The sequence below is a fragment of the Sphingomonas sp. Leaf23 genome (assembly GCF_001421585.1).
Taxonomy (GTDB): domain Bacteria; phylum Pseudomonadota; class Alphaproteobacteria; order Sphingomonadales; family Sphingomonadaceae; genus Sphingomonas.
Window position 1 is genome coordinate 57,546 of record NZ_LMKR01000003.1, and the last position, 455,889, is coordinate 513,434.

The window sequence follows — 455,889 nt, forward strand, 5'->3', positions numbered from 1 at the left end:
GCCAACGTGTCGGGTTCGCTGTTCAAGCTGCCCTATGGCGACGTGCAGATCGCGCTGGGCGGTGAAATCCGTACCGATCGCGGCACGGTGACGGTCGACGATGCACAGCGGACCGGCAACATCTACGGCTTCAACGCCGTGCAGAGCCAGAACGGCACGATCAACGTGAAGGAAGGCTACGGCGAAATCCGTATCCCACTGCTCGCCGAAATCCCCTTCTTCCACGATCTGTCGGTCGAAGCGGGTGCGCGCTATTCGGACTATTCGACCATCGGCACGCTGTTCAACTGGAAGGCCGGCGCGCAGTGGGCACCGATCAGCTGGATGCGGTTCCGCGGCATCTATAACAAGGCGGCCCGTGCCCCCGCGATCGTCGAGCTGTTCCAGAATGGCGACCAGGGCTTCCCGAGCTATGTCGACCCCTGCAACGCGGTCGGCCGCACGGCGCAGGCGCTGGCGATCTGCACTGCGCAGACCCCGGCGTTCGCCGCAGCGGGTGGCTATACCGGCTTCACCCAGAACAACAGCCAGGTCGAGGCGTTCGCGTTCGGTAACCCGAACATTTCGGAAGAGCGCGCCGAAACCTACACCCTGGGCACGGTGCTGACCCCGAAGGTAGGGTTCGGTACGTTGTCGCTGACCGTCGACTATTATGACATCAAGATCGAGAACCTGATCACCACGCTCGGTGCCGGGTACTTCATCACGCAGTGCTACGTTCAGAACGTATCGTCGGCGTGCGATCGCATCCGTCGTAACACCGGCACCGGTCAGATCGACGCGATCAATACCGCGACGGGCAACCAGGGTACGCTGACCACCAGCGGGATCGATGCCGGGCTCAACCTGGTCCTTCCGTTCGACCAATTCGGGCTGAACGGTCGTCTGCGCCTGCAGGAAGTCTTCACCTGGGTGCGCAGCTTCAAGTCGGACGGGACGGAATTCTCCGGCCGGTCGACCGGCGGCAACGGCGGCGCACGTCCGGCGTACAAGTCGACGCTGACGGCGGGCTACGACCTCGACCAGCTGACCATTCAGGGCCGGTGGAACTTCGTGTCGCGCGTTACCGAAGACTTCGGCTTGCCGGTCAACCCGGTCACGCCGACGCTCAGCTACTATGACCTGCAGATCCGTCAGGGGATCACCGACAAGTTCGACCTGACGTTCATCGTCAACAACGTGCTTGGCGCAAAGGCGAAGCGTACGCCGAACGGCTACTTCGATCAGGGCGGTGTCGACACCACCTGGTATGCGCCGATCATCTTCGGTCGGTCGTACACCGTTTCGGCCCGCGCCCGCTTCTAAGCGACGCGGTACTACCGGACGAAATGGGCGGCGGGGGAGCGATCCCCCGCCGCCTTTTCGTTTACGCGACCGTCAGCTCCAGTCGCCCGTCGCCCTCATCGACCCGGACGGTCGAACCGTCGCGGACTTCGCCGCGCAGGATCAGGTCGGCGAGCGGGTCCTGCAGATAGCGCTGGACCGCGCGCTTCAGTGGCCGCGCGCCGTATACCGGGTCGTATCCGACGCGCCCCAGCCACGCCCGCGCGGCGTCGGTCATCTCGACCTTCACCTTGCGGTCGGCCAGCAGGCGGCCGACGCGACCGACCTGGATGTCGACGATCGGGGCCATGTGGTCCGCCGCCAGCCGGTGGAACAGGATGATCTCGTCCAGCCGGTTGAGGAATTCGGGCCGGAAATGCGCCCGCACCACGTCCATCACCTGCGGCTCGACCTCCTCGACGGGCTGTCCGTCGGCAAGGTTGGTCAGATATTGCGACCCGAGATTCGAGGTCAGGATGATGATCGTGTTCGAGAAATCGACCGTTCGCCCCTGTCCATCGGTCAGGCGGCCGTCGTCCAGCACTTGCAGCAGGATGTTGAACACATCGCCATGCGCCTTCTCAACCTCATCGAACAGCACGACCTGATAGGGGCGGCGGCGGACGGCTTCGGTCAGCACGCCGCCTTCCTCATAACCGACATAGCCCGGAGGGGCACCGATCAGCCGCGCGACCGCATGCTTTTCCATGAACTCGCTCATGTCGATCCGCACCATCGCGTTCGGATCATCGAACAGGAACTCGGCCAGCGACTTGGTCAGCTCGGTCTTGCCCACGCCCGTCGGCCCGAGGAACAGGAACGACCCCAGCGGCCGGTTCGGGTCCTGCAAGCCGGCGCGCGAACGGCGCACCGCAGTGGCGACGGCGCGCACGGCATCGGCCTGCCCGATCACCCGCTTGCCCAGCGCCTCTTCCATCGCCAGCAGCTTCTCGCGCTCGCCCTCCAGCATCCGGTCGACCGGGATGCCGGTCCAGCGGCTGACGACACCGGCGATATCGTCGGCGGTCACTTCCTCGCGCAGCATCGCGCCCGCCGATGCGCCCGCCGCCTCGGCCAACTGCTTCTCCAGCGTCGGAATGGTGCCATAGGTCAGCTCGGACATCTTCGCGAGGTCACCGGAACGCTGCGCCTGTTCCAGCGCGACGCGCGCGGCGTCGAGCTGTTCCTTGAGCTTGGCCTCCGACGAAATCTTGTCGCGCTCCGCCTGCCAGCGGGCGGTGAGGCCAGCCAGCTGCTCTTCGAGATTGGCCAGTTCCTCCTCCAGCGTGTCGAGCCGGTCGAGGCTGGCGGCATCGCTCTCGCGGCGCAACGCCTCGCGCTCGATCTTCATGCGCAGGATGCGGCGGTCGAGGCTCTCGATCTCCTCGGGCTTGCTCTCCACCTCCATGCGGATGCGGCTGGCGGCCTCGTCCATCAGGTCGATCGCCTTGTCGGGCAGGAAGCGATCGGTGATGTAGCGGTTGCTGAGCGTCGCCGCCGACACCAGCGCGCCGTCGGTGATCCGCACGCCGTGATGGAGTTCGTACTTCTCCTTGAGGCCGCGCAGGATGCTGATCGTGTCCTCGACGGTCGGTTCGCCGACGAACACCGGCTGGAACCGCCGCTGGAGCGCGGGGTCCTTTTCAACATGCTTGCGATATTCGTCGAGCGTGGTCGCGCCGATGCAATGCAGCTCGCCGCGCGCCAAAGCGGGCTTCAGCAGGTTGCCGGCGTCCATCGCCCCTTCGGACTTCCCCGCGCCGATCAGCGTGTGCATCTCGTCGATGAACAGGATGATCTGCCCGTCGGCGCCCTTCACCTCGTCGAGGACGCCCTTCAACCGCTCTTCGAACTCGCCGCGATATTTGGCACCGGCGATCAGCGAGCCCATGTCGAGCGACATCAGCGCGCGATCCTTCAACCCCTCGGGCACGTCGCCATTGGCGATGCGCAGCGCCAGGCCTTCGGCAATCGCGGTCTTGCCGACGCCCGGTTCGCCGATCAGCACCGGATTGTTCTTGGTCCGGCGCGCAAGAATCTGGATCGTGCGGCGAATCTCCTCGTCGCGGCCGATGACCGGATCGAGCTTGCCGTCGCGCGCCGCCGCCGTCAGGTCGCGGGCGAATTTCTTCAGCGCATCATAGCGATCCTCGGCCCCGGCGGTGTCGGCGCTGCGCCCGCCACGCAACTTGTCGATCGCGGCGTTCAGCCCTTGTGGCGTCACCCCGGCGATAGTCAGCGCCTTGCCCGCCGCACCCGGCGACAGGGTGAGCGCGAGCAGCAGCCGCTCGACCGTGACGAAGCTGTCGCCGGCCTTCGTCGCGATCTGTTCGGCCTGGTCGAGCAGGCGCACGGTGTCGTTGTCGAGGCCTGGCGAGGATTGCGCGCCCGAACCCGACACCGCCGGCACCTTGGCCAGCGCGGCGTCGGTTTCGGCGTTGGCGCGGCGCGCATCGCCCCCGGCGGCGGCGATCAGGCCCGACGCCATGCCCTGATCGTCGTCGAGCAGGGCCTTCAGGATATGTTCGGGGCTGATCCGCTGGTGATTGTTGCGGATCGCCACCGTCTGCGCGGCCTGCAAAAAGCCTTTCGCGCGGTCGGTGAATTTCTCTAGGTTCATGGGATACTCCCCTGTGATGTTGTCGGCGATATGGTGTGGTAAATGGGCAACACAAGAGTAGCCGCGCATCGAAAGCGGATGGAAATCGTTCGGGCGTGATGGGGCGCATCATCAAGGGGCTGGTCTGGACCGGCGTGTGGATCGTCGCGATCCTGTGCCTGGCCGTCACGATCGTGCCCCGCTTCCTCGACCGCATCTATTATCGGGGGGTGGCGGGCGACCATTTCGACGGTGCCCGCTTCTTCAACCCCGATGGCGAGGACACCACCGCCCCGCCGGGCGGCAGCCGCAGCGGCTATCTATGGCGACAGGCGACCGGCAGCGACGGACGCCCGGCTTGGCCGGATCACGTGCCGGTCGTCGCCGCGAAACCCGCCGAACTCCTGCCCGTCACCATCCGGCCGGCGCGCGATCCTGCGGTCACGCCGATGCGCGTCACCTGGGTCGGCCATGCGTCGGTGCTGATCCAGACGCCGGGCCTCAACATCCTGACCGATCCCGTTTGGAGCGACCGCGCCGGCCCGTTCGGCTTTGGTCCCAAGCGGGTGGCGGCACCCGGCATTGCGCTGTCCGACCTGCCGAAGATCGACCTGATTCTCATCAGCCACAATCATTACGACCATCTCGACCTGTCGACGCTCAAGACGCTGTACGACCGCGACCGCCCGGCAATCGTCACAAGCCACGGCAACGACGCGATCCTGCGCGGCGCGGGGATGCAGGCGACCGCGCTCGACTGGCGACAGGCGGAGCGGGTCGGCGGCGCGACGGTCCATGTCGTGCGCAACCATCATTGGTCGAGCCGGTGGTTCGTCGACCGCAATCGCGCCTTGTGGTCGGCGTTCGTCGTCGAAATGCCCGGCGGCAATCTGTTCTTCGCGGGCGACACCGGCATGGGCGACGGCAACTGGGTGCGCGAAGCCGCCGCGCTCGGCCCGATCCGCCTCGCGCTGATCCCCATCGGCGCGTTCCGGTTCCAGCCGGGGCAGATGGCCAGCGGCGCGCATATCGGACCGGTCGATGCGCTCGACGTGTTCGGTCGGCTGGGCGCGTCGCGGGGGCTGGCGATCCACTGGGGCACGTTCCGCCTGTCCTATGAAGGCTGGGCCACGCCGCCCAGATTGCTGACCGCTGCCAAGCGCTGTGCCGGACAGAGCGACCGCCGCTTCGGTGCCGTCATGATCGGTCGCCCGGTCGATATCGCGCCGATGATCGCGCCACCCGCACCCAGGTTCGACCGCGCCGCGATCCTGCGCTGTCTGGAGACGGGGGAGGGCAACGCCTTGCGCTGACCGCCTGATCCGGCCTAATAGTAACGACAGATACGATCCGGCAGAGACCGGACCATTGGAGAGAGACATGCTCGATTTCGCGCTCGGCGAGATGGCTGATGCCATTCGCGAGACCACGCAGCGCTTCGCCGCCGACCGCATCGCGCCGATCGCGGCGGCGGTCGATGCGGAGGATCGCTTCCCCCTGGAGCTGTGGCCCGAAATGGGCGCGCTCGGCCTGCACGGGATCACCGTCAGCGAAGCGGATGGCGGCCTCGGCCTCGGCTATCTCGAACATGTCGTCGCGTGCGAGGAAGTGGCCCGCGCCTCGGCGTCGGTCGGCCTGTCCTATGGCGCGCATTCCAACCTGTGCATCAACCAGATCGCACGCTGGGGCAACGCGGAGCAGAAGGCGAAATACCTGCCCAAGCTCATCAGTGGCGAACATGTCGGGTCGCTCGCCATGTCCGAGGCCGGTGCCGGTTCCGACGTCGTATCGATGAAGCTGCGCGCCGACAAGGTCGACGGCGGCTGGCGGCTGAACGGCACCAAGTTCTGGATCACCAACGCCCCCTATGCGGCGACGTTGGTCGTCTATGCCAAGACCGCGCCCGATGCCGGATCGAAGGGGATCACCGCCTTCCTGATCGAACAGGATTTCGCCGGCTTCTCGATCGGTCAGAAGATCGACAAGATGGGCATGCGCGGGTCGCCGACTGCCGAGCTGGTCTTCAACGACTGTTTCGTGCCCGACGAGAACGTCATGGGGCCGCTGAACGGCGGCGTCGGCGTGCTGATGTCGGGCCTCGATTACGAACGGGTCGTGCTGTCGGGTATCCAGCTGGGCATCATGCAGGCGTGCCTCGACACCGTGCTGCCCTACGTTGCCGAGCGCAAACAGTTCGGCAAGCCGATCGGCGCGTTCCAGCTGATGCAGGGCAAGATCGCCGACATGTCGGTCGCGCTGAACTCCGCCCGTGCGTACGTCTATGCGGTGGCGAAGGCGTGCGACGCCGGCCGAACCACCCGCCACGATGCGGCGGGCGCGATCCTGCTGGCGTCGGAAAACGCGGTGAAGGTCGCCAATGACGCGATCCAGGCGCTGGGCGGGGCGGGCTATACCAAGGACTGGCCGGTCGAACGCTATTTCCGCGATGCGAAGCTGCTCGACATTGGTGCCGGGACCAACGAAGTTCGCCGGATGCTGATCGGTCGCGAATTGATGGGCGAGGGGACGCGCGCACAATGACGGTGCTGCCGACGCTGGTCGACTGGAACTCGGCCGCCTTCGCCGCCAACGCCGCGCAGAATGCGGCGTTGGCCGACGACCTGCGGCAACGGATCGCCACGACGGCGCTGGGCGGGCCGGAGCGCAGCCGCGAGCGCCATGTCGCGCGCGGCAAGCTGCTCCCGCGCGACCGCATCCACCGCGTCCTCGACGCCGGATCGCCGTTCCTCGAAGTCGGCGCGCTGGCTGCCAATGGCATGTACGGCGACGAGGCTCCGGCGGCGGGCGTCATCGCCGGCGTGGGACAGGTGCATGGCCGGCAGGTGATGATCGTCGCCAACGATCCGACGGTAAAGGGCGGCGCGTACTTCCCGATGACGGTAAAGAAGCATCTCCGCGCGCAGGAGATCGCGACCGAAAACCACCTGCCGTGCATCTACTTGGTCGACAGCGGCGGCGCGAACCTGCCGCATCAGGCGGAGGTGTTTCCCGACCGCGATCATTTCGGCCGCATCTTCTTCAATCAGGCGCAGATGTCGGCGAAGGGCATTCCGCAGATCGCCTGCGTGCTGGGCAGTTGCACCGCCGGCGGTGCCTATGTCCCCGCCATGTCCGACGAAACGGTGATCGTGCGCAACCAGGGCACGATCTTCCTCGCCGGCCCGCCGCTGGTGAAGGCGGCGACGGGCGAGGTCATCACCGCCGAGGAACTGGGCGGGGCCGACACCCATGGCCGCAAGTCGGGCGTGGTCGATCATGTCGCGGAGGACGACGAACAGGCGCTGCTGATCGTCCGCGATATCATCGCGACGCTCCCCCCGCCGCGCCGCGCCGAAATGGCGCTGGCCGAGCCCCGGCCGCCGCTGCACGATCCGGCGGACCTGGCGGGCATCATCCCCACCGATGTCCGCGCGCCGTATGATGTGCGCGAGGTCATCGCCCGGCTGGTCGACGGATCGGAACTGCACGAGTTCAAGCCGCTCTACGGCACGACCCTCGTTTGCGGTTTCGCCCGCATCTGGGGCATGCCGGTCGCGATCCTCGCGAACAACGGCGTGCTGTTTTCGGAGAGTGCGCAAAAGGGCGCGCATTTCATCGAACTCGCCTGCCAGCGCCGCACGCCGCTGTTGTTCCTCCAGAACATCTCGGGCTTCATGGTCGGCGGCAAGTACGAGGCGGAGGGGATCGCCAAGCACGGCGCGAAGCTGGTGACGGCGGTCGCGACGGCGCAGGTGCCCAAGCTGACCGTGCTGATCGGCGGCAGCTTTGGTGCTGGCAATTACGGCATGTGCGGCCGCGCCTATTCCCCGCGGTTCCTGTTCACCTGGCCCAACAGCCGCATCTCGGTGATGGGCGGCGAACAGGCGGCGAGCGTGCTGGCGACCGTCCACCGCGATGCCGACAGCTGGACGCCGGAGCAGGCCGAGGCGTTCAAGGCCCCGGTGCGCGACCGCTATGAAGCGGAGGGCAGCCCCTACTACGCCACCGCGCGGCTGTGGGATGACGGCGTGATCATGCCCGAACAGACCCGCGACGTGCTGGGCCTCGCGCTGTCGACGACGCTGAACGCGCCGATCGCCGACCGGGCGCAGTTCGGCATCTTCCGGATGTGATGGCGGCCCTCCGCACACCCCACCCGTATCCCCGCGAAGGCGGGGACCCAGAGCCGAGTAGGCCGACGTCGGTTGTGGGCAACCCTGAACCCCCGCCTACGCGGGGCTACGCCTGGGGGAGGGAAGAGGCATGACCACGATCTCCGGCCTCCCCCCGATCCGCCCGCCCGGCCCGCAGGACGTCGGCGTCACGCCGCCCAAGCCGCAACCCCCGGCCACCCCCGCCACCCCGACGACCGCGCTCGGCATCGATACCGTCGCCTATGACGCGATCGTGGCGATGGTCACCCGCGCCATCGCCAGCCTGCCGCCGGGCATGGCGCTCTCCAGCTTCATCGCCACCGTCGCCCGCGTGACGGCGGAGGTCGAGGCGCAACTCGCCGCGCGTCCGCAGGGCGAGGGGCAGGGGGCATCGCCCACCGCCGCCACCCCTACGCAAACCCACGCCACGCCGCTCCCCGAAGCGGTCGCGCGAGCGCTGACCGCCGCCTTCGCCGCCGATCCCGCCGCCGCGCGCGCCGTTATCGCCGACCCGCTGCAACCCCTGCCGACCCATCCGACAGAGGTCAGCGCCCGCGACCTTGCGCTTGCCGCCGCCGCCCTGATGGGCGGCCGCGTCGATCCCGACCGTCCGACCCCGACCTCCCATCCCCTCGCGACCGATCCCGACCGCGATCCGACCCTCACGGAACAGCCCATGCGCGACCGCCTCTATTTGCTCGACCCGAGCTTCGCCGACCCCGCCTATCCGGATCGGACCTTCTATTGCCGCGACTGCATCACCATCGACGGGCTGCTCGCGCGCTTTCCGGACAAGGCGACGATGCTGGAGGTCATCCGCATCCCCTATCCCCGCCCACGCGACGCGGTGATCGCGGTCGTCGGCGAAGCGCACCAGAACCTGCCGCTGCTCGTCCTCAGCGCCAATGCCGATCCGGCGCTGGCCGACGGCCGGCATGACGGCACCTATTTCGTCAGTGATCTGAAGGGCTTGCTTCACGCGCTGCACGTCCGTCACGGCTTTCCGGAGGCGCATCCATGACCCTTTCCTACAGCCCGCCCGCCATGGCAGACCATCGCCAGGCGGCATTGCCCACCGGCCAGGGGCACGCACCATCCGAAACGCGCACGAGTGTGAACTTTGTGAACTTTGGAGCGGCGCGATGATCGAATCGCTGCTGATCGCCAATCGCGGAGAGATCGCCCGCCGCATCATCCGTACCGCCCGTCGGCTGGGCGTGCGGACCATCGCCGTGCACAGCGACGTCGATGCCGGCCTGCCCTTCGTCCGCGAAGCCGATGAGGCCGTCTGCATCGGCCCGGCCCCGGCGCGCGAAAGCTATCTCGACCAGGCGAAGATTCTCGCCGCCGCCCGCGCAACGAACGCGGCGGCGATCCACCCCGGCTATGGCTTCCTGTCCGAAAATGCCGAATTCGCCGAGGCGGTAGTCGCCGCCGGTCTGATCTGGGTCGGTGCGCCCGCATCGGCGATCCGCGCGATGGGCCTGAAGGACGCGGCCAAGGCGCGGATGATCGCCGCCGGCGTGCCCGTGACGCCCGGCTATCTGGGCGAGGACCAGTCGCCCGAGCGGCTGCGCGCCGAAGCCGACGCGATCGGCTATCCCGTGCTTATCAAGGCCGTGGCCGGCGGCGGGGGCAAGGGGATGCGCCGCGTCGACGATGCGCACGCCTTTGCCGACGCGCTCGACAGCTGCCGCCGCGAAGCCGCCGCGTCGTTCGGCGACGACCGCGTGCTGATCGAGAAATACATCCTGTCGCCTCGCCATATCGAGGTGCAGGTCTTCGGCGACACCCATGGCAATGCGGTCCACCTGTTCGAACGCGACTGCTCGCTGCAGCGCCGCCACCAGAAGGTGATCGAGGAAGCGCCTGCGCCGGGCATGGACGCGGAGACCCGCGCGTCGGTGTGCGACGCCGCCGTCCGCGCCGCCCGCGCGGTCGATTATGTCGGGGCGGGCACGATCGAATTCATCGCCGATGCGTCGCAAGGGCTACGTGCCGATCGCATCTGGTTCATGGAAATGAACACCCGGCTGCAGGTCGAACACCCGGTCACCGAGGCGATCACCGGCACCGATCTGGTCGAGTGGCAGCTGCGCGTCGCCTCGGGCGAACCATTGCCGAAGCGTCAGGACGAGCTGTCTATCACCGGCTGGGCGATGGAGGCGCGGCTCTATGCCGAGAACCCAGCGACCGGCTTCCTGCCCTCCACCGGCCCGCTCGCCCATCTCCACCTGCCGACCGACATCCGCGTCGATGCCGGGGTGGAACAGGGCGATGCGGTCACCCCGCATTACGACCCGATGATCGCCAAGCTGATCGTCCATGCCCCCACCCGCACCGCAGCCGCTGCGAAGCTCACTGCGGCCGCCGCGTCAGTACAGGTCTGGCCGGTGCGCACCAACGCCGCCTTCCTCGCCCGCTGTGCCGGCAACCCCGACTTCGTGGCCGAGGCGATCGACACCGGCTTCATCGAACGCCATGCCGAGCGGTTGGTGCCCGATGGCCATGCGTCGGACGCCATCGCCGGCGCGGCGGCGGCGGCACTGGTCCAGCACGACCCGATCGACCCATGGCGCGCGCTCCCCGGCTTCCGCCTGAATGCCGCGCCCGACGCGCGGGTGGCGGTGGCGATCGGCGGCGCCACCCGCCTCGTCACCCCGACGCCGGGCGCCAGCATCGCGCAGGTCGGCGTTGAGCGCGTCCTGTTCGCCGCTGGCGAGGCGTTCCCCTTCGCCGCGCCGGTCGCGGGGCAGGGCGGCGGTGCATCGGCCGGCGACGGGGCGATCCTCTCGCCCATGCCCGGCCGCATCGTCGCGGTGGAAGTTGCGGCGGGCGACCACGTGACCGCCGGACAGCGGCTAGTCGTGCTGGAGGCGATGAAGATGGAACAGGCGCTGCTCAGCCCGTTCGACGGCATCGTCGCCGATCTGACCGCTACCCCCGGCGGGCAGGTGGCCGAGGGCGTCGTCCTTGCCCGCATCGAAAAGGACGCAGCATGAGCGGCCGCTATTATGACGACTGGCAGATCGGCGACCGGATCGACCACCCGATCCGCCGGACGGTGACCGAAACCGACAATCTCCTGTTCTCGGCGATGACCCACAATCCGCAGCCGCTGCACATCGATGCGGAGGCGGCGAGGGCGTCGGAGTTCGGGCAGATTCTCGTCAACGGCACCTTCACCTTCGCGCTGATGGTCGGGCTGTCGGTGGGGGAGACGACGCTCGGCACGCTGGTCGCGAACCTCGGCTACGACCAGCTGGTGATGCCCAAGCCCGTGTTCCTCGGCGACACGCTGCGCGCCACGACCGAGGTTACCGCGCTGAAGGACAGCCGCTCGCGCCCCGATGCCGGGATCGTCACCTTCGCCCACGAACTGCACAACCAGCGGGATGAGGTCGTCTGCCGCTGCCTGCGCACCGCGCTGTTGCAGCGGCGGCCATGAAACTGCGCTCGCTCCTGTTCGTGCCCGGTGACCGGGCGGATCGCTTCGCCAAGGCGGCCGCCAGCGGTGCCGACGCGCTGATCCTCGACCTTGAGGACGCCGTGGCAGCGTCCGCCAAGGATAGCGCCCGCGCTGCCGTCCGCACATGGCTGGGCGAGGGGGCGTCGCTGCCACGCTTCGTGCGGATCAATCCGGTCGATGGACCGCTGGCGCTGGCCGATCTCGATGCGCTGGCCGGCACCCGCCCCGACGGGATCATGGTCCCGAAGGCGGAAGGGGCGGCAACGATTGCGGCGCTCGACCCGCTGCTGGCCGAACGGGGCCTTTCCGACATCCGCCTGCTGCCGATCGCGACCGAAACCCCGGCGGCGATCTTTCAGCTCGGCAGCTATGGCGCGGTCGCGCATCGCCTTGCCGGCATCACCTGGGGCGCAGAGGACTTGCCCGCCGCGATCGGTGCCGCAGCCTCGCGCGAGGAGGACGGTCGCTACACTGCGCCCTATGAAATGGCGCGGTCGCTGACGCTGTTTGGGGCGCACGCCGCCGGGGTCGCGGCGATCGATACCGTCTATCCCGCGATCCGTGACGACGCGGGCCTCGCCGCCTATGCCGCGCGCGCCGCGCGCGACGGTTTTACCGGCATGATGGCAATCCACCCGGCGCAGGTCACCGCGATCAACGCCGCCTTCACCCCCTCGGCCGAGGCGGTCGCACGGGCGCAGGCGATCGTCGATGCCTTTGCCGCGAACCCCGATGCCGGCGCATTGCAGGTCGACGGCAGAATGGTCGACGCCCCGCATCTGACCCAGGCCCGGCGGGTGCTGGCGATGTAATTCCTCCCCGCGAGCGGGGAGGGGGACCGTCGCCGAAGGCGATGGTGGAGGGGGACCGCCCCGCAACGCAACGGTCCCGTATGCCGACAGCCCCCTCCACCATGCTACGCATGGTCCCCCTCCCCGTGCCGGGGAGGAGCTATTCCACCGGCACGCCCGGCGGTGGCGCGGCCAGCTTGCGCAACGCCGCCGTCCGCTCGCGTTCCACTGCCGCGCGGTCGGCGGCCAGCCGCTTGCGCACCGCCAGATAGTGCAGCGCCGCGCGGCGATCCTCCTCGTCGGTCAGCGTTGCGGGGATCTGCTGCGCGGCTTCGTCCAATGCAGCGGGCGTCGGGACCGGGGTGGCGGGGGGCAGGGCGGCATGGCCCTGCGACGCGATGTCGTACCAATGCGCCGCCGCCTGCGAAAAGCCGGGCAGGGTCGCCGCCACCGCGTCGAACTGCTCGACCGCCATGGCGTGGCGCACCAGTTCCGCCTCGATCGGGATCAGCGCGCGTTCGGCCAGCAACATCCGCAGCATCGCCGCATCGCGATCGAACCGGCCCCATGCGGCATGGTTGAAGGCATGCTGGCTGCGTTGCAGGCTGAGCGCGCGCAGCACGTCGGCGCGGTCGGGCTGTCGCCAGACCCAGGCGATCCCCTGCACCGCAAACCACCCCCACGCGACCAGCGCAAAGCCCGCGAGCGCCAGCAGCAGGAGCCGCCAGCCGGGCTGGCCCGCCGCCCCCGCGGCGATGCCGACGACAATCCCGGCCAGCACCGCCGCCGCCAGCCCCAGTCGCGGGTCGCGATACCATGTCTCGCGCAAAGCAGCCTCTCTCGTTGCCTCGATAGCCGGCGACCCTAGCACCGATCGGCCGAGCGTCGACACCGGCAAGTTACCGCTGGCGTGCCGCGATGGGAACGCGGATCAGGCCGCCAGCCGCAGCCGATCGCGCCCATCGGCCTTGGCGCCGTAGAGCGCCATGTCAGCCGCGCGCAGCACCGCCGCCGCGCTGCCCGCGCCGTCGACCGGGGCGATCCCGGCGCTGACCGTCAGTCCGACGACCGACGATCCATGGCGCAGCCGTGTCGTGGCCAGCGTGGTGCGCAGCCGTTCGCACAGCGCATGCGCCTGTTCGATGCGGGTGCCGGGGAACAGGATGCCGAATTCCTCGCCGCCCAGCCGCGCGACGACATCGCCATCGCGCATCACCCCGCGTGCGATCCGGGCGAATGCCTGCAACACATGGTCGCCGGCGTCATGGCCGTAGCGGTCGTTGACCGCCTTGAAATGGTCGAGGTCGAACACTGCGACGCAGCCGGCGATGCCGCCCTGTGCCGCGACGTCGACCCGCTGGGCCAGCGCGGCGTCGAACACCCGCCGGTTTGCCAGGCCGGTCAGCGGATCGGTCGACGCCGCACGCGACAGTTCGGCCTCCAGCGTCTTGCGATGCGATACGTCGCGGATCATCGACACCGTGCCCGTCACCGCGCCATGATCGTCCAGCACCGCGCGGGTATGCGATTCGAACCAGCGCAGCGCGCCATCGGCCACCCGCGCGCGATATTCGACGATCTGCGTGCCCCCGACATCGGTCAGCGCGTCGCGATGCGCGACCAGCACCATGTCGCGGTCGACCGGATGCACCATCTCCAGCGCGCGGTTGCCGTGCAGTTGCGCCGGGCTGCGCCCGACAATCTGTTCGATCGAGGGGGAGAGATAGGTGATCCGCCCGCCGATATCGGTTCCGAGCACGATATCAGTCGAATGGTCGGCCAGCAGGCGATAGCGCGCCTCGCTCTCGCGCAGCCGCCGGTACAGCGCCTGTCGCCGGCTGAGGTCGGCGGCAACCGGAAAGGTCGTCAGCACGGTACACGCCATGTAGAACTGGAAGAACTCCATTCGCGACTGCAGGTCGCCGGCAATGAAGGACGTCGGCCCCAAACCCTGCGACGTCGCATAGCCGCCGATCAGCGCGACGAGGATCGCCGACGCCGCCGCCCCCGGCAATCCCAGCCGGAACGTGGTGAGCATCACCGGCAGCGCAGGCAGGAACAGCAGCGGCCGATCGCTTTGCAGGAATATCGTGGCGGTGACCGCCGCCGTCGCCGTCAGCAGCACCGCCGCCTCGATCCGCAATTGTCGCCCGGCATCGCGCCACGCCCGCCCGATCGCGCCGCTCAGCAGCAGCGAGAGGACAGGGGTCATCGTAATCATGCTGAGGCTGTGGCCGACGAACCAGATGCGCCATTGCCGTTCGAACGGCAGGCCGTACCCGAACGCGACCACGCTGGCGGCGGCGGTCGCGCCCAGCGCCGGGGCGATGACCCCGACCGCCGCGACGAACCGCCCGATCCGGTCGAGCGAGCCGAAATAGCCCCGCCGCACGCGCAGCTTGCGGAACAGCCACGCCGCCACCCCGACCTCGCCCACCTTGGCGATCGCCATCGGCACCGCCGCCGTCACGCCGAAACCGAACAGCGACGTCGCCGCCATGCTGCCGATCGCGGCACCGATCAACATCGCGCGCCAGTCGCGTCGCGGCCGGGCGATCAGCAGGGACAGGACGAACGGCGTGGCCGGCGCGACGCTCGACAACCCACCCTGATCGTTTGACAGGATCACCGCCGACGACAGCAGGAAATAGACCAGCGCGGTCACCATTCCGATCCGCTGCTGGGTGATGGCCGTCGTCATGGCGGTTGCATGGTAGCGCGACCGTTAACGGCGGGTATAGCCGCAGGTTAACTTGCTCCAAACTGATCGAATTTGTCGCGTTTTCGCTGGCCAAACAGCAATTTTCTTTCGAGATGATGCCGCAGGGCAGCATAATAGGCTTCGAGGAAGGCGAGGTCATAGCCCTCCTCGTGCCGGCCCAGCTTCCGGCGGATCGCGGTCGAAACGGCGTACAGGTCGGCGCGGTCGTTCCGGCGCAGTACCTCTTCCAGCCGCTGCAATTCGAACGCGCCATAGGCGTCCAGCTCGGCGGGCGTGAACGGCGCGATCCGTGCCTGGTCGTGCGCATGGGCGGTCTGCACCAGCAGATCCTCGCCCAGCTTGCGCACCTCGCACTCCACGACCCATGTGCCTGCGATCAGGTCGCCAGCGCGCAGCCGGTCGCGGTTGAACAGCGGCAGGAACAGCAGGATCGACGCCCATCCCAGCGCCAGCGTCGCGGTCCACGCGGTCGCCATCCCCTCGGCAAAGGCGAAGGCGAGGAAGAACAGCGGCAGGAACACCTCGATCTCGCGCAGCAGGTTGCGGGCCAGCACCGCCGATCCGGTCAGCCGGGCGCCGTCGCGCGACACGACGCGCAGCTTCATCAGCCGCTTGCCCGGCGTCGCCGCGCGCTTGCCCGCCTCGAACAGCACGAAATAGAAGTTGCGCAGCAGGAAGAAGCCCAGCAGCCAGACGACCGCATAGAGCGAAGACGCGCCGCTCGGCCCTCCGGTTACCAGCGCGAGGATCAGCAGCGACGCGCCGACCAGCACCGCAAGCATGATAATCGCATCGATCAGGAACGCCCCCGCGCGCGATCCCGCTGACCCGAGCCGGAGGTTCAGCGGCACCCCTTCGGGCGTGATGAGCTGCCGGTCGAGCGTGCGGGCCGCGCGTGGGCGGCGGGCCTTGCGGTCACGCCGCGCCACGCCGGCCTCCGAACGTGAAATAGAGCGTCCACAGCGCCAGCATCCCGCCACCGACCGCCAGCCGCGCGCTGTCGTCATTGACCAGTTGCCGGGCGAACCCCTCCAGCAGCCCGGCGATCAGCAGCATCAGGATGACGCCGATCATCACCACCGCGCCGCGCCGGCCGGCATCGGCGGCGGCGGCCATGCGGGTGCGTTCGCCGGGAAAGGCGACGGCGCGGCCGATATGCATCCCCGCCGCTGCCGCGATGGCGATCGCACCGATCTCGGTCGTGCCGTGGATCATCAGCCACGCGAACAGGCCCCAGCCAAGGCCGTGCGGCACGAACGCGGCGAACATCGCGCCCGCCATCGCGCCATTCTGCACCGACAGGATGATCGTCGGGATACCGAACAGGAACCCCAGCGCGAACGCCATGATCGCGACCTGCGAATTATGGGTGAACAGCGAGGTGGCAAAGACGTGCAGCCCGCCCTGGTCCGGCGGGGAATAGAGCGAGGCGCGCAGCGTCGCCGCGCTGGCATTCATGTCGCGCCCGCTGGCCAGTTCGGGCGAGATCATCGCCGAATACCATGCCGGATCGGTGCGGCAGAGGTGATAGGCAGCGATCGCGCTCAGGATCAGCAGCGCGGTCGACAGCAGCAGTTCGGGGGCAATCGCCCGCACCGCGCGCGGCCAGCCGGTCGTGAAGAACGTCGTCACCTGCCGCCACCACGGCTCGCGCGCTGAATAGAGCGCGAAATAGGCCCGCGTCGACAGCGCCTCCAGATAGCCGACCAGCGACGCGTCGAGCGAGGTCGCCCGCGCGATCGACAGTGCCGACAGCGTGGCGCGGTACAGGCGCGGCAGGTCGATCAGATCGTCGTCCGACAACCGGCGCGGCGACTTCTTTTCCAGCCGGTCGAGCAACGCCTCCAGCCGCGCCCAGTCGCTTTCGCGTTCGGCACGGAAATGGTGGGTGGCGAAGGTTATGGTCAACGGCCGCGCTCCCGGTGGTTCAGATAGCGTTCGACCAGCGCCAGCGGCATCGCGTCGGCGGTCGCCTCGATCACATCGATCCCCATCCGCCGCAGCCGTTCGACGACGATCGCCCGGTCACGCAGCAGCAGGTGGGCGACGTTCGCGCGCACCAGATCGTCGGCATGCGCCGGTTCGACATCGCGCAACCCCTCCAGCTCGATATCGCGGAACAGCACGAACAGCACGCGGTGGCGCTTCAGCATCCGCTGCGCAGCGGCCAGCAGCAGTTCCGCGCTGGTCGTATCGGTAAATTCGGTGAACAGCACCACCAGCGCGCGCCGGTCGAGCTTCTGGTCGAGGGTGACCAGGCCGAGCGTATAATTGCTCTCCTCCGCGCCATAGTCGATATCGGCGGCGGCGTGGTGCAGCCGGGCGAAGCCGCGCGTGCCGCCGCCGATGCTGCCGCTGTCGACCTGCGGCCGCGCACCGAACGAATAGAGCCGTACCCGGTCGCCCGATTTGAGCGCGACGAACGCCGCCAGCAGTGCCGACGACACCGCCCGATCGACGCGCGGAAGTTCGCCGACCGGATCGGTCATCGCGCGCCCGGCATCGACCGCGAACACGATCATGTTGTCGCGCTCGGTATGGAATTCGCGCGCGAGCAGCGATGCGTGGCGGGCCGATGCCTTCCAGTCGATCGAGCGGCGTTCCATGCCGGCCTCGAAATCGGTCAGCATCTGGAAATCCTGCCCGTCGCCATGGTCGCGGCGCAGCCGATTGCCGACGCTGACGCTGTTCAGATACTGGCGCATCCCCTGGTCGCGCACCGGGCGGATATCGGGCAGCACGGGAATGTCGCGCTCCGCCTTCGCGCTCGCCTGTCGCCATGCCAGCCCCATCGGGCCGGCCTGCCGCGCCCATAGCCGCCGCAGCCGCGCCTTGCCGCGCCGTTCCGCGCGAAAGCGGCCGGGGCCGATGCGCTCGACCGGGCCGTCGAACGCGGCGGCAACGTCGGCATCGCCCAGCGAAAACGTCTCTCCCAGGTTCAGCGTCGCGGGCAGCCCGGCGGGCATCGCCAGCACCGGCTTCCGCGCCAGCACCGCGTCGGCGACGATCAGCACCAGCACACCTGCGATCCACAGCGGTGCGGCGATCCACGCCGCCGGGGCCAGCACGCCCAGCGCCAGCCCGACCGGCGCGGCGAACGCGGTCAGCTGGATGGCGCGGGGCGTGGGTACGATCATCGCGGCGCTTCGACCGATGCGATCAGGCTGGCGACGACATCATCGACCCGCCGCCCGTCGATCTCGGCGCTGGGCGACAGGATCAGGCGGTGGCGCAGCAGGGCGGGGGCCAGCACCTTTACGTCGTCGGGGATCACATAATCGCGTCCGTCGAGTGCGGCCCCGGCCCGCGATGCGGCGGCCAGCGCCGATGCGGCACGCGGGCTGGCACCCGACGACAGGTCGCCATGCTCGCGCGTCGCACGGATCAGCCGGACGATATAGTCGATCACCTCGTCGACCAGCCGCACCTGACCGACCGCATCGATCGCGGCGGCGATGGCACCGCCGTCCGCGACCTGCGCCACGCCCGAATCCTGCGGTGCGGGGGTGCCGGTGCGCGTGCCGTACTGCGCGACGATCGCGCGTTCGGCGTCGAGATCGGGCCAGCCGATCGCGATCTTGAACAGGAACCGGTCGAGCTGCGCCTCGGGCAGCGGGTACACCCCTTGCTGCTCGATCGGGTTCTGCGTCGCGACCACGGTGAAGCGGTCGGACAGGTGCTCGGTACGCCCGTCGATGGTGATGCGGCGTTCCTGCATCGCCTCCAGCAAGGCCGCCTGCGTCTTGGGCGGGGTGCGGTTGATCTCGTCGGCCAGCAGCAATTCGCAAAAGACCGGCCCGCGCGTCAGCGCAAAGGTCGACGTCTGGAAATTAAACAGGTTGGACCCGATGATATCGCCCGGCATCAGGTCGGGCGTGAACTGGATGCGCCCGAAATCGAGGCCGAGCGTGCGCGCGAAACTCTGCGCCAGCAGCGTCTTGGCGGTGCCCGGCGGTCCTTCGAGCAGGACGTGACCGGCCGAGAACAGCGCGATGGTCAGCAGGCGGACGGCACCCGCCTGTCCGACCACCGCCTTTGCGATCTCCCGGTCGATCGCCGATCCCAGCGACCGTACCTCGTCGAGCGTCATGCGCCTGTTTCCTTCTTCCATGCGGTAAGGTCCCGTGCCGCCGCCAGTGCCGCACCCTCGGTGTCGGCATCGCGCAGGCGACGGTCGATATCGGAATAGCCCGGATGCACCCGGTCGAGCCGCTCGGCCGAGGGCGCTTCGTCGCCCAGCAACCGCCGCGACAACAGCTCCAGCATCATGTCGGCATAGCGTGTGCCGGACAGCGGCGTTCGCCCGGCCAGCCGGGTCAGCGCGACGATATTGTCGATCAGCGCGCGCTTGCCCGCCGCCACCGCCCGCTTTTCGGTCATCGGCGGCCCGAACCGCCCGGCCGCGGCGATGCCGGCCAGCACGGCGGCGGCGATCAGCGCGAGGGTGACCCCCAGGAACGGCGGCAGGAACAACAGCTTCACCAGATTGCGGTCGCCGCGCGTGTAATGCAGCGACCGGTCGAACAGCGCGCGGCCGCCATGTTCGGGATCGATCGCGCGCAGCATCGCCAGCGCGGCCTTCGCATTGCGTTCGTCGGCCATGGCGCGGTTGTTCACCAGATCGGGATCGGCCAGCACGAACGTATCGCTCGTCCCCACCTGTCCCAGCACCGCCGCGCCGTCGCGCGCGCCTATCAGCGGCGTGATGCCGTCGCCCGCGATCGCGTTGAGTTCACGGTCGGGCAGGGCGAACGATCGCAGGCCCGGATATTCTTCGGCAACGATACCGACATTGCCGCGATCCTCCCGGTGCCATTGGATTTCGGCCGGGACCAGCTTCGCCAGCTTGCTGAAATCCGCCTCGCCGGTGCGCCGCACGCGGCCACCCTGCAACGGCAGCTTTTCGACCTGCCATTTGGGCAGAATGATGAGCGTGGGGAAGCGGATCAGCGGATGGCCTTCCTCCGCGACGAAATCGTCGCCGCCGCTCATTGCCGATGCCACCGCGATGCGCTTGTCGACGATCGCCTTGATATCTTCCGGCCGGGTCGCCTCGGTCGGGGTCAGGATCAGGATCGATCCCGCGACCAGCGGTTCGGTCACGTCCCCTTCGGCCGGTTGCACCGCCGCCACCAGCCGCTGGAACGCGTGATAGCCCGCCCCGTCCTTGCGATCCGCCGCCGGCGCCTCGCCCGTCGCCCGCGCAATTTCGTCGCCAAAGCCCGACATCAGGATCGAGGCCAGCAGCAACAGCGCGCCGCCGACCACCAGGATGACGACCGTGCGGACGGCAAAGGGCGAGGACTGGCTCACCGCGCGCCCTTCAGCGCAAAGCCGGCATAGTCGGCCCGTGCCCGCTGCCAGTCGTCCTGCACCAGCGCCCGCCCGCCGAACAGGCTGCGCTCGACCGCGGCGACGATCCCGGCGAACACGCCGCGCGCGTTTTCGGGCAATGCGTCGGCCCGCGCGATATCGCGGCTGGTATCGGCCGGGCGCACCACGTCGCCGCGCCATGCGACGATATCGTCGATGCTGCGGAACAGCAGCAGGTGCACCGCCTCGTCATACCGTCCCGCAGCGGCAAGCGCGTCGGCATCCTCCAGCAAGGCGCGGGCGCGGGTTTCGGTCGGTGCCCACACCGGCGCCTCCTCGACCATGCGGTTCCGGCCCAGCTTCTCGGCGATCCACGCGCGCAGCGACGGGACCAGCGCGAACAGCAGCGCGACGATGATGACGATGGCGATGATCCACAGGATCACCCGCCAGCCGCCGCCGACCCATTGCACGAAATTGCCGATGGTGCGCAGCACCGGTTCCAGCCATTCGGGCGGCGGATCGCGCGGCTCCACGATCTTTTCGGGCAGGTCGAACTGGATCGACGGATCGGCGCGGATCGCCTTCCACGCGGCGTCAACCTGCGCGGAATCGACCGGTAGCACCGACGCGACGGCATGGCCCAGTCCGTCCGCCCCTTGCGCCCCCGCCAAACTCGGTCCCCCTGCCGCCTGTGGTGGCGTGGGCACGCTTGGAGCAAATCGCCGATTTACATGCAACGCTTTTCCACCCTAGCTTTCGGATCTTGGCCGGGGGCGGTCGTGAGGGGGCAAGCATATCCATGGCGGCGTTCGCGATCCTGTTGCTGGCGTTGCCGGTCCTGCTGCTGGCGGTGGCGATCGGCGGCGCGTTGTTCGAAGGGCGACGATCGCCGTATCCGTTCGGCATGGGCCGGGTGATCTCCAACGCCTTTGCCGCGATCGGCGGTGCGCCGCTGGCGCTGTTCGCGGCCAGCGCGCTGCTGAACGCGCCGGTGACGCTGGCGACGTCGTTCGCGACGTTCGGGGTGAACGATCCCGAACGCGTGCTGCGGATGGCAACGATGGTGGGTCCGTTCGGCCTGCTCTGGCTGTTCCTCTACCCCTTCGTAAAGCTGTTCATGACCGGCATCGCGGTCGACACGTTGGAGAACCGCGCGATCGACCTGCCGGCGACACTGCGCATGGCGCTGCGGCGGACGCTGCCGGCGCTGGGCATGTTGATCCTGTTCGGCATGGCACTGATGCTCGGCATGGTGTTCCTGATCGTTCCCGCGCTGGTGCTGATGCTCACCTGGTTCGTCATCCTGCCGGTCATGGCGGCGGAGGGGGAGGGGCCGATCGAATGTTTCGGGCGCAGCAGCCAGTTGATGCGCGGGATGCGCTGGCGGCTGTTGCTGTTGCTGGTCATTGCCGGCGTGCTGTGGCTGATCGTCAGCGGCATGGTGCAGGGGCTGGCGGTGGCGCTGCTCGGCGCCAACGATCCGTGGCTGAGCGCCGCGATCCAGGCGATCTTTTCGACGCTGCTCGGCGTGTTTCCGGCCGTCGGTGCCGCCGCCGTCTATCACGAGGTGCGGACCGCCAAGGAGGGGGCGGGCACCGACGACTTCGACGCCGTTTTCGGCTGAACCATAGATACCAAAGGGGAGTTTCCGCGTGATCCGAACATTGACGCTTGCGGCGCTGGCCGCCGGGCTGGTCGCCTGTACCGGCGATGGAAAGCCGGTGCGCTCGGCGTCTGCCGACGCGGGGAAAGACAAGGCGCCAGGTGCTGGCAAGGGCTATGACCACGACCCGTTTCCCTCGACCTATCACGCCTATCCGGGGCGACCGACGCTGGTCACCAACGTCACCATCCTCGACGGCGAGGGCGGGCGGATCGACCGCGGCTCGGTGCTGTTCCGTGACGGCAAGATCGTCGAGGTCGGGCAGACGATCGCCGCCGCCGATGGCGTGACCGTGATCGACGGGCAGGGCAAATGGGTGACGCCCGGCGTCATCGACGTCCACAGCCATCTGGGCGACTATCCCAGCCCCGGCGTGGAGGCCAACAGCGACGGCAACGAGATGACCGGCCCGGTCACCGCCGAAGTGTGGGCCGAACACAGCGTCTGGCCGCAGGACCCGGGCTTTGCCCGTGCGCTGACCAATGGCGGGGTGACGACGCTGCAGATCCTGCCGGGTTCGGCGAACCTGATGGGCGGCCGTTCGGTGACGCTGAAGAACGTCTATGGCCGCACGATGCAGGCGATGAAGTTCCCCGGCGCGCCGTACGGCCTGAAGATGGCGTGCGGCGAAAACCCGAAGCGCGTCTATGGGTCGAAGGGGCGGATGCCGTCGACCCGCATGGGCAACATCGCGGTCGACCGCGCGACCTGGCTGAAAGCGCGCGAGTACGACCGCAAGTGGGACAAGTACGAGGCGGACGGCGGCGAAGCCCCCAGCCGCGACTTGGCGATGGACACGCTGCGCGGCGTGCTGGACGGCGAAATTCTCGTCCACAACCATTGCTACCGTGCCGACGAAATGGCCATCGTCATGGATATGGCGCAGGAGATGGGGTACAAGGTCACCGCCTTCCACCACGCCGTCGAAAGCTACAAGATCGCCGACCTGTTGAAGGCGCGCGGCGTCTGTTCGGCGGTCTGGGCCGACTGGTACGGCTTCAAGATGGAAAGCTACGACGCGATCGGCGAGAACCTCGCGATCCTCGACCAGCAGGGCGCCTGCGCGATGATCCATTCGGACAGCGAGAACGGCATCCAGCGGCTGAACCAGGAAGTGGCGAAGGTCATCGCCTCCGCCCGGCGTGCCGGCATCACCGTGACGCCCGAACATGCCTGGACGTGGCTGGCGATCAATCCGGCGCGGGCGCTGGGCATCGACAAGGTTACCGGCTCGCTGAAGGCGGGCAAGATGGCCGATGTCGTGCTGTGGAACGGCGATCCGTTCAGCGTCTATACCCGCCCGCAGATGGTGTGGGTCGACGGCGCGCTGCTCTACGACGCGAACAACCCGAAATTGCGACCGGTGTCCGATTTCGAACTCGGCCAGCCCGGCGAAGGGGATGTGAAGTGAAGCGTCTGTTTCTCGCCGTTCTGCTCGGAAGCAGCACCCTTGCCGCCCCTGCCGTCGCGCAGGACGTGACCATCACCAATGCAAAGCTCGTGCTCGGCGACGGATCGGCCCCGATCGAGGGCGGCACCGTCGTCGTGCGCGGCGGGCGCGTCGTCAGCGCCGGGCGCGGTGGCGCTGCGGCGGGCGGTCGCACCATCGATGCCGGCGGACGCTATGTCACGCCGGGCCTCGTCGCGGGCTTCACCCGGCTGGGCATCGTCGAGGTCGACGGCGTGTCGCCGACCAACGATGCCTCGGCGCGCGAGAGCGTGTTCAATGCGGGTCTCGACATCGCCTCGGCGGTCAATCCGCGCGCGACGCCGATCGCGATCAACCGCACCGACGGCATCACCCGCGCGATCGTCGCGCCCGATACCGGCGGATCGATCTTCGGGGGCCAGGGCGCGGTCATCGACCTCGGCAACGACATGGACGCGGTGACGAAACCCCAGGCGTTCCAGTTCATGGAATGGGGCGAGGCCGGCGCACGCGCGGCGGGCGGCAGCCGCCCGGCGGCGATGGCGCTGTTCCGCAACGCGCTGTTCGAGGCGCAGGCCTATGCCCGCAACCCGGCCAGCTTCGCCGATCGCGGCAAGGAAGCGCTGCTGACCCGCGCCGATGCACAGGCGCTGCAAAAGGTGCTGACCGGACAGGTCCCGCTGCTGATCCATGTCGAACGCGCGTCGGACATTCTCGGCGTCCTTTCCCTGAAGCGCGAGTTCGCCGGCCTGAAGCCGGTACTGGTGGGGGCGAGCGAAGGCTGGACCGTCGCGGCACAGATCGCGGCGGCAAACGTGCCGGTGCTGGCCAGCGCGCTGTCGGACCTGCCCGCCAGCTTCGAACAGCTCGCCGCCACCCAGTCGAACATCGGCCGGATGAAGGCCGCCGGGGTGGTCGTCGGCATCGGCATGATCGGCGACGACGAAGCGCGGCAGGCGCGGCTGGTGCGGCAATATGCCGGCAACCTCGTCGCGCTGTCGAAGGTGCCGGGCGCATCCGGCCTCGACTGGAACGCCGCCTTCGCCACGATCAGTTCGCTGCCCGCGCGCACGATCGGGATGGAGGGGGAGATCGGCTCGCTTATCGCCGGGCGGCGCGGCGACGTGGTGATCTGGGACGGCGATCCGCTGGAGATCGGATCGGCCCCGACCCAGCTGTTCATCGACGGCATCGAACAGCCGCTGACCAACCGCCAGACCCGGCTGCGCGACCGCTACCTCAACCCCGCCGAACAGGGGTTGCCCAAGGCGTATCAGCGGTAAGGATGAGGGAACCCGCAGGCGCGGCCGGGCTTTGTCCGAGGCGGACAGTCGCCGCGCCTGCGGCACATACGGGAGACAGGATATGCGTGCGTTGCTGGTGATGCTGGGTGGATCGCTGATGCTGGCGGCGTGTGGGCCGAGTGCGGAACAACAGGCCGCCGCCAATCAGGCCGCTGCCGCCAATGCGCAGGAAGCCGCGGAAACCGCGACCAAGGTCGACGCCCTGTCGCCCGGCCAGCGCGACGGCGTGTTCATCCGCGCGATCCGCGACGCGGGGCTGCCCTGCCAGGGCGTCACCAAGTCCGAAAAGGGCGAAAAGCCCGGCAGCTGGGTCGCCACCTGCCAGGAAGGATCGCGCCACATCATCACCTTCGGCGCGAACGGCATGGCGAACGTGACGAGCTTTACGCCGCAGCCGGCGGCGGTGCGGTAGCGACCGGCGCGCAACCGTATCCCCGCGCAGGCGGGGATCCAGGGCCATGATCGCGACGTCTCCGTCCGGCGCTCTGGACCCCCGCCTGCGCGGGGGTACGGCGGGTTGGGGAGTTCGTAGCGTTTGAATCATCGTCACCCCGGACTTGATCCGGGGTCCCGCTTTTCACCGGCCGTAGCAGAAGAAGCGGGACCCCGGATCGAGTCCGGGGTGACGTAGCGTGCATGAAGAACGGTGGCCCCAACCAACCGTCACCGCGGCTCGAACACCGACCACCCGGTGCGCTGCACCAGCCGCTCCAGCGCCAACGTACCAAGCTGCGAATTGCCCCGCTCATTCAGCCCCGGCGACCACACCGCGATCGACGCGATCCCCGGCGCGATGGCGAGAATACCGCCGCCGACCCCGCTCTTGCCCGGAAGACCCACGCGAAACGCGAACTCACCCGACCCGTCATAATGGCCGCAGGTCAGCATCAGCGCGTTGATCCGTCGCGCCCGCTGCGCCGACACGACGTTGCGCCCGGTCGTTGGATTGACCCCGCCCGCCGCCAGATACCGCCCGGCCAGCGCCAGCTGCCGACAGCTCATCGCCAGCGCGCACTGGTGGAAATACACCCCCAGCGTGACGTGCGGATCATGGTGCAGGTTACCGAATGCCCGCATGTAGCTGGCCAGCGCCAGGTTGCGGAACCCGGTGTCCTGCTCCGCCTGCGCCACGGCTTCATCGATGAAGATGCCGTCCTCACCCGCCGCCGCACGGACAAAGCGCAACAGCTCGCCCAGCGCCTCGCGCGGTTCGTAGCGGCCGAGCAATATGTCGGCGACCACGATCGCGCCGGCGTTGATGAACGGATTGCGCGGGATGCCGTGTTCGCTTTCCAGCTGCACGATCGAATTGAACGCGCTGCCCGACGGTTCGCGCCCGACCCGTTTCCACAACTGGTCTCCGACCGCCCCCAGCGCCAGCGTAAGCGCGAACACCTTCGATACCGACTGGATCGAGAAACTCTCCTCGGTATCGCCCGCCAGATGGCAGGTCCCGTCCGCCTCGATCACCGCCATGCCGAAGCGTTTAGGGTCCACGGCAGCGAGTGGCGGGATATAATCGGCCGGCGTGCCGCGATCGGGCGCGTCGGCCATTTCTGCGGCGATATCGGCCACGATCGCGGACAGGTCGGTCATGGCCGTTTCCTATCCGCTACGCGCGCCCCATGAAATCGAATGTTGATTTTTGTTATTCATCCGCCCAGCGTGCCGGGACGACAGGATGGGGAGGATCGCGATGCGGATCACGCGACGACAGGGATTGGGCGGACTGGCATCGATGGCGCTCGGCACCGCGATGCCGGCAATGGCGGCCCCGGCACACCGGCTGAGTAACCCGCGTGCGTCGGCGGAGGCGCGGGCGCTCTATCGCTATTTCTGGAGCATCTATGGCAAGCGCACGCTGACCGGGCAGCAGGAATCGAGCTGGACGGCGCAGGGGCCGCGCGCCGAACTCGACTTTCTGGAGCGCACGACCGGCAAGCTGCCCGCGATCCTCGGCCTCGATTATATCGATCCGAAGGACAATGCCGCCGTCAACGCCCGCGCGACGCGCTGGTGGCGGGAGGAGGGCGGCATCCCCAGCATCTGCTGGCACTGGGGCGCGCCCGACCGGGGTACGGGGTACGAAAATTCGAAACGGTCATTCGACGTGCGGGCCGCGCTGACGCCCGGCACGCCGCAGCACGCGGCGATGCACCGCGACATGGCACAGATCGCGGACCTGCTGACCGAGCTGCGCGATGCGCGCGTTCCCGTGCTGTGGCGGCCGTTCCACGAATTCACCGGCAGCTGGTTCTGGTGGGGGCAGTGGGGACCGGTCGGGTTCAAGCGGTTGTGGCGGACCATGTATCGCTATTTCGTCGACGAACGCCGGCTCGACAATCTGATCTGGGTATTGGGGTTCGCCGACGTGCCCGATGCCGACTATTATCCCGGCCGCGCCTATGTCGATGTGGCGGGGGCCGACACCTATGTCGATCACCACGGCAATCTGGCCACGATGTTCGCAGGCGTAAAGGCGATCGTCGGCGACACCGTGCCGATCGCGCTGCACGAAAACGGCCCGATCCCCGACCCGACGCTGCTGGGTCCGCAGGCCGACTGGCTGTGGTTCATGACATGGCACACGCGCTGGTTGCAGGACGGGGTGCAGAACACCGCCGAAACGCTGAAGGCCGCCTATCATTCGCCGCGCTACATCACGAAGGACGAATTGCCACGATTCTAAATCCTCCCCGGCACGGGGAGGGGGACCGCTCGCGCAAGCGAGGGGTGGAGGGGGGTGTCCTCCACCAAGACGTCAGCGACCTGGACGTCCTCCCACCCGCCAACAGGCCGGATGCGGCGCTACGCCAGCCCCTTCAACCGGTACAGCGCCTCCATCGCCTCGCGCGGCGACATCGCATCCACGTCCAGCCCTGCCAGCGCCTCGCGCAGGCCATCGACCGGCGCTTCCTCGACCGGGGCCATCGCGGCAAAGAGTGGCAGGTCGTCCAGCCCCGCCGCGATACCGCCGGTCTTCGCCTTGCCCGCCTCCAGCTTCGCCAGCACCGCCTTTGCCCGTTGCAGCGTCGCTGGCGGCAATCCGGCCAGCCGCGCGACGGCGATGCCGTAGCTGCGATCCGCCGGCCCCTCGGCCAGTTCGTGCAGCAGCACCAGGTCGCCCTTCCACTCGCGCGCACGAACATGGTGCAGCGACAGCGCGTCGCAGCGTTCGGCCAGCCGGGTCAGCTCGTGGTAATGCGTCGCGAACAGGCAGCGGCAGCGATTATCCTCATGAATCGCCTCGACCACCGCCCACGCGATCGCAAGGCCGTCATAGGTCGAGGTGCCACGCCCCACTTCGTCGAGGATGACGAACGACCGCGCCGTCGCCTGCGCCAGAATGGCGGCGGTCTCGACCATCTCGACCATGAAGGTCGATCGGCCCCGCGCCAGGTTGTCCGACGCGCCGACCCGGCTGAACAACCGGTCGACCAGCCCCAGCGTGGCCGAGGTCGCCGGCACGAAACTGCCCGCCTGCGCCAGCACGACGATCAGCGCGTTCTGCCGCAGGAAGGTCGACTTGCCGCCCATGTTCGGACCCGTGACCAGCCACAGTCGCGAGGATTCGGACAGGCGACAGTCATTCGCCACGAACCGCCCGCCGCTCTTCGCCACCGCGCTTTCGACCACCGGATGCCGTCCGCCGACGATATCAAGGCAGGCGTGATCGACCAGCTGTGGCCTTGCCCAGCCGCCCTCCGCCGCACGTTCGGCCAGCGCCGCCGTCACGTCGATCCGCGCCAGCGCATCCGCCGTCGCGGCAATGGCCTCGCGCCTGGCCAGCGCGGCTTCGGTAAACGCTTCCAGATGCGCCGCTTCGGCGGCCAGCGCGTGTGCGCCCGCCTGCGTCACCTTCAGCGCCGCGTCGTGCAGGTCGGGCGCGTTGAAGCGGACGACCCCGGCCAGCGTCTGGCGATGGGTAAAGCCGCTTTCGGCCGCCATCAGCTTGTCGGCGACCCGCGCCGGCACCTCGACATGATAGCCGAGCACGCCGTTGTGGCGGATCTTCAGCGCCGAAATCCCGGTGCGCTCGCGATACTGCGCCTCCAGCGCGGCGATCGCCCGCCGCCCGCCGGCCCCGGTATCGCGCAGTGCGTCGAGCGCCGCATCATACCCCTCGGCAACGAACCCGCCCGCCGCCGCATCGATCGGCGGCATCGGCACGAGGCCCCGCGTCAACAGGTCGATCAGCTCACCATGCCCGCGCAAACGCGGTGCGAGATCGGCAACCAGCACCGGCACGGCGGGCAACTTGTCCAGCCGCTGCCCCAGCGTCCACGCCGCGCTCAACCCGTCGCGCAACTGCCCCAGATCGCGCGGGGACCCCCGACCCGCCGCGATCCGCCCCAGCGCGCGCCCGACATCCGGCAGCGCGCGCAGCGTGGTGCGCAGTTCGTCGCGCAGACCGGGATCGTCATGCGCCCAGCCGACCGCCGCCAGTCGCGCCTCGATCATCGCGCGGTCCATCAACGGCGCGGCGATATCGCTCGCCAGCAACCGCGCGCCGGCACCCGTCACCGTCCGGTCGACCTCGGCCAGCAAACTGCCCGCCCGTGCGCCGGCGGCGGTGCGGGTGAGTTCCAGGCTCTCGCGCGTCGCCGCATCGATCGCCATGCACTGCCCATCCGCCGCGCAGACCGGCGGGCGCAGGAACGGAAGCTGCCCCCGCGCGGTATGGTCGAGATAGGCGATCAGCCCGCCCGCCGCCGCCAGCGCCGCGCGCGAAAACTGCCCGAACCCGTCGAGCGTCGCGACGCCGTGGAGCGCCTTCAACCGCGCCTCGCCCCCCGCACTGTCGAAATCGGCCTTCGACCGCAGCAGCGTCGCGACCTCGGCAAAGGCGGAGGTTTCCGCCGCGACCACCTCGACCGCCTGCAACCGGGCCAGCGCGGCGGTCAGGCCGGTGGCGTCGGTCTCGATCACCTCGAACCTGCCGGTGGACACATCGGCGGCGGCAATCGCCACGCCGCCTGCCGCCTCGCCGATGCACGCGCACCAGTTGGCCGCACGGGCGTCGAGCAGCGCCTCCTCGGTCAGCGTCCCCGCCGTCACCACGCGGACGATGGCGCGCCCCACCAGCGCCTTCGACCCCCGCGCGCGCTTCGCCTCTTCCGGGCTTTCGACCTGTTCTGCGATGGCGACGCGGTGCCCGGCCTTAATGAGCCGCGCCAGATAGCCCTCGGCCGCGTGCACCGGCACGCCGCACATCGGGATCTTCGCCCCCTCATGCTCGCCACGCGCGGTCAGCGCGATGTCGAGGGCGGCGGCGGCGATCTTCGCATCGTCATGGAACAGCTCGAAAAAGTCGCCCATGCGGTAGAACAGCAGGCAGTCGTCGGCCTCCGCCTTCAACGCCAGATATTGCTGCATCATCGGGGTGGGGGCGGGGGAGTCGGACCCCGGAGCCTTGGTTGCCATCGCCGGGCGATACTGTCGCGGGCGGGCCGGACGCAAGCATATCAAACCGCCGCTGGCCCGACCAACACCCTTGCCCGACCCGCCTTCCGCTGCGTAAAGCCCATGGAAACGGGAGAAGCGCCAGTGTCCGAAACCACCGACCAGTTTTCCGAGCGCGAGGCGCTGCTGTTCCACTCCGAAGGGCGTCCGGGCAAGATCGAGATCATCGCATCGAAGCCGATGGCGACCCAGCGCGACCTGGCGCTCGCCTATTCGCCCGGCGTCGCGGTACCGGTGAAGGCGATCTACGACGATCCCGCCACCGCGTACGACTATACCGCCAAGGGCAATCTGGTCGCGGTAATCTCCAACGGCACCGCCATCCTCGGCCTCGGCAATCTCGGCGCGCTGGCGTCGAAGCCGGTGATGGAGGGCAAGGCCGTCCTGTTCAAACGCTTCGCCGATGTCGATTCGATCGATATCGAGCTGAAGACCGAGGATGTCGACCGGTTCATCGATGCGGTCGAATTGATGGAGCCGAGCTTCGGCGGCATCAACCTCGAAGACATCAAGTCGCCCGAATGCTTCATCATCGAGCAGACGCTGCGCGAACGCATGAACATTCCCGTCTTCCACGACGACCAGCACGGCACCGCGATCATCTGCGCCGCCGGCCTGATCAACGCCTGCCTGCTGACCAAGCGCAAGCTGTCCGAGGTGAAGGTCGTGGTGAACGGCGCGGGTGCCGCCGCCATCGCCTGCACCGAATTGATGAAGGCGATGGGCGTCGCCCACGACAACGTCATCATGTGCGACCGCACCGGCGTGATCTATCAGGGGCGCGAGGACGTGAACCAGTGGCAGTCGGCCCATGCCGCCGCCACCGACCGCCGCACGTTGACCGAGGCGCTGCACGGCGCCGACGTGTTCCTTGGGCTGTCGGCCGCGGGCGCGCTGAAGCCCGAAATGGTCAAGGACATGGCCCCGTCGCCGATCATCTTCGCGATGGCCAATCCCGAACCCGAAATCCGCCCCGAACTGGCCAAGGCCGCGCGCCCCGACGCGATCGTCGCCACGGGCCGTTCGGACTATCCGAACCAGGTCAACAACGTCATCGGCTTCCCCTTCATCTTCCGCGGCGCGCTCGACGTGCGCGCGACGGGCATCAATGACGAGATGAAGATCGCCGCCGCCAACGCCATCGCCGAACTGGCGCGGCAGCGCGTGCCGGAAGAAGTCGCGCTGGCATATGGTACGCAGCACAGCTTCGGCCCCGAATATATCATCCCCGCACCGTTCGACCCACGCCTGATGGAACTGGTGCCGTCGGCCGTGGCGAAGGCAGCGATGGATTCGGGCGTCGCGACGCGCCCGATCCTCGACATGGACGCCTATCGCCAGCAGCTGCGCGCGCGGCTCAACCCAACCACCTCGGTCCTCACCATGGCCTATGAAGGCGCCCGCGCGCATCCCAAGCGCGTGCTGTTCGCCGAAGGCGAAGAGGAAGTCGTCCTGCGCGCCGCGATCGCGTTCAAGGAAGGCGGTTACGGCATCCCCGTGCTGGTCGGCCGCGACGACGTGCACGACCGGCTGCGGGCGCTCGGCGTCGCCAATCCGGAGGATTACGAAGTCCACAACAGCCGCACCAGCGAGATGGTGCCGCAGATGGTCGACTTTCTCTACGAACGGCTCCAGCGGCGTGGCTACCTCAAGCGCGACGCCGAACGCCTCATCAACCAGGACCGCAACACCTTCGGCGCGGTGCTGCTGCAGCTGGGCGTCGCGGATGCGATGATTACCGGCATCACCCGCACCTATGCGCAGACGTTCCGCGACGTCCGCCGCGTGATCGATCCGGTCGATGGCAAGGTGCCGTTCGGTATCCACCTGCTCGTTGGGCAGAGCCATACCGTGTTCATGTCGGACACCACGATCAACGAACGCCCCTCGGGCGAGGAACTGGCTGACATCGCCGAGCGCACCGCCGCCGTCGCCCGTCGCATGGGCCACGAACCGCGCGTCGCGTTCCTCAGCTATTCGACCTTCGGCAATCCGTCGGGCCAGTGGATCGACAACGTCCGCGACGGCGTAGCCGCGCTCGACAAGCGGCAGGTCGGCTTCGAATATGAAGGCGAAATGGCCCCCGACGTCGCGCTCAACCCGCGCCAGATGGCGAACTTCCCCTTCGCCCGCCTGTCGGGTCCGGCCAACGTCCTCATCATGCCGGGGCTGCAATCGGCCAACATCTCGGCCAAGCTGCTGCGCGAACTGGGCGGCGACGACGTGATCGGCCCGATGCTGATCGGCATGGAAAAGCCGGTGCAGATCGCCCCGATGACCAGCACCGCCAATGAACTGGTGACGCTGGCGGTGCTCGCCGCCGGCGGCATGGTGGGGTGATGGGGCAGGGGCGCTCGCGGTGCGGGCGCCCCTGGTGGTCAGTTTACGCTGAGAAAACGGCCATCGGCATCGAAGCGACAGGTGAAGAAGGCCGTGCGCTTTTCCCGTTCGTACCAGCCGCGCACGCTGTATCCACCGCCGCGCTCGGCGATCGCACCGACGGTGGTGATGTCGTCGGGTCGGCGGCCGAACGCGGCGGATGCTTCGCCCCGGCAATAACGTGACAGGTCGGCCGTCGCCACGGGGGCATGCTCGCGGCGATCGGACCAGGCGGGGGAACGGTCGCGACGACGCTCATTGCCCTGCTGCCGACAATCCGGCGCGGTCGTCGGCGTGATCGAGGCATAGCGCCCGTCCATCGTCGCGACGGTCACGCATTGCCGCCGCCGCTCATTCCACCAATAGCTGTAGCTGCGGTCGTCGCCTTTCTCGCCACGGACGTTGCGATACCCGCGCCGGATCAATTCCCCTTCCGCCTGGCCCGCACGTGCGCCGACCATGTCGTCCAGCCCGCTTGCCTGTGGCTGAGGTGGTGCAATGGCCAGCAATGCCGTTGCGGCGGCGGTGACGGTCGAAAGCGTGAACAGCATCGTCTGTCTCCCTGAACGGGGCGACCGGTCCGGCCGGTCGCGATAATGCTATCGACAGATCGTCGTATTTCCAAACGCTTACGACATGGATCGTCCCATCAATGCAGGACGAACAACAGCGCGATGGCCACCGCGGCGACCGCCGCTTCCGCAAAGACGCGCATCGCGTTCAGCAATGCCCGCGCCCGCCCGCTTTGGAGGTGATGCTCGAACCAGATCGTCTGCGCGGTCAGATATCCGCCCACTGCCCCGATGGCCAGAACCGTCCCCGCCCATTGTGCAGCAACGACGGTTGTGTGTGCCAATGACGTACCGACGCCGACGAACAATGCGAACGGCGCGCAGGCATAGCATTGCGCGTAGAAGGGCGGCTTCAAACGCTGTCGTGTCAGGGCGATCCCCCGTGCGCGCAGCATCCGCGTCGCCATCAGCAGCGGGAACAGCGAAAACAGGATCAGGCGAAACAGCAACAGGCTGGCATCGTCGCTGATAAGCGCGGCCAGCCCGGTCTTCTGCGCGACGATCGGATTTACACCGCCGCCCATCGCAACGCCGACTGCTTGGGTCAGGAACAGCGACAGGACCAGGAACAGCGGCGGGTTCAGCGTATCGGTAAACTGTTCGCCCGCACTATCGCGCAGTTCGCGGTCGGCATAGGTCATCGTCTCCAGCGGACGTCGGATCGTTCGCCACAGCGTGACGGGATAGAAGACCAGCCAGCTCATCACTTCGTACAGCAGATCGCCGATCGAATTGAGCCACTTCATGAAATCCATGGTCGGCAACGTGATGGAAAGCGGATTGCGACGCAATGGAGAACCCTGTCCAAACGGGTAAGGCATGTGCAAGGACATCGGCCCCCGTTCGCTCGTTGGAATGGCATCAATCAACGGGGACGCAGGATGACCACAGCCCTCATCATCGGTGCGAATGGCGGGATCGGTGCGGCGCTGCTCGCGGCGCTGGCTTCAAGCGGCCAATACACCCGCGTCATCGCCGCCGCCCGCCGCGCGCCTGACACACTGCCACCCGGCGTCGACTACCTGCCCGTCGACCTCGCTGATCCCGCTTCGATCGGATCCGCCGCCGCCCGCATTGACGCGCCGCTCACCCGCGTCATCGTCGCGACCGGCATCCTGCATGATGCCACCAGCGGTCCCGAGCGTCGGCTTGCCGACCTCGATGCCGAACGGCTCGCGCATCTGTTCGCGATCAACACCATCGGCCCGGCGCTGGCGCTGAAGCATTTCGCGCCGCTGCTGGCAAAGGATGCGCCGTCCGCCATCGCCTGCGTCTCGGCGCGGGTCGGCAGCATTTCCGATAATCGGCTGGGCGGCTGGTACGGCTATCGCGCGTCGAAGGCGGCCCTAAACCAGATCGTCCGCACCGCCGCGATCGAACTCGCGCGCAGCCACCGCCAGGCGGTGTGCGTCGCGCTCCATCCCGGCACGGTCGACACGGGGCTGAGCAAGCCGTTCCAGCGCGGCGTGCCGGCGGAAAAGCTGTTCACCCCGGCCTATAGCGCCGAGCGGATGCTGGCGGTGCTCGACGGCCTGACCCCGGAACAGAGCGGCCGCATCTTCGCCTGGGACGGGGCGGAGATCGCCCCCTGACTTTCCTACACGGGTCGGGGCTGGCAGGGTCGATGCTGCTCTTTCGCATCGTCCGCCAACCCCGCCCCATGCGCGGTTTTCCCGCTACGCCGGTTGCGCGCGAGTGTGAACTTCGTGAACTTTGACGACGGTCAAGGGCGCGATATTCCACCGCCCGCCACCGTCAAACCGGATCAAGTCCGGTGTGACGCAGCCGTCTGCGCAAAACGCCCACGAGTGTGAACTTTGTGAACTTTGGCGGCTCAACCGTCGATCGAACCACCCAACGACGCGTTGACCAGCCCGCCATCGACGGTGATCGTTTCCCCCACCACATAGTCCCCGGCGCGCGCCGCGAGATAGATCGCCGCCGCCGCCATATCCTCGTCCACGCCGATCCGCCCGGCCGGAATCCGCTTCGCCACGCCGTCGCCATGGTCGCGCGCGGCCTTGTTCATCTCGCTGGCAAAGGCGCCGGGCGCGATCGAGGTAACGTGGATCGCATCGGTCACCAGCCGCGCCGCCATCCGCCGCGTCAGGTGGATCAGCGCCGCCTTCGACGCCTGATAGCTGTAGGTTTCCCACGGATTGACACGCTGTCCGTCGATCGAGGTGATGTTGATGACCTTTGCCGGCCGTGCGCGCGATGCCGCCGCCTTCAGCATCGGGTGCAGCGCCTGCGTCAGGAAGAACGGCGACTTGACGTTCAGGGCCATCACCTTGTCCCACCCGCTTTCGGGAAATTCCTCGAACGCCTGTCCCCACGCCGCGCCGGCATTGTTGACGAGGATGTCGAGCCGATCGGTATGGCTGGCCAGCCGATCCGCCAGCGCGCGGCATCCCTCCACGCTCGACACGTCCTGCGGCAGCGCGGTCGCGCCGATTTCTTCGGCCGTCTGGATACAGGCATCGGCCTTGCGCGCCGACACGAACACCCGCGCGCCCTGTGCGACGAAGCCGGCGGCGATCATCCGCCCAATCCCGCGCGATCCGCCGGTAATCAGCGCGGTGCGCCCGTCGAGCCGGAACAGGCTGTTGGTGTCCATTGCATCGTCTCCTGCAAACCCGATGTTCGAAACGGCATCGTTGCGGGATAGGTATCCGATACCGGACCTGCAAAAAAGGCCCATTCCGCCTGCCTTGTCCTGATCGCCCGTTTCTGTAATCTCTTTACAAGGAAAACGGCGGGGCAGGGCGCGATGGAAAGCAAGATGTTCGCCGGCCACGCCGTCCGTCGCCTCCGCCGGGGGCAGGCGCTGACCCAGGCGGCGATGGCCGAGGCGCTGGGCATCTCCGCCAGCTATCTCAACCTCATCGAACGCAACCAGCGACCGCTGACCGCGACGTTGCTGGTGGCGCTGGCCGAACGCTACGGCTTCGACCCGCGCACGCTGGCGGCAAGCGAACCGGGCGGCGGGGCGGAGGCGCTGCGCCGGCGGCTGGCCGACCCGATGTTCGCCGACCTGAGCCTCGACCGCGCCGATGTCGCCGAATGGCTGTCCGCCGCGCCGGGCGGGGCGGAGGCGTTCGCCCGCGCCTTCGACCGGCTGGGTAGCGGCGGGGTGGGGGCGCCGGTCACCGCCGATCCCGCGGCCGAGGCGCGCGCCACGATCGAACGCTGGCGCAACCATTTCCCCGACCTCGATGCACAGGCGGAGGCGCTGGCCGACGAACTGCGGTTGGCCGGCGGCGATCCGGCGGCGGCGATAGCCGACCGGCTGCGGGTGCGGCACCACCTGTCGGTGCGGCTGCTGCCGGTAGAGGTGATGCCCGACCGGCTGCACCGCACCGACCTGCATGCGCGCCAGCTGCAGCTGTCCGAACGGCTCGACCCCGCCTCGCGCAGCTTCGCGCTCGCCCGGGCATTGGGCCATGCCGAGGCGCGGGCGGAGGTCGATGCGGTGGTGCGCGGCGCGGGCCTGTCTGACCGGACCGCCGAACAATGGCTGCGGCGTCACCTACACGGCTATTTCGCCGCCGCGGTGATGATGCCCTATGCCCGGTTCCTGCGCGCGTGCGAGGCGACGGGCTATGATCTGGCGCTGCTCGGCCGCCGGTTCGGGGCGGGGTTCGAACATGTCGCCCACCGGTTGACCACGCTGCACCGCGTCGGTGCGCGCGGGCTGTCCTTCTGCCTGCTCCGGATCGACCGCGCGGGACAGGTGTCGAAGCGGTTTGCCGGGGCCAGCCAGTCGCCGCTGGTCGAGGGGGCGCCCTGTCCGCTGCTCGGCGCATTCGACGCCTTTGCACGTGGCGGGGAGACGGTGCTGCAACTGGTCGAGCCGGAGGAGGGTGGGCGCTGGCTCACATTGTCGCGTACCGTCACCCCGCCCGGCGCGCTGGCCGGGGAGGTGCGGGCGCGCTTCGTCGTGATGCTGGGCATTGCCGCCGATCAGGCGGGCGGGCTGGCGGCGGCACGCGGGCTGGACCTGTCGGCACGCGGTGTGCCGGTGGGGCCGGGGTGCCGCGCCTGCACCCGCGGCGACTGTCCGCAGCGTTCCGCCCCGCCGCACGCCCGCGCCATGCGGCTGGACGACCGCGACGGCGGGCTGACCCCCTTCGCCTTTGCCGGCGATTGAGCCCGCGCTATGCTGGCGTTACGTCTCCCTTAACCCTGTCGTGGCAGGACGTTGGCATGCGAGTCCTTCATATCCTCGACCACGGCCTGCCGCTCCACAGCGGCTACACGTTCCGTACGCGGGCGATCCTCACCGCGCAGATGGCGCGCGGGTGGCAGGTCGCGGCGGTCACCGGGGCCAGGCAGGGGGTGACGCAGGTCGCGCGGGAAACCGTCGACGGCATCGATTTCCACCGCACCGTACCGCCCCGCGCCCTGCCGGCACCCTTGGGTGAACTGGCGGAAATCCGGGCATTTTCTGCCGCGATCGACCGGGTGGTGGACGAATTTCGGCCCGACATCCTGCACGCCCATTCGCCGGTGCTGGACGCGCTCGCCGCGCTGCGCGTCGCCCGGCGGCGTGGGCTGCCGCTGGTCTATGAAATCCGCGCCTTCTGGGAAGACGCGGCGGTCGGCAACGGGACCGGCACCGAAGGATCGGCCCGCTACCGTGCGACTCGCGCGCTGGAGACCTGGGCGGTGCGCCGCGCCGATGGCGTCGCGGTCATTTGCGAAGGGTTGCGCCGCGACCTGGTGGCGCGTGGGATCGACCCGGCCAAGATCATGGTGTCGCCCAACGGCGTCGACCTGAACCTGTTCGGCGATCCGCCGCCGCCCGACACTGCGCTCGCCGCCGAACTGGGGCTGGCGGGCCCGGAAGTGCTGGGCTTCATCGGCAGCTTCTATGATTATGAGGGTCTCGACACGCTGATCGCCGCCATGCCCGCGCTGGTCGCGGCACGGCCGAACGTCCGGCTGCTGCTGGTCGGTGGCGGCCCGATGGAAGGAGCACTGCGCGCACAGGCGGCGGCGTCCAACGCTGCCCATGCGATCCACTTTATCGGCCGCGTGCCGCATCATGAAGTCGAGCGCTATTACGGGCTGGTCGACCTGCTGGTCTATCCGCGCAAGGCCATGCGGTTGACCGATCTGGTCACGCCGCTGAAGCCGCTGGAGGCGATGGCGCAGCGGCGGCTGGTCGCAGCATCCGATGTCGGTGGTCACCGCGAACTGATCCGCGACGGCGATACCGGCACGCTGTTCCCGCCCGACGACCCCGCCGCGCTCGCCACCCGCGTTGCCGCATTGCTGGCCGACCGGTCGGGCTGGGAAGCGATGCGCGACCGGGGCCGCGCCTTTGTCGAGGCGGAGCGCAACTGGGCATCGAACGTCGCGCGCTATCAGCCGGTCTATCAACGATTGATCGGGGCCGCACGGCCCGGCGCGGTGATGGGCGACGCGACGATGGTGGACGCATGAACCGCTCGCTGCCCTCGCTGGTCGCCGGTGCATCCGGGCTGCTCGTGGCCATCGCGATCGCCGTCGTGCCGATGTGGCGGATCGAGACGGTCGTGTCGGACACCGGTTTGCCCGCGCTGCTGCCGATCGCCGCGCCGCCGCTCGGCTGGACTGCGCGTGCGGCGTTGATGCTGGTCGCGGCACTGGCGGTCGCGGTGCCGGTTTGGATTGCGCTGACCCTGCTCGCCGTCCGTCGTCCGGTCGCGCTGCCCGCCGCCGACGAGGTCGTCGAGGAAGCGCCGCCCAGCGTCCGCCGCGCCGATGCCCATCCCGACGCCCCGCCGCGTCCGCCGGTTCGCGCCGCGCGCGACCTGGGCATGCCGTTCCTCGATCCGGTCGCGGCCACCGAAGCGGAGCTGGAACTGCCACGCGACCTGAACACGCCAATGGCGATGTTCGACCCGGAGGCGCTACCGATGGTGCCGGCAGCGCCGCCCCCCGCGGTACGCCCGCTCTTCCGTCCGCCGCCGGTCGACGTCGAACCCGACGCTGAACCCGAGCCCGCCCCGTCGTCGCCCCCGGTCGAGCCGTCGCCGACGCCGACGCCGGAGCTGTCCGAACTGATCGACCGGCTCGACCGGGGGTTGCAGCGTCGGCGCGGCGATCGCCCCGTTTCGGCCGAGCCGGAAACGGGCAATGCCGGCCTCGCCTCCGCACTTGGCGCGCTGCGCCGCATGGCCGGGGGCGAATAGGGCGTCAGCGTTCCTCGACGGTCAGCACCTCGATCGTCGCGTCGTCGCGATCGGGCAGCGTCGCCCCGCCGGTGACGATCAGGTCGGCGACCAGATGCCCGCGCAGCGGCAGGTCGGCCTCGGGCAATTCGGCCAGCCACGCGGCGAACCCGGCATCGCCGCTGCTGAGCGTCAGCCGGTGCCGCGCGCCGTTGAACGTCGCGCTGGCCCAGCCGGTCCAGTCCGATGCGGTGATCGCGATCGACACCCCCGCCGCCTCGGCCGCAATGCGCAGGCGCCGTTCCAGCAGGGTGGCGGCGTCCGGCCCCCGGCTCATTCCGATCGTTCCTGGCCGGCGATATAGGCCTCGATCCGGGCGATCAGCGGTGCGCGCGGTTGCCGCCCGTTGCGCAGGTCGCCCACCAGGCGCGGGTCGCCCGCCGCCCGCCGACCGAACAGCGTTTCGGGCGTCCCCGTTTCCTGCAGATGCCGACTGATCCGCTGCAAAATGCTGTGCATCCATACCCTCCCGCCTACTCCTTCGACTCAAGAATGTTCTTGATCTGTTCCTTGAAATCCAACATGTCTAGGAAAATTCCTAAAGGGAGGCCGGCGATGGAACTGGACGATGTGCGCGGGGCGATCGCTCGTCTGGCGGCGGAACGGGGGGCAAGCCTGTCGGAACTGTCGCGCCTGCTGGGGCGCAACCCGGCCTATATGCAGCAATATATCGAACGCGGTTCCCCCCGGCGGCTGTCGGAAGGCGACCGGGCGACGCTGGCGCGCTACCTGGGCGTGACGGAGGCGGCACTGGGTGGGCCGATCGCGCGCGAGCTGGTCGCGGTACCGCGGATCGACGCGCGGGCATCGGCCGGGCCGGGCGGGCTGGTCGACGACGATCGCGGCGACGGCGCGATGCGGATCGACGGCGCGCTGCTGCGCCAGCTGCGAGTGCGGCCAGGGCAGGCGTCGGTAATCGCGGTTGCGGGCGATTCGATGCTGCCGACGCTGTCCGATGGCGACACCATCCTGGTCGATGGCGGCGACCGGCGCGGGGTGTCGGGCGCGATCCATGTCGTGCGCCATGACGGGGTATTGCTGGTGAAGCGGCTGGCGCGGGTGCCGGGCGGGGTCGAACTGGTCAGCGACAATCCGGCCTATCCGCCGATCGCCATCGACGGCACGCCCGATATCGTCGGCCGCGTCGTCTGGCTGTCGCGCGCGCTATAGCGGGATCAGCGGCGCGGCCGATCCGTGCGCCAGATCAGGACGGCGATCCCGATGCCCAGCGCCAGCCCGATCAGCAGGCCCATCGTGGCCTCGCCGAATACCGCGCCGACGATCGCGCCGCCCATCACGCCCAACGCGATCGGCATCCCGCCGGCTTTCGGCGTATGGGGTGGTCTGTTCATTGGTGTCGCTTGCCATAGTCGGCGGCGGTGCGCCACTGTCGTCCCGCCTGTGTCGCATCGGGACGGCGAGATGTGTCGATACGGGATTGCGTCGCGTGCGTTAACGATCGAAGGCCGCGCCAGAGGCGGTCGGTTCGGTTCCGGCACGATCCATGAACCACGGAATGCCATGCTCGATACCGCCATGCTGTCGCCCTATATCGCCGACCTCTCCGATCTGGCGCGGGCGCATGATCTGATGGCGGAGTATGGGCCGGTAGCGGCCGAGGAAGCGACCGCGCGTGCGAACCAGGCGCGCGACCGCGACAATGTGGTGCAGTTCTGCCGCTGGCGTCAGGTCGCACGGCTTGTCACGCTGCTGGAGCAGCCGGGCGCCTGGGGTACGATTCACTGAAGATTCCGGCGGGTTTGCGCTTGGCGTCCGTGGCCGTGCCGCGCTAGGACGATCCCATGTCGAGCTGCCGGTTTGCCGTGCTGTTGAGCGCCGGATGGCTTGCTTTCGCGGGTCCGATGGCGCGCGCGCAGACGCCGCCCGCCGCGCAGGAAACATCGCTCGATCCCACTGCGCCGCTGGCCGACCTGCCCGACATCGGCGTCGCGTGGCCCGACCTTGCGACCGCACCGACCGATCCGAGTCTGACCACCGGGCCGCAGCGTGCCGGCGGGGAATTCCGCTACAATTACCGGATCACCGGCATCGACGGGATCAACAACGACCTGTTTCGACAGCGGTTCAACGAATTGTCGACCCTGCGCGCCAAGGAAGGCGAACCGTCGAACGCCGCGCAGATCGACCGTCGCGCGCGTGAGGATGCCCGCCTGCTCGACGACCTGCTGCGCAACGAAGGCTATTTCGACGCGCGCATCACCACCAGCGTCCGCCCGGAGGGCGATCGGCTGATCGTCTATCTGGAAGTGGAGCCGGGCCAGCTCTATCGCTTCGCCCAGGTCCGCACGCCAGGCATCGCCGCAGCAGGGGACAAGGCAACCGACCTCAGCACGGCATTCGGCCTGAAGCCCGAGGCGCCGGTACAGGGCGACACGGTGGTCGCGGCACAGGGCAAGCTGGAAACGACGATCGGGCGCGAGGGCTTTCCCTTTGCCAAGGTCGGCGAGCCGCAGATCACCGTCGACCACGCCACCCGCACCGCGACGATCGAGGTCGATGTGCAGCCGGGCGGCGAGCGGCGCTTCGGCCGGATCGTGGCACGTCCCAACCGGGTGTTCGACGGCGACCATGCGCAGGACATCGCCCGGTTCAAGCCGGGCGAGACCTATGATTCCGCCATGGTCGACGACCTGCGCCGCGCGATCGTGCAAACCAGCCTGGTATCGCAGGTCCGCCTGACCCCGGTCGAGGGACAGGCGCCCGGCACCGTCGACCTCGACCTTGCGATGGAGCCGGCGCCGCCGCGCACCATCGCCGGCGAAATCGGGTACGGCACCGGTGAAGGCGCGCGGGTCGAGGCGAGCTGGACCCACCGCAACCTGTTCCCGCCCGAAGGCGCACTCACCCTGCGGGGCGTTCTCGGTACCTTGGAACAGGTGGCGGCGGTCACCTTCCGTCGCAACAATTTCCATGGCCGCGACCGGGTGCTGACCGCACAGGTCGCCGCGACCCACCTCGTCCGCAACGCGTTCGAGGCGAACACCGTCTCGCTGTCCGCCGGGCTGGAGCGGCAGACCAACATCTTCTTTCAAAAGACGTGGACCTGGGCGCTGGGCGGCGAACTGGTCGCGACCGACGAACGCGACGTGATCGTCGCCACGGGGGAGCCGCGCCGCCGCACCTATTTCATCGGCGCGCTGCCCAGCAGCCTGAACTATGACGGGTCGGACGACCTGCTGAACCCGACCAAGGGGTTCCGGCTGGGCGGACGGATCAGCCCCGAATTGTCGCTGCGCGGCGACCTGTTCGGCTATACCCGCGCACAGGTCGATGCGAGCGTCTACCGCCCGGTCACGTCGCAGGTCGTGCTGGCGGCGCGGACCCGCATCGGATCGATCCTCGGCGCGCCGCGCGATGCAGTGGCGCCGTCGCGGCGCTTCTATGCCGGCGGCGGCGCGTCGGTGCGCGGCTACGGATTCCAGGATATCGGCCCGCGCGACCCGAACAACGATCCGATCGGCGGGCGCAGCCTAGCCGAATTTTCGCTGGAGGCGCGGGTCAAGGCGTTCGGCAATTTCGGCGTCGTGCCGTTCCTCGATGCCGGCAACATCTATACCTCGACGATGCCGAAATTTTCGGGGCTGCGCTACGGCGCGGGGATCGGCGTGCGCTATTACAGCAATTTCGGGCCGATCCGGGTCGATGTCGGTACGCCGATCAACCCGCAAAAGGGCGATCCCCGCATCGCCGTCTATGTCTCGCTGGGGCAGGCGTTTTGAACGACGAACCGGTCGAAACGCCGCCGGTGGTGGTGAAGCGCCGCATCGGCTGGGGCCGGCGGCTGGCGCAACTGGTTCTCGCCATCATCGTTCTGATCGTCGGTGCGCTGGTGGTGATCGATACCGGGCCGGGCCACCGGCTGATCGCCAACCGTATCGCGACGATGAAGCCCGCCAATGGCATGCGCTATCGCATCGGGCGGATCGACGGGTCGATCTACACCCGTGCGCGGCTGATCGACGTGCGTATCTATGATGCGAAGGGGCTGGTGCTGCGCGCACCGCTCGCCGAACTCGACTGGCGGCCATGGGAATTCGTGTCGAACCGGCTGTCGATCAACAGCCTGACCATCCCGCGCGCGATCCTTGCCAAGCTGCCGCAACCGACGCCGACCGGACGCAAGACCCCGATCCTGCCGAGCTTCGACATTCGCATCGGCCGCCTGAGCGTCGAGCGGCTGGAGCTGGCCAAGGGCGTGACCGGCACCGCGCGCACGGGCAAACTGTCGGGGCAGGCGGATGTCCGATCCGGCCGGGCGCTGGTCGACCTCGCGCTCGATATCGCCGCCAGCGACCGGCTGCGGCTGCGCATCAATGCCGAACCGGATCGCGACCGCTTCGATATCGACCTGCGGGCGCGGGGTGCGGGCGACGGTCTGCTCGCCACCGCCAGCGGTATTCGCCGTTCTCTGGCGATCGAGGTGTCGGGCGACGGGCGCTGGTCGGCATGGGACGGGCGCGCGGTTGCCGACGCCGGTCGTGCGCGGATCGTCGACCTGACGCTGGGCGTGCGCGCCGGTCGCTACACGCTGGGCGGTACGCTCGCACCATCGACGCTGCTGCAGGGCAAGCTCCAGCGGCTGACCGCGCCCCAGGTTCGCGTTAGCGGCAGCGCGACCTTTGCCGATCGCCGGATCGACGGCGTGCTGGCGCTGCGCAGTGCCGCGCTCGCGCTGGAGGCGGACGGCATCGTCGACCTTGGCACCAGCGCGTTTCGCGACCTGCGCCTGCGCGCGCGGCTGCTGCGCCCCGCGGCGATGTTCCCCAACATGACCGGGCGCGATATCGAACTCCGCACGATCCTCGACGGGGAGTTTTCGACCGCGCGCTTCGATTACCGCCTGCGCGCCAATCGGCTGGCGTTCGACCAAACCGGGTTCGAACAGGTGGTCGCCGCCGGACAGGGGCGGTTTTCGAAGGCGCCGGTAATCGTGCCGATCCGGCTGGCGGCGGCGCGGGTCACCGGCGTCGGCGATGTGGCGGGCGGTATCCTGCGCAACCTGTCGGTGACCGGCAAGCTGGCGGTCGGTGCGAAGACGCTGGTCGGCAACGACCTGATCGTGCGGTCGGACAAGCTCAACGGGCGGATCATGCTGACGCTCGACCTAACCACCGGCCGCTATGAGGTCGGGATCAGCGGCGCGCTGCAACGCTATCTGATCCCCGGCCTCGGGCTGGTCGATGTCCAGACGAAGCTGACTGCCGTTCCCATTCCGGGCGGCGGCACGCGGATCGTCGGGCGGGGCATGGCGCAGGTTCGCCGGCTCGACAACGGCTTCTTCCGCTCGCTGACGCAGGGGCTGCCCCGCATCGAAACCGGCCTGGAACGCGGCAAGGACGGCATCCTGTACCTGCGCGGACTGCGGCTCACCTCGCCCGGCCTGACGCTCAGCGGCAACGGCTATCGCCGCCGCGACGGCACCTTCCATTTCGAAGGAAGCGGGCGACAGGCGACCTATCGCCCGGTGCAGCTGGTGCTCGACGGCAATATCTCCAAGCCGACGCTCGACCTGCGCTTCGCATCGCCGAACGCCACGCTGGGCCTTGCCAACGTGGTCGCGCATCTCGACCCGACGGCGGAGGGGTTCGCCTATCGCGCGCAGGGCGGTTCGCGGCTCGGGCCGTTCACCGCCAATGGCCGCATCCTGTTGCCGACCGGCGGGACGGCGCGGATCGCGGTCGATGAGCTGGAGGTCAGCGAGACCCGTGCGACCGGCGGGATCGATATTGTCGAGAATGGCTTTCTCGGGCGGCTGAACGTCGATGGCGGCGGGTTTGCCGGCACGATCGACTTCCGCCCGCAGGGTAGCGACCAGCGGATCGATATCGCGCTGGATGCCACGCGAGCGAAACTGGGCACGGCGGGATCGGTGCGGCGTGCACGGCTGGAGGCCGGGATTGTGCTGGCGGGCGGTGGCACGACCCTCGACGCGACGATGACCGCGCAGGGGTTCCGCCGCGGCAAGCTATCGATCGCGCGGCTGGCGGGCAGTGCGAAGCTGGTCGATGGCGTCGGCGAAGTGCGCGCCGCGATCGCCGGATCGCGCGGCCGTGCGTTTTCGATCCAGAGCGTGACGCAGGTCACCGCCGACGAATATCGCATCAGCGCGGAGGGTACGCTCGACCGCCGCCCGCTCAAACTCGAAACCCCGGCGATCCTCCGACGCGAGGGCGATGGTTGGCGACTGGCACCGACGCAGTTCAGCTTTGCCGGCGGCACCGCGACGGTTGGCGGCGCGGTGGGGGCGGACACGACCGAACTGGCGCTCGACGTCACGCGGATGCCGCTTGCCGTGCTCGACATCGGCTATCCGGGGCTGGGCCTGAGCGGCAGCGCGTCGGGCAAGATCGCCTATGCCACGCGGGGGAATACCCCCAGCGGGCGGGTCGACCTGACCATTCGCGGTCTCAGCCGTTCCGGGCTGGTGGTATCGTCGACCCCGATCGATGTCGGCGTGGCGGCGGTGCTGGACGCGAACCGCGCCGGGGTGCGCGCGGTGATGGCGAGCGGCGGCAAGACGATCGGCCGGGCGCAGGCGCGCCTCTCTCCGCTGGGGGAGGGTGACCTCGCCACCCGGCTGAACAACGCGCCCTTGTTTGCGCAGCTGCGCTATGGCGGCCCGGCCGATACGCTGTGGCGGCTGACCGGCATCGAATTATTCGACCTGTCCGGCCCGGTATCGGTCGGCGCCGACGTCACCGGCCGCCTTGCCGACCCCCGCATCCGCGGTGTCGTGCGCTCCAGCGGCGCCCGCATCGAAAGCGCGATTACCGGCACCGTGCTGACCGGCGTCGAGGCGCAGGGACGGTTCGACGGCTCCCGGCTGGTGATCGATCGCTTTGCCGCCAATGACGGGCGGCAGGGGCGGGTGACCGGCACCGGCGCATTCGAATTCGCCGCCGTGCGCGGCTTCGGCATCGACCTGTCGCTCAACGCCGATCGTGCGCGGCTCATCAACACCGATTCGATCGGCGCGACCGTTACCGGCCCGATCCGCGTGCGCAGCGACGGGGCGGGGGGCACGATTTCCGGCGAAGTCCGCATGGACGGCAGCCGCTATCGCCTTGGCCGCGCGACCGCCACCGCGCCGATTCCGCGCCTCAACATCCGCGAGATCAACCGCCCCGACGGCGACGACGAAGCCAGCGCGGCGGTGGTGCCGTGGAAACTTGACCTTAAGGCACGCGCGCCCGGCGGGCTGATCGTTACCGGCCTTGGCCTCAACAGCGAATGGTCCGCCGACCTCGCCATCACCGGGGAGCCGACCAGCCCGATCATCAACGGCCGCGCCGATCTGGTGCGCGGCGATTATGAATTTGCCGGGCGCGAGTTCCGTGTCGATCGCGGCGCGCTGCGCTTCAACGGCGAAAGCCCGGCCGACCCCGCGCTCGATATCGCCGCCAATGCCGATACGCAGGGGTTAAACGCGACTATCCGCGTCGCCGGCACCGCGACCCGGCCCGAAATCAGTTTCCAGAGCGTGCCGGCGCTGCCCGAAGACGAACTGCTGTCGCGGCTGCTGTTCGGCACGTCGATTACCAATCTGTCCGCGCCCGAAGCATTGCAGCTGGCCGCCGCCGTCGCCGCGCTGCAAAATGGCGAGGGCGGGTTGAATCCGATCAATGCCGTTCGCCGTGCCGCCGGGCTCGATCGGCTGCGCATCCTGCCCGCCGATCCGCAGACGGGGCAGGGCACCTCGGTTGCCGCCGGCAAATATCTGACGCGGCGTTTCTATGCGGAGATCGTGACCGACGGGCAGGGCTATAGCGCAACCCGGATCGAGTTTCAGGTCACGCGCTGGCTGTCGCTGCTCGCCTCCATCTCCACCATCGGCCGGCAGAGCACCAACGTCCGCATCTCGCGCGACTATTGATCGAACCGCGTTCGTAACAAATATTTGCTGCCGGGAAACCGCGGCGACGTCACGTTCGTATGTCCGTCGAACAGACGGAGACGCCGATGACCGCTGCCGCCCCCGCCGCCGATGGACGCCTCGCCCGGATCGCGCTGCGCTTTACCGACTGGGCCGAACGCTGGTTTCCCGATGCCTTCGTATTCGTGGCGCTGGCGGTCGTGGTGGTCGCGGTGGCGGTGCTGGCCAACGGCGCGCCGGTCATGGCGGTGACGAAGAGCTTTGGCGACGGTTTCTGGACACTGATCCCGTTCACCATGCAGATGGCGTTCGTGACCATCGGTGGATACGTCGTCGCGACCTCGGCACCGATGCAGCGGCTGATCGACCGGCTGGCGCTGATCCCCAAGAGCGGGCGCGGCGCGATCGGCCTGATCGCCGTCGCGACGATGCTGTCGTCGCTCTTGAGCTGGGGATTGAGCCTGATCTTCGGCGGGCTGCTGACCCGTGCGCTGGCGCGGCGCACCGAACTGCGGATGGACTACCGCGCGGGCGGGGCGGCGGCGTATCTCGGCCTTGGTGCGACTTGGGCGATGGGGCTGTCCTCCTCCTCGGCGCAGCTACAGGCTAACCCGGCCAGCCTGCCGCCGGGCCTGCTGCCGATCACCGGCGTCATTCCGTTCAGCCAGACCATCTTCCTGTGGCAATCGATGCTGATCGCCGCGATCTTGATCGTGGTATCGACGGTGATCGCGATCGCATCGGCCCCCGGCCGCGACAGCGCGGTGACGGCGCAGGACATGGGGATCGATCCGGCGCGCGAGGACGACGCGCTGCCGCCCCGGACCCAGCCCGGCGAGTGGCTGGAACATGCGCCGTTGCTCACCGTGCTGATCGGACTGCTGGCGACGGGATGGCTGGTGCAGGAGTTTGCGCGGCAGCCGTGGATGATCGCGATCTCCAACCTCAACACCTACAACTTCCTGTTCCTGATGGCGGGGCTGGTGCTGCATTGGCGGCCCAAACGCTTCCTGAACGCGCTCGCCCGGTCGGTCCCCGCAACCGCCGGCATCCTGATCCAATACCCCTTCTACGCCGCTATTGCCGCGATGATGACTACCGCGAAGAGCGCCGATGGATCGACCCTTTCCGACGTCATCGCCCACGCCTTCGTCTCGCTGAACACCACCGAGACGTTTCCGCTGACCATGGGCGTCTATTCGGCGATTCTCGGCTTCTTCATACCCTCGGGCGGGGGCAAATGGCTGTTGGAGGCGCCGTACGTGATGCAGGCGGCGAACGACCTGCACGTCCATCTCGGCTGGGCGGTGCAGATCTACAATGCGTCCGAAGCGCTGCCCAACCTGATCAACCCGTTCTGGATGCTGCCGCTGCTCGGCATCCTTGGGCTGAAAGCGCGCGATATCGTCGGGTTCAGCTTCCTCCAGCTGATTGTCCATCTGCCGCTGGTGCTGTTTCTGCTGTGGGCGCTGGCGTTTACGCTGCCCTATATTCCGCCGGTCATGCCGTGACGCGCACCGGCACCGACGCGTTGTAGAGGCTGGCCCCGCGCTCGTCGCGCAGGTCGAACGACAACAGGTCGCCGGCGATCCTGACCATGCCGAACCCGGCGGCAGCGCGGCAGAAGCGGGTGCCCTCGACCGGCTTGACCGGCCGCGCCTCCATGCCCCCGCCGCACTGGATCATGTCGATGCGATCGCGGCGGATATGCTGCAGGTCATGGTCGTGGCCCGCGATATAGGCCTGCACGCCATGCCGGTTCAGGATCGGCAGGACCTGCGCGATGATTTCCGGCTGGTCGCCATGGCCGCTGCCGCCCGAGCGGATCGGGTGGTGGCCGGTGACCAGCTTCCACTTGGCGCGCGACTGCGACAGGGCATGATCGAGCCAGGCCAATTGCTGTTTCGTGTCCTGCGACCGGGTGTTGCTGCCGATCATGCCGTCATTTTCGCGATACCGCTCGACGAAGGGCGAGGTGTCGATCGCGAACAGCTCGGTATCCGCCCGTGCCAGCGAGGCATCGGCGACCTGATAATAGCGCGCCGGCATCCGCCAGCGCTTGCTGCGCGCGCTATAGTCGAGCTGCGCCTGCGGATTGCCACGATAGTCGTGGTTGCCGAGCAGCGCGTACCACGGCACCTGCAACGCGGGGTGGGTGTACACGCCCTCGAACACCGACTGCCATAGCGGGTCGTCGGTGGAGGTCACGCCGTCGCTGTAGAAATTGTCGCCGATCGCCAGCACGAAATCGCTGCCCGCCTCCGCCGCCGCGCGGCCCATCGCTGCGGCGACATGATGCTGTTCGGGTGTGTCGCGGCCCCAGTCGCCCAGCACGGCGAAGGTGCAGCCCCTGGTCGCGCGTGCCTCGGCCGGGGCGACCGAAAGGCTGGCGGCACCAATGGCGAACCCGCCGAGCAGCGTGCGGCGGTCGAGGCGGACGGTCATGGGCGGCGATTCCTGTGGCGGGTGGTCGGGTGCGTTGACCATGGGGATGTGACGTTTGTGTGGCGGGGGTGCGGGAAGGGTGGGTTATCTGCGCTCGCACCGTCACCCCGGACTTGATCCGGGGTCCCGCTTCTTCTCCGGCCGGTAGGAAACGGGACGGCGGACTGTTCGACAAAGGAAAAGGCGCCGGAGCATGTGCCCGACGCCCTTTCTCTCAACTCAAGCGCGACGTGGCAAAGCCACGTCGTCGGTCCTCGCCGGTTTGGCGAGGCCGGCCGACAGCGCCTGTGGCACGCGGGCGTGCCACCGGTTGCCGGCACGGCAACCTCAGGCGCTGTAGTACATATCATACTCGACCGGGCTGGGGGTCATTTCCCACCGCGCCACTTCGCCACGCTTGATCTCGACATAGGCCTCGATCTGGTCCTTCGAGAACACGTCGCCCTTCAGCAGGTAATCGTGATCGGCTTCGAGGCAGTCGAGCGCTTCGCGGAGCGAACCGCACACGGTCGGGACCTGCGCGAGTTCTGCCGGCGGCAGGTCGTACAGGTTCTTGTCCATCGCTTCGCCCGGATGGATCTTGTTCTGGATGCCGTCGAGGCCGGCCATCATCAGCGCCGCATAGGCGAGATAGGGGTTGGCCATCGCGTCGGGGAAGCGGACTTCGACGCGCTTCGACTTCGGACCCGTGCCGTACGGGATGCGGCACGATGCCGAGCGGTTGCGCGCCGAATAGGCGAGCAGCACCGGCGCTTCATACCCCGGAACCAGCCGCTTGTAGCTATTGGTCGTCGGGTTGGTGAAGGCGTTCACCGACTTGGCATGCTTGATGATGCCGCCGATGAAATACAGGCACATGTCCGACAGGCCGGCATAGCCATCGCCGGCGAACAGTGGGTTGCCGCCGTTCCAGATCGAGAAGTGGGTGTGCATGCCCGAGCCGTTATCTTCCTTGATCGGCTTCGGCATGAACGTCGCGGTCTTGCCGTACGCATGCGCGACTTGGTGCACGACATACTTGTAGATCTGCATGCGATCGGCGGTCGTGGTCAGCGTGCCGAACGTCAGGCCCAGCTCGTGCTGCGCGGCGGCGACTTCATGGTGATGCTTGTCGCAGGGCAGGCCCATTTCGAGCATCGTGGTGACCATTTCGCCACGGATGTCGACGGCGCTGTCGACCGGTGCGACGGGGAAATAGCCGCCCTTGGCACGCGGGCGGTGGCCCATGTTACCGGCCTCATATTCGCGGCCCGAATTGCCCGGCAGTTCGATGTCGTCGATCTTGTAGTAGCTGGTCGAATAGCTGTTTTCGAACCGCACGTCGTCGAACATGAAGAATTCGGCTTCCGGGCCGACATACACGGTGTCGCCGATGCCAGTGGTCTTCAGATACGCCTCGGCGCGCTTCGCGGTCGAACGCGGGTCGCGGGCATAGAGTTCGCCGGTCGACGGTTCCACGACGTCGCAGAAGATGACGAGCATCGGAGTGGCCGAGAACGGATCGGTGTACACCGCGTCCAGATCGGGCTTCAGCACCATGTCCGACTCGTTGATCGCCTTCCAGCCTTCGATCGACGAACCGTCGAACATCAGGCCGTCGGTCAGCTCGTCATCGGTCAGGATCGACGCGACCATGGTCAGGTGCTGCCACTTGCCCTTGGGATCGGTGAAGCGCAGGTCGATCCACTCGATCTCTTCTTCCTTGATCCGCTTCAGGATGGTGCTGGCGGTAGTAGCCATCGGAAACTGCCCTTTCTGGATTAAACCCCGCGATCCGGCGCAATCAATCGCCCCGGAACGCCCCGTGATTCGAAATAATGCTGCGCTGCGTCAGATCGCGTCGTCGTTGCGCTCACCCGTGCGGATGCGCAAGGCGGTCTCGACCGGAATGACGAAAATCTTTCCGTCACCGATGCGGCCGGTCTGCGCCGCCGCCGCGATCGCTTCCACGACGCGTTCGGCAAGGCCATCCTCGACCACCACTTCCAGCTTCACCTTCGGCAGGAAGTCGACGACATATTCCGCGCCGCGATACAGTTCGGTATGGCCCTTCTGCCGGCCGAAGCCCTTGGCTTCGGTCACGGTGATGCCGCTCACGCCGACTTCGTGCAGCGCTTCCTTGACCTCATCCAGCTTGAACGGCTTGATGATGGCTTCGATCTTCTTCATGCGCCCTGCCGATCCCCTCGGACGTGACGACCCGGACGGGCCGTTTGCATCCTGTTAAACAATTACCGTGCCAATTGGCGATTCGCCTGTGGCGGGATCATCGGGGATTTAGTTGGGGGTGTCGATATTGCCCGCGGAAGGGGCAGGGTGCCGGTTTTTTGGGCAGTGTGTTCCTCCCCGGCACGGGGAGGCGCTTACAAGTACGGCGGCTTGGTGAACCCCTTGGGGCTCAGCGTGAAAATCTCGCAGCCGTCCTCGGTGATCCCGATCGAATGTTCGAACTGCGCCGACAGCGACCGGTCGCGCGTTACCGCCGTCCAGCCATCGTCGAGCATCTTTACGTCGGGCCGACCGATATTGATCATCGGTTCGATGGTGAAGAACATGCCGGGGCGCAGTTCCGGCCCGGTGCCCGGCCGCCCGGCATGGATCACTTCGGGCGCATCGTGGAACAGCTGGCCCAGGCCATGACCGCAGAAATCGCGGACCACGCCGTAGCGATGTGCCTCGGCATGGCGCTGGATCGCGTGCGCCACGTCGCCCATCCGGTTGCCGGGCTTCGCCTGCTCGATGCCGAGCATCAGGCATTCATACGTCACGTCGACCAGCTTGCGCGCCTTGATCGGGACATTACCGACCAGATAGGTGCGGCTGCTGTCGCCGTGCCAGCCATCCAGCAGCGGGGTCACGTCGATATTGGCGATATCGCCGTCCTTCAGCGTCCGGTCGGACGGAATGCCGTGGCACACGACATGATTGATCGAGATGCAGGTCGAATGGGCATAGCCGCGATAGCCAAGCGTCGCCGGCACCGCGCCGCCCTCGCGCATCAGGCGATAGATGATCGTGTCGAGTTCGGCGGTGGTGACGCCGGGCACGACATGCGGCGTAATCGCGTCGAGGATATGCGCGGCAAGGCGGCCGGCACGGCGCATCCCTTCGAACCCGGCGGCATCGTGCAGCTTGATCGCGCCGGTACGGGCGAGCGGCATATCGGCGGTGACGGTCTGATAGTCGGTCATGTCGCCCATATAGGCAAGGATCGGGCGCTAGGCGAGGGCGCGTGCCCGCGCTATGCGAAGGCATGACCGATCGCATCTGGACCGCTGCCCTGCTCGTCATCGGGGATGAAATCCTCTCCGGCCGGACGCAGGACAGGAATATCGCGCAGCTTGCGACGTGGCTGAACGTCCAGGGCATCCGCTTGGCTGAAGTGCGCGTCGTGGCGGACAGCGAGGACGCGATCGTCGAGGCAGTGAATATCCTGCGTGCGCGCAACGACTATCTGTTCACCACCGGCGGTATCGGGCCGACCCATGACGATATCACCGTCGATTCGATCGCGGCAGCGCTGGGCGTGCCGGTCGTCGTCCATCCGCGCGCGCGGCAGATCCTCGAGGACTATTACACGACGCGCGGCGGGCTGACCGACGCGCGGCTGCGCATGGCGCGGGTGCCCGACGGTGGCGAGCTGATCGAAAACCGCATGTCGGGGGCGCCGGGCATCCATATCGGGAACGTGTTCATCATGGCCGGCGTGCCGCATATCGCGGCGGCGATGCTCGACAGCCTGACCGGCACGCTGGAGGGCGGGTTGCCGGTCGTCTCCGGTACGATCGGCTGCTGGGTCGGCGAGAGCGAGGTCGCGGGGCTGCTGCGCGATGTCGAACGCGCGCATGACGGGGTGGCGATCGGTAGCTACCCGTTCTTCCGCGAAGGGCGCACCGGCGCCAATTTCGTCGTCCGCGCGACCGATCCGGCGCTGGTCGACGCCTGCCTTGCCGACCTGACCGCACAGCTCCACGCCACCGGGCGCGAGGTTGTTGCCGACGGAATCTGACGCGGCGCTTGCGGGGGCGGGGCCGGCTTGATAAGTCGGACAAATAATCGTCAGGAGAGAATGACGTTGGCTTCCCCGACCCGCATCGCGCTTGCCGGCATCGGCAAGATCGCGCGTGACCAGCATATCCCGCACATCGCCGCCAGCCCGGATTTCGAGCTTGTCGCCGCCGTCACCGGCCACACGCCGCCCGACGGCGTGCCGGGCTTCAAGACGATCGACGAGATGATGGCGGCGATGCCGGACGTGCAGGCGATTTCGATCTGCACCCCGCCGCGCGGTCGGCTGCCGCTGATCCAGCAGGCACTCGACCACGGCCTCGACGTGATGATCGAGAAGCCGCCGGCGGCTACCCTGTCCGAAGCGCAGGCGTTCGCGCGCGCTGCCGAGCGCGCCCGCCGGGTGCTGTTCGCGACGTGGCATTCGCGGGAGGCCGCGGCGGTCGAGCCGGCGCGCCAATGGCTGACCCAGCGCAACATCCGCCGCGTCGCGGTCAACTGGAAGGAAGACGTCCGCGTCTGGCATCCGGGGCAGGACTGGATCTGGGAACCGGGCATCGGCGTGTTCGATCCCGGCATCAACGCGCTGTCGGTCATCACCCGCGTCCTGCCGCGCCCGCTGCTGCTGGACGCGGCCGAGCTGCGCTTTCCGTCGAACCGCGACGCACCGATCGCCGCCGATCTCGACTTCACCGATACGGCCGGGGTGCCAGTGCGCGTCGAATTCGACTTCGACCAGACCGGGCCGCAGACCTGGGACATCGATGTCGAAACCGATGACGGCGACCTGAAGCTGTCGATGGGCGCGTCGCAGATGGCGGTGAATGGGGTCGCGGTCGATGTCGGTGACGAACCCGAATATGCCCGGCTCTATCGCCGCTTCGCCGAATGCCTGCGCGACCGGCAGAGCGACGTCGACCTGTCGCCGTTCGTCCATGTCAACGATGCGTTCCTGCTCGGACGGCGGACGACGGTGGGGGAATTCAGCGAGTAGGGTTGGCAGCGTGAGGTCGGCATGACACACTTTGTGCCGATGGCTGACACATGGTCTTCATTCGCGGCATCGGGGGCATTGCGCCGGGTGGCAGGCTTGTCCCTTGCCCTGCTGGTCAATTGGCTTGTCTACGCGCTGACGTTCGACTGGCGCTATCATTACGTCTGCAAATGCATGGAAGATGTGGAGCTGTTCGACGTGCCGCTTTCCAGCGCGTCGATACCTCCCCGCATCGCGTGGCGCGGCGATCGTGACGTTACCCCGCCACGGGCTCTACCATCGAGCGAGGTAGCGGAGCAGGCGCTGCGGTCGACGCTATCCGTAGCACCGCCGCACCGCGTCCGCTTCATCGTGAACGCCGATGGGCGCGTTGGCACTTGCACGGTAAATGGCCAGGTACCGTCGGCCGTCAGTGCCGACGCAATCTGCGATCGTCTTCGATCTTTACGATTTCATCCCGCGACCGACCGGGATGGACTGCCAATCGCCTACGTGCTGCCCTGACGCATCGCCGCCGCGATCGCATCCCGCGCCCGGTTCGCCACGGCTTTCCGTCCCATGCCGGCCGGATCGAACGGTTCGAGGAAGTGGATCGTCAGCCCGATCCGGCCGGCACGTGCCAGCACGCGCGCGGCGTTGGTCGTGCCCGGTTCGTCGCCCAGCCACGCGACCTCATGCGCATCGCCATAATCCAGATACACCGGCTGCACCCGCAATCCGGGCGGCGGCGGGTCGATCGCGCCCAGCAGCGCGGCCTTGAACGGCAGCAGCTCGCCCGGCGCGGAGGTGGTTCCTTCGGGGAACACGGTCACCGGATGATCGGCCAGCAGCGCCTGCCGCAGGGTGTCGATCTGCCGCGCGACGCCCAGCCGGTCGCCGCGATCGACGAACAGCGTGTGGTTGAGCGTACAGAGCCATCCGACCAGCGGCGCATCGCGCAGCTCGCCCTTGGCGACGAACGCGCTTCCGCTGGCCCCGGCGATGGCGAGGATGTCGATCCAGCTCTGATGGTTGGCGAGATACAGGACGTCGCGGGGCACCGGTGATCCGACGACGGTCGTCCGAACGCCCACGACCCGTGCGATCCGGCCGAGGAAGCGCGGCGGCCACGGCGATCGCCGCCCGATGAGCCGCCAGCTGCCATGCAAGACCAGATAGGCGAGCAGCGCCGCCAGCATCCCGCCCGCGCGCGCGATCAATCGCCATCGCGCGGGCAGCGTCATGTCGCTCAATCCTTGCGGTCGAGGCTGACGCCGTAGAGTTCCATGCGGTGGTCGACCAGGCGGAAGCCCAGGCGTTCGGCAATTTGTTTCTGGAGCAGTTCCAGCTCGGGATCGACGAATTCGATCACCCGGCCGCTTTCGACGTCGATCAGGTGATCGTGATGCGCCTCGGGCGAGGGTTCGTAGCGGGCGCGACCGTCGCCGAAATCGTGGCGGTCGAGGATGCCGGCCTCTTCGAACAGGCGCACGGTGCGATAGACGGTCGCGATCGAAATACCCGGATCGATCGTCGACGCGCGCTCATACACTTTTTCGACATCGGGATGGTCGTCGGCTTCGGACAGGACGCGCGCGATGACGCGGCGCTGTTCGGTGATCCGCAGCCCCTTTTGGTGACACAGCGCTTCGAGGTCGATCTTGCGGGGCATGAATTCCTGTACGTCCAGACTTGGTGAAATGCCCCGACGTTCTAGCGTGCCGGGCGCGCCAGCGAAAGCCGGTAAACGCGCCCCGCCCGGCTCATGCCGTACGGCGCTGCGTCCCCAGGCCGATCTGCTTGGCCAGCGTCCGGCGCTGTTCGGCATAGTTGGGCGCGACCATCGGATAATCGGCCGGCAGGTTCCACTTGGCGCGATACTGCTCTGGCGTCAGGTTGTAATGGGTCATCAGATGCCGTTTCAGCATCTTCAGCTTCCGCCCATCCTCCAGACAGACGATATAGTCCGGCTTGATCGAGGCGCGAACCGATACGGCCGGTTCGGCACGCGGCGCGGGCGCCTCGGCCGTGCTGGCCAGCCCTGCCAGCGCGCCATGGACGCTGCGGATCAGCGTCGGGATTTCCGCCAGTTCGATCGTGTTGTTGCCGACATGTGCCGCGACGATATCCGCGGTCAAGGCGATCAGCGTGCCGTCACGCTCCGCGTCCAGTTCCATAATATTCCTCGTTACGCCGCCGCTACCAATGACGATGGTCGCTATCGTCTGCCTCGGCGGTCACCGCAACAATATAAGCAACATCTTTTCTTTATTGGAGTGGGATGGGCCGTACGTAAGTGTGCGCATCAAAGCGTTCGCCGCTGCGCCCGGCATAGTACGCGCGCCGCTCGCCACGTTTGGCGAAGCCTTCGCTGACATAAAGGCGGGTGGCATCGTTGCCCGCCCGCATTTCGAGGCACAGCTGCGCCGCGCCGCGCGTGGCGGCATCGTCGATCGCGCGGCGCAGCAGGGCTCGCCCGACCCCGCGACCGCGCTGGTCAGGCAGGACCGCGATCAGCAGCAGTTCGGCATCGTCGGCAACCGCGCGGGTCAGCGCAAAGCCGACCAGCGCATCGCCGCACCGCGCCAGCGTCAGCCACACGCCGGGCAGCGACAGCATCCCCAGGCACTGGGCGGGCGTCCACGCTTCCCCGAACCGCGGATCGAACGCCGCCCGCATCACCCGGTCGACCGCGCCGACATCGGCGGCGGTGCCGTCGGCCAGGGCGATCTCGACGCGGGTGTCGGTCATGCGCGTACGCTCGGCACCGCATCGGGCGCACGGCCATAGAGCGGGGCGGGGGGCAGACTGGCCTGCGCGGTCGGCAGCAGCACGGCGTCGGCGGCATCTGGCAGGCGGTCGCAGGCGGGCAGCGTCTCGTCCACGGTCCTCAGCCGTGCCAGCCCCTGTCCGACGACCCGCCGTCCGGCCAGCGTCGCGACCGCATCCGCGGGCTTGCGCGACACCGCCGGGCCATCGGCGATCAGCGCGCCGTCGAACCCCTGCTGGAAGACTTCACCATGGCCGCCGTCGAGCACCGCGACGATCGCGTCGCCGGACTGTTCGGCCAGCGCGGCGGCGGCAATCAGCGCCAGCGAGGAATAGCCATGGACCGGTACACCCCAGCCGATACCGAGACCGCGTGCGGCGGCCAGCCCGACGCGGACGCCGGTAAAGCTGCCCGGCCCGCAATCGACCAGGATTGCATCGGCGCGGCCCTGGTCGGGGAGCGCGGCGATCATCGGCACCAGCCGTTCGGCATGGCCGCGCCCGACGACCATATGGTCGCGCGCGATCACCACGCCGTTCTCGATCAGCGCGACCGAGCAGGCGGCGGTGGCGGTTTCAATGACCAGCGTCCGCACGGGCGGGTCAGGCGATACGGTTGAACTTGGCGAAATCGGGCCGGGGCGAGCGCGGGTGCAGGCTTGTCCGATCGCCATAGCCCAGCGTCGTGATGAAGTTGGTGTGGACCGACGGCGTGTCGGCAAAGAATGCCTTGTCCACCGCCCCGGCATCGAAGCCCGACATCGGCCCGGTATCGAGGCCCAGCGCGCGCGCGGCGAGGATCAGATACGCACCCTGCAACGACGAATTGCGGAACGCCGATGCCTGGCGCAGATCGGCATTGCCGTCGAACCATGATTTCGCGTCGGTGTGCGGGAACAGTTCGGGCAGGTGTTCGTGGAATTCAGTGTCCATGCCGATGACTGCGGTCACCGGCGCGGCGCGAATCTTGTCGGGGTTGGTCCCGCTGGCACAGGCAGCCAGCTTTTCCTTGGCCTCCGTCGAGGTGCACCACACGATGCGCGCGGGCAGCTGGTTGGCGCTGGTCGGCCCCCATTTCAGCAAATCCCAGATCGCGTGCAGCGTGGCATCGTCGACCGGCTGGTCGGTATAGCCGTTGAAGGTGCGCGCGGTGCGAAACAGCGTATCCAGCGCCTGGTCGTCAAGCTTGGCCATCAGACTGCACGAACCTCCGTGACTTCGGGGACATAATATTTGAGCAGCTGCTCGATACCGTTCTTCAGCGTCGCGCTGGACGACGGACAGCCCGAGCACGCGCCCTGCAGCTGCAGGTACACCTTGCCCTGGTCGAACCCGCGATAGACGATATCGCCGCCGTCGTTCGCCACCGCCGGGCGCACGCGCGTCTCGATCAGTTCCTTGATCTGCTCGACGATATCGGCGTCTTCGGGATTGTCGACGAAGCTCGTATTCTCGGCCGGGACCGAGAAGCCGGCAGTGCCCGCCGCATGGAACAGCGGCATCCGCCCGCCGAAATGGTCCAGCAACAGCGCCAGCACGTCGGGCTTCAGGTCGGCCCATTCGCTGCCCGGTGCCTTGGTCACCGACACGAAGTCGCGGCCGAAGAAGACGCCGACCACATCGCCCAGCGCGAACAGTTGCGTGGCGAGCGGCGAGGCTTCGGCTTCCTCGGGCGATGCGAAGTCGCGGGTGCCCGCGTCCATCACGACCTGTCCGGGCAGGAATTTCAGCGTCGCCGGGTTGGGCGTGGATTCGGTTTCGATCAACATGTCGCCCATGTGGCGGCATGCGCACGGGGGATCAAGGGTGCCGGCGGAAACGCTGCGTTCCCGTTGGGGCAGGCCGCGTTGCCTCTGCGGCGGCGCTACGCTACCACCGTAACGATCTGGCAAGAGGGGCTATCACCGGTGATCGAGACGCATCTGGCGAAATTGCGCGCGCGCGACACGATTTCGGCGGAGGAAGAGCAGGTCATCCGGGCGTCGCTGGGCGAGGTGCGCGTGCTGCCGGCGCACGACACCTGTATCCGCGCCGGGGAGCGGCTGCATAACAGCACGCTGCTGCTCGAAGGATTGATGTGCCGGTACAAGGACCTGCCGGGCGGCGAGCGGCAGATCACCGAACTGCACGTCGCGGGCGATTTCCTCGACCTGCACAGCTTTTCGCTGAAACAGCTCGATCATAATGTGATGACGTTGACGCCGTGTCGCGTCGTGCTGGTCCCCCACACGAAGCTGACCGAAATTACCGAACAGCAGCCGCATCTGGCGCGGGTCTACTGGTTCCTCACCGCGCTCGACGCCGCGATCCACCGCGAATGGGAATTGTCGCTGGGCAGGCGTACCGCGATCCAGCGGATCGCCCATCTGATCTGCGAACTGCGCGTCCGCCTCGGCCTGATCGGCGAGGCCGACGACAGCGGCTTCGCGCTGCCGTTGACCCAGGCCGACTTGTCGGATTGCACCGGGCTGACCCCGGTCCATGTCAACCGCACGCTGCGCGACCTGCGCGAGCGCGGGCTGATGGACCTGCGCGGGCGGCGGGTGACGATCCACGATATGCCGGGCCTAAAGGCGCTGGCCGAATTCGACGAATCCTATCTGTACCTGCGGCGCGAGGAGCGTTGAGCCGAAGCTGAGCCGGGGCTGAACGACGGCCGCGTTCAACCTTTATATTTGCGGCGCGCTGTCGATACTGGTCGGGGCGTTGCAACGACGCTACACCTTCGGCCATGGCATCCCTGTTCCGACCGGCCATGGGCGCGTTCTCCGCCCTCGCCCTGATCGCCGCGCCGCTTGCCGCGCAGACCCCGCCCGCATCGCCCGCGCCCGCATCGCTGGCCCCGGCGCGCCAGCTCCCGCCGCTGGAACCAGTGGCGCAGGGGCCGGATACGCCGTGGCTGTTCAAGGGCAGCGACATTCCGCCCGACCGCAGCTGGACGTACGGCGTGCTGTCCAACGGGCTCAAATATGCGGTGCGCAAGAATGGCGTGCCGCCGGGGCAGGTCGCGATCCGCGTCGCGATCGGCACCGGATCGCTGATGGAAACCGACAGTGAGCGCGGCTTTGCCCACCTGATCGAGCATCTGACCTTTCGCGGGTCGGTCCATGTCCCCGATGGCGAATCGAAGCGGGTGTGGCAGCGCCTGGGCGTTACCTTCGGTTCGGACAGCAACGCGTCGACCAGCTTTACCCAGACGGTCTACAAGCTCGACCTGCCTTCCGCGACGCCGACCGGGCTGGATGAGAGCATGAAGATCCTGTCGGGGATGATGGCCGAACCGACGCTAACGCAAGGCGCCTTGGACGCCGAACGCCCGGTCGTCCTGTCCGAACAGCGCGAACAGCCAGGGCCCCAGGTCCGCTTCGGCGATGCGGTGCGCGCGTTGTTCTTTGCCGGACAGCCGCTCGCCGATCGGTCGCCGATCGGCAATGTCGACACGTTGCAGGCAGCGACGGCGGCGAGCGTGAAGGCGTTCCACGACCGCTGGTATCGCCCCGACCGTGCGATCATCGTGATCGCCGGCGACGCCGATCCCGCCATCCTCGAAGCGATGGTGAAGAAGCATTTCGCCGGCTGGCAGGGCAATGGCCCGTCGCCCGCCGAGCCGAAGTTCGGATCGCCAAAGGCGAACGAGCCGGTCGCGGCCGTCGTCAGCGAACCGACCATGCCGACGCTGGTCCAGATGGCGGTGCTGCGGCCGTGGACCGTCGGCGACGACACCATCATCTTCAATCAGGAACGGATGGTCGACCAGATCGCGCTACGCATCCTGAACCGCCGGCTGGAAAGCCGCGCGCGCGCCGGGGGCAGCTATATCTCGGCCGGTGCGAACCTCGACGACGTGTCGCGTTCGGCGAACATCACCCAGCTTTCCGTCCTGCCGCTGGGCGACGACTGGGCAGCGGCGCTGCGCGACGTGCGCCAGTCGATCGCCGATGCGATGCGAACCGCCCCGACCCAGGCCGAGATCGACCGCGAAGTCGCCGAAATCCGCGCCGGCATGGAAAACGAGGTCCGCACCGCCCCGGTGACGGCAGGCGCGCTGCTCGCCGACAATCTGATTTCCGCGACCGATATCCGCGAAACCGTCGCCGGTCCCGAAACCTCGCTGCGGATTTTCGAAGGGGCGGTGACGAAGAAGTTCTTCACGCCCGCCCGCGTGCAGGCGGCAACGAAGAAGGTCTTCGACGGAACCGCCACCCGCGCCATCGTCAACACCCGCACCCCCGATCCGACCGCACAGGCCAAGCTGACTGCCGCCCTGTCCGAAAAGATCGCCGGCAGCGCGAGCCGGCGTAGCGGGCAGGGGGCGATCGGTTTCGATCGGCTGGCCCCGCTCGGCAAACCCGGCGCGATCACCGCCCGCAGCATGGCGCTCACCGATCCGCCGGTCGAGCGGGTCGACTTCGCCAACGGGTCGTCGCTGCTGCTGTTCCCCAATGAATCGGAGACGGGCAAGGTCTATGTCCGCGTCCGCTTCGGCCGGGGGCTGAACGCGCTGCCCGCCGATCGCCGCACCCCGGCCTTTGCCGCCGATCTCGCGCTGGTCGCCTCGGGTATCCAGACGCCCAAGGGCGTGCTGGGGCAGGAGGAGCTGGACCGGCTGACCGGCGGACGGCAGATCGGGTTGTCGTTCGGGATCGACGACGACGCCTTCTCCCTGTCGGGCATCACCACCGCCGCCGACCTGTCCGACCAGCTGAAGCTGATCGCGGCCAAGCTGCAATCGCCGGCATGGGACCCGGCACCCGTGGCCCGTGCGCGTGCGGTGATGCTGGCGAGCTATGATGCGCTGGGTGCCTCGCCCGATGGCGTCATGTCGCGCGATCTGGACGCGTTGCTGCATGACAACGACCCGCGCTGGGGCACGCCCGATCGCAAGGAGATCGCGGCACTGACCCCGGCGGCGTTCAAGGCGCTGTGGGCGCCGCTGCTGGCCTCCGGCCCGATCGAGGTGCAGGTGTTCGGCGATGTGCAGCAGCAGCCGGCGATCGATGCCGTCGCCGCGACCATCGGCGCGATGACCCCGCGTCCCGCCGCTACGACCCCGCCGCCGCCGGTACGCTTCCCGGCGCATGTCGCGACCCCGGTCACCCGGACCCATAGCGGCCAGCCCAATCAGGCCGCCGCCGCCATCGCGTGGCCGACGGCTGCCGGCAGCGCGGGGCTGACCGAGAGCCGCAAGCTGGAGGTGCTGGCCGCTGTGTTCCGCGACCGGCTGCTCGATCGCCTGCGCAGCCAGGCCGGGGTCAGCTATTCGCCGAACGTTGACAATGGCTGGCCGGTGGGTCTTCCCGGTGGCGGGCGGATCATGGCGATCGGCATGGTGCCGCCGGACAAGACCGGCTTCTTCTTCGACTTGGCGCGCGAACTGGCCGCCGATCTGGTCAAGACGCCGGTGCCCGAGGACGAACTCGACCGCGCCAAGCTGCCGGTGATCCAGATGGTCGCGCGCATGTCGAGCGGCAACATGTTCTGGATGAACCAGACGCAGGGCGGCACGCGCGATCCCGCTCGGCTGGCGGCGATCCCCGGCATCATCAACGATATTCGCAATACGACGCCGGCCGAGTTGCAGGCGCTGGCCGCGAAATATCTGGTCCCCGCCAAGGACTGGTCGATGCAGGTGGTGCCCGAGAAGAAGTAAAATCCTCCCCGGCACGGGGAGGGGGACCGCCGCGAAGCGGTGGTGGCGGCGGCGGCGGTGCGCGGCGATCTTCGGCACGGTCGATCGCGGTCCCGGCCAGCGCGCCGACCCCCGCCCCCCAATACCGCCAGCCCCCAGATCGCAAATCCGCCCAGCGCCAGCCCGGCCCCGACCACCCCGGTCGAGGTCCAGCCATGGCCCGCCGCGATCGCCATCCCGCCAGCCCACGGCCCGATCGCGTTGGCGGTGTTGAACGCCGAATGGTTCAGCGATGCTGCCAGGCTCTGCCCATGCTGGGCAATATCCATCAACCGAGTCTGGAGCACGGTGCCCAGTGCGCCGCCGATCCCGATCAGGAACACGATTGCCAGCATCGACCACAGCTGACCCGCGGCCAGCGGATAGAGCGCCAGCGTGGCGGCGCTCCACAGCAGCAGCGCGCCGGCGGTCGGCATCAGCGCCCGGTCGGCAAAGCGCGGCACGACCAGATTGCCGACCGTCATGCCGGTACCGAACACCGCCAGCACCACCGGCACCATCGCCGGGGCAGCCCCGGTCACCTCGATCAGCGTCGTGGCGAGGTAGGTGTAGACTGCGAACATGCCGCCAAAGCCGATCGCACCGATGCCGAGCGTCAGCCACAATTGTCCCGACTTCAGCACGCTGAGTTCGGCCAGCGGGCTGGCTTGCGCGTCCGGCCGGTCGCGCGGCGCGACCCATGCGACCATCGCCATCGTCGCCGCGGCCAGCACCGCGACCACGCCGAACCCCCAGCGCCAGCCAAGCGCCTGCCCCAGCGCATTGGCCAGCGGCACGCCGACGATCGTCGCGACGGTCAGCCCCAGCATGACCCGCCCGATCGCCTGCGTCCGCTTTTCGGCGGGCACCAGTGACGCTGCAACCAGCGCGGCGATCCCGAAATAGGCCCCATGCGGCAGTCCGCTGAAGAACCGGGCGACCAGCATCGCTTCATAGGTCGGCGCCAGCGCACTCGCCGCATTGGCGATCCCGAAACACGCCATCAGCGCGATCAACACCGTCCGCCGCGCCATCCGCGCAGTCATCACCGCCAGCAACGGCGCACCGACCACCACGCCCAGCGCATAGGCGCTGATGACATGCCCCGCCGTCGGCTCGTCGATGCCGAGGCCGGGTGCGAAGAACGGCACGAGGCTCATCGTCGCGAACTCGGTCGTCCCAATCGCAAACCCACCCAGCGCAAGCGCGAGGTGGACGAGGGCAGGGCTACGGGTCGGGGTCACAGGCACGCTCCTTGCTGCGTTGCAGCATTCGAAGCGGGCCATATGGGAAGGGGTAGCGGTCGATCAACCCGCCAGTATCAGAAGTGGGAAAAGGCAAATCCGCCGTAGATGCGGCCCTTCAGGTGACCTAATGTCGGATTCTTGAGGCCTTTGTTCTCGCTGCCCCAACTGACGGTGTAGAGGCTGGTGTCCCAATCATCCATGTCCGATGCAGTATCAGGCCCCACGGCGCGATACGCGTCGGCGAGCGGAACGACCTGGCCGTTCCGCCCTGCGCGGATCAGTGGGCGACGGTGGGGGTTGACCACCACCCAGTGTCGATTGGCGAAGGTGTTGGTCGCGCCGGCTTGGATCAAGCTGCTATCAATCTGCAGGACGATCCAGCTGTTCGCCCAGTGCCGCATCAAGCCGATGGTCGCGGTCGGGGATGTTTTCATCAACCCGACCCCCATCGTATCGGCGCGCAACTGCGCGCCCACTGCCGAGAACCATCCCTTGACGACGCCCGGATAGCTGATCGATCCAACCTGGTCGTCGGGTTCGGGCGAACCCAATATTTTTGCCCATCCCGGCCGGGTCGACGCACTCAGCGGCGCCATCGTCATCCAGTCGAGATCGGATATGAACGAACGATTGGGCTGCGCTGCACGTGCCGTCGGCAAGGCTTTGCGCGTATTGGCATTGCTGTCGATTTCCACGATTTGCGCCCCGCTGCGGAAATCATATTCGCCATGCAGCCACATCGATATCGCATAGGCACAATACAGGTCGGGCCGGTCCTCCAATACGCAGTATAGGAAGGCGGCGGGACCGCAATAGGATGTGCCCATCTGTTTCGGCAGATCCTTGCCTGACATGCGTCGTCGCAATGCCTGTACCAAAGCGTCGCGCGAGAACGGCCATCCGACCGGGCTGGCTTGCAGGGCTGCTGTCCGCTTCGCGGTTTCGGCCGGGTTCCTGCCTGCAGCGGGACGGCCAGCCGCAGCAAAGCGGGCGATCAGTGCCTCTGCCGCGCGGAGCCGGGGGCCAGCGGTGATGCTCATCGTGCCTGCTCCCGATAAGCCTGCTCCAGCGCATCGGGCGTCGCATTGCTCTCGTTCTCGTGTTCGGCTATCGTCTGCGCGCGTTCACGGTGCTGGGCCAGTGCCGCCAGCCAGAGATTGGCGCCAAGACCGATTGCCGCGCCGCTGATGACGAGCAAGACCGCCAAGATGACACCGCCGCGGCCGCCGCGCGCCGACCCGAAGCTGGGGGCGAGAAGGTCGGGTGCGGTGCCATGCGCATTGGCATGGGCAACGCCGGGGCGAAGCAGCAGGCCGCACCATGCGACCACGAACAGGGCCAACGCAATATAGTGGGGCAGGTCATTACCGGTGCCCAGCGCATAGACCATGGTGCCTGCGATCCCGACGACGCCGACAGCCAAGGCGGATAATGGCCCCGCTATCGTCGCATCCATGTCGCGCCGTCGCCTTCCGGCTTCGACGACCAGTTTCGCGATCGTGGCGCCGGCAACGGCCCCTACCAGAACGGTGGCGATGCCATTCGTCTCTCGCAGAATCAGAATGCCGAGCCATCCGATCGACAGGCCGACCACGATTCCGGTCAGCAGCCGCAGCCGACCGATGCGAGCGTCGAAAGAAAAGAAGCGGCCCATGGTGTCACACCGACAATTGCCCTGCCGACATTATACTGATGATCAACGCCGCGGTTCCCTCGCAACGCTATGCCTCACCCCCGGTACAACGCATCCATCCGCTCGCCATAGACCTCCTTCAGCACATGCCGCCGGATCTTCAGGCTGGGCGTCAGCTGCTGGTTTTCGATGGTGAAGGGTTCGTCGGCGATGATGAAGCGGCGGATGCGTTCGGTGACCGACAGGTCCTTGTTCACCCGCTCGACCGCCGCGCCCAGTGCCGTGCGATAGTCGCTGTCCTCGCGCAGCCGCGCGAAGTCGCAGCGCGCGCCACCCTTCGCGCAGAATTTCTGGGTCCATTCGGCATCGGGCACGATCACCGCGACCATGTACGGCCGGCGGTCGCCCGCGATCATCGCCTGCGCGATCTCGTTCTGCAGGGTCAGCATCCCCTCCACCTTCTGCGGCGCGACGTTGTCGCCCTTGTCGTTGACGATGATATCCTTCTTGCGATCGGTGATGCGGATGCGGCCCTTCGCATCGATTTCGCCGATGTCGCCGGTGTGCAGCCATCCGTCGCGCAGCACGCGCGCCGTCTCGGCCTCGTTGCGCCAGTATCCGTGCATCACCAGTTCGCCTCGCACCAGGATCTCGCCATCCTCGGCGATGCGTACCTCGGTTTCGGCCAGCGGCGGGCCGACCGTATCCATCTTGATGCCCGCCGCCGGGCGGTTGCACGAGATGACCGGCGCGGCCTCGGTCTGGCCATAGCCCTGCAGGAAACACAGGCCGAGCGACTGGAAGAAGCCGCCGATCTCGGGGTTGAGCGGCGCACCGCCCGACACCATCGCCTTCAACCGCCCGCCGAAACGCTTGCCGACCTTGGGCTTCAGCAGCGTATCGACCAGCAATTTGGCCGGGCGGTCGAGCAGGGCGGGGCCGTCCTCCTTGCTGCCGATCGCGACCGCGCGGTCGAGCAGCCAGCTTGATACGCGGCCCTGTTTCTGCACCGCCTTGGTGATGCGGGTCCTGAGCACTTCGAACAGGCGGGGGACGACGACCATGATCGTCGGGCGCACCTCCTCGATATTGCTCGCCAGCTTGTCGAGGCCCTCGCTGTAATAGATCTGCCCGCCCAGCCCGATCGGGAAATGCTGTCCGCCGGTATGTTCATAGGCGTGGCTCAAGGGCAGGAACGACAGGAACACCTCGTCCTCCCAGCCGAAATCCTCGGAGATGACGGTGCAGCAGCCATTGACGTTGTGCAGGATCGCGCCGTGATGCTGCATGACGCCGCGCGGCGAACCGCCGGTGCCGGAGGTATAGATGATGCAGGCGAGGTCCTCGCGGTTGAAATCCGCCTCGGCCGCGACGGTCGCCGGATCGGCCGGGTGGCGGGCGATCAGGTCGTGCCAGTCGTGGAACTCCAGGCTCCCCTGCTGCGCGGTGCGCAAGCGCTCGATCGTGATGATCTTTTCCGACGACTGGGTGGTGCGCAGCGCTGCGGGGAGGACGGTGCGCGCCAGCTTCTCGGTCGACACGATGATCGCGCAGGCGCCCGAATTCTCGATGATATGACCATGGTCGCGCACGGTGTTGGTGACATAGGTCGGCACCGTCACGCACCCCGCCGCCATGATGGCGAGGTCGGAGATGCACCATTCCGGCCGGTTTTCGCTGACCAGCATTACCCGGTCGCCGCGCTTCAGCCCGATCGCCTTGAGCGCCGTGGCGAGGCTGGCGACCTGTCGTGCGGCCTCTGCCCAGCTGATCGACTGCCAGCTGCCGCCCTGCTTGCTCCACAGGAACGGTGCGTCGCCGCGCTCGGTCGCGCGGGCAAAGAACATCGCGACGAGATTGGGAAATCGTTCGAGTTGCCGGGCCATTACGTATCCTTCTCCTGTGGCCGGGTGTAGGCAGGCATAACCGGTACGGCAACGCCCGAGAGCGGGTGACGGGGGCGAGCCCGTGGGATAGACAGGCGGGCATGAGAATGTTCGCCACCACCATCGCCGCGCTCGCCACCGTCACCCTCGGGGGCTGCAACGTCCTGCCGTTCGGCAAGAAGGAGGTCGCCAGCGCCGCGACGCAGGCCCCGCCCGCCGCCACGGCGGCACCGGCGCAGAAGTTCGTGATCGCCGCCAATCCGATCGCCAGCGAGGCGGGGATGGCGGTGCTGCGCAAGGGCGGCAGCGCGGTCGACGCGGCGATCGCGGTGCAGGCGATGCTGTCGCTGGTCGAACCGCAAAGCTCCGGCCTCGGCGGCGGGGCGTTCATGACCTATTTCAACGCGAAGACCGGCAAGGTCGAAATCTATGACGGGCGCGAGGTCGCGCCCGCCGGGGCGACGCCGACGATGCTGCTCGGCACCGATGGCCAGCCGCTGCCGTTCGCGCAGGCGGTGATGAGCGGGCGGGCAACCGGCGTGCCGGGCGCGGTCAGGATGCTGGGACAGGCGCATGCCGACCACGGTACGCTTGCCTGGGACCAGCTGTTCGACGATGCCGAGCAGATCGCGCGCAAGGGCTTCGTGATCTCACCCCGCCTCGGCCGCTTCCTCGGCGGGCAGTCGCCGCAGCTGCAGGCGGAGGACGTCCGCCGCTATTTCAAGGGCAAGGGCGGCGCGCTCGCGACCACCGGCGACCGGATCAAGAATGGCGACTATGCAGATTTCCTGCGCCGGCTGGCGAAGCAGGGCCCGGACGCGCTTTACACCGGCAAGACCGCGCAGCGCATCGTCGAGCGCACCACCAGCGGCAGCCTGCCCGGCACGATGACGCTCGCCGACCTCGCCGCCTATCGCGCGGTGAAGCGTGATCCGCTGTGCGGCAACTGGCGCGCGTATATCGTCTGCACGCCGCCGCCGCCGTCGAGCGGGGTCGGGCTGCTCGAACTGCTCGCCATTCTCGGGCGGACCGATATCGACAAGCGCGGGCCGAACGATCCGCAGAGCTGGTATCTCTTCGCCGAGGCCAGCCGGCTGATGTATGCCGATCGCGACCTGTATGTCGGCGATCCGAAGTTCGTGAACGTGCCGGTCGCGGGTCTGCTCGCCCCGGCCTATATCGCCGAGCGCGCGAAGCTGATCGGCGTGACCGCCGGCCCGGCCCCGGTGGCGGGCGTGCCGGCGGGCGTCGTGACGGCGGCGGCGGATACGACGCGCGAGCCGGCGGGGACGTCGCACTTCATCGTCGGCGATGCGCAGGGCAATGTCGTGTCGATGACGACGACGGTCGAAAGCTTCTTCGGCACCGGGCGGATGGTCGACGGCTTCTTCCTCAACAACCAGATGACCGACTTCGCCTTCTCGCCACGCGATGCGCAGGGGCGGGCGTCGGCCAATGCGGTGGCACCGGGCAAGCGCCCGCGTTCGTCGATGACGCCGCTGGTGATGATCGACCGGCAGGGCAGGTTCGCCGGGGCGCTGGGGTCGGCGGGCGGCAACGCGATCCTCGCCTATGTCGGCAAGTCGCTGGTCGGCGCGGTCGAATGGAAGCTGCCGATGCAGCAGGCGCTGGCGCTGCCCAACCTCGTCGCGCGTGGCAGCAGTTTTCAGGGGGAGGTGACGAAGTTCTCGCCCGAGATCCTGACCGCGCTGGCGGCCAAGGGCGTCCGGTTGCAGCCGGGGCAGGGCGAGGATTCGGGCCTCCACGGCGTCATCATCCGCGACGGCAAGGTCGATGGCGGCGTCGATCCCCGGCGCGAGGGCAAGGTGATCGTGGAGTAGGGCTAGCGATCAGCCCTTCCGCCGCACCGTGGCGAAATGCTCGGCCCGTTCGAGCAGCAGCGCCAGATCGTCGCGCGCGATATCGAACGCGTCGGGCGTCTCGGCCAGCGCCGCATCGATATCCTCCGGTCGAACCCCGCCCGGCTCCACCGCCGCCTGAACCGCGGCGGGCGTTGCGGGTCGGTGCGGATAGCTGAGCGCGGTCATCCGGTGGTAGAGGATGCCGATCGACACCAGCGCGACCGAATTGATCCCGACCGGCGCGAACGCGAAGGCATAGCCCGCATCGTGAATCCCCGCGCCACCGATCACCGCGGTCAGCGCCGCCGCGCCGCCCGGCGGATGCAGGCAACGGCATAGCGACATGACGAGGATCGCGACACCCACCGCCACCCCGGCGGCGATGGTCGGGTTCGGCACCGCCTGAAACACGGCCACGCCGACCAGCGTCGACAGGATGTTCCCGCCGATCACCGGCCATGGCTGGGCGAGCGGACTGGCCGGCACCGCGAACACCAGCACGGCGGACGCACCCAGCGGCGCGACGATGATCGGCAGGTCGCTGCCCAGCCCCGGAAATTGCGCACAGACCGCCATGGTCAGCGCGATGCCGATACCCGCCCCAAGGCATGCGATCACCCGCCGTCCGAACCCGGCATTGGCCAGCAGCGGCCGGAACAGCCGCGTCACAGCCCCGCGACGATCCGCCGCGCAAGGCCGGGCCCTTCATAGACCATCGCGCTGTAGAGCTGGACGAGGCTGGCCCCGGCATCCAGCCGCCGCCGCGCCTCGTCCGCCGACCCAATGCCGCCCGCCGAGATCAGCGGGAGTGCGCCACCAGCAATCTCGCGCGCCTCGATCAGCTTGGCGAGGGCGAGGGGGGCGAGTGGCGCACCCGACAGCCCGCCGGTTTCCTTCGCATGCGTCGACCGCAACGTGTCGGGCCGCGAGATGGTGGTGTTCGACACGATCAGCGCATCGACCCCGCCATCGACCGCCGCGCGCACTGCGACCTCAAGTCCTTCGTGCGACAGGTCGGGCGCGACCTTCAGGAACAGCGGCACGCGCTTGAGGCCCACATGCCGTGCGGCATCGCTGGCGGCGATCAGCTGGCCCAGTTCGGGCTGCGATTGCAGGTCGCGCAGGCCCGGCGTGTTCGGGCTGGAAATGTTGATCGTGACATAATCGGCGAGCGGTGCGGCCTTGGCGACCGCCGTCCCGTAATCGGCGATGCGGTCGACCGAATCCTTGTTCGCGCCGACATTGATGCCGATGATGCCGGGGCGGGGGGTGAGCGCCGCCACCCGCGCCAGCGCCGCGTCGATCCCGCCATTGTTGAACCCCAGCCGGTTCACCACGCCCTTGTCCTCGGGCAGGCGAAAGATGCGGGGCTTGGGATTGCCCGGCTGCGGCTTGGGCGTCAGCGTGCCGACCTCGACGAAGCCGAAGCCAAGCCCGAGGAAGCCGGCGACCGCGCGCGCATCCTTGTCCACGCCCGCCGCCAGCCCGACCGGGTTAGGAAAGCGGATGCCGGCCACCGTCACGGCGTGCCGGTCGTCGGTCTTCGGCGCGAGCGGTGAGCCGGCCTTCCCCCACGCCTCCAGCATGGCGATGGTCAGCGAATGCGCGCGTTCGGCGTCGAGGGCGAAGAGGAGCGGGTGATACCAGGCCATGTCGGGCGCTGTATCGCCGGAGCGCGGCCGAACCAATCCCCGACCCGACAATCGATCACAGCAATCGAAACAAAGCCGGTTGACCTCTGCCCCTCGCACGACCACATGCCAATCCGACCGGAACGATCCGATTAAGGAAGCGATGCGTCTTTCCAGCCTTGCCGACTATGCCGTCGTCCTGCTCGCCGCCACCGCGCGGCGGGGGGGAGAGGCGCGTGTCACGGCGACCGCGCTGGCGGAGGAAACCGGCCTGCCGTTGCCGACGGTGCAGAAGCTGGTCAGCCGCCTGTCGGCCGCCGCACTGATCGAAACCGGACGCGGCAGCGGCGGCGGCTTCCGCCTGGCGCGCGCGCCCCAATCGATCGACCTGGCGCAGATCATCGAGGCGATCGAGGGGCCGATCGCGCTCACCACCTGCGTCGATGCCGCGCGGCACGATTGCGCGGTGGAGACGAACTGCATGATCCGCCCCCATGCCGGCACGGTCAACGCCGTGGTCCGGGGCGCTCTGGCGAGCGTGACGCTCGCCCAACTCGCGAACACCGGGGCGATCCCCCAAGAGGTAGTGTGATGGCCACGAAGAATGCCGAGGCGCTCGCCGCCGCGAACAAGAAGTATGAGTGGGGGTTCTCCTCGGACATCGAACAGGACTTCGCGCCGAAGGGGCTGAGCGAAGACACGGTTCGCTATATCAGCGCCAAGAAGAATGAGCCGGAATGGATGCTCGACTGGCGGCTGAAGGCGTTCCGCCTGTGGCAGACGATGGAGGCGCCCGACTGGGCCAAGCTGAACCTCGACCCGATCGATTATCAGGACGCCTATTATTACGCGGAGCCGAAGGCGAAGCCGAAGCTCGGCTCGCTGGACGAGGTCGATCCCGAAATCCTGCGCGTCTATGAAAAGCTGGGCATCCCGATCGAGGAGCAGAAGGTGCTCGCCGGCGTCGAGGGATCGCGCAAGGTCGCGGTCGACGCGGTGTTCGACAGCGTGTCGGTCGCGACGACCTTCCGCAAGGAACTCGAAGCCGCCGGCGTCATCTTCCGCTCGATTTCCGAAGCGATCCGCGAATATCCGGAGCTTGTCCGCAAGTGGCTGGGCAAGGTCGTACCGCAGCGCGATAACTTCTTCGCGACGCTGAACTGCGCGGTCTTTTCGGACGGGACGTTCGTCTACATTCCGGAGGGCGTGCGCTGCCCGATGGAGCTGTCGACCTATTTCCGGATCAACGCCGAAAATACCGGCCAGTTCGAACGCACGCTGATCGTCGCCGACAAGGGCTCTTACGTCAGCTATCTCGAAGGCTGCACCGCGCCGATGCGCGACGAGAACCAGCTGCACGCGGCGGTCGTCGAACTGGTCGCGCTGGACGATGCCGAGATCAAATACTCGACCGTCCAGAACTGGTATCCCGGTGACGAGAACGGGAAGGGCGGCATCTACAATTTCGTGACCAAGCGCGCGCTGTGTCAGGGCAAGAACTCGAAGGTGTCGTGGACGCAGGTCGAAACCGGATCGGCGATCACCTGGAAATATCCGTCATGCGTGCTGGCGGGCGAAAACTCGGTCGGCGAATTCTATTCGGTCGCCGTCACCAACAACCGGCAGCAGGCCGATACCGGCACCAAGATGATCCATCTGGGCAAGGGATCGCGCTCGACCATCGTGTCGAAGGGGATCAGCGCCGGCCGCAGCGACAATACCTATCGCGGGCTGGTGCGCGTCGGCCCGTCGGCCGAAGGCGTGCGCAACTTTACCCAGTGCGACAGCCTGCTGCTCGGCGACCAGTGCGGGGCGCATACCGTGCCGTACATCGAGGTGAAGAACCCCTCGGCACAGATCGAGCATGAGGCGACGACCAGCAAGATTTCCGAGGACCAGATGTTTTACGCCATGCAGCGTGGGCTGGATTCGGAAGCGGCGGTTGCGCTGATCGTCAACGGCTTCGCCCGCGAAGTGCTGCAACAGCTGCCGATGGAATTCGCGGTCGAGGCGCAGAAGCTGCTCGGCATCAGCCTTGAAGGGTCGGTGGGGTGATCCTGCTCGCGCTGGCGCTACAGGCGGTCGCGCCGACCGCGCCCTATGCCAATTGCCTGTCGGAGCGGATCAACACCGACGCCCGCATGGAAAAGCCACCGGCCGAAGCCGCCGCGCGCGTCGCGATCTTCGATGATGCGGCCAGGGCGTGCGCGCCGGTGCGGGCGAAGGTGGCGAAGGCCCATGCGGCGATGCTCGACAAGATCGATGCGTCGATGAAGGCGGTGCTGACCAACCCGCAAGCCGCCGAGGCCGAGTTCGGCACCGAACCGGTCGCGGGCGAGACGCCGTAATACGAGATTTGCGGCCTAGGTCGCACGAACAGGACGGAACATGCTGAACATCGAAAACCTCCACGCCGAAATCGACGGCAAGGAAATCCTCAAGGGCCTCTCGCTCACCGTGAACGCGGGCGAGGTCCATGCGATCATGGGGCCGAACGGTGCCGGCAAATCGACGCTCGGCTATGTGCTGGGCGGGCGTCCCGGTTACGAGGTGACCGAGGGCAGCGTGACCTTCGCCGGCGAGGACCTGCTGGAAATGGAGGCCGATGCCCGCGCCGCCGCCGGCCTGTTCCTCGGCTTCCAGTATCCGGTCGAAATCCCCGGCGTGTCGAACGTCCAGTTCCTGCGCGAAAGCCTGAACAGCCAGCGCCGCGCCCGCGACGAAAAGCCGCTGTCGGGCGCCGAGTTCCTGAAGCTTGCCCGTGCGCAGGCCGATGGCCTCGGCATGGACATGGACATGATGAAGCGGCCGGTGAATGTCGGCTTTTCGGGCGGAGAGAAGAAGCGCAACGAGATGGTGCAGATGGGCATCCTCGACCCGAAGCTGGCGATCCTCGACGAAACCGACAGCGGCCTCGACATCGACGCGCTGCGCATCGTCGGCGACGGCATCAACCGCATCATGCGCGCGCCGGACAAGGCGGTGATCCTCATCACCCATTATCAGCGTCTGCTCGACTATGTGCAGCCGGACTTCGTGCACGTCCTCGCCGATGGTCGCATCGTGCGCTCGGGCGGCGCGGAACTGGCGCACGAGCTGGAACGCGAAGGCTATGGAGCGGTGGCGGCATAATGGCCACGCTTCCGACCAACGCGCAGGAGGCGTTCCGCTGGACCGACCTGGCGGCGCTGTCCTCTGCCGCGGCCTCGACCCGTGGTGCGGCGGCGGACGCGGCGGGCTATTGGCTCGACATCGCCGGTCCACGCATCCTGTTCGTCGATGGCGTCTATGCCGCCGACCGCAGCACGCGGGGCCATGTCGCGTTGTCGCCGCTGACGCTCGACACCGCGCACCCGCTGGGCGCGCAGGCATCGGGCGCGGCGGGCTGGTCGATCGACCTGTCGGCGACCGAGGTCGCGGAGACGGTGCAGATCGTCCACGTCTCGACCGGAGCCGAAAACCATGTTCCCGCCCGGCTGACGCTGGACGAGGATGCCGTCGCGTCGGTCGTCGAAACCTATGTCGGCAGCGGCTGGACCAACCGGCTGACCCAGATCGACCTCGAACGCGGTGCGCGGCTGATGCGCAGCGTGCGGCTGCTGCAGGCGGACGGCTTCGTGTCGATCCGCGACGAAGCGGTGGTGGGCGAGGGCGCGAGCCTCGTGTCGCAGTTCCTCGGTGCCGGCGGCATGGGCAGCCGGATCGACGCGCAGCTGACGCTCGACGGTGACAACGCGTTCGTCGATTATGGCGGCGCCCTGCTGACCCACGAGGACCAGCGGCAGGAATGTGCCGTCGCCGTCCGCCACGCCGCACTGAACGGGTCGAGCCGCCAGACCTGGCGCGCGGTCGCCGCCGACCGCAGCCAGGCGAGCCTTGCCGCCCGCGTCGAGGTCGCGCGTGGTGCGCAGAAGACCGACGGCGAACAATCGCTGCGCGGTCTGCTATTGCAGCGGACGGCGACGGTGAACCTGAAGCCCGAACTCGAAATCTTCGCCGACGACGTGAAGTGCGCGCATGGCGCGACGGTCGGCGAACTCGATGCGAAGGCGCTGTTCTACCTGCGCAGCCGCGGCGTCAGCGAGGCGCGGGCCAAGGCGCTGCTGACCAAGGCGTTCGTGTCCGATGCGCTCGACCGGATCGGCGACGAAACGGTGCGCGAAGCCTTCGCGGCGGACGCCGATGCGTGGCTGGAGGCGACGCTGTGACGGCAACCACCCCCCTCGACCGCGTGCGCGATTTCCCCGCCATTCCGGAGGGCTGGGCCTATCTCGACACCGCCGCCACCGCACAGAAGCCGCAGGGCGTGATCGACGCGATCACCCGCGCCTATGACACGACCTATGCCACGGTGCATCGCGGCGTGTACCAGCGCTCGGCCGACATGACGCTCGCCTATGAAGCCGCGCGCCGTCGCGTGGCATCGTTCATCGGTGCCGGTGCGCCCGAGGAATGCGTGTTCGTGCGCGGCGCGACCGAGGGGATCAACCTGGTCGCGCAAGGGTGGGCCGAACGTCACCTGAAGGCCGGCGACCGCATCCTGCTGTCGATGCTGGAGCATCATTCGAACATCGTGCCGTGGCAACTGGTCGCCGAACGGATCGGGGCGGCGATCGACGTCGTGCCGCTGACCGACGCTGGCCGCATCGACTTCGACGCGATGGCGGCGATGATCCGGCCGGAGCACAAGCTGGTCGCGCTGGCGCATGTCTCGAACGTGCTGGGATCGGTCCTCGACGGCCGCCGCGCTGCCGATATCGCCCACTCGGTCGGGGCGAAGCTGCTGCTCGACGGGTGCCAGGCGGTGCCGCGCATCGCGGTCGACATGGCTGCGCTCGACTGCGATTTCTACGTCTTTTCCGGGCACAAGCTCTACGGCCCGACCGGTATCGGCGTGTTGTGGGGCCGCGCGGAACTGCTCGACGCGATGCACCCGGTGCAGGGCGGTGGCGCGATGATCGACCGGGTGACGTTCGAACGCACCACCTATGCCCCGCCGCCCGCCCGGTTCGAGGCGGGGACACCGCATATCGTCGGTGCGCTGGGACTCCATGCCGCGATCGACTATGTGGAGGGCATCGGCCTTGACGCGATCCACGCGCATGAAACCGCGCTGGTCGCCGCTACCCGCGAAGCGCTCGGCCGGATCAATTCGGTACGGCTGCTCGGTCCGGAGGATTCCGCCGGGATCGTCAGTTTTGTGGTGGAGGGGGTGCATCCGCACGACGTCGGCACCATCTTGGATGAGGAACGCGTCGCGATCCGCGCCGGCCATCATTGCGCGCAGCCGCTGATGGACGTGCTGGGCGTCCCCGCCACCGCGCGGGCGAGCTTCGGCGTATACAACGGCGCGGCCGATGTGGAGGCGCTGGTGCGCGGACTGGAACGGGTAAGCAGGATTTTCGGATGAACGACGAACGCAGCTTTCAGGTCGAGGAAGTCGACGCCGTGGCCCCGCCGCCGCGCGCACGGGTGACCGATGCCGACGCACCGCGCCAGCGCGACTATCTGGGCGATTTCCTGGCGAAGAAGCCGGTGCCAGTCGCCGATGGCGAGCCGGGCGGCGACGTCTACGAAGCGGTGATCGCCGCGCTGAAGGATATCTTCGACCCCGAAATCCCGGTCAACATCTATGACCTGGGGCTGATCTACGGCGTCGACGTGGCCGACAACGGCCATGTCGCGGTGACGATGACGCTGACCACGCCGCATTGCCCGGTCGCGGAATCGATGCCGGCCGAAGTGGAATTGCGCGTGTCGGCAGTACCCGGCGTTTCCACCGCCGACGTCAACCTCGTTTGGGATCCACCATGGGACCCGCAAAAGATGTCGGACGACGCCAAGCTCGAACTGGGAATGCTGTAATGGCCACGCGCGTTCGCCCCGCCGCGATTCTCCTGACCCCGAACGCCGAACGCCGGGTTGCCGACCTGATGGCGAAGGCCCCGGCGGATGCGATCGGCGTGAAGCTGTCGACCCCGCGGCGCGGCTGTTCGGGCCTTGCCTATTCGGTCGATTACGTCACCACCGCCAACGCGATGGACGAACGGATCGAAACGCCGGGCGGCACCTTCTTCGTCGATGGCGGATCGATCCTGTACCTGATCGGTTCGACGATGGACTGGGTCGAGGATGATTTCACCGCGGGCTTCGTCTTCGCCAATCCGAATGCCAAGGGCGCGTGCGGATGCGGAGAGAGCTTCACGGTCTGATCGCGCCCATCGGGGGGTGAGGGTGCAGCGTTTCCTATGGTTGCTGGCCGCCGCATGGCCGGGCATGGCGATGGCGCAGGACGTGCCGGAGATCGTCGTCACCGGGCGCGGCCTTGCCGATGCGCCGGGCGACCGCGTGTACGACAGCGTCACGTTGGACCGCGACCGCATCCTTCAATCCGCCAGCGGCCGGGTGGAGGACGTGCTGCGCGACGTCGCCGGGTTGCAACAATTTCGCCGCTCCGATTCCCGCAGCGCCAACCCGACGTCGCAGGGGATTACCCTGCGCGGGCTGGGCGGCAACGCCTCCAGCCGGGCGCTGCTGCTGCTCGACGGCGTGCCGCAGGCCGATCCGTTTGGCGGCTGGGTCGCCTTTCCCGCCTATGCCACCGACCGGTTGGGGCGCATCCGGGTGACGCGGGGCGGGGGCAGCGGCGTTGCCGGGCCGGGGGCGCTGGCCGGGACGATCGAACTCGACAGCGCCGGACCGGGTAAGCTTGCACCCTTTGCCGCATCGATTGCCGGGGGCAGCCGTGCCTCGCTGGACGCGCGAGGATCGGCGGCGCTGGTGCGTGGCGGCGGGTTCGCCACCCTGTCCGGCGCCTATGCCCGTGGCGACGGATTCGTGCCGATCCTGCGCGAGGATCGCGGCCCCGCCGACCGGGCGGCTCCCTATGAACAGGGCAGCGCCGCCGCCCGCGCCGTGGTGCAGGTCGCAGCGACCACCGAATTGCAGGCCAATGTGTCGGGCTTCACCGATCGTCGCGACCGGGGCCTGGCGTTCACCGACAATCGCAGCGAAGGCGCCGATGCCAGCGTTCGGCTGGTCGGGCGGGGATCGCTCGGCTGGTCGCTGCTCAGCTATCTCCAGACCCGCGCCTTTGCCAGCCGCTTCGCCAGCGTCGGGGCGGGGCGGGCATCGAGCGCGCCGACGCTCGACCAGTATAATGTGCCGGCGACCGGTATCGGCGGGCGCGCGGAAATCGCGCCGGTCGTGGGCGCGCTGGCGCTGCGGCTGGGCGGTGATGTGCGCAGCGTGACCGGTGAGACGCAGGAGCTTTACACCTATGTTGCGGGCAGTCCGACGCGGCGGCGGGTCGCGGGCGGGCGCAATGTAACGGCCGGCCTGTTCGCCGATGCCAGTGTCACGACCGGCGCTGTCGTGCTGAGCGCCAGTGGCCGCATCGACCGCTGGGCTATCGCCGATGGCCGGTTGCAGGAAGCGGCACTGTCCGGCGCGACCCTGACCGACCAGCGCTTCGCCGACCGACGGGGGTGGGAACCGACCGGTCGCGTCGGCATGGCCTGGACGCCCGCCGATATCGTGACGCTGCGACTGGCGGGCTATCGCGGCTGGCGCCTGCCGACCCTCAACGAGCTGTACCGTCCGTTCCGGGTGGGTGCCGATGCGACCGCCGCCAACGCCGCCCTGGCGCCGGAGACGCTGTGGGGCGGGGAGGCGGGTGTCGAGTTGCGCCCGACGACCGCAATCCGCCTTACCGCGACCGCCTTCGCCAACGACCTGCGCGACGCCATCGCCAATGCGACGATCGCGAATGGGCCGGGCAACTTTCCGGGGGTGGGTTTCGTCTCGGCTGCCGGCGTGTTTCGCCGACGGGCAAATCTCGACCATGTTCGTGTGCGTGGGGTCGAACTCGACGCATCGGGGCGGTTGGGGCCGGTCGAGGCGCGGCTCTCCTATGCCTATACCGATGCGCGGGTCCGCGACGGTGGCGCGCTGGATGGCCTGCGTCCGGCGCAGACTCCGGCGCATAGTGGATCGGCGACGCTCGGCTGGCACCGTGACCGGTGGCAGGCAGCGGCAACGCTGCGGCATGTCGCCGGCCAGTATGAAGATGATGCCAATTCGCGCCGATTGTCTGCCGCCACGACGCTCGATCTGGTCGCGGCGATGCCGGCAACACGCTGGCTGACGCTGGAGGCACGGGCGGAAAACGTCACCGACACCCGAATCGAGACCGCCATCGGCGGCGACGGCGTGGTGGAGCGAGCGACCCCGCGCACCTTGTGGTTGGGGGTGCGGCTGGGCGGCTGACCGGGCGTATGGTCAGCCGCCCGGTTCGTGTCAGGCGCCGGTCTGCGACGCCATGCTGCCACGCGGTTCGACGATCGACGGCACCGGGCCGGTGGCGGGACGCAGCGATTCGCGCTCGGCGGCGGTTACCGGCGCGGTCGGGTCGGGGCGGAAAGCCGGCGGAGCGCGATCGGCCGGGCCGGGGCGACCCTTGCCCAATGCCAGGTCGGGGGCGGCATGGCCTTCGGACGGTTTGCGCCGTGCCAGCAGCACGCCGACCACACCGACGACGATACCCGTTGCGGCAAGCGCAACCGAGCGCAGGGTCGAAACCCCGGCAGTGCGCGATTTCGGCTTGTGTTTCTTGTGCTTGGCCATGGTCGATCCTTTTGCTGTCGCCGGTCCAACGACCGGCGCGCAGACAGGTTCAACCGACGGCTTCGCTCCGCCGTACGGTGGCGGCTTCGCGAATCAGCCGCTGTTCGGTGGTGCGCTCGGCCCGGTCGGCCATCTCGGTCCACGCCTGTTCGGCGCGGCGGCAGCGGTCGCGGACATTGTCCAGCGTCGCGGCTTCGGCATTGGCGCGCTCCACGGCGGCGCGGGCGCGATAGGCTTCGGCGGTGTCGGCCAAGAAAACCTCTCCTGCAAGCAAAAGGGGCGGGTGGAGGTCGCTCCACCCGCCCCATAGAAATCAGTCGGCGGCGGTCAGGTTGACCGCGCTGACCCGGCCGCGCCGGTCTTCTTCCAGCTCATAGCCGAGGCGCTGGTTCTGGTTCAGCGTGACCATCCCTGCGCGCTCGACCGCCGAAATGTGGACGAAGGCGTCGGTGCCGCCATTGTCGGGGGCAATGAAGCCATAGCCCTTGTCGATGTTGAAGAATTTTACGGTGCCGAGTGTGGCCATGATCGTTCCTTCCGAATGTTGCGGGCGTCGGAAACACCCGACCCCCGTGCCTTAGGCAGCAGGGAAAGAAGGAACTTGCCGCAAAGCAGGACACCATCGATTTGCGACTGTAGCCCATGACAAATGGGTATCGACCTGCCCCCATGCAAGGGGCAGGTCGACGAAAGCCATTAGTAGGTGGGTAGTATTTTTACCGGCAGCGCACGTTGTTGCGATCGATCGCCTGACCACCGGCCGCACCGGCGGCCCCGCCCAGGATCGCGCCCAGCAGGCCCGAGCCGCCCGGACGCAATGCCGTGCCGAGCACGCCGCCAGCGATCCCGCCGACGATCAGGCCGGTGGTGCCATCGTCACGACGGCAGTAATAGCGACCGTCATTGCCGACATAGACGCGATCATTCTGCGACAGGCGGCGTTCGCGATAGCGGCGGTCGTCGCGATAATAGCGTGCGGCGTCGTAGCCGTTATACGACGGATCGGGGCGGTCATAGTCATAGCGGCTATAGCCGGCATCGGCATAGCGCGGGCCGCCCATGCCATAATCGGTGCATCCGGAAACCAGGGTGGCAGCGGCGACGAGGCCGAGGGTGAGCGCACGCATGACGACATGTCCTTCGCTTGATATCGATCAAACGGGAATGCCGGGGATGGGCGGATGTTCCGAAATTATACGGAAAACAATAGTTTTGCAGGCGTAATTACCAGCGTCCGCCGGCATCCTCGATCGCCGCCAGCAGCGCGCGCTTGCTGTCCGTCCGGTTGGCACCGGCGTTGCGCGGCAGCTCCGGATTGCCCAGTGCCGCGCGACGCTCGGCCAGTCGAGCCGCGACGTCGCCATGCCGAAGCCGGGGGCCAGGCCAGTCGTCTGTTTCAGTCGAGATCGTCGACACCATGATCGCCCGCACTTTCCTCGCGTATCCGCCGTTCAAGATAGGTGCGATCGAGCAAAGAATGAAGCCGGTACAACAGCCGGGCCTGTTCGATTCTGTCCGGTGCGGTTCCGGACGCATATTGCCCCATCCGATCCGCGATCAGATCCTCGACACCCAGGATCGCAAAAGCGGAGCCGGGCGCGAAGTCGTCGATCAGCACAATGCGTTCGCGCGGGACCAGTCCGTCGAGGGGGGGTGCGGCCCACGACTTCAAAGCCAAGCGCCAGTTCGGGATGAATCCAGCCGCGGGTCGCGCTGCCCGGCCCGCTGGGCCGGACGAAACCCTGCTCCCGCAAGACGGCTTCCAGTTCGTCCTGAACCGACGAACAAAGGTCGAAGTCGCCGGTGGAAACAGCACTGCCCGACCAATATTCGACCGCCGCCCCACCGACCAGGATCGGCCGGGGCTGTCCGCTGGCGCGCAACGCTTCGCTGACCGTTGCGAACATCCGCAATGCAGCTTCGAACGGTGCGCGCCAGACGCTCACTCCGCCGCCTGTGCCCTCGGGGTCAGCAACGGCTTCAGATAGCGTCCGGTAAAGCTCCCCTCGACCGAAGCGACCTTCTCCGGCGTGCCCTCGGCGACCAGCTTGCCGCCCTTCACGCCGCCCTCCGGCCCCATGTCCAAAATCCAGTCGGCGGTCTTGATGACGTCGAGGTTATGCTCGATCACCACCACGGTATTGCCCTGTTCGACCAGCTGGTGGAGCACCTCCAGCAGCTTGCGCACATCCTCGAAATGCAGACCAGTGGTCGGTTCGTCGAGGATGTAGAGCGTGTTGCCGGTCGCGCGGCGGGCGAGTTCCTTGGCCAGCTTCACCCGCTGCGCTTCGCCGCCCGACAGCGTGGTTGCCTGCTGCCCGACCTTGACATAGCCCAGGCCCACTTCGGCCAGCATCGCCATCTTGTCGCGGATCGGTGGCACCGCCTTGAAGAACTCCACCGCATCCTCGACGGTCATGTCGAGCACGTCGGCAATGCTCATCCCCTTGAACTTCACCTCCAGCGTCTCGCGATTGTAGCGCGCGCCGTGGCACACGTCGCATTCGACATAGACGTCGGGCAGGAAGTGCATCTCGATCTTCAGCACGCCGTCGCCCTGGCATGCTTCGCACCGCCCGCCCTTGACGTTGAAGCTGAACCGGCCGGGCTTGTAGCCGCGTGCCTGCGCCTCGGGCAGCCCGGCGAACCAGTCGCGTATCTGGGTGAAGGCGCCGGTATAGGTCGCCGGGTTCGACCGCGGGGTGCGGCCGATCGGCGACTGGTCGATATCGATCACCTTGTCGAGATGCTGCAACCCGGTGATCTTGTCATGCTTGCCCTGCACGATGCGTGCGCCGTTCAGCGTGCGCGCGGCGGCGGCATAGAGCGTGTCGATCGTGAAGCTCGACTTGCCCGATCCCGACACGCCGGTGATGCAGGTGAAGGTACCGAGCGGGATGCTGGCGGTCACGCCGGTCAGGTTGTTGGCGGTGGCATTGTGCACCGTCAGCTTCTTGCCATTGCCCTTGCGCCGCACCTCCGGCAGCGGCACCGAGCGGGTACCGTTCAGGTAATCGGCGGTGACCGACCCCTTGGCCTTCAGGATCTGCTTCAGCGTCCCCTTGGCGACGATCTCGCCACCATGGACGCCGGCGCCCGGTCCCATGTCGATGACATAATCGGCAGTGCGGATCGCATCCTCGTCATGCTCGACCACCAGCACGGTGTTGCCGAGGTCGCGCAGCCGGCGCAGCGTTGCCAGCAGCATGTCGTTGTCGCGCTGGTGCAGCCCGATCGACGGTTCGTCGAGGACGTAGAGCACGCCCGACAAGCCGCTGCCGATCTGCGAGGCGAGGCGAATGCGCTGGCTCTCGCCACCCGACAACGTGCCGCTGGTCCGGTCGAGGTTCAGATAATCGAGGCCGACATTGTTGAGGAAGCCCAGCCGCTCGACGATCTCCTTCAGGATCGACTGTGCGATCGCCTTTTGCTGGTCGTTGAAATGCTCGGGCAGCCCTTCGAAGAAGCGTAGCGCGTCGACCACCGACAGATGCGTGGCATAGGCGATGTCCTGCATCGCCACCTTTACCGCCAGCGCCTCGGGCTTCAACCGCGCGCCATGGCAAGTCTCGCACGGCTGCGACGCTTGGTACTTCGCCAGTTCCTCGCGCATCCATGCGCTCTCGGTCGACAGCATCCGCCGGTTGAGATTGCCCAGCACCCCCTCGAACGGCTTCTTGACGTCGTACGACTTCTTGCCGTCAATGAAGGTGAGCGTGACCGGCTTGCCCGCGGTGCCGTGCAGGATCACGCGCTGCGCTTCGGCGGGCAGCTCCTTCCACGCAGCGTCGAGCGAGAAGCTGTACGCCTTCGCCAGCGATCCCAGCACCTGCATGTAATAGGGGGAGGGCGGGTTGGACTTCGCCCACGGCACCACCGCGCCCTTCTTGATCGACAGTTCGTGGTTCGGGACGATCAGGTCCTCGTCGAACTCCAACCGTTCGCCCAGGCCATCGCACGCGGGACAGGCCCCCTGCGGCGCGTTGAAGCTGAACAGGCGCGGCTCGATCTCGCTGATCGTGAAGCCGCTGACCGGACAGGCGAACTTTTCCGAAAAGACGATGCGGTTGTCGGGGATGCCCGCACCCTTCAGCTTGCCGGTCTGCGGCGCGGCCTCGGTCGCGCGGTCGCCCTGTTCGCTAGGGATCGGCGGGTTGCTCGACTGCGCCTCGGCAACGGTCGTATCGAGCAGGTCGACATAGGCGAGCCCGTCGGCCAGTTTCAGCGCGGTTTCGAAACTCTCCGCCAGCCGGGTGGCAACCTCCGGGTTCACCACCAGGCGATCGACCACGACCTCGATGTCATGCTTGAACTTCTTATCGAGTGTCGGCGCATCCTCGATCAGATGGACCTCGCCATTGACCCGCACCCGCTGGAACCCGGCCTTCTGCCATTCGGCCAGTTCCTTGCGATACTCGCCCTTGCGCCCACGCACGACCGGCGCGAGTAGCAGCAGCCGCGTGCCCTCGGGCAGCGCCAGTACCCGGTCGACCATCTGGCTGACCGTCTGCGCGCTGATCGGCAGGCCGGTGGCGGGCGAGAAGGGCACGCCGACCCGCGCCCACAACAGCCGCATGTAATCGTATATTTCGGTGACCGTCGCGACCGTCGATCGCGGATTGCGGCTGGTCGTCTTCTGTTCGATCGAGATCGCCGGCGACAGCCCCTCGATATGCTCGACATTGGGCTTCTGCATCAACTCGAGGAACTGGCGCGCATAGGCCGACAACGATTCGACGTAGCGCCGCTGCCCCTCGGCATAGATGGTGTCGAAGGCGAGGGAGGACTTGCCCGAACCCGACAGGCCGGTGATGACCGTCAGCGTGTCGCGCGGGATGTCGATGTCGACACCCTTGAGGTTATGCTCCCGCGCACCGCGGACGGAGATATGGGTCAGGCTCATGCGATCCGTTCTATCTTCGTTCTACTGAAATGGCTAGTCGGTGACATGGGGGCGCGCCTTCCCGGTTTCGAGGGGGCCTTGCCGCGCCATGCCAGCGATTGACGGTTGAGGGCGGCCAGATCGACCTCATTCGCCAGCGCCGCCTCGCCCAGCGCCACCGCCCGTTCGAGCGCCTCTCCATCGGCATGGGCATAGGCCGGCCGGCCCGCGACATGATCGTACCACACCCCGCCAAAGGCATGGTCGAGCAGGATGCGCTGAAAACAATGGTCGCCCACCACCGGCCAGCCGCGCTCGCGCGCGACGCCCGGCAGCACGCGCCGCGTCAGGTCGAGCCACCGTGCCTCCAGCGCCGCCCGCGCGGTCATGCCGGCAGCCGGACGTGCAGCCGCCGCCAGCGTGCCTCGACGAAGCTGAACGCACCGAACGCGACAAAGCCGATGCCGATCGCGGTCAACAGCAACTGCCCGCCCGCCTGCCGCTGCAACAGCGCGAAGCCGCTCGCCATGCCGCCGGCTTCATCGGCATCCGCCGCCCACGCCGCGCCGACGAACAGCACCGCGATCGCCGCGAACACGGCGGCGCGTGCGCCATAGCCGATGCGGCCCATGGTGCAGACATAATCGGGCACCGGCGTGTCGCCCGACAGGGTACGGGCGAACTCGCCGCTCCAGGCCTTCTTTGCCTGTTGCGCCGCCGCCGCGAGCAGCCCGACCGCGACCAGCGCCACCAGGACGCGTCCGCCCGGCTGGTCGAGCAGCCACGCGGTCCAGTCATGCGCGCTGTCCTCTCCGCCGACCCGCCCGGTCGCTCGCGCGCTGTGGACCGCAAGGCGCGCGGCGGTCCATGCCAGCACGACATGGGCGATGCCGCTCACCGCATGTCCTGCACGGCGGAACGCGCCGCTGGCGTCGTTCGCCTGCGCCTCGGGATCGAACAGCGCCTCGGTCAGCCGCCACAGCGCATAGCCGGCCAGCCCCGCCGCCATCGCTGCCAGCAGCCATTCGCCGAACGGTTCGTCGGCCAGGCTGGCGATCGCGCCCTGATTGTCCCCCGCCTTGCCGCCCCGCAGCGCTGCGTCGATCGCGAACCAGCCGACGATGCAATACACGACTCCGCGCGCGGCAAACCCCAACCGGGCAAGGAACGTGGCGCCGGAACGGGTGGTCATCGCACGCAAGCCTTTCGAATCGTTTCGCCGCGCCAACCATCTGGCGGCGACAGCGGTTCCGTCCGGCATCGCTGCTTGCAGGCCCGTCCCGTCGGATGCAGTTTCGCGTTGGGCATCGGGGGAGGAAAAGATGCGATTGCTGGTATCGACATTGCTGCTGGGGCAGGCCAGTGCCCCCGCCGCGCCACCGATGACGCCGGTCAACCGGTGGAACGTCGAATATGCCGAGAAGATGTGCGTCGTCAGCCGCGGCTATGGCGATCCCGCTGCCCCGGTCACCATCGGATTCAAGCCGACACCGTTCGGCGAAACCATGCAGGCCGTCATCCTGGGCAAGCGAGACAGGCTGGGCAAGGAAGGCCGGTTCGAACTGACGCTGGAGGCGCCGGGACGCGATCTTCCGCTCGACGGCAAGCCGATGGGCACGCGGGTATATTTCCCCAAGAGCGACGATGCCGTGCTGACCTATTATATTTCGCGCGCGACATTCGATGCGATGGTCGATGCCCCTGTGTTTACCGTCCGGCCGAAGACAGGACCGGCGGTCTCCGTCGCGCTGGGCATGGGGAAGCCCCTCGTCGCGGCGTTGCGGAAGTGCGAGGTCAGTCTGCTCGAACATCTCGGCTACGACCCGGCAAAGATCGCCGCCGTCGTGACGCGTGCGGAAGGGGAAAAGCCGGCCGAATGGATCAGCTACACCGATTATCCGAGCAGTGCCCTGAACAGGCGCGCGCAGGGTGTCGCAACGATCGCCTGGACCATCTCTACGACGGGACGTGTTTCCGACTGCAAGATCGTCGAGACGTCGGGATCGGACGATCTCGACAAGGCGTCCTGCGACGCCATTCTGAGACGGGGCCGCTATCTGGGTCCCGCGCTCGATGCATCGGGCAAGGCGGTCGAATCCTATTCGACCAGTCGCGTGATGTGGAGCATACCGCGCTGATCGGTCGACCTCACCCCCGCCCAAACGGCAGCAGCGCCTCATACACCTCCAGCGGTGGCTTGCCCTCCACCGCCACCCCCTGCCGCAGCAGGAACGCGTGGCGGACGATCTCCGCCTGCTGCTCGATGCCGTACGCCTCGAACGGCTTGCCCGGTACGACGTCGTACGCATAGGTACAGAACGGATGCCGCATCAGCGGCAGCCAGTAGCGCCCGCGATGCTGCGTCTGGTGGACATGCGTCATCTCATGCAGGAACAGCGCGGCCAGATCGCGCCCGGCGTGCGCGAAATCGTCGCGGTACAGCGTGCCGCCCGGATGGAAATGGATGCATCCGGTCGGTGCCATCGCGACCTGTTTCGGTTGGAAGAACGCCCATTTCGCATTCGCCACCCGCGCCCGGGCATAATCGATCGTGTCGCCGAACATGGTGCGGGCGAGATCGGTTTCGGCCGGGGTGAGCGGACGCTTCACTGGGGTGCCGGATCGCCCGCGCCGACCAACTTCGCGTCAACTGTCTTGGCGCCGGTATCGAATTGGAAGGTGATCGGCATCGTATCGCCGGGTTTCAGCTCGGACGCGACACCGAACATCATCATGTGTGCGCTGCCAGGCTTCAGGAACAGCGTGGTGTTCGGCGGCACGGGGATTTGGGCGATCGGCTTCATCCCCACCATCTTCTCGCCCATCGTCATGGTGACGTGCAGCTCGATCTTCTGCGCCTTCGGGCTGGCCGCGCCGCGCAGCATCGCCGAAAATGTGCCGGTATCGCCCTTGATCGTGGCATAGCCGGCGGCCGGGCGGCCCGGCACCGCGGGCAGGCGAACCCACGCATCCTCCACGACGATTCCCTTTTCGGCAGGTTGCGAACATCCGCCGACCACGATCAGGGGGAATAGCCCCGCCAGCACCATCCACCGTGTCTTCATGCGCACGCTCCTGTCCCGATACGGTTCCCTATGCCGCGCATAATCTTGCGGCAAGCCGAACCCTGCCTATATCCGCCCTCGGAACGATCCGGACGGCACCTCCCCGTGCCGTTTGGGTCCAGGCAGTATTTCAACCCGGGGGCCAATGAGGGACCATGGCTAAAGTAATCGGTATCGATCTGGGCACGACCAATAGCTGCGTCGCGGTGATGGAGGGCGGTAGCCCCAAGGTCATCGAAAATGCCGAAGGCGCGCGCACCACGCCGTCGATCGTGGCGTTCGCCAAGGATGGCGAGCGGCTGATCGGCCAGCCGGCCAAGCGTCAGGCGGTCACCAACGGCGACAACACGATCTTTGCGGTGAAGCGCCTGATCGGCCGCCGGTTCGACGATCCGGTCACCAAGAAGGATACCGAGCTGGTTCCCTACACCATCGCGCGCGGGCCGAACGGCGATGCGTGGGTGAAGGCGGGCGGCGAGGAATATTCGCCGTCGCAGATCAGCGCGTTCATCCTGCAGAAGATGAAGGAAACGGCGGAGTCGTATCTCGGCGAAACCGTGACGCAGGCGGTCATCACCGTGCCGGCATACTTCAACGATGCCCAGCGTCAGGCGACCAAGGACGCCGGCAAGATCGCCGGCCTCGAAGTGCTGCGCATCATCAACGAACCGACGGCGGCGGCGCTGGCGTACGGGCTCGACAAGGACAATAACAAGACCATCGCGGTCTATGACCTTGGCGGCGGCACCTTCGACATTTCCGTGCTGGAAATCGGCGACGGCGTGTTCGAGGTGAAGGCGACCAACGGCGACACCTTCCTCGGCGGCGAAGACTTCGACGCGAAGATCGTGCAGTTCCTGGCCGACGAGTTCAAGAAGATCGAAGGTATCGATCTGACCAAGGACAAGCTGGCGCTCCAGCGGCTGAAGGAAGCCGCTGAAAAAGCGAAGATCGAGCTGTCGTCGGCGCAGACGACCGAAGTCAACCTGCCGTTCATCACGGCGGATGCGACCGGTCCGAAGCACCTCGTCAAGTCGATCACCCGTGCCGACCTCGAACGTCTGGTCGAGGATCTGGTCAAGCGGACGCTGGAGCCGTGCAAGAAGGCGCTGGCCGATGCCGGCGTGCAGGCGAGCGCGATCGACGAAGTCGTGCTGGTCGGCGGCATGACTCGCATGCCGCGCGTCCGCGAAGTCGTGAAGCAGTTCTTCGGCAAGGAACCGCACACCGGCGTGAACCCCGACGAAGTCGTGGCGATCGGTGCCGCGATCCAGGCGGGCGTTTTGCAGGGTGACGTGAAGGACGTGCTGCTGCTCGACGTGACCCCGCTGTCGCTGGGCATCGAAACGCTGGGCGGCATCATGACCCGCATGATCGATCGCAACACCACCATCCCGACCAAGAAGTCGCAGGTCTATTCGACCGCCGACGACAATCAGGGTGCGGTGACGATCCGCGTGTTCCAGGGCGAGCGCGAAATGGCCGCCGACAACAAGATGCTGGGCCAGTTCGATCTGGTCGGCATCCCGCCCGCGCCGCGCGGCGTGCCGCAGATCGAGGTCACGTTCGACATCGACGCCAACGGCATCGTCAACGTCAGCGCCAAGGACAAGGGCACCGGCAAGGAACAGCAGATTCGCATCCAGGCCTCGGGCGGCCTGTCGGACAACGACATCGACCAGATGGTCCGCGATGCCGAGCAGTTTGCCGAAGAGGACAAGAAGCGTCGTGCAGGTGCCGAGGCGAAGAACAACGCCGAATCGCTGATCCACACGACCGAGCGTCAGCTGGCCGACAATGGCGACAAGGTGGACGCGTCGCTGAAGTCCGAGATCGAAGCCGCGGTCGCCGAGACCAAGGCAGCGGTCGAGAGCGGCGATGCCGAGCGCATGACCGAAAAGAGCACCGCGCTCGCCCAGGTCGCGATGAAGCTCGGTCAGGCGATCTACGAGAAGCAGCAGCAGGCCGAAGCCGCGCCTGCGGCCGACGCCCAGGCGGAGACCAAGGCCGACGACGTGGTCGATGCCGAGTTCTCGGAAGTCGACGACAGCCAAAAGGCGTAATGACTGCTCCCTCTCCCCGCTTGCGGGGAGAGGGCCGGGGAGAGGGGCCGTTGCGTGACTTCCCCTCTCCCAACCCTCACCCCTGAAGGGGAGAGGGCTTTTGGGGTTTTCGAATGACCACCGAAGTCGATTTCTACGAGCTGCTCGAATGTGAGCGCACCGCGGATGCGGGGACGATCAAGTCGGCCTATCGCAAGCTCGCGATCAAATATCACCCCGACAAGAATGCCGGGTGCAAGGATTCCGAGGCGAAGTTCAAGGCGATCAACGAAGCCTATGACTGCCTGAAAGACCCGCAGAAGCGCGCGGCCTACGACCGCTACGGCCATGCCGCCTTTCGTCAGGGTGCGGGCGGTGCCGGTGCCGGCGCGCAGGATTTCGGCGGCTTTTCCGACATTTTCGAAAGCGTCTTCGGCGAATTCATGGGCGGCGGCCGCCAGGGTGGCCGTGCCGGGCCGCGTCGCGGCGCCGACCTGCGCTATGACATGGAGGTGTCGCTGGACGAGGCCTATCATGGCCACCAGACCGAGATCACCGTCGACGTGTCCACGTCCTGCGGGCCGTGCGGCGGCAGCGGCGCATCGCCGGGGACCAAGGCGCGGACCTGCCACACCTGCAACGGCCACGGGAAAGTGCGTGCGCAGCAGGGGTTCTTCGTCGTCGAACGCGCCTGTCCGACCTGCCACGGCGCAGGCCAGGTCATCAGTGACCCGTGCCCGGTTTGCAACGGCGAAGGCCGCGTCGACCAGACGAAGACGTTGCAGGTCAACATCCCGCCCGGCGTCGACGAAGGTACCCGCATCCGCCTGACCGGCGAGGGCGAGGCGGGGGCGCGCGGCGCGCCGTCGGGCGATCTCTACATCTTCCTGCACGTCAAGCGCCACGCGCTGTTCGAACGCGAAGGCACCGCGCTGCACGCGCGCGCGCCGATCAGCTTCACGACCGCAGCGCTGGGCGGCACGATCGAAATCCCCGGCCTCGATGGACAGAAGCACAGCATCCGCGTGCCGGCCGGGATTCAGTCGGGCAAGGAACTGCGCCAGCGCGGGGCCGGCATGCCGGTGCTGCAGGGGCGCGGGCACGGCGACATGGTGATCCATATCGAGGTCGAGACCCCGACCCGACTGTCGGCGCGGCAGAAGGAATTGCTGGAGGCGTTCCGCGAAACCGAAACCGGTGAGGAATGTCCCGAATCGATGGGCTTCTTCAGCCGGCTGAAGACTGCGCTCGGCGGGTAGGTCCAGCCGGCCAAATCTTCGTCATCCCGGCTTGCGCCGGGATGACGAAAGCGTGTTATGGCACGGCCGCCCAAACCGAGGACCAGGACGACCATGACCGCTGTGTGGCGTCCCGCCACCGTCTCCGACGCACCGGCCATCGCCACGCTCGCAAAGGCCGAACTGGGCGACTATGGCGAGGCGGCGGACCTCTATGCCGAACGCATCGCGCTCAGCCCCGATGGCTGCTGGGTGTTGGCGGACGGGGATGCGGTCATCGGCCATTGCATCAGCCATCCGTGGCACCGGCTGGCCCCGCCGGCGATGCACGCGCTGCTCGGCGACCTGCCGCCCAGCGCCGATTGCTGGTATCTCCACGATGTCGTCGTCGCCCCGCCGGCGCGGGGAACCCGCGCGGTCGAGCGTCTGCTGCCGATCCTGTGCGACATTGCCGCCCGCCGCGACATTCCCGTGCTGGCACTGATCGCGGTCGGCGGTGCCGATGCCTATTGGGCGCGACAGGGCTTCATCGCGGCCCCCGGCGGTGCGGCCGGGTTTGGCGAGGATGCAGTGTATATGGAGCGGCCGGTCGCCTGACCGCCGCGCTAGAGCGGTTTTCGACCAGGTTGAACCACCGTCATCGCCCTTCGGGCGACCGCTCCGCGGCGGGGCGCTTTCGGTCCGATGCAGCGTTGCTCGTCGGTCACGATGCCTGGCATCGCTCCCTCCTCGCGCCTCGCATCGAGCCGCAATCACCTCCATGCCGGTGATCCAACCTGGTCGGAAACCGCTCTAGCGCCGGCCACCTGCCACCATGCGCAGCGGCGCGACATGTGCCCCGCGCGCATCGCCATGCCCCACGCGGAAGGTCGATACCGCATCGTTCAACCGTGCGGCTTCCTCGGCCAGATTGCGGGCGGCGGCGGTGGTTTGCTCGACCATCGCGGCATTATGCTGCGTGATGCTGTCCATCTCGCCGACCGCGATGTTGATCTGGCCCAGCGTTTCGGCCTGTTGATGCGAGGCGGTCGCGATATTGCCGATCAGCGCGCGGATGCGGTCCATCTGTTCGGTAATCCGTTTCAGCGCGATGCCGGTGCTCGATACCAGTTCGACGCCGCGATCGACCTGCGCGGTCGATGCGGTTACCCGCGCCTTCACGTCCTTGGCGGCGTCGGCCGAACGCTGCGCCAGCGCGCGCACTTCGGATGCGACGACGGCAAAGCCCTTGCCGGCATCACCCGCGCGTGCCGCCTCGACCCCGGCGTTCAGCGCCAGCAGGTTCGTCTGGAACGCGATCCCGTCGATGACGGAGATGATCTCGCCGATTTCCTTCGACGCGCTTTCGATGCCGGCCATCGCGCGGGTCGTATCCTCGACGATACCGGCCGAGCTTTGCGCGTCGCGATGCGTGTCGGCGATGATCGCCTCGGTCGTGTCGACCAGCGTCGCGGCCTCGCGCACATTCTGGGTGATTTCCTGGATCGCCGCCGCCGATTCCTCCAGGCTGGCGGCCTGGCGCTCGGTGCGGCCGGACAGGTCGTCCGATGCCTGGCGGATATCGCTGCAGCCGTTATGCAGCGCCGCGGCGACCGACGTCACTTCGGCCATCGATTCCGCCATGCGGTCGGCAGCGGTGTTGAAGCTGTCGCGCAGCGGTTCGAATTCTTCGCTGAAGCGGGTGTCGATCCGGACATTCAGGTCACCGCCGGCCAGCGCGGCCAGCCCGTGCTTCAGCGTATCGACCACGGTACCGGTCGCGGCCATGTCCTGGCACATCACCAGCACCGCGTCTGGGCCCTCCTGCGGGACCGGGATCACCGTCACCAGCATCCGCACCTCTTCGGTGCCGCGCATGTTGAACCATTCGAACCGGGCAAAGCCGTCGCGAACCGCCTGTTGCACCCGCTCGCCGACATGTTCGGCCGTCGGGCGGCCGTCGGCCTGTGTCGCACGCGAAAAGACGACCGGGTTCTGCCCAATGATTTCGGCGCGCGTCCGGCCGTAAATGGCCTCGGCACCGGGATTGCATTCGACGAACGCACCCTCCTTCAACAGAAGGATGGCATCGGGGGACTGGCGATACCCGGCCAGCGCGGTGCGGATTTCGAGATCGGGCGAAAAGCGGCGGAAAATCATGCCATCCGCGTAGGGTGAGATCGTTAAGATTATACTGTCCCCCGCCGGACGGTCAGGTCCGGCGGGGCCGGGGCGTCACGCCTTGCCGAACACCCGCGCAAAGATCGTGTCGACATGCTTGTAGTGATAGCCAAGGTCGAACCGGCTCTCGATCTCTTCCGCCGACAGCGCGGCGGCGACGTCCGGATCGGCCTTCAGCAGTTCGAGCAGCGACAGTTCGCCGTCCGATTCCCACACCTTCATCGCGTTACGCTGGACCCAGCGGTACGAATCCTCGCGGCTGACGCCGGCCTGGGTCAGCGCCAGCAGCACGCGCTGCGAATGGACCAGGCCGCCCATCTTGTTGAGGTTCTTTTCCATCCGCGCCGGATAGACGACCAGCTTGTCGATGACGCCGGTCAGGCGGGCGAGCGCGAAGTCGAGCGTGATCGTCGCGTCGGGGCCGATATAGCGCTCGACCGACGAGTGCGAGATGTCGCGCTCGTGCCACAGCGCGACATTCTCCAGCGCCGGGGTGACATAGCCGCGCACCATGCGGGCCAGGCCGGTCAGGTTCTCGGTCAGCACCGGGTTGCGCTTGTGCGGCATCGCCGACGAGCCCTTCTGCCCGGGCGAGAAATATTCCTCGGCTTCCAGCACTTCGGTGCGTTGCAGATGGCGGATTTCGGTGGCGAGGCGCTCGATCGACCCGGCGATCACGCCCAGCGTCGCGAAATACATCGCATGGCGGTCGCGCGGGATGACCTGCGTCGACACCGGCTCGATGGTCAGGCCCATCCTTTCAGCAACATGCTCTTCAACGCGCGGGTCGATGTTCGCAAAGGTGCCGACCGCGCCCGAAATCGCGCAGGTCGCCACTTCGGCGCGGGCATTCTTCAGGCGCGTGCGGCAACGATCGAACTCGGCATAGGCCTGCGCCAGCTTCAGCCCGAACGTCACCGGCTCGGCATGGATGCCGTGGCTGCGGCCGATGGTCGGGGTCAGCTTGTGTTCGCGTGCGCGGCGTTCGATGACGCCCAGCAGCTTGTCGAGATCGGCGAGCAGGATGTCCGACGCCCGCGCCAGCTGCACCGCCAGACAGGTGTCGAGCACGTCCGAGCTGGTCATGCCCTGGTGCAGGAAGCGCGCTTCCGGCCCCGTGCGCTCCGACACATGGGTCAGGAACGCGATGACGTCGTGCTTCGTCTCGGCCTCGATCGCGTCGATCCGCTCCACGTCGAAGTCGGCGTCGTTCATCGCCCAGATCTTTTCGGCGGCGTCGCGCGGCACCACGCCCAGTTCGGCCAGCGCGTCGGTCGCGTGCGCCTCAATCTCGAACCAGATGCGGAATCGGGCCTGGGGCTGCCACAGGGCGGTCATTTCCGGGCGAGAGTAACGGGGAATCATGGCAGGCCTTTCGAAAACGGGCGAACGGTTTGCCGCGCCCTAGCAACAAGTCGCGGACGAATCGAGCCTGTCTTGCGATAGAAGAAATGCGAAAAGGGCTTCAATCGAAACCGAAACGACCTAAGTTGGTTGGGTCATCGCAGCGCCGCTACGGAGTTGTTTCATAGCGGCGGCATGAAGTTCCGAACCAATCCGAAAGGAGAAATTCGATGATGAAGCGTATTCTTCTCGCCAGTGCCATGGTGGTTTCTGTTCCCGCCTTCGCGCAGGACACGGCCCCGGCACAGACGACTGCCCCGGCAACGCAGGTCGCGCCGCAAACCTCGCCAGCGGCCCCCGCTGATGCATCGATCGCCGCGACGCAGCCGGCACCCGCGACGCAGGCCGATCCGGCAACGCAGACCGCGCAGACCACCGCCGAGGCCGGTCAGCCCGCCAGCGGCACGCAGATCGCGCAGATCGTCGAGGCCGAATTCCCGAAATATGACAAGGACGGGAAGGGCCAGCTGACCGAAAAGCAGTTCGGCGAATGGATGGTCGCGCTGCGATCGGCCAGCGAGCCGGGCGTGACCGCCGACAAGCCCGAGGTGAAGAGCTGGGTCAAGCAGGCCTTTGCCCAAGCGGACAAGGACAAGTCGAAGGCGGTGACGAAGGCGGAGCTGACCAGCTTCCTGAGCAAGAGCGCCTGAGCCGCAGTCTTGAGCTGATATCGATGCGACCGCCGGGAGCAATCCCGGCGGTCGTTTTTTATCGGACCCGCGCCGGATTGCCGACCACCGTCGCGCCGGCGGGCACGTCGCGCGTCACGACCGATCCCGCGCCGATGATCGCATCGTCGCCGACCGTAACGCCGGGCAGGATCATTGCCCCGCCACCGATCCACACATTGCGCCCGATCGTTACCGGCCGCCCGAATTCCAGCATCTGTGCGCGCACCGCCGGATCGCGCGGATGGTCGGCGGCAAGGATCTGCACGCCCGGCCCGATCTGCGTCTTGTCGCCGATGGTGACGGCACACACATCAAGGATGACGCAGCCGTAATTCAGGAACACCTCGTCGCCGAGGGTGATGTTATAGGCATAGTCGATATGGAACGGCGGGCGGATCACGACGTCCCTGCCGACCCCGGCCATGATCTCGCGCAACAGGCCGCGCTGTTCGTCGCGGTCCAGCGCGATACGGGCATTGTAGCGGTCCATCCACGCCGCCGCCCGCGCGACATCGGCGACCAGTTCGGCATCGCCGGCATGGTATAGCTCGCCGGCGATCATCTTTTCTTTCTCGGTACGCATTCAGAACATTCCCTGGGCACGCAGGCTCGTATGCCCCTTCGCGCCGATGATGAGGTGGTCGTGGACGGTGATGCCCAGCGGCTTGCCCGCCGCGGCGATGGTGCGGGTCAGGTCGATATCGGCCCGGCTGGGGCTGTGATCGCCGCTCGGATGATTATGGACCAGGATCAGCGCGGCGGAGCCGAGGTCGAGTGCGCGGCGGATCACCTCGCGGGTATAGATCGGCGCTTCGTCGATCGTCCCCTCCGCCACCAGTTCGTCGCGGATCAGCAGGTTGCGGCTGTTCAGGTGCAGAACCCGAATCCGCTCGACCGCCTGATGTGCCATGTCGGCATGGAGATAGTCGAGCAGCGCCTGCCAGTTCGACAGCACCGGCCGCTCGGTCACCTGCGCCTGCAGCATCCGCGTTGCGGCGGCCTGCGCGATGCGGATCGCCGCCACCGCGCTGTCGCCCATGCCCGACACCTTGCTGAGCGCCAGCGGATCAGCCGACAGCAGCCCGCCGATCCCGCCGAATTCGTGGAGCAGGGTCTTCGCCAGCGGCTTCGTATCACGGCGCGGAATTGCCAGCGTCAGGAGATATTCGACCAGCTCATGGTCGAGCAGCGCCGCGCCGCCATGTTCCAGCAACCGCCCGCGCAGGCGGGCACGGTGGCCGGTGCCATCGGTCTCGGGCGTGGTCATGGCCACCCGCCTAGCGGATCGCGCGCGGCGGGGCGAGGGGGCGGCTCAATCCTCGCCCCCCGGCTTGAGGTCGTCGTCGGACGGGGTATAGTCGAGGATGTCGCCCGGCGTGCAGTCGAGATAGCGGCAGATCGCAGCGAGGGTGGCGAAGCGCACGCCCTTCACCTTGCCCGATTTCAGCAGCGACAGGTTCGATTCGGTGATGCCGATCGCCTCGGCCAGTTCCTTCGACCGCACTTTCCGCCGCGCCAGCATCACGTCGAGATTGACGATGACCGGCATCAGACGAAATCGGCCAGTTCGCGCTCCGCCCGGATGCCAGCCTCCAATGCCCAGATCGTGGCATAGGCGGCGAAGGCCAGCAGCAGGAGCAGGAACGCAGTATCCACCTGGATCGGGTTGGACAATGCGGTGGAACCACCTACGCCGTTATAGAGCAGTCCGGCCTGCAAGACGGGACACACGATCCGCGCGACCGCCAGGGTGATCGCAGCGCGGGAGGCGCGGCGTAACCACGGCAGCGCATCGGCCAGTGCATGGTGCCGCTGCTGCCCAAGTCGGCGCAGCGCCATCCCGACGGCAAGGAACAGGACCGCCATCGGCCCCGATTCCAGCAGCACGATCGCTGCCAAGCCGACGCGGACGCCCGGCTCCGCTACCCATCTGTCGAATTGGCCGCGTGCCTTGGTGTTGCTGTTCAATCGGGCAAGCGTTTCGTCGGGCAGCAGGTTCGCCGCATCCGCACCGCCGCGACACCGCTGTTCCCCATCGCAATTCAGATAGGGTCCCGGTGCCGCCGCTGCGACGATCGTCATCACCCCCAGCAATGCTGCGATGACGAGGAACAGCATACCTACCCTGCGGCTGGTCCGCGCTTTTTTCGGCGGCAACGAATATCCGTCGGACACAAGATACTTTCTGTTTTACAGCAATTATTGTCGATGATACGACATTGGCCACGGCGAAGCGACTGCCGTTTGTGGGAAGGGGTTCACATGATTCGGTTGGAAAAGGGCGTCCTGGGCGCAGTGTTGGCGCTCGCCTCCACGACGGCGATGGCACAGGAGACGGCAACGCCGCCGCGCGAGGGGGCGGAGGTCGCCATCGGCGTGCTGCACCACGGCACCGATTTCCATCCGCTCGGCGGCAAGCTGATTTTCGACCTGCCTAAGCTGCCGGACGGCCAAATCTATGAAGGGTTCGAGGAAAACGGCACGGTCGACGTGCAGATCGCCTATCGCACCGCACCCCTGCGCATCCTGCTCAAACCCCGCCTGACCGCCAAGTCGCAGATCAATACCGCCGGGCGCACCAGTTTCTTCAGCATCGGCGCGGAATGGCGGCAGCATATCCTGCGCGGTCGGGTCTATGGGCAGGTCGGGATCGGCGCGACCGTCATCGACGGCTACAGCTTCACGCCCGATCCGTTCCAGCCGGGTATTTCCAACGACGAGGCATGGCGGCGCTACGACATCTATCGCCGGCGGACCTCGTTCGGGTCGAAAATCCTGTTCAATCCCAATGCGTCGATCGGCGTGCGGGTCGACCGGCGCTGGGCGGTCGAACTGGCATGGGAGCATTTCAGCCATCGCCAGATCTTTTCCGACACCAATCCGGGCATCGATAATGTCGGCATCCGCATCGTCCGGCGGCTGGGGCGGTGATGCTGGCGCTCCTCGCCGCCGCTTTGCTGGCACAGGCCGCGCCCGCCCCACCACCGCCGGACGAAGAAATCGTCGTGACCGGCGAACGGCCGCGCAACTTCCAGATCGTGACGAAGCGGGCGTGGTTGGTCGGCCCCGCCCGCTGCGCGCTGAAACCGTCCAGCGGCGACCCGCTGTTCGATGCCGCGGTCTGTCGGGCCTATCTCGCCTGCGTGCCGACTATCCGGTCCGCGGCGGAGCTGGAGGCCTGCATCCGGCCGCCGATCGCCGACGCGGCGCAGGGTTGGCAGGACCGGCGCAAGGCCGCGATGGCGCCGCGGCGACCCGCCGGCTGAGACAAGTTCCGTTGCGCTGCCGGAACCGTTTGCCGCCTCTCGCGCTTGACCCCGGCGGCGTGAGGCGCGACGAACGGGGCTGAACAGCGGAGTGAGTGGTCTGGGCGGTGACGACGAGCAGGCGGTGGAGACCGTGGCGTCGCCGCGTCGCCGGGGCCGCAAGCGCCGGCGTTTCGCGCAGGTGTTGCTGATCGTCAGCGGCGTCGTGCTGCTGCTCGCCGGGCTGTTGTGGACGCAGCGCAAGCCGATCGCCGACAATCTGGTCCGTCGCGAACTGGAAAAGCGCGGGATCGCCGCGCGGTATCGCGTCGCGCAGATCGGGCTGGGCCGACAGCGGCTGGTCGATGTGGTGCTGGGCGATCCGAAGGCGCCCGACCTGATCGCCGACTGGATCGAGATCGATACGGATGTGTCGCTGAACGGGGCAAAGGTTACCGGCGCACGCGTCGGACAGGCACGGCTGCGCGCCACCCTGCGGCCGGACGGGACGGTTTCGTTCGGACAGATCGACAAGCTGTTGCCGCCGCCCTCCGGTAAGCCCTTTGCACTGCCCGATTTCGATGTGGGCGTCGACGATGGCCGTATCCGCCTGACCACGCCGTACGGCGTCGTCGGCGCGAAGCTCGCGGGGAGCGGCAATCTGGCGGACGGGTTTACCGGGCAACTGGCGGCGGTATCCGAACGGCTGGCGCTGAACGGCTGCGGCATCGATCGGCTGGCGGCGAACTTGTCGCTGCGCACCGCGCGCACCGGCCCGTCGTTCAGTGGCCCGATCCGCGCCCAGGCGGCGGCGTGTGGCGATGTGCGGCTGGTCGGGCCGGCGGTGCGGGCGGAAGCGACGCTCTCGCCCGGCTTCGACCGGTGGCGCGGGCGGGCGGAGGTCGCGGCCGATCGCATCGTCGCCCCCCGGACGCAGGTGGCTGCGCTGTCGGGGACGATCGGGTTCGACGGAGGACCCAAGGGAACGACCGGTGCGATCGACCTGGCATCGGGCGATTTCGTGCTGCCGCAGCTGGCCGGACAGGGGCTGTCGATCGCCGGACGCTATGCGGTGGGCGGCGTGCCCGCGTTCGACGGGCGGATCGGCGCGCGTGGCGCTCGCCTCGCCCCCGCGATGGTGGCACGCATCGCGGGCGGTGCGCAGGCCGCCGCCGGAACCCCGGTCGCACCGCTGGCGATCGCGGCGACCCGTGCGGCGGGCCGGGCGCTGCAACGCTTCGATGTGTCGGCCGACGTCGCCGCGCGTCCGCTCGCCGCGCGGATCGATCGGCTGGCGTTCGTCGCGGCCAGCGGTGCGCGCGCAACGCTGCGCGACGGGCCGGTACGCTGGGTGTCGGGCAAGGGCGTGGCGCTGAACGGCACGCTGGCGATGGGCGGCGGCGGGCTGCCGGTTGCCAGCGTGCGCCTGTCGCAGGCAGCACCCGGAGCCCCGGTCAACGGCACCGCGACGATCGCCCCTTATGCGGCGGGCGATGCCCGGCTGGCGCTCTCCCCGCTGCGCTTCCGCACCGCCGCCGATGGCGCGACCCGCATCGAAACCCGCGTCGAACTGTCGGGACCGTTTAGCGGCGGCCGGATCGACCGCTTGGCGCTCCCGATCAACGCGCGCTGGGACGGCGGCGGACGGCTCGTGGTGAATACCGGCTGCGTGCCCGTTGCCTTCGACCGGCTGCGCGTGTCGGCGCTGACGCTCGATCCGGCGCGGCTGCGGTTGTGCGCGGCGGACGGCGGCATGGTCCGGCTGGCGGGTGGGCGAATCGGTGGCGGGGTATCTACCGGTGCGACCCGGCTGACCGGCACGCTGGGCGGCACCCCCGTCACGCTGGCGGCTGGCGGCGGACGCTTTGGCCTTGGCGACCTCGGCTTCACGCTCACCGATGTGAAGACCCGGCTGGGCAGCCCCGACCGCGTCAGCGTCCTCGACCTCGGCACGCTGACCGGCCGCGTCGCGAACGGCGTGGTCGCGGGGCAATTTGAACGGGGCGAGGGGCAGATCGGCAACGTGCCGCTGCTGATTCGCGACGCCACCGGCGACTGGAAACTGGCCGGTGGCGTCCTGTCGCTCGACGGCGATGTCGGGGTGCGCGACGCCGACCCGCAGCCTCGATTCGAACCGCTGCGCAGCGACGATTTCAAGCTGACCCTGAGCGGCAACGACATTCGCGCCGGCGGCACGCTGAAACACCCGACCAAGGGGGTGAAGGTCACCGACGTCACCATCGTCCACGACCTTGCCACCGGGCGCGGCAATGCGGTGCTGGCGGTGCCCGGCATCACCTTTGGCGATTCGTTCCAGCCGAACGAACTGACCCGCCTGACCTTCGGTGTCGTCGCCGATGTGAAGGGCACGGTATCGGGCCGCGGCGATATCGCGTGGAGCCCGGATGGCGTCACCTCGACCGGCACCTTCCGCACCGCCGACACCGATCTTGCCGCCGCGTTCGGCCCGGTCAATGGACTGGCGGGCGAGATCCGCTTCACCGACCTGCTCGGCCTCGTCACCGCGCCGGGACAGGTCGCGACGATCGCGGAGGTCAATCCGGGCATCGCGGTGACCGACGGCGTGGTCCGCTACCGCCTGATCGAAGGGATGCGCGTCCAGATCGAAGGCGGGCGCTGGCCGCTGGGCGGCGGCGAAATGGTGCTGGAGCCGACGATCCTCGATTTCGCCGAGGATGTCGAACGGCGCATGACCTTCCGCGTGACCGGGGTCGATGGCGGGCTGTTCCTGCAGCAGTTCGAATTCGACAATCTGAACGCGTCGGGCGTGTTCGACGGCGTGCTGCCGATGATCTTCGACGCCAATGGCGGCCGGATCGAGGGCGGCAAGCTGCAATCGCGCGGTGGCGGCAACCTGTCCTATGTGGGGGAGGTGTCGAAGGAGGATGTCGGCTTCTGGGGCAACCTTGCCTTCCAGGCGCTGAAATCGATGAACTATCGCCGCCTGACGATCGAGCTGGACGGCCCGCTGGCCGGTGAGATGCTGACCGCGATCCGTTTTGCCGGGGTCAGCCAGGGCAAGGGGACGTACAGTAATTTCCTGATCCGTCGCCTGGCCAGCCTGCCGCTGGTCTTCAACGTCCGGATCAAGGCGCCCTTCCGCCAGCTGATCGATTCGGTGCAGAATTACTACGACCCCAAACGGCTGATCGAACGCAACCTGCCCGCGCTCCAGGCCGAACAGCGTCGCCGCGAACAGGGCTTGCCACCGGCGCCGCTCGACACCACCATTCAGCCCTCCGAAAGCGAGACTGTGCCATGAACGACAGCGTGACGATGTTCAGAGCCTTGATGATCGGTGGCACTGCGTGCCTCGCCGGCGGCTGCGTCAACGTGGCCGCGCCGGACAAGCCGATCGTCATCAACCTGAACATCAACATCACGCAGGAAGTCGTGTATCGCCTCGATGGGGAGGCGAAGACGCTCATCCAGGATAACCCAGGGATTTTCTGACCATGCACGCATATGTCAAATACGGTCTCGCCGCCTTCGTCGCGGTCGCCGGGATTGCCGGCACCGCATGGGCGCAACGCGACCCGGCCTATCAGGCCGCCCGCGCGGCGGGGCAGGTGGGCGAACAGCCCGACGGCTATCTGGGCGTCGTCGGCGGCGGCACGCCCGAACTTCGGTCGCTGGTCGCCAACATCAACATCCAGCGCAAAGCCGCCTATACCCGCGGCGCACAGTCGGGCGCGACGGTCGAACAGTTCGCGTTCGTGTCGGGCTGCAACCTGATCGCGCAGACCAAGCCGGGCGAGAAGTACAAAACGCCGGGCGGCGGCTGGGAAACCCGCGGCAACGGCCCGCCGGAGCGCGACCCACGCTGCGTGTGAGGGATTGAAAATCGGCGACCAATACGCTACGTATTGATGGCTGAGTCTAAGTTCGTTGAATCACCTCCGACCCCGGCTGTGCCAGCAGTCGGGGTCTTTGGCGTTTGGGGACCGGCTGCCAGGCACGGCCCCCTCCCGCCGCTACTTCGAGCGGGCGACCTCGATGATTTTAAGCACCAAGGTCGCGAAAGCCACCACCAGCATTGCTACGCCGATGATGACCATTGCTGAATCTTTGCTCGTTTTCCTCACCTCCTCTGCGGTCGATGTGTCGACCGCACGGCTGGTGTAGCCATATTCTCGGGATGGCCAAGCGAATGAACGAGTAGAGAGGCTCTCAACACACTCGACCCTCCGTTCATCCTCCGGAAAGGTTTCCGCGCGAACGCCAAGGTTGACTCGAAACCGTCACCTTCCTAAAGCGCGCCTGCCTTGGCGGGCTCGCCATCCGGCGCATATCCGGCCCGACCGACTGGTCGTGGGAGGGGATGATGGCGGAGAACGAGCCCGGACTAGACCCCTTGCCCGAAGATGCCCGGATCACCTCGCTCGATGAGCGATTGCGACGGGCAAAGGCGGACGAGGCGATCCGATCCGGTCAGGCGCGCGACGAAGCGGGGGAGAAAAACTACCGCCTCGGCAATCGCGTGCTGGCTGAACTGGTCGGCGGGATGGTCGGGGGGGCGGTGATCGGGGGAACCCTCGACTATCTGCTCGGCACCTCGCCATGGCTCCTGCTCGTGCTGCTGTTCCTTGGAATTGCCAGTGCGTTCAGGAATATCATCAGGATTTCGAACCGGCGTCCGGACTGACAGTCCTCGGGCGCCTTGGCATATCGGGGCGAAGCGACGTGGCGCAGGCAGGCAAGATCGATCCGATGCACCAGTTCGAGGTGCAGACGATCTTCAACATTCCCCTGGGCGATCACGTCCTGCCGTTCACCAATTCGGCGCTGTGGATGATCGTGGCGGCGGTTGCGCTGTTCGTGTTCATGATCGGCGGCATGAAGCAGCAGCAGGTACCCGGTCGCTGGCAGATGGCGGTCGAAGGCTTCACCGGCTTCATCGACAAGCTGCTCGCCGCGAACATCGGCCATGAAGGGCGCAAGTACCTGCCGTACGTCTTCTCGCTGTTCATGTTCATCCTGTTCGCGAACGTCGTCGGCCTGCTGCCCTTTGGCCTGGTCGGACTGCACCCGTTCACCGTCACCAGCCACTTTACGGTGACCGGCGTCCTTGCCATCGCCAGCTTCTCGATCGTGCTGGTCGTCGGCCTGTTCAAGCACGGCCTGCGTTTCTTCAGCCTGTTCGCGCCGAAGGGCACGCCGATCCCGGTGCTGCTGCTGGTCGCGCCGATCGAGTTCGTGTCGTTCATGGTCCGCCCGTTCAGCCTCGCGCTGCGACTGTTCGTGGCGATGACCGCCGGGCACATCCTGCTGAAGGTGCTGGCGGGCTTCATCATCAATTCGACCGCGACCGGTGCCGGCATCGGCGTGCTGGTCAGCGTGCCCAGCTTCGCGCTGATGGTCGGCGTGTCGGCCCTCGAAATGCTGGTCGCCGGCGTGCAGGCCTATGTCTTCGCGCTGCTGACCTCGCTCTACATCAACGATGCCGTGCACCTGCACGACCATCACTGATCCAACCAACATACAAGATTTTTCCAAGGGAGTTTTCGACATGGAAGCAGACGCCATCAAGTTCCTCGGCGCCGGTCTCGCAGCTATCGGTGCCGGCCTCGCCGCACTCGGCGTGGGCAACGTCTTCGCCGCCTTCCTGCAGGGCGCGCTGCGCAACCCGTCGGCAGCGGCCGGCCAGCAGGGCAACATGTTCATCGGCTTCGCCGCCGCCGAACTTCTCGGCCTGCTGGCGTTCGTCGTCGCCGTGCTGCTGATCTTCGTCGCGTAACATCGCGTGACGCCCGGCGCGGGGGCTTTGCCCCGCGCCGGACTTGCCGGTCCGGATGACGGACCGGTTTCGACCGGGCGATGGCGCCCGGTCGACCAGACCAATACGGGACGTTTCATGCCGCAAATCGAGCAGCTCGCCGCGACCTGGGGGTCGCAGGTCTTCTGGCTGGTGCTGACCTTCGGCATCGTGTTCCTCTTCGTGGGCCTCGGCATGGTGCCCAAGGTGCAGGGCACGGTCGACCAGCGCGACCAGGGCATCGCCGCCGACCTCGCCGCCGCCGAACAGGCGCGCGGTGCGGCGGATGCGACCGAAGCGGCATGGCGTGCCCGCGAAAATGCCAGCCGCGAGGCTGCGCAGAAGCTGCTGGCCGAAGCCCGTGCCAAGGGTGCGGCGGCGGCCGCCGAACGGCTGGCCGCGGCCAATGCCGACATGCAGGCGCGCGTCGCGCAGGCCGAGGCCGATATCGCTGCCCAGCGTGGCGCGGCAATGGCGCAGGTCGAACAGGTCGCCGCCGAAGCGGCACAGGCGATCGTCGAGCGCGTGTCGGGCGTGCGGGTTAGCGAACAGGACGCGCAGGGCGCGGTGAAGGCGGTGCTCCATGGCTAATCCGAACGTCGCGCACAGCAGCCCCACGCTGAACGAAGCGATCCACGAAGAGGGCCTGGCCAAGACCGGGACCGAAGCGGTCGAGGGTTCGCACGGCAGCACCACCGGAACGGCGCACGCCGATCCGACCGCGCTGGGCCTGAACGCCACGGCATGGGTCAGCGCGGCGATGCTGCTGTTCCTGCTGGTGCTGGTCGTGAAGGGCGTGCCCGCCGTGATCGGCCGCCTGCTCGACGGTCAGATCGCCGCGATCCGCACCCGCCTCGACGAAGCGCGCACCCTGCGCGCCGAAGCCGAAGCGCTGCGCGACGAATATACGTCGAAGATCGCCGGGATCGAGGCACAGGCCGCCGAAATGGTCGCCCATGCCGAAGCCGAGGCGCAGGCGCTGCTGGTGAAGGCCGAGGCCGACGCCGCCGAACTGACCCAGCGTCGTGCCAAGATGGCGACCGACAAGATCGCCGCCGCCGAACGCGCCGCCATCGCCGAGGTCCGCGCGACCGCCGCCGATGCCGCTGCAAAGGCAGCCAGCGCGCTGATCTCGACGCACTTGTCGGGTGACGCCGACCGCGCGCTGGTCGACCGGACCATTGCCGGTCTGGGTGGTAGCCGCCTGAACTGATCGACGTCTTTCCGCGCGACGACGCCGCCCCGCCGATCCGGCCGGGCGGCGTTTCGCGTTCTGGCCCTTGCGTCTCTTTCGGGTTTCCGACGCCAAGGCCCATTTTTCCGAGCCCGTGACAGGAGAAGCGATATGGCATGGGCCATTCTCGCGGTTGCGGTCGTGTGTGAGATTATCTGGGCGCTGAGCCTGAAATGGGCGGCGGGGCAGGGGACATTGGTCGCGTCCGCCGTGCCGATCACCTTGTCGTTCGTGAACATGGGGCTGCTGGCGCTGGCGATGCGCGGCATTCCCGCCGGCACCGCCTATGCGGTGTGGACCGGCCTTGGCGCGGTCGGGGTCATTATCGGCGGCGCGATGCTATTCGGGGAAAAGATCGCGCCGGTGCAGGCGGGCTTCATGGTGCTGATCGTCGTCGGCGTGGTCGGCACGAAGCTGTTCGCGCAGGGGTAATTCCATTGGATACCGCATCGCCGCCTGCGCGGGGATGCGGGTCTCCGCAATAACCGTTACCGCTAACAAGAATCGTTGGACAACGCCCCGAGCCGTGAGGATACTCCCCCGATAATAACAGGGAGAGGGTTTATGCGAGCATTTCACGGGCGGCGTACGCTTGGCTGGGCGATCGGCGCGGTACTGGTGGCGATCGCCACGCCGGCACTGGCGCAGAGCGACAGGATGGAGCCGATGGCGGCCCCGGCCCAGCCCAATGCGATCCCGCTGAACACCGGAACGCTGCCCGGCGCGACCGCGAAGGAATCGTGGCACCGGCAATATGGCAGCAGCTTCACCCGCAACGTGACCGATGCGACGCTGACCCCGTTCCTGCCCGATCCGGCCAAGGCGACCGGCACGGCGGTGATCGTCGCGCCCGGCGGGGGCTTTCGTACGCTGTCGATGTCGAACGAAGGCTGGGACGTGGCCAGGGCGCTGGCCGAGCGCGGCGTCGCCGCCTTCGTGCTGAAATATCGTCTGAACCAGACGCCCGCCGACATGGCGGGGTTCGAAAAGTCGATGCGCGAGATGTTTTCCGGCACCGCCCCCCGCCCGCGTCCTGCGCCGGGGGGCGCCAGCAACATGCTCGCCCCGCAGATCGCCGATGCCAACGCCGCCTTCGCGCTGATCCGGTCGCGCGCAGGGGAATGGAAGGTCGATCCGAACCGTATCGGCATGATCGGCTTTTCGGCCGGCGCGATGCTGACCATGGCGACCACCCTGTCGAACGGCCCCGCGAAGCCGGCGTTCATTGGCGACGTGTACGGCCCGCTTGCCGCCATGGGGCCGGTGCCCGCCGACGCGCCGCCGCTGTTCGTCGCGATCGCTGCCGACGATCCGTTCTTTGCGAACAGCGGGTTCGGCCTGATCGAATCGTGGAAGACGGCGAAGCGTCCGGTCGAATTCCACCTGTACGAACAGGGCGGGCACGGTTTCGGCATGTATCCGAAACCGACGACCAGCACCGGATGGTTCGACGCGTTCGTCCGCTGGATGGACATGCATGGCTGGACGAAGCGAGCGGGTTGATCCCCGCGCCCCGCTTGGCGGCGGCCGGGCGGGGCGCTAAGTCCTTGTGCGGGCGACCAAGCCCATGGAGGGATTGCCATGAAGTTCCTGTTCACCGCCGCCGCGTTGCTGGCGACGCCGCTGGCCGCCTCGGCCCAGACCGCGCCGGCCCCGGCGTCGGCCACGGCCAAGCTGACCATCGACAGCAGCATCGAATCGATCGCAGCCAATCCGAAGGGGAAGGCGATCCTCGACGCGCAGTTTCCGGGCATGCTGGCACACGAATCCTACCCGATGTTCAAGGGGATGAGCCTGAAGCAGGTCCAGCCCTATGCCCAGGGCAAGGTCACCGATGAACAGGTCGCGAAGGTCGCTGCCGAACTCGCGAAGCTAAACTGACATGGTGCGCGTCGGCTTGATCGGGTTCGGCCTGGCCGGCGCGTCGTTTCACGCGCCGCTGATCGCGTGCGTGGAGGGGATGGAGCTGGCGGCGATCGCCACCTCGCGCCCGACCGATCGCTTTCCCGGTGCCATACGCCACGCCGATCCGATGGCGTTGATCGGCGACGACAGCCTCGACCTGATCGTCGTTGCCACGCCCAATGACAGCCACGCCCCGCTGGCGCAGGCGGCGCTGGCCGCCGGGCGGCATGTCGTGGTCGACAAGCCGCTGGCGACCGACGACGCCGATGCCGTCGCGCTGGTGCAGCTGGCGCGCGGGGCGGGCCGGTTGCTCAGCGTATTCCACAACCGCCGCTGGGACAGCGATTTCTTTACCGTCGAACGGCTGCTGCGCGAGGATGCGCTGGGCGAGGTGCAACTGGCCGAGCTGCGCTGGGACCGGTTCCGCCCCGCGATCAAGCCGGGCTGGCGCGAAGAGGGCGGGCCGGGCAGCGGGCTGCTGAACGACCTCGGCCCCCATATGATCGATCAGGCGATCCGCCTGTTCGGCATGCCCGATGCGGTCGCGGGCGACGTGACGACGCAGCGTGACGGCGCGGGCGCCGACGATTATTTCGAGGTGGTGCTGCGTTACGGCGCGCGCCGCGTCACCATCGGTTCCGCCTCGCTGGTCGCCGCCCCCCGCCCGCGCTTCGCCTTGCACGGGACCAGGGGCAGCTTCGTCAAATACGGCATCGATCCGCAGGAGGCGGTGCTGCGCGCCGGCGGGATGCCGACCGACAGCGGCTATGGCATCGAACCCGATCATCAGTGGGGCCTGCTGACCGATGCCGAGGGTGCTGCGCGTCCGGTACGGTCGGAAGCGGGCGACTGGCGCGGGTTCTACCGGGCGATGCGCGATGCGATCCGGGGGGAGGGCGAGGTACCGGTCGATCCGGTCGACGCAGTACGCGGCCTGCGCATCATCGAAGCGGCACGGGCGGGGTAGATTTCGTCGCGTTACAAGCCGTTAACGCTCGACGGGTAAGCTCGCCCGGAATGTTCGACCTGCCCGATCTTTCCACGCTGCGCCTGTGCAGTTTGCTCGCCAGCACCGCGTTCGCGCTGGTGTTCGCGGCGGCCGGGTGGCGGCAACGGATGCCGTATATGTGGTGGTGGGCAGCGGCGACCGGCAGCTACAGCGCGGTCCTGCTCGGCTATGAAGCGGCCGGGGAGCCGCTGTCGCCCTGGGCGGCGGGGCCGCTCAACGGCCTGCTGGCGTTGTCGATCGCGTTCATCCTCGCCGGTATTCATGCCTTCGATGGACAGGTACCGCTGAAGCGCTGGATGCTCGGCGTCGTTGCCGGCGTGGCGATCGTGCCGGCAATCGCGATGGGGCTTCCCGGTGCAGCGGGGGCGATGACGGCGCGGATATTGCTGTCGCTCGGGCTGGGGTTTGCCAGTTTCCTGTTCTGCTGGCCGTTGCTGGTCAGCCGCGCCGATGACGGCACGCGGACGATGCGCCGGTTCGCCGGGGTCGCGCTGCTAGTCTATGTGCCCTGCTATGTGGCGGCGGCGATCGGCGAGTTCCTGTCGGCCCGGGCGGTCCATTACATCGCGCTGGTCCCGATGCTGGCCGATCAGATGCTGATGGGCATCGCCAACCTGTCGCTGCTGTCGATCCCCGGCCTGCGATCGCAACAGCAATTGCGCCAGATGGCGCTGCGCGATCCACTGACCGGCGTCGGGAACCGCGCCGCGCTGGCGGCGGGGGCCGCCGGGCTGCTGGTGCCGGGGCGGGTGGCGCTGCTGATCGATGTCGACCGGTTCAAGGCGATCAACGACCGCCACGGCCATGCGGTGGGCGACCGGGTGCTGGTGGCGATCGCGACGGCCCTGCAACGCAGTGTCGGCGGCGATTTCGTCGCGCGGCTGGGCGGCGACGAATTCCTCGTCATCACTGGTGCCGACGATCCGGCCCAGGTCGCCGAACGGTTGCGCCGCTGCGCCGGTCGCGGGGAGGCGGGGCTGCCGGCATGGACGCTCAGCATCGGCGCGGCGCCGATCGAACCCGGCGACCGCTCGATTGACGATGTGATCCAGCGGGCCGACCTGCTGATGTACCGCGCCAAGGGCCGGGGTCGTACCGCGGCGGCGGCATGACGCTGGCGCTCGCGGGCCGCGCTCCCTAAATCGGCGGGAATGTCGGAAACCCCCAACGCCCCCAATCGCTTCCACGAGGACAAGGCCAGCTTCACCGTGCGCGGGTCGGACGCGCCGGACATCGACGCCGGTGTCGCCGCGATCCGCAACGTGCTGGCGACGCTGCCCGCGCGGCCTGGTGTGTACCGGATGCAGGATGCGCGCGGCGAAGTGCTGTATGTCGGCAAGGCGCGCGCGCTGAAAAACCGCGTGGCGAACTATACGCAGGTGTCGCGCCTGACCAAGCGGTTGCAGCGCATGGTCGCGCAGACCCGCAGCATGACCATCGTCACGACCAATAACGAGGCGGAGGCGCTGCTGCTCGAAGCGCAGCTCATCAAGCGCTATCGCCCGCCCTACAACGTGCTGCTGCGCGACGATAAGTCGTTTCCGTTCATCCTGCTGCGCGCCGACCACGACTTTCCGCGCATCCAGAAGCATCGCGGCGCGCGCCGGGCGAAGGGCAATTATTACGGCCCGTTCGCCAGCGCCGGTTCGGTGACGCAGACGTTGAACGCGTTGCAAAAGCTGTTCCTGCTGCGCTCGTGCACCGACAATTTCTTCAAGACGCGCGACCGCCCGTGCCTGCTGTACCAGATCAAGCGCTGTTCGGCCCCCTGTGTCGGCCGGATCGACCAGGCGGCCTATGCCGAGCTGATCGCCGATGCGAAGGATTTCCTTGGCGGCAAGTCGACCAAGGTGCAGGCGAAGCTTGGCGTGCAGATGCAGGCGGCAGCGGAGAATATGGACTTCGAACTGGCCGCCGTCCTGCGCGACCGGCTGAAGGCGCTGACCTTCATTCAGGGTTCTCAGGCGATCAACGCCGATGGCGTCGGTGACGCCGATATCTTTGCGATGGCCGCGCGCGAGGGGACGATCGGCATCCAGGCGTTCTTCATTCGTGGTGGCCAGAATTGGGGCCATCGCAGCTTCTTCCCGGCGCATACCAACGACGTGCCGGAGGAGGAGGTGATGTCCGCCTTCCTGATGCAATTCTACGAAGAGGTGCCGCCACCGCGCAATGTCTTCGTCGATCGCGACCTGGCCGAAAGCGAGGTGCTGGCCGAGGCGATGGCCGAGCGCGCCGGGTTTAAGGTCGCGCTGTCGGTGCCGCAACGCGGCGTCCGCCGTCGCCTGCTTGACCAGGCGAAGCGCAATGCCGAGGAGGCGCTCGAACGCCGCAACGCCGAGTCCACGACGCAGGCCAAGCTGCTGCGCGAGGTCGCCGACCTGTTCGAACTGGAGGGGCCGCCCGACCGGATCGAGGTATACGACAACAGCCATATCCAGGGGACCAATGCGCTGGGTGCGATGGTCGTCGCCGGGCCGGAGGGATTCCGCAAGGGCCAGTATCGCAAGTTCAACATCAAGCAGGCGCAGACCAACGACGACTTCGCGATGATGAAGGAGGTGCTGACCCGCCGCTTCGCCCGCGCGCAGGAGGAGAATCCCGATCGCGAAACCGACCGCGACGGCAATGGCTGGCCCGACCTCGTGCTGATCGACGGCGGCAAGGGACAGCTGAACGCGGCGAAGGCGGTGCTGGAGGATTTGGGCATCGAGGATGTCTGCATGGTCGGCGTCGCCAAGGGGCCGCATCACGGCCGCGACGGGCGCGAGGTTTTCCACCTGATGGACGGGCGCGAACTGATGCTGCCGGTCAATTCGCCGGTGCTGTTCTACCTCCAGCGGCTGCGCGACGAGGTGCACCGCTTCGTCATCGGCGCACACCGTGACAAGCGGTCAAAGGCGATCGGGGCCAGCCCGCTCGACGATGTGCCCGGCATCGGCCCGGCCCGGAAGAAGGCGCTGTTGATGCACTTCGGCACCGCCCGCGCGGTGCGCAACGCCAGCCTCGAGGATCTGCAGAAAGCGCCGGGGGTGAGCAAGGCGATGGCGCAGGGGGTCTATGACTTCTTCCACGCCCGCTGAGGTCGCGCTCGACCCGGCGCTGGTGGCCCGCGCACAGGCGGCGGGGATCGATGTCACCGCGACCTGCCATGCGGCGCTGTTGCGGGCGGTCGAGGAAGCGGCGTTGGCCGGATTGCGCGCCGAGACGGCGGCGGCAATCGCCGAATGGAATGATTGGGCCGGATCGCCCGAATAAGGCCGGCGTCTCGACCGGCTCCCGTCCGCCCGCGGCTCCTACCGGATACCCCGCTGGATAAAGTTGCGGATCGCCTGCCAGCGCCGGGCTTCGCCGGTGTCGCCCCGGTTGCAGGCGCGGGTACTGCGCGATCCGGCCACGTCCGGTGCCGCGCGGCCGTGGCGGGCGACCAGGAAAATGGCGTCGGTGCGGTCGATGTCGTCGTCGATCATCCAGCCCTCCGGAGATAAAGTTACCGCGCCCAACGACGCCTTCGCGGCTCCTGTTCCCCATGTCGACCCCCGAATTCCCGCAAATTACAGGCAATTTTCGGTACGAAGCAGTAACAATACGCACTACATCTGCGAGACGGTGGTTAACGGAAGAACGGTACACCACGTACAAAATATGCGATGCAGCATGTGCGGCTTTATGGGATGTTTACGCGACCCCGTGCAGGACACGCCCATGGCAACGCCGGTATTCCTGACGATCGACACCGAATTGATGTGGCGGCATCATGCGGCGGACCTGCCCGCAACGACCGTCGTCGCCCGCTCGCTCGAACCCGCCGGGGTCGGGGTGACGTGGCAGCTGGAGCGGCTGCGCGCGTATGGGCTGAAGGCATCCTTCTTCGTCGATCCGCTGCCCGCGCGCCTTTATGGCATGGGCGCGATCGCCCCGACCGTGGAAGCGATCCTGTCGGCGGGGCAGGAGGTGCAGCTGCACCTGCATCCTAACTGGGCCGGCGCGGCGGTCGGCGACCGGGGGCGGGCGCATGGCAGCTTCGAACTGGTCGACCTGTCGCGCGACCAACAGCAGGACATGCTGGGCGAGGCACGCGAGCTGTTGCGCGCATGCGGCGCGCCCGATCCCGTGGCGTTCCGCGCCGGCAGCTACAGCGCCAACGACACGACGATCGACGCGCTGGCCGCGCTCGGCTTCGCCTATGACAGCAGCCATAACGGCGCGCATCATCCGTGGCCGAGCGCCATGTCGCTGTCGCCCGACCTGATCGCGCCGGTTGCGCATCGCGGCCTGATCGAGCTGCCGGTGACGACCATCGCCATGCCCGGCGGCGGTCGGCGGCATTTCCAGATTTGCGCGCTGTCGGCCGCCGAGATGCGCGCCGCGCTGGCCCATGCCGCAGCACAGGCCCATGCGGCGGTGACGATCGTCAGCCACGGCTTCGAACTCGCCAACCGGCAGGGGACGCGCGCCAACGGCGTCCATGTCCGCCGGTTCGAGGCACTGTGCCGCACGCTGGCCGACCGGGCCGGGGCGCTGCCCACCACCCATTTCCGCGACCGTCCGCCGCTGCGGCTGGGGCAGGACGACCGCCCGCTGCCCGCCAGCGCATGGCGCACGCGGCGGCGGCAGGTCGAACAGCTGTGGTCCAACTGGGTCGAGGAACGCGCGGCATGAGCGTTGCCGTCCCCTGGCCGCTGAAGTTCCAGATCGGCGCACGGACCCTCTTTTCGATCCGCCGCCGGCTGGTGCGCGTGCCGCTCGAACTGCGCGACGTGCTGTCGGGGGAGTCACCCATCCTGCCGCCGTTGCCACCGGGGGCCGATGGCTGGTCGGTAACCTCGCTGCCCGAACCGTTGCTCGACGCGGTACGCCCCGACAGTGGCTTCGCGTTCGTCCGGCAACGCTACACCCGTTATTATGCCGACCTGACCATCGGCTTCGACGCGTGGTTCGCCGGCCTGTCGGGCAATGCGCGCTCGGGCCTGAAGCGCAAGGCGAAGAAGCTGGCCGAGGCGAATGACGGCACGCTCGACGTCCGCACCTATCGCACGCCTGCCGAACTGGCCGAATTCCACGGCATCGCCCGCCGGGTCGCGCAGCACACCTATCAGGAAAAGCTGCTCGGCGCCGGCCTGCCCGACACCATGGCGTTCCGCGCCGAAATGCAGGGCAAGGGCGCGGCCGGTGAAGCGTTCGGCTGGCTGCTGTTCGTCGGTGGCACGCCGATAGCCTACCTCTATTGCCCGATGACCCAAGGCGACGTCCGCTACGATTATGTCGGCCACGACCCCAGCTGGAGCGAATGGTCGCCGGGCAGCGTCCTGCATCTGGAGGCGTTCCGCACCCTCTTCGCCGATCCGACCGCGCTGCGCTTCGACTTCACCGAGGGGGAAGGCCAGCACAAACGCCAGTTCGCGACCGGCGGCACGGCCTGTGTGGACCTGCTGCTGTTACGCGGCACGCTCGGCAATCGCGCGACGGTGAAGGCGCTGCGGGCGTTCGACGGCGGTGTAGAGCGGGTGAAGCGCGCGCGGGAATGGCCGGTGGTTGGGCCGCTGGTGGCGCGGGTGCGACGGGGGTAGAATATGCCCGCGTCGACTTGCCTCTAACCACCGATGCAAGGAACTCGCGCGATTCCGACATGGCCATGGCGCTACAGGAACGGGAAACTCGCCCGAACCCAAGCACCGATGAGGCCGGTTCTCAGCGCTTGTCGCAGAGGAAGTTGATGCGCAGCGGCATGAGCCGCAGCTTGGCGCTGTCCTGCAGCGTGGCGACGGCGACATAGGGCGTGTCCGGCTTGCCTCGCAGCGTCAGTGAGGATTCATCGCCCTGTGTCTCGACGCCGCTGGTCTTCCAGCCCGCGTAGCTTCTGATCGCATCCGTTCGAAACGCCGCGACCTGCGCCGGCTTTCCGGAAACGCCGACGACGACATCCTGATGTCCGGGAATGCATTGTTCGATGGCCGGGGGTGATTCCATGGGATGCCCTTTCCGCTGCGTACGATGGTCTCATCACCGTACCGCATCGCCTGATCCTGCGCCGAGCCGGCGGATACCGCAATACGCTGCATTCGGACGGCGACGCTGCTAAACTCACCCGATGCACCTGACCGCCCCCGCGATCCTCCTGTCCGTCCGCGCGCACGGCGAACATGGCGCGGTCGCGCGGGCGCTCACCGAACATGCCGGCGTCCAGCCCGGTTACGTCCGGGGCGGGCGGAGCCGGGCGATCCGGCCGATCCTGCAACCCGGCAACCTGATCCGCGGCGACTGGCGCGCGCGTACCGATACGCAGCTGGCGGCGCTGACCGTCGAGCTGATCGAGAGCCGTGCGCCGCTGTTCGCCGAACCGCTGGCGGCCGCCGCGATCGACTGGATGTGTGCGCTGACCGCCTATGCGCTGCCCGAGGCGCAGCCCTATCCCCGCATCCATGCCGCATTGGGCGGGCTGTTCTCGGCGATCGCCGTCGCGCCGGGGGCCAGCGACTGGGTGGGGGCGCTGGTGCGCACTGAACTGCTGATCCTGTCCGAACTGGGCTTTGGCCTCTCGCTCGACGAATGTGTCGCGACCGGTGTCACCGACGACCTGACCCATGTCAGCCCCAGGAGCGGCGGCGCGGTGACGCGTGCGGCGGCGGTCGGCCTCGAACATCGCCTGCTGCCGCTGCCCGCCTTCCTGGTCGAAGGGGGCCGCGCCGACTGGGCGGCGGCGTTCGATGGCCTCACGCTGTCGGGTCATTTCCTGTCGCGTGACCTGCTGGGGGTGAAGGGACAGGATATCCTCGCCGCGCGCACGCGGCTCGTCGAGCGATTGAAAAGGACAGTTGCGTGAGGGCGGGCGCTTGGGGCAGAGGCACCCCACGCAATCTTCGTGCGTGAACGATGGATGATATGATGGCTTTGATCGCGATACTGCCCGGCGACGGGATCGGACCGGAAGTGGTGGCAGCGGCGCGGCAGGTGCTCGATGCGCTGGGTCTCGACCTGATGTTCGAGGAAGCGCCGGTCGGTGGCGCGGCCTATCGCGCGCACGGCCATCCGCTGCCGCCCGCGACGCTCGATCTCGCCAAGCGCGCCGATGCCGTCCTGTTCGGCGCGGTCGGCGATCCCGAGTTCGACAATGTCGCGCGCGAACATCGCCCCGAGCAGGCGATCCTCGGCCTGCGCAAGGCACTGGGCCTGTTCGCCAACCTGCGTCCCGCGAAACTGTTCGCGGGCCTGGAGGATGCCTCCGCGCTCCGTCCCGAAGTCGCTGCCGCGATCGACATGGTGATCGTGCGCGAGCTGACGGGCGACGTCTATTTCGGCGAAAAGGGCCGCGGCACGACCGCAGACGGCCTGCGCGAAGGCCACGACCTGATGCGCTATGACGAGGCGGAGGTCGCCCGCATCGCCCGCGTCGCCTTCGACACTGCGCGCACCCGCAATCACCGGCTGTGCTCGGTCGACAAGGCCAACGTCCTCGAAACGTCGCAGCTGTGGCGTGATGTCGTGATCGAGGTGTCGGCCGACTATCCCGACGTCCAACTCACCCATATGTATGTCGACAATGCCGCGATGCAGCTGGTGCGCAATCCGGGCCAGTTCGACGTGATCGTCACCGGCAACCTGTTCGGCGATATCCTGTCGGATCAGGCGAGCATGTGTGCCGGGTCGATCGGCATGCTGCCCTCCGCCGCGATCAATCAGGACAAGAAGGGCCTGTACGAACCGATCCACGGCTCCGCACCCGATATCGCGGGGCAGGGGAAGACGAATCCGCTGGCGACGATCCTGTCGGCGGCGATGATGCTGCGCCACTCGCTGGAGCAAGCGGACGCCGCCGACCGGATCGAGGCGGCGGTGACGGCGGCGCTGGTCGCCGGGCATCGCACCCCCGACCTGGGCGGCACGGCAACGACACAGGACATGACGAACGCGGTGCTGGCCGCGTTGTGATCCCCACATGCACCCGTATCCCCGCGCAGGCGGGGATCCAGGGCCAGATGCGATGACGGTAGCGTTTGGAACTCTGGACCCCCGCTTGCGCGGGGGTACGGTAGCGCGGATATGACCCCGCTCGCCCTCGCCATCGTCGTCCCCGTGTTCAACGAACGCGGCAACGTGCCGCTGCTCGTCGCAGCGCTTGATGCGGCGCTCACGGGCATCGCGTGGGAAGCGATCTTCGTCGACGACGACAGCCCCGACGGCACCGCCGACGTGGCGCGCACCATCGCTCGCGAGGACCCGCGCATCCGCGTGATCCAGCGGATCGGCCGGCGCGGCCTATCGAGCGCCTGTATTGAGGGGATGTGCGCCACCGCCGCGCCGCTGGTCGCGGTGATCGACGGCGATCTGCAGCATGACGAGACGCTGCTGCCACGCATGGCGGCGGCGCTCATCGCCGATCCGGCGCTCGATCTGGTGATCGGGTCGCGCTTCGTCGCCGGCGGCGGGACCGGCGCGTGGGATGCCGATCGCGTCGCCAAGTCGGCGCTCGCCACCCGCCTGTCGCGCCGCGTGTTGCAGGCCGACCTGTCCGACCCGATGAGCGGTTTCTTCATGGTTCGGGGAGAGGTCGTGCGCCGCATCGTCCCGCGCCTGTCGGGAATCGGGTTCAAGATCCTGCTCGACATCCTGACCGCCGCGCCGCAGCCGCTGCACTTCACCGAACTGCCCTATGTGTTCCGCACCCGCGCGGTGGGGGAGAGCAAGCTCGATCATGTCGTCGCGCTCGAATATCTGATCGCGCTGTACGACCGGATGTTCGGGCGGGTGGTGCCGGTGCGCTTCGTCATGTTCTCCGCGATCGGCGCGGCAGGCGCGATCGTGCATCTGGCGGCGCTGGCGCTGTGGCTGGAACTGGGCGCTGGGTTCATCGCGGCGACGATCGTCGCGACGGTCGCCGCGATGACCTTCAATTTCTTCCTGAACAACCTGCTAACCTATCGCGACCGGCGGCTGCGGGGGGCACGCGCGCTGCTCGACGGCTGGGTGTCGTTCTGCGCGGTGTGTTCGGTCGGCGCGGTCGCCAATGTCGGCGTCGCGGCGTTCCTTTATGATGTGCGCGGGCATGCATGGGCCCTGCCGGCGCTGGCCGGAATCGCGGTCGGCGCGGTGTGGAATTTCGCGCTGTCGTCGCGCTTTACCTGGGGGCGGTACGGGCGGAAGCGGGCGGCCTAACGCCAGCTATTGAACCACATCCACCGGTTGAACGCCTGCGGCCCGCTGAGCGGCGCGGCGGAAATGATCGGGTAGAAATAGACGAACAGCATCAGCACCAGCAGCGCGAACCATTCGTGCGCCCGCGCGAACCGCCCCCTGGCACAGCCATGGAATGCCGCCGCCAGCGCGATGCACAGCCAGATGCTCGACAGGTGGTAATAATAATAGAAGCCGAGCGACTTCGGGATCACCGCCCACACCGCCAGCGACCCGACCCACAGCAGCCCTACGCCCAGCAGCGCACGCGACCGCTGCCGCAGTCCGGCCCACAGGCACGCCGCCACCGCGACCAGTCCGCCCCACATGATCGCCGGATTGCCCAGCAGCAAAACGCCGCGCTGCACGCCGTTATCGGGTTCGTAGAAATACCAGATCGGCCGGATCAGCAGCGGCCAGCTCCACCAGCTCGACTGATAGGGGTGGGGGGCGAGGATTTGCGTCTGCCGCTGATACATTTCCAGCTGGAACGGGACCAGCCGCGCCAGCGTCAGCGGGTCCTGCGCATAGAAGAAGGCCGGCGCAAAGGTCGCGAAATAGGTGCCGATGCTGACCGTCCCGAACAGCGCCAGCGCCGGAAACAGCGGCAGCCCCGGCCAGTAATCGCGCCCGTCGCTTTTGCCCCACACCAGCAACAGCCCGGCGCCCGCGACATAGGGGATCGCCGCCCACTTGACGCCCACCGCCAGCCCGAACAGCGCCGCCGACAGCGCAAGGCGCCATGCCGGTCGCCCGCGCATCGACCACAACAGCGCGGCGATGGCGAGCGTGGTGAACGCGCCCAGATACACCTCCAGCATCGCCGTGCGCGCCTCGACCAGCAGCGTCTGGTTCAGCATCGCCAGCCCCGCGCCGAACGCCGCCACCGGCACCTGCCGGAACAGCAGTTGCAGGCAGGCGAAGACCCCCAGCACGGTCGCGGTCCCGGCCAGCGTGCCGAAGATCCGCCAGCCCCACGGCGTATCGCCGAACAGCGCGATTCCCGCCGCAATGAACATCTTCGCCACCAGCGGATGTTCGGTATTGGCGGGATAGGCCAACGCCAGCAGCGTCTGCGCGGCGGGCACGTAATGCACCTCGTCGAACGACAGCTTCCCCGGCCGCCCGAGACCCCACATAAACAGCAACTGCGCGAAACCCGCGATCAGCAGGGCGGTGGTCCACGGGCGATCGCGCAGGCGGGAGAGCATGGGCCGGGGGTGTAGCGGAAGCTGGCGCGTGTGCAATCCTCCCCGGCACGGGGAGGATTTGCCGTGTCGCCCATCACTTGCCACAATCCGCGCATATTGGTTTCGGGACATGGCACTGATCGACACGTTTCTCGCCCGTACCGTCCGCCGCGGTACGCTCTCGCTCACCCACGCCGATGGCCGCACCGTCACCTTCGGCACCGCCGACCCGGCCTTTCCCGACGTCGCGATCCGCTTCACCCATCCCGGCGTCGCCGGCCGCATCGTCCGTCATCCGGCACTGGGCGCGGCCGAGGCGTTCATGGACGGCGAACTGGTGATCGACCGCGGCGACATCCGCGATCTGGTCGAACTGCTGACCGGCAACACCCCATGGGGCCGGGGCAGCTCGCTCGCGCCGTCGCTGCCGATCCGGATGTTCGACGCGGTGCGTCACCGGCTCGACCGGGTGAACATGGCCCGCCGGTCGAAACGCAACGTCGCGCATCACTACGACCTGTCCGACCGGCTCTACGCGCTCTTCCTCGACACCGACCTGCAATATAGCTGCGCCTATTTCACCGATCCCGCCAACAGCCTCGAACAAGCGCAGTCGGACAAGAAGGCGCATATCGCCGCCAAGCTCGCCCTGAAGCCCGGCATGCGCGTGCTCGACATCGGCTGCGGCTGGGGCGGGATGGCGCTGTACCTGCATGAAAAGACCGGCGCGGAGGTGCTGGGCGTCACCCTGTCCGAAGAGCAGATCAAGGTCGCCCGCCGCCGCGCCGAGGAAGCGGGCGTCGCCGACAAGGTGAAATTCGAACTGATCGACTATCGCCACGTCACCGGCCGGTTCGACCGGATCGTGTCGGTCGGCATGTTCGAACATGTCGGCCCGCCGCAATACGCCACCTTCTTCCGCAAGTGCCGCGAATTGCTCACCGACGATGGTGTGATGCTGGTCCATACCATCGGGCGGATGGGCGTGCCCGGCGTCACCGACACCTTCACGACGAAATACATCTTCCCCGGCGGCTACAACCCGGCGCTGTCCGAAATCGTGCGCGGCTATGAAGGGACCAAGCTGATCGCGACCGATATCGAGGTGCTGCGCGTCCATTACGCGCTGACCATCGACCACTGGTACGTTCGCACTGTCGCCGCGAAGGACGCCATCGTCGAGCTATACGACGAAAAATTCTATCGCATGTGGACCTTCTACCTCGCCGGCGCGGCGGCGGCGTTCCGCCATGGCGGCATGGTCAATTACCAGGTGCAACTCACCCGCAACCGCCTCGCGCTGCCGCTGACACGCGATTATATGCTGGAGGAGGAGCGGCTGCTGCGGGGGTAAGGGCTTGCGCATATTCGACTGGCTGTTCGGACGTACCCCACCCTCGGTCGACCCCGATGGGTTCGGGCAGGGCATGGTCGACGACCTGCGCTTCGAGCGACACTTCCGCCGCGCGCGCCTTCGCGACGTCCGTTGGCGTGTGCCGACCGCAGTGGAGGTCGCCGCGATTGAGGGACACCCGATCCTCGGCCGGTTCGGTGACCACGTGCTCATGGTGGCGGAGGTCGACGACGAACGCTGGATCGTCCGCGACCGCGACTGGTTCGGCTGGCCCGATCCGCCCGAATATGCCTTCTTCGCGCTGGCCGGCGACACGATCCGCGCGGCGACCGATTTCGATGAGTGGCCGCCGCGTTGGACCCTGCCGGACGATCTGCCCGACTATTCGATCGTCACTCCGACAACCTTCCAGTCGCCACCTTCCTGATCGAGCGTCACCGTCTCGACCTTCTCGCCACCGATGGCGTAGCGGGTGCGGAATTTCAGCATTTCGACGCCGGCCGGTGGCACCGGGATCGTCTCCTGCCCGATGAGCGCGCGCGATACGACCGCGCCCAGCGGCGGGCGCACGCGCTGCGACACCTCGCTCCACACCGCTTCGCTGTTCAGCTTGCGGAACGCCGCGCCGAACCGGGCATAGCTGTCGCGCCAGCGCTGCTGGTCGACCAGTTCGAGGAACTGGCGGGCGGCATCGGCGGCGGGCACGCTCGGCACCGTCGTGGACGGCGGCGGTACCTGCGTCGTACCGGGCAGCAGGGTCAGGGCCAGCAGGCCGAGGGCTAGGGTCATCAGCATCACTCCGATCAGAACCGGCAGCCGGCGGGGTGCCGCTGCCGCGCCGTCGTCCGGCGCCGGTTCCACATCGTTCGCCGCGCCCCGCGCGTCGTCCCCGGTTCTTGTGTCCCCCAGATTTTCGGGGGTGGCTTCCGCCGCCAGCAGCATCCGTGCCGCCTCGCGGCTGCTCGACACCGCCAGCTTGCGCCGCGCATCGCGCAGCCGTTCGTTGATGGTATGGACCGACAGCCCCAGGGTAACTGCAACCGACTTCGCATCATGCCCGCGCACGATCAGGCGCAGCGTCTGCTTTTCCTTTTCGGTCAGGGTGTCGATGCCCTGTCTGGCCGGCATGGTCATGGGGTTGGGCCTATGGCCGGGCCGGGGGAGCGGCTACCCCTAAAAATTTGTGGGACGTAATCCCGCCCCGCCGGCCAGAGATCGTCATTCCCGCGAAGGCGGGAATCCATAGACGCCGCGGTCGAGGCAAGATCGCAATCGTCAGCGGCAATGGATTCCCGCCTGCGCGGGAATGACGGCGTGCAATGTCAAGCGACCGCTCGCCCCCTTCAATCCTCGCCGAAACGATCCTCGACCAGCTGGCACAGCTGCCCCACCACGGCCTCGGCACCGTCACCGGCCGCGCTGATCGTGATATGGTCGCCCTTGGCCGCGCCCAGCATCATCAGGCCCATGATCGACGTGCCGGTGACACGCGATCCGTCCTTTTCGACGCTGACCTCGATCGGCTGCGCGGCGGCCATCGTCACGAATTTCGCGCTGGCCCGCGCGTGCAGGCCGCGGCGGTTGGTGATCTGGACGGTGCGGGTAACGCTCATGCCGCTGCCTCGCCCAGCACTTCGCTGGCGACCGAGATGTACTTGCGCCCCGCCTCGCGCGCGGCGGCGACGGCTTCGGCGACCTTCATGGCTTTGCGCGCACCGCCCAGCCGGATCAGCATCGGCAGGTTGATGCCCGCGATCACCTCGATCCGCCCGGTTTCCATCAGCGAGATGGCAAGGTTGCTGGGCGTGCCGCCGAACAGGTCGGTCAGCACGATCACGCCCTGTCCCGCATCGACATCGGCAATCGCCTTCGCAATGTCGGCGCGGCGCTCCTCCATATCGTCCTCGGGACCGATGCACACCGTGCCGATCCGCTCCTGCGGACCCACGACATGCTCCATCGCCACGACGAACTCCTCGGCAAGACGTCCGTGCGTCACCAAAACCAGGCCGATCATGTTCGTCGTCGTTCCTACATCCGTCATGGCGCCTGTCGTGCGCCTTCCAGCGAATCCTGCGGCGCGGTGCCAAGGTCGCGATGGTGTATCGTGGGCGAAAATCCCTGGGTACGCAACCATGCGCCCATCCGTTCGGCGACATGGACCGACCGGTGCCGCCCGCCGGTACAGCCGAATGCGATGGTGACATAGGATTTCCCCTCCGCACGGTAGCGGGGGAGGAGCGTCAGCAACATCGTTTCGAACGACGCGATCGCCGCGTCATAGGCCGGGTCGGCCTGCACATAGGCGGCGACATCGGCGTCGAGGCCGGTGCCCGGCCGCAGCACCGGGTCCCAGTGCGGATTGCGCAGGAACCGCATGTCCAGCACGATATCGGCGTTGCGCGGCACCCCGCGCGAAAAGCCGAACGACAGCACCGACAGCACCGGCGCGCTGCTGTCCGCCACCGCAAAGGTCTCCCGCGTCCATTGCGCCAGGTCGTTGCGGCTGAAATTCGTCGTGTCGAGCAGCCGGTTGGCGAACGCGCGCAAGGGCTCCAGCACCTCGCGCTCGCTCTCGATCCCGTCGGCGGCGGTGCGGTCTAGCGCCAGCGGGTGCCGCCGCCGCGTCTCGTTATACCGCCGCTCCAGCTCGGCCTGGCTGCTGTCGAGGAACAGCACGCTCACCCCGAAATCGGGATGGTTGCGGATCGCAGTGACGATCTGTTCGGCATCGAAGCCGCGCGTCCGCGTACCGATGCCGATGGCCAGCGGCCGGTCGGCATTGGCGGGCGTCGCGGCGATCAACTGGCCGAGCAGCCGCAGCGGCAGGTTGTCGACGATATCCCAGCCGCTATCCTCCAGCGTCTTGAGCACGGTCGATTTCCCCGCGCCGGACATGCCGGTGACGAGCAGGATGGAGGCATGCTGCATTATCGGGCGATCCTGTCGAGCATCAGGTGGATACGGGCCGGGGCGGATGCCTCCAGCAAGGATAGGGTATAGGCGGGCAGGGCGATGCCCGCGATGATACGGGTCATGGCCTCGGGCATGCGCTCGGGCGTGCCGGCCTCCACCCACAGCGCGACGGCCACGTCGGCGACGAAGGGGCGCTCGACGATGCCCAGCCCACGCACCTCGATCCGCCCGGCGATGGTCGCGGGCGGCGCGGCGTACAGCACGCCGTCCCGCGCCGACAGCAGCGTATAATCATCGCTGACCAGCACCGCGCCGCCATCGATCAGCCGCAGCGTCAGGTCGGATTTTCCCGCACCCGGCGGTCCCGCGATCAGCACCGCCCGGCCGTCGATCGCCACGCAACAGGCGTGGACCGGCGGCGGGTCGTCGCTCATGCGCCGGCCACCGGCAGCTGCACGATGAAGCGTGCGCCCTCGCGCTGGTCCCTGCGTGATTCGGCGGCGATCATACCGCCATGGCCTTCGACGATGGTCCGCGCGATGGCAAGGCCAAGGCCCGAATGTCGTCCGAAAGCCTCATCGCCTGGTCGCACCGAATGGAACCGGCGGAACACCGCCTCGCGCTGTTCGGGCGGCACGCCGGGGCCGTCGTCGACCACTTCGATCTCCACCAGGTCGCCATCGTTGGTCCCGGCGATCCGCACCGTGCCGCCCGGCGGCGAAAAGGAAATGGCATTGTCGATCAAATTGGCGAACACCCGCTCGAGCCGCGCGCCCTCGCCATGCACCACCAGCGGTTCGTCGGGCTCGAACCGCAGCACTACGCCCCGCTCCAGCCCCCGGTCGGTGCGATAGGCGACCAGCGCACCGATCAGCGCGCCCAGGTCGACGGCCTCGAACTTGGCACGGGCCAGCTGCGCATCCAGCCGCGACGCATCGGAAATATCGGTGATGAGCCGGTCGAGCCGGTGCACATCGTCCTGCACGATCGCCAGCAATTGCGCGCGCAGCTCCGGGTCCTTGACCGCGCCCAGCCCGTCGACGGCGGAGCGGAGCGAGGCGAGCGGGTTCTTCAGCTCGTGCGTGACATCGGCGGCGAACGCCTCGGTCGCGTCGATCCGGCTGCGCAGCGTACTGGTCATGTCGGACAGCGCACGGGCGAGCATCCCGATCTCGTCGCGGCGGCTGGGCAGGCGCGGCACCACCACCTCGCGCGCACGGCCCAGCCGCACCCGGATCGCGGCGCGCGCCAGCATCCGCATCGGCCGGACGATGGTGCGCGCGAGGAACAGCGACAGCAGCACCGACAGCAGAAAGGCGACGGCCAGCACCAGGCTCAGCCGAGCCCGCTCGGTCCGCACGGTCGAGGTGATGTCGCGGGCGTTGACCGTCGCCATCAGCACCCGGTCCTCGGGCAACGGCGCGGCGGCGGTGACCACCGGCGTCCGATCGGGCGCGCGCCACACGCTCGCCGCGGTCGCCCCGGTCGTACGCACCGTCACCACATCGGGCCAGCGCAGGCCCCGACCCGGCGCGCGTTCGCGGTACAGCGGATCGCGTTCGTTGCCGACCACGGTATCGATCCCGGCATCCAGCGCGCGGGCGGCATCCTGTTGCCAGCCATCCTTGTCCGGATCGACCAGCTGGAAATTGCGCACGCCCAGCGCCCGGCTGTCGGCGACCAGCCGCCCGCGCCGGTCGTAGATGCGCAGCCGCAAGCCCGACTTGCGCGCGAAATTGGCCATTTCGTCGGTGCGGTCGTCGGGCGGCATCAGCGACAGCGCCTCGGCGATCAGCCGTACCTCACGCTCGGCCTGCGCCACCCGCCCGTCGACGATCCGCGCGCGATAGCTGTCGAGGTAGAAGAACCCGCCTGCCAGCAACGCCAGCGCAAAGATGTTCACGAACAGGATGCGCGGGGTCAGCGACACCCGCCCCGACCAGCGTAGCGACAGCGCACCTTCGTCGGGGAGCAGGTCCTCGGGGGGATCAGCGGGGGGCATGATACCTCGCCGCACCCCATGACCGTACCCCCGCGCAGGCGGGGGTCCAGAGCCCGGCAGGACTGGCGTATGCGATCGTGGCCCTGGGCCCCCGCCTCCGCGGGGGCACGGCGGTGAAGCAGGCCACGGCTGGACCACCACCTCCATCCACAGCCACCCTATTCGTCCGCGAAGCGATACCCCGCGCCGTACAGCGTCTCGATCGCGTCGAACTCCTTGTCGACCTGCCGGAACTTGCGGCGCAACCGCTTGATGTGGCTGTCGATCGTGCGGTCGTCGACATAGATGTCGTCCTGATAGGCGGCGTCCATCAACTGGTTGCGCGTCTTGACGATGCCGGGGCGGCTGGCCAGCGTTTCGAGGATCAGGAACTCGGTCACGGTCAGCGTGACGTTCTCGCCGTTCCACGTCACCTTGTGCCGCGCCGGGTCCATCGCCAGGCGCCCGCGCTCCAGCACCGCCTGTGGCGCGCCCTCCGGGCTACCCGGCTCGCCGGCCAGCGCCGGTTCGGCGCGGCGCAGGATGGCGCGGATGCGCGCGATCAGCAGCCGCTGCGAAAACGGCTTGGCGATATAGTCGTCCGCGCCCATCGCCAGGCCCAGCGCCTCGTCCAGCTCGTCGTCCTTGCTGGTCAGGAAGATCACCGGCAGCCGGCTCTTCTCGCGCAACCGCCGCAGCAGTTCGAGGCCGTCCATCCGCGGCATCTTGATGTCGAGCACTGCCAGGTCGGGCGGATTCTCGGCAAAGGCCTTCAGCGCGACCTCGCCATCCGAATAGACCCGCGTGACGAACCCCTCGGTCTGCAGCGCGATCGACACCGACGTCAGGATGTTACGGTCGTCATCGACCAGCGCGATCGTCGCGGTCATGCCACAAGGTCCATCTGCATCACGGCCAAGGAGTAGGGGAAAGGGGCGTCCCGCTCAATGCCCTGCGCTCGCGCGACGCGACATTCGATCCCTTGTCGGAACACTCGCCCAGCCGTCACCCTAGGCGTGAACCGGGATGGCGTTCGCGCAGGGCACGGAGATATATCATATAATTCGCCCGCTAACCCATTGGCCGCGATCGCAAAACATGTCGGCGATAATGTTGTTTAACGTGTTTGACGGCACCGTTTCCGGCCCCTACAGCAGCGGGAAATCGCGAGGCGGGGACACCGTCCGCGAGTCGGGATACGAGGGAGAATTACCATGGCGATCGTCACGCCCGAACACGACCTGTCGGCAATGGGCATCGAAACCGGTGCCGAGGTGCACTGGAATCTGCAGACCCCGCAGCTGGTCGAACTGGCGGTCGCACGCGGCGAAGGACGGCTGGCCAAGGACGGCCCGCTGGTCGTGACCACCGGTCGCCACACCGGTCGCAGCCCGCAGGACAAATTCATGGTCCGCGACGCGATCACCGAAGATACGGTGTGGTGGGGCAAGACCAACCGCGCGATGGACCCGGCGCATTTCGCCACGCTGAAGGCCGACTTCCTCGCCGAACTGGTCAACGAACCGAACCTGTTCGTGCAGGACCTGTTCGGCGGGTCGCAGCCCGAGCACCGGGTGAAGGTCCGCGTCATCAACACGCTGGCGTGGCATAACCTGTTCATCCGCACGATGCTGGTCCGCCCCGAGAACGCCGATCTGGCGGGCTTCGTCCCCGACTTCACCATCATCGACCTGCCCAATTTCCGCGCCGATCCGACGCGCCACGGCTGCCGCAGCGAGACGGTGATCGCGGTCAGCATGACCGAGAAGCTGATCCTGATCGGTGGCACGCAATATGCCGGCGAAATGAAGAAGTCGGTGTTCGGCCTGCTCAATTTCCTGCTGCCCGAAACCGGCACCATGCCGATGCACTGCTCGGCCAATATCGGCCCCAACGGCGATACGGCGGTGTTCTTCGGCCTGTCGGGCACCGGCAAGACTACCCTGTCGGCCGATGCCAGCCGCACGCTGATCGGTGACGACGAACATGGCTGGTCGGACACGGCGGTCTTCAATTTCGAAGGCGGCTGCTATGCCAAGATGATCCGCCTGTCGGCCGAGGCGGAGCCGGAAATCTTTGCGACGACCAAGCGGTTCGGCACTGTCCTCGAAAACGTCGTGATGGACCCGGATACGCGGGCGCTCGACCTCGACGATCCCAGCCTCGCCGAAAATTCGCGCGCGGCCTATCCGATTGACTGCATCCCCAATGCATCGGCCGACAATATGGGGCCGGTGCCCAGCAACGTCGTGATGCTGACCGCCGACGCCTTCGGCATCCTGCCCCCGATCGCCAAGCTGACGCCCGACCAGGCGATGTACCATTTCCTGTCGGGCTATACGTCGAAGGTGGCGGGGACCGAGATCGGCGTGACCGAACCCGAACCGGTCTTCTCGACCTGCTTCGGCGCACCGTTCATGCCGCGCCATCCCTCGGTCTACGGCAATCTGCTGAAGGAACGCATCGCCAAGGGCAATGTCGCCTGCTGGCTGGTCAACACCGGCTGGACCGGCGGGCAATATGGCGAAGGGCGCCGGATGCCGATCAAGGCGACGCGCGCGCTCCTGAACGCCGCGCTCGACGGATCGCTGAACGACGCTGAATTCCGCACCGATCCGCATTTCGGGTTCGAGGTGCCGGTGTCGGTGCCGGGCGTCGACGCCGCGATCCTCGACCCGCGCAGCACCTGGGCCGACGGCGATGCCTATGACCGCACCGCCGCCAAGCTGGTCGACCTGTTCACCGCCAATTTCGCGCAGTTTGCCGATGCGGTCGATGCCGGGGTGCGCGACGCCGCCCCGCGCGTCGCCGAACCGGCATAACGAGGTAGGAGAGGAGCGCCCCCGCCACGTAGCGGGGGCGCCCGTTCCTGTGCGTGGATAGCAACGCCGCGCCTCGCGTTGTCCCGTCCATGCCCAAGCCGTTCCACGAACCGCAATCCGCCCGCCTGACGCTGCATGCCGGCCGCAAGCTGCGCTTAAGGGCAGGGGTATCGGTCACGCCTGCCGGGTTGCTGTCGATCGGCGCTCTGGTATCGTCGATCCTGTTGTCCAGCGCGGCGATCGTCGTCGCCGCGCGGTTCCCCCTGCGGGATCGGGAGAAGCGCGATGTTCTATGACTCGAACGCCTGGCCCCCGCCGCCCGACGGCTATGAACCGCCGCGTCCGCCCGCGCGCCTGACCCGGCCGCAGGAGCGGGTCATGCTCGGCAGCATCGGCGTATTCCTGCTGGTGATGTTCGTCGGCCCGCTGGCGGGATCGTCGGTGATCGCCGGGATCATCGCGGTGTTTTCTTAAGCCTGCCCCCGGACGAACATCCACCGATCCCCCTCGGCCCCCGCAAACCGATAGCCGTCGCTGTCGAACCCCTGCATCGCCGCGACGTCGGTCACGCGGTGCTCGCACATCCACCGCGCCATCATGCCGCGCGCGCGCTTCGCATGAAAGCTGACGAAGCGCGGCCCCTCCGGCCCATCCTCGCGGAAATCGATCTCGATCACGCGGACATCGCCCGGCAGCTTGCCTGCCACCGCATGCCAATATTCCTGGCTGGCAAGGTTCAGCACCACGTCCGACCTGCTCGAGCGCACATCCTGCGCCAGCAGGTCGGCAATCCGGTCATCCCAGAACGCATACAGGTCTTTCGCCCGCCCCGGCGCCCAGCGCGTGCCCATCTCCAGCCGGTACGGCCGGATCGCATCCAGCGGCCGCAGCAGCCCGTACAGCCCCGACAGGATACGGACGTGATCCTGCGCAAAGTCGAACTGCGCCGCCTCCAGCGACTTCGCATCGAACCCGGTATAGACGTCGCCCGCGAACGCCAGCAGCGCGGGCCGTTCCTCGGCGCCCGCAAAGTCGCGATACCGCGCGGCGTTCAACTCGGCCAGCTTCGGCGAAATCCGCATCAGGCTGGCAAGCTTGGCCGCGCCCAGCCGCGCCGCCCCGCGCGCGATCTGCCCGATCTCGTCAGTAAAGCGCGGCGCGCTCCAGGTCAGCTCGGGCAGCGTGCTCGTGTAATCGAGCGTCTTGGCGGGGGACAGGATCGCGATCATCGCCTGGCCGCCTATCGGCCCGACGCGGACACGTCAAAGGGGAGCGGGCCGGTACCCCCCTGATTCGAAACCGACGGACCCGAACCGTTCAACGCGCGTTCAGCGCAGGTCTGGCAACGCATCGTTACGTGCGTGTGCTTGTGCGGACGCATGGTTCGACCTAGATGGGCCGCGCCTGCCGGGCGCTCACGTCCAGCATCAGTTTTCGGGAGAAATCACGGCATGACGTTCGTTTCCAAGGCTGCCCTGGCTGCCCTGCTCGGCATGGGTGCGACCCTGGCCGTCGCCGCGCCGGCCGATGCCCAGCGCAAGAAGAAGGACGAAGCGCCCGCCGCGCCGCAGATTCAGGTCAGCGAAGCGTTCCGCACCGCCGCCCTTGCCGCCGACGCCGCGATCAAGGCCAAGAATTTCGCCGCCGCCGATCAGCAGATCGCCGCGATGCAGGCCGCCGCCACCCCCGGCAACCAGGACGAGGCCTATTTCCTCGCCCAGCTGAAGGTGCAGTCGGCACAGGCCAAGAACGACCGCCCGGCGCTCGCCGCCGCGATCGACGAACTGCTCGCCAGCCCGAAGCTGAAGCCGGAAGAGCGTGGCAGCCTTTATTACAACCGCGGCGTGCTCGCGCTCGACACCAAGCAGACCGATGTCGCGGTGCAGAATTTCGAACGCGCCAAGCAGGCCGGCTATAACGAGCCGGACCTCGAACTGCGCCTCGCCAGCATCGCGATCCAGAAGGGTCAGGTTGATCAGGGCCTCGCCAGCCTCGAAAAGGTGATGGCCGCGCGCAAGGCCGCCGGGCAGCCGGTGCCGCCGGGCTGGTACGACCTCGCCATTTCGCAGCTCTATCGCTCGAACCGTCCGGTCGAGGCCGGGCAGTGGGCGCGCCGCAAGCTGGCCGAATATCCGACCCAGGCCAACTGGCGCACCGTGCTGGCGCTGTTCCGCGACCGTGCGGACAACAAGGGCGCGACACTCGGCAACCAGGCCCGCGTCGACATCCTGCGTCTGATGCGCGACACCAAGTCGCTGGCCGGCCAGGACGATTATCGCGACTATGTACAGACGACGCAGGACATCGGCCTGCCGTATGAAAGCGTCGCGGTGATCGACGAAGGGCGCGCATCGGGCAAGATCCCGGCCTCGGCCAGCGTCTTCAATTCGCTGAAGACCACCGCGCAGGCACAGATCAAGGCCGACGGTTCGGCCGCCGCGCTTGAAACCCGTGCGAAGGCTGGTTCGAACGGTCGTGCGGCGATGGCGGCAGGCAACGTCTACCTGGCGACCGGCAACAACGCCAAGGCGGTCGAGCTGTACAATCTCGCGCTGCAAAAGGGCGGGGTCGACGCCGACGAGGCCAACACCCGCATCGGCATCGCCCACGCCCGTGCCGGTCAGGCTGCCGAAGCCAAGGCGGCGCTGGCAAAGGTGACGACCACCGGCCCGCGCGCCGAAATCGCCAGCTTCTGGACCTTCTACGTCGACAATCCCCGCATTGTCGCCTCGACCCCGGCGGTCGGCAACAACTGATCGGGTGACCGCAACAGGAAACGGCCCGGACCAGCGATGGTCCGGGCCGTTTTCGTTTGGGGGCAGGTGTAGCGCCGGCCCCAACCACATCGTCACCCCGGACTTGATCCGGGGTCCCGCTTCTTCTTCGCAACGGCAACAGGAAAGCGGGACCCCGGATCAAGTCCGGGGTGACGAAGGGAGCGGGCGGACCCTCCACCCCAACCACCCCGTTCGGTTCGAGCAGCTTCGAGCTTGTCGAGAAGCGTCTGTCGAGAACTTGGTCGTTCGGGGCACCCCCTTCTCGACAGGCTCGCACCCGCGTCCAAAGCAAACGGGGGTGGGAGCTGTGAGGAATTACTCCCCCGCAGAAACCGGAATTCCCGGCAACGCCTTCGACGTCCTGACCGTCGGCGACGTCTTCACGCTCGCGACATTCGGCGCGGTAATCAGCTGCGTCGTCAGCATCGACTGGAACGTTTCCAGGTCCGCCGCGACGATCTTCAGGATGAAATCGATCTCGCCGTTCAGCATATGGCATTCGCGGACCTCGGGGATCGTCGCGATATGCGCCTCGAACGCGGCCAGGTCGCTGCCCGCCTGGCTCTTCAGGCTGACCAGCGCGAACACCGTGATGGTAAAGCCCAGCAGCCGGGGATCGAGCGCGGCGTGATAGCCGCGGATCGCGCCGGCTTCTTCCAGCGCGCGCACCCGGCGCAGGCAGGGCGGCGCGGTCAGCCCGACGCGTTCGGCCAATTCGACGTTCGTCATCCGCCCGTCCTCCTGCAACAGGGCAAGGATTTGCCGGTCGATACGATCGAAAGCCATGATAGAGTTCCGTGATAGGGTTCGAATGATTGCCCTGCGTACAGCATTATAAAATTACGCGGAAGCGCAATTGTCCCACATTGCGACGTACCGAAAATGGGCAGTTCCGTATTAACGGTGTCGGGGTTAAGGGTCATGGGCACCCGGCAGTTACGCAGGTGCGAGTAACGGGAATCCGGTGCGCTTCGACGATACCCTCGAAACGGTTTTGGCCTCCGACCTGACGGGGGAGGGCGCGCGCGCCTCGGCATGGCGGCAGCTGGTCGACCTGATCGGGCGCGGCCGTGCGGCCCCCGATCCGCGCGCGATCGCGTTGCTCCACGACCTGCGCGCCGGCGTACCGCGCACCGTCCGCATCGCCAGCGCCCGCGACCTCGAATATGCCCGCCCGCCCGCCGTGCTGGTCAACCTGCTGGCGACCGATGTGATCGAGGCGGCGGTGCCGGTATTGCGCAGCGCGACCCTGTCGGTCGACGAATGGCTGGCGCTGCTCCCGCGCCTAGGCTCGACGGCGCGCGGCATCGTTCGCAATCGCCGCGACCTCGACCCCGCGGTACAGCGCGCGCTCGACAGCTTCGGCAGCACCGACCTGGTACTGGGCGACGATAGTGTGCCTGACGCCAAAGACGAGGCTCTCCTGCCGCAGACGGACGATGCCCGTCCCGCAGCGGCCGCCGTGGCCACGCCGGAGGCGGAGACGCTGGCGGTGTCGCCAACCCCCGATCGTCATTCCAGCGAAGACCAGGGTGTCCCGCCGCAACCGGACGACGCCAGCCTCGCAGAGATGCCTGCCCCCGCCGGGGTGGTGCCGGAAGCAGAGGCGGCAGAAACCTTCACCCCGCCGCCCGTCGCCGATCAGGCAGACCTGTTCGCCACCGACCCCGCCGGCCCGTTCCGCATCGTCGACGTGATGGCCCGGATCGAAGCGTTCGAGCGCATACAGGACGTCGCGCCCCCGCCGCCCGTCACCGGTCGGCAGGACAGCTTCCGCTTCGAAACCGACGCCGCCGGTCTGATCCGCTGGGTCGATGGCGTCAGCCGTGCGCCGCTGGTCGGCCTGTCGCTCGATTTCGGCGCCGCACCCGGCACCGCACGCTTCGACGGCGTGGCCGCAGGCGCATTGCGTCAGCGCAGCCCGTTCCGCGACGCGCGTCTGGTGATCGGCGGCGACAGCGACGCGGCGGGCGAATGGAGCGTGTCGGGCGTGCCCGCCTTCGACCACGCGACCGGCCGCTTCACCGGCTATCGCGGTACCGCGCGCCGTCCGCGCCGCGACGAACGCGCCGAACCGGTCGCCACCCGCGACGCGGGCGTGGCGCAGCTGCGCCAGCTCGTCCACGAACTGCGCACCCCCGCCGGGGCGATCGCCGGTTTCGCCGAGATGATCGAGGCGCAGCTGCTCGGCCCCGTGCCGCCGGTCTATCGCGACCGCGCCGGGGCGATCCTCAACCATTCGCGCGATCTGGTCGCGGTGATCGACGATCTCGACCTGGCCGCGCGGATCGATGGCGACGCGCTCGATCTGCGCGCCGACAGCGTGGCGCTGCGCCCCGTGCTCGACATGATCGCTGCCGACCTCACGTCGCTGTGCGATCTGCGCGGCACCCTGCTGGAAATCGAGCCGACCGACCTGTCGGTCACCGGCGACCGGCGCGCCGTCGAACGCCTCCTCGCCCGCTTGCTCGCGACGCTGGTGTCGGCGGGCGAGCCCGAGGAATCGATCTATGTCCGCATGGGGCTGGAGGGCGACGGCCATGTCGCGATCGTGCTCGATCGGCCGGCGGCGCTCGACGCATGGCCTGGCGACAGCGTGTTCGACGTGGACGATGACGAAGGCGACCAGTCGCTGCTCGGCACCGGCTTTGCGCTCCGCCTCGCCCGCAACCTCGCCACCGAACTGGGCGGCACGCTCGTCTTCGGCACCGCCACGCTGACGCTGCGCCTGCCGGCGGCGGACGCGGTGGAGGTCGGGCAGGCGCAGCAGCGGTGAGCCCGCCGTTTCGGCCCGCAGATGGCCGGCCGGTCGTCTGGCGCGACGGCTTCGGCACACGCTTCACCGTGCTGGTCGATACCGAAGAAGAATTCGACTGGCGCGCGCCCTTCCGCCACGACGGCTGGAGCGTGGCGACCACCGCCGCCTTGCCCGACGCCCATGCCCGGATGGCCGGCATGGGCGCGCGCAGCGGCTACCTCGTCGACTACCCGGTCGCGACCGATCCCGCCGCGATCGACGCCTTGCGCGCGGTACTGGCACAGGGTGACGCGACGATCGGCGCGCAGCTCCACCCCTGGGTCAACCCGCCGTTCGACGAAGCGCTGTCGGCGCATAGCAGCTTCGCCGGCAATCTGCCGAAAGCGCTGGAGGCGGCGAAGCTGGACCGGCTGACCGAAGCGCTGACCATCCTCGCCGGCACCCGCCCGACCGTCTACCGCGCCGGCCGCTACGGCCTTGGCCCCAACACGCTCAGCCTCCTGGCGGCGCGCGGCTACCGCCTCGATAGCTCGATGCGCGCCCGCTATGATTATGGCGCGCAGGGTGGGCCGGATTATCGCGCCATCGCCAACCACGCCTTCCACACCGGCCCCGATGGCGGCATCGTCGAACTGCCGCTGACCACCGTCTTTACCGGGCGGCTGCGGCGCGGCGGCGCGGCGCTCTATCGCGCGGCCGGCCGCATCCCCCGCGGACGCGGCATCCTCGCCCGCACCGGCCTGCTCCACCGCGTCGCGCTGACGCCCGAGGACATGCCGCTCCCCGACGTGCTGGAGGCGATCCGCGTGGCGGTGGGGGAGGGGGTGCGCGTGCTCAACTTCGCCTATCACTCGCCCAGCCTCGTCCCCGGCCACACCCCGTACGTCCGCGACGCCGCCGACCTTGCGACCTTTTGGCGCTGGTGGGAAGCGGTGCTGGGCCTGCTCGCCCGCCTCGACGTGGGTGCCGCGTCCAGCGACGACATCCTCGCCGCCGTCACCTGATCCTTTCGCCGCGCCGAAGCGTTGGGCCAAGCAGAAGGGAACACCTGCCATGCTCACCCCGCAAGACGAACACTGGATGCGACAGGCGATCGCCATCGCCCGGACCAAGGGCGACGACCCGTCCTGCTCGCCGCTCGGATCGATCATCGTGCGGGACGGTCGCGTCCTCTCCGCCGAACCCAACCAGACGCAGGAACTGCCCGACGCCACTGCGCACGCCGAGATGATGGCGATCCGCCGCGCCTGCGAAAGCGAGCGCGACATGGAGCTGCGCGGCGCGACGCTCTACTCCACGCTGCAACCCTGCGGCATGTGCACCATGGCGTCGATCTGGTCGAAGGTCGCCCGCGTCGTCTACGGCGCCGGCCGCGACGACGTGCACAAGATGTATTTCGAGGACCGCCACATCGACACGTTGGCGTTCATCGCCGACGCCTATCGCGACGACATTGTGATTGAGGGCGGCTGCCTGCGCGACGACTGCGCGGCGCTGTACTACGGCCCGGACGACGACGTGCCGGAGGACGAACAGGGGAATATCTGACGGGGAGGGCGCGACGCCGCCCCAACCGTCACCCCGGGCCTGACCCGGGGGTCCCGCTTCATCTCGCCGCCGCCAAAGAAAAAAGGGCCGGAAGCGCGAAGCCTCCGACCCCTGTTTCTTGTGTCGGCCGACGCGGGAGTAAATCCCGCGTCGTCGGTCGGGAGCTTGCGCCCCCGCCGGCCGGCCTCGGGCCGGGCCATGCGACCCGGCGTCGGCGCTTACGCGCCTGCAACCTCGGTCGTATCAACCTTGATCCCCGGGCCCATCGACGAGCTGACCGCAACCTTGCGGACATACTTGCCCTTGGCACCCGACGGCTTGGCCTTCACCACCGCGTCGACCAGTGCGTCGAAGTTCTCGCGCAGGTCGGCGGCCGAGAACGACGCCTTGCCGATGCCCGAATGGATGATGCCGGCCTTTTCGACGCGGTATTCCACCTGGCCGCCCTTGGCCGCTTCGACCGCAGCCGCAACGTTCATGGTGACCGTGCCCAGCTTCGGGTTCGGCATCAGGCCCTTCGGACCCAGGATCTTGCCCAGACGACCGACGAGGCCCATCATGTCCGGGGTCGCGATGCAGCGATCGAAATCGATCTTGCCGCCCTGGATCGCGTCCATCAGGTCCTCGGCACCCACCACATCGGCACCCGCCGCGGTGGCTTCCTCGGCCTTCGCGCCGCGGGCGAACACGCCGACGCGCACGGTCTTGCCAGTGCCCTTGGGCAGGGTCACGACGCCACGGACCATCTGGTCGGCGTGACGCGGATCGACGCCCAGGTTCAGCGCGACTTCGATCGTCTCGTCGAACTTGGCGGTCGCATGGGTGCGGGCAAGCGCGATGGCTTCATCCACACCGTACAGCTTTTCGCGGTCGATCGCGGTGGCGAGGGTCTTCGCCTTCTTGGTCAGCTTGGCCACAGTCTTAACCCTCCACCACTTCGAGGCCCATCGCGCGGGCCGAACCTTCGATGATCTTCGTCGCCGCGTCGATGTCGTTGGCGTTCAGATCCTTCATCTTCATCGTGGCGATCTCGCTCAGCTGCGACCGCTTGATGCTGCCGGCCTTCACCTTGCCCGGTTCCTTCGAACCCGACTTCAGGTTGATCGCCTGCTTGATGAGATACGTCGCCGGCGGCGTCTTCGTCTCGAAGCTGAACGAACGGTCGGCATAGACGGTGATGATCGTGGGCAGCGGGGTGCCCTTCGAAATGTCACCGCTGGAGGTCTGCGCGTTGAACGCCTTGCAGAATTCCATGATGTTCACGCCGCGCTGACCCAGCGCCGGGCCGATCGGCGGCGACGGCTTGGCTTCGCCCGCCGGCACCTGCAGCTTGATATAGCCGGTAATCTTCTTGGCCATGTTCACTCTCTTTCAAGTTTAGCGGTACGTGCGGTGGTCCGTTGCCGAGCCACCTCCCGCCATGGTTTCCAAAACTGTCGTTTGGGAAGGCGCGCTTAGCGCAAACGGACGGCGCTTGCAATGTAGGATTCCGCCTGATCGGATGAGCGCCATGCCCGATCGCAAACCCCGCCCGTACAGCCGCAAGCAGGCGCTGCAGAACGCCGCGTTCCTGGAGCAACTCGAACGCACCGGCAACGCCCGCGACGCCGCCCGCGTGACGGGCCTCAACCGCTCGATGCTCACCAAGCGGCGGAACGCCGACCCCGATTTCGCCCAGCGCTGGGAAGCCGCCCTGACCCTCGCCGCCGCCCGCCTCGCCAGGCCCGACCAGGGGCAAGGCCCAGCACGCGTCGTCCGGTCGAAAGGGCGCCTGCAACTGCGCGTCGGCAAGACCCGCACCATCGACCGCGACGCCGAACAACGCTTCCTAGCCGCCTTGAGCGCCACCGCCAACGTCCGCCTCTCGGCAGCCGCCGCCGGCTTCGCCCATTCCAGCTTCTACGCCCGCGCGCGCAACCACCCCGGCTTCGCCCGCGAATGCGCGTCGCGCTGGCGGTCGGCTCCGAACGGCTGGAGACGGCGCTGCTGGAAAGCTCGCTGCCGGAGGCAAACGTCCACGACCATTGGCAACACAACGATCCCCCGCCGATCCCGGCGATGACCGCCGCGCAGGCCATGCAGATGATCGCGTGGAACGACCGGCGGGCAAAGGGGCTGGCCGAACCCGACCTCGCGCCTAAGCGGGGGGAGAGCAACGCGGCGTATCTCGAGCGCAAGGCGAAGGACTATCGCGCCGGGTTGCTGCTGGCGGAGGAGGAGATGCGGATGGTGGAGTATGCGCAACTGGAATGGCGGCGGGGTGGGCGCAGGACGCAGTGGGAGCCGGGCGGGTGGGAGGTGGCGTTGGAGATTGCGTTGCGGAAAGAATGAAACTTGAGCGTTTTGCAGATAAGGAACAATCTAGGCGGATTTGGCTGCTTCCGATTGTAGGCGTCTACGCTTTGCTAGAAGGCTGACCAGCTTTTTATCTCCGCGAGGTGTGATTGCCCAGTAACTTCCTCGATCATTTACTCCGCGCTTTTTCGTGCCAGGGGCCATGTACCCCAACGCTCTAAATTGTATGATGATCTCATTCCAGGACTCTAGATTTAACCCGTATGATCTTAATCGGAATCCGTTCGGAATTTCGTCGAATGAATGAAATCTTGCTATTGTATCTTTCAAATCATCTTCTGTTGTTTCATTTATCAAAGAGGGGCCAATATCTCTGAAAATATCGTCCCAAGAAACTTCCGTTTCCCAAGAATCGTCTTGCACCTTCATTGTGTTTGGATTAGTTATTTTTCGATGTCCGAAAATTGTAACCAAGTCGTCCCCAGATTCCAAATTTGAATCTGTTTCGCTATTATCTTGTACCGATAGCTTTTCACGGAGAATTCTATTTTCTTCAGATAGGGCATTGATTTGTTCTAAAAGCACGATTGGCGATGATCCGTCATTCCTTATCCAGCCTGGGCGGGAATTCACCTTTACTTCGCGACTTATCGACCTTGATACAATGCTACCTAACTCTAATGGTGAAGACCACTGGCGGACGGGAAATTCCCGCATAACATTTTCTCGAAAAGCTTCTAATTTAGCTTGTAAATCAGAAGCTTTTTCAGATTTGGCAACTGGAATGCTAGTTGGATCTTTATGTGTGAAAGCTAAAACAGGTATTTGCCTTTTCTTGGCGTAACGAAACTCTTTCTCCGTGTAGCTTATCCCTTCATCGGTCAGAGATCCATATCGCCCCCCGATAATAAGAACATAGTAATCTGACTCGTCAATAACCTTCTGAATGACATCCCACTGAGATTCGCTTGTTGCTACAAACGCTTCCATTCCCGTTGGTATGCAATCGAGCTCCCAAATGGCTTGTATTACCTCAGCACGTTCTTCCACCAGATCGGTAAAAGTTGAGCTTACAAAAATCTGATGCCTAACAGAATATGACAACACGAGTTCCAATTTGCGACTTTGCTATAGCATACTTAAGAAGCCCTAGTACCTCAACGCATAAGTATGAACGCAAAAACGGCGCAGGGCCTTCGCCCTACGCCGCTAACGTCGGTCGGGTTTGCACCCGCCGGCCGGTCGGTCGCCGTCTCGAAATTAGCTGACGTTAATTTCGTGCGGCCAGCAAGTAAGGCGTTAGCCTTACTTGCTTCTCTCGACCTGCTCGAAATCCAGTTCCACCGGCGTTGCCCGCCCGAAGATCGACACCGAAACCTTCACCTTCGACTTGTCGAAGTCCAGTTCCTCGACCACGCCGTTGAAGCTCGCGAACGGGCCATCCAGCACCTTGACCGAATCGCCGATCTCGAAATCGACCTTGATCTTCTGCTTGGTGGGCGAGGCGGCGGCCTCTTCCTTGCTGTTCAGCATCCGCGTGGCTTCCGCCTCGCTGATCGCCTGCGGCTTGCCCGACGATCCCAGGAAGCCGGTGACCTTCGGCGTGTTCTTGACCAGGTGGTATACCTGATCGCTCAGGTCCAGCTTCGCCAGCACGTAGCCGGGCATGAACTTGCGCTCGGACTGCACCTTCTTGCCGCGACGGACTTCGGTCACATTCTCGGTCGGGACTTCGATCGCCTCGACCGCATGGTCAAGGCCGAGGCGTGTCGCTTCGGACAGGATCGAATCGCGAACCTTGCCCTCGAACCCGGAATAGGCGTGAATGATGTACCAGCGCGACATGGGTGTCCTTAAAGCTATTACGGGAAGGCGTGGTTACTGGGCGAGCTTCAGCAGGCCCTTGACGATCGCGTCGAACGCCGAATCCACGCCGAGGAAGAAGACGGCGAGCAGCGAGGTCATGATGACCACCATCACCGCGGTCATCACCGTTTCCTTGCGCGTCGGCCATGCCACCTTGGCGGTTTCGGCCCGGACCTGCCGCATGAATTCGACGGGGGTAACTTTCGCCACGTGCATGACCTTCATTATCGGTTCGACCGACCGGCGGACACAAGGCCCCGTCCGGTCCCTGTTGGGAACCGGCGCGGCCCATCCACGCTGTCGGATTGGGCATGGTATCTAGCGACTGCGCGAGCGGGAAGCAAGCGTGCGGGGGCAGGGGGCGTCGCGTCGACCTGCGGCCCTTCCAGGCCCGCCATCGCCCGACCCCGGCGCGCCCCCGCTGCCCCACCCGTCACCCCGGGCCCGACCCGGGGTCCCGCTTCTTCTTCCCGATCTAACGACGACGGAAAACGCGTTGCCCCGGATCACGCCCAAGGCGACGAAGACCTCAGAACCGATATCCCAACCCCGCCACCGCGTGCGTCCGATCGAAATTAACCCCCTCATAGATCTTGTCGCGGGTGCGGAAATTCGTCGCGATCAACTCGGCCTTGGCAAAGGCGTGCGGCCCCAGCCCGACTTCGCCCCCGAATCCGAAATGCACGCCGGCATAGGTTTCGGTCGTACGCTCAGCGCCGAAGGCGAACGCCAGCGGCATCGAAGCATAGCCGACCTTGCCGTACAACTGCGCCCGCTCGCCGACCCGCAGGCCCATCCGGACGCCGCCCGACCATTCGCCCTTCGCCCGCTGGCACAGCTCGACGACAGTGCCCACCTCGTCGCAACGCCTGGTCGACGCCCCGGCATAGCCGGCATAGGCCCCCAGCAGCACCTTGCCACCGATCGCGACATCGTACCCGACCTCCCCGCCATAGCGGATGCCGTCGACCCCATCATAATATTTGGTGTCGCCGTCGACGGTATTGATCTCCAGCCGGTCATAGCCGCCCTGCACCTCGACCCGAAATCCGGTCATCGGGTCGCGGTACGTGACTTCCCCGCCAGTTCCGTACGGATCGAAGGGCATGTCCTGCGCCAATGCCGGCGTCGCGCCCAGCAGCGCCGCGATTGCTCCGGCCATCGTCAACTTCATGTCGGTTCCCCCTTGCGCGCAAGCGTCGCGCCGAGGGGGCTACTGGCCAGGCAGTCGTTTCGCCGAAGTTACGATTCCGGCAACCACATCCGAAACGGTTACAACAGGCTGACCGCCGCGAACCCGCCGACGATCGCCACGACGACCAGGATACCGATCAGCGTCAGCCGCTTTTCGATGAAGTCCTGCACCGGCTGACCATATTTCTTCAGCAGGAACGCGATCAGGAAGAAGCGGAAGGCGCGGGTGATCGCCGCGGTGATGACGAACAGCGCAAAGTTGAACTTGGCCAGCCCCGAGGCAATCGTGACCAGCTTGAACGGGATCGGCGTCAACCCTTTCAGCAGGATGATCGCCGCGCCATATTTCGCGAACGACGCCTGGAACGCGGCGGCCTTGTCCTGCAACCCGTACAGGTTGATGACCCACGCGCCGACCGTATCCCACAGGAAATACCCGATGGCATAGCCGACCATCCCGCCGATCACCGACGCGATCGTGCAGATCGCCGCGATCTGATACGCGCGGCTGCGGTGCTGCAGGATGACGGGCACCAGCACGACGTCGGGCGGGATCGGAAAGAACGAGCTTTCGCAGAACGACACGACCGCCAGGCTGCGCACCGCATGGCGATGATTGGCAAGGCGGAGCGTCCAGTCGTACAGCGCGCGAAACATCGTCGTCGAATCCAGTCCATCAGTTGCGGGGATCGGCGCGGCGGCGCGCTGGCACGAGTGGAGGGATTCGAACCCCCGGCCCTCGGTTTTGGAGACCGATGCTCTACCAGCTGAGCTACACTCGTGTGCGGACGCGGCCTCTATCCCGGTAGAACCGGAAGGGCAAGGCCTATTCCGGGATAGGGAAGCGCGGGGCTGTAGGAAAGTGAAAAATCAGGCGGCGATGGCGTAGGGCTTGATCTCGCCCTCGAGGTACAGCTTGCGCGCCTTGGCCCGGCTGAGCTTGCCCGACGAGGTACGCGGCAGGGTGCGTGGCGGGACCAGTTCGATGACGCAGTTCATGCCGGTAACCGACCGTACCCGCTCGCGAATTTCCTCGCGCAGCCGCTGGCGCTCGCCCTCGTCCGACGCGCGGCACTGCACCAGCACGGCGGGCGTTTCCTCGCCACCCGGCGTGGTGATGGCAAAGGCGGCGATGTCGCCGGCCTTGAACCCGGGCAGCTGCTCGACCGCCCATTCGATGTCCTGCGGCCAGTGATTCTTGCCGTTGACGATGATCATGTCCTTGGCCCGGCCGACGATATAGACATATCCGTCAGACAGATAGCCCATGTCCCCGGTGTCCAGCCAGCCGTCGACCATGCACGCCGCAGTCGCCTCCTCGTCGCGGAAATATCCGCTCATCAGCGATGGCCCCTTGCACCACAGCTTGCCGATCGCGCGCTCGGGCAGGGGGCTGCCGTCTTCCTCGCGGATTTCGATCGCCATGTCCTTCACCGGCTTCCCGCAATTCACGATCGCGCGGTACCGCTGCGGCCGGTCGGCGCGGCCGGTGCCGCCGGAAAGTTCGGTCTCTTCAACCAGTTCGACGATGATCCCCTCGCCCGGCGGCATGATCGCCACCGCCAGCGTCGCTTCGGCAAGGCCATAGGACGGCAGGAACGCCGACGCCTTGAACCCCGCATCGGCGAAGGCGTCGACGAACGACTGCATCACGTCGGGCCGGATCATGTCGGCACCATTGCCCGCCAACCGCCAGCGCGACAGGTCGAACCGGTCGGCCGCCTTCGTCTGGCTCGACATGCGCCGTGCGCAAATGTCGTAGCCAAAGGTCGGTGAGTAGGAAATCGAATTGCCGCTGTTGCGGGTGATGAGGTCGAGCCACGCCAGCGGACGGCGGGCAAAATCCTCGGTCTTCAGATAGTCGGTCGACACCTGGTTCGCGACGACCGACAGGAAACAGCCGACCAGCCCCATGTCGTGATACCACGGCAGCCACGAGATGCAGCGATCGTCCTCGACCAGTTCCATCCCATGGCTGTGCGCCGACAGGTTGTTCAGCAGCGCGGCATGGGTGATCTCGGTACCGTGCGGAAAGCGGGTCGATCCGCTCGAATATTGCAGGTAGCAGATGTCGTCGGTCGACGCCTTGGGCAGATCGACCGCCGGGGCCTCGGCCGCCGAAAAGCTTTCCCAATCAACGCCTTCGACACCGGCGATCCGCGCCGCTTCACCCGCCATCGCTTCCAGTTCGGCGGGGTAGAACAACGTCTTTGGATCGCAGCTCGCCAGCTGCACCCGCAGCTGTTCGACATAGGCTTCCCGCCCGCCGAACGAGGTGGGCAGCGGCAGCGGCACCGGCCACGCGCCGGCATAGACGACGCCAAAGAACAGCGCGGCGAATTCCGGGCCGGTCTCGGCGATCAGCGCGATGCGGTCGTTCGGGCGCACGCCCTTGGCGATCAGGCGATAGGCCTGTTGCAGCGCATCCTCGCGCATCTCGCGGAAGGGATAGGGGCGTTTCAGCGTGCCGCGCGCGTCATGGAAATTCAGCCCGCGCGTCCCCTGCGCGGCATAATCCATCGCGTCGCCCAGCGTCGCGAAGTCCGCGAACCGGCGCGGCAACGCGTCCACGGTCGGGGTGGCTTCCGGCGAAACTGCAACACTTCCTTCAAGATTCGTCGTCATTCTTGTCCAACTCTCAGGCCCGTTCGCGCGATACGCGGCGTCCGAAGCGTGTCGCCATAGCGGCAAAGGACCGCGCGGCACAGTTGATTTCAAAATCGCCGCCCAGTGTGGCACAAACATGGCGCATGTCCCGAGACCCTCGCCGTCCGCTCCCGCCGCTCGACCAGCCCGCTCTGGAGCGTGCCGCCTTACGCTATGTTGAACGCTATGCGACCACGCGGGCGAAACTCGTGACCTATCTCAACCGCAAGCTGCGTGAGCGCGGCAGCGAGGGGCCGGTCGATATCGACACGCTGGCCGACCGGATGGCGGAGCTGCGCTATGTCGACGACCGCGCCTTTGCCGAGGCGCGGGTGGCGTCGATGACCCGGCGGGGCCTGGGTGCGCGGCGGGTGCAGGACGCCCTGCGCCACGCGGGCGTCGGCGCGGATGACGCCGGGGCATTTCGCGACACGCTGGAGGAGGGGGCGGAAGAGGCCGCGCTCGCCTTTGCCCGGCGCAAGCGGATCGGCCCGTTCGCGACCGCCCCGGTCGAGCGCGACCGTCGTGAGAAGCAGATCGCGGCGATGGTGCGTGCCGGGCACGCCCCGGCACTCGCCCGGCGGATCGTGGGGCTGGAGGCGTCCGGCGACGATACGGATTGGGAGGGATGACATCGTAAAGAAATCGTCGCGTTCGTGAAACATCGTGTTAGAATGCGCCCCAGGGGGAGCAAGCGACGATGCGTCTGGAAGCGCGAACGATTGCCGATGATTGCGTGACGGCACATGCGGTACCGGCCATGATGGCGGCCGCGCACGAGGACGTGATCCCGGCGGTGCGCGGCGCGATCAAATGGTTCGACGTGACGCGCGGCTTCGGGTTCGCGGTGGCCGACGATTCGACGATCGGCGACGTTCTGGTCCATTTTTCGGTGCTGGAGGCGCATGGCCGCCGGACGCTGCCCGAAGGGGCAGTCATCACCTGCAACGCGGTACGGCGGTCGCGCGGCATGCAGGCGGTGGAAATCATCGACATCGACCTGTCCAGCGCGATCGAACCGGTGCGGCGCGTCGCCGACCGCCCCGACCGCGTGGCACTGGCCGATCAGGCCGGGCCGTTCGAACCGGTCACGGTCAAATGGTTCAACCGCCTGAAAGGCTATGGCTTCCTGGTCCGCGACGGCAAGCCGGGCGACGTCTTCGTCCACATGGAAACGCTGCGGCGCGGCGGGATCGAGGAGGTCGATCCCGAACAGCGGCTTGTCGCCCGCATCGTGGAGGGGCAGAAGGGGCCGTTGGCCGTTCTGGTCGAAACGGGCGAGTAACAGCGTGAGAGCATTGGGAGTTTCCGGGCTGGCGGCGGTCGCGCTGCTGGCGTCGTTGGGCGGATGCAAGGACAAGGCGGGCGACGAACCGGCGGCGCTGGCAAAGACCGCGCTGACCATCACCACCGCCGACGGCACCGCGCACCGCTTCACCGTGGAGGTAGCGGCAACCGAGCCGCAGCAGCAGCAGGGGCTGATGTACCGCCCGCCGCTGGCGCCCGATGCGGGCATGTTGTTCGCGCCCTATCCCCCCGATGGCGGGCCGCCCAGAACGGCCAATTTCTGGATGAAGAACACGCCGAGCCCGCTCGACATCCTGTTCATCCGCCCCGACCACACGATCGCGACCGTGGCCGAGAACACCGTGCCCTTTTCCGAAGCGCCGGTACCCTCGGGCGAGCCGGTGTCGGCGGTGCTGGAGCTGGGCGGCGGGCGTGCCGCCGAACTGGGCATCGCGGCGGGCGACAAGGTGGCGTGGAAATGATCCACCCCATTGTCGTGCGCGTGGGGCTACGCTAAGCGGTCGCGCATGGGAATCCTCGCGAACGTCTTCACCTGGTGGAATGGTGCCACCTTCGGCACCTGGCTCGGTCTGCGCGGCAAGACGCAGGTCGGCACCGACGACCTCGGCAACGCTTATTACGAGGGCGGTCGCGACACGGCGGGCAACCCGCGTCGCTGGGTGATCTATTCGGGATCGAATGATTCGAGCCGCGTGCCGCCCGAATGGTTCAGCTGGCTGCACCATCAGATCGAGGGCACGCCCGACCAGTCGCTGCCGCCGGTGCGCCAGTGGCAGAAGCCGGCGATCCCGAACCAGACCGGCACCGCGCTCGCCTATCGTCCGCCGGGCGTGCTGGACAAGGGCGGCGCCCGCGTGCGCGCCACCGGCGATTACGAGGCGTGGAGCCCCGACGCGTGAACTTGCGCCGCTGGCTGGCCGGGCTGGCGATCGCGGCCCTGCTGGCGGTCGGCGGCTGGTTCGGCTGGCAGCGCTGGCAATCGCGACAGGCGGCATCCGACGGCCCGCGTGCGGAAGTCGCCGTACCCGAATCGGCCCGTCCGCGCCCCGGCACCGCCGAAGTGGTCAGCGTCGATACCGGCCTCGACAGCCGCCTGCTGGCCGGCGCCACGCCGATGGCAGAGCGTGTCGCGGTCGTCGGACTGCTGAACAAGCGTAACGGCGAAACCCGTGACCTGACGTTGAAGCCCGGACAGGCGGTGCGCGTCGGCGACGTGATCGTGCGGCTGCGCGCCTGCGAACGCACCGCGCCGTGGGAGCAGGAGCAATATACCGGCGCGTTTGTGCAGATGGACGTGCGCGGTACCGATGCGAAGTGGCGGCGCGCCTTTTCGGGCTGGCTGTTCAAGGAACGTCCGGCGCTGAACGTCGTGCTCCACCCGATCTATGACGTGTGGCCCAAGAGCTGCACGATGTCCTTCCCCGACACCGGCCCCGATACCGTATCGGCCGGGGCAGGGGCGGCGGCACCGGCGGCCAGTCCCCCACGCCGGTCGAGCGCGTCGAATGCGCCCGACACCAGCCCGGTACCCGCCGAATCGATCCCCAGCGCATCGGACAACAGCGCCGAATAGGCTTTGCGCGGAATCTCCACCGCGCCCATCGTCGCCAGATGGTCGGTCTGGAATTGGCAGTCCAGCAGCCGGAATCCGCCAACCTTCAACCGTGCGACCAGCCACGCCAGCGCGACCTTCGACGCGCTGGGCGCACGGCTGACCATCGATTCGCCGAAGAACGCCTGCCCCAGCGCGAGGCCGTACAGCCCACCGGCAAGCCGGTCGCCGTCCCATATCTCGACCGAATGGGCGAAGCCCATTTCGTGCAGCCGCAGGAAGGCGCGCTCGATCGTGCCGTTGATCCATGTCTCGGGCCGGTCGGACGCGCTTTCGGCGCAAAGCTCGATGATCTCCTCGAACGCGACATCGGCGGTGACGCGGTAGCGATCCGACGCGACCAGCTTGCGCAGCGACCGCGACAGGTGGAACCCGTCGAGCGGCAGCACGCCGCGCAGCTTCGGCTCGACCCAATAGATGCCGTGCGCATCGCGGTCGTTGGCCATCGGAAAGATGCCGCTGGCATAGGCGCGCAGGACCGTCTGCGGGTCGAGGTCGAAATCGGGAGCCATCGGACGCATGCTAGAGCGGTTTCCGGTCGGACTGAACCATTGTCAACGCGTTGCCCGCCGTTCCGAGACCGATAGCCGACCTCGTCACCCCGGGCTTGACCCGGGGTCCCGCTTGTTCTGCTACCGTCGGAAAGGAGCGGGACCCCGGGTCAAGCCCGGGGTGACGTTGTAGACGTGAACACCGGTCCGCCCCGACAATCGCCGCTCACTCCCCGGCCAGATAGCGGGCAACCGGTTCGATCATGTCCTCCGGAATGCGCCGCGCGATGACCGGCATTGTCGCCTGATCCTTGCGCGCGTCGACCACTTCCTTTTCGCCGCGCCAATGGCGCAGCCGCCCGGCGATATAGACCGATCGCTGGCCATCGATCACCGGGAAGCGCTTGACCCCGGCGGCGTCGTGGCAGCTGCGGCAGGCGGGGAGCTGCTTGTCGGGCAACCCACGCTCGACGATCTGTCGTGCCGCTGCATCGCCATTGCCGCCACGGCCCGGCGCGATGCCCGGCATCGCAGCGAAGCGCTGCGCCAGCGCCACGCGCTCTTCGGGCGTCAGCTGTGCGGCGGCATTGCCCATGACCGCACTCTGGCGGTGGCCGGCGGCATAGGCTTCGAGCGCGGCGGCGAGATAGGCGGGGTTCTGCCCGGCCAGGATCGGAATGTCGCGCTGACCACGACCCAGGCCGTCAGTGCCATGGCAACCGGCACAGCTGTCGAACCGACCGTTCGCCGATCCGAACCCCTGTGCATTGCTGCCCGCCAGCACGCGATATTCGGCCGGGGTCATCGTCGGCAGGCGCCGGACAAAGGCAACCATGCGCTTCACCTCGTCCGGGCGGTCCTTCGCGGCCCAGGCAGGCATGCCGCTGAACTTCACGCCGTGTTCCAGGATCCAGAACAGCTGGCGGTCGGTCCATTCCTTTGCGTTTTTCGACAGGTCGGGGGCAGGGGGCGTCGCTGCCTGCATCAGCGGCAGCGGCCGGACGCCCGGCGCGCCGTGACACGATGCGCAGGACGACGCGTAATAGCCCGCCGCGCTGACCAGCCCGCTATCGTCCTTGGCGTCCTTCGGCGTTGAGAAGGCGGCATGGGTCTGCACCGAATTGCGCATGACCCAGTGCAGGAACCAGTCGCTGATCGCCCAGTGGCCCGACGATGCCGCGACGTTGAACAGCCCCGACCAGGCAAAGGCCATGCCGAACGCAAAGATGCCGAGCAGCGTCACGATCACGCGCTTCCAGGTGAGGCGGATGGTCATGGCGTCGGCTCCGGGTGGCGTAACAGGGTGGCGAGCAGGGCAAGGCCGCCGAGGAAATAGCTGGCCGCGCCGATCATCAGCATGACGACCCCGCCCAGTTGCTGGTCGGCCAGCGCGTCGTGCATCCCATGCGCCATCGCCGGATAGAGCGGACGCGGCGCAAGGCCGATCAGCGCGCCGAGCAGGGTCATGTGCATCGAGGTCAGCAGCAGCGCGCCGACCCCCGCCGCGCGCCGATCCGGTCCGGTGCCGAGCACGGCGGCCCACAGCAGCCACCCGGCCAAAAGGAACATCGCCTGTTCGACGATCATCGCCGCCAGATGCGTGTCGGCCAGCATCCTGAGCGCGGGCAGATGCCAGCCCCACACCGTTGCCAGCTCGACCAGCGACATGGCAAGCGGCGTGACCGCCTGCGGCCAGCGGCGCGCGGGATCGAAGCGGGTGTCCGCCAGCCCGAACGCCAGCAGCGGCGCAGCGATGGCGACGGCGATCATGTGCCCGGCCATATGCCCAACCATCCCCGCCTGCGCCGCCGCCAGCCACCCGGCGGGCAGCAGCACCAGCCCCACGATCAGGCTCGTCCGCCTCATCGGCAATCCGTTAGGAACAGCACCGGCGCGGCGGTGAAGATCACGCCGACGAAACTGAGCGCCGCCAGCAGCACGGTGGAGAAGGCGAGGAAGCGGATGCGGTCGCTGTCGGTGCCTTCCTCATGCGGCGGCACGTCACCGGGGACGCGCGACTGGAGGTGGGCGACGATTCCCGCTGCGAGGATCAGCGCGAGCGCGATGACCGTCCCGACCGTGTAGAGGATCGGAAAGCGCGGAAACCCGCCGACCTTCGCACAGTGGATTGCGGCCCACAGATAGGAGAACAGGAAATGCACCGCCCATACCGTCGGGGGCACGATCAGCGACCAGAGCGTGACCTTCAGCTTGGCCACCATGCCGTGCAGCCCGCGCTTCATGCGACCCCCGGAAACAGGCCGATCGTCGCATAGGTGACGATGGCGGTGAGCGCCACGAAGTGCTGATAGACCGTGATGTTGCGCAGGTCGGCGTCATATTTCGGCGTCATCCGCCCGGCAATGCTGCGTGCCAGCGTATAGGCCTGCATGATCGCACCGACGCCGGCATGGGCGGTGGTCCAGATCACCAGCACCCACACGATCGCGGGATAGCTGTGCAGTTCGGGGTCGAGCCCGGTGGTCAGCGGCCCCTGCAACCCGGCCCAGATGCCGGCAAGGCTGGCGAGGATACCGAGCGCCAGCAACCCGCGCGCCGCGCCCACGCCGCCGCGCTTGTTGCTCTCGCGCGCGGCTATGGTTGCGATCCAGCTGACCGTCGCGACGCCCAGCGCCACCATCGGCCAGAAGGTGCCGGGGCCATCCATGCCGGGGCCGGAGGGCGGGAATTCGGGATGCACCGTCCAGAAGAAATAATAGCCGAAGACGAGGCCCGAAAAGGCGGTGGCGTCGGCCATCATCGTGATGAACATCGCCCACCATCCGGGCGCTGCCGATCCGGAGACATAGAGCGGCAGTTCGATGCCGTGCCCGATCGGCTTGGACGGCTTTTCCGGAATTTCGGCGGTGCCGGTCCACAACCAGTACAGGACGAAACCCAGCGTCGCGATCGCGCCGGCCAAAGACCACCAATAGAGGTGATAGGTGGTGAGGATGAACACGCTGCCCAGCGCGATCGCGGTCAGCATCGGCACCCAGCTGGGCGTACCCAGGCGCACGACATAGAGCGGGCGCGCGTCTAGGACGGTCGTCACGATCGTCTCGCGCCGACCTTCCTCCGCATCGGGCAGGAAGAAGCGGCCTTCGTCGACCTTCTTCACGAAATCCTTCTGGTCCCAGATTGGGTAGCGGCTCTCGATCAGCGGGACCGAACGGATGCCCCAATCCTCGTCATCGGGATGCGCCAGCCATTCGAGCGTGCCGGCATGCCAAGGATTGCGCGCCGCCTTGGGCCGCCAGGGCGACCGGGCGAGGTCGATGCAGACGACCAGTGTGCCCAGCGCAAACAGATAGGCACCCATGGTCGAGGCAAGGTTGAGGTAATCGATGCCCAGTTCGCTGGGGTAGGTGAACACCCGGCGCGGCATGCCGTACAACCCGCTGAAATGCATCGGGAAGAAGGTCAGATTCGCGCCGACGAACAACATCCAGAACGCGGTGCGGCCCATCTTGTCGGACAGTTTCTTGCCGGTAATCAGCGGCCAGTAATAATACAGGCCGCCGAACAGCGGCAGCAGCGTGCCGCCGATCAGCACGTAATGCAGGTGGGCGACGACGAAATAGGTGTCGTGCGCCTGCCAGTCGAACGGCGCGATCGCGACCATGACGCCGGTCAGCCCGCCGATGACGAACACCGCGAGCGAGCCGCTGGCAAAGAGCAGCGGCGTCGACCATTTGACCTTGCCCGCCCACAATGTCGCGATGAACGCGAAAATCTGGATGCCGGTCGGGATCGCCACCGCTTCGGAGGCCGCTGAGAAGAAGGCGAGGCTGATCTTGGGCAACCCCGTAGCGAACATGTGGTGGACCCACAGCCCAAACGACAGAAACGCGGTGCCGACCGCCGCCAGCACGATCCACGGATAGCCGAGTAGGTGGCGCTGGGCAAAGGTCGGGATCATCATCGCGAACAGCGCGATGGACGGCAGGAAGACGATATAGACTTCCGGGTGGCCGAAGATCCAGAACAGGTGCTGCCACAAGAGCGGATCGCCACCGCGCGCCGCATCGAAGAACGGCCAGTTCAGCAACCGCTCCATTTCGAACAGCACGTCGCCCGCGATCAGCGGCGGGAAGGCGAACAGGATCATCACCGCGACGACCAGGATATACCACGCATAGAGCGGCATCAGGTTGAGCCGCATCCCCGGCGGCCGGCACTTCAGCACGCCGACGATCAGCTCGACCGCCGCCGCCACCGACGACACCTCGATGAAGCTCAAGCCCAGCATCCAGATGTCGGCACCCAGCCCCGACAGGTCGGTACGGGTGGTGAGCGGCGGGTACATGAACCAGCCGCCATCGGGCGCGGCATTGAAGAAGATCGACCCGCCGACGAACACCCCGCCCAGCAGGAACGACCAGTATCCGAACGCCGACAGCCGCGGAAACGGCAGGTCGCGCGCGCCCAGCAGCTGCGGCAACAGGATGATCGACACCGCTTCGAACATCGGCACGGCGAACAGGAACATCATCATCGAGCCGTGCAGCGTGAACAGCTGGTTGAAGCTGTTCGCCGAGACGAGATCGTTTTCCGGCACCGCCAGCTGGGTGCGCATGATGAGCGCCAGTACGCCCGCGAACAGCATGAAGCCGAACGCGGTCAGCGTGTACCACGCCCCGACGCGGTTGTTGTTGCAGTCGGTCCAGCGCAGGAAAATGCCCTGCGGCGCTTTCCACACGGCACGAAGGCGTTCCTCCTGCGCGGCGCGGAGCGCGGGATCGTCTTGCGCGTGCAGGCTCATTTCAGGCTTTCCAGATAGGCGGCGATCGCCTGCGCGTCGTCACGCGACAATTGCGGATAGGCGGGCATCCGCGCGCCGGGTTTGACCGCGGGCGCATCGACGATGAAGCGGACCAGCGCGTCGCGGGTCATCGGCGTCGTGCCCGCGCCCAGCGACGTGCGGCTGCCGATATGGGTCAGGTCCGGCCCGATCTGCCCGGCAGCGGGCGTGCCGGCGATGGCGTGGCAACCGGTGCAGCCATTGGCGGCAAAGGCGCGCGCACCGGCGGCGGTGTCTGCGGCCGGGGCGGCGGGGCGGCGCTCGTTGGCCAGCCACGCGTCGAACGCGGCCGGCTCCATCGCCACCACGTCGAACGCCATCAGCGCGTGGCTGAGGCCGCAGAATTCGGTGCAGACGCCGCGGAACTTGCCGGCTTTCGTCGCGCGGACGACCAGCGTATTGGTGCGGCCGGGGATCATGTCCATCTTGCCGGCCAGCCCCGGAATCCAGAAGCTGTGGATGACGTCGCCGGCGGTCAGGTCGAACTGCACGACCCGGCCGACGGGCACGCGGATTTCGTTGGCGGTGACGACCGGCGCAGCACCCGGCGGCTGATAGCGGACGCGCCACCAGAATTGTTCGCCCTGCACCGCGATGCGCAGGTCGTTCTTCGCCACCGGCAGCGGCCGCATGGCGGGCAGGCTGTAGAGCAGCAGTCCCAGCAGCACGACGACCGGCAGCACGCCGCCCAGCCATCCGACGAGCCGCATGCCGCCCCGCAGGGTCAGCTTGCCCTCCGGCGCGCGCACGGCGGTAATCATCAACGCCGCGACCCCGGCGGCGATGACGATCGCGCCGATCAGCATGATGACGGTCAGATGGCGGACGGTCGCGGCTTCGTCGCCGAACACGTCGAGCGCCGATTGATGCCGGTTACATGCCCCCAACAACAGCAGCGCGGCTGCACCCCAACTGGCTTTCAAGCCGCGCATATTCCCCCTTCGCCCCGCGCCGAAGTATACGGCACCGTAACGAAACGAGATTTCAGCGTCGGCGTTCCATCCGCACCGCAATTGGTCCGCTGCGCGCCGGGATGTGCAGGCCGTCCTTGGCGATGCTGACGGCCTTGCCATCGATCGTCGCGCGTCCAGCCTCGCCCGCCAACGGCCATGGCAGCACGAAGCCGCCGGGTGGCATCGCCCCGCCGTCGATGGTCGCGACGACGGCATCTCCGTCCGCCCGGATGGCCAGATCGACCGTGCCGTACGGCGTGCGCAGCCCGCGCACGTCCGATCCCGTGCCCGCCAGCCAATCGTCGTCCAGCCCGCCCGCCAGCACGATCGCTTGGCTTTCCGGTTCGACATAGGCGAACAGGTCGAGCGCGGCTCGAATATAGTCCGACGCGACCCATGCGTGCGGTACGTCGCCCAGGAAGCGGATTTCGCGCGGGTCGCGCCCGACGACCTCGGCCCAGCCATTCCACCCGCCCGGCCGCCGGTCACTCATGTAGAAATCAAGCATCCGGTTCGCGCGGTCGCGCCAGCCCAGCCGGACCATCGCCGACACGTTGCGCAGTTCGTATGGGGTGTAGTCGGCCCAGTCGCTGCTGACCGGTCGCGCCATCACCCGCCGCCATTGCTTGTCGAAGGTATTGGCCAGCAGCGTCGGGTCGAGCCGCGCCTGTTCCCCCGCCGGGTCGAGCCCCATGGTGGTCGAGGTCGCGTCGAAATCGCCCATGCTGGTCGCACCGGGGATATAGTCGATCTTCCAGAATTTGACCGCAGCGCCGATGGCGGCGTGCAGATCGCGCTGGAACCGGTCGCGCTGCACCTCGATCTCCGCCGCCTCCGGCTTGCCTAGCACGCGCGCGGCGAAGGCGGCGTCCTTGTATCCGGTCAGCGCCCAGAAATCGTCCCACAGGCTATACTGTGCCTTGGCCGAATAGCCCTCATGGCTGATCGATGGCGGCATCAGGCCATAGAGCATCCGCCGTTCCGGGGTCTGGTTGGCCGCTGTCCGTTCGGATTGAGCGAGGCTTTCCATATAACGCCGCGCCGCGTCCAGTTTCGGCCAGTCGCGCGCCAGTGCTGCCTTGTCCCCGGTATAGCGATACAGGTCGGTGACGAGGTGGATATACTGGCCGTGGCTGTCGTTTTCCGGCACCGGATCGGGCCCGCGCGCATCGACGCAGCACGGCACCTTTCCGTTCGCAAACAGGTTCGGCCCGTACCAGTCGGCAAAGGCACGGCCGGGCGCGACGACGCCCATCCGCAGCATCGTCTCGGTCATCATCGCGCCATCACGAATCCAGCTGCGGTCGTAGGAGCGGGTCCCGGGCTTCAGCGCGGGGCCGTCGCGGCTCATCAACACCTGCGCCAGCGCCGACTTGACCGTATCGGCCAGCGGCTGCTTCATCGCCGGTACGTTCATCGTCACCGCGCCCAGTGTCCGTTGCCAGCTGGCACGCGTCGCGGCATGGGCGGCGTCGAGTGTCGCCTGCGTTACGGGCGCATCGCCGCCCAGCGCCATCGCCGTCGTCCAGCTTGCGCCCGGTGCCAGCGTGACGTCATACGCCAACCCGCCCGAGGCGAGCTGCGTCGGGTCCTCGACTCGTACTGCCGTACCCGGCGTGGCAGGATCGGTCAGCGCACCCCGATCGAATGGCGTCGCCCATGCCCGTGCCGGAGCGGTGAGTGGGAACAGACGCCGGGTGATCGCCGCATCGCCGGTGATCGCATCGGGCGTCGTCACCGCCATCGCGCCACCGTCCCACGCCAGCGTCGAAATCGGGCTGACCCCGCCGCGTTGGCTGAGGAACTGCGCGGGCGGGTTCACCTGAAACGGCCGTACCGCCAGCACGAGGCGGAGCGTGCGGGGCGTGTCGCCGGTGTTCTTCAGTGTCCAGCGCGCCATCAACCGCTTGCTGTCGCCATCGGCGAACAGGCTGGTGTCGAGCGTCCACCCGCTCGCGTTCCACGTCGCGTGCGGGATCGGCAGATAGCCGTCTTCAAGGGCATGGCCGGTGGCGACATCGCTCCACGCGATCGTCCGGCCGTTGTCGACCACGAACGGTTCGACCGAGAAGCCGCCCTTGGCGATCTCGACCGCGCCATCCTCGCCGATCAACCCGCTGACCGCGCCGCCGTCGCTGGCGACCAATGTCCAATAGCTTTGTTCGGTGAAGCCGCGTGGGAAATGGCCGCGCGGGGCGTTACGCGCCAGGCCGGCGATAAACGCATTGGGTGTTTCCGCCCAGGCGCGGTCCTTTACCTCGACCTCGGCCAACCCCGTCGCACCGCTGATCCGCAGATAGCGGGTTTCGGTATCGGGCAGGGCGATCGGATCGCTGCCGCCATCGCCTTGGCGAACGCTGCGCAGCGTGCGCCAGCGGCGGCGGTTGTCGCTCGCTTCGATGGCGTAAGCGGGCGCGGCGCCCGCCCAGTGCAGCACCACCCCGCCCAGTTCGCGCTGGCCGCCGAAATCGATCGTCACCGGCCCCTTGGCCACGGTCGTCCGGTCGCCATCGATCGCTTTGCGGTCGCTCGCCACCGGGGCGGGCAGCGGGCGGGGCGGGGGCAGGGCTTCGAAGGTCCAGTCGTCGATCTCGATCGTACCCACACCACCGTCACGCCCGCGCACGACGACGATCTCCACCGCCTGCGTCAATTTCAGCGTCTTGTCGGGCGTCGGCCCCCACGCGAACTGCACGTCGCGCGGACGGATGCGCAGTTCCTGCCAATCCGAAGAGGGGCGAAAATTGGGCTTGGTCACCCACCAGACATTGCTGCCGTCGGCGTCGGTGAACTTGATCTGCAGGTCGTTGACCCCGCCCGAGCCGCGGATTTTCAACCGCATTTCCCAGTTTGGCGGAAAGGTGATCGGCAGCGTCCGGCGGACGAAGGCATAGCCCGACACCTTCGCGAAATCATAGCGTAGTTGCAGCGCCTTGTCGGTTGCGCCGGGCACGGCGGTCGCGGTGGCGCTCACCCCGTCCGACGATGCCGCGCGCCATGCCGCCACATCGTCGAACCGGTCGAGCGGCTTTGCCTGCGCCGCCGCCGCCAGCAGGACGAACGGGATCACGCCAGCCAGCCCCCCTTGAACCCAGCACGTTCCAGCCCGCGCCGGATATGCGGATTGCGGCGCATCACCTCCCAGATCATGCCCGACCGGCGGTTCTCGATCATCAGCACGATCGGCCCCTGATCGATCCCCAGATAATCGCCATCGACCCAGCCCACGCCCGGCACCAGCTTGCCATGCTTCAGCGGTTCGTCGGTACGGGTCAGCGTCGGGTTGAAGCTGTCGAGAAAACCATATTTGTCATAGATGCCCGCGCCATAGCGGGCATGCACCTTCGTCACCATCGGCTCGACGATTTCCGGCGCGAAGGCGATCGATCCGAGCGCGGCGGTCGGCGCCAGCGTTCCATCGTCACGCTCGCCGGGGCCGCGCGCGGAATAGCTGTAGAATTCGCGCGGCTTGCCATCGATCGTGACGGTGAAATCGCCCGGCCCGTCGCAGGCGGTCAGCCCCCAACAGTCATTGCCATAGGCGACCTTGCCGCCCGGATTTTCATTGGCATAGGCGCGCTGGGCATAGGTCGCACGCCGGCTGTTCTCGAAATAATCGATGCCCTTCGAAGCGATATACGGGTCGCGGATGCCGCGGAAATCGATCCAGACATGGCTGTACTGGTGGCCGAACATCGGCGCGAATTGCAGATGCGGCTCCCCCCAGCGATTGCCCCAGCTCTTATCGAACTGCTGCGTCAGCGCGCCCCAGGTCGCGGGCGGCAGCGGATGCGTCGGGCTGGCCAGCGCCAGCACGTACAGGATCATACCCTCGTTATAGATATTCCAGTCGGAGCGGATGAAGCCGCTCTCCGGGTGCCAGCCCATCGACACGAACGGCGGGCGCGGCATGATCCAGTCCCATTCGACCGCGCGGTACAGCTGTTCGGCCAGCGCGCGGATGCGGACCTCGTTCGGATCGGTGCGGTCGAACCAGCTCTGCGCGAACAGGACCCCGCCCAGCAGCAGCGCGGTGTCGATCGTCGACAGCTCGCAGCGGGCAAAGCGCTGCCCCTTGGTCACGCCGAGGAAGTGGTAGAAGAAGCCCTTGTAGCCGCTGAAGCCCGTCGCGCCGTCTCCCTGCGGCGCGTCGGCGAGGAATTGCAGCGTGGTCAGCGTGCGTTCGGCGTGTTGCTGGCGGGTAATCCAACCATGTTTTTCGCCGACGCCATAGGCGGTCAGCGCAAAGCCGATCGCGGCGATCGAGGCGAAGCTGGGCGTCGGCCACCGATCGGGCGCCAGGCCGGTGGCGGCATCGGTCGTGTCCCAGAAGAAGCGGAACGCGCGTTCCTGAATATCGGAAAAAAGGTCGGGATTGCGGGCAGGCGTGGGTGCGATCCCGATCCGTGGCGTGCAGGCCCCGACAAGCGCGGCGGTGCTGGCGGCAAGGAAGAAACGGCGATCGATCACAAGCAGGCCCCTTTACTGAACACAAAAAAAGCCGGGACAGGCGGGGGAGCCTGTCCCGGCAGGGGAGGGAAGGGGTTAGAAGTTGAAGCCCGCCGACAGCTTGATCGTGCGCGGCTGGTTGCCGCCGATGCTGAACGACGACCGTTCGCCATAGACCGACTGCGTGCCGTCGGTGCGGCTGTTGTCGAGTGGCGAGTTGTTGAAGTCGATATAGTTGCGATCGTTCATCAGGTTGATGATGTCGACGCGGAAGCGAATCCGCGCGGTATCGTTGACGAAGCGGATCGGAATGTACTTCGTGGCAGCGACGTCGAGCTGACGACGACCCCACTGGTCACCCAGGCTGTCGCGGAACCGGCCGACGAAGTTGCGCTGATACGGGTTCGAACTGTCGAACGAGTTCACCATGAACATCGGCGATTCGATCGAGAACTTGCTCGACAGCGTCAGCCCGATCGGCGTGTCGACGCTACCCGCCATGACGAAGCGGTGGCGCGGCACGCCGACCGACCGCAGCGTCGGGTAATCGTCGATCGACGGGAAATCGAGGCTGAAGGTTTCGCCGAACTGACGGTTTTCCGACGCTTCGGTGAAGGTATAGGTCGCGTCGAGGCTCCATGGCGACGTCGGCGAATACGGCTTGGTCAGCTTGACATAGGCCGAGTCCGCATCGGTCTTGAGACCGTTGTCGCCGATGATGATCGAACCAAATCCCGGCGGCGTGAAGCCGAAGGGCGACTGCGGCGTCGGGTTCTGGGCCGTGGGGGCCGGGGCGAAGAACGACCCGTCGGGACGACGGTTACCCAGCAGATACACGAAGCCATCGCGGCTCGAGATATGCTGATACCCGACTTCGAGTTCGATTGGGTTGAACCGCGACCGGAAGCCCAGCGAGAACTGGTCCGAATACGGCATCTTCAGATCGTTCTTGATGAAGCGCAGTTCGCGCCCGCCGCCGGTGCTGCTCTGTGCCAGCTGCGCACGGCCTTCGGCGGTCAGGTAGATCGGGTTCCACGCGATACAGGTCGCCGACGGGGTGCAGGGGTTCAGCTGGTCCGCACCCTGGAACAGGAAGGTCCGCTGCTGGAACGCACCGACCGACAATTCCTGCTGCAGGAAGTCGAACTGGTTGCGGTCGTACGATCTGCCGAAGCCGCCGAAGACAGTGAAGCGGCCATCCTCGTCGATGCGATAGGTGAAGCCGACGCGCGGCTGGATGGCGCCCATGAACGCCTTCCGGTTGTTGCCGGTCGAGATGTAGTCGTTGATGTTGTAGTCGGCGTTCTGCAGGTTCGGATATTGCGCGGCCGAGATCGCGGTCAGGTTCGACTGCGGCGTCACGAAGTCGAGGAACGCGGGAGTGCGTTCATAATCCCACCGCACGCCGAGGTTCAGCGTCAGGCGGTCGGTAACGTCCCAGTCGTCCTGCAGATAGATGCCGAACTGGAAGTTCTTCGATTCGATCGTCGAGCTGCCGAAGCCGCTGGGGGCACCGAAGACGAGGCGGTAGGGGACGCTGGTCTGGAAGCCGGTCGGGCTGTTGAGGTTCACATCATAGGTATAGGAACCATTGATGTTGTTCTGTTCGAGCGTGGTGAGGTTGACCCACTTCGCCTTTACGCCGGTCTTGAAGGTGTGCCCTTCGAGGCCGGTGAAGGTGAAGTCGTTCTGGACGGTCCAGCCCTTCTGGCCCTTTTCCTGGAAATTGGTGCCGCCGCCGATACGCAGCAGGTCGATGCGGCGCGAGCCGGTGCCGGTGATTTCGGTGCGCTGGAAGAACTGGTTGATATCCTGTTCGACCGGGCGCGGCGACCACAACACGTCCTCGTACGACACGCGGAAATCGTTGATCCAGTTGTCGGCCGTGTGCTGCCAGCGGGCGAGGCCACGCACGTCCTTGACCGAATTGTTGGTCCGGGTGGAGAACGCATTGATGCCGCTGCCAAGGTCATCGCCGCTTTCCTTGCGGTACTTGCCCGACAGTTCGATCAGGTCTTCCCCGGTCGGGGAAATATCGATCTTGCCGAAGATCAGGTCCTCGTTGAACGTGTTGGTAAAGTTGCCGAAGCGCGAGCGCAGTTCGGCCGGGATCACGTTGATGTCGACGCCGTTGCCCGGCAGCACGTCGACCGGGCGTTCCTGCCGCTTGCCTTCATAGCTGACGAAGAAGTGCGCGATGTCCTTGACGATCGGGCCACCCAGCGCGACGCCGTACTGCATGTCCTTCGTGTCGACCTTTGCGACGCGGGTCGGGAACAGTTCGGTCGGGCGGCGATCGCGCAGGTCCTGATTGGTGTAGTCGACGAACCCTTCACCATGGAACTCGTTGGTACCCGACTTGGTACCGGCCACGATCGCGACCGAGCTGACCTGGTCGAATTCCGCCTTATAGTTCGACGACAGCACCTGATATTCGCCGATGGCGAGCTGCGGGAACGGGTTGCCCGGCGACGAATCCTGACCCGTCACACCGTTCTTGAGGACATAATCCTTCTGGCTGACGCCATCGATGAACACGTTGACCGAGTTCGAGCGCTGCGCGCCGCCCTGCAGGCGGGCCTGGCCGTTGGCGCCTTCCTCGACGAAGCGTACGCCCGGCGCCAGGTCGGCGAAGGCGAGGAAGTTGCGATTATTCTGCGGCAGCTGCTCGATCAGGCGCTGGGTGATGTTGATGCCGACCTGGCCGCCCGACAAGGTGCGGATACGGCTGCCGGTGACGATGATTTCCTCGTCGTTCGACGCGACGCTGCCCGGATCGGTCTCGGTGGTTTCCCCGGCCGGCGCTGCGGCGGCGGTCGTCAGGTCAAGGTCGAGGCCCGCATTCTGGCCGACACGCAGCGTGAATTCATCCGAGTTGCGCGTGCCGTTGGCCAGCTGGATTTCCAGCCGATAGGTGCCGGCGCGCAGCGAGGCGAAGTTGTAGGTCCCGTCTGCCCCGATGGTGGCGGTGCGCCGGATACCGGTGGCGACCTCGACCGCGGTGACCTGCGTCGCCTTGTTATCCGCCGGCGACGTGATCGTGCCGCGCAGCGATGCCTGTCCGACCTGGGCATAGGCGGCGACCGGCGCGAGCACCGCCCCGGTCGCCAGCGTCGTGGCCGCGGCGAGTGCCGCGCGGAACATCGTATTCCTCATGCGTGTATTCCCCTTGTTTCCCGGTTTTCCGGGTCTTCCCTTGGTGAAGTGGTTTCGCGCACGACCAGCAGGGGTGCGCGCAGTTCGACGCTGCAATCGTCGCCGCCGTCGATCTGTTCGATCAGGCGGGCGACCGCGCGCTCGCCCAATTCGGCGATGTCGATGCGCAGCGTGGTGAGCGAAGGCGAGATGAGCCGGGCGAGCGGGATGTCGTCGAACCCGGCGACGGCGATCCGGTCGGGTACGGCGACACCGGCGCGGCGCAATGCCATCAGGGCGCCGATCGCCATCATGTCGTTGGCGGCGAATACCGCATCGACGTCCGCCCCCTCCCGAACCCAACGTTCCGCTACCGAAACGCCCGAATCCTCCAGAAAGGTTCCGCGTTCGACGACCGGTTCGAGGCCTGCGTCGGCCATCGCTTCGCGGTATCCGGCAAGTCGTTCTTCGGCATCGATATTTCCCGCAGGCCCGGCGAGATGGAAAATGCGCCGCCGTCCGGTCGCGACCAGATGGTCGACCATGGCCCGCGCGCCGGCGGCATTGGCGATGCGCAATTCGGGACGCGGCTGATGATGCGGCGCACAGCTGAGCAGGACCGCGGGCACCCCCGGCGGCAAGTGGCCGAACAGCTGGTCGGGGTCGATATGCGGTGCCATCACCACCAGCCCGTCGACCCGGCCGCGCATGGTGTGCAGCGCCTCCACGCCGCGCGCCGGGTCGGCATGCATGTTCGACAGCAGCAGTTGCAGCCCGCGCTCCGATGCTTCGCGGTCCATACCGCGCAGCAGTTCGGAAAAGAATTCGCCGTGCAGGTCGGGCAGCACGACGCCGATCGCGTTCGACCGGGCAAGGCTGAGCGAGCGTGCGCCCGCATGGGGGACATAGCCCAGTGCCCGCGCGGCGGCCTCCACCTTTTCGCGGAGCGCGGGGCGCACATTGTCGTGGCGATTGAGCACGCGCGACACCGATGCGACGGACACTTCCGCCGCACGCGCCACGTCGCGGATGGTGGCATTCGCCATGCGCTTGTTCGTCCACTCCCTGCGTCACCGCGCCCATCGCGGCGAATCCGACGGCCGCCTGCCGTTCGCTCTTGATGTAACCGGTTACAAGAATCTACAACGCGCTTCAACCACAGATTCGAACGACCGGATTTGAAACACAGGCGCGACAGGATCGTTGCGCAAACGACACAGAGGGGATCGCATGGAAGATATCCGCATTTCGCGCCGCGCATGGTTGATGGGCGCGGGCGCCGTGGCCGCGTGGAGCGCGTCGCCGGCACGGGCATTGCTGGCCCAGGCGGGCGATCGGCTGCCGGCCTCGGTCGAGGCGATGATCGGCCAGATGACGGTCGAGGAGAAGGCCGGGCAGCTGACGCTGATGGCCGCCGCATGGGCCGGGGGTGCCGCCAATGCGCTGAACCCGATCAGCGCGACCGCGACGTTCGACGAACAGCTGGCACAGGTGCGCAGTGGCAAGCTGACCGGCGTGTTCAACGGCAATGGCGCGGAAATGGCGCGGCGGATGCAGACGGTCGCGATGCGCGAACAGCGGTTGAAGGTGCCGCTGCTGTTCGCCGCCGACATCATCCATGGATTTCGGACGGTGTTCCCGATGCCGCTGGCCGAGGCCGGCAGCTTCGACGCCGACCTGGCCGAGCGCACCGCGCGCGCAGCGGCGGTCGAGGCATCGGCGGCGGGTATCGACTGGACCTTCGCGCCGATGGTCGACATCGCCCGCGACCAGCGCTGGGGCCGCGGGATCGAAGGGGCAGGCGAGGACCTGCTGCTCGGCAAGGTCATGGCCGATGCGCGCGTGCGCGGGTTCCAGGGGCGTCGCGGGCTGACCGCCGACGATGCGGTCGCCGCCTGTGCCAAGCATTTCGCCGCCTATGGCGCGGCGGAGGCCGGTCTAGACTATAACACTGTCGACATTTCCGAACGCACCCTGCGCGAAACCTATTTCCCGCCGTTCCAGACCGCCTTTGCCGCTGGTGCGCCGACGACGATGGCGTCGTTCAACGAATTGTCGGGGGTGCCGGCCACTGCGAACCCGTGGCTGCTCGACACCATCCTGCGCAAGGAATGGGGGTTCGGCGGGCTGGTCGTGTCCGACTATACCGGCGACGAGGAACTGATCGCGCACGGCTTTGCCGCCGACGCACGCGAGGCGACGAAGATCGCCTTCCTGGCGGGCGTCGACATGTCGATGCAGTCGGGCTTCTACCTCAAGCATCTGCCCGACCTGGTGGCGAAGGGTGAGGTGCCGATGGCGCGGCTCGACCAGGCGGTACGCCGCGTGCTGGCGCTGAAGGCGCAACTGGGCCTGTTCGACGATCCGTTCCGCCGCATCGATCCGCGTCGTGAAAAGCAGCGGGTGCGCACGCCCGCCCATCTGAAGCTGTCGCGCGAGGCGGGTGCGCGGTCGATCGTGATGCTGAAGAACGACGGCGACCTGCTGCCGCTGCCGAAATCGGGCAAGAAGATCGCGCTGATCGGCCCGTTCGTGCAGGGGCAGCGCGAACTGGTCGGCACCTGGAACGTCTATGGTTCGGATGCCGAGGCGGTCGACCTGCTGACCGGCGTACGCGCGGCCGTCACCGATCCGGCGATGGTCACGGCGGTCGACGGGTCCGGCATCACCGACGCCATTCCCGGCGGGATCGAGGCGGCGGTGATTGCCGCGTCGCAGGCCGATGTGGTGCTGCTGGCGATCGGGGAGTCGCAAAAGATGTCGGGCGAGGCGCAGTCACGCGTCGATATCGGCATCCCGCAGGCGCAGCTCGATCTTGCGGAAGCGGTGCTGGCGACCGGCAAGCCGACCGTCATCCTGCTGCGCAACGGGCGGGCGATGGTGCTGGACAAGCCGGTGCTGGATGCGCGCGCGATCCTCGTCACCTGGTTCCTGGGGTCGCAAAGCGGCCCGGCGACCGCCGACATCCTGTTCGGCGATATGTCGCCATCGGCGCGGCTGCCGGTCAGCTTCCCCTATTCGACCGGGCAGCAGCCCTATTATTATGCGCACAAGACGACCGGCCGTCCGAACCCATCGGGGCCGTTGGTGCCGTACAAGGCGCATTATCAGGAGGGGGCGAACGCCGCGCGCTTCCCGTTCGGGCATGGCCTGACCTATGGCCGCATCGCCTATAGCGACCTCGATCTGGGCGGCGGACGGCTCAACACCGACGGCGCGCTGAAGGTCCGCGCGCGCGTCACCAACAGCGGCACCCGCGCCGCAACCGAGGTGGTGCAGCTCTACATCCGCGACGTTGCCGCCAGCATCACCCGCCCGGTGCGCGAACTGAAGGCGTTTCAGCGCGTGGCACTTGCCGCCGGCGAATCGAAGGTCGTGGAATTTACGCTGCGCGCCGACGACCTGCGCTTCATCGGTACGCAGAACCGCCCGACCGTGGAACCGGGCACGTTCCGCATCTGGGTGGCCCCCTCGGCCGAGGCGGAGGGCGTCAACGGCAGCTTCGTGCTGGCCTGACCCCACGCACCCGGTATCGGTCGTCGCGCGTTAACCCATTCAACCCGAAGGAGAAGCGCGCGATGATCGATGACGGAAAGCAACCCAATCAGGCGGTGGGCGGTACGTCCGACGCTGCCAGCCCCGACGGCGTCAACACCGCCCGAGGCGGCGGTGAATCGGCGGGCGGGGCCTACCCCAACCCCCACGACGATAGCGACGCGGGTCGCTTTGACGGCGGGCAGAGCGAGAAGGACTATCATGGCGGTTCGGGCGGCGCGCACAACGACGCCACCGGAGCCGACCAGTCCGACGCGGAGTGATCTTGCGGGTCAAGCGGTGGCGAGCGCGCCCTCTGCCATGACCAGCGTGCCGAGCGGGCCGGCTTCGTCACCAAGCCCCGCCGGCACGATCCGTTCCCCGATCGAGTGTTCGTCGACGAACCCCAGATAGCCGGCGAGCGCGGCGACCGTGCGTTCGCGCACCATCGGCAGGACGTGCGGCTGGCCCAGCCCAACTCCACCGCCGACGATGATGCGGGCAGGGGAGAGGGTGAGGAACAGCATAGCGAACGCCTCGCCCAGCGCATCGGCAACGTCGCGCCACGCCGGATCGTCGGCGCTCAGCAGATGCGCCGGCTTGCCCGCCCGCGCTGCGATCGCCGGGCCGCTGACCAGCCCTTCCAAGCAGTCGCCATGGAACGGGCATGCCCCGGCGAAATCGTCCCCGGCAGGGCGCCGCACGCGCAGATGCCCGGCCTCGGGATGCATCATGCCGGTAACCGGCTGGCCGTTGACGATGATCCCCATGCCGACACCGGTGCCGACCGTGACGTACAGGAAATCGGACAGGCCGATGCCCGCGCCGTACCGGCCCTCGCCCAGCGCCGCGCCGGTCACGTCGGTATGGAACGCCACCTGGTCGAACCCGGCGGAAAGCGGCCCGACGATATCGGCGCCGGCCCAGTGCGGCTTGGGCGTGGGCAGCATCCGCCCGTCCGCGACCGCGATCGGGCCGAAGCTGGCAATGCCGATCGCTGCCGGGAGGTGCACCTGCTGCCATTCGGCCAGTTTCGCCGACAGCGCACCCAGCGTCTCGTCCGGGGTCGTGGTCGGCACGCGGAACCGGTCGACGATCGTGTCGCCCTGTCCGATCACCGCGATCGACTTGGTTCCGCCCAGTTCGACACCGGCAACCATCCTGTCCGCAACCATCGCTCGCCCTCTCCGCTGAAGCCCGATCCTGCCGCAACGACGATGGTCGCCGCAAGCCGGGGTATTGCGACCAGCCACTAACCATCTTCGCAATCGTTTGCAATTGTGCGCCCCGACCCGCACATTCTGCTGGCAGACCGGTGGAATATGTTCGTACAAGCAGCGACATGGACGAAACAACTCCCTCCCGCGTACGGACGATCGCCGATCTTGCCCGGCTGGCCGGGGTGTCGCCCGGCACGGTGTCGCGCGCGCTGGCCGGAAAATCGCTGGTCAATGCGGAGACGCGCGACCGCATCCAGGGGCTGGCCGCCGAGCACAGCTTTCGCCCGAACCAGATGGCCAGCCGGCTGCGGACGCAGCGGACGGGGGTGATCGGCGTGGTCGTGCCGCTTGGCCATGAACGTCGCCAGCATCTGTCGGACCCGTTCTTCATGACGATGCTCGGCTTCCTCGCCGATCGGCTGACCGAAGACGGCTATGACCTGATGCTGTCGCGGGTCATTCCCGATGCGACCGACTGGCTGGAGCGGATCGTCGATTCGGGCATGCTCGACGGCGTATTGCTGATCGGTCAGTCGGACCAGTTCCACACGATCGAACGCGTTGCCCGCCGCTATCGCCCGCTGGTGGCGTGGGGCAGCAGCAACCTGCCCGGCCAGGTCCATTGCGCGGTCGGTACCGACAATATCGCGGGCGGGCGGCTGGCCGGTGAACGGCTGATTGAACGCGGCGCGCGGCGCATCGCCTTTCTGGGCGAACTGCGCGCGCCCGAAATCCGCCAACGTTGCGAAGGGGTGGCGCAGGCGCTGGCCTTTGCCGGCATCGCCGACCCGCCGGTCCAGCTCGACACCCACCTCGCCTCCGACATCATGGAGCAGGAGATCGCCGCGCATCTGGACCGGGTGGGCGGGCAGATCGACGGGATCGCCGCCGCGTCCGACGTGATCGCGCTGACGGCGCTGCGGGTTCTTGCCGACCGGGGTATCCGCGTGCCCGCCGACATGCCGGTGGTCGGCTATGACGACCTGCCGCTGGCGGTCAGCGCCGTGCCGCGCATCACGACCGTGCGGCAGGACATCGCACAGGGCGCAAACGAGATGGTGTCCGCGCTGTTCCGCCGGATCGCGGGGGAGGATGCGCCATCGGTGGTGATGTCGCCGATCCTGGTCGAACGCGACTCCGCCTGATCGCCGCGACGGGGCAGGGGCATCATCCCACTTGCGCCGCCCCCGCGCCCGACGCTATCGCATCGCTTGCACAAGCGTGGGGCCTGTAGCTCAATGGTTAGAGCTGGCCGCTCATAACGGCTAGGTTGCGGGTTCGAGTCCTGCCGGGCCCACCAACGCTTGTGCTACGCGGCGTTTGCGACTAGGGCCGCGCTTCGCGTCGGGGAGTGGCGCAGTCTGGTAGCGCGCCTGCTTTGGGAGCAGGATGTCGCAGGTTCGAATCCTGTCTCCCCGACCATCCTTTTTCAGCGCGATCCACTGACTAGGCACGACCGGTCGATCTAGGCGATCGAGCGTGCGCCGGTCAGCGCATGGTTGAAGGCGCGGCCGATCAGCGTCGCATCGGCGCCCGGCGCCAGCATCCGCACCACTTCCAGCCCCGAACGGATGTCGGAATCGGCGAGAGTCTTGATCTGGCCCTCCACCACATCAGCGATCACGGGCAGTGGGCGGGCGGTCGAGAGTACGCCGTTGCGCTATCGCCCGCCATTGTTCGGCACGACGATCCCTTCCGCGCCGAACCGTACCGCGTAGCGGGCGTCATCGTCAAAGCGATCGCCCTGGCCGCCGTCGCAAGCCTGATCCTGATCGGCTGCCGCTCCAAGTCGAGGCGTTGGATAGAGTGGCGGGGCGAGGTGTGTGAGCAGCCGGGTGAGGCCCCAGTCGTTGCCGGAAAGGCGGCGGGCGAGGTCCGCTGGAGCGGAAATCTCGCCAATTCATACCGCGCCGCAGCGCGCAACATTCGATCACCGGCCGGTCGCAATCGCGCCGCAATCACGCCATCGTGCTGCTAGTCGCGTAACGACCCACTTTTGGCCATAAAAAAAGGGGCGCCACCGTTGCCGGGGCGCCCCTTTTCGAACTCCGGTTTCCCGCGTCGCGATGACGCGGGAACAGGAATTACATGCCGTTGTGCTCGGCTGCGTTCTCGATCGCGTCCGAAGCGTCTTCGGCGTTTTCCGAAGCGTTCATCAGGTCGGCCGCAACGGCTTCGTTCGAGGTGTTCTCAGCCTGGGCTTCCAGGTTGTCGGCCAGCATTTCCAGGTTGTCCGAAGCTGCGTCGGCAGCGTTGTCGGTCGGGGTGTTCTTGCAGGCTGCGACCGAGAGGAGGCCGGCGGCGGCGGCGACGAGCATGATCTTCTTCATTCGGGTTACTCCCAGAAAATTCCATTTCGCGAATATCCCGGCGTCACCGCCGTCGCGAGATAGCCGCAATAGCGCCTTGTGCAGCGCCGTCAATCTCCAATTGTGGCAGGAATGCGGCTTTGCGACCAATGGTGGACCGTGGCAGGGTCGCGACGAGCCGACGGAACAGCACGATTTTGCCCGGATTTCCGCGGTTGCCGCAGCGTCATGTTGCGTCTGCGAACGACCGGGACGGCGACGGTGACCCGTTACCGATATCACCGGTAAACGACACCGAAAGCTTTTGCCGGGCAGGGCGGTCGGGAGTCGCGAATCGGTCGCGTACGCTTCTCTGGCGTGCCGGGCGCCCGCGTTGCCAATTCGCCGCCCCAACGCTACATCGCCCCAGAACCTTTGATACCACCCCCGATATTCGAAACGGAGCCTTCGGCAATGGCCGTGCAGTACAGCTATGTAATGAAGGGTCTGACCAAGACCTTCCCCGGCGCCAACAAGCCGGTGCTCAACAACATCCACCTGCAGTTCCTGCCCGACGCGAAGATCGCGATCATCGGGCCGAACGGCGCGGGCAAGTCGACGTTGATGAAGGTCATGGCCGGCATCGACACCGAATTCACCGGCGAGGCCTGGGCCGCCGAGGGCGTCAAGGTCGGTTATCTGCCGCAGGAGCCGAAGCTCGACCCGACCAAGACGGTGATGGAAAACGTCAAGGACGGCGTGCGCCCGGTCGCCGATCTGGTCGATCGCTTCAACGCCATCTCGGCCGAAATGGGCGATCCGCAGGACGACACCGATTTCGACAAGCTGCTCGAGGAAATGGGCGAGCTGCAGGCAAAGATCGATGCGGTCGATGGCTGGAGCCTCGACAACCAGCTCGAAATCGCGATGGAGGCCCTACGCTGCCCGCCGGGCGACGCCGCGGTCGACAACCTGTCGGGCGGTGAAAAGCGCCGTGTCGCGCTGTGCAAGCTGCTGCTTGAAAAGCCGCAGATCCTGCTACTCGACGAACCGACCAACCACCTCGACGCCGAAAGCGTCGGCTGGCTCGAGAATTACCTCAAGGAATATACCGGCAACGTGATCCTCGTGACCCACGATCGGTACTTCCTAGACAATGTGGTCAACTGGGTGCTCGAACTCGATCGCGGGCGCTACTACACCTACGAATCGAACTATTCGGGCTATCTGGAAAAGAAGGCCAAGCGCCTCGAACAGGAAGAGCGCGACGAGGCCGGCAAGGCCAAGGCGATCCAGGACGAGCTGGCCTGGATGCGCCAGACGCCCAAGGCGCGCCAGACCAAGTCCAAGGCCCGCATCCGCGCGTTCGACGAACTGGTCAAGAACCAGGAGAACCGCGTCGTCGGCAAGGCACAGATCCTGATCCAGATTCCCGACCGCCTGGGCGGCAAGGTGATCGAGGCGCAGGGCCTGACCAAGGCGTATGGCGACAAGCTGCTGTTCGAAAATCTCGACTTCAACCTGCCGCCGGGCGGCATCGTCGGCGTGATCGGGCCGAATGGTGCTGGCAAGTCGACGCTGTTCAAGCTGATCACCGGCCAGGAACAGCCCGATGGCGGCTCGATCGAGGTCGGGCAGACGGTGAAGCTCGGCTATGTTGACCAGAGCCGCGACGACCTCGACCCCAACAAGAACGTCTGGGAAGAAGTCTCCGACGGCCTAGACATCTTCCGCTTCGGCAAGCAGGAGCTGGGCACGCGGGCCTATGTCGGCGCGTTCAACTTCAAGGGGCAGGACCAGCAGAAGAAGGTCGGCCAGCTGTCGGGCGGTGAGCGTAACCGCGTCCACATCGCCAAGATGCTGAAGGAGGGTGGCAACGTCCTGCTGCTCGACGAACCGACCAACGACCTCGACGTCGAAACGCTGCGTGCGCTCGAAGAGGCGCTGGAGTCGTTCGCCGGCTGCGCCGTGGTCATCAGCCACGATCGCTTCTTCCTCGATCGCCTGTGCACCCACATCCTGGCGTTCGAAGGCGACAGCCATGTCGAATGGTTCGAGGGCAACTTCGAAGCCTATGAGGAAGACAAGCGCCGCCGCATGGGCGACGCGGCGGATCGCCCGACGCGCCTGGCCTACAAGAAGCTGACGCGCTGAGCTAATGCCGGTGGTCGAGGAAAACGGGGCGGGATCGGACGGTCCCGCCGATGCGATCCGCTATCGCCTCGACCAGCAGCGCATCCTGGCCGAATTCGGCGGCGTTGCGCTGCGCAGCCGCGACATCGACGAGATCGTGCGCGCGGCGGTCGAGCTGGTGGCGCGCGGCATGCGCACCCGGCTTGCCAAGTTCCTGCACCATGATGCGACGCGCGGCGGGCTGATCGTCCGCGCTGGTATCGGCTGGGACGAGGGCGTGGTCGGGCTGGCGGAGATGGGCGACGATCTGGCGTCGCCCGCCGGCTTTGCGTTCCGCACCGGCGAGGCGGTGATCTCCAACCATCTGGGCGACGAAAAGCGGTTCCGCACGCCCGGCTTCATGGCCGACCACGGCGTCAAGCGCGCGATCAACGTGCTGGTCGAGGCCAATGGCCGCCGCTTCGGCGTGCTGGAAGTCGACAGCCGCTCGGACGGCCGGTTCGAGGAGGACGACCTCGCCTTCATGCAGGGGTTCGCCAACCTGATCGGTGTGGCGATCGAGCGGCTGGAGGCCGAAGCGGGCCTGCGCGCCGCGATCGAGCATCAGGAACTGCTGACGCGCGAGGCGTCGCACCGGGTCAAGAACAGCCTGGCGATGGTGTCGGCCATGCTCAACCTGCAGATGCGCGAGGATGACGATCCGCGCGTGCAGCGGCTGCTGGGCGATGCGCAGGCGCGGATCGTCGCGATCGGACAGGCGCACGACCAGTTGTGGCAGGGGGACCGGGTGGGCGTCGTCGCGCTCGACCGGCTGCTATGCGGCATCGTCGAGCAGTTGAAGGAACAGGCCCCCGACCACGCCATCGATTGCGAGATCGAACCGCTGGTCGTCAGCGGCGACACCGCGATCCCGCTGGGGCTGTTGCTGACCGAACTGGTCACCAACGCGATCAAATATGCCTATGGCGAAGGCGGTGGCGCGGTTCGGATCGAAACGCGCTGCGCAGACGGGCAGCTGTCGCTGGAGGTCGTCGACCGGGGACAGGGGCTGCCGGCGGGCTTCGATCCGGCGGCCGCGCGCCCGACTAGCCTCGGGATGCGGATGGTATCCAGCCTGGCGCGGCAGCTGGGCGGCACGCTCAGTTTTGAGGATGCCGGGCCGGGGACGCATGTGTCGTTCGTGATGCCGTTGCCCGAGGCGGTGTAGGCAGCCGCCCCACGCGCCACACTCGTTCGGTTCGAGCAGGTTCGAGCCTGTTGAGAACCGACCGTCGAGAAGGGGCCGTGATGGTCCCGCCGTATCCCCGCGAAACCGTTCGTGCTGAGTAGGGGCTGAGCGAAGTCGAAGACCCGTATCGAAGCACACGGCCACAGACGGTCCTTCGATACGCCCTTTCGACTTCGCTCAATGGCTACTCAGGACGAACGGTGGGAGAGCGTGGCTACCAACTTCTCGACGGACGGTTCTCGACAAGCTCGAACCTGCTCGAAGCGAACGGGGTCTGTGGGGCAGGGGATCGCTCCCCATCACACCAGCTTCACGAACACCCCGGTATCGCGCCGTTCCACCTCGAACGCCTTCACCTTTTCGATCAGGTCCGACAGCCGCTTGAACCCATAGTTCCGCGTGTCGAAGCTTGACCGGTTGGCCGCGCGCTGGCCGACTTCGGACAGGCTGGCAAAGCCGCGCTTGTCGACCTTCGATGCGTCATAGGCATCCGACAGCAGCTTCACGAGCGCGGCGTCGACCTTCTGGCTCTTGCGTGCCGGGGTGGTGTCGGGCTTGGTCGCCGGGGTCGTGGCGGGGGCAGGGGTGCCGCTGATCGCCGGGGGCAACGGCATGTTCGCCACATCCTCGACGTCCAGCGATGCGACGTCGATGAACCGGGTGCAGCTCTCGCGGAACCCCTCTGGCGTGCGGTCGGTGCCGAAGCCGTAGACCGGCACCCCTTCCTGCCGGATGCGCTGGGCCAGCGGCATGAAGTCGCTGTCCGACGACATGATGCCAAAGCCGGTGATGCGACCGCGGAGCAGCAGGTCCATCGCGTCGATGGTCATGCGCATGTCGGTCGCGTTCTTGCCCTTGGTGATGTCGAACTGCTGGAACGGTTCGATGCCGTGGCGCATCAGCAGCGCCTTCCAGCTCTTCAGCCCCGGCTTTTCCCAATTGCCATAGGCGCGGCGGACGTTGACCGTGCCGAATTCGGCCAGCACCGTCAGCACGGAATCGAGATAGGCGGCGCCGGCATTGTCGGCATCGATCAGCAACGCGACGTTGCCGGTGGGAGCATTATGGGTGGCCATGGCGCCGGTCTATCGCACGTGATCCCGGCTGGCGACCGAAACCGTCCGCCGCGAAGTCCGATCGTTATTCGATTGCGTCGTCATAGCCCGCCAGCGCGGCGATCACCGCCGGGTCGCCGGCATGGCGCTGGCGCAGCGCGCGCAGGGCCGCGTCGGTGCCGGTGCAGGTCCGCTCCATGCCATAGCGCAGCGCCGCGGCGCGCGCCGGGCCGGTGGGCTCTTCGCCGCGCAGCTGGTCGCATTCGTCCCGCTTCAGGCGAAAGGCGACCACATCGAAGGGAAGGCCGGGTTTCGGGGTGGGGGACAGTGCCGCCGGCGGATGGATCGTGCGGACCTCGACCTGAACCGACGGCTCGTCCGCCGGCGCATCGCCGCACCCCGACAACAGCACCATGCCCAGCATCGCAGCGTTCAACCGCATGGCCTTCCCCCGAACCGTCACGGATAGGTGATCGCCATCACCTCATATTCCTTCGCCCCCGCCGGCAGCACGACGGTACGCACATCGCCGACCGCGCTTCCGCGGAGCGCGCGCGCCATCGGCGAGTTCCAGCCGATCCGACCGCTGCCGGCATCCGCCTCGTCATCGCCGACGAGTTCCAGCACGCGGTGGTTGTCGTCCTCGTCGGCGATGGTAACGGTCGCGCCGAACCATGCTCGGCCACGCTCGGTCTGGGTGGTGGGGTCGACCACCCGCGCCGCCTTCATCCGCTTGGCAAGGAAGCCCAGCCGTCGGTCGATCTCACGCAGGCGCTTGCGGCCATAGATATAGTCGCCATTCTCCGACCGGTCGCCATTGCCGGCGGCCCAGGCGATGACATCGACCAGCTTCGGGCGCTCGCTCCCCAGCAGCTGGTCATATTCGGCCTTCAACACGGCATAGCCCGCGGGCGTGATGTAGTTCGGGCGCGGCTCGGTCATCCCGGTCGGTTCTTCCCCAGATACCAGCTAAGGTTGTTCGGCCCGCGCGACCGCGCCTTGTCGGTGTGGATCAGGTCATAGACGACCGCATTTTCCAGCACGCGCTGCACATAGCCACGCGTCTCGCTGTACGGGATCTTCTCGACCCAATCGACCACGTCGACGCCGGGCGTACGCGGGTCGCCATTGGCGCGCAGCCATTTGTTCACATTGCCGGGCCCCGCATTATACGCTGCCACCGCCAGCGGATAGCTGCCGCCGTAATAGTCGAGCATCCGCTGGATGAAGCTCGACCCCAGCGCCATGTTGTACGACGGGTCGTTGAGCGACGTAGGGCTGTACGACAGCCCCAGCTTGGTCGCGGTTTCCTTCGCCGTGCCGGGCATCAGCTGCATCAGCCCGCGCGCGCCGGTGCGGCTGACGGCGGTGCGGTCGAACTGGCTTTCCTGCCGCGCGATGGCGTGGATCAGCGTGAACTGGTCGCGCTGCGCGCCGCTGACCGGGACCGAGGGATAGCCCGCCAGCGTATAGTCGCTATGCCCGTTCACCAGCGCGCTGCGCCCGACCATTACGCTCAGGTCGGGGCGATCGATCGCCTGCGCCAGCTCGACCGCCAGCGCATGGTCGGTGTCGCTGCGCGCATCCTCGGCGATCTTGCGGACGAACAGTCCCTGATCGGCATATTGCCCGGTGCGACCCAGATAGCGCGTCGCCTTCACCACGTCGCTGTTCATGTACGCCGCGCGCACCGTCGGCGGGATCGCGGCCGGATCGGCGGTGTTGCTCGGTGCGCGCAGCGGCCGGCCGATGCGTTCGCTGGCGAGCTGCCCGTAATAGAGGTCGCCCAGATCGGCGGCCTGCGCATACCAGCGATCGGCGGTCGGCCGGTCGCCCGCCACCTCTGCCGCGCGACCGGCCCAGTAATAGCCCTTGGTCCTGACCGTCGGTGTGCGCGATCCGCTGGCATAGCGGGCGAACATGCCCGTCGCGTCAGACGGCCGGTTCAGCTTTTGCAGCGCCAAGGTACCCGCCAGCCAGGCGAGGCTGGTATAGTCGTCGCGCTCGCCATAGCTGGCATCGGCGATGACCGTTCCGGCGGGGAAGGCGTCGTCGATCTGCGATGCGATACGATAGGCGAGGTCGAACTGACTGTCCGCCTGCGCGCCCTTCGCATTGGTCAGCAGCACCTCCAGCCATTCCTCGACATCACCCGGCGTCCGCGACAACCGGCGCGGTTGGGCGAGGTAGGATCGCGCCGCCACCGACTGCCCGGTCGCGCGCAACCAGCTGGCGCGGTCGGCGATATAGCCCGGATCGGCACGATCGACGCCCGGCTGCTCGCCGCGCACGCTGGCATCGGCCGCGCTGGTGCGAAACGCGATGCGCGCGTCGAAGGTCGGACGCATCGCTGCCGAGACATAGCCGGCCTGCCGGCCGGCGGCGCTGGTCGCGCCCTGCCACAACAGCCGGTCCATCCGCGCGTCGTGATCCTGTGGCGTCAGCGCGGAGGCGAACCGGCCGAGCAGCTTCGCTTCGTCATTGGTGCGCAGCGCACCCCGGCGCCACGCAGCGCGTGCCGCCTCCTGCGCCTCGGCCATCCGCCCGGACGCGGCCAGTGCCTCCGCCATGCGCAGCCGTCCGGCGGCGGTCATCGGCGGGAACCGGTCGAAGAATCGCAAGGTTGTCGCCGGGTCCTGCGCGCCATCGGCCAGCACCGTCTCCGCTGCCGCGCGCCGGCTGGTTTCCCCTGGGAAACCCGGATGCGCCAGCAGGAACCGGGCGTAGTCGGTGAAGGGGTAATTGTCTGATTGCTGCAACCGTTTCCAGTCGGCCAGCACCGGCTGGATCGGGTCGTAGGCGGGTGCGGCCACCGCCGGCCTTGGTCCGTCAAGGACGAAGGGGCGGGGCGGGGTTACCGCCTGGACGACCGGAGCGGGCGGGGCAGCGGTCTGGGCCGGCGCGGCGGGGTGGAACATCCCGGCGGCCATGGCGGCGCTCGCGACGCCGGTGAGCAGGAACGCGCTCTTGAACACGGTGGTCAGCATACTGGACATGATATGGAAGGCCGCCCTATCTGTCGCCACCTTTTCGGCTCAAATCCCTGTCTGTGGAGCGCGTTTTCCATGTTTTCCGGCTCGATTCCCGCGCTCGTCACCCCGTTTGCCGACGGTCGGTTCGACGAAGCATCGTTCCGCGCCCTGGTCGACTGGCAGATCGAGAGCGGGTCGAGCGCGCTCGTCCCCTGCGGCACCACCGGCGAAGCCGCGACGATGACGATCGAGGAGCATGATCATGTCGTACGCGTCTGCGTCGATCAGGCGAAGGGCCGGGTGCCGGTGATCGCCGGCTGTGGATCGAACGACACCGCCGTCGCGCTGCACCACATCCATGCGGCAAAGGCTGCGGGCGCCGCCGCCGCGCTGCTGGTGCCGCCCTATTACAACCGCCCCAACCAGGAGGGCGTGTTCCGCCATTTCGAGGTGCTCGCGTCGCAGGGCGGCCTGCCGATCATGCTCTACAACGTGCCTGGCCGCACTATCACCGACATCAACGTCGAAACGGTCGAGCGCATCGTGAAGGCGTTTCCGCAAGTCGTCGTCGGGATCAAGGACGCGACCGGACAGATGGCGCGCGTCGCCGAACATCGCCTGCGGTGCGGCACCCGCTTTGCCCAGTTGTCGGGCAATGACGACATGGCGCTGGCGTTCAACGCGATGGGCGGGGTCGGCGCGATCTCGGTCACCGCCAATGTCGCGCCGGCGCTGTGCGCGGAATTCCAGGACGCCTGCACCGCCGGCGACTTCGCGCGGGCGCTCACGATCCAGGACCGGCTGTACCCGCTCCACGCCGCGCTGTTCAGCGATGCGTCGCCGGGACCGGTCAAATATGCGCTGGGCCGCGTCCGTCCGGGCTTCCCGACCGACCTGCGCCTGCCGATGACCCCCGCGTCCGACGCATCGCGCGCGGCGGTCGATGCCGCGCTTGCCCATGCCGGGCTGGTGCGCTGATCCGGGACCGTCCCATTGCCGCGGCGGCGGCACCCGCGTAACACGTGATGCATATGCCAAACGGACATCTCTCGATCCAGACCGTTACGGGGGCGGAGATTGCCGCACATGACTGGGCGGCGCATCCGCTGGGGCCGATCGAAGGCTGGCCGGTATCGCTGCGGTCGCTGCTGGCGATGATGCTGTCCTGCCCCACGCCGATGTTCCTGGCGTGGGGACCGGAGCTGCACTGCTTCTACAACGACGCCTATCGCCCGCTGCTGGGCGTGCGGCTGCCGGGGTCGCTGGGCGAGCGGTTTGACATCGTGTGGTCGAACATCTGGGACGAACTGGTGCCGCTGGTCGACAAGACCATGGCCGGCGGCAATGTCGTCGCGACCGACATGAAGCTCGACCTGGCGCGCACCGGCGAACCGGAGGACAGCTGGTGGAGCTTCACCTACTCCCCCGCCTTTGACGATGCCGGAAAGATCGCCGGGCTGCTGTGCGTGACCGGCGAGACGACCGCGCGGGTCGTCGCGGAGCGGGAGCGGGCGGCGGCGGACGAACGGCTGCAACTGGCGCTGTCGGCGGGCCGCAATATCGGCGCGTGGGACTGGGACGTGCAGGCCGATATCGTGCGCGCCGATACCCGCTTCGCGCTGCTGTACGGCGTCGATCCGCAGACGGCGGAGGAGGGGGCACCGATCGGTCGCTTCTTCGAGGGTATCCATCCCGACGACCTGATCGAGGCCCAGCGTGCGGTCGAACGCGCGATGGACCCGGCCGGCGACGGTACACTGGTTGCCGAATACCGGGTCGTCGGCCATGACGGCGGCTTCCGCTGGGTATCGGCGCAGGGCCGGTGCACCTTTGACGACGCTGGCCGTCCGCTGCGCTTTCCCGGCGTCAGCTACGACATCGACGATCGCAAGCGGGCCGAGCTGGCGGCGCTGTCGGCCAAGGCCGAGCGGGAGTTCGTGCTGTCGCTGAGCGCGCGGCAACGCGCCGCGACCGACCCGGATGCGATCATGCGCTTCACTGCCCGGTCGCTTGGCGAATGGCTGCGGGTGTCGCGCGTGGCGTTCGCCCGGATCGCCGCCAATCGCGTGCGCTACATGGGCGGATGGAACGACGGGGTGCTTCCGCCGCTGATCGGCGAACATTCGCTGGACCGCTTCGGGCGGGACAATACGGCGCTGCTGCGTGCCGGGCGCACGGTCGTGTCCGACGATTTCGCGATCGATCCGGCCTTTGCCGAGAGCGACGCGTCCTCCTATTCCGCCCTGTCCGGCCTGTGCGTGCCGCTGCGCCATGACGGGCGGCTGGAGGGGTTGCTGATCGTCGGCCATTGCAGTTCGCGCCACTGGCTGCCGGGCGAGATCGCGTTGCTGCAGGAAGTGGCGGAGATCAGCTGGGTCACCGTCCAGCGCGCTGACGCGCTGCTCCGGCTGGAGGCGAAGGTCGGGCGGCAGGATGCGCAGCTCGAACGCGTCGCCACCGAACTGCACAACGCCGCCAGCGCCCGCGCCGCTGCCGAAACGCAGGTGCGCCAGTTGCAGAAGATGGAGGCGGTGGGCCAGCTGACCGGCGGCATCGCGCATGATTTCAACAATATGTTGGCGGTGGTTATCGGCGGGCTCGACATGATCGAGCGTCGCGTCGCCGCCGGGCGCGGTGATGTCGGCCGTTATGTCGAGGCGGCGAAGGACGGCGCGACCCGTGCCGCCGCGCTGACGCAGCGGCTGCTCGCCTTTTCGCGCCAGTCGCCGCTGTCGCCCGAACCGGTCGAGGGCAATCGCCTGATCGCCGACCTGACCGAGCTGCTGACCCGGACCTTGGGCGAACCGATCGCAGTCGAAACGGTGCTGAGCGCCGGGCTGTGGCGCGCCGAGGCTGATCGGGGGCAGCTGGAAAACGCCATCGTCAACCTCGCGGTCAACGCCCGCGACGCGATGGAGGGTGGCGGCAAGCTGACCATCGAGACCGCCAACGCCCATGTCGGCGACGATTATGCGCGGGAGGCCGACATGGCCGCCGGGCAATATGTGATGATCGCCGTTACCGACACCGGCACCGGCATGGCGCCCGAGGTGCTGGCCAAGGCGTTCGAACCGTTCTTCACCACCAAGCCGGTCGGGCGCGGCACCGGGCTGGGGCTGAGCCAGGTGTTCGGCTTCGTGCGCCAGTCGCGCGGCCATGTCCGCATCTATTCCGAACCCGGCGTCGGCACGACCGTCCGCCTGTACCTGCCGCGCTTTTACGGTGAGCAGCCGACGCCTACGCCGCGGGCGACGATGCTGCCGGTGCGGCGTGGCGATCCGGGTGAGACGGTGCTGGTCGTCGAGGACGAATCGCGCGTCCGCAGCTTCTCGGTCGAGGTGCTGCGCGACCTGGGGTACGCCGTCCTCCACGCGTCGAACGGGCCGGAGGCGCTGGCGCTGCTCGAACAGGGGGTGCGGGTGACGCTGTTGTTCACCGACGTCGTGATGCCCGGCATGACCGGGCGCGAGCTGGCCGACCGGGCGCTGGCGATGCGGCCGGGCCTTCGGGTGCTCTATACGACCGGTTATACGCGGAATGCGGTGGTGCATAACGGCGTGCTCGATCCCGGCACGCGGTTGTTGCCGAAACCGTTCGGCGTGGACGAACTGGCGAGGAAGGTGCGCGAGGCGCTCGACGCCTGAAGATCCTCCCCGCTGCGCGGGGAGGGGGACCATCCGCAGGATGGTGGAGGGGGGTGTCCGCGCACGCAACCGTTGCATTGCGCCGTGAACCCCCTCCACCACGCCCTGCGGGCGCGGTCCCCCTCCCCATGTTATGGGGAGGATCGTTTGCGACGCTTCCCCTTGGCCGTCCGACACCCTATGTCCCGCGCATGAGCCGTCCGCGCCCCCAATTGTTCGACAAGAAGAAAACCGTCGCCGAAAACCGCCGTGCGCGGTTCGATTACGAAATCGACACGGTGTACGAGGCCGGCATCGCGCTGACCGGAACCGAGGTGAAGGCGCTGCGCTTCGGCGAAGGGTCGATCGCCGAAAGCTATGCCGACGTCCGCGACGGGCAGGTGTGGCTGATCAATTCGAACGTCCCCGAATTCAGCCACGGCAACCGGTTCAACCACGAACCGCGTCGCCCGCGTAAACTGCTGCTTCACGAACGTGAGATAAACAAGATGCACGGCGCGGTGGCGCGCGACGGCATGACGCTGATCGCGCTCTCCGTGTATTTCAACGGCAAGGGGCGGGCGAAGGTCGAACTGGCATTGGCCAAGGGGCGCAAGACCCACGACAAGCGCGAGCATATCAAGGAACGGGACTGGAAGCGTGAACAGGGAAGGTTGCTCCGCGACCGTGGCTGACCCGCGAGGCGACGACGACCGGCGGCTGGGTGCGCGCGCACTGCGCTGGATTCGCGCCAATCTGCCGACGCGCGAATCGATGGAGGCGAACCGTTTCCTCCGCCCCGTCGCGCACCGCGTTCTCGCCCCCGAATTGTGGCGCTTCACCCGCCGCTCGGTCCCGCGTGGCGTGGCGCTGGGCATGTTCACCGGCATCCTGATCCCGCTCGGCCAGATTCCAGCGTCCGCCGTCCTCGCGCTGCCGCTGCGCGCGAACGTCCCGGCGGCGGCGCTCACCACCTTCTTCACCAACCCGATCACGACGCCGCTGCTGTTCATCCTGTACTACAAGGTCGGGGCATGGCTGCTCCACATCGACCGCGTGGTGCCGGGCGATCCGATCGGCGACGCGGTCGCCGCCCCGCCGGGCTGGCTCGAATGGCTGGTCGCGGAGGTCGGGCCGGCGACGGCGCTCGGCATGGTGGTGTGTTCGGTGATCGGCGCGGTGCTGGGCTATGCCATTGCGGCGCTCGGCTGGCGGTGGTGGATCGGCACCAAGTGGAAGCGGCGCGGGCATGGCAAATTTAACGCAGGTTCCACGGATTCCGTTCGTCCTGAGTAGCCGCTGAGCCTGTCGAAGCGGCGTATCGAAGGACCACCACAGGTGCTTCGATACGGGTCTTCGACTGCGCTCAGCCCCTACTCGGCACGAACGGTCTTTCTTCTGACCATCTCCCCGCCGTTTGCTTCGAGCGCAAGTTCGAGCCTGTCGAGAAGGGGTTTCCCCAAGCGCCCCGTTCTCGACGCACGCTTCTCGACAGGCTCGAAGCTGCTCGAACCGAACGGGAGAGCATGTGCGGCAAACCAGATATTGACGATCGATAAGCCGGGGTGCAGCATTGCGGTATCACCCGATACGAAGAGGCTTATTCGATGCGGCGTAGTTTCGTCCTCACCACCCTGCTTGCGGCGTCGGCCCTGTCGGCCTGCACCACCGCGCCGACCGGCCCGGTCGAAACCGCCGCCACCACGCCGGCGCCTGCAGCCGAAGCAGCAGCGCCCAAGCCCGAGATCGGCGATTTCGGCTTCGATGTCGCGGGCATGGACCGCAGCGTGAAGCCGGGCGACAATTTCTACAAATATGCCAACGGCAACTGGGAAAAGATCACGCCGATCCCGGCCGACAAGTCGAACTACGGCATGTTCACCGCGCTGGACGACCTGTCGAAGACGCGCACCCGCGAACTGCTCGACGCGGCGAAGGGCGATCCCAATTCGAAGATCGGCGTGGCTTATGCGACCTATCTCGACCAGGCGGCAATCGAGTCGAAGGGTCTGGCCCCGATCCAGCCGTGGCTGACTGAGATCAAGGGCCTGTCGTCGAAGGCCGGCTATGCCGCGCTGGCGGCCAAGGCGGCGCAGTCGGGCGTCGGCGGGCCGTTCGGAGCCTATGTCGGCCCGGATGACAAGCAGCCGACCGTCTATGCACTGCAGACGTCGCAAGGTGGCCTGGGCATGCCCGACCGCGACTATTATCTGTCGACCGACGCGAAGCTGGTCGAACAGCGCAAGGCGTATGAGGCGCATCTTGCCAAGATGCTGACGCTGGCCGGCGAACCCAATGCCGCCGCCCGCGCCGCCGCGATCGTCGCGTTCGAAACCCAGATCGCCAAGGCGCACTGGACGCGGATCGAAAGCCGCGATGCGAACAAGACCTATAACAAGATGGCCGTCGCCGAGCTGCAGCGCCGTGCGCCGGGTTTCGACTTCGCGACCTATTTCCGGGGTTTGGGCGCCAACACCACCGACGTGATCGTCGCGCAGCCGACCGCGTTCACCGGCATGGCCAAGGTGATCGGCGCCGCGCCGCTCGGCGTGCTGAAGGACCAGATGCTAGTCCGCTCGCTCGACAATTTCTCCAGCGTGCTGCCCAAGGCGTTCGATGCCGAGAATTTCGCCTTCTACGGCACCGTCCTGTCGGGCACGCCGCAGCAGGAGGAACGCTGGAAGCGCGCGGTCGACTTCACCTCGGACGCGGTCGCCGATGACGTCAGCAAGGCTTACGTCGCCAAATATTTCCCGCCCGCGACCAAGGCGGCGGCGGACGAACTGGTCCGCAACGTAACGCAAGCGATGGGCCGCCGGATCGACAATCTCGACTGGATGGCGCCCGAAACCAAGGCGAAGGCACGCGCCAAGCTCGCCGCGTTCACGCCCAAGATCGGCTATCCGGATCAGTGGCGCGACATGAGCGACCTGACCATCACGCCGGGCGATGCGTACGGCAACATGGTCCGCGCGAACCAGTGGCAGCAGCGCTACAACGTGCAGCATCTGGGCAAGCCGATCCAGAAGTGGGAATGGTTCATGACCCCCATGACCGTGAACGCGTACGCGAACCCGGTGATGAACGAGATCGTGTTCCCCGCCGCGATCCTGCAGCCGCCCTTCTTCGACCCGAACGCCGATCCGGCGGTCAATTACGGCGCGATCGGCGCGGTGATCGGGCACGAGATCAGCCACCATTTCGACGATCAGGGCCGCAAGTACGACGTCAACGGCAGCCTCACCGACTGGTGGACCGCCGAGGACGTGAAGCGCTTCGAGGAACGCACCGCCGCCCTCGTCAAGCAATATGACGCGTACGAGCCGCTGCCCGGCCTGCATGTGAAGGGCGAACTGACGCTCGGCGAGAACATCGCCGATCTGGCCGGCCTGACCGCCGCATGGGACGCCTACACCCATGCCTTTCCGAACGATCAGAAAGTGATCGACGGCTTCGGCCCCGAACAGCGCTTCTACCTCGGCTGGGCGCAGGTGTGGCGGCGCAGCTACCGCGAGGCGAATCTGCGCCAGCGGCTGCTGACCGACCCGCACAGCCCGTCCGAACAGCGCGCCTGGGTCGTGCGCAACCTCGACCCGTGGTATTCGGGCTACAAGCCGGCGATGGGCGAATATCTGTTCCTGCCGCCCGAAAAGCGCGTGCGCATCTGGTAAGGGGGTTTCGGTTTTTCCCTTCACATCGTGTTTCGGCGTCGGCCGGGGTACGGTGTGTGGGAAGCGAACTGCCCTAAACCAAACCCGTGCCCCCGCGCAGGCGGGGCCCCAGGGCCAAGAGCGCCAACGTCAGCCCGCTTGACCCTGGGCCCCCGCCTGCGCGGGGGCACGGAGTTAAAAGAGCATGACGCCAATAGCATCGTCGACTCGTCCCCGCCTGCGCGGGGGCACGTCGTTGATCGAACAGCGGACGTGCGCCGCCCGCAAAACCCCACACGCCCCGCGTGCGCGACGGATCACCCGACGCCCCGCTTGACGCCACCCCCCGAACCACCCCAACAGCCTTGTCATGCTGTCGAAATCTCCGTCCGTCGCTTCACCGGTCCTGCCGCTCGCCATCGCGCTGGTCGCAGGGGGATTGGCGGCGGCGCTGATCCTGTGGACGATCGGCAGCGTGCCCGTCGCGATCGGCTTCGTCGCCGCGGCGATTATCCTTGCCGGCATCGCGCTCGGCCTGCGCCGCTGGACCAGCGACAGCGTGGCGGCGGAACCCGTGGTCGACTGGTCGCTGGCGCAGACGCTGGCATCGGTCAGCCCCCATGCGCTGGCCGTCACCGACCGCGCCGGGCGGCTGGTGTGCGCCAATGACCGCTATGCCGCGCTGTTCGGCGGCTATCCGACCCCGCCGGGCGTGCTGGGCGATGGCGTCGATGCCAGTGCGCTGGCCAGCGCGGCGCGGGCCGCATGGCGCGACGGCGATGCGAAGGTGACCGTGCGACAGGGCGACGCGTCCATCGTGGCGACGCTCGCCCGTGCCGGCGAATCGATGCTCGTCTGGCGCTTCGAAGGGGGGCAGGTGATTGCCGAGGCGGTGACGATGCGCGCGATGATCGCGGGTGACGCCGGCGAGCGGCTAGGTACGGCCGGCGTCATGGTCGCGCTGCTCAGCGCCGATGGCCGCATCCGCGCCGCCAACCGCGTGTTCCGCGCCCGCGCCGTCGGGAACGAGGATGCCACGATCGAGGGGCGCGACTTTGCCCGCTTCCTCGTCACCGACAATCGCGGGCGGGTCCGCTTCGAACGCGAAGGGCTGGGCGGCGACCCGTTGCGCATCGTGCAGGTGCCGTTCGTCGACGATCCCGCCGGGCCGATGCTGGTGGCGATGCTGGACGAAGAGGAAGCGCCGGTCGGCCTGATGCCGATCGCCGCGCCCGGATCGGCGGCGCAGGTCCGTGCGCTCGTCTCGCTGCTGCCGGTCGGCATGGCGCTGGTCGATCGCGACGGGCGCTTCCTGCACATGAACGACGCCTTCATCCGCGCGACCGGCGTCAATCCGGTCGCGCCGCCGCTCTATCCCGGCGATCTGGTGGTGCGCGAGGACAAGGCTGCGCTGGCCGATGCCGTCCGCCGCTTTGCCGGGGGCGCGCAGCATAGCGCCGACATGGCCGTGCGGCTGAACGATCGCACCGACGAACCGGTCGCGCTGTCGATCGCCGGTGCCCGCGGGTTGGGCGAGGCTGCCGTGGTCCTGTCGCTGCGGGACACGGGCGAGGAGGGCAAGCTGAAGCGCCAGGTGGCGCAGGCGACCAAGATGCAGGCGGTCGGCCAGCTGGCGGGCGGCGTCGCGCATGATTTCAACAACATCCTGACCGCGATCATCGGGCATTGCGACCTGATGCTGATGCGCCATGCGCCCGGCGACAGCGATTATGACGACATCCAGCAGATTCGCGCCAATTCGAACCGTGCCGCGAGCCTCACCCGCCAGCTGCTCGCCTTCTCCCGCCAGCAGACGCTGCGCCCGCAGGTGCTGCAGCTGCCCGACGTGATTTCGGAGGTGTCGAACCTGTTGAAGCGTCTGCTCGGCGAAACCGTCCAGCTGGTCGTCAATCATGGTCGCGGGCTGGGGTCGGTGCGCGCCGATCCGGGGCAGCTCGAACAGGTCGTCGTCAACCTTGCGGTCAATGCCCGCGACGCGATGCTCTCGCAGGGCGGCAACCGCAACGTGCTGACCATCGAGACGCTGGCGACCAGCGCGCAGGAAGTCCGTGCGATGGACGACGACGTGCTGCCGGTCGGCGATTATGTGACGCTGAAGGTGTCCGACACCGGCACCGGCATCCCCGCCGACGTGCTGCCCAAGATCTTCGAGCCGTTCTTCACGACCAAGGAAGTCGGCAAGGGCACCGGCCTCGGCCTTTCCACCGTCTATGGCATCATCAAGCAGTCGGGCGGCTATATCTTTGCCGAATCGCGTGCCGGGCAGGGGTCGACCTTCACCATCCACCTGCCGGTCCACGCCGCCGCCGCCGAACCGCCGCGGCTGGGCACCAATCCCAAACTGAAGGCCGAACCGGCCGAACCAGCCTGGGGCACCGGCACGATCCTGCTGGTCGAGGACGAGGACATGGTCCGCGCCATCGCCGAACGCGCGCTGACGCGGCAGGGCTATACCGTGATGACTGCCGAACATGGCGAGGCGGCGCTGGAGCTGCTCGCCGACCGGCCGCATATCGACCTGCTGATTTCCGACGTGGTGATGCCGACGATGGATGGTCCGACGATGGTCGGCCATGTCCGCAAAGTCTATCCGACGCTACCGATCCTGTTCATGTCGGGCTATGCCGAGGAACAGTTGCGCCGTTCGATTGATCTGGATCAAGTATCGTTCCTGCCAAAGCCGTTTTCGGTCCAACAATTAGCCACCGCCGCGCGCGATGCGCTGGCAAAGTCCTGAACAGCCCGCGAATTCGGTTGCAGTGTTCCTGCTTTGACCGCTAAAGGGCGGCCGTTATGACCTCGCCTGCGCGTATCCTCCTGGTTGAGGACGAACCCCTGATCGCCATGATGCTCGAGGATTTCCTCGACATGCTCGGCCGCACCGTCGCCGGCACCGCCGACAGCGTGGCCGCCGCCGTGTCGGCGATCGACAAGGGCGGCATCGACGGCGCGATCCTCGACGTGCATTTGCGCGGTGGGGAAAAGAGCTGGCCGGTCGCGGATCGGCTGGCAGCGGCGGGCATCCCGTTCGTGCTGGCGACCGGCGGATCGGGCGACACCATCGAACCCGCCCATCGCGACCGGCCGGTGTTGTCGAAGCCGTTCACGATGGATGCCGTGGAAAAGGCGCTGAACGATCTCGGTTGACCTCCCGGCCGATCCGGCACGGGATTGATTGACAGGGCAGGCCGTCCGGGCGAGCATGATCAATGCTGTCCACGATCCTGCTTGCGGTCGCACAGACGACCGCCCCGCCGCCCGCCGCCTTGGCCGAGGAGATCGTGGTCGTCGGCCACCATGCGACGGACGCCTTGGCCGCCTGCTTGGCTCGCAAATGCCCGCCCGCCGAGGATGTCGAGGCATCGCTTCAGGCGTCGGTCGAGCAATTCTCGGCCGGGCGCTATGCGCAGGCCCGGCATGTGTTGCTCCGGTCGATCGCGCGGAACCGCCGCCATGCCGCGGACCTGCCCGGACCGGTTTCCAGCCTATATGCGACGCTTGCCACCGTGGCCGAGCATGATGGGTATCCGCGCGAGTGGATGTATGCGTCGCGCGGCAACGTCCAGATCCTTCGCAAATATCTGGGTCCGTCCAATCCGGCGACCTTGCTGGAGGAAATGACCTTGGCCCGCGACCTGCTGGAAAACGGCAATGTCTCGTCGGCAACCGGTGTCCTCACCAAGGTGCAGCGCCTCGCGCTCGACAGCGGAAAGACAGATCTCGCGGCAGGGGCCACGTTCCGCCTGGCATGGCTGGAAATGGGATTGGGCAACCAGAAGCGGGCGATGCGGCTGATGGACGAGGCCATGGCCATTGCCGGCCCGGCGAATCGCGCGATGAACGACCTGCACGCGATATTCCTGGCGCGCATCGCCCTGCACAAGGGCGATGCCGGTGCGATCGATGCGCTGGCCGCACGGCTCCGCCAGTCGGCGGTCGCCCGTCCGACGCTATTGTCGTCGCAACCGGTGGAGGACGTCCAGGCCCCCGCCGGCATGATGTCGAACGGGGTCGCGACTGGCGATATCCGACTGGCCGATGTCGGATACTGGATTCGACCGGACGGGCGAACCGCGGATGCCGAAATATTGACTACGTCCGGACTGGGGCAGTGGGAACGCGCCGTGCTGCAACAGGTCCGCGGACGACGATATATTCCGCTGGAGGTTCCGGCTGGGCATCCCGGCATCTATCGGATTGACCGTTTCACGATCCGGTCGGCCTTTGACTTCGTGACCGGTTCGCGGATTGCACAGCGGGCCGGCCGGGCCACCACCCACGTTGTCGACCTGACCGAAACCGAGGCGATGAGCGCGGCACAGAAGCGGCGCGTGGCGGAGGCTGTCGGCACCACCAGCAGCTGACGGCAGATGCCGAACGTCGGCGTGCCCTCGTCCCTCCGTTTCGCAAGCTCGGGACGCGCAATGACACTCGCCCGGATCGCCGCGCTGGCGCTCGTTCTTGGCGCTTGCCGCATGGGCGATGCCGGTACCCTGGTACCGATCGATGGCGGCAGGATATCCGGTGACGGCATGTCCGTCCGGGAAGGGCGGGTCGTCGCGGTCATCCAGGGGCAATGGGCGGCGGAGGCGTCACAGGCGCTGCAGTTGCGATATACCAATGGCGGCATCCAACCGGTTCGGGTCGAACTTGCGCCGCTTCGTCTGCGCCGGGGCGGGGAAGAGGCTGCCTTGTGGTCGGTCTCCGACATGGCGGGGGTGAACCGGTCTGACGGGCGTAGCGACAATGATGTCCCACCGGTGCTCTACGATGCGGGTAGTGCCGCTACTGCACCGACCCTGACCGTGCCGGCAAAGGGCGAGCGCTCCCTTGCGATCGGCTTTGCCAATTTTACAGGCAAGGAACGCATCCGCGCGGGCGATATTGTCCGTCTCGACCTTCCCATGCCTGGCCGGACCCGTCACATCCGCTTTCGAGCGGAATAGTGGGGCCAACTCAATGCTCCACGAACTCGCCCTCCGGCAGCAGGTCGCGTACCTCCGCCGCGATCGGCTGTATCGACGTGCAACGCCGGTTGGACAGGACCTTGGCGCCACGGCGAACGACCAGCCCGGAGTCTTCCCTGGGATAGTTCAGCCCGTCCGCGCCGAATCCGGTTCGCACGATCCGGTCGAACAGCGTGTAGCTATGGCCGGCATTGCGCGCCGTGACCTGCAACTCGCCGCCGCCCGAATAGCCGGTACTGGCCCAATGCAGGTCGGATGCGGTCAGTTCGACCCGCCCGGGTCGGCCATAGCGATATGTGGCGGTCGACCCCCGCGCGCAGATCGACACCTGCCGCGTCCCGATCGCGCAATGGGCTATCACGGTTTCCCGGGGTTCGCAAAGCGATGCGTTCGCGCGCGAGGCTACTGCTGGTCGCTGCCGCACCGGTTCCGATCCCACCACCGCTGCGGTTGCCATCCCGGCCGCTACGCCAACCCAGATCCATGCTGCCATGTCGGTTGCCCCTTTATCCCCGTCGCCCGATCGTTGCGTCACCAAGCCACCGCGTCAACAGCCGCTCTTGCGGAACGGGAACAAAACGAATACATGCAAATCCAACAAGGCGCGTTGAACCCTCGGCGCGGTTGCTCTACGCGAAAGGCTGGATATGGCGGCAAATCTGAAGGCGGTCGATAGCAAGATGGCGGCAGCGAACGACAAGGCGGCAGGCGAACGGCAAAAGGCGCTCGACGCCGCGCTGGCGCAGATCGACCGGGCATTCGGCAAGGGTTCGGCGATGAAGCTGGGCCAGAAGGAAGCGATGCAGGTCGAGGCGATCTCGACTGGCTCGCTCGGCCTGGACATCGCGCTCGGCGTCGGCGGCCTGCCGCGCGGCCGCGTGATCGAAGTGTACGGGCCGGAAAGCTCGGGCAAGACCACGCTGGCACTGCACGTGCTGGCCGAGGCGCAGAAGGGCGGCGGCACCGTCGCGTTCGTCGATGCCGAACATGCGCTCGATCCGGTCTATGCCAAGAAGCTGGGCGTCAACATCGACGAACTGATCGTGTCGCAGCCCGATACCGGCGAACAGGCGCTGGAAATCGTCGACACGCTGGTCCGCTCGAACGCGATCGACGTGCTGGTGGTCGATTCGGTTGCCGCGCTGGTGCCGCGTGCCGAAATCGAGGGCGAGATGGGCGACAGCCATGTCGGCCTGCAGGCACGACTGATGTCGCAGAGCTTGCGCAAGCTGACCGGTTCGATCAGCCGTTCGCGCTGCATGGTGATCTTCATCAACCAGCTGCGCATGAAGATCGGCGTGATGTACGGTAACCCGGAGACGACGACCGGCGGCAACGCGCTGAAATTCTACGCCTCGGTCCGGCTCGACATCCGCCGCACCGGGCAGATCAAGGACCGCGACGAGATCATCGGCAACACGACCCGCGTGAAAGTGGTGAAGAACAAGGTCGCCCCGCCGTTCAAGCAGGTCGAATTCGACATCATGTACGGGCAGGGCATTTCGAAGATCGGCGAGATCCTCGACCTGGGCGTGAAGGCCGGCCTGGTCGAGAAGTCGGGCGCGTGGTTCAGCTATGACAGCGTGCGGATCGGGCAGGGGCGTGAAAATGCCAAGAACTTCCTGACTGAACATCCTGAACTCCGCGACAAGCTGGAGGCGGCGATCCGCCAGCGCACCGAAAAGGTCGCCGAGGAAATGATGACGGGCCCCGATGCCGAGGATGGCGACGACGATATGTAACGGGCAGGGCGGCGATCCGATGGGTCGCCGTCCGCTTGTCGTCACGGTCGGTCGCCTTTGTCGTGCAGGCGACGGATCGTTTGGCGAGTGTGAACTTTGTGAACTTTGCCATTCGCACCGCGCGCAACCGGGGGTTCCATGATAGTCGTCCATCACCTTGAAAATTCCCGTTCGCAGCGGGTGCTCTGGCTGCTGGAGGAACTGGGCCTGCCCTATGCGGTGAAGCGCTATGAGCGGAACAAGGCGACGATGCTGGCCCCGCCCGAACTGCGCCGTATCCACCCCCTGGGCAAATCGCCGGTGATCGAGGACAGCGATGCCGGGGCAGCGGGCGGGGCGCTGGTCGTCGCCGAAACCGGCGCCATCGTCGAATATCTGGTGGAAAAGGCCGACGGCCGACTGGGCATGCCCGCCCATCGCCGCAACGCGCTGCACTACCGCCATTTCCTGCACTATGCCGAAGGCTCGCTGATGCCGCCGCTACTGGTCAAGCTGGTGCTCGGCCGCGTGCCGCTGCTGGGGAAAGCCGCGCAGAAGAAGGTGCAGCCGATGATCGACGTCCATCTTGATTATGTCGAACAACATCTGGCTGCCCATGACTGGTTCGCCGGCGATGCGATGACCGCCGCCGACATCATGATGAGCTTTCCGTTGGAGGCGGCGCGCAACCGTGCCGGTCTCGACGCCTCGCGTCCGCACGTCATCGCCTGGCTCGACCGCATCCACGCCCGCCCGGCCTATCGCGCCGCGCTCGCCGCCGGTGGGGCCTATGCCTATGCCTGAGCGATCCGCCGCAGATGGTCGGCGATCAACGTTGCCAGACGGTCGGGCTGCTCCAGCGGGATAAGGTGCGCGGCATCCGCCACCACCTCCACCCGCCCGGACGGATACTGCGGCAGGTTCACCCGCCGCTGCGCTGCTTCTCCCAGATCGCAGTCCTCCGCACCGGCAACAATCAGCGCGGGTATCGGCCGCGATCGGACCCGGCGGTCCCCATCCTCGCGGCTGCCACGTTCCAGCCAGCCGGTCCACGCCGCCGGACGGCTGTGCCGCACCGCCTCTGCCGCTTGATCGCTTAGCGGCCGGGGCAATTGGCGTCGATGAATGCCGCCGCATCCTCCGCGGTGATGGTCCCGTCGGCAAACCAGTCGATCATCCGCGCCCGCCGCACCGCCTAGATCGGTTCGGGCGACGGGGGCGATGCCGCGACCAGTACGACGCCGGCCACCATCGTCCCGGTGGTTTCGGCGGGCGACGATCGTGGCGATCTTGCCGCCCATGCCGTGGCCGACCAGCACGCACGATCCGGCCTGCGCGACGATCGGCCGCACCGCATCGACTATCCCTGCGACGTCGCCCGATCCCGTGTCGACGGCAGTGCCGAAGCCGGGCAGGTCGATCGCGATCGACGGTATGCCACCCAACCGCGCGCGCACCGGGTGCCATGTCGCTGCACTCATCCCGAGCGCGTGGACGAAGATCAGGATCGGAACGGGCGTGACCGGTCGCCGGCAGCAAACGGGATGGGACGGTAAACCGCCGCGCCCCGACGGGGTCCTTAGGGCCGCCAGCCGATCATCGTCATCGATCTGACACGCCGTCGTCACCAATTCGTGACGCAACCGTCACCAATATAACCGCAATGATGCGTACCGGACGCGCAGCACCACCGCCGTCGCCGTTTCCGGGAAGAATGAAGATGATCCATCCGTCCGTGTCGCTGCTCGCCCTCACGCTCGCGGCCGCCATGCCCGCCACGGCGTCGGCGCAGCAGGCCGACGCATCCACCAGCGCGCGCGAAGCCGAGGGTGCCGAGCCGTCGACGATCGTCGTCACCGGCGGGCGGACGCGCACCGCGGTCGAGCTGCCGGGCGTCGAGATGCAGAAGATCCTGCCCGGTGTCAGCCCGCTCAAGGCGATCCAGACGTTGCCCGGCGTCCTCTACATCACCGCCGATCCGTGGGGGAACAACGAACAGAACGCGCAGCTCTTCATCCATGGCTTTGCCGCCAACCAGCTCGGCTACACGATGGACGGCATACCGCTGGGCGATCAGAGCTATGGCAACTACAACGGCCTGTCGCCGCAGCGCGCGGTGATTTCGGAGAATGTCGGCCGCGTCGTCGTCGCGACCGGCGCCGGCGATCTCGCCACGCCGTCGAACAGCAATCTAGGCGGCACGGTCGAGACCTATTCGGCCAATCCGTTGGCCACGCCAGGAATTGCGGCGGCGCAGACGGTCGGCAGCTACGACACGTCGCGCACCTTTGTCCGGCTCGACACCGGCACCTTCGGCGGCACGAACAGCGCCTATGTCTCGGGTGTGCGGCAGCGTGCGCGGGCGTGGGATTTCAACGGTATCCAGGGCGGGTGGCAGGCGAATGCCAAGTTCGTGCATGACGACCGGATCGGGAAGCTGACACTGTATTTCGACTATAACGACATGACCCAGCCGAACGAGGACGCGACGGTGTTCTTCAAGCCGTCGGCCGGCGGCACCGCCACGTCGACGCAGCTCTACACTCCCTATACCAAGCCGTTCTTCTACCCCGATTTCAACGGCTATCGCACCGGGTATCTCGGCACGCTCGGCAATTCGCCTGCGGCGCAGGGCGGCAATTACCGCAACTATTATTCGGACGCGCAGCGCACCGACTACCTCGCCTATGGCCGTTACGAGGCGCGGCTGGCGCCCAATGCCACGCTGTCGCACACCGCCTATTACCATCATAATGACGGCGCCGGCGTGGTGGCCGGGCCGCTTGGCCAGTCGATCACGACCGCGCAGGCCTATCTCGACCCCACCTATGCCACGCTGCCGTCCAACTGCCGCTTTTCCGCCAACAACAACGGTGTGCGCCCGTCGAGCTGCACTGCGCTGACCGCGCAGCAGGCCGCCGCCGCTGGTGCCGCCCTGGTCGCGGCGACCGGCGGGTCGGGCCTCATCACCCGCACCACCGAATATCGCATCGATCGCTGGGGCGTCATCTCCGCGCTCGACGTCGATCTGGGCGCGCACAAGATCGAACTGGGCGGCTGGTTCGAACATAACAGCACGACCCAGTGGCGCCGCTGGTATGCGGTCGATGCGAACAATCCGGGCAACAGCACCCCCTATATCCGCCCGCTGGAGGTCGCGCAGCCGCTGTTCACCCAATATCAGGGCGAGGCGAAGATCGAGCAGCTGCAGCTCCACCTGCAGGACAGCTGGCAGGTGTTCGACCGGCTGCTGGTGCAGGCCGGGTTCAAGACGAGCGCGCAATGGGCGTCGGGGCGCTATCCGGTGCAGCCGCGCGTCGGATCGCTGTCGGGCCTGACCAGCACGCTGCCGGAAGGGCGGATCAACACGCTGCGCTGGTTCCTGCCGGCGGTCGGTGCGAAGTTCGACCTCAACGGCAGCGAGGAACTCTATGCCAATGCGCAGAAGAACCTGCGTCAGTATCAGGCCTATCTGGCGGGCGGCGGCGGCCCGTGGTTCACCGGCAGCCAGACCGCGTTCAACGCCTTTGCCCAGAACGGGCGCCCCGAAAGCAGCTGGACCTATGAAGCGGGCCTGCGTTCCAACCGCAATCTGGGCGGCGGGCTGTCGCTCAGCGCGCAGGTCAATTACTATCATGTCGATTTCCGCGATCGATTGCTCGCCATCTCGACCAATCCGGGCGGGATCGCGGGTGGTGCGATCACCGGCGGGACGTCGATCCTGGTCAATGTCGGCAATGTGAAGACCGACGGCATCGACGCCGCCTTCACCCTGCGCGCCGGGCAGCTTTTCTCGCTCTATAACGCCACCTCGTACAACCTGTCGAAGTACCAGAGCGACTATACCTCGACCGCCAGCGGGATCGGCGCCGCGACCGACACCTGCATCGGCGGCTTCCTGGTGACCAATGGCGTCGTGCCGACCTGCGGCAAGCAGTTGCCCGGCATTCCGAAGTGGATGAACAAGACGGTCGCGAACCTGACGCTGGGCCCGATCGATACGCAGGTGATCGGCGATTATGTCGGCGCGCGCTATGCGACGTTCAGCAACGATGCGCGCGTGCCGTCCTATTTCCTCACCTCGCTGCGGGTCGCCGCGCGCGTGCCGGACGCCATCCTGCCGCTGCGCAAGGCGGAACTGGCGCTGAACGTCACCAACCTGACCGATGCGCGGGGCAAGTCCACGCTGTCGGTCGGATCGGCGACCAACAGCTTTTCCGCCTATCCCATCCCGCCGCGCCAGTGGTTCCTGACGTTCTCGGCCGCATATTGAACCGCCCATCCGGCATCCGTCCGAAGCGCTTGGGGTCGATCCGGCCCCCACGCGCTTCGGACAGGGCCGATCCGCCGAGCTGTCGATCGGGCTGTCGCGCGCCGGGGAAAGCCGGTATCGTGGCCATCGAATGAGTGACATGGCGGACGAACCGGGCGGCGGATTGCGCGCGCTGTACCAGCTGCACGCCGCATCGCTGCGCCGGTTCCTGCACGCCCGCACCGGCAGTGCCGATATGGCCAGCGACCTGATGCAGGAATTGTGGCTGCGGATCGATACGGTGGCGAGCGGGCCGGTGGTCGACGGTCGCGCCTATCTGTTCCGCATCGCCCACAATCTGGTGCTCGACCAGCTGCGCGAACGCCGCCGGCGCGAAGGTCGCGAACGGGCATGGGCCGACGAGACGCTGGGCCAGCGCGCCGACGCGCCCGAACCGGTCGAGCCGACGACCGCGCTGGACATCGCGATCCGGCAGGAGGAGGCACGGCGGCTGGCCGGGGCCATCGCCCGCCTGCCGTTCGGGGCGCAGCGCGCGTTCCGGCTGCACAAGCTGGAGGGATTGAGCCATGCCGAGACCGCCGAGCGGCTGGGCATCAGCCGCAAGGGGGTCGAAAAGCACATGGCGACGGCGATGCAGCATCTGCGCCGGCTGCTCGACGAGCGGGAGGTAGGGTGATGGGCGCAGCGCGGCGTCTTTCCCGATATGACAGGCCCGTGCGACGGGGATCGCGGTGGCCTGCGCGTGCAAGGATGGGAACGGCATGAGCGAGACGATCGACGCGGCGGCGGCGCGCTGGTTCGCCGCGCAGGATGCCGACGACATGGACTGGGACGGCTTCACCGCGTGGCTGGAGGCGGACCCGCGCCACGGCGCGGCGTTCGACCGGCTGGCGCTGCTCGACGACGATATCGCGGCACAGGCCCCGGCGATCCGCGCGCTGCTGCCCGCGAACGACATGGCGGCGGACGTCGACGTCGCGCCACCCGCACCCGCCCGGCGGCGCTGGCCGGTGATCGGTGGCACCCTGGCGGTGGCGGCGGCCGCGCTTGCGCTGACGATCGGCCTGCCGAACCGCACGCCCGACGACCGCATGTGGCAGACCGGCGCGACCGCGCAGGCGGTGGATGTGGGCGAGGGGGTTCGCGTGACGATCGCGCCGCACAGCCGCCTGACCGCGCGCGGGGGCACGCAGCAGCTGGCGCTGCAGGGCGCGGCCTATTTCGACGTGGCGCACCGCGAGGACCGGGCATTGGCCATCGCTGCCGGCCCGGTCGAGATTCGCGATATCGGCACGCGGTTCGACGTGTCGACCGACGGGCGCGGCGTGGCGCAGGTGGCGGTGGCCGAGGGGCAGGTGGCGGTTGCGGCCGGTGCGCTCGCCACCCCCCGCACCGTCGTCGCCGGGCAGCGCCTGTCGCTGATCGACGGACGCGTGGCACAGGGGCGCGCCGACCCGGCCGACGTCGGTGGCTGGCGCGGCGGCACGCTCAGCTACAGCGACACGCCACTGGCGCTGGTCGCGGTCGATCTGTCCCGATATGCGGGTGCGGGTATCCGCGTCGCGCCTTCCATAGCCGACCGGCGTTTTTCGGGGGCGTTGACGGTCGGTGACGGATCGAAGCTGGTGGAACAGGTGGCGGCGATCCTCGACCTGCGTGTCGTGCGCGATCCCGCTGGCGTGCGGCTGGAGCCTGCCCGCTGAGGCACAGGCTCCGGCAGTCGCTATCGACCTGCCCGCCGGGCCGATCGCCACATCGCTGACCCTGCTCGCGCGGCAGGCGGGGGTGTCGATCGGATCGGCGACCAGGCCGGTGCCGGGCGTCGCCCCCGCCATCCGCGGGCGGATGCCGGTCGCGCGCGCGCTGGCACGGCTGCTGGCGCATAGCGGGTGGCGGGCCCGGCGGGTCGGCCCGGCGATCTGGCGGATCGAACGCGATGCCACGCCCCCGTCGCCCCCGCGCCGGCCCGCGCGGGTCGCGCCGCCTTTGCCGCCCATACCGGCCGATGACGGGACGGCCGAAATCGTCGTGACCGCCGTCAAGGTGCCGCAGCGGCTGGCCGACGCGCCGGTGTCGGTCGAGATTGCCGGGCGCGAACGGCTGGGGCTGCTGGGGTCGGCACCCGATACCGGCGCGCTGGCGACGACGGTCAACGGGCTGTTCACGACCAATCTGGGCGCGGGGCGCGATCGGCTGTTCGTGCGCGGTGTCGCCGACGGGCCGTTCGACGGTTTCGCCCAGTCGAGCGTGTCGGTGTATCTGGGCGATGTGCGCGCGACCTATGACGCGCCCGATCCCGACCTGCGGCTGGTCGACATGCAACAGGTCGAGGTGCTGAAGGGACCGCAGGGGCCTCTCTACGGCACCGGTGCGCTGGGCGGGGTGTACCGCATGGTGCCCGCCGCGCCCGATGCGACTGCCGCCGCCGGCTGGGTCGATGTGCAGGGCAGCCTGACCACCGGGCTACGCGCGGCGGGTGCGGTGCAGGCGGTGGCGAACGTGCCGCTGGTCGCCGACCGGCTGGCGGTGCGTGCGGTCGCCTATGATATCGGGCAGGCGGGCTGGATCGACCAAGGTGGCCGGCGCGGGGTCAATCACGGGCGCACCACCGGCGGGCGGCTGGCGGTGCGCGGCACGGCAGCCGGATGGTCGCTGGAGGTCGACGGCACGCTGCAATATGCGTTCGTGCGCGACAGCCAATATGTCGAGGGTGGCGAGACGCTACGCCGCGCAGCGCGCCTGTCCGAACCGCAGGATACCGATTTCGCGGCGATCGGCGCGACCGCGACCGGCCCGGTCGGCGCGGCGACGCTCACGCTGACGGCCGGCGCCACGTGGCAGCAATTGCAGGCGACCTATGACGCATCGGCCAAGGCGGCGGTGCTGGGTGCTATGGGGCCGGTCCAATATGGCGATGCGCGGCGCTATGGCGTCCGGTCGACCGAGGCGCGGTTGGCGGGGACGGCGGCGGGGCTGGACTGGGTGGTCGGGGTCTCGCTGCTCGATGCCGGGACCCGGGCCACGGGAACGCTGATCCCCGGCGATCCGGCCGCCGCGACGATACCGATCCTGCGGTTCGAACGGCAGGTCGACGAACAGGCGCTCTTTGGCGAGGTGACCGGCCATGTGTCGGCCACGCTGTCGGGCACGCTCGGCCTGCGGGTCTTTCGCTCGGCGATCGACGACCGGCGGCGCGACGACGACCGGCAGGCGGGCGAGGGGAGCTATGCCGACCGGATCATGCGCGCCAGCCCCAGCGCGTCGCTGTCGTGGAAGCCGACGCCGACGACGCTGGTCTATGCCCGCTATGCCTCCGCGCTGCGTCCCGGCGGTGTGCAGGCGCCCGACGGGCAGGTCGCGGTGGCACCGTACCGCGCCGATACGCTGCGCGAGGCCGATCTGGGCCTGCGCTGGCGCGGGCACGGCGGCTGGACGCTGGACGGGGTGCTGTTCGCCTCACGCTGGTCGGACGTGCAGGCGGACATGCTGGCGGCGGACGGGCTGGTGTCGACCCGCAACATCGGCGAGGCGCGCAATATCGGGGCGGATGTCAGCATCGGGTGGACGCCGTGGCGCGGTATCGTACTGACCGCCGGGGTACTGGCGCAGCATGCGCGGATCGTCGCCGGGACCGGTGGCATCGACCCGGTCGACCGCCGCCTGCCGGTCGTCCCCGACCTTGCCGGCCATGCCGAGCTGACGGTGACGCGGGAGCGGGCGGGATGGCACTGGTCGGGCGTGCTGCGCGCGCGCTTCGTCGGCGATGCGCGGCTGAACCCCGATCCGCTGGTCGTCCGCGAGACCGAGGGCAATCTGCTGCTGGGCGCTGCGTTCGGCGCACGGCGGGGGAACTGGGCATGGCGGTGGGACCTCGACAATCTGACCGACAGTCGCGCCGACAGCTTCGCCTTCGGCAATCCTTTCACCGCCGCCGCCAGCGATCAGCGCACGCCGCTCCGGCCGCGAACCCTCTCGCTGTCGCTCAGGCGAAATTTTTGACGGGGGGCAGGTAGGGTAGCGCCGCCCGCCTGGCGTCTTGGGTGCATTCGGGAGGACCGGAATGTACCAAAGCGCGTTACGCTCGTTGATCGAGCGCCGATATTTCGAATGCCATGGCGCGGCCCCGTCGGCCGATTATCCCCGCTACCTGACCATGGGGGCACCCGACGTGCCACTTGCCGCGATCGGGATGCGGTCGGCGGCGGATGGGCCGCTGTTCCTCGAACGCTATCTGGCCGAACCGGTCGAGACCCTGCTGACCCGCGCGTTCGGGCGGCCGGTGCCGCGGTGCCGGGTGGTGGAGCTGGGCGATCATGCCTCTTCGCGGGCGGCGGCGACGATCGGGCTGTGGCGCGAAGCGGCGGCGGCGCTCGACGGGCAGCTGGACGTCGCGGTCGCGGTGCTGACCGCGACGCTGCGGGCGATGTTCGCGCGGCTGTCGCTGCCGATCGTGACGATCGCACCGGCCCATGCCGCAGCGCTCGGCGCGGCGGCGGATAGCTGGGGGCGCTATTACGATGCCGACCCGATGGTCTGCGCCGGGGAGATCGCCGCCTGTCGCCGGGTGCTGTTCGGGGAGACGGGCGCATGACGCCGCTGCTGCGGGCGATCGACGCCCATGCCGCCGCGATGCCCGATGCGATCGCGATCGATGGTGACACCCGCTACAGCTGGGCCGATCTGGCGCAGTTGATCCCGGTACTGGCCGCGACGCTCGCCTCGCGCTTTCCCGGCGGGCGTCCGGTCGCAACGCGGGTCGACCATGGTGCCGACGCCTGCCTGCTCGACCTGGCGCTGATCGAGGCGGGTTGCGTTTCGCTGCCGCTGCCGCCGTTCTTCACGACCGCGCAGGAGGACCATGCGCTGGAGAGCGCGGGCGCGCAGGCGTTGTTGAGCGGGCCGGTGACGCTGCGGGGTAGCGAACTGTTGGTCGCGACCCGCGCCCTGACCGGCCCGGCGGTCGCGTTGCCCGAGGGGACGGCGCGGATCACCTTCACCTCCGGTTCGACCGGCGCGCCCAAGGGCGTCTGCCTGTCGCGCGAGCATCTGTGCGGCGTCGCGGGGGCAGTGGTCGAGCATCTCGGCACGCATCACGCCGGCCGCCACCTGCCGGTCCTGCCGCCCGGTATCCTGCTGGAGAATGTCGCCGGCTTCTATGCGACGATCCTTGCCGGGGGGACCTATGTCGCGCAGCCACAGGCGGCGATCGGCATGGGCGATCCGTTCCGCCCGGACGGGGCTGCGCTGGTGCGCGCCATCGTCGGGCGGGGGATAACCTCGCTGATCCTCGTGCCCGAACTGCTCGGCCTGCTGGTCAAGACACTGTTCGCAACCGGGGAACGGCTGCCCGCGCTGACACTGGTCGCGGTCGGCGGTGCGCGGGTGCCCGATGCACTGCTCGCCGCCGCGACCGCCATCGGCCTGCCGGTGCGGCAGGGATACGGCCTGACCGAATGCGGATCGGTCGTCTCGCTGGACGACGGCACGGCACCCGGCAGCGTCGGGCGCAGCATCGGGTCGAACACTATCCGCCTCGCCGACGATGGCGAGGTCCTGATCGACGGGCCGCTGTTCCTCGGCACGGTCGGCGCACCGCGGACGGCCGGGCCGCTGGCGACCGGGGATATCGGCCGGATCGACGATGCCGGGCGGCTGTGGATCGAAGGGCGCAAGTCCGCGCTGATCGTCACCAGCCATGGCCGCAACATCGCGCCGGAATGGGTCGAGGGCGTGTTGCTGATGCAGCCCGCGATCCGGCAGGTGCTGGTCCGGGGGGAGGGGCGTGCCGAACTCGATGCGCTGATCGTACCGGCCAGCCCCGATGCGGATGTCGCCGCCGCCGTTGCCGCCGCCAACGGCACGCTGCCCGCCTATGCCCGGATCGGCGCCTTCCGCGTCGTGCCGCCCTTCACCCCGGCCAGCGGCCTGCTGACCGGCAATGGCCGGCTGCGCCGCGCCGCGATCCATGCCGCCTATCCCGATAAGGAGCCTTTGATGACCCAGCCCTTCTTCCACCGCCTGGTCGCCGAAACCCGCGAGGCGCAGGCACGGTTTGCGATGACGCCGCAATTGCAGGCGGGCCTGACCGGCCGGATCAGCCGCGCCGATTACATCGCCTATCTGACGCAGGCCTATCATCACGTCAGCCACACCGTGCTGCTGATGCAGGAAGCGCGTGCGCGCCTGATCGACCGGCCGATGCTGGTCGAGGCGCTGGACGAGTATATCGAGGAGGAAACCGGCCACGAACACTGGATCCTCGACGATATCGCCGCCGCCGGTGGCGACCGCGCGGCGGCGGCGGCGAGCGAACCGGCTCCGGCCACCCGCGCCATGGTCGAGCATGCCTATCGCACCATCCGCGAGGGTAATCCGGCGGCGTTCTTCGGCATGGTGTTGGTGCTGGAGGGGACCAGCATCGCGCTGGCGACGCACGGTGCGAGTGCCGTGCAGTCGACGCTGGGCCTGCCGGACAATGCGTTCCGCTATCTGACGTCGCACGGCGCGCTCGACCAGGATCACATGGTCTTTTTCGAAAAGCTGATGAACCGCATCGACGACCCGGCCGATCAGGCGGCGATCATCGCGATGGCGCGCGACATGTTCGGCCTGTTCGGGGGGGTGTTCGCCGGGATCGAGCTGGAGGACACACGTGCAGCGGCTTGAGGGTGCACGGGTCGCGCTGACCGGGGCGGCCGGGGGGCTGGGCGGACTGCTCGCCGACCGGTTCCGCGCGAAGGGCGCGCAGGTGCTGGGCATCGACCGCGCCGTATCGCCCGCGTGCGATGAGAGTGCGACGGTCGACCTGTCGGACATGGCCGCGCTGGATAGCTTTGCAGCGGCGCTGGCCGGGCGACGGATCGACATCCTCGTCAACGCCGCCGGGCTGCAATATTTCGGGGCGATCGACGAGCAGGGCGTGAGCCGGATCGCCACCGGCTTCGCGGTCAACCTCGTCGCGCCCGCCATCCTCTCCGCCGCGCTGGTGCCGCAGATGCGGGCGCGGGGCGCAGGCGGCATCGTCAATATCGGGTCGATGATGGGGGCGGTGCCCTATCCGTTCTTCACCGCCTATTCGAGTGCGAAGGCGGGGCTGAAGGCGTTCAGCCAGGCGCTGCGGCGCGAGGTCGCGGGTAGCGGCATCACCGTCACCCATGTCGCGCCGCGCGCGGTCAACACCCCGCTCAACACGCCGCAAATCCGCGCGTTCATGGACGCCACGCGGATGCGCGCCGACCGCCCCGAAGCCATCGCCGACCGCATCGTTGCCGCGATTGAACGCGGCGCGGGCGATGTTTCGATCGGCGGGATGGAGCGGGGCTTCTCGCACCTGAACGCGCTTGCCCCGCGCCTGATCGACCATGGATTGCGCGGCCAGATCGCCGCCGCCCGCGCCCTGCTGTCCCCCGTTACCGAAGGAGTTTCCCGATGATCCGTCCTCTGCTCGCCGCCGTCGCCGCCTTCGTCGTCGCGGTTCCCGCCCTTGCCAGCACCGATCCGGTGATGGATGCCGCCGTGAAGCGGATCAACGACCAATGGGCGCATATCCGCTACGAAGTGCCCAACCGTGACGACCAGTATCGCCAGCTCGCCGCGCTGGAGACCCGCGCCGCGCAGGTCGTCGCGCGCTATCCCGGCCATGCCGAACCGTTATTGTGGGAAGGGATCGTGGTCAGCGAGGAGGCGGCACGCGCCAGCGTGTTCAAGCAACTGGGCCTCGCGACCCGCGCGCGCGATATATTGGGCAAGGCCTATGCGATCGATCCGAACGTCGCCGATGGCGGCGCGGCGATGAGTCTTGGCGTGCTCTATTACCGCGTGCCCGGCTTCCCCATCGGTTTCGGCAATACCAAGCGCGCCCGGACGTTTTTCCAGCAGGCGCTGGTGCAGGACCCCAAGGGGATGGACAACAACTTCTTCTATGGCGACTTCCTCAATTCGACGGGGGAAAAGGCCAGGGCAAAGGATTTCCTGCACCGCGCGCTGAACGCGCCGGTCGACCGGAGCCGCCCGGTATGGGACGCGGGCCGTCGCGCCGAAATTCGCGACCTGCTGGCCAAGATCGATCACGGTGGCTGATCCGACCGGGCTGGCGCGGCAACTGGCCGCGCCCAGCGGCCTGACCGGGCGGCTGGTCGGCGGGCTGATGGATATCGCCAACCGCAAGCCGCTTCGCCACAGCATCGCCGCCTTGGCGCCGCGTGTGGGCGAACATGTCCTCGACCTTGGCGCAGGCACCGGGGCGGGGACCGCACAGTTGTTGCGCGTGGGCGCGCGGGTGACCGCGATCGATCATGCGCCGCTGATGGTCGCGACGATCCGGCGTCGCTTCCGCCCCGACATCGACGCCGGGCAGGTGTTCGCGCATCAGGGCGATTTCGCCGCCCTGCCGATCATCGGCGGCAGCGTCGATGCGGTGCTGGCGGTCAACACGCTGTATTTCTGGCATCGGCCCAAAGAGATTATCGGCGAGCTGCGCCGGGTGCTGCGCCCCGGCGGCCGCTTCGTCGCCTATGTCACCGATGCGGCGACGATGACCCGCTGGGGCATGGACCGGGCCGCAACGCACCGGCTGTACGATGCGGCGGCGCTGCTCGCGCTCGCCACCGCCATCGCGCCCGACGGGCCGCCCCCGCGGCTGGAACCGATAACGACGCTGGGCGCGGGCGGGTTCGTCCTGTCGGTTACCCTGGCGAAAACAGCGACCGCTTCGCCGTAAGCAACCGAAGCCACGGCACCGCCAAGCGGCCAGCCATCATATCGCCGTTCCGAACACATGGCCGATCGCGCCGGTCACGCCCATCGCGATCGCACCCCAGAAGGTGACGCGGACAACGGCCGGCAGCACGCGCGCGCCGCCTGCCTTTGCGCCCAGCACGCCCAGCACGGCGAGCAGCACGAACGCCGCCACCACACCGCGACACTGACGATATCGCGCGGGACGATCGCCGCGATCAGCACGGGCACGACGGCGCCGACCGTGAACGCCGCCGCCGAGGACAGCGCCGCCTGCACCGGGCGTGCCGCCAGATCGTCGCTGAGGCCGAGTTCGTCGCGGGCATGGGCGCCGAGCGCGTCATGCGCCATCATCTGTTCCGCGACCTGCCGGGCCACCTCCGGCGTCACGCCGCGCGATATGTAGATCGCCGCCAGTTCCGCCGTTTCCTGTTCGGGTGCGCGGGCCAGTTCGTTCCGCTCGCGCGCCAGGTCGGCGCGTTCGGTGTCCGATTGCGAGCTGACCGACACATATTCGCCGGCCGCCATCGACAGCGCCCCGCCGACCAGCGCCGCCGTTCCGGCCAGCAGCACGCTGCCATGCGTCGCGCCGCTCGCCGACGCGACGCCGACCAGCAGGCTGGAGACCGAGATGATGCCGTCGTTCGCGCCAAGGACGGCGGCGCGCAGCCACCCGGTGCGGTGGACGAGGTGGTGTTCGGTGAACACCGGGTCCGCGGGAGGTGCGGTATCGTGACCGCCGGTTGCCTGATTGACCGTCATGGACGTTCCCCCGATTCTCTCTGCCACGCGATCCGGGCCGATACGGCATTTGGCCATGATCGGCACGGTTCGTCTGCAAAGATTCCGGTGCCCGCCGGGATTTGCGATTTGCGGGAAGGAAGGTCATGTCCTGAAGCGAATATCGCGACCGGTACACCGCCGATCGTTATTTCAAAGGATTTCCGTGAAACACGATCAGGCCACGCCGTCCGCATCCATCGATCGGGTTGCGACGCGCCTGTTTCGCCTGTCGCTCGGCGTGTTCTTCATCGGCGGGTTCGTCGCGTCGTCGATCAGCCTGCTGGTGCCGCGCCTCCGGCTGACGCTGGGGCTCGATTACCTGATGGCGACCAGCGTGCAGCTGGCGTCTTTCTCAAGTTATCTGCTGTTCGCGGTACCGGTGGCCGCGATCGTTGCCGCGAGCGGGTTCATGCGCGCGCATGCCATCGGCCTGTCGATCATGGCGCTGGGTTGCGTCGGGCTGGCCGCCGGGCTGACGATGCAGCAATATCCGATCCTTCTCGTTGCATTGCTCGCAGTGTCGACCGGCGCGACCTTCCTCCAGATTGCGAGCAATACCGCCGCGACGATCGTCGGCGATCCGCGGCGTGCGGCCATTCGCCTGAATGTTCTGCAAGGTTTTAATTCGGTCGGGACGGTCGCCGGGCCGGCGCTGGGCGCGACGACGATCCTGTCGGCGAAGGTCGCGACCGATCCGACCGGCCCGGTCCTGCCGTTCGCCCTGGCGGCGATCGTGCTGGCCCTGCTGGCCGCTGCCTTCTTTCGCCGCCGGGACCTGCTTTCCGGACTGCCCGCCGGCAGCCTGCACATCACGCGGTCGGCATGGATCGCGACGCTCGGCGATCGGCGGCTGTTGGCGGGGGCGGGGGCGATCTTTCTGTATGTCGGCGCGGAGGTGACGATCGGGGCGCTGCTGACGGATTTCCTGATGACGCGCCATGCGCTGGCATGGCCTGCCGAAGCGGCCGCCGGGCTGGTCGCGCTATATTGGGCCGGGGCGATGGCGGGGCGTTTCGCCGGTGCCGCCGTCATGCGGACGGTTGCGCCGGCACGGGTGCTGGGTATCGCCGCGGCGCTGGCCACGTTGCTGGTCGTCGCCTCGGTCATGACCAGCGGTGTCGTGGCGGCGGGGGCGTTGCTGGCGGTCGGGGTCGTCAATTCGATCATGTACCCGACCATCTATGTCCTCGCGCTGCCGGTTCGGCCGGAACAGACCGCGCCGGGGGCGATGACCCTGTGCATCGCCGTGATCGGCGGGGCGATCGTCCCAATGCTGACCGGCGCGCTGGCCGATCGGATCGGGCTGGTCGACGCGCTGCTGCTGCCCGCTGCCTGCTATCTGCCCATCCTCGCCTTTGCGCGACGCTATCCGATGCCCCGCGCCCCCGCATAATTGGCGATTGCACGGCGGAAACTTTGTGTTACACAATTGGAAGCGCTTCCAATCACTGTCTCGGTGATCCTATGGCGGCGGTTAACCGGCCACAGACCGGGTTGATGGGGGAGGATTGTCATGGATTGCCTACGCATGCGCCGCGCGACGACGCTGATCTCGCTGCTGCTGGGTTCGACCGCGCTGGTGCCCGGCGCGATGGCGCAGGAAGCGGCTGCCCCGGTGCCGGGCACGGCCGGGCCGGTGGAGCCGTCGGCAGACGATCCCGCCGCCCCCGTCGACGATGCCATCGTGGTCACCGGCATCCGTCGCGGCGTGGCCGACGCGATCAGCCTGAAGCGCAACAACACCTCGATCGTCGAGGCGGTGTCGGCCGAGGATATCGGCAAGCTGCCCGACGTATCGATCGCCGAATCGATCGCCCGTCTGCCGGGCCTTGCCGCCCAGCGGGTCGCCGGCCGGGCGCAGGTCATCTCGATCCGCGGCCTTGCGCCCGACTTCACGACCACGTTGCTCAACGGGCGTCAGCAGGCGAGTTCGGGCGACAATCGCGCGGTCGAATTCGACCAATATCCTTCCGAACTGCTCTCCAGCGTCGTCGTCTACAAGACGCCCGATGCGCAGATTGCGGGCATGGGCCTGTCGGGCACGGCCGACCTGCGCACGGTCCGGCCGCTCATGTTCGGCAAGCAGGCGTTCGCGGTCAATATCCGGGGCGAGAAGACCGAAGGGCGCAAGCTCAACGACGATGTGCGCAATGTCGGCTACCGCGTCAGCGCCAGCTATATCGACCAGTTCGCGAACGGCACGATCGGCGTGGCGCTGGGCTATGCCCGGATCGATTCCCCGTCGGGCAACCGCCATTACAAGGCCTATGGCTACGAAGCGTTCGGCGATCAGACCGACGCGAACGGTGCGCCGATCAACATCGTCCGCCCCGACAGCGCCGACGGCGCGCTGCTGGTCAACGGGCAGGAGGTGTTCGTCACCTCGCGCAGCAACGTGCGCGATGCGTTCATCGGCATCCTCGAATGGCAGCCGAGCGACAGCGTGCATTCGACGCTCGACGTCTATTATTCCAAATTCCGCCAGAACGAGGTGACGCGCGGCGCGCAGTGGTTTTCCAACCCGTTCGCCGACGGGCTGACCTATACCGGCGTCACGACCGCGGATCTGGGCGGTACGAAAATCGCGACCGGCGGGACGCAGGTCGGCGCGGTGCCGATCATCCGCAACGACAATAACCGCCGCAACGACCAGCTGTTCTCCGCCGGGCTGAACAACGAATTCCGCCTCGACGACCGGACGCAGTTCGTCGCCGACCTGTCCTATTCGCAGAACAAGCGGAACGAACAGATCCTCGAAACCTATGCCGGCTATGGCCGCGGCACCGGCGGGGTCACCCCGGCCACGCCGAACGTCGGCCGCACGCCCGACAATATCGGCTTCACCACGCCCGAGGACGGCTTTGCCAGCTATGATCCGGGGCTAAACTATGCCGATGCGAACCGGGTGACGCTGGGCGACCGCGCGCCATGGGGCGGGTGGGGCCATGACGGCGCGATCCGCTTCCCGAGGGTCGACGAGAAGGTCTACGCCCTCGACCTGCGGTTGAGCCACGAGGTCGAGGGGTTCTTCAGCGGCTTCGACATCGGCGTTAACTGGACCCATCGCAGCAAGTCGAAGGCGGTCGATGACAACGACCTGTTCCTGAAGAACGGGCGGCAGCAGGTGCTGGTCGATGCCGGGTTGCTGCAAAAGCCGACCGACCTGGGCTTTGCCGGGTTCGGGCAGGTATTGGCCTTCAACCCGACCGACCTGCTCGCGCGCTATTACGACATCACCCCGATCCGCGACGCCAATTTCTACGACAAGAACTGGTCGATCCTCGAGGACGTCATCACCTGGCACGTCAAGGCGAATATCGACTGGGGCCGGCTGAAGGGCAATGTCGGGGTACAGGTCGTCAACCAGGACCAGTCCTCGACCGGCGTGGTCATCAACGGCCTCGAACCCGGACAGCCGATCGTGCCGCAGCGCATCCGCGACGGGGCGAGCTATACCGACGTGTTGCCCAGCCTGAACCTGATCTACGATCTGGGCGGCGGGCATCGCCTCCGTTTCGCGGCGTCCAAGACGATGGCGCGGCCGCGGATGGACGACATGCGTGCGAACGTCGCGCCGGGGTTCAACTCGCTGGTATGTTCGGGCCAGCCCTGCGCGCCCGGCACCACGGTAAATCCATGGTCGGCATCGGGCGGCAATGCGAAGCTGAAACCATGGCGCGCCGACGCGCTCGACCTGGCCTATGAATGGTACATCAACCCGACGACGTATCTGTCGGTTGCCGGCTTCTACAAGGACATCAAGACCTATATCTACCAGCAGTCGGGCACGTTCGATTTCAGCGGGATTCCGTTGCCGACGACCGCCAACGCCATCCCGGCGGGCGTCGTCATCAGCAACATCGGGCAGATCACGCTGCCGGCCAATGGCAAGGGCGGATCGGTCAAGGGGCTGGAATTCAGCGGCGCGTTCAACTTCGGCACGCTGACGTCCGTCCTCGACGGGCTGGGGGTGCAGGGCAGCCTGTCGCTGACCGAATCCAACCTCAACCCGACCAGCAACCCCGATCCGACGCAGGCGGTGCGCATTCCGGGGCTGTCGGGCACGGTCTACAACCTCACCGGCTATTACGAGCGCGACGGGTTCCAGGCGCGGATCAGCCAGCGTTATCGGTCGGGGTTCAAGGGCGAGGTCGTGCAGCTGTTCGCCACGCGCGGCTTTACCGAGATCCTGGCCGACAAGCAGGTCGATGCGCAGGTCGGCTATACGGTCCAGGGCGGCGCACTGGAAGGATTGGGCGTGTTGTTCCAGGTGAACAACCTGACCAACTCGCCCTACCGCACCCGCCTCGGCCTCGACGGCGGCGGGACCAAGACGTCGGACGGCGGGTCGCTGCTCGAAACCTACGAAACCTATGGGCGGCAGTTCCTTCTGGGGTTCAACTACCGCTTCTGACTTCCCCCCAGCCTCGCGGCGGGCAATGCCCGCCGCGACTTTTTTCGGGGCGACGGGGCATGGCCGATGCCATCGCGATCGAGGAACGATAGAACCACCGCATGACCCCGCTCAAACGCATCCTGATCGCCGGTGGCGGATCGGCCGGGTGGATGACCGCCGCAATGTTCGCGCGGCTGTTCAAGGGTCGCTATGCCATCACCCTGATCGAATCCGACGCGATCGGCACGGTGGGGGTGGGCGAGGCGACGATCCCCGCGATCAAGAAATTCAATGACCTGCTGGGGCTGGACGAGGACGATTTCCTCCGCCGGACACAGGGCAGCTTCAAGCTGGGCATCCGCTTCGACGACTGGTCGCGGATCGGCAGCAGCTATGTCCACGGCTTCGGCGTCATCGGCCGCGATCTCGAATGGCTGCGCTGCCACCAATATTGGACGAAGCTGCATCGTGCCGGGGCAGGCGGGCCGCTCGACGATTATTCGATCAACACCGTCGCAGCGACCGCCAACCGCTTCCTGCGCCCGCGCGCCGACATGCCCGACAGTCCGATCGGGCAGATCGCCTATGCCTTTCACTTCGACGCCGGCCTCTATGCTGCCTACCTCGCCGATTACGCCCGCGCGCGCGGCGTCGAACGGCGCGAGGGGGAGATCGTCGCGGTCGGGCAGCATCCCGATACCGGCTTCCTCTCCTCGGTCACGCTGGCCGATGGCGCGGTGATCCAGGCCGATTTGTTCATCGACTGCTCGGGCTTTCGCGGGCTGCTGATCGAACAGGCGCTATCCACGGGATATGAATCGTGGAGCCACTGGCTGCCATGCGACCGGGCGGTGGCGGTCGCGTCGGAACGATCGGCGGATTTCCCGCCCTATACCTGCTCGACCGCGCGGCCCGCCGGATGGCAATGGCGTATCCCGCTGCAACATCGCACCGGCAACGGCCATGTCTATGCCAGCCGCCACATGGACGATGCCACTGCAGAGGCGCTGCTGCTCGACCATCTGGAGGAGCCGGCGGTCGGCACCCCCCGGCGGCTGTCGTTCGTGCCGGGCAAACGGCGCAAGGGCTGGGTGCGCAACTGCGTCGCGATCGGCCTGTCGGCGGGGTTCCTCGAACCGCTGGAATCGACAGGGTTGCACCTGATCCAGTCGGCGATCCTGCGGCTGGTCCGGTTGATGCCCGATGCCGGTTTCGACCCCGCGACCATCGCCGAATATAACCGCCAGACCGATTTCGAGATGGAGCGCATCCGCGACTTCATCATCCTGCATTACAAGGCGACGACCCGTGACGACACGCCGTTCTGGCGCCACGTCCGCACCATGGACGTGCCCGAAACGCTGGCACGCAAGATGGCGCTGTTCGCCGCCAACGGCCGCATCTTTCGCGAGGACAACGAACTGTTCGCCGAGGAGAGCTGGATTCAGGTCCTGATGGGGCAGGGGATCGTGCCCGCCGCGCCCGACCCGCTGGTCGACGTGACCCCGGCGGCGGAGATCGAGCGCTATCTGGCCGATGTGCGCGGGGTCATCGCCAAATGCGTCGCGCGGATGCCGGCGCACGACGCCTTCGTTGCGCATCATTGCGCCGCGCCATCGCTGACCGGCACCCCATGACCCCGCCCGACCGGATCGGCGCGTCGCTTGCGCGTCGTGCGCGGCGCTGCCACACGGCTGGGGCGCGATAATCCGGGGAGCGGGGCGGGAAGTGACGGCACGCAAGCCAACGATCGATGACGTCGCCCGCCTGTCGGGGGTCGCCCGCGCCACCGTGTCGCGGGTGCTGAACGACGGCCCCAATGTCAGCGCGCGGTCGCGTACCCGCGTGCTGGAGGCGGTGGCGACACTTGGCTACCAGGTCAATCTGCAGGCGCGCTATCTGGCGGGGGGCGGCAACCGGTCGGTGCTGCTGATCCTGGCATCGGATACCGAGAGCGAGCCGAATTCCTATTACCAGTCGGCGCTGGAGATCGGCGCGCTGCGCGTCTGCATGCAGACGGGCATGGAACTGGTGACCCATAGCCTGCAACAGACCCGCGACGACGTCGAGGCGCGCCTGATCGAACTCGTCGAGGACAGCCGCTGTTCGGGCGTCATCCTGACCCCGCCCTTTTCCGACCGGATGACCTTGATCGCGGGGCTGCGCCGCATCGGCGCGTTCGTGGTACGCATTTCGCCCGCCACCGCCGAGGATGGCGGCATGCCGGGGATCGGCATGGACGACGAAGCGGCCGGCTTCGCGATGGCCCGCCACCTGATTGCGCTCGGGCATCGGCGCTTCGGCTTCATCCAGGGGCGGGCCGAGCATCTGTCGGCGGAGCAACGCTATCGCGGGGCATTGCGCGCGCTGGACGAAGCGGGACTGGCACCGTCTGCCATGCGGGCCGAACGGGGCAATTTCACGTTCAAATCGGGCGTCGACCTGTTGCCGAAGATGGTCGCGCTTGCCGATCGGCCGACGGCGATCATCTGCGCCAACGACGATACCGCCGTCGGCGCGCTGTTCGCCGCGCACCGCGCCGGCATCGACGTGCCCGGCGACCTGTCGATCGCCAGTTTCGACGATACCCCGGTGTCGGCACTGGTATGGCCCCCACTGACCACGGTGCACCAGCCGATCCAGGAGATGAGCGCGCGGGCGGTGCAGATCATCGCCGAGGCGCTGTCGGGCGCCGCGCCGGTCGCGGCAGGGGCCGAACGGCTGCCCTTTTCCATCGTGGAGCGCGGATCGGTCGCGGCACCCGCCAGCGTTTGACTTTTCCCGGCGGCGCGTCGATGAGTGCGATTGGAAGCGCTTCCAATTGCGCCGATAGGAGAGGTTATGACGTCGATCCACCGTGCGACGCAGTGGGGCGTCGCGACCACGCTGCCCCTGCTGCTGCTCGCAACCGCTGCGGATGCCCGGCAGACGCAGACGCAGACGGCAGTGCCCGCCGACGCCGCCGAGGGCCGCGCCGATACGCTGGTTCGTCGGATGACGCGCGACGAGCAGCTGCGCTACGTGTTCGGTTACTTCCCGCCGATGAGCAAGGATCGCCCGGCCGACATGATCCCGTCGGCCGGCTATGTGCCGGGCGTGCCGCGCCTGAATATCCCGACACTCAGGGAAAGCGATGCCTCGCTCGGCGTCGCGAACCAGATCGAACAGCGTAAAGGCGACGTCGCGACCGCGCTGCCCGCCAGCCTCGCGCTCGCTGCCAGCTTCGACCCCGACCTCGCCTTTCGGTCCGGCGCGATGATCGGCGCGGAGGCGCGGGCCAAGACGTTCAACGTGCTGCTGGCCGGCGGCGTCAATTTAACCCGCGATCCGTGGGGCGGGCGCACCTTCGAATATCTGGGGGAGGACCCGCTGCTCGCCGGGATCATGGCCGGGGAATCGATCCGCGGCGTCCAGTCGAACCATATCGTCTCGACGGTCAAGCACCTGGCGCTGAACCCGCAGGAGACGCTGCGCACCACGATGGACGCCCGCATTGGCGAGGCCGATCTGCGCGAAAGCGACCTGCTCGCCTTCCAGATCGCGCTCGAGCGCGGGCGGCCGGGGTCGGTGATGTGTTCGTACAACAAGCTCGACGGCGACTGGGCGTGCGAGAACGACTTCCTGCTGAACCAGGTGCTGAAGCGTGACTGGGGCTATCGCGGCTGGGTGATGAGCGACTGGGGCGCGGTGCATTCGACCGTCAAGGCCGCCAATGCCGGGCTCGACCAGCAATCGGGCCGCGAACTCGACAAGGCGATGTATTTCGGCAAGCCGCTGGCCGATGCGGTCGCCGCCGGTACGGTTTCGCCCGCGCGCCTTGCCGACATGAACCGCCGCATATTGTGGGGCGTGGTGTCGACCGGGCTGATCGACCATCCGGTGTCGACCACCGCGCAGACGATCGATTACGCCGCAAACGCCCGCGTCGCGCAGGAGGCGGCGGAAAAGGGCGCGGTACTGCTGAAGAACGATCGCGGCGTCCTGCCGCTGGCCCGCACCGCCAGACGCATCGTGGTGATCGGGGCACACGCCGATGTTGGCGTGCTATCGGGTGGCGGATCGTCGCAGGTGCGATCGGTCGGCGGCGCGCCGGTCGAAATCCCGCTGACCGAAGGAGCGGCATCGTCCTTTGCGCGAATTACGTGGCACGCCTCCTCGCCGCTCGCCGCGATCCGGGCGATGGCGCCCGGTGCGACCGTTACCTATCTCGACGGCCTCGACCCCGCTGCCGCGGCCGCCGCCGCGCGCAAGGCCGACCTCGCCATCGTCTTCGCATGGCAGTGGCGAACCGAGGCGCAAGACGTCGAAAGCCTCGCGCTGCCGGGCCTTCAGGACACGCTGATCGATGCGGTCGCGGGTGCCAATCGCAACACCGCCGTCGTGCTGGAAACCGGCGGGCCGGTGCTGATGCCGTGGCTGAACAAGGTGCCGGCGGTGTTGCAGGCATGGTATCCGGGACAGCGTGGGGGGCAGGCGATCGCCAACCTGCTGTTCGGTGCGGTCAATCCGTCGGGCAAGCTGCCGATGACCTTCCCCGCCAGCATCGAACAGGCGCCGCGCCCGGTGATCGCCGGCCTGGCCGAGATGAAGGCCGCCGATTCCGCACGCACATCCGGCGGCACGTACGGCATGGTTGATCGCGAACTGTCACCGGTCGTCCCGTATGAAGAGGGCGCGGCGGTCGGCTATCGCGGCTATCTGAAGCAGGGCAAGCGGCCGCTCTTCCCGTTCGGTCATGGCCTGTCCTACACCAGCTTCCGCTATGACGGGTTGCAGGTCGAGGGCGGGGCGGAGCTGCGCATCAGCTTCACCGTCACCAACACCGGCCGCGTCGCCGGGGCCGACGTGCCGCAAATCTACGCCACTGCCGGCCGCCGTGCGGGGCCGACCACCCGGCTGATCGGCTTCGAACGGGTGGCGCTGGCACCGGGGGAGCGTCGCCGCGTCAGCGTCGCGGTCGATCCGCGCCTGATCGCCGATTACGACGTGACCGGGCGGCGCTGGCATGTCGCCGCCGGGCGCTATCCGGTCACGGTCGGGCATTTCGCCGGCGATGCCGCATTGTCGGGCACCGCGACCCTGACCGAACGGAGCGTGAAGCCATGATCCGCCGCCCGCTCTTCGCCATCGCCGCGTTGCTGGCCATCGGCGCAGCACCCGCGCCGCCCGCCGGCATCCGCGCGTGGCAGACCAATGCCGATGGCAGCCAGCGCTTGGAGCCGGTCGCGCTGTCCGCCGGGCAGGCGGGAGAGGGGGCGACGATCGTCATCGATCCCATGCGCCGCTACCAGACGATGGTCGGCTTCGGCGCGTCGATCACGGACGCCTCGGCGATCCTGATCCAGCAACTGCCCGTACCACAGCGACAGGCGCTGCTGCGCGACCTGTTCGGCAGCGGCCCCGACGCCCTCCGCCTGGGGTTCACCCGGTTGACCATGGGGGCATCGGACTTTTCGCCGACGCACTACAGTTTCGACGACATGCCCGCCGGACAGCGCGACCCGGCGCTGGCCCGCTTCTCGATCGCGCCCAACCGCACGACCGTGCTGCCGACCGTGAAGGCGGCGCTGGCGATCAACCCGCGGCTGGTCGTGATGGCCAGCCCGTGGAGCCCGCCGGGCTGGATGAAGACCGGCGATTCGATGATTGGCGGCACGCTGCGCGACGATGCTTATCCCGTCTATGCCCGGTATTTCGTCCGCTATCTGCAGGCCTATGCCGCAGCGGGCGTGAAGATGGCCTATGTCACCATTCAGAACGAACCCGATTTCTCGCCCCGCGACTATCCGGGCATGAAATGGGCGGCGGTCGATCGGGCCCGCTTCGTTGGGCGCGACCTGGGGCCGGCGCTGGTGCAGGCGAGGCTTGCGACCCGCGTGCTCGAATGGGACCATAATTGGGATCAGCCGCAGCAGCCCGAAACCGTGCTGCGCGATCCCGTTGCCCGCCGCTATGTCGCCGGTGTTGCCTGGCACTGCTATGGCGGCGAGGTGTCGGCCCAGTCGCGCGTGCACGCCGCCTTTCCGCAGACCGACACCTTCTTCACCGAATGTTCGGGCGGGAACTGGCGACCGGGATGGAAGACCGGGTTCGGCGACGCGGTACAGAACCTGATGATCGGATCGACCCGGAACTGGGCGCGGGGCGTGCTGCTCTGGAACCTGGCGCTCGATCCGAAGGGCGGCCCGAACAAGGGCGGCTGTCGCGATTGTCGCGGCGTCGTCACCATCGACCCGGCCCGCCGCACCGTGCAGCGCGAGCTGGAATATTATGCGCTCGGCCATCTCAGCCGCTTCGTCGATCCGGGTGCCGTGCGGATCGACAGCGGCGAACCGGCCGACCTTCCCAACGTCGCGTTCCGCAATCCCGACGGCAGCGTCGTCCTGCTGGCCTATAACCGGGCGGCCACCCCGAAAGCGTTCAGCGCGCGCAGCGGCTCCCGTACGGCGCACCACCTGCTGCCGCCCGGTGCCGCCGTCACCCTCCGCTGGGACGCAATCGGCCGCTGACATGGCGCTGCCATGGCGCTGCGCATCGGGGAGGGTGTCCCCGATGCGCAGCGTTCGTGCAGGCAGGATCAGAAGCTGAACTTGGCGCCCGCGCTGAAGCTGCGGCCGACCAGCCCGGCATAATGCCAGCTGCTGAGATAGTTCGGATTGCTGGTATAGGCACCCGACGCCAGCGGGGCGCGGGCGTTGGTCACGTTCTGGACGTTCACGAAGAAGCGGAACTGGTCGTTCACATCCACTGCGGCGTTCAGGTCGGCATAGATGAACGGCCGGATGTAGCATTGCGCGGTCAGCGCCTTGCTGCACGACAGGTCGATCACCCCGTTGACCGGCGTGATGTTGTCCGCCGCGACCTGCTTGATCCGGCCGACATAATAGGTCGTCGCGGTCACGGCAAGGTTGCCGACTTCGATCGAGTTCTGCCAGTTGCCGCGCGTGCGCGGCGTGCCGCCACCCGACGACAGCTGGTACGGCCCAAGCGTACCGGCATATTTCTGCACGACGCCATCCGGGGTCACCAGGTCGAGATTGATGACCTGCGTAACGTCGAGCCGGCTGATGAGGCGCAGCTGGTCGTTCACGGGGACGTTCAGGTTCGCCTGCATGTCGACGCCCGAGCTGACCTGATAGTTCGCGTTGACATAGGGCACGTCGAACACGAGCAGACGGGGCAGGGCGTTGGGATTGTCGGGATCGGGCGCGTCGATGACGTTGCAGCGATAGCCTTCGCCGACCGCGGCAAGCGCGGCGCATCCGGCGGCCGAATTGGCCTGCCCGTAATAGGCGGCGATCGCATCGGCGCGGCGCGGGCCGGTGACGATCAGGTTCGACTTCTTGATGTTGTAATAATCGACGGTCAGGTTGAACCAGCGCACCGGCTTGAAGACCGCACCGGCCGAGAAGCTGCGCGAGACTTCGGGCAGGATGTCGGCATTGCCGGTCGCACCGCTGCCGATGTTATAGGTGTTGGTATAGGCGGCGTTACCCGGATGCGCCGCGACGAAGCTGTTTGGCGGCGTGAACGACGAGAAGCCCGAATAGCTGCTGGCCGGATTGTTTTCGGCAAAGGTCGGTGCGCGGAACCCCTTCGAATAGGTGGCACGCAGCGAGAACTGGTCGATCGGCATGAACTTCATGCCGACCTTCGGCGAGAAGCGGCTGTAGCCCTGCGAATAATTATCGTAGCGGCCGGAGACGTTCAGGTCGAATTCGCGCACGAACGGTGCGTCGATTTCGAAGAAGCCGGCGGTCACCGTCTGCGCGCCGCGCGCCGACGACGTGTTCAGCCCGTAATAGCTGAGGTCGCGGTTCTGGTTGCGGTTCATCAGCGTTTCGCGACGGACCTGGAACCCGGCCCCGACGTTCAGGTCACCGCCGCCGAGCGGCAGCAGCGCCTTCAGCACCGACCCGCCGATCGTCGCGACCGTCGAATAGGACGGGGTGGTCCGATCGGGCGAGATCTGCGCGCGCACCGCCGCACTGTTCTGCTCCGGATTGACGAAATTGTAGGCACCGGTGTTGATCGCGCCCAGCAGCCCCTGAATATTCAGGAAGCCACGCTGCGTGACGGCGAAGTTGTCGCGGGCATAGACGCCGTTCAGGCGGAACTTGAACCCGCTGCCCAGGTCGCCCGAAATGCCCGCCGTGGTGCGAAATACGTCGACATAGCGGTGGCTGTTCGCCGGAATGTCGCCGAATGAGTAATAGATGCGCGCCGCACCCTGGCCCGGATTGGCGGCAAAGGCCGCGGCATAGGGGTTGTTCGGGTTCAGTCGCCGATCCGCCGCCGTCGCGCAGTTGGTGCCGGCCGCACAGATATAGACCGGCAGCACGATGCCGGGGCTGCTGGATGCCAGCGCCGCCGACCCGCCAAAGGGCTGGGTCTGGCGGATGCCGGTCGGGGCGCCCTTGATGTCGACTTCGGAATGCGAATAGCTGCCGCTGGCGAACATCTCGAGGTTGTCGCTCAGCCGGATGCTCAGGCGACCGGTGGTCGAATAGCGCTGCTGCTGCGGCTGGATGATCGAATATTCACCGGGGATGTTGTGCGCGCATGCCGTCCCGCGTGCGGTCGTCGTATTCACCGTGTAGGTGCCGAACGGGCACGAACCGGGATTGAGCAGCTGATACTGGGTCGTCAGCGGCGAACCGATCTTGCCCGACAGCGGGTTGTTCAGGTCGCTCTGGCTGACGCGGACGACGACGGCCTGCGGGTTCTGCGCGGTCAGCGATTCGTCGTTCAGGTTGCGGTCGCTCAGGCCGCTCGGCCGCAGGTCCAGCGTGTTGAACGGGTAACCGCGCGAATTGTTGGTGATGTAGGCGTCGTAGGTATATTCACCGTTCAGGTAGAAATTGAACCCCTGTTCCTTGTAGTCGCCATAGCCCGCGGTCAGCGTGGCGCGGTAGCGCGAGCCATCGGCCTTTTCGGTGGTGCCGCCCTGCACCGATCCTTCGACGCCCTGGAAATTCTTCTTGCTGATCAGATTCACGACGCCGCCGATCGCGTCCGCGCCATAGGTCGACGAGGCGCCGTCCTTCAGCACTTCGATCCGGTCGACGATGCTGAACGGGATCGAGTTCAGGTCGACATAGGCGTTATGGCCATCGTCGTTCAGCGGGAAGTTCGCCGAGCGCAGCCCGTCGATCAGCACGACGGTCGACGATACGCCCAGGCCGCGCAGCGACACCGCGGCACCACCGGCCGAAAAGCCGTTGCGGAAACCGGTCGAGATCGACCCGGCGCTGTCGGCCGAGACCGAGCGGATCGCGTCCTGCGCGGTGGTGATGTTCGCGCGTTCGAGCGTTTCGGCGCTGAGCACGGTTACCGGCGAGATCGAGCTGGCGTTCGAATCGCGGAACAGCGTGCCGGTGACGATGATGGTGGCGGGCAGACCGGCATCGGGGGCCGGTGCTGCCGGCACCTGCGCGACGGGTGCCGCCGTCGTATCCTCGACCACCGGTTCGGCAGTGGCTGCCGCCGGTGCTGGTACTGCATCCTGGGCCAGCGCCGGAAACGCGGTCGCGGCCAGCAACGCCGCCGTCGAGATGCCGAGGCGCAGCGCGCCACGAGCCGAATGAATCACAACCACCTAGAATTTTCCCCCAAAATTACACGGCGACATGCATCGCCCATCCCCCGTGCGCCGTGCAGGACGGAGCGAGGCCGCTGTATGGCGGGGGGCGTTACCGGGGTGTTAAGGACGCGGTTGGAACGGCGGGAAATATATCCGTCGCAGCGGCGGGGTCGCCCTACGTGCCTTTCGTCCTCCGTGCTCGCGCTCGCAGGCGGGCCTGACGCGGCTTCGTCGCTGGACGCAATCGATGGGTGCGAAGGCTGTCGTTGCATCGGCAGGAGGGTGCCTCAGCAGGAGGCGCTAACCGCGGCAGCTGCTATGCGGCGCAGTATGTTCGCATGGGAGGCGAATCGGGTGGTTCCGACCCGAAAGAGTGATTGCCAGCCATCTGCGGCCCGGCTCTCATCAGCGCTAGTGGCTGATGTCTCTGGTCGGGGCGACAGGATTCGAACCTGCGACCCCCACACCCCCAGTGTGATGCGCTACCAGGCTGCGCTACGCCCCGATCAGAGAGGGCGTGCCTTTAGGCCCGGTTTCGTCGGCATGCAAGCCCGAAGCGTCGACAAGGGCAAATGTTGCGTGGGACCTGCGCAGATGATAGCTGCCCGCAGTTGACAGGATGCCGTGTTCGCGGCGTCCGCTTTTTCGGACATTCAGGCCAGCAATGCTCGTACCTTCCGCTTTCGCCCAGACCGCTGCCGCCCCTGCGGCTTCGGGTGGTTTCCTCGGCACGCTCATCGGCATCGCGCCGCTGCTGCTGATCTTCGTCGCCTTCTACTTCCTGCTGATCCGTCCGCAGTCGAAGCGGATGAAGACGCTGCAGGCGTCGATCGCCGCCGTGAAGCGTGGCGATCAGGTCGTCACCGCCGGCGGCATCATCGGCCGGGTCATCAAGGTCGAGGACACGTTCGTCGAGGTGGAGATCGCCGCCAACACCCGCGTCCGCGTGGTGAAGGCGACCATCGCCGAAGTCACGCCGCCCGCCGGCGCCAAGCCCGCGAACGACTGATGCTCGACTTTCCCCGCTGGAAACGGATCGCCATCTGGGCATCCGTGATCCTGTTGTCGCTGTTCGCGGTGCCGAGCCTGTTGCCCGAGGCGATGCGTGCGAAGCTGCCGAACTGGTATGCGTCGCAGACGATCAACCTCGGCCTCGACCTTGCCGGCGGCAGCTACATCCTGCTCGAAGCGCAGACGCAGGACGTCGCGGCGACGCGGGTCGAAGCGATGCGCGAGATGATCGCGACCGAGATGCGCCGCAATCCGCGCGTTGCGGTCGGCGATATCTCGACCCGCGGCGGGCAGATCAGCTTCATGGTCCGCGATGCCGCACAGGTCGACGCCGCGCGCGAAAAGCTGCTGAGCCTCACCGGCGGCGGGGCGGGGATGACCGGCCAGCGCGAATGGGACATCGAGGTGCGCGATACCACGCGCTTCGTCCTGACCCCGACGCAGGCCGGCCTGAAGCTCGCAGTCGAAAATGCGATGAAGGACGCGACCGAGGTCGTGCGTCGCCGCATCGACGAACTGGGCACGCGCGAACCGACCATCATCCAGCAGGGCAGCAACCGCATCGTCGTGCAGGTACCAGGCCTGTCCGATCCGAAGGCGCTGAAGGAACTGCTCGGCAAGACCGCGCGGCTGGAATTCAAGCTCGTCGACCTGACCGCCGATCCCGCCGCCGTTGCGCGCGGGCAGGCCCCGGCCGGCAGCCAGATCCTGCCCTATCCGGCGCAGGGCGGCGGCATCGCGGTCAAGCGCACCACGATCATCTCGGGCGACCAGCTCGCCGATGCGCGCCAGACCTATGACCAGAACAGCCAGCCCAACGTCACGATCAACTTCAATGCCGAGGGCGGTCGCCGCTTCGCGAAGGTGACGCAGGAAAACACCGGCAAGCCGTTTGCGATCATCGTCGACAATTCGGTCATCTCCGCGCCGAACATCAACGAACCGATCCTGGGTGGCAGCGCCACGATCAGCGGCGGCTTCACCGTCGATTCGGCCAACCAGCTCTCGATCGCGCTGCGTTCGGGCAAGCTGCCGGTCGACCTGACCGTCGTGCAGGAAAGCACCGTCAGCCCCGAACTGGGGGCCGATTCGATCAAGGCGGGTGTCACCGCCGCGATCATCGCGACCATCGCCGTCATCGCCTTCATGGTCATGACCTATGGCCGGTTCGGTATCTATTCGACCATCGCGGTCGTGCTGAACATCCTGATGATCCTGGCGGTCATGGCGTTCCTGAAGGCCACGCTGACGCTGCCCGGTATCGCCGGCTTCGTGCTGACCATCGGCACCGCGGTCGACGCCAACGTGCTCATCAACGAACGCATCCGCGAAGAGCGCAGGCGGGGGCGCAGCGTGCTGCAATCGCTGGAGCTGGGCTACAAGGAAGCGAGCCGCACGATCTTCGAAGCGAACGTGACCCACGCCATTGCGGGGCTCATCATGCTGATCCTCGGCTCCGGCCCGATCCGCGGCTTCGCGGTCGTGCTGCTGCTCGGCATCGCCAGCTCGGTGTTCACCGCCGTTACCTTCACGCGGATGCTGGTTGCCGGATGGATGCGCCGCCATCGTCCGACCGACATCACCATTTAAGGCCCCGGCGTCATGCGTCTCATCAAGCTGGTTCCCGACAATACCAACATCCGCTTCGTCGCGGTGCGCAAGCTCGCGTTCACCGTAACGCTGATCCTCAGCATCCTGGCGGTCGGGCTGGTGTTCGTGCGGGGCCTCAATTTCGGCGTCGACTTCATGGGCGGCGTCGCGATCGAGGAAAAATTTGCCTCGCCGCCCGCGATCGACAAGGTGCGCGCCACGATCGAACGGCTGGGGGTGGGCGAACCCGCGATCCAGCAGTTCGGCGATCCGACCCTCGTGTCGATCCGCCTGCCGGTGCCCGAAGGTGATTCGGGTGCGACCGACCGGCTGGTCGAACGGGTGAAGTCGGCGCTGTCGACCGAATTTCCCGGTGCGACCTTCAGCAACTATTCCACCGTGTCGGGCAAGGTGTCCGACGAACTGGTGACTAACGGCGTGCTGGCGGTGTTGCTGGCGATCGTCGGCATCGCGGTGTTTTCGTGGTTCCGCTACGAGTGGCAGTTCGGCATTTCGACCGCCGTCGCGATCATCCACGACGTGCTGATGACGCTCGGCTTCTTCGCGCTGACGCAGATGCCGTTCGACCTGACCATCGTCGCCGCCGTGCTGACCATCATCGGCTATTCGATCAACGACAAGATGGTGATCGACGACCGTATCCGCGAAAACATGCGCAAGTTCCGCAAGATGGAGATGCGCGAGCTGATCGATCTGTCGGTCAACGAAACGCTGCCGCGTACGGTGATGACCTCGCTGACCATCCTGCTCGCGCTCACCGCGCTGATCGTGTTCGGCGGCCATGTGCTGCGTGGCTTCACCGCCGCGATGATCCTGGGCGTGATCGTCGGCACCTATTCGTCGATCTACGTCTCGTCGTCGCTGCTCATCACGCTCGGGCTGAAGCCCGGTGCGCCGGTGGGTGAGGGCACGGTCAAGGACCCGGCGCCGGGCAAGGCGTCGCGGTGAAGATCGACCGGGTCCGCAAGGGCGACGGCCCGGTCGTCTCCGGCCTGACGACGGCCGGGTTCCGCGTCGATGACGGCATCTATCCCGCGCTGCTGATGACCCCGCAGCGCGCGGATTTGTGGGAGCCGCCGGCGTTCGACGCGCTCGATGCCGATGTGCTGGCGTCGGTGCTGGCGATGCAACCCGAATTCCTGTTGCTCGGCACCGGCGCGACGCTGCGCCAGCCGCCGCGCGCGCTGGTCCGTCAGCTCGACGCGCTGGGGCTGGGGATCGAGGCGATGGACAGCCGCGCGGCGGCCCGCGCCTGGGGCGTGCTGCGCGACGAAGGGCGACAGATCGCGGCGGCGTTCTACCCGCTCTGACGGGGGGTAAGCCCCATGCCGCTATCGTTCTCCGGATCGGTCGAGAGCGATCCTCAGGGCAAGTTCGGCGTGACGGGAGCGGCGAGCGACCGCCCTGCGACCAACCCTGCCAGATGCTCGCGCAACTCCGCCGCATTGCGCTCCCAACTGAACGCATCGACCACCGCCCGCGTCGCTTGTCCGTCGACCGGCTGCGACAGGACCGCCGCGATCCCCTGCGCGAAGGCGCTTGATTCGCGTGCCACGATCCGGCCCGCCGCCGGCACTGCCACCACTTCGCGCGCGGCCCCGGCATCGGGGATCACGATCGGCGTCCCGCTCGCCAGCGCCTCGACCCAGGCATTGGCCAGCCCTTCCGATGACGATGCCAGCGCCATGACGTCGGCCGCCGCCAGCAGATCGGGCAGGTCGCGATGCGGCATCGGCCCGGTCAGCTTCACCCGGTCGCCAATGCCGAGTTCCGCGATCCGCGCCGCCAGAGCCGCTTGATCCGGCCCGCCGCCGACGATCCACAGCGCGACACCGGGCAACGCCGCCACCGCATCCAGCACGATCCGGTGGCCCTTGCGCGGGATCAACGCCCCCAGCGACACGACCAGCGGCCCGGTGACCCCCAGCCGCTGCCGGGCGGTCGCGCGATCGATCGTGCCGAATCGGGTGCGGTCGATGCCGGTGCGATGCACGCGAACCGGGCGGTCGATCCCGGCGGCGGCGATATCGTCGGCCATCGACTGCGACACCGCCAGCAGCCCGTCGGCGGCCTGGCCTGCGCCACGAACCTGCGCGGCGGTGGCGGGGGCGTGGCCCCAATGGTGAATGTCGGCCCCGCGCGCCTTGATCGACACCGGCACGCCGAAATGCCTGCCCAACGCGACCGCCGCCGGGCCATCGGGAAAGAAGAATTCCGCATCGATCACGTCGAACGCAAAACTCTCGCGCAGCCGGGTCAGCATCGGCAGCAACCGCCGCACCAGCGCCGCGACATGGAATCGTCCCTGCGTCGCAGGAAGGTTCAGGAAGCGCGGACGCTCGACGCGCAAGCCCTTCCACACCTCGCGCTGCGGCAGGGCCGACAGGGCGCGATAGGCGGGGTGCAGCGACAGCGGAAAGGGGGGCAACCCGATCGGTGCGACCACCCGCACTTCGACCTCTTCCAGTGCGGCCAGCCCCAGCGTCTGGCGTTCGACGAACACCCCGAAATTGGGCCGCACGGCATCGGGGAACAGGGTGGCGAGGGTCAGGACACGCAGCATTGTCGGCCGGTGTAGCGCGAAAAGGGTGAAGGCTTCGCGAAAACGCCGAGCCGACGCCCGATAGAGAAGCGGTACGATCAGATATGCGTCACCCCGGATCAAGTCCGGGGTGACGGGGAGGGGCGGGCAAGCCTGCCGCCCCAGACCGAAGCATTACGCCGTCAGCGTGTGCTCCAGCGTGATGTCCGCATTCAGCAGCTTCGAAATCGGGCAACCGGCCTTGGCACCGGCCGCGATTTCCTCGAACTTCGCCTGGTCGATGCCGGGGACGTTGGCGTTGAGCGTCAGCGCCGACTTCGTGACCTTGAACCCGTCGCCATCCTTGTCCAGCGTCACCTTGGCGGTGGTCTCCAGCGTGCCGTCGCTAAAGCCGGCGCCAGCCAGCGCAAAGCTCAACGCCATGGTGAAGCAGCTGGCATGGGCGGCGGCGATCAGCTCTTCGGGATTGGTGCCCTTGCCGTCCTCGAACCGGGTGTTGAAGCCATATTGCTGGTCGGACAGCACGCCCGACTGAGTCGATACGTGGCCTTTGCCGTCCTTGCCGAGACCTTCATACCGGGCGGATGCACTGCGGATCATGGCGAAACCTTTGCGAATGAAAAAGGGGCGGGCCCGTCGTCGGACCCGCCCCTCAGAATTCGTCAGACCGGTTAAGGTTCAACGGCAACGGCCACGGCTGCCGCTCTTCTCGATCTCACGACCGGCCAGCGCGCCTGCACCGGCACCCAGCAGCGTGCCGAGCGTGCGGTCGCCACGCGAATCGATTGTGCGACCGACCAGCGCGCCGGCAACGCCGCCTACCACCAGACCGGTGGTGCCGTTTTCCTTGCGGCAGTAGCGACGGCCGTCACGACCGCGCCATTCACGATACCGGTGGCGGCGCTGTGCTTCGGCGTCGGTCTTGCCGACCGAAATGCCGTGCTTCGAGAAGGTCGGGCCGACCGGGGCCAGCAGCGAGGCGGCGGCGAGTGCCATCATCAAATTGCGCATGGGGTTTTTCCTTTCGTCCGTAATCCTGATGTGGCCCCTTAACGCATCCTCGCGCTGACGGTTTCATGAACGAAACGAAAGGCTCTCGTTCAGGTTTGGGGACAGGTCAGCCTAGCGGCACCCGGACAATCGGTTCATACCATGCGCCGTCCTGCCCCAGATGGCTTTCATACAGGATCAGGTGGTCGAACCGCATCGCCGGTGACGTCAGGCCGGCATACGCGGCAAAGAAGCCGTCGACTGGCCCCGACGCGCGGTTCAGCCGGGCGAGCGTGACATGCGGCAGGAAGGCGCGGCCCTCCGGTGGCAGCCCGGCGCGGACCAGCGCATGGTCGACCTTGCGATGCAGCGCGGCGATTGCATCGTGCGGCGCGATCCCGGCCCACAGTGCCAGGCCGCGCGCGCCGGTATCGAACCGCCCGACACCCGACAGTGCCAGCGTGGGGGCAGGGGCATGGATCGCCTGCAACGCAACGGCGATATCCTCGGCGACGGGGCGCTCGACCTCTCCGATATAGCGCAGGGTGAGGTGCAGTTGCGCCTCGTCCTGCCACCGCGCGCCCTCCACGCCGTCCATGATGTCCAGCAGGATTCGGCGCAGGGCGGCCGGCGGGCGAAGGGCTACGAACAGGCGGTGCACGCGTGAATCCTCCCGGCGGCGTAACAAAGTGTTGCTACCCGCGTTTGTCTTGAAATCGCCCGTTGCCCGGACGATATTTCCATCATCCGGCATGTGTGCCGGGAAGAGGAGTTTACAATGGCGAACTGGTCCGATCCCCGGACGACGGCCGCACCGATCACCCGCAACCGCACCGCCGACATGGCGCGCGACGCGGGGCTGCGGTCCTACATGCTCTCGGTGTACAACTACATGGCTTCGGGCGTGCTGTTGACCGGCATCGTCGCGCTGTTGTTCTCGTGGGGTGGCGACACGTCGCCAGCCGCACAGGTCTTCTACCAGCCCGGCGCGCTGAAGTACCTTATCATGTTCTCGCCGCTGATCTTCGTGATGGTCATGAGCTTCGGCATCAACCGCCTGTCGACCGGCGCGGCGCAGGGGCTGTTCTGGGCGTTTGCGGCGGTGATGGGTCTGTCGATGTCGACGATCTTCCTGCGCTACACCGGCCCGTCGATCGCGCTGACCTTCTTCTCGACCGCGACCGCGTTTCTGGCGCTCAGCCTGTATGGGTACACGACCAAGCGTGACCTGACCGGGTTCGGCACCTTCCTCATCATGGGGCTGGTCGGCCTGATCGTCGCGTCGCTGCTGAACCTGTTCTTTCAGTCGGGCGTGTTCAGCCTGGTCATCAGCGCGGTCGGCGTGCTGCTGTTCGCCGGTCTGACGGCCTATGATACGCAGCGGATCAAGGCGATGTATTTCCAGGTCGCCGGCACCGATTTCGCGGGCAAGGCCGTGATCCTCGGCGCCCTGTCGCTCTATCTCGACTTCGTGAACATGTTCCAGTTCCTGCTGTCGTTCATGGGCAACCGCGACTGATCCCACGCTTCGCGACGTCGTTATGGAAGGCCCGGCAGGCAACTGCCGGGCCTTTTCGCATGGGCGGAACGCCCGGCGTCCTCGCTTGTTGGGGCGGGGAAGGAGTGAGGGATATGACCAACGAAACCAACGGTATCGACGACAAGGCCATGGCGTCGCTCTCGGTCGCGCCGGATGGGCGGGAGAGCGAGGCAAACCCGGCGCGTGGCGATGCCGGTACCGGCGGCACGGATCGCGACGAATCGGACAGCGATGCGAAGCTCGACCAGGGCCTCGACGAATCGATGGACGCCTCCGACACGCCCAGCGCGCTCCAGCCGGGCAGCGACGGCCCGGCACCATCGTCGGGCTATGACGCCGAGCAGGAAGCGAAGCTGGCCGGACACAACGACCGCGACTGATCGCCAGCACATGGTACGGTTCGGGCGGCGCGTCGGGGTTTCCCGGCGCGCCGCGCTTGGTAAGAAGGCAGCTATGACGACCAACCGGCTGTTCCGCCCGATCCTGCGCATCGCTGCCTTGCTGTCGCTCTTGCTCGCCGCGATCGTGCCGGCACAGGCGGCGGTGACGATCACCTTCTGGTCGCAGGAATTTGGGCAGAATTTTCCGCATGCCTTCTTCACCTTTGCGGGTACGCCCGATGCCGGTGGTCCGGCGGTGAACGAAAGCTACGGCTTCACCGCAAAGGCGATTACGCCCGCCCTGCTGATGGGGTCGGTCGGTGGCATGATCGATCGGCCGAAGCCATCCTATATCGCCAAGAGCAACGCCCATTTCTCGGTCGTGCTGAGCGATGCGCAATATGCGTCGGTGCGTTCGCTGATCGACGAATGGGGCGAAAAGGGCGATTCGCACTATAATCTCAACCGCCGCAACTGCGTGCATTTCGTGGCGGAGGCGGCGCGGCGGTCGGGCCTGACCGTGGTCGAGGACAAGAAGCTGATGAAGAAGCCGCGCTCCTTCATCCAATCGATCGAGCAGGCCAATGCCGGGCGGGTGACGGTCGTCGAACTGCCGGCCAAGGCGTATTTCGCGACGCAGCCGCCGTCCGCCGCCAACGACAACACGCCCTTGCGCGACGCGGCGACCACGCCGCACTGACCGGCGCGTTGCCCCTTTCCGTGCGCGGCCGATTGCGGCAGTCCTGCGAGGGGACAAAAGCGGAGAAAGCGAATGCGGCGTTGGACGATCGGGCTGCTGGCGATGCTGGCCGGATGCGGGCAGGCGGATGAGGCACCCGCGCCGGCCAATCTGAGCGAGGACGTGCCGGTCCTGCCGTCGCCGACGCCGACCCCTGAAGCGCTGGTGACGATCCCGACCCGCTTCGTCGGCAGCTGGGACGTCAGCGGTGCCGCCTGCACTGCCAACCCGGCGGCAGCGAGCCGCGTCGTCATCGCCGCGAATGCGGTGCGGATGGGCGACACCGACCTGCCGACCCGCGCGATCACCGCCGCCGATGCCGGCGCGGTCGATGTCGACGTGATCGGCGATCGCAGCGGAATTACCGAACAGCGGCGTTATCGCCTCGCGCTCGGCAGCGGCGGTAGCCTCGAACTGATCGGTGTCGACGGGCTGACCCGACTCGTGCGCTGCGATGCGCCGGCGGGGGCGGAGGCCGCCGCGCGCAACGCGGTCGCGCTCAACCTTGCGCCCGACGGGTTGCAGACGGTGGCCGGCGCGAGCAGCCGGTCGCTGCCCTTCGGCACCCCGGCGGAGGTCGTGCTGCGCGTGGTCGAGGCCGCGACCCAGGCATTGCCGCAACGCTCGCGCAACGCCGATTGCGGCGAAGGGCCGCTCGACGTCGCCACCTATCCGCGCATCGCCGTCTATTTCCAGGAGGGGCGCTTCGTCGGCTGGTCGGCGCGCGGCCGCGGGCTGACCACGATGGGCGGCGTCGGGATCGGATCGAAGCGCGCCGATGTCGACGCGGTGATCGTGGCCCCGGTCGAGGAAACCAGCCTCGGCCGTGAATTCGGCAGCAGCGGCCTGTCGGGACTGTACGATGCCAAGGACACTGTCAGCGCGCTGTGGGCGGGCAGCACCTGCATCGCCCGGTGATCGACACCGCGACGCCTGCCGATGCGGCGGCGATCATCGCCCTGTGGCATGCGGTTCGATTGACCCGGCCGTGGAACGACCCGGCCGCCGATTTCGCCCGCGCGGTGGACGGCGCGACCTCGACCATCCTCGTCGCGCGACGGGATGGCGTGCCGATCGGCAGCGTCATGGTCGGCTATGACGGGCATCGCGGTTGGCTCTACTACCTCGCTGTGCGACCCGATGCGCAGGGGCAGGGGATCGGCACCGCGCTGTTCGATTCGGCGGAACAGTGGCTGCGCGCACGATCGGTGCCGAAGCTGCAGCTGATGGTCCGCGCCGATAACCATGCCGCCATGGCATTCTACCGCCGCATCGGATTGGAGGAGCAGGGGGTAACGGTCTTTGGCCGTTTCATCGATATTGCGACGTAGATGCAACCGATAGACTAATGATAGTCACTTGCAAAAGCGATAGCGAAGCCGTAGCGGACGCGAAACATCACAGGGATCGTTTCGCATGTCCTCCATCGCCGTCCTCCTTGCCGCCACCGCGCTGACCCCGGCCCCGATCGCTGCGGATGATCCGCAACAGCGTGGCGAGGAGATCGTGGTCACCGGCCAGCGTACCGAAGGCAGCGACGATTATGCGGTGAAGGCGCAGAGCACCGCGACCCGCCTGCCGCTGTCGCTGCGCGAGACGCCGCAATCGGTCAGCGTCGTGACCCGCGCACAGATCGAGGATTTCCAGCTCAACGACATCAACGCGCTGCTGGCGACGGTGCCGGGCGTCAACGTGCAGGCGCAGGAAACCGACCGCTTCTATTATTCCGCCCGCGGTTTCGACATTCAGACGTTCCAGATCGATGGCGTCGGCCTGCCGTTTCCGTTCCAGATCCAGAACGGATCGGTCGATACCGCGATGTACGACCGGATCGAGGTGGTGCGCGGTGCGCCGGGGCTGCTCTCGTCGACCGGCAACCCGTCGGCGGTCATCAACTTCATCCGCAAGCGCCCGACGCGCGACCTCGCCGCCTCCGCCAGCGTTCAATATGGCTCGTACGACAATCTGCGCCTCGACGGCGATGTCAGCGTCCCGCTGACCAAGGGTGGCGGCATCCGCGCCCGCGCGGTCGGCTCCTATCTCGACGGCGACAGCTATCTCGACCGCTACGGCCTGACCCGCTGGACCGGCTATGGCATCGTCGAGGCGGACCTTGGCCCCGATACGGTGGTCAGCGCCGGCTATGGCTATCAGAACCACAAGAGCCGCGCGGCGATGTGGGGTGCGATCCCGCTTTACTATTCCGACGGCACCCGCATCGACCTTGCCCGCTCGACCAACACCGCGCCCGACTGGTCCAGCTTCGATGTGACCGACCGCCAGATGTTCGGCGACGTGACGCACCGGTTCGGCGACTGGACGGCCAAGCTGTCGGTGCAGCGCCGCGCGATCGACGAGGATGACCGGCTATTCTATGTCTTCGGCCCGAACGGCGCGCCCGACCGCGCCACCGGCCTCGGCATCGCCAGCTATCCCGGCGCGTTCCGGTCGTTCGCGCGCAACCTGACGATCGATGCGAATATTACCGGCACCGTGTCGCTGTTCGGCCGCAGCCATGACGTGATGTTCGGCGCGAACCGTTCGGCGCAGCGCTACACCCAGGATTCGGCTTATGACAACGCGCTGATCGGCGTGTCGCTGCCGCTGGCGACCGCGTTCGACGGCACGTTCCCCGAACCGAACTTCCCCGCCTTCAGCCGCAGCCTCGACACGCATAGCCGGCGCGAGACGGTGTACGGCCTGCTGCGCCTGAACCCCGCCGACCCGCTGAAGGTGATGATCGGCGCCAACGCCACCCGCGCGTTCAGCGAAGGCGTGTCCTACGGCGCGCCGACCAATTACGACCGTGCGCGCTTCCTGCCGTTCGTCGGCGCGACCTACGAACTGACCGGCAACATCAGCGCCTATGCAAGCTTCGCGACGATCTTCAATCCGCAGGACCAGCTGGAACGGGTGGGCGGCACGCTGCGCCTGATCGACCCGATCGAAGGCGACAATCTGGAGGCGGGCCTGAAGGGCGAATGGCTCGGCGGCCGGCTGAACGCCAGCGTCGCACTGTTCCAGGCGCGGCAGAAGAATACGGCGGAGGCGGCCGGCTTCGATCCGGACATTCGCCAGACCCTTTATCGCGGCGTCGATGCCACTTCGCGCGGGATCGAGCTGGAGGTCAGCGGGCAGCTGGCGCCGGGTGTGCAGGCGACCGGTGGCTTCACCGCGATGCGTATCCGCGGCGAACAGGATCAGGCGGTGCGCACCTTCGTGCCGCGCAACACCGGCCGGTTGAACATCGTCTGGGCGCCGGTCGCGCTGCCTGCACTGAAGCTCGGTATGTCGGGCCAATATCAGAGCCGCATGTACCTCGAACCGCTGGGCGTCGTGTCGTCGACCACCGGACAGCAGGTGCGGATCACGCAAGGCGGCTATGCGACGCTCGACCTGATGGCGCGCTATGACCTGACCCCGCGCGTGTCGCTCAGCGCCAATGTCCGCAACGTCGCCAATGCGAAGGCGCTGAGCGCGCTGAACTTTGACCAGGGCTATTACAACGCCCCGCGCACGGTGCTGGGCACGGTGCGGGTCAGCTACTGACGCGAAAAGGGGGCGGTGGTGCCGCCCCCTTTAGGTACCCTCCGCTCGGTTCGAAGCTGCTCGAACCGAGCGGGTTGGAACGTGGGTAGATTACCCCACGAACGCCCGCTCGATCACATAATCGCCGGGCTTCGCGTTCGACCCTTCCTCGAACCCGATCCCTTCGAGATATTCCGAAAAGTCGCGGATCATCTCGGTCGACCCGCACAGCATGATGCGGTCGGTCGCCGGGTCGAACGCCTGCGCCCCGCCGATCCGCGCCGAAAACAGCGTGCCGTTGTCGACCAGCGCGTCGATGCGGCCGGTGGTGTGGAATTCCTCGCGCGTCACGGTCGGCACATAGGTGAACTGCGCCGCCGCCTGATCCTCGACCAGCGGATCGCCCGACAAATGCGATTCCAGCGTGGTGCGGAACGCGAGGTCGGATACGCGGCGCACCGAATGCACGACCACGATCGACGAATACATCTCGTACACGTCCGGATCGCGGATCAGCGACAGGAACGGCGCAAGGCCGGTACCGGTCGACAGCATGAACAGCCGCTCACCGGGCTTCAGCGCGTCGGTGACCAGCGTGCCGGTCGGCTTCTTGCCGAGGAAGATTTCGTCACCGGGCACGATCTGCTGCAGCTTCGAGGTCAGCGGGCCATCGGCCACCTTGATCGACAGGAACTCCAGCTCCTCGGCATAGGCCGGGCTGGCGATCGAATAGGCGCGCAGCAGCGGCTTGCCGTTGTCGCCGGGCAGGCCGATCATCACGAACTCGCCCGAGCGGAAGCGGAAGCTCGGCGGACGGGTGATGGTGAAGCTGAAGAGATGCTCGTTCCAGTGGCGCACCGAACGCACGCGCTCGACGCTCAGCGCGTTGGTGGGTTCGAGGCCGTGGACGACGGCGGTGCGGTCGGTCATCGATAATCCTTACGTCCTGACGTTGGTCCCCGGCGGCAGCCCGACCTGTCCGAGCATTGCCGCCGTCCGGGCCAGCGCGCAAAAAGTGGGGGCGATCGCCTCTTCGGCGACCAGCAGCGAAAGCGTGGTCCGCGCCTTCGCATCGCGTCCCGTTACGAGATCACGCGCCAAGGTCAAGAGAACCGATTCATCGTCGGTCACAAGCCCGCATTTACAATTGATCTGGATCGGCACCCGCGCATGGGTCGACAGCTGTGTCATCCACGCGTCGAAGTCGCCCAGCGCATCGAGCGCGCCCGACTGGGCAAAGCGCGCCGCCAGCAGCGCGGCGGGACATTGGCAGGCACTGCGCGCCGCAACCCACAGCCGGATCGCATCGATCAGGAAACGGTCGCCGGGGGACAGGACCGTTACCGGCCGGTCGATCAGATCGTACATAGAGCCTCGCTATTGATACTCATTCGCATTGGCTATCGTGGATTGCGCGAAGCGTCAATGGGGCTGGGCGGCGACATGCGACGGGCATCGACCGTCGCACGATGATCCGCGCATCGCCCGATTCTTAAACGTGATGTTCAGTATTTTGCGACAGACCCGACGGGAAATGGTGGGGATGGCAGGCATGCAATTGAAGGTTCGTGGTCGCATCAATCTGATCGGGGCGGTTGCCGCCCTCGGACTGGTCGCGCTGCTGTGCATCAGCCTGTTCCACCTGTCGTCGGTCATGCACCGCGACATTGAACGCAGCACCCGTCAGGCGGTCGAAGCCGCCCGCTCGGTCGTGGCGCATTTCCACGACGAAGAGGCCGCGGGCCGCATGACCCGTGCGCAGGCGCAGCAGGCCGCGCTCAGCGCGGTGAAGGCGATGCGCTATGATGGCACCGAATATTTCTGGATCAACGACACGCATCCCACGATGCTGATGCACCCGATCAAGCCCGAACTGGTCGGAACCGACCTGACCAACAACCGCGATACCAACGGCAAGGCCCATTTCGTCGAAATGGCGCAGATCGTGAAGACCAAAGGGGCCGGGTTCCTGACCTATTACTGGTCGAAGCCGGGCCAGAAGGAACCGCTGCCCAAGCTATCCTACGTCACCGGCTATGCGCCATGGGGCTGGGTGATCGGATCGGGCGTCTATATCGATCGGGTCAACGGCGCGATCTTCGATGCGGCGCTGTATCTCAGCGCGCTGGCGCTGGCGGTGATGCTGCTGGTCGCCTTCTGTGCGCACCGCATCGGCCGCTCGATCTCGCTACCGGTTGAGGCGGTGGCGAGCCGGATGCGCGCGCTGGCGGCGGGGGACACCGCCTCGGCCATTCCGGGGCGGGCACGGCACGACGAGGTCGGCGAGATGGCCGCCGCGCTCGAAACCTTCCGCGACACCGCGATCGTCGCGGCGGAGCGTGAGGCGGAGCAGCAGCGCGTGGTCGAAACCATCGGCAACGGGCTGTCGGCGCTGGCCCGCGGGCATCTCGACACCCGGCTGGGCGACACGATGACCGGATCGTTCCGCAAGCTCGGCACCGATTTCGACTCGGCGATGGGCGCGCTGAACGATGCGATGCGCGCGGTGGTCCATTCGACCGGCGGCATCCGCAGCGGCGCTTCGGACATCAGCAGCGCATCGGACGACCTGTCGCGTCGCACCGAACAACAGGCCGCCAGCCTGGAGGAGACGGCGGCGGCGCTTGATCAGATCACCGCGACCGTCCGCCGCACCGCGACCGGCGCGGCGCAGGCCAACACGACGATGGCGGCGACGCGCGGCGATGCGGAGGAGGGCGTGCGGATCGTCCGCCAGGCGGTCGACGCGATGGGCGGGATCAAGCGCGCGTCGGACGAGATTTCCGAAATCATCTCGGTCATCGACGGCATCGCGTTCCAGACGAACCTGCTGGCACTCAACGCCGGCGTCGAAGCGGCGCGCGCCGGGGACGCGGGCAAGGGCTTCGCGGTCGTCGCCTCCGAAGTCCGCGCGCTGGCCCAGCGTTCGGCCAACGCCGCCAGCGACGTGAAGAGCCGCATCATGGCCAGCGGCAGCCAGGTCGAGATCGGCGTGAACCTCGTCGGCGAAACCGGCGGCGCGCTGGAGCGGATCGTCGGCCGCATCGCCGAGCTGGCCGATCTGGTCGCGACCATCGCCAAGGGCGCCGACGAACAGTCGTCGGGGCTGCATCAGGTGAACATCGCGGTCAGCGAGATGGATTCGGTCACGCAGCAGAACGCGGCGATGGTCGAACAAAGCACCGCCGCCGCCCGCGGCCTCGCCGACCAGGCCGCCGCACTCGCCGATCACGTCGACCGCTTCCACCTATCGGCCGAAGCGCGCAAACCGCTCCCCTATCGCGCGGCGGCGTGAAGGGGGGGAGCGTTCGGCGCTTGTCGCCGAACGCAACTTGCCACGGACCTCTATCGCCGCGCGCCGGCCGCAACGCGGGCTAAGGATGGTCGCCGGCATCACCAGCTGCAAATATATTACGCGCGCGTGGCCTCCGAAGCCTCGCCAACATCAGGTTTTGGCGGATAATTTCCGTAACGCTATCGGGAAATATTACCGGCCGCTCGCTGCACTCGTGTCCAAACATCTTCTGACATGCTGTTCCGCCAAACACATCCAACAGTCCAAAATATGCGGCGGTCCTGCCGTGCTTCAACCTCTAAGCTCTTGATGAAGTGGGTAGCGTGTTCGGCAAGAAGGCTCTCAAGAGGTCCTGCGGCCGTGTTGGCAAGGATGCGCTTTGCTTCCGTGTCATGTTCGGTAAATAGTTCGCTTTCGGAAAAGCGACTTACAACAGCCTTGATGGCTTCCCAAGCCAGTACTGGCTGATGATAGGAGGCATCACATATGACCCAGCCACGCTCGAAGACATCCTCCGGCGCCTTGCTTGGGTCAAGCCGCGCGTAGGCGATCCAGTCTAATGCGATCTGCTGCGAGATGCCCTCCATGCGGGTAATCTGACATGTTTTCGGCGTGTCCGCTATTGGGCGGAAGTCGAAGTGCTGCTTTTACGCTCTCCAGTCGCTATTACCCAGTCTGCATGCACCGAGGACAATGATGACCACCACGATCTACGGCATCCCCAACTGCGACACGATGAAGAAAGCCCGCGCGTGGCTCGACGCGCACGGCATCGCCCATAGCTTCCACGACTACAAAAAGGCCGGGATCGACCGCGCGACGCTGACCGGCTGGGTCGACGCGCTCGGCTGGGAAACGCTCCTCAACCGCAGCGGGACGACGTTCCGCAAGCTGCCCGACGCCGACAAGGCCGATCTGGACGCGGCCAAGGCGATCGACCTGATGCTGGCGCAGCCATCGATGATCCGCCGCCCGGTGCTGGTCGGGCCGGGCTGGATCGAAACCGGGTTCAAGCCCGATGCCTATGCCGGGCGATTCGCCATCGCGGAATAAGTGCGTTAACCACTCCGAACAGAGCATCATTACGATGTCGTATCGAATCAGGGGTGGGGAGTGACATGGCACCGACGTTCGTCCGAACCCCGCCGCCCTGGTTCCGCATCGTCGCCATCCTGTTCCTGCTGTGGGGCGCTATCGGCGTCTTCGCCTTCTATAGCCAGGTGACGATGGGCCCGGCCGCGCTGGCGGCGATGAGCGAGCAGGACCGCCGTTTCTACACATCGCTGCCAGGCTGGTTCGACTGGATCTACGGCATCGCCACCTGGGGCGGGCTGCTGGGGAGCGTCGCGCTGCTGCTCGGGCGGCGCTGGGCGGCGGGGCTGTTCGCGGCGTCGCTGCTGGCGGTCGCGATCCAGTTCGGCTGGGTCTTCACCGCGACCGACCTGATCGCGCGGAAGGGCGCGGCGGCGACTGTCCCGTTTCCGCTGGTGATCTTCGCGATCGCGCTGTGGCAGCTAGGAGTGGCGCGCCACGGCATCGTGCGCGGGTGGCTTCGCTGATCCCGCTCGGCTAGAGCGGCGGCCATGTCCACGACCTTCACCATCGACACCGCCACCAGCCGCGCGACGCCCACCCCGGCGCCGATGAAGCGGCTGACCATCCCCGCGATCCGCGCCGCCAAGGGCAAGACCCCGCTGGTGATGCTCACCGCCTATACCGTGCGCATGGCGCAGCTGATGGATGCGCAATGCGACATGCTGCTGGTCGGCGACAGCCTGGGGCAGGTGATCTACGGTCTGCCTTCCACGGTGCCGGTCACGCTCGACATGATGGCGGCCCATGGCGCGGCGGTGGTGCGCGGGTCGTATCATGCGCTGGTCGTCATCGACCTGCCCTTCGGCAGCTATGAGGCAAGTCCGCAACAGGCGTTCGAAAGCGCGGCGATGCTGCTGAAGGCGACCGGCGCGGCGGCGGTGAAGCTGGAGGGCGGCACGGCGATGGCCGAAACCGTCGCCTTCCTGTCGCAGCGGGGCATCCCGGTGATGGGCCATGTCGGCCTGACGCCGCAGGCGGTGAACCAACTGGGCGGCTATGGCGCACGCGGGCGGAGCGCGGCGGAGGCGGAAAAGATCGTCGCCGATGCGGTGGCGGTGGCCGACGCCGGCGCCTTCGCGGTCGTGATCGAGGGCGTGGTGGAACCGATCGCGGTGGAGATCACCCGCCGCATCGCGTGTCCCACGATCGGCATTGGCGCTTCGGCGCAGTGCGACGGGCAGGTGCTGGTCGCGGAGGATATGCTCGGCCTGTTCGAACGCACGCCGCGCTTCGTGAAGACCTATGGCGACCTGGCCGGACAGATCGCCGGCTCGGTCGCGACCTATGCCGAACAGGTCCGCGACCGGACCTTCCCCGGCCCGGCGCAACTCTACGCGCCGAAGGAGTAGTATGGCCTGAACGCCAAACGTCACCCCGGGCTTGACCCGGGGTCCCGCTTCTTCTGCCACGGTCGAAAGAAAGCGGGACCCCGGATCAACTCCGGGGTGACGGAGTGGTCGGGCAGTCCGTTCACCCCCCGCACAGCTTCGCCAACCCATGGTCCCACCCCGGCACCGACCCCCGCGACCATTCGCTTTCGTTTCGCATGGGTGTCGGCTAAAGGAGCGCGCTTGATCTATCCCCCGGAGCTGTTCCCTTGGCGTTGACCCCGCAAAACAACGAAGCCTTCATCCGCGAAGTCGATGAAGAGCTGCGCCGCGAGCAGATGTCGAACATCGGCAAGCGCTACGGCCTGTGGATCATCGTCGCGGTCCTGGTCGTGCTCGCCGCGTTCGGCGGCTGGACGTGGTGGAACCATCACCAGAACACGCTGGCCGGCGAACAGGGTGAACAGCTCGCCATCGCGCTCGACGATATCCAGCAGGGCCGCGTCGCGCAGGCGAACGATATCGTCGGCAAGCTGACCAGCTCGGACAAGGACGCGGTCCGCGCCACCGCGCTGCTGACGCAGGCCGACATGCTGCTGTCGAAGAACGATACCAAGGGTGCCGCCGCCGCCTTTGCCAAGGTCGCCGCCGACGAAACCCTGGCCCAGCCGTTCCGCGACATGGCCCTCGTCCGCCAGACCGCGGTCGAGTACGACTCGCTGCAGCCCCAGCAGGTCATCGACCGGCTGCGCGGCCTCGCCGACAAGGGCAGCCCGTGGCTGGGCAGCGCGGGCGAGATGGTCGCCGTCGCCTATTTGCGCCAGAACAAGCTGCAACAGGCCGGACAGACCTTCGGCCTGATCGCGCAGAGCGACGGCGTGCCCGACAGCATCCGTGCCCGCGCCGTGCAGATGGCCGGCTCGCTCGGCGTCGATGCCGCCCCCGCCGCGCCGACCGTCGCCGCGCAATAACTTCCTTTCGATACCGGAACCCCTTCCCATGAAGACGCATCTGAAACTCTCGGCAGCGGTCGCGGCGTTGGCGCTGCTGGGCGGTTGCAGCGCCCTGAAGGGCAAGGGCGGGCCGCGCACGCCCGTCGTCGGACAGCGCGTGCCGATCCTTGCCTCCGAAAATCTGGCGGAGGTCGATCCGGCGCTGGCGAACCTTCAGGTCGTGCTGCCGATCGCCGAGACCAACGCCGACTGGTCGCAGCCGGGCGGCAACGCGTCGAAATCGATGAGCCATGTGGCACTCGGCGACACGTTGACCCAGGCGTGGAGCACGCGGATCGAGGGTGGCAACACCCGCACCCGCCTCGCCGCCGCGCCGGTCGTGGTCGGCGGTCGGCTGTACGTCATCGACGTGAACGGCATGGTCACCGCGATGAACGCCGCGACCGGTGCCACCGTGTGGACCGCGCAGACCGTAAAGGGCGACGGCAACACCCGCGCCCGCTTCGGCGGCGGCGTGTCGGTCGAGGGTAATCGCGCCTTCGCCACCGATGGTCTGGGCGATGTCGTCGCGTTCGACGCGGCCGATGGCAAGGAAGTGTGGCGCGCCAAGCCCGGTGGCCCCCTGCGCGGCGCCCCCTCGCTCGCCAACGGCCAGGTCTATGTCGTCAGCCAGGACAACCAGCTGTTCGCGCTCGACCAGAGCGACGGCAAGGTCGTGTGGACCCAGTCGGGCAGCATCGAATCGCAGGGCGTGTTCGGCGTCGCCGCGCCTGCCTCGGCACAGGGGACGGTCGTCGCCGGCTTCTCGTCGGGCGAACTGAACGCCTATCGCTACGAAAACGGCCGTTCGGTGTGGGGCGACAGCCTGTCGCGCACCTCGGCCTCGACCTCGGTGTCGGCGCTGGCCGATATCGATGCCGAACCGGTGATCGACAATGGCCGCGTCTATGCGGTCGGGCAGGGCGGTCGCATGGTCGCACTCGAACTCGTGTCGGGCCAGCGGTTGTGGGAACAGAATCTCGCCGGCATCTCGACGCCATGGGTCGCCGGCGAATGGATCTTCGTCGTGACCGACGACGCCCGCCTGCTGTGCATCTCGCGCGGCAGCGGCAAGCTGCGCTGGGTCCAGCAGCTGCCCGGCTTCCGCAACGTCAAGAAGCGCAAGAACCCGATCAGCTGGGTCGGCCCGATCCTGGCCGGCAACCGCCTGATCCTCGCCAATACCGAAGGGCAGCTGGTCTCGGCCTCGACCGCCGATGGCAGCATCACCACGACGCAGGACACCCGGTCGAAGGCGGGCTACAATCTGTCGCCGGTCGTCGCCAACGGGATGCTGTACCTGCTGGACGACGCCGGGCAGCTGACCGCCTGGAAGTAACGCGCTCTCGTCACCCCGTTCGTCATTCCGGCGCAGGCCGGAATCCATGGATGGGGTGACGTCGCGATTTGATCGCCAGCACCCGATACAATGGATTCCGGCCTGCGCCGGAATGACGATGGCGGCGGGCTGAGCGCACACCCTCGACCCTCCGACCCCATTCCCCTACACTCGGCGGCAAACCCGCACCCCAGGAATCCCCATGCCCCTTCCCGTCGTCGCCATTATCGGCCGTCCCAATGTCGGCAAGTCGACGCTGTTCAACCGCCTGGTGGGCAAGCGGCTGGCGCTGGTCGACGATCAGCCGGGTGTGACCCGCGACCGGCGGGAGGGGCAGGCGAACCTGCTCGGCCTCGACTTCACCATCGTCGACACCGCGGGGTTCGAGGATGAGGACGCCGCAACCCTGCCGGGGCGGATGCGGATGCAGACGCAGGCGGCGGTCGAAATGGCCGATGTCGCGCTGTTCATGATCGACGCCCGCGCCGGCATCACGCCGCTGGACGAGGAAATCGCCCGCTGGCTGCGCTCCGCCGACGGCACCGTGATCCTGGTCGCGAACAAGGCCGAAGGGCGCGCGGGCGAAAACGGTGTCCTCGAATCGCTGGCGCTGGGCTTTGGCGATCCGGTGCAGATGTCGGCCGAACATGGCGAGGGCGTCGCCGACCTGTTCGACGCGCTGCGCCCGTTCGTCGAGCGTGAGGACGAGCCGGAGCCGGAGGACGAGGGCGAGTTCGACCCCGACACCGCCGTCCTGAAGCTCGCCATCGTCGGCCGCCCCAATGCGGGCAAATCGACGCTCATCAACCGCTTCCTCGGCGAAGACCGTCTCATCACTGGTCCCGAAGCCGGCATCACTCGCGATTCGATCGCGGTCGACTGGAACTGGACCGCCCCCGATGGTCGTGTCCGCCCCGTCCGCCTGATCGACACCGCCGGCATGCGGAAAAAGGCGCGGGTGCAGGAAAAGCTCGAAAAGCTCTCCGTCGCCGACGCGCTCCACGCGATCGACTTTGCCGAGGTCGTCGTGCTCCTCCTCGACGGCACCCGCGGGCTGGAGCTGCAGGACATCAAGATCGCCGACCGCGTACTGCAGGAAGGCCGCGCGCTGGTGATCGCGCTCAACAAATGGGACATCGCCGAACACGCATCGTCGCTGTTCAACGGGGTGAAGGGCGCACTGGACGAAGGGCTGGCGCAGGCACGCGGCGTGCCGCTGCTGACCGTGTCGGCGGCAACCGGCAAGGGGCTGGACGTGCTGATGCAGGCCGCGTTCGAAACCCGCGAAGCATGGGGCCGCCGCGTCTCGACCGGACAGCTCAACCGCTGGTTCGACCGCGCGCTGGAGGCGAACCCGCCGCCCGCGCCCGGCGGCAAGCGGATCAAGATGCGCTACATCACGCAGAACAACATCCGCCCGCCCAGCTTCGTGCTGTTCGGCACGCGCGTCGATGACCTGCCCGAAAGCTACAAGCGCTATCTCATCAACGGCATCCGCAAGGAATTCGGCTTCGGCGCGGTCCCGGTTCGCCTCAACCTGCGCGCACCGAAGAACCCGTTCGACCATTCGAAGTGACCCGCATCGACGCCCGCGGCATGCGCTGCCCCTGGCCCGCCATCCGGCTGGCGCGGGCGCTGCGCGACGGGGCGTCGATGGTGGAGATTACGGCGGACGACCCCCGCGCACCCGGCGAACTGGCAAGCGCGGCGACGGCGGTCGGCGCGCGGATGGAAATGGTGGGCGAGGGGGTGTTCCGGGTGGAGCGGGATACGGCCAACTCGTTTGATCAGGCTCGAACTGTATCGGGGCGGTAGGTCTAATCTGCCGACGCGCTGCCCGTAAACCGTGCCTCGCCAATCGCATTTTCGTACTTCGTAGCAAAGCGCCACACTGCGGCACCGACCACGGCCGTCGCGACCAGAAGCAGGACTGCAAGCCACGGATGGTCACGTGCGACCAGCAGTCCTGCGGCAGTTCCGGTGGCAACGATCACGATACTGCCCGAAACGCGAGGCGATGGACCCGGCGTGTCGCGATGATCCTTCGAATTTGGCATCAGCATCGACCCGAGGAGCATCGATCCAATAAACGCCATATGCAGATTGGACCGTATTGCGGCCAACATATCGGTGTCGTGCGGCAGGACATTGCTCAGATATCGGGCGAGCAACGCCGCCCCCAATGTCATCAACGCAGCGGCATAAGCAACCAGGGCCACGCCACGCCGGATCGTCAGAAGACTGGGCATACCGGCACGTTTTCATGCTGCGCGCGAATGGTCAATGATGCTCGTGCTTTCCTACAGCGGGCAGACCATGCCATGCTCGATCCGGCTTTTTCGCATCGCCGGAATATTGCGGCCGCTGCATCCGGCGATCCGCGCAGCGCACGAGTGTGAACTTCGTGAACTTTGAACCGACCTACGGCTTCGCTTCCCACGGTTTATCCCGCAAATTCAAATGGGTAATCCCCCGCGCCTTCAGCCGCGGCCCAAGGAAGCGGTAGAAGAACCAGTCCTTCGCCGCGAACGGCGTCGCGTGGTACAGAATGCGCTCGCCCAGCGTCCACCGCACCCGCCGCCGGTCCGACCGGCGCGGCGAGGGTTTGGCCCAGAAATCATAGGTATAGACAACGCGGCCGAGCTTCGCGACACGCTGCATGATCTCATGGTCGAGCAGCACATAGGGCCACAGCTGTTCCGAAAAGCCGCCTGCCTCGACCAGCGCGGATGTTCGAAACGCCTGTCCATATCCGCCGGTATGCGTCTGTTTCGACAGCAATTTCGTCACGAAGCCCGAATAGAGCGCGCGGCGCAGCTTCTGCCCCGACGCATCGACGCCCAGCGCCATCACCGCCACCGTCCGGGGATCGGCATCGAACGCGCGCTCCGCCTCGGCCAGATAATGTGGCGGATACCAGGTGTCGGCATCGCCGAACGCGCAGAACTCGGTGGTCAGCTGCCCCATCGCCGTTTCCAGCGCATGGATCTTGCCCGGCCGGGCTTCGGACAGGTTCACGACCTCGACCCCCGGCGCGGCGAAGCGCTGCGCGATCGCATCCGACCCATCGGTCGATCCGTTATCGACCAGCACCAGCCGGAACGGCACGCTCTGTTCGGCCAGCGCCGCCAGCGTCGCGGGCAGGAAATCGACCTCGTTGTAATAGGCGATGACGAACGTCCAGCGGGTCACGCGGCCAGCTCCATCAACCGGCGACAGGCGGCTTCCGACGACCGCGCGCCATGGGTCGCGACCGCATGGGCGCGCGCCGCCGCGCCCATCGCCGCGACCGCCGCCGGATCGGCCAGCAGCGCGGCCACCTTGTCGCGATAGTCGTTGTCCTTGACCAGCAGCCCGCAGTCCGGCGGGATCACGTCCGGCCCGATCCGGTCGTCGAACGCGATGACCGGCAGGCCGCACGCCATCGCTTCGGGGATCGCACGCGGGAAATAATCGCGCCGCCCGGCATGGAAGAACAGCCGCGACTGCGCCAGCACCGACGGCACCTGCGCATTCGGCACATGCCCCAGCCACGCGACCTTGCGAAAGCGGCGGCGCAGGTCGTCGCCCTGCGGCCCGTCGCCGATCACCGCGACCCGGTGGGTTTCGCCCAACGCCGCGATCTCGTCGAACTTCTTGTACCGGGTCAGCCGGCTGGTCGCGATCACGTCGAACCGCTTGTCCGCCGGCTGCGGCGCGAAGCGGTCGGTATCGATCGTCTTGGGCAGCCGCTGCATCCGCGCCTCTGGAATGGCTCGCCGCCAGAAGCGCCAGCCCGGCCGGGTCAGCTTCGCCTCCTGCACCGCCGATTCAGGGAATACGAAGGCGGCGTGCGGCACGATCCGGCTCCACCAGTCGCCACCGATGATAACCGCGAAGCGCCGCTGGTCCGGCCGAAGCACCCGGTCGAACAGGTCGAACCCCGCGCCGCCATTGCTGCCGATCAGCACGAACAACGTTGCCGGATCGATCCGCGCGGCGGCGACCATAGCGTCGCTTTTCTGTTCGCGGGTCTTGGCCTGCGGATTGGACGGCGCGAACAGGCGGATGGGGTAGGGCGCGATGCCGGGCAGGTCGGACATCGTGTCGAGCGGCTCGCGCGCCAGCCCCCACAGCTCGACCTCGACGCCCTGCTCGGTCAAGATGCCGGGCATCCGCCGGTCGCGATTGTCCCAGCGCAACCACTCGCGCACATCGGCGACCCCGTGATGGGTGGGATAGGTCAGGACAAAGACGATCCGCATCACCGATCCGGCTACCAGCGACCGGAGCGTTACGCCACTAGCGATTGTGGTGCGGCACCGGCCCGGCGCCGCACGACGAAAGGCGTCTCGACGCCTTTCCAAACCGGGTCTAAGGCGCTGGCGATGAACTGGTCCGATGACGGCGCGCGGGTAAGCTGCGTGATGGTGACCGCGAACCGTGCCGGGCTGGCGCGGCGGGCGGTCGACTGTTTTCTGCGGCAACGCTGGGCGAACCGCGAACTGGTGGTCGTCGATGACGGCGATCAGGATTATACCCCGCTCTTCGCCGATATTCCTGCTGACCGGCTGATCTACGACCGGGTGGCGAAAACGCTGGAGACGACGCTGGGGCGTCTGCGCAACCGCACGCTCGACCTGGCGCGCGGGGCCATCGTCGCGCAGTGGGACGACGACGACTGGTATCATCCTGACCGGCTGGCGCGGCAGGTCGCGGTGCTCGACGGCGGCAAGGACGCCTGTGTCCTGCGCGGCACGCTGATGCATCTCGATGCGCCCGACTGGTTCGACCACCCCTATGTCGGCACGCTGGAGCCGGGCGTGCCGGGCAGCATCGTCCACCGCGCCGATCCGTCCGCGCGCTATCCGGAAAAGCGGCGGGGCGAGGATACCGATTTCCTCGGCCACTGGCCGCTGGAGCGGATCGGCGTGCTCGATGCGCCGGGGCTGTTCGTCCGCGCGTTCCACGGGGCCAATACGTGGGAGCGGACCCATTTCGAACGGCGGGTGCGCAACACGCCGCTCGCCGCGATCGAATATGCCGTGCGCCGCTTTCTGCCGGGTGGGGTGTGGGGCCATTCGCGCTTCCGCCTCGACCCCGCTACCCGCGCCGCGTTCGACGCGTTCGTCGTCGATTCGCGTAGCGCCGGGGTGTTCGCGTGACCCTCTCCGACCGCGCCAAACGGCTGCACGAATGGTCGCAGACGCCGGCCGCCGCACGGGCGGGCACGGTGTTTCGCGCACTGTTCTTCGTCGGCGTCCTGCTGTGGCTGGTGCTGAAGGTCCGTGCGATCGGCTGGGCCAACGTCGCCGCTGCCCTCCCGCGCACGCCATGGTTCTATATCCTGTTCGTCGTGATGTTCATGGCGCTGCCGGTGTCGGAGGTGTGGATCTTCCGCCTGCTGCTCGGCCGCCCCTTGCCCGGCAGCCTGCCGGTGTTCGTCCGCAAGCGCGTCTTCAATTCGGCGTTCGTTGGCTATTCGGGTGAGGTCTATCTGTTCGTCTGGGCGCGCCAGCGGCTCGGCATCGCCTCGAAGACGCTGCTGCTGGCGATCAAGGACAATGCGATCCTTTCCGCGCTGGCGTCGGCGGCGATCACCTCGGTCCTGCTGGTCATCTTCATGGGGACGGGCCGGGCGAAATGGATTGCCGACTGGCTGCATTCGGCGGGCGGGATGCTGCTTGCCGGATTGCTGGTCGCCGCGTTCCTGACGCCGCTGCTGCTGCGGCTGCGCAAGCAGATATTGTCGGTCAGCTGGCGGATCGCCGGTGCGGTGCTTGGCATCCATGTCGCGCGCATCCTGATCGTCGTGCTGTTGCAGGCGACGCAATGGGCGGTGGTGCTGCCCGCCGAGCCGCTGGGCGTGTGGGTCACGTTCCTGACGGTGCAGATGGTCATCAGCCGCCTGCCGATCGTGCCCAATCGCGACCTGCTGTTCCTGTCGGCCGCGCTGGAGATGAGCCATATCGTCGATGGCCCCCGCGCCGCGATGGCCGGGTTGCTGCTGGCCGGCGGTGCACTGACGCAGGGGTCCAACCTGCTGTTCTTCTTGCTGACCAGCTTCCAGCGGCGACGCGGCACGCTGCCGGTCGCCGAGGTCGATCCCGATTTCGAGGCGGAGGTCGCCACGCCGGCCGTCCCGCCGGCGGGCGAATAGCCTCAGGCCGACGCCCGCGCGCAGATGAAGCGCGACAGTTCCTGGCGCAGCGGCATCCCGTCGGTCGACCGCAGCGGCCCGTCATGCGCGACGTTGGTTTCCACCTTCGCCCGCGTATCGGCGACCCCGACGACGTGGAACAGCTTGCGCTCGCAATCTAGTTCGGTGCGGGCATAGACGAAGCGGTCGCCGCGCTGCTGGCGCAGGATCGCGATGATCGTGCCGGCCGCGGTCCGCCGCTGGCGCAGGACCTCATAGCGCGACTGACCGTCGGACGGGGTGGGGATTTCCACGCCCTCCAGCGGATAGCGTTCGATGCCGTTCCCGGCGACCTCGGTTTCGACCAGATGGCGCAGGTCGACGGTTTCGTTCGCCGTCGCCTCCGGTGCGGGAGGCGTCGAGGTGCCGCAGGCGGCGAGCAGCGCCCCGGCCAGCAGGACCGCAGTCGAACGGATCATACGCAAAACCCTTGTTCCTTGGAGTAAACCCGTTCCAGGAAATGTTGCCGCGCAGCAATATAGGACGCCGGGGGATCAGCGCGCACGGATGGCACCCACCGCCGTCATGAACGCGACGGCACTCATGGCAAGGACGACCCCGCCGATATCCTCCCAGCCGATCGCCAGCAGGCGGTCGAACCGGTCAGAGTGCGGGAGGATCGAGCGAAAAGTGTCGAACATCATAGTCATGGCGCGATGCAACATAATCACTGGAAGCTTCAGGAAAACAGCCAATCGACCGGATCGCTCCGGCGACATCATATGTTACACAACCGCAAGGCGTCGGCGCGATTTGGGCAATGGAACCGGCTTGCGCGTGTCCCGCGCACGCCATACACCTGCATTCCGTTTATCGATAATGGGTGGGGTTCCATGTTTCGTACCGTCGCTGCCGTATTGCTCGTTTCCACTGCGCTTGCCGGAACCGCCGCCCATGCGCAGGCGCCCGCGCCCGCCGCGCCGCCGGTAAAGGCCGCGCCGCTGTCCGCGCTGGTCGCACCGGTCGACATTCCCTACGAAAAGTTCACGCTGCCCAATGGCCTGACCGTCATCACCCATACCGACCGCAAGGCGCCGATCGTCGCCGTGTCGGTATGGTATGACGTGGGGTCGAAGCATGAGCCGGAGGGGAAGACCGGGTTTGCGCATCTGTTCGAGCATCTGATGTTCAACGGGTCGGAAAATGCGCCGGGCGATTTCTTCGATCCGCTGCGCTCGATCGGGGCGACCGACCTGAACGGCACCACCAGCTACGACCGCACCAATTATTTCGAAACCGTGCCCAAGCCCGCGCTCGACCGCGCGCTGTTCCTCGAATCCGACCGCATGGGCTATCTGCTCGGCGCGGTGACGCAGGGCGTGCTGGATGAACAGCGCGGCGTCGTGCAGAACGAAAAGCGGCAGGGCGACAACCAGCCCTATGGCCTCGTCCGCTACAAGATGACCGAGGGCATCTTTCCGCAGGGGCACCCGTATCGCCATTCGGTGATCGGTTCGATGGCCGACCTCGACGCCGCCAGCCTCGAGGACGTGAAGAACTGGTTCCGCGGCCATTATGGGCCGAACAACGCCGTGCTGGTGCTCGCCGGCGATATCGACGCGAAGGAAGCGCGCCCGCTGGTCGAGAAATATTTCGGCAAGATCGCCAAGGGACCGGAATCGGTCCTGCCGAAGATCACCGTGCCGACGCTGGGCGCCCCGGTGCGCGAGGTGATGAAGGACAATGTCGCCGCAACGATGATCATGAAGGTCTGGCCGGTGCCGGGCCTGAACGATCCCGATTCGCCGGCGCTGGACGTCGCGATGAGCGCGTTCGGCGGCCTCGCCTCGTCGCGGCTCGACAATGAACTGGTCAAGAAGGACAAGCTGGCGGTGCAGGTGTCGGCCGGCGTGCAGTCGCTGTCGCAGGCGGGCATGCTGATCGTCCGCGCGATCGTCCGTCCGGGCGTCAAGACCGAGGTCGTCGAGGCGAAGCTGGACCAGATGATCGCCGATTATCTGCGCACCGGCCCCACCGCCGACGAAGTGGCGCGCGTCGCGACGACGCAGGTATCGGGCACCATCGGCGGGCTGGAATCGGTCGGCGGGTTCGGCGGCAAGGCGGTGACGCTGGCGTCGGGGCAGCTGTATTCGAACGATCCGGGCTTCTACAAAAAGGAGCTGAACGCGCTGGCGACGATGACGCCGGATCGCGCGCGCGCCGCCGCGCAGAAGTGGATGTCGCGCCCGGCCTATACGCTGATCGTCGAGAACGGACAGCGCGAGGGCTATGAGGAAGCGAAGGCGGTTGCGGCCGCACCCGCCGCTCCTGCCGCCGAGGTACCGTTCAAGGGTACGCGCGGCGCCATGCCGGGCGTCGCCGACAGCGGCGCCGCGCTGCAATTCCCGAAGGTCACGCACAGCCGCCTGTCGAACGGCATGGAGCTGGTCTATGCGCAGCGTACCGCCGTCCCGGTGACGCAGGTGTCGATGGTGTTCGACGCCGGTACCGCCGCCGATGTGGCGGGGAAGCTCGGCACCGCCGGCATGACGCTGGCGCTGATCGACGAAGGCACCACCACCCGCAACTCGATCGCGATGGCGGAGGCCAAGGAAAAGCTCGGCATGAGCATGTCGGGCGGCAATTCGCCCGATCAGACGACGATCGGGTTCGAAGTGCCCAGCGCCAATCTGACCAGCGCGACCGGGCTGTTCGCCGACGTGCTGCGCAACCCGGCGTTCGACGCGAACGAACTGGAGCGGGTGCGCGGGCAGGTGCTGGCGCAGATCGGCCAGCAGCGGACCAATCCGCAGGGCCTTGCCGACATGACGCTGCCGCCGCTGCTATATGGCACGGACAGCCCGTATGCGAAGCTGGCGGCGGGCGTGGGTGATCCCGCGGCGGTCATGGCGATGAAGCGCGACGATCTGGTCGCATGGCGCGGCGCGTGGCTGCGCCCGGACAAGGCGAAGGTGTTCGTCGTATCCGACCGTCCGCTGGCCGAGGTGCAGGCAGCGCTCAACGCCTCGCTCGGCAACTGGCAGGCGACCGGTGCGGCCGGCACCAAGCGCTTCCCGGCACAGCGCGCGACGACGGCGCCGAAGATCGTCCTGGTCGACCGGCCCAATTCGCCGCAGTCGCTGATCGTCGCGGGGCAGATGACGCCGGTGCAGGCAAAGTCGGACACGCTGGCAGCGACCACCGCCAACACCGTGCTCGGCTCGGGCTTCCTCAGCCGGATCAACATGGACCTGCGCGAGGCCAAGCACTGGTCGTACGGCGCGGGCGGCGGATATCGCCTGATGGAAAATGCGGTGCCGTACGTCATCTCCGCGCCGGTGCAGGCGGACAAGACCGGTGCGTCGATTGCGTCGCTGCGCGAACAGATCAACGGCTTCCTCGGCAAGAACGGCGTCACGCCGGTCGAATTCCGTCGCACGATCGATGGCGAGACGCGGCAGCTGGCCGGGACCTATGAAACGTCGGGCGCGGTGCTGGCGGCGATGCGGAACAACGACTTCCTCGGCCGTCCGGATGATTATCAGGCGACCCTGCCGCAAAAATATCGCGCGCTGACCACGGCCCAGCTTGACGCTGCGGCACGCGCGACAATCGACCCCAACCGCTTCGTCTATGTGGTGGTCGGCGATGCGAAGGTCGTCCGTCCGCAGCTTGACGGGCTGGGCCTGCCGGTGGAGGTGGTATCGGCAACGCCGGCAACCGCCCCCACCCCGGCGAAGTAAGGAGAGCGAACATGGCCAATGTCGATGGCAGCTGGAACACGATCACCAAGTCGCCGATGGGCGACCAGCAGGCGACGTTGAACGTCAAGAGCGACGGCAGCAGCTTCACCGGGACCTATTCCGGGGCGATGGGATCGACCGAGATCACCGACGGCAAGGTCGATGGCGACAAGCTGAGCTGGAAGGTGGCGATCGTCGTGCCGATGCCGATGACGCTTGATTGCGAAGCGACGGTCGATGGCGACACCATCTCCGGCACGGTCGGCGCGGGTGCGTTCGGCAGCTTCCCGATGGCGGGCAACCGCGTCGGCTGACCCACGATGACGTGAACGGAACGGCCCGTCCGCAGGCATGCGGGCGGGCTATTCTGTGTCTGGGCGGGACGTTGCCCAATTCGTCACCCCGGACTTGATCCGGGGTCCCGCTTCTTCTTTCGACGTCGGCCAAGGCGGAATCGCCCTGCATCAGGATCGGGGGACATGCACCCCGAACCCTATTCCGCCGCCCGAACCTCCGCCTCGATCTCTGGCAGCCCCGCCGTACGCGGCTTGTCGCCCGGCTCGGGGGCATAGCCGGTCAGCAACCGCGCGCCCCGGCCATAGGTAAACCACGACCACGCCCAATGGACGTACACCGACACGCGGCTGCGGAAATCGACCAGCAGCATCAGGTGTACCAGCGACCAGGCGAGCCATGCGACGAAGCCCTTCAGCTTCCATCCGCCCAGTTCCGCCACCGCACGCGACCGCCCGATGACCGCCATCGTGCCATAGTCGCGATAGCGGAACCGGTCGGGCGCTGGCTTCCCCGCGATCCGTGCGGCCAGCAATTGGCCGACGAAGCGTCCCTGCTGCTTGGCGACCGGGGCCAGGCCGGGCAGGGGGCCGTCGCCGCCATCGAAGCTCGCCAAGTCGCCGATCGCAAAAATGTCCGGATGGCCCGGCACCGAACAATCGGGCGCGACCTTCACCGCGCCATTGCGCGCCGCGTCCGCCGCCAGCCATGTCGCCACCGGCCGCGCCTCGGTTCCCGCCGCCCACAGCACCGCCGCCGCATCAATCCGCTGCTCGCCGACGGTCAGTCCGCGCGCGTCGATCTCGCGCACCTTCTCCCCCGTCCGGACCTCGACGCCCAGCGATTCCAGCATTGCGCGCGCCGCCTGCGACAAGGGCGGGTCGAACGCGGTCAGGATGCGGTCGCCCATCTCGCACAGCACCACCCGTGCCCGGCGCGGATCGATCGCGGCAAAGTCGCGCGCCAGCGTCGTGCGCGCCAGTTCGGCGATGGTACCGGCCAGCTCGACCCCGGTCGGCCCGCCGCCAACCACCGCAAAGGTCAGCAGCCGCTGCCGTTCCGCCGGGTCGTCGCACTGCTCGGCCCGCTCGAACGCACTCAGCAGCGCGGCGCGGATCGCCAGGGCATCGTCGATCGATTTCAGCACATAGGCATGCTCGCGCCACGCATCATTGCCAAAGAAGCTATAGGCCGCACCGATCGCCAGGATCAGGTGATCGAACGGCAGATGCCGCCCATCGGCAAGGCACACCGCGCGCCGATCGGCGTCGACCCCGGCGACTTCGGCCATCAATATCCGGGTATTTGTATTGCGGCGCAGCAGCGCGCGATTGGCCGTTGCGATGTCGGCGGGGGACAGCGCGGCACCCGCGACCTGATACAGCAAGGGCTGGAACAGGTGATGGTTGGTGCGGTCGATCAGGGTGATTTCGGCATCCGTCCGCCGCAGTGCCTGCGCCGCCGCGATGCCGCCGAAACCGGCACCGACGATGATGATCCGGGGTCGCATAGGCTGTTCGCCCTCCGATTCGCGTCTGGGTATACCGTTCCCAACCCATCGGCACGGCGATCGTTGCAGGCACCGTGCCCCGCCGCCGTGCCGCTGTTGCCACATTGTAACCATAGTCCGGGCACCCCGGCCACGGTTCGTTCATCTCGGTGACAGATACCGTTGCCCGGAAGCAACAGTATCCGATTTGATGACGCGCATGTTGCAATGCGATGCAACACTTTGCCGGTTTTCGGGTTCAGAGGAGCCACGGATAAACCGGCGCACCATTCGACGTCGGGACCGTAAACGCTGATGAGGTTTTGTATGCGTAAGCTTTTCACCATCGCCGCTGCCGCCGTCGCCTTCACGGCCGCTCCCGCCTTCGCGCAGGACGCCACCGTGGTGCAGGACGCTCCGACGACCGAACCCGCCCCCGCCGTGACCGCGCCCGATGGCACCAGCGGCATCGGTTTCGAGCCGTATGTCGCAGTGATGGGCGGCTGGGAGCAGTTCGACTCCGAGCGTACCAAGGCCGGCATCCCGCTCGTCGCGCGTAACGACAAGCTGAACGGCGCCCTGGTCGAAGGCATCGTCGGTTTCAACGTGCCGTTGGGCCCGGTGTTCGTCGGTGCCGAAGGCAGCGTCTCGAAGGGCGTGTCGGGCGACATCGATTGGGATTACGGCGCAGCTGGTCGTTTCGGCGTCCGCGCCGGTGACTCGGGCCTGATCTACGGCAAGGTCGGCTATCGCTGGGTCAATTTCGCGCGCTTCGGCAACGACAGCCGCGACTATAACGAAATGACCTATGGCGCCGGTTTCGAAGTCGGCCCGAAGGACATTGGTCTGGGCGGCATCACCGGCAACTCGGGCGTCCGCCTGCGCGGTGAAGTGTCGACCTTCGGTTCGGCCCACAGCTTCCGTCCGATGCTGGGTCTGACGACCCACTTCTAAGCCTCGTGCCAGTTTCGGGCGGGTCCGGCGTATCGGGACCCGCCCCGGTAATTGCGTATCGCGAAAGGCTCCGGACGGGTTCGTCCGGGGCCTTTTGTTCGTCGGTTGCATGCGTGGCGGTTCCGTGGAAGGCTGTCGCTTCGCCACGAGGATAAGATGATGGTGTGGACGGGGTTACTCGCGTTGGCGCAGGCAACGTCGACGCCGGTCTATTTCCCGCCTTTCTACGAACGGCTGGAAACCTATTGCCCGAACTTCCAACGGACGTTCGCACGGTTTTCCGATGATCGCCGCGAATGGTATTCCAAGCATCTGCGTGCCGCGCAGGAACCCTCGCTATTCCAGCAAGCTAGAGCCGGTCGGGGCGACACGCTGCGATTCCTGTGGCTGCGAACAAACCACGCGCCTGTCATCGTGCGGATCGAAAATATGCAGGCTGCGCGGGGTCGTTTGATCGCCACCGAATTGACCGGGCAGGGCGGGTACGCGCCCGGCACGATAAAGCGGCGTCTCGATCGACAGTTGACGGCGGAGGAGACGGCGGATTTGCGACGGCGGCTGGTCGCCAACAACCCGCTCGGCATGGCCTCCGGTACCGATGAATGCACCAACGGGATGGACGGATCGCAATGGATCGTCGAACGCGCCGTTGGCCAGCGCTACAAGATGGTCGATCGCTTCTATCCGGAACAAGGACCGATCCGATCCACCGGCATGGGGATGCTCCGTCTGACCGGTTGGCAGTTCGACAGGATATATTGAAAAGGCCGCCGGGCGCGAACCCGACGGCCTTCTCCCGTAGGACCGCTGTGCCGCGGTTACTCTTCGACCGTCACCCGCCCGTTGCGGACGATCATGCCGCGTTCGGCCATTTCCTTGCGGAAATCATGGCGGGCATCGGCCACTTCCCGATGATATTCGGCCCACGCGTCCTCGCGACTGGCGGCATCGTCGGCACGGGCCAGATCCTTGCGCAGCTCGCGCTTCGCTTCGGAGATGTCGGTCTTATAATCCAGATAATAGGGATTATAGTCCGAATACACCGGTACCGTCCGGCGGTCCTTCGCCAGCGCTGGCGTCGCGATCACCGCGCTTGCGGCGGCGGCGATCAACAAAGTCGTGCGGTTCATGGGGGTTCTCCCTTTTCCTGAACTTGCCGGGCTGTAACCCGTGTCGCACAGTAGCGGTTCCTTCATCTGGCGTTCATCTTCGGAGCGCCCAGTCGAAGCACTTGCCAATTGCGGCGGTGCGCCCGATCTCTTCGTCCATGGCCGGACGGGTAAAGCGCAAGGCAGGATTGATGGCGGCGGAGGCGCTGGCGGCCCGCGCCGAAGCGCCGCTCGCCTGCGCGCTGTGCAACCGCCCGATCGGCGCGCAGGTCGAATGGCACCACCGCGTGCCCAGGAGCGAAGGCGGGCGCGAGACGGTGCCGCTCCACCCCATCTGCCACCGCACCATCCACGCCAGCGCCACCAACGCCGAACTCGCCGGCCCGCTCGCCGATCTCGACGCGCTGCGGGCGGTGCCGGCGGTGGCCAGGTTCGTGCGCTGGGTGGCTGACAAACCCGCCGACTTCCGCGCGCCGGTGCGGCGGGGGCGGTAGGTAGCTATTTTTTTGGCGGAGGGGGTGGCATTGAGGGCGCTGCGGATCGAGTTGGGCGACTTGCCGCTTTGTCACCAAAGTTACCATGCTGCGGGCGAGGCGGTGGGGAATTAATTGGACGATTGGGAGTGTCTTTTTTATCAGCCATTCGAACCTCCTGCCTGCAATACGCCGAAAACGCCAATTGCTATCAGCGACAGAGAAAACATACCAAATGATACTCTTTGGGTTATTCGTATGTATCTGTTCTCTTTCGGTTCCTCAAACACTTTTATTCTCTTAGAAAAATATTCTTCCAGATTTTTCTGTTGCGCGCTGTAGGCCCGTGACGAGAATATATTTTCAAGTAGGCCGGATACTACCGCGAGTAGTAGACCTATTAGTGTGATGGATAGCGGCCATATCGCATGCGGTACGATCCTTACGCTAGTTAAGCTCACAAAGCCTGCTGTTAGCGTAATTAAACTGGAGGATAGCTGTATGATCGTTTTTATCAGCGTATCTTCGGCATCACGCCGAGCTTTGATAAGCTCGGTGCGCTCCGACATCATTATTTTGTAAAGTTCGTCATCCGCGCATCCGTCTAATGGATGCGCGGAGTCGATTTGTTCCGTCATTCAGCAGCAACCCCGCCAAACATATCCCCCATGCCGGCAACTTCCTCATTCGCCGGTGCAGTGACCTTGGCCTTCTGGCGCTTGTCGAAGCCGTCCCAGACCTCGTTCCAATTGCCGCGCGTCGCCGCCTTCGAATATTCGGTCGCGCGCTGTTCGAAGAAGTTGGCGTGCTCGACGCCGTTCAGCAGCGGCGCCAGCCACGGCAGGGGATGTTCGTCGATCAGGTAGATCGGCTTCATGCCCAGCTGCCCCAGCCGCCAGTCGGCGATGTAGCGGATATACTTCTTGATTTCCTTCGCGGTCATCCCGTGGACCGGGCCCATTTCGAACGCGAGATCGATGAAGTTGTCCTCCAGCCGCACCGTCGTCTGGCACATGTCGGCAATGTCGTCGCGGACACTGCGCGTCATGCAGTCGCGTTCCTTGCAGAAGGCGTGGAACAGCTTGATGATGCCTTCGCAGTGCAGGCTCTCGTCACGCACCGACCACGACACGATCTGCCCCATGCCCTTCATCTTGTTGAAGCGCGGGAAGTTCATCAGCATCGCGAACGACGCGAACAGCTGCAATCCTTCGGTGAAGCCGCCGAACATCGCCAGCGTCTTGGCAATATCCTCGTCGGTATCGACGCCGAAATTCTGCAGATAGTCGTGCTTGTCCTTCATCTCGCTATATTCGAGGAAGGCGCCATACTCACTCTCGGGCATGCCGATCGTGTCGAGCAGATGGCTGTACGCCGCGATATGCACCGTCTCCATGTTGGAGAAGGCGGCGAGCATCATCTTGACCTCGGTCGGCTTGAAGATGCGGCCATATTTCTCGTGGTAGCAGTCCTGCACCTCGACGTCCGCCTGGGTGAAGAAGCGGAAAATTTGCGTCAGCAAATTGCGCTCGTGCGGCGTCAGTTTCTGCGCCCAATCGCGGCAATCCTCGCCCAACGGCACCTCTTCGGGCATCCAGTGGATCTGCTGCTGACGCTTCCAGAAATCGAATGCCCAGGGGTATTCGAACGGCTTGTACTGCTTGCGGGCTTCGGTGAGCGACATGGGTTACTCCGGGGAAACTGGGTTGTTCTGAAAATCTGTGGTGCTCCCGCGCAGGCGGGAGCCTAGGGTTGCGAACGTCGTCGCTTGTGGCTCTGGACCCCCGCCTTTGCGGGGATACGGTCGGATCGGTTCATGGCGTGCTGCCCCACGACCATTGCGCAATGCCAAAGATGGTCAGGATGATCCCGAGCGCCATTGCCATGACCCCGACCATGCCATGGGCGTAGCGGCTCTGCGCCGTCGCGCGTGAGCGCAGACGCAGCAGCAGCCACAGCCCGACCGCGCCAGATACCAGCGCGACCGACAACATGATGAGGACGTTCGCGGTCATGCGACCAAGTGCGCGGACGTGCGTTTCACCGCCGCCCCCAACGGAGAAGAAACATGGCCGATCTCAGCAACATCAACGAACATGCCGACGTCATCGGTGCCGATGGCGTCCATGTCGGCACCGTCGATCGCGTCGAAGGCGACCGCATCAAGCTGACCAAGAAGGACAGCGGTGCCGATGTCGAAGGGGCGCAGGGCGCACATACCGGGCATCACCATTATATCGACGGCGGCCTCGTCGCCGAGGTCGAGGGCAACACCGTCCGCCTGAGCGCCAACGCCGATGTGGCGGTGACGTTCGAAACCGAAGAAGACGGCTCGGCCATCTGACGCCTTTCCCTCTCCCGACGGGAGAGGGAGGGAGCCGCGTAGCGGCGGAAGGGTGAGGGCGAGCGGCATCATGCCGACTCGCCCTCACGCACGTCAGCGACCAGCGCAGCCACCCGCTGCAACACCCCGTCGAGATTGGTCAGCACGTCGTCGTTCCAGAAGCGTTCCACACGGAACCCCTGCTGGTTCAGCACCACCGTCCGACGCGCGTCATAGGCCGCATCGGCATCATGCTGCCCGCCGTCCACTTCGATGACCAAACCAGCTCGCACGCTCAGGAAATCCACGAAATAAGGTCCGACCGGCACCTGCCGCCGGAATCGCAGTTCAGGGAAGGCGCGGCGCAGACCTGCCCAGAGCTTCTTCTCGGCATCGGTTGCATTACGACGCAGGTCGCGGGCGCGGTCGACCGTTCCGGACGGTTGCTGCTGATACATGCGCATCGCCCTCACCCTTCCGCCGCTGAAGCGGCTCCCTCCCTCTCCCAACGGGAGAGGGATCAGCGTCCCGCGAACACGTCGTCAGACGCTCGCCGTGGTCTGTCTCTGCCTTGCTTGGGCAAGGTAGCGCGACCCGCTTACTGACAGGCCAGACACTCGTCATAATCGGTCGTCTCGCCCAGATCGAACTTGGCCAGCTCCGACGTATTGTCCGCCTCGACGCCGCCTGCGAACCCAGCGCGCTGCACCGACTTCGACCGCAGGTAATAGAGCGATTTGATGCCCAGCTCCCACGCGCGATAGTGGAGCATCAGCAGGTCCCACTTCTCGACATCGGCCGGGATGAACAGGTTCAGCGACTGCGCCTGGTCGATGAACGGCGCACGGTCGCCCGCCAGTTCGAGCAGCCAGCGCTGGTCGATCTCGAACGACGTCTTGAACGTGTCCTTTTCCTCGACCGACAGGAAGTCGAGGTGCTGGACCGAACCGCCGCGCTCGAGGATCGAATTCCACACCGCGTCGCTGTTCTTCGACTTCGCGATCAGCAGCTTTTCGAGATACGGGTTCTTGACCGACCACGAGCCGCTGAGCGTCTTGTGGGTGTAGATGTTCGCCGGGATCGGTTCGATGCACGCGCTGGTGCCGCCGCAGATGATGCTGATCGACGCGGTGGGCGCGATCGCCATCTTGCAGCTGAACCGCTCCATCACGCCCATGTCGGCGGCGTCGGGGCAGGGGCCACGCTCGTTGGCGAGGTGCATCGACGCCTCGTTCACCTGCGCGGCGACATGGCGGAAGATCTTCAGGTTCCACGCCTTCGCCATCGCGCCCTCGAACGGAAGGCCGCGCGCCTGCAGGAACGAGTGGAAGCCCATGACGCCCAGGCCGACCGACCGCTCGCGCTCCGCCGAATAGCGGGCACGCGCCATCTCGTCGGGCGCGCGCTCGATATAGTCGGTGAGCACGTTATCGAGGAAACGCATCACGTCCTCGATAAAGCGCTTGTCACCGTTCCATTCGTCCCAGGTTTCGAGGTTGAGCGACGACAGGCAGCACACGGCGGTACGGTCGTTGCCCAGGTGATCGCGGCCGGTCGGCAGCGTGATCTCGCTGCACAGGTTCGACGTCGACACCTTCAGGCCCAGGTCGCGGTGATGCTTGGGCATCGTGTTGTTCACATGGTCGCTGAACACGATGTAGGGCTCACCGGTTGCGAGGCGGGTCTCGACCAGCTTCTGGAACAGCGAACGCGCGTCGACCGTCGTGCGAACCGATCCGTCCTTGGGGCTCTTCAGCTCCCATTCGGTGCCGTCGCGCACCGCTTCCATGAAGGCGTCGGGGATCAGCACGCCGTGGTGCAGGTTCAGCGCCTTGCGGTTGAAGTCGCCGCTGGGCTTGCGGATTTCGAGGAACTCCTCGATCTCCGGGTGGCTGACGTCGAGATAGCAGGCGGCCGACCCACGACGCAGCGACCCCTGCGAAATGGCCAGCGTCAGCGAATCCATCACGCGAACGAACGGGATGATGCCGCTGGTCTTGCCGTTCAGGCCGACCGGCTCGCCGATGCCGCGCACGCTGCCCCAATAGGTGCCGATGCCGCCGCCGCGCGACGCCAGCCACACATTCTCGTTCCACGTCTCGACGATGCCTTCCAGGCTGTCGGGGACCGAGTTCAGATAGCAGCTGATCGGCAGGCCGCGCCCTGTGCCGCCGTTCGACAGGACCGGCGTCGCCGGCATGAACCACAGCTTCGAGATATAGTCGTACAGCCGCTGGGCATGATCGGCATCGTCGGCATAGGCCGACGCCACGCGCACGAACAGGTCCTGGTACGATTCGCCGGGCAGGAGATAGCGGTCCTTCAGCGTATCCTTGCCGAAATCGGTCAGCAGCGCGTCGCGCGAATGATCGACCTCGACCGCGTGGAGCAGCGCGTCGACCGTGCGGCTGTTGCGCTCGGGGGCCGGGGCGGCGGGGGCCGGATCGGCGAATTGCAGTTCGTTCATCTGGGCGTCCTGACTATCCTGAAAGGTCATCGTCCCGTTTCCTGTGTTCGGCGGGGAATGGATGCCCCTGCGTACAAAAATCGGCGTGTCGCCGGCCCGAACGAGACCCGGCGACGCAAAGGGCGCGTCACCGGTTTCGGTCGGCGTTATACTATGTCTAGCGGGTGCGCCGCCATCGGCACCACTAATTGTAGGAAATCGGCCCCGGCGCAAGCGGCTAAATTTTGCGCGCGGCGGGGAACGGATCGGGTCCGCGGTGGCGGCCCTGCCGCGACGCGCGGACCTCTGCCGCCTTCGGGAAAAGCAAGTGGCTAAATGGGCAGTTCCACTATTTTTTCGGCCCGGCGGGGTTGCGTCGTGGTGCCGGTCGGGGTGATCATGCCGGCAATCCATGTTCGCCGTACAACGGAGAAACGATATGGCTGCTCGCGGCTTGCTGAGCGCACCGGTGGGAACGGGACGTCGCGCAGCGAATCGTCCGGCCGACGTGCGTACCGTCCAGCATTTGTTCAACGTCATCGACGCCCGCGCCACCCTGCCCGAAAACGGGCGATCCGACCCGGCGCTGGTCAACCGCATCAACCGGTTCCAGCGGGAGATACTGCGCTATCCCCATCCCGACGGGCGGGTCGATCCCGAAGGGCGCACACTGCAGATGCTGCTGGCGCGCGCGGGCGAGCGGATGCGCGCGCGTCGCGTCACCCCGCCGGCCGATGCCGACCCGTCTTGGACGAGCTGGGCGCAGGGGCAGCTCGCCGATCTGCAACGCGCGATGGCCGGCGCGTGGAGCACGCTGTTCGCCGATCGCAGCCGCGAACGTAGGGTCAGCGCGCCGTCGCCCGCCGGGCGCACCGCCGGCAAGGGCGCGGCGCCGGCCAACCCCGCGCCTGCGGGGGGCAGCGGTGGTGCGGCGCGCAAGCTGACCGATCGCGACTATATCGACGCGGCGGCGCGGCTGGGCCGCGATATCGACCCGCTGCTGGTCCGGGCGCTCGCCACCGTCGAATCGGGCGGACGATCCGGCTTCGGCGCCGACGGCCTGCCCAAGATTGCGTTCGAAGGGCACTGGTTCCGCAAGCTGACCAAGAAGAAATATGACGAAACGCACCCGCTGCTCTCCTACCCCTACAAGACGAAGGCCGGGTGGCAGTGGCAAAAGAACAACAAAGACCACGCCACCGCGTGGCGGACGCTGCGCGAGGCGATGGCGCTCGACGCCGATGCCGCGCTGCAATCGACGTCATGGGGCATGTGCCAGGTGCTGGGCGCAAATTACTGGAAATGCGGATACAAGGACGTCTTCGCCTTTGTCGAGGCGATGAAGGCGGGCGAGCGCGGGCAACTGGACGCGTTCGTCGGCTATTGCATCAAGACGCCGGGCATGGTGTCGGCGCTGCGCCGCAAGGATTTCGTCGGCATGGCGCGCGCCTATAATGGCGACGACTATGGCACCTATGACAAGCAGTTCGCCCGCGAATACAAGGCTTTGGGAGGCAAGGTTTGAAGACTCTATCTGTGGCTGCCGTTGGGCTGTTGCTGATCGCCGGTTGTGCCGAGGCCCGGCCACCCGCCGCGACGACCCTGCGTTCCGGCCTGTATGAAGGGCTGTCGCTGGCGGTGGCACCCGATGGGCGGGTCGTCGGGCATTTCCTGATGGAAGGGGAGCGGGATCGGCGCTGCGATTTCGTCGTGACCGGGCGGGTGGATGCGCGCGGCGCGACGATCCGCGCGCTGGCCACCCCCTATGGCGCGGCGCGCCCGCCGGTCGGGCGGATCGATCCCACCGGCGACGGCGTGCGGCTGACCCTGCCGGGCAGCGGCAACCTGTCGGGCTGTGCGCAGGTGGCGGGCCCGTTCCTCGACGATCCCAAGGGGCTGGAGCTGTCGCGCACTGGCGCCGGCGGATGGAGCGACCTCGCGCGGGTGCGGCTGGCCAAGGTGGCGCTGCGCGCGCGACCGGATGCCCCTGCCGGCAAGGCCTATGTGGTCAAGGGTGATGTGGTCGGCATCGCCGCGCGGTCGGGCGCGAATGTCCGGGTGATCTATCCCTCCGACCGGCAGGCGCGATCCGAAGGCTGGGTAGCGGCCAGCGCGCTGGAGCCGGTCGCGCGCTGACGGGCGTTCGGGGTGTCGGTCAGGTGCGGCAGCGGCGGGCGACGCGCGTCTGCCATGCCAGCACCAGCGGCACGACGCCCAGCTCGATACCCAGCCCGACCAGATGCCCGGTCGACGGCATGCCGACCGTCACCAGCGACAGAAGCCGCGCCAGTCCGCCGATCACGACCATCATCCCCAACAGGCGGAAGCGGCCGCCCTTGCGCTCGATGTCGGGAATGCAGCTGGCAAAGGCGATGCCCATCCCCAGGAACAGTCCCGACAGATAGCGGAAATGGCTGTCCATGTTGGTGGCCGGATCGCCTTGCAGCCATGCCGCGCCGTGCAGGATGCCGACGATCGACGCGCCGAACGGGACAATGCACACCAGCGCGACCACCCCTTGCAACAATGTCCGTTCGCGCCGTGGCGTCATGCGCGTTCACGCTCCAGCAGTTCGGCGCGCACCCGGATCGCATGGACCGACAACCGCACTTCGAACAGGAACCACACCAGCCCGCCGATCAGCAGCAGCATCGACAGGACGAAGCTGATCGCCACCGCCTTGCCCAGCCCCAGGTCGAGCAATTCGGCGATGAACAGCATCGCGACGACGCTGCAATTGGCGACCGCCGACAGCACCACCAGGAACACCGCATTGTTGATGATGCGGATGCGCCGGTCGAGCAGCCGCAGTTCGAAGACGTGCCGGGCATGTTCCGGGCCGGTCGAGCTGGGATGGAGCTTTTCCAGGTCGCGCGCCCGGTCGACGATCCGGGCCAGCCGGCCCACCATCACGTTCAGGATCGCCCCGATCCCGGCCAGCAGGAAGACCGGCGCGATGGCGGTCTGGATCGTCTTTGCGACGGTCGACAGGACAGGTTCGAATTCCACCGGATCGATATGCCTTGCCCACCGGGCAGGGGCAAGGCTGCGCAATCGGGCCGATGTTCTGCGCGATGACGGCGCTACCAGATCGTAACAGGTTCGTGGCAAAGCACTTTCATGCTGTCTCCGCCCGCTGCCACCCAGCCTGTCGCCCGTGTCGTCGACGGACTTGCCGATTCGATCGACATGGTTGCCGCACAGGCGCCGGAGACGCACCGCTTCCTGCGCCGGCACTGGTATGCGGCGGCGGTCGAAAGCTATGGCGGGAGCGCGCGGACGCTGCTGGTCGAACGGGGCGAGCGACCGGTGATCGCGCTGCCGCTGATCGGCCTCGGGCCGGCATGGTTGCGGCTCGGCCAGGTGCCGGGATGCTACTGGCCCTTTCGCAGCGGGCCGGTCGCGGCGGATGCCGCCGCCGCCGATTTCGCCGCGCTGCTGAACGGTGCACGGCGGACGACGCGCGGGTTCCGGCTGGGGCCGATCTATGACGGCGATCCGCTGCTCGAGGGGGTGCAGGCGGCGGCCGCCGCGGGGGGCTGGCGGGCGTTGCCGCGCTTCGTCGCCGACAGCTATCTGCTCGACATGCGGGCGCAGCAGGCCGAGGGGGCGTGGCCGCGCAATTCGACGCTGCGCAAGAACCGGTTCCACGAAAAGCATCTGGCCGACACGGGCGTGCCCGACTGGTCGTTCGTGTCCGGGCGCGACTGGACGCCGGCGGCTTTCGATGCGCTGGCGACGATCGAGGACGCCAGCTGGATCGCGACGCGAACCGATGGCAGCGACGCCAAGTTTACTGCCGGCGGCCATGGCCGCTTCTGGCGCGCGGCTGCGCAGGACCCGGTGATCGCGGACATGATGTGGGCGGCGCTATTGCGGGTTGATGGACAACCGGCGGCATTCTCGTTCGATCTGAACGCCGGCGCGCTGAAATATGCGATCGCCAACAGCTATGACGCGCGCTTCGCGAAGCATTCGCCCGGCCGGCTCCTCTATTACCGCAACCTCGTCCGGGCGCTGGACGACGGCATCGCCCGCGTCGATTGGGGCGCGGGCGACAGCGGGTACAAGCGGGCGATCGGCGCCGATCGAGGACCCGCGATCCGCGACTGGCTGTTCCTGCCGCCGGGCCTGCCGGCATGGATCGGGCGGATGTTCGCCGGGCGCTGGGCGCGTAGCGGCCACGCCGTGGTGCCGGAGGGCGATCCGGCCGCTGCGACGTGACGGATCGTCGGTTGGCGCGATCCTTGATACCATGGCGCGTGATCGGCGAATCGGGAATTTCGGATGGGGTGGCATCCCCACAACCGGCCTGGGCAGCGTCGCCCGCCCGGCCGCTGTCGATGCCGCGCACCGCGCTGCTCGCCACCGCCTATGGCCTGCTGACCTACGGCCTTGCCGCGCTCATGCTGTGCGCCAGCCAGTGGCTCGACGGTGCGGAGCTGTTGTGGCTGGCCAATCCGATCGCCACCGCGACGCTGATCCGGCGTCCCCGGTCGCAATGGGCGCCGCTATTGGTCATCACCGGCATCGCGCTCGTGCTGGCGAACGAATGGCGCTATGACGATTGGCGGTTGATGGTCGGCTATGGGCTGATCGACCTCATCAGCATTGCCTTCGTCGCCTCGATGATCCGGCTGGTCCGGCCCGATCCACGGATGCTGCGCGGTTATGTGACGATCGTCGTGATTGCGCTTGCCGGGGCGGGGTTGCTAACCGCGATGTTCATGCAGTTCCGCCTGCTGATGTTCGGCGCGGTCACCTCGCTCGTCGCGACCCAGTGGTTTGCGGCCAACGCCATGGGATTGATCGTACTGCTGCCCGCGTTGAAGGCGACGCGGCGGGCAGTGTCGGAGGAACTGGAGGTCCTCTCCCCCTCCATCATCGTCGTCGTCGCGCTGACCGCTGCGCTGACCGGCATCGTGTTCACGATGAGCAGCTATCCCGTGCTGTTCCTGCTGCTGCCCTGCGGGGTGTTCGCCGCTTTGCTGTACCGCTTCGCCGGGGCGGCGGCATCGACGATTACCGTCAGCATCGTCGCGACGATCTGCACGGTGCGGGGCATCGGCCCCATCGCCGACCTGATGATGACGCCGGCGGATCGCGTCCTCTACCTTCAGCTGTTTATCGGCGCCTTCACGCTGACGGCCTTTCCCGTTGCGGCGCTGGTGTACGAACAGTGGCTGGGATTGCGCGAAATCCGCGACAATGAACGGCACCTGCGGCTGCTGGCCGATCATTCGACCGACCTGATCGTCCGGCTCGGTGCGGACGGGCTGCGCCGGTATGCGTCGTCGGGATCGGAACGGCTGCTCGGCTATCCCCCGGAGCAGTTGGTGGGGCAGAGCCCGTTCCAGCTGATCCATCCCGACGATCGCGACCGGGTGCAGCGTTGCCTCGCGGCATTGACCCCGACCGGCGAGAGCCTGGTGGTGCGGTACCGGATGCGTCACCGCGAGGGCCATTATCTGTGGCTTGAAGGGGCGTTCCGGCTGGTGGGGAACGATCCCGCTTCGGCGGAGGTGATCGGATCGATCCGCGACATCGCCGATCGCCACGCGGCCGAACGCGGCGCCGTCACGTCCTTTGACGAACTGGAGGAGCAGCAGCGATTGCTGGCGATGGCGGAAAGTGCCGCCGGCATGGGCCATTGGCGGCTGAACCTCGCCGACTGGCGGCTGTTCTGGTCACCCGAGGTCTTTCGCATCCACGGTGTCGAAGGAAACTGCGAACCCGGCATCGCCACCGCCATCCGGTTCTATCATCCCGACGACCGGGATATGGTGCGCGATCGGATCGGCGTGGCGATCGCCAATGGCGGGTCGTTTGCATTCGACGCCCGCGTCGTGCGCGCGGATGGGGAGATGCGCTGGGTCCGGTCGCGTGGACAGGCGGAAACCGCGCCGGGGGCGGGCATCGTCGGCCTGTTCGGCGTGTTCCAGGACGTGACCGAACATGTCGCGGCGATGACCGATCTGCGCGCCGCACGCGAAGAGGCGGAACGCGCGCTGGCGGCCAAGGCAACCTTCACCGCAACGATCAGCCATGAAATCCGCACCCCGCTGACGTCGATCCTCGCGGCGGTGCAGCTGTTGCGCGACACGCCCGATCGCGTCGAGCGGATGCGGCATCTCGATTCGCTGGAGGCCGCCGGGCGTACCCTGTCCGATATCGTAGACGACGTGCTGACCTTCTCCAAGCTGGAGGGCGGGCATGCCAGTCCGGAGGCGATCGCCTTCGAACCGCGGGCGTTGTTGCAGACGGCGGCCGGACTGTTCGCGGCGGAGGCGCGCAAGCATGCGCTGTCGATCATGTTCGATGCACCGGCCGGTCAGGTCATCGGCGATCCGGCGCGGCTGCAGCGGGTGCTGACCAATCTGGTCGGCAATGCCGTGAAGTTCACCCGCACCGGGTCGGTCCGCATCAGCGCCGCGCGCGAGGATGGCGACCTGTGGCGGTTCCAGGTCACCGACACCGGCGTGGGCATCCGCGACGACCGGCTGGAGGCGATCTTCGAACCCTTTGTCCAGGCGGATGCGTCGACCACGCGCAGCTATGGCGGCACCGGGCTTGGCCTCAGCATCAGCCGGATGCTGGTCGAATCGATGGGCGGCAGGATTCAGGTCGTCAGCCGTCCGGGTGCCGGATCGCGTTTCTGGTTCGACATCCCGCTCCCGTCCGCTGCGACCGTCGCCGACGCCGGCGAGGACGCGCTGGCGATACCGCGTGCGACGCGGGAACCCGACCGCAGCCCGCCGATGACGGTGCTGGTGGCGGAGGATAACGACACCAACCGCTATCTGCTGGCGGAAATCGTCCGCCGGCTGGGGCATCAGGTCGTGGCGGTCGAAAACGGGGCGCGGGCGGTCGAATATGTCACGGCGACGGCGGGCAATCCCGTCGATCTGGTGCTGATGGACGTCCAGATGCCGGTGATGGACGGACTGGCCGCGACGCGCGCCATCCGGGCGTGGAGCGGGGCGGGGGCCGCGGTTCCGATCCACGCGATTACCGCCGACCTGTCGAACGAACGCCGTGCCGACATCACCCGGGCGGGGATGAACGGGGTGCTGACCAAGCCGATCGACATGGCGCAACTGAGCCTGTTGCTCGACCGGAACGCGACCGCGCCGCGCCATCCACCGGCTTCATCGCAGGCTCCCGGCGTCATCGACCCGCTGCGCATCCGTGCGTTGACCGATGCGCTGGGCGCCGAGCAGCGCAATACCCTGCTTGCCCTGTTGATCGAGGATGCGCGGCGGGTGCCCGCGCGGCTGCGGACGCTGCTGGCCCATGGCCGCAACAACCTGGCCCGGCGCGAGGCCCATGCCTTTCACGGCGCGGCGGCAAGCATGGGGGCCGCACATCTGATCGCGGCGCTGACGGAGATCGAGGGGCTGGCGGATGACGCGACGGCCGACCCGGCGATGATCGACCGGCTGGACCAGTGCGCGCAGGAAGTGATCGCCGCCGCGCAGGGTGCGATGCAGCCGGCGGCCTGATCGCGGTCAGTTCTCCGCGTCGAACGCCTGTAGTGCCAGCACCGCCTGCGTCCGGTTGCTCACGCCCAGCTTGCGGAAGATCGCCGACAGATGCGACTTCACGGTCGGTTCGGCGAGTTGCAGGTCATAGGCGATCTGCTTGTTCTGATGGCCGTTCACGATGGCGCGCAGCACGCGGAGCTGCGCGATCGACAAGGTGCCCATGCGTTCGGCCAGGTCGACCCGACGATCCGCCTGGCTGGCAGCGGCGATATCGGCCGGCAGCCAGTCGTGCCCGTCGAGCAGCGCCCGGATCGCCGCGATCATCTGATCGATCGTCGAGGATTTGGGGATAAACCCCTTCGCGCCGAGCGCATGCGCCTGCGCGATCACCGCCGGCTCCTCCCGCCCGGAAACGATGGCAACGGTCGCGGACGGGCGGATCGCCCGCAGCATCGCCAGCCCAGCAAATCCCTGTACGTCGGGCAGCATCAGGTCGAGCAGGATCAGGTCATAGGCAGTGCTGCGGACCAGATCCTCCGCTTCGGCCAGGGTCGTCGCACAGTCCTTGGTAATGCCGGGATCGACCGCCCGTGCCGCCATCCCCAGTGCGGTCGCGCACATCGGATGATCGTCGGCGACGAGAATGTGCGGCATTAACAATCCCTTGTTGGGGCGTCGGCCCTTATCACAAGGCGTCTATCACAATAATTCGCGCGACACACCAACAACGAATTCGCCCAACCAGAGCGGGCGCGGGGGATCAGGTCGAAACGGGACGGTCTGCAAAATCCTCGCGAAGGACCTGTTCGATCGGACGATCGATTCCACGCGTCAGATCGGCGGGCACGACCACCGAAAATCCGCGCGCGACCAGTCCGTCGATCGCCCAGCGCACGCAATAATCGGCGGCAACGCCGACCACGATCGCCCGGTCGATCCCCTGCCGCTGCAGATCGAGGAAGAAGGCGTCGCGCGCCATCGGCGGCTGCGCACCGCGCGGGTCGACGGCCAGCAGCCCGTCCTCGGCCCACATGTCGAAGACTCCCTTCTCCAGCGTCCGGCAGGGGATGCCGGGCGCGATCGACAGCGGATCGAGCAGGTTGCGCCAGCCCGGCGTTCCCTTGACGCAATGGATCGGGAACAACGCCGCCTCGGCGCTGGTGGGATAGGTGTCGGCGAAATGGGTGTCGAAGGTGAACACCATCGCCGCCGTGTCGGCCGCGGTGCGCCGCGCCAGCCAGTCGGCCAGCGGGCCGACGATCGCGTCCGCGCCGGGCACCGGCAGCGCGCCGTCCGGCAGCATGAAATCGGCCTGGGTATCCACGACGACGATCAGGTCACGCATGATGGTTCTCCTCGATCCGCTTTACATATATTCTTATTGCATATATGTAAAGCGGATGAAAGGCGGTTTCCCTCGAACCTTCTGGAACCGTGCGGATTGCGCGGTACGGGGGAGTACGCGCCGGGGCGGGTGTTGTGCTTCGCTGCACGTCCCGTCCGGCTTTGGAAAGGCTGACCGATGGTGATGACCGATATTGCGACCCGCGTGTGGAACCATGGCTGGCGGCTCGACCCGGTGGTGCGCAGCCTGCTCGACACCGATTTCTACAAGCTGCTGATGGTGCAGATGATCCGGGAGGTGCACCCCGACGTCCATGCGACCTTCGCCGTCATCAACCGCAGCAAGTCGGTGCGGCTGGCCGAGGTGATCGACGAGGGCGAGCTGCGCGCCCAGCTGGACCATGCCCGCACCGTCGGCTTTTCCAAGCAGGAGCTCATATGGCTGGCGGGTAACAGCTTCTACGGGGTGCAGCGCATGTTCGCGCCGGGCTTCATCGACTGGCTCAGCCAGTTTCGGCTGCCCCCTTATGAGCTGTCGGTTCGCGACGGGCAGTATGAGCTGCATTTCGACGGGCTATGGGCAGAGACGTCGCTGTGGGAAATCCCGGCGCTCACCATCGTCAACGAACTGCGCGCGCGGGCGGCCCTGCGCGAGCATGGCCGCTTCGCGCTGGACGTGACCTATGCGCGGGCCAAGGCGCGGCTGTGGGACAAGGTGGAGCGATTGCGCGACCTGCCCGATCTGGTCCTGTCCGACTTCGGCACCCGCCGGCGGCACGGATTCCTGTGGCAGCGCTGGTGCGTCGAGGCGCTGCAGGAGGGGCTGGGCGACCGGTTCGTCGGTACCTCCAACGTGCTGCTGGCGATGCAGGCGGGCGTCGAGGCGATCGGCACCAACGCGCACGAACTGCCGATGGTCGAGGCGGCGCTGGCCGAGGACGATGCCGGCATAGCCGCCGCGCCGTATCGTGTGCTGGAGGAGTGGCGGCGGCATTATGGCGGCAACCTGCTGATCGCGCTGCCCGATGCGTTCGGCACCACCGCCTTCCTGCGCAATGCGCCGCACTGGCTGGCCGACTGGACCGGCTTCCGCCCCGACAGCATGCCGCCGATCGAGGGGGGCGAGCAGATCCTGCGCTGGTGGCAGGAACAGGGCGTCGACCCACGCACCAAGCTGCTGATCTTTTCCGACGGGATGGACGTCGACAGCATCATGGCGACCTATCGCCATTTCCATGGGCGGGTGCGGATGAGCTTTGGCTGGGGCACCAACCTGACCAACGACTTCCGCGGCTGCGACCCGCTGGGGGGCGAGGGGCTGGAGCCGATCTCGCTGGTGTGCAAGGTCATCAGCGCTAATGGCCGCCCGGCGGTCAAGCTGTCCGACAATCCGGCCAAGGCAACCGGCCGGCCGGAGGATGTCGCCCGGTACCTGCGCATCTTCGGCGAAGGCGGCCGGGTCGCCAGCCCGGTCGCGGTGTGATGCTCAGACCCGCACGTAGCGGAAATACCAGACCTCATGCCCCTGCCGCCGGGCTTTGCGCTCATAGCGGGTTTCGGGCCAGTCAGCGGGGCGGGTGAGGAAGTCGGCGGCGGTCTGCGCCTGCCACACGAAGTCGCGGCGCTGGTCCATGATCATCATCGCCCAGCGGCAATAGGTCGGGTCGTCGGTGCCGAGGCGGAACTCGCCGCCCGGCCGCAGCTTGGCCGCTATCAGGTCCATCGGGCCGTGGTTCATCATCCGCCGCTTGGCATGGCGCGCCTTGGGCCACGGATCGGGGTGGAGCAGATAGACCCGCTCCAGCGCACCATCGGGGAAGCGCTCGATCACCTCCAGCGCGTCGCCCATGTGCAGGCGGACATTGGATAGGTTGTCGTCGCGGATGTGGTTCAGCGCGCCGACCACGCCGTTCAGGAACGGTTCGCAGCCGATGAAGCCGTGGTGCGGGCGGGCGCCGGCCTGTCCCGCCAGATGCTCGCCCGCGCCGAAGCCGATCTCCACCTCGACCGGGCGGTCGTCGCCGAACAGGACCTGCGACGTGAGCGGGCCGGTATCGGGGACCGAGACGCGCGGCAACAGGTCCTCGACCAGGGCAGCCTGTCCCAGGCGCAGCTTGTGGCCCTGACGACGGCCATAGAGGCGGCGGATGGTGGTGGGATCGTTCATCGCCGCGCTCCTACCCGCCAAGCCGCCATGTCGACAAGTCGTGTCAGTGGGCCGTGTCGGCGGGGAGCTTCCTCGATCCCCACGGGTTGGAGGGCGATGGGAAAGAAGAAGCAGGCGAAGCGCGCGGCAAAGCACAAGGCGAAGCAGCTGGTCGATGCCGATATCGATGTCGGGCACGGCGTGGCCGCCGAGCTGCGCCATCATCCGGTGGTACAGGTGGCCGGCGCGCTGAGCGAGGTGGCCGACCAGCCGCCGATGGTCGCGATCAACCTGACCACCATCGCCGCCGGGCTGATCGCGCAGGATGCCCGGCTGACGCGGACGGGCATCCGGATGCTGGCGGCGCATGGCCTCGCCACGCTGGTCAAGGCAGCGATCAAGCACAATGTCGACCGGGCACGGCCCAAGCTGTTCGCCAGTCGCGAGGCGCATCGCCCGACGCCGGGCGACCGGGACGAGGGGCCGCAAAACTCCTTTCCGTCCGGCCATACCGCCGGTGCCGTCGCGGTCGCACGGGCGGTGGCGCGCGAATATCCGGGCGTGGCGGTGCCGGTACAGGCGGCGGCGGCCGGCATCGCCGCGATCCAGGTGCCGCGCGGCACCCACTTCCCGATCGACGTCGCGGTGGGGGCGGTGATCGGCTGGGCGGCAGAGGCGATCGTTGCGCGGGTGCTGCCGGCGGCGGAGCGCCCATCGTCACCCCGGCCTTAAGCCGGGGTCCCGCTTTCTTGCGGCGCTGAGAAGAAGCGGGACCCCGGGTCAGGCCCGGGGTGACGAGCCTGGCAAACGGCTCGATCCGTGCGGCGTTGCCGGCCAATCGGGGCTGGAAAGAATATCGTTAGTTAACAGTGTCTTGACCGAAACCTGCCGGCCAAAGTTCACAAAGTTCACACTTGCCACGTTTTGCGCGCTAACCGTTCGCTCGGCCCGCTACGGCGTCGTTTCGCGATGTCAAAGAGCATCGGCGAGCATGACAGGGCGGCGGGGTGTAGGAAAGCGACCCGCCGGGCCGGTTGCCCTATTTGAAGAATTCGGGATTGATCGTGACGTTACGCTTCTTGCCCCAGGTCGTCGTGCGGGCGAGGATCGGGCGGTTCAGTGCGGCGATCAGCGTGTCGGGCGCGGGCAGGGCGGTCATCGGTGCATAGATGGCGATCGATCCGGGTTCGTAGAGCGCGACCGACCATTGGGCGACCTTCCTGCCCTCCGATTCCCCCACTTCGCGGGCGATCACATCGGGTTCGACCGCAAAGCCGCGCCCGCTGTCACTGATCGCCAGCAGATAGCCGTCGGTCGCGCCGTCGCGGCGATAGGCGGCACCGACCTGCGCAGGGGCCGGGTCGCGGCACCAGGTTGCCGGCGTGGCGGCAGCGCCGGTCCTTTTCTCGCCCTCGGCGGCGGCGACCAGCCCGCCGGTGAGCGCGGCGGTTTGCAGCGCATTCGCATCGGTCACCGGCGCGGCGTTTGCTGCGAAGGCAAGCGGGGTAGTACAGTCCGTGACCGGCGCGGCGGCGGGGGCGGCGGGGATGGCTTTCGGCCATTCGAGCGCGCCCAGCACCGCCGGGATACGCGCCGCGACGGTCGCGCCGTCGAGCTTCGTCGAACTATAGCGCACCTTCACCAGCCATTCGCCGACCGGCAGGATGGCGAGCGCGGTGCCGCGATAGGGCGCCTTGGTCAGCGTCCATCCCGCCATCAGCCCGCTGGCGCTCGACTGGCCTGGCGGGGTGAAGGCGGTCGGGACCACCGGCGCGACATTGCCGAACATCTCCTTGCGTTGTTCGATCGAGGCGCGAGCGCGGTCGAACCACACCGGCACGCTGCCGCTCAAGGTGCGATAGACATAGACGTTGATCGCGTCGGGACCGTCCTGATAGACGGCGAACACGTCGAGTTCGTCGTCGCCCAGCTGGCGGACGTCGACGCGCTTCATCCCGTCCAGTTCGGCGGGGGCGGTGATGCCGCTATGCTTGAAGCGATAGGGCTTGCCCGCCTTCGCGCCGACCGGTGCCCCGACCTGCTGCGCGGCGACCGGGGCCGCAATCATCATTCCCGCGGCCAGCACAGCCATCCATTTCCGCATATGATCCCCCCTTGGCGGCCGTTCGGCAGCCGTCCGTCGCGCGCGAACCTTTCGTAGTTTCGGGGGAATGTCGAGGGGGGGGGCGGGCGTCGTGTCCGGCGTTGCCGCCCCGGACCTGATCCGGGGTGACGGTCGGCGGGCGGTTTTTCCTATGCCGCGGGCTTCGGTGCCTTTTCCGGCCTGGCGGTGGTCGTCGGTACGAGGCTGGTCGGCATACCGGGTCTCAGCACGAACATTCGGTCGCCGCCCCGCGGGACGACCACGTAGAGCCGCCGCTGATACGCCTCCACGACGAAACTGTGCGCTTCGTTGGGGAGCGGGGCGGTGAGGGTCGATACCACGGCGCCCACGCCGCGCTGCCCCTTGGGGGGCGGGGGCACGGTCATGCAACCCTTCGAAAAGGCGTAGGGCGCACCGGCGCGCCCGTCGGCGGCGACGTCCACCCGGTAATGACCGCCGATCGGCAGGTCGTCCGCCTTGGTCTGCGCCGACAGGAAATAGACCGAGGTCACGCTATCGGGCGCGGTGGGTGGGACGACGACGCTGTTGAAGGCGGGGCCGCAAGGCAGCAGCCTGGCGGCTCCGATCGCCTTGGCCGCGCTGTCGCGCGCCGCGATCAGGTGGAGTTGGGCCGGGGAGAGTATCCCCGCGTCGCCGGTGACGAGCGTCGCATCGGCGAGCTTTCCACCGATCAGCCGTGCGGTGTAGAGCGCACGCGGTGGTTGCGACCGGTCGTGGAAGATCAGCGTCGGCGATGCGGCCGCCCCTTCGACGATCCAGCCGCCCAGCTTCTGCCGCCAATCGGGCAGGCGCTTCTGCACATCATCGGTGCCGAGCCATGCCACCCGGTCATAGGCGGCGAGCAACCGGCCGCGTTCGGTGGTGCGGTCCAGCGCCGCGCGATCCTCTGCCGAGATAGTCTCGACCGGCGCGATCTGCGCCATGGCGGGCGCGGCCAGGGCCATTGCCAGCAGTGCCGTCACGGTTCGCATCGTATCCCCCTTGCGCGGCGGCCACAAAAAAAGGAGGCCCGCCGTCGCCGGCGAACCTCCCTTTTTTCGCAAATGCTGTCCAGCGGGATCAGGCGGCGAGCGCGGCCTTCAGGTCGTCGACCAGATCGGTCTTTTCCCACGGGAACAGGTCGCCCTCGGGCTTGCGGCCGAAATGGCCATAGGCGGCGGTGGCGCGATAGATCGGCTTGTTGAGCGAAAGGTGCGTGCGGATGCCGCGCGGGGTCAGGCCGCCGAGCTTCGCGATGCCGGCAATCGCGGTTTCGATCGCGTCGTCGCCGACCGTACCGGTGCCGTGGGTGTTCACGTACAGCGACAGCGGCTTCGACACGCCGATCGCATAGGCGAGCTGGATCGTGCAGCGCTTGGCAAGGCCGGCGGCAACGATGTTCTTCGCCAGATACCGGGTGATGTACGCCGCCGAGCGATCGACCTTCGTCGGGTCCTTGCCGCTGAACGCGCCGCCGCCGTGCGGGGCGGCACCGCCGTACGTGTCGACGATGATCTTGCGACCGGTGAGCCCTGCGTCCCCGTCCGGGCCGCCGATTTCGAAGCTGCCGGTCGGGTTGATGTGATATTCGGTGGCGTCCGACAGCAGCTCGGCCGGGAGGACGTCGGCGACGACCGACTTCACATAATTGTGCAGCTCGGCTTCCTTTTCGCCATTGTCATAGCCCGGCGCATGCTGGGTCGAGACGACGATCGCGGTCGCGGCGACCGGCTTGCCGTTTTCGAAGCGCAGCGTGACCTGGCTCTTGGCATCGGGTTCGAGGAACGGCGCGGTGCCGGCGTGGCGATCTGCGGCCATCTTCGCGAGAATCTTGTGGCTGTAGTCCAGCGTCGCCGGCATCAGGTCCGGCGTTTCGTCGCAGGCGAAGCCGAACATGATGCCCTGGTCGCCGGCGCCTTCATCCTTGTTGCCCGACGCGTCGACGCCCTGCGCGATATGCGCCGACTGCGCATGCAGGTTGTTTTCGAAGCGGAAGGTTTCCCAATGGAAGCCCGACTGTTCATAGCCGATCGCCTTCACCGTTTCGCGCACGGTGCGTTCGATCTCGTCCTGGGCACCGTCCGCCCATGCGCCGTTTTCGAACACGCCCTTGCAGCGGATTTCACCGGCGAGGACGACGAGCTGGGTCGTGGTCAGCGTTTCGCAGGCGATGCGCGCTTCGGGGTCCTTCGACAGGAACAGGTCGACGATCGAGTCGGAAATCTGGTCCGCGACCTTGTCGGGGTGGCCCTCGGAAACCGATTCCGAGGTGAAGAGATAATTGGAACGCATGGACTTCCTCTAGGCTAGAGGGAAAGCGTGCGGCCGTTGCCATGCCGCATATAAAGCTTTCCTTATGTCGCGGCTCTAGCGCGCGCGGCGGCGGATGGCAATCGCGAGGGCGGACAGCAAAACTATCGCCAGCAGCGCCATCCAGTTGCCGACCCGTGCGAACAGCGTCGGGGCATGGGGGGCGGGCAGCGGCACTTCGATCGCATCGGCGCGGCCCGCCGGGATGGTCGCGACCAGCGCGCCCGACGCGTCGATCACCGCCGAGATGCCGGTCGGCGTCGCGCGCAGGATCGGCAGGCCCTCCTCGGTCGCGCGGAGGCGGGCCTGCGCCAGATGCTGCGGCGGACCCCAGGTGCCGAACCATGCGTCGTTCGAGGGATTGAAGAGGAACGCCGGGCGGTGGGCACGGTCGACGACCTGGCCGGAAAAGATGATCTCGTAACAAATCTGCATGCCGACCTGTCCGAAGCCGGGCAGGCTCAGCGTCGCCGGGCCGGGGCCGGGGGCAAAGTCGATATCACCCATCACGAGCCGCGAGAGGCCGAGCGGCTGGAGCAGCGAGCGCATCGGGAGATATTCGCCGCCGGGCACCAGATGCGCCTTGTCATACCGCCCGGCGATACGGGTGTCGGGGGTGAGCGCAAACACCGAGTTGCCCGCGCCGACCAGCTGGCCATCGCGCGCGAAGTTCAGCGCGGTACCGCCGACCAGCGCGACGTCGCGGGGGCCAAGGACGCTGGCGATCTTTGCGCGCAGCAGCAGCGGCGACTGGCGATACCAGTCGAACGGATAGCCGTCCTCGAGGTAGAAATTGACCGTGCCTTCGGGCCAGACCACGAGGCGCGGGGCGCGGCCGGGGGTGCCAGACAGCTCGATCTGCTTGTCGAGCAGGCGTTCGTCATAGCCGGGGCTGCGCACCGCCTCTTGCGGGAAATTCGGCTGGACGACGCGGACGCGGGGGGCGGTGGCGGCAACCGTAACCGGCTTCGACGCCGGACCGGGGACCAGCATCAGCAGCGCGAGGGCGACGATCACACCCGCGCGGACTTTCGGGCGGGGCAGCAACAGCGCGGCGCTGAGCAATACGGTCAGCCCCGACAGCGCGTAGGTGCCCGTAACGGTGGCTACGCTACGCAGCGGGGTGGGCACCCAGACCACGCCGATCGGGTTCCACGCATAGCCGGTGAAGACCACGGCGCGCGCATATTCGGTCGCGATCCACGCGGCGGCGGCGACCGCGACATAAGCGAGGTCGGGGCGTTTGCTGCGCCGCCCCAGCTTCCACGCGATGCCGCCCGCCAGCATCGGATAGATCGCCAGATACAGCGCCAGCCCGACCACCGCGACATAGCCGAGTGCGGGCGGCATCCGGTCCTGGAAATCGAACGCGTGCTGGATCCAGTTATTGCCGACCGTGAAATGCGCGACGCCGAACAGCCACGACCGCCACAGCGCCCCCTTCAGCGTCGGTGCGCGGTGGACGACCCACAGCCACAGTGCCAGCGCGGCGAGCGTGACCGGCCACCAACCGAGCGGCGCGAAACCAAGGGCCGAGGTCAGGCCGGCGAGCAGGGCGAGAAGAGCGGGCACGGCGCTGCATATCCTAGGTGCAGGGGGCGGGTGCAAGGGGGCGTGCGATGCGCCTTCAACCAATCCGTTTGGTTCGAGCTTGTCGAGAGCGGGGTGCGGTTGGGCGGCGCGTTCTCGACAGATGCTTCTCGACAAGCTCGAAGCTGCTCGAACCGAACGGGGTGGTGGGGAGAGGCTCGAACCTACCCTCGTTAAGTTCGAGCTTGTCGAGAACCACGGGCGACCTTCGCGCTTCCGTGCTATCGCCAACCCGATGACCGCCTACACCTGGCTTGCCATAGCGATTGTTGCTGAAGTGATCGCCACCTCCACGATGCGCGCGACCGCCGGCTTTACGAAGCTCGGCCCCTCGCTGGTGACCCTCGCTGGCTATGCGGTCGCCTTCTACTGCCTGTCACTGGCGTTGCGCACGATGCCGACCGGGATCGCCTATGCGATCTGGTCCGGGGTTGGAATCGTGCTGGTCGCCGGGATCGCATGGGGGTGGCAGGGGCAGCGGCTGGACGGGGCGGCGGTGCTGGGCATGAGCCTCATCATCGCCGGTGTCCTGGTGATGAACCTGTTTTCGAAGAGCGTCGCACACTAGATGCGATGCGAAGAGGAGTTTTGCATGAACCAACCGGTCGAAGTCGATATCCCCCACCAGCTGGGCCGTGCAGGCGTGCGGCAGCGGATCGATGGCGGGATCGACAAGCTGGCGAACATGATCCCCGGCGGCGTGATGCACGACAAACGCTGGGACGGCGACACGCTGCACTTCACGGTCAGCGGCATGGGGCAGGTGGTCAAGGCGCGCTGCGAGATGCACGACGCCCATGTCCATGCGGTGCTCGACCTGCCGCCGATGCTGGCGATGTTCGCCAACAAGATCAAGGAGAAGCTGGGCCGCGACGGGCCGGCATTGTTGAAGTAGGCCGCTCGTACCTTTCGTCATTCCGGCTGTCGCCGGAATGACGAGCAGGGACTTATCGCGCCGACAGCGGCTGGCTGACCCGCCAGATCACGTTGCCGACGTCATCCGCCACCAGCATCGCGCCGGTGCGGTCGGCGATGACCCCCACCGGACGGCCGAACGCCTGCTTGCCATCGGCCGACAGGAACCCGGTGAGCAGGTCGACCGGCTTCGCATCCTTGGCCGGGAAGCTGCCATCGGCGGCGAACGGGACATAGATCACCTTGTAGCCCGACGGCGGCACCCGGTTCCACGATCCATGCAGCCCGACGACCGCGCCGTTGCCGAACCGCTGGCCCAGCCGCATATCGCTGGTGAAGGCGAGGCCGAGCGGGGCGACATGCGCGCCCAGCGCATAGTCTGGGCGGGCGACATACTGGCGCAGGTCCGGGCGCTGCGGCTGGACGCGATCGTCGATATACCCGCCCCAATAATGCCACGGCCAGCCATAGTTGCCGCCGAATTCGACCTTGGTCATGTAATCGGGCGGCATGTCGGAGCCGAGCATGTCGCGTTCGTTGACGACCGCCCACAAGTCCTTGCTGCGCGGCTCGAACGCCATGCCGTTGGCGTTGCGCACGCCCGCGGCATAGATGCGGAACGTCTTCTTTACCGGATCGACCTGCCAGATGGCGGCGCGGTTCTTTTCGATCTCCAGCCCGTTTTCGGCGATGTTGGAGGCCGATCCGACGCTGACGTACAGCGACTTGCCATCGGGATCGGCGATGACGTTGCGCGCCCAGTGATTGCCGCCGCCGGGCAGGTCGACGATCTTTTCAGCGCCTGCCGTGATCCGGGTCTGGCCGACGCGGAAGGGATAGCGGACCAGCGCGTCGGTGTTGGCGACGTACAGCCAGTCGCCGACCACCACCATGCCGAACGGCGAGTTCAGCCCGCTGAGCAGCGTCGAGCGCCCCTCCGCCACGCCGTCGCCATTGGCATCGCGCAACAAGGTAATGCGATTGGCCGAGGGGGTGCCGGCACCCGCCTGGTCCATGAACAGCCGCATGAACCAGCCGGTGATGCCGCCGCCTTCGCGCGGGGGGCTGTTGGTTTCGGCGACCAGCACGTCGCCATTGGCAAGCCGGTAGAGCCAGCGCGGATGGTCGAGGCCCTTGGCGAACGCCTGCACCTGCAGGCCGGCCGGGGCGGTCGGGGTCTGACCGTCCTTCCATCCGGTCGGTTCGGCGATGCGCACGGTCGGGATCGTCTGCTTGCGCACCTGCGACAGTTGCGGCGTACGGCCGGCGACGGCATTTTCGCTCAGTTCCGCCCGGTCGGGCCGGGTGAGGTAAAAGACGAGTCCCGCGATCAGGACCAGCAGGACGATTCCGAAACGGATGGCATGTTTGCGCATGGAAGCTGAATAGGGCGGCAGGGGGACCGGGGGAAGGGGGCGGCGTCCGATTGTCGCGCGCGGCGGGTTCGTGCCCTTGCGGGTTTAGAGCCCGCACTGTTTCGCGACCGGCAAGGAATGGACGATGCGACACTCGCCTGCCCTTTAGGACAGCAGGCCGAGGCCGATGCGGCGTTTGGCTGTCCATCAGCCAGCCGGCGCTACCGGTATCGACTGTAATAGGGAGAAGGCCGCCGATGCCAAGGGAGTAGCACCGGCGGCCTGTCGGATGCCGTCAGAGAGGGCGCGGCCAACGCCGGCGCCGCGTCTCGCGACTGCACCCGATTCGTATTTATTGGGATGACCCCGCCTTCAGCACTGGTTTCATCCGCAACCAGTCGCTTCGCGTATCATCACCCTGTAACGCAATAATACGTCCAGATGATGGCAAGCGAGAAACGCGGATTTCCGCCCCGTGTGATCGATTGCAGCGATCACACGCCGTCGCGGTCTGGCGGACCGAGGGGCAACGTCACCGTGCCTCGCGCCATCATTGAGCGCGCCCGCCTATTCCTCGATGACCGGCAGCGGCGGGTGGAGGCGCAGGCGCAGGACGCGGCGGGTGTCGGCGGCAACGATCTCGATCCGCCAGCCCGACGGGTGGTCGAGGCACGCGCCCTGCTTGGGCACTTCGCCGGCCAGCACGAAGGCAAGGCCGCCCAGCGTCTCGACATCCTCCTCTACTTCGCCGAGGCGTGGATCGATCAGTTCAGCGGCGTCTTCCAGCTCGGCGCGCGCATCGGCTTCCCACGCGCCGCCGTCTAGCGGCACGAACAGGTCGGTCGGCGCCTCGTCATGCTCGTCCTCGATCTCGCCAACGATCTCCTCGACCAGATCCTCGATCGTAATGAGGCCGTCGGTGCCCGAATATTCGTCGAGCACGATGGCAAGGTGGGTCCGGCTGGCCTGCATCTGCGCGAGCAGGTCGAGCGTGCCCATCGATTGCGGCACATAGAGCGGCTGGCGCAGCAGGCTGATCGCGGTCGGGGGATGTTCCTCACCCTTCGCCAAAATCGCGAACACGTCCTTCACATGGACCATGCCGACGATGGTATCCAGCTTCTCGCGGTACACCGGCAGGCGGCTGTGCCCGGCTTCGGCGAACAGCTTCACGACATCGGCAAAGGGGGTGTTTTCCTCCAGCGCGACGATATCGGCGCGCGGCACGCCCATGTCGCCGGCATCACGCTCGCCGAAATGCAGGATGTTGCGGAGCATCTTCCGCTCGATCGGCGAAAGGTCGCCTGCGACCGGCGCATCGTTTTCGTCCTCATGCGCCGCGATCACTTCCTCGATCCGTTCGCGCAGCGTCTCGCTGGCGTCGGTGCCGAAGATCAGCGAGCGCAGGCCCCGCCATATGCCCCCTTCGGAGCTGCTACTGTCGCCGGGCGTGGTGCTGGTCGAAACGTCGGCCATGATGGTCGTGTCAGTCCTCTGTAACGGGATAGGGGTCGTGCAGGCCGAGTTCGGCGAGCGTGGAACGCTCGATCGCCTCCATGGCTTCCGCCTCGGCATCATTTTGATGGTCATGGCCTAGCAAATGCAGGCAGCCGTGGACAATCAGGTGCGTGGCATGATCGGCAACGGAAATACCGCGCTCCGCCGCTTCGGCGGCACAGACGCCGTGGGCCAGCACGATATCGCCGAGCAGCACCTCGCCGTCGTCGCTGTTCTGCGTGACGGTGTCGAGCAGGTCGGGCTGGATCATCGGAAAGGACAGGACGTTGGTCGGCTTGTCCTTGTGCCGATATTGCCGGTTGAGCGTGTGGACCTCTTCGTCCGACGTCAGCCGGATCGCGACCTCGATCAGCGCCGGATCGGTCAGCCACGCGGCCTGTGGGGTGCGACCGATCGCGGCGGTGGCGGCGCGGGTGGCCAGCGCCTCCCAATCCTGATCCTGCGGCCAGTCGGCCTCTGCCTGTACGGCGATGTCGATCATCTGAGGTCGGTCCTTGCGAAATCGTCGCCCTTGTAGAGCAATGCGGCATTGTTGGTACGGGCGCAGGCATAGGCAAAGCAATCGCCCATGTTGAGTTTCGCGTCGTGGCGGCCCTTGCCGTAGCGATGGTGCGCTTCGGTGGCGAGGCGGGCCTCCGCTTCGCCGATCGCTACCATCTCGAACCCGTTTTCATGGGCAAAGGCATCGGTAATCTCGGCGGACAGGGCGTCGCCATAGGTCGTCGCTCGCGCCACGCCGCCGATCGTTTCCCAGCGGGCAATCGGCGACCACAACAAGCGATCATAGGCCGACATGCGATCATTCTGTTCGAGATAATCGGATTCGCGCGCCAGGATCGACACCAGCACCGATGCATCGACGAACGCGGTCACAGGTCGCCGGACAGTTCGTCGAAGAACGCCTTGTCGGCGGCAAGGCCGCTCGATTCGGGCAGGGGATGGCGGCGGTAGAAATCCTCCAGCCGTTCGCGCGGGGTCGCGGCACGACGGCTGCGCGCCAGTTCGGCCTCGACCGCGCTACGCACGGCTTCGGTCTTGCTGGTCCCACGCAGGCGTGCAAGCTGATCGACCAGCGCGCTGGTCCGTTCATCCTTGATATACAGCGACGCCATGACGACCTCTCACACGGTATATCCCGCAACCTAAAGCGGGATATACTCGAACTCAAGCATCCTTGCCCTCATAGGCCTCGACGATGCGACCGACGATCGGGTGGCGCACCACGTCGCCCGCGCCAAAGCCGGCAAAGGCCATGCCCTCGATCCCTTCCAGCCGGCGGGTGGCATCCGCGAGGCCCGATGCCTGGACGCCGCCGGGCAAATCGGTCTGGTTCGGATCGCCGCACACCACCATGCGGCTGTTCTGGCCGAAGCGGGTGAGGAACATCTTCATCTGCGCGGGCGTTGTATTCTGCGCTTCGTCGAGGATGACGAAGGCGTCGGCGAGCGTCCGGCCGCGCATGAAGGCGATCGGCGCGATTTCGATTTCGCCCGACAAAATGCGGCGTTCGACCTGCTCGGCGGGCAGGCAGTCATTCAGCGCGTCGTAGAGCGGGCGCAGATACGGATCGACCTTTTCCTTCATGTCGCCGGGCAGGAAGCCGAGCTTCTCGCCCGCCTCCACCGCCGGGCGCGACAGGATCAGCCGCTGGACGCTGCCGGTGATGAGCTGCGCCACGGCCTGTGCGACCGCGATATAGGTCTTGCCGGTGCCCGCCGGCCCCAGAGCAAAGATGATGTCGTTGGACAGCAGCTGGTGCATGTAGCTGGCCTGCGCGGCGGTGCGCGGCATGATCGTCTTCTTGCGGGTCCGGATCATGATCGACGGCGCGCCCTGACCGCTTTCCGCACGGAAGATGCCGTCGAGCGCGGGCTGCGCCGACATGGCGATCACCGCATCGATCAGGCCGGGATCGACCTCTTCACCGCGCAGGATGCGGCGGTGGAGTTCGTTCAGCACCTCGCGGGCATGGGCGACGGCCTCCGCCGACCCCTCGATCCCGACCCGGTCACCGCGCGCGGTGATATAGACGCCCAACCGTTCCTCCAGCGCCAGCAGGTTGGCATCGAACTCGCCGAACAGGCGGGAGAGGAGTTGCGGTTTGTCGAAGCTGATTTCGGCGCGGGCGCGCTGACCGGCTTGGGCGGGGACGGGCTTGCGGCTCATGCGATCCTTTCGCGAAGCGGCCGGAACGCGAGGTGCGCCCGGCCGGGGAAGCATATGGTGGCGGGATGGAGGTCGCGCATCCACCCTTCAACGCACGAAGGCGGCAGGGGGAGCCAGGGGCGGCGCAATTGCATCGCCGGGGAGTGTGGCAGAGCCGAAGGCGGCGGGACAGCGATAAATGTGTGGGGGATGCAGGTCGCTCCCGCATCCCCCAGGCGCCATCAGCCGAGCGTCGCCATGTCGATGACGAAGCGGTACTTCACGTCGCTCTTCTGCATCCGGTCATAGCCGGCCTCGATATCGGCCATGTCGATCATCTCGATATCGGCGGTCAGGCCGTGCTTGTTGCAGAAATCGAGCATTTCCTGCGTCTCGGCGATGCCGCCGATCAGCGAGCCGGCCAGCGAACGGCGACCGAATACGAGGGTGCCGACCGAGGGCGAGGGGTGCGGCGTTTCGGGCACGCCGACCAGCGTCATCGTGCCATCGCGCTTGAGCAGGCCGAGGAACTGGTCAAGGTTGTGGGCAGCGGCGACGGTGTTCAGGATGAAGTCGAAGCTGCCGGCATGCGCGCCCATGGCGTCGGCGTCCTTCGACACGATCAGATCCTTGGCACCCAGCCGGATCGCGTCGTCGCGCTTGTTCGGCGAGGTCGAGAAGACATAGACCTCGGCCCCCATCGCGGCGGCGATCTTCACGCCCATATGGCCGAGACCGCCCAGGCCGACGATGCCGACCTTCTGGCCCGGCCCGACGCCCCAGTGCTTGAGCGGCGAATAGGTGGTGATCCCGGCGCACAGCAGCGGGGCAACGGCGGCGAGGTCGCCCTCGTCATGGCTGACCTTCAGCACGAAGTCCTGGTCGACGACGATATGGTCCGAATAGCCGCCAAAGGTGTGGCCGCCCAGCACCGGGTCGGGACCGTTATAGGTGCCGACGAACCCGCCGCCGGTGCAATATTGCTCTTCGCCCTCATGGCACGACGCGCATTCGCCGCAGCTGTCGACCATGCAGCCGACGCCGACGGTATCGCCGACCTGGAACTTCGTCACGTCGCTGCCGACCGCAGTTACCGTGCCGACGATCTCATGCCCCGGTACGCAGGGGTAGAGCGTGCCCGGCCATTCGCCGCGCGCGGTGTGGAGGTCGCTGTGGCACACGCCGCAATAGCGGATGTCGATCGCGACGTCGTTCGCCTGCGGATCGCGACGTTCGAAGGAGAAGGGGGCGAGCTTGGCATCGGCCGCCTGTGCGGCATAGCCCTTGGCTGGGGTCGTCATGATGGGTTTTTCCGTGAATGAGAGCATTCCGCGGCGTGCAATGCGATCCCGGCAATTTGGTTGCCGATACAATATATCAAATTGCTGATTTATTTGTTCAACCGTTCATCCGACGCGACGTTCGCCATGTTCGAGCATCGCGGGGATCACCAGATCCTCTTCATCGGCGAGGTGGCGTAGCAGCAGGGCGGTCAGCGTCGCAGCGTGGGCGGCGTGTTCGTCGGCGGCGCGCGCGTCACGCTGCGGCTGGTTCAGGCTGGCGAGCAGGCCGCGCGCGCTGCCGACCGTGGTTTCCAGCGCGGCGTGGATGGCGTGGTGATCCGATTCCAGCAGGTCGAAGCCGCGCTGCATGCGCGGGTCGAGCGCGCGGAACTTCGGGAAATAGACCGCATCCTCGATCCGGTGATGCCCGTCGAGATGGCCGAGGAACTGGTTCAGCGCAGGCACGAAGCGCTGCGGAAAGGTACGGGCGTCGAGCCGGTCTTCGCGAAAGTCGGCGATGATGCTCTCCACCGCCGCGCCCTCGGCCCGCAGCGACTGGTGGACGTGCAGCCAGAAATTGCACAGCTCGCCGAAATTGACGTGCTTCGCCCAGTCACCCTTGGGATAGGCGCTGCGCAGATAGGCGATGTCGTCGGGAATGCCGTCGCGCGCCGCCAGCGCGTGCGCGTCGGTCACGCCGCCGCCCGCACCCGTTCGACCCCCGACAGCGATACCGGGCCGGCGGCGACGATCTCCACCTCCACCATGTCGCCGATCCGGGCGTCGGTGTCGAAATGGACCGATTGCAGCCACGGCGACTTGCCCAGCATCTGTCCGGCATGGCGCCCGGCGCGTTCGACCAGGACCTGGCAGGTGCGGCCGATGGTCGCGTCGTTGAACGCCTTCTGATCGCGCAGCAGCGACGCCTGCAACCGTTGCAGCCGGTCGTCCATCACCTCCAGCGGCACTTCGCCGGCCATGTCGGCGGCGGGGGTGCCGGGGCGGGGGCTGTATTTGAAGCTGTATGCCTGCGCATAGCCGACCGCATCGACCAGGCGCAGCGTCTCCTGAAACTCCGCTTCGGTTTCACCGGGGAAACCGACGATGAAGTCGCCCGACAGCGCGATGTCGGGGCGGACGGCGCGCACCCGGTCGAGCAGGCGCAGATAGCTGTCGGCGGTGTGGCTGCGGTTCATCGCCTTCAGCACGCGGTCGCTGCCCGCCTGCACCGGCAGGTGCAGGAACGGCATCAGTTTCTCGACATCGCCATGCGCGTCGATCAGCCCCTGGGTCATATCGTTGGGGTGGCTGGTGGTGTAGCGGATGCGTTCGAGGGCGGGGAGGCGGTCGAGTTCGCGGATCAGCGCGTCGAGGCCGCGACCATCGGCATCGGTCCAGGCATTGACGTTCTGTCCCAGCAGCGTGATCTCGCGCGCGCCGCCATCGACCAGTGCCTTTGCCTCGTCCACGATCCGCGCGAACGAGCGGCTGATTTCGGCACCGCGGGTATAGGGAACGACGCAATAGGTGCAGAACTTGTCGCAGCCCTCCTGCACCGTCAGGAACGCGGTCGGGCCGCTGCGGCGACGGGCGGGCAGGTGGCCGAACTTCGATTCGGGCGGCATGTCGGTGTCGAGCGCGGGCTTGCCCGCCGCTGCGTCAGCGACCAGCTTCGGCAGGTTGTGATACGCCTGCGGGCCGACCACCACGTCGACCTTGGCGCGGCGGACGATCTCCGCCCCTTCGGCCTGCGCGACGCAGCCGGCGATGGCGATCATCGGATCGGCACCGTGTTTGCGCAGGCGGCCGATGTCCGAATAGACTTTTTCGGTCGCCTTTTCGCGGATGTGGCAGGTGTTCAGCACGACCAGATCGGCGGCATTCGCGTCGTGGGTCGCGGTCATGCCCTGCGCCGCCATCAGCTCGGCCATGCGTTCGCCGTCATAGACGTTCATCTGGCAGCCGAACGATTTGACGTGGAAGGTTTTCGGGGTGGTCATGGCCGCGCCCTTACCGGATTTGGGGCGCGGTCGGAAGGGTGACCGATCAGGCGCGCTCCCCCATGACCTCGGCGATCAGGTCCTTGCGGCTGAGCTTGCCGATCATCGTTTTCGGCAGGGTCAGGCGGACGACCACTTCGTCGACGCGTTCATGCTTGCCGAGTTGCGGGTTGAGCCACGCCTTCAGCGCCTCACCCGTGATCTCCGAATCCTCGGCGAGGGTCACATAGGCGTGGGGGCTTTCGCCGCGATACTCGTTGGGCAGGCCGACGACCAATGCCTCGCGGATGGCGGGGTGGTGGTAGAGGATGCGTTCGATCTCGCTCGGGAACACCTTGAACCCGCCGACCGCGATCATGTCCTTCAACCGGTCGACGATGCGGATGAAGCCATCGGCGTCGATGGTGCCGACATCGCCGGTGCGCAGCCATTTGGTGCCGTCGGCGTCGAGGCAGAAGGTCGTGTCGTCGGTGTCGGGCCGGTGCCAGTACCCACACATGATCTGCGGCCCCGCCACGACGATCTCGCCCGGCTCCCCCTCGGGCGCGGGTCGGGTCGGGTCTTCCTTGTCGACCAGCCGGACGCGGGTCTGCGCGATCGGCTGGCCGATGCTGCCGGCCTGTTGCGGGCCGGCATAGGGGTTACACGATACCACGCCCGAGCTTTCGGACAGGCCGTATCCCTCGACCAGGGTCGCCTTCGTCGCCACCTCGAAGCGTTCCTTCAGTTCGGGCGGCATCGGCGCGCCGCCTGAAATGCAGAAGCGCAGCGAGGAGAAGTCGGTCTGGGGCAGGCGGGGATGGTCGAGCAGCGCGCGGTACATGGTCGGCACGCCGGGCATGGCAGTGGCGCGGGTGCGGGTGATCGCGGCCAGCACCTGTCCGGCATCGAAGCGCGGCAGCATCACGATCTCGCCACCGGTCACGACCGTGCGGTTGAGGACGCAGGTGTTGGCAAAAACGTGGAACATCGGCAGCGCGCCGATGATGCGTTCGCCCGGCGTCGGGCCATCGGGGTCGAGCCACGCGACCTGCCGCGCATTGGCCGACAGGTTGGCATGGCTGAGCATCGCCCCCTTGGGACTGCCGGTCGTGCCGCCGGTATACTGGATCAGCGCGAGGTCGCGTTCCGGGTCGATCGTCGGCGTGCCGCAGCCGCCGTCATTGGCGATCAGCGCGGAAAAGGCGGTGACGCGGGGATCGGCGGGGCGCGGCGTCACCTCCTTTGCACGGAACCAGCGGTAGAAGAGCGACTTGGCCGGCGGCAGCGCACCCGCGACCGATCCTACGATCAGCCGTTCGAGCGAGCTGTTCTCCAGTACCTTCAGCGCGGTCGGCAGCAGGGCGGAGGCCGACAGGGTGAAGAGCAGCTTCGTGCCCGAATCCTCGACCTGCGCCGCAAGTTCTTGGGGCGTGTAGAGCGGGGAGAAGTTCACCACCGTCGCGCCGAGTTTGAGGATGCCGTAATAGGCCGCGACATAATGCGGCACGTTGGGCAGGAACAGGCCGATGCGGTCGCCCGGACCATAGCCCATCGCCGCAAGGCCGCAGGCGACACGATCCGCGCCGTTCTTCGTTTCGGCATAGCTGTAGTGGCGGCCGAGGAAATCGATCAGCGGGGCGTCGCCGCGACGGGCGGCCGATTCCTCGAACAGCGTCACCATCGACATCGGCGGTAACGGCGTCTCCCACGCGACGGGGTGGGCGTAGCGGTCGGGAACGGGGGCGGCGCTGCTCATTTACATGGGTGTAAGCAACGGTTGCGGCGCATGCAAGCCGGGTTGCGCCGCGGGTAATCGCTGTCAGGCGGCAATCGGCAGCGGTGCGGCACGACCGACGCGATCGCGCCCGGCGGCCTTGGCCTGGAACAGCGCCTTGTCGGCCATGCGATAGAGGCGTTTCCAGTCGTTCTCATCGGTCAGCGGGCCGTGGCAGATGCCGATGCTGCTGGTGATGCGCAGGTCGAAGGGCAGCCGCACCGCGCGGATGCTGGCCAGCATCACGTCGACATCGGGCAGCATCGCATCCTCGCCCAGCAGCGCGAATTCCTCGCCCCCCATGCGCGCGACCAGGACGCCGGGCAGCGCGTGGTAGCGCAGGGTGCGCGCGAACAGGCGCAGCACCTCGTCGCCGCCATCATGGCCGATCGTGTCGTTGACCTGCTTGAAATGGTCGATGTCGAACAGCATCAGCGTGCGCGTGCCTTCGGACGACATCGCACGGGCAAGGAAGGCGCGCCGGTTGAGCAGGCCGGTCAGCGGATCGGTATCGGCCAGTTCGCGGCTGATCGCTTCCTGCCGGATCGCCTCGTCGCGTTCGCGGCTCAGCATGCGCATGCGATAGGCGATGGCGACGCTGGCCAGCAGCGTTTCGATCGTCATCGCGAGGATCGTCGAATTATCGACCCAGAAGCTCCACGGCAACAGGCCGAGATTGTAGAGCGAGCGGGCGACCAGCATCCCCAGCGGCGCGGCCCAGCTGAGCGCGAACAGCGACAGATAGGCGCTGCGCCGCCGCCATGCCCGCACCAGCGCCGCCAGCACCGCGATCGGCGACAGCAGCATCGTCACCGAGAACAGCCGGTCCAGCATCGCCATCGCCTGGGGGCCGAACGCCATGAAGGCGAGGGCGATGCCACAGAACGCCAGGATCACCACGCGGATCGCTCGCAGCGGCCAGCCGTCCAGCACATGCGCTTCGAAGAAGCACGCGCAGAAGGCGAGGGCGGTGGCCATGCCGCAGCAGAGCATGATGTAGCTGAACAGGATGCGGCGGTTGTTCGACATTTCCGGCAGCAGCCACGCCATCGCGCCCGACGAACTGAGCGCATAGAGCAGCAGGCAGCCCAGCAGCGCGCAATAGGCGAGCTGGAAATCATGGCGCAGCACCCGCCACAGCGCGAAATTATAGACGAGCAGGCCCAGCGCCAGCCCGGCAAAGGCCGAATAGAGCGCGGCGAGCAGCACGTCGGAGCGGACGCTCTGCGCATCGGTCGCCAGCCGCGGGCCGAGCACGAGCCCGCGCATGTTGCTCGCCCCGTCGATCCGCCACAGCAGGCGGGTGAAGGGGGCGCCGGCGGGCACGAAGCGATGTTCGATCACCGCGCCCAGCCGCAGCCGCCGGCCGATGCCGAATTCGTCGGCGAACTGTCCGACGATCCGGCCGTCGGCGGCCTGGGCATAGAGCGTCATCTGGCGTTGCCAAAGACTGACCTGCCGCACGCGAATCGCGGCGTCGGCGTCGTCCGGGGACGGCAACGGGTCGGACAGGACCCAGAAATCGCCCGGCCCCAGCGTCGATTGGGGCTTGGTGCAGTCGAACCGGTCGGGACGCGCGAACATGCCCGCCGGGGTATCGCCCAGCCGAACCCGGCTGATGCAGGTCGCGATCGCGCGGCCGACATTGCCCATCGTGCCGGCCTGCGCATGGGCCGGCGGCGCCCACACCGATCCGATCGCCAACAGCAGCGCAATCCACAGCATGCGACCGATCCGGATCATGGCACCGGCTTCGCACCCGATGGCCGAATAAATGGTTAACCCCGGCTTCGGTTCGTCGCGGTCGCCGGGGCGGGCCATGGATCAGTGCGCGGCGACGATCGCCGTCGTCAGCCCGGCGCCGCTCGCCTGGCGGGCCACCGCCTGCATCGTCGCGGTACCAGTGCCGACCGGCATCAGCACGCGCGCACGCGATTTGCCGTCGCTGATGGTCTCTGGAAAGGTCGTTGCGCGGCTGGGGACCTGCGCACCCTGTTGCCGGACAAAGGCGGCGACCGCCTCGCTGGGTCCGGTTACCAGCAGTTCCGGCCCGCCGGTCGCCGGGCCGAAGCCGCAGCCGGTCAGCAACAAGGCCGCCCCGATCGTCGCGTAAAGTCGCATCCTGCCCCCAATCCTCGTCCGCCGCGTGGTCGCGGTCGGGTCGGGGGCCAAGCTGACACGGGATCGCGCGCGGCGCAATGGCCGCGCGGACAGCCGCTCAGCCGAGTGCTTCGTCGAGCAGCCGGGCGAGGCGCAGGCCGCCCTTCTTCACCTGATCCTGCGCGATCGGCACCAGCCGGGCGATGGTGGCGTCGTCGAGATGGACACGCTCCTTGCCCTTCGGCGCGCAGGCGTCGCCGCCATATGCCGGGGCATAGGCATAGTCGCGGCTGACCTCCCAGCTGTCGCGGCTCCAGTCCTCGACGCTGCCCGCCTGCACCGGCGCCCGTTCGGCGGCGGTGTAGGTGCGCAGGATGGAGGGCGGCGTGGTGATCGCGCGTTCGGCCAGCGGCCCGTCCCAGATCGAATGCAGGTTGAAGCGTTCGGGACCATAAACGCCGTAATCGGCCTTCACCCGGTTCCCGCCCAGGTCGCCGCGATCGCCGGCATGGAGCGGCATGTGCAGGTCGCCGACGAAATGGACGAGAAAGGCAAGCGCCATCACCTTTTCGCGCATCGGGACCTTCGGGTCCTTCAGCAGCTTCACGTCGCGTTCGACCTGCGCCGATACGCAATTGCCGTCCTTGCAGGCCGATTTCAGGTCGAACGGCTTGCACACGTCGACATTCTGGTAATGCCACGCATAGGCATAGCTGAAGCGTTCGCCGAGCGGCTTGACGCAATCGGCCCACACGCTTGCCTGCTCGATGGTGCGCGCGGGGCAGGTCGGCGTTTCGAGCAGCGCCTGATGTTGCAGGATGCGTTCGATCGCACGCCGCGTTTCGGGGCGCACGTTCAGCCGCGCGATCGTCGCCACGCTTTCATGGCCGAACTCCCAATAGGCATAGGCCGGGGAGGCAGCGAACAGGCAGGCGAGCGCGAGGAGCAGGCGACGAATCATGGAGTTCGGGATACCCGCTTTACCCGCCGCCGCAAGCGCCCAGCATTACGCGCGACGTGTTTCGTACAGTTCCAGCGGCAGGCCATCGGGATCGGCGAAGAAGGTGAAGCGCTGTCCGGTATGCTCATCGATCCGGATCGGCTCACACACGATGCCGTGGTGCGCCAGTCGCGCAACTTCCGCATCGATATCGACGACGGTGAAGGCGAGGTGGCGCAGGCCCAGCGCTTCGGGGCGCGAGGGGCGGGGCGGCGCTTCGGGAAAGGTGAACAGCTCGATCTGCGCGCCGGGGATCGTCAGGTCGCATTTCCATGACCGGCGCTCGGCACGCCACACCTCGCGGACGATCGCGAAGCCCAGCGCCTCAACATAGAATGCCTTCGACCGGTCATAGTCCGAGGCGATGATCGCGACATGGTGCAGGCCGGTAAGGCCACTCATCCTTCATCGCCATAGATTGCGACCCGGCGTTGTTCGCCCTCCGACACGCGGCCGCGGAACATGCCGGGCGTCGTCAGGCTCCACGTCGCATCGCCGTCGGGGCCGACGACGATGACGCCGCCGGTGCCGCCCATCGCCTGCGTTTCCGCCAGCACCGTGTCGGCGGCGGTCTGAATCGATTCGCCGGTAAAGCGGATGCGCGCGGCGATCTCATGCCCGACGCCCACCCGGATGAAGAATTCGCCCGATCCGGTCGCCGACATGGCGCAGGCGCGATCGTCGGCATAGGTGCCCGCCCCGATCAGCGGCGAATCGCCGATCCGGCCCCAGCGCTTGCCGGTGACCCCGCCGGTCGAGGTCGCGGCGGCGACATGGCCGGCTGCATCCACCGCGACCGCGCCGACCGTGCCATATTTCATGTCGACGTCGAACCAGCCATCGGGGTTCGCCTTCATCGCATCGAGCTGTGCGCGGCGTTCGGGCGTCATGAACCAGTCGGCATCGGCGGCCTCCACCCCTTGTTCGGCGGCGAAGGTGTCGGCACCCTTGCCCGCCAGCAAGACGTGGGGGCTGTGGTCCTTCACCGCACGGGCGAGCGTGACCGGATGGCGGCTGCGGGTGACGCCGGCCACCGCGCCGGCCGAACGGTCGCGACCGTCCATGATCGCCGCGTCCAGTTCGATGGTGCCGTCGAAGGTGAACACCGCGCCGCGCCCGGAATTGAAGGTCGGGTCGTCCTCCAGCACGCGCACCGCCGCCTCGACCGCGTCGATCGCTTCGCCCCCGGCGGTGAGCACCGCTTCCCCCGCGGCCAGCGCGGCGTCCAGCCCGGCACGCGCAGCGGCGTCGGTTTCGGCGCTGACCGTCTCGCGGGTCAGGATACCGGCGCCGCCATGTACCAGCAGCGTCCAGGGGCGGGGGGAATCGGTCGGCATGTCGTTGTCCTGCTTGGGCGGGCGGCCGGACCTAGCAGATCGCGTGGCTCCTGCCACCCTTTGGGGCTGGGGCCGGCACGCCGAGCAGGGTGCCGATGCCCGGCACCGCACGGGCCAGGACGTAGGCGAGGACGCAGGCGCTGAGCGTTGCCACGAGCAGCAGCGCGGCTTCGCTCCACGGCCCGAGCGCCAGCGGCAGGGTGAACCACGTTACCAGCACGATCACCGGGTGGTGCACGATATAGGCCGGGAATACGGCGCGACCCAATGCTCCCCTCCAGCGATGGTCGCGGTTGAGGTGGCGGTCGGCCAGCTGGAACAGCGTCACCACCATCGCCCATCCCATGACCGATCGCGCCGCCCGGTTGGCCGCCATGGCGAGGTGCGGCGGCACGACGTCGCCGGGATAGTGCAGCTCGACCGACACGACGATCCCGCCCGCGACCAGCGCCAGCAGCAGGGCCGGGGCGGCGTGGCGGTGCAGCGATCGCCACAGCAGCGGCCGCCGCGCGATCAGGAAGCCCAGCGCGAACAGCGGCAGATATTGCGAATGGCCGGCAACATCGTGCAGCAGCCCCTGACCCTCCGGCACCACGAACAGCGCGGCGAGGCGGATGCCGGTCATCAGCGCGATCGGTGCCCAGAGCAGCCGGGACCCCTGCGACAGCCAGCCCGCGATCCGGTCCAACCGCCGCGCGGCCCCCGCCGTCGCGACGAACGCGGCCAGCAGCATCGAATAGGTCCACAGATAGACGAGGAACCAGAGATGCTCCCAGCTGGGAAACTCCACCCCGTAAAAGCTGCCGAGGCGCCAGCCATCGACCATCCAGAAGCGCATATAGCCATGGGGGTAGCCGCCCTCCAGCACGCGCACCCACATCTCCAGCGGTACGATCGCCAGCATGCCGAAGGTCAGCGGGATCAGCAGCCGGCGCGACCGTTCGGCGGCGAACGCGCCCGGCGTCGCCGTGCGCGCCACCAGCGTCGCACTGGCATAGCCCGATACCGCGAACAGCAGCCCCAGCCGCCACGGAGTCACCGCCGCCATCGGCGCGATCAGCGCGCGATAGGCATGCCCGGTGGTCACGACCCAGTGCCACGGGCTGAACGCCATCGCGATATGGTACAGGATCAGCACCGCGAACGCACCGATCCGGAGCCAGTCCAGCCCGTAATGCCGCGACGATGCTGCCCCAACCCCTTCTGCCACCTGTACTTTCCCGTTCGACTTTCGCGTGACGCAATGCGGGGCTATACCGGGTGTTAAGTAACCCAATTGTTAGCGAGACCCATCATGTCGATCCGCCCGTGGCGCGATATCCACCGCCGCCAGAGCCGCAAGATCATGGTCGGCAACGTGGCCGTAGGCGGCGACGCACCGGTCACGGTGCAGACGATGACCAACACCGACACGTCGGATGCGGTCGCGACGATCAACCAGATCCGCCGCTGCGAAGAGGCGGGCGCCGACATCATCCGTGTGTCGTGCCCCGATGTCGAAAGCACCGCCGCGCTGCGCCAGATCACCCGCGCCGCGCGCGTACCGATCGTCGCCGACATCCATTTCCACTATAAGCGTGCCCTTGAGGCAGCCGATGCGGGCGCGGCCTGCCTGCGGATCAATCCGGGCAATATCGGATCGAACGAGCGTGTGGCGGAGGTCGTGCGCGCGGCCAAGGCCAATGGCTGCGCGATCCGCATCGGCGTGAACGGCGGCTCCCTCGAAAAGCATCTGCTCGAAAAATATGGCGAGCCGTGCCCCGAAGCGCTGGTCGAATCGGCGATGGACCATATCAAGCTGCTGCAGGACCACGACTTCCACGAGTTCAAGGTCGCGGTGAAGGCGTCCGACCTGTTCCTGGCGGTCGCGGCGTATCAGCAGCTGGCGGAAATGGTCGACTGCCCGCTGCACCTTGGCATTACCGAGGCGGGCGGCTTCGTCGGCGGGACGGTCAAGTCGTCGATCGGCATCGGGTCGCTGCTGTGGTTCGGGATCGGCGACACGATCCGCGTCTCGCTGTCGGCCGAGCCGGAAGAGGAAGTGCGCGTCGGGTTCGAAATCCTGAAGGCGCTGGGCATCCGCAATCGCGGCGTGCGCGTGGTGTCGTGCCCGTCGTGCGCGCGGCAGGGCTTCGACGTGATCCGCACCGTGCAGGCGCTGGAGGAGCGGTTGCAGCATATCCGCACGCCGATGTCGCTGTCGGTGCTCGGCTGTGTCGTCAACGGCCCCGGCGAGGCGCGCGAGACCGATATCGGCATTACCGGCGGCGGCAATGGCAAGCACATGGTCTATCTGTCGGGTGTCACCGACCACCATGTGCAGGACGCCGACATGATCGAGCATATCGTGAAGCTGGTCGAGGCGAAGGCGGCGGAGATCGACGCGGCGAGCGCGGTGGTGCCGCAGGCGGCGGAGTAACGTCCCGTATCCCCGCGCAGGCGGCGATCCAGGGTATCAAGCGGTAGCGCCTGTGGCTCTGGATCCCCGCCTGCGCGGGGATACCGGCGTTGCGGCGGTCACGATCCCCCCAGCACGTTCACGCTGAACGCCACGACGCCCAGGTTGAACACGAACGCGATCAGGCAATGCCCGGTCACCGTGCGACGCATGGTGCGCGAGGTGATCGATACGTCGGACGTCTGGAACGTCATGCCGAGCGTGAAGGCGAAATAGACGAAATCCCAATAGTCCGGCTCGTCGGTGCCGGGCATGTCGATCCCGCCGCTGTCCCTGCCGGCATCGTCGGCGGTGTAGAACAGATGCGCATAATGCAGCGCATAGATGGTGTTCGCGAAGGTCCAGGCGAGCAGCAGCGTCGCGACGACCAGCACGACGGTGCCCGCACTAGGCGCACCGCGCTGGCCCAGTTCGATCGCGATCGCGGTCAACAGGACGATGGCGATCGCCGCGCACAGCACCAGCAGCAGCCCGCGATTGGCGTCGTTGCGGATCGCCGCCTGCCGCATCCGCTCGGCCGAGGCACCCATCAGCGACAGGCACGACAGCAGGAACACGACCGCGCCGATATCGAACGCCAGCGGGATGCCGATCCGCCAGCCGAGCGCCGGCACCGACCAGCATCCGGCGGCAAGCGCCACGGCGGCAAAGGCGACGAAGCGGGCAGGGGCGAGGCGCTGGCCGAGGTGCAGGGGCATGGGGGGGATGTATCCTGCCAAGAGTGCGAGGCAAAGCTCCTCCCCACAGGGTGGGGAGGGGGACCGCGCCCGCGAGGGCGTGGTGGAGGGGGATGGCGGCATACGGAACGGCTGCGTACGCTGCGCCGCCCCTCCACCATCCTGCGGATGGTCCCCCTCCCCGCGCAGCGGGGAGGATCGGGTTGCATCCTGCCTCGACCCGGGCGACAGCAACCACCCCGCTCCCAACCTCGAAAGGTCCTCATGTCCGCCGCCCCGTCTTCGCTGCGCGCCTTCCTCGTCGCCGGGGCTGGGATCATGGTCTACACGGTCATGGACGCGCTGATGAAGCAGCTGTCGATCGACAGCGGCGCGTATAATGCGGTGCTGTGGCGGTCGGTGGCCGGGGCGGTGCTGTGCGGCGTCGTATTCGTTGCGCAGGGGCGGCGTTGGCCGGCATGGGCGGTGCTGAAGCTGCACATCGGGCGCGGCGTGGCGGCAGGGTCGTCGGTCGTGCTGTTCTTCTGGGGGCTGGCGCGGGTGCCGATGGCGCAGGGGGTGGCGCTGACGTTCCTCGCGCCGCTGATCGCGCTGTACCTGGCAGCGTTCTTTCTGGGCGAGACGATCCGCCGCGCGGCGATCGTCGGGTCGCTGGTCGCGTCAATGGGCGTCCTGGTGATCGCGGGCGGCGAGGTGCAGGCGGATGCGTCGACGCAAGCCGTGCTGGGCAGTCTCGCCTGCGTCGCGGCATCGATCCTCTATGCCGCCAGCCTGATCCTGCTGCGGCAACAGGCGCAGGCCGCCGACCCGCTGGAGGTCGCGCTGTTCTCGAGCCTCGTCATCGGCGTGATGCTGCTGCCCGCCGCACCGTGGCTGGGCGCGCTGCCGGCACCGTCGCAATTCAGTGCGCTGATCGGGGCGGCGCTGCTCAACATCGCATCGGTCATGGCGCTGGCCTGGGCCTATGCACGGGCCGAGGCGCAGGTGCTGGCGCCCGTCGAATATAGCGCGTTCGTGTGGGCGGCCATCGCCGGCTGGATCGTGTTCGAGGAGACGGTGTCGCTCTATACCGTGGTCGGCGCGCTGCTGATCGTGGCCGGCTGCATCGTCGCCGTCCGGCGGCGGGTGCCGGCGGTGCAGAGCGAGGCGGGGGCATGAGTGTCGATACCGCGCTGATCGACTGGGTAGAGGAGGCGATGGCCCCGATCGGCCAGGTCAGGTTTCGCCGGATGATGGGCGGGGCGACGCTGTATCTGGGCGGGACGGTCTTTGCGATCGTGCTGGACGATGCGCTGTGGTTCAAATCGGACGCGGTGGCCGATGCGACCTGGGACGCCGCCGGGTGCGAGCGTTTCACCTATGCACGCAAGGACGGGACGACCGCGACGATGAACTATCGCCGGGCACCCGACGACGTACTGGATGATGGCGATGCTATGCGCGAATGGGGCGCGCTGGCGCTCGAGGCCGGGCGGCGCGCGCCGGTGAAGCGCAAACGGGCGAAATAGGGCGGCGGCTGCTCGAACCGCTATACCTTTACATCGATGTTCATCGCGATCGAAATGCGCTCGCGGCTCCCCTTGTGGGGACGCACGCCGTGGCGCAGCCAGGCGGGAAACAGCACGAGGTCGCCGGCGCGGGTCGGCAGGCGGCGTTCGTTGGACTGTGGCTGGCCATCGGTGCCGAGCATCCGGAAACCGGGCAGGCGCATCATCGTGACCGGAAAGCGCGGGTCTTCGAGATACAGCTCGCCGCCGGGATCGCCGTCGCCCGGATCGGTGCCCATGTCGAGATAATAGACCGCCGCCCACAATACGCCGGGATGGGCGTGGCTCATGTTCAGCGCGCCGGGCGGGGACAGGTTGGCCCACATCCGCACGGTCCATTCGACGGTGGCGGGATCGCGCCCGTCGAAATGCGACGCGCGCCGGGCCATGCGGATGGCGAGGTCGGCCAGTCGGGCAGCGGCGGGGCCGCCCCAGCGGAGCATGTCGGTGTCGCTATGCCAGCCGCCGACATTCGAACGGTTCACGCCATCGCCGTGGCCGGCGGCGCGCGACAGGATCGCACGGCGCAGGTCGCCGTCGATCGCGGCTGCGTCCTGCACTTGCGCGTGCAGGACCGGGGTTTCGAACAACCCCAGTTGCGCGGCGCGAACGCGCAGCGCGTCGGGGGATAGCCCGGTTGCGGCAGGACCGTTACCGGTCGTCGCCTGCGCCATGACTATCCCCCTAGACGTCGGATCAGCGGTTCGCCACGTCGGCGTCGTGCGGTTCCTCGCCCTGGGCCTTGGCAGCGTTGTACCGCTCGATCGCCTCGAGCGTGATCTGCTTGGCCTCTTCGGCTCCGCCCCACGTACCGATCCGGACCCACTTCTTCTTTTCGAGGTCCTTATAGTGGGTGAAGAAATGCTCGATCTGCTCGAACACGATCTCCGGCAGATCGGCGCGTTCGCCGACGTTGCTGTAGTACGGGAAGGTCGAATCGACCGGCACGCACACCAGCTTTTCATCGCCGCCGGCCTCGTCCTCGAGGTTCAGCACCGCGATCGGACGCGCGCGGACGACGCAGCCGGGGATGAAGGGCGAGCGCGACACGACCAGCGCGTCGAGCGGATCGCCATCGGGCGACAGCGTGTGCGGCACGAACCCGTAATTCGCCGGATAGCGCATCGGGGTGTGCAGGATGCGATCGACGAAGAGGGCTCCCGACGCCTTGTCGAATTCATACTTCACCGGTTCGCCGCCGGTGGGCACTTCGATGATGACGTTCAGGCTGTTGGGCGGATCGTCGCCGACCGGCACCATGTCGATGCGCATTAATACTACTCCCTCATCTCGCGCTGCAGCGCGGTAGACGCGCCCTTTACCCGTTATTCACGAACGGAGAAGCCGCTTTTCCTTGGAATCGTCACGGACACGTCCAACCGGTCCCGATGTGGGACCGGTCGGGGCGATCTTTATTTGGAGGTGAGCAGACGGTCGAGACCGTTTTCGCCATCGCCGACCTTCTCCAGACGCGGATAACGATGCCCTTCATTATAGGGGATCGCGATCTCGCGCACCGCATCGTCCATGCGGACGGTCAGGCGGATCGGGTCCTTCGCCCCCTTGGCCGCGCCGACCGCATCGCGCAGCCGGTCGGGGGTGTAGGCGGTGCCGTTGACCGCGACGATGGTGGTGCCGGTTTCGAAGCCTGCCTTGAACGCCGGGCTGCCCCACGTCACGCTGCCGACCTTGCCTTCCTTGTTCGCGGTCAGGCCGAGCGAATAAGGCAGCGACACGCCGCCACCGCTCTTTTCGCGGCCCTTCAGATACGACGTCGGGGTGTCGGTGTAGACGATGCGATAGCCATTGGCGGCAAAACCGTCGATCGGTGCGCGGTCGGTGCGGGCGTTCAGCCGCTTGTCGAGGAAGCCGGCCCAGTCATAGGGCTGGATCGTGTTCAGCGTCTTGACCACATCGGCCAACGTATAGGGCAGGACGCCCCAGTCGCCGTCGCGCACGCCGAAGAAGGCGCGGGCAAAGTCGTCCATCGACTTGGTGCCGCCCGACTGCTTGCGCAGCATCGAGTCGACCTCCATCCACACCAGCAAGCCTTCGTTGTAATAATCCTCCGACCGCTGCCAGCTGACCCAGCCCTTGGGACGACGCGCGGTGATGACCGGATCGTTGGTGGTGTCGATCAGCGGACGCCACTGGCGACCCTCGCGCGCGTCCAGCGCGGCGGCGATGTCGGCATAGGCGTCGAGCGTATCCTGCTTCGACACTAGGCCCGAGCGCGCCTGCAGGACGTAGCCCCAGAACTGCGTCTGCCCTTCGTAAACCCACAGCATCGAATTGCGCATCGGCATGCGGAAATCGGGGGTGAACAGGTCCGCCCCACGGCGATACTTGCCGTCCCAGCTATGCGTGAATTCGTGCGGCAGCAGGTTGCGTTCGCCGGGGCCGGCATTCCAGTCGGTGAAATAGCCCGGATCGACGCCGTTTTCCGAGCTGCGATGATGTTCGAGGCCGATCGACCCCATCTTGTCGGTGATCGACAGCAGGAATTCATACTTGTCGTAATGCTGCGCGCCGAACAGCTTCACCGCCTGTTCGACCAGGCGGGTGTGCGCCGCGATCTGTTCGGGGGTGGCGGCCAGTTCGGACGGCTTGTCGGCAACGACGTTCAGCCCGACGCGATCGGTCAGCGGGAAACGCTTGAAATACTTGCCGGCGAACACCGGCGAATCGACCAGCGTCTCGTAGCTGGTGCGTTCATAGCGGTAGACGCCGCCCTGCACCTTCGACGGCAGGCCCGATGCGGCGGTCCAGCCGGTCGGGTACTTCACGCTCGCCTCGATCGGGATACGTCGGGTGTAATAGCCGGCCGGATACAGGCTGACCGATTCGAACTGCAGGTTCAGCATTTCGGGCGTGACGACGATGCGGCCCTGTTCGCCCTGCGTTGCGGTCAGGAACTGAAACTGCACGTCGAGGTTCTTCGCGCCGGCCGGCACGTCGATATGGAAGGCGAACATGTCGAGCGTGTCGCGGGTCCAGGGCAGCTCGCGGCCGTTTGCACGCACGACCAGCCCGGCCAGCTTCTCAATCTCGCCGCGCGGCCCGTGCTTGCCCGGCAGCCATTTCGGCATCAGCAGGACCATATGGCCGCTGCGGGCGACCGGAATGCTTTCCTTCACGCGGAAGATGCCCTGCACGGTGTCGGTCGCATCGACGTCCAGCTTGATCGTGCCGGGATAGTCGACGTCGCGCGCGGCGGGGACGGTATCCACGATCGGCAGCGGCTGGGGCAGGGTGTTGCCCGGCGGGTTGATCTGCTGTGCGGCGGCGGGAAGGGCGGTGGTGGTCAGCAGCAACGCGGCAAGAACGATACGCAAGGGCAGATACTTCCTTTTGAAAAGGATATGCTTCACCGGATGCTTACCATCGCGGGTGTAGCGGATTGCCCATGTATCAGCCCAACTCGATCAGCGCGCAAGCCGAACCCGACCAGCGCCCGCCATCGGCGGTATCGTCGGGCGTGGGGCTGGCGGGGCTGGCCGGGCTGCTCGCATGGGTCGCGGTGGCGTGGCATTACGGGATGGACGGGCCCTATGCGGCGCTGGTGAACGTCGCGGCGTGCGCGCTGCCGATGGTGCTGTGGTCGCTGCTGGTCGACAAGGTGCATCGCAATCCGTCGACCGGGATCGACTGGGCAAACGTGCGGCCGTGGCGTGAGACGGTCGAGATCAGCCTGACGAAGCTCGCCGGGCTATGGATCACTTGGGGCCTGATCGCCGCAATCTATGCCACCGGGCGGTTTTACTGGGAGGGCGGGTTCGCCTTTTCGATGTGGGTGTTTGGGCTGGCGGCGGTGCCATTGTTCGTGCTGTCGATCCCGTACATGTTCTGGATCGACCGGCGGCTGGTCGAGCCGAAGGATGGCTGCTGGGCGCTGGGCGCGTGGGCGATGCATCTGGACGAGCCGATCGACGCGCAAGCGATCTGGAATCATCTGCGCGGGTGGGCGGTGAAGGCGTTCTTCCTCGCCTTCATGCTCGCCATCGTGCCGCCGGGGTTCGGCGAGTTCATCCGCACGCAGCGCTCCGCCGTGCTGACCGGGCCGGTGCCGCTGGCCAACTGGCTCATCACCTTCATGTTCGTGATCGACGTGGCGTTCGCGACGGCTGGCTATATCCTCGCGATGCGGCCGCTCGACAGCCATATCCGCAGCGCCACGCCCTATGCGGCGGGGTGGTCGGCGGCGCTGATCTGCTATCCGCCGTTCATCCTGATGGCGAACGGCGGGCCGCTGGATTATCATCCGGGGACGGCGGACTGGACCTATTGGCTTGCCGACTATCCAGCGCTGCTGTGGATCGTCGGCGCGGTGCTGGTCGCGCTGACCGCGATCTATGCGTGGGCGACGATGGCGTTCGGGTTGCGGTTTTCGAACCTGACGCACCGGGGCATCCTGACGCATGGGCCGTATGCGTTCAGCCGGCATCCGGCGTATCTGTCGAAGAACCTGTTCTGGTGGATTTCGACCATTCCGGTGCTGACGACGGCCGATAGCTGGACCTCGGCGGCGCGGAGTACCGCGATTCTGGCGTGTGTCAGCGGGGTCTATTACTGGCGCGCCCGGACCGAGGAATGGCATCTGGGGCAGGACCCGGTGTACCGGGCGTATAGCGACTGGATGGTGCGGCGGGGGTTGGTGACCAGCCTCTTCCGATCCTCCCCGGAACGGGGAGGGGGACCGTCCGCGTAGCGGATGGTGAGGGGGCTTTCGGCGAGCGCTGACGTTGCGTTGTGTGGAGACCCCCCTCCACCATGCTGCGCATGGTTCCCCTCCCCGCGAAGCGGGGAGGATCTGTTTAGAAACTATATTCGTCGTACACTTTCGACAGGTCGCTGCCCCATTCGCCGGCAAACTTGTCGAGCATGACCTGCGCGGGCACCTTGCCCGACCGCACCACCTCGCGCAGCGGTTCGATAAAGCCGCTTTCGTCCTCGCCCGAAACGCTCAACCGGCGGCGGGCGCTGAGCCCCCGGCCGGCGATGTCCAGCACGTCGCCCGCGACATCGCGCAAGGTGCCGCCACCGGGCAGCGGCGCGTCGAGACCGAGCGCGGGCACGCTGTCGCGCAGGCGCTGGCGGTCCTCGATCGACCAGCCCTTTACCAGGTCCCACGCGGCATCCAACGCGCCTTGGTCGTAGAGCAGCCCGACCCACAGCGCCGGCAGCGCGCAGATGCGGCCCCATGGGCCACCATCGGCCCCGCGCATTTCGAGGAAGGTCTTGAGCCGCACTTCGGGGAAGGCGGTGGAGAGATGGTCGGCCCAGTCGTCGATCGTCGGCTTTTCGCCCGGCAGAACCGACAGATCGCCCTTCAGGAAGTCGCGGAACGACAGGCCGGCGGCGTCGATATAGCGGCCGTCACGATAGACGAAGTACATCGGCACATCGAGCGCATAGTCGGCATAGCGGTCGTAACCGAACCCGTCCTCGAACACGAACGGCAGCATGCCAGTGCGCGCCGGATCGGTGTCCGACCAAATGTGCGAGCGGTACGAGAGCTGACCGTTGGGCAGCCCTTCGGTAAATGGCGAATTGGCGAACAGCGCGGTCGCAAGCGGTTGCAGTGCCAGCCCGACGCGGAATTTCTGCACCATGTCGGCCTCGCTCGAATAATCGAGGTTCACCTGGATGGTGCAGGTGCGCAGCATCATGTCGAGGCCCATGGTGCCGACGCGCGGCATATGGTTGAGCATGATCCCGTAGCGACCCTTGGGCATGATCGGCAGCTCGTCGCGGCGCTTGTCGGGCCACATGCCGAGGCCCAAGAAACCGAGGCCGAGTTCGTCGCCGACTGCCTTCACCTGATCCAGATGGCGACCGGTTTCGGCACAGGTCTGGTGCAGGTTTTCGAGCGGCGCGCCCGACAGTTCGAACTGTCCGGCGGGTTCGAGGCTGACCGATCCGTCCTTGCCGGTCAGCGCGATGACCTTGCCGCCCTCCTCGACCGGGCGCCAGCCGAAGCGTTCGAGGCCGGCGAGCAGGTCGCGAATACCGCCCGGTTCGTCATAGGACGGCGCGGCGTGATCGCTCGTGCGATAGACGAATTTCTCGTGCTCGGTGCCGATGCGCCAGCGCTCCGCCGGCTTCTCGCCCCCGGCGAAATAGGCGATCAGTTGCGAGCGGTCCTCGATGACCGCTGCGTTGCTGTCCGAAACGGTCTTCGTGCTCATGATCGCGCCCATACGCGGGCCGACGGGCGCGCGCTAGAGGGCTGTGATTGCATGCGGCATAGTCGCGCTACCAGTCGCCGGCCGCCGCCATCCACAACGCGGTCGCCGCCGCTGCCGCCGTTTCCGCGCGCAGGATGCGCGGGCCGAGCGCCATGCCCACCGCCTGGGGATGGGCGCAGACCTGTTCGCGCTCCTCCGGATCGAAGCCGCCTTCCGGCCCGATCAGGATCGCTGCCGGCCCCGGCCGGGCGCGCATCGCGTCCAGTGCGGGCACGCCGCCGGTTTCGTCGGCAAAAAACAGCGCGCGCTCGGCGGGCCAGTCGCGCAGCAGCGCGGGCAGCTTCACCGGTTCGACCAGCGTCGGCAGGGCGGTGCGCCCGCATTGCTCGGCGGCTTCAACCGCATGGCTGCGCAACCGGTCGAGGTTGAGACGGTCGACCACCGTCCGCCGGGTCAGCACCGGCACGATCCGGTCGACGCCCAGCTCGCATGCCTTCTCGATCACCCAGTCGATCCGGCCCTTCTTGGTCGGCGCGATGCACAGCCAGAGGTCGGGCACCGTCTCGCGCGGGCGCAGATGGTTGGCGACGGCGAGGGTCAGGTCGCGCTTGCGGACCTCGGTCGCATGCGCCAGCCATTCGCCGGTCGCATCGTCGAACAGGCGTACGACGTCGCCGTCCTTCACCCGCATGACCGACAGCAGATAATGCGCCTGCGCCCCGTCGAGGCGAATGCGTGCGTGTTCGGCGAGTGGCTGGTCGACGAACAGGCGGGGCGACGAATCGGGCGGCCAGGCGGGGGTAGCGGGCATGGCGTGGGGTTAGGACGCCAGCTTCATCAGCACCAGCCCGCCGAGCAGCATCGCCGCCGCGACCAGCCTGAGCGGCGTGACGCTCTCGCCCAGCAGCGCGATGCCGACCACGAACGCACCCAGCGCGCCGATGCCGGTCCACACCATATAGCTGGTGCCGAGCGGCAGCTGCTTCATCGCCAGCGACAACAGCCCGAAACTGGCGAACATCGCGACGAAGGTCGCGACCGTCGGCCAGGGTTTCGAGAAGCCGTCGGACAGCTTCATGTAATAGGCCCAGACGATCTCCAGCAGCCCGGCGATGGTCAGCAGCACCCACGGCATCAGTCGGCGGTCCCGTCGCGCTCGACCCGATAGGCGGCGTCGAGATAGCGGTCGGCCGCGGCGCGCAATGCCGGGTCCTTCTCGAACGCCTCCGCCGGCGGCGGGGCGAAACCGAATGCGTCCATCAGCGTCCACAGCGCGAAGCGGCGCGACGGATCGCGCTCCACGCCGAAATCGATGCCCATCCGCTCGCGCGCCGCATCCTGTTCGGCGGCGGTCATCTGGTCGGGATCGGTCGTGCCGAAATAATGGCGGAGCAGTTGGTCGAGGTCCATGGCACCCCCCGTAGCGGCCCCGGCGACATGACGAAAGTTTAACGCAACCTGTGCCGGGCGTCGTCCGTAGATACCGCCTAGACAGCTTTAGATGGAGACTGGACATGCGGTTCGTTGCTCTGTTCGCCGTACCCCTTGCGATGGTCGCGGCGCAGCCGGCCTTTGCCAAGGGATGCATTCGCGGCGCGATCGCCGGTGGTGTCGCCGGGCACATGGTCGGCAAGGGCCATGGCAAGATGGGCGCGGTCGCCGGCTGCATCGCGATGCACCATCATTACTCAAAGCAGGCGAAGGCACAGGCCGCCGCGAAGCGCTGAACGATCGCCGGGGGCTGACGAACGCCCTGTGCAAGCCGCCCCGTCCGTGGCAGCAGGGGCGGCATGTCGTCCCCAGCCTCTTCGCACGTCGCCGATACCGAATATCGCGGGCTGATTGCGATCCTGCCCGCCGCCGCCCGGCCGTTCGCATTGCTCGCGCGGTTCGACCGGCCGATCGGGTGGTGGCTGCTCTATTGGCCCGGCGCGTGGGCGATCGCGCTGTCGGGCCGGGCGGCCGAGCGATGGGACATGCTGCTATGGTTCCTGCTCGGCAGCATCGCGATGCGCGGCGCGGGCTGCGTCTATAACGACATCGTCGACCGCGACCTCGACCGGCAGGTGGCGCGTACCGCGAACCGTCCGTTGGCTAGCGGGGCGGTATCCCTGAAGGCGGCATGGGTCTGGCTGGTGGTCCTCAGCCTGATCGGCTTCGTCGTCCTGCTGCAGCTGAACTTCACCGCCGCTATCGTCGCGCTGGGCAGCCTCGTGCTGGTCGCGGCATACCCGTTCATGAAGCGGATTACGTGGTGGCCGCAGGCGTGGCTGGGCATGGTGTTTTCGTGGGCCGCGCCGGTCGCCTGGGCACAGATGGCGGTGGGCGACTGGACGCCGCTGCTGTTACTGTACGCCGGGTCGATCGCGTGGGTGATCGGCTACGACACCATCTATGCGTGCCAGGATATCGAGGATGACGCGATGGTCGGCGTGCGATCGTCGGCGCGGGCGATGGGCGCGCGGGTGCGGCCGGGGGTGGCGGTGCTGTACGTCATCGCCGTCGCCTGCTGGGCGGGCGCGGTGTGGCGGGTATTCCCGACGCCGCTGGCGCTGGTCGCCCTGCTGCCCGCCGCGCTGCACCTGCTGTGGCAGGTGGCGACCCTCAAGCCAGACGATGGTGCGAACACGCTGCGGCGGTTCCGGTCGAACCGCGATGCCGGGCTGCTGCTGTTCCTGGGGCTGCTGACCGTGGGACAGGCGGCATGAGCGTTGCCGTGAGCGCCCCGGCTTCCCATCTCGCCCCCATGCTCGATCCCCAGACCGCCACCGACCGCGCCCAATCCGCCATCGCCCGCGCCCTTGGCCATGGTGCCGATGCCGCCGATGCGATCCTGGTCGCCGATACCGCGCTGTCGGTGTCGGTGCGGCTGGGGCAGCTGGAGGATGTCGGCCGGTCGGAAGGGGCCGAACTGGGCCTGCGGGTGTTCGTCGGGCATCGATCGGCGAGCGTCTCCACCTCCGACCTGTCCGACGCGGGCCTTGCCGCGCTTGCCGAACGGGTGGTGGCGATGGCGCGCGCGGCGCCCGAGGATCGCTGGGCAGGCCTCGCACCTGCCGAACGGTTGCTGCACGGCGCGCCGCCGCTGCTCGACCTGGACGACGGGGGCGAGGTCGCGCCGCAACTGCTGCGCGAGGCGGCGCTGGCGGTCGAGGATGCGGCGCGGAGCGTCGCGGGGGTCAGCAATTCGGAAGGTGGATCGGCCGGCTACAGCCGCGCGGTCGTCGCGCTGGCGACCAGCCATGGCTTTGCGCAGGGCTATGCCGTGACCAGCCATGGCATTTCGGCTAGCGTGCTGGCGGGCGAGGGCGCGGGGATGCAGCGCGACCATGCCCATCATTCGGCGCGGCACCGCACGATGCTGGAGGCGCCCGAGGTCGTCGGGCGGCGCGCGGGTGAACGCGCCGTGGCGCGGCTGAACCCGGTGAAGATCGACGGCGGCGCGATGCCGGTGGTATTCGATCCGCGGGTCGGCGGCAGCCTGATCGGCCATGTGCTCGGCGCGATATCCGGCCCGTCGATCGCGCGCGGCACCAGTTTCCTGCGCGAGCATCTGGGCCATGCGATCCTGCCCGAGGGGCTGTCGATCATCGACGATCCGCATCGCCCGCATGGGCTTCGCGCGCGGCCGTTCGATGGCGAGGGGCTGGCAGTGTCGCCGATGGCGCTGGTCGAACGCGGCGTGTTGCAGACGTGGCTGCTCGACAGCGCATCGGCACGGCAGCTGGGGCTGGAGCCGACCGGCCATGCCTCACGGGGCCTGAGCGGTCCGCCGGGGGTGACGACCGGCAACGTCCATCTGGCTGGTGGCGCGGGCAGCGTTGCCGCGCTGATCGAGGATATCGAGCGCGGCGTGCTGCTGACCGAATTGATCGGGCAGGGGGTGAACGGCGTCACCGGCGATTACAGCCGGGGGGCGTCGGGCTTCCTGATCGAACGCGGCGAGATCACGCGGCCGGTGTCGGGCATCACCATCGCCGGCAATCTGCGCCCGATGCTGCTGTCGATGCGCGCGGCGGGCGATCTGGAGCATCGGCAGGGGGTCAATGTGCCGACCATCAGGGTCGATGGCATGACGGTGGCGGGTGGCTGACGCGGGCCTGCTCGACCAGGTAACGGCGATCGCCGGCGAGGCGGCCGCGCTGGCGCTGGCGAGCTGGCGGGGCGATTTCCAGACATGGGAAAAGGCGCCGGGCAATCCGGTGTGCGAGATCGACCTGAGCGTCGACCGGCTGCTGCGCGAACGGCTGAGCGCGCTGTTGCCCGAGGCCGGCTGGCTGTCGGAGGAGACGGCCGACGACGCGATCCGGCTGGCGCGGCGGCAGGTGTGGATCGTCGACCCGATCGACGGCACGCGTGACTATATTCGCGGGCGCGACGGCTGGGCGGTGTCGGTCGCGCTGATCGAGGATTGCCAGCCGGTGCTGGGCGTGCTCGACGCGCCGGTGCGACGGCAACGCTGGACCGCGGCGGCGGGGCAGGGCGCGCGGATGAACGGCGAGCGGCTGGCGGTCAGCCCGCGCGTCGACTTCGCCGGCAGCCGCACGCCGGTGGACGCGCTGCCCAAGGCGGATCGCGATCTGTTGATGGTGGCAAAGCCCAATTCGATCGCGCTGCGCATGGCGATGGTGGCGAGCGGGGAGGCGGATTTCCTCGCCACGCTGCGCTGGGGCAATGAATGGGATGTGGCGGCCAGCATCCTGATCGCGCGTGAGGCGGGGGCGACCGTCACCGACGCGATCGGGCGCAAGCTGCGGTTTAACCAGCCGAGGCCGCAGTTCTTCGGGGTGATGGCGGCCGCGCCGGGCATCCACGGCGCGGCGGTCGAACGGCTGCGCGAGCGGGCGATCGTGGCGCTGGGGAAGCGGTAGAATGGGGTGGCTGGCCCGGCTGTTCGGACAGCGGGCGCGAACGCCGTCCGACTGGGTAAGGACGCTGGGCACGCCTCATTGTCCGCCCGTGATCGCGCCGCCGGAAGCGATCGATGATCCCGACTGGGCATGGCGGACGCTGGTGGCGTGGTGGGAACGGACGGGAAGCGACATACCCTCAGTGGGCGCTTCCGACGATGTTGTCGACGCGCTGGCCCGCCGATATGACATCGTACTGCCGGCGGATTTTCGCGCTTATCTCCGTCATGCCTGCCCGGCGCGGGAAGAAGAGATGGACTGGGGTAACGGGACATGGTGGCATCCGCACCGGATCCGCAACCTGCCGGACGAGTATGAATATCCGGTCGGTTCGGTCATCACGAATGGCGGCCGCCGCTGGCTGTTTTTCGCCGACCATCTGATTTGGTCCTATGCGTGGGCGATCTGCTGCGAACCTGGCCCCGATTGGGGGAAGGTCGCGGTAATCCTGGGCGAGAATGACGACTTCGTTGTCGCCGGCAGCTTTTCCGGTTTCGTGGCGGGATATGTCGCCGATCCTCGCGGAATGGTCTGAACCTTCGGATCAGCCGCCATTCATCGGCGTTGTGGCAGGTGATGGCGATGATAACGACCCTGCCCGACCGGAGCCGTATCGGCGCGATGGTGGTGACCGTCGCGTTGCATGTGCTGCTGGGTTGGGCGTTGATCGTCGGGCTGGGGGTGGATGTGGCGCGGACGGCGCAGAGCGCGCTAGCGACGTTCGACATATTGCCGCCGCCGCCCGATCCGCCACCCCCGCCGCCGGTGCCGCAGGTCGTGCGGCAGGGGCGGCCCGAGGGGCGCGCCGCCCCGCCCAACATCCGGTCCAAGGCGACCGAGATCGTCGCGACGCCGCCGGTCGTGCCGTTGCCGGTGCCGCCGCCGGTCGTCACCGCGCCGGTCGAGGGGCCGGGGAACGATGCGTCGTCGGGCGCGACCGATACGGTGGGGCCGGGAACGGGTGCGGGCGGGGTCGGCGATGGGCTGGGCAGCGGTGGCGAGGGCGATGGCGACGGCAGCGGCGGGGGTGACACGCCGCCCGAGCAAATCGGCGGGTCGTTGCAGGGTGCGCGGTTGCCGCCGGAGCTGGAGGAGAACGGCTTCGAAGGATCGGTTGAGGTGCGCTACATCGTCGAGACCAACGGGCGGGCGAGCGAGTGCCAGATCATGCGCTCCAGCGGCAACCGCGCGATCGATGCCGCAACCTGCCGGCAGGTGGAGCGCGCCTTCCGCTTCCGGCCCTCGTTGGATGGACGGGGGCGGCCGGTGCCGTCGGTGATGGTCCAGCGGCATTATTGGGATGTCGAGCGCGACCGCTATTAGCGCGGATTTCGGGTCAAAGTTCACGAAGTTCACACTAGTGGCGCTTTTGTGCAGCGCGTGCTCTTGCGCAGCATTCGCAGCTGGCGGGATGCGGTGGATCGACGGTGAGAAAGAGCCGTGCGGAGGGTAGTCGTCGGCTGCTTTGTAGGAAAACGCTTTCGTTGGAGGGCAACCTTCCCGCGCAGGCCGAACCTCCGGGAAGGTCGCCCGATTACCCGAAAACTCCCGTACCCCGGCGAAGGCCGGGGTCCAGTTGGGGAGGCTTTTCCGTACTTTACCGATGTCCCCCAACTGGGCCCCGGCCTTCGCCGGGGTACGAGGAGTGATTTTCGCGGAAGCCTTCCGGGGCAGGAATGAAGAACGGCGGTTCGGGAGGGAGGCGATCCGGCGTCTTGCCCGGATGTCCTGTCACGCGCCAAGATCGTCGAATGCTTCGCATCGCCCTTTCCCTGTCATGCGCGCTGGGCGTGGCCGGCTGCAGTTTGGCAAATGACTGCTCGTCGGGACTGATCCACAAGGCGTATGATCCGGGCAGCGACCGCTATGCCGTGGTCGAGGAACGCGATTGCGGGGCGACGACCGGAAAGGCGACGGTGGTGCGGGTCGGCCGGGCGAGCAGGTCGCCCGACGCGGCGGTCGAGGTGTTCGTCGCCGATGACGATCACGGCCTCGCGCGGGCGATGGAGTTTCCGAACATGGCGATCAGCGTCGTCTGGCGTCGGCCGGGCGAGCTGTCGATCGCCTTTGATTCAAAGGCCCGGGTGTTTCGGCGGCTCCCGACCGCCGAAGGGGCGCGGATCAGCTATATCTCCACCGAACCGATCGCCTTCCCCGGCGTGCCCTGACCGGCAAGGTCGACGGCCCCTATTCCTCGCCCTGATACTTGATCTGCAGGAACCGTTCGCGTGTGGCCAGGCTGTCGAGGTCGCCCTGCGCCAGTTGCTGGGTCATCGCCGCGATTTCGGTGTCGATGATCTTCAGCCCGTCGACCAGCTGCTGGTCGGGGGTGCGGCCGTTACGTTCGACGCGGCGGAGCGGTTCGGGGACGCGTTGGTAGCCGCGCACCAGTTCGGGAAGCTGTTCGCCGACCAGCTTGCGGACTTCCGCCGCCGCTGGTTCGTCGTCGGGGAGGGTGGCGAGCTGGGCGGAGAGGGTGTCGAGCTTGATCCCGATCGCGTCGGCCAGCGTGATCGCGGGCGCAGGCAGGGCGGGGCGCTGGGTTGCGAGCCAGCGTTCGGTCTGGGCGGGGAGCGACTTGATCGGGGCCTGCACCAGCGTTTCGACCGCAACCTCGCGCGTCACCGGCATCAGCGCGAACAGCGCGGTGGCGGCGATCAGCAGCGCCAAGACCAGCATCGCGCCGCCCAGCCCCAATGGCACGAACCAGCCGAACACCAACGCCGCCAGCAGGATTGCGCCATCGGCGGCGGCGATGCGGCCGAGACGCCGCAGCACCTCCGCCTCGCGCCGACGCCGGGCGCGGGGGGCGACCTGCCCATGGCGTTCGCGGGCGCGCTCCAGCGTCAGGTTGGCGCGTTCGAGGACCTCGTCGCTGCGCGACATCGCGTTACATCGCCTCCAGCTTGAAGGTTTCGCCGCCCTGCGCATTTTGCGACGCGCCCTCGGCCCGGGCGATATAGCCGCGCGACTTCTCGACTTCGTTCGACAGGGTGCCGATGGTGGTCTTCATCGAATCCAGCGCCTTCAGCTTGAAGGTGTCGATCGCGTCCATCGTGTCATAGACATTCTGGAACGCGCGCTGGAGCACCTCGACCGGGATGGTCGAGGCGGCGGCCTGTTCATGGATCGTCGCGGTTTGCGAACGCAGCAGCTTGCCGGTCGAATCGATGATGTTGGCGGTGGTGGTGTTGAGCGCGGTGATCTGTTCCAGCACCAGCTTCTGGTTGGTCAGCGCCTGTGCGACCGTCACCGCCGTGCGCAGTGCGCCGACCGTCGTGGTGCTGGCGCGGTCGACGCCCTTCACCAGCTCGACATTGTTCTTCTTGACCAGATCGAGCGCCAGATAGCCCTGCACCGTCACCGCCATCTGCGTCAGCAGGTCCTGGCTGCGCTGGCGGACATAGAAGAGCGCGGTTTCGCGGATCGCCTTCGCCTTGGCCGGGTCGCTGTGGTCGAGTTCGTTGGCGCGATCCTCCAGCTTCTGGTCCATCTCCTTCGACAGATAGATCATCTGTTCGAGGCGACCCATCGCGGTCCACAGGTTCGCACGTTCGGTGTCGATGGCGGCATTGTCCATCAGCAGCTCGTCCTTGCCGGACTGGAGCCGCTTCAGGATCGAGGCGATGTGGCTTTGCGCGGACTTGTACCCATCGAAATAGTCGCGGACCTTGTTGCCGAACGGGATCATGCCGAACAGCTTCTTCGGTTCGAGCAGGTTGCCCTGGCGGCCCGGATCGAGGTCCTCGATCGTGCGGCGCAACTGGGCCAGGTCGGCACCGACGCCCGATTCCTGGTCCATCGCCTTGACCGGCCGATCGAGGAAGCGGTTCGACTGGCCGGCGGCCTCGCGGATTTCGCGCGCGCCCAAGTTGCTGATCGCATCGACCCGCTTGCCGAATTCGGGCGAGTTCGCGTCCTGCGCCACCAATTGGTCGATGAAGTCGTCGACGCGGCGCTGCAGTTCGGTGCGCTTGGTATCGTCGACGGGCACCAGCCCGGCGGCCTTGGCCGGCGCGACGGTCGGTACCGGATCGGGCGGGGTCAGCACCAGAGCGGGTTCTTCAGTCTGCGTCGCCATATATCCTCCACTTGGGCCCGCTTGATGCCATGCGGAGGCCACTCGATACAACTGTGGTAGGTAGATAATACACGGCCCGGTTGCAATGGTGGCGGCACCGACAGGCCGTGCAGCTCGCCGCAGCGCAGCGAACGGGGGACTTCCGGTTTCGAAGGAAATACGCTAAGCGCGCGGCCAATTGCACTCCCGCATGATCCAGGAAATACCATGAGCCTTCGCAACGTGGCGATCATCGCCCACGTCGATCACGGCAAAACCACGCTCGTCGATCAGTTGTTCCGTCAGTCCGGCACGTTCCGCGACAACCAGCGCGTCGAAGAGCGCGCGATGGATTCGAACGACCTCGAAAAGGAGCGCGGGATCACCATTCTCGCCAAGCCGACCTCGGTCGACTGGACCCCGCCGGGCAGCGATGAATCGATCCGCATCAACATCGTCGACACCCCCGGCCACGCCGATTTCGGTGGCGAGGTCGAGCGCATCCTGTCGATGGTCGACGGCGTCGTCCTGCTGGTCGATTCGTCGGAAGGCGCGATGCCGCAGACGAAGTTCGTGACCGGCAAGGCGCTGGCGCTGGGCCTGAAGCCGATCGTCGTGGTCAACAAGGTCGACCGCAGCGACGCGCGCATCCAGGAAGTGCTGGACGAAGTGTTCGACCTGTTCGTGTCGCTGGACGCCAACGACGAGCAGCTCGATTTCCCGGTGCTCTATGCATCGGGCCGCAACGGCTATGCCTCGACCGACATGGACGCGCGCGAAGGCACGCTGATCCCGATGTTCGAGACGATCGTTTCGCACGTTCCGGCACCCAAGGTGGAAGTGGAAGACGTTCCGTTCACCTTCCTCGTCACGCTGCTGGACCGCGACAACTTCCTCGGCCGCATCCTGACCGGCCGCGTCAATTCGGGCACGGTGAAGCTGAACCAGCCGATCCACGCGCTGGATAACGACGGCAACATCGTCGAAACCGGCCGCGCGTCGAAGATCATGTCGTTCCGCGGCCTCGACCGCGTGCCGGTCGACGAAGCCAAGGCAGGCGACATCATCTCGCTGGCCGGCCTGACCGTCGCGACCGTGTCGAACACGATCTGCGACCCGCAGGTCACCGAGCCGCTGCACGCGCAGCCGATCGATCCGCCGACGCTGTCGATGCGCTTCGCCGTCAACGATTCGCCGATGGCGGGCCGTGAAGGCACCAAGGTCACGTCGCGCATGATCCGCGACCGCCTGTTCCGCGAAGCCGAATCGAACGTCGCCGTGAAGGTGACCGAAGCGGCCGATCGCGACAGCTACGAAGTCGCGGGTCGCGGCGAATTGCAGCTGGGCGTGCTGATCGAAACGATGCGCCGCGAAGGGTTCGAGCTGGGCATCAGCCGCCCGCGCGTGCTGTTCGGCGAGGACGAGGACGGCAAGAAGACCGAGCCGTACGAAACCGTCATCATCGACGTGGACGAGGAATATTCGGGCACGGTCGTCGAGAAGATGAACCTGCGCAAGGCCGAGATGACCGACATGCGCCCGTCGGGTGGCGGCAAGACGCGCATCACCTTCTCGGCACCGTCGCGTGGCATGATCGGCTATCACGGCGAGTTCCTGTCGGACACGCGCGGTACCGGCATCATGAACCGGCTGTTCGAGAAGTATGGCCCGCACAAGGGCCAGATCGAAGGCCGCAAGAACGGCGTGCTGATCTCGAACGGCGCTGGCGAAGCGCAGGGCTATGCACTGGGTCCGCTCGAAGAGCGCGGCATCCTGTTCGTCGGCCACGGCGAAGCGCTGTACGAAGGCATGATCATCGGCGAGAACGCCAAGACGGATGACCTCGAGGTCAATCCGATGAAGGCGAAGCAGCTGACGAACTTCCGCGCATCGGGCGGCAAGGACGACGCGATCCGCCTGACCCCGCCGAAGAAGATGACGCTGGAACAGGCGATTGCCTATATCGACGACGACGAGATGGTCGAGGTGACGCCGAAGAACATCCGTCTGCGCAAGCGCCATCTGGACCCGCATGAGCGGAAGAAGGCGAGCCGGGCCAAGGCCGCAGCGTAAGCTCGGCCGAGCCTAAAGGCTCGCCCGGCCGGCCTTGCTATAAGCAAGGACCGACGACGTGGCTTCGCCACGTCGGGCCACCAGAAACAGAAGCGGCCCCGGAAGCGATTCCGGGGCCGTTTCTGTTCGAAAGGGTCTTTTATGCCGGGCAGTCGCGAAGAAGCGGAACCGCGGATCAAGGCCGGGCCAGCCCGGCGGCTACCTCCTCAACTCGTCGGTGCCGGTTCCCGCAGCAACGGGATCAGCTCGCGATTCAGATCGTCGAGGTCCATCGCCCCGGCCTTCGCGTAACGGACGACGCCCTGTCGATCGATGATGTAGTTGGTCGGCACCGCCGGCACTTCGCGCGAAATGCCCTTGATCCCCTTGGCCGGGGTGATCGCCAGCGCGGCGAACAGGGCCTTCATCTTGTAGATCGGCACCGATCCTTCGGTGGTGACCGCGAACACGCGGGCGCCGTGCTTGCTGATCTGGCGGTAATAGGCGTCGAGCAGCGGCAGTTCGGCGCGGCAGGGTACGCACCATGTCGCCCAGAAATTGACGACGATGACCTCGCCACGATGTTCGGCGATGGTGGTTTTGGTCCCGTCGGCCAATGTCAGCTCGATCGGCGGCGCGGGCTGGCCGACCTTCAGTTCCTTTGCGGTGGCCGGCGTCGCGGCGAGCAGCGCGGCGAGCGGCAGAATCCAGTTACGCATCGATTGTCTCCCCCGCTCGCAGTGTTCTTCGCGCCGCCGTCGCCGTCAAGCGGGCGTCACAGCAGCGCCCACCCGACGACCGCCCCGACCGCGACGACGGCCGGCGTCACCCAGCCACCCTTCAACCGCCACGGCATCGCCAGCGCGACGGCGAACAGCGCGATCGCCACCCCCGGCCTGTCGACCCGGCCGCCGGTCGCCAGCGCCAGCTGCACGAAGGTCGCGGCGATGATCCCGACGACCGCCGCCGCCACGCCGGTCAGCGCATGGCGGAGCGATGGCGCATCGACGATCCCCTCCAGCCGTTCGAAGAACAGCAGCGAGAAGGCAAAGGCGGGCAGGAACATGCCGAGCGTGATCGCCAGCGCGCCGCTAAGGCCACCCGCGACATAGCCGACGAAGGTGGCGAAGATGACGAGCGGCGCGGGGATGACATTGGCAAAGGCCACGCCGTCGAGGAACGCGGCGTCGCCGATCCAGCCACGCCCGACCGTATCGGCGCGGACATAGGGGATGGCGGTATAGGCGCCGCCAAAGGTCAGCAGTCCGCCCTTCAGCCCGGCGATGAACAGCGCGAGGACGGTCAGCGGTGCCGCCGCCGATGCGACCGTGGCGGACGCGGTGATCGTCAGCGCGGCGATGGCGGCGGCGATGCCGGACAGGCCGATCGCGATGGCCACGGCCGGACGGTCCTTCGCCGCATAGACTCCGCCGCCGACCAGCAGCGGTATCCAGAAGGGCACGGCGACCAGCGTCGCGGCGACCGCCGCCAGCGCGACGGCGACCAGCAACCGGTCCTCGACGACATGCTGCCCGATCCGCACTACCGCGCGCAGGATCACGGCGAGGATCGCGACCTGGATGCCGAGCAGCAGCCCGCCCGGCGCGCCGTTCCCCTGCACGACGCCGACATAGAGCCAGCCGACCAGCAGCATCAGGCAGAAGCCGGGCAGCATGAAGCCGAGGCCAGCGAGCAGGCCCCCGATCCGCCCGCGCGCCAGGACGCCGAAATGGACGCATAGTTCGTGCGCCTCCGGCCCCGGCAGGATCTGCAACACCGCCAGCAGCCGGTTGAACCGCGCCTTGTCGATCCAGCGTTCCTCCTGGACCAGCGCCTGCCGCAGCATCGCGATCTGAGCCACCGGCCCGCCAAAGGCGAGGCAGCCGAAGCGCAGGAACTTGCCGAACAGCGCAAGGAGCGACAGGGCGGGGGGACGGGGCGGGGTGGTTTCCATGGGGTACGCTCCTAGGGGCCGCGACAGGCGGCCGATGGAGCGGAGCTTGGGCGGTTGGCCCGCCTGAACGGGCGTCCGCGCTGGCCCGTGGCTGAAATCTGGCCCGTACGCCCATGCGAAGTCAAGCGGGTCCCCCCTCGCGCCCGCTCGCCCGCGCTGCTATCTGGCCCCCATGCCCCATCTCTATCTCGTCGACGGCTCCGGCTATATCTTTCGCGCCTATCACCGGCTGCCGCCGCTGACCAACATCCATGGCGAGCCGGTGGGCGCGGTCTATGGCTATACGTCGATGCTGTGGAAGCTGGCCGATGCGCTGCACAAGGCGGATGGGCCGACGCACATGGCGGTGATCCTCGACAAATCGTCCAAGACGTTCCGCAACGACCTGTACGACCAGTACAAGGCGCACCGGCCGCCGCCGCCCGAGGACCTGGTGCCGCAGTTCCCGATGATCCGCGACGCGACGCGGGCGTTCAGCCTGCCGTGCATCGAGGAGCTGGGGCTGGAGGCCGACGACATCATCGCTTGCTATACGCAGGCGGCGCTGGCGCAGGGGTGGGCGGTGACGATCGTCAGCGCCGACAAGGACCTGATGCAGCTGATGACCGATCCGTCGGTCGACATGCTCGACACGATGAACAACCGGACGCTGGGGCCGGAACATGTGGTCGAGAAGTTCGGCGTGACGCCGGACAAGCTGGGCGACGTGCTCGCGCTGATGGGCGACAGCGTCGATAACGTGCCCGGCGTGCCGGGCGTCGGGCCGAAGACCGCCGCCAAGCTCATCAACGAGCATGGCAATCTGGAGGCGGTGCTGGCTGCCGCGCCGGAGATGAAGAAGGGCAAGCTGCGCGACAATCTGATCGAACATGCCGACAATGCGCGGCTGTCGAAGGTGCTGGTAACGCTGAAATGCGATGGCGCCCTGCCCGAACCGCTCGACGCGTTGGAATTGCAGGGGATTCCGGAGGCGCCGCTGCGCGCGTTCCTCGAGCATCACGGCTTTCGCACGTTGCTCAACAAGCTCGGCACCGTAGCGGACACGCCGGTCGAGACGCCCGCCGCGCCGGTTGCGCAGGATGACGAGCCGGCGTGTGACCACGATGCGTATGAGACGGTGGTGACACAGGAAGCGCTCGACCGCTGGGTCGCCGAAGCGCGGGCGCAGGGCTGGGTCGCGATCGATACCGAGACGACCGGGCTGGACGCGACGCGTGCCGAACTGGTCGGGGTCAGCATGGCGCTGGCGCCGAACCGGGCCTGCTACATTCCCATCGGCCATGGCGGCACCGATATGTTCGCCGAAAAGCCCGAACAGCTGCCGCGCGACGCCGTGCTGGCGACGCTGAAGCCGTTGTTCGAGGACGAAAGCGTCCTGAAGATCGGCCATAACCTGAAATACGACATGATCGTGCTGGCGCGGGCCGGGCTGGCCGTCGCGCCCTATGACGACACGATCGTCATGAGCTTTGCGCTCGACGCGGGCTTGCACGGGCATGGCATGGACGAGCTGGCGGCGACCCACCTCCAACATAGCTGCATCGCGTACAAGGATGTCGTGGGGACGGGGAAGAAGCAGGTCGGCTTCGGCGAAATCGACCTGAAGACCGCCACCCGCTACGCCGCCGAGGACGCCGATGTGACGCTGCGGCTATGGCGGCGCTTCAAGCCGCGCCTGCCGTACGAACAGGCGACCAAGGTGTACGAGATGGTCGACCGCCCGCTGGTCCGCGTCATCGCCGACATGGAGCAGGCCGGGATCAAGGTCGATGCCGGCGTGCTGGCGAAGCTGTCGGAGGATTTCTCCACGCGCATCGCCGCGCTGGAAACCGAAATCCACGAGCTGGCCGGCACGAAGTTCACCATCGGTAGCCCCAAACAGCTGGGCGACGTGCTGTTCGTGACGATGGGGATCAAGGGCGGGCGCAAGGGCAAGTCGGGCGTCTATTCGACCGACGTCAATGAACTGGAGCGGATTGCGGCTGACAAGGATTCACCCGGCGCGGTGATCGCGGCGAAGGTGCTGGACTGGCGTCAGCTGTCGAAGCTGAAGAGCACCTATACCGACGCGTTGCAGGCGCAGATCAACCCGGCGACCGGGCGGGTGCATACCAGCTACAGCCTTACCGGTGCGCAGACCGGACGGTTGTCGTCGACCGATCCGAATTTGCAGAACATCCCGATCCGAACCGAAGTCGGCCGGCAAATCCGCGATGCGTTCGTCGCCGAACCGGGCAATGTGATCCTCGCGGCCGATTATTCGCAGATCGAGCTGCGGCTGGCCGCCCATATCGCCGACGTGCCGCAGTTGCGCGAGGCGTTCGAGCGCGGCGACGACATTCACAGCATCACCGCGCAGGAACTGTTCGGCGAGGTCAACCGCGACACGCGCGGCCGGGCCAAGACGATCAACTTCGCGATCCTCTACGGCATCAGCCGCTGGGGGCTGGCCGGTCGGCTGGACGTGAGCGCGGACGAGGCGCAGGCGATGATCGATCGCTATTTCGACCGTTTCCCCGGCATCAACCGCTATATTGCCGAGACGACGCAGAGCGTCAGGACGACCGGCTTCACCACGACGCTGTTCGGGCGCAAGACGCATTTCCCGCGCATCCAGTCGAAGGTGCAGCACGAGCGGCAGGGCGCCGAGCGCGCCGCGATCAACGCGCCGATCCAGGGGACCAGCGCCGACATCATCAAGCGCGCGATGGCGCGGATGGGGCCGGCGCTGGCCGAGGCGGGCCTGGGCGAGGTGCGGATGCTGTTGCAGGTGCACGACGAACTGGTGTTCGAATTGCCCGAGGGGCTGGTCGAGGCGGCGACGCCGGTGATCCGCCGGGTGATGGAAACGGCGGCCGAGCCGGTGGTGCAGCTGACGGTGCCGCTGGGCGTGGAGATCGGGACGGGTAAGAGCTGGGGCGCGGCGCACTAAGCGTGCAGAGCTCTCGGCGTCGTCAGTCCCCAACCGACATGTGAAAGACGTCGGACTGTGGCGTTGCCGCCGTGGCCATGTGTATCATCGCTGCTAGCGTAAGGTTGGACATCTCGACCATGAACAGGTGTAGGACCGGTTCTGGCGAGCAGGGGTCGTTGGGGTCATCCACCTTGTCGTACTCGTTACAGGCGACAATCATGCCGGCGGGCGTATCAAGCGTCCACATGACGCGCTGAACCTTGCTGTCATCGGTGAAGAAGCGGTCGAAGAGCGAGGCAGTGGCCGTTGGGACGGCTCGGGATGGGAACAGCGCCTTTGCTTCCTTCGATGGCATCGTCGTGCCGTCCGATCGCACGATGTCCGTGAAGCCTTTCAAGAAGGCCGCCCGGTCGCGCGCCCACCAGTGTTGGAATAAAGTCGTGACGATCTTCCGCCGCCGTGCGGATGTCGCCGTGGAGAGTAGGCCATAGCTGCAAGCCTCCGCTGGTGCCAAGGCGAGGAAGGGCAGTAGCGGCGCGAGCGCTAGTAAGTGGCGGCGGTCCATTTGCTATATTGTCGCGGATCGTGCGCCGCTGCCAGTGGCCTTTTATTGTCCTGCGGAGGTCCGTCGCCGCAGCCACGCATCAATCTGAGCAATCTCCTTCTGTTGCGCACCGATCACCGCCTGCGCTAGCGCGCGGGCTTGCGCATCCTTGCCGTGGGCGAGTTCGGTACGGGCCATCGCGACCGCCGCGACATGGTGGACGCGCATCTGCTGCATGAAGTCGGCATCGGCGTCACCGGTATAGGGCGGGGCGTTCGTCATCATGTCGGCCATCGATTGTTTGAACCCGCGGGTCGCATCGGAGTCGCCGGCGTTCGGGGTCGCCATCGCATCGTGCGACATGCCGGCATGCGCAGTATCGGTGGCGGTGTTACCGGGAGCGGACTGCTCCGAACAGGCAGCCAGCAGGCCCAATCCCAGGATCGTTGCGAACGGCTTCATCGATCGTCTCCATCGGTCATCGGGGATCGAAGACGCGGCGCGGCGGATCGTTCCCGGCCGCGACCGTTGCCCCCAAGCCGCACCCCGCCGCCAAAGCGTAAACGGGGGCTATGGGGAGCGCGCGGCGTCGCGTAAGAGGCCGCGATGATCGATCCTTCGCGCGTCGCATGACCGACGCGCCGACCCCGCCGACCGACGATATCGCCGCCCTGGCCAAGGGCGGGCGGACGAACGTGTTCGGATTCGTCTTGCGGCTCGTCGCGCGGCTGCCGTTCCTGTTCATCGCGGGTCGCATCTATGGTCCCGAAATCGTCGGGCGGTTCGCGCTGGCGGTGCTGGTCGTCGAACTGGCGGCGTTGGTCGCGACGCTGGGGTTGAAGCGGGGGCTGGCGCAGGCATTGTCGTCGACCGACCGGCCGCACGCGCATGTCGTGTGGGACGCACTGGCGGTCGCGTTCATCCTGTCGGTCGCGGCCAGCGCGGTGCTGTTCGTGTTCCCGCAGATCATGTACCCCAACAGCGAGGTGATCGGGTTCGAGCGGCTCCTGCCGCTGATCGTGTTCGCCATCGCATGGTCGGACGTCAGCCTGGCGGCGCTGGCCTACCGGTTGAACGTCAAGGCGGCGGTGACGGCGCGGGCGGTGGTGGAGCCATGGACGATCTCGATCGCTGCCTGGGCGTTCAGCTATTATTCGACGCGTGACGGCCTCATCATGAGCTATGTGCTGGCGATGGCGGCGGCACTGGTGGCGTCGATCGTGCCGTTCATCCGCAGCTATGGCCTGCCCTATGGCTGGTCGCCACACCTGCGCCCGATGCTGGCGCTGGTGAAACGCAACATGCCGCTGGCCGGGGCCGACGCGATCGAATGGGGCACGCGCAACGTCGACCGCTTCATCCTGGGGCTGCTATTCGGGCCGGCGATCGTCGGTATCTATTATATGGCGCAGCAGGTTGCGTCGCTGCCGCAGAAGTTGAAGACCAGTTTCGATCCTGTCCTCGGCCCGGTCATCACCCAGAGCCTGGCGGCGGACGACAAGGCCGCGGTCGCGCGGCAGGTGCGGCAGGTCGGGTTCTGGATCATCACCGCGCAGGCCGCGCTGGCGCTGGCGGGCAGCATCCCGGCGACCGGCGTGATGGGCGTGGTCGGGCGCGAATTCGTCAGCGGCGCGGCGGCGCTGTCGTTCCTGTTGGTCGCCGAAGTGCTGGCGGCGAAGGGCGCGGTGTCGGAGGCGGCGCTGGTCTATATCGCGCGGCACCGCAACCTGATGCTGTCGATCGGGCTGCTGAGTTTCCAGGTCGTGCTGAGCTTCGCGCTGGTGTTCGTGATGCGCTCGATTGGCCTGCCGCAGAATTACGCGGCGACCGGGCCGGCGATGGCGCTATGCCTGTCGGTCGCCTTGGGATCGATCCTGAAATCCGGGCTGTTGTCGAAGCTGCTGGGGCATAACGTGCGCGATTTCCGCCCGGCGTTCCTGTGGGCGGTGCTGGCGGCGACGATCATCGGCGTGGCGATCATGGAACTGCCCAAGCGGTTCGAATGGGCCGAGATGCTGTTCGGTATCCCGATCATCCTCGCCACCTATTTCGCGATCCTGTGGCGCTGGGCGTTCCGGCCGGAGGATAAGGCGCTGTTCCACAAGAGCGCGGCGGCGGGGGAGGCAACGATCCCGACCGATCGGTTTCGGGTTTAGGGCAGGAAATCATCCGGCCTGTTCGTCGCCCCAAGACGTGATCGAGGCTTCTGCGAAAAGCCATAACCTGCCGCCTTGCCGCGTCAGTACCCCCACGCAGGCGGGGGTCCAGAGCCAAGCAAAATATCGGTTTGCGCATCCGGCCCTGGATCCCCGCCTTCGCGGGGACACGGTGCAGTGGACGTCCGCTGACGTCCCGACTGAATCCAGGGCGTCGGGACGCCTTACCGGAACGGCGGTTCGTTGAACGCGCGCAGCTTGCGGCTGTGCAGGCGGGCGCCTTCCTGGCGCAGCTGTTCGCACGCCTCGATGCCGATGCGCATATGTTCGTTGATCGCGCGTTCGTAGAAGCGGTTGGCCTGTCCGGGCAGCTTCAGTTCGCCGTGGAGCGGCTTGTCCGACACGCAGAGCAGCGTGCCATAGGGGACGCGGAACCGATATCCCTGCGCCGCGATGGTCGCCGATTCCATGTCGATGCCGACTGCGCGCGACAGCGAGAAGCGCAGCGCCGAACGGCTGAAGCGGAGTTCCCAGTTGCGGTCGTCAGTGGTGACGATGGTGCCGGTGCGCAGGCGGTTCTTCAGCTCGTCGCCCGACTGGCCCGACACGATCTCCGCCGCGCGGGCCATCGCGACCTGCACCTCGGCGATTGCCGGGACCGGGATTTCGGGCGGCAGCACGTCGTCGAGCACATGGTCGTCGCGCAGATAGGCGTGCGCCAGCACATAGTCGCCGATCCGCTGGCTGGGGCGCAGGCCGCCGCAATGGCCGATCATCAGCCACGCCTCGGGCCGCATGACCGCTAGATGATCGCAGATCGTCTTCGCATTCGACGGGCCGACGCCGATATTGACCAGCGTGATGCCGGTGCCGTCGGGCGCAACCAGGTGATAGGCCGGCATCTGGTGCCGCCGCCACGCGCTGTCGCTGACCATCCGCTCGGCATCGTCGCCGGCGGTCGCCAGCACGCCGCCCGCGCCCGACAGCGCGGTGTAGCGGCTGGGCGTGCCATTGGCGGCGGGCTTCAGCTGGTCCCCGGCCCAGCGAACGAACTCATCGACATAGCGGTGATAGTTGGTGAACAGCACATACTGCTGGATATGCTCCGGCGGGGTGCCGGTGTAATGCCGCAGCCGCGCGAGCGAGAAGTCGGTGCGCAGCCCATCGAACAGCGCCAGCGGGCGGTGCTCGTCCTGGCTGACCCACAGGCCGTCGGCGATCTCGTCGCCGATATGCGCCAGTTCGGTCGCCGGGAAATGACGGGCGAGTTCTGTCGCCGATACGGCGTCGAGGCTGAGCGCGTGGCCGGCATCGAGGACGTAGGGGAATGGGATTTCCTGCCGCCCGGCCACCGCCTCGACGGTCACGTCGTGGTTTTCGATCAGCAGGTCGAGCTGTTCGGTTAGGTACGCCGCGAACATCGCCGGCTTCGTCACGCTGATGCGATAGTCGCCGGGCGTGGTCAGCCGGCCATAGGCGCGCGACGGCGTCGGCCGGTCGCTGCTGCCGCGATAGGTCAGCCGGATTTCGGGATAGGCAAACGATCCGTCGACCCGCGCGGAGGAGGGCGGCGGCGTGCCATCGGTGAGATAGAGGTCCAAGGCGGCGCGAAGGCGCGCGACCGAGGCGGTGTAGAGCCGATCGAGTTCGGCGACGATTTGGGAAGCCTGCGTCATCGACCGTGGCTAAGGCGTTCCGCCGCGACAGGTCAAGAGGGGGGCGATAGCGAACCGCCCGTTCGTGCTGAGTAGGAACTGAGCCTGTCGAAGGTCCGTATCGAAGCACCATGCGGCGACGGTCCTTCGATACGCCCTTTCGACAAGCTCAATGGCTACTCAGGATGAACGGAGAAGCTGACGTGAAGTTCAGGTGGCCGAAGGCGGGACCTTCGGCAGCGCGTCGGCCTCACGCTTCTTTTCGATCAGCTTCGACGCGCCGAACGCGGCACCCGCGATCGCGGCGGCGGCACCGACCACGACCGCGGCGGTCGCGCCGGGATGCGCCTTCACGGTTTCGGCGGTCGACTTGGCGGCGCTGGTCACCGCGTCGCGCGACTTGGCGGCGGCATCGGCCACGACGTCGCGCGACTTTGCGGCGGCATCGCTCACGCTTTCCTTGGCCGTGGCATAGGTCGCCGATGCCTTTTCAGCGAGCGTGCCCGACGTTTCGGCAACGTCGTTTGCGACGTCGTTGGCGATGTCCTTGGCGGTGTCGGTGGTCGTCGTGGAGGTCATGACGTTCCCTTTCCTGATCGATATGGCTGCGTAACTACCGAACTAACTCGAACCGTCGCCGCCGGTTCCGTTACGGCCGGCGGGAAACGACGGATGGTTTCAGAGCGACGCGAGCAGGTTTTCCGCCGAGCTGACCCTGAACTCACCCGGTGCCTCGACGTGCAGTGCCTCGACCACGCCGTCATTGACCAGCATCGCATAACGCTGCGATCGGGTGCCCATGCCATAAGCTGAGCCGTCCATGGTCAGCCCGACCGCCTTCGCGAAATCGGCGTTGCCATCGGCCAGCATCGTCACCTTGTCCCCCGCATCGGCCGATTTGGCCCAGGCCGACAGGACGAACGCGTCGTTGACGGCGGTGCAGGCGATTTCGTCGACGCCCTTTTCGCGGAACGCGGCTGCCTGATCGACGAAGCCGGGCAGGTGGCGTGCCGAGCAGGTGGGCGTAAACGCGCCGGGGACCGAAAACAGCGCGACGCGGCGGCCGGCGAAGAAATCCTCGGTCGAAACCTGGTCCGGCCCGTCGGGCGTGACCTTGGCGAGCGTGGCGTGGGGCAGGCGGTCGCCGACCTTGATCGTCATGAATGTCTCCGCTTCAGGCTTGGCACGTCATGCGCGCCACCATGCAGCGTGGGAGCGCACGCGGACCTTTTCAACCATGGCGCTTGGCCGCAGCGCCGGTTAGCGTCGTTACCATGATGGAACAGACACGATTCCTTGCCGGACAGATATTGCTCGCCATGCCCGGCATCGGCGACCGCCGTTTCGACCATGCGGTGATCGCGATGTGCACCCATGACGAGGACGGGGCGATGGGGGTCGGCATCGGCGACACGATCGACGGCCTCGGGCTGCATGCGTTGCTGAAGCAGCTCGACATTGAACCGGGCGAAGCGCCCGACGCGCCGATCCATCTGGGCGGCCCGGTCGAGACGCGGCGCGGCTTCGTGCTGCACGACGACAGCTGGGGCGGGCAGGACACGATCGACGTCGCGGGCAAATGGGCGTTGTCGGGATCGATCGACGTGCTGCGCGCCATCGCGGCAGGGACCGGGCCGGAACGCTATCTGATCGCGCTGGGCTATGCCGGGTGGGAGCCGGGGCAGCTGGAAAGCGAATTGTCGCGCCATGGCTGGATGAATGTCGCGGGCGATGCCGCCTTGCTGTTCGACGTGCCGACGGGTGCGCGGTGGCGGGGCGGGTTTGAGGGCGCGGGCATCGATCCGCGGCTGCTGGCACTGGGGGCCGGCACCGCCTGACACCAGCATATAAAGATATCTTTATATAGGATTTGCGTTTCGACGGCCGGCTGGGTAGAGGCGTGCCATCCGCCATGGGTGCGCCCATGGCCCCACGCAGGAGCACCCCATGGCCACCGCCATTGCGAACAAGCAGACCGATTACGTCATCAAGGACATCGGCCTCGCCGATTTCGGTCGCAAGGAAATCGAGATCGCCGAAACCGAAATGCCGGGCCTGATGGCGCTGCGCAGCGAGTTCGGCGCGTCGCAGCCGCTGAAGGGTGCGCGCATCACTGGTTCGCTGCACATGACGATCCAGACCGCCGTGCTGATCGAGACGCTGACCGCGCTCGGCGCCGACGTCCGCTGGGCGACCTGCAACATCTTCTCGACGCAGGACCATGCCGCCGCCGCCATCGCGGCTGCCGGCATTCCGGTGTTCGCGATCAAGGGCGAGAGCCTGGCCGATTACTGGGACTATGTCGGCGACATCTTCAACTGGGGCGATGAAACCGCCAACATCATCCTCGACGATGGCGGAGATGCCACCATGTTCGCGCTGTGGGGCGCGAAGCTGGAAGCCGGCGCGACGCTGGGCGAGCCGGAGAACGAGGAAGAGGTCGAGTTCCAGCGCGCGCTGAAGGCGTTCATCGCCAAGCGTCCGGGCTACCTGACCGAGACGGTCAAGAACCTGAAGGGCGTGTCGGAAGAAACGACGACCGGCGTCCACCGCCTGTACGAGATCGCGAAGAAGGGCGAACTGCCCTTCCCGGCGATCAACGTGAACGATTCGGTCACCAAGTCGAAGTTCGACAACCTGTACGGCTGCAAGGAATCGCTGGTCGACGCGATCCGTCGCGCGACCGACGTAATGCTGGCCGGCAAGGTCGCCTGCGTCGCCGGCTTCGGTGACGTCGGCAAGGGTTCGGCACAGTCGCTGCGCAACGGCGGCGCGCGCGTCATGGTGACCGAAGTCGATCCGATCTGCGCGCTGCAGGCGGCGATGGAAGGGTTCGAGGTCGTGACGATGGACGAAGCGGTAACCCGCGCCGACATCTTCTGCACCGCGACCGGCAATGCCGACGTCATCACCGCCGAGCACATGGCGGCGATGAAGCCGATGAGCATCGTCTGCAACATCGGCCACTTCGACAGCGAGATCCAGATCGCCGCCCTGTCGAACTATGAGTGGGACGAAGTGAAGCCGGGCACCGACCTGGTGAAGTTCCCCGACGGCAAGCAGATCATCGTGCTGGCCAAGGGCCGCCTGGTGAACCTGGGCTGCGCCACCGGCCACCCGTCGTTCGTCATGTCGTCGTCGTTCACCAACCAGGTGCTGGCCCAGATCGAGCTGTGGACCAAGGGCGAGAACTACAAGAACGAAGTGTACGTGCTCCCGAAGCACCTCGACGAAAAGGTCGCGGCGCTGCACCTCGAAAAGCTGGGCGTGAAGCTCAGCAAGCTGACCGAGAAGCAGGCATCGTACATCGGCGTGCCGGTCGAAGGGCCGTTCAAGCCGGATCACTACCGCTACTGATCGCTACTGCGAGACTGGCGCCGAAGGGGCGGGCATCCGATAGGTGCCCGCCCTTTTTGTTGCGCGTTTGCAACGGGTGTCACGGAAACGTCGCATCGAGGCGGCGGAACCGGTTTCGACGCGTTGCAATCCTGTAAGAGAGCGTATCGATAAAGAATACGCGTAACTTGTAAAAAGGGGTCCGTTTCATGAACCAGTCAACGTCGCGTCTGCGCGCCGGTGTCGCCCGCAGTGCCGTTGTCATCGCCGCGCTGATGGCGTCGGCCTCCGCCGTCGCGCAGACCGCAGCGCCCGGCACCACCGACAATGTGCCGATCCCGGCGGACCCCGCTGCACAGACGCCTGCGGATGCAAGCAACGGCGAGGAAATCGTCGTCACCGGCACCCGCATTCGTCGCACCGATTTCGAATCGCCCAGCCCGATCATTGCGCTGGGTGCAGCTACGATCCAGCAGTCGGGTACGACCAACCTGACCGACTTTCTGACCGGCTTTCCGGCATTGCAGGGCTCGTCCACCTCGGCCGACAATTCGGGCAGCCGCGCCGGCATTGGTGGGACCGGTCTCAACCTGCTGAACCTTCGCAATCTGGGCACCGAGCGGACGCTCGTCTTGGTCGACGGCCGCCGGCACGTGGCATCGGTGCCGGGCAGCCAGGCGATCGACATCAATTCGATCCCGAACGACCTGGTGGAACGGGTCGATATCCTGACCGGCGGCGTTTCGGCCATCTATGGCGCGGATGCGGTCACCGGCGTCGTCAATTTCGTGCTGAAGCGCAATTTCGACGGGATCACCGCGCGTGGGCAGGCCGGGATCACCGAATATGGCGATGCGGGCAAGCGGTTGCTGGCGGTTACGGTCGGCAAGAATTTTGCCGAGGGTCGCGGCAATGTCGCCGTCGCCTATGAATATGGGTCGGAAAGCCGGCTGGAGTCGCGCGATCGTCGCGCGCTGCGTGGGTCGAATCTGGTCGGTTTCTACCGCAACCCGAACGATCCCGAATTCAAGCCGGGCTATACTGGTGGTGCCAATAACGGCATCCCCGACAACGTACCGACGCGCGACGTGCGCTACAACGATACCGCGCGTGAAGGCGGCATCGATGTCGATTTCGACGGACAGCCCGATTACATCGTGAACGGCGCGGGTCAGCTGGTCCCGTTCCAGCTCGGCACCGTGCTGCGCCCCGGCTTTTCGCAGGGCGGCAGCGGCACCCGCGTCGCCGATTATCAGAACGACCTGCTGCCGCAGATCGACCGGCATGTCGTGAACGCCATCGCGCATTTCGAGGTGTCGCCGGCTCTGACGCTGTTCGCCGATGCCAAATACGCCCACAACAAGGCGTTTACGCTGGGTCAGCCGTCGTTCGACTATTACCTGCTGGTCAAGGACGACAATCCGTTCCTGCCGGCGGGCCTGCCGAATCTCGGCAATGGCGGCGTGCTGGTGACGCGCGACAATTTCGATATCGGTCAGCGCGGCGAGACGATCACCCGCGAAACCTATCGCGGGGTCGTAGGTGCCAAGGGTGAGATCAACGATCACGCCAGCTATGAGGTGTCGTACACTTTCGGCCAGTCGAATGTGGCGAACCGCTACGTCAACAACACCTACAACGATCGCTTCTATGCGGCGCTGGACGCGGTACGCAATCCGGCCAACGGGCAGATCACCTGCCGCGTGAACCTCGACCCCAACTGGCGCCCGGACCAGCCTTATGCGAGCCGCAGCGTCGTCAACCCGACGACCTTCCGCCCCGGCGAGTGCGTGCCGCTCAACCTGTTCGGCGATGGCGCGCCGAGCCAGGCCGCGCTCGATTTCGTGCGGGCGACCACGACGGATCGCTCGCGCCTGCGCCAGCATGTCGTGTCGGGATCGGTCTCGGGCGATTTCGGGCAGTTCTTCAAGCTACCGGGCGGTGCGGTCAATTTCGTGCTGGGCGGCGAATACCGCAAGGAAGAGAGCCGGTTCATTCCCGATCCGCTCGCGGCACAGGGGCTGACCTTCACCAACTCGCTCGGCCGTGAAGAGGGCAAGTATGACGTGAAGGAAGGGTTCGCCGAACTCGACGTGCCGGTGTTCCGCGACGCGCGGTTCGCCCATCGGCTCAGCTTCGGGGCGGCCGTCCGCCTGTCCGACTATTCCACCATCGGTCGCACGACCACATGGAAGGTCAACGGGACCTATGCGCCGGTGCGTGACCTGACGTTCAACGGCACCTATTCGAAGGCGGTGCGCGCACCCAACATCGGCGAACTGTTCAGCGGCCTGTCGCAGACGTTCCAGTTCATCACCGATCCGTGCAGCGTTGGCGAAATCCAGAACGGTACCGCGTCGCGCGCCGCGAATTGCCGGACGTTGCTGACCGGCCTCGGCGTGGCCAATCCCGCCACGTACGAGGATGCCCGGACGGCGAATATCTCGGGTTTCTCGGGCGGCAATCCCAACCTGGACGCGGAAGAAGCCACGACCTGGACGGCGGGCGCCGTGTTGCAGCCACGATTCATTCCGGGGCTGTCGGTGCGGGCCGACTGGTACGACATCAACCTGCGCGGTGCGATCAACACCGTGACGCCGGGCGAGATCGCGCGCCTGTGCGTTGACCAGGCGACGCTCGACAACGTGTTCTGCCGTTCGATCACGCGGACCAATGTCGCCTCCGCCACGGCCAATCCGGGCAATATCGTCGGCTTCACCGTTACGCCGCAGAATGTCGCCCGGTTCAGCACGGCCGGTCTTGACCTGAACGTCAATTACAATTTCGACGCTGGCTCGATCGGCAAGTTCAACGTCCGCGTCATCGGCAATTATCTCGACAAGCTGGAATTCATCGGCACGCCGGGTGCGGACGTGACCGACAGCCGCGGTGAATCGAGTGCGCCGAAATATACCATCAACAGCGACATTACCTGGTCGATCGAAAACGTGACGATCAACTATGGCCTGTCGTGGTTTGATAAGACGCTGCGCTATTCGAACCTGACCAATCAGAGCAACCCCGATGTCGTGGCACCCGAATACAAGTATCTGAAGGCGCTGTGGCAGCACGACGTGTTCGTGAGTGTCGACGCGACCGACCGGTTCCAGTTTTTCGGCGGGGTCAACAACGTCTTCGGGCAGAAGCCTGAAATCGGTACGATCACCTATCCCGTGTCGTATCTTGGCCGGTATCTCTTCGCAGGTGCGCGGGTGAAGATGTAACGACCGTCGTGACCGGCGGCGGCGATCCGCCGCCGGTATGCGACAAAGGGGCGGTGCCGTATGGCGCTGCCCCTTTTTTATGCCCGCCGTAACGACTAGGCAGGGGCGTGCCCATTTTTGCCGTTCCATCGTCTGCCCGCGAGGCGCTTGCTTGATTACCCTGACCCTGATGACGGCCGTGCTGAGCGGCGTCGTGCTGGCGTTGCTGGTCGGCGCGAGCGCGTGGATGCTGCAGGCCGGCCTGTCCGCGCGGCGACAGGCGGCGGCGGCGGGGGCGATGTTCGATTCGCTCAGCGCCACGCTGTCCGCATCGCCCGCGCTGGCGATGGTGGTGCGCGCCGATGGGCGGCTGCTGCTCGACCGGCCGCTGGCCGACCGATTGGGGCGCAGCGACCTGCCGGCGTCGGTCGCCGATCTGGGCAATGCCGATAGCGGGCTGGAGCCGGGCAGCGCCGACCGGCTGGTCGATGCGATCACCGCCGCGTTGCGCGGGGGCAAGCCGTTCCGCACCGTCGTCCGCGCGACCGGTTCGGCGCGGTCGCTGTTTGCGATCGGCGACCGGGCACCGGCGGCGCTTAACACGCCGGGCGGGGTGCTGGTCTGGTTCTTCGATGCGACCGAATTTCACAATGAGATCGCGACGCTGGGCGCGGAGGCGGAGGAATATCGCGCCGCGTTCGACGCGCTGTCCAGCCTGATCGAAGCGGCGCCGATGCCGATGTGGTATCGCGATGACACGCTGCGCCTGGCCATGGTCAACACCGCCTATGTCCGCGCGGTCGATGCGGGTGACGCTGCGGAAGTAATCGCGCGGCAGGTCGAGCTGGTCGAGGGTGTCGGCATGGGCGGGCCGCTCGCCAGCGCGGCGATCGCGCGCGACACCGGACAGCCGCAGGCGGCGGCGATGCCGGCGACGATCGGCGGCGAACGGCGGATGCTGCGGGTCCACGACATGCCGCTGCGCGACGGCGGCACCGGCGGCTTCGCGATCGACGTGCATGAGATCGAGGAGGCGCGCGGCCGGTTGAAGCGCAGCCGCGAGGCGCAGCGCGCGATGCTCGACCGGCTGTCGGCGGGCGTGGCGCAGTTCGCGCCCGACCGCACGCTGGTGTTCTACAACCAGCCGTTCGGCCGCACCTTTGCGATGAAGCCCGAATGGCTGGCCGACCGGCCGGAATTCGACCGGGTGCTCGACCGGATGCGCGAGGCCAAGCGTCTGCCCGAAGTCCGTGACTTTCCGGGGTGGAAGGCGGAGCGGCGCGACTGGTTCCGCGCAGCCGAGGGAGCGATCGAGGAGCAGTGGCATCTGCCCGGCGGCACCCATCTGCGCGTCGTGGCGCAGCCGTTGCCCGAAGGCGGGCTGCTGCTGATCTTCGAGGATCGTACCGAACAGGTGCAGCTGGCCAGCGCGCGCGACACGTTGTTGCGCGTGCGGACGGCGACGTTCGACAATCTGTTCGAGGCGCTGGGCGTGTTCGCCGCCGATGGCCGGTTGCAGATTTGGAACGCGAAGTTCCGGCAGGTGTGGGGGCTGGACGATGCGTTTCTCGACGGGCATCCGCGCGTCGATGCGCTGGCCGAACGGGTGGCCGACAGCCTGGCGAGCCCGGGCAAGGCGGCGCTGATCCCCGAGCTGGTCCGCTTCGCCACGCAGCAGCGGATGCAGCGATCCGGCCGCTTCGCCATGGCCGACGGGCGGCATTATGAATTCGGCGCGGTGCCGTTGCCCGATGGCAATGCGCTGCTGACCATGCTCGACATTTCCGACAGCCGGCGGATGGAACAGGCGCTGCGCGACCGCAACGAGGCGCTGGAGGCGGCCGACCGGGTGAAGACCGCGTTCGTCGCGTCGATGAGCTATGAGCTTCGCACGCCGCTGACCTCGATCAAGGGGTTCGCCGAGATGTTGCAGGCAGGTTATGCCGGCAAGCTGACGGCGGACGGCGCGCGCTATACCGATGCGATCCTCGAATCGGTCGAGCGGCTGGGCGGGTTGATCGACGACACGCTCGACCTGACCGCGAACGAGACCACGCCGGTTTCGCGCGCCACGGTGCCGCTGAAGATGATCGCGTCCGAAGCCGCCGCGACCGCGCGTGCGGCGGCGGCGGCGCGGGGCGTCGAGCTGGCGGTCGAAATCGCGCCGACCGCCGGCGTGATGCTGGGCGATGCGCGGCGGCTGCGCCAGGCGGTGGGCCATCTGCTCGACCATGCGATCGGCGGCTTGCGGCAGGGCGGGCGCGTGCTGCTGCACGTCGATGGCGATGCGCAGCGGGCGCGGATCGTGGTATCGGACGACGGGCCGGGCATGTCGAAGGATGCGGTGGCGCGCGCGTTCGACCGCTTTGCACAGGCCGGGGCGACGCGGGTCGGCGAACGCGCGCTGAGCCTCGACCTGCCGCTCGCGCGACAGGCGGTTGAGGCGCATGGTGGGACGATCGAGCTGGTGTCGGAGAAGGGTGTCGGGACACTGGTCACCATCGACCTGCCGCGCGAGCCGTGATGCACCTGCCGGACGAAGCGGCGGCGCACGCGCTGGGTGCTAGGCTGGCGGCGGTGGTGCGGCCGGGCGATGTCATCGCGCTGTCGGGCCCGCTGGGTGCCGGCAAGACCAGTATCGCGCGGGGGCTGCTGGCCGCGCTGGGGCTGGCGGGGGAGGCACCCTCGCCGAGCTTCGCCATCGTCCAGCCCTATGACCCGCCCGAGGTGTGCCTCAGCGTATTGCACGTCGATCTCTACCGGATCGAGGATCGGCAAGAGGCGCGCGAGCTGGGGCTGGACGAGGCGGAGGACGCGCTGTTGCTGGTCGAATGGCCCGAACGGCTGGGCGAGGACTATTGGCCGGATGCGCTGTGGCTGACCCTCGCGTTCGACGACGGCGGCGGGCGGCGCTTGACAGCGCGCGTGCCGGACGCTTGGGAAGGGCGATGGCCGCTGACCTGAACCCGCGCGATGCGGCTGTCCCTTTTCTTGCCGACGCCGGTTGGGGCGATGCGCAGATCTTGCCGCTGGCGGTCGATGCGTCGTTCCGCCGCTATTACCGCGTGATCGAGGCGGGGCGCAGCGCCGTGCTGATGGACGCGCCGCCGCCCGAGGATACTCGCAAGTTCGCGCATATGGCGGCGTGGCTGGGCGAACGGGGCTTTTCTGCGCCCGCGATCCTCGCCGACGATGCCGCCGCCGGCTTCATGCTGCTGGAGGATTTCGGCGACATGCGGATGCGCGAGACGGTCGACGCCGCGCCCGAAAGCGAAGGCCGGCTGTACGCCGCCGCCGTCGACCAGCTGCTGCGCCTGCAGCGCCATGAACCCGCGCCCGTGCCGCCGTACGATCGTGCGTTCATCCTGCGCGAAGCGAACCTGCTGATCGAATGGTATTGCGATGCGCTGGGGCTGTCGGTCGATACCGCCGGCTATGAAGCCGCGTGGAATGCCGCGTTCGATGCGTTGCCGGAAATGCCGGTCGTCACCGTGCTGCGCGACTATCATGCCGAAAACCTGATGCTGCTCGACGATGCGCGGCTCGGCCTGCTGGATTTCCAGGACGCGCTGGCCGGGCACCCCGCCTACGACCTCGTATCGCTGCTACAGGACGCGCGGCGCGACGTGCCGGCGGTGGTGGAGGCGTCGATGCTCGCCCGCTACCGCGAATCGACCGGGGTGGGGGACGGGTTCGACGCCGCCTATCACCTGTTCGGGGCGCAGCGGAACGCGAAGATCCTCGGCATTTTCACCCGCCTGTGGCGGCGCGACGGCAAGCCGCGCTATGGCGCGCTGTGCCCGCGCGTCTGGCGCTATCTGGAGCGTGACCTGACCCATCCGGCGCTCGCCGGGGTCGCGCGCTGGTTCGATCTCAACATCCCGTCGCCCAAGCGCGGCGATCCGCAGGAACTCGCATGACCACGCTCCGTTCGATCCGCCCGCATCCGCAAGCGACGGTGCCCGAAACCGCGATGGTGATGGCGGCGGGCTTGGGCAAGCGGATGCGCCCGCTGACCGCGATGCGGCCCAAGCCCTTGGTTGAGGTGGCGGGCAAGCCGCTGATCGATCATGTGTTCGACCGGCTGCGCGGGGCAGGGGTCAAGCGCGCCGTCGTCAACGTCCACTACCTGGCGGACGCGATGGAAGCGCATCTCAAGCACCGGGTGAAGGGCATCGACATCGCCGTGTCCGACGAACGCGCGAAGCTGCTGGAGACCGGCGGCGGGCTGGTGCAGGCGCGCGAGTTGATCGGCGACCAGCCGTTCGTCTGCGTCAATTCGGACAATCTGTGGGTCGATGGCCCGGTCGATTCGATCAAGCTGCTCAGCAGCCTGTGGGACGATGCGAAGATGGACGCGCTGTTGCTGCTGGTGCCGCAGGCGCTGGCGCATGGCCACCGCGGCCAGGGCGATTTCCATATCGATGCGGCGGGTCGCATTACCGGCCGGCGCAAGCCCGGCCGGCTGGCACCGTTCGTGTTCACCGGCGTGCAGATTCTGTCGCCGCGCATCATCGCCGACTGGCCCGAGGGTGCGTTCTCGACGAACCTGTTCTGGAACCGCGCGATTGAGGCGGGGCGCGCCTATGGTGTCGCGCATCAGGGGCTGTGGTTCGATGTCGGCACCCCGTCGGCAGTGGGCATGACCGAAGCCGTCCTTGCCGATGGCTGAGGGCACCCGCCTCAGCCTCTACACCATCCCGATCCACCGGGCGTTCGCCGATGCGCTGGCGGTCGGGCTGATCCGCCGGTTCGGCGGTGACCGGCTGGCGCTGGCGCAGGGCATGGTGCTTGTTCCCACCAACCGCGCCAAGCGGACGGTGCAAGAAGCGTTCGTGCGCGCCAGCGGCGGCGGGCTGCTGCTGCCGCGCTTGGTCGCGATCGGCGATCCCGAACTGGATGAAGGCATCGGCAGTTTCGCCGACCCGGCCGATCAGGCACCGATCCCGCCCGCGATCGACCCGCTTGCCCGGCGGATGATCCTCGCGCGGCTGGTGACCGAGGAGCGCCAGCGCGCCGGCCGCCCGGTCGATGCGGCGGAGGCGGTGCGGCTGGCGGGCGATCTGGCGGCTACGCTCGACCAGTTGCTGGTCGAGGAGGTCGATCCGGCGCGCTTGCGCACCCTCGACCTCGACGAGACGCTGTCGGCGCATTGGGAACGCTCGCTCGAGCTGTTCCGCATCGTGCTGGATCGCTGGCCGGGCGAGCTGGCCGCATTGGGGCGGATCGACCTCGCCGACCGACGCACCCGGTTGCTCGGGCGGCTGGGCGCGCGCTGGGCGGTCGATCCGCCCAAGGGGTTCGTCTGCGCGGCGGGCATCGCGACCAACGCCCCGGCCATCGCCCGCATCCAGCGCTGCGTCGCCGGGCTTCCGCGCGGCATGGTGGTGCTGCCCGGCCTCGACCTCGCGATGGAGGACGAGGCATGGGAATCGCTTGGCCCCCATGCGCCCGATCCGGTCACCGGGCGGCGCAGGCGGTCGATCGAGACGCATCCGCAATATCACCTTAAGCTGCTGCTCGACCGGATGGGCGTCAACCGCCACGAGTTCGTGCGGTGGCAGGCGGCGAGCGAGCATGACGCGACGCCGACCCGCAGCCGCGCCATCGCCACCGCGCTCAGCCCGGCCGAGCGCACCCATCACTGGATCGACGTCCCCGCCGCCGACCGGCGCCTGTCGGGCGTACGGATGGTCGAGCTGGCGACCCCGGCCGAGGAGGCGCAGGCGATCGCCGTCGCGCTGCGTGAGGCGCTGGAGACGCCCGGCCGCACCGCCGCGCTGGTGACGCCCGACCGGATGCTCGCGCGGCGGGTCGCGGCGCATATGGCGCGCTGGGGCGTCGGGGTCGACGATTCCGCCGGGCAGCCGCTGTCGCTGCTGGCACCGGGCACGCTGCTGCTGGCGCTGGTCGAGGCAGCGGCGCAGGCGTTCGCGCCGGTCGCGCTGCTGTCGCTGCTGAAGCATCCGCTGGTCCAGAGCGGCGAGGCGGAACAGCGGGTACTATGGCTCGATGGTGTCCGTCGCCTCGACCGCGCGCTGCGCGGCCCGCGCCCCGCACCGGGACTGGCCGGGATCGACCGCCATCTGCGCGAGGGCGAGCCGCGCGACGCCGCGATCCGCGCGGCGGCGGCAAGCTTCTGGGAGGTTGCCTGCCCGCTGCTGACCCCACTTGCCGAGGTCTTCGCCGCCGGGCCACAGCCGCTGGTCCGGTTGCTGACCGTGCTGCGCGAAACCGCGACGACACTGGCGGGCGATGCGGCGTGGAGTCGGCCCGAAGGCCGCGCCGCCGCCGAACTGATCGCCGCGCTGGAGGAACAGGCGGCGATCGGCCCGCCGCTGGTCGACCCGCGTGTCCTGCCTGCGCTGCTGCGCACGTTGCTGGACGAGGTGGCGGTGCGCCCGCCGCAGGGCGCGCATCCCCGCCTCGCCATCCTCGGCCTGCTGGAGGCGCGGCTGCAGACCGCCGACCTGATGATCCTCGGCGGCCTGAACGAAGGGGTTTGGCCCGCACTGCCATCGCCCGATCCGTGGCTCGCGCCGCGTATCCGCGCCGATCTGGGGCTGCCGGGGCTGGAGCGGCGCATCGGCCTTGCCGCGCATGACTTTGCCGGGGCGATGGGCGCGCCCGATGTCGTGCTGACCCGCGCCGCGCGTGATGCGACTGCGCCGACCATCGCGTCGCGGCTCTGGCTGCGGTTGCAGGCGCTCGACGACAATCTGGAACGCGCCGGGCATTTGCGCGACTGGGCGCGGGCGATCGACCGGCCCGCCACCTATGCCGCCGCGTCGCGTCCGGCCCCGCGCCCGCCGGTGGCGCTGCGCCCGCGCCGCATCTCGGTGACCGAGGTCGACCGCATGAAGGCCGACCCCTACGCCTTTTACGCGCGGCGGATGCTGCGCTTGTCGCCGCTGGATGCGGTCGATGCCGATGCGACCGCCGCGTGGCGGGGGACGGCGGTGCATGGCGTGCTGGAGCGCTGGGCGCGCGAGGATGGCCTAGACCCGGCCAAGCTGCGGCGGCGGTTGCAGGCGCTGTCCGACGACCCGCGCACCCATCCGCTGCTGCGCGCGCTGTGGGTGCCGCGCTTGCGCGAAGCGATCGACTGGGTTGCGGCGCTGACCCACGAAAAGCTGGCTGAGGGGCGCGACGTCGTGGGCGTCGAATGCGACGGCGTGCTGGAAATCGCCGGGGTCGAGCTGTCGGGCAAGGCCGACCGGATCGACCGCGCCGCCGACGGCACGCTGGCGATCATCGACTACAAGACCGGCAAGGCGCCCAGCGGCAAGGCGGTGGCCGCCGGCTACAGCCTGCAGCTCGGGCTGCTGGGACTGATGGCCGAGCGCGGTTGCTTTACGGGCGTGCGCGGCACGGCGGCGGCGTTCGAATATTGGTCGCTCATCAAGGACAAGGACAGTTTCGGCAAGATGACCACCCCGGTCAACGCCGCGGGCACCGGCGGGCGGATCGCCACCGCCGAATTCGTGGCGCTCGCCAAGCGGCATTTCGAAGAGGCGGTCGCCCGCTTCCTGACCGGCGACGAGGCGTTCGTCGCGAAACTGGTGCCCGAATATGCCGCCTATGCCGATTACGACCAGCTGATGCGCCGCGACGAATGGTATGGCCGTGAGTGAGGTCCGCGCGCTCCAGCGGTTGAAGAACGACCAGGCGGCGGCCAGTGACCCGCACCGCCATGTCTGGCTGTCGGCGTCGGCGGGCACCGGCAAGACCCACGTCCTGTCGGCGCGGGTGTTCCGCCTGTTGCTGCGCGGGGTCGATCCCGCCGCCATCCTGTGCCTGACCTTTACCAAGGCCGGGGCGGCGGAAATGGCCGAGCGGGTCGCCAGCCGCCTCGCGCGCTGGGTCCGCCTCGCCCCTGCGGACCTGAAGGCCGACCTGTTCGCGCTGGGCGAGGATGTGAACGACGCGGCGCTACTGGCGCGCGCCCGCACGCTGTTCGCCCGCGTCCTCGACGCGCCGGGCGGCGGCGTGCGCATCCAGACGATCCACGGCTTCTGCCAGAGCCTGCTCGCCGGTTTCCCGGTCGAGGCGGGGCTGGTCCCCGGCTTCCGCCCGCTGGAGGCGCGCGAGGAAGCGGGTATGGCGCGCGAGGCGCTGGCCGAATTGCTGGTCGAGGAGCAGCGCACCGGATCGACCCGGATCGGCGACGCGATCGCCGCCATGTCGCTGCGTATGGGTGAGGGCGCCGCCGAGAATTTCCTGCGCGAATGTGCCAAGCGCCCGCAGGCGATGGCCGAGCTGCCGAGCGGCCTCCAGCCGTTCCTGCGCCGTGCGCTCGACTTGCCGTCCGGCCCGGTCGATGAGATGCTGGCAGAGGCATGCAGCGACGAGGAATTCGACTGCGACGCGCTCGAACGGCTGGCCGCCGCCAACCTCGCCTGGGGCACGGCCACCGGCAAGAAGACCCATGCGGCTATCATCGACTGGCTGGCGCGTGACCCGGCCGAACGCGCCGCGCGTGTCCGCGAAGTGCGCAAGATCTTCTTCACCGCCGAGGATACGCTGCGCAAGGCATCGGCCAAGCTGATCGCCGCCGAACCGGACTATGACGAACTGGCTGACGCGGTCGGCGGCCGCGCAGGCGAGCTGGTCGAACTGGCCGCGCAAATGGGCTATGCCGATGCGCTGGCCGACGCGCTGGCGGCCGGGCGCGCCTATGCCGATGCCTATGTCCGCGCCAAGCGCCGCGCCGGCGCGGTCGATTTCGACGACCTGATCCGCGAGACGCTGAACCTGCTCGCGCAACCCGGCATCGGCGACTGGGTGCGGTTCAAGCTGGACCAGAGCACCGAACATGTCCTGATCGACGAGGCACAGGACACCAATCCGCAGCAATGGGCGATCGTCCGGTCGCTGGTGGAGGAATTCTTCAGCGGCGACGCGGTGCGCGCGGCGGGGATGCGGACGCTGTTCGTCGTCGGCGATTACAAGCAGGCGATCTTCGGCTTCCAGGGCACCGACCCGATCTATTTCCGCGCGGCGCATGTCGATTTCGAACGGCGCGCCGCGTTGCCCAGCGAATATCGCGGCGATGCGCGCGAACTCGACACGCTGTCGCTGACCCATAGTTTCCGCACGACGCGGCCGGTGCTGGAATTCGTTGACGCCGCCATCGCCGCCTTGCCCGAACCGGCGATGGGCATCGACGCGCCCGATACGCATGACAGCGAAGTGCCCGGCCCCGGCACCGTGACCCTGTGGGCGCCGACGGTGGTCGACACCCCCGACGATGCCGAGGAAGGCTGGGTCGATGACGTGACGCGGGTGATCGCCGCGAAGATCGCGCGCGAGATCGCCGGCTGGATCGGCACGCTACCGCTGGAGTCCAAGGGGCGGATGCTCCAGCCGGGCGACATCATGGTGCTGGTGAAGCGGCGCGGCGACCTCGCCTCGCTGATCGTCGCGCGGCTTTATGCGGAGGGGGTGCCGGTGGCGGGCGTCGACCGGTTGCGACTCGATGCGCCGCTGGCGGTGAAGGACCTGCTCGCCGCGATCCGCTTCGCGCTCCAGCCCGACGATGACCTGAGCCTTGCCAGCCTGCTCGTCTCGCCGCTGATCGGCTGGACGCAGGAACAGTTGCTGGCCGGGGCGCTGCGCAAGGGCGGGAGCCTCTGGCGGCACCTGCGCCAGACGAACAGCGATGCGGTCGAACCGCTGTCGCGCATCCTACGCCGCGCCGATTTCGCGACGCCCTATCGCTTCCTCGAGGAATTGCTGTCGGGCGAGCTGGACGGACGCACCAAGCTTATCGCACGACTGGGCGAGGAGGCGCGAGACCCGATCGACGAATTGCTCAATGCCGCCTTGTCGTTCGAAAGCGTCGCCACGCCGTCGCTGCAACGCTTCGTCGAATGGTTCGACCGGGGCGAGGTGGAGATCAAGCGCGACGCGGGCGGAGCGGGCGGCGCGGTGCGGGTGATGACCGCGCACGGGTCGAAGGGGTTGCAGGCCCCGCTGGTCCTGCTGGCCGATGCCGCGATCGATCCGACCAACAGCCGCCGCAATATCGTCCATTGGGCACCCGAGGGCCATGACGGCGCGGCCTTTCCGCTGTTCCGCCCGCGCGGGGCTGAGCGGGGGACGCCGGTCGACGATGCCTTCGCCGCGATCGACCAGCGCGAGCTGGAGGAGCATTGGCGGCTCTTCTATGTCGCCGCGACCCGTGCCGAGGAACGGCTGGTCATCGCCGGCGCGCCGTCCGCCAAATATAAGGGCGTGCCGCCGCCGCTCAGCTGGTACAGCGCCGCCGCCGCCGCGTTCGATGCGCTGGGCGTGGAAGAGGGCGAGGGTGAGCGCGTCTTCACCGGCCTGACCCCGCAGCCGCCGGTCGCGGCGAAGGCGCGGGCCGGCACGGCACCGGTCGTCGGCGCACCCGCGCCCGCATGGCTGCGCGCCCTGGCCCCGGCGGAGGCACGCCCGCCGCGCCCGCTTGCGCCGTCCGCCGTGGGCGATGACGAGGTGTCGGACCCGCCGCCGACCGCAACGATGCGCGCGGCGGCGGAGCGGGGCCGGCTGCTCCACCAGCTGTTCGAACGCCTGCCCGACCTGCCGCGGGCCGAGCGCGCCGATGCCGCCGAACGTTGGCTGGCCAGCGCGGCGGGCGTGGAGGATTCCGGCCTGCGCCGCCGGGTGACGCGCGATGCGATGGCGGTGCTCGACGATCCGGACTTTGCCGACCTGTTCGGCCCCGACGCGCTGGCCGAGGCGCCGATCGCCGCCGTGGTGGGTACGCAGGTGGTGGCCGGCACCGTCGACCGGCTGTGCATCGGCGACCGCACGGTGCGCGTGGTCGATTTCAAGACCGGGCGACGTGTACCCGACGACGTGGCCGACATCCCGGTCTATCACCTGCGGCAGATGGCGGCCTATGCCGCGGCGCTCCGCGTGATCTTTCCCGATCACGCGGTCGAAGCGGCGTTGCTCTACACCGCCGGGCCGCGGCTGTTCGTGCTGCCCGCCGACGTGCTCGATGGGTACAAGCCGGGCTTGGGGGCGGGGGAACAAAGCTTGCCCCGCGAAGCTTGAGGTGGCGACCCCCCGATCATAGATATTGGCGAGACAAGGAGATTATCATGCCGACCAAGACCGTTACCGACGCCAGCTTTTCCGCCGACGTCCTGCAATCCGACAAGCCGGTGCTGGTCGATTTCTGGGCGGACTGGTGCGGACCGTGCAAGATGATCGCCCCGGCGCTGGAAGAAATCGCCGACGAACTGGGCGACAAGGTGACGATCGCCAAGGTCGACATCATGGCCAACCCCGACACCGCCGGATCGATGGGCGTGCAGTCGATCCCGCTGCTGAAGCTGTTCAAGAACGGCCAGCCGGTCGCCGACCTGCTGGGCGCACGTCCCAAGAGCCAGCTGAAGGCATGGCTCGAGGGTGAGCTGGGCTGATGTTGCTGGCGGCGGACCATCGCCGCCGCTGACGGAAAGAAACCAACCCATCGTCACCCCGGGCTTGACCCGGGGTCCCGCTTCTTCTTCCTCTACCGAGCAGTGAGAAGAAGCGGGACACCGGATCGAGTCCGGGGTGACGGTGGTGCGTGGGAGCGCCGACCTGTTTGGCGCAATCTCCAGCCCAACGAGGGCCGAACCCTCAGCTCCGATAATCGGCGTTGATCGAAATATACCCATGCGTCAGGTCGCAGGTCCACACGGTGGCGTGGCCTTCGCCCAGATGCAGGTTCACGCCAATCTCGACCTCCTGGCCCCGCAGATGCGCAGCGACCGGCGCTTCGTCGTACCCGGCGACCGCCAGCCCGCCCTCGGCCACCTGCGTCGTGCCGAAGCGGATCGACAGTTTGTCGCGCTCGGCCGGCTCGCCCGCCTTGCCGACGGCCATCACCACGCGGCCCCAGTTCGCATCCTCCCCGGCGATGGCGGTTTTGACCAAGGGCGAATTGGCGATGCTCATCGCGATGCGGTGGGCGCTGCCGTTGCTCTCCGCGCCTTCGACGGTCACCGCGATGAACTTCGTCGCACCCTCGCCATCGCGCACGACCAGATGCGCGAGCTGGCGACACAGGTCGTGCAGCGCCGCCGCGAACGCATCCGCGCCGTCATCGTCGAACGACGCGATCGGATCGTTGCCCGCCGCGCCGGTCGCAAAGGCCAGCACCGTGTCGCTGGTCGAGGTGTCGCCATCGACCGTGATGCACGAAAAGGTCCGCCGGTTGGCCGCTTCCAATGCGCCTTGCAGGAACGCCGGATCGACCGCCGCGTCGGTAAAGACGAAACCGAGCATCGTCGCCATATCGGGCGCGATCATGCCCGACCCCTTGATGACGCCCGACAGCTTGACCGTGCGGTCGCCGATCTTTGCCGTCGTGAACGCGCCCTTGGTAAAGGTGTCGGTCGTGCCGATCGTCTCGGCGACCGCTTCCCAGCCACATGGGGTCGCGACGAAGGCGGCGTCGAGGCCCGCTTCGGCCTTGTCGATCGGCAGCGGCACGCCGATCACGCCGGTCGAGGCAACGAAGACGTCAGACGGCTGGCACTCCATCGCCTGTGCGGTGCGCGCGGCGATCGCCTCGACGGCGGCGCGGCCCCGGTCGCCGGTAAAGGCGTTGGAGTTGCCTGCGTTGACCACCAGCGCCCGCGCCCGGCCCAGCACCAGCGCGCGGCGGCACCATTCGACCTCGGGCGAGGGACATTTGCTGTTCGTCAGCACGCCGGCGACCGCCGTCCCTTCGGCCAGCGTGACGAAGGTCAGGTCGCAGCGATCCCAATTCTTGTACCGCGCCCGCGCGACGCGCAGCGTAACGCCCCCGATCGGCGGCAGCGCGGGGAACGGCGTGGCGAGCGGGGATACGGCAGTCGACATGGGCGCTATGTCCGGTCTAGCCTGCACCGGATACGGGGCAGGGGGATGGGTATGCGACGGTTCCTACGCATGGGCGCGGCGGTTGCAACGCTTTGTTGTGGCAGCGGGGCGCTGGCGCAGGCGGGGCCGGTGCCGATCGACCCGGCCAGTTGGGTAACGAACGACGACTATCCTGCCGACGCGCTGGGAAAAGGCGAAAAGGGGCCTGTGAAATTCGCTCTGTCGGTCGATCCGCACGGTCGGCCCACGGGTTGCCGCATTGTGGAGTCCAGTGGGAGCGCCTCGCTGGACCAAACGACGTGCCGGGTGATGCTTGCGCGCGGCAATTTTCGACCAGCTACCGATCAGGCAGGCAAGGCGATTGCAGGTCTGTGGGAACATGGCGTGAAATGGCAGTCGCCGACCGAAGCCGGGACGATGCGGATGGCGCTAACTCCCTACGCCCAGATCGAACGGGTCACGTTCGATAAAGACGGGCATATCGTGGATTGCACCACGCGGAAGGTTGGCGATCTGGGATACCAGATGGAAGGATGCCTGAAGATCGGGAACGAATACTTCCTCGGGCGCGTGCTGGGAGACCGGTTCCGTAGCGGCGTGCTGACCATGACAGCCACCATGCAAATAGACGGAATGCCGTTGCCCGCGGACGCACCTACCACTGATTTGCCGCCCTTTTGGACCGTGGATCGTACCTTCATCGTACAATCTGATGGCAGCATCTCCGACTGCGCGCAGAGGGAATCGGGGAAAGGAATTATTCCTTGTGAAGCGCAGCAATCCTACACGGCACTGCCCAATGGTGGCGCGCGCCGGGTAACGTCCGAAACCCGCTGGTCCTTTCAACCCACCAAGTAACGATCATCGGCTGGACGCCGGCCCGCCGCATCCCTATGTCTCGCCACTATGCGCCGGGCGACCCGTCGCGAAACCAAACCGTCTGGACGTAACGCTTGCGTTTGCTGCTGTTCCTCTCTGCGCTGCTGACGGGCCTGACCGGCCTGCTCCCCGGCGTGGGAGTCGCGAATGCGCGGCAGGTGGCGCAGGCACAGGTCGTGGCCGCGCAGATCGCGGTTGCGGTGGTCGAGGGCGGATCGGTCGCGACCGCGCGGCCGGTGCAGCCGTACGCGCGCGATCCGCAGCCGCTGTTCCTGACGCCCGCGCCCCGGTTCGCGGTGCGCGCGCGAACGCTGCGCACCCACGAATAGCGCGCACCAGCGCTCTTTCGACCGTCCCCATTCTGCGCAGCCGCCGGCATTCGGCGCGGCGCGCACGCCTGACCCCAAAGGAAATTCGCCCATGTTCGGTGGCCTCGCCAAATCGCTGTTCGGGTCGTCCAACGACCGTTACGTCAAATCGCTCGGGTCGATCGTCGACAAGATCAACGGCTTCGAACCCACGCTGACCGCCATGTCCGATGCGGAGCTCGCGGCACAGACGCCGAAGTTCCGCGAGCAGCTGGCGAACGGCGCCAAGCTCGATTCGCTGCTGCCAGAAGCCTTCGCGACCGTCCGCGAAGCCGCGCGTCGCGTGCTGGGCATGCGCCATTTCGATGTGCAGATGGTCGGCGGCATCGTGCTGCACCGGGGCGAAATCGCCGAGATGCGCACCGGTGAGGGCAAGACGCTGGTCGCGACGCTCGCCTGCTATCTGAACGCGCTGCCGGGCGATGGCGTCCACGTCGTCACCGTCAACGACTATCTGGCGCGGCGCGACGCGGCACAGATGGGGCAGGTGTACGGCTTCCTGGGTCTCACTACCGGCGTGATCGTGCCGAACATCGCCGATCACCAGCGCCGCGAAGCGTATGGCGCCGACATCACCTACGGCACCAACAACGAATTCGGCTTCGATTACCTGCGCGACAATATGAAGTTCGACCGCGCGTCGATGACGCAGCGGCCGTTCAACTTCGCGATCGTCGACGAAGTCGATTCGATCCTGATCGACGAGGCGCGCACCCCGCTCATCATCTCGGGTCCCACCGACGACAAGTCCGACCTGTACCGCTCGGTCGACGAGATCGTGAAGCGCCTGAGCGCGGACGATTACGAAAAGGACGAAAAGCAGAAGGCGATCGTGCTGACCGAGGACGGCACCGAAAAGGTCGAACGGATGCTGGAGGATGCCGGGCTGCTGTTCGGCGCAAACCTCTACGACTTCGAAAATACGCAGGTCGTCCACCATGTGAATCAGGCGTTGCGGGCGAACATGATGTTCAAGCGCGATACCGACTACATCGTGAAGGACGGCAAGGTCGTCATCATCGACGAATTCACCGGCCGCATGATGGACGGCCGCCGCTGGTCGGACGGCCTGCACCAGGCGACCGAGGCGAAGGAAGGCGTGACGATCGAGCCGGAGAACCAGACGCTCGCCTCGATCACCTTCCAGAATTATTTCCGCATGTACCCGAAGCTGTCGGGCATGACGGGCACCGCTGCGACCGAAGCGCCCGAATTCTTCGACATCTACAAGATGAACGTCGTCTCGATCCCGACCAACGTGCCGGTGCGCCGCGTCGACGAGGAAGACGAATTCTACAAGACGCTGGACGACAAGTTCCGCGCCATTGCCAAGAAGATCCGCGAACATGCGTCGCAAGGGCAGCCGGTGCTGGTCGGCACCGTCTCGATCGAAAAGTCGGAACTGCTGTCGGAGTTTCTCACGCAGGAGGGCGTCGACCACAAGGTCCTGAACGCCCGCTACCACGAATCCGAAGCGCATATCGTGGCGCAGGCCGGGCGGCTGGGCGCAGTGACGATCGCGACCAACATGGCCGGTCGCGGCACCGACATTCAGCTGGGCGGCAACCTCGAATTCCGCATGCTCGACGAACATCCCGACCTGGTCGAGGGGACGAGCGAATATGATGCCGCCGCCGCGCGCATCCGGGCGGAGATCGTCGAGGAAAAGCAGAAGGTGCTCGATGCCGGCGGCCTGTTCGTGCTCGGCACCGAACGCCATGAAAGCCGCCGCATCGACAACCAGCTGCGCGGCCGGTCGGGGCGTCAGGGCGATCCGGGTCTGTCGCGCTTCTACCTGTGCCTCGACGACGATCTGCTACGCATCTTCGGGCCGGACACGCTGTTTGCCAAGATGATGCGCAACAATATCGAGGATGGCGAGGCGATCGGCAGCAAGTGGCTGTCCCGCGCGATCGAAACCGCGCAGCGCAAGGTCGAAGCGCGCAACTATGACGTGCGCAAGCAGGTTGTCGAATATGACGACGTGATGAACGACCAGCGCAAGGTCATCTACGAACAGCGCGCCGACATCATGGATGCCGAAGCGGTCGGCGACGTCGTGGTCGACATGCGCCACGCGGTGGTCAACACCGTGGTCGGCGACGCGGTGCCGCCCGACAGCTATCCCGAACAGTGGAATGTCGAGGGGCTTCGCGAACAGGCGCAGGAGCTGCTGGGCGTCGATGCGCCGGTCGCCGAATGGGTCGCGAACGAAGACGGCCTCGACGCGGAGACGCTGGAAGAGCGCATCCGCACCGAAGCCGACGCGCTGGTCGATGCCAAGTCGGCCGAACTGGATGCCGACAGCTGGACCCAGATCGAGAAGTCGATCCTGCTCCAGACGCTCGACCATCACTGGAAGGAGCATCTGGCGATGCTCGACGCGCTGCGCGCCGTCATCCACCTGCGCGCCTATGCGCAGAAGACGCCGATCAACGAATATAAGCAGGAGGCGTTCGCGCTGTTCGAACGGATGCTGGGCAGCATCCGCGAGGACGTGACCCGCACGATGGCGCACGCGAACTTCAATTTCCAGGCGCCGCCCGAGCTGCCGGAACTGCCCGATTTCCTGACGATGCATATCGACCCGCTGACCGGCGAGGACGACAGCTGGGGCGGGGAGGGCACGCCTGGGCTGGTAACGACCCGCGTGCCGATGCTGCAGATGGCCGCCCCGCAGCCCGACGAGGAACTGGGCGACGATCCGGCAAGCTGGGAAGGCCGCGTCAGCCGCAACGCGCCGTGCCCGTGCGGGTCGGGGCGCAAGTACAAGCACTGCCATGGGGCGCTGGTGGCGTAAGCCGCCGCTGGGCTGCGTTTCCAGGTTACCGTATCCCCGCGCAGGCGGGGATCCAGGGTTACGGGCGATGACGCTTGCGGCTCTGGATCCCCGCCTGCGCAGGGGTACGCTTATTGGTGAGGCGAAGGCCCAATCGCCAGTTGGTGACCAACCGCTCTCCCCCCGTCACCCCGGGCTTGACCCGGGGTCCCGCTTCTTTTTCTTCCACGGCTGGTGAAGAAGCGGGACCCCGGATCAAGTCCGGGGTGACGAGATTGGCTGGTGTCGCTGCCAATATGCGAGCGTCCCCAACGCACTCCGCCAATGCAATACGTCCAACCTCGACGGACAGGCCCGCCCAGCAAAAAGGCCGCCGCTCCCCCATGGGAACGGCGGCCTTTCCGCGATTCAGGCTCAAACGCCGCTTACCGGCGCGGTTCCGGCTCCATCACGCTCGGCCCGAGGCTCTGCAGCACCGCACGGGCATCGAACGCCCGAACGTTGTTGCCGGGCTTGGGACCGCGGCCCAGCACGATTTCCGCCATCGCCTCATATTTGTCGACGGTGCGAATATCGACCGAGCGGTCGAAGAACGGATCGCCCCAGAACGGGTCCCAGGCGCGCCAGCCGAATGCCGGGCTGCGATAGCGCCATGCCGGACCCCAGCCGCCAAAGCCGAAGCCGCCGCCCCATCCCCCGAAGCCACCACCGACGCCCGGCGTCGAGTAGGTGCGGCTGCGCAGGTTGGTGTCGCGATCGGCCATGATGAAATAGTCATAGCCACGCTCCAGCGTCAGCTGCGCCGCGCGATAAAGCAGATAACGCTCGACCGTTTCACGCGACGTCAGGCTGTTGCCCGAAAAGCTGACCTGATAGCGGTTCGGCTCGATCTGCTGGTCGCTATAGCCGTTGCGATAGAATCCCGAGCCCGAAGCGGGCTGATACGGGGTCGGCGTCGCGCAGGCGGCCAGCGCCAGCGCCCCGACAAGGGTGGTGCCGATCGCCCGCAGGCGGGCACGCGGGGTAGGGTTCAGCAACATCAGTTTCTCCAATGCCGCCATGGCTACCGACCCATGGCGTCGTTCCATTACGAATGAAACGATCCGCCGGGGGTTCGGGTCCGTGGACTTGAGCCGATGGACCGTGCCGTACATCAGATTAGCCGTTGCTGAACGCCGGCTTACCAAGATGCACCAATGGCATAGTCCAAAACGACCAAAGGCGGAGCATCAGCCCCGCCTTGTACGCCCGGTCGTGCCGGGGTGTCGCTGGCTCCCTGAGTAGGACCGGGAAGGCGTATGCCTGACTGTGCCAGCGGACGCCATACGAACCATGCGACTCGTTGCTATTCAGCCAGTTACGGTTCTCCAACCGTGCCACGGCGTGACTTGACGCGCCTGTCATTGCCAGTTCATAGTGTGGGGACAAACTGTGTACTCCAACTGAGGACGTGCGTTATGGGTAAGCTCAAGGACAAGCAGGTCGTGAACGCCAAGCCCGGAACCCATGGTGACGGCGATGGACTGTACCTTCGCGTCAAACCGACTGGCCGGCGCTCGTGGATTCTGCGTGTGCAGCACATGGGGAAGCGCGAGGATATTGGCCTTGGGTCTTACCCCTTGGTGACGCTCGCGAAGGCTCGCGAAGAGGCATTGCGCTACCGTCGCGTTGCCAAAGAGGGCGGGAATATCCGGCAGACGCGGAAAGCAGATCGCACGCCGGCGCCTGTCATTCCGACGTTCGCTGAGGCCGTCAAGAAGGCCCACGCTTCGAAGACCGAGGGCCTCAGCGATAAGACCCGCGCGGCGTTCAAGGCGTCACTTGACCTGCACATCGTGCCAAAACTCGGCGACAAGCCCGTCAACGAGATAGGCATATCCGATGTGATCGCCGCGCTGGCCCCGACGTGGACCACCAAGCCCGCGCTCGCACAGAAGCTACGGCATTGGACGCTGCAAGTTCTCAACTTCGCCGCTGCGCAGGAATGGCGCTCTACGCCCGCGCCGACCGCCGCCGAAATCCGTAGCGGCCTCGCGAACAGGCCGCAGGGTAAAAACTTCGCGTCCGTCCCGTTCGAAGAGGTCCCGGCCTTTGTGTCTGGTGAGTTGGCGAAGGAGGCGACCGCTGGCCGCTTGGCGCTACTATTCACCATCCTGACCGCTGCCCGATCGGGCGAGACGCGATCGGCGCGCTGGGAACACTTCGATATTGAGGCGCGCGAATGGAACCGACCCGCCGACCTTATGAAGGCGAGGCAAGCGCATACCGTCACCTTGAACGATGCGGCGCTGTCGATCCTCAAACAGGCGAAAGAGCTATTCGGCGACACGGGCCTTGTGTTCCCCGGCCGCAAGGCTGGCAGTCAGCTTAGCGACATGACGCTGAGCAAGGTGCTGAAAGCTGCCGGACGGACTGAAACTGTTCACGGCTTCCGCTCGACTTTCCGGGTGTGGGCGGTCCGTAAAATGCCAACGGTTTCAGCGGACGCGGCCGAAATGGCGCTGGCGCACCGGGTCGGAACGGCGACCACCCGAGCCTACCAGCGCGACGATCTACGTGAGCAGCGCCGGCCGCTTCTGGATGCCTGGGGGCGGTACGTCGCACCCTCGCTGAGCGGTCACACCGACAACATAATCAACCTCGCAAGGGCAGGATGACGAAAGAAAAGCTCCCCAATGTATTATTATGTTGCGCGGCTGCGCAATGTAACGCATGTAATGTGGCGCACCACGATACGGAGCGTCCCATGCAGTCCCATGCAAGAACCTCACCTCTGATTTCCTACCGCGTTAACGACGCGGCGCACGTGCTCGGCATCAGCCGGCGCACGATCTATCGCCTGATTGGTAGTGGTAAGCTGCGAGCGACTAAGGTGGGGAGCGCTACCCTGATCCCGGCCGACGACGTGCGTGCCCTTGCGGGTGGAGCATAAGCCGTGCCCCATATTGAAAACGCCCCCAGCCCGAAGGCTGAGAGCGTCGCATGTCATCTTGGCGGAGACAGCGGCGTTCCTAGCATTCGGCCGCGCTTAGCGCAATTCCCTGCGCCGATCCTGTTGCAGCACTGGTTCCGCGACAATGACCTGTTGGAGGTGTTGCAGTGATCGCCTCCGAAGCAACGAATGCGTTGCAGGCCGCTGCCCTAGAACAGGCTGCACGCGGCTGGCCCGTCTTTCCCTGCAACCCCCAGACAAAGCGACCTTTGACCGAACACGGGTTCAAGGACGCGTCTACCGATCCTCGCGTCATCGCGGCATGGTGGGCACGTTGGCCCAAAGCCATGATCGGCGTTCCGACCGGCGAGAAAATCGGGGCTTGGGTTCTCGATATTGACGACCCGGCAGCGTTCGAAGCGGCTTGCGATATACCCTTGCCGTCGACGCGACGTGCAACCACGGGGAAGGGGTATCACCTCTACTTTCGTTGGGATGCGAGCAACCCAGTCATTAATGCGCAGCGCACGGTGAAAGGCTGGCCCTTCCCAAGCCTGCCCGGCGCGGAAACGCGCGGGGAGGGCGGATACGCTATCATTCCCCCGTCGTGGCATCCTTCGGGGAAGCCTTATATTTGGACGTGCGACCAGGACGCGAGCGAGCCTCCCGATGAATTGGTCGAGCTGGTACGCAATCGCAAGCCAGACGCCGAGGTAACGCCGGCCGCGCCAGCCGCGACGGTGCCAGCCCCGCAAAAGTCCGCGCTGCGCACCGCATTGCAGGATACTGATTCCGCGTATGGCCTCGCTGCGCTCCAACAGGAGTGCGACCTGATAGCTATGGCATCGAGCGGCGCTCAGGAGGGCACTCTAAACAGCGCCGCTCTAAAGATCGGCGCTTTGGTAGGCGGCGGCGAATTGTCGTTCAGGACCGCCAGTTCTGGCCTTATTGCCGCTGGCCTGTGCATGGCGTCATTTGACCCCGGCAACCCTTGGACGGCTGAGGCAATATCGGCGAAGGTCGCGAGAGGATTGGCTGATGGTCAACGCTCGCCCCGTTCCGCTCCCGCGCCGGTCGCCAAGGCGCGACGGATGGCGGCGAATGATGATCCGGACGTGTCCGAGGACACGATCGCGCTTGCCTTTACGGCGCAGCATGGCGGATCGCTGCTGTTCGATCACAACGCCGGCCGCTGGTTCCGTTGGGACGGTGCGCGCTGGTTGATGGATGAAACCGATCTCGCGTTCGACTATGCGCGCCTCTTGGCTCGCGAGCTGGGCGGGGGGGTGCGGGCATTGGGACGCGCCGCGACCGCAAGCGGTGTCGAGAAGCTGGCGCGAGCTGACCGGACGCACGCAGTTACCAGCGCAGTATGGGATGCCGACCCGTACCTGTTGGGTACGCCTGGCGGGACAATCGATCTTCGCACCGGCATCCTCAGCGATTCGGACAAGGATCTACGGATCACCAAATTGACCGGGGCCGCGCCGGACCATGGCGAGCCTACCCTGTGGTTGCGGTTCCTGCATGACTCCCTTGGCGGCGACGCGGACATGATTGCGTTCCTCCAACTGTGGTGCGGATATAGCCTTACCGGGCTGACCACGGCACACGCCTTGTTGTTCATCTATGGCCCCGGCGGCAACGGAAAGTCGGTGTTCCTAAACACCGTTACGGGGATCATGGGCGATTACGCCGTCACGGCGGCGATGGAGACATTCGCCGACAGCAAGAACGATCGGCACTCGACCGAGCTTGCGATGCTTCGAGGTGCCCGTCTGGTGACGGCCAGCGAGACGGAAGAGGGCAGGGCGTGGGCAGAGGCTCGGATCAAGGCCCTGACCGGTGGCGACCCCATCACGGCCCGTTTCATGCGGCAGGACAACTTCACGTTCCGGCCGCAGTTCAAACTGACGATCGCCGGCAACCACGCTCCCGCGCTGAAGAACGTGGATGACGCCATGCGGCGTCGGTTCAACATCGCCCCGTTCGTGCTGAAGCCCACTAACCCCGATCGCGACCTGGAGGACAAGCTGAAGGCCGAATGGCCTCAAATCCTCGCATGGATGATTGCAGGCGCACGGAAGTATCTGGCGACGGGCCTGACCCGTCCGGCGGCTATCGTAGAGGCCACCGACGAGTATTTCGCGGAGCAGGACGTGTTCGGCCAGTGGATTGACGAACGGTGCGTCATTGAGGCCGGAAAAATGGAATATGCCGCCAAGCTGTATGCTGACTGGGAAACCTTCGCAAAGGCGAACGGGGAGGTTCCGGGAACGGCGAAGTCATTCGGCGCAGCGATGAAGAAACGCAACCTGACCGTCAAAAACTCGCGGGCGCTTGGTAGCCTTGGCAAGACCTATTTCGGCATCGCCGTGGTTCAGGTGGCGCAGCGCAACTATCACGATCCGGCCGACCGCGACTGAGCGCCTGCGCAACGGTGTTACCGTTGTTACCGATGTTACGCATTTTCCAGATCAGACATTCACATGCGCGCGCGGGTGTGGATCGATGAGGATAACCGGTAACATCGGTAACACGGGTAACAGGAGGTGGTTTGTAGGCCGCCCACGCGCGAACACCTCGCCGCCCGCCTTTTCTTGCCGCTGACAACCGGCCAGTTCGGTTCCTGATATAGGAGCCAGTGCAGATGCGAAAATGCTTGCAATTCCGCCATTATTCCCGATACGTTCTAACCCTAACCTGTGGTTTATCCCCACACCCGGAGCCAAGAATGCCAAGTCCCGGCACCCGTCCAGCACCGCTAAGGCCAGAGGTTCGCACCCGTGTTGGCAACGGTAGCGTCATGCTGGCCGGGGTTGACGGGCGTTCGGCTGTCGCACGCCGCTACCGGGAGATTGTCGAGACGCTACGGGCGGACATGGGCGGCGACCCATCGGAGGCACAGGAGCAGATCGCGCGCCGTGCGGCCTCGCTGGCAATCTGGTGCGAGCAACAGGACGAAGGGGCGGCGAACGGCAAGCCTATCGACGTGGCGGCATACACGACCGCCGCCAACAGCCTGCGCCGCCTGCTGGAGTCGCTGGGCCTCAAGCGGGCGATGCGCAACGTCACGCCGTCTATTGCCGAGTACGGGGCGCAGGCGGCAGCGCGGAGGGCGGTGGCATGATTACGTTCTCCGAGGCTTGCCGCGACCCGAACCTATTCGGCGACTGGTTCGAACCTGATAGCTGGGCGACGTGGCGCGTCATCGACAAGGCGCTGTTCGGGGAGCCGTTGGACGCTGCCGAGCTTGCCACCTTCACCGAGTTGACCGGGCGCACCGAGGCACCGACCGAGGCGGCAACGGAGGGCTGGTTCATCTGTGGCCGGCGATCGGGCAAGGACGTGAAGGCATCGGCCCTCGCGACCTACCTTGCCACGTTCGGCGCTGAGCAGATGGGGTGGCTCGACTGCATCGTTCCCGGCGAAACGGTGATGGTCCAGCTTATCGCCAAGGACCGGAAGCAGGCGAAGGTGTGCCTTGGGTACATCAAGGCGTATTTCCGCAAGCCCTTGCTGGCACAGATGGTCGCCAAGCAGACGGCTGAGGGGATCGAGCTAACCAACGGCATCACGATCGAGATTACGACGAACGACGTGGGCGGCACCCGTGGCCCTACCGTCGTCGCAGCGGTGTTCGATGAAGTGGCGTTCTGGTCGTCGGAGAACAGCGCCAACCCCGATCAGGACGTGTACAACGCGGTAAAGCCGGCAATGGCGACCGTGCCGGGGGCGATGCTTATCGGCATTAGCAGCCCCTACGCCCGTCGCGGCCTGCTGTGGAACAAGCACAAGAGGCACCATGGCAAGCCCGGTAAGACGCTGGTCGTGCAAGCTCCAACGTGGGTGATGAACCCGACCATCAAACGCGATGGCGAGTTCCTGACCGAGGCTTACGAGAACGACCCGGCATCGGCATCGGCCGAGTATGGCGGCGAGTTCCGCAAGGACGTGGAGGCGTTCGTTTCGCTGGAGGTCGTGGAGGCCTGCGCAGAAGTCGGCACCCGCGAACGCGCACCCCGACCCGGCGTGCAGTATACCGCCTTCGTCGATCCTTCGGGCGGTTCGCAGGACAGCATGACGCTGGCGATTGCCCATCATGAGGGCGACAAGGACGAGTTCCTTACCGTCATCGACGCCACGCGCGAAGTTAAGCCGCCTTTCTCTCCCGAAGGAGTCGTGGCTGAGTTCTGCGGGCTGTTGAAGTTGTACGGTATCCGCGAAGTCACCGGCGACCGCTATGCAGGCGAGTGGCCGCGCGAGCAGTTCCGCAAGCACGAAATCGCCTACATTGTGTCGGACAAGAACAGGTCGGACCTTTACCGCGACATGCTGCCTGTCCTGAATAGCGGCCGCGTATCGCTTTTGGACGACCCAAAGCTGATTAATCAGATCGTTGGACTTGAGCGCCGCACCGCGCGCGGGGGTCGTGACAGTATCGATCATGCGCCAGGCGGACATGACGACATCGCCAACGCTGTTGCGGGCGTCATCTCCAACGCTGCCCTGCCGCCTTGGCAACCGTGGGCATTCATCTTTCCCGAGACTGGCCCGAAGACGCTTGAAACCCAACGGAGTTACCTACCATGAACCCATTGCAAGAGTTCCTCGCCCGTCGTGCCAAGCGCGCGCCGGCACAGCCTGTCACCAATCAGGGCCAGCCGATCAGCCGCGAAGAGTTCGCCACGCTGTCGCTGGCGGTCGCGCACCTTATCGAGGACGTGGAAACGCTGTCGTCGCCGGGGAAGCTGGGCGCGGTGCTGAATCAGGCGGTTGCCGAAATCACGAACGGCAAGCCGGCCGGCAATCAATCGTTCCTTGCCCCCAAGGGCGACGACGTGACCCCGCCGCCTGCGCGCACTGTCGCCAACTCCGGTGTCCCGCGCACCCGCCCCCCGCTGGCGTTGCCCGCTTTCATCGCTCCCAAGGGCGACTGACCATGGCGCGGTATCGTCGCATCGTTGCCGACCAGTTCCTCGACGGGCCGCGCGTCAATCATGTGCGGCGGTGCTGTTACGTCCCTACCGTGCAGGCGAATGGCGATCGTCCGCGCGTGGCTGGCGTTCGGCCGGGTACGGCGCTGGTGTTCGGCCCTGACCTGTTGCCCGGACAGACGAAGTGGATCCCCGCGACCGCTGCGCCGATGGAGTTCCGCACGGAAACCTTCGCACTGGCGGGCATCAACCCAACCGGCCCGGTTTACATCGCGGACGTCGACACGCTGGGCGGCGGCGACACGATGACGGATTGGGCCTTCAACGCGATTGAGGCGGTGGCGCTGAGCGAGGGCAGGGCGCTGAACGTGCTGGTCCGCGCTGGCGCCAACGTCGTGAAGGGCGGGGGGCTGACGACGGACGCCTATGGGCGGTTCACTCCGGCCGGCAGCGGTGATCGCGTCATCATGTACGCCGACGAAACCTACAACAACAACACGGGCATCTATCAGCATGTCCGTGCCGTCCCTTGGATAGGAGCATGACCATGTACGGACTTGGAGCAGACATTCCCGTGGGACCGGCGCGGACGCCGGCACCAACGACGAAGATCGATCGCACGCAGATTCTCGACCCGCGCGAGTACTACCGCGATCCGTTGGCTTGCCCCGACTGGCCGGTCGTCGGGCCTAATCAGGGCTATGACGGCCAGCGCGGACGTGCCGGCGCTGAGGCGCGATTGCAGGCCATCGGCCTGTATCTCAACCGGGGAGAGGGCGCATTGCGCGCCCCTACCGATGATGAACGCGAGCAGGTCTTTGCTGCGACGTTCCGCCGCTCCGGATCAGTCTGGTACTACATGGGCATCAACAACCTCAGCCCGCTGGGCATGATGGTTGAGAGCGACGCACAGTTGATGGCCGAGGCGTGCCACCTGCGCGGATACCTGCGCAAGCTCGACGTGCAGGAGAAGGCGGCGGCTGAAGATGCGGAGGCGCGCCGGAAGAACGAAGCGCGCCGGACGCTGGATGAATACCGCCGCACCGTCGCGGACCAGATCGCCGAAATCGAGTCGCTGAACGAAGCGGTGGCGCGGCACAAGCAGGCCATGGAGGACGAAGCAGCCGTCCCGCGCCAGTACGGCCTACGGCAGCGCCTCGACGCCAATTACCGGGCGGCGGTCAACGCAGCTCACACGCTTGGGCTGGGCGTCCCTGACGCGCCCGCAGGCATCTAGGAGGGCGACATGACGGACCTTGCCGCGCTTAGTCTGAAGGTCGACAGCGATCAGGTCGTAAAGGCCGCGAACGACCTCAACCGCTTCTCCGAGGCGGCGAACAAGGCCGGCAAGTCGTCGGGCAACAACTCCGGGTCGATCGCCAAGCTGGTGGCGACGGTCCAGTCCATGAACGCCAAGCTGGGCGCGATCGTCGGTGCGGTTGAAAAGCTGTCGGCGGCAATGTCGACCAATGCCAAGGCAGCGTCGGGCATGGCGGCGGCGAACGACAATAGCGCGCGGGCCATGGCGGCGGCGGATGCCCACGTCAAAGCCTACACGCAGCATCTCGCTGGCCTCGCCAGTGCGCAGCAGGACGCCAACGCACACGTTAAGGCTTACCGAGCGGCAATGGCGACCGTGCCCGCCGTTATGGGCCAAGCCGACGCCCACGTCCTTGCCTACCGTTCTAGCCTGGGGAAGGTGGCGGACAACGCGAAAGCCGCCAGCACGGCAATCAAGTTCACGGCGCAAGACAGCCTGAACGCTTCTCGCCAGCTCGCCGATATTGGCGTCACCGCCATGTCGGGCATGAGTCCGTTCTTAATCGCGATCCAGCAGGGACCGCAGCTATTCGACATCCTGCAGAACAAGGCCGCGATGACGGGGCAGTCGATCGGGACCGTGTTTCGGGCGGCGGGGGTCGCAATCTGGGCCGCCCTCGCTCCTTTGCTGCCGATCATCGCGGCAGTCGCGGCTGGGGTCGGGATCGTCGCCGCCGGGTTCGCGGCCCTGACGAAGCAAGCAAACGACACGTCGGGCCTGCGCAAATACACGACAGAGATGGGCTACACCAAGGAAGAGGTTAAGAAGCTCAACGCTGTTAGCGTCACGTTCGGCGACACGACTAAGGCGGTGTTTCAGGTTGCGCTCCAAAGTGCCGCCGAGGCCATGGGCATCAACACCAAAACCATGGCAAAGACTTGGGACAAGTTCCTCGACTATCTGGCGACTGGCACGCGGGCGACGCTTGCCGGGATCTATGCGGGCCTTGCCGGCACGAAGGCCTATCTGGGCGAGCTTAGCAAGCCGGGTGCGGTGCTGAACGTGCTGACCGGGAACGATCCCGATATTATCAAGCGAACCTATGGCGCGTCCTATGACGAAGGCCAGAAGATGCTTGACCGTATCGTCAAGCAGGCTCGCAAGAACGCTGCTGCCCGACAGGCTGAAATGGCAAAGGGCTTCTATGACGCGCCGGCCGCAAAGGCTGGTCCGAAGGGCGGCAAGTCGAACGCCGAGAAGCTGTCGGATATTTACGCAGGAGCGCAGGCTGACATTGCGAGCGAGACGGCACGCGCCGCAGCCGTGGGGCTTTCGGCGCGCGCTACCGCCGAGCTGGAGCAACGCACGAAGCTACTGGCCGAAATCGAAAGAGCCAAAATCCCGGTCACCGACGCCGTTCGGTCAAAGGTCGACAGCCTCGCCAAGGCATATGCAAACCTGAAGGTCGCCACGGACAGCGCCATGGCGGTGCAGGGCGTGGTCGACGGCCTCGCCAAGCAGAACGACGCCATCAACGACCAGCTTGCGTTGGTAGGGCTGTACGGCGACGCACTGACGCAAGCGCGGATCGAAACTGAGGCGCTGGCCCGTGCGCGCGACGCCCTGCCCAAGGGGCAGGAGCTTTCCCCCGATCAGTACAAGTCGGTGGTTGATGCAACCAAGCCTGTTGTCCGCGATCAGAACAACCTAGATCGCGCCACCCGTAGCGCGCAGTTGGCGAAGGAATCCGCCGATGCCGCCTATGCAATGGACTTGGAAGCCAAAGGGCTGGGCCTCAGCGGGCAGGCGTTGATCGCCTACAATTACGCCATGGCTGAGAAGATCCGGCAGCAACAAGCCGGTATCACCTTGTCGGCTGAAGAGCTTGCGGCGATCGATCGCGCGGGCGAGGCTTATGCGAAACAGCGGTACGCGATCGATCAGCAGCGCGAGGCAATGCAGGGACTGCGGGATACGGCGCGGGGGTTCCTGACGGACTGGTTCGAGGGAGTCCGGCAGGGGGAGAACATCTTTAAGTCGTTCGGCAATGCGGTTGAAAAGGCGTTGGACCGGCTTATCCAGAAGATGATCGAGGCAGCTATCCAGCAATTGATCCTGAACGCGATTGTATCGGCCTTCGGAGGCGGCGGTAGCGGGTTCACCGGCTTCCTCATGTCGGCGCTAGGCGGCGGCGGGGGCGGTATGGGGTTCGCCAAGGGCGGCGCATTCGGCACGGCACAGCGGTTCGCGCAGGGCGGGGCATTCACGAACCAGATCGTCACTAGCCCGACGCTATTCCGCTTCGCCAAAGGCTCCAAGTTCGGCGAGATGGGCGAAAACGGCCCCGAAGCTGTCATGCCTTTGTCGCGGACTTCGACCGGCAAGCTGGGCGTGCATGTGGCTGGGGGTGGGGGGCAGGCACCCATCCGCATGGGCGACATTCACAACACCTATCAGGTGTCCGGTGCGATCGATCAGACGCAAATCGTCGCCATGATCCGACAGGGCGGGGCGGCGACATACGATCAGGTGAAGCGCGACCTGCAATCGCTACTGACCGAGATGGACCAAAATGGATCAGTGGCAACATAACGAGATAGCCGGCAGGGTCGGGAACCCCTGTCGTGCTAGAGGCCGGGAGCATCCCCATTCGCTCCCGGCCTCACCCGACTTCCTCAAATTGAGGGTGTCCCCAAAAGCGGGGAGACGCCCCCAAATCTGGGGGCAGGTCCACCGTTGGTGTTTATTCCCCATCCATGGGGGAAACTCGCATACCTACCGCCCCGATCGATGTTCCGGGGCGGGCAGCTTGGGGCGATCGGGGCGCTACGGTAGATCGGGGTGTAGCGTAGCGGTGTAGCAGAGTTTCATCGGCTGAAAATTCAGCCGTCGCCAACAGCATAGACGCGCGGAAGCCTCCCCTTTGGCGAGGGAAGGGCTTGCGCAGCGTAAATATCGAGTGCATCTAATCCGTGGGCGTAGAAACCCGGACCAGTGATAGGCAGCTACCCTTTGGCGAGGGCGGGTGCCGAATTGGAACCTTGGCGGGTTCCAGAACAGTGCACGCTTGGCGGCGTGGCACGGCCTTGGCCACCTTATGGCCGGGGGCGGTATGCCATGTCCAGCACGAAAGTGTAAAAGCTGCCGGCCTGTCTCACTGGCAGGTTTCTACCCCCCGGCTTCGGGTCCGACACCCGAAACGGCCGTAGAAAGCCGAACCAGTGAGAAGAACCATGCAACAGCAAATGCTGATGTTGCGGCTACAACCCCTGTCGCCGCTCGCGCGCACCTGTAGCGATCACCAGATCACCCCCGAACACCTCGAATTGATGGCCAAGGCGATGTTGGATGCCGCCATCGAGCTTCGGGCCAAGGAAGCGGGGGTGTGTGGCCATGCTTGACCTGCGCATCATGGACCATGGCCGGCCGATCCCGCTGGCGGACCTCCCCGCGATCGTCGGGCGCAAGGTCGCCTATGCCGAAATCGGCCATCACATCGACACGATGATTGCGCTGCTAGACGACCTCGCGGGCGATCCCGACTTGGAGGACAACGGCGATCACGAAGCCAGCAACGGCGACGATCAGGACGTGTCGTGGTTCGAATGGCAGGGCCGCAAGACACCGCCCCTGCGCGCCGACAGCCTCCAGAACGAGGACGACGAGGACGGCGACGACGACGCCTGCATGGCGGGCGACGATGATCCCACGCGCGTTGGCGACCCCTACGACGAGGACAGCGACCGGGAGGCGTCGACGTGGGAGTGCGGTGAGCGACAGCCAGATTGCTTGATCGACGTGACAGCATCCGATGACACCGAGGATTGCGGCGCGCGCAATCACCCGGCCCGCATCATGCACCGCGACCGCATCCGTGCGACCCGCTGTTCGGTGACGCGCCTTTGGGGAAGGCCGCAATACCGGCTGAACCGCAACCGCGCGCCGCTGCCAATGCGGGCGAACGACCTGTGACCCCAGACACGAAAGCGGCCCTAGAGGCCCTACAGCGCCGCTTGACCCATGCATGGGCCATCGCGGGTGTCATCGCCCCGCACCTCGACGGACAGAACAGCGACGCGGTTGCCGGTATCGAACAGATGCTAATGGACTGCGGCGACCAACTGGACCGAATCATCAACGACAAGGACTGATGCCCCAGCCCGCCCGGTGCGATCGGGCGGGTACGTCGCAAGTCGGAAAGGTGTTCAATTGTGGGGATGATTTACGGTGTCTTATAGAAAACCGAGCGTTATCAACGCCTTACTCGCAAAAAATGGCTCCCTGAGTAGGATTCGAACCTACGGCCGCTCGATTAACAGTCGAGAGCTCTACCGCTGAGCTATCAGGGAACAACTGCGAGGCCGCGTCTCTACCAGCGGATTCGGGCTTTGCAAGCGGTTATTTTCACTTTCTCGCCTCAGCCCGCAAACTGCTCCATCGTGATCCGGTCGTCGAGCGCATGTTCGGGGTCGAACAACAGCGTCAGGTCACGCACCCGATCCGCCGCGATGTCCACCTGCGCCACGTCGCGCACTTCGCGCTGGTCGGCGACGGCCGAGACGGGACGCTTCTCCGGCTCCAGTACGCGCAGCGTAATGCGCGCCTTGTCGGGCAGGATGGCCCCGCGCCAGCGCCGCGGGCGGAACGGGCTGATCGGGGTCAGCGCCAGCATCCCCGACCCCATCGGCAGGATCGGGCCGTTGGCCGACAGGTTATAGGCGGTCGATCCGGCGGGGGTCGCGGCCAGGATGCCGTCGCAGACCAGTTCGGGCATCACCACCCGGTCGTTGAGCGATACCTCCAGCTTCGCGGTCTGGCGGGTTTCGCGCAGCAGCGAGACTTCGTTGATCGCGGGCAGTACACGCTGTTCGCCATCCATCGTCGTCGCGGTCATGGTGAGCGGTGACACGCGGAACGGCTTGGCCCGGCCCAGCCGCCGATCCAGCTCGTCCATGCGCCATTCGTTCATCAGGAACCCGACCGTGCCCAGGTTCATGCCGAACACCGGCACCGTCCGCCGCCGTTCCAGCAGCATGTGCAGCACCTGCAACAGGAACCCGTCGCCGCCCAGCGCGACGATCAGGTCGGCATCCTCGACCCCCACCCAGTCGTAGCGGGCGCGCAGCGTTTCCTCCGCCGCGCGCGCCTGTGCGGTGGGGGAGGCCAGCAATGCAAGGCGCGTGGTCATCCGCCGGTCACACTCATATGGCGGGCGACGGCGGGCGCCGCCCCGGTTTCGATACGGAAATCATGCGCAGCGGGCTTGCGCGGCAGGGCGGCGTCCAGCGCGGCATCGACCGCCGCGATCCCGCCCTCGCGCAATGCATCCTTCAGGTCGACATGATCGTCATGGCCGAGACAGAGGTAGAGTTTCCCCTCGGTCGTCAGCCGCACCCGGTTGCACCCGGCACAGAAATTAGCGGTGAGGGGCGAGATAAGGCCCAGCCGGTTGCCATGTTCGCCCACCCGCCAGTAGCGCGCCGGCCCGCCGGTCTGGTGGTTGTCGCGCGTCAGGGTGAAGCGATCGGACAGGGTGTCGAACACGCGGGTCAGCGGCACGAAGCGGTCGGTGCGATCCTCGTCGATCGCGCCCAGCGGCATGGTTTCGATCAGCGACAGGTCATGCCCCTCGCGCCCGCACCAGTCGAGCATGTCGCCGACATGCTCCTCGTTCAGCCCCTTCAGGACCACCATGTTGATCTTGACCGCAAGGCCCGCCTCGCGCGCGGCGGCAATGCCGTCCAGCACCTGCGCGACGTCGCCATGCCGCGTGACATAGCGGAAGACGTCGGGCTCGAGGCTGTCGAGGCTGACATTAATCCGCCGGATGCCGGCAGCCGCCAGCGCTGGCGCATGTTCCCGCAGCCGCGTGGCGTTGGTCGTCATGGTCAGTTCGGACAGGCCGTTCCCGACCATCCGGCCCAGCCGCTGGGTCAGTTCGGTCACGCCGCGCCGCACCAGCGGCTCGCCGCCCGACAGGCGGATTTTGTCGATCCCGCGCGCCACGAAGCGCTCGGCGATCAGCGCGATCTCCTCCAGGCTCAGCAGCTTGGCGCGCGGCAGGAAGGTCATCGCCTCCGCCATGCAATAGCGGCAGCGCAGGTCGCACCGATCGGTGACCGATATGCGCAGATAGCGGATGGTACGGCCATGCGCGTCGATAAGGGAAGGGGCGCAGGACATTACCGGCAAAGCTAGGGTGCCGACCCCGGAATGGCAATGACCGGGGCTGCGCGCTTTTCGTGCCGAACCTGCCCTGTCCCGAGCGGGGGGCGGGGCGATCAGCCGGTCCTGTTGTAAGACCGAACCATACGGACGGTCCATTGCCGCCGCGCGCAGGGTTTCATACAGTCCGCGCCGATGGGTGGGAATTGACCGCATGGTTGGGGCATGAGGCGGCGCAGCAGCGCGCGCTGTTCGTACTGTCGTTCCGGCAGCGGGACGAACTCGCCGCCATCCTGTCGCGGGCCGGCTGGCGCGTCGTCGCCGCCCGCCGCGCCGATGGCCTGCGCCAGCGCGTCGCCGCCAGCGGGACCGCCATCGCGATCGTCGATGCACGCGGCGCGATCGACGAGGGGATCGCCGCCACCGCCGAATTGTCGCGCATCGCCGGCCATGGCGATGCGTTGCTGGTGCTGGTGTCGCGCGGCGATGTGGACCGGCTGGGCGCGCTGCACGATGCCGGCGCGACCCATATCCTGGTCAGCCCGATCGGCGGCGAAGTGCTGTTGCAGGCGGTGCGATCGGCCGAACGCCATGTCGTGCGGATGGGCGGCGGCTGGCACGATCCGGCGGCCGGGGCGGGCGCGCCGCTCGGCTGGCGGCACGATGCGGAGCGCGGCACGCTGCAACTGACGCCCGCGCTGGCGGAGGCGACCGGCTTTGCCGAAACCAGCGATCCGCGCGCGCTGCTGCGGGCACTGGGGCCGGACGGGCGTCGCATCGCGCTGGCGGGCCTCCGGCGGCTGACCGATAACCTGCCCGCCACCGCCTTTGCCCATGACCTGCCGGGCCTTGGGCGGGTGGTGCAGCATGTCGCGCGCGATCGGCATAGCGGGCGGCTCCATGCGCTGATCGAGCCGCTGGCGCGCGTCGGCGATATCGGCGCGGTGGTGCGCGAGGCGCTGGGCTCGGTACGCGACCATGCCGGGGCGGAGCGCTGGCTCGATCGCCGGATCGAGGGTGGCGAGCGTCCCGGCATCCGTGTGCTGGCGGTGGCCGGGATCGATCCGGTGAACCGGCAACAGGGGCGGGTGGTCGGCGATGCCCTGTTGCGCGCGGTCGAACGGCGGATCGAACAGGCGGTGCGCGACGCCGGCGTCGCCCGCGCGGCGCTGGCGCGGCTGGGCGGGACCGAATTTGCCGTGCTGTTGCCGCATGGCAATGACGACGGGCTGGAGGAGGCGCTGAAGCAGGCGCTGGCGCGGCCGTTCGTCGCGGGCAGCACGATGGTGTCGCTGGCGTTGCGGCAGGCGTGCGGCGTCGCGCAAGGGCACGAAACGGGGGAGCAGCTGATCCGCCGGATACAGCGGGAGCTGCCCGGTGTCCGATCGGACGATCCGCACGAGCCGCCGGCCGAGGACAGCGCCGAACGGCTGGCGAGCGAGGTCCACCGCGCGATCGACCGGGGGGAGGTTACCATCCGGTTCCAGCCGCAGGTCGACCTGCTGGCCGGACGCATCGTTGGGGTCGAGGCGCTGGCGCGGTGGGACCATCCCGACCGTGGCGAGCTGGGTGCGGAACTGCTGTTCGCCGCCGCCGCACAGGCGCGTCTGGCCGGCAGCCTGTCGGCGCATGTCCAACATCTGGCGATGCGTATCGCCGCGCGCTGGGACGCGCCGCTGTCGCGGCTGCGGTTGTCGATCAACGTGACGGCCGAGGATGTGGCGCAGCCCGATTTCGCCGAAACGCTGTTGGCCGCCGCCGACGCGAGCGGGTTTCCGCGCGACCGGTTGACCGTTGAGATCACCGAAAGCGGGCTGATCGCCGAACTGGGCGAGGCGGCCGGGCTGCTCGCGACGTTGCGCGCCGCCGGATGCCGCGTCGCGATCGACGATTTCGGTACCGGCTATTCCAGCCTCGCCTATCTGAAGGCGCTGCCGCTCGACTATCTGAAGCTCGACCGGCGGCTGACGCAGGATATCGTCGGATCGCACCGCGACCGGGTGGTGGTGCGCGGCGTGATCGACATGGCCCGCTCGCTCGACCTGACGATCATCGCCGAAGGGGTAGAAACGGTCGAACAACGCGACGCGCTGGCGACCGAGGGGTGCGAGCTGTACCAGGGCTTTCTGTGCGCCGAACCGCTGACCGTCCCGGCGCTTACGGCGCTGCTGGATCAGTAGCGCGCGATCGACAAATCCGCCGTCTCGATCGCCGCCCGCTTGCCCGACATCAGGTCGGCAATCACCGCCGCCGACCCGCAGGCCATGGTCCACCCCAGCGTACCGTGGCCGGTGTTCAGGAACAGGTTGCCGAACTTCGTCGCGCCCACGACCGGCGTGCTGTCGGGCGTCATCGGGCGCAGGCCGCTCCAATAGCTCGCCCGCGACGTGTCGCCGGCACCGGGGAACAGGCTGCCCAGTGAATATTCCAGCGTCGCCCGCCGTGCTTCGGGCAGGTCGTTGTTGAAGCCTGAAATCTCGGCCATGCCGCCCACGCGGATACGATCGCCCAGCCGCGTGATCGCGACCTTGTAGCTTTCGTCGAGCAGCGTCGACACCGGCGCGCGCGCTTCGTCGACGATCGGTACGGTGATCGAATAGCCCTTGACCGGATAGACCGGCAGCTTGAGGCCCAGCGGCTGGACCACCCTGGGTGAAAAGCTGCCCATCGCGACCAGATAGGCATCGCCGGTGACGGTCCCGTGATCGGTTTCGACGGCGGTGATCCGGTTCCCCTGCCGCACCAGGCGGCGGACGGTCGTACCCATGCGAAACTCGACCCCCGCGGCCGCCGCCATCTCCGCCAGCCGGTTGGTGAATTTGAAACAGTCGCCCGTCTCGTCGCCGGGCAGGCGCAGGCCGCCGGCAAGCGGCAGGTTGCTGCCCGCCAGCCCCGGTTCGGCAGCGATGCATCCGGCGCGGTCGAGCACTTCGTAGGCGACGCCATCGGCCTTCAGGACGGCGATATCCTTGTCGATGCCGGCCAGCTGCTTTTCCTCGCGGAACAGCTGCAGCGTACCCTGCGTCCGTTCGTCATAGGTGATGCCGGTGGCGGCGCGCAGCTCGATCAGCTGGTCGCGGCTATATTCGGCCAGGCGCACCATCCGCCCCTTGTTCACCGCATAGTCGCGCGCATTGCAGTTGCCGAGCATCGCGACCAGCCAGCGCAGCATCGCCATGTCCAGCTGCGGGCGCAGGATCAGCGGGGCGTGCTGCATGAACAGCCACTTCACCGCCTTGGCCGGGATGCCCGGCGCCGCCCAGGGGGAGGCATAGCCCGGCGAAATCTCGCCCGCATTGGCAAAGCTGGTTTCGAGGGCCGGCCCGGCCTGCCGGTCGATTACCACGACCTCATGCCCCGCCTGAGCCAGATACCATGCGGAGGTGACACCGATCACCCCCGCGCCCAGGATCACGATCCGCATGTTGCGTCCTCTTGTTCGCGCAAGGCCACGATCCGCCGGGCATGGCGGTGGCGCAGGCTGGTCAGGATTTCATAGGCGATGGTGCCGGCATCCGCCGCGACCCGATCGATCGTCTGGTGCGGACCGATCAGCTCGGCATGGGGCGTGGCGACCAGCAGGTCTAGCGGCACACCGGTCACGTCGATGCAGATGCTGTCCATCGACACCCGCCCGGCGATCGGCGCGCGCACCCCGGCGACATAGGCCGCGCCGCGATTGCTGAGCATCCGTGGCCAGCCATCGGCATAGCCATAGGATAGCGTCGCGATCCGCCGGTCGTGGTCGGCGACCGAGGTCAGGCCATAGCCGACGCCGGTCCCCGCCGGCACGTCGCGCCACTGCACGATCCGCGCATCGAGCGCGACGACCGGCCGCATCGGATTGGGCCGGTCCTCCTGCGGCGCACCGCCGTACAGCGCGATGCCCGGCCGCACCAGGTCGCCATGGAAGCCGCCGTCCAGGAAACTGCCCCCGGAATTGGCCAGCGAACGCGGCGCGTGTGGCAGCATCGACGCCAGTTCGTCGAACCGCGCGCGCTGCGCCTCGTTCGCGGCCGAACCGGGTTCATCGCCGCACGCCAGATGGCTCATAACCAGCACGACGTCGATATCGGCCAGCAGCCGCGGATCGGCGGCAATCGCCGCCACCTCCGCCGGTGCCAGGCCAAGGCGCGACATGCCGCTGTCGACCTGCAACGCCGCGGGCAATCGCCGCCCGTTGATCCGCGCCGCCGCGCCCCAGCGGGCAATGTCCGCCGGGCAGTTCAGCACCGGGATCGCATCGGCATCGACCAGCGCCGCTTCCTCGCCCGGCGCGATCCCGTTCAGCACGAACAACCGCGCATCGGCGGGCAGCGTCGGGCGCAGCGCATGGGCTTCGCCGGTCAGCGCGACGAAGAAATCACGGCAGCCCGCGCGATACAGCGCATCGGCGACCGGGACCGCGCCCAGCCCATAGCCATCGGCCTTCACCACGCCCGCCGCCCGTGCCGGGGCGACGCGCGCCGCGATCGTCCGGTAATTGGCGGCCAGTGCGTTCAGGTCGATCGTCAGCAATGCCATCGGTCCTTGTCTCTCCATCGAACAGCGTAGCGCCGAATCCGTCGCAGGTTTTGCGATTGTGTCGAACGTCCTGCCATATTAGCCTTCCGACGCAACGAAATGCGGCATGGACGCAACGAAGATGAATCTCGACGCCATCGACCGCAAGCTGCTCAACCTGTTGCGGCTCGACGCGCGCAAACCGAACAACGCACTGGCGGCGGAGGTCGGGCTGTCGCCATCGGCCTGTCTGCGGCGCGTCCGGTTGCTGGAGGATGGCGGCGTCATTCGCGGCTATACCGTCGTCACCCGCGCCGACCCGGCCGATCACGGCGCAACCGTCATCGTACAGGTGACGCTGGAGCGGCAGACCGAGGAATATCTCTCCCGCTTCGAAGCCGCGGTACGCCGCCATGCCGAAATTCAGGAATGCTGGCTGATGACCGGCCAGTCCGATTACTGGCTGCGCGTCGCGGTCGAATCGGCGGCGGCGTATGAGGCGCTGCACACCGACATCCTGTCGCGCCTGCCCGGCGTCACGCGGATCAACTCCAGCTTCGCGATGCGCAACGCGCTGATGCCGCGCCGCCGGGGGTAGGGGGCGCGGGCGTCAGCGCATTCCCGCCAGCTTCTCCGCCGTCCGCACGTCATGCGCGACCACCGCACCGCTCAACCGGTCGATCAGGCGGAGCAGCCCGCCACCACGGGTCGCGCTGTCGTCCGGCATGACCTCGCTGCCCCATTCGCGGGCCAGTGCCTCGATCCGGCCGGTGCGGTCCAGCGTCATCGACCGGAACGGCAACAGGGTAGCGGGAGAGGCAAAGCGGGTGCTGCCCGCGTCCAGTTCGGGATCGACCAGGATCGCGCCCGCCACCCGCTGCACATAATGGCTCGGCGACAGCCGCGCCCACCACGCCGCCGCGCGGCAGCCGGCACCATGCGCCAGCAGGATCACCTGCCGATCGGCATCGCCCACGAAACGGTCGATTCGCGCGCCCAGCATATTGCAGTCGGCCGGCGTCTCGCGCCCCAGCGGCAGCAACGTCGCGCGCAGGCGCTCGATCGCATCCTGCAAGGCAGGCGGTGGGGTCCCGTCGGACAGGGCAAGGACCGAATAGCGGGTATTGGCAACGGCAACCATCGTGTCGTCTCCCGTTCAGCGCGAGGGCAGGGGAGAGGCTATCACGCCCCTGTCCGTACGCAATGGTCGAAACGCGTCGTGGCGGCGAAGCGATCCGCAAACGCCACCGGTCGCAACGGGGCGTCACGCGAACACCGGTTTTTAACCGTTCCGCGGCATAGCTTGCGCGGCGAGAGGACCATTGGGCATGACGGCAACTATCGAAATTCCGCCGACCGACGACCCGCGTTGGGACGGCCTGCTGTCGGGGGCGATCCGGCCGACGTACAAATGTCTCGCGCTGCGGATCCTGATGATCCGCCTGACGCATGCCTATGCCCGGCCCGACGCCGATCGGCCCGCGCTGGTCGCCGAACTGCGCACCTTCTTCCACGACAATCTCCGCTTCGCCCGCGAAGATTTTGCGACCATCTTTCAGGGAACAGCACGATGACCGGCCCGAACCCGCGCCAGGCCGACCGGTCGCTGTACAGCGTGGCGGAAGTCGCCGCGATGCTGGAGGCGGGCGACACGCTCATCCTGGCTGCCGAAGAGCCGTTGCTCGCCGCCCTGCCGCGCGGCGACTGGATCGGGGGCACCAGCCCCTATTTCATGACGGCCGAGGCCGGGGGCGCGTGCGACCGCGACCGCATCTTTGTCCAGCGGATGCCCGCGATCGCATCGGTCGCATGGGTCGGGATGCTCAACCGCGCCGCGCTGCCCGACATGGCGGCGCTGGGCCCTGATAACGGCTACACCATCGTCCTGATGCCGGGGCAGAGCGACGTGCACCGCGATTTCGCGCTGCACGGGCTGGAATGGCGCGACATGTTCCGCCGGCCGGTGGTCGGCTGGGTGACGGGCGTCGCGGGCGATGCCAATCTGGCCGCGCGTCCGAAGGTGTTCGACGGCCGCACCGGGCGCAGCGCCGACGATGCCGCCGTCGTGCTGCACGTGGCACTGCCCGAGGATGCCTTTGCGCGGGTCGATATCGTCAATCTGTTCACGCCCGACATGGACGGCCCGGTGCTGACCTTCGTCGAGGACACCGGCTTCACCGTCGAACGGGTGCGGGTCGACGGCGCTCCGACGCGGCTGGTCGATCACATCGCCGCGAACGGCATCGACACCCGCCTGCCGCTGGTCGCCGATTATAACGGCGCGATGATCAACGTCGCGACCGCCGCGATCAACGATGCCTCGGGGAAGGTCAGCTTCTACGCCCCCGTGCATGAGGGGATCGAATATCGCTTCGCCCGCCCGATCGGGGACTATCCGCAGGAATTCGCCGAACATCTCGGCGATCCAAGCGGCGAGATCGCGTTCAGCTGCAACTGCATCCTGAACTATCTCTATGCCGGCCTGGAGGGGCGGCAGACCGGCAGCATCGCCGGCCCGGTCACCTTCGGCGAAATCGCCTATATGCTGCTGACCCAGACGATGGTGTATCTGGTGATCGAGCGGGATGGCACGGGGTCATAGCGGCAGCGCGGTCGTCGCCTTGACCTCCTCCAGCACGGCATAGGTCCGCGTTTCGCGCACGCCCGGCACCGTCGTCAGCGTGCGGCCGAGGAACGCGCGATAGGCGTCCATATCCGCCATGCGTACCTTTAAGAGATAGTCAAAACCGCCCGCAACCATATGACATTCCAACACTTCCGGCAGGTCGCGGACATGGTTGGCGAAGGCGGTGAAGACGTCATCAGTCGTGCGATCCAGCAGCACTTCGATGAACACCAGCAGCGACCGGTCGAGCTTGGCCGGGTCGAGCAGCGCGGCATAGCCCCGGATCACCCCGCTCTCGCGCAGCCGGCGTACCCGTTCGAAACAGGCCGCGGGCGAAATGCCGCACTGCGTCGCCAGCGCCTGGTTGGTGATGCGGCCATCGGCTTGCAGCACACGCAGCAATTTGCGATCGGTCTGGTCCATCCCGTCCTCCCTTGGTCGCGGTACGCCCCGCCCCACGCCCTACGTCACCCCGGACTTGATCCGGGGCCCCGCTTCTTCTTCCGCATGATCCGAAGATTGGGCGTAATATGGGCAATATCCCGCAAATACCATCGCCCAATCCGCCCAAGATACGAAGCACCTTCGCCTCTACCCGCGATATACCGACGAACCGCATATGGAGAGACGAATGCCCGCGATCGATTGGGACGCACTGGACGCCGACAAGTTCATCGACGAAGCCGTGCTGCTGCCGCAATTGCTGGCGCAGGTGCCGCTGACCCAATCCGACCGGGCAGCGATCGTCGCGAATGCCGCGAAGCTGGTCGAGCGCACCCGTGCCGCCGCCGCGAAGCCCGGCGTGGTCGAGGGGTTCCTCCAGCAATTCTCGCTGGGCACGCAGGAGGGGCTGGCGCTGATGTGCCTTGCCGAAGCGCTGCTGCGCACTCCCGATGCCGCGACCCGCGATCGGCTGATCGCCGAAAAGGTCGGGACCGCCGACTGGGCGGCGCATCTGGGCCAGTCGTCCAGCCTGTTCGTCAACGCCTCCACGATCGGCCTGACCCTGACCGGCAAGCTGGTCGGCGAGGAAGGTCCGGCGGGCATCGGCGAGACGATCCGGCGCCTCGCCGGCCGGCTCGGCGAACCGGTCATCCGCCGCGCGCTGGCCGCTGCGGTGGGCATCATGGGCGACCAGTTCGTGCTGGGATCGACCATCGAGGCCGCGCTGAAGCGTGCGGCGAAGGAAGGCTATCTCTGCTCGTTCGACATGCTGGGCGAGGGTGCCCGCACCCCGGAGGACGCCGAACGCTACGAACGCATCTACGCCGCCGCGATCGAGGCGGTCGGCAGCGCCCGTGCACCGGGCAGCACCCCCGAACAGGGGCACGGCGTGTCGGTCAAGCTGTCGGCGCTCTGCCCCCGATACGAAGCGGTGCGCGAGGACGACGTGTTCGCCGACCTGTATCCGCGCATGAAGCGTCTTGCGCTGATCGGCGCGCGGCATAATTTGAACCTCGCGATCGATGCGGAGGAGGCGGATCGGCTGGCCCTGTCGCTGAAGTTGGTCGACCGGCTGGCGCGCGAGAGCGACCTTGGCGACTGGACCGGCCTCGGCGTCGTGGTGCAGGCATACGGCAAGCGGGCGCGCGGCGTGATCGATCGCCTGGAGCGGCTGTCGCGCGACACCGGACGGCGGATCATGGTCCGGCTGGTCAAGGGCGCCTATTGGGACAGCGAGGTAAAGCGCGCCCAGATTGCGGGGCATCCCGGCTATCCGGTGTTCACGTCGAAGGCGGCGACCGACCTCAGCTATCTGGTCTGCGCGCACAAGTTGATCGCCGCCGCACCGGCGCTGTATCCCCAGTTCGCGACCCACAACGCGCACAGCCTGATGGCGGTGCGCCACATGGCCGACCGCGCCGGGGTTGCGATCGAACACCAGCGGCTGCACGGCATGGGCGAGGGGCTGTACCGACAGGCGGCGGCAACTATCGGCGATAACTCGCTGATCTTGCGGGCCTATGCGCCGGTTGGCGGGCATGAGGAGCTGCTGCCGTATCTGGTGCGCCGCCTGCTCGAAAACGGTGCGAACAGCAGCTTCGTGAATGCGCTGCTGGACGAGGACGTGCCGGCGACGACGCTGGTGGCGGACCCGGTGGCGGCGGTGGCGGCAACCCCGCGCCAACATCCGCGCCTGCCGTCACCATCCGACATCTATCCCGGTCGCGCCAACCCGCTGGGCCGCGACTATTCGATCGCCTCGGTTCGCGCCACCACAAGTGCGGTTCGCGCAACCTTCGCCACCCTCCACGCCGGCCCGATCGTCGGCGGCCAGACGCTGCCCGGTGCGGGTGCCACGCCGGTGGTCAGCCCGGTCGACCACAGCCGCACCATCGGCTCGGTCACCACCGCCACCCCCGCCGAAATCGACCGCGCCGCCGCCCTTGCCCGCGCCGCCCAGCCGCGCTGGAATGCGGCCGGCGGGGTTTCCCGCGGGAAACTCCTGCGCGCCATGGCCGACGCGCTCGATGCCCAGATGGACCGGTTCATCGCGATCCTGTCCGCCGAGGCCGGCAAGACGCTGAACGATGCCGTGGCCGAGGTGCGCGAAGCGGTCGACTTCTGCCGCTACTACGCCGTGCTTGCCGAAACCCGCTTCGCCGGGCCGACCGTGCTGCCGGGGCCGGTCGGCGAGGTGAACCAGATCGAACTGCACGGACGCGGCGTGTTCGTCTGCATCTCCCCATGGAATTTCCCGCTGGCGATCTTCACCGGACAGGTCGCCGCAGCACTCGCCGCCGGTAACGCCGTCCTCGCCAAGCCCGCCGAACAGACCCCGCTGGTCGCCGCCGAAGCCGTGCGCCTGTTCCACGCCGCCGGGCTTGACCCCGACCTGCTGGCGCTGCTGCCCGGTGACGGGGCGGAGGTCGGAGCGGCGCTGGTCGTGCATCCGGCGATTGCCGGCGTCGCCTTCACCGGCGGCACCGACACCGCCTGGGCGATCAACCGCAGCCTCGCCAACCGCAATGGCCCGATCCTGCCGTTCATCGCCGAAACCGGCGGGTTGAACGGCCTGTTCGTCGATACCAGCGCGCTGCGCGAACAGGTGGTCGACGATGTGCTGCTCTCCGCCTTCGGATCGGCGGGGCAGCGTTGTTCGGCGCTGCGGCTGCTGTATCTGCCCAGGGATACGGCGGATGCGACGATCGAGACGCTGGTCGGGGCGGCGGGCTGCATGGTGATCGGGGACCCGTCCGATCCGGCGACCGATATCGGCCCGGTGATCGACCGCGATGCCCGCGACGCGCTGAACGCCCATGTCGAGCGACTGGAGCGCGAGGCGAGGATCCTGTTCCGCGGCGACACGCGCGGGCACGATGCCCGCGGCACGTATTTCGCGCCGGTCATCGCCGAAGTGCCCAGCCCCGACTTCCTCGAGCGCGAGGTGTTCGGGCCGGTGCTGCACATCTATCGCTACGATCCCGCCAATCTGGCGGACGTCGCGGGCAAGCTGGCGGCGCGCGGCTATGGCCTGACGCTCGGCATCCACAGCCGGATCGACCGCTTTGCCGAGGAGGTCGCGGCGCTGGTCCCGGCGGGCAACGTGTACGTCAACCGGTCGATCATCGGCGCGGTCGTGGGCGTGCAGCCGTTCGGTGGTGAAGGGCTGTCGGGCACCGGTCCCAAAGCGGGCGGCCCCGACGCGCTGCTGCGCTATGCCGCCGAACGATCGACGTCGATCAACATCATGGCGAAGGGCGGCGACCCCGCGCTGCTCAACCTGTAGCAGCGCGGATCGTCACCCGGTCGCCGGCGAAGTCGAGCTGGAAGAACGGGGTGGCGGTCCCGCCGAACCGGGCGCGGCGCAGCGCCACATCGGCGCTGGCGTCCGTCCCGTTCAGGCCGGCATAGTCAACGAACGCCGCGACCTGTCCCTCGCCGGTGACCCACCAGCAATAGGCCTGGGTGGGTTCGGCGGCGGGGTTGCCGGCGACGAGGCCGCTGCCGTTGACCGGCCGCCACGGGCCGTCCATGCCGTCCGCGACCATCGCATACAGCCCGGTCGGGGCGGGGAGACCGGGGGCGAAGCGTTTGCCCTGCGTCGACCAGAACAAGTAATATCGCCCGTCGCGCAGGATGATGTGCGGCCGCTCCAGCTCGCTGTTCACGCCGATGGCGTCGACCAGCGGGGTGGCGAGTTGCCACGGGGCGGCGGGATGATCGCGGCTGGCGATGCCGATCAGCCCGTCCAGTTGCGCATCGGTCCATGCCGCCGATCCAACGAACAGCAAATGATCGCGGCCGGTTGCCGGATCGTGGAAGAAACCGGGGTCGCGAAAGCCCTTGATCCCGGTGGGCGGTGCCACGACCTCGTCGGCGATGCGGTAGCAGTCGCCGTCCGCCGCGATGCTCTCGACCGGCGTGGACCAGCCTTCGGTACGCGCATCGTTGCCCGCTACCGTGAAGCGTCCGACCGTCTCGAACAGCCGTTGTTCGAAGCTGTGCGGCCCGTTCCGCCGGCCAGCGGCGGTGAAATACATCGTCAGCTTCCGGCCGTCCTCGGCCAGCACCGCCGACCCCGACCATTCGCGGCTACCGGGGGTGAAGTCGTTGGGAAAGGTCGTGCCGTGCAGCCGCCAGCCATCGTCGCCATGGCTGGTCAGGTAGATGCGCGCGGCATCGTGGCGGGCCTCGGGATCGTCGAAGCGCGGCGTGCCGAGGAAGAACCAGTAGCTGCGCCCGTCGACGACCACCGTCGATCCATCGGCACGGGCGATCTGCCACATGTCCCAGAAGTCGTGGTCGGGATCGATCGGGACGATATCGGCCGGTGTCAGCACGGGCAGGCGATCGGGACCATCGGCGGCGATCCGCGCGACCTGTTCGGCGGACCAGTGGGTCAGGGCGCGGGGCAAGGGGTTCAACGCACCGCTCCGACCGGTGCGCCATCGGCGTTACGTTCGCGCACGCTCCACACCGCCGCCGCCGCGCAGAACATCAGCACGCCGCACAGGGTCAGCACGTTGCGCGGATCGCCGCCCAGCAGCGGCTGGTAGAACAGCCACATGGTTGCCGAGAAGATCAGCATCGGGATGACGATCATCATGTTGAAAATGCCCATATAGACGCCGGTTCGCTCCGGCGGGATCGATCCGGCGAGGATGATGTACGGATTGCCCATGATGCTGGCCCAGCCGAGGCCGATACCGACAGCGGGCAGGAACAGCAGCGCCTTCGACGTGACATGCGGCAGGCAGACCATGCCGATGCCCGCCGCGATCAGGCTGATTGCGTGCAGCGGGGCGGCACCGATGCGCCGGGCGATCGGCACCATGGCAAAGGCGGCGAGGAAGGCGACACCGTTGTAAAAGGCGGCCATCTCACCATTGGTCAGCACCGCCGAATGGAAGCCGGAGGAGGTGGGATCGGCGGTGTCGTACACCGTGCGCCCGATCGTGTAGATGACGTAGTTCCAATAGGCCATCATTGCGTACCACTGGAACAGGCTCATCAGCGCCAGCTTGCGCATCGCCGGCGGCATGTCGCGGATCGCGCTGCCGATTTCGGCCAGCGTCGCGCCGAACGACTTGGGCTTGGCGGCGATCACCGCCTTTTCGGTCGGGGTCAGCGGCAGTTCGGGCACGCGCAGGATCGACCACAGGATCGTCGAGATCGACAGCACCGCACCGACCATGAACGCGATGCGCGCGGTATAGGGGATGTTGTGGGTGTCGACCCAGTCCTGGTTCATCCCCGCCCACACCAGGATCGAGGGGGTGAGGAACGCCAGCATCTGCGCCAGCCCGGTGAACGCGCTCTGCGTCAGGAAGCCGATCTGGTGCTGATCCTCGTTCAGCCGGTCGCTGACATAGGCGCGATATGGCTCCATCGTGATGTTGTTGCCGGCGTCCAGAATCCACAGCAGCGACACCGCCATCAGGATCGAACTGGACAGCGGCATGAAGAACAGGCCGAGGCAACACAGCACCGCGCCCATCACGAAGTAGGGGGTGCGCCGGCCCCAGCGGCTGTCGGTGCGGTCGCTGAGCGCGCCGATCAAGGGCTGGACCAGCAGTCCGGTCAACGGTCCGGCAAGCTGCAACAGCGGCAGCTGCGCTTCGTTCGCACCCAGATAGCTGTAGATCGGCGCCATGTTGCCCTGTTGCAGCCCGAAACTGAACTGCAGGCCGAGGAACCCCAGATTCATTTCGAGGATGCGGGGCAGCGACAAATGCGGTTTCATCGGGGGCGCCATGGTGGGTCCTGCTCCTTGCATGCCGGTCTATCGCCGACGGCATGCTTCTCGCCCCTCGCTATCAAAAATGCAACAATCGATTGCATTGCTGCATACGAATGCCGGTCACCATGGCGCGACCGGTTTTCGGATCAGCTAAGCGGCGCGCATTTCGCTGCCAGCCAGGCAGCGGTTTCGCGGTCGAGCAGCGGGGTCAGCAATGCCTCCACCCGTGCGTGATAGGCATCGACCCACGCCCGCTCGGCATCGCTGAGCAACGCGGGCACGATCAGCGAGCGTTCGATCGGCACGAAGGTCAGCGTCTCGAACCCTAGCATCGGCAGGTCGCCGCCGGGAATATCGCGCGCGACGACCAGCAGCAGGTTTTCGATACGGATGCCGTAGTCACCCGCCTTGTAATAGCCCGGCTCGTTGGACAGCATCATGCCGGCGCGCAACGGCTCCAGCGGGCCGCCGCCGGGATAGTTGGGCGCGCCGATCCGCTGCGGTCCTTCATGTACCGAGAGGAAGGCACCGATGCCGTGGCCGGTGCCATGGGCATAGTCGAGCCCGGCCTCCCACAGCGGCCGCCGTGCGAAGCCGTCGATATGGCCGCCCAGCGTCCCGTCGGGGAAGATGGCGGTGTCGATCGCGATATGGCCCTTCAGCACGCGGGTGAAGCGGTCGCGCATTTCCTCCGACACCTCGCCCACGGGCATGACGCGGGTGATGTCGGTCGTGCCGTCGGCATATTGGCCACCCGAATCGATCAGGTAGAGCTGGCCGGGCAGGATGGGCGCATTGCTCTCCACGGTCGCCTTGTAATGGGGGCTGGCGGCATGGGCGCCGGTCGCGCTGATCGTGTCGAACGACAGATCGCGCAGGAGGCCAGTTTCGCCACGAATCGCCTCCAGCCGGTCGGACGCCGAGAGTTCGGTCAGCGTGCCCGACGGGGCGGTTTCCTCGAACCATTTCAGAAAGCGGACCATCGCCGCGCCGTCGCGGGCCTGCGCGCTGCGATGACCGGCGATCTCGACCGGGTTCTTGATCGCCTTGGCCAGCACGGTCGGATCGCGTTCGGTGATGATCGTCGCGCCGCCCCGACGCAACGCATCGTGGATCGCGGCGACGGCGCGGTCGGGATCGGCGGCGATCCGCTCGCCGGCGAACTGGCCGAGCGTGGCGGCGAAGTCGGCCATCGGGCGGACGGTGACGGCATTACTCAGATGGCGGGCGACGTCCTCACCCACCTTGCCCGGTTCGGCGAACAACTCGGCGGTGCCGTCGGCATGAACGATCGCGTAGCTCAGCGCCACCGGGGTATGCGCCACGTCGCTGCCGCGCACGTTGAAGGTCCATGCGATCGAATCGAGTGCGGTCAGCACGACCGCATCGGCACGGCGTTCGCTCAGCCATTCACCGATCGCCGCCCGCTTGTCGGCGGAAGTGCGGCCGGTCAGCGTGTCGTCCTGCACCGTCATCGGCGCGGGCGAGGGGGCGGGACGGTCGTTCCACAGCGCGTCGATCGGGTTGGCGTCGACCGGGACCAGCACCGCCCCGACATCCGCCAGCGCCGCTTCGGTCGCCGCGACCCACCCTACCGTCGCCAGCCATGGGTCGAAGCCGATCCTGTCGCCGGGATGGGCGTTGGTCCGCAGCCAGTCGGTCATCGTGGTCGCGGGTACCTGCACGAACTGCCAGTCGGCGGCAGCGACCTGTTCGCGTACCTGCAGCGTGTAGCGCCCGTCGGTGAACATCGCGGCGCTGTCGCGCAGGACGACGGCGCTGCCCGCCGACCCCTTGAACCCGGTCAGCCAGGCGAGCCGCTGCGCATAGTCGCCGACATATTCGCTCATATATTCATCGGTCAGCGGCACGACGAACCCGGTCAGGTCGAGCGTGGCGAGATGGGCGCGAAGGGCGGACAGGCAATCGGTGTGGCTGGTCATGCGCTGCTCGTATCAGCCGAAACGGCCGGGCAAAAGCCACAAGGTCGCTCGACTTCCATGGGGCTTCGTCCCACATGGGCGGCTATGACCAAGCCCATCCCGCCGATCGCCGAACAGCGCGCCCATAGCTATGACCGTCACGGCATCACCGTGTCCGACCCGTGGGCATGGCTGCGCGACCCGAACTATCCGAAGGTCGAGGATGCCGACGTCCTCGATTATTTGAAGGCCGAGAACGATTATTTCGATGCGGTGATGGCACCGCATGCACCCTTGATCGACACGCTGTTCACCGAGATGCGCGCCCGGATCAAGGAAGACGACGCCACCGTGCCACAGCGCGATGGCGACTGGTGGTACTGGTCCGATTTCGAGACCGGCGGGGAATATCGCCGCTGGTGGCGCAAGCCCGTCGCGGGGGGGGCGGACGAACTGATCCTCGACGAACCGGCGCTGGCCGCGGGCAAGGAATATTTCCGGCTGGGCGCGCTGTCGATCAGCCCGGACGGCCGGTTGCTCGCCTATGCGATCGACGATGACGGCGGCGAGCGGTTCGAGGCGCGGGTCAAGGACCTGAACACCGGCGAGCTGCTGGCGGACGTCATTCCAGGCACGTTGTCCGAACTGGTGTGGACCGCTGATTCGAGCGGGTTCCTCTACGGCCTCGCCAACGAACAGTGGCGGACGGACAATGCCCGGCTCCACCGCATCGGTACGCCGATCGAGCAGGATATCGAACTGTATCACGAGGCGGACGAGGGCTGGCGGGTGTCGGTCGGCGAAACCCAGTCGCGGCGGTTCCTGGTCATTTCGGCGGGCGATCACGTTACCAGCGAGGTGCGGCTGATCCCGGCGGACGACCCCACCGCCGAACCGCTGCTGGTGAAGGCGCGCGAGGAAGGCGTGGAGTATGACGTGGAGGAGCATGACGGCACGCTTTTCATCCATACCAACGACACCCATCCGAACTTTCGCCTGGCCACCGCATCGCTGGAGGCGCCGGGCGACTGGCAGGAACTGATCGCCGCCGACCCGCATTTCTACATGACCGGCGTCACGACCTTTGCGAAGCTGTTCGTGGTCGAAGGGCGGTTGAACGGCCTCGACCAGATTCGGCTGCATGACTACGCTGGCGGCCCCGCGCGGCCGATCGAGTTTCCGGAGGCGAGCTTCGTCGTCGGGCTTGGCGACAATCCCGAATATGATGTCGACACGCTGCGGCTCGGATACGAGTCGATGGTCACGCCGGGCACCGTCTATGACTATGACGTCGCCAGCGGCGGCCTGGCCGTGCGCAAGGTGCAGACGATCCCGTCGGGCTATGATCCCGCCAAATATGCGACCGAGCGGCTGGAGATCACCGCGCGCGACGGCACTGCCATCCCGTGTTCGGTGGTGTACCCCAAGGACTTCCCGCGCGACGGGACGGGCAAGCTCTATCTCTACAGCTATGGCGCATACGGCTATGCGATCCCGCCGGGCTTCTCGACCAGCCGCATGTCGTTCCTCGACCGCGGCATGGCGTTCGCCATCGCCCATATCCGGGGCGGCGACGACCTGGGCCAGCAATGGTATCTGGACGGGAAGCTCGACAAGCGGACCAATACCTTCAACGATTTCGTCGATGTGGCGAAGGGGCTGATCGAGCTGGGCTTCACCGACAAGGGCAAGATCGCCATCGCCGGTGGATCGGCGGGCGGCGAACTGATGGGTGCGGTGATGAACTCCGACCCCGAACTGTGGGGGGCGGTGGTCGCCAGCGTGCCGTTCGTCGATGTGCTGAACACGATGCTGGACGACAGCCTGCCGCTGACGCCGGGCGAATGGCCCGAATGGGGCAACCCGATCGAGGACAAGGCGGCGTTTGAGCTGATCGCGTCCTACTCGCCCTATGATAACGTCACCGCGCAAGCCTATCCGCCGGTGTTCATTTCGGGCGGGTTGAACGATCCGCGCGTGACCTATTGGGAGCCGGCCAAGTGGGCGGCGCGGCTGCGCGCGACCAAGACCGACGACAATGTGCTGCTGCTCAAGACCAATATGGGTGCGGGCCATGGCGGCAAGTCGGGGCGGTGGGAGAGCCTGAAGGAAGCCGCCGAGGAGATGGCATTCGTGCTGTGGCAGCTGGGGGTGGATGGTTGAAGGGTCCTCCCCGGAACGGGGAGGGGGACCAGCCATAGGCTGGTGGAGGGGGGTGGCGGCAGGCGTTGCCCTGTGTGGAGAACCCCCTCCACCACCGCTTTGCGGCGGTCCCCCTCCCCGTGCCGGGGAGGACTTACCGTTCTACCCGCGTTACATGGCCCATCTTGCGGCCGGGGCGGGCTTCGTGCTTGCCATAGAGGTGGAGATGGGCACCGGCTTCCGCCAGCAGGGTGGGCCAGTGATCGACGTCATCGCCGATCAGGTTCGTCATCTCGACCCGTGCGGCCGTCATCGCGACGCTGCCGAGCGGCAGGCCGAGCACGGCGCGAACATGGTTTTCGAACTGCGAGGTTTCGCTGCCTTCGATCGTCCAGTGGCCGGAATTATGGACGCGCGGGGCCATTTCGTTGAAGACCGCGCCGTCAGCCCCGCAGAAGAATTCGAGGGTCAGGACGCCGACATGATCGAGCACCCCGGCGACCTTTGCGGCCAGCGCCTCCGCCTCGGCGCGCCAGGGTTCGATCGCGGGGGCGGGGACGGTGGAGGTGTCGAGGATGCCGGCCTTGTGGACGTTCTTCGGGGCTGGATAGGTGACGATCGCGCCGTCGATGCCGCGGGCGAGGACGATTGAGAACTCGTCCTCGAAGTCGACGAACGCTTCGAGGATCGCCGGCCCGCCGCCGATGGCTTCCCAGGCGGCATCTGCGTCGGCGGGCGAGAGCAGACGGGCCTGCCCCTTGCCGTCATAGCCGAAGCGGGTGGTCTTCAGCACCGCCGGGCAGCCGACCGTCGCGATCGCCGCGTCGAGCGCGGCGCGGTCGGTGACCTCGGCCCAGCGGGCGGGGCGGCCGCCCAGCTGCTCGACGAAGCTCTTTTCGCGCACCCGGTCCTGCGCGACCGCCAGCGAGCGGGCGGAGGGGCGCACCTTGTCACCCAGCGCCTCGATCGGGGCGGCGGCGATGTTCTCGAACTCGTAGGTGACGACATCGACCTGTGCGGCGAACGCCTGCAGCGCGGCGATATCGTCATAGGCGCCGCGGCTGTGGGCGAAGGCGATGTCGTTCGCCGGGCCACTGTCGGGGGCGTAGACATGGATGCGATAGCCGAGCTGCGCCGCGGCCACGCCGATCATCCGGCCGAGCTGTCCCGACCCGATGATGCCGATGGTCGAACCGGGAGGCAGCGGGGTCATTGCGGGTCGATCGCCACGCTGTCGGTCTGCGCCGCGCGCCATGCGTCGAGCCGCTGCGCCAACGCATCGTCGTGCGTCGCGAGGATCGAGGCGGCGAGCAGGCCAGCGTTGATCGCGCCTGCCTTGCCGATGGCCAGCGTGCCGACGGGGACGCCGCCGGGCATCTGCACGATCGACAGCAGGCTATCCATGCCCTTCAGCGCCTTCGATTCGACGGGCACGCCCAGCACGGGCAGGCGGGTCATCGAGGCGACCATGCCGGGCAGGTGTGCCGCGCCGCCGGCACCGGCGATCACGACCTTCAGCCCGCGCGCCACTGCGCTGGTGGCGTATTCGACCAGCCGCTGCGGGGTGCGGTGGGCGGATACCACCTTGGTTTCATGGGGAATGCCGAGCCTGGTCAGGACGTCGGCGGCGTGCGCCATGGTGTCCCAGTCGGAGGTGCTGCCCATGATGATGCCGACCACGGTCCCGTCGTTCATTATCTGCCCGTAACGCTTTTGGGGGAGCCGCTGCTTAGGCAAGGGGTGGGAACAGGGCAAGCGTAAGGATGCCGTACGGGCATATTCAGGGGCCAAAGTGCACAAAGTTCACGCTTGTGGCGGGTTTGCGCGGTTGGCGCTTTGGCGGTCAAAGTTCACGAAGTTCACACTCGTGGCGCTTTTTGGGTGGCGTGTGTGGCGGTGGTGTCAAAGAGCGCTGGCCGTGGTGCGGGGCCGGTGGGGAGTTTGGCGGGGGTGGGGTGTGTAGGAAAGGGGTTTTGCTCTTTCCTGCCCCTCTCGCCACACGCTGCACTCCAGTCCGTTATTTCCCGTTCGCTTCGAGCGGAGGTTCGAGCTTGTCGAGAACCGTAGTCGAGAAGGGGGTGCCCCAAACGACTAAGTTCTCGACGGACGCTTCTCGACAAGCTCGAAGGTGCTCGAACCGAACGGATTTCCAGGAAAGAAGGGCGACGCCCCCTTACCGCTCGTTCAGATAATACCGGTCGGTCGGCGTCAGATCATCGGTCAGTTCATAGACAATCGGCTGGCCGGTCGGGATTTCGAGGCCGGTGATGTCGGCATCGGGAATGTTCGACAGATGCTTGACCAGCGCGCGCAGCGAGTTACCGTGGGCCGAGATCAGGACGCGCTTGCCGGCCTTCAGTTCGGGCGCGATGCGGCTTTCCCAATAGGGGAGCACGCGGTCGATCGTGTCCTTCAGACTCTCGGTCTGGGGAATGTCGATCCCGGCATAGCGGCGGTCGGTCGAGAGGTCCCACGGGCTGTCAGCTTCGGGGAGGGGTGGCGGCACGTCGAAGCTGCGGCGCCAGATCTTGACCTGTTCGTCGCCGTGGCGGGCCGCCGTCTCCGCCTTGTTCAGACCGGTCAGGCCGCCATAATGCCGCTCGTTCAGGCGCCAGTCCTTTTCGACCGGCAGCCACAGGCGGCCCATCGATTCCAGTGCGATATTCAGCGTCTTGATCGCGCGCGTCTGGAAGCTGGTGAAGCACTGATCGAAATCATGCCCCTTGGCGGCCAGCAGCTCGCCCGCCGCCTTGGCCTCCGCCTCGCCCTGCTCGGTCAGGTTCACGTCCCACCACCCGGTGAAGCGGTTTTCGAGGTTCCAGGCCGATTGGCCATGGCGGATCAGGACGAGCGTGGGCATGGGGCCTCCATTGCTGTTGTTGCGGTGCACCTAGCCCAAAGTGTGCGCGAGAGGAACCGGGTGGCGGTGCTCTTCGCAAGTGCATTTCGAGTAGCCGCAAGAGACAGGCAGTATTCCTGCGCAGGCGGAGGGCAGGGTTGCATTGGCGAGCCATGTTTCGTGTGGCTCCGTACCCCCGCCTGCGCGGGGGTACAAAGAAGAGGAGTCTATGCCGTAAAGTTCGCCAGCACTTCCAGCCAGCTATGCGCCAGCGCCTTCGAGCGTTCGGGGGACCAGCCGAATTCCGGATCGGGATTTTCGTCGTGATCCTTGAACGGCATTTCCAGCGTCATGCTGAGTGCGCCGAAGCGATTGGCGAGCTGGTTGGTCGACATCGACAGGTTCGCCTGACCCGGCGCGGAGACCGGATAGCCGAGCTTCGTCTGGAACTCCGGGGTCGCTGCCGCCCATGCCGCGCCGAACGCGGTGAAGCGGGCGCCGTGGTCGTCGGTCCAGTTGGGGATGCCTTCATAGCCGGCGATGAAGTTGGCGGGGATCGCTTCGTCGCCATGCACATCGATCGCGATGTCGATGCCGGTTTCGTCCATGCGGTTGCGGACGCACAGCACTTCCGGGCTGCGTTCGGGCGTAGGCGCGTGCCATTCGCGGTTGAGGTTCACGCCGGCGGCATTGGTGCGCAGATGGCCGCGGAACGACCCGTCGGGGTTCATGTTGGGCACGCAGTGGAAGGTCATGCGGGTGCGCAGATCGGCAGCGATCGCGTCGTTCGGGTCGGTCAGCCGCTCCAGCAGCCCTTCCATGAACCATTCGCACATCGATTCGCCGGGATGCTGGCGGGCATAGGCCCACACCTGCAGCGGGCCTTCGCCGAGCGTCAGATAATCGATCGCGCGGCCATCCAGCGTCTGGCCCAGTTCGCGGTGGGCGACGCCTGGCTGCGCGGCGATGCGCGCGATCAGGTCGTCGTGGCGCTCCATGCTATAGGGCGCGAAATAGGCGAACCATGCGAGGTCGGTGTCGATCGCCGTGGTGAAGGTAAGCAGGCCATCGGCATAATCGGTATCGACCTGCCGCCACGTCTGCCGGTCGGTGCTCATCCGGGTACGGTAGCCCGGCCAGCCGAACGCATAGGCCGAGCCGCCCGCATTGACGATGCGGAAGGTCAGGGTCCGCCCCCGCGCCCCGGCGACGCGGAAGTGGAACCACTGATAGAAGTCGGACTGGTGATCGGCGACGATATCGAGGTCGATCACATCGCCCTGTACGGCGACGACGCGGATGTTGCCGCTGTCGAACGCGGCGTTGATGGTGATGCTCATTTCACCGTCGTAGTGATTCCCGACTCGCCTGGGAAGTTGCGGAACAGCGCATTGGCCAGCCGATCGGCCTGAAATACCGGCTGCGCGCCGGGTGTGCTTTCCAGCGAATCGGTGACCGCGCGCCCTTCCCAGACGGTGGTGCTGTCGGCGCGACGGCGAATCTGGACCGCCAGTTCGGTGCCGATCACCTCGCGCTGGCCACCGCCCAGGCCGAAGCCGAGTCCGCCACCCAGGCCCACGCCGCCGCCCCGCCAGCCGCCGCCACCGCCGCCCGCGCCGATGCCGATCGACACCGGTGCGCGCTTTTCGACAAAACCCTTGGTCCCGCGGGTGAAGGCGACACCGACGATCAGATCGGACGGCTGCGTGCCGGCACGGGCAAAGCCGAGCTTTTCGAGCTCACGCGCCACGGCATTGCCATAGGTCTGGAATTCAGGAGTCGCGGTCATGTTGGTCTGGACCGGTTCGATCGAGAAGCTGCCCTTCGCGATCGGCTGGTTCAGGTGGAAACGGGTGACGTCGACCGGGCTGACCCGCGATCCGCCGGTGGTGCAGCCGCTTGCCAGCAATGCGGCAGCTGCCGCCAGTCCGAAACCCAACGCCTTCTTCATGTCATCTACCCCGAAACAGCCACGGTTCATCCAGAGCACATAACGCGCCAGATGATGCTATGGGTTCATTGCGCAAGTGTTTCGATGCGTTGCAGCGGTTGCGTCTTGACGAAAGGGCCACGTGGCGATAGCTGGACGCCTCTTTTCCGGCCGTGCGAGCGGCCTCTTTGCCGTTTGAGAGCCGTTCCCATGAAGATCGTCAATTCGCTGAAGTCGCTCAAGGATCGTCACCGGGACAACCGCGTGATCCGTCGTCGTGGGCGCATCTACGTCATCAACAAGACCAACCGCCGCTTCAAGGCCCGCCAGGGCTGATTCGGCATCGGACGGGCCGACGGCCTGTCCGATATTGGGTTTCGAACAGGCATCCGGCCCATGTGGGTCGGGTGCCTGTTCGTGTTGGTGCCTGGTTTCTAGGAACCATCACTCCCGCGAAGGCGGGAGTCCATATGCGCTGACGGATCGGGTCTGACGCAGACGTTGGCGGTAATGGATTCCCGCCTTCGCGGGAATGACGATGCGGGTTGGGCGGATTTCTGTCGTGACCGCCCGCAGTATCGTCTCTGCGCAGGTGCGCTACACCGTGCCTTGCCGCGCTACCGGTACCTTCGGCACGGTGCAGGCGATCAGCACGCGGCGGACGCCGGGCGATCCGAAGACTCGTGTGGCGTGTCCGGTCGGCACCTTGTCCAGCTCGCGGCGCAGGTCGATCGGGATCGCGGCGAACGCGGTGTTGCGGCGTTCGGTGATCGATCCCGAAAAGCGCCGTTCCGCCTTGTACCGCGCACCGATCGTGCCGGCATCGGCGCAGCGGCGGATAGTGCGGGTGTCGGCGGCAAAGACCGCGGTCGCGGCGGCCTCCTGCGCGGGCGACAGGCCGGTCGCCAGCTTGATTTCGAACTGGACGATGGTCGCGCGGCGCTGCTCCAGCCCGGCGGCCGGCTGGACCGCCAGTGCTAGGGCGAGGAGCGCGGCGCTCATGCCGGGACGCGCGCGGTGGGGGCCGGATCGTCGAGCAATGCCCAGCCGGTCGGTCCCAGCACCTCCAGCGGGCGATAGCGCGTCTTGTAGGCCATGCGCGGCGATCCCTGCACCCAATAGCCGAGATAGACATGCGGCAGGCCGCTGGCCCGCGCGCGGCGGATATGGTCGAGGATGATGAAGTTGCCCAGGCCCGGCCGGGCGTCGTCGTCGGTTTCGAAGAAGCTGTAGACCATCGACAGCCCGTCGGCCTGTTCGTCGGTGATGCACGCGCCGACCAGCCGGCCGGGTACGCCGTCGACGGCAGGCTCGCGATATTCGATGACCCAGGACGTGACCGGCGAATGTTCAACCATGTCGGCAAAGTCCGATTCGTCCATTGCGGTCATGCCGCCGCCGGGGTGGCGCGCCGTCAGGTAGCGGCGCAGCAGGCGGAACTGTTCGTCGGTCGCCCATGGCTTGCAGGCGCGGATGTCGAGATCGGCGTGGCGGCGCATCAGCTTGCGCTGTGTCGCGTTCATCGAAAAATCACCGGCGACGACGCGCACCGATACGCAGGCGCTGCACCCGACGCAGCTGGGGCGATAGGCGACCGACTGGCTGCGGCGAAAGCCGATCCGGCCCAGCGCCTCGTTCAGTTCGTCCGCATTGTCGCCGCTCAGTTCGGTGAATACCTTCCGCTCCTGCCGCCCCGGCAGATAGGGGCAGGGCGCGGGCGAGGTGACGAAGAACCGGGGGAATCGAAACGGCGCGGTCACCCATTGCTCCTTCGGATCGGGCAGTCCCCCGATAGAATGACGCGGTGGATATGGCGATGACAAGACGTGGCGAAAAGCGCGTTAACCGCGAATTTTCCGCAAGCGATCAGGTGGCCGGCGGCCCTTCGGCGAATTGCGGCAAGCCATCGGCCAGCACCAGCCACGGCTGCTTCGCCGATATCCAGATATGGTCGGTGGGCGCGAAGCGTTCGGGATGGTCGAGCGTGCCGATGGCCAGGCCGATCGTGCCGGCCGCCGCCCGTTCCGAAAACATGGTCGACCCGCAGGTGGGACAGAAGCCCCGCCGGACGCCGGTGCCGCCGTCATGCCAGCGCACCGGCCCGTCGATCGTGACCGAGGCGAGCGGCACCATCACCCGCGCGTAAAAGGCGCTGCCGGTCGCGCGCTGGCAGCGATGGCAGTGGCAGGTGCGCACGTTCATCACCGGCGCGTCGGTGCGGTAGCGGCAGGCCCCGCACAGGCAGGTGCCGGTGATGGCGTCGGTCATGCCAGTTCGACCGTGCTCACTTCATACCCCCCGGCGCGCAGGCCCTCGACCAGCCGGTCGAGATGCTCGCGGTCGCGGGTTTCGCATTCGATGTCGGTGATGAGGCCCTTGGCCGGCAGCGTCGTGAAGACGCGCTGGTGATAGACCTCGATGATGTTGACGGTGTGTTCGTGGAAGATCTTGGCAACGTGGAACAGCGCGCCGGGGCGGTCCTGCAACCGGATGCGCAGGCGGGCGAGGCGACCCGAGCGGGCGAGATCGCGCAGCAGCACGTTGGCGAGCAGGCGGGTGTCGATATTGCCGCCGCACAGGACGATGCCGACGGTCTTGCCCTTGAACCGCTGGCCATGGCCGAGCAGCGCGGCGAGGCCGGCGGCGCCGGCGCCCTCGACTACGGTCTTTTCGATCTGGACCAGCAGGCTGACGGCTTCCTCCAGCTGGCGTTCGCTGACCAGCACGATGTCGTCGACCAGCGCGGCGACGACCTGCGCGGTCAGGCCGCCGGGCTGCTTGACCGCGATACCCTCCGCCAGCGTGTCGCCGGCGCAGTCCATGTCGGTGCCGTGCAGGCGGTTGTACATCGACGGGAACAGCTCGGCCTGGACGCCGATAACTTCGATCGGGCGATCCGCTGCCTTGGCAACGGTCGCGATGCCGCTGATGAGGCCGCCGCCGCCGATCGGCACGACCAGCGTGTCGAGCTCCGGCACGTCCGCCAGCATTTCGAGCGCGACGGTGCCTTGCCCGGCCATGATGCGCGGATCGTCGAAGGGGTGGACGAAGGTCAGCCCCTGTTCGGCCTCCAGCTTGCGGGCATGGGCATAGGCGGCGTCGAACGTCTCACCCTTCAGCACCACGGTCGCACCGTGGCTCTGCGTCTGCATGACCTTCACGGTCGGAGTCGGGCGCGGCATGACGATGGTGACCGGCACGCCCAGCCGGTTGCCGTGATAGGCGAGGCCCTGCGCATGGTTGCCGGCCGACGCGGCGATCACGCCCTTCGCACGGGTGGCTTCGTCGAGCTGCAGCAGGGTGTTGAGCGCGCCGCGTTCCTTGTAAGCGGCGGTGAACTGGAGATTTTCGAATTTCAGATAGACGGTCGCGCCGGTCAGGTCGGACAGGGTGCGGCTGATAAGGGTCGGCGTGCGGACGATCGAGCCGCCGATACGCATCGCCGCGCCACGAACATCGTCGACGGTGAGGGGCAGGGCGGGCGGAGCGATCGGGTTGGTAGCCATCGCGGGCGGGTAGCCGATTTGGGCGCGAAGGAAAAGGCGGGGAGGGGGTAGCCCGACCGACCGGGTTTTCGACAGACGCTTCTCGACAGGCTCGAAGCTGCTCGAACCGAGCGGAAAACGGGTGGATTTTGTCTTTGGAACGCCCGGTGGCTGTACGGCCCCGCGCTTACCTCCTACACCCCCGCCCCATGGCAAAACTCGCATTCATCGGTACCGGCGTCATGGGCGCTCCCATGGCCGGACACCTGATCTCCGCCGGCCATCAGGTCACCGTCTACAACCGCACCCGTGCCAAGGCCGATGGCTGGGCGGCGAAGCATGGCGGCCAGGTTGCCGACACGCCGGCGGCTGCGGCGGACGGGGCGGACGCGGTGTTCGCCTGTGTCGGCAATGACGACGATCTGCGGCAGGTGACGCTGGGCGAGGATGGCGTGTTCGGGGCGATGAAGCCCGGCGCGCTGTTTGCCGACCACACCACCGTATCGGCGGCGATCGCGCGCGAACTGGCCGAGGCGGGGGCGGCCAAGGGGCTGCTGGTGCTCGACGCGCCGGTGTCGGGCGGACAGGCTGGCGCGGAGAACGGCAAGCTGTCGATCATGTGCGGCGGTTCGGCCGAAGCCTTTGCCGCTGCCGAGCCATTGATGACCGCCTACGCCCAGCGGATCGTGCATGTCGGTGACGCTGGGGCGGGGCAGACGACCAAGATGGTCAACCAGATCTGTATCGCGGGCGTGCTGGGCGGGCTGTCCGAAGCGTTGCGGTTCGCGCAGGCGTCCGACCTCGATCTCGACAAGGTGTTGGAGGCTGTGTCGGGCGGCGCGGCGCAGAGCTGGCAGATGGTCAATCGCTGGCCGACCATGGCGAAGGAAGAGTTCGATTTCGGCTTTGCGATCGACTGGATGCGCAAGGACCTGGGCCTTGCGCTCGATGAATCGCGGCGCAACGGTGCGACGTTGCCGGTGACGGCGCTGGTCGATCAATTCTATGCGCAGGTGCAGGCCATGGGTGGCGGGCGGCAGGATACCAGCGCGCTGGTGCGGAGGATCGCGAAGTGAGGCGCGCGGCACTCACCCTTGCCGCGCTGCTGCTGGCCGGGACCGCGCAGGCCGATGGCCTGATCGACAACGTCAACGGCGTGGCGCTGGATTCGCGGGGGCAGGTGGTGCGCTTCGGCGGCATCCTGGTCGACAAGGACGGCAAGGTCGTGCGGCTGGTGCCCAAGGGTGAGAAGGCGCCGAAGAAGCTCGACTGGCGCAGCGACATGGGCGGCAAGATCGTGATGCCGGGCATGATCGACGCGCATGGGCACGTCATGTCGCTGGGGTATCGCGCGCTCGAACTCGACCTGTCGAACACCCGGTCGCTGAGCGATGCGCAAGGCGCGATCCAGTCCTATGCGCGCAGCAACGGCAATCGCCAGTGGATATTGGGCGGCGGCTGGAACCAGGAAGCGTGGGGGCTGGGCCGCTTCCCGACCGCTGCCGAACTTGACGCGGCGGCGGGTGACAAGCCGGTGCTGCTGGAGCGTGCCGACGGCCATGCGGTATGGGCAAACAGCGCGGCGATGAAGGCGGCGGGGATTACCGCGAAGACCGTCGCCCCGGCAGGCGGGCGGATCGAATTGCTGCCGAACGGCCAGCCATCGGGCGTGTTCGTCGACAATGCCGCCAACCTGTTCGACGCGGCCAAGCCCAAGCCGTCCCCGCGCGAACGTAACGCCGCGTTCCTGAAGGCGCAGGAGCTGTTGCTGTCGACCGGCATCACCGCGACGGCGGACATGGGCACGTCGGTCGACGACTGGATGGTGTTCCGCCGGATGGGCGATATCGGCCAGCTGCGCGTGCGGATCATGAGCTATGCCGCGGGCCTCGAACCCGCGCTGACCATTGCCGGGGCCGGGCCGACGCCGTGGCTGTACGGAGACCGGCTGCGCATGGGCGGGATCAAGCTGTATGCCGATGGCGCGCTGGGGTCGCGCGGAGCGTGGTTGAAGGCGCCGTATAGCGATGCGCCGAAGCAGAGCGGGCTGTCGTTCATCAACGATACGACGCTGCTGAACCTGTTGAGCCGGGGCACGATGGACGGGTTCCAGTTCGCGATCCATGCGATCGGCGACCGCGCGAACCGGCAGGTGCTGGACGCGATCGATGAGCTGGCGTCATCCTACAAGGACGACCGGCGCTGGCGGATCGAACATGCGCAGGTGCTCGACCCCGCCGACCTGCCGCGACTGGGCAGGAACGGCATCATCGCGTCGATGCAGCCGGTCCATGCGACCGGCGACCGGACGATGGCGGAGGCGCGGCTGGGGCCGGCGCGGCTGGCCGGGGCCTATGCATGGGCGACCGTCCTGCGCAATGGCGGGCGGCTGGCGTTCGGGTCGGACTATCCGGTCGAGAATCCGAACCCGTTCGTCGGTTGGGCAGCGGCCTTCACCCGCGAGGATGCGAACGGGCAGCCGCCGGGTGGCTGGCGGCCCGAGGAAAAGGTGACGCGCGAACAGGCGTGGAAGGCGTTTACGCAGGACGCAGCGTTCGCCGGCTTTGCCGAGCAGAAATTCGGGTCGCTGCTGCCGGGGCAGAAGGCGGACTTCATCGTGGTCGATCGCGATCCGGTGGCGGCGACGCCGGCCGACCTGCGCGCGATGCGGGTGATCGAGACGTGGGTCGGCGGGTACAAGGCGTGGCCGCTGAAGGACGTGCCGAAGGTCGATAGCGGACGATAATTTCCTCCCCATTCTGGAGAGGATTAATGTGCCATCCTGGCACGTCCCGGATTGCCGGGGTGTGTCGCGGCTTCGCTTGCCCTACATTGGCGAGCGACAGGAGGAGTGATGGGCGTTTCGTTGCGAGCCGGGTTGGGTGTGGCAGTGCTGGCCGGTGTGGTCGGGGCCACGGCGGGCGGGGCGGCGATGCTGCTCAGCGCCGAGCGGCCAGCGCCGGTTGCCGCGAAGCCGATGGTGAAGGTCGCGGCGGCAAAACCTGCGCCCGTGCCTTTGCCCGTACCCGTCGCGATTCCGGCCGCCGTGTCGACGCCTGCGCCGGAGGCGATGGTCGTCCGGCGCGTGCTGAACATCGAGGGGCCGTTCACCCATGGCCGCTGGGTATGGGACGAGGAGGGTGCGCCGGCCAGCGGGAAGCTGATCGTCACCATCGACCTCGATGCGCAGGTGCTGTCGGTGTTTCGCGACGGCTATGAGATCGGCGCGGCGGTGGTGCTATATGGTGCCGACTGGAAACCCACGCCGCTGGGCGCGATGAAGATTACCGAGAAGGACGCCGATCATGTCAGCAACCTGTATGGTGCGCCGATGCCGTACATGCTCCGGCTGACCAATGACGGTATCTCGATCCATGGCAGCGACGTGCAGGAAGGCGGCGCGACGCATGGCTGTATCGGGGTGCCAACCGCGTTCGCGAAGAAGCTGTTCGGGGCAGCGAAGCTTGGCGACCGGGTGATCATCACCAACGGCAAGCGGCTGAACATGGGCGGCGCGATCACGGCGTAAACGGCCGTATCCCCGCACAGGCGGGGATCCAGAGCCGCGAGCGTATCGCCTCGTTACCCTGGATCCCCGCCTGCGCGGGGATACGAAAACTCGTTTGGTGGGGGTGTCTGCCCCGTTCTCGACGGGCGCTTCTCGACAAGCTCGAAGCTGCTCGAACCGAACGGGATGGGAATGGATGGGTCGGGAGGCGGACCGCGTTACGCGACCGCGGCCTCGACCATTTCATCGGGTTCGCGCAGCACATAGCCGCGGCCCCAGACCGTCTCGATGTAATTGTCGCCTTCGCAGGCCATGCTGAGCTTCTTGCGCAGCTTGCAGATGAAGACGTCGATGATCTTCAGTTCGGGTTCGTCCATCCCGCCGTAGAGATGGTTGAGGAACATTTCCTTGGTCAGGGTCGTGCCCTTGCGGAGCGAGAGCAGCTCCAGCATCGCATATTCCTTGCCCGTCAGGTGGACGCGCGCGCCGTCGACGTCGACCGTCTTGGCATCGAGGTTCACCGAGAGCTTGCCGGTGCGGATGACCGACTGCGAATGCCCCTTCGACCGGCGGACGACGGCGTGGATACGCGCGATCAGTTCCTCACGGTGGAACGGCTTGGTCACGTAGTCGTCGGCACCGAAGCCGAACGACCGGACCTTCGAATCCATTTCGTTGATGCCCGACAGGATCAGCACCGGGGTCTGCACCCGTGCGACACGCAGCTTCTTCAGAACGTCGTACCCGTGCATGTCGGGCAGGTTCAGATCGAGCAATATGATGTCGTAATCATACAGCTTGCCCAGATCGAGGCCTTCTTCGCCCAGATCGGTCGTGTAGATGTTGAACCCCTCGGTCGTGAGCATCAGCTCGATCGCCTTGGCGGTCGTCGGCTCGTCCTCGATCAACAGCACGCGCATCGGCCTACATCCCCCGTTTCGCGGCGCGCTGTCGTCCCTGAGCCGCGCGCAGCAAAAACATTACCGTAAACACCTATGAAGGCAAAAGGTTAATTTTTGCCTAATCGAAAACACTTCGTAAATTCCGTTGGTTAAGCGGAACGAAGGGTTCTGTTGTGGTAAACGGCAGGCCGAAGAAAAGATTTAGCAAAATTAACGCTGGTTGCAGCTGCGGCGGAAGCGTTCGGCGAAGAAGTCGATCAGCGCCTCGACCCGCGCCGGACGCAGCGTGCCCGGCGGGGTGAGGAGGTGCAGCGCGACGCTGCCGCTGTTCCAGTCGGGCAGGACGGGCTCCAGCCGCCCGGCGGCGATATCGGCATCGACCAGAAAGCCGGGCAGCCGCGCGACGCCCAATCCGGCGCACAGCGCGGGCAGCAGCGCTTCGCCATTGTTGGTGGCCAGTGGCCCGGTCGGGCGCACCGCGACCTCCTCTTCGCCGCGCCGGAAATGCCAGATGGCGCTGGGCAGGTTGGTATAGCCGAAGCAGGCGTGGTCGCCGAGGTCCGCGGGATGCGTCGGCCGCCCGCGCCGGTCCCAATAGGTCGGCGCGGCGACGATGCGGATCGCGACGGGGGCGAGGCGGCGGGCGCGCAGTGAGCTGTCGGGCAGGTCGGCGATGCGCAGCGCGACGTCGATCCCCTCGGCCACGATATCGACCTTCGCATCGGACAGGGTGAGGTCGATCTCCACGCCTGGATGCTGTTCGAGGAAGTCGGCGATGGCCGGCGCGACATGGGCGAGACCGAACGACATCGGTGCCGCCATGCGGACGAGGCCGGTCGGCGCGGCGGCGGCGTCACGCGCCTGTTCCTCCGCCGCCTGTGCTTCGGCCAGGATGCGCCCGGCGCGCTCGGCCAGCGACTGCCCGGCGTCGGTCAGCGTCAGGCGGCGCGAGGTGCGGTGGAAAAGGGTGGTGCCAAGCGACGTCTCCAGCCGGGCCACCGCCTTTGACACCGTGGCCTTCGACACGCCGATCGACTGGGCCGCGGCGCTGAACGATCGGTGTTCGACGACGCAGGCGAACATTGCCCAGGCTTCGAAATCGGGAAGACGCATTACCCCTCCATCCGCGAAACGATCGGTTTCCGACGTTTCCATTTACGACATGATCGGCGTGCTTATCTTGGGGGTCAAGCAAGGAGATCGACGATGATCGACAAACGTGACTTCACCAGCCTGGGCCATGCCGATCATGGCTGGCTGAACGCCCGCCATCATTTCAGCTTCGCCAATTATTACGATCCTGCCCGCATGGGCTGGGGCGCGATCCGGGTGTGGAACGACGACGAGATCGCCGCGAACAGCGGCTTTCCGCCGCACCCGCACAAGGACATGGAGATCATCACCTATGTCCGCTCGGGCGCGATCACCCACCAGGATTCGCTGGGCAACAAGGGCCGCACGACGGCGGGCGACGTGCAGGTGATGAGCGCCGGCACCGGGGTGCGCCATGCCGAATACAACCTCGAGCCGGAGACGACCCGCATCTTCCAGATCTGGATCGAGCCGCGCCAGAAGGGCGGCGCACCGGCCTGGGGTGCCAAGCCGTTCCCGAAGGGCGAACGATCGGGCCGGTTCGTCACGCTGGCCAGCGGGTATGACGATGACGGCGACGCGCTGCGCATCCGGGCGGAGGCGCGGGTGCTGGGTGCGACGCTGAAGGCCGGGGAAAGCGTGGAACATAGCGTGGGCGAAGGGCGTCACGCCTATCTGGTCGCTGCGACCGGCGCGATCACCATCGACGGCGTGGCCTTTCAGGCGCGCGACGGGGCCGCGCTGTCGGGTGGGCAGACCGTCACCATCACCGCGACCGAGGACGCCGAAATCGTCCTGGTCGATTCCGAATAATCCGCAAGGGAGTAGCTGCACATGTCGAAGGTTCTGGTCCTGTATTATTCGTCCTATGGCCATATCGCGAAGATGGCCGATGCGGTGGCCGAGGGCGCCCGCGCCGCCGGTGCCGAGGTGGACGTCCGCCGCGTGCGCGAAACCGCACCCGACGAGGTCGCCAAGTCGGCGGGTTTCCAGGTTGCGGACCATCATGCCGAGCTGACCGATCCCAATGAGCTGACGAAGTATGACGCGATCATCGTCGGCACCGGCACCCGGTATGGTCGGATGTCGAGCCAGATGGCGGCATTCTGGGACACGACCGGCGGCATCTGGGCCAAGGGCGGTCTGGTCGGGAAGATCGGCGGGGCCTTCACCTCGACCGCATCGCAGCATGGCGGGCAGGAAACCACGCTGTTCTCGATCATCACCAACCTGATGCATCATGGCCTGACCATCGTTGGCCTCGATTATGGTTATGAGGGCCATCTGGGGCTGGACGAGGTGAACGGCAGCACCCCCTATGGCGCGTCGACCATTGCCGCAGGCGATGGCAGCCGTCAGCCGACCGAAGTCGAACTGGGCGGCGCGCGCTATCAGGGCAAGCGTATCGCCGAGCTGGCGGCCAAGGTGTTCGGATAAGGCGACACGCGGGGCGGCCTGATGGGTCGCCCCGCATTTTTACCGGCGACAACCGGTTGGATTGTTAGCGCTATCGGCTATCATCGTTGCAAAGAACGATGATGGAGAGGGATATGCGCGGGATAGCGTTGTGGGCTGCGTTGCTGGTGGCGGGCGTTGCGGGCGCGCAGGAACGGCCGGTGCCGGGCAGCAACCCGATCATCCGCGACAAGTTCACCGCCGACCCCGCGCCGCTGGTCGTCGGCGACCGGCTGTATTTGTATGTCGGGCACGACCAGGCGCAGCGCGACGAAATGTTCAAAATGCGCGAATGGCTGGTCTATTCGACCACCGACATGCGCCATTGGACCGACCATGGTCCGATCATGAAGGTTGCCGATTTCAAATGGGCGAAGGCCGATGCCTGGGCCAGCCAGGCGATCTATAAGAACGGCAAATACTGGTTCTATGCCGCCGTCGAGCATGACGACACCCATCCGGGCAAGGCGATCGCGGTGGCGGTGTCGGACAAGCCGACTGGGCCGTTCGTCGATGCGAAGGGATCGGCGCTCATCACCAACCAGATGACGCCCAAGGGCACGCACAGCTGGGAAGACATCGACCCTACCGTCTTCACCGACAAGGACGGCACGACGTGGATCGCGTGGGGCAACCGGCAATGCTATATCGCGAAGCTGAAGCCCAACATGATCGAGATCGACGGGCCGATCACCGAAATCACCCCGCCGCATTTCGAGGAGGGGCCGTGGCTGCATGCGCGGAACGGCACCTATTACCTGACCTATGCCTCGCTCGACCGGTCGAAGCATCGCGACGAACGCGTGTCGTACGCGACGGCACCGTCGATCAAGGGGCCATGGACCTATCGCGGGGAGCTGACCGGATCGGGCAAGTACAGCTTCACCATCCATCCGGGGATCGTCGAATATAAGGGCGACTGGTACCTGTTCCTGCACAATGCGACACTGGCGATCGGCGACCTGAACGGCGCGATCGGGCGGCGGGCGGTGACGGTCGAGCGGCTGCGGTATAATGCGGACGGGACGATGCGGCCGGTGGTGCAGACGGATGCGGGGGTTACTGCGCCGGCGCGGTAGGCAATCATGTGTTGCCCGGTCTGCGGTCCGGTGCTGACCAAGGCCGCATGGAGAGAGGTGGAAAACGCGCTGGGTCGTGTCTAGGCTCGCTGGATGACAGAGGACACCATGACCTTGTGGCGACCGGTCGGCCCGGCCGAACTCCGCCTGATCGCGGATAGCGGCATGTCGGCGTTTCCGCCGCGGTTGCCGGAACAGCCCATCTTCTATCCTGTGGTGACCGAGGAATATGCGGTGAAGATCGCGCGGGATTGGAATGTTCGGGAAAGTGGCTCGGGGTACGTTACCCGGTTTGAGGTTCTGCGCGCGTACCTTGCCCGGTATCCGGTGCAGGATGCCGGCGGGAAGGCGCATCGCGAATATTGGATACCGGCGGAAGAGATGGACGCGTTCAACGCCGCCATCGTCGGCCGTATCGAGGTGACGCACGAGTTTCGCTGAGATCGCGCCGGCCGGTCGGCTGGTCCACCTAATCGACCCCTGGCTCCGCCGGGAACCGCGTCCGCGCCTGCAGGAAGATCGACCGCGCCGGCGCCGCGCCTGCTTCGGTCGCCGCCGTGCCGACCCAGCGCCAGTGCCACGGTTCCCACTTCACCTGCTGCCGGTTGCCCGCCGGGAACGACATTTCGAAGCCGAAGCGCGCGGCATTGGCGCGGAGCCAGCGTCCGGCGGGGGTGGCGGCGAAGCAGGCTTCGGCGTTGCAAGCGGGCGACGTGCTGGTGCCGAAGTCGATGACATAGCCGGTCGAATGCTCGCTATGCCCCGGTGGCGCGGATGCCCAGGCGCGTTCCGCGAAGCTGCCCGATCCGTTCATGCCGATGCCGCCGCAAAACGTCTGCCGCTGCAAGGCTTCGGAGCGGTGGCACGACACGGCGCGCAGCGTACCCGCGATCGCCGGATCGCCATCGGCGGCGGCGAGCAGGCGGTTGAGGTCGGCGGCCATCGCCGGGTGGATCTTGCACGATTGCCCGAGTGCCGCGGGGGCGTCGACCAGCGCGGTCGCGGGCATGTCGGGATAGGGGAAATGGTTGAACAGCCGGCCGTCGCCGGTGCGCTGTACCGTTCCGCGCCCGCACAGTTCGACCGGGCCGGCCGGGCCGGCGGGCGGCAAAGCGATGATGCGCGGTGGTGCGACCGGCGTCGGGGCAGGCGCCGGGGTCGGCACCGCGACCGGCGGCGCGGGCGCGGTGGTTGGGGCGCAGGCGGTAAGCAGGCTCAGCGGCGGCAACAGGCGGGCGAGGGTGGTTCGGCGCACGAAAGTCTCCGGCTGGGTCGGCACGACACCCCAAGCGCACTGGCATGGCGTCGCCAACGATGGCAAGGGAGCGCAATGCTTGACGACCTGGTACTGTTCATCGACGGAGAGGCGATCGTCCTCGACAAACCTGCCGGCCTGCCGGTCGATCCGCCGCGCGACGGATCGCCGAGCATCGTCGGGCGTGCGGACGAACTGCGCTTCACCTTTCAACGCGAACCGACGCCGGTCCACCGGCTGGACCGCGACACCAGCGGGTGCCTGCTGCTCGCGCGCAATCCCAAGGCGCATGCCCGGTTCCAGCAGGCATTCGAACAGGGGCGGGTGACGAAGCGCTACCTCGCGATCCTCGACGGGATTCCGGCGGGCGAATCGGGTGAGATCGACCTGCCGCTGGCCAAGGTCAGCACCGCCGAGGCCGGGTGGCGGATGGTCGGCGATGCGAAGGGCAAGCCGGCGCGGACCAACTGGCGCGTGCTGCGCACCGTGGGCGATCAGGCGCTGATCGCACTGTTTCCCGAAACGGGCCGCACCCACCAGATTCGCGTGCACATGGCCGAGGGGCTGGGCTGCCCGGTCGCGGGCGATCCGGTCTATGGCCGGGGCGGGCGGCACGGCATGTTGCTCCACGCCGTCGGGCTGATGGTGCCGCGCGACAACAAGCCGGCGATCGACGTGACCGCACCGTGGCCGAGGAGCTTCGTCGCGGCGGGGTTCGACGAGGCCTGATTTGCCGCGCATCCCGATTACCCGGTCGATCTCGATCGACAGCGGCGAGCTGGTCGAGAGCTTTACCCGTGCGTCGGGGCCGGGCGGGCAGCATGTGAACACAACCGACAGCGCGGTGTTGCTGCGCTTCGACGTGGTGGCATCGCCGGGGCTGCCCGAGGCGGTGAAGCATCGGCTGGCGGCGCTGGCCGGATCGCGGCTGACCAAGGAGGGCGTGCTGACGCTGCGCGCCGATGCCTCGCGCTCGCAGGAGATGAACCGGCGCGAGGTGCGCGAGCGGCTGTTCGAGCTGATCCGCGAGGCGACAATCGTGCCCAAGAAGCGCCGCGCGACCAAGCCGACCAAGGCGTCACAGGTTCGGCGGGTGGATGCGAAGAAGGGTAGGTCGCAGGTGAAGGCCGGGCGGGGGAAGGTTCGGATGGACTAGATCCTCCCCGTGCCGGGGAGGATTGTGTGACGCCGAGCCGGCGCTACATAACGCCCGATGTACCAGTTCGATATTTCCGCCGGCGCCAAGGGCGACCTGTACCGCGACCTGCTGTCCGCGCTCGATGCGCTGACCGCCGGGGAGAATGACTCCATTGCCAATATGGCGAACGCGTCGGCGCTGCTGATGCAGTATCTGCCCGACCTGAACTGGGCCGGTTTCTATCGGCTGGCGCAGGACGAACTGGTGCTGGGGCCGTTTCAGGGGAAGGCGGCGTGCATCCGCATCGCCATGGGGCGCGGCGTGTGCGGGACGGCGGCGGAGACGCGCACGACGCAGCTGGTCGCCGATGTCCACGCCTTTCCCGGCCACATCGCCTGCGACGCCGACAGCCGCAGCGAGCTGGTGGTGCCGATCGTCGTCGGCGACCGGTTGATCGGGGTGCTCGACCTCGACAGCCCGCTGCCCGGCCGGTTCGATGCCGAGGACCAGGCGGGATGCGAGGCGCTGGTGGCGTTGCTGGGCCCAAGGATCGGCTGATCTGCCCCGCCGCGGGACGGTCGGGCCGGCAATCGCCGGATTGGCCGGGAACCGGGGTGCGTGGTAAGGTTTGGGCAACCATAGCGCGGGGTGAGCCGCGTACCAGGGAGCCTGCCCGACGATGCGAACGCCGACCCTTGCCGCCATTGCGGCGATCCTTGCCTCGACCGGTGCCGCCGAGGCGCAGCCGCGCGTCGGACAATCGCCCGAGGCGCGGCCGGGGCGGCCGGGAATTGCGGCCGGACAGCCACGCGTGAACCTGCCCGGCCCACGCTGGGGCGGGAAGGTGCGCGGGCGCTGGTATGGCGGCTATTATGCGCCGGGTGGCTGGGCGGCCTATCGCACGCCGGCGCGCGGTTGGGTGATGCCGCGCTATTGGGTCGCGCCCAGCTTCTTTGTTCAGGATTGGCCGGCCTATGGGCTCAGCCGACCGCAGGCGGGTTACGGCTGGTATCGTTATTATGACGATGCGGTGCTGGCCGATCGCGACGGGCGGGTGGTCGATTATCGGCGCGGCATCGATTGGGATGCGCGCGACACGGGCCGCTATGTCCGCGATGACCGGGCCTATGACCGGTATCTTGCCGAGAACGACGCTCCGCTGCCGCCCCCTCCGCCGCCGGTCGCGCGGCGCGACGATGGGGTTGGCGGCGCGGTGATCGGCGGCGTCGCGGGCGGCGTTGCCGGCAACGTGATCGCCGGACGCGGCAACCGGCTGGGCGGGACGCTGATCGGGGCGGGGGTCGGCGCGCTGGCCGGGACCGCGATCGACCGTGCCGAAGATCGCCGCGCACCGCCGCCGCCGCCACCACCGCCGCCTGTGCAGCGGGGCTATGGTGCCGACTATCCGCTGCCGGGCGGGGACGTGCCGGTCGCGCCTGACGATGGCTATTATGACGATGCGCCCGGTGTCGTGTTCGGCCCGATGCGCGAGGAGGTCCAGCCGATCCGCCCCAGCCCGCGTGGCGGCTATATCGAGCGGCACGTCGGCGCGGCGCCGGTCGCGCGCAGCTATACCACGACGACCACGACCGAAGGGCCGGGCGGCTATATTGCCGATGGCTATTACTACCCGCCGCGCACCGTCACCACGGTCACGATCCAGAACGCGCCGGTGACGACGACCACGACCGAGGAGGTCGTCACCTATGAAACGCGCCGCGCTGCGCCGCGGCGCGCGCATCGGTCGAAACTGCTGCGGCGGTGACGATCAGCGCGGGGCGCGGCCGGCAAAGGTCGGTACGCTCTCCGCGCCCGATGCCGACAGGGCGGAGACGGCGACGAAATGGTCGTCGACGATCACGCCCTTCAGCACCGCTTCGGTGCCGGTCACATCACGGCTGTTCGTCCAGTCCTGTGCATCGTTGCGCCGCCAGCGGATGCGATAGCCCGCCGCATTCGCCACCGGTTGCCAGCGGACGGTGGTGTCGGTCGACAGTGCCCCCTCGATCGAGGCGCTGGTCGGCGCGCCGGGCGCGGCGGCCAGCCGGGCGATGGTCGCCGCGTTGATCGCGGTCACCCTGGCCAGATAGGCGAAGTCCATCCGGTCGATCGTATCGCCATAGACGCGCTTGCCCTCGCTGCGCAGGTCCTGGTGCTGCGCGTCGTAATTCTCGACCCCGACCGAAAAGCGGATCGCGGGATAGCCGAGCTTCAGGAATGGTTCGTGGTCGCCGCCGCGTCCGAAGCGGTCGGGGCGGCGATCGAGGAACACGTCGAGCCCGCCGGGAAGGCCGGTCGCGACGGCATCGACCGTCTTGGCCAGCGCGCGCGACGGGCCGTCATCCTCGCCCCCGGCGGCGCGGCGGGCGATATGCTGCTCGATCGATTCGGAGGCGCGAATCCCTTCGGAAAAGACGCGAACCCGGTCGGCGACCTTGCGCCCGTCCTGTCCGATGGTGTTGCCGACGATATCGTTGTTGAGCACGGCGGTGACGGTCCAGCCCCGCTCCTTCGCGGTATCGGCCAGCAATTGCGCGCCCCACAGCCCCTGCTCCTCACCGGACAGCGCGGCATAGACGATGGTCGCGTCGAATTTTTCCTTCAACAACAGCCGCGCGGTTTCCAGCACCAGCGCGACGCCCGACGCATCGTCATTGGCGCCGGGCGCGTCGCTCTTCGCGTCCATCACGTCGCTGACCCGGCTGTCGATATGGCCCATCACGATCACGACCCGCTTCGGATCGCGGCCCTGCTGGAAGCCGAGCACATCGACGACGTTGACCCCGGTCGGCGCACGGGGGCCGGTGAAGCCGCGCGCGATATTGGCCACGGTGATGCAATTGCCGCAGTTCGCCCCGATTCGGGTCAGTTCGTTCGCGAACCAGCGCCGCGCCGCGCCGATCCCGCGGGTCGGATGATCGGGATCTGACGCGGTGTGGCGCGTGCCGAACCCGACCAGCGTGGCCACATCGGCACGCAGCCGGTCGGGGCGGGGGGTGTCACGCGCACCGGCGGCGGTGGCGAGGATCAGGGCGGGCAGGAGCAAAATCATGCGCATTTCCGGGAGGATGCCGCGTTATGCGGGTCCGCTCAACCGGTTTCCTGCGATACCCATCGCCACCTAAAACCTACCCGATGAGTAGGGTTGATGCATAAATTGAATGTTTGGTTTCGTTTTTTGCAATTGCTAACCATCCGGTTGCGGTGCACAACGACTGTGCCTTTCAGGCATCCTCTCCTAAAACTTTTCAAGGGTCGGTTCGCCGGCCCTTTTTTTTGTGCCCGGCTCGCGCTAACGGACCTCCACCAGCGCTGCGCTGAATTATAAGAGAGGATGTGCCGGATACTCGGCGAACAGCAGCAGCCCGCGGGGGATCGAGCGCGAATCGCTGCTCTCCCCCGCACGGTACTCCGCAATTATCGATTATGTGCCGCCTGCTGAACGACAGCTGACTGCGCGTTAGCTCAAGCGATCGATGCCTGCCCGGTCGAGGCTGCCGGGAATGATCATCAGCGGCACGGGCAGAGCGCCGGCATCGGTCCCGGCGAAATGGGTGACCAGCGGCCCCGGCGATCCGGTGGCGGCAGCGCCCAGCACCAGTGCGGCAATCTCGGGATTGGCAGCGATCATGTCGCGTACGATTCGCGGGCCTTCGCCGATCTTTACCGTCAGATGCGGTTGCAGCCCCGATTCGGCGATCAGGGTACCCGCCGCTGCCTGTACCAATGCCTCGGCGCGCTCCTTCGCCTCTTCCTCGATCGTCGCCTGCACGCCGCCCCACGGCGCGAATTCCTGCGGTTCGACCAGTGCCAGCACCTCCACGCCGCCATTGGTCTTCACCGCACGACGCGCAGCGAAGCGCAGCGCGACCGCGCTTTCCGGACTTTCGTCGACGACCACCAGATATGTCCGCATCGCATCTTCCCCTGACGCTACGGTTCATGCGCCGGTTGATGCCGATGACGCAAGATCGTGCCGGGGCTTGACCGGGAGCCGTCCGACAGCGAAGAGGCGCGACGAGCCTGAGAGGACCACTCTGCCCCATGCCGATCGAGATCAAGATGCCCGCCCTGTCCCCCACCATGGAAGAGGGGACGCTGGCCAAATGGCTGGTGAAGGAAGGTGATACCGTCAAGTCCGGCGACATCATGGCGGAAATCGAAACCGACAAGGCGACGATGGAATTCGAAGCCGTCGACGAAGGCACGATCGGCAAGGTGCTGATCGCCGAGGGTACCGACAATGTGAAGGTCGGTGCAGTCATCGCGATCCTGCTCGAAGAGGGCGAGGACGCATCGTCGATCGGCAGCGCGCCGGCCAAGGCCGATGCGTCCAAGGAAGAGGCTCCGAAGGCCGAAGCCGCTGCGCCTGCCCCTGAAGCGAAGCCGGCGCCTGCCGCGCCCGCCGCGTCGAGCGATGGTAGCCGCGTGAAGGCCAGCCCGCTGGCCCGCCGCATCGCGGCCGACAAGGGCCTCGACCTGTCGGGTGTCACCGGCAGCGGCCCGAACGGCCGCATCGTCAAGGCCGACGTCGAGAGCGCCAAGCCGGGTCAGGCGAGCGCGCCGAAGTCGGAAGCCGCGGCACCTGCACCGCAGGCCGCTGCATCGGCCCCGGCCGCCGAAGCGCCCAAGCCCGCCGCCGTGTGGTTCGATGATTCGATCCCGCACACGGTCGAAAAGCTGTCGAACATCCGCAAGACGATCGCCCGTCGCCTGACCGAATCGAAGCAGCAGGTGCCGCACATCTATCTGACGGTCGATATCCGTCTGGATGCGTTGCTGAAGCTGCGCGGCGACCTGAACAAGTCGCTCGACGCGCGTGGCGTGAAGCTGTCGGTCAACGACCTGCTGATCAAGGCGCTGGGCGTTGCCCTCGACAACAGCCCGAAGTGCAATGTCACCTTCCTCGGCAGCGAAATGGTGCAGTATTCGCGCGCCGACGTGTCGGTGGCGGTGTCGACGCCGACCGGCCTCATCACCCCGATCATCCGCGACGCCGCCAACAAGGGCGTGGCGAAGATCAGCAGCGAGATGAAGGACCTGGCCGGCCGCGCCAAGGAGAACAAGCTGAAGCCCGAGGAATATCAGGGCGGTACGGCGTCGCTCAGCAACATGGGCATGTTCGGCATCAAGCAGTTCGAAGCGGTCATCAACCCGCCGCAGGGCATGATCCTGGCGGTCGGTGCCGGTGAGAAGCGCCCGTACATCGTCGACGACGCGCTGGGCGTGGCGACCGTGATGACGGCGACCGGCAGCTTCGACCACCGCGCGATCGACGGGGCGGACGGTGCCGAGATGCTGAAGCTGTTCAAGGCGCTGGTGGAGTCGCCCCTCGGCCTGATCGCGTAAATGCGCGCCCGGCTGCTGACCGAGATCGTGCATGTCGTCGCGGGGATCGCGGCGGCATGGGCGGTCGGGTCGCTGTCGGCATGGTCGTATCCGCTGGGCCGGCGCGACATCTGGACGGTGACAGGCGCGGCGATGGTCGTCGTGCTGGTGCTGGGCATACGGCAGGTGCAGCGCGCCATGGCCGAGGAACGCGCGAGGGGCGTGTCGCATGATCGTTGAGAATGCCACGACGCCACCGAGCGACCAGCCTGCACTGCGCGTGACCGCGATGCCGGCCGACACCAATCCCTATGGCGATATCTTCGGCGGCTGGATCATGTCGCAGATGGACATGGCCGCCGGCCTGGTCGCGGCGCGCCATGCCAGGGGGCGGGCGGTCACGATCGCCGTCGATGCCATGCAGTTCCACGCGCCCGTCGCGGTCGGTGACGAATTGTCGGTCTATGCCGATCTCATCAAGGTCGGCCGGACGTCGATGACGATCAAGGTCGAAACCTGGCGCCGCGACCGCTTCGGCGAGGCGACGTGCCGGGTGACCGAGGCGCAGTTCGTGTTCGTCGCGATCGACGAGCATCGCAAGCCGCGGGCGATCGAGGGCTAACGCACGGCAATCGTGCGATAATTATTTCGGCTGCTCGACCGGGCAGCAGCGAGCGAAAAGGCAAAGTGATGGCTGAATCTTACGACCTCATCGTGCTCGGTTCCGGCCCCGGCGGCTATGTCGCGGCGATCCGCGCGAGCCAGCTTGGCCTGAAGGTCGCGATCGTCGAGCGCGAGCGGCTGGGCGGCATCTGCCTCAACTGGGGCTGTATCCCGACCAAGGCGCTGCTGCGCTCGGCCGAAATCTATCACTATATGATGCACGCCGCGCAATACGGCCTGTCGAATGAGAAGCCGTCGTTCGATCTGGCGAAGGTGGTCGATCGCAGCCGCAAGGTCGCGGGCCAGCTGAATGCGGGCGTCAAGGGCCTGATGAAGAAGAATAAGGTGACGGTGCACGAGGGTGTCGGCACGATCACGGCCAAGGGCAAGCTCAGCGTCAAGCAGGGCGACAAGACTACCGAGCTTGAAGCCAAGCACATCATCATCGCGACCGGCGCCCGCGCCCGCGACCTGCCGTTCGCCAAGGCCGACGGTGCCAAGATCTGGACGTACCGTCACGCGATGGTGCCGCCTGAAATGCCGACGAAGCTGCTGGTCATCGGATCGGGCGCGATCGGCGTCGAGTTCGCCAGCTTCTACAACGACATGGGCGCGGACGTGACCATCGTCGAGATGCTCGACCGGATCATGCCGGTCGAGGACGCCGAAGTCAGCGAGTTCATGCACAAGGCGCTGACCAAGCAGGGCATGACGATCAAGACCAAGTCGGGTCTGGAAAAGCTGGAAGCGACCGCAGGCGGCGTGAAGGCGGCGATCAAGGGGCCGGACGGCAAGGTCGAGCAGGTCGAGTTCAGCCACGCGATCGTCGCGATCGGCATCGTGCCCAATACCGAGAATATCGGCATGGAAGCGCTGAAGATCGAAGCCGAGCGCGGCCACATCAAGACCGATGGCTATGGCAAGACCAATGTCGAGGGCATCTGGGCGATCGGCGACGTGACCGGCGCACCGTGGCTGGCGCACAAGGCGAGCCATGAAGGCGTGATCGCGGCCGAAGCCATTGCCAAGGCGCTGGGCAACAAGGACGTCCATCCGCACGCGATGGACAAGAACAATATTCCGGGCTGCACCTATGCCCGGCCGCAGGTCGCCAGCGTCGGCTATACCGAGGCGAAGGCCAAGGAGGCGGGCTACAGCGTCAAGGTCGGCAAGTTCCCGTTCATCGGCAACGGCAAGGCGATCGCGCTGGGCGAGGCCGAAGGCTTCGTGAAGACGGTGTTCGATGCCAAGACCGGCGAGCTGCTGGGCGCGCACATGGTGGGTGCGGAAGTGACCGAGATGATCCAGGGCTATGTCATCGCCCGTCAGCTCGAGACGACCGAGAAGGAACTGACCGAGACGGTGTTCGCGCACCCGACGATCTCCGAATCGATGCACGAATCGGTGCTCGGGGCGTACGGTCGCACGCTGCACATGTAAGGCGTCATCGAAGCGTCATAATCACTGCTTGACCCGCGTCGTGCCGCAGCGGCATGGCGCGGGTCCATGAAGCCCTTCCTGCCCGCGGCCGTCGCCGCATCCTTCATGGTCCCACCGCCCGCTTCGGCGCAGACGGTGCAGGAACTGCAGCGGCAGATCGACGAGCTGAAGGCGGTCATCGCCGAGATGAAGGCGGCGCAGGCGGCGGTTCGCGCGCCCGCCCCGACCACGCCGCCGCCGCAGGTTGCCGTAACACCACCGCCCGCGACCGCTCAAACGCAGGTCGCGACCGCCGCGCCGCCGGCCAAGCGCGAGAAATGGTATGATCGCATCCGGCTGCGCGGCTATACCCAGCTGCGGCTGAGCGAGATCGTGTCGGGCGATCGCACCGCGCCCGATGGCGTCGCGCGGCTGCGGTCGGTGCATGACAGCGGCATCGGCGACGATACCGGCTTCACCTTTCGCCGCATCCGGCTGGTGCTGCAGGGCGATCTGGGCGACCGCGTGTCGTTCTATCTCCAGCCCGATTTCGCGACGGCGGTATCGAACCAATCGGTCGGCGAGCGGCGCGAGGGGTTCCTGCAATTGCGCGACGCCTATTTCGATGCGTTTCTCGACGCGGATAAGCGGTTCCGGCTGCGCTTCGGCCAGTCGAAGGTGCCGTTCGGGTGGGAGAATATGCAGTCGTCGTCGAACCGGCTGACGCTCGACCGCAGCGATGCGATCAACAGCGGGGTGCCGAGCGAACGCGATATCGGTGTCGTCGCTTATTATACCCCGGCGTCGGTGGAGGCGATCTGGAAGCGGTTGACCGACGATGGCCAGAAGCTGTTCGGAAATTACGGCGCGTTCGGGGTCGGCATCTATAACGGGCAGGGCGTGAACCGCGAGGAGACGAACGACGCGGTGATGGCGGTCGCGCTGGCGACATGGCCGTTCGAAATCGGCGGCGGGCGGGTGCTGGAGGTCGGCGCAAGTGGCTTCACCAACCGCGTCCAGCCCGAGGTGCGCACCGGCGGGGTCAGCGACGTGGCCTTTGCCGACGAACGGGTCGGGCTGCACGCGATCCTGTATCCCGCGCCGATCGGGTTCCAGGCGGAGTGGAACTGGGGTCGCGGGCCGGAATATGATCGGACGCTGCGCGCGATCACGACCAAGCCACTGCATGGCGGCTATGTGCAAACGATGGCGCGGGTGAAGGCGTCGCCGGTCGGCCCGTTCATGCCTTATGCCCGGTGGCAGACCTATCGCGGCGGGTGGAAGGCGGCGGTCAATTCGCCCCGGCTGGAGACCGACGAGATCGAATTGGGCATCGAGTTCCAGCCGGTCCCGGCACTGGAGCTGACCCTCGCCTATGCCCGGATGGAGCGCGCCGAGGCGGATGAGCGGCGGTTGGGGCGGGCCGAGGGCGATGTGATCCGGACCCAGTTGCAGTTGAATTATTAGGGTTTTCTGGCCGGGTGGCGGTCAAAGTTCACTAAGTTCACACTCGTGCGCTATTTGCGCGACGTGGGGAGCGGCGGTGTCGAGGAGCGGTGGCAGGCTGCGACCCGAACTCTGGCAGGGGTGGCGGTTGTAGGAAAGCAGCAACCGAAGCACACGGTCGCGCCGATGCCCTGGTAGATGTGGCCTGAAACGGTGTTGCGAAAGGCCCGATCGCCGGGATACCGGTTGAGCAACGGTAAGCCAGCCTGATCGGAACAGTAAAATGCGCGTACTCGTGATCGGATTGGGCGACATTGCTCGCAAGGCGTATCTTCCCGTGCTGTCGCGGCGGCCCGATCTCGAAATCCATCTGGCGACGCGGGACTGGTCGGTTCTGGCCGAAGTTGGCGGTGCGTTCCGCATCGCCCATCTCCATGGCAGCACGGCCGATGCGCTGTCGGTCGCATCGTTCGATGCGGCGTTCGTCCACGCCGCGACGTCCGCCCATGCCGACCTCGTCCGGCTGCTGCTGGCGCACGACGTTCCTACCTTCGTCGACAAGCCGCTCGCCGACAATCTGCGCGATGTCGAGGCACTGGTCGCGTTGGCGGAGGAGCGTGGCACGCCGCTGGCCCTGGGCTTCAACCGGCGGTTCGCGCCGGATTATGTTACCCTGCGCAGGAGCGACGCCAGCCTGATCGTCATGGAAAAACATCGCAGCGCCCAACCCGATCTGCCGCGGCGGGTCGTGTTCGACGATTTCATCCACGTCGTCGATAGCCTGCATTTCCTTGCACCCGCCCCGGTTCGCCGTCACGCGATCGAGACCCACGTCGTGGGCGGGATGCTCCATGCCATCACCCTGACGATAGCTGGCGACGGGTTCAGCGCGGTCGGGTTGATGCACCGTAACAGCGGGCTGGACGAGGAACGTGTGGACGTGATCGGCGGCGGTGCGCGCCATGCCGTGCTCAACATCGCCGATCGGATCGAGACGTGCGGGAACACGATCGTACAGCGTCGGGGCGACTGGGTGCCGGTCGGGCGGCAACGTGGGTTCGAGGCGATGTGCGATGATTTCCTGCGTGCGGCGCAGGAGCGGCGCAGGGTCGATGCCGCCGCCATCCTGGCGACGCATCGCGTGTGCGAGGCCATCGTCCGCCACGCAGAGCGGTAGAGCGGGCAGGCTGCAATCGGTGACCTCGCAACCGGCGGGGCTGCCGTAGCCGCTGCTACCCCGCCGCCTTCGCCAGCCCGCGCGAAATCTGGAGTGCGGCGTTCAGGCGCGCCTGTGGATCGCCGAAGTTGCGGCTGATGACGAGGCGCATGTCGGGGCGCAGCTTTGCGGTGCCGTTGAGCTTGTCGACATAGGCGAGCAGCCCTTCGACGCTGGGGAATTTGTCCTCGTGGAAGCTGACGATCGCGCCCTTCGCACCGACGTCGATCTTGGCGATGCACGCCTTCTTGGCGTTCAACTTGGCTTCGATCAGTTGCAGCAGGTTGGCGGTTGCGACCGGCAGCTTGCCGAACCGGTCGATCAGTTCGGTGGCGAACGCGTCGATGCCGGCGCGGTCCTCGACATCGTTCAGGCGGCGGTACAGGCCCATGCGCAGGTCGAGGTCGGGAACATAGTCCTCCGGAATCAGGATCGGCGCGTCCACGGTGATCGTGGGGGAGAAGTCCTTGGGCTTGTCGTCGCGAATGCCGCCTGCCTTGGCGTCGAGGATCGCCTCCTCCAGCATCGACTGGTAGAGTTCGAAGCCCACTTCCTTGATATGGCCCGATTGTTCGTCGCCGAGCATGTTGCCGGCGCCGCGCTGGTCGAGGTCGTGGCTGGCGAGCTGGAAACCAGCACCCAGCGATTCGAGGTCGGAGAGCACCTTCAGCCGCTTTTCCGCCGCTTCGCTGACCAGCCGTTCGGGGGGCGTGGTCATGTACGCGTAGGCGCGGGTCTTCGACCGGCCGACGCGGCCGCGCAGCTGATAGAGCTGGGCGAGGCCGAACTTGTCGGCGCGGTTGATGATGAGGGTGTTGGCCGACGGAATGTCGAGGCCGGATTCGACTATGGTGGTCGATACGAGCAGGTCGTAGCGCTTGTCGTAGAATGCCGACATGCGTTCCTCGACCTCGGTCGGGGCCATCTGGCCATGGGCGACGACGTAGCGGATTTCGGGAACTTCCTCGGTCAGGAATTTTTCGATATCGGGCAGGTCGGCGATGCGCGGGGTGACGAAATAGGCCTGTCCGCCACGATAATGTTCGCGCAGCAGCGCCTCGCGCAACACCACCGGGTCCCATGGCATGATGTAGGTGCGCACGGCGAGGCGATCGACCGGCGGGGTCTGGATCACCGACAGTTCGCGCAGACCCGACATCGCCATCTGCAACGTGCGCGGGATCGGGGTGGCAGTGAGCGTCAGGACGTGGACGTCGGCCTTCATCGCCTTCAGCCGCTCCTTGTGCGTCACGCCGAAGCGCTGTTCCTCATCGACGATGACCAGCCCCAAGCGCTTGAAGTCGACCTGTTTGGAGAGGACGGCATGGGTGCCGACCACCACGTCGATCGTGCCGTCGGTCAGGCCATCGCGGACCTTCTTCGCCTCGGTCGCGGTGACGAGGCGGCTGAGGCGGCCGATTTCGATCGGGAAGCCTTCGAAGCGGGCCTTGAAGTTGTTGTAGTGCTGGCGGGCGAGGAGGGTCGTGGGACACACGATCGCGACCTGCATGCCCGCCATGGCGGCGACGAACGCGGCGCGTAGCGCCACCTCGGTCTTGCCGAAGCCCACGTCGCCGACGACGAGGCGGTCCATGGGGCGGCCAGCGACCAGATCGTCGAGGACGTCGGCGATGGCGCGTTCCTGATCGTCGGTTTCCTGATACGGGAAACGATCGACGAAGGCGGGATAGCCGCCGCTGTCGGGCTCGGCAATGTCGGCGGGACGCATCGCGCGCTTGGCGGCGGTGGCGATCAGGTCGCCCGCGATTTCGCGGATGCGATCCTTCATCCGCGCCTTGCGGCGCTGCCATGCCTCGCCGCCGAGGCGGTCGAGTGTCGCACCTTCCTCGCCCGCGCCGTAGCGGCTGAGGACTTCGAGGTTTTCGACCGGCACGTAGAGCTTGTCGCCGCCGGCATATTCCAGCTGGACGCAATCGTGCGGGGCCTTGGCCACCGGCACCTGGGTCAGCCCGACATAGCGGCCGATGCCGTGGTCGGCATGGACGACGAGATCGCCGGGGGAGAGGGTGGCGAGTTCCTGCAGGAAGGCGTCGGTATTCTTGCGGCGTTTGGCCCGGCGGACGAGGCGGTCGCCGAGCATGTCCTGTTCGGTCAACACGGCGACGTCGGCGGCGGTGAAGCCGTGGTCGAGGGGGAGGACGACGAAGGAGACGGTCGACTTCGCGCCGCCCAGCGCCTGCTGCCATGTCTCGACGGTCGACACGCCGGTCAGGTCGTGGTCGGCGAGGAGGCCCATCAGCCGTTCGCGCGCACCCTCCGAATAGCTGGCGAGGATCGGTTTGCGGCCCTGTTTGCGCAACGACGCGATGTGGTCGACGACGGCTTCGTAGATGTTCGCTTGTTGCGTGCGTTCGGGGGTGAAGTCGCGCGGGCCGTCGACCTCGAAATCGATCGAGGTCGCGCTGTCGGGCGCGTGGAACGGCGTGACCTGATGCGCGGCGGTGTCCGACAGGCGGTCGGCCCATTCGTCCGCCGACAGATAGAGCGCGGCGGGGAGGAGCGGGCGGTAGCTGCCCGGATCGTTGGTCTGCGCGCGGACGCGGTTGGTGTGATAGTCGGCGATCGATTCGAAGCGTGCTTCGGCAGCGGCGGGAACGCCGGCGTCGCGGACGATGATTGCTTCGGGGGAGAGGTGGTCGAAGAAGGTTTCGAGGCGCTCTTCGAAGAACGGTAGCCAGTGTTCCATGCCCGACAGGCGGCGGCCGTCGCTGATCGCCTGATAGATCGGGTCGCCGGTGGCGGTCGCGCCGAATTTCTCGCGGTAGCGGGTGCGGAAGCGCTTGATCGATTCCTCGTCGAGCAGCGCTTCGGAGGCGGGGAGCAGGGTAAAGCCGTCGACGCGGCCGGTGGTGCGCTGATCCTCCGGGCTGAAGGTGCGGACGGTTTCGATCTCGTCGCCGAAGAAGTCGAGGCGCAAGCCCGACTCGGAGCCCGACGGCCACAGGTCGACCAGGCCGCCGCGCACCGCGAACTCGCCGGCGTCGTGGACGGTATCGACCCGGTTGTAGCCGTTGGCCTGCAACAGCGCAGAGAGGCGGGGGAGCGAGATGCGCTCACCCGGTGCAAGGCGCGCGACGAGCTGGCGGATGCGGAACGGGGTCAGCGTGCGCTGGGTCGCGGCGTTGACGGTGGTGACGATCAGGCGCGGGCCTTTTGCCGCCGTCTGGAGCATGTGGAGCGCGGCAAGGCGTTCGGCCATAGAGCGCAGCGTCGGGCTGGCGCGGTCGTAGGGGAGGCAGTCCCATGCCGGGAACTGGAGCACCGACAGGTCGGGCGCGAAGAACGGCGCGGTCGCCGCGATCGCGCGCATCGCTGCCTCGTCGGGGGCGATGTAGATCAGGTCGCCCTTTGCCCCGCGTGCAAGGTCGGCGAGCAGCACGGGCAGGAAGCCGGCCGGAACCCCTGCGAGGGTAAGCGAGCGGGGGGCGGAGAGGATCTTGGAAAGGTCGGGCATTTTTTACCTTAAGCCCTCTCCCCTTCAGGGGAGAGGGTTGGGAGAGGGGGAGTGCGGGGCGGGTGTTGTGGCATTCCCCTCTCCCCGGCCCTCTCCCCTGAAGGGGAGAGGGAGATCGGGTTCCGCTTCCCCCTTCAGTTCACCGCGAAACCGGCACGAAATCCATCGCGCGCATCGCGTGGAGGACCGGGTGGTCGAACTGTGCGGGCGGTGGCTGGACGCCCATCGCCCATGCCATGATGTCGACATCCTGTTCTTCGAGAAATTCCTCGAACCAGTCCATGTCGGCATCGCTCCACGTCGCCGAATGCGCGTCGAAATAGCCGCCGATCATCAGGTCGGCTTCGCGGGTGCCGCGATGCCAGCTACGGAATTTCAGGCGCTTCAGCCGGGTTTCGCGGTCCATGATGTTCCAATGCCGATTGGCCGGCGGACGCTGGAAGCGGACGCCGGTTGGGATTAGGGCGAGATAGTCATGCGTCCCGATCTCCTCAACCCGCTGTTTGCCGAAGTCACCTCGTTGAAGGGGGTCGGCCCCGCGCTTGCCAAGCCGCTGGAGCGGTTGAAGCTGTCGCGCGTCGTCGATGTCGCGTTCCATCTGCCGACCGGCTGGGTCGACCGGCTGAAGCGCACCGAGCTGATGGAGCAGGATTCGGGCCGCGTGATCGCAATCCCCCTGGTCGCGACCGATTACCGGGTGAGCGCCGGGCGGGGGCCGACGCGGGTGCGGGCGGCGGATGCGCACGGCAATATCGTCAGCTTGACCTATTTCGGCGGGTCGTCGGGCTGGGTGAAGAAGCTGTTCCCGCTCGGTGAAACGCGGATCGTGTCGGGCAAGCTGGAGCTGTACGGGCAGGAATTGCAGATGGTCCACCCGGACCATGTACTGCCCCCCGAAGAGGCCGACAGCCTGCCCGAACGGGAGGCGATCTATCCGTTGTCGGAGGGACTGACCTCACGCCGGGTCGGGCAATTGACCGCACAGGCGATCGAGCGTGCGCCGGAGCTGCCCGAATGGATCGAGCCGAGCCTGCTCGACAAGCATGACTGGCCCGCGTGGAAGGCGGCGCTGGCGCGTATCCATGCCGATCCGGCCGATGCCAAGGCGCGGGAGCGGTTGGCGTATGATGAGGTGTTCGCCAACCAGTTGGCGCTGTTGTTGGTGCGGGGGGAAGCGCGGGCGCGCAAAGGGCGGGCGCTGACCGGGGACGGGCGGCTGCGCAGCAAACTGGACCTGCCGTACACGCCAACGGGGGCGCAGTCGCGGACGATCGGCGAGATCGAGGGCGACATGGCGCAGACCCAGCCGATGTTGCGGCTGCTGCAGGGCGATGTTGGATCGGGCAAGACGCTGGTCGCGCTGATGGCGCTGCTGATCGCGGTCGAGGGCGGGGCGCAGGGGGCGCTGCTGGCCCCGACCGAAATCCTGGCACGGCAGCATTATGCGACGTTGCAGCGGCAGCTGGCGGGGACCGGGGTGACCGTCGCCGCGCTGACGGGCCGTGACAAGGGGAAGGTGCGCGAGAGCGTGCTGATGGGATTGGCCGACGGGTCGATCGACATATTGATCGGCACGCACGCGATCTTTCAGGAGGGCGTGACCTATCGCGACCTGGGGCTGGTGGTGGTCGACGAACAGCATCGCTTCGGCGTGGCGCAGCGGATGATGTTGCAGGCGAAGGCGGTCCGCCCGCCGCACCTGCTGGTGATGACCGCGACGCCGATCCCGCGCACGCTGACGCTGGCGCAATATGGCGAGATGGACGTCAGCCGGCTGGACGAGATGCCTCCCGGTCGAGAGCCGATCGAGACGGTGGTGATGTCCGAGGACAAGCTGGACGCGGTGGTCGATGGCCTCGCCCGGCATCTGTCGGCGGGGAAGCAGGCCTATTGGGTGTGCCCGCTGGTCGAGGAGAGCGAGAAGTCCGACCTCGCCGCCGCCGAGGCGCGGGCCGAGGCGCTGCGGCAGCGGTTCGGGGACAAGGTGGCGCTGGTCCATGGGCGGATGAAGCCGCTGGAAAAGGACGCGGTGATGGCCGAGTTTTCCGCGGCGCGCGCGGGCGTGCTGGTCGCGACGACGGTGATCGAGGTCGGGGTCGACGTGCCCAATGCGACGCTGATCGTGATCGAGGCGGCGGATCGGTTCGGGTTGGCCCAGCTGCACCAGTTGCGCGGGCGGGTCGGTCGCGGGGGCGGCAAGTCGGTGTGTTTGTTGTTGCGCGGGAACAGCCTGTCGGAGACGTCGCGGGCGCGGCTGGCGTTGATGCGCGAGAGCAACGACGGTTTCCGGATCGCCGAGGAGGATCTGCGGCTGCGTGGCGGGGGCGAGTTGCTGGGCACGCGGCAGTCGGGGGAGGCGGTGTTTCGGTTGGCAACGCCGGAGATGCTGGGCGAGCTGCTGCCGGTGGCGAATGCCGATGCGCGGTTGCTGGTGGATCGGGACGGGGGGCTGGAGGGGCCGCGGGGGCAGGCGGCGCGGGTGGCGTTGTATTTGTTCGAGCGGGATGCGGGGGTTGGGCGGCTGCGGTCGGGGTAAGTTCGCTGGCCGTATCCCCGCGCAGGCGGGGATCCAGAGCCACGGGCGGCGCGCTTCGTTGCCCTGACCCCCGCCTTCGCGGGGGTACGGTAGCTTTCTGCCTACCCTATCCGTCATTCCGGCGGAGGCCGGAATCCATTGTGTCGGGTGTTCTCGATCGTCCGTGACCTCACCCCATCCATGGATTCCGGCTTTCGCCGGAATGACGAAGGTTGCTTGCGACCGTCGCGACCGATAGCGCCTTGCCCATGAACGCCCTTGCTCCGCTCATCGTCGCCCTGCTGGGTGGTATCGGCCTTGCCGTGCAGCCGCCGACCAATGCCGCGCTGGGGCGGAGCATCGGGTCGGTGTTGCTGGCGGCGCTGGTGTCGTTTGCGGTGGGGACGATGATCCTGGTCGGCGTCTGGCTGATCGCCGACCGGACGCCGCTGGCCAATTTGCGTGAGGCGCGGCCGTGGATGTTTCTGGGCGGGGCCTATGGCGCGTTCTTCGTCTCGGCCGCCGCCTTTGCCGCGCCTCGGCTGGGGCTGGCGTCGATGCTGACGATCATGATCGCGACGCAGCTGGTCGCGGCGCTGGTGATCGACCGGTTCGGGCTGATCGGCTTGCCGAAGGCGCCGATCAGCGGGATGCGGTTGGCCGGGGTGGCGCTGGTGCTGGTCGGGGCGGTGTTGGTGCGGCGGGGGTGATCTATCCCTCCACCCATACCCCCCGTTTGCTTCGAGCGTAGGTTCGAGCCTGTCGAGAACCGTAGTCGAGAAGGGGGTGCCACAAACGGCGGGTTCTCGACGGACGCTTCTCGACAAGCTCGAAGCTGCTCGAACCGAACGGGGTGGTGGGAAGGGTAGCCCTACTCCGCCGGGGTCAGCAGACCGTGATGCTTCTTGCCCGACGACACCCGCACCGGTGCGTCGACCGCGATCAGCTGTGCTTCATCGACGACCTTCTCGCCGTCGACCCGCGCGCCGCCGCCCTTGATGAGCCGGCGCGCCTCGCCCTTCGACGCGGCTAGGCCCAGCGCGACCAGCGCGTCGACCACGGTGATGCCCCCGGTGACCGCAAAGGTCGGGAGGGTGTCGCCGGCCGAACCTTCCTCGAACGTGCGGCGCGCGGTTTCGGCGGCTTGTGTCGCGGCGTCGGCACCGCGGCACATGGCGGTGGCTTCGTTGGCGAGGATCTTCTTCGCCTCGTTGATCTCGGCCCCCTGCAACGCTTCCAGCCGGGCGATCTCGTCCAGGGGCAGGTCGGTAAACAGGCGGAGGAAGCGGCCGACGTCGCGGTCGTCGGTGTTGCGCCAGAATTGCCAGTAATCGAAATGCGGCAGCTGGTCCTCGTGCAGCCACACCGCGCCCGACATGGTCTTGCCCATCTTGCCGCCGTCCGCCGTGGTGATGAGCGGGGTGGTGACGCCATACACCTCGGTCCCGTCCATCCGGCGCGACAGTTCGATGCCGTTGACGATATTGCCCCACTGGTCGCTGCCGCCCATCTGGAGGCGACAGCCATGCCGGCTCGACAGTTCGCGGAAGTCGTAGGCCTGCAGGATCATGTAGTTGAATTCGAGGAACGACAGCGACTGTTCACGGTCGAGGCGCAGCTTCACCGAATCGAACGACAGCATCCGGTTGACGCTGAAATGCTGCCCGACCTCGCGCAGAAACGGGATATATTCGAGGGCATCGAGCCAGTCGGCATTGTCGACCATCACCGCGTCCGACGCGCCGTCGCCGAACGTCAGGAAGCGTTCGAAGATGCGCTTGATCGAGGCGACGTTGGCCGAAATGCCGTCCTCGGCCAGCAGCTTGCGCGCTTCGTCCTTGAAGCTCGGATCGCCGATCTTGCCGGTGCCGCCGCCCATCAGCACGATCGGCTTGTGCCCGGTCTGCTGCATCCGCCGCAGCAGCATGATCTGCACCAGGCTACCGACATGCAGCGACGGCGCGGTCGGGTCGAAGCCGATATAGCCGGGCACGACCTGCTTGTTCGCCAGCGCGTCGAGGCCGGCGGCGTCGGTCAGCTGGTGGATATAGCCCCGGTCGGACAGGGTGACGAGCAGGTCGGAGGTGTATGCCATGCGCGTTCCCTTAGCGTCGCGGGCGCACCCAAGTCCACGCATCTCGACTTCGGCACGGTTCAGGCGATATTGAGGGCGTTCACTGGTGCGGAGATGCCCCCTTGCTTGCGATCGGCCTGATGTCTGGAACCTCGCTCGACGGGATCGACGCGGCCTTGATCGAGACCGATGGCGAGGGCGAGGTGCGGCCGATCGCGTTCGTCGGCACGCCGTATAGTGATGACGAACGCGCCACGCTGGCGTCGGCGACCGAACTGGCGCTGCTGTTCGAAGATCCGGGCGAACATCCGCTGATCGAGCGGGCCGAGGAACTGTTGACCCGCACCCATGAAGCCGCCGTCGCCGCGCTGCTGGAACAGGCGGGCGTGGAGGCGCGGGCGGTCGACGTCATCGGCTATCATGGGCAGACGGTGGCGCATCGCCCGGACAAGGGCTGGACGTGGCAGCTGGGCGATGGCGCGGCGCTGGCGGCGGCGACGGGCATCGATGTCGTCGCCGGGCTGCGCGTGGCGGACGTGCAGGCGGGCGGGCAGGGCGCGCCGCTGCTGCCGGTCTATCACGCCGCGCGGGCCGCGGGGATGGACAAGCCGGTGGCGGTGCTGAATCTCGGCGGGGTCGGCAACATCACCTATGTCGGTGAGGATGGCGCGCTGATCGCGTTCGATACCGGCCCGGCCAACGGGCTGGTCGACAGCTGGGTCGAGGCGGAGAGCGGCGCGCGGTACGACGAAGGCGGCGCGCTGGCGGCAAGCGGGCGGGTGGATGCGGCGGTGCTGACCGCGATGCTCGACCATCCGTTCTTTGAACTGCCGCATCCCAAATCGCTCGACCGGCACGACTTTACCATCCAGCCGGCGCGCGGGCTGTCGGCGGCGGATGGGGCGGCGACGCTGACCGCCTTTACCGCCGCGTGCGTCGCCGAGGCGATCGACCGGTTGCCCGCACGGCCGAAGCGGTTGTTCGTCGGGGGCGGCGGGCGGCGCAATCCGGTGATGCTGCGGATGATCGGCGAGCGCTGCGGCCTGACCGCCGAGCCGAGCGACGCGATCGGCTGGGACGGCGATGCGCTGGAGGCCGAGGGGTTCGCCTATCTGGCGGTGCGGTCGCTGAAAGGGCTGCCGATCACCTTTCCCGGCACGACCGGCGTCGCGCAGCCGCTGACCGGTGGTGTACTGTATCCGGCGCCGCGCACGGGGCTGGCGCTTCGGCTCGTCAGCGCTTAACGGCGGGGCATGCTGACCGGCCTGATTTTCGCGACCGAAGAAGCCGAGCACCAGCCCGGCGTGCTGGCGGCGACCCTGCCCTTTGGCGGCATGACCCTGATCGAATATCAGGCGCGGCTGCTCGTCGCGGCCGGTGTCGGGCAATTGCTGGTCGCGGTCGGGCGGGTGACGCCGGCGCTGGCGGCGGCGGTCAACCGGATCGGGCGGCGCGGGGCGACGGTCGACATCGTGCGATCGGCGGAGGAAGCGAAGGCGAAGGTTCATCCGCTCGCCACCATCGTCGCGCTGGCTGACGGCCTGGTCACGACCGATGCGGTGGTGGAGGGGATGGCGCTGGAGCCGACCGATACGCTGCTGGTGACGCCGACGGGGGACGCGACGTCGGTCGAGCGGGTCGATGCCGAGCATTGCTGGGCCGGGGTCGCCACGCTGTCGATCGACCGGCTGGACGATGCCGCCCGCCTGCCGCGTGAATATGATTTCCAGTCGACGCTGCTGCGCGTCGCGACGCAGGCGCGCGCGGCGCATGTCCTGCTGCCGGCGAAGGCGGTGCGGTCGGGGCATGGCGTGGAGCGCGATGCGGGGACGCTGGAGGTGCGCAGCAAGGACGTGCTGGCCTCGCTGGCCGAGCAGCGTACCGGCTGGATCGACCGTTACGTCTTCACGCCGGTGTCGCGGCTGCTGCTGCCGTTGCTGGTGCGGCGCAAGGTGCCCGATGTCGCGATCGGTGCCGCCGGTGGCGTGCTGGGCGTTGCCGGGCTGGCCGCGATTCCGTTCTGGAGCGCAGGCGCGGCGACGGTGCTGCTGTTCCTGGCGATGGTCGTGCTGTCGGCCGGGTCGCTGCTCGGCTGGCTACGCGGCGAGGATGGCCATGCCGCGATGCAGGAGCGCGGGGTCGATGTGTTCGGCGTCGCGGGCGTGCTGGGCATCGGGCTGGTCCAGTCGCTGATCGTGCAGACGGGCACGGCCGGGGTGCTGGCGCTGGTCGGGGTGGTCGCGACGATCCTGGCCCGGCGATCGCCCGCCGTCCGGCCGCCATGGGCCGCGACGCCGGCGACGGCGTTGGTACTGCTCGCACCCTTTGCGCTGGCCGGAACATCGACGATCGGGCTGGCGTTGGTCGCGCTCCACGCGGGTGTCACACTTGCGCACGCCATCGAAACTTTGCGGCGCGAGGCTTAGCTTAGCCTTAACCGGGTAAGGTTAAAGCCGGAACCATGTCCATCGAGCCGATCGATCCCCGCGAAGCCAGCGCTGCCGCCCTCCTGCTGCTGGACCATGTCGCCGCGGCCGAGCGGGCGGGGCACCGGCGGCTGCGCGCGGCGGCCGACCATTTCCATCTGCCCGACGAGGCGCGGATCGACGACCGCACCGCCGCGCAGCTCGATACGGTGATGCGCACGACGATCACCGGCGTCGACGCGCTGGTGCGCGACCATGCGATCCGGCTGTTGACCTCGCGCGGGCAGGCGACGCTGGCGCAGGGGCTGCGCGCGGCGGGATCGCCGTTCGACCGCGTGGTTCGGGCCGGGCTGTTCCGCGATCCGGTGCTGTTCGGCGAGCTGTTCGCGCGGGTCCGGCTGAACGCGATCGCGCAAGGGCTGCCGGTGACGATCGCCGACCGGGGCGACGGGCCGACGATGGTCGCCCGGCTGGCGCAGTCGAGCGACCGGCTGGTCGCGGCCGCCGCCGTCGCGATGCTGGCCGCGCAGTCGCGGCGGGGCAGCGTGGTCGAGGGGATTCCGGCGGCGGTCGAGCTGGCCCGGCCGCTGCTGGCGCGGCTGGCATGGTGGGTCGCGGCGGCGCTGCGCGACATGGCGGGCGCAGGCAGCGATATCGCGCTGCTCGACGCGGCGCTGGCCGAATCGGTACGCCGGGCGATCGAACCGCAGGGCGATCTGGTCCCGCTGGAGGTTGCAGCGATGCGGCTGGCACAGGCGATCGAGCCGCAGGGCGACGAGGTCGCGCCGCTGCTGGCGGAGGCGATCGGCGACGGGCGGCTGGTGCTGTTCACCGCGCTGGTCGCGCGGGCCAGCGGGCTGGCGTTCGAGCGGGTCCGTGACCTGGTGATCGATCCCGATGGCGCACGGCTGTGGGTCGTGCTGCGCGCGCTGGCGGTGGATCGCGCCACGATCGCGCGGATCGGCTTCGCGCTGGCCGAAGCAGAACCGGCGCGCGATATCGAGGGCTTTGCCGACCGGATCGACGTCATCATGGACGTGACGCCCGAGGCTGCGCGGGTCGCACTGGCCCCGATGGCGCTGGATGCCGACTATCATGCGGCGATGCTGGCACTGGGGTCGGCGGCGTGAACGACCATCGCCCCGGCGCGCCGCCCGCGATCGGGCGATTGTCGGCGGACGGGCTGCTGCTCGATGCCGAGCCGCGTCTCGCCGACCTGAACCGGCGGGCGGGGGGCGGCCCCGGACAGCCGATCGCCGTGCCGCAGATCGCGGCGCTGGTGCGGCTGGTCCAGCGGCTGGGCATCGCGCTGACCCGTCCGATCGTCGCCGCCGATGGCGAGGATGACATTGCGCTGACCGTGCGCGCCGAACCCGACGAACTGGGCATCCGGCTGGAAGTCGGCGGTTGGCAGGCAGGCGCGCCGTGGGAGGCCGAACCGGCCGGGCGGCGTGAGGTGGATTTCCTGCGTTCCGATGCCGACTGGCTGTGGACCACCGACGCCGCGCTGCACCTGACCCATGTGTCGGACCATGCCGCCGCGCGGTTGGGCTTCGATCCGCAGCGGGTGCTGGGGCAGCCGATCACGCGGCTGTTCGCGCTGAACGACGATGGCGATGGCGGCTTTCCGATCCTGAGCGCTCTGGCGGCACAAGGCTGGTTCGACGGGCAGGAAGCGGCGATCCGCGACACGGCGCACCGCGTCCGGCTGTCGGCGGTGCCGCGCGTCGATGCGACCGGGCAATTTGCCGGCTTCGACGGCGCGGCGCGTGACCTGCCGCCGCAACTGGAGGCGCACCCGGCCGAGGTCGCGTCCGACCTGCCCGACGGGTTCAGCCGCCGCATCGGCCGCGCGCTGCGCGATCCGCTGGGTCGGATCATCGCCAATGCCGACAGCATGTCGGCGCAGACCGACGGGCCGCTGCGCGACGATTATGTCGCCTATGCCGCCGATATCGCCAGCGCCGGGCGGCATTTGCTGGGGCTGGTCGACGATCTGGAGGATTTGTCGGCGATCGAGCGCGCCGATTTCGCGGTGGCGATCGAGGACCTGGACCTCGCCGACGTCGCCCGGCGAGCGGCGGGCCTGCTGGCGGTGCGCGCGGCGCAGGGCGATGTGCGGATCGACCGCCCCTCGTTCGACGAGGCGATGCCGGCGCATGGCGAATTCCGCCGGGTGCTGCAGATCCTGGTCAACCTGATCGGCAATGCGGTGCGCTATTCGCCGCCGGGCGGCACGGTGTGGGTCCGGCTGGAGCGCGACGGCGACGATGCCTGCGTGATCGTCGGCGATCAGGGCAAGGGGATCGCCGCCGCCGATCAGGAGCGCATCTTCGCGAAGTTCGGCCGCGTCGACCCGACCGAGGCGGGCGGCAGCGGCCTGGGCCTCTACATCGCCCGGCGACTGGCGCGGGCGATGCACGGCGACATCCTGGTCGACAGCGCACCGGGGCAGGGTGCGCGGTTCGTGCTGTTGCTGCCGGGGCGGTTCGACGCGGTAGCGTGAGCGGGTGGGCCGGAAGGACGGGTCCGACCCACCCCAGAACGCTCAGTCGAATTCGCCGCGATTGATCCGGGAAATCCAGTCCGTGTCGAGGTTCAGCAGCGCTTCCGCTACATCGATATGGCCCTTGGCAACCGCCTGCGCTGCGGCGGCGGATAGCAGCATCGGCTGATTCCAGGCGTGGTGACGCTGGAGGCTGACAATCTCCATCAGGCGTTCGATGGACAGCCGATAGGCTTTGACCAGCGCTGCCGGAATGTCGGGTCCGCGCCCCGTCCGGCGGGCGACTTCGATTGCCGCGGGCAGCTGGAAAAATCCACAATCCACCGGCCCGGCCACCTGGCTTGCGATCTGCACCACGTGCGGAACGGCCGCGTAGGATGCGGTGTAGACATCGCCCTGATGACACAGGTTCGACCAGAGGCTGAACCACGGCTCGTCCTGGTACGTCGCCTTTGGCCCGGGCGAGGACGCCAAGGTTCGCAGGAGCGCCGGCACGTCGCCGGCATCGCCGTACGCGTGCTGCAAATCGTTCCAATACGGGTCGTCGAGGGAAAGCATACGCTTAGCCTAGCGGTTGGTCCGCATGGTCGGAACCGTCTTGGTCACGCAAAGGCGGCGTCCGCCAGTGCGCGGAAGCGGGCGAAGGCGTCTCGGGCGGCGGCGATCATGCGGTCTTCCTGCTCCGGCGTCATGTCCGCCGCGTCGATCCGTGCGGTGAAGCGCCGCCAATGCGCCGCGCGGCCTTCGGGATGGCCGGCGAGGTGGCGGGCGCCGTGGTCGGTCGACAGGCCGATCTGTTGCGCGGCCTTCAGCAGGAACGCCGCGCCGAGCGACGATCCTTCGGCGACATACAGCCATCCGAGCGCGGTCGACATGTCGACAGGCTCAACCGAATCGCCGTCCGCCACCACCGGTGCCGACGCGCCGAGATCGGCAAGGTCCGCCGCGATTGCTGCCGACCGGTCGCGTTCGGCAAGGTCGGGGATCAGCGTCCAGAGCTGTGGCGCGGCATAGAGCGGTGCGAGCGCAGCATGGAACGCCTGCTGGGCGCGCAGGAAGCGGAGATAGCGTTCGGTCGAGGAGAAGGGGTCGAGCGCCATGATCCGGCGGTCGAGCGTGTCATGGATCGTGGCGGTCGCGGCCTTCAGGCGTTGCGAGCGGCTGGGGAGCGGGGTGGTGGTCACCCGCCACCCTAACCGCTTTGGCCGGGGGCGCAAAGCCGCGCCGCCCGGCCGACCCGTCAGAACAGGCCGTCGTCGTCGTCATCCTCCTCGACCACCGCGCTGGCGACCGCGAAGGCGGCGGGCACATTGGCGGTGTGGACGTCGCGTTCCTGCGCCATCGTGTAGAGTGCGAAGATGCGCGGCAGCAGCTCGCCCAGCGCGGCGGTGGCGTCGTCCGACAGGGCATCGACCGGCGGCGTGGCCGACAGGACGATCGCCGCCTGCCGCATGGTGGCGCCCAGTTCCAACTCGGCCCCGATCTCGTCGCCTGCGATCGCCAGCAGTTCGATCAGCTGCCGGGCATCGTCGCCCCCTTCGCGTACGGCCATGTCGGTGCGCTGGCACCCTTCGCGGATGACGACCAGCGCCTGCGACAGCTTGCCGCCCATGTCGCCTTCCCCCTCGGCGCCGCGCTTGTCGGCGAGGAGCGTGTTGACGTCCGACAGCTCGCGGATCGGCTGGCCGATGCCGCGCATCGCATTGCCCAGCGAATGGGCATAGATGTCGACTTCGCCCGCGACGACCGACACCGCCTTGCCCAAGTCGCCGTGGCGACGGCACAGCAGGCGGGTGTTGGTCGCGATGTCCTGCACGTTGAACTGGACGCGCTGCAGCTGTTCGAGCCGCCCGGTCAGTTCGGTGACGGTTTCGGTGATGAGGCCCAGCATCGCCGCCGACCGCTGGTCCGCTTCCTGCAACTGCACGGTGATGACCGCGATTTCGCCGACGGCTTCCTCGATCTGGATCAGGAACGGACGGCCGTTACGGCCGGCATCGTCCTCGATCAAATCGAGCAGTGCGGCCGTGTCGGGCTGGAGCGCCTTCAACGTGGAGACCAGGATCGCAGCGTCACGGTCGAAATCGGCGGCGCTGGTTTCGAGCAGCGCGGCGAGCAGCCGGTGGACCACCGCCGCGACCTCGACATGGGTCGCTTTGGGCAGGGCATGCGCGGCCCCGTCGAGCAGTTGCAGCGCGGAGACGACATGTTCCAGCCGCTGCCGGGTGCTGTCGCCGACCTGCAACGCGCCGAGCATGGTGGCGACGCGCCCCTGTACCGTGCGCGCGATCTCCGCCACCTGCCGCGCCATCGACGCCACATCGCCCAGATGGGTGTGGAGCGCATCGGCATCGCGGGTCAGCCGCACCGGCACGGCGGGCAGGATCTTGCGCGTTTCGGCGGCGAGCAGGCGACCTGCCTGCTGCACGCTGCCGACGCTGCCCGACAGTTCCTTCAGCTTGGCGAGGAATCCTTCGAGATGCTCTTCACCGGTGGCAAGACGTTGCCCCATGTCATTGACGAAGCCCACGAAAGCCGCTTCGCCCGAGGCCGCGATCTTGATGTTCATGCCATAGATATGGAGCACGCGCAGCGCCTGTCGCATGTCCATCACATGGTCGCGCAGCACGCGCGACGCGGCACTGATCCGGGCCATGTCGGCCTCGCGACCCGCCTGCACCACCGGCAGCGCGTCGAGCTGTCCGGAAACCGACTTCAGGCTCGACACGGCGATGCCGGCGACGCTTTCGTCGAGCGCACCGGTCACCCCGTCGATCGAGGTTATGATGCGGTCGATCGTCTCGATCGCGGTGGCGAGCGTAGTCCCGGCGCGGACGAAGCGCGCGTCCATGCCGGCGGCGACCAGTGCCAGCGAGCGTTTCAGGTCGGACAGGTCGATCGCCTGCGCATGGTCGGTATCGATGCGGATATACTGCATGGCGTCAGTCCTGAACGGGTGGGTAGGCAGGGCGCGGCGCGAGCGTCATCGGGCGGTCGCCTGCAACAATTCGCGGGCAATGGCGCCAAGCGGGATCACCCGGTCGGCCGCGCCGCGGGCGATCGCTTCCTTGGGCATGCCGAACACGACCGACGTCGCCTCGTCCTGCGCGAAGGTGCGCGCGCCGGTCTGCTTCATTTCCAGCAGGCCGCGCGCGCCGTCGTCGCCCATGCCGGTCATGATGATGCCGACCGCGTTCGACCCGGCGTTGCGCGCGGCGGAGCGGAACAGCACGTCGACCGAGGGGCGATGGCGCGAAACCAACGGCCCTTCTTTGACCGCCACGACATAGCGCGCACCCTGTCGTTCCAACATCATGTGGCGCAGGCCGCCCGGCGCGATCAGGACATGGCCGCGCATGACGGTATCGCCGTCCTCGGCCTCCTTCACATCGACCTGGCACAGCCCGTTCAGCCGCTTGGCAAAGGCGCGGGTGAAGCTTTCGGGCATATGCTGCACGATGACGATGCCCGGCGAATTGGCGGGCAGCGCCTCCAGCACCTCGCGCAGGGCTTCGGTCCCGCCGGTCGATGCGCCGATGCAGACGACCATTTCGGTCGTGCGGCTCATCGCGCGGCCCGTGGGCGGCGGCAGCACCGCATCGGCGGTCAGCTTGGCGGCGGGCGCGCTCAGCCGGCTGGCGGCGGGGCGGCTGCGCAGCCGCGCGCGCGCTGCGCCCTTCACCGTTTCGCGGATACGCATCTTGGCGTCGTTCAGGTGATCGGCGACCCCCATGCGCGGCTTCAGGATGACGTCGACCGCGCCCGCCTCCAGCGCCTGGAGCAGCGTTTCCGACCCTTCCTCGACCAGCGACGAACACATCACCACCGGGATCGGCTTCTGGCTCATCAGCTTGCGCAGGAAGGTCACGCCGTCCATTCGCGGCATTTCGACGTCCAGCGTGATGACGTCGGGCACCTCCTCCTGGATGCAGCGCGCAGCGGCAAAGGGATCGGCGGCGGCGGCGATCACTTCGATCGCGGGGTCTTCGCTCAGGATCGCCGTCATCGCCTGGCGGACGCTGGCGCTGTCGTCGATGATGAGGACGCGGATCTTGGCCATGTCAGTCCTTCGTGAAGACGGTGTAGGACGCGGTTTTCACCGGCAGGTCCATGCCGGCGATCGATTCCGAATGGCCGAGGAACAGGAAGCCGCCGGGACGCAGGTTGTCGCACAGCCGGCGGACGACGCGCTCCTGCGTTTCCTTGTCGAAATAGATCAGCACGTTGCGGCAGAAGATGATGTCCATCGGTTCGCCGACCAGATAGCGGGCATCCATCAGGTTCAGCCGGGCAAAGCCGATCGCCGAGCGCAGCGCAGGCACGATGCGCACCTGGTTCGAATCCCGGTCGCGCGAGGTGGCGACATAGCGCTGGCGGAGCATTGCCGGCACCGGTTCGACCAGTTCCGCCGGATAGATGCCACGCCGGGCCGTTTCGAGCACGGCGGTGTCGATGTCGGTCGCGAGAATGCCGTAATCGATCCCGCTCTTCTGCGCGAACTGATCGAGCACCATCGCCATCGTATAGGGTTCGGCCCCGGTCGAGCAGGCAGCGCTCCATGCCCGGATGCGACGCCGGCCGGCATCCGCCAGCGTCGGCAGCGCCGTCTGCGTCATGAAATCGAAATGGCCCGGTTCACGGAAGAAATCGGTCTTGTTGGTCGTCACCGCATTGATGAGGTGGACCATTTCGTCCGGATCGGCGCTGCCGTCGAACAGATGGTCGCAATAGGCATCCAGCGAGGCGATGCCGACCTCGCGCAGCCGCCGCTGCAACCGGCCCTGCAACATCGTCGCCTTGGTCGCGGGCATCTTGATCCCGGTCTGGTCGAAGATCAGCGCCGACAGCCGCGCGAACTTGTGCGGGCTGAGCCGGTCCTGATCGGGGGACGGGGCGAGTAGTGCGGACATCAGGCGAATTCCAATCGGTCGACGCGGTGACGACGATCCTGTCGTCGGGTCGGGTAGGGGGCAGGGCGGCGATCAGGCCGCCCGGCCGAAATCTGCGTCCTCGTCGTCGAAGCCGCCTTGCGACAGGTCGAGTGCGAAGCCGCGGACGCGGGATTGCTGGTCGGCGATGCTGCCGGTGCGGGCCTTGGCCGGTGCCTTGGGCTTCTTCGCCTTGACCTTGGCCGGTGCACGGGGCGTAGCGGGGGCGGCCGCCGCCGGAGCGTTGGCCAGCCGGAAGAAGGCGATGCTGGCTTGCAGCTCCTCCGCCTGGCCCGCCAGTTCGTCGGCGGTCGACGAAATCTCTTCGGATGCCGACGCGTTCTGCTGGGTCACGGAATCGAGCTGTTGCAGCGCCTGGTTGATCTGGCTCGCGCCGATATCCTGTTCGCGGCATGCCGCGCTGATTTCCGACACCAGTTCGGCGGTGCGGCGAATGTCGGGCACCAGCTTGGTCAACATCTCGCCCGCTTGGCCGGCGGCCTTTACCGTGTCGGACGAGACGGCGTTGATCTCGGCCGCCGCGCTCTGGCTGCGTTCGGCGAGCTTGCGCACTTCGGAGGCGACGACCGCGAAGCCGCGCCCATGTTCGCCGGCGCGTGCCGCCTCGACCGCGGCGTTCAGTGCCAGCAGGTCGGTCTGGCGGGCGATTTCCTGCACGATGCCGATCTTGTCGGCGATGGTGCGCATCGCGGAGACGGCGCGGTCGACCGCGAGGCCGCTGGCNCGCCGGCCTGTGCCGCCGCCTCGACCGTCTCGCCCGATACCGCGCTGATTTCGGCGGCCGCACTCTGGCTGCGCTCGGCAAGCTTGCGCACTTCCGAAGCCACAACCGCGAAGCCGCGACCATGTTCGCCGGCGCGTGCTGCCTCGACCGCGGCGTTCAGCGCCAGCAGGTCGGTCTGGCGGGCGATTTCCTGCACGATGCCGATCTTGTCGGCGATGGTGCGCATCGCGGAGACGGCGCGGTCGACCGCGAGGCCGCTGGCTTCGGCATCCTTCGACGACTGGCGCGCGATCTTTTCGGTCTGCGCGGCATTGTCGGCGTTCTGTTTGATGTTGGCGGCCATCTCCTCCATCGATGCGGAGGCTTCTTCGGCGGCGGCGGCCTGTTCGCTCGCCCCTTCGCTCACCTGATCGGACGACGACGAGAGCTGCTGGCTGCCGGCAGCGACCTGGTCGGAGGCGGATGCGACCTCGTTCGCGAATTTCGACAGATTGTCGACGAGGCGGTTGATCGCGTCCTTCATCCGCTGGTGATCGCCGTCGCAGGCGATCTCGACCCGGCTGGTCAGGTCGCCGGTGCTGACGCGATCGAGCACGCGGTTGCCCTCGGCGATCGGCAGGAGGATCGCGTCGAGCATCCCGTTGATCCCCGCGACCATCGCCGCATAGTCGCCGGCGAACCGGGCCGCGTCGCCGCGTTCGGTCAGCCGGCCGTCGGTCGCCGCACCGATCAGGCGCTGGATCTCGCCCGAAATCTGCCGGAAATTGGCGCGCAGCGTTTCGATGGTGTCGTTGATGAACGCCTTTTTGCCGGGGAAGGGTTCGAGCGTTGCGTCGAAATCGCCTTCGCAGAACGCCTTGAGGCAGGCCATCGCCTTTTTCTTCACCGCGATATGGCCGGCGACCATCGTGTTGATACCGGCGGCCATGGTCCGGAAATCGCCGGGAAATTTGTCGACGGCGACCACAACGTCGATGTCGCCGCGATCATGTTCGTCCGACATGTGGTTCATCTCGGCGATCAGCGTGCGCAGATTGCCGCGCAGCGTTTCGATCGTGTCGTTCAGGAACGCCTTCTTGCCGGGAAGTTGCGCGAAGGGTGCGTCGAAATGGCCATTGGCCAGTTCGCGGATGCACCCCATCGCCGCCTTCTTCGTATCGATATGCGATCCGACCAGCCGGTTCACCTGACCCGCGATCCGCCCGACATCGCCGGGAAGGCTGTCGGGTGCCAGCAGGACGTCGATCTCGCCACGATCATGTTCGGCCACGACATGCGCCATCGCCGCGTCGAGCTGGCCGACCGGCGCCAGCGCGGTGTCGAGCAGGGCGTTGACCGCCGCCAGCAGGTCGCGCGCCTCGTCGGTCGCCACATCCTCGCGCAGTCGCTGCGACAGGTCGCCTGCGGCGATCGACCGGGTAAGCGCGTGGATTTCGGCGATCGCCGCGACGGGCCGGGAGGTGCGTTTGAACTGCGACAGCATCGACATGACGGACATCCTCTTTTCTTGTTTTGGCCAGCGGCGGATCGATGGCCGCGTCGCATCCCGCCGCCGGGTGCGACGCGTCGAAGGGGGGTCAGGCGGCGGCGGCGATGGTTTCGATCGCGGAGTCGTCGTTGGAGAAGACCTCCGCAGCGTCGATCACCACGACGAAGCCGTCCGGTTCGCGCACCACGCCGGCGATATAATTGGATCGCCAGCGCAGCCCGATATCGGGCGCGGATTCCAGCCGGTCGCGTTCGAAACTGGCGACCGCGATCACCCGGTCGACCACCAGCCCCAGCGAGAGCATGCGGTCGGCCAGCATCACGTCGACGATCAGCACGCGGGTGGCCAGCGTCGGTTCGACCGGCGTCAGGCCAAGCCGCATCCGGAGGTCGATCATCGGTACGCCCTGTCCCCGGACGTCGGTGATGCCGAGCATCCACGCCGGGCCGTTCGGCACGCGAAAGGCAGGGCGATAGTCGAGGATTTCGCGAACCATGGTCACCGGCACGGCGAACACTTCGTCGCCCAGGCCGAAGGTAACGACCTGCATCGGTGTAGTATCGGTCATGCTGCTGCTGCTCCAAATGCGGCGTCGTCGCTGTCCGGCCCGCCCTGCGACAGGTCGAGGGCGAAGCCGCGTACGCGGTTCTGCTGGTCGGCGATCGTGTTCACCTTTGGACGTGGCGCGGCGGCCGGTGCCTTGGTGCGGGCCGTCGGCTTGCGCGTCGCGGCCGGCTTGCGGGCGTGATGGGTCTGTTCCACGCGGAAGAAGGCGATGCTCTGCTGCAGCTCGTTCGCCTGTCCGGCCAGTTCCTCGGAGGTCGAGGTGATCTGTTCCGACGCGGACGCATTCTGCTGCGTCACGGTGTCGAGCTGCTGCAACGCCTGATTGATCTGGCTCGCGCCGATATCCTGTTCACGGCAGGCGGCGCTGATTTCCGACACCAGTTCGGCGGTACGACGGATGTCGGGGACCAGCTTGGTCAGCATCTCGCCGGCCTGTGCCGCGGCCTGCACCGTGTCGCCCGACACCGCGCTGATTTCGGCAGCGGCGGTCTGGCTGCGCTCGGCGAGCTTGCGCACTTCCGAAGCGACGACCGCGAAGCCGCGACCATGTTCGCCGGCACGGGCCGCCTCGACCGCGGCGTTCAGCGCCAGCAGGTCGGTCTGCCGCGCGATTTCCTGCACGATGCCGATCTTCTGGGCGATGGTGCGCATCGCGACGACCGCCTTGTCCACCGCGACACCGCTGGCTTCGGCATCCTTCGACGACTGGCGGGCGATCTTTTCGGTCTGGGCGGCATTGTCGGCGTTCTGTTTGATGTTGGCGGCCATCTGTTCCATCGACGCGGAGGCTTCCTCGGCAGCGGCGGCCTGCTCGGTTGCGCCCTGGCTCACCTGTTCGGACGATGCGGACAGTTCCTGGCTGCCGGCGGCGACGTTATCCGCCGCGACCGATGCATCGCCGACGACGCTACGCAGCCGCTCGACCATCGATACCAGCGCGTGGCCCAGCTTGTCCTTGTCCGAGGCAGGCGTGTGGTCGACTGTCAGGTCGCCCTGTGCGATCTGGTCCGCCAGTGCCGCCGACTTGCGCAGCGCGACCGTCATGCGGTTCACCGTGTCGACCAGATCCTTGATCTCGTCGTTGCTGGTGACGGTCACTTCCTGATCGAGATCACCGACCGCCACCGCGTCCAGCGCGATGCCGACCCGCTTCAACCCCTTCGACACGATCATGCTGATCCACAGCGCACCGCCGATGGCGATAAACAGGGCGGCAATGGCAACGGTCATGAGCAGGTTGCGGGCATCGGTGTATTCCGCTGCGGTCGCTTCCTTCGATTCCGCCATCCGCACGTTGCTGCGATCGACAAGCGTGTCGATGGACTGCGACATCTTCTTCATCATCTCGCGCGACTTGCTGAGCGAGAGCGCGGCGGCATCCGCGTTGTTGTTCGCGAGGGCAAATGTCCGAATCTGCTGGTTGATATTCTTATAGTCGTTCCAGACGGCAGTTAAGCTGGCCCAGTCCGCTTTCGACTGCGGCGTGGAGCTTTGCGTAGCGGTCAGGATCAGCGGATCGATTTCTGCCGCCTTAGCCTGCGATTCCTGGTCGAGTTGCTTGGTCAATTCGAGGTCGTTCGTCAGCGCCATGTTCTTCTCAAGGCGGACCATCTCGTTCAATTTCACCTTGATGGTGAGATTGCGCACCTGTCGGGCGGCTGGCCCGTCGATAACCTCGACGATGTTCGTGTTCATGGCCGACATCTTCGTCATGCTGAGCGCGACGATGCCCGCCAGCAGCGCCAGCACGACCCCGAACGTGACGGCAAGTTTCATTTTTATCGTTGCACGCATTTGGCTGATCCCCCCCCCGGGATGGTTAGTTGATGGCTGCCGCCGCCAGGTCGCGGCGGGCAATCGTCTGGAAAATGGCGTCCAGATCGGGCAGCACCACGATATCGTCGCCATGCCGGACCAGCGTCCGCACATAGTCCCGGCGCCAGCGCAGCCCGACTACGGGCGCCCCCTCGCTGGTGGCCGCATCGAACGTGGCGACTTCGTGCACCTTGTCGGTGCGCAGGCCGACCATCATCGCCTCGCCGTTCAGCTCGATCTCGATCACGACGATCCGGCTGTCGGGCGTCGTCGTGGGCAGGTCCATGCCAAAGGCGAGATGCAGATTGGCGAGCGGGATGATCCGCCCCCGGAAATTCACGACATGGCCGACCAGCGGCGGTGCGCCCGGCACCCGCGTTTCGGGCATCATGTCGAGGATTTCGCGGACCAGCACCGCTTCCAGCGCAAAGCTCTGCCCGCCAAGGTCGAAGACAAGGACCTCCAGCTGGCGATCCTGATTCCACGGCACGGTGGCCGGTTGCACGTTATCCGGCTGCACGCAGCGTCTCCTCATGCGGTTGGCCGAGCGCGATCAGCTGGGCGATGTCGAGGATCAGCGCGACCTCGCCGTCGCCGAGGATCGTCGCGCCGGCAAAGGTCGCGGCACCTTGATGCAGCGCCGACATCGGCTTGATGACGGTCTGGTGGTTACCGATGATCTGATCGACGACCAGCCCGACGCGCCCCTGCGGCGTGGCGACGACCACGATCTTCTGGAACGGATCGGGCCGGGTGTCGGTGGCGAACATTTCGCGCAGGCGCAGGAACGGCACCAGCTTTTCGCGCAGCGTGATGAGGCTGCGGCCGCGATGGCGCAGGTCATCCTCCAGCGACAGCTCGATGCATTCCTCGACCGCGGTCAGCGGAATGACGTAGCGGCCCGTGCCGACCCGCACGAGCAGGCCGTCGATGATCGCCAGCGTCAGCGGAATGCGCAGCGCGATCAACGATCCCTCACCCTCGGTCGACTGGACATCGATCGACCCGCGCAACCCTTCGATCGTGCGCTTCACCACGTCCATGCCGACCCCCCGGCCCGACAGGTTGGTGACGGTCGCCGCAGTCGAGAAGCCGGGCGCGAAGATCATCTGCAGCAGGTCGTGGTCGCTCAGCGCCTGGTCGGGCTGGATCAGGCCATTTGCCTCTGCCTTGGCGCGCACGCGGGCGCGGTTGATGCCCCGGCCGTCGTCGCGGATGGTGATGACGACCTCACCCCCGGCCTGATGTGCGGCCAGACGGACGGTGCCGGCGGCGGGCTTGCCAACGGTGGCGCGGTCTTCGGGCGTCTCCAGCCCGTGGTCGCAGCTGTTGCGGATCAGGTGGACCATCGGATCAAACAGGCGTTCGATCACGGTCTTGTCGACCTCGGTCGCTTCGCCTTCGGTTTCGAACTCGATCGTCTTGCCGGTGTCGCGCGACAGGTCGTGGATCAGGCGGCGGAAGCGCGAGAAGAGCGATCCGACCGGGACCATGCGCAACACCATCATGGTCTCACGCAGTTCGCCTGCCAGCCGTTCGATCTCTTCGGAGACCGAACGCAGCACCAGATCCTGCCCACGATGGGCCAGCTGCGACAGGCGGCTTTGCGCGATCACCAGTTCGCCGACCCGGTCCATCAGCGCATCGAGCCGGCCGGCGGGCACGCGGACGCTCTCTTCCGCCTTGGCGGTCGACCGGGCGGCGGGGCTGTCGGTGGTCGGTGCGGCGGTGGGCACTGCCATTACGGGTTCTTCCACGACGGCGATCGGCGCTGCGACGGCGGGTACGTCTTCCGCATCGACCGCGAGCGGTTCGATGGTCAGCTCCATGTCGTCCATCACGAAGATGAACACGTCCTCGATATCGTCGCGCTTGATGTCGCCGATCAGGGTCACGTCCCAGCCGACATGGCATTCGGTCGGTACCAGCTGCGACAGCGGCGGAATGGCGTCGGTGCGCGCGACGATGGTTGCCTCGCCCAGCTCGCGCAGCTCGTCGAGCAGCATCAGCGGGTTGGTGCCGTTGGCCATCGCGTCGACCGGCAGCTTGAACGACACCTGCCAACCAGTGCGCTTTGCGGCAACCGGTGCGGTGGGCGCGGCGGGGGCGGTGCCCGACGCTTCGTCGATCGCGGCCTGCAGCCGGGCGAGGATCGCGTCGCCCTCCGCCTTCGGCGCATCGCCATCGACCAGCGCGCGCATATGGTCCTGCGCCGACAGGATGACCGAGACGAGGGCGGCGGTCGCCGGGACCTGCCCCTTGCGCACCCGGTCGAACGCGGTTTCGCAGTGGTGGGTGAAGCCGGCGAGCGCGTCGAAGCCGAACATCGCGCCCGAACCCTTCAGCGTGTGCAGCCCGCGAAAGACGGCGTTGACCAGATCGACATTGCCAAGGTCATGGCCGAGGTCGAGCAGCCCCTGTTCGACGGCATCGAGGACCTCGCCCGCCTCCACGCGAAAGGCGGCGATCGGATCGTCGCCGCTCATCGGCCCAGCACCTTGCGCGCGACCTTCACCAACTGGTCCGGCACGAACGGCTTGACCAGCCAGCCGGTCGCACCGGCGGCCTTGGCCTGGTTCTTCATTTCCGGGTCGGACTCGGTCGTCAGGAAGATGATCGGCACGCCGGCCTGCGCGGGCTGCTTTCGCAGTTCGCGGATCATGGCGAGGCCGTCCATGTTCGGCATGTTCAGGTCGGTGACGATCATGTCGAACTTCGTCGACGTGGCCTTTGCCAGACCCTCTACCCCGTCGCCGGCCTCGGTCACGGTATAGCCGGCACCGGTCAGCGCGATACGGATCGCCATGCGCAGGCTGGCGGAATCATCGACGGCGAGAATGGAAGCGGTCATTGTAGCGGGACTCCGTGGAACCAGAAGGCATTGTCGTCGGGGGTCATCGCGTCGCTGAAGCCGGCGCGGTGAAGGAGGGCGGTCAGCGCCTCGCCGGCCGGGGCGGACAGGCGGACGTCGCCGCCCTGCGCGCCGGCTTCGAGGCGAAGGCTGTGGATGAGCTGCACGACGCTCAGATCAGGTGCGGCGAGGGCCGAGACGTCGAGCACGACATCGCCGTCCAGCGGCAATGCGCGCAGGTCGTCGGCCACGGCGGCGACCGTGGTCATGCACAGCGCATCGGGAAGGGAGAAGGTAGACGTCATACGATTTCGACCCCAAGGAACAGGGTCTACGTCGCACACAGCGCTTAATATCGATTTAAGTGCGGTGTTTGGGGCACGAACGGGCGCCGGGGATGGCGCAAAATGCGCGCCGGCAAAATTGCCAGCATTAACCATGCCTTGCGCAAATCGGCTGCGCGGCAGGTCGCATGTCACGCCAGTCGGGCCGGCGGGGACACGTCGAAATTAATCAGACGCGCGGCAAAATTTCCGGGGCGCAATCGATTTCGGTCGAACTCGATTCAGCCCGCGACTCGGGAACGGCCGATCAACGGCGCGGCAGGCGGCGCGCGATCAGGACCAGCAACAGGCCGAGCGCGCCGACCACCGATCCGGTTACGACCCACAGATACTGGTCGATCATGAACGAACTGGCGGGCCAGCGGATGACACCCATCCCCTGACCCAGCCAGAACAGTCCGACGAACGCGAGGATCGCGCCAACGATCATCAGCGTGCGCCGGACGATGCGCATCTCAGCGCTGACCCACGGGCACGTAGTCGCGCTGCGTCGGGCCGGTATAGAGCTGACGCGGACGGCCGATCTTCTGCTCGGGGTCCGAGATCATCTCGTTCCACTGCGCGACCCAGCCGACGGTGCGGGCAAGGGCGAACAGCGCGGTGAACATCGTGGTCGGGAACCCGATCGCCGACAGGATGACGCCCGAGTAGAAATCGACGTTCGGGAACAGCTTCTTCTCGCGGAAGTAATCGTCGTTGAGCGCGATTTCCTCCAGCTGCAGCGCGGTTTCGAACACCGGATCGTTGACGCCCAGCGAATCGAACACTTCGCGCACGGTCTTCTGCATCACAGTCGCGCGCGGATCGTAGTTTTTGTAAACGCGGTGACCGAAGCCCATTAGGCGGAACGGATCGTCCTTGTTCTTGGCACGGGCGATATATTCCGGAATGCGGTCGGGCGTGCCGATTTCGCGCAGCATGTTGAGCGCGGCTTCGTTCGCGCCGCCATGCGCCGGACCCCACAGGCAGGCGATGCCCGCCGCGATGCAGGCGAACGGATTGGCGCCCGACGAACCGGCGAGACGCACGGTCGAGGTCGATGCATTCTGTTCGTGGTCGGCGTGCAGGATGAAGATGCGGTCCAGCGCCTTTTCGACGACCGGGTTCACCTCATATTCTTCGGCGGGAACGCCGAAGGTCATGCGCAGGAAGTTGCCGGTGTAGCTTAGGTCGTTCTTCGGATAGATGAACGGCTGCCCCACGCTGTACTTGTACGCCATCGCGGCGATCGTCGGCATCTTTGCGATCAGGCGATGCGACGCGATCATCCGCTGGTGCGGATCGGTGATGTCGGTCGAATCGTGATAGAAGGCCGACAGTGCGCCGACGACGCCGCACATCACCGCCATCGGGTGCGCGTCGCGACGGAAGCCGCGATAGAAGCCGGCCAGCTGTTCGTGCAGCATGGTGTGGCGCGTGATCGTGCCGGTGAACTTGGTCAGCTCGTCGCCCGAGGGCAGTTCGCCGTTCAGCAGCAGATAGGCGACTTCCATGAAGCTCGACTCTTCGGCCAGCTGCCCGATCGGATAGCCGCGGTGCAGCAGCACGCCTTCGTCACCGTCGATATAGGTCAGCGCCGAGTCGCAGCTGGCCGTCGAGGTGAAGCCCGGATCGTAGGTGAAGGTGCCGGTCTGCGCATACAGTTTGCGGATGTCGATCACGTCGGGACCGATGGTGCCCGACCGTACCGGAAATTGGACGTCCTTGCCCGCAACCTGCAGCTTAGCGTCTTCGGCCATTCGGCGTCTCCTGTTACGTTATGCGGCCGATGTGGCCATCTGGTCTTCGATGCGGCCCAGGCTTTCGTCGCGGCCCAAGAGGGCCAGCACGTCGAAAATCCCCGGTGAGGTGCGCGAACCCGTCAGCGCGGCGCGAAGCGGTTGCGCGGCGGCACCCAGCTTCAACCCCGCCGCCTCCGCCACTTCGCGTACCGCAGCTTCGATCGTCTCCGTATCCCATGCTGCGAGTGCGTCAAGCTTGGCGTGCAACTGCGTGAGGATCGCGCGGGCGTCCGGCGTCAGCAGTGCGGTCGCGCCATCGTCCATCGCGAGGGGGCGGGAGCGGAAGAAGAACGCCGCATTGGCCGCCAGTTCGTTGATGTCGGCGGCGCGGACCTTCAGCACCGGCATGGCGCGCTGCAGCAGATTGCGGTCGATCCCCTCGGGCAAACGCTGCGCGACCAGATCGGTCAGGCGCGCATCGTCGGCCTCGCGGATGTAATGGCCGTTGAGGTTCAGCAGCTTCTTCGTATCGAACCGCGACGGCGAACGCCCGACGCCCGACAGGTCGAACACCTCGGTCGCGCGCTCGCGGCTGATGATCTCTTCATCACCGTGGCCCCAGCCCAGACGCAGCAGATAGTTGTTCAGCGCTTCGGGCAGGACACCCAGTTCGTCGCGATAGGCTTCGACGCCCAGCGCGCCGTGGCGCTTGGACAGCTTGGCACCATCGGCACCGTGGATGAGGGGCACATGGGCATAGACCGGATCGGGCCAGCCGCCCTCGACCGCGTCCATCGCGCGGATCAGCGCGAGCTGGCGGAAGGCGTTGTTGAGGTGATCGTCACCGCGGATGACGTGGGTCACGCCCATGTCGTGGTCGTCGACGACGACCGCCAGCATATAGGTCGGCGTGCCGTCCGAACGCAGCAGCACGAAATCGTCCAGCTCGGCATTGGCGACGGTCACGTCACCCTGCACCTGGTCCGAAATCGTGACCGAGCCTTCCTTGGGTGCTTTCAGCCGGACGACGAACGGCGCGCCTTCCGGCGCATCCTCGGGCGCGCGGTCGCGCCAGCGGCCGTCATAGCGGATCGGCTTGCCGGCGGCGCGCTGTTCCTCGCGCAGTGCCGTCAGTTCCTCAGGGCTCGCATAGCAGCGATAGGCATGGCCGGCGTCGAGCAGCTGGTGCGCCACGGCGGCATGGCGGTCGGCACGGGCGAACTGGAACACGGCATCGCCGTCCCAGTCGAGGCCAAGCCAGCGCATCCCGTCGAGGATCGCATCGATCGCCGGCTGGGTCGAACGCGCGCGATCGGTATCTTCGATACGCAGCAGGAAGCGACCGCCATGGCGACGGGCATAGAGCCAGTTGAACAGCGCGGTGCGCGCGCCGCCGATATGCAGAAAGCCCGTCGGGGACGGCGCGAAACGGGTGACGACAGGCGTCGCGGAATTGGTTGCGCCCAAGCGCGGATACCCCCAGACATCGGGTGAAACATGATGGCCCATTCAGCCGCGACCGCCCCTAGCATGCTGCCCGGCACGCTTCAAACCGTGCGCCCCCCGCATCGGTTCCTTGGCTGCATGGAGGCGCTGGCGGAGGCCGAACGGGGGCAATTGCCGCTGTGGATGCCGGTCGCGCTGGGGGTGGGAATCGCGGCATGGTTCCTGTTGCCGGGGCAGGGGGCGTGGGCCGCGTTCCTGTTGCTCGCGCTGTCGATCGCGTTTGCCGGGGCCATGCTGCCATGGGGTACGCGTACCGCGCGGGCGGTGACGATGGCCGGAATACTGGCAATGCTGGGCTGTGCAATGGTGTGGTGGCGGGCCGAGCGGGTCGCCGCGCCGGTGCTCGCCCGGCCGGTGGTGGTGGCGTTCGCGGGGGTGGTCGAACGGGTCGAGCCGCTGCCGGCGCGCGAGGCGGTGCGGCTGACGCTCAGGCCCGATATCACGGCCGGGCTGCCGCCGCGCATTCGCGTCAACCTGTCCGAAAAGGATATGCCCGCAGGCGTCGTGCCGGGCGCGCGGATCGCGCTCAGGGCGCGGTTGATGCCGCCGCCGACCGCTGCCGTGCCGGGTGCCTATGACTTTGCGCGGGCGGCGTGGTTTCAGGGGCTGGGCGCGACCGGGCGCGGCTTTGCGCCGGTGCGGGTCGTCGCGGCGGGCGATCCGGGCAATGCGGCACTGCGCGACCGGCTGACCGATCATATCCTGTCGCGGGTGGAGGGCAGCACCGGCGGAATCGCCGCCGCGTTCGTCACCGGCGACCGGGGGGCGATCACCGAAGCGGATGCCGAGGCGATGCGGCGGTCGGGCCTGGCGCACCTGTTGTCGATCAGCGGGCTGCATGTGACCGCGGTCGTCGTCGCAACGATGACGCTGGTGCTGAAGCTTCTCGCGCTATTCCCGCCGCTGGCGCTCCGGGTGCGGTTGCCGGTCGTGGCGGCGGGGGCGGGCGCCTGTGCCGCGCTGTTCTATACGTGGTTGTCGGGTGCGGACGTGCCGACGGTGCGGTCGTGCATCGCCGCGCTGCTGGTGCTGGCGGCGCTGTCGCTGGGGCGCGAGGCGATCACGCTCAGGATGATCGCGACGGGCGCGTTGCTGGTGCTGCTGGTCCTGCCGGAATCGCTGGCCGGGCCGAGTTTCCAGCTGAGCTTTGCCGCCGTCACCGCGATCGTCGCCCTGCACGAGCATCCGGGCGTGCGCGGCTGGTTCCTGAAGCGGGAGGAGCCGATCGGCTGGCGGTTGCTGCGTGAACTGGGGTCGCTGCTGCTGACCGGCGTTGCGGTCGAGGCGGCGTTGATGCCGATCGGGCTGTATCATTTCCACACCGCCGGGCTGTACGGCGCGCTGGCCAATATCGTCGCGATCCCGCTCACGACCTTCGTCACCATGCCGCTGGAGGCGCTGGCGCTGCTGCTCGATCCGGTTGGGCTCGGGGGGGCGGCGTGGTGGGCGGTCGAGCGCTCGCTGGCGCTGCTGCTGTGGATCGCGCACCGCGTCGCATCGGCCCCCGGATCGGTCGCGGCGCTGCCGGCGATGCCCGACGGGGCGTTTGGGCTGATGGTCGCGGGCGGGTTGTGGATCGCGCTGTGGCGGACGCCATGGCGGCGCTGGGGCGTGGTGCCGTTGATCGCGGGAGCGGTCTGGGCGTTGGCGACGCCCGCGCCCGACCTGCTGGTGACCGGCGATGGGCGGCATCTGGCGCTGGCGACAGACGATGGCGGCATGGCGATCCTGCGCGACCGGGCGGGGGACTATGTGCGGTCGACACTGGGCGAGGGCGGCGGGGTGATCGGCGAACTCCCGCCGCTATCCGAACAGCCCGGCGCGCGGTGCAGCCCGGACCTGTGCATCGCGCGGCGACGGGCGGGCGGGCGAGTGTGGACGATCCTCGCCACCCGCAGCGGCTATGCAGTGCCATGGGCCGAACTGGTCGCGGCCTGTGCCCGTGCCGATATCGTGGTCAGCGAACGGCGGTTGCCCGACAAATGCACCCCACGCTGGCTGAAGCTCGACCGCGCGATGCTGGCGCGCACCGGTGGCGTGGCGGTAACGCTGGCGACCGGGCGGGTGACGACGGTGCGGGGCGGTGGGAAGCACCCGTGGGAGGTGCCGGCAACGATCGCCCCGCCGCGCTTGCCCTATCGCGAGCGGCGGAACGGCCGGAACGGCGGGGTTTCCGACGCGCGGCGATGATCGTTGATCGCCACCCGCGCGCAGACGAACGCGAACCAGCCGATCAGGGTAATGCCGATCCCGAAGGCCCAGGGCAGCGGCAGCTTCGGTGCGAGCAGCGCGAGGATCGGCAGCAACGCCGTCGACCGGACGACGAAGCTCCGCCCGGTCCAGTCTCGACCGATCATCGTCAGAGCCGCGGCAGGGTCACGCCGCGCTGGCCCATATATTTGCCTGCGCGGTCGGCATAGCTGGTGCCGCAGGGTTGGTCGCCCTTCAGGAACAGGAACTGGCACGCGCCCTCGTTCGCATAGATCTTGGCGGGCAGCGGCGTGGTGTTGGAAAACTCCAGCGTGACGTGCCCTTCCCATTCCGGTTCCAGCGGGGTCACGTTCACGATGATGCCGCAGCGCGCATAGGTCGATTTGCCGAGGCAGATGACCAGCACGTCGCGGGGAACACGGAAATATTCGACGGTGCGGGCCAGTGCAAAGCTGTTCGGCGGGATGATGCACACATCGGTCTTTCGATCGACGAAGCTGTTCTGGGCAAAGTCCTTCGGATCGACCACGGCCGAGTCGACATTGGTGAAGATCTTGAACTCGTCCGAAACCCGCGCGTCATAGCCATAGGACGACAGGCCGTAGCTGATGCAGCCTTCGCGCCGCTGCGATTCGACGAAGGGTTCGATCATTCCCGTCGCCAGCGCCGTCTCGCGAATCCAATGGTCCGACAGGATGCTCATCAATTACCCCTTTGCTGCTGCCGGCTCCATTGCCGGATCGCGGGTACAGGGCAAGCGGCATCGTCAAGATGGGGCTTGCAGTTGACGCTGCGTCAAGCGGTAGGGTTCGCCCATGACCAATCTGCTCGACATCGCCGACGTCGCCGCCGCCACCGGCCTGACCAGCCGGGCGTTGCGCTTTTATGAAGCGCGCGGGCTGATCCGGCCGCTCAGGACGGCAAGCGGGCGCCGCGTCTTTGGCGCCGGGGAACTCGAACGGCTTCACGCGATCGTCGCGCTCAAGCGGGCGGGATTCACGTTGGCGGCGATCGGGCAGCTGCTCGACCGGCCTGACGCTCGGCTCGGTGCGATGATCGCGGCGCAGCAGGCTGCCGTCGAGGCGCAGCGCGCCGCGCTGGCCGACACCGCCGACCTCCTGAGCTCCATCCAGTCCCGCATCGATGCCGGCGAGCGCATCGACGTCGCGACACTTTGCTCGCTGATTCGAAAGGGAAATGCCATGACGACGAACGAATGGAGGGCGGTGGTCGATCGCCACTTCACCGCCGAACAACAGGCGCAATGGGGCGAACGGATGGCCGCGTTGCCGCCCGATTTCGACCAAGCTGCCTATCAGGCGCAATGGGCGGACCTGGGACAGCGGATCGCGGCAGCGCTGCCGATGGACCCGGCGTCCGATGTTGCCCAGGGGTATCTCCGGGAATGGGAGGCGCTGCTGGCACCGTTCGCGGCCGTCGCGACGCCGGACATGATGGCCGGTGCATCGCGGCTCCACGATGCGCGCGCCGACTGGGATGGGCAGGCCGATCCGGGCTTCTCGTCCGACGTGTGGCAATTCGTACAGGCGGCCGGTCGCGCACGCGCCGGCTAAGCCCGTCGGGGTCAGCCGATCCCCAGATCGGCTGGCCCGAAGGCGTCGGGCAGCAATTCCGACAATCGGTAGGTCCGCATGGCGTCCCCCTCGGCGGCACCGCAGTAGACGGGGAGGTCGCGGCCGCCCATCTGCGCCGCCTCATTGATGACCTGGCGACAGCGGCCGCAAGGGCTGACCGGCATCGTGCCGGTCGGTCTGCCGCTCGCGTCCATCGCACCGCCGATCACGCCGACCGCGACGATCTGCCGCAGACGCCCTGCGGCTGACGCGCTGGCGATCGCCACCGTCTCCGCGCACAGCGACAGGCCGTAGCTGGCATTTTCAAAGTTCGCGCCGGTGACGATCGACCCGTCTTCCATCAGCAGCGCGGCCCCGACCGCGAAGCGCGAATAGGGTGCGTGGGCGTGGGCGGCGGCGGCACGGGCCGCCTCGATCAACTGGGCGGGTTCGGTCATTGGGCGGCTACACTCCAGGCGACAGGATGGGCGACGCCATCGACGTTGCGCGCGGGGTTCGCCTGCCACATCCGCCATGGCCGCGCCAGATAATCGGGTTCGAAGAAACGGCTGGTCGCCCAGAGCGGACGGACGATCGCCTCGCTCACGCGATACTCGCGCTCGAACGCGGGCGAGATGCGCAGCATCATCGGCCGGCCGTCATGATATTCGGCGGGGCCGAGGAATCCGCGAATGGCGGTCAACACCTGCGCGCGGGTAGGCTGCGCGTCGCAGCCATCGGTGAAGTCGAGCGCGAGGGCGGCGGGCAGCGCATCGGCGGCCCGCGGGACGGTGGTCAGGTAGGCGGTCACCTGATCGGCGGTCGGCTCGCACAGCGAAAAGACGTGCAGCGCGCCGTGGCGCAGGCCGGCATCGTGCGCGCCGTTCCAGTTCGCCTCGAACGCCGGATCGCGCTTCGTGCCGTTCGACGCGGTGACGAACGCGAAGTCCGCGCCGCGTGCCTTCAGCATGCCCCAATCGATCGCGCCGTCGCCGGCTGCGACCGTTAATCCTTGCACCGGATAGCGGGTGGCATCGGGCTGCCAGCCGACCGACCAGCGCCATGCCACGACGGCCGCGATCGCCAGCATAGCCAGCGCGCCCAGGATCAACCGATTACGCATCATCCCTTGATATGCAGCACGCAGATCAGGGTGAACAGCCGGCGGGCGGTGTCGAAATCGATCTCGACCTTGCCGTCCAGCCGTTCGCGCAGCGCCTCGGCCGCGTCGTTGTGGATGCCGCGCCTGGCCATGTCGATCGTCTCGATCTCGTGCGGGGTCGCCTGGCGGATGGCTTTGTAATAGCTGTCGCAGATCGCGAAATAATCGCGGATCGGGCGACGCAGCCGCGCCATGCCCAGCACCAGCGTTTCGACCAGCGTGCCGTCCTCACGCGAAATATCGATCGCCAGCCGCCCCTCGGGCACCGACAGCGCAATGCGATACGGGCCGGCATAATTGTCCGGCGTCGCACGCTGCGGGGCGAAGTGATTCGCCTCCAGCAGGTCGAAGATCGCGATGCGGCGTTCCTGCTCGATATCGGCGCTGCGCCACAGGATCGTGCGCTCGTCCAGGGTGACATCGATGATCCGCGGGTCGGCCATCCGCCGCACTTAGCGAGTTGTCGGTCGTTTCCCCAGCCCCTTTCGCTTGCCGCCGAACGCGGGGAATGGGAGAGGGGGGCATGGCTACTGTTCACAGCATCGGCGGGGGTACTCCCCCGCAACCGCCGCGCGTGCCCCATAACGTCGATGCGGAGGCCGCGCTGCTGGGCGCGATGCTCATCGACAACGGGCTGGCCGACGATATGGTCGAGCGGCTGGATATCGAGCATTTCTACGATCCCGCCCACGCCCGCATCTTCGAACGCATTCGCGACGTGCGGCGCACCGGCATGATTGCGAGTCCCGTGACGCTCAGGCCGATGTTCGACGGCGACGAGTTGCTGGCGGGCCGGGGCGGCACGCAATATCTGGTCGAGATCACCGGCAGCAACGCCAGCCTGATCGGCGCGCGCCAGTTCGCGCAGCAGATCTATGACCTGGCGCAGCTCCGCGCGCTCATCACCGTCGGGCGCACGCTGGTGGAAAACGCCACCGACACCTCGACCGAGGTCGATCCCAAGAAGCAGATCGAGGCAGCGGAAGAAGCGCTGTTCAAGGTCGCGGCGGAGGGGACCACCGCCAACGCGGTCAAGTCGTTCGCGCAGGCGACGACCATGGCGGTGCGCATGGCCGAACGCGCGATGAATTCGGGCGGCGGCCTGTCGGGCGTCACCACCGGCCTCGATTCGGTCAATGGCCGGATCGGCGGCATGCACCATAGCGATCTCATCATCCTTGCCGGCCGACCGGGCATGGGCAAGACCTCGCTTGCCACCAACATCGCGTTCAACGCAGCACAGCGGTATATGGACGACCAGCGTGCGGGCATGGAAAAGGGCAAGTCGGTCGGCGCGAAGGTCGCGTTCTTTTCGCTGGAAATGTCCGCCGACCAGCTGGCGACGCGTATCATGGCGGAACAGGCGGCGATCAGTTCCGAAGCGCTGCGCATGGGCAAGATCCGCAAGGAGGATTTCACCCGCCTCGCCAACGCCGCGGCCGATCTGGAGCAGTTGCCGCTCTATATCGACGATACCGCTGGCCTCTCGATTTCCGGCCTGCACACCCGCGTCCGCCGGTTGCAGCGCAAGCTGGATGGCGAGCTGGGGCTGGTCGTGGTCGATTACCTCCAGCTGCTGCAGGGGTCGGGCAAGGGCAGCGACAACCGCGTGCAGGAAATCTCGGAGATTTCGCGCGGGCTGAAGACGCTGGCCAAGGATATCGGCGTGCCGGTGATGGCGCTGTCGCAGTTGAGCCGCGCCGTCGAACAGCGCGAGGACAAGCGCCCGCAGCTGTCCGATCTTCGCGAATCCGGCTCGATCGAGCAGGACGCCGACATGGTGTGGTTCGTGTACCGCGAGGATTATTACGTCGCGGCGAAGGAGCCGAAGCGCCCGCGCGACGGCGACGATGCGCGGGTGTTCGAGGACCACGCCAAATGGGCGATGGACATGGAGCGGGTCTATGGCCTGGCCGAACTCATCATCGCCAAGCAGCGTCACGGTGCGACGGGCAAGGTCACGCTGAAGTTCGAGCCGCATATCACCAAGTTCAGCGACTATGCCGGTGGCGGGTTCAGCGGGCTGGAGGAATAGGGCGGGCGGTTCGCACAAAGCACCAACCCGAATGCCCCGACACTTACACCGTTCGTCCTGAGTAGCCATTGAGCTTGTCGAAATGGCGTATCGAAGGATCGCTTGCGGCAAAGTGCTTCGATACGGGTCTTCGACTTCGGTGCGCAGCACCGAAGCCTGTCCTGAGCGACTGCCGCAGGCAGGCAGTCGAAGGGCTCAGCCCCTACTCAGCACGAACGGATATACCGAAGAGATTGGCCAGCGCTCAAAGCGTTTCAGCGACCGCTAACCAAAAGAATTGGGGAGGCGCCACGCGGCACCTCCCCAGTCGTTCCGCTCCGGGGTCTAGATGCGGAACAGCAGGCCGACCACGATGCGGCGATCGTTCAGGAAGCTGAACCGGTCGTACATCTGGCCGCTTGCATCGATATAGGATCGCGCCTTGCTCTTGGTATCCAGGATATTGGCGATCGATCCGCGTAGCTGGAGATTGGCGATGTTGAACTTCAGCGAGGCGTCGAGGAAGCCGGCCGCCGAGTTGTAGATCGGGTTGCCCGTCACATAGTCGCGATAGGTCGTCAGATATTCCGACCGCCAGTTATAGGCGAGGCGGGCTTCGACGATCTTGTCCTGATAGATCGCGACCGCGTTGGCGATGTGCTTCGACTGACCCAGCAGGTCGTCGACGCCCCAGCGGAACACGGTGGTCACGTCATCCGGCACGCCGTCGCCGTCGCTGTCCACACCATTGGCGGGTGGCGTCGTCTTCGCATCGATGAAGGTGTAGTTCCCCTGGAACCCCAGATGCTTGAGCGGGCCGGGCAGGAAGTCGAAGAACTGCTGATAGCCGACCTCGATACCCTTCACGGTCGCCTTCGCCTGGTTCACCGCACCGTTGTAGATCACCGGCACCTGCTGGCCATCCAGTGTCACGGAGCCCTGCTGCTGGCCAGGAATGCCGCCCACCGTTCCCAGCGGCAGATCGCCGTTGGTGATGATGTTGCGCAAATCCTTGTAGAAGCCCGCAACCGACAGATAGCCGCCCTTGAAGTACCATTCGTACGACAGGTCGAAGCTGTCGGCGGTGGTGGGCTTCAGATAGGGGTTGCCGCGGCTGACCCGGATTTCGCCGACGGTGATGTTCTGCGCACCCCGATCGATACCGAACAGCGGGTCGTTGCGATCGGTAATCTGCGGGAAGTTGATGCGGTTGGTGGTGACCACGTATTCCTGCGACGCGCGAAGATCCTGCACGTTCGGGCGGCTCAGCCCCTTGCTGTACGCAGCACGGAACAGCATTTCGCGGTTCAGATTCCATTTCAGGTTGAACGACGGCAGCCAATGCTCGTCCTTCAGCTTCAACGTACGTGCGATCGGGTTCTGCCCGGCATAGGCGGTCGCCTGCGGCAGGAAGTCACGCGGATCGTCGCGGCTTTCCGCGTCGTCGGTGCGGGTCCGGACGCCGCCGGTAACCGCTGGCGTCTGGATATCGGCGACGAACGCGCGGAAGGCGAGGAAGCCCGCCGAGTCGAGATCGGTGCGGACATAGCGAACACCGACATTGCCATCGACCGACATGTCGTTGTCGAATTCATGCTTGAAGTCGACGCGGACATACGCGTTGCGCGTCTTCTCCGTGATGTTCGACGTATCTTCCGGGCGGAAGATCGGGTTGCCGAACCGCGAACCGTCGGACGTGCCGCGCGGAACCCAGCCGTAATTGCCGTTGGCGGTCTGCGGTTCGGCGTTCAGGTAGTTGCGGAAGCTGGCATAGTTCGACAACAGGTCCTGGTTCACGAACACGAACGAATTGTTCGCGCCCTTCACCACGCCGCCGCGGAAGAAATCGTTGAAGCTGACCGCTTCGAACCCCTGCGACGGGTTCTGGAAGGTGCCGGCCACCGCGAAGCCGCCGCGACCATCCCATGCCGGTGCGATCGAGCCCCAGTTGAGCGCCATTTCCGAATTGACCTGGCTACGTTCCGAATAGCGCGCGCCGAACTTCACGCTGTCGAACCAGCTGGCCAGCCCGTCGCTGCCCGAGACGTCATAGGCAAGGTCGCCACGGAACGCCTTCAGGTCGCCGGTACCGACCTGGAACTGGTCGGCGGCGAACTGCCACGTCGACCCGTTGAAATCGGCGGTGCTGGTCGGCGTCGGGATGAACACGCCGGCGGTGGTCGCCGTCGCGTCGCGATCGCCGGTGAAGCGCGTCTGGTTCGGGTTGAAGCGGTGCTGCGGGTCGATCAGGAATTCGATCGACGGATTGTCGAGATCGTGCCGGATTTTCCAGTTGAGGTAGGTGTTCATCCCGCCCCAGATCGAACGCTGGCGGGCGTCGGCCTTCGTGTATTGGCCATCAAGGGTGATGAACAGGCGGTCGGTCACGTTCCACTTCAGGTTGAGGCTGAAATCCTCGGTGGTCGCTTCCTCGATCTTGCCGATGCCGAGCGAGCCGACCGGCGAACCGCGCGCGCCGGTCCACGAATCGGCGTTGTTGGTTACATATCCCGATTCCATCAGTCCGCCGCGCACCGGAATCAGCCGTTCGCAGTCGCCCGGATTGGATGGGAAGCCGCCGGGGCCGCTGCACATCGGAGTGCCGGCCGATCCCCAGTTCTTGTTGATGACGATATCCGACACGCCGGCGGTGGTGCCGGTGTCGTGTTCGGGGAACCATTCGAACGTGCGTTCGATGCTGTTGATCTTGTTTTCGGCGCGAATGTACTTGCCGGTCAGCTGGAGGCCATCGGTCTTCCACTGTGCCGCGACGTAATAGCTGATGCGTTCGCGATCGACGTCGTTCGTGCGCAGCTGGAAACCGGGGGTGATGCCGACGATCTGCGACGGATCGACGCCGGTGAATTCGTTGACCTTGTTCGCGCCGGTGAAGGTCGTTTCGGGTACCTGGCCCGCCGCGTTCAGCACACGTGGCATCGGCGCGTTCTGCTGCCAGCCATGGATGCGCGAATCGAGGCGCGAGCGCGAATAGGAACCGAGGATGCCGAACTCGCCGATCCCGGTGTTCCAGCGCTTGCCGGCGGTTATGCTGGCCTGCGGCGACCATTTCTTGCGCAGGTCGGAATAGGTGCCGTCGACCGCGACGACGAACAGGTCCTTCTTGCTGTCGAACGGTTCCAGCGTGCGCAGGTTGATCGATCCGCCGATGCCCCCTTCGATCAGGTCGGCGCTCTGGTTCTTGTAGACGTCGACGCCGCCGACCAGTTCGGGCGGGATGCTGGAGAAGTCGAGCGAGCGGCCGCCATTGGCCGAGAACGCGTCACGTCCGTTGAATTCCGAACGCACGAAGCCGAGGCCGCGCACCAGGTTGCCGCGTCCTTCGGGCGAGGGAAAGTCGGGGCTGGCGCCGCCGGTCGGGAAGCGCGAGATGGTGACGCCGGGGATACGACCGATCGCTTCGGCGACCGACAGGTCGGGCAGGGTCGCGATGTCCGATGCGGTGATCGAGTCGACGAAGGTCGACGATTTCCGCTTGATCTCCTTCGCCGATTCCAGCGCGGCGCGAATGCCGGTGACGACGATTTCGGAGTCGGTGGTCGTCTGCGGCCCCTGCGACGTGACGGCCGGTTCCCCTTCCGGATCGGTGGCGGCGCTCTGTGCCGCGGCGATCGACGGCGTAAGTGCCAGGGTCAGCGCCGACGTCGCCATCAACAGGCACCTGGCCGAGCCCGAGCGAACGCGGAATCCGTGTGTTCTCATCGCAATATCCCCTCCCTGAAGCGGTCCGTTGTTCCGGCCGTCCTGGTTTCCCCTGTGTCCGTTCCTGATCGATTGCGGGTCGTGAAAGGACACGGCCCCTGCCGAACAGGATCGGCTACGATTCATCGCATAACTGATCCAATTTAGTCGGACAAGATAGCGGTAACATTTTTCCGGGCGACGTTGACAATTTGGTGCGAAACCGCGCCTTCATATAGCGAGAACAGTGATTTCAGCTGTTACGATTGCTGCGCTGCGGCGAAGTCATGCAAACACTATAAAAAGTCTTGCGTATTGTTACGGGGGCGGGGAAGAAGCGTCGGATGATATTGCAGCGATTTGTCGGGGTTGAGGTGGCATGACCGATCGCCAGATCGCATCGGTGTGCATCGTTGGCGGGGGCACGGCGGGGTGGATGACCGCCGCTGCGCTTGCGAACAGGCTTGGCGGGCTGAACGTCGCCGTCCGGCTGATCGAATCGGAAGAGATCGGCACGGTCGGCGTCGGCGAAGCGACGCTGCCGCATATCCGCGCGTTCAACACCACGCTGGGCATTGCCGAGCCCGACCTAATGCGCGCGACCGAGGCGACCTACAAGCTGGGTATCGAGTTTTGCGACTGGGGCCGACTCGGCGACCGCTATATCCATCCGTTCGGCAATTACGGGCCGAGCGACGACGCGATCCCCTTCTATCACCAATGGCTGCGGCTTCGTTCGATGGGCGATACCAGCCGGCTGGACGAGTATTCCTATCCCATCGTCGCCGCCGAACAGAACCGCTTCCGCCATCCCGCCAGCGAACCCGGCCGCGTCGAATCGAGCTTCGGCTATGCCTATCAATTCGACGCCTCGCTCTATGCCGCGTTCCTGCGGCGCTATGCCGAGACGCGCGGCGTCGAGCGGGTCGAGGGCAAGGTGGTCGACGTCGCGCTGGACGGGGAGAGCGGGTTCGTCCGTCACGTCACGCTGGCCGATGGGCGGGTGGTCGGGGCCGAGCTGTTCATCGACTGTTCGGGGTTTCGCGGGCTGTTGATCGAGGGCGCGTTGCAGTCGGGCTATGACGACTGGAGCCGGTGGCTGCCGTGCAACCGTGCGGTGGCGGTGCCGACGGAGAGCCATGGACCGCTCGGCCCCTATACGCGGGCGACGGCACGGACGGCGGGGTGGCAGTGGCGCATCCCGCTCCAGCACCGGGTCGGCAACGGCCATGTCTATTGCAGCGACTTCATCTCCGACGACGAGGCACAGCAGCAGCTGGTTGATAACCTCGACGCGCCGATGCAGGCGGAGCCGCGCCGGTTGCGCTTCACGACCGGGCGGCGGCGTGAATTCTGGAAGCGCAACGTCGTGGCGATCGGGCTGGCGGGCGGCTTCCTTGAACCGCTGGAATCGACGTCGATCCACCTGATCCAAGACGGGATTACCGAGCTGCTGGGCCTGTTCCCGGATCAGGAGTTCGCGGCGGCGGATATCGACGAATATAACCGGCGGATGGCGCTGCATTACGAACGGGTGCGCGATTTCCTGCTGCTGCACTATGTCGCGACCGAACGTGACGACAGCCCGATGTGGCGGCATTTCCGCGCTCTGACGCTGCCCGACAGTCTGCAGCACAAGATCGATACGTGGCGGACGCGCGGCTATATCGTGCCGTATCAGTTCGGGCTGTTCCTGCCGCCCAGTTGGGTCGCGGTGATGCTGGGGCAGGGGCTGGTGCCCGGCGCCTATGACCCGCGCGTGGCGGGGATCGAGGCCGGGGCACTGGCAAAGCGGGCGGCGGCGCTGCGGGCGGAGGTTGCCGGGGCGGTGCGTGCGACGCCGGACCATGCCGATTATATCCGGCAGTCGCCGGCGGCCGCCGGGCTGGCCGCGTGATGGCCGACAGGGTGCCGATCGGGCAGGTGCTGGTGTGCGGCAACGGGCTGGCGGCGCGGATGACGCTGGCGGCGCTGGCGCGGCAATTGCCGCCGTCGACCGCGATCGCGTGGGTACGGGCCGGTGAACAGGAGGCGAGCGACCTGTTCTATGGCACTGTCACCGGGCCATCGGCCTATGCCTTCAATCTGTCCGCTGGGGTGGATGAGCGGCAGGTGATCCTCGACAGCGCGACCGCCTTTTCATGGGGCACCCGCTATGCCAGCTGGGGGGCGGGGCGATCGTGGATGCAGTCGTTGGCGCTGCCATTCCCGGTGATGGATGGGGTGCAGTTCCACCAGTATCTCGGCCTGGCCGGGGCAGGCGGGATCGATCCGTTCGTCGCCGGATTGCAGGCGGCGCGACGGGGCGTCTTCGTCCATCCGCCGCGCGCCGCCGCCAACGGTACGCCGCACCCGCTGTCGCGTGCCGAATATGGCTATCAGTTCGATCCCGCCGACTATGCGCGATTGTTCGCAGTGGCCGGGCGGGTCGAGCAGGTGGCGGGAACGCTTGCGTCGGTTGCGGTGGCGGACGGTCGGATTACCGGCGTGACGCTGGACGATGGTCGCGTCGTGACCGCCGACCTGTATGTCGACGTGTCGGGATCGGAGGCGCGGCTGTTGTCGGCGGTTGCAGACGACACGCGCGATGGTCGCGGCATCGCGATCGCCGCGCGCGATCTGCCGGCCGACGACCAGGCGCCGCTGCGCACCATCCGGGCGACGGCGCAGGGGTGGGAGAGCGACACCCCGCTCAAAGGGCGCACCCGGCGGACGGTCGTCGGCGCAGCCGGCGTGATCGACGGTCCGCAGGCGACCCTGGGCCGGCGGTCGCGGGCCTGGGTCGGCAATGGTGTCGCGATCGGGCAGGCGGCGGGCGTGGTCGAACCGCTGACGCCGGCGCCGATGCTGCTGCTGGAGCGCGATATCGAGCGGTTGCTGACGCTGTTCCCGGTGTCGGTCGACCACAGGGTCGAGGCGGCGGAATACAACCGCCGCTTTGCCGAGGATCACGACCATGCCGCGCTGTTCCAACAGGCGTTCTTCGCCGCGGATGACCTACCGGACGGGCCCTATTGGCAGGCGGCGCAGGCGGATGCGGTGCCGGAGAAGCTGGCGCGCAAGCTGACCATGTTTGAACGGCGTGGCGTGTTGGTCGCCTACGACCTCGAACCATTTCATCCGGAGGACTGGCTGATCCTGCATCTGGGGATGGGGCGTCGCCCGGCGGGACACGATCCGCTGGCAGCCCGCGCGGACAGGGCGCAGGTCGCGCGGTTCCTGTCCAATATGGCGAGCGAGATCGAACAAGGGGTGGCGACACTGCCACCTGCCCGCATCTATCGCACGCAGTTCGAAGACTATCTGCGAAAGGCCGCATCGTGAGCGCACCGTATTGCCCGGCGGAGGCGGCATGAAGGACGGCAATATCCGCAGCATCACCATTGTCGGCGGCGGCACCGCCGGATGGATGGCCGCCGCCGCCTTCTCCCGCATCCTGTCGGGCAGCGGCATGGCGATCCGGGTGGTCGAATCCGAAGCGATCGGTACGGTCGGCGTGGGGGAGGCGACGATCCCGCACATCCAGTATTTCAACCGTCTGCTGGGAATCGATCAGGACGAGTTCGTCCGGCGGACCTGCGCGACGTTCAAGCTCGGCATCGAGTTCGTCGACTGGGGCGCGATCGGCGAACGCTATATCCACCCGTTCGGCAGCTATGGGCAGGAGATGGAGGGGCTGCACTTCCATCATTTCTGGTACCGGCAGGCGCAGATGGGCGGGGCGTTGCCGCTCGACCGCTACAGCATCGGCGTGGGCGCGGCGCGCGCGGGCAAGTTCCAGCGGCCCGACCATAGCCGGGCGGGATCGCCGCTCGGCGGCATATCCTACGCGTTCCAGTTCGATGCCGCGCTCTATGCCCGCTACCTGCGCGAACGGGCCGAGGCGGCGGGCGTCGAGCGGATTGAGGGGCGGATCGTCGATGTCGCGCTGAACGGTGGCAACGGCCATGTCGATCATGTCGTGCTGGACGATGGGCGCAGCGTCGGCGGCGACCTGTTCATCGACTGTTCGGGCTTTCGCGGGCTGCTGATCGAGGGAGCGTTGCAGGCGGGGTATGACGACTGGCGCGAATGGCTGCCGTGCGACCGGGCGGTAGCGCGGCCCTGTTCACGGGTGGCCGACCCGACGCCGTATACCAGGGCGACCGCGACCAGCGTCGGGTGGCGCTGGCGCATTCCGCTGCAATCGCGCACCGGCAACGGCCATGTCTATTGTTCGGACTATGCCGATGATGAAACCGCGCTGGCGATGCTCGACGCCGGACTGGACGGCGAGGCGCTGGCCGGGCCCAATTTCCTGCGCTTTACGGCGGGCATCCGGCGCAAGGCGTGGGATCGCAACGTCGTCGCGCTGGGGCTGGCGTCGGGGTTTCTCGAACCGCTGGAATCGACGTCGATCCACCTGATCCAGTCGGGCATCGCGCGGCTGCTGACCAATTTTCCCGACCGGTCGTTCAACCAGCCCGACATCGATTATTACAACCGGCGGACGCGGGCGGAATATGAACAAATCCGCGACTTCCTGGTCCTGCATTACAAGGCGACGGCGCGCGACGACAGTCCGTTCTGGCGCCGGTGTCGCGCTATGGCGATCCCCGATTCGCTGGCCGAGCGCATCGCGATCTTCCGCGAGAATGCGCGGCTCTATCGCCACGACAAAGAATTGTTCAGCGAGACGAGCTGGCTGGCGGTGCTGCATGGGCAGAATGTCGTGCCGAAACGCCATCACCCGATCGCCGACCTGCTAAGCGATGCCGAACTGGACGATCGCATGACCCGGATCGCGGCGGCGATGGATTCGGGGGTGCGGGCGATGCCGGACCATATGGCGTTCATCGATCGCCATTGCCGCAGCCCGGATCAGTGAACGTTATCAACTTGCGGGATACGCCGCGACCCATCGAATCCCGCAAAAGCGGTGAAACCGGTTACATTGGCCTTTACAGCGCTGTCATATCTACTTAGCCTCGCGTGCAATTAGCAGATAAAACCGCGGAGGGGATGGCGCATGGCCATTGCGGAGGGTGTTGGGCGTCGCAGTCGCGCGTCGGTCGATGGCGGGATGACCGTCCGGCTGAGCGCATTGATGTTCATGCAGTTTTTCATCTGGGGCGCGTGGCAGGTCACGCTCGGCCTCGTGATGCAGACGGTCGGTATCGGCAATCTGATCGGCAATGCGTTTTCGATGGGGCCGATCGCCTCGATCGTCGGATCGCTGCTGCTCGGCATGGTCGCGACGCGCTATGTCGCGCCAAAGACGCTGATGGTGATCCTGCATCTGGTCGGTGGCGTGCTGCTGTTCCTGATGCCGTCGCTCATCACGCCCGAACGTGGCGGCACGTTCGTCTGGCTGCTGCTGGGCTATATGATCCTCTACATGCCGACCGTCGGCCTCGCGAACACCATCGCGCTGAAGAGCTTTGGCGAGCGGACCGACAATTTCCCGTTCGTCCGGGCGTTCGGCACGATCGGCTGGATCGCGTCGGGTCTCATCATCGGCTGGGCCGGGCTGTCGGCCAGCCCGCAGATCTTCACCGTCGCGGCGGTCGTGTCGGTCGCGCTCGGCCTCTACAGCATCACCCTGCCAACCGTCGAAGCCGACAAGCCACAGGGGGGCAGCGTGCTGGCGCAGGTGTTCTGCGTCGAGGCGTTCGGGCTGATGCGGCAGAAGTCGTTCCTGATCTTCATCCTGTGCGCGACGCTGATCTCGGTCCCGCTGGCGATGTATTATGCCTATGCCTCGCCCTATGTCGGCGCGGCCGGGATCGAGAATGTCGGCGGCACGCTCGCGATCGGGCAGATGTCCGAGCTGGTGTTCATGTTCTCGATGCCGTGGCTCTATCGCCGCTTCGGGGTGAAGCCGCTGCTGCTGGTCGGCATGGCCGCGTGGGCGCTGCGTTATGCCTTGTTCGCGATCGGTGACGGCGGGTCGGGGATCTGGGCGGTCTATCTGGGTGTCGCGCTGCACGGCGTGTGCTACGACTTCTTCTTCGTCGCCGGCGCCATCTACACCGGGATCATCGCCGCGCCTAAGGGTGTGAATGCGCAGGCGCAGGGGATGCTGACGCTGTTCACCTATGGCGTCGGCATGCTGCTCGGGTCGCAGATCGGCGCGCTGCTCTATGCGCAGTTGCCCGCCAACCCGACCATCGCCGACTGGCATGGCATGTGGGTCTATCCCGCGATCGCCGCCGCCGCGATCGCGCTGCTGTTCCAACTTACCTTCCGCGACGACCGCAAGGAGACGCTGGCATGACGGGCATGAAGGGACCGGGCATCTTCCTCGCCCAGTTCATGGGCAGCGAGGCCCCGTTCGACAGTCTTGAGAACATGGCCGAATGGGCGGCCAGCCTTGGCTATGTCGGGGTGCAGATTCCGTGCGACAGCCGGTTGATCGACCTGAAGACCGCGTCGGAAAGCCAGGATTATTGCGACGAGCTGACCGGCAAGCTGGCGCAGCACGGTATCGAAGTGACCGAGCTGTCGACCCATTTGCAGGGTCAGCTGGTCGCGGTCCATCCCGCCTATGACACGCTGTTCGATGGTTTTGCGCCGCCCGAAGTCCACGGCAAGCCCGCCGAGCGGCAGGTCTGGGCGGTCGAGCAGGTCACGATGGCGGCAAAGGCCAGCGCGAAGCTGGGGCTGAAGGCGCACGCGACCTTCTCCGGCGCGTTGGCCTGGCCATACGTCTACCCGTGGCCGCAGCGGCCCGCCGGGCTGGTCGAGGAAGCATTTGCCGAACTGGCGCGGCGCTGGACCCCGATCCTCGACGTGTTCGAGGACAATGGCGTGCATTGCGCGTTCGAAGTGCATGCCGGCGAAGACCTGCATGACGGCGCAACGTGGGAGCGCTTCCTTGAGGCGGTGAAGGGGCATAATGCCGCGCGGCTGTTGTTCGACCCGTCGCATTACGTCCTGCAACAGCTCGACTATCTCGACTTCATCGACCGCTATCACGACCGGATTTCGTGCTTCCATGTGAAGGATGCGGAGTTCAACCCGACCGGGCGGTCGGGCGTCTATGGCGGCTATCAGAACTGGGTCGATCGCGCCGGGCGGTTCCGCTCGCTGGGTGACGGGCAGGTCGATTTTTCCGGCGTGTTCAGCCGCATGGCGCAGTACGGCTATGACGGCTGGGCGGTGCTGGAATGGGAATGCGCGCTGAAGAACTCGGCGGATGGTGCGGCCGAAGGGGCGCCGTTCATCGAGGCGCATATGATCCGCCTGACCGATCATCCGTTCGACGATTTCGCGGCGAGCGGCGTCGACCGCGCGGCGATCCGCACGCTCATGGGATTGTCGCCGGAATGAGTGGCGAGCGGCCCTTGAAGCTCGGCATGGCGGGTGGTGGCGAAGGGGCGTTCATCGGCGCGATCCATCGTCACGCCGCTGCAATGGATGGCGACTGGCAACTGGTCGCTGGTGCGTTCAGCAGCGATGGCACGCGTAATGCTCGCAGTGGTGCGGCGCTCCATCTCGACCCAGCACGCGTCTACGGCGACATCCATGGGCTGATCGCTGGGGAACAGGCGTTGCCGGTGGGCGAGCGGATCGACGCGCTGGCGATCGTGACGCCCAACCATCTGCACGCGCCGATGGCGATTGCCGCACTGGAAGCCGGGATCAACGTCTTTTGCGAAAAGCCGATGGCGATGAATGGCGATGAAGCGCACGCCATCGCCGCCGCTGCGCAAGCGGGCGGGGCGAAGTTCGCGCTGGCCTTCACCTATAGCGGCTACCCGCTGGTCGAGGAGGCACGCGCCCGCGTCGCGCGCGGCGATCTGGGCAAGGTCCGGGTGGTGCAGGTCGAATATCTGCAGGGCTGGCTGAGCCTGCCGATCGATGGCGAGGGCAACAAGCAGGCCGAATGGCGCACCGATCCGGCCAAGGCGGGGTTGGGCGGCTGCCTGGGCGATATCGGCACCCATGCGTTTCATCTTGCCGAACATGTCGCGGGTATCCGGGTCGATACGTTGTCGGCCGACCTGACGGCGCATGTCCCCGGTCGCCGGCTCGACGACGACGTGAGCGCATTGCTGCGTTTCGAAGGTGGCGCGCGGGGCACGCTGAAGGCCAGTCAGGTCGCAGCGGGTGAGGAAAATGGCCTGAAGCTCAGGGTATCGGGCGAATTGGGCACGCTCGAATGGGCGCAGATGGAGCCGAACACGCTCACCCTGCGCTGGCTCGACCGGCCGACTGAAGTGGTCCGTGCCGGCGGGCCGGGGCTGGGTGGGGCGACCCAGGCATTGCTGCGTACACCCTCGGGTCATCCGGAAGGGTATATCGAGGCATTTGCCAATCTGTATCAAGGCTTTGCCGCACAGATTCGCGGTAACGACACGCGGTTCGTGCCCGGCCTGACCGACGGTTTGCGCACCATGGCCTTTATCGAGGCGATGATCGCGAACGCCGCATCCGACGCCAAATGGACCCATGTATCGGGAGAGTATCGATGAAGTTTCTGATGGGAATCGCCATCGCCGGGGCCAGCGCGACTGTCGCGCTGCTTGCCACCGCAACGCCGACGACCGCGCAGACGCCGGCCGCCGCGCCGGCCGCGTTCAATGCGTGCAAGGCGTGCCATACCGTCAACAAGGGCGGGCGCAACGGCATTGGCCCGAACCTGAACGGCGTGGTCGGACGGCCGGCGGCATCGGTCGCAGGCTTCAACTATTCGCCTGCGATGAAGGCGTCGAAGCTGCGCTGGGATGCCAAGACGCTGGATGAATATCTTGCCGGCCCGACCAAGAAGGTGCCGGGCACGCGGATGCCGATCGCCACGCCCGATGCGGCAAAGCGCGCGGCGATCATCGCCTATCTGACGTCGGCCAAATGAGCGGTGTGTCGCGCCGCACGGTGATGGCGGGCGCTGCGGCGGCAACGCTGGCCACCGGCGTCGGCGCGGCACAGCGCCCGCCGTCCAACGCCGCGCGCTTCTCGCTGAAGTTTGCCCCACACGAGGGCAGCTTTGCCAGCCGGGGCGGGCGGATCGAACAGATCGCCTTTGCCGCCGATCAGGGCTTTACCGCGTGGGAGGATAACGAGGCGGCGTTACGCAGCGTCGCCGAACAGACGGCGATGGCGAAGGCGTTGCAGCAGCGTGGCATGACGATGGGGGTGTTCGTCGCCTCCATGCCGAAATGGGCGCAGTCGCGGCCGATCCTGGGCGCGACCGACGGTGCGGAGCGCGAGGCGTTCCTGGCCGATATCCGCGCGTCGATCGACGTTGCGAAGCGGCTGTCGGCGACGCGGATGACGGTGGTCACCGGCTTCATGGACCCCAAGGTGCCACTGGATATCCAGACCGCGCGGGTGATCGACGTGATGCGCCGCGCCGGAGAGATCGTCGCGCCGCATGGCATCGCGATGGTGATGGAGCCGCTCAACACCCGCACCAACCATCCCGGCGTCTATATGCAGACCGTGGCGCAGGGCTATGCCGTCGCGCGCGGTGCGAACAGTCCGGGCGTGAAGGTGCTGGCCGACCTGTATCACGAACAGATTCAGTCGGGGAATTTGATCCCGACGCTCGACGCCTGCTGGGACGAGATCGGTTATATCCAGTTCGGCGACAATCCGGGCCGGAACGAGCCGGGCACGGGCGAGATCAACTATGCGACGATCGTCCGCTGGTTGCAGGGCAGACGCTATGCCGGGGTGATCGGCATGGAACATGGCAATTCGATAAAGGGTCGCGCGGGCGAAGAGGCGCTGGTCGCCGCCTATCGCCGGATCGACCAGGCATAAAAGGGGGAGGGACGGATGACGCTCCGCACGATGGTCGCGCTCGGCGCGACGTTGATAACGCTCTCAACATCCGGCATCGCGCAGGACAAGCCGGGGTTCAAGGATACGCCGATGCTGCCCGGCGGGCAGTGGCGGGTCCATGATGCCGACCGGCCGGCACCGGTGGTCGTGACCCCGGCGAAGCAGCCGGGCGGGGCGCCGGCGGATGCGGTGGTGCTGTTCGACGGGCGCTCGCTCGACGCATGGACGCCGCAGCGCATGGCGTGGCCGATCAAGGACGGCGCGATGACGGTGCCGTCGCGCGCCAGCGCCGGTGGCGAGAATGCACTGGTCACCAAGCAGAGCTTCGGCGACGTGCAGCTTCACCTGGAATTCCGCAGCCCCAATCCGCCGACCAAATCGTCGCAGGATCGCGGCAATAGCGGGGTGTGGTTCATGCAGCGCTACGAGGTCCAGATCCTCGATGGGTACCGGAACCCGACCTATGCCGACGGCACGGTCGGTGCGGTCTATGGCTTCAAGCCGCCGCTGGTGAATGCGGCGCGCGCGCCGGGCGAGTGGCAGAGCTATGACATCGTGTTCGAACGGCCGCGCTTTGCCACCGACGGGTCGCTGGTCCGCCCCGCCTATGTCACCGCGTTCCTGAACGGGGTGCTGGTCCAGAACCATCAGGCGATGCTGGGCACGACCGTGTGGCGGCAGGTCGCGAAGTACACGGCGCATGGCGATGCCGCGCCAATCCAGTTGCAGGACCATGATTCGCCGGTGTCGTTCCGCAACATCTGGGTCCGCCCCTTGCCCGAAGCCGCGATTGCGCAGGATTTGAAGGAGACGATGAAATGATCGACCGCAGGACGGCGCTGGCTGGCGTCGCGGCGATGTTCGGAACCGCGCTCTACGCCCCGCTCGCACGGGCGGCGGGGGCCAGCGGGCCGGTGACGACGCCGGTCCCGGCCATCAGCGAAGGCCCGCCGAGCGTGGCGGTATTCACCCCGGTGCAGCGCGCGGCGATGACGGCGCTTAGCGAACGGGTGCTGCCGACCACCGACACGCCGGGCGCGATTGCCGCCGGGGTGCCGCAATATATCGAAAAGCTGCTGGCCGACTGGTCCTACCCGACCGAGCGGGTGCCGATCATCGCCGGGCTGGACGCCATCGAGGCGAAGTCGATGGCCGATTACAAGGTATCGACCGCCAAGGCCACGCCGGCGCAGCAGGATGCGCTGCTGACGCTGGCGATGAACGACCGGATACCGGGCGGCAAGACCTTCTTCGAAGCGTTCCGCCAGCTGGTCCTTGCCGGCTACTACACGTCGGAAATCGGCATGACGCAGGAGCGCGAATACCTGCCGGTGCCCGGCGAATATGACGGCGCCTTTCCCTATTCCAAGGTCAACAAGGTCTATAGCGCATGATGATCGATCGCAGGAACCTCCTGATCGGGGCGGGCGGCGTCGCCGCGCTGGCCGCCACCGGCACCGCATCCGCCGCGCAGATCGGCGCGGTCGGTATCCAGCTCTACACCGTGCGCGACCTGTTCCAGAAGGACCCGGTGGCGACGCTGACCTCGATCGCCAAGATCGGTTATCGCGAGGTCGAATATGGCGGTGGCGGCTATGACGCCATGGATCACAAGATGCTGCGGCGGACGATGGACCGGCTCGGGCTGAAATCGCCGTCGGTCCATATCGGCTATGACGCGCTGCTGGGGTCGTTCGACAAGCAGGTCGCGATGGCCAAGACGCTGGGCGCCGATACGGTGATCCTGCCGTACATGACCGACGAATATCGCAACGAAGCGGGCTGGACGCAGGCGCTGCCCAATATCAACCGCTTCGCGCGTGATCTGCGGAAAGCCGGGCTGGGTTTCGCCTATCACAACCACGACTTCGAATTTACGGTGAAGCCGGGCGGGGTCAGCCTGTACGAACGGCTGCTGAAGGAAACCGACCCCGCGCTCGTGAAGGTCGAACTCGACCTCTACTGGGTCGGCCATGCGGGCGAGGATGTCGGCGGCTGGATCGACCGGCTGGGGCCACGGCTCTATGCCTATCACGTCAAGGATGCGCGCGCCGATGGCAGCATGTGCGCGGTGGGCGCCGGCAAGACCGACTTCGCCGCGCTGTTCCGCCGCCGGGGCAGCAAGGGCGTCCGCCATTTCTATGTCGAGAACGATCAGGCACCGGCACCCTATCTGCCCGACATCACGACCAGCTACCGGACGCTGCGCGCCCTTCGCTACTGAATAAGAACACTACCCTGGGAGGGGACATATGGCTGCCACCAACAGGTTCGACGCGATCGTCATCGGATCGGGCATCAGCGGCGGGTTCGCCGCGAAGGAACTGACCGAAAAGGGCCTGCGGGTCCTGATGCTCGACCGTGGGCGCATGGTCGAGCATATCGAGGGCTATCCCTATGACGGGAAGCCGGCATATGAGGTGCCGGCGCGCAACATGATGCCCAAGCCATTGATGGACAGCGACTATTTCATCGCCAAGAACGGCTATGTCGCACCCAGCAGCCGGCAGTTCTACAATGACGACCGGCTGAACCCCTATGCGTTCGACGAGGGCGAGAAATTCTACTGGATCCGCCCCGGCGCGGTCGGTGGCAAGTCGCTGATCTGGGGCCGTTGGTCGTTCCGCTGGAGCGCGGACGACTTCGCCGCGAACCAGCGCGAGGGGATCGATGGCGCGTGGCCGATTAGCTAT

General features: G+C 67.1%; 429 protein-coding genes, 5 tRNA genes and 5 pseudogenes (2 of these 439 running past the window's edge). 233 read left to right on the plus strand and 206 right to left on the minus strand.

Features of this window, described 5'->3' with window-relative positions; all coding sequences use genetic code 11:
* Window positions 1-1,305, plus strand: partial view of a TonB-dependent receptor plug domain-containing protein gene (locus tag ASE67_RS08565; RefSeq protein WP_055759478.1) — the 3' portion only. The gene continues 1,632 nt to the left of window position 1, outside the view; 1,305 of the gene's 2,937 nt are visible here — the last part of the coding sequence; its start codon lies beyond the left edge, outside the window; the stop codon is at window positions 1,303-1,305.
* A 61-nt stretch (window positions 1,306-1,366) separates the two neighbouring features.
* Here ASE67_RS08565 and clpB read toward each other — a convergent pair whose 3' ends face one another.
* Entirely contained in the window at window positions 1,367-3,943 is a 2,577-nt protein-coding gene (gene clpB / locus ASE67_RS08570) for an ATP-dependent chaperone ClpB (protein ID WP_055759481.1), read from the minus strand.
* 98 nt (window positions 3,944-4,041) lie between these two features.
* Between clpB and ASE67_RS08575 the strand changes: the two genes are divergently transcribed.
* The 7 genes from ASE67_RS08575 to ASE67_RS08605 all read left to right on the plus strand — a co-directional run bounded on the left by ASE67_RS08575 (window position 4,042) and on the right by ASE67_RS08605 (window position 12,357).
* A complete protein-coding gene (locus ASE67_RS08575; RefSeq protein WP_055759485.1) occupies window positions 4,042-5,235 on the plus strand; it encodes an MBL fold metallo-hydrolase in 1,194 nt (397 codons plus the stop codon).
* A 67-nt stretch (window positions 5,236-5,302) separates the two neighbouring features.
* A complete protein-coding gene (locus ASE67_RS08580) occupies window positions 5,303-6,463 on the plus strand; it encodes an acyl-CoA dehydrogenase family protein (RefSeq protein WP_055759488.1) in 1,161 nt (386 codons plus the stop codon).
* The gene (locus ASE67_RS08585; RefSeq protein ID WP_055759491.1) at window positions 6,460-8,055 is read left to right on the plus strand and encodes a carboxyl transferase domain-containing protein; all 1,596 of its coding nucleotides are present in this window, start codon (window positions 6,460-6,462) and stop codon (window positions 8,053-8,055) included. The genes ASE67_RS08580 and ASE67_RS08585 overlap by 4 nt, the downstream gene beginning before the upstream one ends.
* A gap of 130 nt (window positions 8,056-8,185) precedes the next feature.
* Entirely contained in the window at window positions 8,186-9,097 is a 912-nt protein-coding gene (locus tag ASE67_RS18580) for a DUF3088 domain-containing protein (protein ID WP_235511845.1), read from the plus strand.
* Window positions 9,098-9,218: 121 nt separating this feature from the next.
* Window positions 9,219-11,078, plus strand: a complete 1,860-nt coding sequence (locus tag ASE67_RS08595; RefSeq protein ID WP_055759494.1) for an acetyl/propionyl/methylcrotonyl-CoA carboxylase subunit alpha — start codon at window positions 9,219-9,221, stop codon at window positions 11,076-11,078.
* Window positions 11,075-11,524 (plus strand): MaoC family dehydratase, encoded by a 450-nt coding sequence (locus tag ASE67_RS08600; protein WP_055759495.1) that lies wholly within the window; start codon window positions 11,075-11,077, stop codon window positions 11,522-11,524. Before ASE67_RS08595 ends, ASE67_RS08600 begins: the two co-directional genes overlap by 4 nt.
* A complete protein-coding gene (locus ASE67_RS08605; RefSeq protein ID WP_055759498.1) occupies window positions 11,521-12,357 on the plus strand; it encodes an HpcH/HpaI aldolase/citrate lyase family protein in 837 nt (278 codons plus the stop codon). Before ASE67_RS08600 ends, ASE67_RS08605 begins: the two co-directional genes overlap by 4 nt.
* A 139-nt stretch (window positions 12,358-12,496) precedes the next feature.
* Here ASE67_RS08605 and ASE67_RS08610 read toward each other — a convergent pair whose 3' ends face one another.
* The 8 genes from ASE67_RS08610 to ASE67_RS08645 form a co-directional block, all read right to left on the minus strand.
* A complete protein-coding gene (locus ASE67_RS08610; protein WP_055759501.1) occupies window positions 12,497-13,165 on the minus strand; it encodes a hypothetical protein in 669 nt (222 codons plus the stop codon).
* A gap of 102 nt (window positions 13,166-13,267) precedes the next feature.
* Window positions 13,268-15,037: a sensor domain-containing diguanylate cyclase gene (locus ASE67_RS08615; protein WP_055759503.1), complete on the minus strand. Its 1,770-nt coding sequence runs from the start codon at window positions 15,035-15,037 to the stop codon at window positions 13,268-13,270.
* A gap of 47 nt (window positions 15,038-15,084) precedes the next feature.
* Complete coding sequence (locus ASE67_RS08620) at window positions 15,085-15,987, minus strand: RDD family protein (protein ID WP_055759506.1); 903 nt, start codon at window positions 15,985-15,987, stop codon at window positions 15,085-15,087.
* A complete protein-coding gene (locus ASE67_RS08625; protein ID WP_055759509.1) occupies window positions 15,974-16,966 on the minus strand; it encodes a stage II sporulation protein M in 993 nt (330 codons plus the stop codon). The genes ASE67_RS08620 and ASE67_RS08625 overlap by 14 nt, the downstream gene beginning before the upstream one ends.
* Window positions 16,963-18,195 (minus strand): DUF58 domain-containing protein, encoded by a 1,233-nt coding sequence (locus ASE67_RS08630; protein ID WP_055759512.1) that lies wholly within the window; start codon window positions 18,193-18,195, stop codon window positions 16,963-16,965. Before ASE67_RS08630 ends, ASE67_RS08625 begins: the two co-directional genes overlap by 4 nt.
* Window positions 18,192-19,148, minus strand: a complete 957-nt coding sequence (locus tag ASE67_RS08635) for an AAA family ATPase (RefSeq protein WP_055759515.1) — start codon at window positions 19,146-19,148, stop codon at window positions 18,192-18,194. The genes ASE67_RS08630 and ASE67_RS08635 overlap by 4 nt, the downstream gene beginning before the upstream one ends.
* A complete protein-coding gene (locus ASE67_RS08640) occupies window positions 19,145-20,371 on the minus strand; it encodes a hypothetical protein (protein ID WP_055759518.1) in 1,227 nt (408 codons plus the stop codon). The genes ASE67_RS08635 and ASE67_RS08640 overlap by 4 nt, the downstream gene beginning before the upstream one ends.
* On the minus strand, window positions 20,368-21,045 hold the full coding sequence (locus ASE67_RS08645; protein ID WP_235511846.1) for a hypothetical protein: 678 nt from the start codon (window positions 21,043-21,045) through the stop codon (window positions 20,368-20,370). Before ASE67_RS08645 ends, ASE67_RS08640 begins: the two co-directional genes overlap by 4 nt.
* A 128-nt stretch (window positions 21,046-21,173) precedes the next feature.
* Between ASE67_RS08645 and ASE67_RS08650 the strand changes: the two genes are divergently transcribed.
* The 4 genes from ASE67_RS08650 (at window position 21,174) to ASE67_RS08665 (ending at window position 25,182) form a co-directional block, all read left to right on the plus strand.
* Window positions 21,174-21,998 carry a hypothetical protein gene (locus tag ASE67_RS08650; RefSeq protein WP_055759524.1) on the plus strand — a complete coding sequence of 275 codons (825 nt, stop codon included), beginning with the start codon at window positions 21,174-21,176 and terminating at the stop codon, window positions 21,996-21,998.
* A gap of 28 nt (window positions 21,999-22,026) precedes the next feature.
* The gene (locus ASE67_RS08655) at window positions 22,027-23,448 is read left to right on the plus strand and encodes an amidohydrolase (RefSeq protein ID WP_443025554.1); all 1,422 of its coding nucleotides are present in this window, start codon (window positions 22,027-22,029) and stop codon (window positions 23,446-23,448) included.
* Window positions 23,445-24,749 (plus strand): amidohydrolase family protein, encoded by a 1,305-nt coding sequence (locus ASE67_RS08660; RefSeq protein ID WP_055759527.1) that lies wholly within the window; start codon window positions 23,445-23,447, stop codon window positions 24,747-24,749. Before ASE67_RS08655 ends, ASE67_RS08660 begins: the two co-directional genes overlap by 4 nt.
* Before the next feature lie 82 nt (window positions 24,750-24,831).
* Window positions 24,832-25,182: a hypothetical protein gene (locus ASE67_RS08665; RefSeq protein ID WP_055759530.1), complete on the plus strand. Its 351-nt coding sequence runs from the start codon at window positions 24,832-24,834 to the stop codon at window positions 25,180-25,182.
* Window positions 25,183-25,433: 251 nt separating this feature from the next.
* Here the strand turns inward: ASE67_RS08665 and ASE67_RS08670 are convergent, their stop codons facing one another.
* Window positions 25,434-26,366, minus strand: coding sequence for a glutaminase (locus ASE67_RS08670; RefSeq protein WP_055759535.1), 933 nt, complete (start codon window positions 26,364-26,366; stop codon window positions 25,434-25,436).
* 100 nt (window positions 26,367-26,466) lie between these two features.
* Here ASE67_RS08670 and ASE67_RS08675 point away from each other — a divergent pair, with 100 nt between their 5' ends.
* Window positions 26,467-27,459, plus strand: coding sequence for a glycosyl hydrolase (locus tag ASE67_RS08675; RefSeq protein ID WP_235511847.1), 993 nt, complete (start codon window positions 26,467-26,469; stop codon window positions 27,457-27,459).
* Between the two features lie 119 nt (window positions 27,460-27,578).
* Here the strand turns inward: ASE67_RS08675 and mutS are convergent, their stop codons facing one another.
* Complete coding sequence (mutS, locus tag ASE67_RS08680; RefSeq protein ID WP_055759537.1) at window positions 27,579-30,149, minus strand: DNA mismatch repair protein MutS; 2,571 nt, start codon at window positions 30,147-30,149, stop codon at window positions 27,579-27,581.
* A gap of 168 nt (window positions 30,150-30,317) precedes the next feature.
* On the opposite strand from mutS, the gene ASE67_RS08685 reads away from it, so the two are divergent.
* Window positions 30,318-32,573 (plus strand): NADP-dependent malic enzyme, encoded by a 2,256-nt coding sequence (locus tag ASE67_RS08685; protein ID WP_235511848.1) that lies wholly within the window; start codon window positions 30,318-30,320, stop codon window positions 32,571-32,573.
* A 38-nt stretch (window positions 32,574-32,611) separates the two neighbouring features.
* Here the strand turns inward: ASE67_RS08685 and ASE67_RS18450 are convergent, their stop codons facing one another.
* A complete protein-coding gene (locus ASE67_RS18450; protein ID WP_055759543.1) occupies window positions 32,612-33,163 on the minus strand; it encodes a YsaB family lipoprotein in 552 nt (183 codons plus the stop codon).
* 98 nt (window positions 33,164-33,261) lie between these two features.
* Window positions 33,262-33,930, minus strand: a complete 669-nt coding sequence (locus ASE67_RS08695; RefSeq protein WP_235511849.1) for a hypothetical protein — start codon at window positions 33,928-33,930, stop codon at window positions 33,262-33,264.
* Window positions 33,931-34,065: 135 nt separating this feature from the next.
* Between ASE67_RS08695 and ASE67_RS08700 the strand changes: the two genes are divergently transcribed.
* A complete protein-coding gene (locus tag ASE67_RS08700) occupies window positions 34,066-34,776 on the plus strand; it encodes an SDR family NAD(P)-dependent oxidoreductase (RefSeq protein ID WP_055759550.1) in 711 nt (236 codons plus the stop codon).
* 242 nt (window positions 34,777-35,018) lie between these two features.
* Here ASE67_RS08700 and ASE67_RS08705 read toward each other — a convergent pair whose 3' ends face one another.
* Complete coding sequence (locus tag ASE67_RS08705) at window positions 35,019-35,801, minus strand: SDR family oxidoreductase (protein ID WP_055759553.1); 783 nt, start codon at window positions 35,799-35,801, stop codon at window positions 35,019-35,021.
* A 153-nt stretch (window positions 35,802-35,954) separates the two neighbouring features.
* Between ASE67_RS08705 and ASE67_RS08710 the strand changes: the two genes are divergently transcribed.
* The 3 genes from ASE67_RS08710 to ASE67_RS08720 are packed head-to-tail and all read left to right on the plus strand — an operon-like array spanning window position 35,955 to window position 39,363.
* Window positions 35,955-37,334, plus strand: coding sequence for a helix-turn-helix domain-containing protein (locus tag ASE67_RS08710; protein WP_055759556.1), 1,380 nt, complete (start codon window positions 35,955-35,957; stop codon window positions 37,332-37,334).
* Between the two features lie 56 nt (window positions 37,335-37,390).
* Window positions 37,391-38,632: a TIGR04063 family PEP-CTERM/XrtA system glycosyltransferase gene (locus ASE67_RS08715; RefSeq protein ID WP_055759559.1), complete on the plus strand. Its 1,242-nt coding sequence runs from the start codon at window positions 37,391-37,393 to the stop codon at window positions 38,630-38,632.
* Window positions 38,629-39,363, plus strand: coding sequence for a hypothetical protein (locus ASE67_RS08720; RefSeq protein WP_055759564.1), 735 nt, complete (start codon window positions 38,629-38,631; stop codon window positions 39,361-39,363). Before ASE67_RS08715 ends, ASE67_RS08720 begins: the two co-directional genes overlap by 4 nt.
* A gap of 4 nt (window positions 39,364-39,367) precedes the next feature.
* Here the strand turns inward: ASE67_RS08720 and ASE67_RS08725 are convergent, their stop codons facing one another.
* Together ASE67_RS08725 and ASE67_RS08730 are read right to left on the minus strand one after the other, a co-directional pair.
* Window positions 39,368-39,679, minus strand: a complete 312-nt coding sequence (locus ASE67_RS08725) for a hypothetical protein (protein WP_055759567.1) — start codon at window positions 39,677-39,679, stop codon at window positions 39,368-39,370.
* On the minus strand, window positions 39,676-39,861 hold the full coding sequence (locus ASE67_RS08730) for a hypothetical protein (RefSeq protein WP_055759573.1): 186 nt from the start codon (window positions 39,859-39,861) through the stop codon (window positions 39,676-39,678). Before ASE67_RS08730 ends, ASE67_RS08725 begins: the two co-directional genes overlap by 4 nt.
* A gap of 96 nt (window positions 39,862-39,957) precedes the next feature.
* Between ASE67_RS08730 and ASE67_RS08735 the strand changes: the two genes are divergently transcribed.
* Complete coding sequence (locus tag ASE67_RS08735) at window positions 39,958-40,572, plus strand: S24 family peptidase (protein ID WP_055759576.1); 615 nt, start codon at window positions 39,958-39,960, stop codon at window positions 40,570-40,572.
* A gap of 5 nt (window positions 40,573-40,577) precedes the next feature.
* Here the strand turns inward: ASE67_RS08735 and ASE67_RS18385 are convergent, their stop codons facing one another.
* The gene (locus ASE67_RS18385) at window positions 40,578-40,718 is read right to left on the minus strand and encodes a hypothetical protein (protein WP_162236337.1); all 141 of its coding nucleotides are present in this window, start codon (window positions 40,716-40,718) and stop codon (window positions 40,578-40,580) included.
* A gap of 205 nt (window positions 40,719-40,923) precedes the next feature.
* Here ASE67_RS18385 and ASE67_RS08740 point away from each other — a divergent pair, with 205 nt between their 5' ends.
* The 4 genes from ASE67_RS08740 to ASE67_RS08755 all read left to right on the plus strand — a co-directional run bounded on the left by ASE67_RS08740 (window position 40,924) and on the right by ASE67_RS08755 (window position 48,807).
* Complete coding sequence (locus tag ASE67_RS08740; RefSeq protein WP_235511850.1) at window positions 40,924-41,148, plus strand: hypothetical protein; 225 nt, start codon at window positions 40,924-40,926, stop codon at window positions 41,146-41,148.
* Window positions 41,149-41,264: 116 nt separating this feature from the next.
* The gene (locus ASE67_RS08745; RefSeq protein ID WP_235511851.1) at window positions 41,265-43,142 is read left to right on the plus strand and encodes an autotransporter assembly complex protein TamA; all 1,878 of its coding nucleotides are present in this window, start codon (window positions 41,265-41,267) and stop codon (window positions 43,140-43,142) included.
* Window positions 43,139-47,296, plus strand: coding sequence for a translocation/assembly module TamB domain-containing protein (locus ASE67_RS08750; RefSeq protein WP_235511852.1), 4,158 nt, complete (start codon window positions 43,139-43,141; stop codon window positions 47,294-47,296). The genes ASE67_RS08745 and ASE67_RS08750 overlap by 4 nt, the downstream gene beginning before the upstream one ends.
* A gap of 86 nt (window positions 47,297-47,382) precedes the next feature.
* Window positions 47,383-48,807 carry a short-chain fatty acid transporter gene (locus tag ASE67_RS08755; RefSeq protein WP_055761476.1) on the plus strand — a complete coding sequence of 475 codons (1,425 nt, stop codon included), beginning with the start codon at window positions 47,383-47,385 and terminating at the stop codon, window positions 48,805-48,807.
* Here ASE67_RS08755 and ASE67_RS08760 read toward each other — a convergent pair.
* The 4 genes from ASE67_RS08760 to map all read right to left on the minus strand — a co-directional run bounded on the left by ASE67_RS08760 (window position 48,797) and on the right by map (window position 52,932).
* Entirely contained in the window at window positions 48,797-49,741 is a 945-nt protein-coding gene (locus ASE67_RS08760) for a metallophosphoesterase (RefSeq protein ID WP_162236340.1), read from the minus strand. The two genes, ASE67_RS08755 and ASE67_RS08760, sit on opposite strands and share 11 nt — an antisense overlap.
* Window positions 49,742-50,068: 327 nt before the next feature.
* Complete coding sequence (gene glnA / locus ASE67_RS08765; protein ID WP_055759585.1) at window positions 50,069-51,481, minus strand: type I glutamate--ammonia ligase; 1,413 nt, start codon at window positions 51,479-51,481, stop codon at window positions 50,069-50,071.
* 90 nt (window positions 51,482-51,571) lie between these two features.
* Window positions 51,572-51,910: a P-II family nitrogen regulator gene (locus ASE67_RS08770; protein ID WP_055759592.1), complete on the minus strand. Its 339-nt coding sequence runs from the start codon at window positions 51,908-51,910 to the stop codon at window positions 51,572-51,574.
* A 194-nt stretch (window positions 51,911-52,104) separates the two neighbouring features.
* Window positions 52,105-52,932 carry a type I methionyl aminopeptidase gene (map, locus tag ASE67_RS08775; RefSeq protein WP_055761479.1) on the minus strand — a complete coding sequence of 276 codons (828 nt, stop codon included), beginning with the start codon at window positions 52,930-52,932 and terminating at the stop codon, window positions 52,105-52,107.
* 62 nt (window positions 52,933-52,994) lie between these two features.
* Between map and ASE67_RS08780 the strand changes: the two genes are divergently transcribed.
* From ASE67_RS08780 to ASE67_RS18165, 3 genes are read left to right on the plus strand one after another with little or no spacing between them, the layout of a single operon-like run.
* A complete protein-coding gene (locus ASE67_RS08780; RefSeq protein WP_055759595.1) occupies window positions 52,995-53,750 on the plus strand; it encodes a competence/damage-inducible protein A in 756 nt (251 codons plus the stop codon).
* Between the two features lie 60 nt (window positions 53,751-53,810).
* The gene (locus ASE67_RS08785; protein WP_055759597.1) at window positions 53,811-54,743 is read left to right on the plus strand and encodes a Gfo/Idh/MocA family protein; all 933 of its coding nucleotides are present in this window, start codon (window positions 53,811-53,813) and stop codon (window positions 54,741-54,743) included.
* A gap of 39 nt (window positions 54,744-54,782) precedes the next feature.
* Window positions 54,783-55,247: an energy transducer TonB gene (locus ASE67_RS18165; protein ID WP_156348563.1), complete on the plus strand. Its 465-nt coding sequence runs from the start codon at window positions 54,783-54,785 to the stop codon at window positions 55,245-55,247.
* On the opposite strand, the gene ASE67_RS08790 is transcribed toward ASE67_RS18165, so the two are convergent.
* The 7 genes from ASE67_RS08790 to ASE67_RS08820 all read right to left on the minus strand — a co-directional run bounded on the left by ASE67_RS08790 (window position 55,232) and on the right by ASE67_RS08820 (window position 59,260).
* Window positions 55,232-55,966, minus strand: coding sequence for a lysophospholipid acyltransferase family protein (locus ASE67_RS08790; protein WP_235511853.1), 735 nt, complete (start codon window positions 55,964-55,966; stop codon window positions 55,232-55,234). The genes ASE67_RS18165 and ASE67_RS08790 overlap by 16 nt on opposite strands.
* A gap of 5 nt (window positions 55,967-55,971) precedes the next feature.
* Window positions 55,972-56,394: a Fur family transcriptional regulator gene (locus tag ASE67_RS08795; protein WP_055759600.1), complete on the minus strand. Its 423-nt coding sequence runs from the start codon at window positions 56,392-56,394 to the stop codon at window positions 55,972-55,974.
* Between the two features lie 91 nt (window positions 56,395-56,485).
* Window positions 56,486-56,899 (minus strand): MucR family transcriptional regulator, encoded by a 414-nt coding sequence (locus ASE67_RS08800; protein ID WP_055759603.1) that lies wholly within the window; start codon window positions 56,897-56,899, stop codon window positions 56,486-56,488.
* A 91-nt stretch (window positions 56,900-56,990) separates the two neighbouring features.
* Window positions 56,991-57,473, minus strand: coding sequence for a ribosomal protein S18-alanine N-acetyltransferase (rimI, locus tag ASE67_RS08805; RefSeq protein ID WP_055759606.1), 483 nt, complete (start codon window positions 57,471-57,473; stop codon window positions 56,991-56,993).
* On the minus strand, window positions 57,470-58,087 hold the full coding sequence (tsaB, locus tag ASE67_RS08810) for a tRNA (adenosine(37)-N6)-threonylcarbamoyltransferase complex dimerization subunit type 1 TsaB (protein WP_055759609.1): 618 nt from the start codon (window positions 58,085-58,087) through the stop codon (window positions 57,470-57,472). Before tsaB ends, rimI begins: the two co-directional genes overlap by 4 nt.
* A 7-nt stretch (window positions 58,088-58,094) precedes the next feature.
* Entirely contained in the window at window positions 58,095-58,685 is a 591-nt protein-coding gene (locus ASE67_RS08815; RefSeq protein ID WP_443025555.1) for a malonic semialdehyde reductase, read from the minus strand.
* A complete protein-coding gene (locus tag ASE67_RS08820; RefSeq protein WP_055761487.1) occupies window positions 58,685-59,260 on the minus strand; it encodes a NifU family protein in 576 nt (191 codons plus the stop codon). The genes ASE67_RS08815 and ASE67_RS08820 overlap by 1 nt, the downstream gene beginning before the upstream one ends.
* A 138-nt stretch (window positions 59,261-59,398) precedes the next feature.
* Between ASE67_RS08820 and ASE67_RS08825 the strand changes: the two genes are divergently transcribed.
* Complete coding sequence (locus tag ASE67_RS08825; protein ID WP_082457036.1) at window positions 59,399-60,118, plus strand: Crp/Fnr family transcriptional regulator; 720 nt, start codon at window positions 59,399-59,401, stop codon at window positions 60,116-60,118.
* Between the two features lie 104 nt (window positions 60,119-60,222).
* Window positions 60,223-63,141, plus strand: a complete 2,919-nt coding sequence (locus tag ASE67_RS08830; RefSeq protein WP_055759612.1) for a M16 family metallopeptidase — start codon at window positions 60,223-60,225, stop codon at window positions 63,139-63,141.
* Window positions 63,142-63,245: 104 nt separating this feature from the next.
* Here ASE67_RS08830 and ASE67_RS17725 read toward each other — a convergent pair.
* The 4 genes and pseudogenes from ASE67_RS17725 to ASE67_RS08850 form a co-directional block, all read right to left on the minus strand.
* A pseudogene (locus ASE67_RS17725) lies at window positions 63,246-64,445 on the minus strand (MFS transporter); the annotation flags it as partial.
* A gap of 35 nt (window positions 64,446-64,480) precedes the next feature.
* Window positions 64,481-65,446 carry a hypothetical protein gene (locus ASE67_RS08840; RefSeq protein ID WP_156348564.1) on the minus strand — a complete coding sequence of 322 codons (966 nt, stop codon included), beginning with the start codon at window positions 65,444-65,446 and terminating at the stop codon, window positions 64,481-64,483.
* Complete coding sequence (locus ASE67_RS08845) at window positions 65,443-66,060, minus strand: hypothetical protein (RefSeq protein WP_055759620.1); 618 nt, start codon at window positions 66,058-66,060, stop codon at window positions 65,443-65,445. Before ASE67_RS08845 ends, ASE67_RS08840 begins: the two co-directional genes overlap by 4 nt.
* Before the next feature lie 74 nt (window positions 66,061-66,134).
* On the minus strand, window positions 66,135-67,925 hold the full coding sequence (locus ASE67_RS08850) for an AMP-dependent synthetase/ligase (RefSeq protein ID WP_055759623.1): 1,791 nt from the start codon (window positions 67,923-67,925) through the stop codon (window positions 66,135-66,137).
* Between the two features lie 101 nt (window positions 67,926-68,026).
* Between ASE67_RS08850 and ggt the strand changes: the two genes are divergently transcribed.
* Window positions 68,027-69,766: a gamma-glutamyltransferase gene (gene ggt / locus ASE67_RS08855; protein ID WP_055759626.1), complete on the plus strand. Its 1,740-nt coding sequence runs from the start codon at window positions 68,027-68,029 to the stop codon at window positions 69,764-69,766.
* A gap of 9 nt (window positions 69,767-69,775) precedes the next feature.
* On the opposite strand, the gene ASE67_RS08860 is transcribed toward ggt, so the two are convergent.
* On the minus strand, window positions 69,776-70,456 hold the full coding sequence (locus ASE67_RS08860; RefSeq protein ID WP_235511854.1) for an HPP family protein: 681 nt from the start codon (window positions 70,454-70,456) through the stop codon (window positions 69,776-69,778).
* Complete coding sequence (locus ASE67_RS08865; protein ID WP_055759627.1) at window positions 70,453-71,439, minus strand: quinone-dependent dihydroorotate dehydrogenase; 987 nt, start codon at window positions 71,437-71,439, stop codon at window positions 70,453-70,455. Before ASE67_RS08865 ends, ASE67_RS08860 begins: the two co-directional genes overlap by 4 nt.
* A 142-nt stretch (window positions 71,440-71,581) precedes the next feature.
* Here ASE67_RS08865 and ASE67_RS08870 point away from each other — a divergent pair, with 142 nt between their 5' ends.
* From ASE67_RS08870 to ASE67_RS08910, 9 genes are all read left to right on the plus strand, one after another.
* A complete protein-coding gene (locus ASE67_RS08870; protein WP_055759631.1) occupies window positions 71,582-72,010 on the plus strand; it encodes an SUF system Fe-S cluster assembly regulator in 429 nt (142 codons plus the stop codon).
* Window positions 72,010-73,473, plus strand: coding sequence for a Fe-S cluster assembly protein SufB (sufB, locus tag ASE67_RS08875; protein WP_055759635.1), 1,464 nt, complete (start codon window positions 72,010-72,012; stop codon window positions 73,471-73,473). Before ASE67_RS08870 ends, sufB begins: the two co-directional genes overlap by 1 nt.
* Entirely contained in the window at window positions 73,470-73,766 is a 297-nt protein-coding gene (locus ASE67_RS08880; RefSeq protein WP_055759638.1) for a hypothetical protein, read from the plus strand. Before sufB ends, ASE67_RS08880 begins: the two co-directional genes overlap by 4 nt.
* Window positions 73,767-73,806: 40 nt before the next feature.
* Window positions 73,807-74,550 (plus strand): Fe-S cluster assembly ATPase SufC, encoded by a 744-nt coding sequence (sufC, locus tag ASE67_RS08885; protein ID WP_055759641.1) that lies wholly within the window; start codon window positions 73,807-73,809, stop codon window positions 74,548-74,550.
* Window positions 74,550-75,626 carry a SufD family Fe-S cluster assembly protein gene (locus ASE67_RS08890; RefSeq protein WP_055759644.1) on the plus strand — a complete coding sequence of 359 codons (1,077 nt, stop codon included), beginning with the start codon at window positions 74,550-74,552 and terminating at the stop codon, window positions 75,624-75,626. The genes sufC and ASE67_RS08890 overlap by 1 nt, the downstream gene beginning before the upstream one ends.
* Window positions 75,623-76,828, plus strand: coding sequence for a cysteine desulfurase (locus tag ASE67_RS08895; RefSeq protein WP_055759646.1), 1,206 nt, complete (start codon window positions 75,623-75,625; stop codon window positions 76,826-76,828). Before ASE67_RS08890 ends, ASE67_RS08895 begins: the two co-directional genes overlap by 4 nt.
* Complete coding sequence (locus ASE67_RS08900) at window positions 76,825-77,283, plus strand: SUF system Fe-S cluster assembly protein (RefSeq protein WP_055759649.1); 459 nt, start codon at window positions 76,825-76,827, stop codon at window positions 77,281-77,283. Before ASE67_RS08895 ends, ASE67_RS08900 begins: the two co-directional genes overlap by 4 nt.
* Window positions 77,283-77,630 (plus strand): HesB/IscA family protein, encoded by a 348-nt coding sequence (locus tag ASE67_RS08905; protein ID WP_055759652.1) that lies wholly within the window; start codon window positions 77,283-77,285, stop codon window positions 77,628-77,630. The genes ASE67_RS08900 and ASE67_RS08905 overlap by 1 nt, the downstream gene beginning before the upstream one ends.
* A gap of 64 nt (window positions 77,631-77,694) precedes the next feature.
* Complete coding sequence (locus ASE67_RS08910; RefSeq protein WP_055759655.1) at window positions 77,695-79,686, plus strand: TonB-dependent receptor; 1,992 nt, start codon at window positions 77,695-77,697, stop codon at window positions 79,684-79,686.
* Between the two features lie 30 nt (window positions 79,687-79,716).
* Here the strand turns inward: ASE67_RS08910 and ASE67_RS08915 are convergent, their stop codons facing one another.
* The 9 genes from ASE67_RS08915 to ASE67_RS08955 form a co-directional block, all read right to left on the minus strand.
* A complete protein-coding gene (locus ASE67_RS08915) occupies window positions 79,717-80,043 on the minus strand; it encodes a hypothetical protein (protein ID WP_055759658.1) in 327 nt (108 codons plus the stop codon).
* Window positions 80,044-80,092: 49 nt separating this feature from the next.
* Window positions 80,093-80,296, minus strand: coding sequence for a hypothetical protein (locus ASE67_RS08920; RefSeq protein WP_055759661.1), 204 nt, complete (start codon window positions 80,294-80,296; stop codon window positions 80,093-80,095).
* A gap of 60 nt (window positions 80,297-80,356) precedes the next feature.
* Window positions 80,357-80,569, minus strand: a complete 213-nt coding sequence (locus ASE67_RS08925; protein WP_055759663.1) for a cold-shock protein — start codon at window positions 80,567-80,569, stop codon at window positions 80,357-80,359.
* 190 nt (window positions 80,570-80,759) lie between these two features.
* Entirely contained in the window at window positions 80,760-81,170 is a 411-nt protein-coding gene (locus ASE67_RS08930) for a hypothetical protein (RefSeq protein ID WP_055759668.1), read from the minus strand.
* A gap of 97 nt (window positions 81,171-81,267) precedes the next feature.
* A complete protein-coding gene (locus ASE67_RS08935) occupies window positions 81,268-81,462 on the minus strand; it encodes a hypothetical protein (RefSeq protein ID WP_055759671.1) in 195 nt (64 codons plus the stop codon).
* Window positions 81,440-81,661, minus strand: a complete 222-nt coding sequence (locus ASE67_RS18780; protein WP_327196672.1) for a hypothetical protein — start codon at window positions 81,659-81,661, stop codon at window positions 81,440-81,442. The genes ASE67_RS08935 and ASE67_RS18780 overlap by 23 nt, the downstream gene beginning before the upstream one ends.
* Before the next feature lie 324 nt (window positions 81,662-81,985).
* On the minus strand, window positions 81,986-84,946 hold the full coding sequence (gene uvrA, locus ASE67_RS08945) for an excinuclease ABC subunit UvrA (RefSeq protein WP_055759674.1): 2,961 nt from the start codon (window positions 84,944-84,946) through the stop codon (window positions 81,986-81,988).
* Window positions 84,943-85,314 (minus strand): GCN5-related N-acetyltransferase, encoded by a 372-nt coding sequence (locus tag ASE67_RS08950; RefSeq protein ID WP_200922196.1) that lies wholly within the window; start codon window positions 85,312-85,314, stop codon window positions 84,943-84,945. The genes uvrA and ASE67_RS08950 overlap by 4 nt, the downstream gene beginning before the upstream one ends.
* Window positions 85,311-86,117, minus strand: coding sequence for a DUF1206 domain-containing protein (locus ASE67_RS08955; protein ID WP_055759677.1), 807 nt, complete (start codon window positions 86,115-86,117; stop codon window positions 85,311-85,313). Before ASE67_RS08955 ends, ASE67_RS08950 begins: the two co-directional genes overlap by 4 nt.
* A gap of 130 nt (window positions 86,118-86,247) precedes the next feature.
* On the opposite strand from ASE67_RS08955, the gene ASE67_RS08960 reads away from it, so the two are divergent.
* On the plus strand, window positions 86,248-87,063 hold the full coding sequence (locus ASE67_RS08960; protein ID WP_162236341.1) for an energy transducer TonB: 816 nt from the start codon (window positions 86,248-86,250) through the stop codon (window positions 87,061-87,063).
* Between the two features lie 10 nt (window positions 87,064-87,073).
* Here ASE67_RS08960 and ASE67_RS08965 read toward each other — a convergent pair whose 3' ends face one another.
* Window positions 87,074-87,490, minus strand: coding sequence for a hypothetical protein (locus tag ASE67_RS08965; protein WP_055761496.1), 417 nt, complete (start codon window positions 87,488-87,490; stop codon window positions 87,074-87,076).
* A gap of 41 nt (window positions 87,491-87,531) precedes the next feature.
* Entirely contained in the window at window positions 87,532-87,990 is a 459-nt protein-coding gene (locus tag ASE67_RS08970) for a copper chaperone PCu(A)C (protein ID WP_082457038.1), read from the minus strand.
* Window positions 87,991-88,145: 155 nt separating this feature from the next.
* On the opposite strand from ASE67_RS08970, the gene dnaK reads away from it, so the two are divergent.
* The 3 genes from dnaK (at window position 88,146) to ASE67_RS08985 (ending at window position 91,867) form a co-directional block, all read left to right on the plus strand.
* A complete protein-coding gene (dnaK, locus tag ASE67_RS08975) occupies window positions 88,146-90,053 on the plus strand; it encodes a molecular chaperone DnaK (protein WP_055759685.1) in 1,908 nt (635 codons plus the stop codon).
* 113 nt (window positions 90,054-90,166) lie between these two features.
* Window positions 90,167-91,291, plus strand: coding sequence for a molecular chaperone DnaJ (gene dnaJ / locus ASE67_RS08980; protein ID WP_055759688.1), 1,125 nt, complete (start codon window positions 90,167-90,169; stop codon window positions 91,289-91,291).
* A 93-nt stretch (window positions 91,292-91,384) separates the two neighbouring features.
* Entirely contained in the window at window positions 91,385-91,867 is a 483-nt protein-coding gene (locus ASE67_RS08985; protein ID WP_055759691.1) for a GNAT family N-acetyltransferase, read from the plus strand.
* A 195-nt stretch (window positions 91,868-92,062) separates the two neighbouring features.
* Here the strand turns inward: ASE67_RS08985 and ASE67_RS08990 are convergent, their stop codons facing one another.
* Window positions 92,063-93,409, minus strand: coding sequence for a methyl-accepting chemotaxis protein (locus ASE67_RS08990; RefSeq protein ID WP_055759693.1), 1,347 nt, complete (start codon window positions 93,407-93,409; stop codon window positions 92,063-92,065).
* A gap of 75 nt (window positions 93,410-93,484) precedes the next feature.
* Window positions 93,485-94,795 carry an adenylosuccinate lyase gene (gene purB, locus ASE67_RS08995; protein WP_082457040.1) on the minus strand — a complete coding sequence of 437 codons (1,311 nt, stop codon included), beginning with the start codon at window positions 94,793-94,795 and terminating at the stop codon, window positions 93,485-93,487.
* Window positions 94,796-95,007: 212 nt separating this feature from the next.
* On the opposite strand from purB, the gene ASE67_RS09000 reads away from it, so the two are divergent.
* Window positions 95,008-95,484 carry an EF-hand domain-containing protein gene (locus ASE67_RS09000; protein ID WP_235511855.1) on the plus strand — a complete coding sequence of 159 codons (477 nt, stop codon included), beginning with the start codon at window positions 95,008-95,010 and terminating at the stop codon, window positions 95,482-95,484.
* 58 nt (window positions 95,485-95,542) lie between these two features.
* Here ASE67_RS09000 and ASE67_RS09005 read toward each other — a convergent pair whose 3' ends face one another.
* The 4 genes from ASE67_RS09005 to ASE67_RS09020 are packed head-to-tail and all read right to left on the minus strand — an operon-like array spanning window position 95,543 to window position 97,623.
* Complete coding sequence (locus tag ASE67_RS09005; RefSeq protein ID WP_055759710.1) at window positions 95,543-96,088, minus strand: sugar O-acetyltransferase; 546 nt, start codon at window positions 96,086-96,088, stop codon at window positions 95,543-95,545.
* Window positions 96,089-96,772: a RadC family protein gene (radC, locus tag ASE67_RS09010; protein WP_055759712.1), complete on the minus strand. Its 684-nt coding sequence runs from the start codon at window positions 96,770-96,772 to the stop codon at window positions 96,089-96,091. It abuts the gene before it with no gap.
* Window positions 96,773-96,817: 45 nt separating this feature from the next.
* Window positions 96,818-97,054, minus strand: a complete 237-nt coding sequence (locus tag ASE67_RS09015; RefSeq protein WP_055759714.1) for a helix-turn-helix domain-containing protein — start codon at window positions 97,052-97,054, stop codon at window positions 96,818-96,820.
* Window positions 97,054-97,623, minus strand: a complete 570-nt coding sequence (locus ASE67_RS09020; protein WP_055759717.1) for a hypothetical protein — start codon at window positions 97,621-97,623, stop codon at window positions 97,054-97,056. Before ASE67_RS09020 ends, ASE67_RS09015 begins: the two co-directional genes overlap by 1 nt.
* Before the next feature lie 144 nt (window positions 97,624-97,767).
* On the opposite strand from ASE67_RS09020, the gene ASE67_RS09025 reads away from it, so the two are divergent.
* The 18 genes from ASE67_RS09025 to ASE67_RS09105 all read left to right on the plus strand — a co-directional run bounded on the left by ASE67_RS09025 (window position 97,768) and on the right by ASE67_RS09105 (window position 111,932).
* Window positions 97,768-98,436, plus strand: a complete 669-nt coding sequence (locus ASE67_RS09025; protein WP_156348566.1) for an acyloxyacyl hydrolase — start codon at window positions 97,768-97,770, stop codon at window positions 98,434-98,436.
* Window positions 98,436-98,771 carry a hypothetical protein gene (locus ASE67_RS09030; protein WP_055759720.1) on the plus strand — a complete coding sequence of 112 codons (336 nt, stop codon included), beginning with the start codon at window positions 98,436-98,438 and terminating at the stop codon, window positions 98,769-98,771. The genes ASE67_RS09025 and ASE67_RS09030 overlap by 1 nt, the downstream gene beginning before the upstream one ends.
* A 91-nt stretch (window positions 98,772-98,862) precedes the next feature.
* The gene (locus ASE67_RS09035; protein ID WP_235511856.1) at window positions 98,863-102,033 is read left to right on the plus strand and encodes a YdbH domain-containing protein; all 3,171 of its coding nucleotides are present in this window, start codon (window positions 98,863-98,865) and stop codon (window positions 102,031-102,033) included.
* Window positions 102,030-102,224 (plus strand): YnbE family lipoprotein, encoded by a 195-nt coding sequence (locus ASE67_RS09040; protein ID WP_055759722.1) that lies wholly within the window; start codon window positions 102,030-102,032, stop codon window positions 102,222-102,224. Before ASE67_RS09035 ends, ASE67_RS09040 begins: the two co-directional genes overlap by 4 nt.
* A 2-nt stretch (window positions 102,225-102,226) precedes the next feature.
* On the plus strand, window positions 102,227-102,604 hold the full coding sequence (locus ASE67_RS09045) for a YdbL family protein (protein ID WP_055759725.1): 378 nt from the start codon (window positions 102,227-102,229) through the stop codon (window positions 102,602-102,604).
* Between the two features lie 163 nt (window positions 102,605-102,767).
* Complete coding sequence (locus ASE67_RS18730) at window positions 102,768-102,896, plus strand: hypothetical protein (RefSeq protein ID WP_268795361.1); 129 nt, start codon at window positions 102,768-102,770, stop codon at window positions 102,894-102,896.
* Between the two features lie 199 nt (window positions 102,897-103,095).
* On the plus strand, window positions 103,096-103,416 hold the full coding sequence (locus tag ASE67_RS09050) for an AtpZ/AtpI family protein (RefSeq protein ID WP_055761505.1): 321 nt from the start codon (window positions 103,096-103,098) through the stop codon (window positions 103,414-103,416).
* 38 nt (window positions 103,417-103,454) lie between these two features.
* Entirely contained in the window at window positions 103,455-104,240 is a 786-nt protein-coding gene (locus ASE67_RS09055; protein WP_055759728.1) for a F0F1 ATP synthase subunit A, read from the plus strand.
* A gap of 40 nt (window positions 104,241-104,280) precedes the next feature.
* Window positions 104,281-104,508 carry a F0F1 ATP synthase subunit C gene (locus ASE67_RS09060; protein ID WP_055759731.1) on the plus strand — a complete coding sequence of 76 codons (228 nt, stop codon included), beginning with the start codon at window positions 104,281-104,283 and terminating at the stop codon, window positions 104,506-104,508.
* Window positions 104,509-104,625: 117 nt separating this feature from the next.
* A complete protein-coding gene (locus ASE67_RS09065; RefSeq protein ID WP_055759734.1) occupies window positions 104,626-105,117 on the plus strand; it encodes a F0F1 ATP synthase subunit B family protein in 492 nt (163 codons plus the stop codon).
* The gene (locus ASE67_RS09070) at window positions 105,110-105,739 is read left to right on the plus strand and encodes a F0F1 ATP synthase subunit B family protein (protein WP_055759737.1); all 630 of its coding nucleotides are present in this window, start codon (window positions 105,110-105,112) and stop codon (window positions 105,737-105,739) included. The genes ASE67_RS09065 and ASE67_RS09070 overlap by 8 nt, the downstream gene beginning before the upstream one ends.
* Before the next feature lie 132 nt (window positions 105,740-105,871).
* A complete protein-coding gene (locus tag ASE67_RS09075; RefSeq protein ID WP_055759740.1) occupies window positions 105,872-106,192 on the plus strand; it encodes a DMT family transporter in 321 nt (106 codons plus the stop codon).
* Between the two features lie 132 nt (window positions 106,193-106,324).
* Complete coding sequence (locus ASE67_RS09080; protein WP_055759743.1) at window positions 106,325-107,263, plus strand: alpha/beta hydrolase; 939 nt, start codon at window positions 106,325-106,327, stop codon at window positions 107,261-107,263.
* A gap of 78 nt (window positions 107,264-107,341) precedes the next feature.
* Complete coding sequence (locus ASE67_RS09085) at window positions 107,342-107,641, plus strand: hypothetical protein (RefSeq protein ID WP_055759746.1); 300 nt, start codon at window positions 107,342-107,344, stop codon at window positions 107,639-107,641.
* Window position 107,642: 1 nt separating this feature from the next.
* Complete coding sequence (locus ASE67_RS09090) at window positions 107,643-108,632, plus strand: oxidoreductase (RefSeq protein WP_055759749.1); 990 nt, start codon at window positions 107,643-107,645, stop codon at window positions 108,630-108,632.
* Window positions 108,633-108,682: 50 nt separating this feature from the next.
* Window positions 108,683-109,786, plus strand: coding sequence for a GGDEF domain-containing protein (locus tag ASE67_RS09095; protein WP_055759753.1), 1,104 nt, complete (start codon window positions 108,683-108,685; stop codon window positions 109,784-109,786).
* A 39-nt stretch (window positions 109,787-109,825) separates the two neighbouring features.
* Window positions 109,826-111,757: an excinuclease ABC subunit UvrC gene (gene uvrC, locus ASE67_RS09100; RefSeq protein ID WP_055759758.1), complete on the plus strand. Its 1,932-nt coding sequence runs from the start codon at window positions 109,826-109,828 to the stop codon at window positions 111,755-111,757.
* Window positions 111,735-111,932 (plus strand): type II toxin-antitoxin system CcdA family antitoxin, encoded by a 198-nt coding sequence (locus ASE67_RS09105; RefSeq protein ID WP_055759761.1) that lies wholly within the window; start codon window positions 111,735-111,737, stop codon window positions 111,930-111,932. The genes uvrC and ASE67_RS09105 overlap by 23 nt, the downstream gene beginning before the upstream one ends.
* Before the next feature lie 38 nt (window positions 111,933-111,970).
* Here ASE67_RS09105 and ASE67_RS18170 read toward each other — a convergent pair whose 3' ends face one another.
* On the minus strand, window positions 111,971-112,144 hold the full coding sequence (locus ASE67_RS18170) for a hypothetical protein (RefSeq protein WP_156347589.1): 174 nt from the start codon (window positions 112,142-112,144) through the stop codon (window positions 111,971-111,973).
* A 235-nt stretch (window positions 112,145-112,379) separates the two neighbouring features.
* Between ASE67_RS18170 and ASE67_RS09110 the strand changes: the two genes are divergently transcribed.
* Together ASE67_RS09110 and ASE67_RS09115 are read left to right on the plus strand one after the other, a co-directional pair.
* Complete coding sequence (locus ASE67_RS09110) at window positions 112,380-113,336, plus strand: polysaccharide deacetylase family protein (protein ID WP_055759764.1); 957 nt, start codon at window positions 112,380-112,382, stop codon at window positions 113,334-113,336.
* Window positions 113,333-114,244 (plus strand): GNAT family N-acetyltransferase, encoded by a 912-nt coding sequence (locus ASE67_RS09115; protein ID WP_235511857.1) that lies wholly within the window; start codon window positions 113,333-113,335, stop codon window positions 114,242-114,244. The genes ASE67_RS09110 and ASE67_RS09115 overlap by 4 nt, the downstream gene beginning before the upstream one ends.
* A gap of 121 nt (window positions 114,245-114,365) precedes the next feature.
* On the opposite strand, the gene ASE67_RS09120 is transcribed toward ASE67_RS09115, so the two are convergent.
* Window positions 114,366-114,644, minus strand: coding sequence for a hypothetical protein (locus tag ASE67_RS09120; protein WP_055759768.1), 279 nt, complete (start codon window positions 114,642-114,644; stop codon window positions 114,366-114,368).
* A gap of 121 nt (window positions 114,645-114,765) precedes the next feature.
* Between ASE67_RS09120 and recO the strand changes: the two genes are divergently transcribed.
* The 3 genes from recO (at window position 114,766) to ASE67_RS09135 (ending at window position 117,827) form a co-directional block, all read left to right on the plus strand.
* Window positions 114,766-115,497 carry a DNA repair protein RecO gene (gene recO, locus ASE67_RS09125; RefSeq protein ID WP_055759772.1) on the plus strand — a complete coding sequence of 244 codons (732 nt, stop codon included), beginning with the start codon at window positions 114,766-114,768 and terminating at the stop codon, window positions 115,495-115,497.
* A 62-nt stretch (window positions 115,498-115,559) separates the two neighbouring features.
* On the plus strand, window positions 115,560-116,603 hold the full coding sequence (gene leuB, locus ASE67_RS09130) for a 3-isopropylmalate dehydrogenase (protein WP_055761508.1): 1,044 nt from the start codon (window positions 115,560-115,562) through the stop codon (window positions 116,601-116,603).
* Window positions 116,604-116,714: 111 nt separating this feature from the next.
* The gene (locus ASE67_RS09135; RefSeq protein WP_055759774.1) at window positions 116,715-117,827 is read left to right on the plus strand and encodes a glycosyltransferase family 2 protein; all 1,113 of its coding nucleotides are present in this window, start codon (window positions 116,715-116,717) and stop codon (window positions 117,825-117,827) included.
* Here ASE67_RS09135 and ASE67_RS09140 read toward each other — a convergent pair.
* On the minus strand, window positions 117,824-119,056 hold the full coding sequence (locus ASE67_RS09140; protein WP_055759776.1) for a phospholipid carrier-dependent glycosyltransferase: 1,233 nt from the start codon (window positions 119,054-119,056) through the stop codon (window positions 117,824-117,826). The genes ASE67_RS09135 and ASE67_RS09140 overlap by 4 nt on opposite strands.
* Window positions 119,057-119,165: 109 nt before the next feature.
* Here ASE67_RS09140 and ASE67_RS09145 point away from each other — a divergent pair, with 109 nt between their 5' ends.
* Both ASE67_RS09145 and ASE67_RS09150 read left to right on the plus strand, forming a co-directional pair.
* The gene (locus ASE67_RS09145) at window positions 119,166-120,389 is read left to right on the plus strand and encodes an SAM-dependent methyltransferase (RefSeq protein WP_055759779.1); all 1,224 of its coding nucleotides are present in this window, start codon (window positions 119,166-119,168) and stop codon (window positions 120,387-120,389) included.
* 4 nt (window positions 120,390-120,393) lie between these two features.
* Window positions 120,394-120,816 carry a hypothetical protein gene (locus ASE67_RS09150; protein WP_055759782.1) on the plus strand — a complete coding sequence of 141 codons (423 nt, stop codon included), beginning with the start codon at window positions 120,394-120,396 and terminating at the stop codon, window positions 120,814-120,816.
* On the opposite strand, the gene ASE67_RS09155 is transcribed toward ASE67_RS09150, so the two are convergent.
* From ASE67_RS09155 to ASE67_RS09185, 7 genes are all read right to left on the minus strand, one after another.
* Window positions 120,771-121,523: a helix-turn-helix domain-containing protein gene (locus ASE67_RS09155; RefSeq protein WP_055759785.1), complete on the minus strand. Its 753-nt coding sequence runs from the start codon at window positions 121,521-121,523 to the stop codon at window positions 120,771-120,773. The genes ASE67_RS09150 and ASE67_RS09155 overlap by 46 nt on opposite strands.
* Before the next feature lie 209 nt (window positions 121,524-121,732).
* Window positions 121,733-122,002, minus strand: coding sequence for an HPr family phosphocarrier protein (locus ASE67_RS09160; protein WP_055759787.1), 270 nt, complete (start codon window positions 122,000-122,002; stop codon window positions 121,733-121,735).
* A complete protein-coding gene (locus ASE67_RS09165; RefSeq protein ID WP_055761511.1) occupies window positions 121,999-122,406 on the minus strand; it encodes a PTS sugar transporter subunit IIA in 408 nt (135 codons plus the stop codon). The genes ASE67_RS09160 and ASE67_RS09165 overlap by 4 nt, the downstream gene beginning before the upstream one ends.
* Window positions 122,407-122,429: 23 nt before the next feature.
* Window positions 122,430-123,320: an RNase adapter RapZ gene (rapZ, locus tag ASE67_RS09170; RefSeq protein ID WP_055759790.1), complete on the minus strand. Its 891-nt coding sequence runs from the start codon at window positions 123,318-123,320 to the stop codon at window positions 122,430-122,432.
* A complete protein-coding gene (locus ASE67_RS09175; RefSeq protein WP_055759793.1) occupies window positions 123,320-123,739 on the minus strand; it encodes an HPr kinase/phosphorylase in 420 nt (139 codons plus the stop codon). Before ASE67_RS09175 ends, rapZ begins: the two co-directional genes overlap by 1 nt.
* Window positions 123,736-125,307, minus strand: a complete 1,572-nt coding sequence (locus ASE67_RS09180) for a sensor histidine kinase (protein WP_055759795.1) — start codon at window positions 125,305-125,307, stop codon at window positions 123,736-123,738. Before ASE67_RS09180 ends, ASE67_RS09175 begins: the two co-directional genes overlap by 4 nt.
* Before the next feature lie 158 nt (window positions 125,308-125,465).
* Complete coding sequence (locus tag ASE67_RS09185; RefSeq protein WP_055759799.1) at window positions 125,466-126,176, minus strand: response regulator transcription factor; 711 nt, start codon at window positions 126,174-126,176, stop codon at window positions 125,466-125,468.
* A gap of 324 nt (window positions 126,177-126,500) precedes the next feature.
* Here ASE67_RS09185 and ASE67_RS09190 point away from each other — a divergent pair, with 324 nt between their 5' ends.
* From ASE67_RS09190 to ASE67_RS09200, 3 genes are all read left to right on the plus strand, one after another.
* A complete protein-coding gene (locus ASE67_RS09190) occupies window positions 126,501-128,108 on the plus strand; it encodes a phosphoenolpyruvate carboxykinase (RefSeq protein ID WP_055759802.1) in 1,608 nt (535 codons plus the stop codon).
* Window positions 128,109-128,197: 89 nt separating this feature from the next.
* Window positions 128,198-128,404: a hypothetical protein gene (locus tag ASE67_RS09195; RefSeq protein ID WP_055759806.1), complete on the plus strand. Its 207-nt coding sequence runs from the start codon at window positions 128,198-128,200 to the stop codon at window positions 128,402-128,404.
* Window positions 128,394-128,582 (plus strand): hypothetical protein, encoded by a 189-nt coding sequence (locus tag ASE67_RS09200; protein WP_055759809.1) that lies wholly within the window; start codon window positions 128,394-128,396, stop codon window positions 128,580-128,582. Before ASE67_RS09195 ends, ASE67_RS09200 begins: the two co-directional genes overlap by 11 nt.
* Here ASE67_RS09200 and yaaA read toward each other — a convergent pair.
* Entirely contained in the window at window positions 128,579-129,337 is a 759-nt protein-coding gene (gene yaaA, locus ASE67_RS09205; protein WP_055759812.1) for a peroxide stress protein YaaA, read from the minus strand. The genes ASE67_RS09200 and yaaA overlap by 4 nt on opposite strands.
* Window positions 129,338-129,559: 222 nt before the next feature.
* Between yaaA and ASE67_RS09210 the strand changes: the two genes are divergently transcribed.
* A complete protein-coding gene (locus ASE67_RS09210) occupies window positions 129,560-130,864 on the plus strand; it encodes a tetratricopeptide repeat protein (protein ID WP_055759815.1) in 1,305 nt (434 codons plus the stop codon).
* 336 nt (window positions 130,865-131,200) lie between these two features.
* Here the strand turns inward: ASE67_RS09210 and ASE67_RS09215 are convergent, their stop codons facing one another.
* Window positions 131,201-131,671 carry an Lrp/AsnC family transcriptional regulator gene (locus ASE67_RS09215; protein WP_055759818.1) on the minus strand — a complete coding sequence of 157 codons (471 nt, stop codon included), beginning with the start codon at window positions 131,669-131,671 and terminating at the stop codon, window positions 131,201-131,203.
* A 178-nt stretch (window positions 131,672-131,849) separates the two neighbouring features.
* Here ASE67_RS09215 and ASE67_RS09220 point away from each other — a divergent pair, with 178 nt between their 5' ends.
* Genes ASE67_RS09220 through ASE67_RS09230 form a run of 3 tightly spaced genes read left to right on the plus strand, consistent with a single transcriptional unit; the run spans window position 131,850 to window position 135,191 of the window.
* Window positions 131,850-133,661, plus strand: a complete 1,812-nt coding sequence (locus tag ASE67_RS09220) for a sensor histidine kinase (RefSeq protein ID WP_055759821.1) — start codon at window positions 131,850-131,852, stop codon at window positions 133,659-133,661.
* A complete protein-coding gene (locus tag ASE67_RS09225) occupies window positions 133,658-134,647 on the plus strand; it encodes a polysaccharide deacetylase family protein (protein WP_055759824.1) in 990 nt (329 codons plus the stop codon). Before ASE67_RS09220 ends, ASE67_RS09225 begins: the two co-directional genes overlap by 4 nt.
* 49 nt (window positions 134,648-134,696) lie before the next feature.
* Window positions 134,697-135,191 carry a nucleoside deaminase gene (locus ASE67_RS09230; protein WP_055759828.1) on the plus strand — a complete coding sequence of 165 codons (495 nt, stop codon included), beginning with the start codon at window positions 134,697-134,699 and terminating at the stop codon, window positions 135,189-135,191.
* A 218-nt stretch (window positions 135,192-135,409) separates the two neighbouring features.
* Here the strand turns inward: ASE67_RS09230 and rplA are convergent, their stop codons facing one another.
* Together rplA and rplK are read right to left on the minus strand one after the other, a co-directional pair.
* Window positions 135,410-136,108: a 50S ribosomal protein L1 gene (gene rplA / locus ASE67_RS09235; protein ID WP_055759831.1), complete on the minus strand. Its 699-nt coding sequence runs from the start codon at window positions 136,106-136,108 to the stop codon at window positions 135,410-135,412.
* A 4-nt stretch (window positions 136,109-136,112) separates the two neighbouring features.
* On the minus strand, window positions 136,113-136,550 hold the full coding sequence (rplK, locus tag ASE67_RS09240; RefSeq protein ID WP_055759834.1) for a 50S ribosomal protein L11: 438 nt from the start codon (window positions 136,548-136,550) through the stop codon (window positions 136,113-136,115).
* Window positions 136,551-136,692: 142 nt separating this feature from the next.
* Between rplK and ASE67_RS09245 the strand changes: the two genes are divergently transcribed.
* Together ASE67_RS09245 and ASE67_RS09250 are read left to right on the plus strand one after the other, a co-directional pair.
* A complete protein-coding gene (locus ASE67_RS09245) occupies window positions 136,693-137,253 on the plus strand; it encodes a hypothetical protein (protein ID WP_055759837.1) in 561 nt (186 codons plus the stop codon).
* Window positions 137,250-137,522, plus strand: coding sequence for a hypothetical protein (locus tag ASE67_RS09250; RefSeq protein ID WP_055759840.1), 273 nt, complete (start codon window positions 137,250-137,252; stop codon window positions 137,520-137,522). The genes ASE67_RS09245 and ASE67_RS09250 overlap by 4 nt, the downstream gene beginning before the upstream one ends.
* Window positions 137,523-137,552: 30 nt before the next feature.
* On the opposite strand, the gene ASE67_RS17730 is transcribed toward ASE67_RS09250, so the two are convergent.
* The 7 genes from ASE67_RS17730 to ASE67_RS09280 all read right to left on the minus strand — a co-directional run bounded on the left by ASE67_RS17730 (window position 137,553) and on the right by ASE67_RS09280 (window position 143,171).
* Entirely contained in the window at window positions 137,553-138,593 is a 1,041-nt protein-coding gene (locus tag ASE67_RS17730; RefSeq protein WP_235511888.1) for a DUF4062 domain-containing protein, read from the minus strand.
* Between the two features lie 198 nt (window positions 138,594-138,791).
* Window positions 138,792-139,331, minus strand: coding sequence for a transcription termination/antitermination protein NusG (gene nusG / locus ASE67_RS09255; protein ID WP_055759843.1), 540 nt, complete (start codon window positions 139,329-139,331; stop codon window positions 138,792-138,794).
* A gap of 33 nt (window positions 139,332-139,364) precedes the next feature.
* Entirely contained in the window at window positions 139,365-139,562 is a 198-nt protein-coding gene (gene secE / locus ASE67_RS09260) for a preprotein translocase subunit SecE (protein WP_082457097.1), read from the minus strand.
* Window positions 139,563-139,881: 319 nt separating this feature from the next.
* Window positions 139,882-140,526, minus strand: a complete 645-nt coding sequence (locus ASE67_RS09265; protein ID WP_055759848.1) for an outer membrane beta-barrel protein — start codon at window positions 140,524-140,526, stop codon at window positions 139,882-139,884.
* 98 nt (window positions 140,527-140,624) lie between these two features.
* A complete protein-coding gene (locus tag ASE67_RS09270; RefSeq protein WP_055761514.1) occupies window positions 140,625-141,203 on the minus strand; it encodes a YqaA family protein in 579 nt (192 codons plus the stop codon).
* 49 nt (window positions 141,204-141,252) lie between these two features.
* Window positions 141,253-141,328 (minus strand) — tRNA-Trp (locus ASE67_RS09275).
* Window positions 141,329-141,416: 88 nt separating this feature from the next.
* The gene (locus tag ASE67_RS09280; protein WP_055759850.1) at window positions 141,417-143,171 is read right to left on the minus strand and encodes a fatty acyl-AMP ligase; all 1,755 of its coding nucleotides are present in this window, start codon (window positions 143,169-143,171) and stop codon (window positions 141,417-141,419) included.
* Window positions 143,172-143,296: 125 nt separating this feature from the next.
* Between ASE67_RS09280 and ASE67_RS09285 the strand changes: the two genes are divergently transcribed.
* The 5 genes and pseudogenes from ASE67_RS09285 to ASE67_RS18175 form a co-directional block, all read left to right on the plus strand.
* The gene (locus tag ASE67_RS09285) at window positions 143,297-143,824 is read left to right on the plus strand and encodes a regulatory protein RecX (RefSeq protein WP_156348568.1); all 528 of its coding nucleotides are present in this window, start codon (window positions 143,297-143,299) and stop codon (window positions 143,822-143,824) included.
* 128 nt (window positions 143,825-143,952) lie between these two features.
* A complete protein-coding gene (locus tag ASE67_RS09290; protein WP_055761517.1) occupies window positions 143,953-144,477 on the plus strand; it encodes a cold-shock protein in 525 nt (174 codons plus the stop codon).
* Between the two features lie 4 nt (window positions 144,478-144,481).
* Window positions 144,482-144,961: a DUF192 domain-containing protein gene (locus ASE67_RS09295; RefSeq protein ID WP_055759856.1), complete on the plus strand. Its 480-nt coding sequence runs from the start codon at window positions 144,482-144,484 to the stop codon at window positions 144,959-144,961.
* A 45-nt stretch (window positions 144,962-145,006) separates the two neighbouring features.
* Window positions 145,007-145,399 (plus strand): NADH:ubiquinone oxidoreductase subunit NDUFA12, encoded by a 393-nt coding sequence (locus ASE67_RS09300; protein ID WP_055759859.1) that lies wholly within the window; start codon window positions 145,007-145,009, stop codon window positions 145,397-145,399.
* Between the two features lie 215 nt (window positions 145,400-145,614).
* Window positions 145,615-145,848, plus strand: a pseudogene (locus ASE67_RS18175) (DUF2155 domain-containing protein); the annotation flags it as partial.
* A 35-nt stretch (window positions 145,849-145,883) separates the two neighbouring features.
* Here ASE67_RS18175 and aat read toward each other — a convergent pair.
* The 10 genes from aat to ASE67_RS09350 form a co-directional block, all read right to left on the minus strand.
* A complete protein-coding gene (gene aat, locus ASE67_RS09305; RefSeq protein ID WP_055759862.1) occupies window positions 145,884-146,633 on the minus strand; it encodes a leucyl/phenylalanyl-tRNA--protein transferase in 750 nt (249 codons plus the stop codon).
* A gap of 196 nt (window positions 146,634-146,829) precedes the next feature.
* Window positions 146,830-147,879, minus strand: a complete 1,050-nt coding sequence (locus ASE67_RS09310) for a c-type cytochrome (protein ID WP_055759865.1) — start codon at window positions 147,877-147,879, stop codon at window positions 146,830-146,832.
* Window positions 147,876-148,469, minus strand: a complete 594-nt coding sequence (locus ASE67_RS09315) for a cytochrome c oxidase assembly protein (RefSeq protein ID WP_055759868.1) — start codon at window positions 148,467-148,469, stop codon at window positions 147,876-147,878. Before ASE67_RS09315 ends, ASE67_RS09310 begins: the two co-directional genes overlap by 4 nt.
* A complete protein-coding gene (locus ASE67_RS09320; protein WP_055759872.1) occupies window positions 148,466-148,846 on the minus strand; it encodes a hypothetical protein in 381 nt (126 codons plus the stop codon). The genes ASE67_RS09315 and ASE67_RS09320 overlap by 4 nt, the downstream gene beginning before the upstream one ends.
* Window positions 148,843-151,368, minus strand: coding sequence for a cbb3-type cytochrome c oxidase subunit I (locus tag ASE67_RS09325; protein WP_055759875.1), 2,526 nt, complete (start codon window positions 151,366-151,368; stop codon window positions 148,843-148,845). The genes ASE67_RS09320 and ASE67_RS09325 overlap by 4 nt, the downstream gene beginning before the upstream one ends.
* Window positions 151,365-152,339: a cytochrome c oxidase subunit II gene (gene coxB, locus ASE67_RS09330; protein ID WP_055759878.1), complete on the minus strand. Its 975-nt coding sequence runs from the start codon at window positions 152,337-152,339 to the stop codon at window positions 151,365-151,367. The genes ASE67_RS09325 and coxB overlap by 4 nt, the downstream gene beginning before the upstream one ends.
* Before the next feature lie 52 nt (window positions 152,340-152,391).
* A complete protein-coding gene (locus ASE67_RS09335; RefSeq protein ID WP_235511858.1) occupies window positions 152,392-155,430 on the minus strand; it encodes a galactose-binding domain-containing protein in 3,039 nt (1,012 codons plus the stop codon).
* Complete coding sequence (locus ASE67_RS09340) at window positions 155,427-156,830, minus strand: glucoamylase family protein (RefSeq protein ID WP_055759884.1); 1,404 nt, start codon at window positions 156,828-156,830, stop codon at window positions 155,427-155,429. Before ASE67_RS09340 ends, ASE67_RS09335 begins: the two co-directional genes overlap by 4 nt.
* Window positions 156,831-156,905: 75 nt before the next feature.
* Window positions 156,906-159,965 carry a TonB-dependent receptor gene (locus tag ASE67_RS09345; RefSeq protein WP_235511859.1) on the minus strand — a complete coding sequence of 1,020 codons (3,060 nt, stop codon included), beginning with the start codon at window positions 159,963-159,965 and terminating at the stop codon, window positions 156,906-156,908.
* Complete coding sequence (locus ASE67_RS09350; protein ID WP_055759890.1) at window positions 159,962-160,990, minus strand: LacI family DNA-binding transcriptional regulator; 1,029 nt, start codon at window positions 160,988-160,990, stop codon at window positions 159,962-159,964. The genes ASE67_RS09345 and ASE67_RS09350 overlap by 4 nt, the downstream gene beginning before the upstream one ends.
* 184 nt (window positions 160,991-161,174) lie before the next feature.
* Here ASE67_RS09350 and ASE67_RS09355 point away from each other — a divergent pair, with 184 nt between their 5' ends.
* Together ASE67_RS09355 and ASE67_RS09360 are read left to right on the plus strand one after the other, a co-directional pair.
* Window positions 161,175-163,460, plus strand: a complete 2,286-nt coding sequence (locus tag ASE67_RS09355) for a glycoside hydrolase family 3 N-terminal domain-containing protein (RefSeq protein WP_055759893.1) — start codon at window positions 161,175-161,177, stop codon at window positions 163,458-163,460.
* A gap of 62 nt (window positions 163,461-163,522) precedes the next feature.
* The gene (locus ASE67_RS09360) at window positions 163,523-163,762 is read left to right on the plus strand and encodes a hypothetical protein (RefSeq protein ID WP_055759896.1); all 240 of its coding nucleotides are present in this window, start codon (window positions 163,523-163,525) and stop codon (window positions 163,760-163,762) included.
* A gap of 9 nt (window positions 163,763-163,771) precedes the next feature.
* On the opposite strand, the gene ASE67_RS09365 is transcribed toward ASE67_RS09360, so the two are convergent.
* Entirely contained in the window at window positions 163,772-164,653 is an 882-nt protein-coding gene (locus ASE67_RS09365; protein ID WP_235511860.1) for an ROK family protein, read from the minus strand.
* A 167-nt stretch (window positions 164,654-164,820) separates the two neighbouring features.
* On the opposite strand from ASE67_RS09365, the gene ASE67_RS09370 reads away from it, so the two are divergent.
* The 3 genes from ASE67_RS09370 to ASE67_RS09380 all read left to right on the plus strand — a co-directional run bounded on the left by ASE67_RS09370 (window position 164,821) and on the right by ASE67_RS09380 (window position 166,120).
* Window positions 164,821-165,843: a LacI family DNA-binding transcriptional regulator gene (locus ASE67_RS09370; protein WP_055759902.1), complete on the plus strand. Its 1,023-nt coding sequence runs from the start codon at window positions 164,821-164,823 to the stop codon at window positions 165,841-165,843.
* A gap of 79 nt (window positions 165,844-165,922) precedes the next feature.
* Window positions 165,923-165,998: transfer RNA gene (locus tag ASE67_RS09375), tRNA-Ile, on the plus strand.
* A 45-nt stretch (window positions 165,999-166,043) separates the two neighbouring features.
* Window positions 166,044-166,120, plus strand: a tRNA-Pro gene (locus ASE67_RS09380).
* 43 nt (window positions 166,121-166,163) lie between these two features.
* Here ASE67_RS09380 and ASE67_RS18585 read toward each other — a convergent pair.
* Both ASE67_RS18585 and ASE67_RS09385 read right to left on the minus strand, forming a co-directional pair.
* A pseudogene (locus tag ASE67_RS18585) lies at window positions 166,164-166,340 on the minus strand (alpha-hydroxy-acid oxidizing protein); the annotation flags it as partial.
* Window positions 166,341-166,782: 442 nt separating this feature from the next.
* Window positions 166,783-167,028, minus strand: a complete 246-nt coding sequence (locus ASE67_RS09385) for a hypothetical protein (RefSeq protein WP_055759905.1) — start codon at window positions 167,026-167,028, stop codon at window positions 166,783-166,785.
* Window positions 167,029-167,460: 432 nt separating this feature from the next.
* On the opposite strand from ASE67_RS09385, the gene ettA reads away from it, so the two are divergent.
* A complete protein-coding gene (gene ettA / locus ASE67_RS09390) occupies window positions 167,461-169,140 on the plus strand; it encodes an energy-dependent translational throttle protein EttA (protein ID WP_055759908.1) in 1,680 nt (559 codons plus the stop codon).
* 4 nt (window positions 169,141-169,144) lie between these two features.
* Window positions 169,145-170,326 carry a sensor histidine kinase gene (locus ASE67_RS09395; protein ID WP_055759911.1) on the plus strand — a complete coding sequence of 394 codons (1,182 nt, stop codon included), beginning with the start codon at window positions 169,145-169,147 and terminating at the stop codon, window positions 170,324-170,326.
* Window positions 170,327-170,646: 320 nt separating this feature from the next.
* On the opposite strand, the gene ASE67_RS09400 is transcribed toward ASE67_RS09395, so the two are convergent.
* The 4 genes from ASE67_RS09400 to ASE67_RS09415 form a co-directional block, all read right to left on the minus strand.
* Entirely contained in the window at window positions 170,647-171,423 is a 777-nt protein-coding gene (locus ASE67_RS09400; RefSeq protein ID WP_055759914.1) for an NYN domain-containing protein, read from the minus strand.
* Window positions 171,424-171,487: 64 nt separating this feature from the next.
* The gene (locus ASE67_RS09405; protein ID WP_055759916.1) at window positions 171,488-171,844 is read right to left on the minus strand and encodes a hypothetical protein; all 357 of its coding nucleotides are present in this window, start codon (window positions 171,842-171,844) and stop codon (window positions 171,488-171,490) included.
* A 17-nt stretch (window positions 171,845-171,861) separates the two neighbouring features.
* A complete protein-coding gene (gene greB, locus ASE67_RS09410; protein ID WP_055759921.1) occupies window positions 171,862-172,344 on the minus strand; it encodes a transcription elongation factor GreB in 483 nt (160 codons plus the stop codon).
* A complete protein-coding gene (locus ASE67_RS09415; RefSeq protein ID WP_055759924.1) occupies window positions 172,341-174,389 on the minus strand; it encodes a lytic transglycosylase domain-containing protein in 2,049 nt (682 codons plus the stop codon). The genes greB and ASE67_RS09415 overlap by 4 nt, the downstream gene beginning before the upstream one ends.
* Window positions 174,390-174,467: 78 nt before the next feature.
* Here ASE67_RS09415 and dapA point away from each other — a divergent pair, with 78 nt between their 5' ends.
* The 9 genes from dapA to ASE67_RS09465 all read left to right on the plus strand — a co-directional run bounded on the left by dapA (window position 174,468) and on the right by ASE67_RS09465 (window position 186,614).
* Window positions 174,468-175,352 carry a 4-hydroxy-tetrahydrodipicolinate synthase gene (dapA, locus tag ASE67_RS09420; RefSeq protein ID WP_055759927.1) on the plus strand — a complete coding sequence of 295 codons (885 nt, stop codon included), beginning with the start codon at window positions 174,468-174,470 and terminating at the stop codon, window positions 175,350-175,352.
* 53 nt (window positions 175,353-175,405) lie between these two features.
* Entirely contained in the window at window positions 175,406-178,018 is a 2,613-nt protein-coding gene (locus tag ASE67_RS09425; protein ID WP_162236342.1) for a GAF domain-containing hybrid sensor histidine kinase/response regulator, read from the plus strand.
* A 191-nt stretch (window positions 178,019-178,209) separates the two neighbouring features.
* Window positions 178,210-178,692: an SsrA-binding protein SmpB gene (smpB, locus tag ASE67_RS09430; protein ID WP_055759935.1), complete on the plus strand. Its 483-nt coding sequence runs from the start codon at window positions 178,210-178,212 to the stop codon at window positions 178,690-178,692.
* Window positions 178,685-179,293, plus strand: a complete 609-nt coding sequence (locus ASE67_RS09435) for a DUF2062 domain-containing protein (protein ID WP_443025558.1) — start codon at window positions 178,685-178,687, stop codon at window positions 179,291-179,293. Before smpB ends, ASE67_RS09435 begins: the two co-directional genes overlap by 8 nt.
* A gap of 311 nt (window positions 179,294-179,604) precedes the next feature.
* Entirely contained in the window at window positions 179,605-181,668 is a 2,064-nt protein-coding gene (locus tag ASE67_RS09445; RefSeq protein WP_055759940.1) for a M13 family metallopeptidase, read from the plus strand.
* A gap of 349 nt (window positions 181,669-182,017) precedes the next feature.
* A complete protein-coding gene (locus ASE67_RS09450; protein ID WP_055759943.1) occupies window positions 182,018-184,405 on the plus strand; it encodes a hybrid sensor histidine kinase/response regulator in 2,388 nt (795 codons plus the stop codon).
* Window positions 184,406-184,461: 56 nt separating this feature from the next.
* Window positions 184,462-184,815 (plus strand): response regulator, encoded by a 354-nt coding sequence (locus tag ASE67_RS09455; protein ID WP_055759948.1) that lies wholly within the window; start codon window positions 184,462-184,464, stop codon window positions 184,813-184,815.
* Window positions 184,816-184,877: 62 nt separating this feature from the next.
* Window positions 184,878-186,032, plus strand: coding sequence for an energy transducer TonB (locus ASE67_RS09460; protein ID WP_055759951.1), 1,155 nt, complete (start codon window positions 184,878-184,880; stop codon window positions 186,030-186,032).
* Window positions 186,033-186,038: 6 nt separating this feature from the next.
* Window positions 186,039-186,614, plus strand: coding sequence for a hypothetical protein (locus tag ASE67_RS09465; protein WP_156348569.1), 576 nt, complete (start codon window positions 186,039-186,041; stop codon window positions 186,612-186,614).
* 10 nt (window positions 186,615-186,624) lie between these two features.
* Here ASE67_RS09465 and ASE67_RS09470 read toward each other — a convergent pair whose 3' ends face one another.
* Window positions 186,625-186,996, minus strand: coding sequence for a hypothetical protein (locus ASE67_RS09470; protein ID WP_156348570.1), 372 nt, complete (start codon window positions 186,994-186,996; stop codon window positions 186,625-186,627).
* Window positions 186,997-187,282: 286 nt separating this feature from the next.
* On the opposite strand from ASE67_RS09470, the gene recA reads away from it, so the two are divergent.
* On the plus strand, window positions 187,283-188,377 hold the full coding sequence (gene recA / locus ASE67_RS09475; RefSeq protein ID WP_200909284.1) for a recombinase RecA: 1,095 nt from the start codon (window positions 187,283-187,285) through the stop codon (window positions 188,375-188,377).
* Window positions 188,378-188,515: 138 nt separating this feature from the next.
* Entirely contained in the window at window positions 188,516-189,160 is a 645-nt protein-coding gene (locus tag ASE67_RS09480; RefSeq protein WP_055759959.1) for a glutathione S-transferase family protein, read from the plus strand.
* On the opposite strand, the gene ASE67_RS17745 is transcribed toward ASE67_RS09480, so the two are convergent.
* A complete protein-coding gene (locus ASE67_RS17745; RefSeq protein ID WP_268795370.1) occupies window positions 189,151-189,984 on the minus strand; it encodes an alpha/beta fold hydrolase in 834 nt (277 codons plus the stop codon). The genes ASE67_RS09480 and ASE67_RS17745 overlap by 10 nt on opposite strands.
* Before the next feature lie 92 nt (window positions 189,985-190,076).
* Here ASE67_RS17745 and ASE67_RS09495 point away from each other — a divergent pair, with 92 nt between their 5' ends.
* The 9 genes from ASE67_RS09495 (at window position 190,077) to ASE67_RS09535 (ending at window position 201,348) form a co-directional block, all read left to right on the plus strand.
* Window positions 190,077-192,629 (plus strand): TonB-dependent receptor, encoded by a 2,553-nt coding sequence (locus ASE67_RS09495; RefSeq protein WP_055761526.1) that lies wholly within the window; start codon window positions 190,077-190,079, stop codon window positions 192,627-192,629.
* 130 nt (window positions 192,630-192,759) lie between these two features.
* A complete protein-coding gene (locus ASE67_RS09500; RefSeq protein WP_235511861.1) occupies window positions 192,760-193,305 on the plus strand; it encodes an RNA polymerase sigma factor in 546 nt (181 codons plus the stop codon).
* A gap of 85 nt (window positions 193,306-193,390) precedes the next feature.
* The gene (locus ASE67_RS09505; RefSeq protein ID WP_055759971.1) at window positions 193,391-194,332 is read left to right on the plus strand and encodes a FecR family protein; all 942 of its coding nucleotides are present in this window, start codon (window positions 193,391-193,393) and stop codon (window positions 194,330-194,332) included.
* Complete coding sequence (locus ASE67_RS09510) at window positions 194,286-196,628, plus strand: TonB-dependent receptor (RefSeq protein WP_055759972.1); 2,343 nt, start codon at window positions 194,286-194,288, stop codon at window positions 196,626-196,628. Before ASE67_RS09505 ends, ASE67_RS09510 begins: the two co-directional genes overlap by 47 nt.
* A 61-nt stretch (window positions 196,629-196,689) precedes the next feature.
* Window positions 196,690-197,220, plus strand: a complete 531-nt coding sequence (locus tag ASE67_RS09515) for a thermostable hemolysin (protein ID WP_055759974.1) — start codon at window positions 196,690-196,692, stop codon at window positions 197,218-197,220.
* The gene (locus ASE67_RS09520; protein WP_055759977.1) at window positions 197,217-199,295 is read left to right on the plus strand and encodes an AMP-binding protein; all 2,079 of its coding nucleotides are present in this window, start codon (window positions 197,217-197,219) and stop codon (window positions 199,293-199,295) included. The genes ASE67_RS09515 and ASE67_RS09520 overlap by 4 nt, the downstream gene beginning before the upstream one ends.
* Complete coding sequence (locus tag ASE67_RS09525; protein WP_055759981.1) at window positions 199,282-200,061, plus strand: SDR family NAD(P)-dependent oxidoreductase; 780 nt, start codon at window positions 199,282-199,284, stop codon at window positions 200,059-200,061. The genes ASE67_RS09520 and ASE67_RS09525 overlap by 14 nt, the downstream gene beginning before the upstream one ends.
* Complete coding sequence (locus ASE67_RS09530; protein WP_055759984.1) at window positions 200,058-200,708, plus strand: tetratricopeptide repeat protein; 651 nt, start codon at window positions 200,058-200,060, stop codon at window positions 200,706-200,708. Before ASE67_RS09525 ends, ASE67_RS09530 begins: the two co-directional genes overlap by 4 nt.
* Entirely contained in the window at window positions 200,701-201,348 is a 648-nt protein-coding gene (locus ASE67_RS09535) for a class I SAM-dependent methyltransferase (protein ID WP_055759987.1), read from the plus strand. The genes ASE67_RS09530 and ASE67_RS09535 overlap by 8 nt, the downstream gene beginning before the upstream one ends.
* Window positions 201,349-201,384: 36 nt before the next feature.
* Here ASE67_RS09535 and ASE67_RS09540 read toward each other — a convergent pair.
* A pseudogene (locus ASE67_RS09540) lies at window positions 201,385-202,127 on the minus strand (VIT1/CCC1 transporter family protein).
* A gap of 184 nt (window positions 202,128-202,311) precedes the next feature.
* Here ASE67_RS09540 and ASE67_RS09545 point away from each other — a divergent pair.
* The 6 genes from ASE67_RS09545 to ASE67_RS09570 all read left to right on the plus strand — a co-directional run bounded on the left by ASE67_RS09545 (window position 202,312) and on the right by ASE67_RS09570 (window position 213,053).
* Window positions 202,312-203,541, plus strand: coding sequence for an MFS transporter (locus ASE67_RS09545; RefSeq protein WP_055759990.1), 1,230 nt, complete (start codon window positions 202,312-202,314; stop codon window positions 203,539-203,541).
* A 135-nt stretch (window positions 203,542-203,676) separates the two neighbouring features.
* Window positions 203,677-206,562, plus strand: a complete 2,886-nt coding sequence (locus ASE67_RS09550; RefSeq protein WP_082457045.1) for a TonB-dependent receptor — start codon at window positions 203,677-203,679, stop codon at window positions 206,560-206,562.
* A 101-nt stretch (window positions 206,563-206,663) separates the two neighbouring features.
* A complete protein-coding gene (locus ASE67_RS09555; protein WP_055759993.1) occupies window positions 206,664-208,181 on the plus strand; it encodes a tryptophan halogenase family protein in 1,518 nt (505 codons plus the stop codon).
* A 91-nt stretch (window positions 208,182-208,272) separates the two neighbouring features.
* Window positions 208,273-209,319, plus strand: coding sequence for a LacI family DNA-binding transcriptional regulator (locus ASE67_RS09560; RefSeq protein WP_055759996.1), 1,047 nt, complete (start codon window positions 208,273-208,275; stop codon window positions 209,317-209,319).
* Between the two features lie 66 nt (window positions 209,320-209,385).
* The gene (locus ASE67_RS09565) at window positions 209,386-211,650 is read left to right on the plus strand and encodes a beta-glucosidase (RefSeq protein ID WP_055759999.1); all 2,265 of its coding nucleotides are present in this window, start codon (window positions 209,386-209,388) and stop codon (window positions 211,648-211,650) included.
* The gene (locus tag ASE67_RS09570; protein WP_055760003.1) at window positions 211,647-213,053 is read left to right on the plus strand and encodes a glycoside hydrolase family 30 protein; all 1,407 of its coding nucleotides are present in this window, start codon (window positions 211,647-211,649) and stop codon (window positions 213,051-213,053) included. The genes ASE67_RS09565 and ASE67_RS09570 overlap by 4 nt, the downstream gene beginning before the upstream one ends.
* Before the next feature lie 68 nt (window positions 213,054-213,121).
* On the opposite strand, the gene ASE67_RS09575 is transcribed toward ASE67_RS09570, so the two are convergent.
* Both ASE67_RS09575 and ASE67_RS09580 read right to left on the minus strand, forming a co-directional pair.
* Entirely contained in the window at window positions 213,122-216,142 is a 3,021-nt protein-coding gene (locus ASE67_RS09575) for a TonB-dependent receptor domain-containing protein (protein ID WP_327196673.1), read from the minus strand.
* A 413-nt stretch (window positions 216,143-216,555) separates the two neighbouring features.
* Window positions 216,556-216,632, minus strand: a tRNA-Pro gene (locus tag ASE67_RS09580).
* A 159-nt stretch (window positions 216,633-216,791) separates the two neighbouring features.
* Here ASE67_RS09580 and yajC point away from each other — a divergent pair.
* From yajC to ASE67_RS09600, 4 genes are read left to right on the plus strand one after another with little or no spacing between them, the layout of a single operon-like run.
* Window positions 216,792-217,136, plus strand: coding sequence for a preprotein translocase subunit YajC (gene yajC / locus ASE67_RS09585; RefSeq protein WP_055760006.1), 345 nt, complete (start codon window positions 216,792-216,794; stop codon window positions 217,134-217,136).
* Complete coding sequence (secD, locus tag ASE67_RS09590) at window positions 217,136-218,728, plus strand: protein translocase subunit SecD (protein ID WP_055760011.1); 1,593 nt, start codon at window positions 217,136-217,138, stop codon at window positions 218,726-218,728. The genes yajC and secD overlap by 1 nt, the downstream gene beginning before the upstream one ends.
* A gap of 12 nt (window positions 218,729-218,740) precedes the next feature.
* Window positions 218,741-219,697 (plus strand): protein translocase subunit SecF, encoded by a 957-nt coding sequence (gene secF, locus ASE67_RS09595; protein WP_055760013.1) that lies wholly within the window; start codon window positions 218,741-218,743, stop codon window positions 219,695-219,697.
* A complete protein-coding gene (locus ASE67_RS09600) occupies window positions 219,694-220,059 on the plus strand; it encodes an Mth938-like domain-containing protein (RefSeq protein ID WP_055760016.1) in 366 nt (121 codons plus the stop codon). The genes secF and ASE67_RS09600 overlap by 4 nt, the downstream gene beginning before the upstream one ends.
* Before the next feature lie 53 nt (window positions 220,060-220,112).
* On the opposite strand, the gene ASE67_RS09605 is transcribed toward ASE67_RS09600, so the two are convergent.
* From ASE67_RS09605 to thpR, 4 genes are all read right to left on the minus strand, one after another.
* Window positions 220,113-221,312, minus strand: a complete 1,200-nt coding sequence (locus ASE67_RS09605; RefSeq protein WP_055760019.1) for a glycosyltransferase — start codon at window positions 221,310-221,312, stop codon at window positions 220,113-220,115.
* 153 nt (window positions 221,313-221,465) lie between these two features.
* The gene (locus tag ASE67_RS09610; RefSeq protein ID WP_055760023.1) at window positions 221,466-221,891 is read right to left on the minus strand and encodes an OsmC family protein; all 426 of its coding nucleotides are present in this window, start codon (window positions 221,889-221,891) and stop codon (window positions 221,466-221,468) included.
* Window positions 221,892-221,969: 78 nt separating this feature from the next.
* A complete protein-coding gene (locus ASE67_RS09615; RefSeq protein WP_156348571.1) occupies window positions 221,970-222,302 on the minus strand; it encodes a glycine zipper 2TM domain-containing protein in 333 nt (110 codons plus the stop codon).
* A gap of 106 nt (window positions 222,303-222,408) precedes the next feature.
* Window positions 222,409-222,942, minus strand: a complete 534-nt coding sequence (thpR, locus tag ASE67_RS09620) for an RNA 2',3'-cyclic phosphodiesterase (RefSeq protein WP_055760025.1) — start codon at window positions 222,940-222,942, stop codon at window positions 222,409-222,411.
* A 117-nt stretch (window positions 222,943-223,059) separates the two neighbouring features.
* Here thpR and ASE67_RS09625 point away from each other — a divergent pair, with 117 nt between their 5' ends.
* The 6 genes from ASE67_RS09625 to ASE67_RS09650 all read left to right on the plus strand — a co-directional run bounded on the left by ASE67_RS09625 (window position 223,060) and on the right by ASE67_RS09650 (window position 228,489).
* Window positions 223,060-223,800: a Bax inhibitor-1/YccA family protein gene (locus ASE67_RS09625; protein WP_055760028.1), complete on the plus strand. Its 741-nt coding sequence runs from the start codon at window positions 223,060-223,062 to the stop codon at window positions 223,798-223,800.
* A gap of 113 nt (window positions 223,801-223,913) precedes the next feature.
* Entirely contained in the window at window positions 223,914-224,201 is a 288-nt protein-coding gene (locus tag ASE67_RS09630; RefSeq protein ID WP_055760031.1) for a hypothetical protein, read from the plus strand.
* A gap of 73 nt (window positions 224,202-224,274) precedes the next feature.
* The gene (locus ASE67_RS09635; RefSeq protein WP_200909283.1) at window positions 224,275-224,901 is read left to right on the plus strand and encodes a hypothetical protein; all 627 of its coding nucleotides are present in this window, start codon (window positions 224,275-224,277) and stop codon (window positions 224,899-224,901) included.
* 72 nt (window positions 224,902-224,973) lie between these two features.
* Window positions 224,974-225,858 (plus strand): hypothetical protein, encoded by an 885-nt coding sequence (locus ASE67_RS09640; RefSeq protein ID WP_055760034.1) that lies wholly within the window; start codon window positions 224,974-224,976, stop codon window positions 225,856-225,858.
* Complete coding sequence (locus ASE67_RS09645) at window positions 225,855-226,271, plus strand: GNAT family acetyltransferase (RefSeq protein WP_200922197.1); 417 nt, start codon at window positions 225,855-225,857, stop codon at window positions 226,269-226,271. The genes ASE67_RS09640 and ASE67_RS09645 overlap by 4 nt, the downstream gene beginning before the upstream one ends.
* An 85-nt stretch (window positions 226,272-226,356) precedes the next feature.
* Entirely contained in the window at window positions 226,357-228,489 is a 2,133-nt protein-coding gene (locus ASE67_RS09650; protein WP_055760041.1) for a TonB-dependent siderophore receptor, read from the plus strand.
* 90 nt (window positions 228,490-228,579) lie between these two features.
* Here ASE67_RS09650 and ASE67_RS09655 read toward each other — a convergent pair whose 3' ends face one another.
* Window positions 228,580-229,398 carry a ferredoxin--NADP reductase gene (locus tag ASE67_RS09655; RefSeq protein WP_055760044.1) on the minus strand — a complete coding sequence of 273 codons (819 nt, stop codon included), beginning with the start codon at window positions 229,396-229,398 and terminating at the stop codon, window positions 228,580-228,582.
* A 9-nt stretch (window positions 229,399-229,407) separates the two neighbouring features.
* Entirely contained in the window at window positions 229,408-229,836 is a 429-nt protein-coding gene (locus tag ASE67_RS09660; RefSeq protein ID WP_055760047.1) for a hypothetical protein, read from the minus strand.
* Window positions 229,837-230,020: 184 nt separating this feature from the next.
* Between ASE67_RS09660 and ASE67_RS09665 the strand changes: the two genes are divergently transcribed.
* Window positions 230,021-231,763, plus strand: a complete 1,743-nt coding sequence (locus tag ASE67_RS09665; protein WP_055760050.1) for a methyl-accepting chemotaxis protein — start codon at window positions 230,021-230,023, stop codon at window positions 231,761-231,763.
* 179 nt (window positions 231,764-231,942) lie between these two features.
* Here the strand turns inward: ASE67_RS09665 and ASE67_RS18180 are convergent, their stop codons facing one another.
* Window positions 231,943-232,350 (minus strand): DUF6869 domain-containing protein, encoded by a 408-nt coding sequence (locus ASE67_RS18180; RefSeq protein ID WP_156348572.1) that lies wholly within the window; start codon window positions 232,348-232,350, stop codon window positions 231,943-231,945.
* Between the two features lie 109 nt (window positions 232,351-232,459).
* Here ASE67_RS18180 and ASE67_RS09670 point away from each other — a divergent pair, with 109 nt between their 5' ends.
* The 7 genes from ASE67_RS09670 to ASE67_RS09700 all read left to right on the plus strand — a co-directional run bounded on the left by ASE67_RS09670 (window position 232,460) and on the right by ASE67_RS09700 (window position 238,332).
* Entirely contained in the window at window positions 232,460-232,816 is a 357-nt protein-coding gene (locus ASE67_RS09670) for an arsenate reductase (RefSeq protein WP_055761536.1), read from the plus strand.
* A gap of 65 nt (window positions 232,817-232,881) precedes the next feature.
* A complete protein-coding gene (locus ASE67_RS09675) occupies window positions 232,882-233,322 on the plus strand; it encodes a hypothetical protein (RefSeq protein ID WP_055760053.1) in 441 nt (146 codons plus the stop codon).
* Window positions 233,323-233,346: 24 nt separating this feature from the next.
* Window positions 233,347-234,207 carry a 3-methyl-2-oxobutanoate hydroxymethyltransferase gene (panB, locus tag ASE67_RS09680; protein ID WP_055760057.1) on the plus strand — a complete coding sequence of 287 codons (861 nt, stop codon included), beginning with the start codon at window positions 233,347-233,349 and terminating at the stop codon, window positions 234,205-234,207.
* Window positions 234,208-234,455: 248 nt separating this feature from the next.
* On the plus strand, window positions 234,456-235,157 hold the full coding sequence (locus ASE67_RS09685; protein ID WP_055760060.1) for a tetratricopeptide repeat protein: 702 nt from the start codon (window positions 234,456-234,458) through the stop codon (window positions 235,155-235,157).
* A gap of 28 nt (window positions 235,158-235,185) precedes the next feature.
* Window positions 235,186-236,517: an outer membrane protein assembly factor BamB family protein gene (locus ASE67_RS09690; protein WP_055760062.1), complete on the plus strand. Its 1,332-nt coding sequence runs from the start codon at window positions 235,186-235,188 to the stop codon at window positions 236,515-236,517.
* Between the two features lie 202 nt (window positions 236,518-236,719).
* A complete protein-coding gene (gene der, locus ASE67_RS09695; protein WP_055760065.1) occupies window positions 236,720-238,093 on the plus strand; it encodes a ribosome biogenesis GTPase Der in 1,374 nt (457 codons plus the stop codon).
* Window positions 238,090-238,332: a sulfurtransferase TusA family protein gene (locus ASE67_RS09700; protein WP_268795363.1), complete on the plus strand. Its 243-nt coding sequence runs from the start codon at window positions 238,090-238,092 to the stop codon at window positions 238,330-238,332. Before der ends, ASE67_RS09700 begins: the two co-directional genes overlap by 4 nt.
* 2 nt (window positions 238,333-238,334) lie before the next feature.
* Here ASE67_RS09700 and ASE67_RS09705 read toward each other — a convergent pair whose 3' ends face one another.
* The 3 genes from ASE67_RS09705 to ASE67_RS09715 form a co-directional block, all read right to left on the minus strand.
* Window positions 238,335-238,736 carry a hypothetical protein gene (locus tag ASE67_RS09705; protein WP_156348573.1) on the minus strand — a complete coding sequence of 134 codons (402 nt, stop codon included), beginning with the start codon at window positions 238,734-238,736 and terminating at the stop codon, window positions 238,335-238,337.
* 202 nt (window positions 238,737-238,938) lie between these two features.
* A complete protein-coding gene (locus ASE67_RS09710; RefSeq protein WP_055760071.1) occupies window positions 238,939-239,709 on the minus strand; it encodes a glycosyltransferase family 2 protein in 771 nt (256 codons plus the stop codon).
* The gene (locus ASE67_RS09715) at window positions 239,706-240,761 is read right to left on the minus strand and encodes a glycosyltransferase (protein WP_055760074.1); all 1,056 of its coding nucleotides are present in this window, start codon (window positions 240,759-240,761) and stop codon (window positions 239,706-239,708) included. Before ASE67_RS09715 ends, ASE67_RS09710 begins: the two co-directional genes overlap by 4 nt.
* Window positions 240,762-240,884: 123 nt before the next feature.
* Between ASE67_RS09715 and ASE67_RS09720 the strand changes: the two genes are divergently transcribed.
* Both ASE67_RS09720 and ASE67_RS09725 read left to right on the plus strand, forming a co-directional pair.
* The gene (locus ASE67_RS09720; protein WP_055760078.1) at window positions 240,885-241,661 is read left to right on the plus strand and encodes a glycosyltransferase family A protein; all 777 of its coding nucleotides are present in this window, start codon (window positions 240,885-240,887) and stop codon (window positions 241,659-241,661) included.
* Complete coding sequence (locus tag ASE67_RS09725) at window positions 241,658-242,656, plus strand: hypothetical protein (RefSeq protein ID WP_055760080.1); 999 nt, start codon at window positions 241,658-241,660, stop codon at window positions 242,654-242,656. The genes ASE67_RS09720 and ASE67_RS09725 overlap by 4 nt, the downstream gene beginning before the upstream one ends.
* 2 nt (window positions 242,657-242,658) lie before the next feature.
* Here ASE67_RS09725 and ASE67_RS09730 read toward each other — a convergent pair whose 3' ends face one another.
* On the minus strand, window positions 242,659-243,114 hold the full coding sequence (locus tag ASE67_RS09730; RefSeq protein ID WP_055760083.1) for a hypothetical protein: 456 nt from the start codon (window positions 243,112-243,114) through the stop codon (window positions 242,659-242,661).
* 75 nt (window positions 243,115-243,189) lie between these two features.
* Window positions 243,190-243,345, minus strand: coding sequence for a hypothetical protein (locus ASE67_RS18185; RefSeq protein ID WP_156348574.1), 156 nt, complete (start codon window positions 243,343-243,345; stop codon window positions 243,190-243,192).
* A gap of 183 nt (window positions 243,346-243,528) precedes the next feature.
* On the opposite strand from ASE67_RS18185, the gene ASE67_RS09735 reads away from it, so the two are divergent.
* Together ASE67_RS09735 and ASE67_RS09740 are read left to right on the plus strand one after the other, a co-directional pair.
* Complete coding sequence (locus tag ASE67_RS09735) at window positions 243,529-246,378, plus strand: M16 family metallopeptidase (protein ID WP_055760087.1); 2,850 nt, start codon at window positions 243,529-243,531, stop codon at window positions 246,376-246,378.
* 11 nt (window positions 246,379-246,389) lie between these two features.
* The gene (locus ASE67_RS09740; RefSeq protein WP_055760091.1) at window positions 246,390-246,692 is read left to right on the plus strand and encodes a hypothetical protein; all 303 of its coding nucleotides are present in this window, start codon (window positions 246,390-246,392) and stop codon (window positions 246,690-246,692) included.
* A 179-nt stretch (window positions 246,693-246,871) separates the two neighbouring features.
* On the opposite strand, the gene ASE67_RS09745 is transcribed toward ASE67_RS09740, so the two are convergent.
* Window positions 246,872-248,182 (minus strand): NAD(P)/FAD-dependent oxidoreductase, encoded by a 1,311-nt coding sequence (locus ASE67_RS09745; protein WP_055760094.1) that lies wholly within the window; start codon window positions 248,180-248,182, stop codon window positions 246,872-246,874.
* A gap of 306 nt (window positions 248,183-248,488) precedes the next feature.
* On the opposite strand from ASE67_RS09745, the gene ASE67_RS09750 reads away from it, so the two are divergent.
* Both ASE67_RS09750 and ASE67_RS09755 read left to right on the plus strand, forming a co-directional pair.
* A complete protein-coding gene (locus tag ASE67_RS09750; protein WP_055760097.1) occupies window positions 248,489-249,115 on the plus strand; it encodes an outer membrane protein in 627 nt (208 codons plus the stop codon).
* A 51-nt stretch (window positions 249,116-249,166) separates the two neighbouring features.
* Window positions 249,167-249,877 (plus strand): hypothetical protein, encoded by a 711-nt coding sequence (locus tag ASE67_RS09755; protein WP_235511863.1) that lies wholly within the window; start codon window positions 249,167-249,169, stop codon window positions 249,875-249,877.
* Window positions 249,878-249,933: 56 nt separating this feature from the next.
* Here ASE67_RS09755 and ASE67_RS09760 read toward each other — a convergent pair whose 3' ends face one another.
* Window positions 249,934-250,245: a hypothetical protein gene (locus tag ASE67_RS09760; RefSeq protein WP_055760103.1), complete on the minus strand. Its 312-nt coding sequence runs from the start codon at window positions 250,243-250,245 to the stop codon at window positions 249,934-249,936.
* Window positions 250,246-250,415: 170 nt separating this feature from the next.
* Here ASE67_RS09760 and ASE67_RS09765 point away from each other — a divergent pair, with 170 nt between their 5' ends.
* On the plus strand, window positions 250,416-250,718 hold the full coding sequence (locus tag ASE67_RS09765) for an HNH endonuclease (RefSeq protein ID WP_055760106.1): 303 nt from the start codon (window positions 250,416-250,418) through the stop codon (window positions 250,716-250,718).
* A 140-nt stretch (window positions 250,719-250,858) separates the two neighbouring features.
* On the opposite strand, the gene ASE67_RS18190 is transcribed toward ASE67_RS09765, so the two are convergent.
* From ASE67_RS18190 to ASE67_RS09775, 3 genes are all read right to left on the minus strand, one after another.
* Window positions 250,859-251,335 carry a hypothetical protein gene (locus ASE67_RS18190; protein WP_156348576.1) on the minus strand — a complete coding sequence of 159 codons (477 nt, stop codon included), beginning with the start codon at window positions 251,333-251,335 and terminating at the stop codon, window positions 250,859-250,861.
* Entirely contained in the window at window positions 251,332-252,381 is a 1,050-nt protein-coding gene (locus tag ASE67_RS09770) for a ribonucleotide-diphosphate reductase subunit beta (protein ID WP_055760109.1), read from the minus strand. The genes ASE67_RS18190 and ASE67_RS09770 overlap by 4 nt, the downstream gene beginning before the upstream one ends.
* Window positions 252,382-252,511: 130 nt before the next feature.
* Entirely contained in the window at window positions 252,512-252,712 is a 201-nt protein-coding gene (locus tag ASE67_RS09775) for a hypothetical protein (RefSeq protein ID WP_055760112.1), read from the minus strand.
* A 53-nt stretch (window positions 252,713-252,765) separates the two neighbouring features.
* On the opposite strand from ASE67_RS09775, the gene ASE67_RS09780 reads away from it, so the two are divergent.
* Complete coding sequence (locus ASE67_RS09780) at window positions 252,766-253,041, plus strand: DUF2171 domain-containing protein (protein WP_055760115.1); 276 nt, start codon at window positions 252,766-252,768, stop codon at window positions 253,039-253,041.
* A 68-nt stretch (window positions 253,042-253,109) separates the two neighbouring features.
* On the opposite strand, the gene ASE67_RS09785 is transcribed toward ASE67_RS09780, so the two are convergent.
* Both ASE67_RS09785 and ASE67_RS09790 read right to left on the minus strand, forming a co-directional pair.
* Entirely contained in the window at window positions 253,110-253,484 is a 375-nt protein-coding gene (locus ASE67_RS09785; protein WP_055760117.1) for an endonuclease domain-containing protein, read from the minus strand.
* A gap of 134 nt (window positions 253,485-253,618) precedes the next feature.
* Window positions 253,619-255,517, minus strand: coding sequence for a ribonucleoside-diphosphate reductase subunit alpha (locus ASE67_RS09790; RefSeq protein WP_055760121.1), 1,899 nt, complete (start codon window positions 255,515-255,517; stop codon window positions 253,619-253,621).
* A 457-nt stretch (window positions 255,518-255,974) separates the two neighbouring features.
* Here ASE67_RS09790 and ASE67_RS09795 point away from each other — a divergent pair, with 457 nt between their 5' ends.
* Complete coding sequence (locus ASE67_RS09795) at window positions 255,975-256,991, plus strand: N-acetylmuramidase domain-containing protein (RefSeq protein WP_055760124.1); 1,017 nt, start codon at window positions 255,975-255,977, stop codon at window positions 256,989-256,991.
* Window positions 256,988-257,602, plus strand: a complete 615-nt coding sequence (locus ASE67_RS09800) for a hypothetical protein (protein WP_156348577.1) — start codon at window positions 256,988-256,990, stop codon at window positions 257,600-257,602. The genes ASE67_RS09795 and ASE67_RS09800 overlap by 4 nt, the downstream gene beginning before the upstream one ends.
* A 19-nt stretch (window positions 257,603-257,621) precedes the next feature.
* On the opposite strand, the gene ASE67_RS09805 is transcribed toward ASE67_RS09800, so the two are convergent.
* A complete protein-coding gene (locus ASE67_RS09805) occupies window positions 257,622-258,017 on the minus strand; it encodes a DUF4345 domain-containing protein (protein WP_055760131.1) in 396 nt (131 codons plus the stop codon).
* A complete protein-coding gene (locus ASE67_RS09810) occupies window positions 258,014-258,475 on the minus strand; it encodes a DUF2721 domain-containing protein (RefSeq protein WP_055760134.1) in 462 nt (153 codons plus the stop codon). Before ASE67_RS09810 ends, ASE67_RS09805 begins: the two co-directional genes overlap by 4 nt.
* A 111-nt stretch (window positions 258,476-258,586) precedes the next feature.
* Between ASE67_RS09810 and ASE67_RS09815 the strand changes: the two genes are divergently transcribed.
* Both ASE67_RS09815 and ASE67_RS09820 read left to right on the plus strand, forming a co-directional pair.
* Window positions 258,587-259,690, plus strand: coding sequence for a GNAT family N-acetyltransferase (locus tag ASE67_RS09815; RefSeq protein ID WP_055760137.1), 1,104 nt, complete (start codon window positions 258,587-258,589; stop codon window positions 259,688-259,690).
* Between the two features lie 38 nt (window positions 259,691-259,728).
* Window positions 259,729-262,968 carry an ATP-binding protein gene (locus ASE67_RS09820; RefSeq protein ID WP_055760140.1) on the plus strand — a complete coding sequence of 1,080 codons (3,240 nt, stop codon included), beginning with the start codon at window positions 259,729-259,731 and terminating at the stop codon, window positions 262,966-262,968.
* Window positions 262,969-262,974: 6 nt separating this feature from the next.
* On the opposite strand, the gene ASE67_RS09825 is transcribed toward ASE67_RS09820, so the two are convergent.
* Both ASE67_RS09825 and ASE67_RS09830 read right to left on the minus strand, forming a co-directional pair.
* The gene (locus tag ASE67_RS09825; protein ID WP_055760143.1) at window positions 262,975-263,604 is read right to left on the minus strand and encodes a response regulator transcription factor; all 630 of its coding nucleotides are present in this window, start codon (window positions 263,602-263,604) and stop codon (window positions 262,975-262,977) included.
* Window positions 263,605-263,710: 106 nt separating this feature from the next.
* Window positions 263,711-264,295 carry a cysteine hydrolase family protein gene (locus ASE67_RS09830; protein WP_055760146.1) on the minus strand — a complete coding sequence of 195 codons (585 nt, stop codon included), beginning with the start codon at window positions 264,293-264,295 and terminating at the stop codon, window positions 263,711-263,713.
* A 177-nt stretch (window positions 264,296-264,472) separates the two neighbouring features.
* On the opposite strand from ASE67_RS09830, the gene pncB reads away from it, so the two are divergent.
* The gene (gene pncB / locus ASE67_RS09835; RefSeq protein WP_055760149.1) at window positions 264,473-265,777 is read left to right on the plus strand and encodes a nicotinate phosphoribosyltransferase; all 1,305 of its coding nucleotides are present in this window, start codon (window positions 264,473-264,475) and stop codon (window positions 265,775-265,777) included.
* Window positions 265,778-265,780: 3 nt separating this feature from the next.
* Here pncB and trmB read toward each other — a convergent pair whose 3' ends face one another.
* The gene (gene trmB, locus ASE67_RS09840; protein WP_055760152.1) at window positions 265,781-266,461 is read right to left on the minus strand and encodes a tRNA (guanosine(46)-N7)-methyltransferase TrmB; all 681 of its coding nucleotides are present in this window, start codon (window positions 266,459-266,461) and stop codon (window positions 265,781-265,783) included.
* A 96-nt stretch (window positions 266,462-266,557) separates the two neighbouring features.
* Here trmB and ASE67_RS09845 point away from each other — a divergent pair, with 96 nt between their 5' ends.
* Entirely contained in the window at window positions 266,558-267,172 is a 615-nt protein-coding gene (locus ASE67_RS09845; protein WP_055760155.1) for a phosphatase PAP2 family protein, read from the plus strand.
* Between the two features lie 307 nt (window positions 267,173-267,479).
* Here the strand turns inward: ASE67_RS09845 and ASE67_RS09850 are convergent, their stop codons facing one another.
* The 4 genes from ASE67_RS09850 to lnt form a co-directional block, all read right to left on the minus strand.
* A complete protein-coding gene (locus ASE67_RS09850) occupies window positions 267,480-268,532 on the minus strand; it encodes a hypothetical protein (protein ID WP_055760158.1) in 1,053 nt (350 codons plus the stop codon).
* A gap of 161 nt (window positions 268,533-268,693) precedes the next feature.
* A complete protein-coding gene (locus tag ASE67_RS09855) occupies window positions 268,694-269,536 on the minus strand; it encodes a hypothetical protein (protein ID WP_055760161.1) in 843 nt (280 codons plus the stop codon).
* An 88-nt stretch (window positions 269,537-269,624) separates the two neighbouring features.
* Window positions 269,625-270,836: a methionine adenosyltransferase gene (gene metK, locus ASE67_RS09860; RefSeq protein WP_055760164.1), complete on the minus strand. Its 1,212-nt coding sequence runs from the start codon at window positions 270,834-270,836 to the stop codon at window positions 269,625-269,627.
* A 75-nt stretch (window positions 270,837-270,911) separates the two neighbouring features.
* The gene (gene lnt / locus ASE67_RS09865) at window positions 270,912-272,426 is read right to left on the minus strand and encodes an apolipoprotein N-acyltransferase (protein ID WP_235511864.1); all 1,515 of its coding nucleotides are present in this window, start codon (window positions 272,424-272,426) and stop codon (window positions 270,912-270,914) included.
* 253 nt (window positions 272,427-272,679) lie between these two features.
* On the opposite strand from lnt, the gene ASE67_RS09870 reads away from it, so the two are divergent.
* Both ASE67_RS09870 and ASE67_RS09875 read left to right on the plus strand, forming a co-directional pair.
* On the plus strand, window positions 272,680-273,012 hold the full coding sequence (locus ASE67_RS09870) for an SMR family transporter (RefSeq protein ID WP_055760167.1): 333 nt from the start codon (window positions 272,680-272,682) through the stop codon (window positions 273,010-273,012).
* 24 nt (window positions 273,013-273,036) lie between these two features.
* Window positions 273,037-273,339 (plus strand): polyhydroxyalkanoic acid system family protein, encoded by a 303-nt coding sequence (locus ASE67_RS09875; RefSeq protein ID WP_055760170.1) that lies wholly within the window; start codon window positions 273,037-273,039, stop codon window positions 273,337-273,339.
* A 52-nt stretch (window positions 273,340-273,391) separates the two neighbouring features.
* On the opposite strand, the gene ASE67_RS09880 is transcribed toward ASE67_RS09875, so the two are convergent.
* From ASE67_RS09880 to ASE67_RS09955, 16 genes are all read right to left on the minus strand, one after another.
* The gene (locus ASE67_RS09880) at window positions 273,392-274,735 is read right to left on the minus strand and encodes a PQQ-dependent sugar dehydrogenase (protein WP_055760174.1); all 1,344 of its coding nucleotides are present in this window, start codon (window positions 274,733-274,735) and stop codon (window positions 273,392-273,394) included.
* 546 nt (window positions 274,736-275,281) lie between these two features.
* Entirely contained in the window at window positions 275,282-276,190 is a 909-nt protein-coding gene (locus tag ASE67_RS09885; protein ID WP_055760178.1) for a hemolysin family protein, read from the minus strand.
* 10 nt (window positions 276,191-276,200) lie between these two features.
* Entirely contained in the window at window positions 276,201-276,713 is a 513-nt protein-coding gene (gene ybeY / locus ASE67_RS09890; RefSeq protein ID WP_055760180.1) for an rRNA maturation RNase YbeY, read from the minus strand.
* Window positions 276,710-277,105 (minus strand): type II toxin-antitoxin system VapC family toxin, encoded by a 396-nt coding sequence (locus tag ASE67_RS09895; protein WP_055760182.1) that lies wholly within the window; start codon window positions 277,103-277,105, stop codon window positions 276,710-276,712. Before ASE67_RS09895 ends, ybeY begins: the two co-directional genes overlap by 4 nt.
* The gene (locus tag ASE67_RS09900) at window positions 277,102-277,344 is read right to left on the minus strand and encodes a type II toxin-antitoxin system VapB family antitoxin (RefSeq protein ID WP_055760185.1); all 243 of its coding nucleotides are present in this window, start codon (window positions 277,342-277,344) and stop codon (window positions 277,102-277,104) included. The genes ASE67_RS09895 and ASE67_RS09900 overlap by 4 nt, the downstream gene beginning before the upstream one ends.
* A 52-nt stretch (window positions 277,345-277,396) precedes the next feature.
* On the minus strand, window positions 277,397-278,398 hold the full coding sequence (locus ASE67_RS09905) for a PhoH family protein (protein ID WP_055760188.1): 1,002 nt from the start codon (window positions 278,396-278,398) through the stop codon (window positions 277,397-277,399).
* Between the two features lie 221 nt (window positions 278,399-278,619).
* Window positions 278,620-279,678 (minus strand): NAD(P)-dependent alcohol dehydrogenase, encoded by a 1,059-nt coding sequence (locus tag ASE67_RS09910; protein WP_055760191.1) that lies wholly within the window; start codon window positions 279,676-279,678, stop codon window positions 278,620-278,622.
* A gap of 105 nt (window positions 279,679-279,783) precedes the next feature.
* Window positions 279,784-280,356 (minus strand): hemerythrin domain-containing protein, encoded by a 573-nt coding sequence (locus ASE67_RS09915; RefSeq protein ID WP_055760194.1) that lies wholly within the window; start codon window positions 280,354-280,356, stop codon window positions 279,784-279,786.
* Window positions 280,353-281,660: a tRNA (N6-isopentenyl adenosine(37)-C2)-methylthiotransferase MiaB gene (gene miaB / locus ASE67_RS09920; RefSeq protein ID WP_082457050.1), complete on the minus strand. Its 1,308-nt coding sequence runs from the start codon at window positions 281,658-281,660 to the stop codon at window positions 280,353-280,355. Before miaB ends, ASE67_RS09915 begins: the two co-directional genes overlap by 4 nt.
* Before the next feature lie 46 nt (window positions 281,661-281,706).
* The gene (locus tag ASE67_RS09925; protein ID WP_082457051.1) at window positions 281,707-283,398 is read right to left on the minus strand and encodes a long-chain-fatty-acid--CoA ligase; all 1,692 of its coding nucleotides are present in this window, start codon (window positions 283,396-283,398) and stop codon (window positions 281,707-281,709) included.
* A 63-nt stretch (window positions 283,399-283,461) separates the two neighbouring features.
* Complete coding sequence (locus tag ASE67_RS09930; RefSeq protein WP_235511865.1) at window positions 283,462-285,159, minus strand: GGDEF domain-containing protein; 1,698 nt, start codon at window positions 285,157-285,159, stop codon at window positions 283,462-283,464.
* An 81-nt stretch (window positions 285,160-285,240) separates the two neighbouring features.
* On the minus strand, window positions 285,241-285,537 hold the full coding sequence (locus ASE67_RS09935) for a hypothetical protein (RefSeq protein ID WP_055760197.1): 297 nt from the start codon (window positions 285,535-285,537) through the stop codon (window positions 285,241-285,243).
* Window positions 285,538-285,634: 97 nt separating this feature from the next.
* Window positions 285,635-286,477 (minus strand): S1/P1 nuclease, encoded by an 843-nt coding sequence (locus ASE67_RS09940; RefSeq protein ID WP_055760200.1) that lies wholly within the window; start codon window positions 286,475-286,477, stop codon window positions 285,635-285,637.
* A 45-nt stretch (window positions 286,478-286,522) separates the two neighbouring features.
* Window positions 286,523-286,918, minus strand: coding sequence for an SMU1112c/YaeR family gloxylase I-like metalloprotein (gloA2, locus tag ASE67_RS09945; protein ID WP_055760203.1), 396 nt, complete (start codon window positions 286,916-286,918; stop codon window positions 286,523-286,525).
* Window positions 286,915-287,853: an isoaspartyl peptidase/L-asparaginase family protein gene (locus ASE67_RS09950; RefSeq protein WP_055760206.1), complete on the minus strand. Its 939-nt coding sequence runs from the start codon at window positions 287,851-287,853 to the stop codon at window positions 286,915-286,917. The genes gloA2 and ASE67_RS09950 overlap by 4 nt, the downstream gene beginning before the upstream one ends.
* A 31-nt stretch (window positions 287,854-287,884) precedes the next feature.
* Window positions 287,885-289,063 (minus strand): acyltransferase family protein, encoded by a 1,179-nt coding sequence (locus ASE67_RS09955; RefSeq protein ID WP_055760209.1) that lies wholly within the window; start codon window positions 289,061-289,063, stop codon window positions 287,885-287,887.
* Between the two features lie 84 nt (window positions 289,064-289,147).
* On the opposite strand from ASE67_RS09955, the gene ispG reads away from it, so the two are divergent.
* Window positions 289,148-290,272 carry a flavodoxin-dependent (E)-4-hydroxy-3-methylbut-2-enyl-diphosphate synthase gene (ispG, locus tag ASE67_RS09960; RefSeq protein ID WP_055760212.1) on the plus strand — a complete coding sequence of 375 codons (1,125 nt, stop codon included), beginning with the start codon at window positions 289,148-289,150 and terminating at the stop codon, window positions 290,270-290,272.
* A gap of 98 nt (window positions 290,273-290,370) precedes the next feature.
* Here the strand turns inward: ispG and ASE67_RS09965 are convergent, their stop codons facing one another.
* Window positions 290,371-291,009: a DUF1345 domain-containing protein gene (locus tag ASE67_RS09965; protein ID WP_055760214.1), complete on the minus strand. Its 639-nt coding sequence runs from the start codon at window positions 291,007-291,009 to the stop codon at window positions 290,371-290,373.
* Window positions 291,010-291,252: 243 nt separating this feature from the next.
* Between ASE67_RS09965 and ASE67_RS09970 the strand changes: the two genes are divergently transcribed.
* Together ASE67_RS09970 and ASE67_RS09975 are read left to right on the plus strand one after the other, a co-directional pair.
* The gene (locus ASE67_RS09970; protein ID WP_055760217.1) at window positions 291,253-292,146 is read left to right on the plus strand and encodes a DMT family transporter; all 894 of its coding nucleotides are present in this window, start codon (window positions 291,253-291,255) and stop codon (window positions 292,144-292,146) included.
* Window positions 292,143-292,496, plus strand: coding sequence for a TfoX/Sxy family protein (locus ASE67_RS09975; protein WP_055760220.1), 354 nt, complete (start codon window positions 292,143-292,145; stop codon window positions 292,494-292,496). The genes ASE67_RS09970 and ASE67_RS09975 overlap by 4 nt, the downstream gene beginning before the upstream one ends.
* A gap of 20 nt (window positions 292,497-292,516) precedes the next feature.
* Here ASE67_RS09975 and ASE67_RS09980 read toward each other — a convergent pair whose 3' ends face one another.
* The 3 genes from ASE67_RS09980 to ASE67_RS09990 form a co-directional block, all read right to left on the minus strand.
* Window positions 292,517-293,209, minus strand: coding sequence for a TIGR02466 family protein (locus tag ASE67_RS09980; protein ID WP_055760223.1), 693 nt, complete (start codon window positions 293,207-293,209; stop codon window positions 292,517-292,519).
* 22 nt (window positions 293,210-293,231) lie between these two features.
* Window positions 293,232-293,807, minus strand: a complete 576-nt coding sequence (ppa, locus tag ASE67_RS09985) for an inorganic diphosphatase (RefSeq protein WP_055760226.1) — start codon at window positions 293,805-293,807, stop codon at window positions 293,232-293,234.
* 140 nt (window positions 293,808-293,947) lie between these two features.
* A complete protein-coding gene (locus ASE67_RS09990) occupies window positions 293,948-295,870 on the minus strand; it encodes a M61 family metallopeptidase (RefSeq protein ID WP_443025564.1) in 1,923 nt (640 codons plus the stop codon).
* 71 nt (window positions 295,871-295,941) lie between these two features.
* Between ASE67_RS09990 and ASE67_RS09995 the strand changes: the two genes are divergently transcribed.
* Complete coding sequence (locus tag ASE67_RS09995; RefSeq protein WP_055760229.1) at window positions 295,942-297,243, plus strand: methyltransferase family protein; 1,302 nt, start codon at window positions 295,942-295,944, stop codon at window positions 297,241-297,243.
* Window positions 297,244-297,349: 106 nt separating this feature from the next.
* Here the strand turns inward: ASE67_RS09995 and ASE67_RS10000 are convergent, their stop codons facing one another.
* The 4 genes from ASE67_RS10000 to ASE67_RS10015 form a co-directional block, all read right to left on the minus strand.
* On the minus strand, window positions 297,350-298,723 hold the full coding sequence (locus ASE67_RS10000; protein ID WP_055761556.1) for a glutamate--cysteine ligase: 1,374 nt from the start codon (window positions 298,721-298,723) through the stop codon (window positions 297,350-297,352).
* 67 nt (window positions 298,724-298,790) lie between these two features.
* Window positions 298,791-299,534 carry a 16S rRNA (uracil(1498)-N(3))-methyltransferase gene (locus ASE67_RS10005; RefSeq protein ID WP_055760232.1) on the minus strand — a complete coding sequence of 248 codons (744 nt, stop codon included), beginning with the start codon at window positions 299,532-299,534 and terminating at the stop codon, window positions 298,791-298,793.
* Between the two features lie 9 nt (window positions 299,535-299,543).
* The gene (locus ASE67_RS10010) at window positions 299,544-299,858 is read right to left on the minus strand and encodes a DMT family transporter (RefSeq protein WP_055760234.1); all 315 of its coding nucleotides are present in this window, start codon (window positions 299,856-299,858) and stop codon (window positions 299,544-299,546) included.
* Window positions 299,858-300,133, minus strand: a complete 276-nt coding sequence (locus tag ASE67_RS10015) for a hypothetical protein (protein WP_055760237.1) — start codon at window positions 300,131-300,133, stop codon at window positions 299,858-299,860. The genes ASE67_RS10010 and ASE67_RS10015 overlap by 1 nt, the downstream gene beginning before the upstream one ends.
* Before the next feature lie 104 nt (window positions 300,134-300,237).
* Between ASE67_RS10015 and ASE67_RS10020 the strand changes: the two genes are divergently transcribed.
* The 7 genes from ASE67_RS10020 (at window position 300,238) to ASE67_RS10050 (ending at window position 305,801) form a co-directional block, all read left to right on the plus strand.
* Window positions 300,238-300,450, plus strand: coding sequence for a hypothetical protein (locus ASE67_RS10020; RefSeq protein WP_055760240.1), 213 nt, complete (start codon window positions 300,238-300,240; stop codon window positions 300,448-300,450).
* Window positions 300,451-300,513: 63 nt separating this feature from the next.
* Complete coding sequence (gene ubiA, locus ASE67_RS10025; RefSeq protein ID WP_055760242.1) at window positions 300,514-301,431, plus strand: 4-hydroxybenzoate octaprenyltransferase; 918 nt, start codon at window positions 300,514-300,516, stop codon at window positions 301,429-301,431.
* Window positions 301,432-301,469: 38 nt separating this feature from the next.
* Entirely contained in the window at window positions 301,470-302,816 is a 1,347-nt protein-coding gene (locus ASE67_RS10030) for a TldD/PmbA family protein (protein ID WP_055760244.1), read from the plus strand.
* Window positions 302,809-303,594, plus strand: a complete 786-nt coding sequence (locus ASE67_RS10035) for an inositol monophosphatase family protein (protein ID WP_055760247.1) — start codon at window positions 302,809-302,811, stop codon at window positions 303,592-303,594. Before ASE67_RS10030 ends, ASE67_RS10035 begins: the two co-directional genes overlap by 8 nt.
* Before the next feature lie 88 nt (window positions 303,595-303,682).
* Window positions 303,683-304,168, plus strand: a complete 486-nt coding sequence (locus tag ASE67_RS10040; protein WP_156348579.1) for an SMI1/KNR4 family protein — start codon at window positions 303,683-303,685, stop codon at window positions 304,166-304,168.
* Between the two features lie 47 nt (window positions 304,169-304,215).
* Window positions 304,216-304,956, plus strand: coding sequence for an energy transducer TonB (locus ASE67_RS10045; protein ID WP_082457102.1), 741 nt, complete (start codon window positions 304,216-304,218; stop codon window positions 304,954-304,956).
* A gap of 428 nt (window positions 304,957-305,384) precedes the next feature.
* The gene (locus tag ASE67_RS10050; RefSeq protein ID WP_055760254.1) at window positions 305,385-305,801 is read left to right on the plus strand and encodes a hypothetical protein; all 417 of its coding nucleotides are present in this window, start codon (window positions 305,385-305,387) and stop codon (window positions 305,799-305,801) included.
* A gap of 19 nt (window positions 305,802-305,820) precedes the next feature.
* On the opposite strand, the gene ASE67_RS10055 is transcribed toward ASE67_RS10050, so the two are convergent.
* Both ASE67_RS10055 and ASE67_RS10060 read right to left on the minus strand, forming a co-directional pair.
* The gene (locus ASE67_RS10055; protein ID WP_055760257.1) at window positions 305,821-306,519 is read right to left on the minus strand and encodes a hypothetical protein; all 699 of its coding nucleotides are present in this window, start codon (window positions 306,517-306,519) and stop codon (window positions 305,821-305,823) included.
* A 4-nt stretch (window positions 306,520-306,523) separates the two neighbouring features.
* Entirely contained in the window at window positions 306,524-307,714 is a 1,191-nt protein-coding gene (locus tag ASE67_RS10060; protein WP_055760260.1) for a toxic anion resistance protein, read from the minus strand.
* A 207-nt stretch (window positions 307,715-307,921) separates the two neighbouring features.
* On the opposite strand from ASE67_RS10060, the gene typA reads away from it, so the two are divergent.
* On the plus strand, window positions 307,922-309,766 hold the full coding sequence (gene typA, locus ASE67_RS10065) for a translational GTPase TypA (protein WP_055760264.1): 1,845 nt from the start codon (window positions 307,922-307,924) through the stop codon (window positions 309,764-309,766).
* Window positions 309,767-309,972: 206 nt separating this feature from the next.
* Here typA and ASE67_RS10070 read toward each other — a convergent pair whose 3' ends face one another.
* Both ASE67_RS10070 and chrA read right to left on the minus strand, forming a co-directional pair.
* A complete protein-coding gene (locus ASE67_RS10070; protein ID WP_055760267.1) occupies window positions 309,973-310,464 on the minus strand; it encodes a TlpA family protein disulfide reductase in 492 nt (163 codons plus the stop codon).
* A 56-nt stretch (window positions 310,465-310,520) separates the two neighbouring features.
* Window positions 310,521-311,699, minus strand: a complete 1,179-nt coding sequence (chrA, locus tag ASE67_RS10075; RefSeq protein WP_055760270.1) for a chromate efflux transporter — start codon at window positions 311,697-311,699, stop codon at window positions 310,521-310,523.
* A gap of 172 nt (window positions 311,700-311,871) precedes the next feature.
* Here chrA and polA point away from each other — a divergent pair, with 172 nt between their 5' ends.
* A complete protein-coding gene (gene polA, locus ASE67_RS10080; protein ID WP_055760273.1) occupies window positions 311,872-314,631 on the plus strand; it encodes a DNA polymerase I in 2,760 nt (919 codons plus the stop codon).
* Between the two features lie 22 nt (window positions 314,632-314,653).
* Here the strand turns inward: polA and ASE67_RS10085 are convergent, their stop codons facing one another.
* Both ASE67_RS10085 and ASE67_RS10090 read right to left on the minus strand, forming a co-directional pair.
* On the minus strand, window positions 314,654-315,178 hold the full coding sequence (locus tag ASE67_RS10085) for a hypothetical protein (protein ID WP_055760276.1): 525 nt from the start codon (window positions 315,176-315,178) through the stop codon (window positions 314,654-314,656).
* Between the two features lie 42 nt (window positions 315,179-315,220).
* On the minus strand, window positions 315,221-315,619 hold the full coding sequence (locus tag ASE67_RS10090; RefSeq protein ID WP_055760279.1) for a DUF305 domain-containing protein: 399 nt from the start codon (window positions 315,617-315,619) through the stop codon (window positions 315,221-315,223).
* A 167-nt stretch (window positions 315,620-315,786) separates the two neighbouring features.
* On the opposite strand from ASE67_RS10090, the gene ASE67_RS10095 reads away from it, so the two are divergent.
* Window positions 315,787-317,313 carry a lipopolysaccharide biosynthesis protein gene (locus ASE67_RS10095; RefSeq protein WP_055760282.1) on the plus strand — a complete coding sequence of 509 codons (1,527 nt, stop codon included), beginning with the start codon at window positions 315,787-315,789 and terminating at the stop codon, window positions 317,311-317,313.
* 224 nt (window positions 317,314-317,537) lie between these two features.
* Here the strand turns inward: ASE67_RS10095 and ASE67_RS10100 are convergent, their stop codons facing one another.
* The 3 genes from ASE67_RS10100 to ASE67_RS10110 form a co-directional block, all read right to left on the minus strand.
* Window positions 317,538-318,989, minus strand: coding sequence for an AMP nucleosidase (locus ASE67_RS10100; RefSeq protein ID WP_055760285.1), 1,452 nt, complete (start codon window positions 318,987-318,989; stop codon window positions 317,538-317,540).
* 189 nt (window positions 318,990-319,178) lie between these two features.
* Window positions 319,179-319,547, minus strand: coding sequence for a hypothetical protein (locus ASE67_RS10105; RefSeq protein ID WP_055760287.1), 369 nt, complete (start codon window positions 319,545-319,547; stop codon window positions 319,179-319,181).
* A 99-nt stretch (window positions 319,548-319,646) separates the two neighbouring features.
* On the minus strand, window positions 319,647-320,129 hold the full coding sequence (locus tag ASE67_RS10110) for a peroxiredoxin (protein ID WP_055760290.1): 483 nt from the start codon (window positions 320,127-320,129) through the stop codon (window positions 319,647-319,649).
* A 116-nt stretch (window positions 320,130-320,245) separates the two neighbouring features.
* Between ASE67_RS10110 and ASE67_RS10115 the strand changes: the two genes are divergently transcribed.
* From ASE67_RS10115 to trxA, 10 genes are all read left to right on the plus strand, one after another.
* Window positions 320,246-320,806 carry a YqgE/AlgH family protein gene (locus ASE67_RS10115; RefSeq protein ID WP_055761561.1) on the plus strand — a complete coding sequence of 187 codons (561 nt, stop codon included), beginning with the start codon at window positions 320,246-320,248 and terminating at the stop codon, window positions 320,804-320,806.
* Between the two features lie 109 nt (window positions 320,807-320,915).
* Window positions 320,916-322,325 (plus strand): adenosylhomocysteinase, encoded by a 1,410-nt coding sequence (ahcY, locus tag ASE67_RS10120; RefSeq protein WP_055760292.1) that lies wholly within the window; start codon window positions 320,916-320,918, stop codon window positions 322,323-322,325.
* Between the two features lie 188 nt (window positions 322,326-322,513).
* Window positions 322,514-325,528, plus strand: coding sequence for a TonB-dependent receptor plug domain-containing protein (locus ASE67_RS10125; protein WP_055760295.1), 3,015 nt, complete (start codon window positions 322,514-322,516; stop codon window positions 325,526-325,528).
* Window positions 325,529-325,697: 169 nt separating this feature from the next.
* The gene (locus ASE67_RS10130) at window positions 325,698-328,031 is read left to right on the plus strand and encodes a sensor histidine kinase (protein ID WP_055761564.1); all 2,334 of its coding nucleotides are present in this window, start codon (window positions 325,698-325,700) and stop codon (window positions 328,029-328,031) included.
* Window positions 328,031-328,471, plus strand: coding sequence for a tRNA (adenosine(37)-N6)-threonylcarbamoyltransferase complex ATPase subunit type 1 TsaE (gene tsaE / locus ASE67_RS10135; RefSeq protein ID WP_055760298.1), 441 nt, complete (start codon window positions 328,031-328,033; stop codon window positions 328,469-328,471). The genes ASE67_RS10130 and tsaE overlap by 1 nt, the downstream gene beginning before the upstream one ends.
* Window positions 328,456-329,427 carry an aminoglycoside phosphotransferase family protein gene (locus ASE67_RS10140; RefSeq protein ID WP_055760301.1) on the plus strand — a complete coding sequence of 324 codons (972 nt, stop codon included), beginning with the start codon at window positions 328,456-328,458 and terminating at the stop codon, window positions 329,425-329,427. The genes tsaE and ASE67_RS10140 overlap by 16 nt, the downstream gene beginning before the upstream one ends.
* Complete coding sequence (locus tag ASE67_RS10145; protein ID WP_055760304.1) at window positions 329,424-330,179, plus strand: nucleotidyltransferase family protein; 756 nt, start codon at window positions 329,424-329,426, stop codon at window positions 330,177-330,179. The genes ASE67_RS10140 and ASE67_RS10145 overlap by 4 nt, the downstream gene beginning before the upstream one ends.
* Window positions 330,172-333,141: a double-strand break repair protein AddB gene (gene addB, locus ASE67_RS10150; RefSeq protein ID WP_055761566.1), complete on the plus strand. Its 2,970-nt coding sequence runs from the start codon at window positions 330,172-330,174 to the stop codon at window positions 333,139-333,141. The genes ASE67_RS10145 and addB overlap by 8 nt, the downstream gene beginning before the upstream one ends.
* Complete coding sequence (gene addA / locus ASE67_RS10155; protein ID WP_055760308.1) at window positions 333,128-336,553, plus strand: double-strand break repair helicase AddA; 3,426 nt, start codon at window positions 333,128-333,130, stop codon at window positions 336,551-336,553. Before addB ends, addA begins: the two co-directional genes overlap by 14 nt.
* A 47-nt stretch (window positions 336,554-336,600) precedes the next feature.
* Complete coding sequence (gene trxA / locus ASE67_RS10160; RefSeq protein WP_055760313.1) at window positions 336,601-336,924, plus strand: thioredoxin; 324 nt, start codon at window positions 336,601-336,603, stop codon at window positions 336,922-336,924.
* 202 nt (window positions 336,925-337,126) lie between these two features.
* Here trxA and argJ read toward each other — a convergent pair whose 3' ends face one another.
* Window positions 337,127-338,353: a bifunctional glutamate N-acetyltransferase/amino-acid acetyltransferase ArgJ gene (gene argJ / locus ASE67_RS10165; protein ID WP_055760316.1), complete on the minus strand. Its 1,227-nt coding sequence runs from the start codon at window positions 338,351-338,353 to the stop codon at window positions 337,127-337,129.
* 69 nt (window positions 338,354-338,422) lie between these two features.
* Between argJ and ASE67_RS10170 the strand changes: the two genes are divergently transcribed.
* The 3 genes from ASE67_RS10170 to secA all read left to right on the plus strand — a co-directional run bounded on the left by ASE67_RS10170 (window position 338,423) and on the right by secA (window position 342,400).
* A complete protein-coding gene (locus ASE67_RS10170; protein ID WP_162236344.1) occupies window positions 338,423-339,211 on the plus strand; it encodes an energy transducer TonB in 789 nt (262 codons plus the stop codon).
* A 95-nt stretch (window positions 339,212-339,306) separates the two neighbouring features.
* Entirely contained in the window at window positions 339,307-339,561 is a 255-nt protein-coding gene (locus ASE67_RS10175; protein WP_156348580.1) for a hypothetical protein, read from the plus strand.
* A 91-nt stretch (window positions 339,562-339,652) separates the two neighbouring features.
* Window positions 339,653-342,400 (plus strand): preprotein translocase subunit SecA, encoded by a 2,748-nt coding sequence (secA, locus tag ASE67_RS10180; protein ID WP_055760326.1) that lies wholly within the window; start codon window positions 339,653-339,655, stop codon window positions 342,398-342,400.
* A gap of 404 nt (window positions 342,401-342,804) precedes the next feature.
* Here the strand turns inward: secA and ASE67_RS10185 are convergent, their stop codons facing one another.
* Complete coding sequence (locus ASE67_RS10185) at window positions 342,805-343,467, minus strand: CC0125/CC1285 family lipoprotein (protein WP_055760329.1); 663 nt, start codon at window positions 343,465-343,467, stop codon at window positions 342,805-342,807.
* Window positions 343,468-343,836: 369 nt separating this feature from the next.
* On the opposite strand from ASE67_RS10185, the gene ASE67_RS10190 reads away from it, so the two are divergent.
* The 12 genes from ASE67_RS10190 (at window position 343,837) to ASE67_RS18200 (ending at window position 355,660) form a co-directional block, all read left to right on the plus strand.
* Window positions 343,837-345,036: a tyrosine-type recombinase/integrase gene (locus ASE67_RS10190; RefSeq protein ID WP_055760331.1), complete on the plus strand. Its 1,200-nt coding sequence runs from the start codon at window positions 343,837-343,839 to the stop codon at window positions 345,034-345,036.
* An 89-nt stretch (window positions 345,037-345,125) separates the two neighbouring features.
* Complete coding sequence (locus ASE67_RS17750) at window positions 345,126-345,311, plus strand: helix-turn-helix domain-containing protein (RefSeq protein ID WP_082457054.1); 186 nt, start codon at window positions 345,126-345,128, stop codon at window positions 345,309-345,311.
* A 167-nt stretch (window positions 345,312-345,478) separates the two neighbouring features.
* Window positions 345,479-347,737, plus strand: coding sequence for a phage/plasmid primase, P4 family (locus ASE67_RS17755; protein ID WP_082457055.1), 2,259 nt, complete (start codon window positions 345,479-345,481; stop codon window positions 347,735-347,737).
* A 380-nt stretch (window positions 347,738-348,117) separates the two neighbouring features.
* Window positions 348,118-348,441 (plus strand): hypothetical protein, encoded by a 324-nt coding sequence (locus tag ASE67_RS10200; RefSeq protein WP_200922198.1) that lies wholly within the window; start codon window positions 348,118-348,120, stop codon window positions 348,439-348,441.
* Window positions 348,438-349,904 (plus strand): hypothetical protein, encoded by a 1,467-nt coding sequence (locus tag ASE67_RS10205; RefSeq protein WP_200922199.1) that lies wholly within the window; start codon window positions 348,438-348,440, stop codon window positions 349,902-349,904. The genes ASE67_RS10200 and ASE67_RS10205 overlap by 4 nt, the downstream gene beginning before the upstream one ends.
* Window positions 349,901-350,251: a hypothetical protein gene (locus tag ASE67_RS10210; protein ID WP_055760340.1), complete on the plus strand. Its 351-nt coding sequence runs from the start codon at window positions 349,901-349,903 to the stop codon at window positions 350,249-350,251. The genes ASE67_RS10205 and ASE67_RS10210 overlap by 4 nt, the downstream gene beginning before the upstream one ends.
* Window positions 350,252-350,253: 2 nt before the next feature.
* Entirely contained in the window at window positions 350,254-350,793 is a 540-nt protein-coding gene (locus ASE67_RS10215) for a hypothetical protein (protein ID WP_055760344.1), read from the plus strand.
* Window positions 350,790-351,485, plus strand: a complete 696-nt coding sequence (locus ASE67_RS10220; RefSeq protein WP_055760347.1) for a hypothetical protein — start codon at window positions 350,790-350,792, stop codon at window positions 351,483-351,485. The genes ASE67_RS10215 and ASE67_RS10220 overlap by 4 nt, the downstream gene beginning before the upstream one ends.
* A gap of 9 nt (window positions 351,486-351,494) precedes the next feature.
* Window positions 351,495-354,101 (plus strand): phage tail length tape measure family protein, encoded by a 2,607-nt coding sequence (locus ASE67_RS10225; RefSeq protein WP_055760350.1) that lies wholly within the window; start codon window positions 351,495-351,497, stop codon window positions 354,099-354,101.
* Window positions 354,102-354,742: 641 nt separating this feature from the next.
* Window positions 354,743-354,910, plus strand: coding sequence for a hypothetical protein (locus ASE67_RS18195; protein WP_156348581.1), 168 nt, complete (start codon window positions 354,743-354,745; stop codon window positions 354,908-354,910).
* A complete protein-coding gene (locus tag ASE67_RS10230; RefSeq protein WP_156348582.1) occupies window positions 354,858-355,481 on the plus strand; it encodes a hypothetical protein in 624 nt (207 codons plus the stop codon). Before ASE67_RS18195 ends, ASE67_RS10230 begins: the two co-directional genes overlap by 53 nt.
* A 41-nt stretch (window positions 355,482-355,522) precedes the next feature.
* Entirely contained in the window at window positions 355,523-355,660 is a 138-nt protein-coding gene (locus tag ASE67_RS18200; protein WP_156348583.1) for a hypothetical protein, read from the plus strand.
* 123 nt (window positions 355,661-355,783) lie between these two features.
* Here ASE67_RS18200 and ASE67_RS10235 read toward each other — a convergent pair.
* The 3 genes from ASE67_RS10235 to moaA form a co-directional block, all read right to left on the minus strand.
* Window positions 355,784-355,858 (minus strand) — tRNA-Asn (locus ASE67_RS10235).
* Window positions 355,859-355,926: 68 nt separating this feature from the next.
* Window positions 355,927-356,697 carry an NAD kinase gene (locus ASE67_RS10240; RefSeq protein ID WP_055760357.1) on the minus strand — a complete coding sequence of 257 codons (771 nt, stop codon included), beginning with the start codon at window positions 356,695-356,697 and terminating at the stop codon, window positions 355,927-355,929.
* The gene (gene moaA, locus ASE67_RS10245; RefSeq protein ID WP_055760359.1) at window positions 356,694-357,692 is read right to left on the minus strand and encodes a GTP 3',8-cyclase MoaA; all 999 of its coding nucleotides are present in this window, start codon (window positions 357,690-357,692) and stop codon (window positions 356,694-356,696) included. The genes ASE67_RS10240 and moaA overlap by 4 nt, the downstream gene beginning before the upstream one ends.
* Before the next feature lie 188 nt (window positions 357,693-357,880).
* On the opposite strand from moaA, the gene ASE67_RS10250 reads away from it, so the two are divergent.
* Window positions 357,881-359,854 (plus strand): GGDEF domain-containing phosphodiesterase, encoded by a 1,974-nt coding sequence (locus ASE67_RS10250; RefSeq protein WP_235511866.1) that lies wholly within the window; start codon window positions 357,881-357,883, stop codon window positions 359,852-359,854.
* Here the strand turns inward: ASE67_RS10250 and ASE67_RS10255 are convergent.
* Window positions 359,848-361,098: a D-amino acid dehydrogenase gene (locus tag ASE67_RS10255; protein WP_055760362.1), complete on the minus strand. Its 1,251-nt coding sequence runs from the start codon at window positions 361,096-361,098 to the stop codon at window positions 359,848-359,850. The two genes, ASE67_RS10250 and ASE67_RS10255, sit on opposite strands and share 7 nt — an antisense overlap.
* Window positions 361,086-362,198: an alanine racemase gene (gene alr, locus ASE67_RS10260; RefSeq protein WP_055760365.1), complete on the minus strand. Its 1,113-nt coding sequence runs from the start codon at window positions 362,196-362,198 to the stop codon at window positions 361,086-361,088. Before alr ends, ASE67_RS10255 begins: the two co-directional genes overlap by 13 nt.
* A 106-nt stretch (window positions 362,199-362,304) precedes the next feature.
* On the opposite strand from alr, the gene ASE67_RS10265 reads away from it, so the two are divergent.
* The gene (locus tag ASE67_RS10265) at window positions 362,305-362,775 is read left to right on the plus strand and encodes an Lrp/AsnC family transcriptional regulator (protein WP_235511867.1); all 471 of its coding nucleotides are present in this window, start codon (window positions 362,305-362,307) and stop codon (window positions 362,773-362,775) included.
* Window positions 362,776-362,787: 12 nt separating this feature from the next.
* Here the strand turns inward: ASE67_RS10265 and ASE67_RS10270 are convergent, their stop codons facing one another.
* Window positions 362,788-363,318 (minus strand): alpha/beta hydrolase, encoded by a 531-nt coding sequence (locus tag ASE67_RS10270; RefSeq protein WP_055760367.1) that lies wholly within the window; start codon window positions 363,316-363,318, stop codon window positions 362,788-362,790.
* Window positions 363,319-363,505: 187 nt separating this feature from the next.
* Between ASE67_RS10270 and ASE67_RS10275 the strand changes: the two genes are divergently transcribed.
* Window positions 363,506-363,751: a hypothetical protein gene (locus ASE67_RS10275; protein ID WP_055760370.1), complete on the plus strand. Its 246-nt coding sequence runs from the start codon at window positions 363,506-363,508 to the stop codon at window positions 363,749-363,751.
* Window positions 363,748-364,779: a DUF6976 family protein gene (locus tag ASE67_RS10280; protein WP_055760373.1), complete on the plus strand. Its 1,032-nt coding sequence runs from the start codon at window positions 363,748-363,750 to the stop codon at window positions 364,777-364,779. The genes ASE67_RS10275 and ASE67_RS10280 overlap by 4 nt, the downstream gene beginning before the upstream one ends.
* On the opposite strand, the gene ASE67_RS10285 is transcribed toward ASE67_RS10280, so the two are convergent.
* Window positions 364,774-365,226, minus strand: a complete 453-nt coding sequence (locus tag ASE67_RS10285) for an Lrp/AsnC ligand binding domain-containing protein (protein ID WP_055760376.1) — start codon at window positions 365,224-365,226, stop codon at window positions 364,774-364,776. The genes ASE67_RS10280 and ASE67_RS10285 overlap by 6 nt on opposite strands.
* Before the next feature lie 208 nt (window positions 365,227-365,434).
* On the opposite strand from ASE67_RS10285, the gene putA reads away from it, so the two are divergent.
* Window positions 365,435-368,533, plus strand: a complete 3,099-nt coding sequence (gene putA / locus ASE67_RS10290) for a bifunctional proline dehydrogenase/L-glutamate gamma-semialdehyde dehydrogenase PutA (RefSeq protein WP_055760378.1) — start codon at window positions 365,435-365,437, stop codon at window positions 368,531-368,533.
* Here putA and ASE67_RS10295 read toward each other — a convergent pair.
* The 3 genes from ASE67_RS10295 to ASE67_RS10305 form a co-directional block, all read right to left on the minus strand.
* Entirely contained in the window at window positions 368,523-369,671 is a 1,149-nt protein-coding gene (locus ASE67_RS10295; protein WP_235511868.1) for a glycoside hydrolase family 68 protein, read from the minus strand. The two genes, putA and ASE67_RS10295, sit on opposite strands and share 11 nt — an antisense overlap.
* Entirely contained in the window at window positions 369,668-371,002 is a 1,335-nt protein-coding gene (locus tag ASE67_RS10300; protein WP_055760381.1) for an MFS transporter, read from the minus strand. Before ASE67_RS10300 ends, ASE67_RS10295 begins: the two co-directional genes overlap by 4 nt.
* Before the next feature lie 131 nt (window positions 371,003-371,133).
* Window positions 371,134-372,930 (minus strand): aminopeptidase P family protein, encoded by a 1,797-nt coding sequence (locus ASE67_RS10305; protein WP_055760384.1) that lies wholly within the window; start codon window positions 372,928-372,930, stop codon window positions 371,134-371,136.
* An 84-nt stretch (window positions 372,931-373,014) separates the two neighbouring features.
* On the opposite strand from ASE67_RS10305, the gene ASE67_RS10310 reads away from it, so the two are divergent.
* Complete coding sequence (locus tag ASE67_RS10310; RefSeq protein WP_082457056.1) at window positions 373,015-375,072, plus strand: S9 family peptidase; 2,058 nt, start codon at window positions 373,015-373,017, stop codon at window positions 375,070-375,072.
* 133 nt (window positions 375,073-375,205) lie between these two features.
* On the opposite strand, the gene ASE67_RS10315 is transcribed toward ASE67_RS10310, so the two are convergent.
* From ASE67_RS10315 to ASE67_RS10335, 5 genes are all read right to left on the minus strand, one after another.
* Window positions 375,206-376,264: a 5-(carboxyamino)imidazole ribonucleotide synthase gene (locus tag ASE67_RS10315; protein ID WP_055760389.1), complete on the minus strand. Its 1,059-nt coding sequence runs from the start codon at window positions 376,262-376,264 to the stop codon at window positions 375,206-375,208.
* On the minus strand, window positions 376,261-376,746 hold the full coding sequence (gene purE, locus ASE67_RS10320; protein WP_055760392.1) for a 5-(carboxyamino)imidazole ribonucleotide mutase: 486 nt from the start codon (window positions 376,744-376,746) through the stop codon (window positions 376,261-376,263). Before purE ends, ASE67_RS10315 begins: the two co-directional genes overlap by 4 nt.
* Before the next feature lie 478 nt (window positions 376,747-377,224).
* On the minus strand, window positions 377,225-377,911 hold the full coding sequence (gene gpmA, locus ASE67_RS10325; protein ID WP_055760394.1) for a 2,3-diphosphoglycerate-dependent phosphoglycerate mutase: 687 nt from the start codon (window positions 377,909-377,911) through the stop codon (window positions 377,225-377,227).
* Window positions 377,912-378,117: 206 nt separating this feature from the next.
* Window positions 378,118-379,230, minus strand: coding sequence for a M14 family metallopeptidase (locus ASE67_RS10330; protein ID WP_055760397.1), 1,113 nt, complete (start codon window positions 379,228-379,230; stop codon window positions 378,118-378,120).
* The gene (locus ASE67_RS10335) at window positions 379,227-379,841 is read right to left on the minus strand and encodes a DUF4136 domain-containing protein (protein ID WP_055760400.1); all 615 of its coding nucleotides are present in this window, start codon (window positions 379,839-379,841) and stop codon (window positions 379,227-379,229) included. Before ASE67_RS10335 ends, ASE67_RS10330 begins: the two co-directional genes overlap by 4 nt.
* 189 nt (window positions 379,842-380,030) lie before the next feature.
* On the opposite strand from ASE67_RS10335, the gene ykgO reads away from it, so the two are divergent.
* A complete protein-coding gene (gene ykgO / locus ASE67_RS10340; protein WP_055755695.1) occupies window positions 380,031-380,156 on the plus strand; it encodes a type B 50S ribosomal protein L36 in 126 nt (41 codons plus the stop codon).
* A gap of 261 nt (window positions 380,157-380,417) precedes the next feature.
* On the opposite strand, the gene ASE67_RS10345 is transcribed toward ykgO, so the two are convergent.
* The 4 genes from ASE67_RS10345 to ASE67_RS10360 form a co-directional block, all read right to left on the minus strand.
* Complete coding sequence (locus ASE67_RS10345; protein ID WP_055760403.1) at window positions 380,418-380,822, minus strand: hypothetical protein; 405 nt, start codon at window positions 380,820-380,822, stop codon at window positions 380,418-380,420.
* The gene (locus ASE67_RS10350) at window positions 380,819-381,580 is read right to left on the minus strand and encodes an arginyltransferase (RefSeq protein ID WP_055760406.1); all 762 of its coding nucleotides are present in this window, start codon (window positions 381,578-381,580) and stop codon (window positions 380,819-380,821) included. Before ASE67_RS10350 ends, ASE67_RS10345 begins: the two co-directional genes overlap by 4 nt.
* 106 nt (window positions 381,581-381,686) lie before the next feature.
* Window positions 381,687-382,088, minus strand: a complete 402-nt coding sequence (locus tag ASE67_RS10355) for a GFA family protein (protein WP_055760408.1) — start codon at window positions 382,086-382,088, stop codon at window positions 381,687-381,689.
* Complete coding sequence (locus ASE67_RS10360; protein WP_055760411.1) at window positions 382,085-383,326, minus strand: threonine ammonia-lyase; 1,242 nt, start codon at window positions 383,324-383,326, stop codon at window positions 382,085-382,087. Before ASE67_RS10360 ends, ASE67_RS10355 begins: the two co-directional genes overlap by 4 nt.
* Before the next feature lie 188 nt (window positions 383,327-383,514).
* On the opposite strand from ASE67_RS10360, the gene ASE67_RS10365 reads away from it, so the two are divergent.
* From ASE67_RS10365 to ASE67_RS10375, 3 genes are all read left to right on the plus strand, one after another.
* Window positions 383,515-384,381: an NAD(P)-dependent oxidoreductase gene (locus ASE67_RS10365; RefSeq protein WP_055760414.1), complete on the plus strand. Its 867-nt coding sequence runs from the start codon at window positions 383,515-383,517 to the stop codon at window positions 384,379-384,381.
* On the plus strand, window positions 384,378-386,051 hold the full coding sequence (locus tag ASE67_RS10370) for an amidohydrolase (RefSeq protein ID WP_055760419.1): 1,674 nt from the start codon (window positions 384,378-384,380) through the stop codon (window positions 386,049-386,051). Before ASE67_RS10365 ends, ASE67_RS10370 begins: the two co-directional genes overlap by 4 nt.
* A gap of 108 nt (window positions 386,052-386,159) precedes the next feature.
* Entirely contained in the window at window positions 386,160-386,834 is a 675-nt protein-coding gene (locus ASE67_RS10375) for a L,D-transpeptidase family protein (RefSeq protein ID WP_055760421.1), read from the plus strand.
* Between the two features lie 197 nt (window positions 386,835-387,031).
* Here ASE67_RS10375 and ctrA read toward each other — a convergent pair whose 3' ends face one another.
* Window positions 387,032-387,733: a response regulator transcription factor CtrA gene (gene ctrA / locus ASE67_RS10380; RefSeq protein ID WP_055760424.1), complete on the minus strand. Its 702-nt coding sequence runs from the start codon at window positions 387,731-387,733 to the stop codon at window positions 387,032-387,034.
* 192 nt (window positions 387,734-387,925) lie between these two features.
* The gene (locus tag ASE67_RS10385) at window positions 387,926-388,828 is read right to left on the minus strand and encodes a LysR family transcriptional regulator (RefSeq protein WP_055761578.1); all 903 of its coding nucleotides are present in this window, start codon (window positions 388,826-388,828) and stop codon (window positions 387,926-387,928) included.
* 93 nt (window positions 388,829-388,921) lie between these two features.
* Between ASE67_RS10385 and ASE67_RS10390 the strand changes: the two genes are divergently transcribed.
* From ASE67_RS10390 to ASE67_RS10405, 4 genes are all read left to right on the plus strand, one after another.
* Entirely contained in the window at window positions 388,922-389,620 is a 699-nt protein-coding gene (locus ASE67_RS10390; RefSeq protein ID WP_055760427.1) for a pirin family protein, read from the plus strand.
* A gap of 21 nt (window positions 389,621-389,641) precedes the next feature.
* Window positions 389,642-390,244, plus strand: a complete 603-nt coding sequence (gene wrbA, locus ASE67_RS10395; RefSeq protein ID WP_055760429.1) for an NAD(P)H:quinone oxidoreductase — start codon at window positions 389,642-389,644, stop codon at window positions 390,242-390,244.
* A gap of 113 nt (window positions 390,245-390,357) precedes the next feature.
* Entirely contained in the window at window positions 390,358-391,341 is a 984-nt protein-coding gene (locus tag ASE67_RS10400) for a glycoside hydrolase family 43 protein (protein ID WP_200922201.1), read from the plus strand.
* Window positions 391,342-391,449: 108 nt separating this feature from the next.
* Entirely contained in the window at window positions 391,450-391,782 is a 333-nt protein-coding gene (locus ASE67_RS10405) for a hypothetical protein (RefSeq protein WP_235511869.1), read from the plus strand.
* A 28-nt stretch (window positions 391,783-391,810) separates the two neighbouring features.
* Here the strand turns inward: ASE67_RS10405 and ASE67_RS10410 are convergent, their stop codons facing one another.
* A complete protein-coding gene (locus ASE67_RS10410; protein WP_200922202.1) occupies window positions 391,811-392,596 on the minus strand; it encodes a M15 family metallopeptidase in 786 nt (261 codons plus the stop codon).
* A gap of 75 nt (window positions 392,597-392,671) precedes the next feature.
* Between ASE67_RS10410 and ASE67_RS10415 the strand changes: the two genes are divergently transcribed.
* From ASE67_RS10415 to ASE67_RS18390, 4 genes are all read left to right on the plus strand, one after another.
* Window positions 392,672-393,325: an RluA family pseudouridine synthase gene (locus ASE67_RS10415; RefSeq protein WP_055760441.1), complete on the plus strand. Its 654-nt coding sequence runs from the start codon at window positions 392,672-392,674 to the stop codon at window positions 393,323-393,325.
* A gap of 1 nt (window position 393,326) precedes the next feature.
* Window positions 393,327-393,752 carry an alternative ribosome rescue aminoacyl-tRNA hydrolase ArfB gene (gene arfB / locus ASE67_RS10420; protein ID WP_055760444.1) on the plus strand — a complete coding sequence of 142 codons (426 nt, stop codon included), beginning with the start codon at window positions 393,327-393,329 and terminating at the stop codon, window positions 393,750-393,752.
* A gap of 57 nt (window positions 393,753-393,809) precedes the next feature.
* Window positions 393,810-394,292 carry a GAF domain-containing protein gene (locus ASE67_RS10425; protein ID WP_055760447.1) on the plus strand — a complete coding sequence of 161 codons (483 nt, stop codon included), beginning with the start codon at window positions 393,810-393,812 and terminating at the stop codon, window positions 394,290-394,292.
* A gap of 121 nt (window positions 394,293-394,413) precedes the next feature.
* Window positions 394,414-395,499, plus strand: a complete 1,086-nt coding sequence (locus ASE67_RS18390) for an RcnB family protein (RefSeq protein ID WP_055760450.1) — start codon at window positions 394,414-394,416, stop codon at window positions 395,497-395,499.
* Window positions 395,500-395,502: 3 nt separating this feature from the next.
* Here the strand turns inward: ASE67_RS18390 and ASE67_RS10435 are convergent, their stop codons facing one another.
* The gene (locus tag ASE67_RS10435) at window positions 395,503-396,792 is read right to left on the minus strand and encodes a M20/M25/M40 family metallo-hydrolase (protein WP_082457057.1); all 1,290 of its coding nucleotides are present in this window, start codon (window positions 396,790-396,792) and stop codon (window positions 395,503-395,505) included.
* A 402-nt stretch (window positions 396,793-397,194) separates the two neighbouring features.
* Window positions 397,195-397,650 carry a universal stress protein gene (locus ASE67_RS10440; protein WP_055760453.1) on the minus strand — a complete coding sequence of 152 codons (456 nt, stop codon included), beginning with the start codon at window positions 397,648-397,650 and terminating at the stop codon, window positions 397,195-397,197.
* 128 nt (window positions 397,651-397,778) lie between these two features.
* On the opposite strand from ASE67_RS10440, the gene ASE67_RS10445 reads away from it, so the two are divergent.
* The 6 genes from ASE67_RS10445 (at window position 397,779) to ASE67_RS10470 (ending at window position 403,767) form a co-directional block, all read left to right on the plus strand.
* Window positions 397,779-399,083 carry a pyruvate dehydrogenase complex dihydrolipoamide acetyltransferase gene (locus ASE67_RS10445; RefSeq protein ID WP_055760455.1) on the plus strand — a complete coding sequence of 435 codons (1,305 nt, stop codon included), beginning with the start codon at window positions 397,779-397,781 and terminating at the stop codon, window positions 399,081-399,083.
* Complete coding sequence (locus ASE67_RS10450; RefSeq protein ID WP_055760458.1) at window positions 399,084-399,302, plus strand: hypothetical protein; 219 nt, start codon at window positions 399,084-399,086, stop codon at window positions 399,300-399,302.
* Complete coding sequence (locus tag ASE67_RS10455; RefSeq protein ID WP_055760460.1) at window positions 399,292-399,684, plus strand: acyl-CoA thioesterase; 393 nt, start codon at window positions 399,292-399,294, stop codon at window positions 399,682-399,684. The genes ASE67_RS10450 and ASE67_RS10455 overlap by 11 nt, the downstream gene beginning before the upstream one ends.
* 68 nt (window positions 399,685-399,752) lie before the next feature.
* Window positions 399,753-401,165, plus strand: a complete 1,413-nt coding sequence (gene lpdA, locus ASE67_RS10460; protein ID WP_055760463.1) for a dihydrolipoyl dehydrogenase — start codon at window positions 399,753-399,755, stop codon at window positions 401,163-401,165.
* 66 nt (window positions 401,166-401,231) lie between these two features.
* Window positions 401,232-402,611, plus strand: coding sequence for a porin (locus ASE67_RS10465; RefSeq protein WP_055760469.1), 1,380 nt, complete (start codon window positions 401,232-401,234; stop codon window positions 402,609-402,611).
* A gap of 262 nt (window positions 402,612-402,873) precedes the next feature.
* Window positions 402,874-403,767, plus strand: coding sequence for a Gfo/Idh/MocA family protein (locus ASE67_RS10470; RefSeq protein ID WP_055760472.1), 894 nt, complete (start codon window positions 402,874-402,876; stop codon window positions 403,765-403,767).
* A gap of 55 nt (window positions 403,768-403,822) precedes the next feature.
* On the opposite strand, the gene mfd is transcribed toward ASE67_RS10470, so the two are convergent.
* Both mfd and ASE67_RS10480 read right to left on the minus strand, forming a co-directional pair.
* Window positions 403,823-407,281: a transcription-repair coupling factor gene (mfd, locus tag ASE67_RS10475; protein WP_055760475.1), complete on the minus strand. Its 3,459-nt coding sequence runs from the start codon at window positions 407,279-407,281 to the stop codon at window positions 403,823-403,825.
* Between the two features lie 139 nt (window positions 407,282-407,420).
* Complete coding sequence (locus tag ASE67_RS10480) at window positions 407,421-407,687, minus strand: FAD assembly factor SdhE (RefSeq protein WP_055760478.1); 267 nt, start codon at window positions 407,685-407,687, stop codon at window positions 407,421-407,423.
* Window positions 407,688-407,756: 69 nt separating this feature from the next.
* Between ASE67_RS10480 and recG the strand changes: the two genes are divergently transcribed.
* Window positions 407,757-409,817: an ATP-dependent DNA helicase RecG gene (recG, locus tag ASE67_RS10485; RefSeq protein ID WP_055760481.1), complete on the plus strand. Its 2,061-nt coding sequence runs from the start codon at window positions 407,757-407,759 to the stop codon at window positions 409,815-409,817.
* A gap of 248 nt (window positions 409,818-410,065) precedes the next feature.
* Window positions 410,066-410,506 (plus strand): DMT family transporter, encoded by a 441-nt coding sequence (locus ASE67_RS10490; RefSeq protein ID WP_055761586.1) that lies wholly within the window; start codon window positions 410,066-410,068, stop codon window positions 410,504-410,506.
* 161 nt (window positions 410,507-410,667) lie between these two features.
* Here the strand turns inward: ASE67_RS10490 and tyrS are convergent, their stop codons facing one another.
* Window positions 410,668-411,891: a tyrosine--tRNA ligase gene (gene tyrS, locus ASE67_RS10495; protein ID WP_055760483.1), complete on the minus strand. Its 1,224-nt coding sequence runs from the start codon at window positions 411,889-411,891 to the stop codon at window positions 410,668-410,670.
* 101 nt (window positions 411,892-411,992) lie between these two features.
* Here tyrS and ASE67_RS10500 point away from each other — a divergent pair, with 101 nt between their 5' ends.
* Genes ASE67_RS10500 through ASE67_RS10515 form a run of 4 tightly spaced genes read left to right on the plus strand, consistent with a single transcriptional unit; the run spans window position 411,993 to window position 416,802 of the window.
* The gene (locus ASE67_RS10500; protein WP_082457058.1) at window positions 411,993-413,114 is read left to right on the plus strand and encodes an anhydro-N-acetylmuramic acid kinase; all 1,122 of its coding nucleotides are present in this window, start codon (window positions 411,993-411,995) and stop codon (window positions 413,112-413,114) included.
* A gap of 9 nt (window positions 413,115-413,123) precedes the next feature.
* Entirely contained in the window at window positions 413,124-414,296 is a 1,173-nt protein-coding gene (locus ASE67_RS10505) for a hypothetical protein (RefSeq protein ID WP_055760486.1), read from the plus strand.
* 35 nt (window positions 414,297-414,331) lie between these two features.
* Complete coding sequence (locus ASE67_RS10510) at window positions 414,332-415,426, plus strand: DUF2336 domain-containing protein (RefSeq protein ID WP_055760488.1); 1,095 nt, start codon at window positions 414,332-414,334, stop codon at window positions 415,424-415,426.
* Complete coding sequence (locus tag ASE67_RS10515; RefSeq protein ID WP_055760490.1) at window positions 415,423-416,802, plus strand: PAS domain-containing sensor histidine kinase; 1,380 nt, start codon at window positions 415,423-415,425, stop codon at window positions 416,800-416,802. Before ASE67_RS10510 ends, ASE67_RS10515 begins: the two co-directional genes overlap by 4 nt.
* 42 nt (window positions 416,803-416,844) lie before the next feature.
* On the opposite strand, the gene ASE67_RS10520 is transcribed toward ASE67_RS10515, so the two are convergent.
* The 16 genes and pseudogenes from ASE67_RS10520 to gltX form a co-directional block, all read right to left on the minus strand.
* Window positions 416,845-417,360 (minus strand): hypothetical protein, encoded by a 516-nt coding sequence (locus ASE67_RS10520; RefSeq protein ID WP_055760493.1) that lies wholly within the window; start codon window positions 417,358-417,360, stop codon window positions 416,845-416,847.
* A gap of 44 nt (window positions 417,361-417,404) precedes the next feature.
* Window positions 417,405-417,986 carry a biliverdin-producing heme oxygenase gene (locus tag ASE67_RS10525; protein WP_055760496.1) on the minus strand — a complete coding sequence of 194 codons (582 nt, stop codon included), beginning with the start codon at window positions 417,984-417,986 and terminating at the stop codon, window positions 417,405-417,407.
* Window positions 417,987-418,042: 56 nt separating this feature from the next.
* Window positions 418,043-419,740 carry a hypothetical protein gene (locus ASE67_RS10530; protein WP_055760500.1) on the minus strand — a complete coding sequence of 566 codons (1,698 nt, stop codon included), beginning with the start codon at window positions 419,738-419,740 and terminating at the stop codon, window positions 418,043-418,045.
* Window positions 419,741-419,785: 45 nt separating this feature from the next.
* Complete coding sequence (locus ASE67_RS10535) at window positions 419,786-420,862, minus strand: protein-glutamate methylesterase/protein-glutamine glutaminase (RefSeq protein WP_055760503.1); 1,077 nt, start codon at window positions 420,860-420,862, stop codon at window positions 419,786-419,788.
* A gap of 1 nt (window position 420,863) precedes the next feature.
* Entirely contained in the window at window positions 420,864-421,712 is an 849-nt protein-coding gene (locus tag ASE67_RS10540; RefSeq protein ID WP_055760506.1) for a CheR family methyltransferase, read from the minus strand.
* A gap of 72 nt (window positions 421,713-421,784) precedes the next feature.
* The coding region (locus ASE67_RS10545) for a methyl-accepting chemotaxis protein (protein WP_235511870.1) at window positions 421,785-422,474 on the minus strand (690 nt) is incomplete at its 5' end.
* A 1-nt stretch (window position 422,475) separates the two neighbouring features.
* A pseudogene (locus ASE67_RS10550) lies at window positions 422,476-423,964 on the minus strand (methyl-accepting chemotaxis protein); the annotation flags it as partial.
* 88 nt (window positions 423,965-424,052) lie between these two features.
* A complete protein-coding gene (locus ASE67_RS10555; RefSeq protein WP_055760512.1) occupies window positions 424,053-424,532 on the minus strand; it encodes a chemotaxis protein CheW in 480 nt (159 codons plus the stop codon).
* Entirely contained in the window at window positions 424,529-426,307 is a 1,779-nt protein-coding gene (locus ASE67_RS10560; RefSeq protein ID WP_235511871.1) for a methyl-accepting chemotaxis protein, read from the minus strand. Before ASE67_RS10560 ends, ASE67_RS10555 begins: the two co-directional genes overlap by 4 nt.
* A 43-nt stretch (window positions 426,308-426,350) precedes the next feature.
* Window positions 426,351-426,866: a chemotaxis protein CheW gene (locus ASE67_RS10565; RefSeq protein WP_055760519.1), complete on the minus strand. Its 516-nt coding sequence runs from the start codon at window positions 426,864-426,866 to the stop codon at window positions 426,351-426,353.
* A complete protein-coding gene (locus tag ASE67_RS10570) occupies window positions 426,853-428,832 on the minus strand; it encodes a chemotaxis protein CheA (protein WP_055760522.1) in 1,980 nt (659 codons plus the stop codon). The genes ASE67_RS10565 and ASE67_RS10570 overlap by 14 nt, the downstream gene beginning before the upstream one ends.
* Window positions 428,829-429,197 carry a response regulator gene (locus ASE67_RS10575; protein ID WP_055760525.1) on the minus strand — a complete coding sequence of 123 codons (369 nt, stop codon included), beginning with the start codon at window positions 429,195-429,197 and terminating at the stop codon, window positions 428,829-428,831. The genes ASE67_RS10570 and ASE67_RS10575 overlap by 4 nt, the downstream gene beginning before the upstream one ends.
* Window positions 429,194-429,502 carry an STAS domain-containing protein gene (locus tag ASE67_RS10580; RefSeq protein ID WP_082457059.1) on the minus strand — a complete coding sequence of 103 codons (309 nt, stop codon included), beginning with the start codon at window positions 429,500-429,502 and terminating at the stop codon, window positions 429,194-429,196. The genes ASE67_RS10575 and ASE67_RS10580 overlap by 4 nt, the downstream gene beginning before the upstream one ends.
* 286 nt (window positions 429,503-429,788) lie before the next feature.
* Window positions 429,789-429,995 (minus strand): hypothetical protein, encoded by a 207-nt coding sequence (locus ASE67_RS10585; protein ID WP_055760532.1) that lies wholly within the window; start codon window positions 429,993-429,995, stop codon window positions 429,789-429,791.
* Between the two features lies 1 nt (window position 429,996).
* Window positions 429,997-431,280, minus strand: coding sequence for a citrate synthase (locus ASE67_RS10590; RefSeq protein ID WP_055760535.1), 1,284 nt, complete (start codon window positions 431,278-431,280; stop codon window positions 429,997-429,999).
* An 18-nt stretch (window positions 431,281-431,298) separates the two neighbouring features.
* Window positions 431,299-432,729, minus strand: a complete 1,431-nt coding sequence (gltX, locus tag ASE67_RS10595; RefSeq protein WP_055761591.1) for a glutamate--tRNA ligase — start codon at window positions 432,727-432,729, stop codon at window positions 431,299-431,301.
* Window positions 432,730-432,792: 63 nt separating this feature from the next.
* Between gltX and ASE67_RS10600 the strand changes: the two genes are divergently transcribed.
* A complete protein-coding gene (locus ASE67_RS10600) occupies window positions 432,793-434,958 on the plus strand; it encodes a ComEC/Rec2 family competence protein (RefSeq protein WP_443025567.1) in 2,166 nt (721 codons plus the stop codon).
* Here ASE67_RS10600 and ASE67_RS10605 read toward each other — a convergent pair.
* A complete protein-coding gene (locus ASE67_RS10605) occupies window positions 434,904-435,125 on the minus strand; it encodes a hypothetical protein (RefSeq protein WP_055760541.1) in 222 nt (73 codons plus the stop codon). The two genes, ASE67_RS10600 and ASE67_RS10605, sit on opposite strands and share 55 nt — an antisense overlap.
* Window positions 435,126-435,127: 2 nt before the next feature.
* Window positions 435,128-435,682, minus strand: coding sequence for a dCTP deaminase (dcd, locus tag ASE67_RS10610; RefSeq protein WP_055760544.1), 555 nt, complete (start codon window positions 435,680-435,682; stop codon window positions 435,128-435,130).
* 112 nt (window positions 435,683-435,794) lie between these two features.
* Between dcd and ASE67_RS10615 the strand changes: the two genes are divergently transcribed.
* Window positions 435,795-436,553: a MerR family transcriptional regulator gene (locus tag ASE67_RS10615; protein WP_055760547.1), complete on the plus strand. Its 759-nt coding sequence runs from the start codon at window positions 435,795-435,797 to the stop codon at window positions 436,551-436,553.
* 11 nt (window positions 436,554-436,564) lie between these two features.
* Here ASE67_RS10615 and ASE67_RS10620 read toward each other — a convergent pair whose 3' ends face one another.
* The 3 genes from ASE67_RS10620 to ASE67_RS10630 are packed head-to-tail and all read right to left on the minus strand — an operon-like array spanning window position 436,565 to window position 438,158.
* Window positions 436,565-437,011, minus strand: coding sequence for a cytidine deaminase (locus ASE67_RS10620; RefSeq protein WP_055760549.1), 447 nt, complete (start codon window positions 437,009-437,011; stop codon window positions 436,565-436,567).
* Entirely contained in the window at window positions 437,008-437,676 is a 669-nt protein-coding gene (locus ASE67_RS10625) for a GH25 family lysozyme (protein WP_055760551.1), read from the minus strand. Before ASE67_RS10625 ends, ASE67_RS10620 begins: the two co-directional genes overlap by 4 nt.
* Window positions 437,676-438,158 (minus strand): UPF0262 family protein, encoded by a 483-nt coding sequence (locus tag ASE67_RS10630; protein WP_055760555.1) that lies wholly within the window; start codon window positions 438,156-438,158, stop codon window positions 437,676-437,678. Before ASE67_RS10630 ends, ASE67_RS10625 begins: the two co-directional genes overlap by 1 nt.
* Before the next feature lie 80 nt (window positions 438,159-438,238).
* Here ASE67_RS10630 and ASE67_RS10635 point away from each other — a divergent pair, with 80 nt between their 5' ends.
* Window positions 438,239-439,750 carry a replicative DNA helicase gene (locus ASE67_RS10635; RefSeq protein WP_055760557.1) on the plus strand — a complete coding sequence of 504 codons (1,512 nt, stop codon included), beginning with the start codon at window positions 438,239-438,241 and terminating at the stop codon, window positions 439,748-439,750.
* 324 nt (window positions 439,751-440,074) lie between these two features.
* Here the strand turns inward: ASE67_RS10635 and ASE67_RS10640 are convergent, their stop codons facing one another.
* Window positions 440,075-443,398 (minus strand): TonB-dependent receptor, encoded by a 3,324-nt coding sequence (locus ASE67_RS10640; protein WP_055760560.1) that lies wholly within the window; start codon window positions 443,396-443,398, stop codon window positions 440,075-440,077.
* A gap of 409 nt (window positions 443,399-443,807) precedes the next feature.
* On the opposite strand from ASE67_RS10640, the gene ASE67_RS10645 reads away from it, so the two are divergent.
* The 12 genes from ASE67_RS10645 to ASE67_RS10700 form a co-directional block, all read left to right on the plus strand.
* Window positions 443,808-445,325, plus strand: coding sequence for a tryptophan halogenase family protein (locus ASE67_RS10645; RefSeq protein WP_055760563.1), 1,518 nt, complete (start codon window positions 443,808-443,810; stop codon window positions 445,323-445,325).
* Window positions 445,325-446,752, plus strand: coding sequence for a tryptophan 7-halogenase (locus tag ASE67_RS10650; RefSeq protein WP_082457063.1), 1,428 nt, complete (start codon window positions 445,325-445,327; stop codon window positions 446,750-446,752). The genes ASE67_RS10645 and ASE67_RS10650 overlap by 1 nt, the downstream gene beginning before the upstream one ends.
* Window positions 446,753-446,780: 28 nt before the next feature.
* The gene (locus tag ASE67_RS10655) at window positions 446,781-448,295 is read left to right on the plus strand and encodes a tryptophan halogenase family protein (protein ID WP_055760568.1); all 1,515 of its coding nucleotides are present in this window, start codon (window positions 446,781-446,783) and stop codon (window positions 448,293-448,295) included.
* 141 nt (window positions 448,296-448,436) lie between these two features.
* A complete protein-coding gene (locus ASE67_RS10660; protein WP_082457064.1) occupies window positions 448,437-449,684 on the plus strand; it encodes an MFS transporter in 1,248 nt (415 codons plus the stop codon).
* The gene (locus tag ASE67_RS10665) at window positions 449,681-450,739 is read left to right on the plus strand and encodes a sugar phosphate isomerase/epimerase family protein (protein WP_055760571.1); all 1,059 of its coding nucleotides are present in this window, start codon (window positions 449,681-449,683) and stop codon (window positions 450,737-450,739) included. The genes ASE67_RS10660 and ASE67_RS10665 overlap by 4 nt, the downstream gene beginning before the upstream one ends.
* The gene (locus tag ASE67_RS10670; RefSeq protein ID WP_055760574.1) at window positions 450,736-451,884 is read left to right on the plus strand and encodes a Gfo/Idh/MocA family protein; all 1,149 of its coding nucleotides are present in this window, start codon (window positions 450,736-450,738) and stop codon (window positions 451,882-451,884) included. The genes ASE67_RS10665 and ASE67_RS10670 overlap by 4 nt, the downstream gene beginning before the upstream one ends.
* The gene (locus ASE67_RS10675) at window positions 451,881-452,264 is read left to right on the plus strand and encodes a c-type cytochrome (protein WP_235511872.1); all 384 of its coding nucleotides are present in this window, start codon (window positions 451,881-451,883) and stop codon (window positions 452,262-452,264) included. Before ASE67_RS10670 ends, ASE67_RS10675 begins: the two co-directional genes overlap by 4 nt.
* Window positions 452,261-453,175 carry a hydroxypyruvate isomerase family protein gene (locus ASE67_RS10680; protein ID WP_055760576.1) on the plus strand — a complete coding sequence of 305 codons (915 nt, stop codon included), beginning with the start codon at window positions 452,261-452,263 and terminating at the stop codon, window positions 453,173-453,175. Before ASE67_RS10675 ends, ASE67_RS10680 begins: the two co-directional genes overlap by 4 nt.
* A gap of 15 nt (window positions 453,176-453,190) precedes the next feature.
* Complete coding sequence (locus ASE67_RS10685; RefSeq protein ID WP_055760579.1) at window positions 453,191-454,018, plus strand: 3-keto-disaccharide hydrolase; 828 nt, start codon at window positions 453,191-453,193, stop codon at window positions 454,016-454,018.
* Complete coding sequence (locus ASE67_RS10690; protein ID WP_055760582.1) at window positions 454,015-454,590, plus strand: gluconate 2-dehydrogenase subunit 3 family protein; 576 nt, start codon at window positions 454,015-454,017, stop codon at window positions 454,588-454,590. The genes ASE67_RS10685 and ASE67_RS10690 overlap by 4 nt, the downstream gene beginning before the upstream one ends.
* Entirely contained in the window at window positions 454,590-455,420 is an 831-nt protein-coding gene (locus ASE67_RS10695; RefSeq protein WP_235511873.1) for a sugar phosphate isomerase/epimerase family protein, read from the plus strand. The genes ASE67_RS10690 and ASE67_RS10695 overlap by 1 nt, the downstream gene beginning before the upstream one ends.
* Before the next feature lie 28 nt (window positions 455,421-455,448).
* Window positions 455,449-455,889: the 5' portion of a GMC oxidoreductase gene (locus ASE67_RS10700; protein WP_055760588.1), read on the plus strand. Its footprint extends 1,236 nt past the window's final position; 441 of the gene's 1,677 nt are visible here — the first part of the coding sequence; the start codon lies at window positions 455,449-455,451; its stop codon lies beyond the right edge, outside the window.

Coding starts and splice junctions, on each gene's coding strand:
- clpB (WP_055759481.1), bottom strand. CDS start 3,943: ATGAACCTAGAGAAATTCACCGACCGCGCGAAAGGCTTTTTGCAGGCC.
- ASE67_RS08575 (WP_055759485.1), top strand. CDS start 4,042: ATGGGGCGCATCATCAAGGGGCTGGTCTGGACCGGCGTGTGGATCGTC.
- ASE67_RS08580 (WP_055759488.1), top strand. CDS start 5,303: ATGCTCGATTTCGCGCTCGGCGAGATGGCTGATGCCATTCGCGAGACC.
- ASE67_RS08585 (WP_055759491.1), top strand. CDS start 6,460: ATGACGGTGCTGCCGACGCTGGTCGACTGGAACTCGGCCGCCTTCGCC.
- ASE67_RS18580 (WP_235511845.1), top strand. CDS start 8,186: ATGACCACGATCTCCGGCCTCCCCCCGATCCGCCCGCCCGGCCCGCAG.
- ASE67_RS08595 (WP_055759494.1), top strand. CDS start 9,219: ATGATCGAATCGCTGCTGATCGCCAATCGCGGAGAGATCGCCCGCCGC.
- ASE67_RS08600 (WP_055759495.1), top strand. CDS start 11,075: ATGAGCGGCCGCTATTATGACGACTGGCAGATCGGCGACCGGATCGAC.
- ASE67_RS08605 (WP_055759498.1), top strand. CDS start 11,521: ATGAAACTGCGCTCGCTCCTGTTCGTGCCCGGTGACCGGGCGGATCGC.
- ASE67_RS08615 (WP_055759503.1), bottom strand. CDS start 15,037: ATGACGACGGCCATCACCCAGCAGCGGATCGGAATGGTGACCGCGCTG.
- ASE67_RS08630 (WP_055759512.1), bottom strand. CDS start 18,195: ATGATCGTACCCACGCCCCGCGCCATCCAGCTGACCGCGTTCGCCGCG.
- ASE67_RS08635 (WP_055759515.1), bottom strand. CDS start 19,148: ATGACGCTCGACGAGGTACGGTCGCTGGGATCGGCGATCGACCGGGAG.
- ASE67_RS08650 (WP_055759524.1), top strand. CDS start 21,174: ATGGCGGCGTTCGCGATCCTGTTGCTGGCGTTGCCGGTCCTGCTGCTG.
- ASE67_RS08665 (WP_055759530.1), top strand. CDS start 24,832: ATGCGTGCGTTGCTGGTGATGCTGGGTGGATCGCTGATGCTGGCGGCG.
- ASE67_RS08670 (WP_055759535.1), bottom strand. CDS start 26,366: ATGACCGACCTGTCCGCGATCGTGGCCGATATCGCCGCAGAAATGGCC.
- ASE67_RS08675 (WP_235511847.1), top strand. CDS start 26,467: ATGCGGATCACGCGACGACAGGGATTGGGCGGACTGGCATCGATGGCG.
- mutS (WP_055759537.1), bottom strand. CDS start 30,149: ATGATGCAGCAATATCTGGCGTTGAAGGCGGAGGCCGACGACTGCCTG.
- ASE67_RS18450 (WP_055759543.1), bottom strand. CDS start 33,163: ATGCTGTTCACGCTTTCGACCGTCACCGCCGCCGCAACGGCATTGCTG.
- ASE67_RS08695 (WP_235511849.1), bottom strand. CDS start 33,930: ATGAAGTGGCTCAATTCGATCGGCGATCTGCTGTACGAAGTGATGAGC.
- ASE67_RS08700 (WP_055759550.1), top strand. CDS start 34,066: ATGACCACAGCCCTCATCATCGGTGCGAATGGCGGGATCGGTGCGGCG.
- ASE67_RS08705 (WP_055759553.1), bottom strand. CDS start 35,801: ATGGACACCAACAGCCTGTTCCGGCTCGACGGGCGCACCGCGCTGATT.
- ASE67_RS08710 (WP_055759556.1), top strand. CDS start 35,955: ATGGAAAGCAAGATGTTCGCCGGCCACGCCGTCCGTCGCCTCCGCCGG.
- ASE67_RS08715 (WP_055759559.1), top strand. CDS start 37,391: ATGCGAGTCCTTCATATCCTCGACCACGGCCTGCCGCTCCACAGCGGC.
- ASE67_RS08720 (WP_055759564.1), top strand. CDS start 38,629: ATGAACCGCTCGCTGCCCTCGCTGGTCGCCGGTGCATCCGGGCTGCTC.
- ASE67_RS08725 (WP_055759567.1), bottom strand. CDS start 39,679: ATGAGCCGGGGGCCGGACGCCGCCACCCTGCTGGAACGGCGCCTGCGC.
- ASE67_RS08730 (WP_055759573.1), bottom strand. CDS start 39,861: ATGCACAGCATTTTGCAGCGGATCAGTCGGCATCTGCAGGAAACGGGG.
- ASE67_RS08735 (WP_055759576.1), top strand. CDS start 39,958: ATGGAACTGGACGATGTGCGCGGGGCGATCGCTCGTCTGGCGGCGGAA.
- ASE67_RS18385 (WP_162236337.1), bottom strand. CDS start 40,718: ATGCCGATCGCGTTGGGCGTGATGGGCGGCGCGATCGTCGGCGCGGTA.
- ASE67_RS08740 (WP_235511850.1), top strand. CDS start 40,924: ATGCTCGATACCGCCATGCTGTCGCCCTATATCGCCGACCTCTCCGAT.
- ASE67_RS08745 (WP_235511851.1), top strand. CDS start 41,265: ATGGCGCGCGCGCAGACGCCGCCCGCCGCGCAGGAAACATCGCTCGAT.
- ASE67_RS08755 (WP_055761476.1), top strand. CDS start 47,383: ATGACCGCTGCCGCCCCCGCCGCCGATGGACGCCTCGCCCGGATCGCG.
- ASE67_RS08760 (WP_162236340.1), bottom strand. CDS start 49,741: ATGACCGTCCGCCTCGACCGCCGCACGCTGCTCGGCGGGTTCGCCATT.
- glnA (WP_055759585.1), bottom strand. CDS start 51,481: ATGGCTACTACCGCCAGCACCATCCTGAAGCGGATCAAGGAAGAAGAG.
- ASE67_RS08770 (WP_055759592.1), bottom strand. CDS start 51,910: ATGAAGAAGATCGAAGCCATCATCAAGCCGTTCAAGCTGGATGAGGTC.
- map (WP_055761479.1), bottom strand. CDS start 52,932: ATGACCGACTATCAGACCGTCACCGCCGATATGCCGCTCGCCCGTACC.
- ASE67_RS08780 (WP_055759595.1), top strand. CDS start 52,995: ATGACCGATCGCATCTGGACCGCTGCCCTGCTCGTCATCGGGGATGAA.
- ASE67_RS08785 (WP_055759597.1), top strand. CDS start 53,811: ATGACGTTGGCTTCCCCGACCCGCATCGCGCTTGCCGGCATCGGCAAG.
- ASE67_RS18165 (WP_156348563.1), top strand. CDS start 54,783: ATGGCTGACACATGGTCTTCATTCGCGGCATCGGGGGCATTGCGCCGG.
- ASE67_RS08790 (WP_235511853.1), bottom strand. CDS start 55,966: ATGACGCTGCCCGCGCGATGGCGATTGATCGCGCGCGCGGGCGGGATG.
- ASE67_RS08795 (WP_055759600.1), bottom strand. CDS start 56,394: ATGCCCCGCAAGATCGACCTCGAAGCGCTGTGTCACCAAAAGGGGCTG.
- ASE67_RS08800 (WP_055759603.1), bottom strand. CDS start 56,899: ATGGAACTGGACGCGGAGCGTGACGGCACGCTGATCGCCTTGACCGCG.
- rimI (WP_055759606.1), bottom strand. CDS start 57,473: ATGACCGACACCCGCGTCGAGATCGCCCTGGCCGACGGCACCGCCGCC.
- ASE67_RS08815 (WP_443025555.1), bottom strand. CDS start 58,685: ATGGCCAAGCTTGACGACCAGGCGCTGGATACGCTGTTTCGCACCGCG.
- ASE67_RS08820 (WP_055761487.1), bottom strand. CDS start 59,260: ATGTTGATCGAAACCGAATCCACGCCCAACCCGGCGACGCTGAAATTC.
- ASE67_RS08830 (WP_055759612.1), top strand. CDS start 60,223: ATGGCATCCCTGTTCCGACCGGCCATGGGCGCGTTCTCCGCCCTCGCC.
- ASE67_RS08840 (WP_156348564.1), bottom strand. CDS start 65,446: ATGAGCATCACCGCTGGCCCCCGGCTCCGCGCGGCAGAGGCACTGATC.
- ASE67_RS08845 (WP_055759620.1), bottom strand. CDS start 66,060: ATGGGCCGCTTCTTTTCTTTCGACGCTCGCATCGGTCGGCTGCGGCTG.
- ASE67_RS08850 (WP_055759623.1), bottom strand. CDS start 67,925: ATGGCCCGGCAACTCGAACGATTTCCCAATCTCGTCGCGATGTTCTTT.
- ggt (WP_055759626.1), top strand. CDS start 68,027: ATGAGAATGTTCGCCACCACCATCGCCGCGCTCGCCACCGTCACCCTC.
- ASE67_RS08865 (WP_055759627.1), bottom strand. CDS start 71,439: ATGGCCTGGTATCACCCGCTCCTCTTCGCCCTCGACGCCGAACGCGCG.
- ASE67_RS08870 (WP_055759631.1), top strand. CDS start 71,582: ATGCGTCTTTCCAGCCTTGCCGACTATGCCGTCGTCCTGCTCGCCGCC.
- sufB (WP_055759635.1), top strand. CDS start 72,010: ATGGCCACGAAGAATGCCGAGGCGCTCGCCGCCGCGAACAAGAAGTAT.
- sufC (WP_055759641.1), top strand. CDS start 73,807: ATGCTGAACATCGAAAACCTCCACGCCGAAATCGACGGCAAGGAAATC.
- ASE67_RS08890 (WP_055759644.1), top strand. CDS start 74,550: ATGGCCACGCTTCCGACCAACGCGCAGGAGGCGTTCCGCTGGACCGAC.
- ASE67_RS08900 (WP_055759649.1), top strand. CDS start 76,825: ATGAACGACGAACGCAGCTTTCAGGTCGAGGAAGTCGACGCCGTGGCC.
- ASE67_RS08905 (WP_055759652.1), top strand. CDS start 77,283: ATGGCCACGCGCGTTCGCCCCGCCGCGATTCTCCTGACCCCGAACGCC.
- ASE67_RS08910 (WP_055759655.1), top strand. CDS start 77,695: ATGGCGATGGCGCAGGACGTGCCGGAGATCGTCGTCACCGGGCGCGGC.
- ASE67_RS08915 (WP_055759658.1), bottom strand. CDS start 80,043: ATGGCCAAGCACAAGAAACACAAGCCGAAATCGCGCACTGCCGGGGTT.
- ASE67_RS08925 (WP_055759663.1), bottom strand. CDS start 80,569: ATGGCCACACTCGGCACCGTAAAATTCTTCAACATCGACAAGGGCTAT.
- ASE67_RS08930 (WP_055759668.1), bottom strand. CDS start 81,170: ATGCGTGCGCTCACCCTCGGCCTCGTCGCCGCTGCCACCCTGGTTTCC.
- ASE67_RS08935 (WP_055759671.1), bottom strand. CDS start 81,462: ATGGTGTCGACGATCTCGACTGAAACAGACGACTGGCCTGGCCCCCGG.
- uvrA (WP_055759674.1), bottom strand. CDS start 84,946: ATGAGCCTGACCCATATCTCCGTCCGCGGTGCGCGGGAGCATAACCTC.
- ASE67_RS08950 (WP_200922196.1), bottom strand. CDS start 85,314: ATGACCGCGCGGGCGGCGCTGGAGGCACGGTGGCTCGACCTGACGCGG.
- ASE67_RS08955 (WP_055759677.1), bottom strand. CDS start 86,117: ATGACCACCCGTTCCGGCGCCACGTTCCTTGCCCGGTTGGGGTTTGCC.
- ASE67_RS08960 (WP_162236341.1), top strand. CDS start 86,248: ATGCGATTGCTGGTATCGACATTGCTGCTGGGGCAGGCCAGTGCCCCC.
- ASE67_RS08965 (WP_055761496.1), bottom strand. CDS start 87,490: ATGTTCGGCGACACGATCGATTATGCCCGGGCGCGGGTGGCGAATGCG.
- ASE67_RS08970 (WP_082457038.1), bottom strand. CDS start 87,990: ATGAAGACACGGTGGATGGTGCTGGCGGGGCTATTCCCCCTGATCGTG.
- dnaK (WP_055759685.1), top strand. CDS start 88,146: ATGGCTAAAGTAATCGGTATCGATCTGGGCACGACCAATAGCTGCGTC.
- dnaJ (WP_055759688.1), top strand. CDS start 90,167: ATGACCACCGAAGTCGATTTCTACGAGCTGCTCGAATGTGAGCGCACC.
- ASE67_RS08985 (WP_055759691.1), top strand. CDS start 91,385: ATGACCGCTGTGTGGCGTCCCGCCACCGTCTCCGACGCACCGGCCATC.
- ASE67_RS08990 (WP_055759693.1), bottom strand. CDS start 93,409: ATGATTTTCCGCCGCTTTTCGCCCGATCTCGAAATCCGCACCGCGCTG.
- purB (WP_082457040.1), bottom strand. CDS start 94,795: ATGATTCCCCGTTACTCTCGCCCGGAAATGACCGCCCTGTGGCAGCCC.
- ASE67_RS09000 (WP_235511855.1), top strand. CDS start 95,008: ATGAAGCGTATTCTTCTCGCCAGTGCCATGGTGGTTTCTGTTCCCGCC.
- ASE67_RS09005 (WP_055759710.1), bottom strand. CDS start 96,088: ATGCGTACCGAGAAAGAAAAGATGATCGCCGGCGAGCTATACCATGCC.
- radC (WP_055759712.1), bottom strand. CDS start 96,772: ATGACCACGCCCGAGACCGATGGCACCGGCCACCGTGCCCGCCTGCGC.
- ASE67_RS09015 (WP_055759714.1), bottom strand. CDS start 97,054: ATGCCGGTCATCGTCAATCTCGACGTGATGCTGGCGCGGCGGAAAGTG.
- ASE67_RS09020 (WP_055759717.1), bottom strand. CDS start 97,623: ATGCTGTTCCTCGTCATCGCAGCATTGCTGGGGGTGATGACGATCGTC.
- ASE67_RS09025 (WP_156348566.1), top strand. CDS start 97,768: ATGATTCGGTTGGAAAAGGGCGTCCTGGGCGCAGTGTTGGCGCTCGCC.
- ASE67_RS09030 (WP_055759720.1), top strand. CDS start 98,436: ATGCTGGCGCTCCTCGCCGCCGCTTTGCTGGCACAGGCCGCGCCCGCC.
- ASE67_RS09040 (WP_055759722.1), top strand. CDS start 102,030: ATGAACGACAGCGTGACGATGTTCAGAGCCTTGATGATCGGTGGCACT.
- ASE67_RS09045 (WP_055759725.1), top strand. CDS start 102,227: ATGCACGCATATGTCAAATACGGTCTCGCCGCCTTCGTCGCGGTCGCC.
- ASE67_RS18730 (WP_268795361.1), top strand. CDS start 102,768: ATGATTTTAAGCACCAAGGTCGCGAAAGCCACCACCAGCATTGCTACG.
- ASE67_RS09050 (WP_055761505.1), top strand. CDS start 103,096: ATGGCGGAGAACGAGCCCGGACTAGACCCCTTGCCCGAAGATGCCCGG.
- ASE67_RS09060 (WP_055759731.1), top strand. CDS start 104,281: ATGGAAGCAGACGCCATCAAGTTCCTCGGCGCCGGTCTCGCAGCTATC.
- ASE67_RS09065 (WP_055759734.1), top strand. CDS start 104,626: ATGCCGCAAATCGAGCAGCTCGCCGCGACCTGGGGGTCGCAGGTCTTC.
- ASE67_RS09070 (WP_055759737.1), top strand. CDS start 105,110: ATGGCTAATCCGAACGTCGCGCACAGCAGCCCCACGCTGAACGAAGCG.
- ASE67_RS09075 (WP_055759740.1), top strand. CDS start 105,872: ATGGCATGGGCCATTCTCGCGGTTGCGGTCGTGTGTGAGATTATCTGG.
- ASE67_RS09080 (WP_055759743.1), top strand. CDS start 106,325: ATGCGAGCATTTCACGGGCGGCGTACGCTTGGCTGGGCGATCGGCGCG.
- ASE67_RS09085 (WP_055759746.1), top strand. CDS start 107,342: ATGAAGTTCCTGTTCACCGCCGCCGCGTTGCTGGCGACGCCGCTGGCC.
- ASE67_RS09090 (WP_055759749.1), top strand. CDS start 107,643: ATGGTGCGCGTCGGCTTGATCGGGTTCGGCCTGGCCGGCGCGTCGTTT.
- ASE67_RS09095 (WP_055759753.1), top strand. CDS start 108,683: ATGTTCGACCTGCCCGATCTTTCCACGCTGCGCCTGTGCAGTTTGCTC.
- uvrC (WP_055759758.1), top strand. CDS start 109,826: ATGTCGGAAACCCCCAACGCCCCCAATCGCTTCCACGAGGACAAGGCC.
- ASE67_RS09105 (WP_055759761.1), top strand. CDS start 111,735: ATGACTTCTTCCACGCCCGCTGAGGTCGCGCTCGACCCGGCGCTGGTG.
- ASE67_RS18170 (WP_156347589.1), bottom strand. CDS start 112,144: ATGATCGACGACGACATCGACCGCACCGACGCCATTTTCCTGGTCGCC.
- ASE67_RS09110 (WP_055759764.1), top strand. CDS start 112,380: ATGGCAACGCCGGTATTCCTGACGATCGACACCGAATTGATGTGGCGG.
- ASE67_RS09115 (WP_235511857.1), top strand. CDS start 113,333: ATGAGCGTTGCCGTCCCCTGGCCGCTGAAGTTCCAGATCGGCGCACGG.
- ASE67_RS09120 (WP_055759768.1), bottom strand. CDS start 114,644: ATGGAATCACCCCCGGCCATCGAACAATGCATTCCCGGACATCAGGAT.
- recO (WP_055759772.1), top strand. CDS start 114,766: ATGCACCTGACCGCCCCCGCGATCCTCCTGTCCGTCCGCGCGCACGGC.
- leuB (WP_055761508.1), top strand. CDS start 115,560: ATGGCTTTGATCGCGATACTGCCCGGCGACGGGATCGGACCGGAAGTG.
- ASE67_RS09135 (WP_055759774.1), top strand. CDS start 116,715: ATGACCCCGCTCGCCCTCGCCATCGTCGTCCCCGTGTTCAACGAACGC.
- ASE67_RS09140 (WP_055759776.1), bottom strand. CDS start 119,056: ATGCTCTCCCGCCTGCGCGATCGCCCGTGGACCACCGCCCTGCTGATC.
- ASE67_RS09145 (WP_055759779.1), top strand. CDS start 119,166: ATGGCACTGATCGACACGTTTCTCGCCCGTACCGTCCGCCGCGGTACG.
- ASE67_RS09155 (WP_055759785.1), bottom strand. CDS start 121,523: ATGACCATGCCGGCCAGACAGGGCATCGACACCCTGACCGAAAAGGAA.
- ASE67_RS09160 (WP_055759787.1), bottom strand. CDS start 122,002: ATGAGCGTTACCCGCACCGTCCAGATCACCAACCGCCGCGGCCTGCAC.
- ASE67_RS09165 (WP_055761511.1), bottom strand. CDS start 122,406: ATGATCGGCCTGGTTTTGGTGACGCACGGACGTCTTGCCGAGGAGTTC.
- rapZ (WP_055759790.1), bottom strand. CDS start 123,320: ATGCAGCATGCCTCCATCCTGCTCGTCACCGGCATGTCCGGCGCGGGG.
- ASE67_RS09175 (WP_055759793.1), bottom strand. CDS start 123,739: ATGAGCGACGACCCGCCGCCGGTCCACGCCTGTTGCGTGGCGATCGAC.
- ASE67_RS09180 (WP_055759795.1), bottom strand. CDS start 125,307: ATGCCCCCCGCTGATCCCCCCGAGGACCTGCTCCCCGACGAAGGTGCG.
- ASE67_RS09185 (WP_055759799.1), bottom strand. CDS start 126,176: ATGACCGCGACGATCGCGCTGGTCGATGACGACCGTAACATCCTGACG.
- ASE67_RS09190 (WP_055759802.1), top strand. CDS start 126,501: ATGGCGATCGTCACGCCCGAACACGACCTGTCGGCAATGGGCATCGAA.
- ASE67_RS09195 (WP_055759806.1), top strand. CDS start 128,198: ATGCCCAAGCCGTTCCACGAACCGCAATCCGCCCGCCTGACGCTGCAT.
- ASE67_RS09200 (WP_055759809.1), top strand. CDS start 128,394: ATGTTCTATGACTCGAACGCCTGGCCCCCGCCGCCCGACGGCTATGAA.
- yaaA (WP_055759812.1), bottom strand. CDS start 129,337: ATGATCGCGATCCTGTCCCCCGCCAAGACGCTCGATTACACGAGCACG.
- ASE67_RS09210 (WP_055759815.1), top strand. CDS start 129,560: ATGACGTTCGTTTCCAAGGCTGCCCTGGCTGCCCTGCTCGGCATGGGT.
- ASE67_RS09215 (WP_055759818.1), bottom strand. CDS start 131,671: ATGGCTTTCGATCGTATCGACCGGCAAATCCTTGCCCTGTTGCAGGAG.
- ASE67_RS09230 (WP_055759828.1), top strand. CDS start 134,697: ATGCTCACCCCGCAAGACGAACACTGGATGCGACAGGCGATCGCCATC.
- rplK (WP_055759834.1), bottom strand. CDS start 136,550: ATGGCCAAGAAGATTACCGGCTATATCAAGCTGCAGGTGCCGGCGGGC.
- ASE67_RS09245 (WP_055759837.1), top strand. CDS start 136,693: ATGAGCGCCATGCCCGATCGCAAACCCCGCCCGTACAGCCGCAAGCAG.
- ASE67_RS09250 (WP_055759840.1), top strand. CDS start 137,250: ATGACCGCCGCGCAGGCCATGCAGATGATCGCGTGGAACGACCGGCGG.
- nusG (WP_055759843.1), bottom strand. CDS start 139,331: ATGTCGCGCTGGTACATCATTCACGCCTATTCCGGGTTCGAGGGCAAG.
- ASE67_RS09265 (WP_055759848.1), bottom strand. CDS start 140,526: ATGAAGTTGACGATGGCCGGAGCAATCGCGGCGCTGCTGGGCGCGACG.
- ASE67_RS09270 (WP_055761514.1), bottom strand. CDS start 141,203: ATGTTTCGCGCGCTGTACGACTGGACGCTCCGCCTTGCCAATCATCGC.
- ASE67_RS09280 (WP_055759850.1), bottom strand. CDS start 143,171: ATGACGACGAATCTTGAAGGAAGTGTTGCAGTTTCGCCGGAAGCCACC.
- ASE67_RS09285 (WP_156348568.1), top strand. CDS start 143,297: ATGTCCCGAGACCCTCGCCGTCCGCTCCCGCCGCTCGACCAGCCCGCT.
- ASE67_RS09290 (WP_055761517.1), top strand. CDS start 143,953: ATGATGGCGGCCGCGCACGAGGACGTGATCCCGGCGGTGCGCGGCGCG.
- ASE67_RS09300 (WP_055759859.1), top strand. CDS start 145,007: ATGGGAATCCTCGCGAACGTCTTCACCTGGTGGAATGGTGCCACCTTC.
- aat (WP_055759862.1), bottom strand. CDS start 146,633: ATGCGTCCGATGGCTCCCGATTTCGACCTCGACCCGCAGACGGTCCTG.
- ASE67_RS09310 (WP_055759865.1), bottom strand. CDS start 147,879: ATGACCATCCGCCTCACCTGGAAGCGCGTGATCGTGACGCTGCTCGGC.
- ASE67_RS09315 (WP_055759868.1), bottom strand. CDS start 148,469: ATGAGGCGGACGAGCCTGATCGTGGGGCTGGTGCTGCTGCCCGCCGGG.
- ASE67_RS09320 (WP_055759872.1), bottom strand. CDS start 148,846: ATGAAGCGCGGGCTGCACGGCATGGTGGCCAAGCTGAAGGTCACGCTC.
- ASE67_RS09325 (WP_055759875.1), bottom strand. CDS start 151,368: ATGAGCCTGCACGCGCAAGACGATCCCGCGCTCCGCGCCGCGCAGGAG.
- coxB (WP_055759878.1), bottom strand. CDS start 152,339: ATGCGCGGCTTGAAAGCCAGTTGGGGTGCAGCCGCGCTGCTGTTGTTG.
- ASE67_RS09345 (WP_235511859.1), bottom strand. CDS start 159,965: ATGAGGAATACGATGTTCCGCGCGGCACTCGCCGCGGCCACGACGCTG.
- ASE67_RS09350 (WP_055759890.1), bottom strand. CDS start 160,990: ATGGCGAATGCCACCATCCGCGACGTGGCGCGTGCGGCGGAAGTGTCC.
- ASE67_RS09355 (WP_055759893.1), top strand. CDS start 161,175: ATGGAAGATATCCGCATTTCGCGCCGCGCATGGTTGATGGGCGCGGGC.
- ASE67_RS09360 (WP_055759896.1), top strand. CDS start 163,523: ATGATCGATGACGGAAAGCAACCCAATCAGGCGGTGGGCGGTACGTCC.
- ASE67_RS09365 (WP_235511860.1), bottom strand. CDS start 164,653: ATGGTTGCGGACAGGATGGTTGCCGGTGTCGAACTGGGCGGAACCAAG.
- ASE67_RS09370 (WP_055759902.1), top strand. CDS start 164,821: ATGGACGAAACAACTCCCTCCCGCGTACGGACGATCGCCGATCTTGCC.
- ASE67_RS09385 (WP_055759905.1), bottom strand. CDS start 167,028: ATGAAGAAGATCATGCTCGTCGCCGCCGCCGCCGGCCTCCTCTCGGTC.
- ettA (WP_055759908.1), top strand. CDS start 167,461: ATGGCCGTGCAGTACAGCTATGTAATGAAGGGTCTGACCAAGACCTTC.
- ASE67_RS09395 (WP_055759911.1), top strand. CDS start 169,145: ATGCCGGTGGTCGAGGAAAACGGGGCGGGATCGGACGGTCCCGCCGAT.
- ASE67_RS09400 (WP_055759914.1), bottom strand. CDS start 171,423: ATGGCCACCCATAATGCTCCCACCGGCAACGTCGCGTTGCTGATCGAT.
- ASE67_RS09405 (WP_055759916.1), bottom strand. CDS start 171,844: ATGCGGTTGAACGCTGCGATGCTGGGCATGGTGCTGTTGTCGGGGTGC.
- greB (WP_055759921.1), bottom strand. CDS start 172,344: ATGACCGAGCCGCGCCCGAACTACATCACGCCCGCGGGCTATGCCGTG.
- ASE67_RS09415 (WP_055759924.1), bottom strand. CDS start 174,389: ATGCTGACCACCGTGTTCAAGAGCGCGTTCCTGCTCACCGGCGTCGCG.
- dapA (WP_055759927.1), top strand. CDS start 174,468: ATGTTTTCCGGCTCGATTCCCGCGCTCGTCACCCCGTTTGCCGACGGT.
- ASE67_RS09425 (WP_162236342.1), top strand. CDS start 175,406: ATGCCAAACGGACATCTCTCGATCCAGACCGTTACGGGGGCGGAGATT.
- smpB (WP_055759935.1), top strand. CDS start 178,210: ATGAGCCGTCCGCGCCCCCAATTGTTCGACAAGAAGAAAACCGTCGCC.
- ASE67_RS09445 (WP_055759940.1), top strand. CDS start 179,605: ATGCGGCGTAGTTTCGTCCTCACCACCCTGCTTGCGGCGTCGGCCCTG.
- ASE67_RS09450 (WP_055759943.1), top strand. CDS start 182,018: ATGCTGTCGAAATCTCCGTCCGTCGCTTCACCGGTCCTGCCGCTCGCC.
- ASE67_RS09455 (WP_055759948.1), top strand. CDS start 184,462: ATGACCTCGCCTGCGCGTATCCTCCTGGTTGAGGACGAACCCCTGATC.
- ASE67_RS09460 (WP_055759951.1), top strand. CDS start 184,878: ATGCTGTCCACGATCCTGCTTGCGGTCGCACAGACGACCGCCCCGCCG.
- ASE67_RS09465 (WP_156348569.1), top strand. CDS start 186,039: ATGCCGAACGTCGGCGTGCCCTCGTCCCTCCGTTTCGCAAGCTCGGGA.
- recA (WP_200909284.1), top strand. CDS start 187,283: ATGGCGGCAAATCTGAAGGCGGTCGATAGCAAGATGGCGGCAGCGAAC.
- ASE67_RS09480 (WP_055759959.1), top strand. CDS start 188,516: ATGATAGTCGTCCATCACCTTGAAAATTCCCGTTCGCAGCGGGTGCTC.
- ASE67_RS09495 (WP_055761526.1), top strand. CDS start 190,077: ATGATCCATCCGTCCGTGTCGCTGCTCGCCCTCACGCTCGCGGCCGCC.
- ASE67_RS09500 (WP_235511861.1), top strand. CDS start 192,760: ATGAGTGACATGGCGGACGAACCGGGCGGCGGATTGCGCGCGCTGTAC.
- ASE67_RS09505 (WP_055759971.1), top strand. CDS start 193,391: ATGAGCGAGACGATCGACGCGGCGGCGGCGCGCTGGTTCGCCGCGCAG.
- ASE67_RS09515 (WP_055759974.1), top strand. CDS start 196,690: ATGTACCAAAGCGCGTTACGCTCGTTGATCGAGCGCCGATATTTCGAA.
- ASE67_RS09520 (WP_055759977.1), top strand. CDS start 197,217: ATGACGCCGCTGCTGCGGGCGATCGACGCCCATGCCGCCGCGATGCCC.
- ASE67_RS09530 (WP_055759984.1), top strand. CDS start 200,058: ATGATCCGTCCTCTGCTCGCCGCCGTCGCCGCCTTCGTCGTCGCGGTT.
- ASE67_RS09550 (WP_082457045.1), top strand. CDS start 203,677: ATGCGCCGCGCGACGACGCTGATCTCGCTGCTGCTGGGTTCGACCGCG.
- ASE67_RS09555 (WP_055759993.1), top strand. CDS start 206,664: ATGACCCCGCTCAAACGCATCCTGATCGCCGGTGGCGGATCGGCCGGG.
- ASE67_RS09565 (WP_055759999.1), top strand. CDS start 209,386: ATGACGTCGATCCACCGTGCGACGCAGTGGGGCGTCGCGACCACGCTG.
- ASE67_RS09570 (WP_055760003.1), top strand. CDS start 211,647: ATGATCCGCCGCCCGCTCTTCGCCATCGCCGCGTTGCTGGCCATCGGC.
- yajC (WP_055760006.1), top strand. CDS start 216,792: ATGCTCGTACCTTCCGCTTTCGCCCAGACCGCTGCCGCCCCTGCGGCT.
- secD (WP_055760011.1), top strand. CDS start 217,136: ATGCTCGACTTTCCCCGCTGGAAACGGATCGCCATCTGGGCATCCGTG.
- secF (WP_055760013.1), top strand. CDS start 218,741: ATGCGTCTCATCAAGCTGGTTCCCGACAATACCAACATCCGCTTCGTC.
- ASE67_RS09605 (WP_055760019.1), bottom strand. CDS start 221,312: ATGCTGCGTGTCCTGACCCTCGCCACCCTGTTCCCCGATGCCGTGCGG.
- ASE67_RS09610 (WP_055760023.1), bottom strand. CDS start 221,891: ATGATCCGCAGTGCATCCGCCCGGTATGAAGGTCTCGGCAAGGACGGC.
- ASE67_RS09615 (WP_156348571.1), bottom strand. CDS start 222,302: ATGCGCAATTTGATGATGGCACTCGCCGCCGCCTCGCTGCTGGCCCCG.
- ASE67_RS09625 (WP_055760028.1), top strand. CDS start 223,060: ATGGCGAACTGGTCCGATCCCCGGACGACGGCCGCACCGATCACCCGC.
- ASE67_RS09630 (WP_055760031.1), top strand. CDS start 223,914: ATGACCAACGAAACCAACGGTATCGACGACAAGGCCATGGCGTCGCTC.
- ASE67_RS09635 (WP_200909283.1), top strand. CDS start 224,275: ATGACGACCAACCGGCTGTTCCGCCCGATCCTGCGCATCGCTGCCTTG.
- ASE67_RS09640 (WP_055760034.1), top strand. CDS start 224,974: ATGCGGCGTTGGACGATCGGGCTGCTGGCGATGCTGGCCGGATGCGGG.
- ASE67_RS09650 (WP_055760041.1), top strand. CDS start 226,357: ATGTCCTCCATCGCCGTCCTCCTTGCCGCCACCGCGCTGACCCCGGCC.
- ASE67_RS09655 (WP_055760044.1), bottom strand. CDS start 229,398: ATGACCGACCGCACCGCCGTCGTCCACGGCCTCGAACCCACCAACGCG.
- ASE67_RS09660 (WP_055760047.1), bottom strand. CDS start 229,836: ATGTACGATCTGATCGACCGGCCGGTAACGGTCCTGTCCCCCGGCGAC.
- ASE67_RS09665 (WP_055760050.1), top strand. CDS start 230,021: ATGCAATTGAAGGTTCGTGGTCGCATCAATCTGATCGGGGCGGTTGCC.
- ASE67_RS18180 (WP_156348572.1), bottom strand. CDS start 232,350: ATGGAGGGCATCTCGCAGCAGATCGCATTAGACTGGATCGCCTACGCG.
- ASE67_RS09670 (WP_055761536.1), top strand. CDS start 232,460: ATGACCACCACGATCTACGGCATCCCCAACTGCGACACGATGAAGAAA.
- ASE67_RS09675 (WP_055760053.1), top strand. CDS start 232,882: ATGGCACCGACGTTCGTCCGAACCCCGCCGCCCTGGTTCCGCATCGTC.
- panB (WP_055760057.1), top strand. CDS start 233,347: ATGTCCACGACCTTCACCATCGACACCGCCACCAGCCGCGCGACGCCC.
- ASE67_RS09690 (WP_055760062.1), top strand. CDS start 235,186: ATGAAGACGCATCTGAAACTCTCGGCAGCGGTCGCGGCGTTGGCGCTG.
- der (WP_055760065.1), top strand. CDS start 236,720: ATGCCCCTTCCCGTCGTCGCCATTATCGGCCGTCCCAATGTCGGCAAG.
- ASE67_RS09715 (WP_055760074.1), bottom strand. CDS start 240,761: ATGCGGATCGTCTTTGTCCTGACCTATCCCACCCATCACGGGGTCGCC.
- ASE67_RS09720 (WP_055760078.1), top strand. CDS start 240,885: ATGAACTGGTCCGATGACGGCGCGCGGGTAAGCTGCGTGATGGTGACC.
- ASE67_RS09730 (WP_055760083.1), bottom strand. CDS start 243,114: ATGATCCGTTCGACTGCGGTCCTGCTGGCCGGGGCGCTGCTCGCCGCC.
- ASE67_RS18185 (WP_156348574.1), bottom strand. CDS start 243,345: ATGACTATGATGTTCGACACTTTTCGCTCGATCCTCCCGCACTCTGAC.
- ASE67_RS09735 (WP_055760087.1), top strand. CDS start 243,529: ATGTTTCGTACCGTCGCTGCCGTATTGCTCGTTTCCACTGCGCTTGCC.
- ASE67_RS09740 (WP_055760091.1), top strand. CDS start 246,390: ATGGCCAATGTCGATGGCAGCTGGAACACGATCACCAAGTCGCCGATG.
- ASE67_RS09745 (WP_055760094.1), bottom strand. CDS start 248,182: ATGCGACCCCGGATCATCATCGTCGGTGCCGGTTTCGGCGGCATCGCG.
- ASE67_RS09750 (WP_055760097.1), top strand. CDS start 248,489: ATGCGTAAGCTTTTCACCATCGCCGCTGCCGCCGTCGCCTTCACGGCC.
- ASE67_RS09760 (WP_055760103.1), bottom strand. CDS start 250,245: ATGAACCGCACGACTTTGTTGATCGCCGCCGCCGCAAGCGCGGTGATC.
- ASE67_RS09765 (WP_055760106.1), top strand. CDS start 250,416: ATGGCGGCGGAGGCGCTGGCGGCCCGCGCCGAAGCGCCGCTCGCCTGC.
- ASE67_RS18190 (WP_156348576.1), bottom strand. CDS start 251,335: ATGACGGAACAAATCGACTCCGCGCATCCATTAGACGGATGCGCGGAT.
- ASE67_RS09770 (WP_055760109.1), bottom strand. CDS start 252,381: ATGTCGCTCACCGAAGCCCGCAAGCAGTACAAGCCGTTCGAATACCCC.
- ASE67_RS09775 (WP_055760112.1), bottom strand. CDS start 252,712: ATGACCGCGAACGTCCTCATCATGTTGTCGGTCGCGCTGGTATCTGGC.
- ASE67_RS09780 (WP_055760115.1), top strand. CDS start 252,766: ATGGCCGATCTCAGCAACATCAACGAACATGCCGACGTCATCGGTGCC.
- ASE67_RS09785 (WP_055760117.1), bottom strand. CDS start 253,484: ATGCGCATGTATCAGCAGCAACCGTCCGGAACGGTCGACCGCGCCCGC.
- ASE67_RS09790 (WP_055760121.1), bottom strand. CDS start 255,517: ATGACCTTTCAGGATAGTCAGGACGCCCAGATGAACGAACTGCAATTC.
- ASE67_RS09805 (WP_055760131.1), bottom strand. CDS start 258,017: ATGACGCCACGGCGCGAACGGACATTGTTGCAAGGGGTGGTCGCGCTG.
- ASE67_RS09815 (WP_055760137.1), top strand. CDS start 258,587: ATGCTGTCTCCGCCCGCTGCCACCCAGCCTGTCGCCCGTGTCGTCGAC.
- ASE67_RS09825 (WP_055760143.1), bottom strand. CDS start 263,604: ATGCCGCACATTCTCGTCGCCGACGATCATCCGATGTGCGCGACCGCA.
- ASE67_RS09830 (WP_055760146.1), bottom strand. CDS start 264,295: ATGCGTGACCTGATCGTCGTCGTGGATACCCAGGCCGATTTCATGCTG.
- pncB (WP_055760149.1), top strand. CDS start 264,473: ATGGTGATGACCGATATTGCGACCCGCGTGTGGAACCATGGCTGGCGG.
- trmB (WP_055760152.1), bottom strand. CDS start 266,461: ATGAACGATCCCACCACCATCCGCCGCCTCTATGGCCGTCGTCAGGGC.
- ASE67_RS09845 (WP_055760155.1), top strand. CDS start 266,558: ATGGGAAAGAAGAAGCAGGCGAAGCGCGCGGCAAAGCACAAGGCGAAG.
- ASE67_RS09850 (WP_055760158.1), bottom strand. CDS start 268,532: ATGGCTGTGCTGGCCGCGGGAATGATGATTGCGGCCCCGGTCGCCGCG.
- ASE67_RS09855 (WP_055760161.1), bottom strand. CDS start 269,536: ATGCGAACCGTGACGGCACTGCTGGCAATGGCCCTGGCCGCGCCCGCC.
- metK (WP_055760164.1), bottom strand. CDS start 270,836: ATGCGTTCCAATTATCTCTTCACCTCGGAATCGGTTTCCGAGGGCCAC.
- ASE67_RS09870 (WP_055760167.1), top strand. CDS start 272,680: ATGACCGCCTACACCTGGCTTGCCATAGCGATTGTTGCTGAAGTGATC.
- ASE67_RS09875 (WP_055760170.1), top strand. CDS start 273,037: ATGAACCAACCGGTCGAAGTCGATATCCCCCACCAGCTGGGCCGTGCA.
- ASE67_RS09880 (WP_055760174.1), bottom strand. CDS start 274,735: ATGCGCAAACATGCCATCCGTTTCGGAATCGTCCTGCTGGTCCTGATC.
- ASE67_RS09885 (WP_055760178.1), bottom strand. CDS start 276,190: ATGGCCGACGTTTCGACCAGCACCACGCCCGGCGACAGTAGCAGCTCC.
- ybeY (WP_055760180.1), bottom strand. CDS start 276,713: ATGATCGACATCGCCGTACAGGCAGAGGCCGACTGGCCGCAGGATCAG.
- ASE67_RS09900 (WP_055760185.1), bottom strand. CDS start 277,344: ATGGCGTCGCTGTATATCAAGGATGAACGGACCAGCGCGCTGGTCGAT.
- ASE67_RS09905 (WP_055760188.1), bottom strand. CDS start 278,398: ATGAGCCGCAAGCCCGTCCCCGCCCAAGCCGGTCAGCGCGCCCGCGCC.
- ASE67_RS09910 (WP_055760191.1), bottom strand. CDS start 279,678: ATGACGACCCCAGCCAAGGGCTATGCCGCACAGGCGGCCGATGCCAAG.
- miaB (WP_082457050.1), bottom strand. CDS start 281,660: ATGACCACCCCGAAAACCTTCCACGTCAAATCGTTCGGCTGCCAGATG.
- ASE67_RS09925 (WP_082457051.1), bottom strand. CDS start 283,398: ATGAGCAGCGCCGCCCCCGTTCCCGACCGCTACGCCCACCCCGTCGCG.
- ASE67_RS09930 (WP_235511865.1), bottom strand. CDS start 285,159: ATGATCCGGATCGGTCGCATGCTGTGGATTGCGCTGCTGTTGGCGATC.
- ASE67_RS09935 (WP_055760197.1), bottom strand. CDS start 285,537: ATGCGACTTTACGCGACGATCGGGGCGGCCTTGTTGCTGACCGGCTGC.
- ASE67_RS09940 (WP_055760200.1), bottom strand. CDS start 286,477: ATGATTCGTCGCCTGCTCCTCGCGCTCGCCTGCCTGTTCGCTGCCTCC.
- gloA2 (WP_055760203.1), bottom strand. CDS start 286,918: ATGAGTGGCCTTACCGGCCTGCACCATGTCGCGATCATCGCCTCGGAC.
- ASE67_RS09950 (WP_055760206.1), bottom strand. CDS start 287,853: ATGCCGACCGATTCCCCCCGCCCCTGGACGCTGCTGGTACATGGCGGC.
- ispG (WP_055760212.1), top strand. CDS start 289,148: ATGTCGATCCGCCCGTGGCGCGATATCCACCGCCGCCAGAGCCGCAAG.
- ASE67_RS09965 (WP_055760214.1), bottom strand. CDS start 291,009: ATGCCCCTGCACCTCGGCCAGCGCCTCGCCCCTGCCCGCTTCGTCGCC.
- ASE67_RS09970 (WP_055760217.1), top strand. CDS start 291,253: ATGTCCGCCGCCCCGTCTTCGCTGCGCGCCTTCCTCGTCGCCGGGGCT.
- ASE67_RS09975 (WP_055760220.1), top strand. CDS start 292,143: ATGAGTGTCGATACCGCGCTGATCGACTGGGTAGAGGAGGCGATGGCC.
- ASE67_RS09980 (WP_055760223.1), bottom strand. CDS start 293,209: ATGGCGCAGGCGACGACCGGTAACGGTCCTGCCGCAACCGGGCTATCC.
- ppa (WP_055760226.1), bottom strand. CDS start 293,807: ATGCGCATCGACATGGTGCCGGTCGGCGACGATCCGCCCAACAGCCTG.
- ASE67_RS09995 (WP_055760229.1), top strand. CDS start 295,942: ATGTATCAGCCCAACTCGATCAGCGCGCAAGCCGAACCCGACCAGCGC.
- ASE67_RS10000 (WP_055761556.1), bottom strand. CDS start 298,723: ATGAGCACGAAGACCGTTTCGGACAGCAACGCAGCGGTCATCGAGGAC.
- ASE67_RS10005 (WP_055760232.1), bottom strand. CDS start 299,534: ATGCCCGCTACCCCCGCCTGGCCGCCCGATTCGTCGCCCCGCCTGTTC.
- ASE67_RS10010 (WP_055760234.1), bottom strand. CDS start 299,858: ATGCCGTGGGTGCTGCTGACCATCGCCGGGCTGCTGGAGATCGTCTGG.
- ASE67_RS10015 (WP_055760237.1), bottom strand. CDS start 300,133: ATGGACCTCGACCAACTGCTCCGCCATTATTTCGGCACGACCGATCCC.
- ASE67_RS10020 (WP_055760240.1), top strand. CDS start 300,238: ATGCGGTTCGTTGCTCTGTTCGCCGTACCCCTTGCGATGGTCGCGGCG.
- ubiA (WP_055760242.1), top strand. CDS start 300,514: ATGTCGTCCCCAGCCTCTTCGCACGTCGCCGATACCGAATATCGCGGG.
- ASE67_RS10030 (WP_055760244.1), top strand. CDS start 301,470: ATGCTCGATCCCCAGACCGCCACCGACCGCGCCCAATCCGCCATCGCC.
- ASE67_RS10045 (WP_082457102.1), top strand. CDS start 304,216: ATGATAACGACCCTGCCCGACCGGAGCCGTATCGGCGCGATGGTGGTG.
- ASE67_RS10050 (WP_055760254.1), top strand. CDS start 305,385: ATGCTTCGCATCGCCCTTTCCCTGTCATGCGCGCTGGGCGTGGCCGGC.
- ASE67_RS10055 (WP_055760257.1), bottom strand. CDS start 306,519: ATGTCGCGCAGCGACGAGGTCCTCGAACGCGCCAACCTGACGCTGGAG.
- ASE67_RS10060 (WP_055760260.1), bottom strand. CDS start 307,714: ATGGCGACGCAGACTGAAGAACCCGCTCTGGTGCTGACCCCGCCCGAT.
- typA (WP_055760264.1), top strand. CDS start 307,922: ATGAGCCTTCGCAACGTGGCGATCATCGCCCACGTCGATCACGGCAAA.
- ASE67_RS10070 (WP_055760267.1), bottom strand. CDS start 310,464: ATGCGTAACTGGATTCTGCCGCTCGCCGCGCTGCTCGCCGCGACGCCG.
- chrA (WP_055760270.1), bottom strand. CDS start 311,699: ATGGAAACCACCCCGCCCCGTCCCCCCGCCCTGTCGCTCCTTGCGCTG.
- polA (WP_055760273.1), top strand. CDS start 311,872: ATGCCCCATCTCTATCTCGTCGACGGCTCCGGCTATATCTTTCGCGCC.
- ASE67_RS10085 (WP_055760276.1), bottom strand. CDS start 315,178: ATGGACCGCCGCCACTTACTAGCGCTCGCGCCGCTACTGCCCTTCCTC.
- ASE67_RS10090 (WP_055760279.1), bottom strand. CDS start 315,619: ATGAAGCCGTTCGCAACGATCCTGGGATTGGGCCTGCTGGCTGCCTGT.
- ASE67_RS10095 (WP_055760282.1), top strand. CDS start 315,787: ATGACCGACGCGCCGACCCCGCCGACCGACGATATCGCCGCCCTGGCC.
- ASE67_RS10100 (WP_055760285.1), bottom strand. CDS start 318,989: ATGACGCAGGCTTCCCAAATCGTCGCCGAACTCGATCGGCTCTACACC.
- ASE67_RS10105 (WP_055760287.1), bottom strand. CDS start 319,547: ATGACCTCCACGACGACCACCGACACCGCCAAGGACATCGCCAACGAC.
- ASE67_RS10110 (WP_055760290.1), bottom strand. CDS start 320,129: ATGACGATCAAGGTCGGCGACCGCCTGCCCCACGCCACGCTCGCCAAG.
- ASE67_RS10115 (WP_055761561.1), top strand. CDS start 320,246: ATGGAACAGACACGATTCCTTGCCGGACAGATATTGCTCGCCATGCCC.
- ahcY (WP_055760292.1), top strand. CDS start 320,916: ATGGCCACCGCCATTGCGAACAAGCAGACCGATTACGTCATCAAGGAC.
- ASE67_RS10125 (WP_055760295.1), top strand. CDS start 322,514: ATGAACCAGTCAACGTCGCGTCTGCGCGCCGGTGTCGCCCGCAGTGCC.
- ASE67_RS10130 (WP_055761564.1), top strand. CDS start 325,698: ATGACGGCCGTGCTGAGCGGCGTCGTGCTGGCGTTGCTGGTCGGCGCG.
- tsaE (WP_055760298.1), top strand. CDS start 328,031: ATGCACCTGCCGGACGAAGCGGCGGCGCACGCGCTGGGTGCTAGGCTG.
- ASE67_RS10140 (WP_055760301.1), top strand. CDS start 328,456: ATGGCCGCTGACCTGAACCCGCGCGATGCGGCTGTCCCTTTTCTTGCC.
- ASE67_RS10145 (WP_055760304.1), top strand. CDS start 329,424: ATGACCACGCTCCGTTCGATCCGCCCGCATCCGCAAGCGACGGTGCCC.
- addB (WP_055761566.1), top strand. CDS start 330,172: ATGGCTGAGGGCACCCGCCTCAGCCTCTACACCATCCCGATCCACCGG.
- addA (WP_055760308.1), top strand. CDS start 333,128: ATGGCCGTGAGTGAGGTCCGCGCGCTCCAGCGGTTGAAGAACGACCAG.
- trxA (WP_055760313.1), top strand. CDS start 336,601: ATGCCGACCAAGACCGTTACCGACGCCAGCTTTTCCGCCGACGTCCTG.
- argJ (WP_055760316.1), bottom strand. CDS start 338,353: ATGTCGACTGCCGTATCCCCGCTCGCCACGCCGTTCCCCGCGCTGCCG.
- ASE67_RS10170 (WP_162236344.1), top strand. CDS start 338,423: ATGGGCGCGGCGGTTGCAACGCTTTGTTGTGGCAGCGGGGCGCTGGCG.
- secA (WP_055760326.1), top strand. CDS start 339,653: ATGTTCGGTGGCCTCGCCAAATCGCTGTTCGGGTCGTCCAACGACCGT.
- ASE67_RS10185 (WP_055760329.1), bottom strand. CDS start 343,467: ATGGAACGACGCCATGGGTCGGTAGCCATGGCGGCATTGGAGAAACTG.
- ASE67_RS10190 (WP_055760331.1), top strand. CDS start 343,837: ATGGGTAAGCTCAAGGACAAGCAGGTCGTGAACGCCAAGCCCGGAACC.
- ASE67_RS17750 (WP_082457054.1), top strand. CDS start 345,126: ATGCAGTCCCATGCAAGAACCTCACCTCTGATTTCCTACCGCGTTAAC.
- ASE67_RS10200 (WP_200922198.1), top strand. CDS start 348,118: ATGCTGGCCGGGGTTGACGGGCGTTCGGCTGTCGCACGCCGCTACCGG.
- ASE67_RS10205 (WP_200922199.1), top strand. CDS start 348,438: ATGATTACGTTCTCCGAGGCTTGCCGCGACCCGAACCTATTCGGCGAC.
- ASE67_RS10210 (WP_055760340.1), top strand. CDS start 349,901: ATGAACCCATTGCAAGAGTTCCTCGCCCGTCGTGCCAAGCGCGCGCCG.
- ASE67_RS10215 (WP_055760344.1), top strand. CDS start 350,254: ATGGCGCGGTATCGTCGCATCGTTGCCGACCAGTTCCTCGACGGGCCG.
- ASE67_RS10220 (WP_055760347.1), top strand. CDS start 350,790: ATGACCATGTACGGACTTGGAGCAGACATTCCCGTGGGACCGGCGCGG.
- ASE67_RS10225 (WP_055760350.1), top strand. CDS start 351,495: ATGACGGACCTTGCCGCGCTTAGTCTGAAGGTCGACAGCGATCAGGTC.
- ASE67_RS18195 (WP_156348581.1), top strand. CDS start 354,743: ATGCAACAGCAAATGCTGATGTTGCGGCTACAACCCCTGTCGCCGCTC.
- ASE67_RS10230 (WP_156348582.1), top strand. CDS start 354,858: ATGCCGCCATCGAGCTTCGGGCCAAGGAAGCGGGGGTGTGTGGCCATG.
- ASE67_RS10240 (WP_055760357.1), bottom strand. CDS start 356,697: ATGACCACGCGCCTTGCATTGCTGGCCTCCCCCACCGCACAGGCGCGC.
- moaA (WP_055760359.1), bottom strand. CDS start 357,692: ATGTCCTGCGCCCCTTCCCTTATCGACGCGCATGGCCGTACCATCCGC.
- ASE67_RS10255 (WP_055760362.1), bottom strand. CDS start 361,098: ATGCGGATCGTGATCCTGGGCGCGGGGGTGATCGGTGTCACCTCCGCA.
- alr (WP_055760365.1), bottom strand. CDS start 362,198: ATGGCATTGCTGACGATCGACCTGAACGCACTGGCCGCCAATTACCGG.
- ASE67_RS10265 (WP_235511867.1), top strand. CDS start 362,305: ATGGACGCAACGAAGATGAATCTCGACGCCATCGACCGCAAGCTGCTC.
- ASE67_RS10270 (WP_055760367.1), bottom strand. CDS start 363,318: ATGGTTGCCGTTGCCAATACCCGCTATTCGGTCCTTGCCCTGTCCGAC.
- ASE67_RS10275 (WP_055760370.1), top strand. CDS start 363,506: ATGACGGCAACTATCGAAATTCCGCCGACCGACGACCCGCGTTGGGAC.
- ASE67_RS10280 (WP_055760373.1), top strand. CDS start 363,748: ATGACCGGCCCGAACCCGCGCCAGGCCGACCGGTCGCTGTACAGCGTG.
- ASE67_RS10285 (WP_055760376.1), bottom strand. CDS start 365,226: ATGGACCAGACCGATCGCAAATTGCTGCGTGTGCTGCAAGCCGATGGC.
- putA (WP_055760378.1), top strand. CDS start 365,435: ATGCCCGCGATCGATTGGGACGCACTGGACGCCGACAAGTTCATCGAC.
- ASE67_RS10300 (WP_055760381.1), bottom strand. CDS start 371,002: ATGGCGCCCCCGATGAAACCGCATTTGTCGCTGCCCCGCATCCTCGAA.
- ASE67_RS10305 (WP_055760384.1), bottom strand. CDS start 372,930: ATGACCAGCCACACCGATTGCCTGTCCGCCCTTCGCGCCCATCTCGCC.
- ASE67_RS10310 (WP_082457056.1), top strand. CDS start 373,015: ATGACCAAGCCCATCCCGCCGATCGCCGAACAGCGCGCCCATAGCTAT.
- ASE67_RS10315 (WP_055760389.1), bottom strand. CDS start 376,264: ATGACCCCGCTGCCTCCCGGTTCGACCATCGGCATCATCGGGTCGGGA.
- purE (WP_055760392.1), bottom strand. CDS start 376,746: ATGAACGACGGGACCGTGGTCGGCATCATCATGGGCAGCACCTCCGAC.
- gpmA (WP_055760394.1), bottom strand. CDS start 377,911: ATGCCCACGCTCGTCCTGATCCGCCATGGCCAATCGGCCTGGAACCTC.
- ASE67_RS10330 (WP_055760397.1), bottom strand. CDS start 379,230: ATGAGCATCACCATCAACGCCGCGTTCGACAGCGGCAACATCCGCGTC.
- ASE67_RS10335 (WP_055760400.1), bottom strand. CDS start 379,841: ATGAAGAAGGCGTTGGGTTTCGGACTGGCGGCAGCTGCCGCATTGCTG.
- ykgO (WP_055755695.1), top strand. CDS start 380,031: ATGAAGATCGTCAATTCGCTGAAGTCGCTCAAGGATCGTCACCGGGAC.
- ASE67_RS10345 (WP_055760403.1), bottom strand. CDS start 380,822: ATGAGCGCCGCGCTCCTCGCCCTAGCACTGGCGGTCCAGCCGGCCGCC.
- ASE67_RS10355 (WP_055760408.1), bottom strand. CDS start 382,088: ATGACCGACGCCATCACCGGCACCTGCCTGTGCGGGGCCTGCCGCTAC.
- ASE67_RS10360 (WP_055760411.1), bottom strand. CDS start 383,326: ATGGCTACCAACCCGATCGCTCCGCCCGCCCTGCCCCTCACCGTCGAC.
- ASE67_RS10365 (WP_055760414.1), top strand. CDS start 383,515: ATGGCAAAACTCGCATTCATCGGTACCGGCGTCATGGGCGCTCCCATG.
- ASE67_RS10375 (WP_055760421.1), top strand. CDS start 386,160: ATGGGCGTTTCGTTGCGAGCCGGGTTGGGTGTGGCAGTGCTGGCCGGT.
- ctrA (WP_055760424.1), bottom strand. CDS start 387,733: ATGCGCGTGCTGTTGATCGAGGACGAGCCGACGACCGCCAAGGCGATC.
- ASE67_RS10385 (WP_055761578.1), bottom strand. CDS start 388,828: ATGCGTCTTCCCGATTTCGAAGCCTGGGCAATGTTCGCCTGCGTCGTC.
- ASE67_RS10390 (WP_055760427.1), top strand. CDS start 388,922: ATGATCGACAAACGTGACTTCACCAGCCTGGGCCATGCCGATCATGGC.
- wrbA (WP_055760429.1), top strand. CDS start 389,642: ATGTCGAAGGTTCTGGTCCTGTATTATTCGTCCTATGGCCATATCGCG.
- ASE67_RS10400 (WP_200922201.1), top strand. CDS start 390,358: ATGCGCGGGATAGCGTTGTGGGCTGCGTTGCTGGTGGCGGGCGTTGCG.
- ASE67_RS10405 (WP_235511869.1), top strand. CDS start 391,450: ATGACCTTGTGGCGACCGGTCGGCCCGGCCGAACTCCGCCTGATCGCG.
- ASE67_RS10415 (WP_055760441.1), top strand. CDS start 392,672: ATGCTTGACGACCTGGTACTGTTCATCGACGGAGAGGCGATCGTCCTC.
- ASE67_RS10425 (WP_055760447.1), top strand. CDS start 393,810: ATGTACCAGTTCGATATTTCCGCCGGCGCCAAGGGCGACCTGTACCGC.
- ASE67_RS18390 (WP_055760450.1), top strand. CDS start 394,414: ATGCGAACGCCGACCCTTGCCGCCATTGCGGCGATCCTTGCCTCGACC.
- ASE67_RS10435 (WP_082457057.1), bottom strand. CDS start 396,792: ATGCGCATGATTTTGCTCCTGCCCGCCCTGATCCTCGCCACCGCCGCC.
- ASE67_RS10440 (WP_055760453.1), bottom strand. CDS start 397,650: ATGCGGACATATCTGGTGGTCGTCGACGAAAGTCCGGAAAGCGCGGTC.
- ASE67_RS10445 (WP_055760455.1), top strand. CDS start 397,779: ATGCCGATCGAGATCAAGATGCCCGCCCTGTCCCCCACCATGGAAGAG.
- ASE67_RS10450 (WP_055760458.1), top strand. CDS start 399,084: ATGCGCGCCCGGCTGCTGACCGAGATCGTGCATGTCGTCGCGGGGATC.
- ASE67_RS10455 (WP_055760460.1), top strand. CDS start 399,292: ATGATCGTTGAGAATGCCACGACGCCACCGAGCGACCAGCCTGCACTG.
- lpdA (WP_055760463.1), top strand. CDS start 399,753: ATGGCTGAATCTTACGACCTCATCGTGCTCGGTTCCGGCCCCGGCGGC.
- ASE67_RS10465 (WP_055760469.1), top strand. CDS start 401,232: ATGAAGCCCTTCCTGCCCGCGGCCGTCGCCGCATCCTTCATGGTCCCA.
- ASE67_RS10470 (WP_055760472.1), top strand. CDS start 402,874: ATGCGCGTACTCGTGATCGGATTGGGCGACATTGCTCGCAAGGCGTAT.
- mfd (WP_055760475.1), bottom strand. CDS start 407,281: ATGCCCGACCTTTCCAAGATCCTCTCCGCCCCCCGCTCGCTTACCCTC.
- ASE67_RS10480 (WP_055760478.1), bottom strand. CDS start 407,687: ATGGACCGCGAAACCCGGCTGAAGCGCCTGAAATTCCGTAGCTGGCAT.
- recG (WP_055760481.1), top strand. CDS start 407,757: ATGCGTCCCGATCTCCTCAACCCGCTGTTTGCCGAAGTCACCTCGTTG.
- ASE67_RS10490 (WP_055761586.1), top strand. CDS start 410,066: ATGAACGCCCTTGCTCCGCTCATCGTCGCCCTGCTGGGTGGTATCGGC.
- tyrS (WP_055760483.1), bottom strand. CDS start 411,891: ATGGCATACACCTCCGACCTGCTCGTCACCCTGTCCGACCGGGGCTAT.
- ASE67_RS10505 (WP_055760486.1), top strand. CDS start 413,124: ATGCTGACCGGCCTGATTTTCGCGACCGAAGAAGCCGAGCACCAGCCC.
- ASE67_RS10510 (WP_055760488.1), top strand. CDS start 414,332: ATGTCCATCGAGCCGATCGATCCCCGCGAAGCCAGCGCTGCCGCCCTC.
- ASE67_RS10520 (WP_055760493.1), bottom strand. CDS start 417,360: ATGCTTTCCCTCGACGACCCGTATTGGAACGATTTGCAGCACGCGTAC.
- ASE67_RS10530 (WP_055760500.1), bottom strand. CDS start 419,740: ATGCAGTATATCCGCATCGATACCGACCATGCGCAGGCGATCGACCTG.
- ASE67_RS10535 (WP_055760503.1), bottom strand. CDS start 420,862: ATGGCCAAGATCCGCGTCCTCATCATCGACGACAGCGCCAGCGTCCGC.
- ASE67_RS10540 (WP_055760506.1), bottom strand. CDS start 421,712: ATGTCCGCACTACTCGCCCCGTCCCCCGATCAGGACCGGCTCAGCCCG.
- ASE67_RS10555 (WP_055760512.1), bottom strand. CDS start 424,532: ATGACCGATACTACACCGATGCAGGTCGTTACCTTCGGCCTGGGCGAC.
- ASE67_RS10560 (WP_235511871.1), bottom strand. CDS start 426,307: ATGAAACTTGCCGTCACGTTCGGGGTCGTGCTGGCGCTGCTGGCGGGC.
- ASE67_RS10570 (WP_055760522.1), bottom strand. CDS start 428,832: ATGAGCGGCGACGATCCGATCGCCGCCTTTCGCGTGGAGGCGGGCGAG.
- ASE67_RS10575 (WP_055760525.1), bottom strand. CDS start 429,197: ATGACCGCTTCCATTCTCGCCGTCGATGATTCCGCCAGCCTGCGCATG.
- ASE67_RS10580 (WP_082457059.1), bottom strand. CDS start 429,502: ATGACGTCTACCTTCTCCCTTCCCGATGCGCTGTGCATGACCACGGTC.
- ASE67_RS10585 (WP_055760532.1), bottom strand. CDS start 429,995: ATGCGCATCGTCCGGCGCACGCTGATGATCGTTGGCGCGATCCTCGCG.
- ASE67_RS10590 (WP_055760535.1), bottom strand. CDS start 431,280: ATGGCCGAAGACGCTAAGCTGCAGGTTGCGGGCAAGGACGTCCAATTT.
- ASE67_RS10600 (WP_443025567.1), top strand. CDS start 432,793: ATGCTGCCCGGCACGCTTCAAACCGTGCGCCCCCCGCATCGGTTCCTT.
- ASE67_RS10605 (WP_055760541.1), bottom strand. CDS start 435,125: ATGATCGGTCGAGACTGGACCGGGCGGAGCTTCGTCGTCCGGTCGACG.
- dcd (WP_055760544.1), bottom strand. CDS start 435,682: ATGAGCATCCTGTCGGACCATTGGATTCGCGAGACGGCGCTGGCGACG.
- ASE67_RS10615 (WP_055760547.1), top strand. CDS start 435,795: ATGACCAATCTGCTCGACATCGCCGACGTCGCCGCCGCCACCGGCCTG.
- ASE67_RS10620 (WP_055760549.1), bottom strand. CDS start 437,011: ATGACCGAACCCGCCCAGTTGATCGAGGCGGCCCGTGCCGCCGCCGCC.
- ASE67_RS10625 (WP_055760551.1), bottom strand. CDS start 437,676: ATGCGTAATCGGTTGATCCTGGGCGCGCTGGCTATGCTGGCGATCGCG.
- ASE67_RS10630 (WP_055760555.1), bottom strand. CDS start 438,158: ATGGCCGACCCGCGGATCATCGATGTCACCCTGGACGAGCGCACGATC.
- ASE67_RS10635 (WP_055760557.1), top strand. CDS start 438,239: ATGGCTACTGTTCACAGCATCGGCGGGGGTACTCCCCCGCAACCGCCG.
- ASE67_RS10640 (WP_055760560.1), bottom strand. CDS start 443,398: ATGGCGACGTCGGCGCTGACCCTGGCACTTACGCCGTCGATCGCCGCG.
- ASE67_RS10645 (WP_055760563.1), top strand. CDS start 443,808: ATGACCGATCGCCAGATCGCATCGGTGTGCATCGTTGGCGGGGGCACG.
- ASE67_RS10650 (WP_082457063.1), top strand. CDS start 445,325: ATGGCCGACAGGGTGCCGATCGGGCAGGTGCTGGTGTGCGGCAACGGG.
- ASE67_RS10655 (WP_055760568.1), top strand. CDS start 446,781: ATGAAGGACGGCAATATCCGCAGCATCACCATTGTCGGCGGCGGCACC.
- ASE67_RS10660 (WP_082457064.1), top strand. CDS start 448,437: ATGGCCATTGCGGAGGGTGTTGGGCGTCGCAGTCGCGCGTCGGTCGAT.
- ASE67_RS10665 (WP_055760571.1), top strand. CDS start 449,681: ATGACGGGCATGAAGGGACCGGGCATCTTCCTCGCCCAGTTCATGGGC.
- ASE67_RS10670 (WP_055760574.1), top strand. CDS start 450,736: ATGAGTGGCGAGCGGCCCTTGAAGCTCGGCATGGCGGGTGGTGGCGAA.
- ASE67_RS10675 (WP_235511872.1), top strand. CDS start 451,881: ATGAAGTTTCTGATGGGAATCGCCATCGCCGGGGCCAGCGCGACTGTC.
- ASE67_RS10680 (WP_055760576.1), top strand. CDS start 452,261: ATGAGCGGTGTGTCGCGCCGCACGGTGATGGCGGGCGCTGCGGCGGCA.
- ASE67_RS10685 (WP_055760579.1), top strand. CDS start 453,191: ATGACGCTCCGCACGATGGTCGCGCTCGGCGCGACGTTGATAACGCTC.
- ASE67_RS10690 (WP_055760582.1), top strand. CDS start 454,015: ATGATCGACCGCAGGACGGCGCTGGCTGGCGTCGCGGCGATGTTCGGA.
- ASE67_RS10695 (WP_235511873.1), top strand. CDS start 454,590: ATGATCGATCGCAGGAACCTCCTGATCGGGGCGGGCGGCGTCGCCGCG.